Genomic DNA, 461,373 nt, shown 5'->3' with positions numbered 1-461,373 from the left:
GCCGCTTCGTCCGCTTTCCCCCCAGCTCGATGATCTGGCTAAGCTGCAAAGTACCCTGGGGTTGAGGGACACTGTCGGGGGAAGCTGAAACCCCAAGATCCTGCAGGTCGGCGCCGATCGTCGGGTTGTGGAGAAGCCCTGCCTGGAGGGTCGCCGCCTCTCTCGCACGAACCTCCCAGGAGAAGGCCCGAAGCTCCGGATTGCGCATCAGCGCCAAGACTAAAGCTTGTCGGAGGGTGAGGGCCCCGGTCGGTTCTCGGGTGGCCGCCCCGTCCCCTCGGCTGTCGGGCATCTCCTGGCGGGGCGCAATGGCGCGGAAAGCTGGAAGGTCGCTCCCCAGAGGACGCGGTGTCGGGGGCGATTCCTCAGCGCGGGCGGTGGCGCCGGCGTGTGATCCGAGGAAGAAGAGAATAAAGATTAAGATGGTGAGTGTTTTTGAACGCATGAATCCTCCAAAAGGTCTGTTGAGGGAGAACAGGCTACTCCCTTCTCCTTGAATCAGGAGAGAGGAAGTTGGAGGATTTAAATCAGAAGAACGGTGGCGCGGAGAGAGAGGAGTGTGGCGCTTATTTTAAATGGAGGCGGCGGAGAGGGACGATTCAAAACCGGTGGAACGAACGCCAGCGCCTCCTGCGCGGTTGTTAATGGAGGAAGGACTTTAAAAACCGATGCGGGTTTTGCCGTGGATTCGGGAGTGATTTGCTGCTCATGGTCGGAGAGATAAAACTCATGATCGGGAGCGGGGCTGTCTCCCATCCCGCCCGCCAATACCCGGTCCAGCAGGCTGGCATGATCTTTAGCAGGATGTCCTGGAAAAAGTTCATGCTCATCCTGATAGCCGGAATGATGAAAGATCAGGCGGACCTGATCACTTTTTCCTGCGATGAAGGTTTGATGGGAACTGTCCATTAACACGGAAACGAGCGTTAAACCTTGAGCGCTTCCCACCCAGAGCAGCAGGTAAACCGCCAGACACGCGAGGGCCATTCGAAATCGGGGTTGGTTTTTTTTACGATAGAACATTTGCTGATCCAAGAAGTACTTGTTATGCTTTTTTACTACATGACTTACATATATATCAGATTTAATTTCAGATGGCAACAAGGGCTTTCGCGATAATGGGATATGGTAAATATCATACCAGCGGAGCGCACCGACCCGGCAATCCCTCTGTCCAACTAAACAGGTCGATCGACCTTCATGGATCTTCCACTGACAGTCGGTCGGATCCTGGCGCAGTGATCACTCCTTAAATATCTAAAGGAAATCGGCGATTCATTCTTTAAAATTAATTAGCAGAAAGACTAAGAACGTTGCCTGATCGCGTGGTGCTTAGCACCGGCTCACTTCCGATCCTATTTCCCATAGACATGCCCATGAGTGTTTTCAGAATCGATATGCGCTGTGGTTGTCCAGAGCCCGACATTGCCTTGACAACGAAATGGGTTTAATACATTATCTTTTTGGAGTAAAACTCCTTTTGAGAGATAAAGGGTGATCGATGTCAAATGTCGTTCGGTTTGGTGTTTCCATCCACGAGAGCCTTCTCAAACAGTTCGATCAGTATATAGAAGAAAAAAGATATACCAATCGCTCTGAAGCTTTGCGCGATCTGATACGGGACCATCTGGTCGAACAGGAGTGGGATGAAAATAAAGAAACCGTCGGAACGATTACGATTGTCTATGATCACGGAGTCCATGAGCTGATGGAGAAGCTGACCGACCTGCAGCACCATTATTCCTCACTGATCCGCTCCACCCTCCATATTCATCTGGACCAGCATCGCTGCCTGGAGGTATTGGTCGTACGCGGCCGGAGCGGTGAGATCAAGAGAATTGCCGATTCGCTCATCGCAACAAAAGGGGTAAAGCATGGAAAACTGACTGCGACCACGACCGGTAAAGACTTAAAATAAAGTGATTTCGTGAATCGCCTTCGGAAGTGTCGGGCTCTCCTCCTCTGACCCGCGCTCGCGCAGGAGGCGGATAAAAGTGAGGCGGTTTAGTCGATCTCGATCTGGACAAGTCCCTTTTGGATCGCGTAGCGAACCAGTTGAGCGATGTTGCGAAAGGCCAGTTTGTTCATGATATTGGCGCGGTGGGTCTCCACCGTTTTGACGGCGATGCCCAGCTCCTCGGCAACTTCTTTGTTCTTATAACCCTCTGTAACCAGTTTGACGACCTCGCGCTCGCGCTTGGTAAGCTCCCGGGGCCGGATTGCCTTGGAGATGATTTCCCTGTGTTGGTTTTTCAACTCAGATAAACTCCTTTCCTGACGATAGATCTTTCTTTAGAGCCGGGCCAGTCTTGGATTTAACCGCTCTACTCGCCTTGATCATGATCGTTTCATCGGTCTGCGGATTACTTCCTTTACGCGCCGCACGGCTCTTCATCGTAAACGTTCCGAAGCCGGGGAAGGAGAATCGCCCGATTTTCTCGACCCATTTGGCGACGGCCGCAAGTGTTTCGCCGATAATGCCGGTCATTGCTTTCTTGCTGATCCCATTACCCGCACGGTTTTTGCAATCGCCTTAAGAAGCGATTTCTTGTTCATCAACTTCTCCCGAAACAGATTGAGCGAAATAGTGCGGGATTATATCGATTCGACTAGCAAATGTCAAAAAACTCTTGCGGAATACTTGGGAGAAAGGATCGGACTCTGCCACCGGTCGGTAAAGAAGTCCTCCCTTTGACTCATTTGAGATCATTCCTCCTCGATAAAAGTTCGGCCACTCCCTAGATGCTTGCCTGGAGATGGTATATCTTTTCCTTTCTACCACTTGTGGTATATTTTCAGGTAATGGCATTTACCGCCGTCCAATAGGGGGTCGAGTTGGAGGGACAGAAGAACTCCTTTTCCGTCTCGCGTTTGATAAACACCGCTGGTGTGCGCTGTTCTGAACATCACCAAGGAAGATAAGTACTCAAGTAACTGAGTCCCTCGTTCCCTGATAAAGACTGCAAAAATATCGGTTTCCTTTTGAGGATAACGCGGAATGCGTTCTTTTTTTCTTCCATCACTCCGGGCCCGGCTCTTACTGCTGGTATGTCTGGCCGTCGTCCCTGCCTTGGCGCTGGCCCTTTCCACCGCCTCGGAGCAGCGGCGGCTTGCCACGATCGAAGTTCAGGACAATGCGTTGCGGCTGGCGCGGCTCGCCGCGAGCAGTCAAGAAGGTCTGTTTGAAGGGGCGCATCAACTCCTCGTGACCATCTCCCATCTTTCTGAAGTCCGCCGCGGAGACGCGGCTAGTTGTAGCCGACTCTTTGCCGATCTTGTGAAAGCTTACCCGCTGTATGTCGGCTTCGGGGTTATCCAGGCAGACGGAAACATATTCTGCAGTTCCACTCCCTTTCCACGTCCCCTCACTGTTGCCGACCGAGACTACTTCCAACGCGCGATTCAAACACGCAGCCTTGCCGTCGGCGAATACCAGATCGGCCGCGTCAGCGGAAAACCCTCAGTCAATTTCGGCTATCCCATTTTCGACGATGCTGGAGAGATCCGGGGGGTGGCCGTCGCCGCGCTCGATCTCTCCCGGCTCAGTGAAATGGTAAAAAAGGCCAAGTTGCCTTCCGGAGCAATGCTAACGATGACCGACCGCAATGGGATCGTCCTGGTCCGCTACCCCGACTCGGATAAGTGAATCGGCCAGCCAGCACCGGAGTCGCAGAACATTCAGGTCATCCTCTCTCAGGGAGGCCGGGGTGAAGCGTCCGGACCGGCTGGTATTCCGCACCTCTTCGGGGTCACCCGCCTGACCGGAACGGGAGGAGAATTCTATATCAGCGTCGCGGTCCCGAAGGAGGAGGCCTTCGCCGACGCTGATCAGATCCTGACCCGGAATCTCCTTTGGATCGGATTTGCCGGTTTGATGGCGCTGGCGGCGGTACGGATCGGCGGAGATCGCCTCATCCTTCGCGAATTTGATGCTCTTGAGGCGCGCTACCGCGCCTTGGTCGAACATATCCCGGCCGGAACATTCTTAACCACGCTTGATGAAAGGACCCTTTACGTGAGTCCCCAAATTGAGCGGATGTTCAACATCCCGGCATCGGTTTGGATGTCGGAGCCGAGATACTGGATCAAGCAGGTCGATCCAGTCGATCAGGAGCGGGTTGTCGCCGAGCTGCATCGCTTCCTGACAGACGGCGAGCCTTTTAACTCGGACTATCGAATGCGGACGGCCGACGGGAGACTGATCTGGGTGCATGCGGAGGCGGTGTTAGTCAGGGACGAATCCGGCCGGCCTCAGTGTATCCAGGGAATTGTTCTAGACATCACCGCTCACAAGAGGGAAGCCGACCTCCGGGAACATCAGGCGCTGCACGACGCATTAACCAATCTTCCCAACCGGGTTTTGCTGCGAGACCGGCTGGAGCAGGCAATCCTAACCAGGCAGCGCGGGGGAAAGCCGCTCGCCCTGCTGATCATGGACCTTAACCGCTTTCGCGAGGTGAACGATACGCTGGGGCATCATCACGGCGATCTTTTGTTGAAGCAAGTCGGATCCCGTTTAAAGGAGATCGTGAGGATGACCGACACGGTGGCGCGGCTTGGCGGTGATGAATTTGCCATTCTCCTTCCCGGTGAGTCGGCTGAGGGGGCGGTCATGGCGTCAGAAAAAATTTTAAAGACCCTCGAGCGCCCTTTTTCTCTGGAGGGCCAGACCGTCGATGTCGGCGCGAGTATTGGCATTGCGCTCTGTCCCGACCACGGCAGCGAGGCCGATCTGCTCATCCAGCGCGCCGATGTTGCAATGTACGCCGCCAAGGAATCCGGGAACAGCCATGCCGTTTACGCCTCCGAGCGGGATCCCCATACGACACGGCGGCTGGCGCTCTTGTCCGGTTTGCGCCAGGCAATCCAAAAGAATCAGCTCTTTCTTCTCTACCAACCGAAGATAGATCTTAGAACCAGTCGCCCCATCGGTGTGGAAGCGCTGGTGCGCTGGCAACATCCGGACATTGGACCTGTGGCGCCCGATCAGTTCATCCCCCTCGCGGAGCAAACCGGGTTGATCAAGCCGCTGACCCTCTGGGTGCTGGAGGAGGCGCTGCGGCAATGCCGGACTTGGCGGGATGAGGGGTTGGAAGTTCTTGTGGCAGTTAATCTCTCCGCCCGTAACCTGCAAGACCCCCATCTTTGCGAGGAGGTTACCTGGTTGCTGGAGGCCCACGATCTGCCAGCGGACCTTCTGGAATTGGAGATCACTGAAAGCTTCTTGATGGCCGATCCGGTGCGCGCGATGGAGATTCTCTCAGAGTTGAACGGAAAAGGAATTCACCTCGCGATCGACGATTTCGGCATCGGCTACTCTTCCCTCGGCTACCTGAAACGGCTACCAGCCGCCGTCATCAAGATCGACAAGTCCTTTGTCAAAGGCTTGGCCGAGGATAAGGACGACGCCATGATCGTCCGCTCTACGATCGACCTGGCGCACAATTTGGGGCGGAAGGTGGTGGCAGAGGGGGTGGAGAGCAAGGAAATTTGCGAAGTACTCGCCTCTCTCGGCTGCGATGCCGCACAAGGATATTATTTCAGCCGACCGATTCCGCCAAAGGACCTGTCCAACTGGTTCAAAAACTTACCAAATGGATAAGAATTTCACGTTTCCCGCGGGACATCTGTCCTTTCGACAGGGTTTTAGATCCTTTATACCTCTCCACCTCTACTGTTTTCCGAAATCGTACTCATAATGAATGCGCTCTCGGAGGTGAAAGGAAAATAGACTTCAATTTAAATCGGGACGGTCGGAAGGGTTAAATTCATTTTTTCCTTAGAATCGCGTCGACCTTCGCCGCCAGCTCCGACGGGCTAAAAGGCTTTTCGAGTAGATGGAAGTTGTTTCTCAAGAGGAAGTCCGGATCTTCGAAGTGGTTAAAGTGGCCACTGATGAATAGGAACGGCACGTTTTGTTTCAACTCCTGTATTTTCCTGAAGAGGTCCATTCCGCTTGCCTCCGGCATGACCATGTCCGAGAGAATAAGCGTAATTGAATTAGAATGCGCTTGGAATACTTTTAACCCCTCTTTCACGCTGTCGGCGGCGAGGACGGCGTAGTCGAAGTTGTCTAAAACCAGTTTAATAAGATTCCGGACGGCGGGATCATCTTCTACCACCAGAATCGTTCCCGATCCTCTCGGTGGAAGGGAGGGAGGGGACGGTTTGGGAATGGCGGGTTTTTCGACGGATGGAAAATAAACTTTGAAGGCGGTCCCTTTACCAGGGGCGCTTTGAACTTGAATGGTTCCATGGTGTTGACGGACAATGCCGTAAACCAGTGAGAGGCCGAGCCCTGTTCCCTTCCCCGGACTCTTTGTCGTGAAAAAAGGTTCAAAGATCTTCTCCCGGACTTTTTCTTCCATTCCGGTTCCGGTATCGATCACTTCGAGGAGAACGTACGATCCGGGACGGGCATTCGGAAGAGCGAGGCAGTCCGCTTTTTCCAAGTGAATATTCTTCGTCTCAATCGTTAACGCTCCCCCTTGCGGCATCGCATCTCTAGCGTTTATGCAAAGGTTCATCAAGACCTGCTCGATCTGAGCAATGTCCGCATGAACCGTCTTGAGCGCAGCGTCGGGAGTGAATTTGATTCGGATATCCTCTCCCAGGGTCGTGGCGATCAGTTTAAGGAGGTCCGAAATGATCGCATTCAGATTCAGGTCGATCGCCTCGATCGTCTGCCGGCGCGCGAAAGCAAGGAGCTGTCGGGTAATCCCTGCGGCCCGCTCCGCCAGCTTTCGGATGGTGATAAAGTTGGGATAGAGAGGATGTCCCAAATTAATTTTGGCTAAGCCCAAATCGGAATAGCCGAGGATACCAGTCAGGACATTGTTGAAATCGTGAGAGATCCCGCTGGCGAGCTGGCCGAGACTCTCCATCTTTTGCGCCTGAAGGAGCTGCTTTTCAAGCGACTTTCGCTCGGCGCGATTTTCGGCCTCGCGCAGCTCCCGTTGAATGGCGGCGGGCAGGCGCGTGAGGTTGTCTTTCATTAAATAGTCGTGCGCCCCGGCTTTCATCGCGGCCACGGCGGTCTCTTCTCCAATGCTTCCCGAAATGATGAGGAGCGGGATGTCGCGCCCCGTTTTTTTTAGGAGTGCCAGCGCCTCCGGCGCGCTGAATTTCGGCAAGGTGTAGTCGGCCAGTATAACGTCCCAGGTTTGGCGCCGGAGGGCGTCCGTCATTTCATAGGCGGTCTCGACGCGCTCATACGTCGGTTCAAAACCGCCCTGCCGCAATTCCAGCAGGATCAATTCTGCATCACTTTGGGAATCCTCGATGATCAACGCTCGCAGGGGGGTCGTCATCGCTGTCTCCTAATTGTTTTATATCTTCAGATACTCGGTTTCCGGGCCTTTCTGTCGGCGCCTCGCTTTTTCAGCGGAATCCGAAGACCGACCTTTGTTCCTTTGCCGGAAATGCCGCTGATGCTGATCTCTCCGTTGAAGAGAAGGGCGCGCTCCCGCATCCCCAGCAACCCCAGAGAGGTGGGATTGGAGATCTCTTGATTGGAAATTCCCAGGCCGTTGTCCTCTACGTCTAGAAAGAGTTGGCGGTTCTCTTCCTCTACCAGGATGTCCACCCGTGTCGCTTTCGCGTGGCGGGCGACATTTGTCAATATCTCTTGGAAGATTCGGAAGACGGCCGTCGCGCGATCACGGTCGAGGTCAACGGTCTGAAGGTTGGTTTTGATCCGGCACGAGATACCGGTTCGAGTTTGGAACGCCTTTGTTTGCCATTCAATCGCCGCAACCAACCCCAAGTCGTCGAGCACTCCCGGTCTCAGCTGCGTTCCAATCTTCTGCACCGTTCGAATGGCGGCGTCTACTAAGTGCGACATCGACGCAATCTTCTCGTGAAGAAGGGCCAGTGTCTTTTCACCTGAGCGATCGGATCGGGCGAGCGCTTTTTGCATCAGCGAGAGGTCGATCTTGATGCTGGTGAAGACTTGGCCGAGCTGGTCGTGAACCTCGCGGGCGATCCAGGTCCGCTCCTTCTCCCGGAGAGAGTCCATCCGGGCAGCAAGGTTCCGCAACTGTTCACGAGATTCTTTCAGGGCCTCCTCGGCCCGCTTGCGCTCCCGGCGGCTCTCGGCCTCTTTCAACTCCCGCTCGATGGCCGGACAGAGCCGGGCCAGATTGTCTTTCATCAAGTAGTCGTGCGCCCCCGCCTTCATCGCGGCCACGGCGATATCCTCTCCCACGCTTCCGGTGATAATAATAAAGGGGATTTCCAGTCCGGCCTTCTTAACGAGTTTAAGGGCCTCCGGAGCACTAAATCGGGGCATGAAGTAATCGGAGACGATTAGGTCCCAACCGGCTTGGCATAGAGCGTCATCCATCGCTTTGGGCGTCTCGACCCGCTTGTAGGAGAGATCATATCCAATCTGTTGTAATTCATTGACGATCAACAGGGTGTCATCTTCGGAGTCTTCCACGACCAATACGTGAAGAGATTTTCTCATCTGTTGTCTCCGGGAAGAGGCACGTTTAAAAGAAGCCAGTAAAGACCGAGCTGCTTCACGGCCTCGGTGAATTGGTGAAAATCGACCGGTTTTAGAACATAGCTGTTGACTCCCAGGTTGTACCCGGCGAGGAGATCGGTATCTTCATTCGCGGAAGTCAGGATGACGACGGGAAGGAGCCTCGTTCGATCGTCGGCGCGGATGGCGCGAAGGACATCGAGACCGTTAAGCTTAGGGAGCTTCAAATCGAGGAGGACCACCTGCGGCAGGTCTGTGAGCTCCCGGCCGGCGTACTTTCCCCCGCCGAACAAGTAATCAAGGGCCTCGACGCCGTCATGGGCGACCACAATCTCGTTCATCAGATGATTCTCTTCAAGCGCCATGCGGGTGAGCATTTCGTCATCCGGATCGTCCTCCACCAACAATATCGTTTTTTTAGCCATCGGTTTCCTTAAGGTGGTGGATGACGCGGGGCAACCCGGCGGGTCCCCAGACGGGACAGGAGGTGAGAAACCGCCTCGCCACGACATAACGATCCTCATCGACCGATGAACCTCTCAAAGCGTGAAGTAGAATGTTGCCCCTTTTTCCACCTCTGCTTCGGCCCAAACCTCTCCGCCGTGTCGATGGATGATCCGTTGAACAGTGGCCAAGCCGATTCCCGTTCCTTCAAATTCGCTCATACTGTGGAGGCGCTGGAATGCCCCGAATAGCTTGTCGGCGTAGGCCATGTCAAATCCCGCCCCATTGTCCCGAACAAAGTAGGTCGGTTTTCCCTCTTGTTCAACCCGTCCGAACTCGATGATCGCCTTCGGACGCTTCGAGGTAAACTTCCAGGCATTCCCGAGCAGATTTTCCAGAGCGATCCTCAGGAGGCCTCGGTCCCCTTCGGCTTTCATACGATCCTGGATTAGGAAGGTGACCCTCCGTTTTGGGTCCGCTGCCTGGAGTTCTTCCGCGATCGACCGGGCAAGGGCCGTCAGGTCCAACGGCGCTTTCCGCATAACGCGCCGGGTGATGCGGGAGAGGTTGAGGAGATCCTCAATCAGCGCCGCCATCCGCTGGCTTGCTGCATCGACCCGTTGGAGAAAATCCCTCCCCTGAGGGTCGAGCCGGTCGGAATATCTTGCGAGGAGGACGCGGCTGAAGCCGCCCATCGCCCGAAGCGGCGCCCGCAGATCGTGGGAGACAGAGTAGCTGAATGATTCAATCTCTTTGTTGACCGCTTCCAGCTGAGCGGTCCGCTCCGCGACCCGCCGCTCCAGGTCTTGGTTGAGCCGCCGGATCGCCTCCTCCGCCTCCTTGCGCTCGGTCACATCGAGGATAGTGCCGGCCAGCCGTACGACATGTCCGGCGGCGTCGGCGATACCGTCCACCGTCGCGCGAAAATGTTTCACCGCTCCGCGGTCGGGGTTGGTGCGAAAATCGAATATCGCCGTTTCATTGTTCTCGATGATGCGCGCATGGGTCGCTAAAAGAATTTGCCGGTCTTCGGGGTGGACGAATTCGATGAACTCTTCGAATGTAGGCGGACCGAGCGTCGGGTCGCGGTCGAACAGACGGAACATCTCCCGCGACCAGAAACCGCGCTGCGCGCTGACATCGATCTCCCAACTCCCCAACCGCGCCCGCTCTTGAGCAGCTTCCAAGCTGGCCTGGCTTTCCCTCAGCGCTTCCTCCGCCCGCTTGCGCTCGGTGATGTCCTGAACCACACCGATCATCCGAACCGGCTGGTCGGCGGAGTCGAAGAGGGGCTCCCCTTGACCGGCCATCCAATGAAGGCTACCGTCAGGCCAGATGACGCGAAACTCGTGGCAATAGGTCCGACGCTGCGCGAGGGCCTCCTCTACAGCAGTCTGAAGCCCATCGCGGTCTTCCGGATGCAATCGGGCGTCGAATTCCGCATAGGTTCCCTTGAAAGCACCTGGGGCCATGCCCCACAATTCCTCATGACCCTGGGACCAGATGATTTGTCCGGTTGCCATGTTCCAGTCCCACGTTCCAATCCGGCCTGCCTGAAGCGCAAGCCGGAGCCGTGCTTCCGCTTGAACCAACGCCTCCTCCGCCCGCTTGCGCTCGGTAATATCTCGAGTAATCCCAATCACAGCCACTACCCTACCAGAAGCGTCTCGTAGCAAAGTCTCATGTGTTTCAAGCGTGCGGCGCGCGCCTTTGAGAGTGATAATATCGAAAACCAACGAGCCGGATTCCCCCTGCAGCACTCGTTTGTGCAGCTGCTCGAAGGCTTCGCGATGCTCCACCACAGCAAGCCGGAAAATACATTGTCCTTCCACCTGTTCCAGAGAATCAGCTTCGATCATCCGAAGACCAGCGGGGTTCATATCAAGAAGGTTGCCGGCACGGTCGACAAGTTTAATGCATTCAGGCTCATTCTCAATGATGGCACGCAGCCGCTCCTCTCGCTCTTGCAGCGATTCTTCCGCCCGCTTGCGCTCGGTGATATCCGTCACGAAGCCTTCCAGGAAGAGGAGTTCACCCGCAGGGGAGAAAATTCCCTGCCCCTTTTCCCATACCCATTTCTCTTCCTCCAAGAGGGTGCGGATTCGATAGGTCAGTTGATAGGGTCGCTTCCCTTGTAGAGCGGTTTGGACATCGTTCCAGACCGCTTTCTGGTCATCCGGATGAATGAGTTGCCCGAACGAGATCTTCCCCTCCGTAAAATCAGAAGGGAAATAACCGGTTAGTGAGTGGCTTCCTTCGCTAATGAATTCCAAAGTCCAGTTCTTGTCATTTCGGCAGCGGTAAGCGGCCCCCGGGAGACTACTCATAAGGGTAGCAAGGGTCCGCTGGCTTTCTCTCAGCGCTTCCCCTGTGCGCTTGCGCTCGGTAATATCGCGGACGACTCCGAGCAGCCGTCCATCCGAAAGCCCTTTCATGCTGATCTCGGCAGAAAAGGTTGTCCCATCCTTTCTTTCGAGCATCCATTCGTCGATCCATTCTCTGCCATCTTTGAGATGCAAAATAGCCTGAGGCACATGAGAACGGCCTTTAAATGCAACGATGCTTCGTATATTTAACCGGAGAATTTCATTGCGCGTGTAACCGAGCATCCTACAAGCGCTGTCGTTTGCATCAAGATAGTTTCCAGATGGGTCGGCAATAAGGATGCCATCGCTTGCCTGCTCCACCAAGGTCCGATATTTTTCTTCGCTCTGCTTGAACGACTCCTCAGATCGCTTTATGGAGGAAAAAAGACGGCTTATTGCCCCAATACCGACCAACATCAGAACCGAGATAATCAAAGCGACCCATTCGGTCAACGGATCTGGAGCCGGCATTCCGTTCCCAAATAAGAAGCCGAACAAGGTAATGCATCGCCGGAGGGCCATCAGAAAAACAGCGGCAGCGATCATTGTCCAACCGGTCCGTCTTCCGGTGATTCGGATCAATCTCAGGGCAAGATACGCCGCGGCGAGTTGAAACACTATCGATGTCGTCAGAATCAGTATAGCCAACATGGGTAGACTTCCTGAGTAGGCGGTTTTCTGAGACGTGTCCTCAACGGAAATTCGAGATTTATGGGAGGCAATCTCTGGCCGGGCGATTCATTGCGAAATATTCCCAGAGGACCGCACCTGAATACAATCTAGTACAGATTAAATGATAAAACAAGAGGGAAATTTCCAAGTATCAAGTTCCGAATAGGAATATTCCGATTTTCATTGATGAGAACGAAATTCCTTTTCCCATTCTGGCCAAAATCAAAGTCCCTCCACCAACTACCCGCCGGTCCGCCCAAAACCTGCTCTTCTTGGCGGGACGTGGGCCAAAGGTCCGGGTAAACGGTCGACCTTTGTGGCGCAACTGCAAGATTTCTGCTTTGTAAGGATATCGTCTGGCTTCTGAAGACCTACGATCTGCCGGCAGACATCTTAAATCGGAGATCATTAAAAGTTCTCAGGGGCCGATCCGGTGCGCACGATGGAAACTTCAGCTTTACCTTTAAGATAAGCGGTTAGCCACGCAATCGACAACTTCGACATTGGTCACTCTTCCTCTCGCCTACTTGAGAAAACTGTCATTAAGATTGACAAGTTATTTGTCAAGAATTTGACAGAGAAGGCCGATGCCATGATCGTTCGCTCATCGATCAACATGGTTCAATTTGGTGCAAGGATGGAAAACAAGGAAATCTCAGAAGGACTCGCCTCCCTTGGCTGCGATGCTGCGCGGGGATACTGTTTCAACCGGCCGGTTCTGGGTAATAATGTGAACCGCCGGTTTAAAAGCTCCCCGAAGGGATAAGAACTTCAGGCCTCAAGCCGAAACCTGTCTATTCAGCAGGCCTTCAGGTTCCTTATGCCGCCATGGATTAGGGGCTCATGAGGAATTCTTATGTGCCCTATCGTTCTCCAGAATTATCTGAGAAAAAGGCCCAGATCCTTGTGTGTATCCAGCCCCAGAATAATTTTTTAATGGCAGTAGTTCGGGCTCGCCGCCCCCAGGATGATGACCCCCCAGGGAAAACGTCCGACATTGGGAATGCGTTTTACCTGATCCGTGTTTGAATCGATGACATACACCGAATCATCGGTTGAAGAAGCGACATAGATCTTCCGTCCATCGGCCGTCGTTGCGCCGGTCTCAAGAGACAAATTGGCTCCCAGCTTTAAACGGTTTACTCTCTTGAAGGTCGTCATATCGTATACGGAGACGGCGCCCTCTTCCCCGCTGATGACATAGGCCTTTTTCCCTCCCTGAGTGAAATTGACGCCGGTCATGCCCGCTCCACCTTGCAGCGTCGTCACCACCTCCTGTGTCGTCACATCGATGACCGAGATCGTCTCATCTCCATTGTTCGGGACCATCATAAAACGGCCGTCCGGAGAGGCATACGCCCGCCAGGGCGCCTCGCCGACCTTCAGTGTCTTGATGACGCGATCGGTTTCGGTATCGATGATCCCAACCACGCCGGCATCGCCGTCGGCCGCATAGATAAAACGGCCATCGATCGTCGGTGTTGGGTTGGCGATCCCTTTCAACTCGCTTCGATACCGCTCCGGGTCCCGAATCGCCGCGCGGTGGACATTGCCGATCGCCAGCCGCTTTGCCAGCCGTTGGGACGGGATTTCAACCGCCCTGATTTCGTGCGCGCCGAAATTAGAAACATAGAGCTTGTCGTTTCCGGGCAGCACGCTGAAGCCGTGCGGCTCGAAGAAGTCCTTCAGCCGCCGGACCTCTTTTCCCTCTTCCAGGTCGATCACCGAAACGGTTGAGTCTTCCATATTGCCGACATAAGCGAATCGATCGTCCATTGTAATCGCAAAATGCTCCGGCGCCTGGCCGGTCTCGATCGTTCTCTCGATCGCTTCCGTCGCCAGATCGACAACAAGGAACCGGTCCCTGCCGGTCGCGGAGACCAGAAGCTTCTTCCCGTTATGGCTTAACATCGCCATGTGCGGATTCGCATATTTACCCAGGGCGATCCGGCGGATGACCTGGTCGGTCCGGGTGTCGATGACGGCGATATCGCTGGAATCGCGGTTGGCCACAAAGACCAGCGTCTTCGGATCGTATGCGGCGAGATCGAGCGGCGCACTTTTCCGTTCATCGGCCCAGCCTCGGGAAAAACCGGAAAAAAGAATAAAGATAGAACCGATCATGATCCAAAAACATTTTTTCGACATGCGCTCTCCTCCCATTTTATTATTGAGCCCTATTAGAAATTAACGGTCGTCCGGACACCGGGAATAAAAATGTTTTCGTTCTCATCGCCGGTCATGCCGTTTGTTCCAGAAATAAGCCACTGCAGATCGAGCGAGACCCAGAGCCGGTCTGTGAGAATGTGATGATAGTACCCCTCGGCGATATTTTCAGACTGGTCTGCCTCGACTTCCCGGCTGAAGGCGACACCCACTTGATCTTTCGTCGATGCCTTGAAAGGGGACGGGGCCTGAAATCCGGCCGACCAGGCGTATGCGTTTTGATCCTCCTCTTCCGTCCGGCCGATTCCCGCCCGGGCAAAGAAGGTGAGGCGCGCGGTGATTTGTTGATCGAGGCTGAATCCCACACCCCACGTCTTCTTCTCAAGTTCCTCCGAGACTCTTCCAGTTCGCCCCCACAACCGGTAATTCCCTTCCCTCGCAAGAAGAAGGTGACTATGGTAGTCGATCTCGACCACGGCATAGACCTTCTCTGTGATGGTAGAGGCCGTGTCATTGGGTGACTGAATCCCGAGCGCCACCCCCATCTCTCCTCCGGTATCGTACTGAATGGCCAAACCGGGACCGTTGGGCGGCTGCCGGAGCAGGGGGTTGCTCACCAGCGCCGTATTAAGAAACTGGCTGGTCTCATCGTTGGCGACCGCGTTCCGGTCGAAGTAGTTGGTCAGGTCGATCTTTCCGCCGACGATTCTCAGCCGGTCGTCCAAGAGTTTAAAATGAAGCCACGCCTCCCGCACCTTTACATCGTCGGTTACCCCGAGCGTCTCCGCATCGGCGTTCAATCGAGAGAGGCTTCCAAGGACCTCATCGGGGCCGGCCCCGCCGATCGATTCCAGATCGACAAAGAAGGTCGAAAAAACCGTCGGCATTGAGAGGAAGAAAAGGTCGACCGCGCCTGTGGAAAAAAGCTTGTCGCTCTCTTCGCTGTTTAAAACCTGCTGCACGACCCCTCGGGCCGATCCGCCGACGGCCACCCGTTTGGACTCGGCTTCTTCGAGCGCGGCCCCGATTCTCTCGTCCAAAGATTCTCTCCTCGAAAACGGGATTTTTCTGAAGGTGATCCTCCCTTCGGGAATCGTGCCGTCAGGACAACGCCCCCCCGGAGGCGGGGCATCGTGGATCTCTCCATCCGGGCATAAATACTCTTCGACCTTTTTAATCGTTTCGACCCGGTCGAGCCTGTCGAGCCGCTCTTCAATCGCTTTGACCCGTTCATTTAATGTCCTTTCCGATGCTTTATCTTCCGGAAGAGCCTCCTGTTGGGCCAAGGCATTCCCGACATCGATCGCAATCAATAAGAACAGTGCACCGGTCCAACCCATCAACACAGATCATCCCCCTCCTCCGGAACACCTTCATTGGAAGAGTCGATCAACGAGGCCTGATGAAAAACATGCTCTTTTACCGGTCTTCCCTCTTTGAGATGTTCTATTAAAATTCGATCCAACACCTCCGGGGTGACCCCGTAGTACCAGGTTCCGTCAGGATGAACCACCACGATCGGCCCCCCTTTGCAGACGGCAAAACAGCTGCAGCGGGTCCGCTTCACCCGAAATTCCCCTCCTTCCAGGCCGTTCGCCGCCAGCTTCTCCCCAATCATCTTAAAGAGGCTCTCCGCTTCTCCCGAGGTGCAGCGGGGACCGGTGCAGACGAGCAGGTGTTTGTTATAAGGCTTGATCGACGGCTTCTCCGCTTTCAAAACGGGTTCCATGGGACCTCCACTTTAAATAAACCTATTTTCTCGATTCACTCCGATCGATCCGACGCCGAAAGCGCTCGCATAAAAATACCCACCGCTTTGCAATGGCTGGATTGGAAGCGAAATGAAGGTGAACATAACTGGCAAGGAGATGATCGTCGGAAAAACCTTCCTCTCGATATTCGGACGGCTCTCCCCCCCGGAAAAGGCGGTAGGGTCTTTTTAATTGACCCGCCGGGTAATCTGAGGAGTCTGCTGCCCATTCCGAGTAGTGGAATTCATGTCCTCTTACCCTCTCCCCTTTTTCAAGAAGAAGACATTCCTCCTCGGCTTCGACCTCTCGATATCCCAGCGCTTTTAACTTTCTCCCCATTCGGACCTGCCCTGGCAAAAGTCCGACCAACGGGAAGGATCTCCCCTCGACGGTCTCAATCCGGCTTGCCAAATACATCAGACCGCCGCATTCCGCGTAGATCGGCCCACCTCTTGCGGAAAACCTCCGAATCGACTCGGCCATTGTCCGATTTCTCGACAACCCCTCTGCATAGACCTCCGGGTATCCTCCGCCGAAGTAAAGTCCGTCCAGACCCGCTGGGATCTCCACCTCATTAAGCGGAGAGAAGAAAACCAGCTCGGCCCCGGCCTTCTCCAACAGATCGAGGTTATCCTGATAATAAAAATGAAAAGCCGCATCCAGGGCGACCCCGATCCTGCACCGAATCTGTCTCTCCCCCTCCTGCCCAAAGAGAGAAAGGGGCATCTCTTTGATTGCATATTCCATTTTCACGATCTCATCAAGCTTCAGAAATGTCTCGGCCATCTCTCCCAGACGCCTGCGCATCAAGGGAGTGAGGCTCTCAGCGGCGTGGACGAGGCCAAGGTGGCGTTCTGGAAGGGTGATCCCCTCTTCTTTCGGAAACCCGCCCAAGACACGAACCCCGCAGGTTGACTCAACCGCCTCCCTTAAAATGTCGAGGTGGTTCTTGCTTCCGATCCGATTGAAGATGACACCCGAAATCTTCAATTCCGGAGCGAGGGCCTGGCAGCCGCGCACGAGCGCCGCCGCCGTTCGGGCCAGCCCTCCCGCATCGATCACCAGGATCACCGGCATAGAGAGCCACTTTGAAATTTGGGCGGAACTCCCCTCCTCCGATCGGCCTCGGAGCCCATCGAATAATCCCATCACCCCTTCGATGACCGAGAGATCGGCGTCGTCCGATGCGCGCGCGAAACTTTTCAGAACCTCCGAACGCCCCATCATCCAGCCGTCCAGATTCCTGGAGGGGCGCCCCGTCGCCACCCGATGAAAGGTCGGGTCGAGGTAGTCCGGCCCGACTTTAAATGCCTGCACCTTCATGCCTCTCCGGATCAGCGCTTCCAGAAGGGCGAGGGTCACCGTTGTTTTTCCAACGCCGCTATGGGTTCCGGCGATCAGGAATCCGCTTCTCTTCATCAAAACATTTCAAGGTCCCCTTAAAACTCAATCCCCTTCTGGGCCTTGATTCCTTTCTTGAATGGATGTTTGATCTCCCGCATCTCCGTGACCAGATCGGCGATCTCGATCAATTGTTCATCGGCGTCCCGGCCGGTCAGGAAAACATGGAGCGCCGGCGGTTTTGTTTTGAGAAAATCAATGACCTCCGCGACTTCGAGGTAGTGATAACGGATGACGTAATTGATTTCGTCGAAAATGATCATCTGATAGTTTCCGGTGAGCGCCTCTTTCACCCCGAACGCCCATGCTTCTTGCGCTTTCTGCCGGTCCCGTTCGGGATTTTTGGTGTCCCAGGTGAAGCCCTCTCCCATCGGGCGAATCTGAAATTGATCGCCGAATTTCTTCGCCGAATCAAGCTCGCCGTAATGCCACTTCCCTTTAATAAATTGAACCACCAGAATCTTCCAGCCGTAGCCGAGCGCCCGGAAAGCGGTCCCCAGGGCAGCCGTGGTTTTTCCCTTCCCGTTGCCGGTATTGATCATGATCAGCCCTTTTGTAGGCATGTCCTTCTATCCTTAGAATATGTGGGGCCGGCGCTAAAATCTGCCTTTGATTTTAGATATTCCCCTTCGGTACGCCATGTCCCACACCCTACTCCGACGCTTTCCGGTACCCATGGCTGAATGTCGGATCGTAAAGCCGGGAGCGGGTCCCTTCCGAGGCGAGGAATTCACCGACATAGATCAAGGCGGTCTTGGTGATCTGATTCTCTTTGATCGAGGCGTGAAGTTCGCTCAATCGCCCCCGGACGATCTTTTCATCCTCCCAACTCGCCCGGTAGACAATCGCCACCGGCGTCTCGGCCGGATAAACCGACAAGAGTTCTCTCTCGATCTTGCCGGCCAGGTGCGCGCTCAGAAAAATCACCATCGTCGATCGATGCCGGGCCAGTTCGGTCAGCTTCTCCAGATCGGGCATCGGGGTTCTCCCCTCGCAGCGGGTCAAGATCACCGTCTGGCTCACCTCCGGCACCGTCAGCTCTCTTTTGAGGGAAGCCGCGCCGGCCAGAAACGAACTCACCCCCGGGACGAATTCGAATTCCAGGCCTGCTCTGAGGATCGGCTCGGTCATCTCTCCGATCGCCCCGAAGAGAGAAGGATCGCCGCTCGCCAGCCGGACCACCTTTTTCCCCGTCCGGGCCGTCTCGATCAGGATTCGGACAATCTCTTCCAAGACCAAACCGGCGCTGTCGTAAAGAGTCGCATCGGGACGGGCAAATTGGAGAACGATCGGGTTCACCAGAGATCCGGCATAGAGGATCACATCGGCCTCCCGCAGCAGCCGCATCCCCTTTACCGTCAAAAGTTCAGGATCGCCCGGCCCCGCGCCGATGATGTAGATCTTGCCTGGGATCATCACGGTCTCCTCGGTCATGGTTTGAAGTCGGGCGGCCGGTTCAACGACCGCCCCGGCCGGTCGATCCCCTTGTGGAGGATCTCTCCCGATTCAAGATCGTATTTTCCGGAGTAGCCCCGGGGCGTCACCAGAAAATCGAGATACCGGAAAGTCGACGCATTCCCGATCAGAATCGTCGTCAGCATTCCGACCTCCGCCTCCGCCATGCGGTCCAGCGTCGTCAGAACGATCCGCTCTCCCTCGCGATAGGCACTCTTGACGACCGCCACCGGGGTGTCGGGAACCTTATACTGAAGCAAAATTTCCTGAGCCCTTTTGAGCTGCCAGTCCCGCCGCTTGCTCTGCGGATTGTAGAGGGCGATCACAAAATCTCCCTCCCCCACCGCATGGAGCCGCTTCTCGATGACGGCCCAGGGAGTCAGCAAATCGCTTAAGCTCACCGCGGCGAAATCGTGCGTAAGCGGCGCCCCAACGAGGGACGCAACGGCAGAAAGGGCGGTGATGCCGGGAATCACCTCGACCGAGAAATCGCCCCCCGGCTTCCAGCCGATCTCGGAGAGGATCTCGAAGATCAGCCCCGCCATCCCATAAATCCCGACGTCGCCGCTGGAGACGATCGCGACCCGCTCCCCTTTCTGCGCCCGATCCACGGCGACCCGGGCCCGGTCGATCTCCTCGGTCATGCCGGTCGCGACGATCTCTTTTCCTTCCAGAAGATCGGCGACCAAGTCGATATACGTTCGATATCCGACCACGACCTTCGCCCGCTCGATCGCCTGCCGCGCCCGGAAGGTCAGATGATCGAAACTTCCGGGCCCAAATCCAACGAGATAAAGCTCACCCTTCTTATCCATCGATCGACTCCTTATTAAAAGACCACCCGGGCCACGGCAAGCGTCGCCCGCTTTGCTTTGACCTTCGGAATCGACAAAGCTGATGCGCCGCTCGATCTCAGCGCCGCGGCCTCCGAGACACTCGGCGTGCCGACCCACTTCTCGACCACGGCGGAGGGGGTCAGAATCCCCTCGACCTGCTGCAATTCCTCCTTGGAAAAGGCTACCAACTTCCAGCCGTTTTTCTCGCAGAGCTGAAGGAAGGCCGGCTCGTCCGATTTCTGATCGAGCGTGGCAAGCGCCCGGACCGACGCCATCGAGAGACCATTCTTCTCCAGCGTCGTCCCGATCAATTCTTCGATCTCTTCAATTGGCGTCCCCCGGTCGCACCCCATCCCGAGATCGAGGCTCTTGGGACGGTAGAGGACGGTCCGGTCTTGCATTTGTCTCGGAAAGGAACTCCGGCTCCGGTCGGTTACGACCAGATAGGCCCCATACCGCTTGCCGAATCCCTCCTTCTCCATCAGTGCCTCCAAAGAGGTGAAACATTCGATATTGGGGGGAAGCGGGGTCGGCCGGGTCCACCAGCTCTTCTCTCCCGTCTCTTGAAGAAAGGCGACTGGCTCCTCGTTCACCACGCTGGCCGAAACCCGGGTGACATGCTCCTCCCCTTCCAGGGTCCAGCCCAGTTCCCGGCCGAGGATATCGACCGGGATCGTCTTCCCCACGTCCGATGCCGTCGTGATCACCGGCGCGGCGCCCAGCGCCTTGGCTACCGTTTCGGTAAAGGCATTCGCTCCACCGACATGACCCGAAAGGACGGAGATCACAAACTGCGCCCGATCATCGACGACCAGGACCGCCGGATCGACATGTTTGTCCTTCAGATGCGGCGCGATCAGCCGGACCACCGCCCCCAGAGAGACGAGGAAGACGATTTTGTCGTAGGCATGAAAGAACTCGCCGACATTCTTGCTCAGAGGTCCTTTCAGTGGGATGACCCCTTCTCCCGCCGCAGCGGCGAACTTCTCCGAAATGAGGAAGTCCGCCTCGGAGAAATGGTCTCGAAGCCGCCGGGCGATCTCCACCCCCCCTTTGGTGATGGCGATGATCGCCAAATCCTTTTTCATTCTTAACCTCTCTCCATTCCGGCTGACGCCGTCCGGCGAAGGAGCGGACACAGCGTCATATCGGCCCCCTTTGCCCGGCCCAGGCGCCTCTTGGAGGCCGCTTCTTGGTCCGGCCTCCAAGAGGCCAACCCCCAGGGCGCACCGATCTCGTCCGGCGTCAGCCCTTCTCCTTCCTCACGATCACCAGTGAAAGATAATTCAACCGCGCTTCACGTAAAGTGCTCAGGTCGTAGACCAGCCGCTCCTCGGCGCTTCCGCAGCGCTCGACCATCACCGCCCGGTCGATCAGCTTCATCCGTTCAAGCAGCGCGATCAGTTTCGGAAGGACGCTGCTGACCTTGATGAAGACCACCGTGTCGAATCGATCAAGCGCCTCCTCGAGGTAGTCATCTTCATAGGTCGCCGGGAGGACCGCCATCCGCTCATCGGCCATCGCCAGCGGAACCCCCGCCCGGACCGAGGCGGCCATGACCGAAGAGATCCCCGGAATCACCTCGATCGCCACCTCGGGATGAAGCTGTCGCATCAGATCGTAGAGGTAGACGAAGGTGCTGTAGAAGAAAGGATCTCCCTCGGTGATGAAGGCGACCTCCCGCCCGGCGGAGAGGTCGCCGTAAACCGCGGCGACCGATTCTTTCCAGATCGGAACCAATCGTTCCATCTCCCGCTCCATCGGGAAGAGAAGCCCTTTCAATTGGGCCCGCTCTCCCATCAGTCCCTGCACGATCTGGAGCGCATAGCTTCCCGCCCCCGGCCGGCAGGCGGGGTAGCAGATGACATCGACCGATCGGAGCCGATTGAGTGCTTTAACCGTCAGCAGTTCCGGATCGCCCGGGCCGACGCCGATGCCATAGAATCTTCCCAGCCTCATCTTTCTCCTTTTCTTTTTGCGACGGCGATGGTGATCGGATTGAGCGCCTCGTACCGGACCATCTCCAAGATCGGTTTGGATCGTGAGACCTGGACCAGGGTATAGGTGACCTCCCACGGAACCTCTTTGAAGAAGTGGCTGAAGTGGTGGAGGTTCTCCATCGTGATCAGGTTCGCTACGATTCGCCCTCGGGGCTTAAGCCGCGCGGTACAGAGGGAGAGGATCTCCTCCATCTCTCCGCCCGATCCTCCAATGAAAATCGCATCGGGATCTGGAAAGTGCTCCAACCCCGCCGGTGCCTGCTCGCAGACCGCGGTGATATTTTTAATTCCAAACCGGCGCATGTTCCGCTCGATCAGCTCGAAATCCTCCCGGTTCTTCTCGACGGCGAAGACCGCTCCCTCCGGGCAGAGACGGGCCAGCTCGATCGACACCGATCCGGAGCCGGCGCCGATGTCCCAGGTGACGCCGTCGCGCCGAAGCCCCATCTCCGCGAGGCTCATCACGCGGATTTCTTTCTTCGTGATCAGCCCCGCCTTGGGCTTCCGGCAGACGAAGAGATCGTCGGGAATGCCGAAGGCCCCCTCCCACCGGACCGGCCGGTCGGCCCCGGCGGCATCGGTCGGCTTCTCCCGCTTCAGGATCACCACATTCAGGGAGGCGAATTTTCCCCGGGCCATCTCATCGAGCGTCATCGCGCCGACCCGCTCTTCTATCCCACCCAAATTTTCGCAGACCCACCCGGCCCAACCGGCCTCGCCCCGGCCCAAGAGAAAACGAGCGACCGCATCGGGGGTGTTGGTCTCGTCGGTGAAAAGCCCGATCAGCCCTTTCTCCTCCAGGGCGGGGAGCAGATTTTCGATCGGCTTCGCATGAAGACTGACCAGCGCCGCCTCCTGCCACGGCTCCTTCACCCGCGCGAAGGCGAGCTGCATGGCGCTCACGGCGGGATGAATCTCGACCCGCTCCTTTCCGATCCGCTTGATGAGGAACGCGCCGATCCCGTAAAAAAGAGGGTCTCCCGAAGCGAGGACCACGACCTGTTTCCCTTCCTTCAACCCCGACAAGGCCCGCTCGGCGATCTCCTGCAGATTCGATCCGATGGCGATCCGCTCTCCCGCAGCATCCGAAAAGTGGACGAGGTGCCGCTCCCCTCCCATCAGCAGATCGGTGGCGGCGATTCGCCGTTGACTCTCCGGGGTCAGACGGTCGATCCCATCCCCCTCCATCCCGATGACAAAAATTTTATTTTCCTGCGCTTCCCCTTCCAATGATATTCCCCTCAAAATCGGTCAGAAGGCATTCAATATCCAACTCCCCCTTGACATGGCGGCGGCATGCCTCGCAAACCCTCTGAGCGAGCCGGTCGAAAAAGGGGACGAGTCCCCGCGCCTGGACGATCTCCGCCACCTGCCGCGCCGTATTGGCCCGCAGGATCTCTTCCACAACCTCTTCCGGCGCGCCGGACATCGCGGCGAGCTGCGCAAGGAAGCCGGTATCGACATCGGAGCCGGCGGCGTGGGTCATCATCTTCCCCATCGCCATCTTCGAGAGCTTTCCGATCATCCCGGAGATCGTCACCTGTGAAATCCCCCGCTTCGCGCACTGCTCCAGGGCGTAGCCGACGAAATCCCCCATCTGAATGAAGGCCCCCTCCGGAAGATCGATCGAGCGGCGGGCGAATTTTTCGCTCATCCCGCCGGTGGTGAGAACCAAATGCCGGTACCCGCGCGCCGCGGCGGAGGCAACCGCCACGCCAATCCCGGCCCGGAAAGCGGCCGTCGAATAGGGGCGGACGATCCCGGTGGTTCCCAAGATCCCGATTCCGCCGAGGACGCCGAGCCGGATCAGTTCGGTCTTCTTCGCCATCTCCTCTCCGCCCGGAACGGAGAGAACGACCTTGACCCCTCTCTCTTTCAACTGCGCCGCGGCTAGCGCCTCCGCCACTTCGGTCATCATCTTCCGGGGAACGCGGGTGATATCGGGCGCTCCCACCGGGAGTCCGAGCCCCGGCTGGGTCACCCGCCCGACCCCCTCGCCCGCTTCCAGCAGAACCGCCCCCGGCGTCTCGATGAAAGAGACCGTCGCGCGGATCGTCGCACCGTGGGTCACGTCGGGATCATCCCCCGCATCTTTGATCACCCCACAGGTTGCCTCCGTCGGTCCGATCTCGCATTGAGCGATCGGGAAGCGCACCCACTGTCCCAGCGGAAGGGCGATCTCGACGTCTCCGACCGGCTGCTGATGGAGCAGCGCAAGCAGTGCCCCCTTCGTCGCCGCCGTCGCGCAGGCCCCGGTGGAATAACCGGTCCGTGTCCCCTTTTTTCCTTCCATTACCGCGCGAGTCTCAGCAACGCGTTAACGATTGCCACCGCCACCGGCGTTCCCCCCTTTCTTCCCAGGGCCGTAATGAAGGGTGTTTTAATTCCAAGCAGCGCATCTTTTGACTCGACGGCGGAGACGAACCCGACCGGAACCCCGACGATCAAGGCGGGTGAAATCAGGCCCTCGTGCACGAGACGAATCAGCTCAAAAAGCGCGGTGGGGGCATTTCCGACGGCATAAACGGCGGCGTCGGTTTTCGCCGCCTTTCTCATCGCGCAGATCGCCCGCGTGATCCCGAGCGATTTGGCCGAAGCGACAACGTCCTCATCGGAGATGTAGCAATGCACCCCGCCTCCGAACGGCTTCAGCCCTACTTTACTGATTCCCGACTGGATCATCTCTACATCGGCGACGATCGAAGCGCCGCTTCGTAATGCGTTGATCCCGCTTGCAATCGCCTCCGGATGGAACCGGATCGTTTTTGTAAACTCGAAATCGGCCGTGGCATGGATGACGCGCCGGGCGATTTGGAACTCCGACACCGAGAATGGGTGCGGTCCGACCTCCGCCTCGATGATTCGAAAGCTTTCTTCCTCGATTTTTTCAGGGTCGATGATTTTCGGAAACATCAGTGATTCCTCCCCTCAGAATGGGTTTGCGAAACCAGATCATGGACTCGATATTTACAAAGATCGCAATTCATCAACACCGGTCCTTTGCGGATCGCCTCGAAGCGCTCCTCGATCAGGGTCAGCAGGGCGGGGTGCCGGCCCAAATAATCTCCGACGATCATCTCCGCCTCGGGATGACTTGCTTGCTCTTCCGAAATGATCCGGTGAATCCGCTTGATCAAAACGCCCGTGAAGATGAAATAAGGAATGGCGATGATTCGCTTTGCTCCCAATCGGACACAGCGCTTCAAGCCGGTGGGAAGATCGGGCTGCGTCACCCCGATGAAACAGCTCTCCACCCATCCGTAGGAATACCGCTCCCAATAAAGCCGGGCGATCTTGTGCAGGTCGCCGTTGGCATCGGGGTCGGAGCTGCCCCGGCCGATGACGAGGATCGCGGTCTCCTCTCGGGTGGCCGCCCCTGATCCGAGGCCATTAGGGAGGAGGGAAGCCGCCCGCTCCGCCGCGACGACCCGCTCGTGGACGATATCGAGCAGGATCGGATGGATTCCCAGCGGGGCGCCGTAGTGAAACGCCACATGAGGGAGGCGGCGCCGGGCCTCATTGACGATCTCAGGGATCTCGACCTTGGAATGCCCGGCGGCAAAGAACAAGACCGGCATGATCCAGACCATTTTCGGCGCGGGATCGGCATAGCCGTCGAGCACCGTCTGGATATCGGGCTCGGACAGTTCGATGAACGCGGCATCGATCCGCCGGTGCGGATTCTTCTCCCGGAGCTGCCGGACCATCTCCAGGAACTCCTGGTTTCCTTCCGCGTCCCGGCTCCCATGGCCGATCAGAAGCAAAATCTCCTGCGTCATCATTCCCCTTGCGAACCTCCCCAACGATTCCAATAAAGAACCTTCTCCAACGGAAACCGCTTCTCCCATCCGACATTTTCCAGCACCGGAATTTCCGGAAACGACTCGACATACCCCAGACAGAGATAGGCGACCAGGACGATCGGATTGGGAATCGAAAGAGCGGCCTTCACCTCTTTCGGGTCGAGAATGCTGACCCATCCCATCCCGACCCCCTCGGCCCTCGCCGCCAGCCAGAGGTTCTGGATTGCGCAGACGGTCGAATAGACCGCCGTCTCCGGCATGGTCCGGGTGCCGAGGACATGCGGCCCCTTCCGGATCGGGTCGCACGTCACACAGAGATTGATCGGCGCCTCCGCAATCCCCTCCAACTTCAGACCGTCGTACATCACCCGCCGCTCCCCCGCATAGACTTTCGCCGCCGCCCGGTTGCACTCCAAAAAAACCGACTTGATCTTCGCCTTGATCGACCGGTCCTGAATCACGACAAAGTTCCACGGCTGCATCAGCCCGACCGAACCGGCCTGATGGCCCGCGTTCAGAATACGGAGAAGGATTTCCTCCGGAATTGGATCGGGCAAAAACCGCCGTATATCCCTCCGCCGGTAAATCGCCTCGTAGACCCCCTGCTTCAGCGGGCCGGGGAAGGCATGGTTTCCGTTGCTACCTCCAACCATTCCCCCGAGGTCATGGTCGGTTTTATCCGGCAACAGTCCACCTCATCCATGAAAAGAGAAGGAACAGAATCAACGTCGTTATCGCCATCACCCCGATCGCTTTGACGATATCCCCCGGAGCGATCGGACGGCGATCGAAGCCGATCCAGGGAGAGGGATAATGCCTCTCCCGGTACCAGTGCGGCCCCCCCAGCCGGACCCCGAGCAGCCCGGCCATCGCCGCCTCCGGAAGACCGGAGTTGGGGCTGTCATGTTTTCTCCCATCCCGGAGGAGCGCGCGGTAGCCTCTCAGGATCGACCCGCCAAGAAAGATTCCGGCAAGCGGCATCACCGCTGCCGTCAGCCGCGCCGGCAGAAGATTGAGAAGGTCGTCGAACCGGGCCGAGGCCCATCCGATCTCGGTATAAGGGGCGTGGCGGTAGCCGACCATCGAGTCGAGGGTGTTGGCCGCCCGGTAGGCGATCGCCGCCGGCCCTCCGCCGAGAAAGGCGAAGAAGAGCGGCGCGGTCACCCCGTCGACCGTGTTCTCGGCGACACTTTCCACCGTCGCGCGGATCACCCCCTTTTCATCAAGCTGCGCCACATCCCGCCCCACCATCATCGACACCTTTGTCTTCGCCCCCTCCAGATTTCCCCCCCTCAGTTCCCGCCGCACCCGGAGCGCATGCACGGCGAGATCCCGCGGCGCCAGAGAAAAATAGATCAAGAGCGCCTGCACGACGACCCCCAGCGCCGGATCGATCTGCTCCGATGCGGAAGACAATCCGCGGCCGAACGCATACACCCCCAGGACCATCGACGCGGCAAGAAAGACCCCGGCGAGCCTTTCATGACCCGGGAAGCGCCTTCTCAGAGTCTGTTCCCCCGCCTCGATCAGTCTCCCCATCCCCCGGACCGGATGCGGCATCCAACGCGGATCGCCCAGCAAGAGATCGAGAAGCAGCGCCAACGCGACTGCGCCGATGACCTCCACCGTCAGAGACCCGCCATTCGATGGTTTCCGTTGCCACCTCCAACCATTCCCAGCAGGTCATAGACAGCCGGCATATCGAGCTCCTTCCGGACGACCTCCGCGAGCCGCTGAATCATCGCTTCGATATCGTAGATCGCCTGAATCTTCTTCAGCGGGGGCAGGCCCTTCTTCTCCCTTATCCGGTCGATGAACCAGCGACGGAAGGGATCGTCGTCGAAGACGCCGTGAAGATAGGTTCCCCAGACCTGGCCCGTTTCATTCATCCATCCCAGTTGGATGGAACTCCGGAAGGCGGTCCTTTCTTCAATGCCATTGGAGGTCTGCACAAACGCGGGATGGCAGGCGGCCGCCTCGGTCCGGCCATGATGGATCTCGAAGCCGCGCACGTCCAAACCGCTGACGAGGTGACGGGCCGCAACCGGCCGCAGAACCTTCTCCCGCTCCAAGATGGTTTTTATTGGGAGAAAACCAAACCCAGGGACCGACGATCGGTCCCCCTCGATCCGATGCGGGTCTTCGATCCGCTCTCCCAACATCTGAAGGCCCCCGCAGAGGCCGACCACCTCTCCCCCTCCGGAGACAAATTCCCGGAGCGCCCGATCGAAGTGATGTTGCCGCAGGAGATGCAGGTCCTCGGCGACATTCTTCGATCCGGGAAGAATCACGACATCAGGGAGCCGTCCGTCCTTCTCCAGCGGATCTCCCGGACGAAGGATCGACATCTCGACATCCGGTTCCACACAAAAGGGATCGAGGTCGGTGAAGTTGCTCACCTTCGGCAGATCGATCACGGCGATCCGGCATAAGACCTCCGCCGCCCCCTTTTTTTTGAATCGGGGCATCCGGCCGCTCTTGAAGTCAACCGAATCTTCTTCCGGAAGGAGAAGCTTCTCAAGATAGGGAACCACTCCCACGACCGGCCTGCCGGTGATCTCTCGAATCTGATCTAAGCCGGGGGCCAGGATCGCGCGATCCCCTCGAAACTTGTTGAGGACAAAACCCTTGATCCGCGCCGCCTGATGGGGAGGCAGAAGCGCCACCGTTCCGGCCAGAGAGGCGAAGACCCCGCCGGCATCGATGTCGCCGACCAAGAGGACGGAGGCGTCGGCCATCTCCGCCGCGGCCATGTTGACGATGTCGTGCGCCATCAGGTTGATCTCCGCCGGACTCCCCGCCCCTTCCAGAACGATCAGATCGAACCCCTCCGCGAGCGAGCGGTACGCCTCCTGAACCACCGGCCGGAGCGTCGGCTTTAATTCGTTATACTCGCTCCAGGTCATCAGCGGCATCGCCTTTCCCATTACCACCAGCTGAGAGGCGCGCTCGGTCGTCGGCTTGATCAGAATCGGGTTCATTCGGACATCCGGGTCGAGCCGGCAGGCCGCCGCCTGCAGCGCCTGGGCGCGGCTCATCTCCAGGCCGTCGCGCGTCGCATAGGCGTTGAGCGCCATGTTCTGCGCCTTGAATGGCGCCACCCGGAAACCATCTTCCAGAAAAATCCGGCAGAGCGCCGTCGTCAGAATGCTCTTCCCGACGTTCGACCCGGTCCCCTGAACCATCAGCGCGCGGGGTTGTCTTTTTGTCATTTGATCTCTCCTCGCCCCCGCCCCACCTCAATCCCTCCGCCCCGAAGCCGCAACGGATGGATCGGCAGCGGACGGCGAAGCAGGTCCCGGATTCGTCGCCGGACCGCTCCGAGCCGATAGGTTCCCCGTCGAAAGAGCATCCCGATCATCGATCCGCTGTGGGCGATGTTGACGCCGACCCCGCCGAGATCGAGGGTCATTTTGAGAATCGGCTCCAGATCGGGCTTGCGCAGCAGGTTCTGATGGGCCAAGGCACTTAACGTGGCCCCCTCTCCGATCTTCCGAACGCATCCCTCCCGCAGTCCCTCCTCGATCAGGCTAAACGCCGCCAGGACCGACCGCGTCTGCTCGCGCGCGATTCGCCGATGATCCCGCTGGTTGAAAGAAACGGTATCGATCGTCTCCTCGAACTCGATGGCAAGGATATCGAGCGAAGGGGGATTCCCGAGCCCCCGCCGAACCGTCCCACGGTAATGGTCGAACAAAGTGATCCCCTCAAAGATCACGCCGTCGGTCGGCTCCACTGCGAGCGCCAGGCGCGCCGTCTCATCGAGATCGATGAACGACCGCGCCGTCATCTGACGCACCGCGAGGACCGCCGCGATATCGGCCGTGCTGCTCGCCATTCCCTTCCCGACCGGCAGGCCGGAGTAGAGAGAGAGTCCATCGGCGGACGCTTCTCCCTTCCAGAAAGTGGCAGCGAGCGCGAGCGCCTTCCGGACTTTCAGACCGACACTCCCCTGCCGGGAGGACGCTTCCGGAGCGGCCCAGCTGTAGCGGTTCACCGGACAGGAGACATGGAGGCGGACGCCGTCGATCCATCCTTGGGCCAACTCTCCGCAGCTTCCCGGAACGCGAACGAAAAAACTCACGGCATCCGCTCCTTCAGAAGCGCGATCAGCTTCCGGTTCTCGGCTTCTCTCTTCACGGCCACCCTGAAATACGACCGGCCGAGTCCGCGAAAGTTGCCGCAGCTCCGAATCAACACTTTTTCCCGGACCAACGACCGCCTCAGCGGCTCGACGCTTCGTCGGTCGGTCCGCCGGACCAGGAGGAAATTTGTTTCCGAAGGGATCGGCTCCAGGCCCTTGATCCGGCTTAACCCCTCAAAGAGCGATTTCTTCGCCCTCTGAAGATGAATCCGGCTCTGTTCGACAAAGGCCTTCTCGCCGAGCAACGACTCTCCCACGCTTAAGGCCGTCCCGTTCACGCTCCACGGCTCCTGAAAGCGGCGGAGTTTCCCGATGATCTTTTCAGAACCAACTGCGAATCCAAGTCTTAAGCCGGGGATGCTGAAGATTTTGGTAAAGGAACGAAGGACAATTACATTTTTCGGAAGCGGCCGCTTTAGAAGTGAAGTCTTCTCTTCATCGACGAAGTCGGCGTAGGCCTCATCGATGACAAAAAGAATCGAAGGATGCCGCTTGACCAGCCATGTCACGGCCTCCGCGGAGAGACCGCTTCCAGTGGGATTGTTCGGGTTGCACAAGAAAACGAGGTCGATTCTGGATTGAACATGCGAGAGCGCTGAATTGAAATGATCGACCGTCGGTAACAGGGGCAGATGCGAAAATTGCATCCGGCAGCGTGCGGCTTGGGCCGCCGCTTCGTAATCCTGATAGGTCGGAGAGAAAATAAAGATAACGCGAGGCGAGAGTGCTCTTGGAATTAAAAAGATGAGCTCGGTCGAGCCGTTCCCGATCAAGATCCGGTCTGTCGGCACCGAGAGAAGCGCACCGATCCGACGGCGCAGCCTTCTGCACTCCGGATCAGGATAGGTGGTGATCTGACTAAACGATTCTCGAAAAGCGCTCCAGGCCTTCTTCGGAGGCCCGAAGGGATTGATGCTGGCGCTGAAATCGAGAATTTCCTCGGGCGGCCATCCGTACAAATCGCAGACCGCGGCGAGATTGCCGCCATGACCGGTGTCCATGCGTCTTCTGCTCCACGAAAGCGCAATGATGTCCGGAAGAGCGCGGAATTAAATTCCGCCTCCTCCGATGGACCCGCATCTGTCTGATCGATTGGCGTTGAGGATAAAGAGGGATGTCTTAAAAAAGAAAATCCCCAGCTTCGGGACGGTAAAAGGCTGGGGATGAAAAGACCCACTCCTCCGTCTTGACCATCGAAGACAGATACGAGATAACATCCAGGCAGGTCTTCTGGCTTAGGGATCGCCCTACTCCTCACCCCTTCCCATCCTTTGAAAATTTAGGACAGTGGTATTTGGTGAGTTTCGTCCCCCATCACAGCGGCGGGTCCGCTCCCGATTCTCACGGGATTCTCTTTTCAATCCCGACATGACGTCGAGATCACCTGAACGATTTTATTTCAACAACGGTCCGTTTATATCAGACCTGTTTAACAGAATGCAAGTAAAAAATTCTCTTCTTCCAGCAAGCGCCTCGTTAATTCTTTTAAACGGTAAAGGTAGGACTGGACTCGAGCCACAATTCAGTTTAAAAAAAGCTCTGCTTTAAAACAGTCTTGCCAGTAAGGCATACAACGTTGGATCAGTGCAGAGGATGGTTAATTCAGCTACCCATTGAGAATACAATACAAAAGTTCTAAGATTGTCCGCGAAGGCCAGCCACCTCTTATCAACTACTTAATTTTATTTTTCGGACTGCCAATCATCTGCGAATTCTCAAAGTTCTTAATAAAAATCTAGAACGAAACGCGGATTGTCACCTCTCCGGAATAAGCATTGCCTGCGCCGGGAAACGCTTTACCCGGCACGAAAGCAGCGGTCGAGATCTCCAGCAGCGTCTGCGGCGTCATCTTGAACCCGACGATCAGATCGACTTCTTGACCAAGACCTTTCGATCTCCCGGACGGCTCCTCCCGGATGCCCGAATCCCTTAACTCCACGCCGGAGTAAACGAGCGAATAAGAATGATAAACAAGATCGAATGAGAACTTTTCAAAAGGAATGATTCCGAATCCGAGGGTGCGTATCCTCATGTTGCTCAGCTCCGGATCGAATAATTCGCCATAATACTTGAACTTCCGGACGCCGTTGAATTTTGCTTCGTTGTCCTGAAGCCCCGTCTGCCGGAAATTCCGATCAACGCCATCTTCCGTATCGGAGTCGCCGGTGCCGAACGCGTAGCCGATTGTAAAAGAAGGCTCAAGGGGAGAATCAAACCGCGAGGTCCAAGCGAAATCAAATGCATACCCGCTGAGCCTCGTCGAACCTTCGCGTCCAGACAGGGAGGCAATCTCCAGCCAGTATTTTTGATCCTTGATCGCCTTTCCCCGCCACAACAGGCCGACAAAATTCGGGTTCCTCTCCCCCTCGGTCGGATCCCGTTGGGCGATGCCATAAATCGAAATCTTCTCCTTCCGGCCGAACTGATACGTCCCATATAAAACATAGTTTCGGATCTTCTCTTCCGGCTCCTTGGGATCGAGGAGGTTTGTGCCCACGGAGATCTCCAGATCAAAAGGATCTTTGGTATAAAAGAGGCGGACGGCGTCGAGCTCTTCGTCGTAGAGCCATTCGCGCGCATCGTTAAACCGCTGGCGCCCCACCTGAAGGTCCAGAGAAGGAAAGAGAAAGCGCTCCCAGAGAAGATACAGACGATCGAACTCGCCCTTTGTTTCTCTTTCCGTTCCCCCCTCGCCGTCTCGAAAGAGACGTTCATCGGAGAAATCGAGATCGACAAAAAAGAGAAGGTCTCGGGTCAGAATGAGTTGCGCCGCCAGATCCAACGAAGCTTCCGTGTCGGTCCGGTCGTCTTCTCTCGCATCATTGAGATCCCGATCGACCCGCCTCTGAAAATTCATTCCAAGCTTTGCCCCCACCGAGAACCTCGGCGTGATCTCAAAACTCAGGGCGGGAGAGGCGTCCGGATCGATCACGGGAGGAACCTCGTTTTTCCCATTGGGAGCCGCCCTCCCCTCCTGTAAAACCTCCCGGCCGTTCTCCAAAGCGAACGAAGGCGAACGATGGACCAGAAGAACGATCAAAACAAACAGAATGCGTATCAAGATGAGAAACACTCCTCTCTGAATAATTGGCGGATAGCTCCTAACGGAGCTGAAACTCGAAGAGCTGATGATAATGCCCCTTCCGTTCCAAGAGCGCATCGTGGGTTCCCCGTTCAACCACTTCGCCGTTCTTCAGCACGAAGATCTGGTCGAAATGTTTGATGGCCGAAAATTGGTGAACGATCACCAGGATCGTCCGTCCCTTTTGGAAATCGCTGAGGGCGTCTTGGATCAGATTCGCCGATTCGGCGTCGACCGCGGAGGTCGGCTCGTCGAGGACCAGAATCGACGGCTGCTTGATGATGGCGCGGGCGAGAGAGATCCGCTGGCGCTGTCCCCCTGAAAGGGTGCTCCCCCGCTCCCCCAGGACCGTGTCGTATCCCTCGGGAAGACGAGTGATGAAGTTGTGCGCATGGGCCCGCCGCGCCGCGGCTTCGATCTCCTCTTTCGTCGCCTCCGGCTTGCCGTAAGAGATGTTCTCTTTCACCGTCGCGCCGAACAGAATCGAATCCTGAAGGACAATCCCGATCTCGCGACGAAGAGATTCCCGGCGATACTGCTTGATATCGACCCCGTCGATCAAAATAACGCCTCCTTGGGGATCATAAAGACGAAGAAGGAGGTTGACGATGGTCGACTTGCCGGCCCCGGAGGCGCCGACCAGCGCGACCTTCTGACCTGGAAGGATTGAAAAAGAAACCTTCTTCAAAACATCTTTTCCCTCTCCGTAATCGAATGAGACCTCTTTAAAGACAATCTCTCCCTTCAGACCGGATGCTTCGACGGCATCCGGAGGGTCCTGAATCTCCGGCTCGATTTCCAATATTTCAGAAATCCGCTCCGCGCTGACCTTCGCTCTGACAAATTTGGTTGAAAGTCGGGCGAGATTCCGGATCGGTTTGTACATGTTGTTCAAATAAGCGATGAAGACCAACACCTCACCGGGGGTCATCCGGCCTTGGAGGGCCTGAAAGGAGCCGAAGAAAACCACGGCGCAGACGCCGACCGCGCTGACGATCTCGACGGTCCGGGTGGTGGCCGCCTCCATCCTCGCGGTCCGGATGCTCTCTTCGAACGTTTCGGCGCTCTCCGTCTCGAACCGCTCCTTCTCATATTTTTCCCTGCCGAAGGCCTGGACCAGAGAGACCGATGTCAAGATCTCATTGAGCCGGGAGGCGACTTTTCCCTCCATTCGCCGTTGCGTCTGGGCCGACGCTTTGATCTTTCCGTAAAGATAAAAGAGGGCATACGATAAAATCGGAAGGGTCGCCAGGACGATCAGCGTTAATTTCCAGCTCATGGCAAGCATGATGCCGAACATTCCGATGATGCTGAGAAGATGGGCGGTAAAGGTCAGCACCGATCCTGCGAAAACATCCTTCAAGATGTTGGTGTCGCTGGTCACCTTCGTTAAAAGCTCGCCCGACCGGGTCCGATTGTGAAAGGAGAGGGAGAGCCGCTGGAGATGGCCGAAAAGCTCCCTCCGGAGGATGTCGACCACCTGATAGCCGATGCGTGACGTCATATAAATCTGGAGATAAGAAAAGAGACCTTTACAAATCGCAATCAGAAAAATCGAAAGAGAAAGGACGACCAAGGAGAAAATCTCTCCGCGCTGGAAAATTCCTTTTAAAAAGGAAAGAGACGAAGGAAGAGGTTCACCCAACAGAATGTAGTCGAAGATGATTTTTAAAGGCCAGGGAGAAAGGAGCTCGGTCAGCGTATAGCAGATCATGCAAACAGAGGCGACGAAAAGGTTTCCCTTGACCTCGCCCAGTTGATTCAGCACGATCCGGTTGAAATTGGATGATCTTTTTTTTCTCATCTTAAACATAGACCGTTTCTAAAAACCGGCAAAAGCGTTCCGCACAGGCGCCGAGATCGAAATCGCGCTCGACACGTCGGCGCGCCGCCTGCCCGAATCTCACACAGAGCCCGGGGGTGCGAACCAGCGTTTCAAGCGTGTTTGCCAGCGCCGAGGCGTCGCCCGGGGGGACGAGCATTCCGGTCTCTCCATGCACGACGGCGCTCCCGATCGCCCCGATATTGCTGCCGATGATCGGTCGTCCGCTCGCCATTCCTTCGAGAACGACATTGGGGAGGCCATCTCGATCGCCGGAACCGCTTTGGATCGACGGAACGACGATGATATCTGCCTTTGCGTATTCACCCGGAAGCTCGGCATGCGTCATCCCGCCGCAGATTTCAACCCGGTCTGAAAGACCGGCCTCAAAAATGGCCGCCGCCAGCCGCGCTCGTTCAGGTCCCTCTCCGATGATCCGAAGGTGAAAAGGAAACGAAAGCCGCCGGACCGCTTCGATCAGAACATGGAAGCCTTTTTTCTCAACGAGCCGGCCGACCGCAAGCAAGCGGACCGGCTCACAAAGGGTCAACGGGGTCGGGCGAAATCGGTCGATATCGACGCCGTGCGGAAGCAGTGTTACTTTCGCACCACTCCGGGAGAGCTCCGCAGCGGCATCCCAATTACAGGCGATCACGCAGGCGGCTTCGCCCGCACGCTTCGCCATTTCTTCTTCAGGAACCTTGCGCAGGTCGAGCGCATGAGCACTGAAGCCGTATGGAACTCCGAGCCGCTCGGCGACATGGAAGGCCACCTCGGCGGGCGTGTGCGCAAAGTAGCCATGGACGCCGGCGATGTCCCGAGGATCGAGCGCGTCGATCATCGCCTCGGCCTGCTGAATCGGACTTCCCGGCGGAAGAAACCGGACTTTGTCGAGAATTTTGCGGCAATCTGGGTGAAGAGAAGATCCATCTCCCGGTTTCGTCGCAAAAACTGCGGCGAGTAAACCACGCGCGTCCAAAGCGAGCAGCTCGTTCAGCATGAATGTCTCCGACCGGCGCGGAAAACCGCTCACCACCATCGCGATCCGGCTTCGGCTCACCGAACCCTCGCATCTTCCGGCCGCGGCTTAGCCGACTCCGCCAGGCTTTGAAAGGAATGAAATCGGATATGCGTATACCGACAAAACACGCCGAGCAGCGCGTCGAAAAAGGCAAACGCCTCCTCATTCATCACTTTATGGTGGAGGAGGATTCCGACCGGCCCGGTTTCTCTCATCTGAATCGTCAGGCTTTCCACAATCTCCTCCGGCGATTTCATCAAAGGCTTTCCCTTCCAGCGATAGAGGTCGAGCGTCGTCGAGATCTCTTTGAAGCTGAATCGGGTGACAGGCCGATCCCCTTTAGCTTTGGAAAAGACCTGAAACCCCAACCGGTCGAGGACTTGAAAGGTCTCTTCGTTACAGCGGTTCCAGGGGGGGGTAAAAACGGGATAGAACTTCTCCCCGAAGATCTTCTCCAGAAGCGCTTTCCCCTTTGAGATATCTTCCCACTGTTGATCGAAACTGCGGCTGATCCCGAATTCACATTTCCTCCCCTCCTTCTCATGGTTCAGGTGAAGCCAGCCGTGTTGGTTGAGTTCAAACAGAGTCGGGTGAAGATGCTTGTGGTGATCGAGCAGCTTGATCCCTGAATCGGTGAGCGCCCCCGGAATAATTTCCAGATTCAGGGGAACGTGATGCGCCAGGGTGATATCGAATAGCTGTTGAAGCGTTTCCTCATCATTGTCGACATCATCGTTTCTTAAGAAGAGGTCGATCTTCTTATTTTCCTCACCCATTTTCTCAAGGAACGGTTCTAGCCGCCGTTCGAGGGAATCGAATTTATTCTTTGTCTGACTTGTCACCCGCTGCCCGGCCGCCCTGAGCATTTCACCAAGAAACCGAGCTGTCTTCTCGGCGCCCTGCATGTCCAAGCCGACCGAAACCGGCTCTGTTTTAAGAGCGTGAACGATCTTTTTGGCAAGCAATCCCGGCTGTAGTTCATCCGGACGAATCATCTCGGCAACACCGAGGGCTTCCAGTTTTTCCGCCCGGATGGTCTGCTCCTCATTTTGATTTCCTGTAAACGGCAGAAGCAACGCTTTTTTCCCGGTGGTCAAAATATTCATGCAGGTGTTGTAGCCGGCCATGCTGATCGAGAGGTCGGCCCGTTTCATATAGGATAGAAAATCGGCCGTATACCGCCGGAGAACGATATTCGGCTTTGCTTCAACCTTCCTTTGTAGCCGTAAAAAGTCATCCTCAGGAAGGTAAGGTCCTGTGAACATGAGCATCCGATGCGGCGCCGTTTCTCCAACGATCGGACTCGCATCGATGGCGCACTCCAGCAATTCGACGCCGACGCGCCCCCCTCCGATGCTGACGAGGATCATCGGTTTTTCTTCATCCGCCAGAATCTCTTCGCACCGATCACCAGAGGGTTTACGGACCTGCTGTGCAATAAAACCGGTATACCAGGTAGCCGCATGAATATCTTCCATCCTGGAAAATGTCTCATCCAATCGCTGAAACCTGGGATCCGAGTGAATCAGGATCAGATCAAAATAGCGATCCACAATGCGACAGACCTGATCTTCATGCCGCGCCTGATCCCGCTTGCCGACCAAAATGTCCCGAAGACTGCAAACCACCTTGATCGGATACCCGCTCAAACGGATCCGCGCAAGAAGCGGGACCAGTTCAAGGGCAAATTTTCTCCTTCCAAACGGAAAGAGCTCGATGATAAAAAGATCGGGTTTGAAGCGCTCAAATTCCGAGAGGATTTTCAACCGTCGGACCTCTTTAATCTCTTCGAGAGGATGTGGACTGTCGGATTGGACCTCCTTGAACGCTGCATCCGACGTGAGCGGCGGCAAATGCACCACATTGACGGAGGGAGGAAACTCAAATCCCGGGACAACCTCCCCGCCATTTAAGAAACAGACTTCGAAATCTTTCAGAGCTCGGACGATTTCCATGCTTCGGATAAAATGGCCCATTCCTAAAACATGTTGACAGTAAAAGAGCACCTTTTTTTTTGTCATTCTCACACCTTCTCCAAAACCATTCCTTCTTGGGCGAGCACGATGATCTCTTTAATCTCTTTCTCCATCCCCGGTTTTTGCTGGATGTAGATCCGGTATGCTTTGGTGATGAATTGAATCTGCAGATGCCAAAACAACCGGTCGGCGGAGAGGGGCCAATCCACCCGACGTCGGTAGGCGTGGGAAAAAACGACTTTCATCTCTTCCACAAGGCTTCGGTCGAACGAACGAAAATGGAGATCGACGATGAAATTGGCAACGTCCTGGGTCGGGTCCCCGATCGCAAATTCATCAAAGTCAAAAAAGGCAATCCGTCCTTCACAAACAAGGAGCTGCTGAACGGTAAAATCTCCGTGAATGATTCGCTCAGGGACCGGCGTCAGTCGATCCATGCGTCGCGTTAAATTCTGACCAAGGGATTGAAGCGGTTCTCGCAGTCCGGGAAAGGCATACATCAGTTTGGAGATCTTTTTCCGAATCTCTGCGAGGTGATCATTGAGCGTGATCTGAACCGAGCTGTAAAGATCGCTTTTGTGGAAACGTGCCAAGCCCTCTGCAACCGCTTCAAGGAGGGGCCGATCATTCGTTCGTTCGATCACGTTGACGAACGGATCGCCGTTGAGACCCGCCTGCCAGACTGTTTTGATCCCCTCCTGATAGGCCAACGGCTCTGCCACCATAAAGCTTTTAGGATCACTGGATGAGATCTTCCAGAGGGCCTCCATTTTCTGATGGATCTCTCTCCCCCGGTCATCGCTGAACGTCTTCCCGAAGAGAGCCAGCTCCCTCGGTTTATCAGGAGCGCCCCACTGCAGGCGGTAGCGGGTCGTACAGCGGGCCTCCGGGCGGTAATGCACGACCTCGCTGGTGATATCGACAATGTCGGCAGCTCCATCCAGTCCGGCGGGGAGACGGTCGTAAGGGAGATGTCGCTTCACCGCTTCCGGATGAATACACTCCAGCAGGTGAAGCAATACCGGATCGTTTGGGAAAACCCAGACGATCATATCGAGTTCGGGGAGATGCATGATCCCCTCTTCACATCCGCTTGGAATGGACGAAACCCCCTTAATCTTTTGAAATTCGATCCGGCTGCGGTCTCCTAAAAAGGCCTTTGCATAGAGGATCTGTCTCCTGTTCTTTCGGACCAATCGATCGTGAATTTCCAGGTGATAACAGATCGCGAGAGAGGACCTGTCCCAGGACGACAGCTTTTTATACGTCTTATATCGGGCATACCCGATGCGGCAGTCTGTAATGATAAGATGGCCTTGAGAAAACTCAGAAAGCTGCTGTTGGAAAAGAGCCCTCATCCGGTCTGGGTCGATAAACAGTTCGAATTCTTTCATGGACAAATCCGGCTCTCTTCCATCAGTTTCTTATAAAGGTTGTCCAGTTGCATGGCCGACCGATCCCACGAAAACATTTCGGCTCGTTCTCGACCTTTCTCCCCCATTGTCCTTGCCTCTTCGGGGTTTTTAAGAAGGCGAATGACGCCTGATGCAATCGAAGAGGGCATCGACGGGGGAACCAAAAGAGCCGTTTCATTCTGTACAACCACTTCAAGAATTGCGCCCACGTTTGTCGCCACAATCGGCTTCCCGGAGGCCATCCCCTCAACCCAGACTAACGCAAGCCCTTCCCAACGGGAAGGCACAACCAAAATATCGAGAACGGAGTAAACCCGGTGAACATCGGGAATATGCCCTGTAAAGATCACATCCTTATCGACTCCATGAGCCACTGCAAGCTCCGTCAGACGTGTTATGAGGGAATCGTCCCCTGTTTGTCCAACGATTAGAAAAATGGTATTTGGAATCGCTTTTTTGATCAGGTTTGCGGCTTTAATGAAATCATCCTGTGCCTTTTGTTCCGAGATTCTTCCGACCATACCAATAACCTTGCGATCGAGAGGGAGACCCATCTCTCTTTTCAACGATATCGGGTCATCGCAAGGCTTGAATTGATCTAAATCGACACCGTTTAAAACCACTTCGATCTTTTCCGGCGGTACGCCGACTCTCTCTGAGATATGTTTCTGAACCGACTCCGAACAGGCAATCAACTGGTCCGAAAAGGGAGCGAGTAGTTGATCGAAAATAAGACTATCGTCTTTTTCCCATTTGTTGTCGTAGTAGTTGTGATAGTGGCCGACAATCTTCATCTTTCCACATAAAACCCCTGCGAGTCGTCCAATGATATTGGGTCTGTACGAATGTGTATGAAGAATATCGATCTGATGATCAAGGAGCCACCGAGCGAGACTCCCCACCTCGAAAGACTTCTTTTTATCCTGGGAGGCAAAAGATGCTTTTATGCCAATTTCTTTAAATCGGTTGGTCTGGCCATCCAGGGCGATAGAATCGCTCTCATCGAATTTCAAGGAATAGAGGTAACGTTCGTACCTCTCATCAGATAAGCGCTTCAAAAGGTGATAGGCCACCGTCGATACGCCGCCTCTGCCCATCGCATTATTGACAACATGCGCCAGTTTTATCTTCTTCACCCATCGTCTCCCGGAATAACCTGTCGATAATAAAGTTCAGACTTTAAAACCGTCATACTTGAGATTCTCATCCAGGGAGATAGTCTTAATGCTCGGATCGTCTCCGAGCGTGATCTCGTACAAATATTTGCTGCTCAGCTTTAACCCCAACACGGAATTAGATGTCCAGCGCATTAAGGCCCCCAGAATCGCCCGATTGGTATTGCGATGGCCGACAATCAGAACGACACCCCCCGCTTCCTTTTGGAGAATCTCGTTGATGCAAGGGGCCACCCGTTGTTCAAGCTCGGAGAAAGTCTCGCCCCCCGGAATCCGATAGGTCAGTCGATCCGCTGACCGAGCGATCCAAAGACGTTGCGCCTCGAGATCTCGTTGATCTCGAAATCTTCCCTGTAAAATACCGAGGTGAATCTCCATGAATGCCTCTTTCTTCTGGATGGAAATCCGATGATGCTCGGCGGTCGGTCTCGCCGTTTCAATAGACCTCTGCAGGGTACTCGTATAGATGGCAGAAAGTTTTTCAGAGCGAATCGCCTTTTCCAGCGCTCGGGCCTGTTTCATCCCCTTTTTGGACAATGGCGGATCAAGCTGTCCCGATATTCTTTTTGTGCCGTTCCATTCACTTTGGCCGTGTCTTATCAGGAATATTTTGGTCGGTTGGGATTCTTTCATTGTCACTCCCTCCCGCAGACCCCTCTGCTCAGCTTGATAAACCCGCGGTAACGGCGGGAGATGCTCTTTCGACAAGACCTAAATGAACCAGTCTGTTCTGATCGACGTTCATCGGGACCTCTTCCCTGACCCGTTTGATCCGCTCGATGAGCGTCCTCTTCACCTCCGGATTCGCTCCCAGCCAGGGGGGAACGGTCGGCTGATCGTAACCGAACTCGACTGTATCGAGCCGGATCTGTTGCGCCAGTGTGATGAAGTCGGGGATCTCCCGAATATTCTCGACGACCAGCGTCATATGCCCGACCAGCTCGATCTTCGACCCGTGACGAGCCTTGGCCTCGACAAGACGCCCGATATTCGCCATCACCTTTTCCCAATTCGAGCCTTGATTGACGATCTCATGCGTGCGTTTGCTCGCGCCGTTGATTGAAAGGATCAGGTAGTCGGAGCCCTTCACGAGCAACTCCGCCCATTCCTCATTGATCAAAAGGCCGTTGGTGATGACGTTGACCTTCTTTCCCAATGTCTCGGTCAAATAGCGATAGCAGTTCCGCCCCTCCGTGATAAAGAGCGGCTCTCCCCCCTGGAACTCGACCACTTTGACGGCATGATAAGGAATTTTATCTTTCCAAACCGCTTCGGTCAGGGCGAGCCGGTCGCGGTGGTCCTGCTTGCACATGATGCAGGCGATATTGCACCCCTCGCCGAACATCAGGCGAACCTTCTTCAAATCGCGCTCCTCGACCGTCAGCCCGGTTTTTCGGACGACGTTGTTCTTCTTCTCCTCCGGCGAGAGAAGGGTGCAGCCTTCAAAACAGTGGAGGGTCCCTTCGATTGAATTCTTTCTGTATTGCTGCATTTTCGGGCCGTTCCAGATTTCCATGAACTCTTTTTCATAAAGATTACCGAGCTTGTCCGGCTGGTATTTGCAGCAAGCATAGACTTCGCCGTATTGATCGACGTAAACGCGGTCCCATAATCTTTTACAGAAGGTTCCCATCCTGCTTCCTCCATGACAGAATTCCAAATTCACTCGATTCAAAACTGATCCGATCGGCCAGCCGGATCAGCCGGTCCAGGATTTCCCGCCTTCCAGGTTTCAACCGTGTTAAGCAGCGGAAAGCGCGCTCATTGATGAGGGCGGCTGCCGTGTACCATCCGAGCTCCGACCGGGAGACGGTCCATGGAACACGTTTCTCATAATGTCGGACAAACAGGTCGCCGATTTTTTCGAGCCGTTCGACCGGCGTCTGCGTCAGGATGCCCCGATAAAGCAGTCCCGCAAGAAAGCTTCCGATGTCCTGGAGCGGGGCCCCGTGACAAAGGTTATCCAGATCGATCAGTGAAACCTTTTCGCCGTCTACCAGGAAATTTTTAAAGTGAAGGTCTCCATGAAGTGTGACGGCCGGATGCGTCTTGACGTGTTTCGACTGGAAAACCAAACGATCGACCACCGGTTGAAGCATTTCCCGACACGACGGCCACGCCGTCGGAAGCACTCGTCTCATCTCCTCTAATTTCACGACCCAATCGTTTAAATCGACCGATCTCGAACAGGACAGCCCGGAGTGATGCAGGGCCGACACCGACACGGCCGCCCCCTCCAAAAGGGCCGAAAAACGAAGATCGGTCATCTCTCGATCCAGAAGGGTTCCGCCCGGCAAGCCGATTTGCCAGAGGCTCTTTGTCTCCGGATCGTAACCGAGCGGTTCTGCCATTCTGAACTGTTCAGTGCGCCTGATCTCGGCGTCCCACAACTGCGCCATCATCCGATGGGCTTCTCTCCCCTCTTCGTTGTAGTAGGTCTTTCCATAGAGGGTCATCACTTTCGTTCTGTTCGATTCGGAATTCTTCAGACGAAGTGAAACCCGGACGGTGCAGGTGTGTTCCGGAACATAATGGACCACTTCATTCGACAATTCGGAAATGATCCACTCCGGTCCAAACGCCGAGCGCATCAGGTCCGGAAGCAGCTTCTCTTTCAAATAAATCGAATCGGTGATCTTCGGCAGTCCCTGAAGCTTACGGTCGTTGGGAAAGACCCAGACCACCATGTCGAGCGCGGGAAGGTGGCTCACCCCCCTTCCGAGAACCGGCATGACACCGGTTTGTAATTGCGCTTTTTTGAACCGGGAGATCGCCCCCCCCTTTTCGAAAATTCGGGTCGAAAGCCGCTGTGTGAAAACTTGTTGTGTCATCCGGTCCCGTATCTCCAATCGATAAGAAACCAGGCAATTCTTTCCCGGTTTGTACTTCACCCGTTCGATCGAACACCCTTGAATCTGCAACCCTCCTTCCGGGAAAAATTCATCCTGAAACAACCTCTTCATCTTTGGCCGATTCAACACATCCGCCAATTGAGGGAGCGCTACATCATGTGGAATGTCTTCATTCCGGATCACCGATCACCTCTGATGATCTTCAGGAAAGATCGTTTTTCCCGACACTGATAATATTCGACTCCGTTCGGCATGAACCCTGACGATTCTTCCCTCCGAATCCTTTCTGACAAACGCGAATGTGCCGTTATATTGCAGGTCATTGAAGAAATACTCCAAACCGATCTCATTTCGAGCCGTAAAGTAGTAATCGCAAAACCGCTCGCCGTTTCGGGTCACGATGATGCAGAGCGCAGATGCTCCCTCCGAGCAATGCCCCCCGGAGCCGCCCGTTACAGAGAGCGCTTCCATGGAAATCCCCGGCGCTTGATCTTTATAAGGATAGAGAACCGTGTGATAGGAGACATTCGTTCCGTGGCGGATAAACCGGAGGACCGGCGCCGGATGTTTCACCCCATAGGTCCGGGAGAGATATCCCTGTTCGAGGTGCAGCTTGGCTTCGGGATCGAGCGCCTGCGCGACGACAAGATGGGGTGAATTCACCAGGAGCGTGTCGCTCTTTAAGGAAACGGAGACCTTTTGGTGCGCCTCGTCCGAGAGATGGAACAGAAGGTCATAGTCATGAGGCTGTTGCGCGATGAGAAAATCGGAAACGATCCAGTACTCCGGACAGACAAAAAAGACCTTCCGCTCATGCACCGCTTCATATTCATGGCTTCGAGCGACCCCGTGGAGATAATCGAACCCGCGGCCGCAGATAAAACGCTTCATCTCCCGATCCGGCGGGGGTCCTTTGATTTTGAATTTCTTTTTGTCGAAGCGATACGCCGTCTGGTTTTTTCCATCGACCATCACCGTGTTGTGATAAGCGGTGCCTCGGAAGCGGGCCCGCCAGTTCGTCTCGCCCGACTCATCATAGGTGTAGCGTCCCGGATCGACGATCAGCGACCGGCCGTACCCCGCGACCTCGATGCTCAGCAGATCGAGATGCCCGTGGTTTCCCTCCCCCAACGGGCCGCAATCGAAGACAAGGTATCGCTCGTCTTCATAAGGCTCCGCCCCGTTTCCCCGGCCGCTTCGGAGGATGTAATAGCCGGCGGCGGGAAATCCTTTTGATCGAAGCGCCGGCGGCCGTCCCCCCTTCCCCTTAGAGGCGGCATAAAGCAGCTCCTCCGAGCCGTAAAGCCGATACCCCTGGGCGAGAAGATCGAGAAAGCTCCGGACATCCCCGTCGCTCAGGGAAGGAATGAATCCATCCGGCTTGTGGACATAAAGGGAAAATGTGAGCGCCTTTTGGATAAGCGAATCGAACTCCCCCGGCATGCCGATCCCGTTCAGGGCCGCCAGCCTTCGAATCCCGAGGTAGTTTTTCAAAACAAGATGATGGTAGTCGGTCGAGAGCTCGCAGTGAACGCCGTCGGGGAGGAGGTCGGTTTGTATGTTCTTCAGCAGCTCGTTTTTAGAAAACGCAAGCCACTCCTCCGCCCCTTTCATCTCCGGAAAAACAACGGCGGCCAAAAAGATCGCGTAGAGCTCGAGCGTCCTGTGATTCCGCGCCGGGGTAAGATGCTCGCGGAGATGGTTTACCTGACGATAGATCGATTCGAGGAATTTTACGTAGAAATCGGGCGAGACGGCGGGGGTCGGACCCGACGTCACGAAATAATAATGCGCAAAGATCCAGTTCTGGATCCGGCGGCCGGCGACGTCGCTCGGAAGGAAATCGAGGGGAACGGAGTCGATCCAGGAGGAGGTTAGCGCCATCCACTTCTCGGCGTATCGAGGATCCTGGGTTTCCCGGTAAGCCATGCCAAGGCCGACCGCGTAATAAAATTTGTGGAGGAGGATCAGCCATTCGACATCCCGGCTGGGGTTGGCTTTCCAGTCGATCGGATCGGGCAATGGGTGCGACTCGTGATTGAACTCGAACCGGTTTCTCAGGATGTCATCTATTTTTTCCCTCCCCGTTTCATTCTCATCGACGACCGGAAAATAGTCGATTTCCGTCCGTGTTCGATAATAGGTGAGAACCTGTTCGGCCGTCTCGAAGCATTGAGACCGGCGAAAAAGGCCGATCCCCTTTTTCGGCGGAGCCTGGTTTCCCCGATGGGTCATAAAGGTCGAAGCCTCCCCTCTTTGATCGACGAGAGAAACAATGCTCTCAGCGCCTGCGTGGTCTTTGTGGAATCAAAGTGCGTGCAGACCCTTCTGCGGGCGGCGGTGCCCAACAGCGTTCTCAAGTCTGGATCTTTGAGGATCGTTTCAAGCGCCAGGGCCAATTCGGTGGGGTCTTTCTGAGGGACCAATAAGCCGTTGCGTCGGTGCTCGATCAGCTCCGGAATCCCCGAGATCATCGTGGAGACGACCGGCCGCCGCATCGACATCGCTTCCACCAGGACATTCGGAATGCCGTCGCGATCGCCGTTCTCAACGATCTGGCAGGGGAGAACGAAGACGGCGCACTCCGCATAAATCCGCTTCAACGCCTCGTGGGTCACCGCCTCTTCCAAGGAAACAATCTTTTCAAGCCCCAAATCCCCGATCAGTTCTTTCAGCAGCGGGCTCTGCTCGTCCGCCTCCCCGATGATCCTGCATCGGAAGGGATGGCCGCGTTCTTTCAGAATCGCACACGCCCTGACCAGATGAACAAAGCCTTTCTTCTCGACAAAGCGCCCTACCGACAGAATCAGCGGCACCGGCTCGGAGGTCTTCTGATCTTCATCAGGCATGAAAAAGGAGGTGTCCAGGCCGTGGTAAACCGTGTAGATCGATTCGGCCTTCGGGCAGAGACTTTTGAGATAAATGCGATTCGCCTCGGTGCAGGTCACCACAAAGTCGGCTTTTTCGGTTTTTTCCTTCAGCAGGTCCCCTGGGTTCAGCTTTCGCAGATAAATATCCTTGGCGTGGGCCGTAAAGCTGAACGAGATGCCGGTGAGCCGGCTGACAAACATCGCGATGGTCGTCGAGCCATGGCAAAAGTGGGCGTGCAGGTGCCGTATGTTCCTTGCCTCGATCACCTGCCGCGCAATCAATCCGGCCTGAACAAATTCTTTAATGAAGACCTTCTTCGGTCGATCGAAGAAAGACGACCGATACTGAAAGCTCATCTTCATCGCCTCTCTCAGCGTCTTCAGGTAAACGCGCGGACGTAGTCTGAACAGGCGAAAGTGATCTCTCCTAAACTTGGGAAGATGAACCCAAAGCCATTTGAGAAAGGGGGTCTCCGAAAGGGAGCCGACCTCCGGAAGATAAATGACCGGTGACTTGAGTTGATCGATCGTCTCGTGATGCTTCTGTATCCCCGGTTTTTTGACTGAGAAAACCCTCAATCTGGTTCCCGCTTTTTCAAGCTGATAAATCTCGTTCGAGATAAATGTCTCGGAGAGACGAGGAAATTCTTTCATGATATAGGCAATTTCAAATGGATCGGCTGGCTCTGTCGGCATGTTTTTCATCCTGACCTACTGAACGGATAGAGGTTGAACATGATCTCCGGGTTGAGCCGGGCCCGGACGGTCGAATCGATAGACCGGTTGGTCGTCATTTTCCATCGACTCGGAATCGGATAGAAGCCGTAAGATCCGATCCCGGATCTGAGGGAGCGCGTTCATTTCGAGAGGGAATCGGGGGGGAGGGAGCCCAATTCCCTCCGCGCTGAGTTCCTCCAGAAGGACGTGAGCCAGCGCTTGCGGCGTAAGATGATCCGGATGAATCGTACGAAGAAGTCCCAACCGGTCCATCCGTTCCGCCCGAAGGAGCTGCTCCTTCACCGGGTGAACCCGGGGAACCACAATGGCCCGCTTATTGAGCGAAAGGATTTCGCAGATCGTATTGTATCCGGCCATGGAAATGACGACGTCGGACGCGTCCATATAGCTCATCAGGTCATTGGTAAATTCTGTGATTTGCACCGACGGTCTGCCGGCCGCCGTTTGGAACAACTGTTTTCTCTGCGCCTCGGGCATCTCCGGTCCGCAGATGATCAGGCTGCGGATGTTCAGAGCCTTCGGGAGGTGCTCCAGGCCGGAGAGGTAGCTCTTCACGAGGCGATATCCGTCTTCACCTCCTCCCGGTGTGACCAGGACCAATTTCTCATCGGTTAGCTGAAGCTCATTTCGGACCGCATCGCGTCCCATGAGGCCGGCCTCCCGGCGGATATAGCCGCAAAGCTGCACCTTCCCGGACACGGAGGGGGGCATCCGATACTCTTTCCTGGGATCGAAGACCTCGGACGAGCCGACCACCAGGACCAGATCGTAGAAGAGGCGGATCGCCTCTTGATATCGATTCTGCTTCCAGACTTTGATCGTCGCTTCCGGACTGTCGAGAATATCCCGGAGCAAGAGGACCTGTTTGGTTTCGGGAAGATGGATCTTCAGATAGTTGAGCACTCCCTTTAATTCTTTTTTCACGCCGTACGGCTTCTTGTCGACCAGGAAAAGATCGGGCTTGAAGTGAGAGGCCGCGGAGAGAATCAATTCGGAGCGAAGCCGCATCGTCTCCCCGATGTCGGTGCCGAGATACTTTACCGAGTACCCCTCTTGTTCCGTTCGACGGAGACAGGGGAGCTTGATGTAGTCGATCCGCTGCGGAATCCGGAAGGTGTGGACCATCGGAGAGCCGGAAACGATCAGGATCGAGAGATCGGGGATGGAGTCGATCAAATATTTGCAGATCGAGAGCATCCGGCGGATGTTCCCCAAGCCGAAGGTGTCGTGCGAGTAAACCATCAGTTTTTTCATTCTCTTCTCACATGGATGACGAGCCGCACTGTTGTTGAAAGAATATTTCCTTGGGCTTGGGCTGTTGAGAGAGGAAAGCGCGAGCCTCTGAACGAAAAAATCTTAAAGGCGATTTGTCCGCCGCTCCGGGCGGCGGGGGAATTCCCCGCCGCCCGGCTGTGACAGGTTGATTTATCCAGGCGTCTCGGCAAGGTCCGAAACGGACGGGTTGTCGTCGCCGCTCACCCGCACGGCGCTGTCGTCGATGACGGTCGTGCCCGCCTGTGCGGTGCTCTCCACCATGTCGGAGACAGATGGATTGTCGTCAAATCCCCTCGTGGCGGTGGCGGACTGAGCGAAGACCTCCGTATGCTTGGGAAACTCGCCGGTGATGATTTTTGCGAGAGGCGTTCCGTGACGCTCATCCTTGGTCCGGCCGTCGAGATAGACCGATCCCATGCATTCGCCCCGATCGACAACTTCAGCAGAGCACTGTCCCACCTCTGCCGACAGGGCCTCCGCGCTCGATCCGGCCAGCGCTGCGTTGAACGCCCCCGACAGATCAAAAAGGAGAACGGCATCGACCGGCGTCGGCTGACTGGAGGCACCCCCGCTGAAAGGAATGATCACCTCCCAGCGATGATCGGTGACGAATATGAAACTTGTGCAAGAAGAGAACCCCGCGGCCTCCGATCCGATACCGATCACCCCCTCGACCCAGACGCTCGGCCGCCGCTTCGTATTGTTATCGAGAACCTTCGACCGAAAAAGGGCGGCATCGCTTACATTGAGGATCGGCATCGCCTCATCTTCGATCCGTTTGATCCGATACTTCACGCTGCTGTAATTCCCCTCCGGCACATCGACCGTGATCGCCTCTCCGACGTTGGCGTCGGTGTTGGTCAGGTCGAGCGCGAAGGGGCCAAACTCGGGGCTCGTCGCGCTCGACGGTTCCCGGTTGAACTCGACTTCATCGACAATGGCATAGGCCTGGTTGATCCACACCTTGCCGCCGGAAACCGCAAAAGAGGTCGGCGCATCGGAGACGCAGGGCGCCGCCTGCGCGAAGGCCTGGCGCGGACCCAAGCGCCATCCCTTTCCAAAAAGATTCGACGCAAAAACCGGTTTTGAAGACGCATTCTCATTGGGGATCGCCGTCGCCCCCAATTTTTGAATCGATAAGATTCCCAACGTCGGGTTTCCGGCTCCTCCTCCGTCCGATCCCCCCTCGCCCCCCCCTCCGCCGCAGGCAGCGATGGTCAGTCCGATCACGATCATCATCCAGAACCTCAAAAGTGTTTTCATATTTGCACTCCTTATTTTAAGTAAGATTAGATCCGCCGTGATTGTCGATGAACAGATCCCTAAAGCAAACAGTATGCCGATCTCCAAACCGGGATAAAATATCGACGTCAGGAGCGGCGCTTCCTCCTTCAAAATGGGCGGTGAACCGATTGATAACTAAAAAGAGAGAAAAATTGATGACCCGGCTCTACAACACCGATCTCCTCGCCCTGCGGTACATTCCCGGTGAAGGGGATGCCGGCGGCGGGGTGATGGGATTCCGGCAGTGGTCGCCGGTTTTCCCCCTTAAAGAACCGGCGATAGATTGGTTCATCATTGCCGGAGCCAACAGCGGCAGCAATCCTTTTGGGGGATTTAACCCAACATTGGGTGAAAACTCCCACCGAACCTAAGAAAAAATTTCGTCGATAACCGCAATCATTCTCGTTTTTATGAATTGATAGCGGCATCTCAGTTGCATCGTTCCTGTGTGTTAACACTGGTAAAATCATTCGGGAGAAAAGATAATGAATCGATTTAATTATTCAGTCATCTTGGCAGGAGGATTTTTCATCGCACTCTTAGGATCGGTTTCTTGTTTTTCGGCCGGACGGGACGATGCTCAGGCAGGGGTGAAATTGCGGGGAGAGATCTCTGTCAATGACAGTCAATCAGACAGCACCCCATCTGGAATTAAAAGCCCTGAGGAGGGTTCGCGTGATGAAGCCTCAGAGCATCGGGCTTACAAAGGAGATCGAAAAAGTTCTCTTCGAAGCCGGGGGCGTGACGATCAGGGAATCTTGACCCGGGACGAAGATTATCGCTATGATGATCGCGCTCGAAAACGTCATCGGTGATTGGATACGGAACAAAACCAAGACGTCATGAGGCCACATTGCGGCATGATTATTAACGAAGGAGCCGGGAATGCAGAAACTCGTCATTATTTTCATAACTGTCTTTCTGGCCGAACTGGGGGACAAAACGCAGCTTGCGACGCTTTTCTATGCGACAGATCAGAATGTCGGTAAGACCGGGATTTTCTTCGCTTCCGCAGGGGCGCTGGTTCTCAGCACGGCCGTTGCCGTCATTTTCGGAGGAAAAATCTCCTCGATCGTCTCGCCCATCGTGTTGAAGGCAATCTCCGGATCAGGATTCGTTTTAATCGGATTTTGGATGTTGTTCCAAACGATCAGGTAAAAAATGAACACGCACGCGCGTCGCATTCCTCGCCCCTTGGGGCGCGGGTTAGACGCGCGAATACAAATAGATGTTTTCTCCTTTCGGGTCGAAGATTCCACGCTGCTTGCGGCTGGGAGCTTCAATTCCTTAGTGCGCTTTTCTCAACCGCTTTAAATGTTCCTCAGCCTCTTGCCGCCATTCCGGATCGGGTTCCTGCTGTAAAAACCGCTCAAGCAGTGCGAAGGCATCCTTTCCTTTCCCATCCTGATCGTAGAGCAGGGCGAGGTTATAGAGGGCGCGTGGCTGGTTTGGATGATTACGAAGCACCTCTTCATAAATCTCTTTGGCCTTTGCGATCTCTCCCCGTTCGATATAAAGATGGGCGAGGTTTAACCGGGTGGGGAGATGTCCCGGATCGATCTCCAAGGCCTGCAGATAGGCGTTGAATTCCTCGTCGGGAAGATTTTTGAAGTTGTAGACCAATCCGATGTTGTAATAAGCCCGGACATATCGCGGATCGGCGGCGAGGACCTTCTGAAATTCGAGAAAGGCGAGATCATACTCTCCGCTCCGCAAATAGGAGACGCCCAGATCGTTTCTGGCGCGGAGATCGTCCGGACGGTTTTTCAGATGTTCCAGATAAAACCGAACCGCCTCACCATGCTCTTCCCGAGCGGTTGCTTCCAGCCCCCGCAGGTGTAAACTGGAGGCACATGAGGCGAGGACAAGCCAGGAACAGAACAAGGTGGCAACCTTGCGTCCCCAGGAAAAGCGTTCGAGTGGTAATTCTGATGGAAACACCCGCTGCAACATCTCCGCCGCCCTTACTTTAAACGATCTTCTTCCCGTTTCGATCTTGCCAGCATCACGTCCGACAGGGTAAATAGAGCCCCGACCCGCTCTGCATAACGCTCAACCGCCTGATCGAGGACGGCCAGTCTCTCTTCCAGGAGTTGGATCTGGCGGTCGATCGGCTTTTTTTCGATCCCCCTGGGGAATCCCTGAACTCGGGCCAGGGTCCGTTTGATCTTGAGTTCTTCCAGAAGAAGCCGTCTCTCTTCCTCTATTTCTTTCCGTTTTTTGTCGAGTGTTTCCGCGTCGTTTCTAAGCAACACCGCCATCTCCCTCATCTCGACCGGGGAGGCCCCCTCCAGATCGGGCACCTCAATCTCGGGAAGCGCGGCGATATGAAGCGAACGGGGCCGCCGCAGCGCCTCGCGCGCCTGCATCTTGGCCAGCACCGAGCGATGAATTTGGTCGGCCCGCTGCCCCTCGCCCCGTTGCATCGATCCCTCCGCCTCGCGAAGGAGAGAATTGATCTCCTCTCCCATCAAATCATAGAGAAGCTCGACCTTTTTCTCACGCTCGGATTGGAGCGTCTGCTCCAGTTTCTTCAACTCCCGCCGATCGAGGAGGATTTCCCTCAAGCGGGAGAGAAGCCCTTCGAGCCGGATCTGATGAAGGACGCCGGCCGTTTTTTGCGACTTGAGGGCTTGGACCTCGCGCGAGACCTCCTCGGATTGGCGCGCCGACCGATCGAGTTGATTCAATACCTGCTGGAACGTCGTCTCCAGGGCGTGGATCTCTGCAAGAAGCGGATCAGACCGATCCACTGCGTGAGAAATTCCGGAGGAGATCCCGATGGCGAACCACAAAATAGCTAAAATGACACCGTAACGCGAAAATCTTTTAAACCCTCCCCTCATCCAACAGCCCATACTTGCGCATTTTATACTGAAGCGAGCTGCGATGCAGCCGGAGCATCCTGGCCGCTTGTGTCTGATTTCCCGCCGTCTCATCCAGGGTCTTTTTGATAATGTCACGCTCTAACATCTCCAAGCGCTCGGTCAGGCCTAACTCGGTCGACTCCCCATTCGATCCCGCAGGGGTTGAAACCAGTTGGAGCTCCGGAGGAAGATCGCCCGCCTTAATGATCTCCCCCTCTGCAAGAACGCCAGCCCGTTCGATGACATTCTCCAACTCCCGCACGTTCCCGGGCCAGGCGTAGAGGGTCAGCAGGTCGAGCGCCTCCGGGAGCATTTCGAGGCTCTTATGAAGCTCACGACTGAACTTTTGCAAGAAGTACGCCGTCAATTCCGGTATATCTCCATGCCGTTCTCTCAAGGGGGGGAGATTGATTTCAATCACCCGAATTCGGTAATAAAGGTCTTCTCTGAAGCGATGCTCCTGGATTTCCCTTTTTAAATCGCGGTTTGTTGCAGCGATCAACCGGACGTCGACCCGGATGGTTTTTGTTCCGCCGACCCGCTGAATTTCCCTCTCCTGTAAAAATCGGAGGAGTTTCACCTGAAGGGGAAGGGGAAGCTCTCCGACCTCATCCAGAAAAAGAGTCCCCCCTTCGGCCAGCTCCAACCGGCCTTTCTTTTGGGCCGCGGCCCCCGTGAAGGCCCCTTTCTCATATCCAAAGAGTTCGCTCTCCAGCAAATTCTCAGGGATCGCCCCGCAGTTGACCGCAATAAACGGACCGGCTTTGCGCGGGCCCATTTCGTGGATCCCCCTCGCCACCATCTCTTTTCCCGTTCCGGTCTCTCCGAGAATCAAAACCGGTGAGGGATGAGGGGCCACCTTCTCTATGAGTCGATAGATCTGCTGCATCCGGTCCGAACGGCCGATCATCCGGCCGACGGCGCGATTGAGTGTTTCTCGCAGGTAGCTGTTTTCCGTCAGGAGCCTTCGTTGCTCTATGGCCTTCTCCACCCGCGCTTCGATCTCGGTCAGGGAAAACGGTTTGAGAAGATAATCAAACGCCCCTTGCCGCATCGCCTCCACGGCGCTCTCCACCGTTCCGAACGCCGTGACCATCAAGACCGGGGTCTGCGGTGCCCTTTTTTTAACCTCGCGAAGAACCTGGAGCCCGTCGATCACCCCCATCTGAAGATCGGTAATCACCAGATCGATCTCCATCTCGTTAAAGCGCTCCAGCGCCTCCGCGCCGCTTCCCGCCTCGATGACGTCATGCCCTTTTTCAGAGAAAAGACGGACCAGGGATCGCCGCATCGCCTCTTTGTCTTCCGCAATCAACATTCGGATCATTGTTTACCCCATAATGGAATTGTGAACTTCCGCTGTAGATTTCTCCAGACGCATCTGGATGGAGAAAACCGTTCCCTTCCCTTCGCTTGTTTCAAAAGTCAGACTTCCTCCATGTCCACGGACAATCCGCTCGGAAATCGCAAGGCCCAGTCCCGTCCCTCCCTGCTTCGTCGTAAAAAAGGGGCGAAAGATCTTCTCCCGGTGTGCAGAGGGAATCCCCGGGCCTGTATCGGAGATACGAAGGAAGAAATAAGGGTCGACGATCTCGGCTTCGATCCGCAGTTCTCCTTCTTTTCCCATTGCCTGAAACGCATTCTGAATGAGGTTGAGGAGGACCCGCCGAAATTCAATCGGGTCGACAGACACCTTGGGGAACGACTCCGGGATTTTATTCCGAACGACGATCTCCTCCGGTTTTCCCGAGGGAGCGGCCAATGAAAGGGCCGCGTCGACAATCTCCCGGAGATCCGTTTTCTCAAAATGGAGGAGCGGCATTCGCGCATAAATCAGAAATTCCGTGACAAACCGATTTAGATGCCTGATTTCCGCGACCAGGTCTCGACTCAGTTCTTCAAGCTCTCTCTCATCGGAATCGGACGCGCCCGTCCCGTCCGGGTGGGATCTTCTCCCCTTGACCCTGCGGCTGAGCAGTTCGCCCAAGGCCTGAATTGCGGCGAGCGGATTTCGAATTTCATGCGCCATCCCGGCGGAGAGCTCACCGAGAAGCGCCATCTGCCGCTTCATCGTGACCTCCTCCTGAAGATTTTTCACCTCGGTGAGATCAGCAAAAACGGCTGTCGCGCCGATCTCTCTTCCGCCCTGGTCTTTAATCGGGGAAGCCATCGCACCGATCCATCGTTTTCCCTTGGAGGGATCTTCGACCGGGAACTCTTCCCAGGCCGCCTCGCTCCCGGTCGTCACTGCGATCATGATGATTTTTTCCAAGGGGGAGCAGACACCCAGCCGCCCCTGAACCGGCTGATCCAGAAGGACCGATGAAAAGAGACCCAGGATGTTCTCCGCCGCCGGGTTGCACGAGGTGATCTCACCTTTGAGATTCACCCCCAAAACTCCGCTCGGGATGCTTTTCAGAAGCGTCTGACTGTATCCTTCGAGAATCTCCGCCCTGGCGCGCTCTTCATCGTACATCCGGCGAAGCAGCGCATCCTTCGTTTGGATCTGCCCAATCATCCGGTTAAAATGTCTTCCGAGGTCGCCCAGCTCATCGTTTCGCTTCAAATTGACTTGCGGGTAGCCTCTCTCATTTCCGATCTGCTCGGTGGCGGAGGTCAGGATTTGGATCGGACGGATCATCGAGCGGGAGAGAAAAAAGCTGATTAGGATAATCAATCCCCCGCTGGCCAGAGTGATTCCGATGAACTGGCGGCGAATCCGATCCATGATCTGCATGAAATCTACCCCTACCTCAACCCCGACCCCCGCAATGATCCGTCCTTGTTCATCCCTCAAAGGGGCATACCCGGCCTTATAGAATCGGCTGTCTCGTCCCCGGTAAAGAACGGATGAGACCGCACGTCCGCGCCATACTTGGTCAAGTTCATAAGCGTCGATCTGGAGAAGAAGATCCTCTTCTCCGATCGTCTGCGTTCCGTCTAAATCGACGATCACCCTGTTTTGTCGATCAAAGAGATGGATGTCTTTGACCTGGGTGGCCTCTCGAATCTTTTCCAGTTCCTCCAGGATAAGCCGATAAAGAGAGGTCTCTTCATCCCCCGGCTGAATTCTCACCAGAAAGGCGGGATTCACCGTCCGAGCAATCAAATCGGCCACCCCCACCAACCGGCGGGACAATTCCGCATCGAGCGCCTCGCTTGCAGAGGAAAAGAAAAGCCATCCGCTGAATGAAAACACGGTCACGATTAAAAAAATATAGGGAATGATGAACTTAAAAAAAAGGCGACTGCGGAAAGTCGGCTGGTTGATCGAACCGAATCGGGAAGACTGTTGGACCGGAGGGGTCATGCGATTCTCATTTATTGTTTGCTTCCTGGTTGTCAGCAAGAGCTTTTTTCTTCAAGGTTGCGGATCTTGGCTTTTAATGCCCGGAGAATAATGGGCTTTGCGAGAAAGGCCGCCGCGCCCGATTCGAATGCCCTGTTTTTCACTTCCGGAGTATCACGAGCGGTCATAACGATGGCCGGGAGTCGAGGGTGAACCGCTCGAATCTCCCTGAGCAGGTTGAGGCCGTCATAATCGGGAAGACCGACATCCAGGATAAGAAGATCGACTGAAGCAACATTCAATATTTTCCAAGCATCCGCCCCGCTCCCCGCTTCCATGACCTCATATCCCTCGCGGCGCAGACTAATCGCGATGTTCTTCTGAAGGATCAATTCATCCTCGATGACCAAAATCCGATTTCTCAAGATCGTTTTCTCACGCGCACTGAAATTATCCCGACCTACAATCCCTATCCGGGCGCCATTGCGAAACGCAAATATGATGCCGCGACATGGAGAGGCGGGAAAAGTTCTATTCGTTTGAAAACATAACGTAAATAGAGCGCCGCTTTAGTCATGGAGAGAAGGCGGACAGGGGCAATTCCCCCGTCGTGGGGGATTTGCCCCAGCACCAGGGGGGAAATCCCCCATCGTGGATCGACACCGGAGAGAAGTTTTTTTTACTGCGGTCGGATATAAACCGATGGAGTTTCGACCAATGAGGGACTTCCGGAAGGCAAAATCGTATTTGGAATATGAATTGCTACCGCATCATCAGATGATCGCCGGCAACCGAGGCATGCATTGACTCACCGAAAATAATCGGTTAGATTGATTTGATATTTTGGATTGATATGAAATGAATTCACCCATTCTTCGATTTAAGCCTCATGCCGATTGAAGAGAAACGACCATTTAACCTCCTTCGTTGGTTTGCTCTTCTGAGTTTCCTCTCCGTCGGCCTGATCACAGCCGTCTCTTCTTTGCTTCTCTCGAGCTTTCTCACGCGCAACATGCTCCAGCGCGACGCCGTCGTGACGATGGAGTTTGTCCAGACGATCGCGCAAGCGGAGAATACACGCAGCTATTTCGAGACGGATGATCCCGGGAAGACGAGAACCGTTTTCGAGGCCTTCTTCAAGCAGATTGCAACGATGCCGGAGGTGGTCCGCGCCAACGTCTACAACAGCAACGGATCGATCCTCTGGTCGGACGACGATCGCTTCATCGGCCATCGCTTCAACCCCAACCCCCAATTGGAGACGGCGCTCTCGGGGAGACTGGCCGTCACAAGCGGGACTTCCGGGAAATCATCCAAGCCGGAGCATGTTTTCGATCAGGAGGTTCCTTTTTTCGTTGAAATCTATATCCCGATTTGGAACCTTACCGAGAACAAGGTCGTCGGCGTGGTGGAAGTCTATAAGGTTCCGCTAACTCTGTTCCATGCCATTCAACGTGGAAATCAGCTAGTCTGGTTGAGCGCCAGCTTAGGAGGCATCTTTCTCTACGGCTCTCTTTATTGGATCGTCCGCCGGGCGGCCCGGGTCATCCGCCGACAACAGGAACAACTCGTTGAGTCGGAAACAATGGCCGCGATAGGCGAGATGGCCTCGGCCGTCGCCCACGGCATCAGGAACCCGCTGGCCTCGATCCGCTCCTCCGCGGAGATCGCTTTGGAAGAAAATCCCCCTTTTCGGGTTACCGCGGAGGAGATCATTCATGAGACAGACCGGATCGAGGACTGGATCCGGGAACTGCTCGTCTATTCCAAACCACCGAACGGGATTCCCGCCTCCATCCGGATCAACGATTTAATCCAAGCGACCCTCGACTCTCTTGATCGCGAGATGGCAAAGCGGAACGTGAAATCGACGCTGACTTTGGAACCATCCTCTCCCCTGGTCCACACGGACGAGGCTCTGATGCGCCATGTCTTCATCAGTCTGATTGCCAACGCGCTCGACGCCATGCCCCAGGGGGGAGAATTGACAGTGATCAGCCGATACGAGAAAAGTGCCGATCGGATGGAGATCTTGATCAAAGATACCGGGGGTGGCATCCCCAAAGAGCAGATAGACAAAGTCCTCAAACCGTTCTACACGACGAAGCCGAAGGGAATGGGGGTTGGACTCTCACTGGCGAAACGGATCATCGAACGGCATGGAGGGACGCTTCGACTGGAAAGCAAATTAGGGGTCGGAACAACCGTTTTTCTCCAACTTCCAGTGACCGGGTAGATCCTGTTTTATACCGTCTTTATCATAGAGGATGAGAAAGTCAGTGCACACTCCCTGAATAAGATCTCACATCGCAGCAACAGATCAGAGTTTGGAGAACAGTTGAACAACCGGATTATACACATTGATATCGCCAAGGGAATGGGTCTTCTTTTTGTCGTCTTAGGACACAACTGGATTGTTATTCAGGACGGTCAAAAAGGAGAAGCTGTCGTATCACTGGAATCTTCGCCCAACAGCAGGGCACTGGTTCGACCGGGGGTTGAAGTGGAAGGATCTTCAGTTGGCGGCTGCATTCAACCCAAAGAACAAATGGACAAAGTTTTTAAACCTTTCTATACTACAAAGCCGAAGGGTGTGTGGGTCGGACCCGTGCTTGCCAAGCAATAATCGCAGCACGGGTGGATACCTCGACCTGGAGGCAAAGAAGGGGTCGGAAGAACTATTTCTCTACACAGGACGGGGCAAATCGATGTCTTATGCCATTCTCATCATCGAAGATGAAACAACGCTGGCGAAAAACATGAAGACGTATCTCGAACGACACGAGTACGAAGTCCGGATCGCCGAGAGCGCAGAGGAGGGATTCCAGCAGCTTGAAACATTTAAGCCAGACGTCATTTTACTCGATCTGCAGCTTCCGGGAATGAACGGCCTCGAAGCCCTCTCTCGCATAAGGGATTGTGACCCGCAGGTGAAGGTGGTCATCATTACGGCACATGGAAACATCGAAACGGCCGTCGACGCAATGAAATCCGGCGCTTATGACTTTGTGAACAAGCCGTTGGTCCTGGCCAAACTTAAAGTCCTGCTCGACAAAGCGGTAGGACAAAATCGATTGGAGGGGACCCTCTCCTATTACCGGGAAAAAGAGGCCGTTGAAAGCACTTTTTCCGCCCTTCTGGGGGAATCACCGCCGATGCGCTCATTGAAAAATCAGATCGAGCAGATCATCGAATCGGAGCGGAAATTAACAGAGGGAGAGCCGCCCGCCGCCCTGATTACCGGAGAGACCGGCGCCGGGAAAGAGCTGGTGGCCCGGGCCCTTCATTACAACGGTCCGAGAAAGAATGCTCCTTTCATCGAGGTTAATTGCGCCTCGATTCCGACCCAGCTCCTGGAAGCCGAGCTCTTCGGATATGAGCGGGGGGCCTTCACCGACGCAAAAGAGCGGAAGATCGGCCTGTTTCAGGCCGCAGACGGCGGGACTCTCTTTTTAGACGAGATCGCGGAAATCGACATCTCCCTTCAGGCCAAGCTGCTCAAAGCACTTGAGGATAAAGTAATCCGCCGTCTTGGAAATCTTCGAGAACAGAAAGTGGACGTCCGGATCATCACAGCCACGAACCAATCTCTGGAAGAAGCGGTCCGTCAAGGACGGTTCCGGCGGGACCTTTTCTTCCGGCTTCGGATCATCCATCTGGAACTGCCGCCGCTGCGCAGCCGCGGAAGCGATATCCTCCTTCTCGCAAAGCATTTTTTAAAAATCCAATCCCGGCGCTACGGAAAACAAGAAATGGCCTTCAGCCCGGAGGCCGAAAAAGCGCTTCTCAACTATTCATGGCCTGGGAATGTCCGCGAGCTTCGGAATATGATCGAGCAGACCGTCCTTCTCTCCCGACAAGAGACCATTGAACCGGACCAACTTGCACTTCTCCCCGGTCTCGTCAAAATAAACAGGGACCAAGATAAGGAAGGGGGAAGACGTCTTCTCCTTCCACGCGAGGGTGTTTCGCTTGAAGATGTCGAGCGCGACCTCGTCCTCCAAGCGCTGGAACAGACCTCTTGGAACGTCACCCATGCGGCGAAATTACTCGGACTTACCCGTGATACCCTTCGATACCGAATGGATAAATACAAGATTGAACCTTCTTCCTCTTCATAGAGCGACCCCCAAGGAACCGATACGAATTATTGTTAATCTGGTCCTCTTTTCCGGCTACCCATCGCATCCGACAAAGTAGATAATCGGGCTCTTCCATCCTTGCGGCGTGAACGTCGTTCCTTTTTAGAATGTGGATGCCAGGAATTCCACAATGGGAGATGAATTTTAGGCGGTGTTTATAGATCGCGCGTATCTTCCGATGGGGCAATCGCCCCGTTTTTTGGGATTTCCCCCATTGGTTGTTCAATCCCATCAGGATCTAAGAAAAGAAAGTCCATATTTCTTACTCGATTTCAATCGGATCGATTCTTGTCTTGATTTATTCCAATTCTGGCATCGTACTTGCTGCATCCCTGTCATGTGTTTGTAGAGTGCCATCTCATCGGAACAATCCTGGCGCTGATCTAAAAACCTGAACGATTCACTAAGAAGGAGAATCCCATGTTGAACCTATACTTTGTTTTTGGGTTGATCGTCTTGGCTTATGTCATCGGTTTTATACTTCTCATAAAGAATATTGCCTGTGCCTTGGTGTCGGCCGACACCCTCGGAGACATAGAAGACAAGCTAATCCCAGCGCGAATTGATCAGACGTTTCAAGAGATGGAAAAGGGTGTATCAATGGTTGGCGCCACCCTTCGGACACCTCAATTTAGAAAACCGGCGGAGCGCTGGGCCCGTTGATACCATCAGCGGTCGAACAAAAAAAAAGAAGACGGCATGAGGATCCGGGATCGACCAATCCAGCGTCTAGGTGACGATAATGTTTCATCCCTCTATGACTCATGAGATCGGAAAGGACTTATGGACTGGAGATAGCAGTATCTTTATAACTCTCTTCCCGCCTAGACTACGGTGGCAAAAGGTTGGCAGAAAAGAATGAAAAAAGGTCAAGATCAACAAATGGGTTCACCCCATTCACCTGCGACAAAAGTGTGATTGATTCGATGGAGGTGGATGCCTCTTTTAATTTCCGGCGCACCGCCTCGGAAATCAGGTCGGGATATCCTATAAAAACACCGGAAGAGCTCCAGATTATCGACCGAATACCCTTTTCCGAAATCGGCTTGAAGCTTTTCAGAAAGCCCTTTCAAGAGAGGCTTTCCATAACCGGCCCGCTTTTTCCCCCGCTGTTCTTCTTCGACAATCTGCCGTCCGATGAGCCAGTTCGACATCACCTGGGCGGTATTGACCGATCGGGCAGCGCCAGCGCGGGCCGACTCCAAAATCTGCCGGATTCTGCCATAAAGCGCTTACGGGGCTTTGGATTCTTTATGGGATCGTTTCATTTTTCTTGAAGGTGACTGGGAAACAACCTGCAATAGTTGCGCTACGATATACCAGTTATGGCAAGAGATCAAGCCGGGGCGCAAGGATTTTGAGCGACTGATATGACAAGGTTTTAATTTGATAAAACCAGACTGCTCCCAAAACAGGTTTTAACGCACCTTATTCAGATTTTCTTACAAAAGATCCTAAGAGACCTATTACGCGAAAGTCGGCTTCCACGCAATAAAAATGGCGGATCAGATCGCCATTTGGTTCACCTACAAATTAATACGTTGCAAAAGACTGAAAAAACTGACGATTAAGGAGAGAAAGGGAGGCTAACGTTGCGGCTAACAGGTGCGACGACAGGAGCATCCTGGTTGAGCCGCCGTGTTAGGCATCATCTGGTGGTACTTTTTGCCATCTACCGTGAATCTTTTTTGATTCTGGATCTTGAACAATATTGAATTTAATTGTTGAACCATCACTATCCAAATGCTCTCCCGTCGACACCATTAGTTCCTTAAGTTTATAATGCTTTTGATCAACTTCTTCAGTGCTACGTGTACCGAAAACAATAAACTTCAATACAGAAATATCGATTTCTTCTCCGGTGGGTAGACGGGCGCAGATGCCTGGAAATGTATGATTGCTTTCTATATATATTTCTTTGTCGAGATCGGCCCGTGTTTTAAAAAGCTCCATTAATTCCTTTCTTTTCTTGGTCTGTATAAAAGGAAGCAAATGATTAAGAAAAAAATATTCGAATTTTTCTTTGATTGATCCACAATCGTTACCATTTATCACTACAGAAGATCGTAAATCAAGTTCTTTCAAGGAGTGATATTTCTCATCTTTTTTATACAATACGTCATGAAGCCTAAAGTTCTCACCAGTAATGATTGCGATTCCTGGTTTAAATGGGAAATTAGACCAATCAGTGTCTATGGCTTCTTCAAGTGTTAATGTGTCAATGTCATTTGCTTTTGCTTTTTTTATTGCAGTGTCTGTAAATCCCTCTTTAGAGACTGCCACCACTTTATTTACAGACAATGATTTAGCTTTTCCAATTAGACTGTCTATCCATTCCACACTATCCTTTCTTGAACGATCACGACATTCAATAGCAATTTTAAAATCGTGATGTGCATATCTATATTCGACAACGATATCCACCTCTCTAAGTGCGTCAGCATCCTTATCATAAACCATTTCTGACTCTGTCACTTTTCCACCATCAGGAACAATCTGATCGTAAACAGATTTTATAAGCTCCTGAAAGTCATTTTTTCTTTTCGGCATAGTTCTAGCGTTCTTGGGGTCGCGTCTTGAATCTTGATAACCTGGGAAGACCAGGATGCAACACCCGACCTTCTTTTTCTTCCATTGTGAATACAGTTTGCGTCCGCCAATGCCCTGCGTCATCGCATCCAAGATATTCAGAGTAACATTGCTGATTTGTATTTGTACTTTACCCCATCTATCGATTTCCTTCAACCGTTGATTACAGGAAGGATGTCTTGCCGGAATGTTCACCTACAAAGAAAGAACTTGTGAAGTTAAATCAATCTAGGATTAACAAGGGAAACATGTATCACCTGAAAGCTCACCGTGACCACCCGAGGGTAGAAATCATGGCCGCACCTATCCTTGGCATGTTCTTAATTTCAACGCGAACAATTAATTTAACGTGAGAATTCGATTTACAGGGTTCTAACAGACGATCAGTACTTATTAATAAATCCGTGATGAGTATGTCGTCTTCAAGCAAACAGAAGAATGGATTTTCATCATCTACCGGCTGGTCTTCGGGAGGAATCTGATTGCTATCAGGAATTTTTAGTGAATCAAACAAGGTTTTAAGTCGATTGTCTATATCACCTCCTTGGCCAATGATGTAGCCTGGGCCTTGGCCCGGACGTAACATCGTTATTTTCAGTTCTGCTATTTCATTACGAGCAGCTGTCACGAGCGGAAAGAACCGAAATTTTCCTCTTGTCTGAGTTACGCTTTCTGGGGGAGATTTTAACTGCTCGTAGGGTGTCGCCTTCCATAATTCACGTAATTGACCGTGAAATAGTCGGCGAATTTTTTGCTTATGCTTCGCCTCCCCATTAGCCTTCAACTCTCCGTCATATGTTAAGGTAAAAATCATTTTCATTCCAAATCATCAGGATCATCTAGAACTGATAACGTTCTTGGCAGTATCTGGGCAGCTCCACCATTTTGTTAGCCTTCCTTCAAAGTATGATTCTCCTTACCCTCTAATTCCAGTAGCCAATTTGCGTATTCAATCGATTGTTCTATTTTATCCTTATATATTTTCGAGAATCCGCCAACAAATATATTGTCCACTGGTTTTATGATTTCTGGATTAGGATAAACAAGACCATAGTGCCTCATTTGCCAAAGACCATAGGACCACGGTACATGGCCATATAAGAACGTTTTTAATGTCATTTTATTTTTATTGTTGTCTTCTCCACATAGTTGAATTTTTACATCGACATCTCTAGTTACCAGTTGATTTATTTTTTCTGCATCGTCGATAGCAAGTGCATAAGGAATGTCGTAGACCCACACTTCGTGTGCTTTGCTAAGGTTCTTAATGTCTTTATATTTCACATGAAATAAGAAAACAGGTGCTGGTTGATTACGCCAATAATCAAAATATTTTTTAATAGCTGAGAAATTTATATCTCTCCTGGTTGTTTTGACTTGGCAAAAAAAATGAAGCGACAGTTTTAAGCTCTCTTCCTTTAAGATCTCACAGTACAGGTCGATTCCAGTATCCCTACCTTGTGCAACACTTCTGACGATGCAAAACTGAGACAACAAAGATCCTATTAAATGCTCCCCCATATTTCCAATATGTATAGTTTTTGATTGAGTTTTACTCATAGAGCATATTCCGAAATAGATAGAGAGTGCCTTTTACTAATGTATAGTAAGGAAAAATCTACACTATAGTTTTTTCAGCTTCTTAAACCAATATCTGCTTACATGTCTTTTCTATTAGTGGGACAACTTTCCAATAGGGAGGTTTAGCTTTGTATTTTGGAGGTCTGCTTCCTGATAGATCGAGAATCTGAACAACCTGTGAGTTTTTACTAGCCTGGACCATGAGCTGTCCGATCCGTGACCATCCTGGGGGTTGAAGATTACCGTTCATAGCGCGCCGAACACTGGTAGTAAGGATGTCGACCATTTGTAATCCCAAACTCTTATGTGATTGTTCGAAGGCTAAATGCTTTTTGTAGATTTTATTGATCTGGACATACTGGAATGGTCTCGCATCACTTACTGCCTCTGCAAGGTGTCTAGGTGGTTCAGGGGATTCCTTAAAGTACTTTTCAAAATAACTATAATCTGCCTCAATTAACTGGATAAATGGCCTTAAGAAGGATTTTGACTGAAGGATTGGCAAAATAATTTTCTGCCACATGTCTTCATACGGTGTTAGGTTATTGTTCTTGGCGTCAATTTTCCAATAAAACTCATCGAGCTCTTTTGGGCACCTCTGTGCGTAATACAGAGTTGCGTGTTGCACGGTTTTATAGAGTAACTCAAAACTACAAACTGCCTGCACATACAGCTGATTTGACGTTCCTTTGAGTTGCTCCCGTAGATCGTGAAAAGCACGCTTCACATTCTCATGGAAGCCATCGGTAACGCGCTCAATCATTTTTTCGGCTTGCCCAAGCCTGTGTTTTGTCAAACCTGATGGCGTCTGCATTGCCATATCAATTGCAGTGATCTCGAAAATCACGTCATATCCGCTCAAGAGATAGATCACGGTAGCAATCTGCTCTTCGTTGAGTTTACTACCTTTAATTTCTCCTTCTGAAATGCCCCAGAGCTTCTTGATCTTTTCAAATTCGGTGAAGATCCTGTCGAGATCAAGATCCCTGATGACCAATGCCCCGACGCATGAAACGGAATACTTCCGTGCCGGTGGGATTATAAACGGCCCTGCTTCATCTACAAATATATGCATCGTAAAACTGCTGGCCTGCCGTGTTCTGGCCGAAACTGATTTAATAACGGAGTTTCGAGGTCAAAGATCATAAATTGAGTTAGATTGAATACTTTTTCCTCCCCCTATGGACAAATACCACATAAGAGAATTAAAAGCAATCTTGTCGGTACTGGCCTTATCTGGAAGCTCGAGAATTGAAATATAGACTATTAGAAAGTATTTTATTTATTCCTAGAGGAAATGCTGTCCTGATAGACGTGATAGAAAGTCACACTTTCAGGAAGAATTTCTCTACGGGATGTCTCCACCTACTATTCAATATATTGAATACGACTGAGAACTGACGATTACGGAGAGGAAGGGTGCCGAACGTTCAAGTTCAGCGGCAGCCCATCAGGGCCGCCCGTTGCAAAGAGTTGTTAGGCATACTCCCTGTGCTTGAGGTCAACTGCCAAGAGATGATCAGGCCTCTTGCTTCTGCTCTATCTTCGCGATTAGATTAGAGACAAACAGATACAAGCCAAGAAGACCCTGTTTAGCTTCCAGGCTGGTGACTTCCGCGTGAACGCCTTTTGAAGCTACATCGTTAAGTCTCCGAACAAAAGTGCTTAAGTAAGCCATCTCTGCCTGAAGTAGCTTGCTAGAACTGCTCGATGGAGTCAGCGAGACGCAGAACTCCTGCAAACGATTTAGATACTGCTCTTCGCCCAATTCACGGGTTACCCCGTCCCGGCACTCGACCGGACGCGGCTGCGGCGGAAAGTGGTAGTCAGCGACCGCCTTTACCGCGCGCCGAATTGCTGTAAGTAGCAGTGCATGATCTTCAGGTTCTTTCGAGCCTATGAGACTGGCTGCCTTGCGCAGCTTTTCGTACGTTGTTCTAGAGCGCTCTGCATAGTAGTTATGCACATCGTTCTGTACTGATGCCATAAAATCCGAAGCTCGGCCAGCTGCCTGTAGCTGCTGTTCGATTCGGGTTGCGTAGTTTAGGCATCTCGTTCTGATGCGCTCCAGAATCGTGTGGCACGCTTGAATCTTCAGTCGCATCCGGCTCTTCAGCTGGGAGTGCCGATCGGTAAACGCTGCAGTGTCGAACTCTCCCATCCCTGGCGGGAGCCTCAGATCCTCGATCGACTTCTCCATCTGCTCGACTTCTCGGATCAAATCGCCAACACCCATCGCTAGTACCTTCTTGTCTTCGTCTTCGGCTAGCGAGTAGTCAAGGCTCCTCTCTTCCAGCCAACTGCGCTGCGTACTTTTCCATAAAAAATCTTGCGCTTCCTTCTTCAGTTGCTGGGTCTCCTCGAAGAACGCTACTTTCAGTTGGTGGTGATCAGGGTAGAGTTCTCGCAAGAAAACTACAACGTTGAATGAGTCTCCGATCTTTCTCGCGAGCCGCAAACAAGCCACAGCCGCCTTGTCGACAGCGCTGGACTCGACATGGTCGTAGACTCGCTCTATCAACGCATGCTCATCCATCTCGCTAGTCCACCCTTATTGCCCAATGACAAGCTTGAGCGGTGAACGGAGGCGGCGCGGAGCACCGACGTAAGGAGTCCAACTCGAAGCATTGTATTAGATCGTCAATCTGAATGCGCGACATATACCTTAGTTAAAAATATTGAAAGCCCTTATGACTTAATTTTCAGTTCGACGATGTAATCGTCAAACCAGATTTCTTCGAATTGGATTCCTGATTTCATTCGGACGCCTAACGCATGAAGGTAAGCTGCGAGCCCATCCAGTACCAGCGACAACGGAAGTGCGATACAACCATTTGCGAGCAGCTGCGACGGATCAACCGACCTGCTCGTTAGGCGGCCGACCGTACCGTCTGATAGGACTGGTCAGTGGAAGTCGGCCTTGGACGCGCTCGGCTTGTTGTCACTCCTCGCGTCAATAAGAATAATGTGCGGATCATTCTCAAAGCCAAGGCCGCGAATTATTGCCACAGCTCGTTCCCTTTCCTGCTGCGTGAAGAACACGATGACCTTCAAGGCATGCTGAGCGTCACTAGCAGCTTTATAGATTTCAACTTGGTGTTCTAGGTTTCTCGCGAGTGCGGTATTCTTTGCGAGCTTAAACTCAACCAGTGACTTGTCGAAGCTTCCGCGCGATATTTCGAAGTCTGAGGGTCCGCGCCCGTTGTTAACTTCGCGGTTCACATCTGACGGGGTATTGCACCATGTGAGTCGAAAGAGAATCTGCAAGTCAGATTCCCGTCTGATCGGCTCTCCTTCGGAGTAGAACAACCTCCATCCGCCTTTGTTCTCGATGACGTCCTTTAAGAACTCGACGCGCGCTCGGGCCTCTTCCAGGGTTGCTCCAGCAGAGCCGTAGAACGGTGTATTTTCGAGAAGATACGAAGCGAAAGCGCGCACTTGGCCGATATAGAGGCGTTCGGAAGATCGCACTTTCTCATCCGCTTGAGCTTCCGCCTCGTCACCGTGCTCCTCTTTCCACCTGATGAAGTAATCAATGAGAGTCGGAAATTCGCGATAAGTGGAGACGGCGGCCTCAGCGACCTGCTTCTCATTGGGCTCCTTATTGGGCGGCTTCTTGCGCCTCTTGCCTGCAGCCTCTCGCTTCCGTCGCCGCTTCTCCTCGTCCCGTTCCTGAATGCCGTTGAGGACGCGCCAGAAGTAGTTGTTGACCTGAGCTCGGAGCTGATCGTCGTCGACCGCACTTGCAATGGTGGTATACTGCTCAACCATATCAGTACGGTTGATCCAAACTTCATCTTTGGTCAGTAGATCAGTCGGAGTGAGGAGAATGAACTCATTGTCCACAAAGGGAAGGTCGTACTGGCGGGTCTCCCAGGTCTCTGTATCGTAGTTGAAAACTGCCTTTTCAACTGATAGGGTCTTGCGCTGGGCCACGCTCAGGAACTTACCAGCGAACGTCTGCGTGTATTCGAGCAAATAGCCTTTAATTAGATTTGTAACGAAGTCACTGATATTGTCTTTCCCAACGCCGTTGCTGACTAGACACACTTTCTCAATGTGGCTGCTCTTGGTGATCTCTTCGGACCCAAAGTCGGAGATCCGCGTCGCCAGACTTGCGTTCAGGGCGCGGGCAAAGTCCATCCCCAACCCCGTTCCCTTGTTGCCGCTCAATGAATAACCCAGCCAGTTCTCCTTCACCTCGGAAAACGTGAACCAAGCCTTTAGCAATCCGTCCGGGATGCGCCCCGCGAGGGACTTGTTACGCAGGAATACGACGTAACGGACAATCTCTTTGTGGAGTTGGCGGTACGTGAGGTCATCGCTATTAAAAATGAGGAACGGATCGACGAACAGGGGCAAATCGTTGATTAACGAGACGTTGAACGCGCCGTAATCCTCCAGTACTTCGGGCGGAACGCCGAAGAAATCTGAAAAGTAGATCTTCGTGAGTTCTGGGGAGACCGTCATCCTATGCGTACCTCAACGAGTGGTCAAAACGAGAGTAGGGCCGCCTACCGCTCGCGATCAGCGGCGGGCGAAGCCCGTCCGCCGGATCATGAAGTTAAGCGATCCGTTGCATTAGATTCATGCGCCTAGTGGTCGGGCTTGCTGAAAGGAGTCCAGCTTAAGCGATCCGCAGAGCTAAGGGCGCGCTCGACTGTACAGCAGACCTCAGCCCAACGACCATCCTCGAGTAGAACCTCGCCGACTTGATAGCTCGTGTGGCAGTGTTGGCAGCAACCGACGATGCGAGACTGTCGGTCGCAGCCACGAACGGCCTCATTTCCCTGGTCGCCCCGCCCGAGGATGGCACACGTCAGATCCGGCCCGGCGGTCGACCGAATTCGGCAGTTGAAGCACATCCCGTGTGCATCGAAGTCGACGCCTTCACTTTCTCCGCACACTGTGCATGAACCCGGCACGACTCTTATGCGTCCTTCCTGAAGATGACTGTCGCTTAACGAGGAATATCTAGTTTCTGGATAATATCGATTCACGTCATGAAAAGCAACTCAGTTGTTGATCTTCAGTAGGAATTCCCTAAGAGCCTTTCTAAATCCTTCTATATATCATATCCTCGCATTTGTAAGGATATCCAGAAACTTGAGAGCTCCGAACGCAATAATCCTGGAAGGACATTGATGGGTGTCGTTTGCCATTATTCTAGGCAAAAGGCATATCGAGGGGAGGGTCGGGAATTTGGTCAGAACGGAATTCCGATCGAAATATACAATGTAGAATAAATCTCGCCAACTGTTCGTTTCAGGAAGCAGTCTTCGGGAAAATTGTCGCCTACTACTAAACAACCTCTGTGATTTGAAAAGTTGCTGATTTTCGAGTAAAATCTTCATCCATGAAATATTCCGCTAAATTATATATCTTCGCTAGTGAGGGTCTTCAAACGGTGGTGGATGCACCCCTCGACACGCGGCAAGACTCAATTAATCAACTTTCAACTACCCGAGGGACCAAACTTCCCAGCGGGTTGGAAGAAACAACAGAGCTGAAGATACGGACGTTCTCAACATTGTGATAACGCCACGATATTTATATGAGTACACAACATAATCAGATTGATGCTTTCGCAAAACTTCTGTCTTCCTGGGAAGAAGCCTATGGTCTCCTGGACTGTTCCTACCTTACTATTAAGACTCCGGATGGTCCAAAGCTTTTGTTCGGCCGCATTCTATTAGAACCCAGCAATGTACCTGACTCCAAGCTGCAATTTAAATTTGAGTCCGAACATGTTATAGCAGGTCGTGAGATAAAAGCTATTTCTCCAGGAGATATTCAAACTGCTCTAGATCAAGCAAAAAAAGGTGAAATGACGATATCGGATTTCACTTGCCAATTGCCGCCAAATCAGGGGAATCCATTCCATCTGGGGTTCTTTCCGATCTACCATCCATTAATAAACGCTGGCCCAAGATTCCCAGCCATTATAATTCGTGGAGGTTCAAAACATGAGTTGCTGTCTATGCCAGATTTCAAAACACCCGACATGTTTGATTGGGAGCTGAAATGCGCGAGTCAGCCATTCGACACTCTGGATGAACTGCTAATTCATTTAGGACTGCCAAACTCATCGCAGATGGGTGACTCTGTTACATTAGAAATTGCGGCGAGACCTCCGGCATCGATAATGGATACCTCTGAGATCACTAATAGAGAGGCATCAATAAAATGTAAGGTGGCTGGTGGCCTCGATATTCAAAAAATAAACTTTGGACTTAAGATCCTCCGAAAAAATTTGACTGAGCGTTCCGCAGTAGCGGGAAGTTCATTTGAATGGAAGATTGAGGGAGATTTCCAGATCGGCTCTATTAAGCTTCAAATTGGAGAAGCCACGTTACTGCAAGCTTTTCTAAACTATAATAATGTTGCCCTCCACCAATGGTGGGTGTTTGATCCTCAAAAACGTATGAATCCGCGTCACGCCATTCATCAAGTCTTCGACCCAGAATTAGAAGTAATTAAAGAACGTCTATTCAAGCCCGCGGATGATAAATCACGTATCTTTGAAGACGGTGTTGCATTGCTCTTTAATGTTTTAGGGTTCTCTGTATCGCATCATGGGAAAATTCCAAAAATTCAAAAAGGACCTGATATTATAGCATTCACTCCTGCTGGCCATATAGCTGTAATCGAATGTACAACTGGCTTATTGAATCAGAATGATAAACTCGCCAAGTTAGTGCAGAGGGCAAAGCTTATAAAAGAGAGGATCGTAACTGCTGGATATGGTCATTTATTGGTCCAACCGGTAATTATTTCTTCTTTGCCTAAAGAAGAAGTTCAGGTTCATTTTGAAGAGGCGGGCAAAAATAGTATAGCCGTGGTATGCAAAGAAAATTTAGAAAATTTATTCGCTAGAGTTATTCTCCCTCCCGACCCTGACGGTATATTTCGGGAGGCAGCACAATTGATTCCTGGCATTGGTGAACCCTAACTCTTACAGGGGAGAGGGTATATTGCAATTAATAATGTTTTGTCATTGACCCCCTGAGTTCAAGTTTTAATCGTGCATTTGCGAAGTCCACTTGCCTCGTAATTGGAGGTAAGGTCCTCAGTCAGAATCGATTTCCAAACGCTATACGTAACAACCACCCAGAAAAAATCATATCATTACCTTCAATCGATAACGATTAACAAGTGAAGTCTACTGGAGTTGGGACAAGCTCTTTTTCATTTGTTACAGGAAGAACAGTTTGGCCTTACTATGTCTGAAAAAGTGAAGGTATGATTTTCACACGATACAAGGAGAGACTACTCCGGATTTATATAACTGTAATTGCGCAGAAATTTGGCTGCACGCAGTAATCGCCTCCAGCAAATTAAGCAGGTCGAAATTGAGTATACCTGCTATTCCTTCGTTGCCTATGAGTTAGATACGTCCTTGCGATCCTTTTTCCTTTTCAGTATAATTCCGCAAATAAGATAACTTCCGATGAGATGCCGCGAGAGCCCTTCTATCCAGAAAAAGTAATCGAAGGCTTGTAAGTTAGAACTCAATAATTTGTTAATGCAAGACCAGGCCCAAGCCCCGTTGTGGCTCGCTGTAAAGGATCTGATTTATGTCTCTTTCACTCAATAAGCCTAAGCTCGACAACCTCGCTGACGAGATCTGGAAATCCGCCGAGCGTCTGCGTGGCAAGTTCAAGGCCTATGAGTACCAGAACGTCATCCTGCCGATCATCGTGATTCGCCGCTTGGAGTGCGTGCTCGTTAAATGGCGCGCGAGCAAGGTGGCCGAAGTGCTCGCGAAACGACCAAAACTGACCGAGAAGGAACTCACGAAGCTGGTGAAGGGCCTGGAAATCAGTACGGCGCCGTTCTCAAACAAAACCGGCTGGACGCTTAGGAAGGTCTATGAGGAAGACCACGCGCTGCTCGAAGAGAATTTTCGAGCGTATATTAATGGATTCTCGAAGAACGTCGACGACATCATCGAACACTTCAATTACCGGGCCACTATCGGGTTAATGGTTAAGAATAATCGCCTCGCACCGATTTTAAACCAGTACAAGGAACTGGAACTTGGGCCGGACATGCTGTCGCCGCTGGAGATGGGTTATATCTATGAAGAATTGCTGCGGCGATTTTCAGAGCAGAGCGGAGAGGAGGCCGGAGAACACTTCACTCCGCGCGAGGTGATTCGGTTAATGGTCGAATTGCTCGATATGCCTATACCCGATCGGCATATGTCCATCTACGATCCCGCCTGCGGGACAGGCGGTATGCTGTCGGTAGCTAAGGAACACCTGCTCGACCGCGCCACCACGACGGAAAAGAAAGCGAACGTCGAGAAATACGTCACCGTTCACGGCCAGGAGCTTTCACCCACGAATTATGCCATTTGCCAGGCAGACTTGTTGATCAAGAACGATCAGCAAGCCAAGGTGTATCTCGGCAACTCCCTGATTCCCCATGAACGCGGCAGTAACGAACCCGGCGATCAGTTGCCCGAGTCCAAATTCCGCTTCGACTTCATGCTCTCGAATCCTCCATTCGGCGTGACCTGGGGTGGTAAAGACGGTTATGAAACCGAGGCGCGCAAGTTGGAGAAGACCCGCTATCAGGCCGGCATGCCGCGGGTGAACGACGGCGCGCTGCTCTTTCTACAAACCATGCTCGCCAAGATGAAAGCACCGGAGAAGGGTACGAGCCGAATCGCCATCATCTTCAACGGTTCACCCCTTAGTAATGGCGACTGCGGGTCTGGCGAAAGTGAGATCCGCCGCTGGATCCTGGAAAACGACTGGCTCGACGCCATTGTCATGCTTCCCGACCAGCTCTTCTACAACACGGGCATCTTCACTTACATCTGGCTGCTCCGGAACGAAAAACCGGCCTTGCACAAGGGCCTGGTGATGCTGATTGACGGCCGCCAGCAGTATGAAAAGGAACCCAAGTCCTTTGGCAACAAGCGTAACCGCATCACAGACGTGCATCGCGCATGGATCGAAGAACGATACCGGGAGGGCTGGAACAAGGGCTACGCCGATGAGCGGGTAAAGATATTCCGGCGTGAGGACTTTGCCTACCACAAGGTCAACGTCGTCTTCTGGCAATTCGACGAGCACGACAAGCCGGCGACAATTACGGAGCCTTACGAAAAGGCATTCACCGCCGCAAACTTGAAGAAGGAGCAGGAGTTCTACGACTGCGACCTGACCTTCCACATGCGGCTAAAAGTCGGCAATGCCGAGAAGATGGAGGCCTTCACCCTCGGCCCGAAGGACAACGCGGCCGAGAAGTTTAAGACGCTGATAAAAGATGGACCGAAAATCGTCTCAGTCGAATGGACGCACCGCAACTACGTGAAGGACGACGAGTACATCCCTCACGGGGAGGATATTGAGACATTTCTCAAGCGCGAAATCGCCAAACCGATCATCCGTTGGGAAGACAGCCCACAGCTTGGATACGAGATTCTACCGAATAAGTACTTCTACCGCTACCAGCCGCCCAGGCCTACGAAGGACCTGCTTGCAGAGTTCTGGAAGCTGGAGAAGGAGGCGGAGAAAATGCTGGAGGGATTGGCAGGGTGATCGGCCAACACGACAGCTTTCTGGATCAGCTTCCCAATGGTTGGACTTTCGACCGCCTCAAAGACGTTGTTGCGCTGCGAAACGAAAAGACCGCTGAGGAGAGCCGGGAAGAGGACTACCTCGAACTCGAAGACATTGAATCGGGCACGGGTAGGATATTGGGTCGGCGCTGTACGCTGGAAGTCGAAAGCGCCGTCACCATTTTTAGAAAGGGCGACGTTCTCTTTGGCAAGCTCAGACCATATCTCGAGAAGTACTACACAGCGGACTTCGACGGGAAGTGCACAGGCGAGATTCTGGCATTCAAGCCGGAGAGAATTGCCAGTCGCTTCCTTTTCTACTGTCTAGCGTCACGATGGTTCATTGAGCGCTGCAACGCGCTCGCATATGGAGCGAAGATGCCCCGCGTCAGTTGGCCGACGCAGCTAGCTCAGTTTAATGTCCCGCTCCCGCCGTTGCCGGAGCAAGAGCGGATTGTGACGTTTCTGGATGCGAGTTGTGCTGCAATTGATGCGGCAGTGACTGCCAAACGCCGCCAGCTTGAACCACTAGACGCCTTGCGTAATGCGACGATAACGCGTGTTGTAACTCGAGGCCTTCAGACACACACCGATCTGCGTCAAACTGGAAATACTTGGATGAAGGAAGTGCCAACTCACTGGGAGTTGGTAAGTCTGAAGAGGGTGTCCCAGATTCAGACTGGGTTGACCCTCGGAAAGGAATATGAAGGGCCGACCATCAAACGTCCTTATCTTCGAGTTGCCAATGTCCAGGACGGGCACTTGAGCTTGGACGACGTGACGCTGATTGAGGTGCCGCTCCATGTCGCTCGCCGAGTTGAGTTGCGTCCTGGTGATGTACTCATGACTGAAGGTGGCGATTTGGACAAGCTCGGTCGGGGAACGGTTTGGAGCGGGGAAATCTCAGGCTGTCTGCACCAGAATCACATCTTCGCAGTCCGCTGTCTTGGACACAAGCTGCTTTCTGCATTCTTGGCCTATCTTACAGCATCCCAATACGGACGAGACTACTTTGAGGCGACAGGCAAACGGACAACAAACTTAGCAAGTACGAACTCTACAAAAGTCGGGTTGTTCCCAATCCCACTGCCGTCAATTCAGGAGCAGCGGGCGATCTGCCAGTTTCTCGATGAAAGCCTTGCGCAGGTCGCTCAGATCACGAGCGGCATCGAGGCCCAGATTAAAACTCTCATTTCCTACCGCAAGTCGCTGATCCACGAATGCGTTACCGGGCAGCGGCGAGTAACCGAGGCTGATCTCAACCGGGTGCAAGCGCATGGCTAAGGAGAAAGGCCCGGAGCTGACCTTTCAGCAGCACATCGCAGACTTTCTTGTCCGTGTGCATGGCTACGGCGTGCTTGAACAGACCGAAATAACGGACACCGAGCACTGCATTGCTGAAGATCAGCTTTGGGCCTTTCTTAAAGCCACCCAAGCCGACACGCTCAAGAAGCTTGCGGACGACTATGGCACCGACGCGCGGGGGGAGGTGTTCCGAGCACTGCGTAAGGAGTTGGAACAAACACCCCTCTGGATGATTCTGCGCTATGGCCTTAAGGTGCGCGGACTGGAATTCCGCCTCTACTATCCGAAACCCCGCTCGAACGAAAGCGCCGCGGCGAAGAAACACCGGGAAAACCGTATCACCTTTCGCCCACACTTCTACTTTGGTGAAACGAATAAAGAGATCGACTTCGTCTTCTTCCTCAACGGTCTACCTATAGTGGCGATCGAGGTCAAGCACGAGAGGAACCAGAACGTGCATGACGCGGTCGCGCAGTTCACTGCGCGCGACCATGCTAGAAAGTGCTTTCTCCATCCATTCCTCTACCTCGCCGCTGATACCAGCGACGTAATGGCGGCCACCGATCCGCGTCGTGCAGAAAATTTCCGCTGGCACAATACGGGACTGACCAACACACCACAGACGGAAGGCGAATATCCGGTGGAGTTCCTGTACCGAGAGGTCTTATCGAAGGAGCAATTGCTTGAGGCGCTGTCGTTCTTCTTAGTCCGGGTACCGAAACGCGAAGCAGAAGCTGACAGGTCGGCGAGTTCTGCGTTCACGATTATGCCCCGCTACCACCAGAGCCGCATGGTCCGGAAAGTGGTGGACGATGCGCTAGCCCATTTCGTGAAAACGGGCGAGATCGGGCGGAAGTACCTCATTGATCACTCGGCTGGAAGCGGCAAGACATTGTCGATCTGCTGGCTGGCTGACCGGTTGCACAGCTCATTCAGGCCGGGCACCAGCGACAAGTTGGTGGATGTCGTCTTCATCCTGACGGATCGCAAGTCCCTCGATACGAACATCCGGGAGGACATCGAGAAGTTCACGCATCTGAAAGCTGTGGTGGGTCTGGCAAGGAAGGCAGAAGACCTGCCGCGTTTCCTGAAGGAGCACAGATCGATCATCGTCACAACCCAACAGAAGTTCGCCTGGGTGCTGGAGGAGATCGAAAGGAACCCCGAGTTAAAGAACCTACGTGTGGCATTCCTGATTGACGAAGCCCACCGTTCGCAGGAAGGCCAGATGGGGGTAGCCATCCGCGTTCCGTTCCGGAAGTCTGACGATGCCGACGCAGAAGATGCAGCGGACGATGGCAAGGACGAGGAAGAGAAGATCGCCAAGATCATCCGCGAGCATGACCGCAATCAACTTTTTGTCGCGTTCACCGCTACGCCCGCTCCGGCCACGGTCACCCTATTCGGCGCGCCATTCGACACCTACTCCGAGTCCGAGGCCATCGCAGAGGGATACATCGTGGATGTGGCGGCGAGCATCATCTCCTTCAAGACGCTCTACAATCTCCATTGTCCTATCGTCCCCAAGCCGGACGAGGAGAAGCTCTATCCCAAGGGAGTAGTGTCCAAGGCGCTCAAGAACGTCGCCTTCCAGGATGACGGGCTGATCCAATACAAGGCCGAAGTGATGCTCCGCATTTTTGGAAAGGATGTAAAGCCGCTCATTGGCGGCCGTGCCAAGGCGATGATCGTCGCCACCTCGCGTGTGGCGGGCCTGCGTTACTTCCACATTATCAAGGAGAAACTCAGGGAGCGCGGCGCGGACTACAAGGTGCTTTACGCTTTCTCGGACTTCGTGCATCCAGAAACGAACGAGACCATCAGCGAGCATGCAGCCAACGAACTCAAGGAAGGCGAGCTGATCGAAGATCGCTTCGAAGGTGAGGACTATCGACTGATGATTGTGGCCAACAAATTCCAAACCGGCTTTGACCAGCCGCTCCTCGCCGGGATGTTTCTCGACAAGCCGGTGGTTGGTCGCAACGCAGTGCAGACTGTGTCACGCTTGAACCGCAGCCACGAAGGCAAGAGGGATGTCGTGGTAGTGGACTTCACGAATAACGCTTCGGCCATTCTGAAGGCGTTTGCCAAGTATCGAAAGGGCACGCCGTTCGAGCCCGACGAACCAGATCTGGAGCTTTGCATGAGGCTACACGCCGATATTCTCGCGGTGGGCGTCTTCACGCAAACTGATGCTCGCGACTTCGTGAGCCTGGCAGCCACCGGGACCGACGCCCAAGTGCAGTTCGCTGTCAATGGACTTCGGGTAAGATTTCAAGCAAAGCTCACATCCCCGGAAGACCGCAAGGTCTTTGTCTACCTACTCGCCCGGCTCGTGAAGAGCTACCACTTCCTGACGTGCTTTTTCAGCTACCCAGATGAAATCAAGGAGTTCGTCACGTTCGCGGAGTACATCGGACCGCAGCTTATCAAGCAGGGTAGTGTATCTGAATTGATGAAGCAGATCCGCCAGACCGAGGTAATCAAGGCGGCAGTTGAGTACCAAGGCGAGGTGCGAAACACCGGCGGTGCAGTAAAACTCAGGCCTGGCGGGGGCAAAAAGGGCGTAGGACCGCCTCTAAAAAGAATCTCTGTGCAAGACATGATCGACGAGATTCGGGAAAAGTTTTCCATCAGCGACGAGGAGGCTCTCTATATTAAGCAGGTCACCGATGAGAAAGTCGCCGATCCCGTTATCCGCACTACCGTCCATGCGCATCGCGAAGACCGTACCTATCTTGAAGGCGCTTATCGTGGCCAGGTGAATGGTGAGATACAAACGTCATACAACAATCTCGGGCGGTACGAGGAACTCTCCGATACCAAATACACGGACACCGGTGGGATTTTCGACATCATGGCAGTAACGGTTATCCAGACCCATCTAACCGTTTCGGTTTAAGGAAAAATAAAGTTCCCATCAATCCCCTTTCGGAAAGGAAACTTTCTAGGCGCACCTTTAGCGCCCGGCGTTGCTTAACTGACGCAATTGGATAATGATCGAACCAGGGTCAAGGATGTCAAGGTAAACAGGGCCGTCGGAATTGCATTAGCTACTTCTTGAGCCCACGAGCCTCGGGGCCGTCTGCCATCATTTGGATACACCAATCTTTGCAGAACACCACTGGCTTTTATTCAAAAATGAATTTATTCTTCTAGCTCTGACACATCTTCACATTTGAACCAATCAGCTCCAGAGCCCTGTCCAAGATCGAAGCGGGGAAAAAACCGAACTGCCTTTGAGTTTAGGGGATTATTAAGAACTGCTAACTCGAATCTCCCTTTTCGCTTCGGGTCAACATAAACCCGGTAAATGAAATAGCGATCGGCCTTTTTCGGATTCCGCGCTTCCCTGACCTCATTTTCGGTGAGCTCAATATCGCCTATTCGGCTACTTCTTCCCTTAACTTCTATGTACCGCAATACATCGGCATCGTATATGGATTTGTTTTTCAAGGCTTCGTCGCGAATTTCCGCCGATCCTACACTAATTAAGTCGCATCCAAAACCCTCATCTCCATGCAAATGGCTTACCCGAATTGCAAATCTGTCATAACTGGTCTCGAAGGCTTCTACGATTTTGAATGTATCTTCCTCCGAAGCAAGCGGACCCCTTCCGCCACTGCCATAGTTGACGGCGCCGGTGATAACTAGTTTTCGTTTGGTTTGTCTAGGGAGTGGTCCCGAAATAGGATAGAATGTTGAATCCTGTTTTGTGATTGAATTGGGATCCTGAGCGGTCCCACTTTCTAAATCTCCTGAATTTCCCGGCAAGGTCGATGAGTTCTTCCGTGCCGGTACAATCGTCTCCGTAGATTTCGGCGACGGGATTGGCTGCGCATCATCCTCATTCTCTTTGAAGGATTCGCCAAATCGGGATTTTGCTTCCGCTAACTTCTGGCCAGCGTCGGAGCCAAGCCAAACACGCAGTACCTCCAGCATTTCTGCGGAAGTGCGACATGTAAGAATATTTCCGACCTCACGGGCAATATCAATACCCAGAAGTTCAGCGACCAGTTCCGCCACGATTAACCAGAAGGTTAGTCTTCCTGATCGGTCCTCCGAGTACTCTCCTACGACAAGGAGTAGTTTATCGATTACAATTCGCTCCCCTTCTTGGCTCAGCACATGAGATTCGACCACTCCTCCAGGCAGCCGAGCTGTTATCTTTATTTGCGAACATACGCGAAGAGTGGCCTCGCGGAGCAGACTCTGTTCACGTCCCCGCTCATCAATGGTGCGGTCGAGACGGAGAGCATATATATAAGGGATTGCAATCTGGAGATGTCGATTAGCATCTTCACTTCCAGGATCATAATTCGTTTCTTCCGAAATTAGCTCAAGTTGAATCTCTTCGGATGTAAGCGGTGAAATTCCAAAGAGTTGTTTTACCACTGCCGCGCTTTTTCTCCGGGGGATGTCGACCAATGGGATGTTAGCTTCGATTGCCTCGGTGATCGTGAGGTTTGCATTGTACCTTAACTGATCAATTGGAAGGTAGGAACTCGATCCTTTGAATTTACCCCACATGCGCCCGGATCTCAGAAATCTATTCCTGTGATCTGAATCCTCAGGCGTAACACCAAATTCCATTAGAGTGCGGTAAACGCCCGAGGCAACTGCGCCATTGGGATCCCGATTCGGAAGCATGAATAAGAGTTCATAGAGTGACTGGTCGCTGAGCGTTTCCAGTGACGACACCGCTCCTAGCCGGGTTAGCAGTGACTCCAGCGCCACTCGTCCGCCATGTAAGACAATTAACCTGTCTTTCAGGTCTAAACCGTGAGTTAAGTAAACCCCACGTAATACTCGGACACCGTGATGACTTAGCATCACCTCAGATGGTTTTTGTCTCTGATTTCCACCCACAGGCACCCAGGGCGTTTCGCGCAGGAGAAAGAGGGTTGCATTCGGGATCGGGATTGAGTGCTCTGACCAAAATCGGCGGTCACCTTCGACTTTGCAATAAAACATCCCCCTAGTATCGATCTCCTCCGCAATCAGCCTTGCTCCGGTTGATAGAAGATACGCGCCAATCGCGACCGGGTCGCCCTCCTTCAATAGTTGAACCCAACGATCTGGTATCTCAATTCCGCTAATATTATAACTCCGGCAGAGCCGCCGCAAATCTCTGGGCGTCTTACAAAGATGCCCTCGTACCTTTCTGGGATAATCTAGACGATCAATTGTAGCATTGCAGAATCTGTCGTAATCACTTCCAGAACTGAATAGTTCAAAGCGGGGGTGATCGTTTACGCCCAACGTCAACATGAACCTTTGAGCATCCTCCACAGGTAGGTCTTCTTCCAACCCATTAGTGGAGGGAGCGCCGACAAACTCGTCTTTGTTGAACTTTTCATATAATTTCCAAAGGATTTGTCCTCGTGGATAATCATCTCCCAGATAACAGTCAGTTGCTCGGCGCAGGGAACCCCGCTTAGTGATTACCTTAATACTTAATCCAGAGAGAACCTGGCGTTCTTCTTGAGATGCCTCATAGAGCCATCTCAGAAGGTCCCGCCATCGCTGCGCGACATCTGCAACATATGAAGGATCATCGCTCAAATTCCTTTCCACCTGTTCGATTAAAGCACGAGCTACCGTGTCAAACCGGTATTCATCCACTTTTCCATTAACGCCGTACAGTCTTCCCTCAAGAAATCGAGGTGTGGTCACATTCGAACCAGATAATAGACCTTCCTGGAACTCCCTGTCTAAGAAGTGGATCTCGGATACCCAGGGTGGCAGTGTTGGCAGTGCTTCGTTTGGAGTAAAGAAGCACGCCTTCCCGCCGATTAGGCGCCCATTACTTCCAATGAGCAGGTCGTTTACTCCGATTTCATACAGCTGACCAACAGCAAGTAGTCTTCCGATCATCTCTCCGGCCTGGGAGCGTTCTACCGAGAGAAGTTGGTTTTGGAGGCGATTCTTGAGTGTTGCAGCATCGAACCAGCTAAAAGTAAAGAGTCCCAGCAGATCTCTTAAATCACTTTGAGGCTCAATCGATAGTACCTCTGGGAAAAGATTAGGACTCAGGAGCTCCAGCCAGATTACGTGGGGCGGCTTCCGGACATCTGTAGGTGGGCTCAACTCACCATCAAGTCTTGGGAAAATAGCTCGCTTCGTGCACTCTTTGATTAATTCGTCGAGAAAGCCGAGGATCTTGAGTTCTGGATCTGAATTTTCGATTCCTCGGAGGAGATTCAAAACCCGACGCGGATCGGATGATGACGCTTGGATCTCAGCTACCTTGCCAACCTGAATCGCCAACTGACGCAATACTTCCTGATTCGATGCCTGCTTCACCACGCGGTTGCGATCGTCTGATGTTTCGAGCGTAGCATGTAGAACCATGCTGCAAGGCAACTGTTCGTGGGTTGGAAAGAACACACACAGGGTTCCCGCGGGATCGATCTTCGGTTGCTCCGGAACGGCAACCGCCACTTCAAAGTCCCTTCGTCCACCTGAGCTGGTATCGGCGATTTCGGCCGAGACCTGGCCGGTATGCCAATAAACATTCCAGCGTTCTGCGGTACCATTCCGACGCAGGATAATTGTGGCCTCATCGTCTTTATTATTTTCTCGGAAAAGCTCCCACTTTTGTTCGATATCACCAGTAATCTTGATCGATGTCAGGTGTCGACAGAATAGTAGGGAACTTGTCGGTAGTCCAGAGAGCTGCTCTATAATTTCTTTGTGAACAGTATCTCCTCGGATACCTTCCGGCAATGGAAGGACAACGACGGTGTCATATCCCTGGGCGCGGTAATTACGAGCCGTTTTGAGCCAAACATGATCCTTGGATGGAACAGCAGGGAATCGCATAATTGGCGCTGGGACACGCCCCATGTTTTCCCTAAACGGCCCAACGATATCTTTGAGTTCAGCGCTCTCTGCTGCTAATCTTTGAACCTCCTCAATAGCATAAGCGCGATCAAACATGACTTCATATTGACCGCTCGAAATGAGTGGGCAATCCGTCCAAGTTAGTACAGAGCGGAATCCAAGTCCTTTGGATCCAATGAAGCGGTTCCGCCCGAGTTGCTTGGGACTACAGTCACTAATAACTAATGAGGTAAGACCCTTCTTATTAAAGGGTTTCCCAGTATTCGCGACAATCAGCCGCTCGCGCGATGAGTCGAGTAGGAGCGTACAAGTCCCTTCCGCTTCTACCCCAGAATCATCTGCATTCTGCAGGATTTCCAGAATCTGCCGCCCTCTGTACCCGTCGAGGGCGCTATTTTCGCGGTTGTAATGACTAATTAACTCAAACCCTTGCCGGCGATACAGATCAATCTGCTGTGAGGCAAGTTCATTAATTTCCTGCCTCTCTGAACCTGGTGTAGTCCCAACGACTTTATCCATTTTTGACTCTGAATTTGTTACAGGCGATCCAGATTATTTATTTTTACTGAGTCACTAAAAGGACCATACTATAATTGGTAGTAGAAATAATTCCAAGGATACGAACATCGCTATAAATCTCCTCAAGACGGCTCTCCTGCAGTGTCACCTGCTCTTTCCTAGCATTAAACTTCTCAACCGAAACGGGCCCGGCTTCACGGCTCAAATCCTCATGTTCTTTAATACCCGATTCAAGCTCCGGCGACTCTATTGTATTTCCGGGTTCCGATACAAAAGATCAGTGTTCTTCTCTCAGTACCACTGGTTTGCGAGCGTCGAGATCCTAAATCGGTAATCAATGCAACAATGAGGTCTTTTGCTCTGGAATGGGCGGTGTTGGGGCGTGATCTGATTTTTCGCTGTTCAAAAGTTTTCGACCATGATTGTTTAATATTTTCTTGGAAGATTGCCGGGGGACTCTCTGCTGGGTCATACGAAGGGTTGTTAATTTGGCTCTCTCAAGAAATGAGGAAAAGTATACTCCCCTAAGGAAGGAGGTTCAAGCCTTGTTAGAGCAGTCCAGACTCTATATGTAAAACCGAAAAGGAAGAGGAGGCAGGTCCTTTCGGATCGGAGCTGCTGTAAGAATCTCACCTACCGAGTCAGCAAACCTAAGGGTAACCGGCTCCCCATCGCCGTAAATGCAGGCGTTAAAATTTAGTTTGGTTAACATCAGAATGTCTCGGAGCACGACGTCAAGGTCGGCTTCTCCTCGCATGATTTGAATTGAGAGCGGATTCGGGATTTCTCGGCCGGAATATGTCTGCAGACGGGGAACAAAACCTTTGGACCATAGGAAGCCATTGCGATCACCCAGTTTCCTGGCCAGGCCTCGCGGGACAGTGGTATCTCCCATCCTGTAAAGCTTCAGTCTCGAATCATGTCGGATCCGAATGCACACGACTTTTGAATCGTTTGGTAAAGCAGCGCTAAATCCTTCCCATTCTTCCTGTGAAAAGCTGGTCTTCCCATGAATGAAAACTTCCTTGGGCGCCTTACCGCCATGTGACGATTGATATGACGAAAGCACCAGTGCAAGAAGATTTTTCGCTTCTTCACGTGGTAAGTTGAAAGTTTTGGTATCCCGAGAGTACCATGGCCCTGCGGCTCCACGGAAAACCACACCATCTCCAGAATCAAGGAACATTTGTGCGCCAACACAGGCGTGCGACGGGGTCAGGCCTGTCTCATCGCGTTTGAAAACGATGCCAACGTAGCAGACACCCGGTCTTGGTGATCCTAATCTCCATGGCTGCCCACCTGCTTTGTAAAATGTCGATGTAGCAAGATTCCAGGCAACTCGTGCGGGGTCCTCTAACTGCCGCAAAGGTTGACCGTCGCTCTTGGTGAACTCCTCTGGCGCGATCGTCGTTTCTCTAAGAATCTGTACGGCCGCACGGTGTTCTAATAGCCGCGCCTTTAGCTGATTATGGAAGTTTTTCTCAAAGCGATAAACTTCGGCAGTTTCATTTACCTCCTGAAAAAGGGAAGGCGCCTGAAAAAACCGATGGGCTTCCCTGGTCGTCATCGATATCGACGATTTAACCTTCTCTTCGGGGGCTAATCTTGATTGCGGCCGGCCAAGACGATAGACCTCTTCCGGAATGACGACCATCCATAGATCGACGGGGGTCTCGCTTTGCTCGCGATTATAACGTACAATCGGATCCGCATAAAGTGAGACCGCCTGGTAGATTGCTTGATGGCGGTCGCTCTGTTTTATAGTGCGGAGAAGGTCCGTCTCATTAACTTGTATGTTTGCAAGTGGCTGAGCAGGCCAACGCGTTTCGAAGACTGCCTCGAAGCCTGGAAAGATTGTATGTTTCGGATCACCGGCCTTTTCAGGAAAAATTCTTCTCGAAATCTTTTTGACCCATTTGTCATAATGGCTAGAGCCCTTATCCGTGGCGATCAATCCAATCCGCAATGCGCCGCCTCTTAATGGATTAAAGTACGGTCCGAAAAGGAGCAGCCCATCTTTGGGATAAGTCGCACATTGTCCCATCCCAAAGAGCAGCTCTGGCTCGTCCAAAAAGAGGAGCGGGTCGATTTTGGTCACGATTCCTCCTCCGAAGAAACCTCGCTTTCGTCCAACTCCTCCTCGTCATTAATATCGGTAAGGTCATCGACCTCTTGATCGACAATGATTTCCTCCTCGTCGGCCTGAATCGACGTGTCAGTTAACGCAACGGGAGAATTGAATACGAAAGGCGCAGCTCCTAGCTCAATATAGCGGCCACCACCGACGTCTAGACGAATAGCGTCATTTCCTTGAGAGAGGTATGCAAGCAGCGCCCTTTGGAAATCCCTCCAGCGAGGATTCCACCAGTTTTTGCAGAAGCCGCGCCGCAACCGGTGCATCCGGGCCTCCGAATCCACCAGTGTACCTGAATCTTCGGAAAATAAGACATGGGCTTGAAGTTCCATCCGCCTCAGCTTACCAAGAATCGGTTTCACACTGACACCATAATGCCAATTTACCTTGAATTTGTCGCTATGCCCAACCAGTTGCCTCCGTCGCTTTTTTTTCTTCTCATCGAAAAACCAGAAGAAATCGTTTGGCATCAGACCCTTTGGGATAAACCAGACGGTCTTTCGGTTTGCGAGTTCTGTGCGTCTCAATTTTGCCTGCTCCATTGCAAGGTCCCAGGCCTGTCGAATCAGGTATAATATTCGATCGTGCGCCTCGTTAGGAGTCACTTTACGGTCGAAAACAACATTCCCGGTGAGCAGGTGTTCAGTGGAAACGGCGCCACCGTCTTCTAACGAAATCTGGTCTTTGAAGAGTTCAATTAGCATCTTGCGCGGCGCAAAACTTACCACATGCGTCCCGAGCTCGAACCAGGGGATGCTTCGATTCTTTTCGGTTACCGGTATAGGATCAGCCGCAGGAGGTTTCGTTGCGGTTTCCATCGCCGACGGTAGAGATAAAATGGGTATCCAGCTCGATTCAATGCGTTCTTCTTGAAGCTTGAGTTCAATTGGAGCACGCAGACTGGCCTTCCACCACAAAGATGCTTGAGCCGCGTCCGGCTCGGATACGCGGGGAATGCTTGAATCTTCTAAGGACTCGATTAACTGGGTGAGGCCTCCGAACCAATCTCGATTAAAGTCGAGGATGTTTTTTCCTGAAAAAAGAATAGTAACATCATCAAAGTTGAATTCATCTATCCTTATCGGGATCACAAATCCCGGACGCTTCTTCTCGAGATTGGAACCAAGCGTCCATTCCTTTCGAACCCCATCCTTCCCATGAGAGATCTTCGATATAATCGCGACCAAACGAATCGCTTCTTCTCGAATTGCCCGCTCTATTTTCTCCCAGGTTATATCGCCGCCCTTTAGACGCTGTAGATCGTACCAAACGTCATATCCAGTGAGGGTCAGTTTGGCCCCCAACCACCGGGTGAACTCATTATCCTCCGGAGTCGCATGGCTCAAAAAGATTTTATTCTTATTAGTCTCTATTCCGTTCTTTTCCACTCTCTACCAAAATTCCCAGACATCCCTCAGGCTTATGCCAGCGCAACAAAACAACGGAATATCCTCTTCTTCGGAGAAGTCTGTCTCAGCATGACCTTAAGGCAAGTTCCTAGCCAAAGATTTTCATACTATACTTTTTCGGAAAATTGGGCAAGAAGGCTTCATTACACCTAAATGGAAAAACCGCACGCTAAGGGTTGATTAGCAGTTAATATCAGTAATTTATAGCTACAGAAATTTCGTTTTAATAAGTGAGTTTCTCTGCCCACATTGATTCCGTGATTAGCTTTACGTTCCTCGACCGCCAGCGGCTCTTTATTCCTGAAGACCTGTGGGCGTCGGAGAGATCGCGCCACTCTGGCTTCATGTCATTTTCAGTGCAAAAATCCCGGTAGCAAGACCCAATGTTTATGCGGGTTCAGAAGTCTCTGCTCCGAATTATCCCCATAAATCACTATGTTTCTGTTTCCCTATTTATGCGAACTGTGTAAAGAGGAATTTCCAATATCTTGTAGAAGCAACGGCTTGCTTTTTTTCTCGGATCACTTGTTCTCTCCTTCAAGGGTCATAACACCAAATTGGCCCCGAAGAAAAAATTAGAACGCTCTTTATTTCTCAGGGGGGAAGATATCGTGAAAACCACGGTGAAGGCTGCTCGCCATTTTGCTTACAAGCGACGCCAGTCGATGTGCCGAATCTTGGGTTTCGTGCAAGGCCTGCTTCGGGCGTACGTTCGTATCGCCGCTATCAGAGATATATTTTTCGTCTGCCTCGCCGCCATTGTGTTCGTACACATGCCGCCGATGGAACATGCGTTCTGCGAACGCGACTTCATCGGGTGTCATGCCTGTAAGCAGATCAATGTCAAACACATTTTTAAATTCCTGTGACACAACCTTAAGGTTATGGAACCGCATCTTCTCCAGTCGAACCTTCCGCCTAGGAGTCATCGGGATCCGTAACACCAGCTCTCGCATGTAGTGGCCCGCTAAAGAGTCGAATGCTGCAACAGCATCCTTTACACACGCCTCGAAAGGTCCAACGGCATTAATTCGTGCACGGATTTCCCGGATGGTCTTGTTCTCAAAATGGTAGAAATCATTGCGGGTGCCGCACGTGCTGCAATAGCCATAGATACCAAGAATGTCGTTTAAGGTACCACATTCATTGCACTTGAACTGGTTCTGTTGGCCTTCTTCAGCATAATAGAACTTCGGCTTCTGCACGTCCCTTCCTACCGCATCGGCAACTGCGTCCATGTCGATGACGTATTCGCCGTCTTCCTTCGCAATAAGTCCTTCGCTCAACACCTCGCAATATTGAGATACATATCGGCGTTGCGCATCCGTCAAAAACTCATGGCGCTCTCCGCGAGTCCCGCAGTATGGACAAATCTGAGCGGGAATCGGGGTGCGCCAATAGCCCCCGCAGCGTTGGCATTGATGACCGAACATACCCTCGCTATCTGAGCCAATTAACACTGGGTAACAGCCGGGCACCGGCGCCGGGTTCCACGGTTGCCCTATCCCTCCCAAATCAATTTTGCCGATGGCAACACCTTGCGGAAGCGCATAGACACCGAAGAGTGCAACCGGAACCGGACGTTGATGCTTCCAGCCGACATTATAGATTCGTTGTCCATTAGGGCCGGTCCTAATATTGAAGGTAACCTGGCCCCCCGAGTGGCCTATCTCTTCAAATTCCTCACGCTCTGCCATGAAAGAACTTCCTCAACATACGGAAGACTATTTGGAGGGATAATCGAAATCGCCGATTATGAGTGTTAATTGGTATTCTTTTCGCCGACTCTATTCAAAAATGCAGATAAATCGACGTTACTCTTCACCTGCACTCGATGCTCCGCTCCGTCATTGAGTCGGCGGCTGAGATGGATATAATTCTCCGTGGTGGCGATCGTCGCATGCCCCATCATGTCCTGAACGTCCTTCAGATGTGCCCCGTTTTGTAAAGCATTTGTCGCCGCAAAATGCCTCATGGAATGAGGGCTGACCCGGGACCGATTGATCCCCGCCTTCCTCATATATGAGGTAAGAATCGATTGGATCCCTCGTACGGAAAGCCGACTTCCCTTCCGATCCGGCCGTTCAGAGAAAAAGAGAGGATCAGTCGCCTTCTTTTTCCCGGAAAGTTTAAGATAGAGATCCATCGTATCCGCCACGTCCTCCACCAGCACCACCGTCCGATCTTTCGCCTTTCGCCCCTTACGCTGAAGATAGAGAAGACCGATCTTCCCCCCTCTGGAATAATCTCCGACGTCTGCCCGATGCATCTCAATTTCCCGCACCCCCACCCGGACCGCCAGCGACACCAAGAGAAGATCCCGAAGGCCTCTGAGATTCTCCACCACCCCAACCGTCTCGAGCAGCCGATCCGTCTCCTCATTGCTCAGCGTATCTCTTCTATACTGTCTGGAGAGTTTCGGCAGCTTCACCTGGAGAGCGGGGTTGGCAAGAAGCATCCCCCCTTCCACCGCCCAGGAGCAGAACGATCGAAGTGCCGAGAGGTTTCTCTGAACGGTGGCCGGTGCGAGTTTGCGAAAGCGGGTCAGTTCCCGTTCATACTGCCGAATAAAGAGGGCATCTAATCCGGGTCGTTTTTGTTGGTTCCAATAGGAGAGAAAGTCGGAGATGGCGTTTCGGTAGGTGTTGAGGGTCGATTTGAAGAACTGCCCCTCTTTTTCGATGAGCCACACATCAATATAGGAGCTTAAATCCTGTCCCTTGAGAGGAAGGCGCCGGCCGGAGGATAAGTTTTCTGACTCAGATTCGGGCCGATCGGCCGTCGCAAGGCTCCCGTTGGTGTTCTTTTGATCCTCTTTCAAGGTTTCTGACCCCCGGAGAGAGCTCAAATCTCCGGGCTACGATATACCAGAGTGCCCTATAGGTCAATACATTTTATTGCGTGGAAGGCTTCTTTCCCGCAGTTACGCCGGCACTGACATTCCTATTTAGTATCGGCATCAATTCCCATCTGAAACCTACAATATCGAGGTACGGAAAACATTTAGCTACGGTATACGCTGACTTCGATTAATAACGGAGGACGACTACAGGAATTCAGCGCATAATCGGATGTCACATTCCTACGAATCAAGACCAGGTGCCGGCCCTCAACTATTCCAGGCAGGATGTACTAATTGCCCTCAATGCTGAGAAGAGTGGACAGGATTTTGATCACAGGTTGGCTTAATGGGATATCGCGGGTTCTGAAGTGATTTTGTATCGGGTAATCGGAGCTCCAGACGAAAGAAGCCAACATATTGGCGTTTTGCATCGCGATAGGTGTCAATTTGATCTTTGTTTTCTTGGGTGGCCTCGACATCAGGATAGCTCTCCTCTCCACAGCTCCCGGACCATCCGTTCCGCTGGATCTTCTCTCGGCTCCGCCGCCGCAGTCAACCTCCTGCCGTGGTTCTCCAGGGCCAGCCGAACCCGATCTTCCGCAAGATGAGCGTAGCGCGCCGTCGTAGACGGATTGCTATGATTGAGAACGCGCCCCACCAGAGGCAAGTTCTCCCCGTGAGTCACCATCCATGAGCCGACGCTTCTCCTCAGATCGTGCAATCGAACATCAGGCAGCCCCGCCGCAGTGCGAATCCGGACCCACGCCTTTCTGATCTCGACCAGCCGTTGCCCCGCCCGCCTGCCGCAAAAAATGAAAGGATTGTCCTTCTGCCGAGGGAGCGCGTCCAGGAATCTCATCGCCGGATCGCTCAACGGGACGTGGTGAACCCGCCCCGCCTTCGTCCGTGGGATTCGCAACTCGCGCCGTGAAAAGTCCACGTTGTCCCACGTGGCGTTCAACAATTCACTCCGCCTGCATCCGGTCAAAAGCGCCATCCAGAAAAATGCCTTCACGTAGACGTTGGATTCTGCGTTGATCTGCTCGGCCAGCTTCGGCAGCTCCTCCGGCCTTACCCATCGATCGCGTTTCTCTTCCTTGAATTTCTCAACTTTCCTCGCCGGGTTGGGGTGCCCCGCCGGGACGATCCCCCACGCCGCAGCCCGCTCGAACATCTTGGAAATCAACTCCAACGTCCTATTCGCCTCATACTTCCCCGATTCCTTGCCGATTCTGCTATGCAGCGCCGCCGCATCCGATACCGTGATGGATCTCGCCTTAAGATTCTTCCACCGTGGCAGAATGTGAGCATTGATCCGGTATTCGTCATCCTTCCAGCTTCGCTTTTTCTCCTTCGCGTGTCGCTCCAGGTATTCCTCACACAGATCCCCGACCGTATCCCCCCGCCGCGCCTCTGCTTTCATCTTAAGGGGATCGTCCCCCTGTATCACGCTGGTCAGCTTCACCCGCGCCATATCGCGCGCCTGGTCCAAGGTGAGGACGCCGTAATCCCCGATCTGCATCCTCCGCTTTCGCCCCTCGATACGATAGGAGATCATGAACGCCTTTCGGCCACTCGGGTAGATCCGGACGCCGAATCCCTGTAGAGTATCGTCCCAACGAACATCCCATTCATCTTTTTTGGTCCCCTCATAGCGGGATTGATCGATGATCCTCTTTGTCAACTTCATTGGTCTCCCCCCGGTGATTAAACGGTGACCAGCACGGTGACCAGCTTGGGGCTTGACCTCCTAACCTTCTCTGCCATCACCCAGGAGGTCCCAACGGTGACCATACGGTGACCACGGGATATGGTAAATCATGTTGGGGTGGCAGTCAACGACAAAACCTCAACTGAGTTATTTCAGTGGCTTATGGTGGGTGATAGTAGGTGGCGGTAAAGGCAGATTCAGGTTCGCAATCAGGAGGTCCGGGGTTCGATCCCCCGCAGCTCCACCAAATTTAATTCTTCTCCATAGGGGGATCGAACGAGGGGGTGTGGGGGAGATGCTCCTCCACGCTTCGGGGGTCACCGTCCCGTTATTTGGGACGCCCTAGGGGGCAGGCCCCCTGGGGAAGCGAGCTCGTCGAGCGCGTGAGATTCCCCCGCAGCTCCACCAAATATCATCACCCGCCACATAATTCTAAAAACCTGAGCCGTCCCTCGGCACAACAAGCGTACATTCTTGTACAAGAAGAACCGGTCCTAACCTACATGAAATACTCACCCATATTTCATGTATCTTCCTCTTTTCATCAACGAAATTGATCCATTCCGGGAAAGCTCCTCTTCATACCTTTCAGGCATGTCTCTTGCTCTCAATACCGATGTGAAAATTAGGAGATCGCTATGGAAACCCAAAACACCATCCTCATTGTCGACGATGAGAGCGGACCGCGCGAGTCGCTGAAGCTCATCTTGAAGCCGTTCTACAACATTGAAATCGCCGAAGACGGTCCGCAGGCGTTGGAAATCATACAAAAAAAGAAGATCGATCTGGTCACGCTCGATTTAAAGATGCCGGGGATGCAGGGGGAAGAAGTCCTCAGTCGGATCAAGGAAGCGCATCCGGAGGTCGAGGTGTTGATTATCACCGGTCACGGAACGCTGAAAAATGCGATTGAGCTCATCCGAAAGGGGGCCAGCGGATATGAGTTGAAGCCCTTCACTATTACCGAAGTCGTCATGAATATTTCCAAAACACTCGACAGAAAGAATAAAATGCAAAAACTCAAGCAGATCTTCAACCCGGGCTAGCGCCTGCTGGAAATCTTTCGCCTCGAATACCCTCGGATAGAAATGGTTGCTTGTAGGATGGCCCGCCAGGATGGAAGAGGAATCCACCGGAAAGAGGAACGACAACTTACAAATGTTTTCCTTCGGCCAAAAGCCGGGTGATCTCTTCCGCCGGCAAAGGCTTGCTGAAAAGATAGCCCTGCATCTGATCGCATTTCAACCCGCGTAAAAATTCCAACTGTTCGACCGTTTCCACCGCCTCGGCCACCACTTTCAGCTTCAATGTGTGGGCCATCGTGATGATCGCGGCCACAATGGCCGCATCATCCGGATCGGTCGTCACCTCCTGCACGAAGGACTTATCTATTTTCAGCGTATCGATCGGAAGCCGCTTTAAATAACTGAGCGAGGAATATCCCGTTCCGAAATCGTCGATCGAGATTTCAATTCCTCCCAGGTTCAACTCGCGCAGTTCGGCCATGGTGCTTTCATTGCTCTTCATGATGATGCTTTCAGTCAACTCCAATTCCAAATAGTTGGGATCCAGGCCGGTCTCATTGAGCACATGCGCAATAATGGCGATGAGATTTTGCCTTTGAAGCTGGCGAACCGATATGTTGACCCCCATGCGGACAAAGGGAAGCCCCTGCTTCTGCCACGCCTTGTTCTGCGCGCAGGCGGTGCGCAAGATCCACTCCCCCATCGGAACGATCAGGCCGGTCTCTTCCGCAAGCGGAATGAATTCGGCCGGAGAGACCATTCCGGCCTCCGGGGATTTCCATCGAATCAGGGCCTCCATCCCCACGATCTGTCCCGTCGTGAGATCGACCTTGGGTTGGTAATAGAGCAGGAACTCCCCCCGCTCCAAGGCATGGCGGAGATTGTTTTCCAAAGCGAGACGTTTGGTGGCATGTTGATTCATCGCCGGCGCATAGAGCTGGTAATTGTTCCCGCCCTGCTCTTTGGCGCGATACATCGCCGTGTCGGCATGTTTCATCAGCAGATCGATCTCGTCTCCGTCATTGGGAAAAATCGCAATCCCGATGCTGGCTGAAACGAAGATCTCCTGTCCCTTTAACTGAAACGGTTTCCCCAATGAGTCGAGAATTTTTTGAGAAACGCGAAAGCTGTCGGCCGGTTGCGCCAGATCATCCAGAATCAGACCGAACATGTCGTCTCCCAGCCGCGCGACGGTATCTCCCTCCCTCACCGTGGCGGACAACCGCTCGGACACGGCCTTCAGCAGGAAATCTCCCATCGCTTGCCCGAGCGTCTCGTTCACCACTTTAAACCGGTCGAGATCAAACAGGAGAACGCCGACCGATCGTTTATGCCAGGGGGCCCGTGAAATCGCCAGCCCCAGACGGTCCCGAAAGAGAAGACGATTCGGAAGGTTGGTAAGGAGGTCAAAGTTGGTCAAGTGGTTGAGACGCTCCTCCGCCTGCTTCCGCTCCGTGATGTCATGGAAGCACCAAACCCGGCCGATCCGCTCCCCGCCGATCTGCTGCGGCTTCGCGTACCACGCCAGGACTCTCCCGTCGATCAATTCCAACGTGCCTTGATTTTCCGAATCCGATTGGTTGAGCGCGTTGAGCCTTGCCGAAAAGCTTTCAGGGTCCTTGAGCGGTTTCAGGAGAGCGGCTATTGCTTTCTCCGGATCTCCCAAAGTTAAGACAGGATGAGGAATCTCCCACATTTCTATGAATTTTGAATTGAATAAGGTGACCGTGCCCTTCTGATTCACGACAAGAATCCCGTCGGCGGTGGCCTCGAGTGTGGCATTCAGCAATGAGAGGCTGCGCTTTAATTCCGCCTCGATCCTTTTCCGCTCCGCGATCTCTTTTTCCAGCGCTTCCTTATCCGCCAGGAGGCGGATCGACGCTTCGGCGACGCTGTCTTCCGAGATATCACTCACCTTCTCTTCTCCCATTTCGGTCGGCCATGGCTTGCGCTTTCAAAAATGACCCTTTCGGAATGAACTCGACTTCAGAACCGGGATGCCCCCGCCGAGGAATTTAAAATGTTGATTGATGCTTATTCAGTATGCCATAAAGCTGAAAGATGTCTATTTTCCTGAAAGACTTTCTATTTTTCAGCCTAAACTGAGACCTGTCTTAAGACACGATAGCTAAGTCTTTTTTTGGACTCCGTTAAGGAGGACGGAATCCTCTGTCAAAAAGCCAGGGAGCACCCCTGAGGACTATAGCTGAAAGACCGTCTAAAAATACCGCTCCGGGTATAGATAAGAAGAATTTCATTGACATTGTTGTAAATAGGTATATTGTCAAATTCTGCTTTTGGATTATCATCTGGTCTTGTAAGTTGGCGCAACGGGGGTGAACTTCCGCCCTCTCCACACCGATTCAAAACCCGCACAGGGAGGTGCTATGGGGAGGACTGTCATGCCGACAACGGATGCGTCGAGTATCCGGCTTATTGCCTTCAAAATTACTTCTCCTTTTGCCCATTTTTTCTGCCCCGATTCTCTTCCGTCAATCCCAAAGTCAAACATTACCATAGGCAGGAGATTAATTTTCTTATGGGATAGTTCACCTTTACTTTTATTCAATAATTGGAACAAATGAAATTTTGAATGACATTTGCATATTGATTCGCTCACTAATACGGTTAAGTATCCTAGTATAGAACGCAACACATCAATTAGTTGAATCGAGTGAAATGCAAACCATTTTAGATTCGGGAAATTACTATTTTAATCCACACGCCATCCCAGTAGTCTTAGCCGGTGTTTTCATGCTAGGCATCGGTTCCCTCGCTCTATCCAAGAACCGTAGAGGTATTAATAATCTCTCTTTTTTTCTAGCCACACTTAGCCTATCAATATGGTTATAGATATAGATGCATTGCAATTAGAATTTGCTCAGGAAATTAGACAAATTTACGGCCAGAGGGTAAAAATTCCGTTATGGCTGGGAATGACATTGGTTCCCATATTTGGATTTTTAGATCAGGGATGCAGCCGATTCACATCGGCATTTCTCGAACGGACCCGAGCTATCGTTCTGGAAAAACCGTTCGATCTCGCAGAGTTCAGCGGCTAGCGAAGTTGTCTTTAAACACAATTCAACCTAGCGATGGAGCATTGGATGAGAGAGGTAACGCCCCTCTTTGAGAAAGAAGTCTTCAACCTTACGGTCTCAAGGTTGAAGGTCGCCTGCATATTAGGTATCGTCCTTTTTCCCCTCTATGGCATGGTAGATTATGCAATTGCTCCCCAGTATTTTTTGTTTTTCATGGCGCTGAGAACCATCAACACCTTTGTTGACCTTGCGATATTCTTTGCGCTTAAAAGCGATCAGTTCAAGCAGTACACATATATATTCGTTTATTTCTTTTTCCTTTGTCTAATCAGCTTAATACAAATAATGGTCATGTACACCGGTGGTCATAATAGCCCTTACTACGCCGGCCTGAACATTATTATTCTGGCAGTCGGTTTGTTAATGCCGATGAGCTTAAAACAACTCTTACCGCTCTACATAATAATTTATCTCACTTATCTTATCCCTATCATCGCCACCGAACCAATCACTCATTTTGCATATTTTTTTAGCAATAACGTATTCATTTTGTGGACGACCATCATTTCCGCAACAGGGAACCATCTCGGATATCGATTACGGTTCCAAGAATTTTCTTCTAGATTGAACCTGGAAGAAGCAAATAAAAAATTGGGGAAAGCTTATAAAAAACTCAAAGAGCTTGATACAGCCAAATCTCACTTTTTTGCAAACATCTCGCATGAATTAAGAACTCCATTAACTTTAATCCTCGCTCCGCTTGAAACACCGCTCAGGGAAAAATCTAAAGTTGAAGTCAGGCTGGAACAAAGACAAATTGAAATGATGTTCCAGAACGGCCTGCGTCTCCTCAAGTTAATTAACAATCTCCTCGACTTTGCCAAGCTGGACGATCAGAAGATGCATTTATGCTATTCCAAAGGAAATCTCTCGACTTTCATCAAAGGGATCGTTTCCTCCCTGGCACCACTTGCGGAAAAGAAAAACATTCAATTGTCGATTTCAGATCAGGGGGAGAGAACCAAGTTTTACTTCGACCACGACAAAATGGAGAAGGTGCTCTTAAACCTAATCTTTAATGCAATCAAGTTCACCGAGTCAGAAGGGAAAATTAATATTCTCTACGAACTAAAAGATGGAGAGGTCTTCGTAAGAATCTCAGATAGCGGGATCGGTATCGCCCCGGCGGATCTTCCCAAGCTCTTCAACCGTTTCTCTCAGATTGATGCGACTGCAACCCGCCGATATGAAGGAACCGGAATCGGCCTGGCACTCTGCAAAGAGTTAATCGAGCTCCATCAAGGGAAGATTTGGGCCGAGAGCGAAGTAGGGAGGGGAACAATGATCTTCTTCACCCTTCCCCATCTCACAGAACTCCCCACCGCAGAACGTTCCACCAATGCAATCCCACAGGACAATCTCGAGGAAGATTGGGTCCGCTCTCTTCACAAAGAGGCAGAATATGCCGACGGAGGAATCCTCCAAGAGCCACCCGCACTTCCGCAGCAAGCTACAACCTGCGGACAGAGCAGATCGAAGATCCTCGTCGTCGAAGACAACCCCGACATGCTCCACTTCATTGCCACGCAACTTCAGGGGGAATATCAAATCATCCCCGCTCGAAATGGGGCTGAAGGGCTCGAGCGCGCCAAAGCGGACCTCCCCGACCTGATCCTCGCCGACGTGATGATGCCGATCAAAGACGGCTATCAGCTCTGCCGAGAGGTAAAAGAAAATCTCGCAATACGGCACATCCCGGTGGTCTTGGTGACCGCCAAGGCCGATCTGTCGATGAAGATCGAGGGATTAAACCAAGGCGCCGACGATTACCTGACCAAGCCTTTCAGTTCTGAGGAGCTGAGGGCGCGTGTGAAATCGCTTCTCAACCTACGCACCTTGGAAAAAGAAATTCAAATCCGGAATCAAGCTTTGGAGAGAACCCTCGCCGAACTGCGGCAAACCCAGGCGCAACTGATTCACTCGGCCAAAATGGCCGCCATGGGAACCCTGGTGGCCGGCCTCTCTCACGAGATGAACAATCCGCTGACCCCGGTGATCGGTTTTGCTGAGCTTCTCTTAGGCATGCCTCTTCCTAAAGAGGCGCATCAGTGTGCAGACACCATCTCCAGGGAAGCGCGCCGGTGTGCGGCCGTTGTACGAAGCCTATCCGATTTCGCGCGAAAATCGCCCCCGCTCTGGCAAGGGAACGATTTGAACAGCTTGATTCATTCTGTTTTGGAGTTGAAAGCCTCTTACCTTCGCACCGACAATATCGCACTCGAATTGAATCTCGATCCACGTCTTCCCAAAACGCTTGTGGATGGCAACCAGATCAAGCAGGTTCTGTTAAATCTCATCAACAATGCTCATCAAGCCGTTTTGATAAATGAGGAAGATCGGAGAATCCGAATTGTTTCGGAACAAACTGCAGGGCTCCTACGAATCACAATTGGGGACAATGGTCCGGGAATTCCAAAGGAAGTTCAGTCCCGGCTCTTCGAGCCTTTTTTCACGACGAAGCCGGAAGGAGAAGGAACGGGGTTGGGATTGGCGATCTCGCATGGGATCATCGCATCTCATGGCGGGAAGATCGGATTTATCTCTGAGGAAGGGATCGTAACACGCTTCTGGTTTGAGCTGCCAATCCGTACCGCTGCATTCACCGCTCCCACTCTCCCCTCTGAGACAAGTGTACTCCATCAGGACAGACGGGCGCTGGTGGTGGATGATGAGCCGATGGTTCTGGAGGTCTGCAAGACGGCATTGGAGCAGATCGGATTTGTTGTCGATGCGGTGCACAGCGGGGAAGCCGCCTTGGAACAATTGACCAAAACCTCCTATGACCTTCTCGTCAGTGATGTTCGCATGCCGGGGATGGATGGGATTCAGTTTTTTGACCAAGTGGGCCGTGTCTATCCGGAGATCTTAGAGCGGACGATCATCATCACCGGGGATGCAGCCAATTCAGTGACCTCGACGTTCCTCGACCGGACCCACGCCGCCGTCCTGAAGAAACCGTTCGACCTCAAAGAGCTTCAACGCTTGGCGAAGTCGATCTTAGGACGCAATTTAACGCGAGGCTGGAAAGTAGTATGAAAGGGTAAGTGGCTTTTAAAACACCCCCTTTGGGGGAATTGCTCATCCGTGGCCTTAAGAGAGAATGCAGACCATCATTACATAAGATGCCGTCAATCCTACAACGTCAGCACTTTTAAGCCGTCCGGCATCACTGTTCTAAGAAAAACCGTTTGACCAAGTTTCAACATCTTGACGGATTAATTTTCAACCTTTCCGAAATTATAATGGAGAGATCAATGATAACAAAAGTTTCAACATACTATGAAAGAAGGAAGAGTGTTATTCAAATTGGCTTTAACGACCGACGGGTAACAGAGCGACGAGTAGATCTTACATTGATTTCTCCAGAGCGACGGCGCCTGAGTTCACAAGTACGTCGGTATGAACGAGAGCATATTAAAATTCCGGTTCGCGTACAGGCAAATGGGGTAGAAATATCAGGCTATACAGAAAATATAAGCTTAGAAGGCATTCTCATCTACAGCAATACTGTATTGGAGGCTGGCACAGCGATAAGGCTCCAATTCTCCTTTGGGGAGAGTGTTTGTTATACCAATATAATCGGACAGGTCGTTTCCTGCCGCTTTATAGAAAACGGTGAAATTGCATACTATGCTATTGGAATCAAATTTAACGCTATTCGAGATCTTGAGTCAAAAATATTGAATTCAGTAATTCATATACTTAAGCAGAATATTTCATCGCAAGAGAAGTCATTGCTTACTATCATTGTCACGAATGATAGCCTTTCTCAGGAAACAACAGCCATTCAAAGAGAAACATTGGACTCATTCGGGAAAGGGTCCAATACCTCTCAACAATTGGAACTTACTACAATCAAAAATTCATCATCTAACAAGGCCATTTCAAATGGAAGATCTGAATACACAAGCAATACCGCGAGGCCTATTTTAGAAGTATTTCTCTCATATCCTAAGGGAGAAAAAATTGTTAAAGAGGTGTTAGATATTACAGAATCAGGATTGTCTTTTAAGATGGCTTCTGAAGAGGGTTTTTTAAATGTTGGTATGCCCTTGGATAGTATTCTGCTAAGAAGTAGGAAAAAAACTTATAAAACTTCTGGAGAGGTCATCGATGTCACTCCCTTTGAAGAGGGTGGAAATCAATTCTTTCGTATTGGAGTGAGGCTCAAAGGTGATCAAAAAGGAACTCTGGGATTCAAAAGAACATCACTTTTCCCATTCGTGAGATTGCCCCGCTACTCTTCGGATCAAATTACAAATCTCACTAAATTTATTAATTTTAATACAGAGACTACAGAAGAACATACAGGAGCCTTAATAGATTTTTCAATATTTGGAACGAAGTTCTCATTAACGGAGAAGATTACTCCCCCTCTCCATATCGGCCAGAAATTGCACGACTTTGCATTTATCATTGGAAATGAAATCCTTCCTATAGGAAATGCAATAATCGCTCATATAAGTGAAAACGGAAACAAACTAATAATAGGTGTCTCATTTGAATCGGATACTCTTGACCCTACTAAAATATTTTTATTAGACAAGAAAACCAGGATAAAACATGAAATAACAAAAAAGACGTCCTTCCCCGCTTCGGTTGAGATCAACCCTGCTTTTAAATCTGCAATAGTAGATCTTCGCTGTTTCCTTGAAAAGCTCAAGAAAGAATTTGATAAATATGACTTAGAAACCCAAAATGAAGAAGCTGAATATAAGGATAACATAGAGCGTGTCATCTTGGATTCGGCCGTGAAACACTATTATCCGATTATAGACACTTCAATGAGTCATATCGCTTCTATCGTTGAGAATTTCGATCAACATTCGGATCTCATTCACAAGGAGTTTTTTAGACAGCACCTGCATGCATTGTTCCTTGAAGCTCCTTTTATTAATAGAGCCTATAGAAAACCTTTAGGTTATGCGGGTGATTACGAAATGATGAATATGCTTTACCGCGATTCATATGAAGGGGAAACACTCTTCGGGAAGTTTCTAAATAATCATATTTATCAATCTCCAGCTGCTAAGGCAGTTCGTAACCGCGTTCCTTTTTTGACAGATAAGATAGAAATGGTCGTCAGGAATTCTTTACCTTTAAAATCAAATACAAATTACATATCAGTAGCCAGCATCGGCTGCGGTCCTGCCAAGGAAATACAAGACTTCCTGAGTCGCTCTGATAAACGTGATCAATGTAAATTCAGCTTAATCGATTCCGATAAAAGCGCATTACAGCATTGCCAAGAAAAAATATTACGAATAGATCTCTCCAGAAAGGTAAGAACAAAAGCTAGATTTATTCATAAGTCAGTAATAGAGATTGCTAGGGGAAAAGAGGATATTTTTCCAGAAAGGCAGGATCTAATCTACAGTATTGGATTGTTCGACTATTTAAATACTGATTTCTCAAAACAACTTATTCGTGTGCTCTTTGAAAATTTGAACTCCAATGGAGTTTTGATCGTGGGAGATTTCGATCCCTCGTGTCCCACAAAAAACTATTTGGAGTATACTATGGAATGGCATTTAATCTATAGAAACAATTCTCAAATGCTCGAATTAGCGGATCTATTAAATAATATAAAGGAAGCAAATGTCGAGAAAGAGCCTGAGAGAGTAAATAATTTTTTAGTCCTAAAGAAGGATGGATAAATCCGAATGGATTCATTGAAGCTTCAATACAACCAAGAAATTGAACATCTATATAAAGAGAGAGTCAAAGTCCCCTTGTGGCTCGGTATGACATTAGTCCCCGTATTTGGATTTCTTGACTTCATTGTATTCCCCGACCAATTCGCTTATTTCATGGTTTTAAGATTAATAACGAGTTCCTTTATAGCAGTTCTGTTGTTTTTAGCATATATGAAAACAGAAAAAAACTACCATGCTATTTTAGCGTTCTGTTTCTATGTTTCAGTAGGAGCCATGATATCCCTCATGACGAGGCATACGGGGGGGTATGCAAGCATCTACTACGCAGGTTTAAGTCTTCTTACACTTACGGTAGTCGTCATGCCTTGGAGTATAAAGATGGCTATCGGCACGGTTTCAACTGTTTATGGAACTTATATCATACCTGCACTTATGTTCGATGAAATAGATAAATTTCCTATATTCGTAAATAACAATTACTTTTTACTTTCGACAATAATTATTGCAGTGACGGCAAACTTCGTCGGAAATCGTCTCCGCTTTAAGGAATTCAAATCTCGTTTCGAACTTAGCGAATCCAAGTTAAAACTAGAAAATGCCAAAAAAGAATTGGAACAGTCCTATTATAGGCTCCAAGAGATGGACCAACTTAAAACCCAATTCTTCGCCAACATCTCCCATGAGCTTCGCACTCCCCTCACGCTGATCCTGGCCCCGCTGGAATCGATTCTACATCGGGATTCGGTCCAAGGTGAACGAAGAGAAGATTTAAGCGGCATGTACCAGAACGGCCTTCGCCTTCTCAAATTAATCAATAACCTCCTCGATCTGGCGAAGATCGACGCCGGGAAAATGCAGCTTTCTCATTTAAAGACCGACTTTACAAAATTCACCAAAGGAATCATTGCCTCCGTGGCGCCCCTGGCGGAGAAGAAAGAGACCTCCCTCTCATTTACCTGCCCGGATCAGCTCAACGAGTTTTACTTCGATCGGGATAAAATCGAGAAGGTGCTTTTAAATCTCATCTTCAATGCCCTCAAATTCACGAATCCGGGAGGGAAGGTCTCCGTCTCCTGTGAACAGAGAGAAGATCAGATCCTCGTCCGAATTTCTGACACCGGGATCGGCATTGCACAGGAGAACATCCACAAACTCTTCAGCCGCTTTTCTCAGGTCGATGCCTCCTCTAACCGCCGTTTCGAAGGAACCGGTATTGGTCTCGCTCTGTCGAAAGAGTTGATCGAGCTCCATAAAGGAGAGATCTGGGCCGAAAGCGAATTGGGTAAAGGAACCGTGATCAGTTTTACCCTCCCCTTTCTGACCGAGCCGATCTGCATCCCCGAACAGAAAGAAGGAGGAGAGGTGGATTGGACCCGCTCGCTTCACAAGGCGGCGGAATACACGACAGCAGGCATCGTTCAAGAAGCGCAACCGATGAAAAGCGCTTCCTCAAACGGCGCGCCGGCAGGAGCCCCTAAAATCCTCGTGGTCGAAGACAATCCCGACATGCTCCACTTTCTGGTGACGCAACTTCAAGACGACTATCACGTCGTCACCGCCCAGAATGGAGTGGACGGGGTGCAGCGAGCCCAGACCGATCTTCCGAATCTGATCCTCTCCGACGTCATGATGCCGATCAAAGACGGGTATCAGCTCTGCCGGGAGGTCAAAGAAAACGCCTTGACGAAACATATCCCCATCGTCTTGATCTCCGCCAAAGCCGATCTCTCGATGAAAATCGAAGGGTTGGAGTATGGCGCCGACGACTACCTCACGAAACCGTTCAGCTGCGAAGAGCTGCGGGCGCGCATCAAATCACTCCTCAACCAGCGCGGCCTGGAGACCCAGCTGATTCATTCGGAGAAGATGGCGGCCCTCGGCCTTTTGGTGGCGGGGATGGCCCATGAAATCAACAACCCGATCAGCTTTGCGAAGGTCAGCTTGGAAAATCTTCACAACACCCTCGCAGAGCAGGACCGGCTCATCAAAGAGGGAGCGGCCCCGGACAGCGCCGAGATGAAGCGGCTCAATGCCAAGATCGACCGGGCCTTTTCGATTATCAAGACGGGACTTGATCGGACCGAGGCGATCGTTTCCGATCTGAAAGCGTTCGTCAGAAAAGACGAGGCCCAATTCAGACCGACCGATCTCCATGAAGGCCTCGACTCCACCCTCAACCTGATGAGAACCGAATTGAAGGATCGAATCACGATTGTCAAAGAGTACGGCAAGATCGATCCGGTCGACGCGGTCCCTGGGCAGCTCAACCAAGTCTTCATGAACCTGCTGCAAAACGCCATCCACGCCATTCCGGATGAAGGAGAAATACGGATCAAGACCTGGAAAGAAGACGATCGGGTGAAGATTTCCGTAAAGGACAGCGGCACCGGGATCTCGCCGGAGCATCAAAAGCGGATCTTCGAACCTTTCTTCACCACCAAAGAGGCCGGAAAAGGGACCGGGCTGGGGCTCTCCGTCAGCTACCGCATTCTCCAGAGCCACCGGGGAGATATCACCGTCGTCAGCCGGCCGGGACAAGGAACGGAGTTCGTGATAACCTTGCCGGTGAGGCAAACGATCGACGCCGCACATCAGACACGTTAGGCGTGAAGCATGAGGCGCGGAAGGGGCGAAGCGCGCCTCCCGTCACTTATATTTATAAGGAGACTTCATGCAGCAAGGAATCACTCCCAAAGATTACCCCGTCCTTTTCGTCGATGATGAAGAGATGGCCTTGATCAGCCTGGAGGAGCAATACGAGCGGGAATTCACGATCTATACTGCAAAGAACGGGAAAGAGGCGATCGAGACCTTGCAGGCTCATCCGGAGATCGCCCTCATCATCAGCGATCAGCGGATGCCGGGGATGAGTGGCGTTGAATTTCTTGCTCAAGCAAAAAAGGTCGTTCCGGAAGCGGTCCGGATGTTGCTGACCGCCTATACCGAAATGGAAATGGTCATCGAGGCGATCAACAGGGGAAATATCTACCGATACATCACCAAGCCTTATGATGTCGCCGATCTTCGCTGCGCGATGCTCCAGGGGATCGAGCACTACTACCTGATCAGAGAGCGGGACCGGCTCTATGCCGAGAAGATCGAAACCCTCAAGCGGGTCGCCCGGACCAACCGGCTGACCGCCATCGGCACCTTGGCGGCCGGCATGGCGCATGAGATCAACAACCCGATGGTCGCGATCTATACTTTTCTTCAGATGCTCCCCCAGAAGCTCAAAGAGCCTCAATTGGACAAAGAATATCTGGAGAAATTCTACAGCCTCTCCATCCGGGAAGCGGAGCGGATCCAGACGCTGATCCGTAAATTGCTCGACTTTTCCAAGAACGGGGATCAGGATGAGCTCATCCTCAAAGAGAGCCAAATCAATCTGATCCTGCAGGAGGTGGTCTCTCTCCTGAAGCATGAAGCGAATAAAAAGGAAACCACCCTCGACCTTCAACTGGCTTCGGACATCCCCCTCGCGAAAATCGATTCGGAAAAGATCCGGCAGGTCTTTTTGAATTTGATTCTAAACGCCATCCATGCGACCCGCTCAGGCAAGATCACGGCGACCTCTTCTTTTCATCAAGATGCGCAGGGACAAGGCTACCTTCAAGTCGCGGTGGCCGATACGGGCGCCGGAATCTCGGAAGAGAATTTGGAGAAATTGTTCAACCCCTTCTTCACCACCAAAGATGCACAAGGGACCGGCCTGGGGCTGATGATCTGCCATCACATTGTCGACCAACACCGCGGAAATATCGACGTCCAATCGAAATTGGGAAAAGGGACGACGATGACGGTTCAAATCCCGGTCGATCCCACCCAGCATGAGCGCCGAAAATCGGAACGGAGAGAGAAAAGCGGGGATTAGATGAGGACGGATTCGGCTTGAAAGCGACCGATTCGTACACCCCCCTTCTAATCCGTCTCCCCTCCCCCCGTTTATTTATTCGTGTTCGCCCGAACCCGCCTCTTTATTACCCCCTTGTTTCCCCTCACCGGAATAAATTATTATTGACTTGCGCGGCGCATCCGAATAAAATGACCCATAGGTCATTTACGACTATCTATTCATCTCATCCATCCCACCTGCGGCGGGAAAGCACCGGCTTTTCTCATCGCCGCCTTAAAATATAAAGGAGGAAATCATGAGCGAAGAACGACACTATTTCTTTGGGGGAATGATGTTTATGTTGGGCCTCACGATCGGGATCGGCGCCGGCTTTCTTCTGGCGCCGCGCTCGGGACGCGACACGCGCAGACAAATCAAAGGACTCGCCGATGAGACCGGAACCCATCTCGGCCGGATCGCGGATGAAACCAAACAGGTCTTCTCCGGCGTAGTGAAGCACGGAAAAGAGATGGCAAAAGAGACCGGCGGCCATTTGGACAATATCACGCAGGAAGCGAAACAGACCGCGGACAAGATCGCCGCGCACGGAAAAGGACTCATGCGGGATTCGGCCTGAAAGGCCGCGTCCGCGCCGGGCGCACCGCTGCTTCAAAGCGCCCGGATCGGATACCGACAGAGATCATGATCGACCATAGTGTTCTTAAGTCAAAAGAATCCTCCCCGCTTCTACAAACGCGGGTGGAAAGAAGAAAAGAGAAAACCCGTCGGACGCTGATGGAAGTGGCGCTCTCCCTTTTCTATGAAAAGGGAATTTATCTGACGAAAATCGAAGATGTTACGGCCCGGGCCGACATTGGGAAGGGCACTTTCTACCTTTACTTTGATACCAAAGAGTCGCTTCTCCAGGCCGTTCTGGAAGAGGGGCTTCGCCGCTTGCTTGTCCAAGCGACGGAAGCGGCCGAAACGGCCAAGCCGGGTCCGGGTCGAATCGGCGCGATTATCCGATCTCAACTCGATTTCTATCAGGATCATCCCGAATACCTTCTGCTGTTCCACCAGGTCTGCGGTCTGCTCCAGCTGCAAACCGGTTCGGTCAAAGAGCTGAGAGAGGTCTACGGCCGCTACCTCAACGAATTGGGCCGGCTCGTGCAGCCGGCGCTGACCGGCAAGGGAAGCCGGACCGGTTTCCCACGCGAGTTCGGAATGGCCCTTTCGGCCGTGACGTCGGGCCTGCTGACCCATCACCTGCTCTTCGGGAAAAACAGGGTCTCCAAACGCCGGCGGGCCGACGTCGAGATCCAAATCAAAAAGAGCCTCTCCGCGCTGATCAAAGAGTAACCGCCCGTCACAACACGAAAGGAGCCGTCAATATCTCAGAACAGCGGACAACCTACCGATTGAGAATCCCAGGATGGAAGGGAAACGATTTCGACCCTCTTCCATCGCAGCACCCAGGGAGCGATGAACCATGAAAAAGACCCCAAAGACGACGAAGACGATGAAAACAGCCAAAGAGAATTTTCCGGAGGATGCGCGGAAGCGCGTCGTGGTCGAGCGGGTCCGGCCGGAGATCGACGCCGGGCGATACCCGATCAAGCGGACCGTCGGCGAGAAGGTGGTTGTCACCGCACATGTCTTCACCGACGGCCACGACCGGATCACCGCGCACCTTCTGCATAGAGCAAAAAAGGAGGAGACCTGGACGGAAACGGCGATGGAGCCGCTCGGCAACGACGTCTGGGAGAGCGCCTTCACACCGGCCGTTCAACAGACGTATGAGTACACGGTCGAGGCCTGGATCGACCGGTTCGGCTCCTGGCGGGCCGATCTGGTCAAGCGGGTCGAGGCCGGGCAGGATGTCGCCGGCGAGCTATTGGAAGGAGCGGCGCTGGTGTCGGAGGCCGGCCGTCGAGCCAGCGGCGCGGATCAAAAAGCGCTGCATGCGGCGGCCGATGCGTTGTCGAGCGAACGGCCACAGAAGGAACGCATTGCGATCGCGCTCGATGAGAAACTGTTCGAGCGGGTCTCCCGCTACCCCGACCGGAGCCGGGCCACCCGGTACGATCGCATCCTGGCGGTCACCGTCGATCGGGACCGGGCCCGTTACGGCGCCTGGTATGAAATGTTCCCCCGGTCGGCCGGACCCGATCCGAACCGGAGCGCCACCTTTCCGGAGGCCGAATCGCGCCTTCCGGAGATCGCGGCGATGGGATTCGACATCCTCTACCTTCCCCCGATCCACCCGATCGGGAAAAGCTTCCGGAAGGGACCGAACAACGCGCTCACAGCCAGACCGAACGACCCGGGAAGCCCCTGGGCGATCGGTTCGGAGGCGGGGGGCCACAAAGCGGTCGATCCGAATCTCGGGACGCTCGCCGATTTCAGACATTTCGTCGAAGCGGCCGATCGACACGGGTTGGAGGTCGCGCTCGATATCGCCTTCCAGGGCTCTCCCGATCACCCCTACGTGAAAGAACACCCCGAGTGGTTCCGCCACCGGCCGGATGGGACGATCAAATACGCCGAGAATCCGCCGAAAAAATATCAGGATATCTACCCGCTCAACTTCGAGTCGGACGATTGGAAAGGGCTCTGGACGGAGCTCAAGAGCGTCGTCGAATTCTGGATCGAGCAGGGGGTGAAGATCTTCCGGGTCGATAACCCCCACACCAAACCGTTCCGATTCTGGGAGTGGCTGATCGGTGAGATTCAGAAGAAACACCCCGAGACGATCTTCCTCGCCGAGGCGTTCACCCGGCCGAAAGTCATGTACGGGCTGGCGAAAGGGGGCTTCACACAGTCGTACACCTATTTCACCTGGCGGAACACCAAAGAGGAATTGACCGAATATTTGACCGAGCTGACGCAAACGGAAGCGCGCGATTTTTTCCGCCCCAACTTCTTCGCGAACACCCCCGATATCTTGCACGAATACCTTCAGACCGGGGGGCGTCCGGCCTTCCAGGTCCGGCTGGTCCTCGCCGCGACCCTCGCGGCAAATTACGGGATCTACAGCGGGTTCGAGTTGTGCGAGAACCGGGCGGTCCGCGGAACGGAGGAGTACCTCGATTCGGAAAAATACCAGGTCCGTGCCTGGGATTGGGACCGGCCCGGGAATATCAAAGCGCTGGTCGCCCGGGTCAACCAAATCCGGCGGGAGAACCCGGCGCTCCACGCGAACGACCGGCTCCGGTTCTATACGACCGACAACGATCAGTTGATCTGTTATGCCAAGACGACCGAAGACCTCTCCAACATGATTCTCGTCGCGGTGAACCTCGACCCGCATCATCTTCAGCACGGGTGGGTGGAGGTGCCGATCGATGAACTGGGGATCGCGCCGGGCGAGCCGTACCAGCTCCACGACTTAATCGGCGGCGACCGTTATCTCTGGCACGACGCGTGGAATTACATCCGCCTCGACCCGATGCTCTCTCCCGTCCACATTTTCCGGGTGCGGCGGAAGATCCACTCCGAGCGTGACTTCGATCCTTTTATCTGAGGAAAAACGCGACCGTGATCCGAACGGAAGATGATCCGCTCTGGTATAAAGACGCGGTGCTCTATGAGCTCCACGTCAAGGCCTTCTGCGACAACAACGCCGACGGGATCGGCGATTTTCCCGGCCTATTGACGAAGCTCGACTACCTGCAGGAGCTGGGGGTCGACTGCCTCTGGCTGCTGCCGATGTACCCCTCCCCCTTTCGGGACGACGGGTACGACATCGCCGATTACTACCAGATCCATCAGAGCTATGGCACGCTGGACGATTTTCGACGCTTCCTGGAGGCGGCCCATGCGCGGGGAATGCGGGTAATCATCGAATTGGTCCTCAACCACACCTCCGACCAGCATCCCTGGTTCCGGGAAGCCCGGCGCTCCAGGGAAAGCCCCCTGCGCGACTGGTATGTCTGGAGCGACACCGATGATCGCTACCAAGAGGCGCGGATCATCTTTCTCGACACGGAGAAGTCGAACTGGGCCTGGGACCCGGTTTCGAAATCGTACTACTGGCACCGCTTCTTCAGCCACCAGCCCGATCTGAATTTCGACAACCCCGCCGTCCGGGAGGAGGCCTGGAAAGTGATGGACCACTGGCTTCAAATGGGGGTGGACGGCTTCCGGGTCGATGCGGTCCCCTATCTGATCGAGCGCGAGGGGACCCCTTGCGAAAACCTCGTCGAGACCCACGACGTTCTCCGCTTCCTCCGCCGGCGGCTCGATGAAAACCACGCCAACAAGGTCCTCCTGGCGGAGGCAAACCAGTGGCCGGTCGACGTCCGCCCCTACTTCGGCGAGGGGAACGAGTTCCACATGGCGTTTCACTTCCCGATCATGCCGCGGATCTTCATGGCGGTCCAGCTGGAAGACCGAAAGCCGATCGTCGAGATCATGGAGCGGACCCCCCCGATTCCGGAAAATTGCCAGTGGGCAATCTTCCTGCGCAACCACGACGAGCTGACGCTGGAGATGGTCACCGATGAAGAGCGCGACTACATGTACGACGAATACGCCAAAGACCCGAAGGGAAGAATCAACCTCGGCATCCGCAGACGGCTCGCTTCCTTGATGGGAAACGTCCGCCGACGGGTCGAGCTCCTCAACTCCCTTCTCTTCTCCCTTCCCGGAACGCCGGTCATCTACTACGGCGATGAGATCGGGATGGGAGAGAACATCTATCTGGGGGACCGGAACGGAGTGCGGACCCCGATGCAATGGAGCGGCGGCTGGAACGCCGGCTTCTCCACCGCCGACCCGGAGCAGCTCTATCTGCCGCTGATCTCGAATCCGGTCTACGGCTACGCCGCGGTCAACGTGGAGTCGCAGCGGCGATCGGAAGATTCCCTTCTGTCATGGATGAAGGAGATCATCCGCCTGCGGCGATCGAGCCGGGTCTTCGGCCGCGGATCGCTCGAATTCCTCAATCCGGAGAATCACCGGGTGCTCGCCTATATCCGCCGGTGGGAGGACGAAACGGTCCTCGTGGTGACCAACCTCTCCCGAGCGGCCCAAGCGGTGGAGCTCGATCTGCGCCCTTTTCGCGGCGCGATTCCGGTCGAGATGTTCGGAAGGAACCCCTTTCCCAGAATTACGGAGCGGCCTTATCTATTAACCCTGGCGCCCTATCATTTTTTCTGGTTTGAATTGCGGCGTTTATAAAAGAGACGGAAGCGATCGGATGGAAACCCAATTGTCGATTCAAGATCAAGCGCGGACCGCTCCCCCCGGAACGGCGCCGGATAGGACGGAGGCCGATGAAAGCCTCCTCCCGGATGACCTGCTTCGACAACTGATCGCCGTCGGAGAGGTCGATCTTCTGGTAGGGATTCCGACGCTCAATCATGCCAAGACGGTCGGACAGGTCGTCCGGGCCGTTCAGATCGGGTTCGTGAAGTACTTTCCGAGAGAGCGGGCCGTCTTGATCAACCTCGACGGAGGCTCGACCGACGGCACGCCGGAGCAAATCCGCGCAACCTCGATCGACGATTTTCGCCCCCTCCTCGCCGCGCAGCCGCTTCGGACCTTGCACCGGATCACCACCCCCTACCCCGGCCCTCCGGGGAGGGCCGGGGCGTTGCGCACCCTCCTGGCCGCCGCCGATCTGGTGCGGGCCAAAGCCTGCGCCGTCGTCAGCCCCGATCTGGAGAACATCACCCCCGAGTGGATCGACGCGCTGATCCGCCCGGTGTACAAAGAAGGGTTCGATCTGATCACTCCCCTCTACCAGCGGCACAAATTCGACGGTCTTTTGATCAGCAACTTAATCTATCCGATGGTCCAGGCGATCTACGGCTATCGCATCCGGGAACCGCTCGGCCCCGAATTCGGTCTCTCCGGCCGCTTCGCCCGGTCGCTCCTCGCGGGAGAGGGCGCCGTCCGGACCCCCTCCGTTTACGGGATCGATCTGGCGATCACGGCCGCGGCGGCTGCGCGGGGCAATCGGATCGGCCAGTCGTTCCTGGGTCCGAAGGTCCACGCCTCTCGCCAAGACGAGCCGACGTTGCCGGAAGCGCTCAGACAGTCGGTCGGCGCGCTCTTCGAGCAGATGGAACGCGATGCAGCCGTCTGGCTCCCGCGGAGCGGTTCGGCGCCGCTGCCGGTGTTCGGGTTCGAATACGCCATGCGCCTAGAGCCGATCCGAATCAACAAGCGCCGGATGCTCGAAACGTTCCGGGCGGGGGTGCGGGAGCTCTCGACCCTCTTTGAAGCGATCCTTTCGGAGGGCACCCGGGAGTCGATCCATCACCGGGCCGGGATGGACGACAAAGCGTTTCGTTACCCGGACGACCTCTGGGTGAAAACGGTCTATGAGTTCGCCGCCGCGTTTCATCACGGCGCCCTTCACCGGTCTCATCTGATTCAGGCCCTGACCCCGCTTTACCTCGGAAGGGCCTGCTCCTTCGTTCTGGAGAATACCGACGCCGGCTCGGAGGAGGTGGGGAAAAGAATTGAAGCGCTCTGCCTGGAATACGAGCGGCAGAAAGCGGAACTGATCGAACGATGGAACATCAAACAGTGAGGAAAAGATGACCGATGCGGTGATGCGAGGGCTGACGGAAACCATGGAGACCTTCATCCGAATGGTCGCGACGTTCGTGCCGAAGCTCCTGGTCATGATCATCATCATCTTCGTGGGGTGGCTGGTCTCCCACTTTCTCAAGGGGCTGGCGCGCCGGGCCTTGGCGTTGATCCGGTTCGACACCCTCGGCGAAGGGGCCGGGTTCACCTCCCTGTTGCGGAGGGCGAATCTTCCCGCTCCGAACGAGGTCCTCTCCCGTCTCGTTTTCTGGCTGGTCTGGATCGGCTTCATTCTGTTGGGCGTCGCCGCGCTCGGATTTCCGGTCCTGGAGGCGCAGATCGCCCGTTTCTTCGCGTACCTGCCGCAGCTCTTCGTCGGCCTGCTCCTCTTTTTCGCCGGGCTCGTCGTCGCCAATTTCGCCTCGCGCGCCGTCCTCCTCGCCCTGGTGAACGCCAACGTCCCTTCGGCGCGGCTTCTGAGCGTGCTGACCCGCCTTTTCGTCATTCTCCTCGCCGCGGCGATGGCGCTCGAGCAGATGGCGGTGGCGACGGGGGTCGTGGTGACCGCTTTTTCGATCGCCTTCGGCGCCGTGATGCTCGCCCTGGCGATCGCCTTCGGCCTGGGAGGAAGGGACCTGGCGCGGCGCATTCTTGAAGAGCAGTTCTCCAGCAAGCCGGTCGAGAAAGAAGATGAGATCTCGCCGCTTTGATCCGCCGCACGAGGGCCATTGACGATCCGCCTCTTTGATGAAACCTGCCCGGACGGCGGGTGAAGGGCAACGGAGGAGTTCACCATGTTGAACCCCTACAAATCGACCGGCCCGGAAGGGCCCTGAATTGACTCGCCGAAACGGCTGTGGCATGATCAGCTTTTTGACCCGGTCCCGCGGGAGCAACCGCTCCGCCCCCGCGGGGTCATGAGGAGTCATTGAATGTCCGAACAGGAAATCCGGCACGAATACGATCCGCTCTGGTACAAAGATGCCATCATCTATCAGCTTCATATCAAGGCGTTCTTTGACAGCACCAACGACGGCATGGGCGATCTTAAAGGGCTGACGCGGAAACTCGACTATCTAAAAGACCTCGGGGTCACGGCGATCTGGGTTCTCCCCTTTTATCCCTCCCCGCTGAAGGATGACGGGTATGACATCGCCGATTACTTCAACATTCATCCCGATTACGGGACGCTGCGCGACTTTAAGGAATTTTTGAAAGAGGCCCATCGCCGGGGGATGCGCGTGATCACCGAGCTGGTCCTCAATCACACCTCGGACCAACATCCCTGGTTCCAGCGCGCCCGGCGGGCCAAACCGGGCTCCGTCTGGCGGGATTTTTACGTCTGGAGCGACACCCCGGACAAATACAAAGACGCCCGGATCATTTTCAAAGATTTCGAGGCCTCCAATTGGACCTGGGACCCGGTGGCGAAAGCCTACTACTGGCATCGATTCTACTCTCACCAGCCCGACCTTAATTTCGACAACCCGCATGTCCAAAAAGAGATGCTCCGGGTGATGGAGCACTGGCTGGAAATGGGGGTCGACGGCCTGCGCCTGGACGCCGTCCCCTACCTCTACGAGCGGGAAGGAACCAACTGCGAGAATCTCCCCGAGACCTACGCGTTCCTGAAGCAGCTCCGCGCGCGGGTCGACCTCAAGTTCAAAAACAAAATGCTCCTCGCCGAGGCGAACCAGTGGCCGGAGGACGCCGTCGCCTATTTCGGGAAAGGGGACGCCTGCCACATGGCCTTCCACTTTCCGCTGATGCCCCGGATGTTCATGGCGCTTCGAATGGAAGACCGCTTCCCGATCATCGATATTTTGGAGCAGACCCCTTCCCCTCCCGAAAACGGCCAGTGGGCCATTTTCTTGCGCAACCACGACGAGTTGACCCTCGAAATGGTGACCGACGAGGAGCGCGACTACATGTACCGCATCTACGCGCACGACCCGAAAATGCGGATCAATCTCGGGATCCGTCGGCGGCTCGCCCCCCTCCTGGAAAACGACCGGCGAAAGATCGAGCTGCTGAACGTTCTTCTCTTCTCCCTCCCCGGAACACCGGTGATCTACTACGGCGACGAGATCGGGATGGGGGATAATTTCTACCTCGGCGATCGAAACGGAGTCCGCACCCCGATGCAGTGGAATGCCGACCGCAACGCCGGCTTCTCGCAGGCAAACCCGCAAAAGCTCTACTTCCCCGCGATTATCGATCCCGAATATCACTACGAATCGGTCAACGTCGAGAACCAGGAGCGAAACCACTCCTCGCTCCTCTGGAGCATGAAGCGTTTCATCGCCACCCGCAAATACTACAAGGCCTTCGGAAGGGGGACGATCGAATTCCTCTTTGCCGACAACCCGAAGGTCTTCGCGTTTCTCCGCCATTACAAAGACGAACATATTCTGGTGATCGTCAACCTCTCCCGGCACTCCCAGATCGCCGAGCTCGATCTCTCCCAATATGTCGGTTATACCCCGGAAACGCTCTTCAGCCGGAACCGGTTCCCGGCGATCCGCGACGCCCGTTATTCCATCACCCTGGGCCCCTACGGTTATTACCGCTTTTTCTTACAAAAGAAGGAGGAATCGATGCATCCTTCCGGCAAACGGGTGCTCCCCGAGATTCACGTCGAAGCCGATTGGCGCCGCGTCCTTGAAGGAAGGCAGAAGCAGACTCTCGAACGGAACACCCTTCCGGCCTATATCGTCGGATGCCGTTGGTTCGGCGGAAAAGCGCGCCAAATCGAACAGCTCCAAATCGTCGAGACGATCCCGATCGGCAGAAACGGACAGTCGGGGCAGCTTCTCCTGCTTCAAGTCGAATACACGGAGGGGATGCCTGAGACCTATCTTCTTCCGATCGCCTTCGCCGCCGGAGAGGCGGCGACACGCATCGCGGACGAGGCCCCGCAGGGGGTCATCGCCCGCGTGATCGGCCCGCAGGAAGGGATCCTCTACGACGGAATCTACAACGAGGCGGTTCGAGATTGCCTCCTCGCGATTATTGCAAAGCGGCAGCGGATCAGAGGATCGAAGGGGGAGCTGATCGCCTCTCCGGGAAAACGGTTTAGAGAGCTGGCGGCGGCCGCAACCGCTCCCCTTGTCTCCCAGGTTCTGAAGGGGGAGCAGACCAACTCCAATCTCCTGTATGGACAGACCTTTCTCTTTAAGCTCTATCGGCGTCTGGACGAGGGGGTCAATCCCGATCTGGAGATCGGCCGGTTCTTGACGGAGAACGCGCTCCTCTCCCGCATCCCGTCGTACGCGGGGGCGATCGAGTATCGCAGGCCGGGCGCGGAGCCGATCATCGTCGGTCTGCTTCAGGGATTCGTTCCAAATGAAGGAGACGCCTGGCGATACACGGTCGATGCGGTGGAGCGCTATTTCGAGCGGGTCCTCTCAAAACGGGGAGAGATCAGCGAAATTCCGAAGCCTCCCCTTTCGCTTCTCGACACCGCATTCCAAGAGATCCCCCCCCTCCTTCACGAGCTGATCGGGAGCATTTACCTGGAAATGGCAACCCTATTGGGAAAACGGACGGCCGAATTCCATCTCGCCCTCTCCTCCAATACCCAGGACCCCCAGTTCGCCCCCGAACCGTACACCCTCCTCTATCAGCGTTCTATTTATCAGGGGATGCAAAGCCACGGGAGGCAGACGTTCCACCTTCTTAGACAGAAATTAAAGGGTCTGCCCGAAGCGGTCCAGCGCAAAGCGCAGGAGGTTTTGAATTTGGAACGGGAGATTTTGGAGCGGTTCAAGTCGATCTACCGAAAAAAGATTTCGACGGTGAAGATCCGGGTCCACGGAGATTACCATCTCGGACAGGTGCTTTACACCGGAAATGATTTCTTCATTATCGACTTCGAGGGGGAGCCGACGCGTCCCCTCAGCGAGCGGCGGCTGAAGCGATCCGCCTTCCGGGATGTGGCGGGGATGATCCGTTCGTTCCATTACAAGGCGCACAGCGGGCTGATCACGCAGGCCTCGATCCGGCCGGAAGATGTTCCGGTGCTGGAGCCGTGGGCCGACCTCTGGTATCGGTACACGTCGGCGGCCTTTCTTCGCTCCTACCTCGATACGGCGCAAGACGCCCCGTTTATTCCGAAAGAGCGGGAGGACGTCGAGATTTTGCTGAATACGTTTCTCCTCGATAAGGCGGTTTATGAGATCGCCTACGAATTGAATAACCGTCCCGAATGGATTATGGTCCCGCTGAAAGGGATTACCCATCTACTGGAGGCCCGATCATGAGTGGAAAAGAACGCATGCAGAAAGTCCTCCCCTCCCTCGGTCTGCTCACCGAGCATGACATCTACCTCCTGAAAGAGGGAAGCCACTTCAAGCTCCATGAAAAGCTCGGCGCTCATCTGATTCAAACAGAGGGGATGCGGGGGGTTTATTTCGCCGTCTGGGCGCCCAACGCGGAATCGGTCTCGGTCGTCGGCGATTTCAACGGTTGGAACCCCACGTCCCATCCCCTGAGGGTCCGCGAAGACGGGTCGGGGGTCTGGGAAGGATTCTTCAGCGACATCGGCGTGGGGGCCCTCTATAAATACCATCTCGTCTCACGGAACCATCAATACACCGTGGAAAAGAGCGATCCGTTCGCCTTCTGCACCGAGGTCCCTCCCCGAACCGCCTCGGTCGTGTGGGATCTCAACTATCAATGGAGCGACCCGGCCTGGATGGCGCAGCGCGCGCAACGGAATCAGATGACCGCCCCGATTTCGATTTACGAGATGCATCTCGGCTCCTGGCGGCGGGTCCCCGAAGAGGGGGATCGGCCGATGACCTACCGGGAGATGGCGAAACCGCTGACGGAGTATCTCCGGGAGATGAAGTTCACCCATGTCGAGCTGATGCCGATCACCGAGCACCCGTTCTACGGCTCCTGGGGATATCAGACGACCGGCTATTTCGCCCCGACCCGCCGGTACGGCACGCCGCAAGATTTGATGTACCTGATCGACACCCTCCATCAGAACGGCATCGGCGTGATTCTCGATTGGGTCCCCTCCCACTTCCCGACCGATCAACATGGTCTGGCCTACTTCGACGGCACCCACCTCTATGAACATGCCGACTCCCGCAAGGGATTCCACCCCGACTGGAGCAGCGCCATCTTCAACTACGGGCGCAACGAGGTGCAGGCGTTCCTGATCAGCAGCGCCCTCTTCTGGCTGGAGAAATATCACATCGACGGGCTTCGGATCGACGGGGTCGCCTCGATGCTCTATCTCGATTATTCCAGGAAAGAGGGAGAGTGGATACCGAACATGTACGGCGGCCGGGAGAATTTGGAGGCGATCTCCTTCTTGAAACGGCTGAACGAAGCGGTCTACGGCCACTTACCCGATACCCATACGATCGCGGAAGAATCGACTTCCTGGCCGATGGTCTCCCGGCCGACCTATCTCGGCGGGCTCGGCTTCGGGATGAAATGGAACATGGGATGGATGCACGACACCCTTTCCTATTTTTCGAAAGACCCCATCCATCGAAAATACCATCACGGCCAGCTGACCTTCAGCATCTGGTACGGCTTTTCCGAAAACTTCGTTCTCCCCCTCTCTCACGACGAGGTGGTTCATGGAAAAGGCTCGCTCCTCTCGAAGATGCCGGGGGACGACTGGCAGCGGCTCGCCAACCTGAGGCTCTTGTTCGGATACATGTACGCCCATCCCGGCAAAAAACTCCTCTTCATGGGGGGAGAGCTCGGACAAGGGACCGAATGGAACCACGACCGGAGTCTCGATTGGCATCTTTTGCAACATCCCCCGCACCGGCAGCTCCAGCAGTGGGTCGCCGATCTCAACGGATTCTATCGGGAAGAGCCGGCGCTTTATCAGAAAGACTTCGACCCGACCGGCTTCGAGTGGATCGACCTGAACGATGCAGCGGCAAGCACCCTGATCTTCCTGCGCCGGGGGGAGAACCCGGACCAGCCGGTCGTTTTTGTCTGCAACTTCACCCCGGTCCCCCGCCTCGACTATCGGATCGGGGTCCCAGGCGAAGGATTCTGGCAGGAGCGGCTCAACAGCGATTCAAGCTTCTACGGCGGAAGCAATCTCGGAAACGGCGGCGGCCTCTTGGCCGAGCCGATCCCTTCTCACGGCCGCCCCTACTCGCTGCGGATCACCCTTCCGCCGCTGGCGATGATCGCCCTCAAAAAAGCATAATCCCCTCCCGGAGCCAGGCCGACTCCGGGAGGCACCTGAAAGGAAAAAAACGATCACCCTCTTTTGCCAATTCCGAGAAGATATGATAGCATCGGCCTGTCGTCTCCTCAGGAGAACCGTTTGAAAGGCGCTTCAACCCCCAGCATGAAGCGGGAGGGGCGGATTCGATCCCTCTTCTCCGCTATTCAAGAATCCGGCCCGGTTACCGCCATTCTACGGCTTTTTCACCGGATCACCCTCTTGGTGAGGGAGATGAAGATCGCCTCTCTCTCCGGAGTCTTTCTTCTCTCCTTTCTCTTCGATTTCTCCATCTGGTTTCCGATCTTCTTCAAAGGAGCGGCGCTCCTCCTGCAAGGAGGAGCGCTGATCAAGCTGACATTCGAGGAGCGGTATCTTTTTCTCCGCTTCAGGCATTTCTCTTGGACGAAACGGCTGATTCCGGTCGCACTGTTCCTGATCGCCGTTCTCTTTTACTTCGAGAAAGGGGTCCTCTTCTTCCAGATGTGGGACCATCCGGAGACCCCCCCGATTTATACCTACCGCCTCTACAGCATGATCTTCTTCGGCGCGGCTTTTTCCATCTATGCGATGCGGCTGAAAACCATCGCTACTTTCCTCGATCGGCTCCATCTCAAACCGGCGCAGACGCTGGCGCTCAGCTTTGCCCTGTTGATCTTCGTCGGCGCCCTGATTCTCTCGCTCCCCCAGATGGTGGTCGATCCCTCCCGGATCTCCTTCATCGACGCCCTCTTCACCGCCACTTCGGCCACCACGGTCACCGGCTTGATCGTCTCTTCCCCCTCGGAGTTCTACCGGCTCCCCGGGCAATGGGTGATTCTCCTCCTGATCCAGTTCGGCGGCCTCGGCATCATGACCTTCGGGGCGCTGATCTTCTTCCTTCCCAAACGACGGATGCCGCTGCATGAAGAGATCGCCCTCCAAGGGGTCCTGGAGGTCGAATCGATCGGTTCGGTCCGAAAACAGATCGGCTCCATCTTCGTGATCACCCTGACCATCGAGACGATCGGGGCGCTGCTGCTCTGGACTTTGATCGAAACGGAAACGCCGAACCCCCTCTTCCAGGCCGTTTTCCATTCGGTCTCCGCCTTTTGCAACGCCGGCTTCTCCCTCTTTCCGGCGAACCTGGAGGGTTATGTCGATCGGCCCGGGGTCAACCTGACCATCATCGGCCTCATCATCCTCGGCGGACTCGGCTTTCCGGTGCTGCATAATCTGGGGAACTACCCCCTTTTCGGAAAGGGTCCGACCTCCTGGCGATTGACCTTCCATTCCAAAATGGTCCTGACCATCTCGGCCGGGCTCCTGCTGGCGGGGACCGCCGGCCTCTATCTCCTCGAATTTCGAGGGGCGCTCGCCCCCCTTCCCTGGTATCACCAGTGGATCGCCGCTTTTTTTCAATCGGCCTCGACCCGGACCGCCGGCTTTAACACGGTCAACATCGCCCGCTTCTCCGATGCCAGCATTTTTCTGATCATCCTCTTGATGTGGATCGGAGGCTCGCCGATTTCGACCGCGGGAGGGATCAAGACGACCACGTTCGGGGTGATGCTCGCGACCTTTCGGAGCATTCTTCGGAAGCGGGAAGAAATTGAAATATTCAATCGCCGTCTCGCTCCGCAAGCTGTCCAGAAAGCGCTTTCGGTCGGGTTTATCGCTTCGGTCCTGATGGCGCTGCTCCTCCTGTTTCTTCTGGCGATTGAAGAGGGGGACTTCAAAGTCGTTCTTTTTGAGGCGGTGTCGGCCTTCAACACGGTCGGCCTTTCGATCGGGAACACCGCCGCGTTCTCCCCGCCGGGGAAACTGATCCTCATTCTGACGATGTTTATCGGAAGGCTTGGCCCCCTCACGATCGCATACACCCTCGCCGAGCGGACCGGCCGGGGAATTTATCATTATCCGGAAGAAAGGGTGATCGTGGGGTAAGAAACAAGCGATCAGATTACCTCTTTTAAAATCTTTCGCTGACGGCTGATTGCTGAATGCCGACAGCTTCTTTATAGGAAATACATATGAAACGATTCTTGGTGATCGGGTTGGGCCGCTTCGGGAGAAGCATCGCGGAAACGCTCGCCTCCCAGGGAGAGGAAATTATCGCCGTGGATGCCAGCATGGCGCGGGTGGAAGAGATCAAAGACCGGGTTCCGCACGCGGTCCAGCTCGACGGCACCGATCCCGATGCGCTCAGGTCGATCGGCTGCGATCGGGTTGATGTGGGAATTGTCGCCATCGGGGAGAATTTCGAGGCGAGCGTGATCACCACGGCAATCCTGAAGGAGATGGGGCTCAAAGAGATCATCGTCCGGGCATATACCGATCGCGAAAAAAAAATTCTCTCGCTGATCGGCGCCACCCGGGTTATTTTCGTCGAAGATGAGATGGGACGCCGCATGGCCAAAGCGATCTTGGGAGAGGGGATCCGCGACTATATCGAGCTCTCCCCGAATTATTCGATCGTTCACTGGGACGCCCCCGAGGCGCTCGCCGGAAAACCGCTGGCCGACCTGAACTTGACCGAATCGTGGCGACTGAATCTTCTGGCGGTCAAGAAAAAAGAAGAAGGCCTCTCGCAGAAAATCGGCTTACGGAAGGAGCCTGAGCGGCTGGAGCTTTACCCTTCTCCGGACTATCGGATCGAGAAAGGGGATGTCCTGATTCTGGTGGGGAAACATCGGGACCTGATGCGGTTTACAACCGAGCAGAAAAGCGCGACATGAGTCGGCCCCGCCCAAAACTCAGCGGGGGGGGAGCGTTTCGGAGCCATCTCCTTTCGCCTCGGCACCCCCGTCTCGAATGTGAATATCCCGCTGGGGAAAAGGAATCTCGATCCCCTCCTCTCTGAATTTCTTGATGATCGCGTAATTGAGCTCGCTTCGGAGCACCCCCGGCCGGGAAGTGTATCGCTGGCTCCAGACGCGGAGAACGAAATTCAAAGCGCTATCGCCGAATCCATCCAAAAGCACGTCCGGCTCCGGTTCTCCGAGGACCCCCGGATGGGCCTCCGCCACCTCCATGAGAAGCGCCCGAACCCGCTCCGGATCGGAGCGGTAGGAAACCCGCACCGGAATACTGAACCGGACTTTTCTGTCGGTGTAGCTCCAGTTGGTCACCGTCGAAGAGATGAACTCCGAGTTGGGAACGATCATGGCGATATTGTCGTTCGTGACGACCGTGGTGGCGCGGGGGGAGATATTGATCACATCCCCGACGACGTTATTGACCTCGATCCGGTCTCCGACCTTGATCGGACGCCCGAAGAGAATAATGATCCCGCTGACGAAGTTGTTCGTGATACTCTGCAACCCCAGCCCGACGCCGATGCCGAGCGCCCCCGCGAGAATCGTCAGGGCGCTCAGATTGATCCCCGCCGACTGCAGGATGGCCAAGAAGCCGATCCCGACCACGATATATCGGATGATCGTTCCGGTCGCCTGCCGGATGCCGATGTCGACGTTGCTTCTTGAAAGAAGCTGATCGACCACCCACCGCTTGAGCTTTCCGGAGAGGTAAAAGAGCAATGCCAGGAGCGCCACGATATAGAGAAGCGACCAGAGGGTAAAGAGGGTCCCGCCGAGCGTGAAAATCGGGAAGTTGATCACGCTTCTGAACCGTTCCAAAAAATCTTGTAAAACGTTCATCTCACGGCTCCTCTAAAATGGCCAGAATTGCGGAATAAAGTAGACGGCTAACAATAAGAAGAGAAGATTCAAAGGGGTCCCCACTCGGAGAAAATCGGAGAACTGATATTGGCCCGGCCCGTAGATGAGGGTATTGGTCTGATAGCCGACCGGGGTCATGAAGCTGAGGGACGCCGCATAGGTGACCGCCATCAGAAAGGGCCGGGCGCTGACGCCGAGCGATTCCGCCGTGACGATCGCAATCGGGGCGAGCAGCGCCGCCGTCGCGGTGTTCGACATCACGTTGGTCAAGAGGGTCGTCAGAAGAAAAAGGGTGAAGAGAATCGCCGTCGGTCCAAGCAGGCCGACGCCGGAGATGAGGAATTGGGAGAGGAACCGCGCCGCGCCGGTCTTTTCGAGCGCGGTGCCGAGGGTGAGGACCCCCGCCAAGAGAAAGATGACCTTCAAATCGATCGCCTCATAGGCCTCTTCAAGGGTGAGACATCCGATCAAGATCAGCAACACCGATCCGACAATCGCGCCGACCACGATCGGCAGCAGGTTGAAGGCGGCGGCCAGGACGACCCCGGAGACGACCGCCAGCGCCGGGACGATCTTTTCCTTCCGAAATTCCGGCAGCCCGACCTCGGAGACGAAGACAAACGCCGGGTGCTGCTTCAACTGATCGAGACGATCGCGCCGGGCTTCGATCAGGAGGGCATCCCCCGCCCGAAGCGGGGTCGTTTCCAAATGCTCGTGCATCACCTCGCCGCGATGCCGGATCGCCAGGGCCGTGGCGTTGAACCGATGACGAAACCGCACCCGTTTGAGGGACTTCCCTTCCAAAACGGAATTCGGCGCGATGACCGCCTCCACCAATACCGTCTGGGCCGACTCCAGATCCTCGTCCCGCCATTTTATTCCCGGTTTGAGGAGAATTCCCTCCCGTTCCTGGAGCTGCCGGATCTTTTCGACGTTGCATCGAACCCGTAAGAGGTCGTCTGCCTGAAAAACGATCTCGGGCGACGGCAGGAGAAGACGCCGCCCTCCCCGGAGGACCTCCAGGACATCGACATCGAGGTCCCGGACCAGATGCGAATCTCTCAACCGTTGTCCGACCGACGTCGCCTGCGGAAGCAGAACGATTTCGGTCAGGTACTCTCCCATCCCGAACGTGTGCGTCAGATCCCCCCCTCCCCTCCGATTCGGAATCAACCGGACGCCGATGAGGATCATATACGCCATTCCGGCGCCGAAAATAACCAAACCGAAGGAAGAAAATTCGAACATCCGCAGAGGAGGCTGTCCGTATCGCTCGGCGATCGAATTGACTAGGATGTTGGTTGACGTTCCGATGAGGGTGCACACCCCTCCGAACATCGACGCGAAAGAAAGAGGCATCAGAAGCTTGGAGGGGTTCACCTTGGCGTCGCGCGCGACGCCGAGGACGATCGGCATGAAGATGGCGACCGCCGCCGTATTGTTCACGAACGCGGAGATCACCCCCACGCCGGCCATCATGGTGATCAAGGCGATCCAGAAGTTCCGCTTGCCGATTTTCGCCAGCGCGGCGCCGATAAAGTTGAGCGCCCCCGTTTTAAAAAGACCGGCGCTCAGAATAAACATCGCCCCGACGGTTACGGTTGCCGTGTTGCTGAAGCCGGAAATCCCCTCCTCCGGCGTGATGATCCCGCTCAAAAGAAGGGTCGCCATGAGGATCAAGGCGACCATGTCGACCGGAAACCGCTCGGTCACGAAGAGAATGACGGCCGAGACAACCAGCAAAAGAACGATGATGACTTCAATCGTCATGACACCTCTGAAGGGAAAGACCCAAATAAACGCTCATGCGCCGGAGCGAAAACAAGAAGGAATGTATCAGTATATGAATCCCGCCGGAAAATTACAATCCCGAAACGGCCTAGAGAGGGCGAGGATATTCATACCGTTGGGGTCGAATGTTCAATGATCACAAAGGAGAGAGACAGCGCTTCCGGTACGAGGAGACGTCGGACAGGAAAAAAGAAAAAGCCCCTGGTTCTGAAAAAAACCAGGGGCTACTGAAAACAATCCTTATTGGCGATACTGAAGGAACTCTTCGTGCCCATCCACTTTGGGGAGGTACTCCCTCGGAATCCGCTCCACCTTCGGATCCCTCAGCGACAGGGTGAACACGGTCAGGGCGGTCGCCTCCTCATCGGTCAGCCCCCAATTCGGCATGATCGTCGGGGGGGTTCGATCTTTCGGGTTGGGCGCGTCCATCGTTCCAGGCACGATTTTCTGCGGGTCCTTGAAGTGCTCGAACTCCCACACCCGGGTGAGATGATCTTCCGATTCGATTCTTGAGAAATCGTGGACCAGATAGAAAGCGAGCTCCGTCTTGCTCCCCATCGATGAGAGGTCGGGCGCGAGACTCGCGTTGCTCCCCAACTGACTGATCGCGTGGCAGGCGACGCATCCGAGATCCTGTGCCAGCTGCTTCCCGGCCATCAGGGTCTTCACTTCAGGCCAATAGACCTCGGGACTGTAGAGTTCATAATGGCACTTCGTGCAGGCGGTCTGAATATAGGGGGTGGTGAGAAGCTGCCGATCGAGGTGTTTGACGACCCCGTGCGTCTTCTTGACCGTCACCGCCTGACCGTCTCCTTCATGGCAGATCGTACACCCGAACTTTTCAAACGAGTGTTTCGAGATGTAGCCCTCATTGGCGAAGTGGGGATGGGTTTTATAAGGCTGCGGCTCATTTTCAAAGGCCGGATTGTCGATTCCGCCGTGGCAGGTGGTGCAGCGATCGGCCCGGTCCAGGCTCTTATTCCAAACCTGCTTCACTTTCAACGGGGTGCCGGCGACCTTTGGATCGTTCACTACCTGGGCCAGCTTTTTGTAGTATTCAGCCTGATATATTTTCCATTCCGGGTTCTGCTCGCGATAGGCAAACATCCCTAACAGGAAAAGAACCAAAACACTGAAGACCGCGAATAAAGCGTGCTTTACCATAAATCGATCGATCCCTTCCTATTTTTTCTGCTTTTCTTTCTTGAAAGCGTTTTCAAGCCAGAGGGTGATTCCGAGGAAGAACCCCATGAGGAGCAGGGTCCCGACCGTGATGAAAACTCCAATACCCAATCGATCGTCCATCGTTCTCTCTCCAAATTGCTTCTAAATTTTAAACCAGGGGGTCACCAATACATATTTGATGTTGGCGAGCAATCTCAGGTAGATTTTCAGCGGCACGCCGAGCATCGAAAGGAAAAGGAACATCATCAAATTGTACCGGACAAATCCCAATGAATTGTAAAACTTTCTCATCAAGAGAAAAGGAACGCTGAATCCGACCGCATAATATCCGAGGAAGAGCGCCCAGGTGATCAAGTTGGCGATCGTGACGCCGTAACGGCCGAGTGTCACAAGGGGGGTTGCGCTCAGTCCAAGCATATTCTGAAGAATGACCTCCAGATCGACAAGGCCCCCTGTGACCGGTTTGTGCGCCTTCCAGTTGTCCCAGGGCCAATACCACGACCAATCAAGCCCCCGGAACCAGACGCCGATCACGATCAAGATGTACCAAAGCGCCAGCCCGAAACAGAAACCTAATACGGCGAATTTCCTCTCGGAGAAGGTGTAATAACCCTTCCCTTTCGGATTGGGATCAATATAGGGGAGCAACACCAACCCGACGATGATCAAGGAGGGGAGAACCACCCCGGCCAGCCAGGGGTCGAAATAGACCAGAAGCTCCTGCAGGCCGAGAAAATACCAGGGGGCCTTTGTCGGGTTCGGCGTGGTATCGGCGCTCGCCAGCTCTTCCAACGGCGCAGGCGAAACCAGGGAGAGAAACAGAAGAACCGCGGTTGCGAAGAGCATCGAGATCAACTCGATGTAAACCAGATTCGGCCAGACGAGGACGTGATCTTCCGGCCCCATCTTGTCGGCCGCCGACTTTTTGATTAAAGCGGCCAGCCCGCCCGAATTGCCGTCCCGCTTCGGAATGGTTCCGAGCGTTGTTTCCTTTTCAGCCATGTTTCTTCCTCAGTGAAAATAGGGGGTAGGGTGTGGGGTGTAGGGTATCGCTAGCCCCTACCACCTACACCCTGTTCTTACAACGGTCCTGAAAATCCGTCTTTCCGGATTCTCCAAAAATGAACGGCCATAAAGAGGGCCATCACCAACGGCAGCCCGAGGCAATGAAGGACGTAGAACCGGAGGAGCGCGCTCTGCCCCACAACCGTCCCTCCCAGCAGGACGAATGCAACGTCGTTGTTGATCGTCATTCCGAGCTCCGGACCGAACGGCCCCGCATTTCCGACAAGCGGTGTTGCTTCGGCCATCTTGCTCCCGACGGTGACCGCCCAGAGGGCCAGCTGATCCCAAGGAAGAAGATAGCCGGTCCAGCTCATCACCAGCGTTACCACCAACAAGATCACCCCGACGACCCAGTTGAATTCTCGGGGGGGCTTATACGATCCGGTCAGAAAGACCCGGGTCATATGCATCCAGACGGAGAAGACCATCGCATGCGCCGACCAGCGGTGAAGGGCGCGAAAGAGGCTTCCAAAATAGATCACCGTTCCCAAGTCTTTGATGTCGTTATAGGCCCGCCGGGTGTCGGGAACGTAGTAGAACATAAGGAAGACGCCGGTGATGGCGAGCATGACGAAGAAGAAGAAGGTCAGCCCTCCGAGGCACCAGGTAAATTTAATCTTCAATGCGCCGCGGCGGACGCGAACCGGATGGAGGTGGAGGATGACGTTGCTGAACATCACCAGCGCCCGGTTGGCGTCGGTGTTCGGGTAACCGTGACGGAAGATCGACTTCCAGACCTGCGTCTGCGTCACGTTCTCCCGGATCTGATCGAGTAACTTATTCATTCCGAATGGCTCTCCTTCTCTACTCTTGTCCGACCTGTCGGACAGGTCAGACTTCCGCTACACCTCTAAGAAAAACGGGGGAACTTCCCGGCTCTTCTGATCGACCATCAATCCTTCCTCGGTCCCTTTTGGATCGGGATCCTGGCGTTGCGTAAAATTGACGACGATCTGGCCGTCGACCGGATCGAGTGATATCGCCGCCCGCCAGAGGGTGCGGGGGGCCGGACCGCCGACCACATTCCCCGCCACGTCATAAATACTTCCATGGCAAGGACATCGGAACTTTTTTTGGTCGTCGAACCAGTTGGGGGTGCATCCGAGATGACGGCAAATCGCCACCATGACGTACATTCCCCGCTCGTTCCGGACCACCCAGATCTGGCGCTCTTTCTTCAGCTTGTTGTCGACGCCGATTCCGTAATCTTCCGGCTTTCCGATTTTGAAAACCGTGGGGGGCTCATAAAGGACGTTTGGAAACATGTACCGAAGGGCGCCGACGCCGCTTCCTCCGAGCGCAGCGGCAAACCCGCCCCAGCCGATCCCCAGGCCCATGAGGGTGAAAAACCGCCTCCGGGTCACATCCGTCTGCTGCTGTTGCGGATTCTGCGGACTTTCTTTCTTGCCACCGGGATTCATATGGAACCTCCTCCGCACCGCTTTGAAGCGGTGGTGTGTTTCTTCAATGTGAATCTAAACGGAAGACCTCACTTCTTTTTCTTGCTTTTGCGCGGGGCCTCTTTTTTCTTCTTTTTCCGAAAGAGACCGAAATAAAGAACCGCCGCCAGAAGACCGAACCCGCCCGTCCAATAAATCCAGTCAAAAGGGGAAGACTTCCCGGGCGCCCCGAAGTCGACGTTCCCCCCCCGGTGCGTCACCTTGTCGCCCGCTTTGAACGCGACGGCGACCTTCTTGACCTCGGTTCCCGCCGTGACGGTGATCTCATCTCCGAGATCTTCGTCGTGGAGGTGAAAGAGGGTTTCGTAATAACCGAGGCCGTTTGTCTTAACCTTAAACTTCTGCCCGCTTTTATGCTCTAAGAGCACATCGACGCCCTTCAGGGCGTTTCCTTCCGCGTCCCGAACGTAACCGGAGACAATATATCGATGGTCGACTTCGTGCGTTGCAAACGCAGGCTTGGGCGTAATCGTTACGAGGGAAAGAATGAAAATAAGGAAGATCGCCAATTGCATTCCGTCAGGATAATTTCCCCGAAGAGACGCTTCGGGGGAGCTAAGTCGCCGTATCATAAATCAGCGAAATAAATATGTCAATCATCCAGACGCGCTCTCTTCCCTTCTCATCCAAATGGACCTCTTTATTGACCTCCATCGAGGACCCGGTAAAGCATTCTTTTCCAGGTCTGCGCTTCCCCCCGTGGGTCAAAGGGGAGCGCGATGTAAATTTTCTCCCGCCGCGATCGCCTCCCGAGTCCGGGGAGACTTTTTTAAGGACGGCTCTTCACTGTGTAGAACTCAGGACTCCTGAGCCGCCGCCGCGGCGGGGAGAAACCGTTTCACCTCTGTTCGCCGTCAGGACCGTTGCTGCGAGGGATCGCCGCCCGATCGATGCGGCTCCGCTTTTTGAACGTCGTCCGACGATCCTTTCAACGTGCTCAAATAAATGGTCACGGCCAAGGCCTCTTCATCCGATAGATCCAGATTCGGCATCCGGGTATGCGGCTTGAACGACAGCGGATTCCGGACCCATCGATAAATAAATTGGGGCTGCAACATAAAACCGACACGGCTTAAATCGGGACCGAGTTCCCCCCCCTTCCCGTCGATCTGATGACAGGCGACACATCCGCGATCGGCAAAGACCTCTTTCCCCTGATCGATCATTCCTTGACGCCCGTCGTCATCGGCAACCTTCTCTTCGAAAAGGGAAATAAACTCCGCCTCCTGGACCGGGGGTGTCCGAGGCTTGGCCGTTTGGTACGGCTTCTCCTTATCAAAGATGACAGGCGGGCCGTCGTAGGAATGAAGGGTCCGGATGTAGGCGACGACGGACCAAATCTCTTCTTCTGAAAAATGCTTTCCCCAGGTCGGCATCCCCGGGGAGAGATCGACGCCGTAGCCTCCCAGTTCTATCACTTCGTAAATTTCTTCATTCGTCAGCTTTGCCATGTACTCTTCGGCCCCGTCGGTCAGGTCGCGCGCATGCGGGTCGAGATTTTTAGCGTTATATCCATCTCCCTGTCCGCCCTCTCCATGACAAGGGGTGCAATATCGGCTGAAAACCTTCCTTCCCTTGGCGACATGTTTATCTTCGAACAAGAATGAAAACGCAAGTCCTCCGATAACCAGAATGATGGCCGGAATCAGCACAAATTGCAGCTTCTTCATTACCTAGATTCCTTTCCAACAGAGAGAAAGATCATTTCTGCTTCCCATTTCCATTCCCGTTCCGGTAACTCCGGGCGATCCACCACTCCACACCGACAACGACCAAGAGAAAGAGGGTCGGATAGATGAAGCGGTCATTCGACGCGGGGACTTCAAGATAAAGGGAATACCAGGCCGATAACGATCGCATCGCGTCCCGCTCTCCATTCGAGCCGTCCCAGGCGGTAAATGCGATCGGGTAAAAAATGCCCGGCTGGATCTGCAAGTCGGTTTCTTTATCTTCGGTGACGAGGGGTCGCTTGAACACGGCCTTGTATTGGCCCTGCTTATACGTCCCCTTTCCCTTAAATTGCCAATTGACCTCCGCCTGCGGCGTGATCCGAAGCCCGACCCGGACCTCTGTCCCGTTCGCATTGAATTCGTCGACGGCATTGGTTCTTCCATTCCAGCGCGCAACGTAGACGGAGTTGTTGATATCTCCCATAATGAAATACGGTTTTTGGGTCCCCGGCAACAATTTCGTCGGGAACTGAACGGCGATGGCGTCGTCGAAGACTTCCGGAACCGTTTCTCCCGCGGCGGGGGTCGCGACACTCTTCGTCGGATCATCCCAGATGACAAGAAGGGCGATATCCTTCTCGTTGTACATCGCCTTCACCGTGACCATATCGACGGTCGGGGTAAACATCCTCGGATCGATTGTGACCTGGCCGACGAGCGGGAAACTGTGCCGCTCCAGGTCGTTCCAACGGGGATCGTCCGGATCGTCGGCAACATCCCCTTCGATCGGTTTCGCCATCACGGCGACGTTCCAATCGGGCACCCCCGGATACTGGGAAAGCGAATTGACGTAATTGGCGATATGCCAGCTCTTTTCATTGTCGAGTTTGTCGGCAAAAGAGGGCATCGGCGTTCCCATCAGACCGGTGTTGACCCGCATATAGATATTCTCCCGTGCCCCCCCTCCACGGAAGATCCAGCCCTTCGTCAGATTTCGCGGCTGAACGTGACGCCCCAAGTTGTCCTTCAGCGACGGGGCAAGGGGTCCATTTCCCCGCCCCTCCTCGCCATGGCACATGAAGCAAGCGAGCTCTTTGAAGAGCGCCTTCCCTTTCTCGATGCTCTCCGGCGAAGATTTGACTTCGGGGCCGATCGTGATCGGCTTGGGAGCCGCGTCCTTGAACTGCGGCGCGAAGGTTTTGATATACTGGACGACCGAGCGGATTTGATTCTCTTTCATGATGCTTTTCCAGGCCGGCATTCCGGTCCCTGGAAGACCGTTGGTCACCACTTTGATCAGGTCTTCATCGGTCGGGACGCTCCCGTGAGGGGTCGATTTATACTTGAAAAGACCCTTCGTGAAGTCTCTCGGCACCGGCTTGAACCGCAATGCAGCCGGGCCGTCTCCGGCCCCTTCCGCGCCGTGGCAGCCGAGACACCGCTTGATGTAGACTTCCTTTCCAAGCTCCACGCTGACGACACCTTTGTCTTTGTCGCCCGCCTTTTTCGCTTCGGGAGCGGCCCCCTCGTCGGCCCAGACGGGAAAAACAGCGGCCCCGAAAATAAAAGTCAGAGTCAGTCCGTATCGTCCGATCGCTCTTCTTAACATTGGATTCCTCATCAAGACCGATCTACTCCCAGCTTCTCGGCACAAATCCGGTGTAATCAGAGAGGAAAAGGATTACCTTCCACCGCTCCTCATCGGTCAGCATGTCTTCCCATTTCGGCATCGCCGAGCTCCAGGGGGTCGATTCCTGCGGAAGACTGATCCCTCCGGTGCTGATTCTCCAAAAAAGAAACGACTCTTGAAGCATCGGAAGAACCCCGGGGTCCTGGAAATTGGCCGGCCTGGGGTTGAATCCATGCGCATAAATTCCGTCGCCGTCGAGCAAGTCGCCATGGCAGAAGATGCAGTTTTTATAATAAATCTCTTTCCCATCCGCGACGCTTTTCCGGAGCGTTTCTTTGTCTTCGACGTTGAAGGGATTATACAAACCGGTAAACTCCACCGGAGGAGCCGGATGAATCACGCGCGGATCGAGCGGCGGCTGAATCTCTTTGTTGAACTTCTGATACGAGCCGAACCAGACAACCAGCGGCATGGCGACCAGGAGCGCATATCGCCCCCCCTTGGCCACCCCCCCCTCCACACCCCCCCCCAAAAAGGTATAAATCGGGTTGACGATCACCTCTTTGATATCGAAAAAGAGGGTAAGGTACATAATCGCCCCCGCCAAGGCCATCGCCATATACATAAAAATGACGCTAAACGGGAGGGGAGGTTGAACGATAAATCGCAAGAAGAGATAAAATAGAGCCAAGGAGAGGGCCACTCTGAGCCCGGGAGGCATCCCCTTCTTTTTTATTTTTTCCATCGCAGCGACCTCACCTGCTGACCGAGTCAGCTTTTTTATCCTATCTTTTCAGTTCCACCGGGCTGACCGTGATCTTTCCCCCCCGGCTCTGAACGAAGGCAACCACCGTCAACAACTCCGGCTCCGTTAAACCGATCGGCGGCTGATTGACCGCCGGCATCCGCGCCGGATATTTTTTCGGCTCTGCGGGATCGAAATCGAGCCGGATATATTTATCCGGCTCCGTCAGCGTCTCGTAGATAAACTCCCGCGTGAGACGCTCCCCCGCTCCCTCTAAATCGGGACACTTCCCCCGGCCATCTCCTCCGAGGGTGTGACAGAGGGCGCATTGCCCTTTCCCAAAAAAAACTTTCTGTCCGATCTCAACCAGATCCCGATCGCTTAAAACGGTGCCGAACTCAAGTTTCTCGTCGGCCTTGGAACCGCAACCTGCCGCCAACGCCAAGGCTAAAAAACAAAGACCGAATCCCCGCCTGATCTGCAACTGAGTTTCTTCTTAAGATCCCTTGTGTCCAATTTCCCGCCGGCTTTCCAGCCGCTCCGGGGCGGGCGATTCCCCTTCCGCCGGCTCGGCCACCGGGGCAGGCTGATCGAGGGCGATCAACTCGGCCGGTTCGACGGTAACCTTTCCTCCGAGGCTTTGAACGAAGGCGATCACCGTCAGCAGCTCCTGATCGGTCAGATCGATCGGCGGCCGATTGATCACAGGCATCTGCGCCGGAAACTTTTTAGGCTCCACCTGCTCGAAGTCGAGCTTCACGTAGGCGTCCGGCTTCGTCAGCGTCTCGAAGATAAACTCCCGCGTCAGACGGGCCCCCGCGTTCTGGAGCGTCGGACAACGTCCTCCTTCCGACCCGAGGGTATGGCAGAGGGCGCATTGCCCTTTCCCAAAAAACATGTTCTGCCCGATTCTCGTCAGATCTTTCTCGGTTGAAATTTTTGCCACGTCCAGCTTCTCTTTTGTCGGAGGAAGACCGACGCTCTGTGGAACCATAAAGCCGGCCCAGGTAAACGCCGCCAGAAATCCGACGACAACCCCCACGACCTTCCGGAAATAAGGGGACCGCGCTTCACCGACCGGTTTCGGCGCGCTGAGCTTTTCAGGAAGGCTCACCAGCCATTCGACAAAAGGAGCAACGAAGAAATATTGCGTGCAGAAGCCGTCGTAGCGGATCGTCCGGGTGGTCACCCAGAAGATCGCGGCGACCAGAGAGAAGAAGAGAAGGGTGTTGACCGAAAAAAGAAAGGCGGCGGTCCCCAACGGAGGAGTGTACGCATAGGCGGAGGTATCTTCCACCACCCCATAGACATGCCAATGGACCCGCGACGCGGAACGGGCATAACCCATCAAGCTCATCGTGAGGACCACGGTGATCGCGTTAATCACCAAAGCATATTGAGAGCTGGGCCGCATGATTCCCCAGGTCATTTTTCCGGTCATCTTCGCCCCCCGGAGCATCATGCCGGTCATCGGCGTCACCAGCGCGAGGACGAAGAGAACCGCCAACACCTGGGCGACGGAGAGAACGTTGACGCGGTAAATCGCCGGAACAAAGTAGCCGTAGATGCCGGCCAGGATGACGCCGAGAATCGCGACGGAAAAGAGGAACACCTCAAAGACGCGGGCCGCTTTTCCCCATTTGACGGTGATCTGCTGGTTCGCTCTCCAATAAAGAAGAAAGCTCATGAAGCTGGTCAGGATGATAATGTTGACCACCGTCAGCTTGGCCGACATGACCCCGAAGACCCCCAGGATCGGATGATGGGTCCCCCCCATCGCGCGGGCCTCTTCCATGCTGGCGACCAAGCTATGCGGGGTCATCCAGACCCCCATACAAGCGAGAATGGTGACCAGCATGATGACGATATACGGCTTGTATTTCACCCCGTCTTCCGTCCGGGTAATCAGTCCCTGCCAGAGATAATAATTCGACCCCAGAAAGAGCACCCCGATCAGAAGGGCCTGGAGGATAAAGAGCCAGGAGAGAATTCCCCCCATGAGGGTGATTCCCATCTGCTGGTTATACTCATATACCTCCCGCATCAGCCAGTAGCCGGCAAACGGCAACGGGAGAAGCCCGAAGATCCCGATGAAGTTTCCGACATATCCCATCCAGTCGTAGTGCTCGCGCTCTTCCTTCGTTTTGGCGCCGAGATAGCGAACCCCTGCATACGCGCCGCAGACAAATCCGCCCAAGACCACATTCGCCACGATCCTGTGGATATTCACCGGCCACCAAGTCGGGTTGTTCGCCGCGGCCCAAGCCCGCTCGATCCAGCCCATCCCTTCGTTTAGAACCACCGGGCTGGCCTGGAAAGAAGCCCAGGCGCTCGGCACGATCATGACGAAAAAGCCGACGATGTTGAGGATCAGGCCGACGAACATGTGAAGGGTCTTATACTTCCCCTGCATCGCGTCCCATTTCGCGGCATAGATATAAAGCGCGGCCCCCTCCAGAACAAAGAGAAAAAGATAAAAATAGAAACTGGGGAGAAAAACACTCGTGAGAAAAGTCCAGAGCTTCGGATAGAGGACCCGGAGGGCGAAAAGAAAGATGATCCCCAACGTGGCGGTCATCTCGAAACAGGCGGTGATCAGGATGGTGAACTCTTTGGCGAGGTGATCGTATCGGCGATCCTTCGACACCATGCCGATGACCTCACACAGCCACGCGAAAATCGGCACCCCCAGGACGAATCCTCCGAAGAGGAGGTGCACCTGAGAGAGGATCCAAATGAAATTACGGCTGCTGATCCAGGAAGGATCGCGGTATTCAACCGCGCCGCCGGCCGCGGGAGTTTGGGCGAAGAGGAAGGAAGCCTCCAGGACCAAGAAGAGGACCAGGAAAAGGAGCCACACTGCGAAAATCGGCTTTCGAATCACACTTTTGAAGGTCATGAGAAACCCCCTTTGGATCTCAACGAATCCGGAGACCCGTTATGCGGTTTATCAAATTTCCCGATCACCTGAATGGCGCGCCGTCTCTTCGTCGATAACCCGCAGATTTCCCGTTCAATCATAGTAGTCTTCCGGCTTCATCAGAAAGGCATGCCCCAAAAACTTGGAAACCACGATGATCAGCACCGTCGTGATCAGGCCATAGACGGCACTGAATCCCGGGATGGAATCCCAAATAAATGTGGCATGATCGCCGTGGACAAAGATATCCACGACCGCCAGAAGAACCAACGCGGCGATTAATGGTGTTTTTATTTTTTGAATTTGCTCAGGCTTCACCAAATTGGAGCCTCCAGCGTGAACGGATTGTTTTGTGACCTTCACGGCGACTCCATCGAGCCCCTTTGTGGAGGCGGCCTCTTTTTTCCGGGTAGCGCTTGTTTGATCCGTATGCGGATTCATCGAACAACCTGTCTAAGCCCCTTCATCGCTCAGGGCTTGAGAAAGACTTATTAAGTTTGGCCAGCCAGAGAAAAGCCGCCGCCCCTTTCCGATAAAACCAGTCGATATCGAGGCTGATCGTATTTTCCGAATGAAATTTATGCAAGAAAAAGATAAATCCCAAAGCGGTCGCGCAGAGAATCTGCAACGACTCGACCAGATGCGCGACAGTATAAGGGTGGTACTCCGCCGGGAAGGGCAACAACCGGTAGAACAGACCCGGCAAGATCCCCATGAGAACGCAGAGGAGGGCGGCCAAACCCATCCCGATCAGCATATTCTTGGGAGGATCGGTTGCAGCGATCTTTTTGTCCTCGCCCAAGAAGACCGCATAGGGAAGTTTGAGGGTGGTCGAAAGGAACGTACCGGCCGAGGCGAGCGTAAGAAGCAAGAAGACCCATCCGTGGTGCGCTTCCGCGGCGGCCGACACCACCATCGATTTGCTGACGAATCCCGCCAGCAGCGGAAAGCCGGAGATGGACAAACCGCCGATCATAAACAGCCGGAAGGTCCAAGGCATTGTTCGGTAGAGCCCCCCCAGCTCGGATGCTTTCCGTTTTCCGGTCATGAAAAGGACCGAGCTCATCCCCATTAACAAGAGTCCTTTGTAAACAATATTGGCAATGGCCAGCGCGACGGCGCCATTGCGCGCCAACTCGCTTCCAATCCCGACCCCCACGACCATGTATCCGATCTGGCTTAACATGTGGTAGGCCAGCAATCTTCGGATGTCGTTCTCGAGCATCGCATAGACGACGCCGTAAACGGCCATGACCGCGCCCAGAATGATCAGGATCTCCATTCCGGGAAAGCCGCGGACCAGAGCATAGACCGCCGTCTTCGTGGTGAAGGCGCTCAAGAAAATGATCCCGGTGACGGTCGCTTCCGGATAGGCATCGGCCAACCAAGCATGCAGCGGCGGAACGGCCGCATTCAGAAGAAACCCGATGAGAATCAGCGTCGCCCCCAGACCGGTATGTGGAAGGGCATTAAAAGCGATTCCCCCCCCACCGGCGGCATGGATGACGATCCCCCCGAGCAAGCAGAGTCCGCCAAAGATGTGCATCAGAAGATAGCGGAACCCGGCGGCGCTCGACGCTTTCCCCCCCTTAAACCAGATCAAAAAGACCGACGAGAAGGCCATGATCTCCCAGAAGAGGAAAAGGGTGAAGAGATCGCCGGCAAAGGTCACCCCGAGGGCGCTTCCGGCGTAGAGGAGCGCCGCAATGTGCTCCTTTTCGTCTTTGAGATGAAGCGCATAGGTCATTCCGATAAAGGTCATGAGGGTGAAGATATAACCGAAGATCAAGCTGAGACGGTCAACCCTTCCGAAGATGAGCTGTTGCCCCATGAAGGTCGTCGTGCCGTGATCCCCTTCCGGAGCGATCAGGAGGGAGAGGAAACCGAGTGCGGGAGCGGCGAGAATGATCCCTTGCTTCGCTTTTCCCTTTACAAAAAGGAGCAAAGCCGCAGCGATGAAAAAGAAGGCAGCAGGATGAATCCACCCGGTCATAATCTTCCTCCTGAGTCGTTCTCTCGTTTCATCCGCCGGTTCTCTTCAACGAGCGTAGGAACTGTTATAAGACGCGCACGATCCATTTCCATCGTCACAGGCTCGTTCATCGAATGACCAGTTTGGCCAGATCCAATATCAACTCAGGAAACATCCCCAAGAGCACGGAGAGGAGCGCGCATAAGAACAGGGGAACCACGAGGAAATAAGAAGGCTCCTTGATCGGCCCCTCCGGACGAGAATGCCCCTCATGGCCGCCTGCGGCCGCCGCCCCCAGACTCTGCGGAACGGGGCGAAGCGCCAGCCCTTCCGGAGCTTCCTGCGTTCCTTCAAAAAAGGCTTTGTGGACGATCGGAAGAAAATAAAGCGCATTTAAAAAAGAGCTGAACAATAAGACAAAAAGGAAGCCGACCTCCTTTGCCTCCATGGTGCCGGTCATCAGATACCATTTCGTCAGAAATCCGGCCACCGGAGGGACACCGATCATACTGAGGGTCCCGAGCGCAAAAGCGGCCATGGTCCAGGGCATCTTCCGCCCGATGCCGGCCATCTCGGAAATATTCGTCTTATGGGAAGCGACATAGATCGACCCGGCGCAGAAGAAGAGGGTGATCTTGGCAAAGGCATGGTTTGCAATGTGCATGATTCCGCCGGCCATCCCGCTGGGGGTCAAAAGGGCCGCGCCCAATACCATATAAGAGAGCTGACTGATCGTCGAGTAGGCGAGCCGCGCTTTGAGATTATCCCGTGTCAGCGCCCAGATCGAAGCCGTGATAATCGTGAAAGAAGCCAAGAACCCGGTCATGACCCCCAGGTTCAATTCCTTCATCAATTCCACACCGTAGACATGAAAGATGATCCGGAGGACACAGAACGCTCCCGCGTTCACGACCGCCACCGCGTGAAGCAGCGCGCTAACCGGCGTGGGAGCGATCATCGCCGCGGGGAGCCAGGCGTGAAACGGCATGATCGCCACCTTGCCGAGACCGGCGATGAAAAGGAAATAAGTGATGATCAGAACGGTTTGATTTGCCCCCGCGGGGAAAACGCCGCCCGGCCTGAAATCGAAGGTATTGGTGATGTTGTAGGTCAAAAACATCGCGGTGACAAAGAAGGCCTTTGTGGTCGCCAAAAGATAAAAGAGGTATTTATTCCCGGCGGCATAGGCTTCTTTGGTCCCGCTGTGCGTGACCAAGGGATAGGTAATGAAGGTGATGATTTCGTAGAAGAGAAAAAGGGTAACCATGTTGGCCGAAAAGGCCAGACCCAACGTCGCAAAAAGGGTGACCGCAAAACAGGTGTAGTAGCGGGTTTGGTTATGCTCCCTGAGGGAGCGCATGTAGCCGATCGAGTAAAGGGTGGTTACGATCCAGAGGAAGGAGGCGGTGAGCGCAAAAACAAGACCTAATGCGTCAACCCGAAACGCGATGGAGACTTCCGGCAGAAGGGTGATCAGATTGTAGTGAAGCGTATTTCCCGCGAGGACCGCGGGAATCATGGAAGCGACGATCAGAAATTTCAGGATCGCCGTCACCAGGGAGCATCCCTCCCTTATATTCGGATTCCTGCGGGTTGCGACAATGAGCGCCGCGCCGATCAAAGAAACGGCGACGGCCAACAACGGTTTGATCGATTCAACTTCCATCGTAGTCATCGGATTCCTATCTTAGGAATATCTAAGCGAGGTGATAAACGACCCTGGAAAACATTCCTTTCAAACCGCCAAAACCGGAACCTCTTCCCAGAGAAGCCAGAAATGCTCCCCACTATTTTTCAACGGAAATCTGAATCTCTTTATGTTCGTGCACTTCCGGTTTTGAGCCATGGGACATCGTGTGCTCATAGGCGATGATCTTCCAGATTTCCTCTTCCTTCAGCTTGTCCTTCCATGCCGGCATCTTGGTCTTGGGCACCCCTTCCGAAACCCGCCAAAACCAATAGCTGTCGGAATACTGGTTTATTTTTTTAGGAACACGAAAATCCCGCGCCCCTCTCTGCTTGGGCCGGTCTTTCTTTGGATCAATGCCATGGCACGTTGCGCAACCGTCTTTAACCTCTTCTTTTTTCCCTTTGTACTCAAACTCCAGCATCACCGTTTCGTAGAGCTTCTTCCCTTCCTCGACGATTTTGGGATCGGTCCACCACCCCTTCGGCATATGTTTGTCGGCATATGCTTTCGGAACCGGCTTTAAAGCCTTGTCGTCATCTTCTTCATCCGCACGGGCACCCACTGGCACTAAAATAAAGTGAATGGCGACCAAACTCAAGAGAAAAAACCGAACTCCCTTCATCATCATCGTTTCCCCTTCTTTAAGAGATCCGTAAAGATGCCGCTTGTCTCAAATCAGAAAACCGATCTTTCTCCAAAACTTTAGGAGCGCGGCGCTGCCGCCGTCTCTTTCCCCTTTTCTTGCCGCTTCTCCTGACTATTAAAGCTGTCCAGGGTATGACAAGCAAGACAATTCTTGTCTTTGATTAACTTTTCTCCCCTTTTAATCAACGCCGGGTCGGCGGAAGTTTCTCCGGAAACCTTGGCCGCCTGGGAAACACCGTCACCGAGGCTGTAAATGTAAGCGATCAGGGAACGTATCTCCGAATCGGGAATGCCGAAATTAGGCATGCTGACGTCGGGCCGGATCGCCTGAGGATTCTTCAACCAGAAGAAAACCCATTCCGGCCTGATACGCTCCGCCGTACTCGAAAGATCGGGACCGACCACCCCGCCGACCTCGCCCCCCTTATGACAGGCATCGCAGGCATATTTATCGACGAAGAACCTTCTTCCCTTTTCGATCTCGGCCGGGTCGGACAGGTTCAGCGCCGCCAACGGCCCCTTGGATACGCCGGCGTCCTTCCGAGTCATCAGGAATGCGGTGAGCGCCGACACCTCTTGATCGCTTAATTGAAAATTCGGCATCTTCGATTTGGTCAGAGGGATAAAACCGACCGGCCGAATTTTTTCCGGGTCTTTCAGAAATTTCGAGAGCCACTCCGGATTCAACTTGCTCCCTTCATGTCCCAGGTTGGGAGCAATCGGACGCGCCTGGCCCTGCTTCATATGGCAGATTTGGCAATCGGACCGGTCTCCCCTTCTTACATCCGAGAGCCGCACCCCCTTTTCCGGCTCGGGAGCCTCCTCCGAAAAGGTTCGAATGTATGCGACAAGGTCGCGCATCTGCTCGCCGGAGAGTGTCCTTCCCCAGGGAGGCATCGCAACGGAAAGTTCGACCGACGCCCCCCCCTTATCGATCACTTCATAAATTTCATCATCGGTCAAACCTTGCACTTCATCACTGGTCAGGTCGGCCGGGGTGGGATCGAGGCTATCGGAATTCACCCCATTTCCTTTTGCGGTGACACCATGGCAGACCGCGCAGTAATGATTAAAAATACGTTTGCCTTGCGAAGGATTCGGTTTCGACGGAGTTGAAGCGGAAGGAGACTCTTTCTTTGGAGAAGCCCCCTGCACGGAGAGAGAGGTCGTAAAAAAAAGAAAAAAAAGAAGGCTCGCTAAAATAAAATACCTTTGATTAAACAATCTATCGCCCCTACATTGTTGGAAGAAATGACCAAGCCATCCCCCTAATAGAGACGAACTGCGGGTGAGGGACGGAATTCAGGGAGAAAAACCCTGTTGATCTTTGGTATGGGAAGGGAAAAAATGATGTATCCAATTGCCAGAAAACCAGAACAACGGCGCTCCATCAATTAATGATGTAAAGATGGAGAGACCCTACTGGCCCTTTATCGAATTCAAAATTAAGATTTAATTCAAAATTAAGATTTAAGATGAGAAAAGGCCTCCCCTGAAGCAGTGCTGCCGGCGAAAAAAGCCCCGATATGCGATCCGCTTACATGCACAAGGCCGTGATTTCTTTTAAAGATTCGCTCTTATAGCATACATCGCTAGGCTTGTCAATACTTTTTTGGCTCACATGCGGGCGAAAAAGTCAATTCATTCAATCGTTAACCGCCGCTCTGCGGGAACGATCATTTGTCGGTCGATGAGCGACATGAACAGCTTAATGTGGAGCACTTCCATTTCACTTGAATGCCGATTTCTTTCAAACCGGATCGACGGCCCGTTCGGCATTCAGATTGAGCACCTCGATGGATCGGATCCGTGCAGCTTCTAACCAAGAAGGAGGAGTCGCTCACGCGCCGAACAGGAGCGTCGCGCGAAACCGGAATCATCAGCGGCTCAAGTCATGGCACTTCTTTTGCTTTTTAATTATTCAGATATTTCTATGCACGAGATTAAGCGAACATAAATGACGACCTTGCTTCTACAAGGTCTAGGGCTAGAGAGGGAGGTGAACGATGAGTTATGTTCCATGGATCAACTTTATATTAGGGCTTTGGCTGATCATTTCTCCATTCTTACTTGGGTACAGCGACGTCCGGCCCGCGATGTGGAATCAAATTATTGTCGGTATCCTCGTACTCATCTTTTCAAGCACGCTGGGCGCTTCAATCACAGGCCAGAGAACTTCCTATCGTTCCGGAGAGCAGCGGGGGAGAGCCTAGCAAGGAGATCCGCCCGGGAGAGATCCAAAAAAGAATGGCCGGGATTCCCGGCCATTCTTTTGCACACGTGAAGAAGAGTTAGACCAGATAGCCGAGGACATCCTCCTCTCGGACCAGAACGACCTCTTCTTGATCAACCTGAACCTTCCTCGCGGCGTATTTCTCATACATGATGTGATCGCCCGGCTTCAGGGTGGTCTTGACGAACTTCTTCTCCTTGACCTTTCCCTTTGCTTCCTTTTCCTCGACAAACCGACCGTCCCCCGCGGCGACGACCTTTCCACTTTCAGGCCGCTCCTTCGCCGCGTCGGGAATGAAAATCCCTCCGGCGGTTTGCTCTTCCGGCTCATCCGGCTGCACCACAACCCAGTTTTGCAAAGGTTTTACTCTCATCTCAGTCCCTCCTCATTCTCAAAAGCAGCTCAATACATAATCGATCTCACCTAAAAGATCAAGGTCTTCCAAGAAAGATTTTTATCGCGGTTCATTCGGCAGGCCTAAAACAGTGAAGACTGTCCCTGAGAAGAGGGGTAAAGGATCCTCTTCCCCTCCACTTTGGCAAAAGAGGTGATGTTGTGCGGCTTCACCCCGGTTGATGAGAGGATGTGGCACACTGAAAGACCTCTCACCGAGAGCGCATCGGAGAGAAGCATCCGGTGGCACCGCCACGGGACCGCCTCGGCGCACATCAGTGCGGTTCGCCTCCCCCGCATCTCCGAAAGCAAGGATGCGAGCGCCTTCTCGAAACCCTCCGTTTGCATATAGTCGGCATACCCTCGAAAGCTGGCATTCCGCCACCCACGATTCGGAGAATGGGGATCATTGCTCTTGCGAAGGCCGCCGAGCGCAGGGTGATGACGATATTCCATGCCGTGTTTCGGCAGCAGAGAGGCGAGGTGTTCCTTATTAAAATGGGGAACGCGGCGAGATTTCGGCACCGTCCGAACATCCACCAAGCACGCGATCCGATAATGCGCCAGCAGCGCAAGCCATTCTTCTTCCGTCCGGGTCGAGTGTCCCACGGTATAGATCGTCCCGCGCTCTTGCCGATCGTCATTCATAAAACAACCTGACGCGAACCTCTTAGTTTATAGGTGACCCCCTCATCTTATATCTACTCAAACCCGGATTACAATGTTGTCCCTCTGCGCCGCTTCGGACACCATCACGACAGATCCCCTAAAGGGATCATCCGCATCGCGTCAGAATTTCCGGTTTTCCAAATGAGAGAGATATGCTATATTTAAATCAATGGATGTAAAAGATTGGGACCGGATCGCAAACCGATACGAGCAGGAAATCATCTCTCCTTTTCAAGAAGGGGTCATCAACCCCCTCTTCGACGAGATCCTCGCCCTTCCGAACAAACAAGAACAAGCGGCCGCCGACCTCGGCTGCGGCACCGGCCCGCTTCTTCCCTTTCTGTCGGACCACTTCAAGCAGGTCACCGCGATCGACTTCTCACCGCGGATGATTCAGACGGCCAAGCGGCGCGTCGACGCCAAAAACGTCTCTTTCTGCCGCTCCTCTCTGATCGATCTCTCCCGGTTCTACGGTCAGTTCGACGTCGCCGTCGCGGTCAACTCGATCCTCTTCCCCTCCTCACGAAGCATCGATACGATCCTCTCGGAGATCCATCGGACATTGACGCCGGAAGGGTCCCTGATGGCGATCTTTCCGTCGATGGAGGTGATCCTTTATCAAGGGGCGCTGATCTTCGACCGCGAGATCGAGAAGATCGGGGATGAAGAGAAAGCGCTCTGGGCCACCAAAAAGATTCTGGAGCGCCGGAAGTTCGATTTCATCAGCGGGATCTACGACGATGACGGCCAGCGACAGAAGTTTTTCTACGCCTTCGAGATCAAACACCGCTTGAAGAAAGCCGGCTTCAAAAACATCCGGATCAAGAAGGTCCTCTATCCCTGGGACGGCCAGATCGGCAGCTTCGAGCCCTTCGATGACCAGCCCCGTCTCTGGGATTGGTTCATCACCGCCAAACCCAAATAATTTCCACATTCGTAATTCCTACTTTAATTCCTTTCCTCCGGTTGCAATCCAAGGTCGCTTCTTTTAAAATGGCCTTCAATATGGTTTGAAGGAGGCGGTTATGTTTACCCAACATCTTAAAAAGCTCGCCCAGCCGATTTGGGACGCGCAATTGAAGCATCCGTTCGTCGAGGCTCTCGGCGACGGATCGCTCCCGGAGAAAAAATTTCGGTTCTACATCATCCAGGATTCCCTCTTCCTCTTCGAGCTGGCGAAGGTCTTCTCCGCCGCGGCTCAGAAGAGCGTCGACATCGAGACGATGCAGAAATTCACCCAGCTGGCCGCCGACACCATCCAGGTGGAGCGGGGACTCCACAAAGAATACGGCCGGCAATGGAAGATGACCGAGGCGGAGATGGCCGCCCTCCCAATGGCCCCGACGAACTACGCCTATACCCGCCACATGCTTCAGGTCGCCGCCACCGGCACCCTGGCCGAGACGACCGTCGTCGCCCTCCCCTGCGCCTGGATTTATGTGGAGGTCGGCCGCCGTCTGACGGAGAAGGGGGCTCCTCCGGAAACACATCCCTATAAAAACTGGCTCGCCCTTTATGCCTCGCCCGAATTTGCCGAGGTCGCCCGCTGGATGTGCGAGAAGGTCGATGTATGGGCGAAAGGGGCCGGCGCCGACGAAAAACTCCGGATGGAAAGCTACTTCATCCTCAGCTCCCGCTACGAGTGGATGTTCTGGGAGATGGCCTGGAGGGAAGAGCGATGGCCGGTATAGAGACCGCCGCGCCGTCGGACGGGACGCGGTCGCGCCCGCCGATCGCGCAGGTCTTGACGATCGCCGGCTCCGACTCCGGCGGCGGCGCCGGCATTCAGGCCGACATCAAGGCGATCCAAGCCAACGGGGTTTTCGCCTTATCGGTGTTGACATCGATCACCGCTCAAAATACCAAAACGGTCGTCACCGCGTTCGACCTTCCCCTTCGGGTGATCGAGGCGCAGATCCGGGCGGTCTTCGACGATTTCACGATCTCCGCGGTCAAAACCGGCATGCTCTCTTCCAAGGGAATCGTCAAACGGGTCGCCCAGCTCGTCAAAGAAATGCAGGTTCAAAATCTGATCGTCGATCCGGTGATGGTCTCCAAAAGCGGCTATCCTCTCCTCAAGCCGGAGGCGATTGCGATGATGAAGAGCGAGCTGTTCCCTCTGGCGGCCCTGGTCACGCCGAACATCCACGAGGCGGAGCTCTTGACCGGGAACAAAATCCGCACCGTGGCCGAGGCGGAAGAGGCCGCGCGAAAGATCCACCTCCTCGGCGGCCACGCCGTCCTGGTGAAGGGAGGGCACCTGTTGGAAGAGCGGGGGTGCGATCTCCTTTTTGACGGCAAAGAGATCACCTTTTTCCGGTCCGACTTCATCGAATCGCAGAACACACACGGCACCGGCTGCACCTACTCCGCCGCCATCGCCGCTCAGATCGCTTCCGGAAAAACGTTGAAGCAAGCGGTCCAAGAAGCCAAGACTTATGTGACCGAGGCAATCCGTCACGGCCTCTCCATCGGCCACGGACACGGCCCGACCGACCACTTCTACTTTCTCCCCTCGCGAAAGAGATGAACCGCCTTCTCGACCGGTTTGACCATTTTCTGATCGATCTCGACGGCGTCGTCTACCTCGGCGATCAGCCGACCTCCTGCGCCGCGGAGACGTTCACCGCTTTAAATGACGCGGGAAAACGCCGTCTCTTCATTACCAACGATCCCCGCCACACCGCCGACGGATATGCGACGAAGCTGGCCCGCCTCGGCATCCCCGCCGACCCGGCGGAGTTCCTCACCTCCGGACGCGCCGCCGCCCTCTACCTCCAGAGGGAAGGAAAAACCGGCCGGCCGATTTTCGTCGTCGGAAGCGATGGGCTCCGCTCCGAAATCGAGGCGGTCGGGGGACATGTCTTGAAAGGGAATGAGGGGGTGGCGGCGGAGATCGTCGTCGTCGGGGGACATGAGCACTTTTCATATCAGGAGCTGAAGATCGCGACCCTTGCGATCCAGCGGGGGGCGGCCTTTATTGCGACGAACCGGGATGCCAACTTCCCGATGCCCGACGGTCTCTGGCCCGGGACCGGTCCGATCGTCGCCGCCATCGAGGTGGCGACCGGGATCACACCGGTTGTGGTCGGAAAGCCCGAAAAGTTAATCTTCGAGATCGCGCTCGATCTCTTTCCACCCGGCGGCCGCTGCGCCATCGTCGGCGACCGGCTCGACTCCGACATCCTCGGCGGGCAGCGGGCGGGGCTCGCCACGATCTTGGTCCTCTCCGGCTGCACAACGGCGGCGATGGCCGAGCGGGGCGCGATCCGTCCCGATTACGTCATCGAAAACTTATCCCGCTTGACCACGCCTCTTTCTTGATTCGAAAGAGATCGAGATCGACCGGCGGACCCTTCGAAGAAAGCCGTCCTTGAATCCGCGCCTCCCGTTTCATCCCCACCTTTTCAAGAACGCGGATCGATGCGATGTTGTTCGGGAGCGATTTGGCCTCCACGATCGCCAGGCCCATCCCCTCGAAGCCGAAATCGACGACGGCCCGGCAGGCCTCGGTCATATAGCCGCGGCCGGTATGGATGTTCATCAGGATAAATCCGACCTCCGCCAGACGCGTCTCACGGTCCCATCCGATATAGCCGATCGTCCCGATCGGCTCTTCGCTCTCTTTCAGATAGATCTTCCAGTTGCTGGGAAGGCCGGGCAATGCTTGCGCGGCGGCGTCGCGGCCGTCCGAAACGAAAACCGGTTGAACCGCATCGTCCGGGCCGGCGAGAGAGAGCCGTTCCGTTTTCAAAACAGGGGGGGTCCAGGGCATTCGGTTTTTTCACTCAAAAAATGGGGCGCGAGGTTCGCACATCGGGGATCATTGTTTCACAATTTCGTGCATTCCATCAAGAACGAAGATTACTCTTTCCATCGGTAGGGCAAATAGAGGGTGAAGGTCGATCCTTTTCCCCGCTCGCTGGTCGCCTGAATCTCCCCCTTCAACAGATCCACCAGCTCCTTTACAATCGCCAGCCCCAAACCGGTCCCCCCGAATTCCCGCGTCAACGTTCCATCGACCTGGTGGAACGCCTCGAAGATCTTCGGGAGCTCCTCCGGCGGGATGCCGATGCCGGTATCATGCACCGCAATCTCCACCCCTCCCCGTTCAGGTCGATCCTTCAACTTGATTCGAATCTCCCCCTCCTCGGTAAATTTGATCGCATTTGAGAGAAGATTCGAGAAAACCTGTTTGATTCGATTGGGATCGGACTCAATGGTCGGGATACGTTCTGAGAGATTCAGGCCGGTCGCCAACGATTTCTTCTCGACCAGCGGTTTCAATCCCTCCAACACATCTTCCAGCAGAGGGACCATCTCCACCGGTTGCAGTTCCAGCGCCAGCTTCCCCGACTCGATCTTGGAAAAGTCCAACAGATTGTTGATTAAATTGAGTAGTTCATCGGAGTTCCTCAGCACCCTCTCCAGGGGCATTTTTTGATTCTCTTGAAGCGGACCGTACGTCTCCCCCAGAAGGAGATGCGCAAATCCGATAATGCTGTTGAGGGGGGTGCGCAGCTCGTGCGAAACATTCGAGAGGAGCTGTGACTTCAACCGGCTCGCCTCCTGCGCTTCCATTGTTCTCGCTTTCAACTCCTCCTCCCCCTGCTTGCGCTCCGTAATGTCGAGAACCGTTCCGATAAATCGCGCGGCTCGGCCCGCTTCGTCATAGAAGACCTGCCCGCGCGCCGCGAGCCAGTGCGGCACGCCCTTTTGGAGCGGCACCGTACGATACTCGATCTTATAATTTCCGCCGCTGGCCGGATCGAGCAGGCGCTTGACCGTTTCGTTCACCCGCTCCCGATCCTCCGCGTGGACACGATCCAGGAAGAGGGAATAGCTCACTTCCCCCTCCGGAGGAAGACCGAAGATCGCCTTGCATCGGGCAGACCATCGCAAGGCGCCGGTGATCGGGTTAAAATCCCAGGTTCCCAGTCCCGTCGCCTCGACCGCCAATCGCAGTCGATCCTCGCTTTCGCGCAGCGCTTCTTCTGCTTGTCTCTCCTCTGAAATGATCGCGGCGAGCGACAAGGCCATCACTGTCATCGTCCCCGTAAACGCCTGCAGCAGGAGGAGCGATTCATTGTGGTCGCCCGTAAAGAAGGGGCCGAATCCGCGAAGCGTTCCAACGGTGGTGACCCCCGACATCATGAAGGAGGCGGTCATCATCCCACGCCGCCCGAGCCGGAATGCGGCCCAGAGGAGGATCGGGATCGTCAAATATTCAAGCGGGTAATTCTTCGTCTTGAAGGGAAGCCATCCGCCGAAGACGATCTGGCAGACAAGAAAAACAAGGACGAGCACAAGGAGAAACTCAATAGAGCGCCGCCATGTGAAACCCTTCAGACCCTTTCCGGCCCAGAGGAGGATCAGCGGCGCCACGATCAGATCGCTGACCATATCGCCGAGCCACCAGGTCAGCCAGACCGGTCCATATTGATCCAGGGAGGCAAAGCCTCCCAAGGTCAAGCTGGTGACGCCGAAGGTCGCGCTGAGGGTCGTGCTGAAGAAAGCGGCGAGAAGAACATACTTGAAAACATCTTGCGGCCGGTCGAATGCATGGCGGCCGTTGGCGAACCGCTGAACCAGCCAGGCGCCGACCAGCGCCTCAAGCGTATTGCCCGTCGCGATGCCGAGCGACGTCGCAACCGTCCCCGCCGTCGTCACATTGGCCAGAAAGGCCCCGAGGAAGATCCCCGGCCAGACGCGGTATCCGAAGAGCAGAGCGGCGGCCAGCGCAATCCCCGCGGGGGGCCAAACCGCCGACGCGTTCTCATGAAGAAAAGCCAACATCAAGCCGAGCTTGCCGGCGACGAAATAGACGGCGGCAAGCCCCAGGCTCATCGCTGCATTTGAAAGGGAGATCCTCATCTTATCGGTCGTTCCAGGCCGCTGATTCGGAAGCCCGAGCGGAGAAGCGGCCGATTGTAATATCGCGCGTTGCTCCATGTGAACACTTCATGCCCTCATTATAAGGCCGGAATGACGGTATGGATAGAGGCCGAAAGCGGCAAGTGAGACCGATCACAGAAATCCTCCTCCTATCGGGATCAGGCCGTCGCCTCCGATTTTCAAGAATAATCATTTAAATTCCGGAAAGCAATAGCACTTGCAAAAACATTCCGGCCAAGAAACAAAATAGATCTTGCGCCAAGATGAAATCAGGAAGAGACAAGCCAAGGCCCCGCGACAGCCGCCCGTCATACGGAAGGAGATCATCATGCCGGCTAATTGTCTCCCCCCTCCCCATCCCCCTACAATGAGGGAATAAATCTGAGCCGTTAGGGATGATCTGAAACAATGACTCTTTGGCCGTTGGGCGCTTATTTCCTCCTCGTTGTCTTCCTGGTCGCCGGGATGCTTCTCCTTTCCCATCTCTTGGGAGAGCGGCATCGCGACCTCGCCACCGACATTCCCTACGAATCGGGAATCGTTCCGACCGGCACGGCGGAGGCTCGCTTCTCCGCCAAGTTTTATCTGGTCGCCATGTTTTTTGTGATCTTCGATTTGGAAGCGGTCTTCATCTTCGCCTGGGCGGTGGCGGCCCGCGAGCTCGGCTGGCTCGGCTACGGAGAAATCGCCCTTTTCATCGGCATCTTGCTGGCGGCGCTGGTCTACCTTGCGCGGCTCGGCGCCCTCGATTGGGGATCGCCCGAATGGTACTCACGTTAGAAAGGAGCTGCGATGGGCTGGTGGTCCCGCAAGCCCGATTCGAGAGAAAAGAATCACGATCACAACAATCGTTCCACTGACAGTTCGGGCCGCGGCAATTTTGCGCTGGCCCGGCTGGAAGATCTGGTTGCGTGGGGTCGGAAGAACTCGATCTGGCCGTTTAATTTTGGCCTCTCCTGCTGCTACGTAGAGATGGCGACCAGCCTGACGAGCAAATATGACATCGCCCGGTTCGGCGCCGAGGTGATCCGCGGGACCCCCCGAGAAGCCGACGTCATCGTCATCTCGGGAACGGTCTTCTACAAGGCGTCGCCGATGATCAAGTTGCTCTACCAGCAGATGATGGCGCCCCGTTGGGTGATCGCGATGGGATCGTGCGCCTGCTCGGACGGGATGTTCGACGTCTACAGCGTCATCCAGGGGGTCGACAAATTTCTCCCGGTCGACGTCTACGTCACCGGCTGTCCTCCCCGTCCCGACAGCCTGATGGAAGGACTTCTTTTGTTGCAAAAAAAGGTGGGGAACGAACGGCGGCCGCTCTCCTGGGTGATCGGCCCACAAGGGGTGGAGCAGCCGGTATTCCCCGCCCAGCGCGAATTAAAGGGTCCGAAGCGGCGGTTGATCGGCCGGCTCACCCCGCCCGATTACGCGTCGCACGATCTTTACCGGGAAGGCCGCGATGCAAACCGTTGATCTCTCCCTCAACGAAGCGATTCAAGCGCAAGCCGGTCCGGCGCTGCTCGCCGTGCAGCCGACGGTCGATCGGATCCCGACTTTCTGGATCAACAAAGAGAAGATCCACGATCTGCTCCGGTACGTGAAGAACGAAATCGACCGGCCCTACAAGATGCTCTATGATCTGACCGGCATCGACGAGCGGGTCCGCGTCCACCGCGAAGGGCAGCCCGACAGCGACTTCACGGCGGTTTATCATCTCTACTCCTTCGGCCGCAACGCTTATCTTCGCTTCAAGGTCCCTTTGCCGGAGAAACGCCCCTCCGTTCCGACGATCACCGACCTCTGGCCGGCGGCCGATTGGTACGAGCGGGAGACGTGGGACCTCGTCGGCATCCGCTTCGACGGCCATCCGCACCTGGTCCGGCTGATCATGCCGCGCGATTGGGAAGGCCATCCGCTGCGAAAGGATCATCCCTCTCACGGAACCGAGCTCGGCCTGAACATGCCCGATCAAAAGATGATGGAGGAACAGGAGCAGCTTCAATTCGATCCGGAAGAGTGGGGGATGAAGCGGAGCAGCGACGGGACCGATTTCCTCTTCTTGAATCTCGGACCGCACCATCCCGGCACCCACGGCGTGTTGCGGGTGGTCCTGCAGCTCGACGGCGAGATCATCGTCGACGCGGTCCCCGACATCGGCTTTCATCACCGGGCGCAGGAGAAGGTCGCCGAGCGGCAGACCTGGCACACCTACCTCCCCTACACCGACCGGGTCGATTACCTCTCCGGCGTCATCAACAACATGGCTTATCTTTCGTCGGTGGAGCAGCTCGCCGGAATCGACATCCCCCTGCGGGCTCAGGTCATCCGGGTGATGATGTGTGAGCTCTACCGGATCGCCAATCATTTCGTCTGGCTCGGGACCTTTTCCCAGGATGTCGGCCAGCTCTCTCCGGTTTTTTACACTTTCAACGACCGGGAGCGGGCCTTTTATATCGCCGAGGCGATCACCGGCGCGCGGATGCACCCGAATTGGTTCCGGATGGGGGGAACCGCACAGGACCTGCCGATCGGATGGGAAGATCTCTTCCGCGATTTCATCAGCTACCTTCCGCCGCGCCTCAATGAATACGAGCGGGAGATCGTCAAAAACCGGATCTTCAAAGCGAGGACGAAGGGGATTGGCCGGACGACCGTCGACGAGGCGATCGAGTGGGGAATGACCGGGCCGAACCTGCGCGCCTGCGGATTGGGATGGGACTTCCGAAAGGCGCATCCTTATTCCGGCTACGACCAATTTGAATTCGATATCCCGATCGGGAAGGATGGCGACAGCTACGATCGCGCCACCGTCCGGATCGAGGAGATGCGCCAGAGCCTGCGGATCATCGACCAGTGCGTCCGGAACATGCCGGACGGCCCCTATAAGGCGATCCATCCGCTCGCCACCCCGCCGCCGAAACCGAAAACGATGCACGACATCGAGACACTGATCGCCCATTTCCTTACCGTCAGCTGGGGGCCGGTGATCCCCCCCGGCGAGGCGCTCGGAGCGATCGAAGCGAGCAAGGGGAACAACGGCTATTACCTGATCAGCGACGGAAGCACGACGCCGTACCGGAACCGAATCCGGACCCCCTCTTTCCCCCACATGCAGATGCTGCCGCTCCTCTGCCGGGGGCTGACCGTCTCCGATCTGATCGCCATCTTCGGGAGCGTCGATTTTGTTTTGGCGGATGTAGACAAATAAATCAATTAGGAATCAAACATAAACAAGATGCGGAGAAAACATGTTGAGTCCGGAAGAACGAAGGGAGATTGAAGCGGAGCTTCCTCTCTACCCCAACAAGCAGGCCGTTTGCATCGATGCGATGCAGATCGTTCAGAAACACCGCGGGTGGGTCCCCGATGAGGCGATCCAGGATGTCGCATCCCTGCTCGACATGGCCCCGGATGAGCTCGACGGGATCGCCACCTTCTATAATCGAATCTTCCGCAGGCCGGTCGGCCGGCATGTGCTGCTTCTCTGCGACAGCGTCAGCTGCTGGGTGATGGGATATGAGCGGGTCCGGGAGCATCTCATGGAACGGCTCGGCGTCGGTCTCGGCCAGACCACCGCCGACAATCGATTCACCTTTTTGCCGAACGTCTGTCTCGGCGCCTGCGACCGCGCGCCGGTGATGATGGTGAATGAGGACCTTCACAGCGATCTGACGACAGAGAAAATCGACACCCTCCTGGAGGATTATCAATAAAGATGCCCGTATTGGAAAAACCGCTCACGCAACACATTCGTACAGACGGGACCGCGATCGACCTCGCCGCCTACGAACGCGCCGGCGGCTATCAGGGATTGCGAAAGGCGCTCCGGATGTCGCCGGAGGAGGTCCTCGAGACGGTCAAGCGCTCCGGCCTTCGGGGCCGCGGCGGCGCCGGCTTCCCGACCGGGGTCAAGTGGAGCCTGGTCCCGCGAGGCAAAGACGCGCCCCACCCGAAATATGTCGTCGCCAACGCCGACGAGATGGAGCCGGGGGCGTTCAAAGACCGTTTCCTTCTGGAAGGGGACCCGCATCAAATGATCGAAGGGATGATCATCGCCGCCTATGCGGTGGAGGCCGACGCCGCCTATATTTTTCTCCGCTGGGCGTACCGGGAGGCGGCCGCCCGTTTGTCGAAAGCGATCGCCGACGCCTACAGGCATCGCTACCTCGGCAAGAACATCCTGGAGACGGGATACAACCTGGAGATGATCCTCCACGTCAGCGCCGGCCGGTATATTTGCGGCGAGGAGACGGCGCTCCTCAATGCATTGGAGGGAAAACGGGCCAACCCGCGGGCCAAGCCCCCTTATCCTCAGACGGTCGGGCTGTGGGGAAAGCCGACGGTCGTCAACAACGTCGAGACCTTTTGCAACGTCCCGCACATCCTGAAGCACGGTCCCGATTGGTTCCAAAGCTTGAGCCGCACCAAAGACGCCGGAACGAAGCTCTACGGCGCGAGCGGCAAGGTGAAGCGGCCCGGTCTTTGGGAGCTGCCGATGGGGACGACCGCGCGGGAGATTCTGGAAGAGCATGCGGGGGGGATGCGCGACGGCCTCCAGTTTCGAGCGGCGATTCCGGGGGGCGCTTCCACCGAATTCATCACCGAGGCGCACCTCGACATCCCGATGGATTTCGACGAGATCAAAAAAGCGGGAAGCCGCCTCGGCACGGCGACGCTGATCGTCCTGGACGACCGGACCTGCCCGGTCGGCATGTTGTGGAACATCGAACAGTTCTTCGCCCAGGAGTCGTGCGGCTGGTGCACCCCCTGCTGGAGCGGGCTTTCCTGGGTGGAGCAGATCCTGGGGGCGATGGAGCGGGGGGAGGGAGAAGAAGGCGATCTGGAGATCTTGCGAGAGCAGACGAAGTTCATGGCCCCCGGGAACACCTTCTGCGCCCTTGCCCCCGGCGCGATGGAGCCGCTGGCGAGCGGGCTGATCTATTTTCAAGAAGATTTCGAGCGGCACCTCCGGGAGAAGCGCTGCCCGTGGAAAAGTAATGATCACCGATTTTAGTAAAACATTGATGTTTTTATTCCGTCATTCCCGAAATTTTTCATCGGGAATCCAGTGCACTTAATCAAAAGACTCTGGATTCCCGCTTTCGCGGGAATGACGGTCAAGAGGAAATGGTCCAACTATGGCCACAATTTACATCGACGGCAAGCCCTATCCGGTCAACCCCGCCCAGAACGTCCTTCAGAATGTGCTGGGACTTGGATTGAATCTGGAATACTTTTGCTGGCATCCCGCAATGGGCTCCATCGGCGCCTGCCGGCAGTGCGCGGTGAAAGCGTTCAAAGACGAAAACGACACGCAGGGCAAGATCGTGATGGCCTGCATGACCCCCGCGATCGATGGGACCCGGATCTCGATCCTCCATCCGGAGGCCAAAACATTCCGTGCCTCGGTCATCGAGGGGCTGATGTTGAACCATCCTCACGACTGTCCCGTCTGCGACGAGGGGGGGGAGTGCCATCTCCAGGACATGACGGTGATGACCGGCCATGTCGCCCGCCGCTACCGCTTCCGGAAGCGGACCTTCCGCAACCAGTACCTCGGCCCGCTGCTCGAACATGAGATGAACCGCTGCATTCAATGTTATCGCTGCGTCCGCTTCTACCGGGACTACGCCGGCGGCCGCGACCTTTATTCTTTTCACCTGCGCAACACCGTCTACTTCGGCCGCAAGGAGGACGGCGTCTTGGAGAATGAGTTCTCCGGCAACCTTGATGAAGTCTGCCCGACCGGCGTCTTCAAAGACGCGACGTACGGACGCCATTATGTCCGCAAGTGGGACCTGGAGAGCGCCCCCTCCCTCTGCTTCCATTGCGGCCTCGGCTGCAATATTTCCCCCGGCGAGCGCTACGGGACATTGCGCCGGAATATCAACCGGTACAACCCGGAGGTCAACGGCTACTTTCTCTGCGACCGGGGGCGCTACGGCTATGAACATGCCAACAGCCCGCAGCGGATTCGGGAGCCGCTTTTGGTCCGGGAAGGAAAGACGATCCAGATTTCGAAGCGGGAGGCGGTTCAACACCTCGGCACGTTGCTCCGGAACGGCCGGGTGATCGGGATCGGATCGCCCCGCGCCTCGCTGGAGGCGAACTTCGCCCTCCGAACTGCCGTAGGACCGGACCGCTTTTTCGCCGGCATGGCCGACAAGCAATTTCGTCTCCTGAGGAACATCCTCGACATTCTCCGAACCGGCCCGGCCTACACCCCCTCGCTCGCCGAGATGGAGCGCGCCGATGCGGTTTTTATTTTGGGAGAAGACGTCACGAATGTGACCCCGCGGATGGCGCTGAGCCTTCGCCAGGCGGTCCGCCAACGGCAGATAACCGCCGCCGATACGCTGAAGATCCCCTCCTGGAACGCCACCGCCGTTCGGGACGCGACCAAAGGCCAACCGCAAAGCCCCCTCTTCATCGCCGCGCCGACGGCGACCCGGCTGGATGAGGTCGCGACGGAGACCTACCGGGCCGCCCCCGAAGATCTGGCCCGGCTCGGCGCCGCGGTGGCGCATGCCGTTTCGCCCGATGCGCCGGCGGTTCCCGGCCTTCCCCCGTCGGTCGGCGCGCTGGCCGACCGGATCGCCCGTGCGTTGATGGCGGCGGAACGCCCCCTGGTGGTGACCGGGATGAGCTTGAACAGTGAAGCGGTTATCCATGGCGCCGCGAACATCGCCTCAGCCCTGCGCGCCACTGGCAAGCAAGCGGGACTCGCCTTCGCCATCCCGGAGGGCAACACCGTCGGATTGGGATTGATCGGAGGCCGCCCGCTGGGTGAAGCCTTTCAAATGCTCCACGAGGGAGAAGTGGAAACGGCTTTGATTTTGGAGAACGATCTGACCCGGCGCGCCGATGGCGCGACGGTCGATGCGTTCCTCGATGCCGTCCCGCATCTGGTCACCCTTGACCTGCTCCATCACTCGACCTCGTCCCGGTCCGAGTTGGTGCTTCCGGTCGGCAGCTACGCAGAGGCGACCGGTACTTTGGTCAATAGCGAGGGACGGGCACAACGGTTCTTTAAAGTGTTTATCCCCAAAGGGGAGATTCAAGAAGGCTGGCGGTGGCTGCGCGACGGCCTCGCAGCAGCCGGAAGAGAAGAAGGGACCGCCTGGCAGAGCCTGGACGATCTGCTCGATACCATGGCAAGGGAGATCCCCACGCTGGCCGGCGCGCGAGACGCCGCTCCGCCGGCCTCCTTCCGGATCGCCGATCAGAAGCTTCCGCGCGAGTCGTTCCGCTTCAGCGGGCGGACCGCCATACACGCCAATGAAAATGTCCATGAGCCGAAGCCGCCCGAAGACCCCGACTCTCCCTTCGCCTTCTCGATGGAAGGATACTGGGGGCCGCGCCCCGCTTCCCTTACCCCGCTCCCCTGGACCCCCGGCTGGAACTCGAACCAGCAGGCGACCATCAAACTCCAGGGGGAAGCCGGTGAGGAGTTGCCCGGTACCCCCTTCGGCGTTCGTTTAATTATGCCTGCGGAGGAAAAAGAGCAGCCTTATTTTGGGGAAGTCCCTCGTCCCTTTGCGGCCCGTCCCGACCAATGGCTGCTCGTCCCCCGCTTTCATCTCTTCGGCTCGGAGGAGCTGACCCGCTCTGCGCCGACGCTGATGTCGTTGGCCCCGTCGCCCTACATCGCGCTTCGCCCGGACGATGCCAAGCGCCTTCAGATCGAACCGGGGGAAGACGGAGAGGTCGAGCTCGAATGGGAGGGCCGGATCTACCCACTTCTCGTCCGGATCGATGAAACGTTGCCGAAGGGGTTGGCGGCGGTCCCGGCCGGGATTCCGCCGTTCGTCGGCGCCCCCCTTCCCGCCTGGGGCCGGCTTCGTCCCGCCGCCGGGGGGAGAATGTTGAGGATGGCCTCATGACCCTTTTTACGTGGATCTTCATCTTAGCGCTCCTCTTCATCATGCTCAGCCTCGCCGGCGGGCTCACCTGGATCGAACGGCGTCTTCTGGCGGTCTGGCAGGACCGGTTGGGGCCGAACCGGGTCGGCCCCTTCGGAAGTTTTCAGCCGATCGCCGACGGCATCAAGCTCTTCACGAAGGAGGACTGGATTCCCCCCTTCGCCGACAAGCCGGTCTTCGTCCTCGCCCCGGCCATTATCATGGTCGCCGTTTTGATGGCCTTCGTCGTCGTCCCGTTCGCCCCCGGACTGGTCCTGGTCGATCTGAACATCGCGGTCCTCTTCTTTCTGGCGATGACGTCGCTGACCGTCTATAGCATCGTCTTGGGAGGTTGGTCGTCGAACAACAAATATTCGCTCCTCGGCGGATTGCGCGCCGCGGCGCAGCTCCTCAGCTACGAAGTCTTCCTCGGTCTGTCGATCACCGGCACGGTGATGCTCGCCGGCTCTTTTCGTCTGACCGACATCGTCGAAGCGCAGCGGGAGCTCTGGTTCGTCATCCCCCAGTTCTTCGGTTTTGTCCTCTTCCTGATCGCCGGGGTCGCCGAGACGCATCGTCTGCCGTTCGATCTCCCGGAGGCGGAGACCGAGCTCGGCGCCGGCTTTCACACCGAATATTCGGGGATGAAATTCGGGATGTTCTTCATCGGAGAGTATCTCGGGATGATCTTGATCTCGGCAATGATCACCGTCCTCTTCTTCGGCGGCTGGCACGGGCCGTTTCTGCCGCCGATTATTTGGTTTTTACTGAAAACATCTTTCTTCCTCGGCTTCTTCATTCTGCTGCGGGCCGCCCTCCCCCGGCCCCGGATCGATCAGCTGATGTCGTTCGGGTGGAAGGTGCTGCTGCCGCTCTCGCTGATCAACCTGTTGGTCACCGGGGCGGTGGTGGTGGCGAGAGGATGAAGATATAGGGCAGGCCTCTGTGCCTCCCCTGGCGTAGAGACGTCCCGCCGGGACGTCTCTACAACCAAATCGAAAATGCGGGCGGCCACAAGGGCCGCCCCTACGAAAGGATCTTTCTCCTATGCTCAGCATTTTACGAACCATCTGGGACGTATTCCTTCATACCTTCCGGAAGCCGGTCACCATTCCCTATCCGGAGCAGAAGGCGGTCCTTTCGCCGAGATACCGTGGACGGATCATCCTCTCGCGCGATCCGGACGGCGGCGAGCGCTGCGTCGGCTGTTATCTCTGCTCGGTCGCCTGCCCGGTCGATTGCATCGCGCTGCAGGCGACGCAGGATGAGACCGGCCGGCGCTACCCGGAGTTCTTCCGGATCAACTTCTCCCGCTGCATCTTCTGCGGCTACTGCGAAGAGGCCTGCCCGACCTACGCGATTCAGCTGATCCCGGAATTCGAGATGGGCGAATACAACCGGCAGAACATGGTCTACGAAAAAGAAGACCTGCTGATCGCGGGGGAGGGGAAATACCACGGCTACAACTATTGGAAAGTCGCCGGGGTCAGCATCGGCGGCAAGGACAAAGGGGAAGCCGAGCGGGAGTCGCCGCCGGTCGACGTGCATAGTTTGATGCCCTAAAAAGACTGGGTGTAGGGGGTAGGGTGTAGGGTAGAGGGGAAGAGAACGACAAAAAACGAGGCGGGGTCGGCCTGGCCTTTACCCTACACCCCACACCCCACACCCTACACCCTACCCCCTCTTTTTACGATGGAGTAACCATGCAGACATTCTTTTATACGGCCGGCGCCGTGGCAGTGGCCGCCACCCTCTTGATGATCCTGAGTCTGAATGCGGTGCATGCGCTTCTCTATTTGATTGTCTCGTTTCTGGCGGTGGCGGTGATTTTTTACATTCTCGGCGCGCCGTTCGTGGCGGCGCTGGAGGTGATCGTTTATGCCGGGGCGATCATGGTCCTCTTTATCTTCATCGTGATGATGTTGAACTTAGGTAGACGCGCCGCCGAGCAGGAGCGCGCGTGGCTGCGGCCGTCGATGTGGATCGGGCCGTCGGTCCTGGCGGCGATCTTGTTGGGAGAGGTGATCCTCCTCCTTACCCGCGCCGGGGTTCCGGCCCCGGCGGCGGAGGTCGTCGGGCCGAAGGAGGTCGGCCTGGTCCTCTTCGGGCCTTATCTGATCGGAGTCGAGCTGACCTCGGTGTTGTTGATGGGGGCGCTGGTCGCCGCCTATCATCTCGGCTGGCACCGGCCAAAACTGGAGAAAGCCAATGTTGATGATTCCCGTGCAAGAGGGGCTTCTCCTGGCGGCGATTTTGTTCGCGCTGGGGCTGATCGGTCTCCTGGTACGCCGTAATATTCTGTTCATCCTGATGTCGACCGAGGTGATGCTCAATGCCGCCGGGCTCGCCTTCATCGTGGCCGGCGCGCGATGGGGAGCGGCCGACGGACAGGTGATGTTCTTCTTCATCCTGGCGCTGGCGGCCGCCGAGGTGTCGGTCGGGTTGGCGCTTGTCCTGCGGATGCACCACCAGTACAAATCGCTCGATGCCGATCTCTTAAGCCGGATGAGGGGATAAAAATGCGATCGCTTCTCTGGTTGATTCCCGCGATTCCTTTTTTCAGCGCCCTGCTCCTGGCGATCTTCGGGCCCCGTTTTTCCCGAAAGACCATCGCCGTCTTCGGCGCCGGGTCGATCGGGCTTTCGGCGTTAATCACGCTTGGGATCGCGGCCGATTTCATCACATCGCCGCCGCCCGACCATCGGTACACACAGACCCTCTGGACCTGGATGAATGTCGGGGATCTCAACGCGCCGGTCGCCCTGCTCCTCGATCCCCTCTCGCTGGTCATGATCGGGGTCGTCACCTTCGTCGGCTTCCTGATCCATCTCTACTCTGTCGAGTATATGGCCCCTGAAGAGGGATACAGCCGGTTCTTCGCCTACATGAACCTCTTCGTCGGCGCGATGCTGATTCTCGTATTGGCCGATCATCTTCTCCTTCTTTTTCTCGGATGGGAAGGGGTGGGGCTTTGCAGCTTTCTTTTGATCGGCTTCTGGTATACCGATCCGAAGAACGTCCGGGCCGCCCGGAAGGCGTTCATCGTCACCCGGATCGGCGACACGGCGCTGATGATCGCGCTCGCGCTTCTCCTCACCCACTTGGGGAGCCTGGAAATCACGACCCTGCTCGATCGCGCCGGGCAGGCCTGGCCGATCGGCGCACCGCTCGCGATCTGGGCGGCGGCCCTCATCCTCGGCGGCGCGGTCGGGAAATCGGCCCAGCTGCCGCTCCAGGTCTGGCTGCCCGATGCGATGGCCGGCCCCACCCCGACGAGCGCGCTAATCCACGCGGCGACGATGGTGACCGCCGGGGTCTACCTGATCGCCCGGACCCACACCCTCTTCCTCCTCGCCCCGCCGGTCTTGATGGCGGTCGCAGTGATCGGGGCGGCGACCCTCTTGATCGCCTCTTTCAGCGCCCTCACGCAGTCCGATCTAAAACGGGTCCTCGCCTACTCCACGATCAGCCAGATCGGCTACATGTTTCTGGCGCTGGGGGTCGGGGCCTGGTCGGCGGCGATCTTCCATCTGATGACCCATGCCTTTTTCAAAGCGCTCCTCTTTTTGGCCGCCGGGGTCGTCATCCATGCCTTTCACGGCGAGCAAAACCTCTTTCAAATGGGCGGGCTGCGCCGCACCCTTCCATTTACCTTCTGGGTCTTTCTGATCGGCGGCGCCTCGCTCGCCGGCCTGCCGCTCGTCACCGCCGGCTTCTACAGCAAGGGAGAGATCCTCTGGGAGAGCTGGGCGCTCGGCGGCAGCGCCCTTTGGGCGGCCGGGGTGATCGGCGCCTTCCTGACGTCGCTCTATACCTTCCGCCTGACCTTCCTCGCCTTCTTCGGCGCGCCGCGCAAAGCGCCGGCCGGCGGCGAGCCGGGCCTTCTCATCCGGATTCCGCTCATTGTCTTGGGGGTCCTCTCGATCATCGGCGGGTTCATCAATCTTCCCCCCGCGCTCGGGAACAAACTTCTCCTGACGCATTTTCTCCAGACCGTCCTGCCGCACACCGAAGCAAGCGCCCTGCACGCAGCGGGGGGGATGACCGAAATCGGGTCGGAAGCGTTTGTGACGGCCGCCTCCCTCCTCGGTCTTTTCCTCGCATACCTCTTTTACCTGCGGCGGCCGTCGCTCGCGGAATCGCTGGCGGGACGTCCGGTCGGTCGGGCGCTCCATCGGTTTTGGTCTGCCGGCTGGGGATTCGACCCGCTCTATGATCGGCTCTTCGTCCGGCCGTATATCCTCCTGGCCGAAGCGGCCCGGCGCGATCTGGTTGACCGGTTTTATGAGCGATGGCTGGTCCGGCCGGTCTTCTTGTTGTCCTCGGTCAGCCTTCACGACCTCATCGATTCGATCTATACCGGCCTGGCCCGCCTGGCGGCCGTCTTTTATGAGATGCTCCGCCGGACGGAGACGGGACGGGTTCGATGGTATGCCGCCGGACTGGCGGCGGGAACGATCTTCTTTCTTGGATGGGTGGTGCTTCTATGATTCTGGTTTGGCTTATTTTAATTCCTTTGATCGGCGGCCTGCTCGCCTGGGCGTTTGGCCGTGACGGGAAAAACACCTCCCGATGGATCTCCCTCATCGCGGTCGGGCTCGGCTTCATTCTCTCAATCGTCCTCTGGGTTCGAAACGCCGGACGGGTGATGACCTTTTCCGCCGAGCGGCCGGTCGCCTGGCTCGAAGAGATCAATCTTCCCTGGATTCCGCGGTTCGGGATCACGTTTCACCTCGCGATGGACGGCTTGAGCCTTTTGCTGATCGTCCTCACCTTCTTCCTCGGCATTCTGTCAGTCCTCGCCTCCTGGCGCGAGATTCAAGAGCGGGTCGGATTTTTCCACTTCAATCTGCTCTGGGTCTTGTCCGGGATCGTCGGCGTTTTCCTCGCGGTCGATCTCTTCCTCTTTTATTTTGCCTGGGAGCTGATGCTGATTCCGATGACCTTCTTGATCGCGATCTGGGGACATGAGCGCCGGATCTACGCCGCCATCAAGTTTTTCATCTTCACCCACATCGGCGGGCTGTTGATGCTGATCGCCATCCTGGCGCTCTACCTGATCCACGGCCGGGCGACCGGCAACTATTCCTTCGCGTATGAGGACCTGCTCAACACCCCTTTGAGGCCGGAAACCGCCCGCTGGATCATGCTCGGGTTTTTTGCCTCCTTCGCCGTGAAGCTCCCGATGTTCCCTTTTCATACCTGGCTGCCCGATGCCCATACGGAGGCCCCGACGGCGGGGAGCGTGATCTTAGCGGGACTGTTGCTGAAGACCGGCGCCTACGGCCTGCTCCGATTCATCTTCCCTCTTTTTCCGCAGGCCGCGCGCGAGGTCGCCCCTTATGTTATGACGCTCGGCGTGATCGGCATCATCTACGGCGCATTTCTCGCCTTTTCGCAAACCGACCTCAAGCGGCTCGTCGCCTACACCAGCGTCAGCCATCTCGGCTTTGTGCTCCTCGGCGTCTTTTCCTGGAATGCGCTCGGGATTCAGGGGGCGGTGATGGAGATGCTCGCGCATGGAATCAGTACCGGGGCGCTCTTTATTTTGGTCGGGCAAATTCAGGAGCGGACCCATACCCGCGAGATCGACCGGATGGGGGGGCTCTGGTCGACGATGCCGCGGTGGAGCGGGGTCGGCTTTCTCTTCACGATGGCGGCGATCGGTCTTCCGGGCCTCGGGAACTTTATCGCCGAGGTCTTGGTGCTGCTGGGGACCTACCGGGTCAGCGTGGCGCTGACCGTCTGGGCGGCGGTCGGGATTTTGGTCGGCACCTTCTACGGAATGCGCCTGGTACAGAAGGTCTTCCACGGGCCGAACCGCAACGGCTGGACCCTCCCCGACCTCGGAACGCGGGAGATCCTGATCCTTGTCCCCCTGATTCTCACCATCGTCTGGCTCGGAATCTATCCCCAGCCGGTCTTCGAGACCTTTCAGGCGACGATGGAGGCGCTTCAGCTTGCCGCCGGTCAAACCGCCGTCGCTTTAGGGAGAGGATGATGCAGCCCGCCGACTTCACCGCGCTGCTCCCGTTCTTAATCATCACCGCGACCTCCGTGGCCGTCATGCTCCTGATCGCCGTCGTCCGGAGCCATCGGTGGACGGTCGGGCTGACGACCCTCGGGCTGACCGCCGCCTTCTTCTCACTCTTCATCAGCCTCCGGGTCGCCCCCCGGCAGGTCACGCCGCTTCTTCTGGTCGACCGGTACGCCCTCTTCTACATCGGCCTGATTGTCGCGGGGGCCGCCGCCGTGGCCCTTTTCTCCTACGATTACTTCGAAAAAAAAGAGGGACGCCGCGAAGAGTTCTATGTTCTCCTCCTGGTGGCGACCCTCGGGGCGGCGGTCCTGGCGTCGAGCAGCCACTTCGCTTCGTTCTTTCTCGGGCTGGAAACGCTCAGCATCCCCCTCTTCGCGATGAATGCCTACCTCCCCGACCGAAAACGGCCGCTCGAGGCCGGAATCAAGTATCTCATCCTCGCCGCCGTCTCGAGCGCCTTTCTCCTCTTCGGGATGGCGCTGATCTACGCGGCGCTCGGCACAATGTCGTTCCGCCGGATCGCATCGCTGCTGGCCGGAGATCAACCGATGGAGACGATCCTGATCTTGTCGGGAGCGGTGCTGATCCTAACCGGCGTCGGCTTCAAGCTCTCCCTGGTCCCATTTCACCTCTGGACCCCCGACGTCTACGAAGGGGCCCCCGCGCCGGTCACCGCGTTCATCGCGACCGTCTCGAAGGGAGCGATGTTCGCCCTCCTGCTGCGCGCGCAAGTCGCCGCGGTAAATCCCACACTCCAAACGGCCGCGCTTATTCCAAGCGCCGCAGCCGGGGATCCCGCGGCCGGGCCGATCGTCTTCCTGATCGCGCTGATCGCCGCCGCCTCGATGATCGCCGGAAATTTCCTGGCGCTCCTTCAAAGCAACGTCAAACGGATTCTGGCTTACTCCTCGATCGCGCAGATGGGGTATATCCTGGTCGCTTTTCTGGCGGCGGGACGGTTCGCCGTCGAGACGGTCACGTTTTACCTGGTCACTTATTTTGTCACGACGCTGGGGGCGTTCGGCGTGGTGACCCTGCTCTCCCATCCAGACCGCGAGGCCGACCAGATCGACGATTACCGCGGCCTCTTCTGGCGCCGGCCCCTTCTGGCGGGGATCTTCACCGCAATGCTGCTTTCTCTGGCGGGGCTGCCGCTCACGGCCGGCTTCGTCGGAAAATTCTATCTGGTTGCGGCGGGGGCCGCTTCGGCCCTTTGGACCTTGGTCTTCATCCTGGTCATCACCAGCGGGATCAGCGTCTTTTATTACCTCCGGGTGATCGTCGCGCTCTTTGCAAACGCAGAGCCGGCAGCGCCGATTGCATCTATTTCCTTTTTAGGAAGGGGGCTGATCATTGTCTTGGCAGGATTGCTAATCTGGCTGGGGACCTATCCGACGCCGCTCATCCGAATTGTCCAGGCGATGGCGGCGGGGGTGGGATAAGATCGAGCGGATCGTAGGCAGGGTTTTACGAAAGCGCTCCGATCCGCTTTCGGGATGCGACCGCGAACGGGGTGTGGAAGGTCGAGCCGGTCGCTTTGGAGAACATCTCCTTCGCTTTCTTTCTCTCCCCCTTCTTCAGATAATATTGTCCCGCGTAATAATAAAGCGAAGAGCGGTCCCTGAAGAGAAGCTCTTCCTCCGGCACGTTGAGCTTTCCCTCTTCGATCCAGCGGATGACCTTCTCCATGTCGGCCAAACCTTCTTCGAACTTTCCGAAGTAAGAGGGGACGCGGAGGTAGGCGATCGCCCGGACGATGCGCACCTGCGGATCATCCGGGTGCGTCCGGACGGCGTGATCGAGCTTCTCGATTCCTTCTTGAACCAACCTTTTCTTTTTAAATATTCGAAAGAAGCCTCCTTCCGAATCGCGGGCCTTCAACATCTCGATTGTTCCGAGATACGCCTCGCTCGCGGGGGTATTCAGATGCGCGTAAGCCCCCTCCGCCTTATCTCTCGCGGCGGGGTCGTGTTTATAAACGGCCAGGAGGAAATAGGCGTAAGCTCGGTCCTCCTCAGTGAGATTTTCACCCAATTTCGGTGCGATCTGATCGCCGACCTCCTCCGAAAGGTCCGCCTCGACCTGATCGACATAATGAGAAGCAAAGGCGACCCGCGTCTGTAAACAGAGAAACAAGACAAAGCAGAGACCCGCTTTCCGAAGAATCTTGAACATGAGATTGCTCCACCCCTACGGCAACAGTTCCAGTTTAAACAATCGCTCGGAGGAAAGGCAATCGAGAAGAGAAGGAATTTTATACAACGGCTGATCGGCAGGTTTATCCGGTGACCGACATACGAAAGAGGGGTGATCGGCAGGATCTCATTCGATCAATATGAACTTAAGCCCATAACTCGTTTTGTTCGGAGAGGACCCATGCGTCGCGCTGATTTTCTTCCGATTGCCAGGATCGACCGAGAGAGGAAGCGGCGCCTTTCGGGATCTCCAGGCGGTGTGTTCGGTCTGCCTGTTGAAATAAAATTTCGGAAGAGGCCGGCGTGATGCAGGCTTCGATGATCTTCGATCCGACCACCTTTTCCGTGATCTCGTTAATCCGGGCGACATAATGCTGATAAAAGGCCTCCACGCCGGCGTCCGGATCCATCGCGATGAATTCCGCCGCGACGACCTCCCCTTTCTCGCCGTCGAAGAGGAGACAATCGCCTGCGTTCCAGACGGTCAGGATGAGCCATTCCTCAGGAAACTGATCTGTTTCGGCCAACTTGAAGCCCCAGAAGCCGGGCCCGCCCGCCCCATACAACCCGATGTTCGGAGACCATCCAAGGATCGTCCGGTGAAGAATCCGGTCGATCCCCTGCTCGCTTAATAACTTCGGGGCCGGCCCGTTGGGCGCCCCCTCATGACACGCAAGAACATATCGCTTCATATTCACCCCAGGTTTTCGCGGCGGCTTGCAAAACGCCGCTCCCCGCCGCGTCGCGTTCACGGACTGCGTCGATCTCAAATTTCTAATTACAATTATACCAGGAGAATATGGAATGGAGGCGGGTCGGCAGACTTGCGTCTCTTGACTTTTGTCTGTCGCTTTCGGTCTCGGCGTGAAAACAATCGATCGTCAGGCGGCCTCGCGCCGCGCCGCCCCTTGGCGTAGTTGAAGCGTCCACCCGATCAGGGATTCAAGGAGCTCGCGGATAAAGTTACGCGTCGCCTTATCGTTCAAGCGCCCCTGGCCGTCGATCTTCTCGTGCGCGCGGGCGACCAGCACCTCCGGCTGCAGGACGGCATAGGTCTCGGTAAATAGAAAAGCCTGGCGGAGCGCGAGCTGTGCGCGCGCGGTCCCGGTCATCCCCGGGGTCGCCCCCATGATGGCGGCCGGCTTGCCTTGCAGGACCGACCCGTCCGGCGGACGCGAGGCCCAATCGATGGCGTTTTTGAGAACCCCGGGAATGCCGTAATTGTACTCGGGGGTGGCGATCAACAACGCATCGGCTTCTCGAATCGCCGATTTCATCGCGACGACCGGCTCCGGATCCCCCTCCGCTTCGACATCGGCGTTGAAAGGGGGAATCTCTCCAAGGCCATCAAAGATCCGGATCTCCACCCCTTTCGGCGCCACTTCGACGGCGGCGAGAAGCAGAGCGCGGTTAAAAGAACCCTGCCGAAGGCTCCCGGCAAGGCCAAAAATTTTAAACGATTGAGTGGGATCCGTTGCAAAAGGCATGGCCTCCTCCCGATAGGTTCATCCATTCTGAAATTATTTTACGATATTAAAACGGGGGTAGAAAATGACACGGATGGATGAGACCCATTCGGACGACCCGGTCAGGCGGACGCTTTTGGGTCCACCCCGGGGTTGATCCGCTCAAGATGCTTCACATATGCATAGAGCTTAGGCCTTTCCACTTCCATGTTCTCAAAGCGGATACCGACCGCATAGTGGGCTCCGTCCGGAAGGGGGGTGACCCAGGCCACTTCGCCCGCCACCGATTCGGTGATCGTCTCGGACCGATCTCCGGTCAGAACAAGATGGATCACCACGAGATCTCCTTGCTGGTATGCTTCCTCGGTGTAGATTCCGACGCCGTGGGTGGAGATATCCCGGACCAAAACGGACTTCTCCCTTCCCATCCCTTCGAGCGTCAGGCGGGCGATGGAAACAATCGGAATTCTGGGGGACTTTCTTCGATCCTGCATAACCCTCTGGCAAAAGGTATCAGAGAATTTCCATCCGTCAATCAAGAATGCTTACTACGGAAAGCGGAAAATGGAGAGGAAAGGCCGAACGGCGCGATATCGGCTCTTGGAAAATGAGCGCGTCCGTTCGCGCCGCGACTATTACTCGCGACTATTACTATTGACATATTTTTTAGAATTGTGATAGCGTTCCCTCCATAAAAGCCTCTAATAAGTCATTTTCGGTATGGCTCAGGGAAAAACACGATGGTGAACGGGCCGGACGATCTCTCAATCGCTCCCCTTTGTACAACCCGGGTGTATAGAAAACCGGCTGAAGGAGCACGCGATGAAAGAACCTGAGATCCCCCCAGATGAGGAGCAGAGACTCGCATCGCTTCGAAGCCTGCAGATTCTCGACACCCCCCGCGAAGAGCGGTTCGATCGGATAACCCGGATGGCCGCGCGGCTTTTCGACGTTCCGATCGCACTCGTCACACTCGTTGATGCAAGCAGGCAATGGTTCAAATCGACTCAGGGGCTCACCCTCTCCGAAACCCAACGCTCCATCTCCTTCTGCGGTCACACGATCCTCGGCCGCGACATCTTCGTGGTCCCTGATTCCAAAGAAGACCCCCGCTTCTCCGATAACCCCCTGGTGACCGGCCCCCCCTTTCTTCGATTTTATGCCGGCTGTCCCCTTTCCGGACCCGATGGCCGCAACCTCGGCACCCTCTGCATCATCGACAGCCGGCCGCGGCAGATGACCGAGGCCGATCTGAAAGCGTTGAAAGATCTCGCCGACCTTGTGCAAGATGAGCTGAGCAATCTGACGCTCAGCCGGACCAACGCCCTTCTCTCCGCGCTCCAAAGAGAAAACGGCGAACGCAAGCGGGTGGAGGAGGCGCTGCAGCGGTTCCAGTTCTCCATGGAGCATGCGCCGGACGCGGTCTTCTTTATGACCCGCGAGGCCGGCTTCTCTTATGTGAATGAACAGGCCTGCCGCTCGCTCGGCTACACGCGTGACGAGCTGTTGAGCCTGAAACTCTGGGACATCGATCCGATCTACCCCAAAGAAAGATGGAAGCAGGTGTGGGCGCAACTTCTGGAAGATAAAACCGATTCGGTCCACATTGAAACTTTGCATCGTCGAAAGGACGGCCTCGTCTTTCCGGTGGAGGTTTCCGCGGAACACCTCTGGCTCGGCAATGATGAATTTCATGTCGCTTTCGTCCGCGACATCAGCGAACGAAAACGGGCCGAGGAGGCGTTGAGAGAAGCCGAAGCGCGCGTCCGGCTCGCGCTCCAGGCGGGGCGGATCGGCACCTGGGATTGGAACATGGAGACCGGCAAAATTGTCTGGTCCCGCGGCCACGAGGAATTATGGGGCATGGCGCCCGGCACTTTCAAGGGCACCTATAAGGATTTCGAGGGACGGATCCATCCGGAAGACCGAGAGGGGGTGGAGCGCGCCCTGGCGCTTGCCATTGTCGAGCGCCGCACCCTCCGGGACAAATTTCGGATCGTCTGGCCGGACGGGAGCATCCATTGGATTGCCGCTCAAGGAGAGCCCTTCTTCGACGAGGAGGGAAAGCCGGTACGGATGATCGGCGTGGTGAGAGACATCACCGAGCAACGGCGGGCCGAGGATGAGGTCGTCCTGCTTCAGGCGATTCTCCTCGCGGTCGGTGAATCGCCGAGTCTTCCCGCCGCGCTTTATGTCGCAATGGAGAAGATCTGCGAGGCGACCGGATGGGAGATCGGGCAGGCCTGGATACCGCAACCCGATGGGAAAACCCTCGCTTGCAGTCCGACATGGTATCGCCGGGAAGGTCGTTTCGAAAAACTCAGATGGATGAGCAGAGAGATGACCCTTCACCCCGGAGAGGGGCTTCCGGGAATCGCCTTCTCAACAAAGCAGCCGGTCTGGGTGCAGGATTTATCGCAGGCGGAGAACTGCTCCCGCGCGCCGGCGGCGACCGAGGCGGGACTCAAATCCGGATTTGCCGTTCCCGTCCTGGCCGCGGATCAAGTGGTGGCCGTGCTGGAATGGTATATCTCGGAATCGCGCAGAGAAGATGAGCGGTTGATCCGGCTGGTCTCCGCGCTCGCCTCCCAATTGGGAGTGGTGGTCGGACGAAAACGATCGGAAGAAGCGCTGTCGGCGGAAAAAAACCGGTTGGCGGTGACCCTTCGCTCCATCGGCGACGGCGTCATCGCGACCGATACGGAGGGAAAGATCATCTTGATGAACAAGGTCGCCGAAGGCCTCACCGGAACGAATCAGGAAGAGGCTCTCGGCCGGCCGCTCAACGAAATCTTCTCCATCAGCGACGAGAGAACCCGACAGGCCCTGGAGAATCCCGTCACCCAGGTCCTCCAGACAGGTTTCACGGTGACGCCGGCGAATCCGACCGTATTGATCTCGCGAGACGGATCGGAGCGGATCATCTCCGACAGCGCCGCTCCGATCCGGGATCAAAAAGGAGAGATCATCGGAACGATTCTGGTCTTCCGGAATATCACCGATGAGAAAAAAAGGGAGGAGGATCTTCTCCGGATGAGCAAGTTGGAGGCGGTCGGCCTTCTCGCAGGCGGCATCGCTCACGATTTCAACAATATCGTGACCGCCATTTTGGGGAATCTCTCCCTGATCAAAACGGAGCTCGGCCCCGCCCATCGCTTCTATCGGCATCTGGAAGACGCCGAAACCGCCTCCCTTCGGGCGCGCGACCTCTCCCATCAGCTGCTGACCTTTTCCAAAGGAGGGGCGCCGATCAAGAAGACGCTCCGGATCAATCAGCTGCTTGAGCATTCGATCCAGTTCGCCTTGCGGGGATCGAATGTGCATCCGGCGTTTTACATTTCAGATGCGCTCTGGCCGGTCGATATCGACGAGGGACAGATCAGTCAGGTCCTCCATAACCTCGTCATCAACGCGCAGCAGGCGATGCCGGAAGGGGGAACCCTCCAGGTCCGGGCCGAAAACCATATCGCAACCGGGAGCGAGAAACGGCTCCCGATCCCGGCCGGACGGTACATTCACCTCTCGGTCCGAGACTTCGGGATCGGCATCAAAAAAGCGCATCTCGACAAAATCTTCGATCCCTATTTCACCACGAAGCAGAAAGGGAGCGGCTTCGGCCTCTCCACCTCCTATTCGATCGTCAAAAAACATGACGGCCATATGACCGTCGACTCCGAGCTGGGGAAGGGATCGACCTTTTCGATTTACCTGCCGGCTTCGTCAAAAGAAGTCGAGCCGCCGGCCACGACCGAAGCGCCGCTTCGCGGCAAGGGAAAAATCTTGGTCATGGACGATGAGAAATCGGTCCGCAGAGTGCTGGGAGAGATGCTCCGTTTCCTCGGATACGAGGTCGGTTTTGCCGAAGACGGAAGCGAGGCGATCGCGCGCTACCGGGAAGCGAAGGGGTCGGGCCATCCGTTCGACCTGGTCATCATGGATTTAACGATCCCGGGAGAGATCGGAGGGAGAGAGGCCATTCAGAAACTGCTCGCGGTCGATCCCGACGTCAAGGCGATTGTCTCCAGCGGCTACTCCAACGATCCGATCATGGCCGATTACACCCAATACGGCTTCAAGGGGGTGATGGCCAAACCGTACAAATTGGATCAGCTGAGCAAGATCCTCCATCAGGTGATGGCCTCCGGGGGGAAAGACCACACGCCGGAGAAGCGAAATGAACGGGTGGACGCGTCTGAAGAGGATGGCCGAGATCAAGCGGATACAACGTAGGCCGTGAGATAAATCATCACCGTGAGGGCGACCGTGAGGGCAAGGACGATCTTCCACATGGCCCGTATCCAATTCGCCGGGGTAAATTGCGGATCGACATACCGGAGAATATAAGCAAAAGCGACGACCGACTGGGCCGACCCGATATGGGTCAATGACCCTCCCGTCGCGTAGCCTGCAATTTGAGCGGCGGCAAAGAGAAACATCTGCGGCATCCCCTCAATAGCCCTTGAAGCGAAATCGGCCACCACATTGTTGTCGAGAATGGCGGAGAGCACGCCGGTCCCCAGAAACTGGATGGCGGCGACGTGCGCCTCCCCGATCGTCTCGACCCCCGCGATGATCGCGGAGCGGAGTTGGTCAAAAAATCCGACCGCCGTCAACATCGAGATGAAGAGAAAAAGAGGAAAAAGGAAGAGATACTCCCGATATTCATGCGCCCCCTCGTGGAAAGCAAGCCGGCGCATCTTCCGATAAGGCAAAATCCCGATCAGCGCAACGGCAAATCCGGCCATCGATGAGAGAAACAGCGGCACATCGTGGTCTCTCGCGTGCCAAAATAACAGACCGATAAAGACGAGGAACGCAAGCTTTGCCCACTTCTGCGTCGCCGATCTTTGGAGCCGTGTGTTCTCCAAGAGGCGCTCGATGACCCCCGCCTCGACCATTTCCTGCTCGCGCTCTTTCGGCAGCGCATGTTTTCGGCGATGCCGGTAGTAGGAGGCGACCGGTTCGACAAACTCTTCATCGAGGTACTCTTTAATAAAGGCATGGAGCGTCTTTCGATCCACCTCCGCTCGGACCATCGCCGAGATCGGATGATGCCCTTCATGATAGAGCGTCTCGACCTGGCGACCCTTCTCTCCCAACCGGCCGGCATATTCCTTCAACAACTCCTCCATCTCCTTGGTTTCCCCTTTTCTGGCCACCTGCAGGAATCGCACGTCGGGAACGTTTTGCTCCAATACATCGAGCCCGTCGAGGGGAATCAGGACGCCCCGCAGCCATCGGCGGATGAACAGGGCGACAATGATAAAACTCACAACCGCCATCGGCATAGCATATGTCAGGAAAAAACGGTCGGGAAGATTCAGATTTGATTTGATGATCAGGTTGGGGGGCTCCCCATAAGCAAGCCACATCCCGCAGACCGTCGTCAAGACGACGGAAGACATGATCATAAACTCGATGCCGCGGTAATCAATTTTGGCCATGACCAAAATGATCACCAAGACCCGGATCGTCAGGCCGATCATGGAGACCCCGTCCAAAATACCCGAGGCGAAGGAGACCAGCGCTCCGATGACTAAAACGGTCGAGAGGACCCGCCCCTCGAAGATGCGGAGGACCTTGATGCTGATCTCTTCCAGAAGACGGGTTTGAGAGATCACGCTGACGAAGAAGGTCAGGCCGAGGATGAAGAGCATGGTGTCGGCATGGATCAGCTTTTCCAGTCCGTGCAGGGAGAGGAAATTGTGCCGGACCGCTTCCCAGAGCGCCGCGCTCCCTTCTTGGGCCATCGCTTCCCGGAGTGGGGATTGCGGCCACCAGGCCGAAAAAAAGGTGACCAGGATAATCGGCAATGCCCCATACGTGATCACATTTTTATCGATGCGATACCGGATCGATCCGAAGATGAACAAAGCGATCACGACGGAAAAAACTTCGACCGCCAAGAGATCGGCGCTCGCCGGATTCCTCAGCGTGACGATTCCGATCAGCGCCGCGACCGAAAAACAGAATAAAACGTACCACCGGGGCGGGATCTCGACAATATTTTTCCTCGGGTCAGACGTCATGAAAGGTCCTCGTGATTGCAGGTTTTAGATAAAATGAATATACACTGTTCAGGAGAACAGGGGGGAATTTTCGTCGAAGCGCATCGACTCGGAGCCCTCTCCGCCGCCGAATGAGACCCCCAACGAACCATCCGGGACGGACGGCTTCGGGAGGATAGGATGAACGTTCCTCTTGACTCGGCCATTTATTTTGTATACAAAATAATAGACAACTCTTCGATTTTTGTAAAGCGGTTTATCTATTCCGGTCCGCAGGAGAAGAAACCCGCTTCACCCTCTGAACCCGATTGCCAAGGATTGTCTATTCGAATGGAACGTATTTCACCGTCTACACGAAAAACGGATCTTCCCCTTTCGACCTACCGGCTTCAGCTCAATCCGTCTTTTGGATTCTCGGACGCCCGGCGCGTCCTTCCCACCCTGCATACCCTCGGCATCACCGACTGCTACGTCTCCTCCTATCTCAAAGCGGTTCACGGCAGCCTGCACGGCTATGATATCGCCGATCCGGCCGCGCTGAATCCGGAGCTCGGGACGGAGGAAGAATACCGGTCCTTTGTCGCGGCGCTGCGATCGCACGGCATGGGTCAGATTCTGGATGTCGTCGCCAATCACATGGGAATCGCGAAATCGTGCAACCCGTGGTGGATGGATCTCCTCGAAAACGGACCGAGTTCTCACTACTCCTCTTTCTTCGATATCGATTGGCGGCCGGTCAAACCGGAATTGGAGGACAAGGTCCTCCTTCCGATTTTGGGCGATCTGTACGGGACCGTTTTGGAGAATCAGGAAATCACGTTGATTTATGAAGAGGGCGGCTTTTTTGTCACGTACTACGACCATACCCTTCCGATCGCCCCCCGTTCCTCGGTCCAAATCTTATCGCATCGTCTCGAATCCCTTCTCGGGAAGGAGGGGGGGACCGATCCCCATTTCCAGGAGCTGCAAAGCATCATCACCGCCTTAAGCTATCTCCCCTTGCGAAGCGAGCAAGAGACGCAGCGGGTGATCGAGCGCTATCGGGAAAAGGAGGTCGTCAAAAAACGCATCGCCGTTCTGGTGAAGGAGAGTCCGGCGGTCGCCGCCTTTTTGGAAGAGAATCTTCGGCAGTTCAACGGAACGCGCGGCAACCCGAAGAGCTTCGACCTTCTTGACCGCCTCCTCGCCGACCAGGCGTACCGGCTCGCCTACTGGCGCGTCGCCGCCGAGGAGATCAACTACCGCCGCTTCTTCGATATCAATGAGCTGGCAGCGATCCGAATGGAAAACCCGATCGTCTTCGACAAAGTCCACGCGCTGATCTTCCGGCTGCTGCAAGAGGGCGCGGTCACCGGTCTTCGGATCGATCATGTCGACGGCCTCTATGACCCCGGAGATTACCTGAGAAAGCTGCAGGAATGGGCCCGCGCAAACTTGCCCTCTTCAGAATCCCGCGAGCGGCCGCTCTACCTGGTCGTGGAGAAAATCCTCAACCGGGGAGAGTCCCTCCCCGAAGAGTGGCCCGTGGAAGGAACCACCGGCTACGACTTCCTCAATCTGGTGAACGGTCTCTTCGTCGACCGCGACAACGAGCGCTCTTTCGACTACTTCTACGGCCGGTTCACCGGCGGGCGGACCTCCTTCGAAGATCTCGTTTACGAGAAAAAAAAGTTGATGATGGAAGTGTCGATGGCGAGCGAGATCAATGTCCTCGGACATCAGTTGAACCTCCTTTCCGAAAAAAACCGCCGCTCCCGCGACTTCACCCTCAACAGTCTCACCCACGCGATCCGGGAGATCATCGCCTGCTTTCCCGTCTACCGGACCTATGTCACCGACCCGGAGCAGGTGACCGACCGCGACCGGGCCTATTTGAACCTGGCGGTGGCGCGGGCCAAACAGAGAAACCCCGCCGTCACCGAATTGGTCTTCGATTTTGTGAGAGACCTCCTCCTGATGAAGTACCCGGCGGAGGGCTCCGAAGAAGACCGGCAGGCGCATCGCCGGTTCGTGATGAAATTCCAGCAGACGACCAGCCCGGTGATGGCGAAGGGGGTGGAGGACACCGCTTTCTACATCTACCACCGGCTGATCTCCTTGAATGAAGTCGGCGGGCATCCGGGGCAATTTGGAATCGACACCAAGACATTCCATCAGTGGATGCGGGAGCGGCAGGCGCGCCGGCCGCAGGCGCTTTCGGCGACCGCCACGCACGACACGAAACGGGGCGAAGACGTCCGGGCGCGAATCAACGCCCTCTCGGAAATGCCGCGGGCGTGGCAGCGCGCCGTGACGAGCTGGAGCGGGTGGAACCAGTCAAAGAAACAATTCATCGAAGGGAAGCCCGCGCCCGATCCGAACGACGAATATCTTCTCTATCAAACACTCCTCGGGGCATGGCCGTTCGAGACCGACCCGACGGCCGACGACGGGACATTCTGCCGGCGGATCCAATCCTACATGCTCAAGGCCATTCGTGAAGCGAAGGTCCACACCAGCTGGATCAATCCCAACCGGAAATACGAGGAGGCGGTCGAGGCGTTCATCCGGGCGCTGCTCCAACGAACCGAGTCGAATCGTTTTTTGGAGCTCTTTCTCCCCTTTCAGGAGCGGATCGCGCAATACGGCATCTCCAACGCCCTCTCCCAATTGGTGATTAAGATCGCCGCCCCCGGGGTTCCCGATTTTTATCAAGGAACCGAGCTCTGGGACCTCAATCTGGTCGATCCCGATAACCGCCGTCCGGTGGATCACCGGCTCCGCGCCGCGCTGCTGAAAGCGCTGTCCCAGGCGGAAACCGGCGGGCGCGACCTCCTGATTCACGACCTGGTGAAAAACCGCGCCGACGGCCGGATCAAGCTCTTCGTCACACGGACCGGCCTCCAATTCCGAAAGGCAAACGCCGCGCTTTTTCAAGAGGGGGATTACCTGCCGCTGCAAGGATGCGGGGAGAAGCGAAAACACCTGATCGCCTTCGCCCGGAGGGGAAATGAAGCGGAGGTGATCGCCGTCGTCCCGCGCCTCGTTGCGCGGCTTCTCCGCGAAGCGCCCGCCATGCCGATCGGGAAAGCGGTCTGGGAAGAGACCGGGCTTGTCCTTTCCCCGGGAAGCGAGCGCCGCAGTTACAAAAACATTTTTACGGGAGAGATCCTCTATCCGACCCTCTCTGAGGGCCGGCCGGTCCTTCCGCTGGCGCAGATTTTCAGCGCCTTTCCGGTCGCCCTCCTCAAGCGGATCGAGGAATAAGCGGCTTTGTTTCGGAAGAGATACGGAAAACACTTTTCATTGAAGTGAGTATTGATTTTGGCCGGGGATGGGATCTCAGAAAACGTAAAGCGCTTCATCGCGGGCTATATCGACTCGGTCGAGCTGCTGGAGGTCCTCCTCCTGCTTCGGAGCCATGCGAGAGAATGGAGCGCCGAATCGGTCAGCCAGGAGATCCGGAGCAGCCCGATCTCGGTGACCAAGCGTCTCACCGATCTCTGCGAGCGGGGGCTATTGTCGGTGAAAGAATCACGCCCCCCTCTTTATTTCTACAAACCGAGAACGGACGAATTGGATCGGGCGGTCCGGGAGCTGGCCGACGCCTATCGAGAGCGTCCGACGCGGATCATTGAATTGATCTTCTCCAGACAAACCGATACATTGCGTAATTTCTCAGATGCCTTTAAATTCAGAAAGGACGACTAAGATGGCCGCAACCGTTTACTTCCTCTCCGCAATCACCAGCCTGGCGTGTGCGCTGATGCTGTTTCGGGGGTATCTTCGAAGCCAAACACGGCTTTTACTCTGGAGCAGCCTTTGCTTCGTCGGACTGACGCTGAATAATTTCCTGCTTTATGTCGATTTGGTCATCATCCCCGATTCCGCCGACCTGTCGATATTGCGGAGCATCGCCGCGCTGGCAGGGCTGATGCTGCTTATTTACGGTCTGATCTGGGATGTCGCATAAAGGGGGAATCGGATGCAGATGACTCAATTTCTGTCGGGCGCCATCATGATGGCTTGCTGGGTGATCGGGCTTTTCTTTCTCCGATTTTGGAAAAAGACGGAAGACCGCCTCTTCTCCATCTTTGCCGTCGCGTTCTGGATGCTGGCGGTCGAACGGGTCGTTCTTTTGATCATGAACAAAGAAAATGAGGTCTACAGCTTTGTCTATATCATCCGTTTCATCGCGTTTGTTCTTATTTTATGGGCCATTGCCGACAAGAATCGATCCAAAAATCATCTTTGAATACGCTTCTGACCGGCGGATAGAATGAGATTCGCTAAAAATTAGAATCAGCTTTCAACCCATGGCAAAGAAAACAGTTTCAAAGAAAACGGCGATTGCGAAAATCGTCCAATCCTTCCGAAGAATCTTCAAGGCGATCCATCAATATTCAGAGGAGGTTTTAAAAGAGTTCGGCGTGACCGGTCCGCAGCTCTGGCTGCTGAAAACCCTCCGGGAAGAAGGGGGCACGTCGGTCGGAGAGCTGAGCGAGAAGATGTACCTCCACATCTCCACCGTGTCGGGGATCATCGACCGGCTGGAAGCGAAAGGGTACGTCGTCCGAAAAAGAGAAGCGCCGGACCGCCGGGTGGTGACGGTCCATTTGACCGCGGCCGGAAAGCGGATCGTCGACAGAGCGCCCGAGCCCTCCCAGGGAAAGCTCCTCTATAGCCTTCAAACACTTTCCGAGAAGGAGGTCCTGGAGATGCACGACGCGCTTCAGAAGATCGTCCGTTTGATGGAGCTTGAGCAGATCGAAGCAACGTTCTTCTTCAGCGAGGAGTAGCTCCGGGGAGGAGCGTCGGAATGAGGACTGAATCATCAAGCGCAAAACGTTTCATCGACCACTTCAGGTCGCCGTCAACATTACCCTTCGGCGCGCGCGCTTCCCCATCGATGATCCGCTTCGTTTAATCCGGCGAGGACAAGACGGTGTTGTTTTTCAACCGCCTCTTGGTCCGGGCTCTCCAAGAAGCGTCTGCTTTCCCTCTTGATCCGGTCTGCAAGTCGAACAACCGCGGAGCGGTCTTCCTCCCGGACGACGCGGGCACCGACCGTGCCGAGTCTCTGCAGAAGGCGCAGCGTAACGATCGGGGCGCTCTTTCCATAATGATGAATCGGGGTAAACGCGCGATCGAGGATCTGGACAAATGTCACCGGTTCGGCAATGACCCGGAGATGATGATCACGATCGAACCGAAAAGGGGACGGAATCGCCCGTCCTGCCAGCCGGCAGAGCGTCGCGCCCATATAATCGATACAGGTCATCGCGGTGAACGGGTCATTCGTGCTGGGAGAGAGGGCGCGAACGGCGGTCTCGACCAGTTGATCGATGCCGAAGAAGAGATCCTGCGTGAAGGTCCGATCCTTTCCGAGGATAAAGGTATTATTGATCTCCCGCGACACTTCCGGATCGGGCCGATCCTTGGACCAGACCCTCACCAAAACGTCTCCCTGCGCAATAAAATCGCCGGGCCGGCACTCCAGCCGGATCAAAAAGTTTCTCTCGGAGGCGAGCGTCAGCAGCGTGTCATTTTCAATCGCCTGGAGATAACCGGTTGTCTCGGAAAAGATCGGCGCCGATTCGCTTTTGAAGTTTGCTGGAACGACGGTCCGCTTCTCTTCCATCTTCTGCTCGGATGCCGACGCCCCCAGCTCTTCCGGAAAGAGTTGATCGATGACTTGATCGAGGTCGCGCGCCACCGCCGTGATCACACTGGTCGCCTGGATTGAGGCGGAAACATGATGAATAAAAAAGATCAATAGAGCAAGGTTGAGGATCGCCAGGACGACGGCAAAGGTCACCGAGAGGTGCGGGACGAACCCGTTCTCTTCGCCGACGCGGATCGTCCGAAGAATCAAGATACAGTAGAGAAAGGTGGCGATGAAAACGCCGAGGACCACTTGGTTCCCCAGATCGCGCATGAAGTTGCGCAGCAGCCTCGGGCCGAATTGCGTCGAGGTGAGGGAAAGAACGACGATGGTAACGGAGAAGGCGACCCCCGCGACGGTGATCAGCGATCCGGCGATGGTGGAGAGAAGGACCTGAGCCCCCTCCGGGCCGCCGGTATAAATCCATTCTTCCATGAAGTTCCAGACGTTCTTCTCCGAATAATCAAACGAAAGGGTCGCCCGAGCGACGCCGATCGCGATCAGCGTCGAGACGCTCGGCACAAACCAGAAGCTGGAGCGAAGCCAATCCCAAAACTGATTTAATTGCGTCTTCATCGAGGCTCCTCTAATTCACGCGGCGGATCCGCCCCTCCCCGTCCGCTCGGAAAAACATCTCTCTTTCATGGTACGAGAAAAATGCGTTTTCGGACAATCCCCCTGTAAATGAGCGCACCCTGAGCCTGCGGCTTGTTCGAATTCTCCCCCCCGTGCCATAATAAAATGGACTTCGGTTTCCCTGCTCTTTATGGCTGAAGGAGCGGCCCCTGAGGCTCGGCTGATGGACCTGCACCGAATCTTCTTCGACAACTGGATGGGGGTCGTCCGCACCCTGATCATCGGCGTTCTCGCCTATGCGGCGCTCGTTCTTCTCCTCCGGATCTCCGGAAAGCGGACCTTGTCGAAGATGAATGCCTTCGATCTGGTGGTGACCGTCGCTCTCGGATCGACCTTGGCGACCATTCTCCTCTCGAAGAATGTCGCTCTCGTTGAAGGGATTCTTGCCTTCGCTCTTCTCATCGGCTTGCAGTATCTCGTCGCTTGGGCTTCGGTTCACTCTCCGTTTGTCCGGCGGATCGTGAAGAGCGAGCCGGCCCTGCTGTTTTACCGGGAGGAGTTTCTCGGGGAAGCGATGCGGCGGGAGCGGGTGACCGAAGGGGAAGTGCGCGCGGCGATCCGGGCGGAAGGGATCGCGAATCTTTCGGAGGTCGAAGCGGCCGTGCTGGAGACCGACGGCTCTTTCAGCGTCGTCCGAAAACCGGCGCGCGGCGAAGCATCGAGCCTCTCGAATGTTCCGCGGCCTTCGGAGAGCGCGCCCACCCGACGGAAACGGGCGGGGAATGAATAAAAGAAGAGCCGTCGGTAAGGGCGTATTGCAATCCGCTCCGACAAGTCAGAGGAGGTCGTTTTGGAAAATTTTATCAGGTTGGTCGGACCGAACCGGGCGGTTGAAATCTTCGGCGTGAAGCTCGTCGGCGTCAACGCGGAGAACGCCAAGAAGCTTCTCTTCTCGCTCCTCTTCATCGTCCTGATCGTTCTGGTGGTTCGAAGCTTTACAAAGCTTGCCCGCTGGTGGCTGCATGGGCGGGGCAAAGAGCAGGTTGAGTTTTGGGCGCGCCAGGGAATCCGCCTCGCCGCGGCGGTGATCCTGATTCTGGGGCTCGCCTCGATCTGGTTCGACGATCCGGGCCGGCTCGCCACCGCCCTGGGGTTGATCACCGCGGCGCTCGCCTTCGCGCTGCAGAAGGTCGTCACCGCGATTGCCGGCTATTTCGTCATTCTGCGAGGGAAGGTCTTCAACGTCGGCGACCGGATCCGGATGGGAGGGGTCCGCGGAGACGTGCTGGGGCTGACCTTTACCCAGACGACGATCATGGAGATGGGCCAGCCGCCGCCGGTGCAGGGGGACGAGCCGGCGATGTGGGTCCAGAGCCGGCAATATACGGGACGGGTCGTCACCGTCAGCAACGCCAAGATCTTTGAAGAGCCGGTCTTCAACTACACCCGCGACTTCCCTTTTCTTTGGGAGGAGATGGTCGTGCCGATCACCTACGACGCCGACCGGGCCCGCGCCGAGCGGATCTTGCTCGACGCGGCGGAGCGCCACACCGTTTCGATCAGCGAGATGGGACGGGAGGCGTTGGAGGAGATGAAGCGGCGCTACTTCATGAAATCGGCCGACATGCGGCCGAAGGTCTATTTTCGCTTGACCGACAACTGGCTGGAGCTGACGGTCCGGTTCATCGCCCGGGATTACGGCGTCCGGGAATTGAAGGACGCGATGAGCCGCGACATCCTCAAAGCGTTCGATGAGGCCCGAATCGGCGTCGCCTCCGCGACCTTTGAGATCGTCGGCCTGCCGCCGCTCCGGATTCAGCAGCTTCCCAGGCGCGCCGAAGAAACACCGGGGAGGAAAGAGGCGGCCTGAAATGCTCGAGCAGACAGACAAGAACAACAACTCAACGAGCAGATCGAGCGTGGCGCTTTACCCTTGAACGACGATCTCGTTTTCGATCGGCAGATCCCCTCCCGCCCGGACGGCGACCTCGGTCGCCTTTTCCTTCTGCTCCTCCCGCTCGACCTTCCCTTTCAGGACGATCTTTCCTTCGTCGATCTCCACCCGGACCCTCTCTTGATCGAGCATCGGCTCCGCGGCGATGAAGGCCCGGATCTTCGTCTCCAGCGCCGCCTCACGGGCCACTTCCAGCGCGGGCCGAGGCGATGCAGGCCGCAGACATCCCGCCGGGAGGAACAGAAGGAGAAATAGCACTGAGATCGATAGGCCGCCGGCGAACTTTCTTATGGCGGCGGACCGGTGATGCTTTTTCTTCCCATCAGCAGCTGAGCGAGCAATAAAACGGCGGCTGCGACCAGGAGAAGATGGATGATCCCCCCGGCGAACTTTAAAGTGAAACCAAGCGCCCAAAGGGCAAGCAGAATCAATATCGGCCAAAGCATCGGTCTCCTTCCGTCATTTCTCTAGTGACATGGGATCGTACATTGCTAAAATCGTCAACCTTACCTTAAATGTAAAAACATTGCGATCTCCCGGGTCAACTCTGTCGAATGGACATTACCTTAGTTGCTTATCGTCCACACATTGTTCCGGAGGCTCAAGGTAACGTCATACCCCATTCGGAGGATTGCTCCCCCTTCCCATTTACTTCAGAATTGCATCAGGTTCTCAAGGCATCCCGCCAACAGAGGAGGGAGATCATGACCAGAATAGAACAGATCTTGGTGCCGACGGACTTTTCATCTTATGCAACCGAAGCGCTCAAAGAGGCTGTTTATCTCGCCCAAAACCTGAAAGCCAAAATCACCCTGCTTCATGTCTTTGAATCCCTCTTCCCCTATACCCCACCCCCCTCCCGCGGACCTCATGCGGGAGCCTACCAGTGGCTTCAGAACCTGAAAAGGGAACAGGAAGAAGAACTTCGGGTTGCCGCTGAAATCGTCCGGAAAGAAGGGGTTCAGGTCGCACCGCTCTTTAAAGAGGGGCTCGCGCACGTTGAAATTATCCGAACCGCCCAAGAGATCAAGACCGATTTAATCGCCTTGGGGACCCACGGGAAAAAAGGGCTGACGCATCTTCTCCTAGGAAGCGTCACCGAGCGGGTGACGCGGGAAGCGCCTTGCCCGGTCCTGATTGTTCGCGAAAAGAAGGGGTAGGTCTCTCCGGAAATAAAAAAAGTGAACCGGCATGATGTCTCGATCGAAACTAAGGGGGGTTGTTCCTTCCAAACTTCTTCTTTATCATCGTGGTGACGTTCTCGATGAAATCAAAATAAGCGGCATTGATCGCTTCAATCGTTTCAAGCGGCTGTCCCGTCTCTTTCGAAACCTCGACCAACCTTTCAGCGCTCTTGAGCGATTCTTCGCCTTCAAGCTCGGTAAAGTCGGCGGTCTCACCCATCGCGGCAGAAAGATCGACTCCCGAATCTTCCGCGTGTTGTTGCGCGGTCATGAAGGTATTCATCAGAAATCGGTCATGATCGGTCCAGGGACCATCATATTCTAGAACTTCTTTGACGCGATCTCGGGAGATGTTTGTCTTCTTCGAAATTGTGTCGATGACAATTTCTTTTAACGCCGGGATTGAAAGATACATCGAGTCCTCGGATTGGAAACCATCAATAGATCGAGTTGGTGCCCCCGGGGTGATTTGAACACCCGGCAAACGGTTTAGGAAACCGCTGCTCTATCCACCTGAGCTACGGGGGCATTTGAAAGAAAGGAAGGCGCGCCTTAGGTTGAACTGCGGCGACGGTCGTGAGATTGTGCCACAGTTGCGCCGGCGAATCAAGCAGGCGGCGCGGAGGAAGGGGAAGAGATGACTTCCGGATTTTCGGCGGGGATCGCTTTCCTCCGCTTGATCGCCAGGATCACCCCCAAAAAGAGATTGACCCCGGCGAGGACCGCCAACGGCCAATCAAGCGGCGTCGATCGCGCCGCGATGAGGGCGATGACCAACAGGACCGATGCGCTTCCGATGAAAAGTTTCAGGTTGACCCGCGGGTAGATGAAGGTCAGCAGGCCCAAAAGAAAGGTGGAGGTCGGATTCATGAGAGCGCCGAACGGCGAACCCCAGAGCCCTTTGATGCCGAGGAAGACAAATTCACCCGGCTGCGCCGCCTGCTGAAACGGATAAACGAATCCCCAAAGGACCAGGGGAAGAACCAGGTAGCTCCACCATCGGACCTTCCGAAAATCAAAATCGTTTTGCGGCGCCTTCGCCTCCGAGAACCAAAGGAAGATCAAAAGACTGGTCAACATAAAATGAAGACCGGAAAGACCGAAGCTGATCCCCGGAATCCAGAATGGGATGCCGCTCTCGACGATCCGGCCGAAGGAGGCGGGGCCTAACTTGCCGAGCTGCACCCAGAGCCAGCCGAAGGGGAAGAAAAGAAACATCACATAATGGAGGGTGACGAACCACTCGAAAGGGGAGCGGAACTGATTTCCGAACAAAACAAGGCGATTGACCAGAATAACGTAGGCGAGATGGAAGATCGGAATGATCGGCTGCATCATCACGATATACTCGCCGAGCCCCTTCGCCACATACGCATCCAACATGGAAAATCTCTCCGCCGAAACCGCCCTACAACCGCGCCATGACCCCCTGGTTCACCTCTTTGACTTTTTCTTCTCCGACCAGCCGCCGGACCAATTCAAAAGCAAACTCCATCGCCGTGCCGGGAGCGCGGCTGGTCACCCATCTGCCGTCGACGACCACCCGCGCCTCGGAATAATCGGCCCCGTGCATCCGCTCCCGCACCGAAGGATGGCTCGTCGCTTTCTTTCCGTCGAGGAAACCGGCCGAGGCGAGGATCGACGGCGCGGCGCAGATCGCCGAGATGTATCTCTCTTTCGCCGCCGCCTCCTTCAAGATCCGCCCGACCCGTTCATCCGCGGCGAGGTTGTTTGTGCCGGGCTGTCCGCCGGGCAACACGATCATCTCATAATCGCCGCCGGCGACCTTGTCGATCGAAAGATCGGCGAGGAGCTTCACCTTCCGGGAGCCTTCGATCGCCCCTTCTACCGTTCCGGCGACCGTTACCGCGACGCCGGCCCGGCGGAGAATGTCAATGATCGTGACCGCCTCGATCTCTTCGAACCCGGGGGCCAAAAGAATCAACACGCGCTTCATGACAACCTCTCTTGAGGTTGAACCAAACTCAACGCATCGATCCCTTCCCGGCAATACCCCAGCGGCAGCCAGGGGCAGCTTCCGCAGATCGCGTCGAGATCGCCCCCTTCGATGCGCGCGGCGATCCGGCGAAGGATCTCTCCCCACGGGAGGACCTCCCCTTCCGAGATGCCCAATCGCGCCATCACCGCTTGGTCCTGACGATTCATCGCCGCTTCAAAACCGGGCCCCTTCAGATGACAGCCGTCCGGATGGAGATGAGGACAGGCGCTGCAGATCTCATCGGGCCGGGCGATCACCCGAACGGCGGTCTTCGGATCGGTCGAGAGACGGCGGTGAATCGCCCCCATGTTCTCGACGAAGGCGGGACTGTACCCCTCGCCGCGAAACCCTTGCAGACAGAGGAGGGTGTGGGCGCGAACAGTCAAAAGATTGGAACGGCCGGTCGACATAGAGAAATTTTATTCTTCGGGATACGATTTGTCAAAAATATTAGTAATAGAGGAACTCAGCATAGAGATTCTGAATTCCGGCGAGGTGCCCCTTTTGCTCTTCGAGGTGGCGGAAGAGAAGGGCGCGGAGATCCTCCTCCTCGGTCCGCTTCAGCGCTTCCCGGTAGGAGTAGTAGAGCCGCTCCTCCTTCTGGAAGAAAAAATCGAGAAGGTCGTGCGTCTCATCCGACGCGGGATGAGTCGGCGCGGGCGCCGCCGATCGGCCTGCAACAGCCCCCCGCTTCTCGATCTCCTTCTCCAGCCCTTCGATATGTTTCCACCCCTCCCCGACCCACCCGCGAATCTTCTCGCGCAACACCGGCGGATGAAGCAGCGGCAGATAAGCGGTATAGGCTGAATTCAACTGCCGCTCTTCGATGAACAGCCCTTGGAGAAGGGCGTTGATTTCCGGCATCGGTTCCTCGCTACTCCCCGACCGCCCGCGGGCGCGGCGCTTCGGGAAAGGTCAGATCGATCGGGCGGGCGTCTTCGTCTTTCTTCGGTTTGCCGCTTCCGCGAACAATCCCTCGCAGCGCCTCCCCCTCGATCACCTCTTTTTCAAGAAGAAGTTTTGCGATCGCCTCCAGCTCGCCGCGATGATTCTCGAGGAGGTGATGAACGCGGGCGTAGGTCCGGTCGATGATCTCCTTGACCTCTTGATCGATCGCCTTGGCCAGATCTTCGCTGTAATCTTTGGCGCCGGGAGGGGCGCCGTCCACCGGCAGCATCCGGCGCGGCCGCTCGAAGGAGACCAGCCCCAGCTTCTCGCTCATCCCGAATTCGCGGACCATGCTCCGGGCGATGTCGGTCGCGCGGGTCAGATCATTTTGCGCGCCGGTCGAGATCTCGCCGAAGATGATCTCCTCGGCCACCCGCCCTCCCAGCAACACCGCCAGCCGATCGTGCAGCTCGCTCTTCGTCATCAGATAACGGTCCTCCGTCGGGAGTTGAAGGGTGTAGCCGAGGGCGGCGATGCCGCGGGGGATGATCGAAATCCGATGGACCGGATCGGCGTTCGGCACCAGCGCCGCCACCAGGGCATGCCCCGATTCGTGATAAGCGACATACTCCTTCTCCTTCTTGCTCATCACCCGCTTTTTCTTCTCCAGGCCGGTCGTCATCCGGTTGATCGCCTCTTCGAAATCATCCATCTCCACATGGTCCTTGTTGCTGCGCGCCGCCAGGAGCGCCGCCTCGTTGACGACGTTGGCCAGATCGGCCCCGACGAATCCCGGGGTCCGGGTGGCGAGCAATTTGATATCGGCCCTCGGATCGAGCTTGACGTTGCGGGTGTGGACTTTCAAAATTTCCTCCCGCTCGCGAACGTCGGGACGATCGACCAGGATCTGGCGGTCGAAACGTCCCGGCCGGAGCAGCGCCGGATCGAGGATTTCCGGGCGGTTGGTCGCCGCCATGATGATGACCCCCTTTCGAGGATCGAACCCGTCCATCTCCACCAGAAGCTGATTGAGGGTCTGGTCCTGCTCCGCATGGCCGCCTCCGAGCATCCCGGCGCCGCGCGCCCGTCCCAGGGCGTCAAGCTCATCGATGAAGATGATGCAGGGGGCCTTCTCCTGCGCCTGCGCGAAAAGATCCCGGACGCGCGCCGCGCCGACTCCGACGAACATCTCGACGAACTCGGAGCCGCTCATCGAGAAGAAGGGGACCTTCGCCTCCCCGGCGACCGCGCGCGCCAGGAGGGTCTTTCCCGTGCCGGGAGGGCCGACCAGCAGAACCCCCTTCGGGATCCGTCCGCCGAGACGTTGGAACTTCTGCGGCTGGCGGAGAAACTCGACCACCTCCATCAGCTCTTCTTTCGGCTCATCCGCGCCGGCAACGTCGTTGAAGCTGACCTGGATATCTTTCTCGGCGAAGACCTTGGCCCGGGCCCGGCCGAAGGTCATAAATCCTTGCCCTCCCCCTCCTCCCGCCATTCTTCTTGCGAAGAGGCTCCAGATAAAGAGGATGACCGCGAACGGCAGCACCCAAAAGAGGATGATGTCTCTGAGCCAGCCGCTCTGAATCTCCCCCGTGACCTGGACATTCTGGTCTTCCAGCTCCGAGGTGAGATTGGGGTCGTCCACACGCACGGTGCTGAACGGCTCCTCCTTGCCAGACGGCTCGACCTTCACCCCTTCGATCGCGTCTCTGGAGATCACCACCTCCTTGATCTTTCCCTCTCGAAGGAGGCGCTTAAAATCGCTGTAGGAGGTCTGACGGGCCTGAGGGGTGAAGAAGAAAAAGGGGAGCACAGTGACGATGAAAAGGATAACGAAAAGTGTCCAACCTGGAAATTCTTTTTTCTGCGGCATGAGCGGCCTCCAAAGGAGAGAAAGCGATGAACGCTTCATTTTGGAATAATTCATTATAACATAGATGTCTTTTGCAATTCAGGGTCCCGCATGCAAGACTCTCGACCTCGACTTGTTCCTTTTTTTCACAGGTAATATCCCAAAATCGCAAGCAACCATCCCAATCTCATCCTTTTTGTATTCCCTTTCATTATGTCCGATCATGACTGTGCAAAATATACATATTCATTCCTTTCCACTGCTGGAGATGTCCCCTCGTTACCTGCGTTCCTACCCCTATCGGCCCATATCGTCCTTGAAAACCGCCGCTCCGCGACGGTCTATGAATTGCACTCAACCTCCTCATTGGGAATATTCCCAACTGAACCCATATGAATATTATGAATAGAAGGAGGACCATTATGCCGGAGAAGAAAAGGCAGGTCAGACGAAAAAAAACGGTCGCGAAATCGCCCGGCCGGAAAAAAGCATCCCCCAGAAGAAGCGGGCTCGGATACCAGATTAAAAAGGCGACACCGAAAGCGAAGAAGATGCTGAAGCGGGGAGCCAAGGTCATCGAACAGGGGGTGCAGGTGATCGGAGAGCGGGCCGGATCTTTGGGGAACACCCTGTTGAAAAAGATCCGCTCGTAACAACGGGAGGATGTTGAAATGAAGCGAATCGTTTGGATCATTGCAGTTCTCTTTGTATTGACCGGCGGGCCGGCCGATGCGGTGGAGAAGGAAGGTCCGTCCGTCGCGCCGGACAACAGCGAGATCAACCAGAGGGACCGGGGCTCCTCGGCCGTGACGCCGGAGATGCAAGGCACCGACCCCGCCGACGTCGAGACCACCCGGAAAATTCGGAAAGAGATCACGGAAGATGATTCCCTCTCCACCACGGCGAAGAATGTAAAAATTATCACGCAGGAGGGAAAGGTAACCCTTCGCGGACCGGTCAACAGCCCGGCCGAAAAAGAGAAGATCGCCAGGAAGGCGGAGCAGATCGCCGGGGCGGGAAAAGTTGAAAATGAGCTGGAGGTGAAATCCTCCACGATGAGATAAGGAGATCACGGATGGCGAAGAAAGCAGTCGTTGGCATTTTCGATAGTCCCTATCAGGCGGAGAGCTGCCTCAATCGTCTCAACGCCGCGGGGTTCGCGCCGACCGATATTTCGGTCCTGACCCCCGATAAGGAAGGGGTTCGGGATTTCATTCACAAAAAAGCGACCAAAGCCCCGGAAGGGGTCGCCACCGGCGCAACCACCGGCGGGGTGATCGGCGGGGTCGCCGGCTGGCTGGTCGGGATCGGCTCACTTGCCATCCCGGGAGTCGGCCCCTTTATCGCCGCGGGCCCCATCATGGCGGCGCTCGGCGGCGCCGCCATCGGCGCCGCGACCGGGGGGATTGCGGGAGGACTGATCGGGCTCGGAATGCCGGAATACGAGGCCAAGCAGTATGAGGCAAAGGTCAAAGAAGGGGGAATCTTAATCTCCGTCCATTGCGAAACATCCGAAGAGGTCGATCGCGCCAAAGAAATTTTCAGAGAAAGCGGCGCAAGGGACATCTCGACGACCGGAGAAGAAGGGGTTTCCCGGAGGGAAGTGGCTTAAACCAATTGAAGCGGGACAACGGCGGGCCGGGAAAACTCGGCCCGCTTTTTTAATATTCGGATCGGGGCCGCGCGATATCCTCGATGAAGAAAGACATGACGCTGCTGAGGATGGAGAGGAGAAGCGCGCCGAGCACCGCCGACCAGAAGCCCGAGACCGTAAATCCCCGAACCACCTGAGCGGCCAGCGCCAACATCGCGCCGTTGAGGACCAAGGTAAAGAGGCCAAGGGTCAAGATGTTGATCGGGAGGGTCAAAATGAGAAGGATCGGGCGGATGATCGCGTTGATGATCCCGAGGACCGCCGCCGCAATCAGCGCGGGGAGCGCTCCCTCGACCTCGATCCCCTCCAGGGCATACGAGATCAAGAACAACCCCCCCGCGTTCACCAGCCACCGGATCAGAATGCCACGGAACAAATCGCTCCCCTTTATTTGGAGGTCTGTTTTAAATAGATCTGCGCCAGGTCGACATAGTTGCGTGCCGACTGGGAGAGAAAGGCGCTCTCTTCCGGCGTCAGCGGCCGCTTCACCCGGGCCGGCACTCCCAGGGCCAGCGAGCCGGGGGGGATCTTCACCCCCTCCGTCACCAGCGCCCCCGCGCCGATGATCGATCCCTCCCCCACCTCGGCGCCGTCGAGCAAAATCGCCCCCATCCCCACCAGCACCCGATCCCGCACCGTGCAGCCGTGCAGCGTCACACGGTGTCCGACCGTCACCTCACTGCCGATGACGAGGGGATGGGTCTTCCGGGTCACATGCAGAACCGAAAGATCCTGGATATTGGTCCGGTCGCCGATCCGGATGTAATTCACATCCCCCCGGACCACCGACCCAAACCAGACCGAGCTGTACGCCCCCATCTCCACGTCACCGATCACCTGCGCCGACGCTTCGATGAAAACGGTCGAAGGGAATTTGGGAAACTTTTCTTGAAAGGGATGTATCATCTCGCCACCGCCGGGCCACCGCCGGAAAAAGGAATGAGGACCGCACCAAGGGGTCCTCTCATGCGAGAGGATATCACGCCCCTTTTTCCGATGGCAAGCACTTTTGGGCCCGCCGACGCCCCGCCAATGGGTCAATTTCATATTTTTAAGCAAAGGCCTTCAATTATGATTCAAATTTTGATATAGTAAACCATTCGTTTAGACCGATCTCCGGAGAACGGGGACCGGCCAAGCCCCTCAATAGGAACCGCCATTCGATGCAGGCCGTCAATGGCGATTCCATACTCCATCTCAAATAGCGGCGACAGGGCGATTTATTAGGGTATGGTCTTTTACTTCTACGAAGAGGCGATGAAGGGGGTTCCCAAGATCTCGGTCGACGGGCTCGTCCCTCAAAGCCATCATTTGAGCCACTGGAAGGGGAATCAGACCCCCGCTCCCCTCAAGGCCGACACCTCCACCGAAATCGTCCTGCGCTATCTCTCCCATCCGAATCAAAAGCAATTTTTTCCGCAGGTCAGCATTATCACGAACAACCATTTCGATACCGACGGGCTCCTCTCGGTCTGGACCCTTCTTAATCCGAGGAAGGCGGAGCCGATGGCGGGGCGGTTGATCGCCGCCGCCGAGGCGGGCGACTTCTCTTCCTTCTCTTCGGAAGAAGGGGTTCAGATGAACCTGCTCATCGAGGGGCTGGCCGCTTCCGGTGAAAGCCCGATCCTCTCTCAGCTTTCAGCCTACCCCGGCCCGAAAGAAGCCTTCCTCTATAAAACGTTGATGCCGATGCTCCCCGATCTCTTCCGGCGCAAAGACGAATACCGCCCCCTCTGGCGGGAATCCTACGACAGCATCGTTCAATCGATGGAGCTCTTCGAGAAAGGGATCATCGGCGTCGAGGAGCACGAGCAGGAGGGGCTTTCCGTCATCATCGACGAGCAGCGGCCGGCCCGGCAGGCGATCGATCATCACTGCCAGGGAAATCTTTTCCTGGTGATCGAAGACCGGGAACGGGAAGAAGGGGGGTTCGGTTATGAGCTCGAATACCGCTACTACGCCTGGGCCGAGACGGTCACCCGTCCGCCGATCCAGCCGATTCCGATGGAGCCACTCGCCGAACACCTCAACCGCCACGAGGGACTCCGGGAGGGAAAATGGATGGCGGGGGGCTACGCCGCCCAATCGATGACCTCCGCTTTAAAATACACCGACGAGACGGGGCGGCGGCACCTCAGCCGGCTTCATCCCGACCAGGTGATCCAGATCGTCTTGACCTACCTTCAATCGAGGGAGATTGATTCCAACTAGCGCCCATCGTCAGGCTTCCTCGTCGATCATAAGGAGAGGATCATGGCCGCCCAAATTCTGACCGACGACGACCTGAACTCCTCCATGGTGGAATACCCGGCCGACGGGACGATTCTCTCCGCTTTCCTCTGCCGCCCGAAACACACCGGCCGTTATCCGGGGTTGATCCTGATCCAGGAGTGGTGGGGGCTCAACGACCACATCAAAGGGGTCGCCCAACGGCTCGCGAAGGAGCATTTCGCCGTCCTCGCCCCCGATCTTTACTCCCGGCTCGGCCACGTCGTGACGCAGAACGGAGCGGAGGCGGCCAAGTTGTCGGGCGCGCTCGATCCGGGCAAAACCGTCGCCGACCTGATGGGCGGCCTCCGTTACCTGAAGACCCTGCCGGAGGCCGATCCCGCAAAAATCGGCGTGATCGGGTTTTGCATCGGCGGCTCCTTCACCCTGCAGCTCGCCTGCCGGACCGGAGAGATTCGATGCGCCGTCCCATTCTACGGCGAGATCCCGACAAACGAAGAGATCGAAAAATTGTCGGCGCCGATCCTCTACATCTACGGGGAAGAAGACGGCTGGATTCAAAAGGAAGCGGTCCAACGGCTGAAGGAGGCGCTGAAGAAATTCAAAAAACCGGGCGAGGTAAAAACCTATGCCGGCGCCCCCCATGCCTTCTTCAACGACAGCCGGAGAGAGGTCTACAATCCAAAGGCCGCGAAGGACGCGTGGAAGAGAACCCTCGCCTTCCTTGAGAAATACCTGCGATCATAAAAAGGCTATTTTCCAAATAGAATGATGAAGGGGCTCCCATGCTAAACACACAACGAATGACCGATCATTTCCTTAAGCTCGTTCAGATCGACAGCCTCTCCAAAAAAGAGAAGGCGGTCGCCCTCGTCCTTCAAAAAGAGCTGGAGGCGCTGGGAGCCAAGGTGGAATTCGACGAGGCCGGCGAAGTGGTCGGGGGCGAGATCGGCAATCTGATCGCCCGCCTCCCCGCCACCGATCCAGCAAGGCGGCCGCTCCTTCTCTCGGCCCACATGGACACCGTGGTTCCCGGAGAAGGGATCAAGCCGATCGTCGAGGGGAAAAAGATCCGGAGCGACGGAACGACGATCCTCGGCGGGGACGACAAATCGGGGATCTCGATCATCGTCGAAGTTCTCAGGACCCTTCGGGAAAAGAAGCTCCCCCACGGCGAGATCGAAATCGCCTTCACCATCTGCGAGGAGTTCGGCCTCCTCGGCGCCAAGCACCTCGACTTCGGCCGACTGAAATCGCGCGACGGGCTGGTCCTCGATTGCGACAACGTCAACATTCTCTTTACGAAGTCCCCCTCCGCCGACCGTCTTGAATTCAAAGTCCATGGGCTCGAAGCACACGCCGGCGTCTGTCCCGAGCGGGGGCTCTCCGCCGTTCAGATCGCCGCCGATGCGATCAGTCAAATGAAGCTCGGCCGGATCGATCCGGAGACGACCGCCAACATCGGGATCATCCAGGGGGGATCGGCGACCAACATTGTCCCGAACTACGTCTATGTCAAAGCGGAGACACGGAGCCACGACGAGGAGAAGCTGGCGGCGCAGAACGGGCATATGCAGGAGTGCTTCCGAAAAGCCGCCGAGAAATTCTGGGTCGATTTGGATGGAAAGCGGATCTCCGGCCGGGTGGAAGAGAAGATCTGGCGCGACTACGACCGGATGAACGTCCCCGAAAACGCTCCGATCGTTCAGGCGGTGATGCGCGCGGCCCAGGCCCTTTCCTACAAGGTGCGGACCCATGCGACCGGCGGCGGCTGCGACGCCAACGTCTTCAACAAAAAGGGAATCACCGTCGCCAACCTCGGCACCGGCATGCACGACATCCACACCGTCAAGGAGTGGCTCGCGATCGACGAAATGAACCAGGCCGCCGAGATCGTCCTGGAGACGGTCCAGCAGTGCAAGTAGGAAGCGTCCTCGCCTATCCTTTGAACGCTCTCTCCCTCACCGGCGTGCAGACTTGAATTTGATATTCAGTAAAGAACTCCGTTCGCGCCCGCCGTTGCGCTTCTCGATGTTCGGGATGCTCCCGCCAGGCGTCGACGTTCTCGATGGAATCGAATTCGATGATCGAGACGTTTTCCCCGTCCTCCGCGACAAAGTCCTTGTAAGAGAGGAAGCCCGGCATCGCGGAGGCGAGCTCGTACATCCGCATTCCGACCTTTCCCAGCTCCGCTTCGCCCCCCGCCTTTAAACGCGATCGAAAAACCACGACGACCATCTTTCCCTCCTCCCCAAACTCAGATCTCCTCTCCCTTCTTTCGGGTCAGCAGATCGTAGATCTCCTGCGTCGACCAGATCGGCTCGCCCGGCACCAATGCGGAAGACTTCTGAAGGAGAACGAGCTCTCCTTCGAGCTTCCGGACATATTCCACCTTTCGCTCCAGGCTGTCGAGGTTGTATCGGACCGCGTCTTTCTCGGTGAAGTTCGTATGCTCCCAAAGAAAGAAGACGTCGCTGAGACAGAGAAACCGGTTCGTGTCGAACCACTTCTTCGGCACCACACACTTCCAGAGATATCCCGAATAAATATCGGTCCGGTCGGCCAGAAGGGTGATCTTATGCTCCTTGTTCTCCTCGTTCAGCCAGATGCAATAATCGAGGAGCCCGCCGAAGAGGCCGAGCGGCCCCGGCTCTTTCGCGAACTGGCGCCGGTGGCCGAGCAGCCCCCGGAGGTTGACTTCGACCCCGCCCCACCCTTCCTTGAATTTTTCGCGGAGCTTTTCCGCCTTGGCGCGGGGAAGGACCACCGGGAGGGAGTTCGCTTCGTCCCCCTCCCCGATCTGCGCGATAAAATGGGTATGCCCCCAATCCCCCATCGAATCGAGATCCCAGGAAAAGTCCCACGACGGCCCCCAAAGGTCGAAGCCGATGAAGAGCCACTTCTGAAGGGGATTTTTCCAATCGAGCTCGGAGGAGATCGCCTGCGACCGCCGCTCCCACCAGCCGGAGGAGAGAAGGGCGCAGGGAAAGAGGGTGCCGTGGACCGTGATCGAGACCGGCTCCTTCAAGGCGTCGATTTGAAGGAGCTTCTTTCGGAGGCTGCTGATCTCTTCGATCCCGTGAAACGAGAGGTCCAATGGACCGGCGGGATCGTTCAAAAAATCGCGGTAGGGATCGACCCCCCGCAAGATAAGGTAATTCCGCGAGCCGACATGAACATCGACGTCGCGGGCCGACACCCGTTCCAAATCGACGGCCGGGCCACAATCAGCGACAGCAGGTTCCGGCCATTGGCCTACTGCCGCTTTGAAGGGTTTTCGGAGACCTCTCCGGCCCGCACCCCTTTGATCTCGATATCCCCGGCGATCTCCGCCTTTCGGACCTTCACCCCGGCGCCCGCGGCGATGATGTCGCCGATCCGAAGCGACGCCCCCTTGATCTCTTCCAGGTCGACGCCGATTTTTCCGGCCGCCTCCGGCGCATGTTGTTGGACGGCATCGAGGAGCGCCTTCGCCTGGGTCAGAAGTTCCGGATCCCCCCCCGCGTCGCTCTTCTCCAGCTCTTCTTTCACCACCTCCCGTTTCGCCTTCGAAGCGGGATCTTTCTCCAGCAATGCAACGCCTGTCTCGCCATATTTGCGCTGGATCAGCGCCTTGATCCCGGCATAGGCGTCTTGGATCACTTTCGCCGCCGTCGGTTTGAGTCCGGCCGCCGCGCCCGTCGCCAGGGCGGTCACAATGATCGAAATCGGATCCATCTCTCGCTCCTTTCGTTTCGAACTACCTTCTTCTTCGCGTCGTTCCTCCCGTCATCGATCCGAATAATCCCCGCATGATCTGCCGGCCGAGCTGGCTGCCGATCGCCCGGGCCGCGCTCTTTGCCATCGACTCGACGATCCCCTCCCGGGAACGCCCCCGTTTCCCGGCCGAACCGGTCAGAACATCGGTCCACGATCCCTCTGGATCAGACTCCGATTCCACAGATACAGGCGAGACCGTCTGCTCTGCGCGCGCCTTCAGCTTCTCGTAGGCCGATTCGCGATCGACCGCTTCTTCATAGTGTCCGAAAAGGACCGACCGTTGAATCATCCGCCGGCACTCCTCCGGGGAGATCGGGCCGATCCGGCTTTCCGGCGGAACGATCAACGCCCGCTCGACGATGCCGGGCCGGCCTTTTTCATCAAGCAGCGAGACGAGCGCCTCCCCGACCCCCAGTTCCATAATCGCCGCCTCGACATCGAGCTTCGGGTTGCTCCGGAACGTTTGCGCCGCCGCTTTCACCGCCTTCTGATCGCGCGGGGTGAAGGCGCGCAGCGCATGCTGGATGCGGTTCCCCAACTGTCCGAGGACCGCTTCGGGGATGTCGAGCGGATTCTGGCTGACGAAGTAGACGCCGACCCCTTTCGACCGGATCAGCCGGACCACCTGCTCGATTTTGTCCAGCAGCGCCTTCGGCGCATCGCTGAAGAGAAGGTGCGCCTCGTCGAAGAAGAAGACCAGCTTCGGCTTCTCCAGATCGCCGACCTCCGGCAGATGCTCGAAGAGCTCCGCCAAGAGCCAGAGAAGAAAGGTGGCGTAAAGCTTCGGCGCATGGATCAACTTGTCGGCGACGAGGATATTGACGACCCCCTGTCCCTTTTCATCGGTCTGCATCAGATCATCGAGATTCAGCGCCGGCTCCCCGAAGAATTGATCTCCCCCCTGTTCCTCCAATGCCAGGAGGCCGCGCTGGATGGCGCCGATGCTGGCGGCGGAGACATTGCCGTATTGGGTGGCGAAACGTTTGGCGTTGTCGCCGACATGCTGGAGCATAGCGCGAAGGTCCTTCAGATCGAGGAGAAGAAGACCGTCATCATCGGCGATTTTAAAGACGAGGGTCAGCACACCGCTCTGGGTTTCATTCAGATTGAGGAGTCGGCTCAACAGAAGCGGACCCATCTCCGAGATCGTCGTCCGAAGCGGGTGGCCGAGCCGGCCGAAGACATCCCAGAAGACGACGGGACAGGGGGCGAAGCGAAAGTCGGCGAGCCCCAACTGCCGGACCCGCTCCATGATTCTCGGATGTTCCTCCCCCGGCGCGCTGATCCCGGAGAGATCCCCCTTCACGTCGGCCATGAAAACCGGCACCCCGATCCGGCTGAACCGCTCGGCGAGCGTCTGGAGCGTGACCGTCTTCCCGGTCCCCGTCGCCCCGGCGATGAGGCCGTGGCGGTTCGCCATCTTCGGAAGCAGGGTGAGGTCGTGTTCTCCTTTGGCGATCAAGATCGGCTGCAGCATCTTTCTCAGCACTCCTTATCAGTTCACCGTACGTTGATCCCCCCATCATATGGATTTGAAAAACGGAGTCAAGCTTTTCTTTAACCGCCGTCCGACGCTGTAATCGAAACTTGCCTTTCCCCCCGACTTTGGGTATCGTTAAAACCATATGCAGCCGCAGATGAAGCTCGGCGATTTCTTGATCGCCTACCTGAAAAAAATCGGAGTCGATCACCTCTTCGGCATTCCCGGAGACCTCGTCATCAAGCTCTTCCTCCAATTCGGGAAGCCGCAAGGATTGAAGGTAATCACCTTCTCCCATGAGCCGGGGGTCGGCTTCGCCGCCGACGGCTACGCGCGGAGCGCCGGAAAACTCGGCGTCGTCTGCGTCACCTACGGCGCCGGCGGGCTCAACATGGTCAACCCGGTCGCCGGCTCCTTCTCCGAGAAGGTGCCGATCCTGGTGATCTCCGGCGGACCGGGCGAAGAAGAACGAAAGCTCGGCGTCCTCATCCATCATCAAGCCAAAGAGATCGAATCCCAGCTCCACATCTATAAAGAGCTGACCTGTGCCGCGAAGATCATCGACGATCCGAACCGGGCCGCCGAAGAGATCGACGAAGTGATCCAGGCGATCCTCCGGGAGAGACGGCCCGGTTACCTGGAGATCCATCGGGACAAGGTCGATATGATGATCTCCGTTCCCAAGCGGATTCTGGAGTGGGATGGAAAGTTCACCGGGGTTCCTTCCGACAAACGAAAGGTGATCGAGGCGGCGCGGGAGACGATCGCCCGGCTCAAGCAGGCGAAACGCCCGGTGATCATCGTCGGGATTGAAGTCCGGCGCTTCGGGCTGGCGAAGGAGATGGTTCGCCTCGCCGAGGCGATCGGCGCGCCGGTGCTGACCAACGTCCTCGCGAAAGGGGCCTTTCCGATGGACCATCCGCTGGCGATGGGGGTTTATATCGGCGCATTGAGCCATCCCGCCATCCACAAGCGGGTCGCGCAGGCCGATCTGGTCCTGAGCCTCGGGACCCTTCTGACCGACATGGACCTCGGCATTCAGCCGCCGGAGATCCCCCGCGAGAAGTCGATCTGGGCCGTCGAGAACCGGGTCCACATCAGCTTTCACACCTATACCGACGTGCAGATCAACGACTTTATCAAAGCGCTCCTCAAGTTGCCCTTCCCCCGCCACAAAGAAAAAGTGACCTACCATGACAATCTCCCGAAGCGCCCCGCGAAAGGCCCTTCGAACCGGCCGATCCAGATGGCGGAGGTGTTGCACGAGGTGAACGACTTCCTCACAGAGCGAAAAGAGTTCATGGCGATCACCGAGTCGGGGGACTCCCTCTTTGCCGGAATCGACCTGAAGGTCGGCAGCAGCGTCTACCTCGCGCAGGGATATTACGCGTCGATGGGATTCGCGATTCCGGGCGGATTGGGGGCGCAGATCGGGACCGGGCTTCGCCCGCTGATCCTCTGCGGCGACGGCGCCTTTCAGATGACGGGACATGAGATCTCGCAGGCCCCCCGCCACCGGCTCAACCCGATCGTGCTGCTCCTCAACAACAAAGGGTGGGGCATTTTCCGGCCGATCGCCGAGCGGGAGACGCTGCTGGCGATCCCCGACTGGCCCTACGCCGAGCTGGCGCGGTTGTGGGGCGGGGTCGGATTTAAAGCCGGAACGGTTCCGGAGCTGCGCGACGCCCTCCTGAAGGCGGAAAAGCTGACCTCGTTCGTCATCATCGAGGTCGCCATCCAGCCGAACGACCTCTCCCCGATGGCGCGCAAGTACATCGGCGCCGCCGCCAAGAAAGCGCGGCTCTCCTGAAACCGACATTGATCTTTCCCATCGGTTTTGCTAAGCTAAAATCAATTTTCCTCTGACGATCATCCCAATCAAACCCTACTGAATAAGGAGACAACGGATGCAATTCGAAACGATGAGCCAGCTCGGCGATACGATTAAAGGCATCATTGAGATTTCGAATGGGCAGGTGAAGGTGCTCGATCCGGGCCGGGTGCGCGGGGCGCTCATCGATCGGCTCGTCCACACCGCCGTTTTTCATGAGAAGCCCGACATGCGCGCCACCGCCCGATGGGTCATCAAAATGGCCGCGCCCCAGCTCGGCGTTCACCTCGCTTCGATTCAGCCGCTGTATGAAGCGATGGGCCGGGGCGAGGTCGACGGCTTCACCGCGCCGGCGGTCAACGTCCGCGGGATGGCGTACGATACCGCCCGCGCGTTGATCCGCTCGGCCAACCGGAATAACGTCGGCGCCTTTCTCCTGGAGATCGCCAAGTCCGAAATGGGCTACACCCATCAGTCTCCCGCCGAATATGCCGCCGTCATGACCGCGGCCGCCATCCAGGAAGGTTATCAGGGCCCCCTTTTCATTCAGGGGGACCACATCCAATTGAACGCCAAGAAGTTTAAAGAGAACCGCCAGAAAGAAGTGGACGGCGTCCGCAAGCTAATGAAGGAGGCGATCACCGCCGGCTTCTTCAACATCGACATCGACTCCTCCACCCTGGTCGATCTCGACCGCCCCAACGTCGTCGAGCAGCAGCGGGACAATTTCGAGGTCGGCGCGGATCTGACTGCCTATGTCCGGTCGCTGGAGCCAAAGGGGGTCACCATCTCGGTCGGCGGGGAGATCGGGGAAGTCGGCGGAAAAAATTCAACCGTGGAGGAATTCAAGGTTTACCTCGACAACTATCTTACAACATTGCAGAAGATGAAACCGGGCGCCAAAGGGATCAGCAAGATCTCGGTTCAGACCGGCACCAGCCACGGCGGCGTCCCGATGCCCGACGGCACCGTCGCCAAGGTGAAGCTCGATTTCGGCGTGTTGGAATCGATATCAAAAGTAGCGCGCGAAGAGTACGGCCTCGCCGGCGCGGTGCAGCACGGCGCCTCGACCCTGCCGGCGGAGGTCTTCGACCGCTTCCCGAAAACCGGGACCGCCGAGATTCACCTCGCCACGGAATTCCAGAATATGATCTACGAGCAGCTCCCCGCTCCATTCAAAGAAGAGATCTACGCTTACCTGCGGGAGGAATGCAAGGACGAGATGAAATCGGGGCAGACCGACGAGCAGTTCATCTACAAGACCCGGAAGAAAGCGCTCGGACCGTTCAAGAAACGCTTCTGGAATCTTCCAACCGATCTTCGACAGAAGATCGGCCAGGTCTTGGAAGACAAGTTCACCTTCCTTTTTAACAAGCTGAATGTCGTCGGCACGAAGAAAGTGGTCACCCAGTGGGTCAAGCCGGTCGAGGTTTCGTTCGCCATCCGCGACGAAATCGCCGCGGCCGAGGCCGAAACGAAGGCCGCCGCGCAGCCGGCGAAGAAAGAAGAGGTCAATCCGAATGCAGACTGATCACGATCATCGAAGATCGGCGGCCCCCCGCCTTGGCGCGCTCTTTCTCACCCTTGCGATCTTCTTGCCCGCGACCGCCGGGGCCGGGGTCATCCTCAGCTTCGAGGCGAATGCTTCGAATGGCCCAGAAAATGGACCGGCCACCAGAGAGACCCCCTCCGCGAGCCGATTCACGCTGGACGGCAAAAAGCTCCGCGCCGAAGATCCCCACGGGTCGGTCATGATCTTCGACGGGGAGAAGCAGACCCTTTGGACGATCGACCCGAAGGGGAAGCGCTACACCGAGGTGACCGAGGCCGACGCGAACCGGATCAAAGAGATGCAGGCGCAGATGGAACAGCAGATGAAGGAGCGGCTGAAGGCGCTCCCCCCCGATCAGCGCAAAGAGATGGAAGAGCGATTGGAAGGGATGAGAGCAAAGCCGACCGAAGCGCCCAAACTGACCTTTGAGCCGACCGGCGATACAAAAAAGACGAAACATGGCTTCTCGTGCAAGCCGCACCGTGTCTTGGCGAATGGAAAACCGATCGAAGAGGCCTGCTTCATCCCTTGGAAAGAGGCCGGCCTTTCGGTCGACGATTTCCGGGCCTTTGACGCCCTTGATCAATTCTTCAGAAAGCTCGGCACGCAGGGGGGGAATCAGCAGAATCAAATTTTCGGAGACCTCGCCCAATCCCCCGGCATTCCCGCCCATGTCGCGATGATCGGCCCCGACGGAACCGTCGGCGTCGAACAAGACCTCGTCATCCTAAAAAAAGAGGAGATCCCCTCCGACCAATTCATCCCGCCCGCGGGCCTTAAGAAGGAATCGCTCTTCGGTGGCGGCGGGGGAGGCGGAGAAGGCCACGGCGATCCGAGAATGTAGGAAGGGGACAATTAGGAATTAAGAATGAGGAATTAAAACCAGGGGCAAAAACTATTCCCAATCGAATTCCAATTCGTAATTCCTAATTCTTAATTCCTAATTGATTCAAGCTCCTCCAGAGATACCAGGTCGCAATCGATCGGTAGGGCCGCCACGGCCGGGCGATCTTCTGAATTCTCTCGGGGGAGGGGATTTTCCGCAGCCTGTAGGCCCGCTGAACCGCCTTCTTCAATCCGAGATCGCCCACCGGCAAGACATCGGTCCGATTCAAAGCAAAGATCAAAAACATCTCCGCCGTCCACCGGCCGATCCCCTTCACCGCGACCAGCCGGGCGATGATCTCCTCGTCGGGAAGGGAATGAAATTCCTTCGGGCGGATCTCGCCGGCGATCCACCGCGCCGACAGATCTTTCATATAACCGATCTTCTGCCGCGAAAGACCGGCCGCACGGAGCGCCGTTTCCGACGTTGAAAAGATCGCCTTCGGTGTAACCGACCTGCGCGGGCAGATCGAAACCAGACGTTGGAAAATCGTATCGGCCGCTTTCACCGAGAGCTGCTGCGAGACGATCGCCTCCACCAAGGAGACGAACGGATCGGGCGCGGGGGCGAGGCGACAGGGACCGACCGCCTCGATAAATACGGACAGAACCGGATCGGCCCCGGCGAGCGCCCGGCGCGCCGATTCAAAACCGCCGTGATCGCCCATATTTCTGATCAAAAGCGCACCTCATCCCGCCCGCTTGCTCTCCAACGCCTCCCACCGGGCGATTCTTTCCGCCAAGCTTGTCTCGATTTGGGATAGCTCGTTGGCCCAGTCGGCCACTCCCGTCGATCCCTTCGCATGCGCGGACGGATTCGCAAAAAAGATCTCCAACTCCCGCTTCCTTCCCTCCAGCTTCTCAATCTCCCGCTCGATCCCTTCGAGCTCTTTCTTTTCCTTAAAGCTGAGTCCCTTCCTTTCGGCCACGGAAGCGATCTCTGGAGAAGATACGGCCGGACGAGGCAGTTTCCCGCTCTCCTTCGTCGCTGCCTCTTCATTTTTGAGACGGGTCAGATAGGTTTCATAATTTCCCTCGGTGTAGCGGACGCGCCCCTCCCCTTCGAAGCTCAAAATGCCGGTGGCGACCTTGTCGAGAAAAAACCGGTCGTGGGTCACCATGAGAACGCAGCCGTTGTAGCCGACGAGGGCGTCATCGAAAAGCTGAAGGGTCGGGATGTCGAGATCGTTCGTCGGCTCGTCGAGGATCAGAAAGTTGGCGCTCTCCAGCATCATCTTCGCCAAAATCAGGCGCGCCTTTTCCCCTCCCGACAACGTTCGGATGAACCGCTTTTGATCGTGATGCTCGAAGAGAAAATCGGCGAGATAACCGGTTTTGTGCCGCCGCTGCTCCCCCACCGTCACCCAGTCCCCCTCCCCGAGGGCCTCCTCCACTTTGAGACCGGGATCGATCGATTCCCGCTTCTGATCGAAGTAGGCGATCTTGGTGTTTTTTCCGCGGACGATCCGGCCGGCGGTCGGAAGTTCCTCCCCCAGAATCATCCGCAGCAGGGTGGTTTTCCCCGCGCCGTTCGACCCGATGATCCCGATCCGGTCCCCCGCCTTCAGCTTGAGGCTCAAGTCCCGGATCAATGTCCGTCCCTCGAATGATTTGCAAAGGGCGTCCAACTCCAAAATCGTGTGCCCCAGCCGTTGGTCGGTTTCAAGACGAAGTCCGATGTCCCGTTCAACGTGATCTTTCCGCTGCTCCTGCATCGTATAAAACCGGTCGATCCGGGCTTTCGACTTGGTCGTCCGGGCCTTGGCCCCCTGCCGCATCCACTCCGACTCGCGGCGCAGCAGGGTGATCAGCCTTCCCTGGTCGCGCGATTCATGAAGCAACCGGTCGGCCCTCCCCTCCAGATAGTCGAGATAGCCCCCGAGATAACTGTAGACCCCTCCCGATTCGATCTCGAAGATTCGCCGGGCGACGCGATCGAGAAAGTAGCGGTCATGGGTGATCAACATGACCGCCCCTGGATAGCCGATCAAGAACGCCTCCAGCCAGGCGGTCGTCGCCGCATCGAGGTGGTTCGTCGGCTCGTCAAGCAAGAGAAGATCGGGCGACTGTAAGACCAGCTTCGCCAACGCCACCCGTTTCCGCATCCCACCGCTGAGCATTTCTATCTTCTGATTGCGGTCCGCGATGCCGAGTTGCAGCAGAACCTCATCCACCCGATGATCGATCTGCCATCCCTGGTGGTGATCGAACCACTCTCCGAGCGCCTGCTGCTCCTTGAGGAGCTTTTCCATCTCCGCCGGGGTCGCCCCCCGCATCGCCTCGCCGATCGCCTGGTAACGATCGCGCTTTTGGTGAATTTCGACCAGCGCGGACGCCACTTCTTCAGCGACGGTCCAGTGCTCCGTCAAAACGGGGTCTTGCGGGAGGGTGCCGATCGAAATTCCCCGCTTATAGGAGACCTCTCCCCCGTCGGGCGGCTCAATCCCTGCAATGATTTGGAAGAGGGTCGTTTTTCCGCAGCCGTTTCGGCCGACAAAGCCGACTTTTTCCGATTCCCCGACGGTCAGGGTCACATCCCGCAGGACCTGCTTCAACCCATATGATTTGGAAACATGTGAAAGATCAAGAAGATTCATCCGTTTTATTCCCCTGTCCAAAAAGCGATTGATTATAGCACATTTGGAGGACACCGCCCGAGGTCTTGTGCCGTTATAGCCGAACCATCTAGAATAGAGCTAAGAAGGAATTCATGGAAAAGAGAACGAAGCGAAATAATGGGGCGAATCAGCCATGCTCGATTTTTGAGGATCGGCAGGAGGCGGGACGGGCACTGGCGGAACGATTGCGCCATTATCGAGGGGATCAGAGAGTGCTGCTGGTCGCCCTTTCTCCGGGCGGCGTGATCGTAGGGAAAGAAATCGCCCTGTCGCTCGGCGCGCCGATGGTGATGTTCCGCTCCCGGAAGCTGCCGATTCCGGGAAATCCGAGGCTCTTTTTCGGCGCCATGACCGAGGCGGGAGAGATCTGCCTCCTCTCCGACGTGATCAGCCGTTATGAAATTCCGGACCGCTACATCCAAGAAACGATCACATCGAAAAAAGAAGAGATCCTTCAACGGCGCCGGCGATTCAGAAAAACGTCGTTGGGTTTCGATCTGGGGGGCAGGAGAGTGATTCTCGTCGACGAAGGGATTGCCAGCGGCGCGGTCCTCTTTTCAGCGCTTCAGTGGCTGCGGGCGGAAGGGGCCGGCCATCGGATCGTCGCCCTTCCGGTGAGTCCTCAAGCAAAGCTTCCCCGGATCAACGAGCTCTCCGAGGAGAATATAGTGCTTCACGCGGTCCCTTCGTTCCATTCGGTCGAATGTTACTACCGCCGATACGATCCGATCTCCGACGAGGCCGCCCGCGCGATTCTCACGAGCCTCAAGGAGAGAAAGCTGGCCGCGTAAGGGCCGGGAAAATTGACCCGGTCAGACCGCTGTCGTCTCACACCGCTCCCTTGATCAGGAACCAGCCTTCCGTCTTTTACTCGCCCCGAATAAGACCAATGGGTCGTCTGCACCCATGCAACCGTTACGGCATCCGATAGGTGATGCTCAAGGACGGCCTCAGTGAGGCGGTCGGATGTTCCATGCTGGCGAAAGTGCGGTAACGGTCGGCTCCTTTTGTCGGATCGGAATTCAGCAGCAGCCCGTAGTTGGTCAAGGGGGTATTGATCCACTGCTGTACCATGATCGTAATATTCCAGCTTTTTCTCCCCAGCACTTTGTCGATCGCCTTGGTATCATGGGCCGATGAAATATCCGCCTGTGCCAGCGGAACGTTGCTGTCGCAGCAGGCATTCGCCGTCCAACCGTTCACGCCATCATAGGTATACCCGTTCGCCCGGGTCAAATCCGGGTTCTTGTTGGCCATCTTATGTACGGCGACGGTATAAGTGCTCTCCGCCTCCGTATCCGCCTCCACCAGCGAGAGGTTGAGCGTCGCGCTCTCAATGATGGCACCGGCCGGAATGCCGGAAAGATTAAACTTCATCAGCACCGTATTGGCGATCCGATTCGCCGGCCAGGTGTAGGTGTTCAGCGTCGGCTCCGTACTGTTGACCCCGGCGTCGACGTTTAGGTAGGTATCGGCGGCCGGACTGATCGCCACCGTGGCGCTTTGACTCGCGGCCGGTGTGGCGACGCTCATCGCGGCGCTCTGGGCCGAGGCATTCCCCGCCGCATCAAAAGCGGATACGGAGTAACTGTAAACCGTACCGGCCGTCAAGCCGGTATTTGAGAAACTCGTCACCGTCGTCGTTCCCACCTGGAGGCCGTTGCGGTAGACCCGATAACCGGAGACCCCGACGTTGTCGGTTGATGGGTTCCAGGCCAGATTGATTTGGCTGGAGGAGACGGCGGCGGCTGTCAGGCCCGCCGGCGCCGACGGCGAGGACGTATCGGGCGCGGCCGCCGTGGTAAAGCTGCCGTTGTTTGAGACCGCCAGATTGCCCGCCGCATCCCGGCTGCGCACCCGATAGTGATAGAGGGTGGAAGGAAGCAGACCCGACAGACTCCGAGAGTGGGCGGTGACCAAGGTCGAGATAATCGGGGTGGCGCTGCCGTAGGCGGTGGTCGTCCCATACTCCACCTGGGTGTCGGACGGCTCGTTCGTACTCCAACTGATCAACGCCCCGCCGGTGGTGATGCTCCCCGCCGCCACAGCAGAGATCACCGGAGCGGTGGTATCGGGGGGCGGCAGCGTGCGCGCACTCGCCCCCGCGCTCTGTGCGGAAAGGTTTCCCTCCGCGTCAAAAGCGGCGACGGTATAGTTGTAAGTCGTATCTGCCCCTAAACCGGGATTGGCGTAACTCGTCACCGTCGTCGTTCCCACCTGGAGGCCGTTGCGGTAGACCCGATAACCGGAGACCCCCACGTTGTCGGTTGATGGGTTCCAGGCCAGATTGATTTGGCTGGAGGAGACGGGCGTCGCTGCAAGGCCCGCCGGCGCCGACGGCGCCGACGCATCAGTCGCCGGCGGGGGAGCCTGCGCGGTATTGGGGGTGAAGCGGAAAGCGGTGTTCGCGGTAACAGAGAGGAGCGGCACCCCGGCGCTGCCGTCTTGGTTTTCAATGCCGAATGTGGTTGGAACATTTAAAACAATCTCCCCATACTGCAAGAGAATCGTTCCGTCTGGACGGAGAATCACCTGGAAGGTGTGGGTCGTGCTGCAGCAGAGGTCCCTGACCCCGTTGAAGGAAATCACGAACTCCGAATCCGAAGAAGCAATGCTGATCTGCCGCAGTCCGACATAAAGATCCCGCCAGAAGGGGGCGATGAAGGCATTCGGCGGAACGGGGTTCTGTACCGGCTGGGGAACGTAAGCGGTGTTGGCCGTCCCGAAGGTGAGCAATCCGTTTGTGGAAATATAGAGCTGCTGATAACTCTGGCCGTAAAAAGGAAAGGAGAATGGAAGCGAGAGGGAAAGCGCGTTGTCGTCTCCGCTGAATGTTAATGGAGTCGAAGTCTCCGCCCAGGCATACGGCTCCTCTGTCATGTTGTAGCCGGAGATCGGACCCGAAGGGGGCGGCGCCGGAGCGGAGGCCGGAGGGGCCGGCGTGTTGAAGGAAGTGTTCGGTCCGAAGGCCGTTCCCCCCGCATTGCGGGCGACAAGGCGGAAGTGATAGGCGGTCCCCGACGCCAAGGGGGTCAGGTCGGCGGAGATCGTGTTCGCCGCCGAGAGGGTCACCGGGGTCGTGCTGCTGCCGTAAGCCGTGGTGGTCCCATACTCGAACCAAGCCGAAGTGGTCGCCCCCGATGGATTGACCGACCCGGAGAGGGTGGCGGAGGCGGCCGTAATGCCGGAAGCCGACGCCTGTGAAACCGTCGGCATCAAAGGGAGGGTCGTGACGGAAATGGCCGCCGAGGCGGGGGAGAGGTTCCCCCCGGCGTCATAAGCCGCCACCGCGTAATGATATGCCGTGTTCGCCGCCAGGCCGGTGTTGAGATAGGTCGGAAGGGTGCTGCTGGCGACCTGCACCCCATTGCGATAGATCCGATAGCCGGCGACCCCGACGTTATCGGTCGAGGCGCTCCAACTCAACTGAACTTGTGAAGACGAGACGGCGGCCGCCCCGACGTTTGTCGGCGCGGAGGGGAGGGTGGTATCGGGAAGAGCGGCGGTGGTAAAGCTGCCGTTGTTGGAGACCGCCAAATTTCCCGCCGCATCGCGGCTGCGCACCCGGTAGTGATAAAGGGTGGCGGGAAGCAGGCCGGTCAGGCTCTGCGCGTGCGCCGTCACCGGCGTCGGAACGATCGCGGTGAAAGAACCGAAAGCGGTTGTGGTCCCATACTGGATCTGCGTGTCGGACGGTTCATTGGTGCTCCAGCTGATCAAGGCTCCGCCGGTGGTGATATTGATCGCTCCCATTCCTGAGATCACCGGCGCGGCGGTGTCCGCCGGCGCCAATGTCCTTACGCTTGCCGCGGCGCTCTGCGCCGAGAGATTCCCCGCGGCGTCATAGGCCGCCACCCGATAGCTGTAGAGGGTATCAGGGGTGAGTCCCCCATCCGAGAAGGTCGGAACACTGCGGGCGCCGATCTCCACCCCGTTGCGATAGATTCGATAGCCGGCCACCCCGACGTTATCCGTGGAAACGCTCCAGGTCAGATTGATCTGAGTGGTCGACAGCGCCGCCCCACTGACATTTCCAGGGACGGTCGGCGTCGTGGTATCGGATAATGTTGTAAAGACATGATCGGCCGAGGTTGCCAGATTGCCCGCCGCATCCCGGCTGAGAACCCGATAGTGATAGAGTGTGCCGGGGAGTAAATTCGAGAGGGTTTGGCTGTGCACGGTCACCAAGCTCGACACCAACGGCGTGGTCAGCCCGTAGGCGGTCGTCGTGCCGTATTCGATCCGGGTATCCGCCGGCTCATCGGTGCCCCAGGTGAGGAGGGCCGAACTCAGGGTGCGATTGCTGTTGGTAATACTCGAGATCAGCGGCGCAATCAGGTCGTTTAGCAGAGGGATCGTTTTGCGGGCTTCATTCGAAAAACCGCTCTCGTTGCCGTCGGTATCATAGGCGGTGATCGCAAAATGGTAGGTCAGCCCCGCGGTCAGGTTCGGCACCGTCCAGGAAGTCACCCGTCCCACATCGATCGGAGGGCTGTAGACGCCCGGCAGTAGACCGACGTAGACCCGGTAGCCTGCCAGGTCTCCTTCGCTGTTCGGGTCCCAGGTCAGGATGGCCTCCCCGGCAAGGGCAAGCGTATGATGATTGAGGATGAGAAAAAGAACAAGGGCGAGAAGAAGCCTGCACCTTCTCAGGTAATCTGCCACGGCGAACCTCCAAACGCGAAAAAGGAAAAGAGCTATTTCCTTTGGCGGCTCGGCGGGCGTGGCCGGATGGCGGTAGCCCCGTTACTCTGCGTCCCCACCTTTCGATGGGTTTGCTCTGAGCAAAGGTCAAATGCGAGTATGTATGGTGAGTGTTGATTCAGTCCGTGAGGGGGAGCGACGGAAAGACTCCCCAAAAAGCCGCCATTCCTTTGGCGGCTCGGCGGGCATGGAAGAAGGTGAAGAGGAAAGGGAAAGGGTGTCGGGTGTGATGAATCAGGGTGTAGGGTGTAGAAAAATCCAAACCCTATCCCCTCTCACTACCCCCTATACCCTACCCCCTACACCCTTTCTTTAGCCCCGTTGCTCTGCGTCCTCCCCTTTCGAGAAGTTTGCTCTGAGCAAAGGATCGATGGATATCCTGGATGAACGGCCTTCGAAGCGTATACAGCATATATGGTATACGTCGATAAGAGGTTATATAACACATTTAAAATTTAAGAGTCAATCAGTTTTCCACACTCGACGAAAAATTATTCAGCTTTCGATTTCCTTCAAAGGGCCGATACCGAAATCGGCTCTGTAGAGACAGATCACCCGTGGGCGATTCGGATTGGATCGACGCTCCGCGCGGCCCCTCCCCTCATTGCCTTCATGAACGCCGTTGTTCTAGAATGAGGTGATCGAGCTTCGATCCCAAGCGTTGCTTCACGAGGAGAAAGGAAGGAGGGTTATGCAAGCACAAGCGGTTCGTGTCGGATGTTCCGGCTGGCAATATCGTCATTGGAAAGGGAGCTTCTACCCCTCATCGCTCCCTCAGAAAAAATGGCTCGACTATTACGCCTCGCAATTCGACACCGTCGAGATCAACAACAGCTTCTACCGGCTTCCGAGCGAAAAAAGTTTTTCCGAATGGCGCGATCGGGTCCCCGATCATTTTCTCTATGCGGTGAAAGCCAGCCGATATCTGACCCACATCAAAAGGCTGAAAGATCCCGCCGACCCGCTCCACCGCTTCTGGAGCCGGTCCCGACTTCTTGGACCGAAGCTCGGCCCCGTCCTTTATCAACTCCCTCCTCATTTAAAACGGAACGCGCGGCGACTCTTCGACTTTTTGGAGGCCCTCCCGGACCACCCGCTGCAAGTGGTTGAATTTCGAGATCCAACCTGGTATACCGATGAGATCTTCCGGGCGATGGAGGCAAAAGGGGTGGCGATGTGCATTCATGACCATCACGAATCGGCCGCCCCGCGGGAGACGGTTGGCCCGTTCGTTTACGCCCGATTTCACGGGGCCGACGGTCATTATCAAGGGGCCTACTCCGATCGGGCGCTGCGCGACTGGGCGGCCTGGCTTGCTAAAGAAGCCCGGTCGGGAAAAGCGATCTATGCTTATTTCAACAATGACACCGGCGCGCACGCGCCGAGGAACGCGCAAACGCTTCGGAAATCACTGACATCACTTCTCCAACGGGAGGCGGCCTGAATGAATCGAATTGTTTCATTGATTGCCAGCAGCACCGAAATTGTGTGCGCGCTTGGTTTGGAAGATCAACTGATCGGCCGGTCTCATGAATGCGACTATCCCCTCTCGGTTTCGCGCCTGCCGGTCTGCACGGCGCCGAAATTCGCCACCGAGGGGACCAGCGGCGAGATCGACCGGCGGGTCAAAGGACTTTTGCAACAGGCGTTGAGTATTTACCGGGTGGACGCCGATCTTCTCATGCAGCTCCGCCCGACCCACATTATCACGCAAACCCAATGCGAGGTCTGCGCGGTCAGCCTGAAGGAGGTCGAGCAGGCGCTCCGGGAGTGGATCACCCCCGGCGCCGCGGCAGAAGCAACCCCCACTCTCATTCCGCTCGCCCCGAATTCTCTCTCCGATATTTGGGCCGACATTCGGCGGGTCGCCGACGCGATGGGGGTTTCCGAGCGAGGCCGCGCCCTTGTGCAACAGTTGCAGGAGCGGATAGCGGTCATTGCAAAGAAAAACGAACGGCTTGCGGTGAGGCCGCGCGCCGCGGCCATCGAATGGATCGATCCGCTGATGGCCGGGGGAAACTGGATGCCTGAGTTGATCGGGATGGCGGGCGGGACCAACCTTTTCGGAGAAGCGGGGAAGCACTCTCCCTGGATGACCTGGGAAGCGCTTATTCAAGCCGATCCCGATGTCCTTCTCGTCTTACCGTGCGGATTCGACATTCCGCGGACCCGGAAGGAGCTTCCCGCGTTGACCGGACATCCTGCCTGGCCGGCGTTGAAAGCCGTCCGCGAGAAACAGGTTTATCTGCTCGACGGGAATCAGTACTTCAACCGTCCCGGTCCCCGCCTTGCCGAGTCGCTTGAGATCTTGGCCGAGATCTTCCATCCCGACCGGTTTCGATTCGGCCATGAAGGGACCGGGTGGATCAGGATCTAGTCGCTCAATCCGTTCCACCCGGTCCCCCTTGCCGCGCGTTTCTTCCAGAGGATCTGGCCCTCCCCTGAACAGCGACAGCAACCTTCTCGCTTCTACGGAAGCGTATAGGTGACGCTCAGATACGGCCGAAGGTTTGCGGTCGGATGCTCCATGCTGGCGAAGGTGCGGTATCGATCGGCCCCTTTGGTCGCATCGGAGTTGACCAGCAGCCCGAAGTTACTCGCAGGGCTGCTCATCCACTCCCGCACCATCGCGGTGATGTCCCACACTTTATTTCCCAATGTCTTGTTGATCGCCTCGGTATCGTAGGCCGCCGAGATGTCGGCCTGCGCCAGCGGATAATTATTATTACAGCAGCTGTTCGCCGCCCAAGCGTTGGTGCCGTCGTAGGTAGCACCGGTGGCTCGCGTCAGATCGGGGTTCCGGTTGATCAGCTTGTGCACCGCAACATTATAGGTAGCATCGGACGTGGTATCGCTCTCCACCAGCGCCAGATTCAACGTCGCGCTCTGGATCACGGCCCCGGCCGGAAGGGTACTCAAAGCAAACTTCATCAACACCGCGTTGGCGATCCGGTTCGCAGGCCAGGTGTAGGTGTTCAGTGTCGTCGAGGTGCTGTTGGCCGAGGTATCCACATTCAAGAAGGTGTCGGCCGCCGGACTCAACCTCACCGTCGCCGGCGTGGAAGAGGGGGGGGGAGAAAGCAGGGCGGTGGTTGCATTGATGGCGGAAGACTGCGCCGAGACGTTCCCCGCCGCATCATAAGCCGCGACCCGGTAGCTGTACAATGTCGCGGCCAACAGACCCGTGTCCGAGTAGCCTGGGGTTGCGGTCGTTCCCACCTGAACCCCGTTTCGATAAACCCGATAGCCTGCCACCCCGACATTATCGGTCGAAGCGCTCCAGGAAAGATTGATCTGGATCGCCGAGAGGATGCTCGCTGCAACACCCTGTGGAACAGAGGGGGCTGTTGTATCCGGGAGCGGGGCGGTCGTGAAGGTCCCATTTCCGGAGGCCGCCAGATTACCGGCGGCATCTTTGCTCTTCACCCGATATTGATAGGTGGTGGCGGGATTCAGTCCGGTCAGCACCTGGGAATGCGCCGTGACCAGAGTGGAGACAATCGGGGTAGAAGTCCCATACGCGGTCGTTGTCCCGTACTCCACCTGGGTGTCGGCCGGCTCATTGGTGCTCCAACTGATCAGGGCCCCGTTGGCAGTGATACTCCCCGCCAGGATTCCCGAGATCACCGGCGCGGTCGTGTCCGGCGGCGGCAGCGTCCTTGTACTCACCGCGGCGCTCTGGGCCGACAGGTTCCCCGCCGCATCGTACGCTGCGACAGTGTAGCTGTAGGCTGTGTCGGCCGCTAAACCGGCATTCGAGTAATTCCGCAAGGTCGTCGTCCCCACCTGGGTGCCGTTGCGATAGATTCGATAACCGGTGACGCCGACGTTATCGGTGGACACATTCCAAGAAAGGTTGATTTGACTGGAGGAAGCGGCCGTCGCCGTCAGGCCCGTCGGCGCCGTCGGCGCCGACGTATCCGCAGTGGATGCTGAATAAGTGATGCTCAGATACGGCCGAAGGTTTGCGGTCGGATGCTCCATGCTGGCAAAGGTGCGGTAGCGGTCGGCCCCTTTGGTGGCATCGGAGTTGACCAGCAGCCCGAAGTTACTCGCAGGGCTGCTCATCCACTCCCGCACCATCGCGGTGATGTCCCACACTTTATTTCCCAATGTCTTGTTGATCGCCTCGGTATCGTAGGCCGCCGAGATGTCGGCCTGCGCCAGCGGATAATTATTATTACAGCAGCTGTTCGCCGCCCAAGCGTTGGTGCCGTCGTAGGTAGCACCGGTGGCTCGCGTCAGATCGGGGTTCCGGTTGATCAGCTTGTGCACCGCAACATTATAGGTAGCATCGGACGTGGTATCGCTCTCCACCAGCGCCAGATTCAACGTCGCGCTCTGGATCACGGCCCCGGCCGGAAGGGTACTCAAAGCAAACTTCATCAACACCGCGTTGGCGATCCGGTTCGCAGGCCAGGTGTAGGTGTTCAGTGTCGTCGAGGTGCTGTTGGCCGAGGTATCCACATTCAAGAAGGTGTCGGCCGCCGGACTCAACCTCACCGTCGCCGGCGTGGAAGAGGAAGGGGGAGGTGCGGGGGCGGGGGTGGTAAAAGTGTTGTCCAGCGAAGTTGCGAGATTGCCGGCGGCATCTCGGCTCAATACCCGGTAGTGATAAAGGGTCGAGGGGAGCAGACCCGTTAAGGTTTGGCTATGGACTGTGACCAAGGTGGTCACCCGCGTCGTGGATGAGCCATAAGAAGTCGTTGTGCCGTACTGCACCTGCGTATCGGTCGGCTCATTGGTTCCCCATGTAATCACCGCGCTGTTGGCGGCAATGCTCCCCGCGTTGATGCTGGAGAGCACCGGGGTCACCGTATCGGGGGTGGTGATACTCTTCGACACTTCGACGGAGAAAGCGCTTTCATTCCCGGCGGTGTCATAGGCGGTCACAGCGAAAAAATGGGTTCGGTTGGCAAGGCCGGTAAGGGTGTACGATGTCGCCTTACCGACATTGATCGAAGGCCCATATGTCCGTGAAGCGGTCCCGAAATAAACGCGATAGCCGGCCAGATCGGCCTCTGTGTTCGTGTTCCATGTCAACGTTGCATCCCCGGCAAAAACGGTCGTGCTAAAAAAGAGAAAAGAAAAAATGAAGACACCAAAGATCAGGCCAACCTTCTTAGCGTCACTCACAATGGACCTCCTTTTCCAAATAAAAAAGCCGCCAAATAGAAAATCCTTTGGCGGCTCGGCGGGCATGGAAGAAGGCGAAGAGGAAAGGGTATCGGGTGTGATAAACCAGGGTGTAGGGTGTAGAAAATCCAAACCCTATCCCCTCTCACTACCCCCTATACCCTACCCCCTACACCCTTTCTTTAGCCCCGTTGCTCTGCGTCCCCACCTTTCGATGGGTTTGCTCTGAGCAAAGGTCAGATTGAAACAGGACCGCTCATTCGCTCATCCCCGCGATCACACGCAATCGCAAATAAAAAAGCCGCCAACGGGATTCCCTTTGGCGGCTCGGCGGGCATGGAAGAGGAGTGTCTCTTCTTTAGCCCCGTTGCTCTGCGCCCTCTCCTTTCGGAGAGTTTGCTCTGAGCAAAGGATGAACGAATATTTCAATTGCCTTGTATGATGATGTTGTTGCCGGAGTTTATATCATCCGATTTGTTCACTGTCAATCGGACACTCACCTTACGTGAGGAGGTGTGTATTCCAGATCACAAGAAATCTTCTCTCGGAGTTTCAGCAAGTTCATATTGTACTCGCTTCAAATCATGCGCGGTCGTCGAAACAGAAGCGCAACATCTCTTACTTTCCTTCCACGCGCTTTTCCGTAGCGGCCATTCATTCTTATTCGAATCTTCAAGTAGGCAATCGCACCCGGGCGCCCTCTGATCGCCTGTTTCGTAGACGCATTTTGGGGCTGTCAAAGGGGTCCGAACTATGGTATTATCGGCCTAATAATCAATTGAGGCTTCTTAGGAACGTCAAGAAGGAGATCGATCCAAAAATGATCCAGATAACCGAGATTGCAAAGAAGAGAATCGCCGTCCTGAAGCAAGATCAAGAAACCAACCATGGGAAGAAGATCGAAGGACTCCGGCTGGTGGTCAAGTCGATCTCCCCGAGCCCGGAGTATGCCCTTGCCTTCGTTGAGCAGGGAAAAACGGAGTTGAGCGACACGGTGGTCGAAGTCGATGGAATTAAGTTATTCATGGAGTCGCGCCATGCGAACCTTCTCGAAGATGTGAAGATCGACTTCATCACCGGCCTCCAGCAGACCGGCTTTAAGGTCGATAATCCCAAGGTCATCGAATCGAAACCGGCGACGCCGGCGACCCCCCCCAATTTGGAGAGTCCCCAAGCGAAAGCGGTCCAACAGGTCATCGAAACCGAGATCAATCCTGGCGTGGCCGCGCACGGAGGGTATATCACCTTGGTCGATGTGAAGGAGGAGATCGCCTACATTCGGCTGGGAGGGGGCTGCCAGGGTTGCGGGATGTCCAATGTCACGCTCAAGCAAGGCGTCGTCGTCGCGATCAAGAAAGCGATTCCCGAAATCAAAGATGTGGTTGATGTCACCGATCATGCCGGCGGGACCAATCCTTATTACACCCCCGGAAAATAACGACTCTCCCTGCTCCAGTTCCAACCCAACGAAAATGAACGGCCTGGGTCGGACGGCCCGCTTCGGCCGAACCAAGCCGGGGCATCACACAATCAACCATCATCCGTTCCCAAGCTCTCCCCTCATTTTTCGGAGGGTTCCATGAAACGGCTTCTTCTCCTTCTCCCGAGCACGTCGTATCGCGCGGCCGACTTTCTCATTGCCGCGGAGCGCCTCGGCGTGGCGGTCGTCGTCGGCTCGAATGAGCGGCAGGCCCTCGAATCGGTCGTCCCCGGAAAAACGATCACCCTCGATTTCGCCGATTTAAAAGGGGCCGCCGAAAAAGTGGCCGACTTCGCCAAGGATCATCCGATCGATGCTGTTGTGTCGGCCGATGAAGAGTCGATCGTTCTGGCCGCAACGATCTCGGAAGCGCTCTCGCTCCCCTACAACCCGGTCTCGGCGACCGCCGCCGCAAAGGACAAACATCGCCTCCGCGAGGTCTTGACCGCCGCCTCGCTCCCGACCCCTCCGTTCCAGCTCTTCTCGACCGACGATCCGCCGGAGGTCCTTTCACAAAAGGTCTTTTATCCTTGCGTCTTGAAGCCGACCTTTCTCTCCGCCAGCCGCGGCGTGATCCGGGCGAATCATCCCGATGAGTTTGTCGCCGCTTTTTATTGGTTGAGCCGCATTCTAAAAGAGCCGGAGGTAAAACGCCTCGGCGGCGATGCCGCCAAGCAGATTTTGGTCGAGGATTTTATACCGGGAAAAGAGGTCGCGCTGGAAGGACTGCTTCGGGAAGGACATCTTTCGGCCTTGGCGCTCTTCGATAAGCCCGACCCGCTCGATGGGCCTTTCTTCGAGGAGACAATTTATGTGACCCCCTCGCGCCTCCCCCCCTCGATGCAAGAGGCGATCACCGAATGCACCGGCCGGGCCGCGGCGGCGCTCGGGTTGAAGGAGGGGCCGATTCATGCCGAGCTTCGGGTCAATGAGAGAGGCCCCTGGATCATTGAATTGGCCGCCCGATCGATCGGCGGGATCTGCTCCCGCGCGCTTCGATTCGGCGTCGGCCTCACCTTGGAAGAGATCATCCTTCGCCATGCCCTCGGCATGCCGATCGAATCGCTCGAGCGGGAGCGCCCCGCCGCCGGGGTGATGATGATCCCGATCCCGGCCGCGGGAACGTTGCTCAATTATCAAGGAGTCGAAGAGGCGAAAAAGGTGCCGGGGATCGTCGATGTAAAGATCACGATCCACCGCAAACAGAAGGTGATCCCCCTTCCGGAAGGAAGACGCTACCTCGGCTTTATCTTTGCCCACGCCCCGCAAGCTGAACAGGTCGAAGCCGCCCTCCGAGAAGCCCACCGGAAGCTGAAATTTGAGATTGTCCCGTTCAGCAAGTGACAATTACGAATTAGGAATTAAAAACCTGGGACTTTTGACTTTGATTCTTCATTCCTCATGGAACGATTCCTAATTGACCGATCCATCTTGCTTCTCCATCGGATACCCCGCCGCTCGCCATGCTTTGATCCCCCCGTCCATCGACACCACATTCGTATATCCCATCTTCTGCAGGTTGTCGGCCGCCAGAGCCGACCGATACCCTCCCCCGCAGTAGACGACGATCTCTGCCTTCTTATCGGGGATCAATCCTTCAATATCCCGCTCCAAAATTCCCCGCCCCAGGTGCCTTGCGCCGGCCGCGTGATCCTTCCCCCATTCGTGGTCCTCCCGGACATCGATGAAGTGAAACGGCCTTTCCGCCTCCAACCTCCCCTTCACTTCCGCAATCGTGCACTCTTTAATCCGTTTTTTCGCCTCCTCGACCAGCTTGAGAAAACCGGGACTGTGCGCCATGGGTGACTCCTTTAATGAAAAGGGCTCCATCTCTGGAGCCCTTCATCATTCAAATTTTTCGATCCAAATTTAATGTTTTGCGGGAGCCGTCGCGACCGCCAGGGTGAAGAGGCCGTTTCCTTCCTGCGTGAGCTTGAATTTCGCCCCGGCGGGAACCACATCACCCAGGTCCCCCGCAAAGAGATCCTCGATCATCTTCTTCACAAAGTCCTTCCCCATCTGCGCCGCGCCGATTCCGAGCCCTTGCGCCTTCGCCTGCTGAAAGTTCCCGAATTCCAACTCTTTGCTCCCGCCGAACTCCGCCGGAAGGGCAAAACCGTCGAAGACGATCCGGGCACTGTTCAACGGCTCGATCAGCGCAATGAGCGTTTTCGCCACCTGATCGGCCGGAAGGATCTGCGGTTCCGGCAGGGCGCTCTCCGCTTGCGGGAACTCTCGAAGGGTCTCATGGAGTTTCACCTTCGCATCGTTCATCATCAGAAGCGGCGTCAACTCCCAGAGCTTCTTGAAAATATCATCGTCCCCCGGCAGCTTCTTCGCCGATTCGATGACTTTGATATGCATCATCGGAAGATCAAACCGCTCCAACACCGGCCGCTTGCTTTTGTCGTCGAGGCGAAGCCAACGGAGCAATCGGGGCTTGAGGCTCGGGATTTCGGAAAAAAGTTTATCGGCCAGTTTTGCCTGGACGTCGGCATGGAGCCCCTTCCCTTCAAGGAGCTTCTCCATCTCCGCCTCAACCTCCTCGTCGGGGACAAAACCGGAGAGGGCGTCGATCGTCGTCTTCTGCGCCTCCAGACGGAGCCCGGTGAAATTCACCTTCACCATCTTGATCAGCTCGGCGCGGGTTTCCGGAGTCTTGAAGGTTCCGATCAGTCCGACGACATTCTGCTTTTGAAGCTCGTCCTGGACCCGATACATCAATTCGAAGAGCTTCGCGAGCCGGGCGGCGCTGGTCGGAAGATAACGGATTCCTTCTCTGGCCTGATCTTTGTCAACAGCGGTGGTGGAAGGAAGCCGCGTCTGATAGAGATTGAAGAGCGCCTCCCAGACCTCCTCTTCAAGCGGAATCGACTGCTTCTCCTTCCGGGCCACCTTGGCGCGGGAAGCGAGGGCGATCGCCGCCTCTTTCCGAATGTTCTCACTCAGGCTCTTCAGCCCCACCAGCAAGGCGCGGATGACCGCCTCGGTGCTCGGATAACCGACCGCAGGGCCCTCTTTCGGAAGGACCTGGATCAGCGCCCTCATGGTGTGGATGACGGTGTCATCTCCTTTGGAGGAGACCGCACCGGCCAAGAGGGTCTCGAGGCCCGCCGGCGGATATTTTCCCTGGATATACTGCGCGAAGAAGAGCAGGGCTTCCTCGCCCCCTTTCGGGAGCATCTCGATGAGAACGGTATTGGTTGCGTTATCGTGAGAGAAGTAGCTCAATGTCTTGTAAAGCTCGATCCAAACCGGATTGTGTCCGTCCCCTTCGGCCCGGAGGCGCGTCACCAGCAGGTCGCGCAGCTTCTCTTCAAAAAGTTTCCGATCGTCTTTTTTCTTTTCCGTCACCAGCTGGATGATCATGTTTCTCAGAAGGATCGCCGTTTCCAGACGAATCTCTTTCTGGGGAGCCGAGAGGAGGGAGGCAATCGAGCCGATGGTTTCAGGATTGAAAGGAAGCCGCTTGAGGAGCCGCATTTCGAGTCTCTGAATCCACTGTACCGGCTCTTTTTGTACGATCGGTATCAGGACAGACACGATCTTCGGATCCGGCGCCGTGGTGCTATATACGAGTTTCTCCACGGTCGATTGCCGCACGGCATCCGGCGTCTTGGCCGGGTCAAGCTTCGCTTCCAAATCTGTCACCATCCGATCCCCCTGTAGAATGTTCTGATTTAAAAAAGGTTGCAATTGTCCTTTATAACCTATCTCCGGGTCTGAATTCAAGAAATTCTTGACAAAAAAAGAGGGGCACGGCGCCGCCGTGCCCCTCTTTCCCTCTGATTCTTCACCGATATTCTATGATTTCAGCATCTTCCGTAGAAATTGTCCCGTATAAGATTGTTCTACCTGGGCCACCTTCTCCGGAACGCCGGTCGCGACGACCTCCCCACCCCCCGTTCCCCCCTCCGGACCGAGGTCAATCACCCAGTCGGCGTTTCGGATCACATCGAGATTATGCTCGATGACGACGACGGTATTCCCCGATTCTGCAAAACGGTTCAAAACATCGAGCAACCGTTGAATGTCGGCAAAGTGAAGGCCGGTCGTCGGCTCGTCCAAGATATAGAGGGTCTTTCCGGTGGGACGTTTGGAGAGCTCCTTGGAAAGTTTCACCCGTTGCGCCTCCCCGCCCGAGAGGGTCGTCGCCGATTGCCCCAGCTTGACATAGCCGAGACCGACCTCCTGAAGGGTGAGGAGCTTGCTCTTGATCGAGGGGATCGCCTGGAAAAAATCCAAGGCCCCTTCGACCGTCATGTCGAGGACATCGGCGATGCTCTTCCCCCTGTAGAGGATGTCGAGGGTCTCCCGGTTATACCGCTTCCCGCTGCAGACTTCGCAGGTCACGTAAATATCGGGGAGGAAGTGCATCTCGATCTTGATCACCCCATCCCCCTGGCACGCTTCGCAACGGCCCCCTTTGACATTGAACGAGTAACGTCCCGACTTATAGCCGCGCATCCGCGACTCGGGGAGCTGGGTGAAAAGATCACGGACAAAAGTGAACACACCGGTGTAGGTCGCAGGATTCGAACGGGGGGTCCGCCCGATCGGCGACTGATCGATGTGGATCACCTTGTCGATCTGATCCATCCCGTCGATTCCACGGCAGCTCCCCGGCCGCTCGCTGCTTCGATAGATCTTCTGCGCCAGGTTTTTGTAAAGAACCTCCAGGACCAACGTCGATTTGCCCGACCCGGAGACGCCGGTCACGCAGGTGAGGAGCCCTAACGGAATCTCGACCTCGATGTTCTTGAGATTATTCTCGGTCGCTCCCTTGATTTTCAAAAACCCCTTCGCCTCTCGGCGGCGCGGCGGCAGCGAAATCGACCGCTCCCCGGAGAGATACTTCCCGGTCAGAGAGCGGGGGTGGGCGAGGATCTCTTTCGGCGTCCCCTGCGCGATGATCTCCCCGCCATGAATTCCGGCGGCCGGTCCCATGTCGATGACCCAATCGGCCGTCTCGATCGTCTCCTGGTCGTGCTCGACGACCAGCACGGTATTCCCCAGGTCGCGCAGGCGGCGTAGGGTGTTCAGCAGCCGGACGTTGTCCCGCTGGTGGAGCCCGATGCTCGGCTCGTCGAGAATATAAAGGACGCCGACGAGCGACGAGCCGATCTGTGTCGCCAGGCGGATCCGCTGCCCCTCCCCGCCGGAGAGGGTCCCCGCCGCCCGATCGAGGGTGAGGTATTCGACACCGACATTGGCCAGAAAGCCAAGCCGGTCCCGGATCTCTTTCAAGATTCGCTGGGCGATGACCCGCTCCTTTTCGGTCAGCTGCAGATCGAGGATGAATTGAAGCGCCTCCTGGATGGAGAATGTCGTGATCTCGGCGATCGACTTGGCGCCGATCTTGATGGCGAGACTCTCCGGCTTGAGGCGATTTCCTTTGCAGGCAGGGCAGGGATTCATCCCCATGAACTCTTCGATTTCGGCCCGGATATAGGAAGAGTCGGTCTCCTTGTAACGGCGCTCGAGGTTGCGGATCACCCCTTCGAACGGCCGGCGGAAAAACTCGCGGCGCCCGTCTTTTTCATAGTAGAAGCGGATCTCGTCCGTGCCGGAGCCGTAGAGAAGGATCTTCTGATGGTCGGGAGCGAGCTCCTGGAAGGGGGCGCGCAGGTCGAAGTTGTAGTGCTCGGCGAGCGCTTCGAGCATTTGATAATAAAACATCGAGCTGCGCCGCTCCCAGGGACGGATCGCCCCTTCGCGGATGGAGAGCTGCTTGTTGGAAATGACCCGGTCGGGGTCGATGTCAAGGGTGGTGCCGAGGCCGTCGCAGGAGGAACAGGCCCCATGCGGCGAGTTGAACGAGAAGATGCGCGGCTCGATCTCCGGGTAGCTCACCCCGCAATCGACGCAGGCAAGGTGCTCGGAGAAGAGGATCTCTTCTTTGTCCTTAAGGAGAAAGACGATCCCCTCCCCCATTTTGGCCGCCAATTCCAACGAATCGGCGAGCCGCCGCTCCAGCCCTTCTTTGACGACCAAACGGTCGACCACCACCTCGATCGTATGTTTCTTGTTTTTGTCCTGGATCGGGTGCTCTTCCTGAGAGAGATCGATCATCTTCCTATCGATCCGGACCCGGACAAACCCCTTCTGGCGGATGGCGAGAAGCTCTTTTTTATACTCCCCCTTCCTCCCCCGGACAATGGGGGCGAGGATCTGGATCTTCTCCCCCTTCGGAAACTGCATGACGGTGTCGACCATCTGCTGGATCGTCTGAGCGGTGATCTCCTTGCCGCACTTGAAGCAGAAAGGCCGGCCGATCCGGGCGAAGAGAAGCCGGAAGTAGTCGTAGATCTCCGTGACCGTTCCGACGGTGGAGCGGGGGTTCTTGCTCGTTGTCTTCTGCTCGATCGAAATCGCCGGAGAGAGCCCTTCGATCGTATCGACGTCGGGCTTGTCCATCTGCTCCAAAAACTGCCGGGCATAGGCCGAGAGAGATTCCACATAGCGCCTCTGCCCCTCGGCATAGATCGTGTCGAAGGCGAGCGACGACTTCCCCGAGCCGGAAAGTCCCGTGATTACCACAAGCTGATCGCGCGGAATTTCCAGATCGATGTTCTTGAGGTTGTGCTCCCGCGCCCCTTTGATGACGATTTTTTGGTCTTTCATAAAATCCTATAAGAGGGCGAACACAAGGTTCGCCCCTACATTGAATAATTCGAACCAGCGATTTTATCATGTGCCTTCGGTTGGGTCAACGCGTGGATGTGCCACGGGAAAGGAGTGTAGAGGGATCGATTTCTTTTCTCTCCACCTCCAGCGTCGCCGGTCGATGGAGGCGTCGGCACAGCGTTGTAAGAGGTCCATTGCCGAAGGAGTGCCAGGAAGGCGCGCTTTCACAAGCGCATTCCTGGCCAATCTGGACGGAATCCGATCCCAAACGGTGCGCGCCGCATTGGGCCGGCGCCGGAATCGACCGGCGACGCGCTCCCTATCGCTCTTTCACGGTTGCTTCGGCAATCTCCTCTTTTCCGTCGCGAAGGAAAAAGATCGAGATCCGATCTCCCGGATGGAGCGTCTTGAGGAATTCGGAAAAATCGCGGAGGTTCGTCATCGGGACGGCGCCGATCCGGACGATCCGGTCCCCCTTTTGAAGCCCCGCTTGGTCGGCGGGGGAGCCGGGGATGATCCCTTCCAGCAAGATCCCTTTTCCCTGATCACCGAAGTCGGGGATCGTCCCGAGACTGACCTTCCGTCCGGGAGCCGGGACCGGCGGCTCCCCGGCGCGCCGCTGCGGGAGGAGAGAAGTGAGCGAACCGGGCCGGGTGGTCAGGTAGGCGATCGCCTCCTTGAGGACCGAGGCGACCTTGATCAAGCCCGCCTGATCGATCTTGTCGGCGGTGTCGGAGGGACGATGGTAATCGAGATTCGGACCGCTGTTGAGCTGGATCGCCGGGACGCCGGCATCGGCGAAGCTGACCTGGTCGCTCGTCCCGAGATCTTTCTGAGCCGACTGAATCGGCACCCCGGTGACAAAACCGACCCCGTTGAAGAGATGAATCCACTCTTCGGCCGAGCCGGTCCCGAAGACAAGGAGCTTATTTTGTCCGAGCCGGCCGACCGCATCGAGATTCACCATCCCCATCATCTTCTCCGGCGGGAAGTTTTTGGAATGGGCGACGAAGCGCTTCGACCCCCGGCGTCCCGCCTCCTCGCCGGAAAAAGCGACGAAGATCACCGTCCGCTCGGGCGGTTTCTCCTTTGCCAAGACCCGCGCCAGTTCCAGCAGAATCGCCACGCCGCTCGCGTTGTCGTCGGCGCCGGGGTGGACCTTTCCCTTATCCCCTTGGTGGATGTCGGGCCACCCCTCGCCAAGATGATCGTAGTGAGCCCCGACCACAACACTCTGACCGGCCCACTCCGGCCTGCTCCCGGGAAGGATGCCGATGACATTCTTCAACATGGTCTCTTGCTCCGGATCCCCCCCTCGCTCTTTCCAGCTCTGGAAATAGCTTCCTTCCAAATCGCCCCCCGGTTTCAAACCGGCCTTGCGGAATTGGTCTGCAATGTACTCCGCCGCCTGATCGAGCTCCGGGCTTCCAAACCCGCGGCCCCGCAACGTCTCCGCGGAAAGGAACCGGATATCCTCCATCATCCTCGCATCGGAGAAAACGGCGGGAAGGGTCGCCAGCGCCTGCCGGGGGGGGAGGGTCGCGCGGTCGATTTCAACCCGCTCCCCCCGGCTGTTCAGGGGATAGAGGGTCATCGGGGAGTGGATCACCGGCCACTGCCCCTTGACCACGTTGGTCGGCTCCTCCCCCTCGAATGCGAGATAACTGTAAGGACCGTAGTGGGGAAGCTTTCGCGCCAGGCCCGGAAGGGCGTCGGGCCGGTCGGTCGCGATCCAGGAGAGCGATCTCGCCGGATTGGCCGGATGCCGCGTGGTGAAGACGAGGCTGTGATTCTGGAGTGGGATCGTGACATTGCTGACCTTCAACCGCGACCGCTCGACGTCGGCTCCCTCTTTCGGTTGAACCCCGCTGATCTCCAAATGGTAGTCGGCGAGGGCGCCGATCATCGTCATTTTAAATCGGTTGTTCCAGCCGAGGATCCAGACCGCCCGGTCGGAGGGAAGGGCCTCGAGCTCGCTGTCGAGTTTGATCTCGATTTCTGCCGACTGTGTCTTACTCCAGGCCTCGGCCAATCGACGATACCCCTCGAGCAGCTCTTTCGACTCCGACGACGGGAGGATCATCAACCCCTTCTCCGCCCCGAAGGCAAATGAGAGAGCGGGGGGAATTTCGTTCCGATCGAGCCGCCGGAAGAGGTCGAACTCCGGATCGATGTCGAATCGAAGCGGCCGGGCCGGGAGAGAGAGCGAAAAGGTCTGCTGCTTCGCGTCCATGTCGACGGTGATCGGATGGACCCTCTCTTGACCCTCCAAGGTGACGGCGATCGGGACGCTCAATCGGTAGGGCGGACCGGCCTGGATCTGCTCCAACGTCACGGTCAGGAGGAAACCGTTCTCCTCCTCCTTCGCCGTCGTCTCGCCGACGCGGAGGGCCGGCGCCCCGGCCCGCGTCACCCACTGGTCGAACTCGGCTTGAAGATCTTTTCCCGCGGCGGCGGAAAAAGCCCGCTGCAGGTCGGCAAACCCGGCCCGCTTGAACCGGTGGTCGCGATAAAATTTCTGAAGGGCGCGGACGAAGAGATCGTCCCCCAGCTTCCGGCGGAGCATGTGAAAGAGCATCAGCGTCTTGCCGTAGCCGACCGCTTCGCTCGCCGCGCTGTGACGGCCGCGGAAGGCGGTCAGCGGAAAATCTTTCCCCTCCGCGACATAGTCGGCGTACTTCTGAAGCGACGCCCGCCGCGCTTGCGCTCCCCCGCCCCGCTGCTCCGAAATGAGATGATCGGCCAGGTAAGCGGTCAGCCCCTCGCTCCAGTTGCCGCTCTGAAAATCGACGTAGACGCCATTGCCCCACCAATTGTGGAGGATTTCGTGCGGATAAGAAGAGTGGAGAATGAACGGCAGGCGGATCACCTGCGAGCCGAGCAGCGTGAACGACGGCATCCCGTAACCGGTCTCCCAATAGTTCTCGACCAGGGCGAACTTCTTGTACGGATAGGGACCGATCAACTTTTGGTACATCTCGATATACTGCCCCGTCACCCCGAGATATTTTTCGGCCAACTCCGGATCGGGCTTCCGGAGAAAGGCCATCGCTTCGACCGGGCCGGCTTTGCGGTACTCGGTCAGCGGCCCGCCGACGAGAAAGATCTCCTCCTGCGGCTCGGGCGACTCCCAGCGGACCGCGCTCCCGCTTTCGTCCCGCTGATGGTTCTTCCGCTCCCCCTGGCTGATCACCTCCCATCCCTTCGGGGATTGAACCTCGACCGTAAAGGTGATCCGGCCCCCGTCGAACCAGGGGTACCAGAAAGTCGACCCGGCCAGATAGACCCCCTCCGAGGAGAGGGCTCCCGGCGTCTCGCCGAAACTCCGGGCATACTCCTCCCCCGCTTCTTCCGGATGGTCGATGATCCCCTGATATTTCAGGACGAACTCCCGTTTCCCGTCGGGGAAGACGACGCGGTACTCTTCCATCGGAAGCTTCATGCCGATCTCCTCCGGATCGACGCCGAGCATCTCTTTGGACGGTTTCTCGGCCCGGACGATCTCGACCCCCGATGTAGAGGAGGCGGGGGCGAGACCTTCGTGAAGGAGAAAGGGAATTTCACCGCCGGACGGGACCCGCTCTTCCGGCAGGGTGATCCGATCCTCGACGTCAATCCGGTGCGCTTCGGGGTGGAGGGTGATTTTGATTTCGTGGTGGACCTGGGCGCGGAGGGAGGCAGGGATCAGAATCAGGACAAGTAAAGCAAAAATGAGGTATCCACAGCGTTTCATTGATTGTCTCCAAAGAAAGTCCCTCCCAACATTAAAGGATTTCATTTGGTTTATGTCAAGATGTTTGAAGCGGAACGCCGCGTTGACTTCCCCCCCTCTCCGTGATAAAACTTTTCTACTTCCATGGAAAATCATCCCATCGATAAACGGCAACTGGCCATTGGGTTTTTGATGACGACCAGCCCGGAACATCAGAACCGTCATACTGTTTTCCGGCTGATCGAGGAATTGCTTGCCGCGGGACACCGGGTCTCCCTTTTTCTGATGGATGATGGGATTTATCACATCGTCCGGATCGACCTGCCGAACAGCCCCTCCGCGCATCTTGAAAAGCTGATGAAGGAGGGATTGGCCGTCTCCCTCTGCACACAGTCTGCGGAGGGGCGGGGGATCTTCGAGGCCGATGCGGTCTCCGGGATCGGCTGGCTTTCGCAGCATGCGCTCTCCCGGATCGTCGCCGGGTCGGATCGATTCCTCGCCTTCGGAGCCTGATTCATGAAGAAGATCCTCGTCCTCGTTCAAGACGGCCCGTTCAACACCCTTCGAAGCAGCGAGGGGTTTCGGATGACGATGGGTCTTTCGCTCGCCGACAATGAAGTGTCGCTTCTGTTGATGGGAGACGGCGTCTTCAATCTGCTGCCGCTGAAAGCGGAGATGATCGGACAGCCGTCGATCCAAACCTATCTTGAATACTTCCCGAAGGTCCGCGTTCGGCTCTATGCCGAAGCGGGGGCGCTGGCCGATCGCGGGGTGCAATCACTTCCGGAAGGGGTAAAACGGATCTCGTATCAAGAGGCCTTTCAACTCGTCTCAGCCGCCGAGGTGGTGATTCCGTTTCGATGAAGACCCTGCACATCCTTCGAAAGACGATCGATCCCCTCGCCTTCGAGGCGATTCAAAGCGACCCCCGGGCCGCCGTCCTCTTGATTCAGGACGCGGTCCTGACAAAGGGGGTCTTTCCGGTGGAAACGTATGCCTGCCGAGAAGACCTGAATGCCCGAGGGATTGAACGCGCTTTCCGTCCGGTCGACTATAACGATATCGCCCGGCTCATCATCGAATATGACCGGGTCATCGCCTGGTAGCCCTTCTGCGTTCGCCGACAGATCCAAGCGCTCCTTGATTTCAATACTTAAGAAAATTCGATTTTTCCTGGAATAAAAACCCTCACTCGCCTGTTTTAACGGCAGGAGTTGAAAAGGGAGGGTAAAATTGTCAAAAAACCGATCAACCAGGAGAAGAGGGATATGAGCCATCAAAAGAAATTGTTTGGAATCTGGGCGGTGGTCGCCTTCACCGCTTTTTTCCTCATTCAAATCACCACGGCCGCCGAACCTTCCAAAAAAGAAGCCCGCCCCGCCATTCCGTTGGGACTCGATGAAGAATCGTTCCATGTCCCTTCCGACAATCCGATGACGCCGGAGAAGATCGCGCTGGGACGGCTTCTCTTTTTCGACAAACGCCTCTCGGGAGACAACAGCATCTCCTGCGCCACCTGCCACATGCCGGCGCTCGCCTTCACCGACGGGCAGCCGGTCTCCGCCGGCATCCGACGCCAACTGGGGGGACGGAGCGCCCCGACTGCGATCAACCGCGCTTTCAGCCAGATCCAGTTCTGGGACGGACGGGCGGCGACGCTCGAAGCGCAGTCGATCGGTCCCTTCACCAACCCGATCGAGCACGGTTTCGCCGACTACGACCAGATGCTCGCCAAGATGAAGAAAATCGAGGGCTACCGGAAGGAGTTTAAAAAAGTCTTCGGAACCGATATCACGATGGACGGCGTCGCGAAGGCGATCGCGAGCTTCCAACGGACGCTGATCTCCGGAAACAGCCCCGCCGACCGGTACGATATCGGCGGGGATGAAAACGCCATCTCCGATTCGGCCAAGCGGGGGCTGGTCCTCTTTCGGAATAAAGCGCGCTGCACCAAATGCCACTCCGGCTTCAACTTCACCGACGAGAAATTCCACAATCTCGGCCTCGGCTGGGACAGCGGGAATGTCGACCTCGGCCGGTACATGGTGACCAACGACAAGAGCGAGATCGGGGCGTTCAAAACCCCGACGTTGAGAGAGATCGCAAACACCGCGCCGTATATGCACGACGGCCGGTTTGGTACTTTGGCAGAGGTGGTCGCCTTCTACAACAAAGGGGGAATCAAAAATCCGTTCCTGAGCGAGCTGATCCTTCCGCTCGAGTTGACCGCGCAGGAGGAGAAGGACCTGGTCGCCTTCTTGAGAACGCTCAACGGAGAAGGGTGGCAACATGTGAAGGCGCCGGAGGAGTTTCCGCAGTAGGGGCGAATCTAAGATCCGATTCGATAAGAAAAGGGGCGATCACAAGGATCGCCCCTACCATCAGATCAGAAAATAGAAAGGGGGCCGAAAGGCCCCCTTTCTATTTATCGGTTAACTCAGGCTCTTTTACATTAAGTTTCGCCCCGGTTCATCGGCATGGCAGAGGAGGCACCCCTCCTTCGCTGCGCGAAGGTGGTTCGCCACCAGAAGATAACTGACGTTGGCGTCGCTCCAGGCGATCACATCGTAGCCGTGATGGCGAAGGGTGTAGAAGGAAAGCGTTCCCCGCTCGGCCGCCTTGTCGCCGACCGCCATCGGCTGCGGCGGCCCCAGAAGCAGGGAGGAGAGCTCGCCGCCGGTCCGGAAAACGATCAGCGGCACCCGAAGGGCGCCGACCTGCTCAATCCTCCCCCCGATCATTTCGATCGAATCGCTCCCTGCCGGCAAGGTAAAGGGGACATCGACTTTTCCCTCAAACCAGGCCGAGAGGGCGGCCGGATCGCTCTCCCGCACGTCCAATCCCTTCTGATCTTCAACCACCGCCGCATGGGCCTCGACCGCCAGATCGACCCAAGTCAACGCCTCGGGGTGCTCCGCTGGTTTTGAAAACAAAAAGAATCCCCCCGCGCCGAAGAGGAAAAAGACCGCCAGGAGAGAGGCGACCCGCACGGCAGAACCCCACCCGGCGCCGAAGCGTGATCCCCATCGGAAACGGACCTCCTCCGCGGGAACCTCATCGGCGATCTCCTCCCGAATCCCCCCGCGGAGCGACGCCGGGGCGCGCTCGGCCGGGAACCCCTCCCGCAGCGCTTCCAGAAAGATCCGCTCTTTTTCGAAGAGGCCGCGGCAGCGGGCGCATTCGTCGAGATGGATCTGCACCCGGAGCGCTTCTTTCACATCGAGCTCATTATCCAGGTAGGGATAGAGCAGTTTCGTCATCGTCTGGCAATCATACATCGCTCTTTCCTCCCGAAACGTCGGGCCGATCCGCCGCGGAAACCGGTCCGGTTTCATAATCTTTCAAAAGCCGCTTCAGCTGATTTCTCGCCCGAAAGAGACGGGACATCACCGTCCCCAGCGGGACGCCGATCAGGCGGCCGATTTCCTTGTAGTCGAACCCCTCCGCATCTTTCAAAAGAACCACCTCCCGAAGGTGGGCCGGAAGGGCGTCCAATGCCTTTTTTAAATCATGCCTCGCAGTCCTGTTCTTGAGGGAGCCGTCTTCCCGCGATACCCCCAGCGGAGAGAGCGACTCAAAGTCGCCCGGCTCATCGAACTCCGAGACCAATACCTCCCGCGACCGTTGATGATACTGATTGATGAAAATGTTCCGCAGGATCGTCATCAGCCATGCCTTGCAGTGGGTCCCCCTTTCATACCGGTCGAAGAAGCGGCAGGCGCGCAGATAGGTCTCCTGCACCAGATCCTCCGCCTGGTCCCGATCGCCGGTCAAAAGAGCGGCGTAGCGATAGAGCGAATCGAGAAAGGGTAAAGTGGTCTCTTCGAATTCCCGCGGATCTTTGTTCTTCATATGGATGCGGCGCCCTTCCTCCCTAAACCGCCGGGCGGGCTGTTTTATTCCATGCTATTTCTAATCCGGTCGGCGGAAACGCCTTATTTTAACCGAGAAGCGGGGCGATGAACAGCCCGGAGGGAGGGAAAGGCTACGGTAGGATATTTCCGGCTTGACAAGAGTGGGAACCGAATGTTACCCATTGGCAGACTTCAAGAGGGCGATATGGCTTCGACGGCGACAGATTCCGATAAAGAGAAGACGGTCCAGAAGATGTTTTCCTCGATCGCCCGCTTTTACGATCTGAACAATACCCTTCTCTCCTTCGGCCTTCACCACCGGTGGAAGGTCCGAACCATCCAGATCGCCTCTCTGCAGACGGGAGAGCGGGTCGCCGATGTCGGCGCCGGCACCGCCGACCTTTCGATCCTCGCCGCTCACGCGGTCGGCGAAAAGGGATCGGTCATTGCGATCGACCTGAACGAGCCGATGCTCCAAATCGGCCGGCGGAAACTCTCCGCCCGGCGGCTCCGCCAAACCGCCTGCAGCCTCGGCAACGCCGAGCAACTCCCCCTCCCCGATCGATCGCTCCAGGCAGTCCTCACCGGCTTCTGCATGCGAAACGTTTCGGACCTCGACCAGGCCCTGCGTGAAATCCACCGGGTCCTGAAACCGGGTGGCCGGATGGTCTGCCTGGAATTCTCGACGCCGCCGGGCCCGGCCCTTCGCAAACTGTACGACTTCTACTCTTTCACCCTCCTCCCCAAAATCGGCACCTGGGTCTCCAAAGACCACACCGGCGTCTACACCTACCTCCCCGACTCGATCCGAAAATTCCCGGACCAGGAAGGATTGAAGAAAAGGATGGAGAGCGCCGGTTTCGCTCAGGTGACCTATGAGAATCTTACCGGTGGGATTGTGGCGATTCACATCGGGAGAAAGTAGACCCCTTAAAAGTTCCAACCGTTGCTCCGATCTATCGGGGGATGCGACGGAAATTCTGACACGGCATCCGGGGAAAAAAGATGGGAAAAGAGCCGTCCGAATAAAACGGAAAAATCCTATCTATTTGAAATCAAGCTAAAAAGCATCGACATTCTCAAATGCTGTATCTGTTTATACCCTCTTATCCCCTCCGAACAAGATTCTGACAACACGAAAGAACCGCCGGAATGATTGACACTCATTCTCCCACATTCGTCTTTTCCAGTCCGGCTTGCCTGCGATAGAATTTAAAATTAATTAAGATAAACAATTGGATACGATTCAAGCCCCGCGCTGTAGGAGCCCATCGGCCCAGATTTTGTATATCTTAATATAGATCTGTTCTGTTAATTAAACACAAAAACCACATGCAAAGAGGATTAGATGCGACGTTTCGTATTCAAGCGTGCTTTCACCCGATCGACGGTGGCGGTTTATCTGGGAGCCATCCTGCTGCTTGCCCTGCGGGGCAACGCAAGCGCGATTCCCTGCAGCGCCGGTTATGTAGACGGCAGCCCAAATGGTATCAATAACGGCAGCTATAACTGCCAGAACGGTGGAACGGGCGACAATAACGACAGTGCTTCCGATCTCCCCGGCTTCTTCGGATTGACCGGATGGGAACACTTGCAACAGGAAGACACACCAGGCGGTTTGATCACAACGGTTGATATCGGTCTCCAGGTCTCTCCCGATAACAATGCTCCAAACGGCACTTGGCAATTCAACGATTCCGTCTGGGACAATTATAGCGACATCGTCATTGTGCTCAAGGATGGGAGAACGCCGGAGAACATCTACTGGTCCGCCTATCAGGTTACCTCAGGCGATACGAGCGGCGACTGGGACACAGGCGGCCGCGGCCTCTCACATCTGACAGTCTATGGAATCAGAGAAGCACAGGTTCCCGAACCGGCCACGCTGGGTCTACTCGGCATGGGCCTCGCCGGTCTCGGCCTGATGCGCCGCCGCCTGCGCAGTTAACGACCTTTAGCTATTTCACTGTTTTGATCAGAAACCCCGCCACTGCGCGGGGTTTCTTTTTTTGCTGCATCCCCATTCCAATTTCATTTAGCGTTGGACCTGAACAAAACCTTGCCGTTCCGTTTTCGACTATGTTATCGTTGCTCCAACACGGAGCCCAATGATGCCTCGCCCCAAATCGGTTCTCTACGTCTTCCTCCCTTGCAAAAAAGTCTATCCTCTCGGCGTCACCTACCTGGCCCACTTTCTTCATCAGCACCATCCCGAAGCGCCGCAGCGGATCCTCGATCTCTCCCAGGTCACCCGCCCGCAGCGCCATGCCGCCCTCCGGGAAACAATCTCCGACTTTAAGCCTGACCTGATCGCCTTCTCCTGGCGCGACATCCAGCTCTTCGCCCCGCACGAAGGGGACGGCTCGCTCAAATATGCCTTCGACTTCTACTACTCGATGAACCCGATTAAAAAGCTCGTCGCCTCGGTTCAAGGCCTGCGGCACCTCTGGATCTACTACAGCAACCTGCGCGAGCACTTCACCTATTTGGAGCGGGTTCGCCGCGAGTTCCCGCAGGTGCAGATGACCGTCGGCGGGGGCGCTTTCTCCGTCTTCTCCGAGCCGATCATCCGGCGGCTGCCGGAAGGGGTCGTCGGGATCATCGGCGAGGGAGAAGATGCCCTGCTCAACCTCTATGAAGAGAAAACCATCATGAACGACCGCTGCATCTTCCGGAAGGGAGATCAGATCATCACCGGGACGCAGAAAGAGGTCGTCAAGCTCGACAGCTCCGTTCAAGACCCCGCCTATATCGAATCGATCTTCCCGCAGTACAAGGCCTACATCGACGAGCCGATCGGCATTCAGACCAAGCGGGGCTGCCCCTACGACTGCCAGTTCTGCCTCTACACCTACATCGAAGGGAAGCGGGTCTACACCCGCCCGGCGGAGAACGTCGTCGCCGAGATGAAGGCCTTCTACGACCGATGGGGAACGCGCCGCTTCTGGTTCGCCGACGCGCAGTGGATTCCCGGATCGAAGTATTATTCCCACTGCACCGAGACCCTGGAGCGGATCATCTCAAGCGGGATGAAGATCGAGTGGGGGGCCTATATTCGAACCAGCCTGATCACGAAGGAGCTGGCGGAGTTGATGGTCCGGTCGGGCCTCGGCGATACCGAGGTGGCGATCACCTCCGGCTCGCAGAAGGTGCTGGACGAATTGAAGATGGGCTTCCGGCTCGACAAGCTTTACGAAGGCTGCCGGCATTTGAAGGAGGCCGGCTTTAACGGAAAGATCATCTTGAACTACTCGTTGAACTCCCCCGGCGACACCGAGGAGACGCTGATGGAGAGTGTCGCCTCGTACAAAAAGATCGTCGGGATCCTGGGGGAGTCCCAGGTTTATCCGGCTCTTTTCTTCCTCGGCATCCAGCCGCACACCGGCCTCGCCGATCGTCTGGTGGAAGAAGGGTATCTGCCGCGCAACTACAATCCTTTTTCGATGAACCCGCTGATGATCAAGAAGCTCCTCTACAATCCGCCGCCGCTCGGAAAGATCATCACCCGCGCCTGTCTCAAGGCGTGGGAGAATCAAAAACGCACCCCGACCGACCCCTTCGCCAAACGGAACATCGCCTACGCCGACGACTCCCTCGCCAACATCTTCGAAGGAAACACCGGCCGCGCCGCGCTGCTGAATTTGGAAGCGGAATTGAAGGCGCGAGGCGTGAAAGCCCTCTCCTAAACAAAGAAGGCCGAACCCAAACCGGCTCGGCCTTCATCGCTGCTGCATCCCTACTTATTTCTTCTGCTCTTTCCCTTCGTCTCGCTTCGCCAAACTTGTCCAGGTGAAGAGGACCGCTCTTCCCATGCAGGTGATGTCGAGGACAAACGGCTCCACCCGATGATGCCGAAGAAAGCGGAACTTCCGCAACGTCATCGGCGAACGAAGCTGCTTTTCAGGAAAATGGATCTCTATCGGTGAGGGGGGCTCCCACTCCCACCGTTCCGGACTTCCCCGTCTGATTTTAGACAACGCGTCGTTTGCCCTTCTCTTTTCAGAGGGGATCATCCCCCAACTGTTGTTCTCCTGGAAAGCGCTGCTTAGTCTTTCCCGCCGATTTTTTTCTTCTTCACGTAGGCCCAGAGGACCTTCGTCATCTCCGCCGGGCTGATCGGCTTTTTCCCGAAAACCGTTTCCAATGACTCGGTCGCGCCGTTGAAGTTGACCGCATACCCGCCGAACGCTTTCTTCTTTCCTGCCGCTGTCTTTGTCGCCATTCGATGGCCTCCTTGGGTTATTAAGCTACGGGTCAAAAGCGATTGTTCACTTGTATATTACACTTCACGAACCTTCGTGCCAAGAGGGTGAATTGAATGGACCGCCTCAAGCAGACACGTAGACCTGGACTGAACACGAACTCTGAGTTCTTAATAACATCGCGAATACCCGCAGAAATGGCACTTCTCGCACCCTTCCGCGAATTCCAGCTCGCACCCGCAATCGGGGCAGGGGAAGGCGATCTTCTTCTCCTGAACGATCTCCTCCTCGATGACCGCCGCTTGCGCGACCTGGGCGATCGGGTCGGGATAACGCTTCTCGGGAACTTTGTTCTCGAACGCCTGGTTGAAGATCTTGGCGACCGCATCGGAGCAGGAGAGGACCTTCTCCTTGCCGAGACCGAACGGCTTGTCGCAGCGGATGCCGATCAACTGCTTGACGATATCCCGCGGCGTCACGCCGGCCCGAAGACAGAGCGAGATCAGACGGCCGATCGCCTCATTAAACGACCCTTCGCAGCCGCCCGCTTTACCCATCGTCGCGAACGCTTCGAACGGCAGCCCCTTCTCGTCTTGATTGACCGTCAGGTAGAGATCGCCGCAGGAGGTCCGCTTTCGAGTGGTCGTTCCGATCATCATCTCCGGCCGGGGACGGGGCGCGATCACCTTCAACGGCTGATCGGGCTGCAGAATATGTTCATCGGTGGCAATCGCCGCCGACTCCGCTTTCTTCTCCCCCTTCTTCGACTCCCCGACATTCATTACCTGATCGGGACGGGCGCCGTCGCGATAGACGGTGATCCCCTTGCAGCCGAGCTTAAAGGCCAAGAGATAGGCCTCCTTCACCTCCTTGGAGGTGGCGTGCGACGGAAGGTTGATCGTCTTGCTGACGGCGGAGTCGGACGACTCCTGGAACGCCGCCTGCATTCGGACATGCCACTCGGGAGAGATGCCGTGCGAGGTGATGAAGACCCGCTGCCAATAACCGGGAACCTGCTCGATCCCATGGACCGAGCCGTGGTTCTTGATGATTTTTTCGAGCAGATCTTCACTCCAGAAGCCCTCACGCTTGGCGACGTCGATGAAGTAGTCGAGGACGTACGGAAGATGGTCCCCCCCCATGACGTTCTTGTACCAGATCAACGAGAATTCCGGCTCGCAGCCGCCGGAGGTGTCGGCGATCATCGAGATTGTCCCGGTCGGCGCCACGGTGGTGACGTAAGAGTTGCGAATCCGCTCTCCCCGCTTTTGGTGAAGCGATCCCTGCCAGAACTTATAGGTCCCCCGTTTCTCGGCGAGACGGCCCGATTCATCGTAGCCGATCTTTCGGATGAAGCCCATCACCTTCCGGGCGGTCTCGATCCCCTCTTCGGAGTTATAAGGGATCTCGAGCTTGAAGAGCATCCGGGCGAAACCCATCACCCCGAGACCGATCTTCCGGTTCGACTTGGTGATCTCTTCGATCTGCTGGATCGGGTAGCGGTTCATGTCGATGACGTTGTCGAGGAAATGGATCGAGGTCCGGATGCTTTTCTCCAGCTTCTTCCAATCGATCTGATACCGGCTATCAATCTCGACAAGATGCTGCTCCAGATTGATGCTCCCGAGGTTGCAGCTCTCGTACGGCAAGAGCGGCTGCTCGCCGCAGGGGTTGGTCGCTTCCATGTCGGAGATATGCGGGGTCGGGTTGGTCCGGTTGGTCACGTCGATGAAGAAAAGCCCCGGCTCGCCGGTGGCGCAGGCCTGCTCGGCGATTTTGTCCATGACCATCCGCGCGGAAATCTTCCGGACCACCGTTTTGCTGCGGGGCGAGATCAGCTCGTACTCCTCGTCCTTCTCGAAGGCTTCCATGAACCGGTCGGTGATCGCCACCGAGATGTTGAAGTTGATGATCTGGCTGGTGTCGGCCTTGCACCCGATGAACTCGAGAATATCGGGATGGTCGACCCGCAAGATCCCCATGTTCGCGCCCCGACGAGTCCCCCCCTGCTTGACGGCCTCTGTGGCATGGTTGAAGACCTTCATGAAGGAGACCGGTCCGGACGCGACACCGCCGGTGGAACGGACGACATCGTCTTTGGGACGAAGACGGGAAAACGAAAAGCCGGTCCCGCCGCCGGTCTTGTGAATGATCGCCGCCTGTTTGACCGTCTCGAAGATCGACTCCATCGAGTCTTCGACCGGCAACACGAAGCAGGCGGAGAGCTGCTGCAGGTCGCGGCCGGCATTCATCAGGGTGGGGGAGTTCGGCAAAAATCGAAGCGACGCCATCAGGTCATAGAAATCTTCTTCGACGGCGCCGAGATTCGCGCTCGGATCATACTGCTTGTCCGCCTCGGCGATATTGCGCGCGACCCGCCGAAAGAGCGCATCGGGGGCCTCGATGACTTTTCCTTCTTGGTTCTTGGCAAGGTACCGCTTCTCTAAAACGCGCAATGCATTCGGGGAGAGGTTCAGCGTTGAACTGGAATCCGCTCCGCTCTGCTTCTCACCTGCCTTTCCGATTTGCTCAGTCATCTCCATAGATCGATCTCCTCACAGCTTTAAGGTCAACTAATAAATTCAACTAGAGTAGTATTTAGGATTTCCTCAGAAGGGTCATTTTTACAATTAGAAATTGTCGATCAAACATTGTTGTGACATGATCAATCGTAGGAGAAAGCCATTTTTTTGTCAAGGAGAAAAATACAAGATATAGCGGAATAAAAATGGGTGGCAACAACATATTGTGGAATTGCTGGAGATAACCTGTGGATAAGGTGTGGAGAGAAAAGCTATTCTACCTTAAAATAAAGGAGTTCCATCGGATTACCCCTTCGGATGATGGCCCGGACGATTTTTCGGGTGTTTTGAACCTTCCCCTCGGCGGTGATGGAGAAAAAATTGCTTTTGGTATCGATTCCGGAGGTGGTGCCGGCGGTTGTGAACCGGGTCTTTACATCGGCCGGCACACTGTCGATAAATTTCTGCTTGTTCTCATAAGGGCGATTCTCAATCAGGCGGCCCGCAATCGACTCATCGATTCCTCCCTCGAAATCCAAACTTTGTATAATCAGCGAATCGGCGGTGTTTACATTGATGAGGCCGTCGCCGTAGACGGTGAGGTAAGGGGAGATTTTCCGGTAGACATCGTCGGTGATCCCCCAGACCATATGAAGCTCCTCCAACGTGTCGAAGCGGGCATTTTTAGCGGAGTAAGGGGGATCGAGACGGCGATAGCTCTCATCCTCGGCGCCGTAGGGCGAAATCGGATCGCTGTCGATATCGACCCAGTCGACGATCGGATCGGCCAGCTCCGGGTCAAGCTGGAGCAATTCGAAGAGCCGCCGGAGCTGCTTGTGTCTCGTCTTCTGTACGGTGGCCGCGGTTTTTCCGTTATTGTCCACCAGGCTGTTGAGGTTGAACTTCCCCGTCTCGTCGGTGATCGCCCCGGAGAGGACCCCGTCTCCGAGGGGATACTCCGGAACAGGATAGGCCCAGAGCTCATCCAGACCGTCGTATTTGTTGCTGAAGCGCAAATCCTCTTTCAGAATCGCCTCGCCGGCCGAGACCGCCGAGCGGGCGAGGTAGAAGGCTTTCAAGTCGTCGCGGAAATTTCCGGCCGCGCGCAGATCGGCCCGCGCCTGGAAGTCGATCTCCAGGATCAGGACGGTGAGAAGCAAGACGACCAGGAGGCTCAAAAGGAGCGCAAATCCCCCCTCGTTTTTCAATAATTTGTTGTGCCGGCGCATTGCTTCTGGTATACTCCCGCCCATGAAAAACGTCTTGATCTCCGTCTTTTTACTGACCCTGTTTTTTCTGGCAACCGGCTGCGGGGAAGGAAAATCGGGGGTCGTCTTGAGGGTCACCACCGATACAGCGGGAATCGCCCCGGTCGAAAAGCTCCGTCTGGCAACCACCGGCGACGGCACCGATGACGTTCTCGCCGACCGGAATCTAACACCGAGCAGTTTTACGGTCGCCTTCACCAGCTTCAGGCTTCTTGAGGAAGCCGACCCGGACAATCCAAATACCCCCGTCGACAGCCACACCGTCTTCGAGCGGAGCCTTTCCGATCCGATCGAAATCTCTCTGACCTCCGGACAAACCATCGAGGTGGACGAGAATACCAGAGAGCCAAGCCAGGGAACATACGATCGACTCGAATATGGGGTCCGCTACTTCGAGATGACGATCCCCCTCTGCCGGCTCAACGACGACTGCGAAGAGCGCCGGGTCCGATTCTACCTCTCTTCCGAGGCCGATCCGCTCCTCAACTTCACACCGACTGCCGGCGATATTCTGATCTCCGGCAGCCGGACCGGGGACGATTTCAACTGGATCTCCACCAGTGCCGGCATCCCGCTCGGCCTCGTCCCGATCGGCGGGCAGCGGCCGTCAGATGCCTACCAGCTCCCGCCGGGCATCTTGTCTCCGACGGGCGCAACCGATCCGGCGATCTTCCCTCAACAGATCTCGCCGCCTCTGGAAATCGACAGCAATCCGGAAGTGGTCTTCGTCTTCACCCTCCACTTTGATCTCTCCGGACTCTTTTTCTTCGACAACACCGATGAGGATATATTCGATCCCGCTCCCGACGTTCACTTCAACGCCCTGCTCAACGATCTCGACGAGACACGGGACGGGAAAATATCGCTGGAATGTGTCAATCCGGCCACCTGCAGAGCCGATTTCTGGCCCGGCTTTCCCCCCGTCACCGTCACCCGCGATGAAGAAGAGCGGGACGACTAAGCCTCTTCGTTTTCTTCGACGAAACGCTACGACGACATTCTCTCATACGACGATACCAGGAAGGTCACATCCATCAGCGACGGATCGGAGAAGCGGGTCTTCATCGAAAGCCGCTTGATCCGGACCGGAAAGGGGGCGTTCTCGACCGCGGCCAGGAAGGGGACGATTCGGGCGAGGGTGACATTCTCCACCTTCACCTCCACCGGGATCTCCCGGTAGGGATCGTGAAGCTGCGGGGAGAGGGGGCGGATATAGGCGATGTTCGGCCGGATCTGGTTTTTCGCGGCGGTCTCCTCCAAAAAGGAGAGGGGGGAGAATTGGTTGGTCGTCGGCAGGCGCCGGTCGATCTCTTGAATCCCCTGCGAGACGGTGAGGTACTCCCCTTTCAGGGCGGCGAACTCGCGCGCCTCTTTTTCTTTTTGAGGAATCAGACGGTCGAGGATCTCCATCCGCTCCCAAAGCGGGCCGACCAGCACAAAATAAAAAATTAGGAGAAAAGCGATCATCCCCCCTCCCCCCAAGACCCACTTCTCGCGGGGAGAAAGCCGCATCAGAAACTGATCGACCCCTTTACGAACTCCGCTTCCGTTCATCTTTCTTTCCTTCCGTCATCGTCAACTGAATCCGAAAACCGACCTTGGATTGATCGGCCGAGATCTTGGCGTCGCTGACGTTCACCTCTTGAAAATGACCCACCTTCATCAGGCCGCCCCGGATCCGATCGACCGAATCGTACGAGTCGGTCTGCGCCTCGATCCGAATCTTGTTCCCGTCGATCACCATGTCGGTAACGTCGATTCGGACCTCCGTTGGAATCCCGGCGGTCACCACCTTCAACACCTCGAGGGGACTCTCCTCGCCGACCCCCAGAAATTCGGCGTTTTTCTTCCGCTCATTGATGGCGGCGCGGGTCTGCTCCACTTCATTCGAGACATTCTTCGTTTGCGGGAAGGTCTTCGTGAATTCGGATCGAAGCTCCTGCTTGAGCGCCTGAAACTTCTTTTCCTTCTGATGATAGTGCAGATAAAAGTCCCCACCGATCAATCCCAACAGGATGAGGGAGACCAGTCCGACCGACGTCAGGCGGTGGCGCCGCTCGATCGACTCCTTGCCGAAGACGAACTCTCCCTGCCGAAAATTGATCTGCGTCCCCTGCGCCGGCGACAAGGCGAGGCCGAGCGCTTCGGCATACCGCGGCAGGGCGGTCGAGAAATGGGCCGTGTCCAGCCCGGCCATCGGCGGCGATCCGCTCAATGTTTCCGGCGTCATCTGAAAGTGCTGTGCGATCAGCTCTTTCAGCCCCCGCCACTGCCCCCCTCCGCCGCAGAGATAGAATCCGCTGCGCGGCTCCCCGTTCGCCCCTCCCGTCAATGAGACGCTCTTCTCGATCTCGATCAACCAGGAGGAGACCCGCTTCTGAACCGCCTCTCCGGCCTCGGTTCGGGGAGGGGCGCTCAGGTCGATTTCGTTCTTTCGCTTCTCGGCCTCTTCCCATGAAAGCCCCAGATCGTGCTGAAAGGCCTCCGTAAAATCATCCGATCCGATCGGGATCGTCCGGACCCATCGCAATCGCGGCGACGTCTGCTTCGCCGCGACCGAAAGACCGCAGAGGACGGTCTTGGAGGCGCCGAGGTCGATCAACAGATGCTCCGACCGCTCGTCCCCCCCGGCGGTCCCCCGCTTTTTCTCGCCGTTGGAGGGTTGGGTCATCTGCTGGTAAAAGGTGTAGAGAGAAAGGGCATCGACGCCGACCCACGCCGGGTCGATCCCGACCGACTGCAGCGCGCTGAGGTATCGGCGCAGCACCCCTTTCGGAACCGCGGAGACCAACAGACGCGACGATTCGGCCGGCTCCGCCTTTCCCGGCTCGGGCGCGCTCCGGATCTGAAGATCCCGCCCGCCCCCCTGTGGAAGGGGTTGGTAGTCAATCACGACCTCCTCCAGATCGAACGGGAGCTGTCCTTCGACCTCAAAGGGGACCACCTGGCGAAGACGCTTCGGATCGGTGAACGGAACGGTGATCTCCCGCGTCGAAACGAGGTGGCCCGGCAAGGCGATGGCGGTCATCTCGCCCGGCTTGATCTTCCCCTCCGAACGAAGCTGGCGGAGCGCCTCGATCTGCGCTTCATCAGGAAGGTCCCCTCGCCGCCGCTCACCCTGCCGCTCCACCTTCCGCTCGAAGGCATCGACGAGACGAAGCCCCCGCAGGGTCCGCGCAATCCGAACCCCCTTGATGACCGATTGTCCAATGTCGAGTCCGAGAATAATCTGGGCCATTACCTCAATCCAAATGTAATCAATGATGTTCCATCACGTGTAGGGGCGATCCTTGTGATCGCCCTTTCATAGGGATGGTGGAAACAGGGCGAATACAAGATTCGCCCTTACAGCGCAAACGGCCTGCCGTTCACCGAGATCTGCGGTTGGCCGATCGATCCCTTCAGCCCCAGGGACAAAGGCTCGCGTCCCGAATACCCCTGTATGAAGAGAGAAGCCATCTGTTGAAGGCTCCCCTTCGGGGTCGCCTTGAGACTGAGTGAGAGAAGGCTTCCTTCCAACGGCTCGCGGAGAATCAGATTCCCCCCGTCGCTCGTCAGGTCGACCTCATTTCCTTGGGCGGCGAACCGCTCCACCACCAACATGCCGTTCCGAAGATTGATCTTACCACGAATGCTCGAAAAGGACACCTCGCCGATCGGGACCATCCACTGCCCCACCTGCTTCAATTGAACGCTGTTGATCGTGAAGGTGAGGCTCCCTTTCGCCTTCAACAGATCGGGACCGACCCCGCTCCCCTCCCCCTGCAAATCGAGAAGTCCCGAGAGGCCCAGCCGGCTCAGATTGAGTTTCTGTCCCTCGCTCTTGAAAGAGAGGGAGAGCCCTTCCCGCGTTTGGACCGCGGTCGCATGGCCGATGATTTCCCCTTCGGCGATCCCGACCCGATAATCGATCTCTCCTCGCCGATTGAAGAGAAGGGGCAACGGGGCGACCGCCGCATCGAGCGATTGGATCTTCCATTGAGGAACCGGCCCTGCCTGGCAATCGACCTGAATCTCCCGCCAGGACAAGCGCAGCGGGAAAAAGATCCCCCGTTTTCCGACCGCCATCGTGCAGCCGCTTTCCGACTCAATCGCCGCGATCAGGCGCGACTCCAGCAGACCGAAGGGAAAGGTCAGATAAAGAAAGAAAAGGAGCATCAGAAGGCCGAAGAAGGCATACCCCAGCCCGACCGCCCATTTTCCTTTCTGATTTTTGATCCAATCGAACATCGTCTGCTACGACCTTCTCGCCATCGGAAGATCGACCGTTGTTTTAAAACGATGGCCCTCTTTACCGCGGCCTCGGAGGATCAATTCGATCTCCACCGCCAGAGGGAGCTCCTTGTTATTTTCAGAATCCCAGCGATCGACCCAATTCTTATCAGTTCGATTGAGATAGCGGAAGTTGATTCCGAGGACCTCTTCGCCGATCTCGTTCCGGATCACCCGCTCGTTCGCCAGGGCCGCCTCATGCATCAGGAACTCCTCTTCAAGACCATACGAGATCAACGCCCAGTCCGATTCGGGGGCGTCCCGCAAGGTTCGCCCGTGGGAAACGGCGGTGAACCGGATCGAGTCATCCGGATAGTCGGTCCCGTCGATCGTTCGGGTCCGATCCTCTCCCAAAAAGAGAAACGATTTCGTGACCGCCGATCCCGGAGGAAGTTGTGGACTCGTCGGTTGTCCCGGAATCGGCTTTGTCTGATAGATCATGCTGAGATCTTTCGCCAGATGATAAAAACCGAGCCGCGCCAGGCGGTAAGAATCGGCCTGCTCCTCCAACTGTTCCGAAACCCGGTAAGTCGCATTAAACGACCCGTACACCAGGGTGAAGAGAACCGCCAGAATCGCGAGCGAGACGAGGATTTCGAGAAGGGTGAAACCCTTCGATTGCGGATTGTCGATTTCGGATTTCAGATTTAAAACCAAAAACCTTTTCTTTCCATTCCGCCATCCGCTATCCGCCATCCGCAATCTCACCCCTACCCTCTCGCGTTGAATAAAAATGTCGTAAACCGGACACTCTCCTCGCGTCCTCCCTCTTTCCAGAGGACCTCCAGATTCAACTCTCTCACCACCTCATACGGCGTCTGCTTGACCTCTTCTTTCCATTTGTAATTGGGATACTCTTCGCCGAAATCCCCTTCCCGCGCCCCCAAGTCGGGAAACCCGGCAAACGAGACCTCCGAGATCCGCTGGCGCGCCAGCAGCGTCGCCTCGGTCAGGTGGCCGGAATAGGCGGAGAGGGCGATGTCCCGGTTGCGAAGCCCCAGCAAAACGGTGAGGGCGATCGCCAGCACCGCCAGCGAAACCATGATCTCGATGAGGGTGAAGCCAGATTGAGCGTGAAGCGTGGAGCGTGAGGCGTGAGGTGTAAAAGATTTTAATCCCTTTCGCCTTCCGCCTTTCGCCTCCCGCCTCCCGTTATTTCGCCCTTGTTCAGCTTCTCGTGTCGACATCGACATACTCATCCATCACCTTCACCCGGCCGGTCAGAGGATTGACGACCAGGGTCCACTGCCGCTCCCCCTGTTTCAGGTGAATCCAGACCTTCTCCACCCCCACCGGGTAGAACTGCATGAAGGCCTCCCCTTCGTTCACCTTTCCCTGCGCCGGGGTCACAACATCTTCGAAAGAGATCTCTTTCGGAAGGACCCGCCGCCGGGTCATCGGATCGGTTGTTTCGACGAACTCGCCGTTTTCCCCCAACGCCGCCGCCCAATAAGCGCCATTTTCAAGATTGAAGTAGAGCCGGTAGGTCTGCTTGGTCGTGGACGATTCTTGGGCGAGATGCTGGATCAGCCCGGCGAAGTGCCGCGCCGTCCACTTGAGATCGGCCGCGCCGAACGAGGAAACCCGGGGAAAAACAAAGAGCGCCGTCACGCTGAGGATAAAGACGACCAGCATCAATTCGAGGAGGGTAAAGCCTTTCGATTGCGGATTGTCGATTTCGGATTTCGGATTTAAAAACAAAAACCCTCTCTTTCCATTCCGCATTCCGCAATCCGCAATCCGCATTTGACCTACTCCATGTTCCAGCTCTCGATGTCGGCGCTCTTTCCTTCTCCCCCCCCTTCGCCGTCGGCGCCGTAAGAGAGGAGATCGAAGTCGCCGTGGGTTCCGGGGCTGACATAGACATATTGATTTCCCCAGGGATCGGCCGGAATCTTCGGAAGGTAACCCCCCTCCCGCCAGTTTTTCGGGATCTCGCCGACGCTTGGCTTGTTCACCAGTGCATCGAGCCCCTGCTCGGTGCTCGGATAGTCGCCGTTGTCGAGCTTGTACATCTGAAGGCCCTCTTCGATATTCTTGATCTGGACCTTCGCCGCCACCCGCCGCGCCTCATCGGTCCGCCCGACCAGCTTCGGGACGACCAATACCGACAGAATCGCCAGGATCGTAATGACGACCATGATTTCAATCAGTGTAAAACCAGCCTGTGAATTTCGACTGAAGCGGACAAACCGCCTAACGGTGCCGCTTAGAGTGTTGTATTGCTTCATGTCCCTCCTAATTTAAGTTAGAGACGTTCCCGCCGGGACGTCTCTACTCTGCATTCCGACTATTTTACGATTTGAGATACCTCGAAGATCGGCAGCAAAATCGCCAGGACGATAAATAAGACCACTCCCCCCATCCCTAAGATCATGAGCGGGGCGAGGAGTGACGTCATCCCGGTCACCACCGTCTCGACCTCGTTGTCATACGCCTCGGAGACTTTCTGCAGCATCCCTTCGAGCTCGCCGCTCTTCTCCCCGATGGCAATCATATGGGTCACCAACGGCGGGAAAAGACCGCTCCGCTTCAGCGGATCGGCGATGCTCTGCCCCTCGCGGATATTGCCGCGGGCCCCCTGGATCGCCTCCTCGAGGACCTTGTTTCCGACCACCTGCTGGACGATCTCCAGCGCCGTCAACAGCGGAACGCCGCTCGCCAGCAGTGTCGCCAGCGTCCGGGTGAACCGGGAAATGGCGACCATCTTCGCCACCCTTCCGGCCAGCGGGATTCTCAAAAGAAGCCGATCATACTGCTCCCTTCCCCGCGGCGTTTGGATATGCCGCCGGTAGATCATTCCGCCGAGGACGCTGGCCCCGATCAACAGCCATCCGTAACCGCGCAGGAAATCGCTCAGCGCGAGGAGGATCACCGTCGGGAGGGGAAGCGCCTGGTTCAAATCGGCGAAGATCGCCGTCACCTTCGGAACGACGAACGAGATCAGGAAAACCAAGATCGCGCCGCTGACGAACAACATCAAGATTGGGTAGGTCAAGATCGAGAAGAGCTTGTTCCGAAGCCGGACCTGGCTCTCCAGATAATCGGCCAGCCGGACCAAGATCCGGTCGAGCGTTCCGCTCGCCTCACCCGCCCGGACCATCTGCCGATAGAGCACCGAGAAGACCTTCGGATGGCGCGTTAAGGCATCGGCAAGCGAGGCCCCTTCCTTCACCCCTTCCCGGACATCGATCCAAATCTTCTTCGCCGCCGGCTTCTCGACCTGTTCGGTCAGCGCCCCCAGCGCTTCCATCAGGGAGATCCCCGCCCCGAGAAGGGTCGAGAGCTGGCGGGTCATCACCGCCGTCTCGGCCAGCGTCATCCGTTCCGAGAAAAGGGTGACCGGTTTCGACAGCCCGGTCGGCGCCGCTTGCTGCGTCTGGGTAATCTCCACCGGAAAAATCCCGCTTTTGCGCAGCTTCGCCCGCGCCACCTTGGGGCTGTCGGCATCGACAATCCCCGCCTTGCTCTTCCCCTCTACATCGAGTCCTTTGTATTCGTAAATGGCCATTTTTTAAGATCCAACCCATTCAGGCTGCTCAAAAAGCTCCATATGCAAGGCCGCAGGGAAAGAGGAAACCGGAACGTACTCTACTGTACGTGAGGATTTCCGAAAGACCGAGAACGCAGCAGATGGACTTTTTCAGCAGCCTGCTAAAAGATTTCCTCCTGCGTCACCCGAAGCACCTCTTCCGTCGTCGTCATCCCGGACAGGATTCTCCGCGCGCCGTCCTCCCTTAAAGTCAGCATCCCCTTGCCGACCGCCTTCGCTTTGATCCGGGATGAATCGACTTTGGAGAGAATCAGGTTTCGAATCTCGTCGTCGAGGACGAAGATCTCGTAGATGCCGGACCGGCCGCGGTAACCGGTGTTGATGCAGTGGGCGCACCCCTTTCCCCGATAGAAGATCAGGTTGGGCGGAGCCTGTTTGATTCCGAGTTTTCCCAATTCCTCGGGGGTGGGGCGGTAGGAGACGCGGCACTCGGGACAGATCTGCCGGACCAGCCGCTGCGCGACGATCGCGACGACCGAGGAGGAGACGAGGAACGGCTCGATCCCCATGTCGAGAAGACGGGTGATCGCGCCGGCCGAATCGTTGGTGTGAAGGGTCGAGAAGACGAGATGGCCGGTGAGCGAGGCTTGGATGGCGATTTCGGCGGTTTCGGTGTCGCGGATTTCCCCCACCATGATGACATCGGGGTCTTGCCGGAGGATCGATCGAAGCCCGCTGGCAAAGGTGAGCTGGATCTTCGGATTCACCTGGATCTGCCCGATCCCCTTGAGCTGATATTCGATCGGGTCTTCGATCGTGATGATGTTTTTGTCGGGTGAGTTGATTTTGCTGAGCCCGGCATAAAGGGTCGTCGTCTTGCCACTCCCGGTCGGTCCGGTCACGAGGATGATCCCGTGGGCCATCTGGATTAACTGGTCCATCGTCGCCAGCCCACTGGGAGAGAGGCCGATATCTTCCAGGTTCAGCAGGATGCTCGTCTTATCAAGAAGACGAAGGACCAGCCGCTCGCCGTGCGCCGTCGGAACGTCGGAGACGCGGATGTCGATCTCCCGGCCCCCGATCTTCAGCCCGATCCGCCCGTCCTGCGGCAGCCGCTTCTCGGCGATGTTCATCCCGGCCATGATCTTGATCCGAGAGATCAGCGACGACTGCAGCCGCTTCGGCGGCGCGAGGATGTTGTAGAGAACCCCGTCGATCCGGTAGCGGATGGCGATCTCCTTCTCGAACGGCTCGAAATGGATGTCGGAGGCGCGCTGCTGCACCGCCTGAAAGAGAACGGAGTTGACCAGGCGGATCATCGGCGCTTCATCGCTCGCGTCGAGGAGGTCCTCCGGCTCCGCCAGCTCTTCCGCCAAGGCGCTCAGGCTCTCCCCCTCGGCCAGATCGGAGATCGCCTGCTCTGCGCCGGCGGTGGCCCGCTCATAGACGTAGTTGATGCTGCTGACGACCACCCGCGAGGGAACGGCGACCACCTCGATCGGCTCCCCCAAAAGCAGCCGCAGGTCGTCGAGAGGAGAGAGGTGGAGCGGATTCGAAGCGGCGACCTGAACGACCCTTCCCGCCCGCTTGAAGGGGAGCAGTTCGTAACGCTTCGCGAAGGAGATCGGAACCTTCTCGGAAAGAGGGAGATCGATTTCTTTGGGGTCGAGGGAGGCGCGGTAGGGCAACTGCCATTGTTGGGAGAGGGCCTCCAGGACGGCGTCTTCGGTGAGGGCCTTCAACCGGACCAGGATCTCTCCGATCTTTCCCCCCTGCTCCTTCTGAAGGTGAAGTCCCTCTTCGAGCTGCGCGGGGGTCAACCCATGTTTTTCGATCAAAATCTGCCCGATGAGCGGGCGTTTCGGTTGTGCCATGATTCGCTATCCGTTCTTTGTTAATCGTTATTCGTTATTCGGTTTCAACGCTTAACGGTTAACGTTTAACGAATAACGCTTCTCCGTTTACCTGGGGAGGTTGATCATTTGATTAAATAATTCCTCGCGGTGCTCCCGCTGTCCTAAACGGTTTTCATCGAGGAATGTCCTGGCCCCCCCGACCTTTCTCCCCCGGATCGTGTCGAGATCTTCCGACTCGCGGACCAGGTGCGGGGTAAGAAAGATCAAGAGATTCGTCTTCTCAAACCGCCGCGATTGAAACTTGAAAAACCAACCCAAAAGCGGGATATCCCCCAAGAGCGGGATCTTTCGCTGCGTGACGACGACGTTGTCCCGGATCAGCCCTCCGATGACGACGGTCTGCGCGTCGTGGACGATGACGGTGGTGTTCGCCGACCGCTTGTTGGTGGTCGGACCGAGGACGATCGTGCCGACGGTCTGCGCCGTATCGACGACAGACGAGATCTCTTGGTAGACGTCGAGTTTCACCAGGTTGTTTTCCAGCACCTGCGGGGTCAGCCGGAGGATGATCCCGACGTCCCTCCGCTCGATCGTCGTTTGGACATTTCCGCCGACGGTCTGGCTCTGCGCCCCCGGGAAGGGGACGTTTTGAGCGACGACGATCTCGGCCTTTTGGTTATCGCTCGTCAAGATCTGGGGCGTGGACAAAATGTTCACGTCGGTATTCGATTGCAGCGCCCGCAGCAGCGCGCGAATGTTGACCGTCCCGACCTCCACCCCCGGCACCCGCGCCAGCTCGATCAGGTCGTTCGGGTTCTGGTTGAACCCGCCGATCGCCGCCACATCTCCGCTGTCGGTCGTGTATCCGAAGACGGCGCCGAGATCGGTCCCGAGCTCCCTGAATTTGTCGGCCGCCATCTCCAGGACCACCGCTTCGACATAGACCTGCCGCCGCTTCATATCGAGCTTCTGGATTACCGCTTTGAGGACCTCGTAGTCCTCGTCGGTCGCGGTGATGATGAGGCTGTTGGTGGTTTTATCGGCGAGGATCTGGACCGTCCCGGTCAGCTCCCCCGTCGGCCGCGACGTTCCCCGGCGCGCCGGGCCCGCCGTCCTTGCCACGAGTCCCAGCAGCACCTTCGCCACTTCTTCGGCCTGGGTGTTCTCCAGCGTGTAGACATGGACCGATCGATCGGGGGGGACCTCGGCGACCGGCACGATCTGATAAACCGGCCCGCTCTGGACGACGCTGAAACCTTTGAGCTCCAAGACCGAGAGGAAGAGATCGTAAACGTGGTCCACCGCCACTTTCGACGGGGAGAAGATCGTCACCTTTCCCCTCACCCGCTCGTCGATGACGAAATTCCTTCCGGTCAGCTCGCTGACGAACTTAACAAAGACGGGAAGATCGACATTGTTGAAATCGAGGGTGATGAGCTTTTCTTTCGGAGCGGGGCGTTCTTTTTCCGGGGCCGGGGCTTCTGGCGCTTGAGCGCGAAGGGGAGAAGGGGCCTCGATTCCAATCGCAACAATCATCCAGAGCACAAGACAGATCCCCGAGAGGACCGCTCGGGGACAGGCCGCAAGGCGTCTCTTCATAAACCTTTCCTATCGGACTTCGTAGCTGAATGTCTCCCTTTGGTTGTTTCGAACCAGGTCGACGTTAATGGCGTTCTCATCTTTGAGTTGCTCAAAGACCTTGAGGAAGTTTTGGGGGTCTTTCACTTCAATCCCGTTGACCCGGTGGAGGATGTCGCCGTTTTGCAGTCCGATCTTGGCGTAGAGGGAATCCTCCGTGATGGCGAAGATACGGAACCCGTCCGGTTTGCCCTCGCTGAAATTCGGAACGATCCGCGCCTTGGTCAAGAGCTGGGGAAGATTGTTGACGGCATTTTCAATCTCGCGGCGATCGACCACCCAGCTATTTTTTCCGGCTTGCCGGATGTTGGCTCCGGGGGTGGACAGCGTGGTCGGGGTCAACACGGTCGGCGTGGCGTGCCCGGCCGGTTTGTTCTCTTCCGGGAAGAGCGATACCTCCAAGATCTCCTCTTCGCCCCCCCGGAGGACCACCACTTTATTCCGGCTGATCTTCGCGATCCGGCCGTCTTCACCCACAACATCGCCGATCCGATAGAGGAGCTGTTCGCGGGTCTTGGTGTCTTCGATCACCGCGTACGATTCCTCGTCGCTTCCGACCATCGTTCCGAGGAGGGTTTGATTGAGGGGAACTCTGGGGGCCGACATCGCCGGAAACGACGGATCCGCGTTCGGCCCCGCGACTTCCGGCTGTTTTCCCCGCATTTTGGAGTTGAAGATATTTCCTTCGACGATGGGGTTGTAGTCGCGGAAGGTCCCTTTCGATGCGGCCGCGGGAACACCGCCGGGATTTCCGGCGCTTCGGGGGGCGATCGACGCCTCCAGGCGGGAGCCGATGGCGACATTCGCCATATCGGCGATAAAATAAGCCCCGGCCGCAATCATCGCCAGATGCAACACCCAAAAATAGGATTTGAACATGGAATCCTTTATAAGAAATGGAATTTCTTATCTATTATAAGGAATTTGACGGCAATGTCAAATCGGGAAAAGAATATAGAAGGGGAAAACGCGGTGGTCTAGTTTACTGCTCCATGAGTAAAAGCCATGAATCAAAACTTCACCCGGAAGACTCCTCTCATATCGAGTTAAGCTGGTGAGAAAGTCCGCTGCAACAATGCGACAGGATACAGAATTACAGGCCTTGTTAATGATGACCTAATCCACTCAAGATCCGAACATCGCGTTGAGTACACGGTCAATCTCGTCGTTGTGCATAGATGGATCCTGTTGAAGAAAAAACGAACGTCCAATATGCAGCATGTTCTTCCTCGAGTTTGGACGATTTTGCTCGATTCCGAGAGCGATTGAGCGGAGCTCCCACATTCCAGATACCCGGGTAAGAGTAATCACGATCACACCTGGGCCAACTTTTGAGAAATTTACCAAATACGTCGCCGCTGAGGCAACACCACGGTTTGGAAGCGACTTCCAGTATGGCACGTCTCCTCCTGCAATCTCTATCCCGTGCAGGGCCACAATGGACTGAGCCAACTTCGGCGAAGAGGGATTCCCGAACTCCTTGAATAGAAGGTCAAGGTCGTTTGTAAGGCTGCGCCGATCCTCGGCGGCTCGTTGTCCGTCATAGGTGGCTGGTTCATGGATCTGAGCAACGGCTTCTTGGAAATCGCCAGCTACCAATTTGGATATGACGTTCTCCGCAAGGTTACTGGCTGAGTCGGACAAGTCTGTGGCCGAAAAAGCTGTCAAACAGCTTAATATAAGCCAAACAACCACTGAACCGACGACGAAAGTACTCCTCTTCATTATCTATAGTTCTCCAACTCTGTATTTTCCTTTTAAGAATCTTCGTTTCATCCATTTGGATATACCACTTACGCATTCTCTGCTCCAGACAATGCATATAAAGGGTCTAACCAATTTGAGTATCCAATTTCTACACCCCATGACGTAGGTGCTCCACCAAACCTCCGCTCGGCTGGTTAGCAAGCTCCGAAGGCAGGGCTTCATACTTATCTGCGGAACATTTCCAGCAAGATTGGTTTTTGTTTCCTTACTTCGAACCAGAAGCCTCCGAAGAAAAGTCCCCATAAATAAAGAAGCATTACAAAGGGCGCTAGAAGAAAAGGTGAAAGTGGAACTATCCCGATTAGTAATCCTATGATCAAAAAGAGAATTACGGAGGCGAGAAAACCAATGCCAAAACTTAGGAACACGATCATCCGCGTATAAAGTTTCATCCAGATTAAAACAGTAACGCCGGTTTTCCCTGGACGGAATGTCCCCTGTACAATGGGAAGAGATGAATTGTTATAGTCGATCTTTCTGCCAATAGTGAATCCGTTTCTGGAAATATCGAATACGTACCATTCTTTGGGATCAACTCTGGATTTGACGAATTCAAGAATTTCCTCTTGTGATATTGACGTCTCGATTTCAAATGACTCTGATGGCCATAGCTTCATATCAAATTATTATGAGGAAATATGGCTGCTCCAAATTGAGTCCGCAGATCCTTTTAGCACGTCAGAGGTGAATTACAAAGGATTCCGCTATTCTGGAAAATGTTTAATCCCCATTAATCAATCATCGGAATGAAACGAGTGCTTCAGTGAGAAATAGCTTTACCACCCACCTCCTCCATAATCAAAAATGTCATCTTGAGAATTATAACCTGAGCCGTAATTTGAACCACCAGTGACATAATCAGGGCCGGTGTTAGCTGGAGAGCCAGTCTGATAGCCTGTCTGATAAATTGGGTGTGACCACGTTACATATGCTTCAGGATTTACAGGTTGGTGTGGTCCCCAAGATCCACCGATGGAATACTGACTCCCAGTGACGGTTCCGCTTCCATTGGAAATGACATCCGCCCCAAAACTTGTAGTTGAACCAGGTAGAAGTGGAAAAGGCGTTCCTGTGTTAAAATTGGTTCCGACTACGTTGGTCTGTCCATTTAAACCACTTACTGAAGGTGCATTAGTCGATCCAACACCAAGGAAGACAGAAGCACCTACTCCGGCATAAGCGCCACCACCTCCAGTAGCTGTAACTGAAAAACTGAATGCAGACGAAACCCACCCCTGTGTTTCATCCCAGCCAAAATTAACTGATATTCCACCAGTTACACCTTTGCCTGCTCCTGCGCTTCCCCCTAAAGTAACAGATACTGTTTTTTCCTTTACACCGCCTGGAGTGTTTGCCGAAACGGAGGCCTGTATATTTCCATTGCCTACAATCATCCCATGTGTGGCAGATGTATTTGTTAAGTTAGTGATACTTCCCCACAGACCACTGCACCCACCTACGGGGCATGAATTACCTGCATTCCCGCCGCCTGAACCTGGGGGAGGAACTGGAGCGCAGTTATAATTCGCACAGGCGTTATAAAAAGACGCGGAATTATTGGTCACGACTGGTGGAGCAGGAGTGGATTTTTTCGGTGAACAAGTGTAGGTACAATTCAATAGACTTGGAATTCCATACCAACCACAGCCACTCCCAGAGCACGTTGTTACTTGACCCGAAGGATCGATCAACTTCATCGGATTGTTAACCACATAAGAATACCTATTCAAGAACTGAGGATTACTTCGGCTTTGTACAATACTATCTGGCGAGATAAATCTTCCTATCCTAGAATCATAATACCGAGCGTTGTAAAAATACAAGGCCGTTTCGTTATCCCTTTCCTGTCCGGTGTATTTATAGTGAACACCCGCGTTATCAATATAAGGATCGCCAAAAGGATAATAAACAAATTCAGCGGTATTTGCGCCGTTCTTGTCCGTCACCACCGACGTGCTTCCGAGATGATCGGGATGGTAGTAAGAGATTTCACCCGTCGTGGTGATCGGCTTGCTGGCGATGCGCACTGCCCCGGCGAAGATGTGTTTGGTTCCGGTCCAGACCCCACTCGGCTTGCAGGGCGAAACACATTCGAATAGCTTACCAATATAGATAAAGGTACTCCCGCTGATCTTTTTGACCCGCGCACCATTCCCATCATAAACGAAACTCGTCGTTGTGCTTCCAATGGTCACAGAGCTCAGGCGGCTTTCAAGATCATATGCTAAAACATGCGTCCCCCGACCGGTCATGTTTCCGTTCGCATCATAGGTGTAATTGACCCCCGCGGCGCTGGTCACCGCATGGGCATGGGCCGGATCACCATACGTATAATTTGAGGCATAGTTCTGCAAAGTAGGATCGCAGGTGGGAGTGGAGCCAAGGGCGGAATTGCAGAGCATGTTACCATTTTTATCGTAATGATAGGTAATTGCGCCGTAGGGTCCATTGGCGGAGGTAAGCCGATTGAGCAGATCATACCCAAAGGTTTGGGTTTGGTTGGTATGCGGCCCGCCGGTCGGAAGGGCATCGGTGATTGCCGAGATGTTGCCGACCGTATCATAGCTGTATTTAATACTTTGAAAAGTCGATGCAGTTTTAATGGTTGTCACCTTACAGAGGCGGAAATTTTGCTGAGGGCAGTCAACATTAGATGTGTTTGAATAGGTATAGGTGGTCGTCACGCCGTTACCGAAGGTGGCTGTACCAGGTTGTCCCAAGGCATTGGAGGTGTTTACAGGATATTCAACATAGGTGGTGCTGGCATCTTTATAAACTTTCTGTAGTAAAGGACCGTTATAACTATAATTGACAACATCGTTATCAGGATAGGTCACAGATTTAGTTCGCCCGGCAAGATCATAGCCGGTTTGAGTGGTATATGTAACTGTGTCGATCACCCTATCCGTCTTGTTGATCCGCCCCATGCTATCGTAATAGAGTTTGGTCGTTCCAGAAGCCGTATCGCTCACGGAGGTCAGCCGCCCGATGCCGTTGGTGCTTGTGGCCTCATCGTAAGTATAGGTCACGGTTTGGGCATGGGATGGCGAATTTAAAAAAAAGGCTTGAGAGAAAATGGGAAGAAAGTAAAAAATGAGGAGTGCAGTAAAGGGTAATTTTTGTGGAAGCCAAGCCAGGAACCACTGAACGTGCTGATCACAACCAGTTTCGCTTTGCGCTTTCCTGAACATGGTATTCTCCCAGCTGATGTGTACTCTCTATAAACCTAGATGACACCCCAAAGTCACTCTATTTCAGATTCAGCAGGACCAGGATTTTCTCTTCAATACTTACTTGTCTTCTAATTGCGCCAAAGAAGCTTTCTGCTTCTGAATGAAAAGCTGTTTGACCTCTGCAACCTCATTTTTTATGGCTATTAGCTTCTCATTTAAAACAGTTTCTCTTTCCTTCATCTTTTTGTTTTCAGCTTCCAGCGTGTCGTTTTTAGCCTTTAATTCTTTGATAGCCTCGATCATCACCGCCGTCAGCCGTCCATAGTCCACCGCCCGGTAGTTTTCAGAACCCCAATGAGTCACTAATTCAGGGAATACCGCTTCCACCTCCTGGGCAACCACCCCAATTTCCCGATGCCCCGTAGAACGGCCCAGTGCGACATACTGCTCATTCCAGTCAAAAGCGACGCCTCGGATCTTCTGCAGCTTCTCCAGGGCACCCGTTAGTTGAGCAACGTTTGTCTTTAGTCTGAGATCTGAAGAGGTAGGAAAGCTAGAAGCGTGCGCGGCTCCCGCCACATCCAGTTTATATGCCGGACCGGCAGTCCCGATGCCAACATTGCCGGACGAATCAATCCGCATACGGTCTATGTTGCTCGTTCGCAGAATGAGATCTGCAGTTTCCCTCTGAATAATAAAGGCGCGCTTGCTCGTTCTCTCAACGGCAATGTCAAAACCGTCGAGGTCCCCGGCACCAGTGTCGATATTCGTCAACTTCAGATACTGATTGGCACTCCCCACATTATGTATGTGCAACCCTGAAAGTGCCGGACTCGCTGTCCCGATGCCGACGTTGCCGTTATAGAGGTAGAGCTGCCCGGCACAGTCATACGCTCCTACTTGGCAGCTTGTTGTCTGAGCCTGAACGGCATCCCCCAAAACCCACAGGCTAACCGCGAAAACAATCAGATAAAAGTTCCGGAACCACCGGATGTTATTTATGGTTGGTATCTCTCTTTTATTAGCCATAAGGAGGTGTTCCTTAAATTAGACTTTGTTTTTTCCGTTTGAGCCTATTTACAACCTACATACCATTAAGACAAATACAGACAAATCGGTTATTACTTGTCTTCCAATCGGGTCAAAGAAACTTTTTGAATGAAGAGATGTTTTATCTCGGCGATCTCACTTCTTATATCTTTAAGCTCCTCCTTAATCCTCATGTTCTCGGCTTCCAACGTCTCATTTTCGGCCTTCAACTCTTTGATTGCCTGGAGCATCAGAAAAGGTAATTCGTTGTAACGAATGGCCTTATATCCCACTGTGTCTTGCGTGACCAACTCAGGTAAAACCTTCTCAACTTCCTGAGCCACCAAACCAAAGCTGCGAGAAGCCCCAAAACCCAATTCGGGATATTCTTTTGACTTCCAGTAAAAATAGACAGGTTGGAGATGTATTAGCTTGTCTAAGACATTTGAAAACGGCTCTATATTTTTTTTCAACCGAAGATCCGAAGAACATACGCCTGCGACGACTGTACCATCGGCATCTTTGACACATCCTGTTGTTCCAGTTCCTACTCGGATATTACCCGCAACATGCAACTTATCTACTGTTGACATCGTCCCGATTCCAACGTTGCCGACATTCGCCGTTGATAACCCATTAATGATGACATGGCCACCTTCCTGATTAAGGTAAAGGGTGGAAATGTTACCGTTATTTCTCGCCATAATTTCATTTGAATCGATAGAAATGTTATCTCCGATCGTCGTTCCTAAGACAAGTAGACCATGCGAGGAAGGACTGGTATCGACTGTTCCAAAGATTTGGAGAAGAGTAGCCGGGTCTGTCGTCCCGACACCGATTTTGCCTGTATTTGCAATCGTAAATACTTCGGTCCCGTCCGAGATATGAGCATGCAACACGTGTCCACCACTTTTGATTCGAAAAGCTGAGTTCGTGCCAGGGTTATTGAGCATCACATAGGGCGTAAACGTATCAATCTGTGCTCCTATTTGTAATTTCGATACCGGTGCCGTCGCTCCAACTCCTACTTTGCCGTCATAGAGATAAAGCTCAGCAGCACATTCAAATGTCCCTACTTGACAGCTGGTTGTCTGAGCACGAGCGATATCCCCCAGAATCCATATAACAACCGTAATGCCAATTGCACAAGAGATCCACGTTTGCAAGATCCTGCTTGCCTTTTGTATCTCTCCCCTTTTTTTCATGAGGACGTACTCCTATGTTGATTAATGGTCAAATTAAGTGAAACATCACTTCACTGCATCTCGCAGCTCTTCAATATGCGCTTTCTTGACCACGGTCGATCCAGCTGTCAATGTTGGATCAGTGTAGGTCGGCGGGCTAAATCCAAGCGCGTTTAGCGCCGGAGCCAGATAATCGCGAAGGTCTTTAACATGGATCGTTTTGATAAGAAGCCCATTCAAAATCGAATCGGTCCAAGGAGGCGTATTCGGTAGCACCCCCGCCGTAGCCCTTACCGCTTTAACCGCCTCACGCAGGTCGACGATATGGGCTGTCTTCACAGCGGTGCTCCCGGCGATCAGGGGATCATCTGTAAATGCATATGTCGTTGCTAAATCAATCGTGCTATAACCCGAGACATTGCCAGCCTTGTCGATCGCACGGACTTTGTAGAGATAGGTCACTGTGCTAGTAACCCCACTGTCGGTAAGAGTCGTTGTAGTCGGATCTGGAGTCACTCGGAAATAGGAACTACCACTCAGAGAAGATCTACGCCAAACTTCATAGTGATCGATGACCCCATTATCGTTCGAAACATTCCAGGTCACCGTCACGCTAGTGGTCCCATTTGCCGTTGCTTTAACGTTTGTTGGTGGATCGGGGGGTTGAGTATCGTTGGAAGCAGTTTTGGTTTTAACTCGGTTGAGAGCGTCGTAAGTAAAGGAAAGAATCTTTCCTCTCGAGTCTCCCTGTCTTATTATATTTCCTACGCTATCGTAGCCATACGATACCCCTCCGACATCGGGATCGTTCATGAACGTCTTACGCGATAGGGAGTCGTACTGGATAGAAGTGACCTTGTTTGCCGCATCGGTGACAGAGGTGAGATTCCCCAAGGCATCGTACACATAAGTGGTTGTCGCGTAGGCCGAAGTGGCAGGATCGCTCGTAGGACAGGTGGAGTAGGTCGTCGTAAATTCATAGACCTTCAGCAAACGGCCGTATGCATCTTTTGTCTCCCACCTCAGATGGTTTTTAGGATCAATGGTTCCACTCGACCAGAGCAAGTAGCAGAAGAGTGTTCTGACAGGGGTTTGGACTGTATTATCCGGGTAGGTAATCTGCTGCTGACGTCCAATCACATCATAGGTATAGGTGGTTGAGCCGTTCATCCCTCCGCCCTCAAAATAAGGGAGGGTCTTGCTGTCAACTTGGCCTAAATTGTTGTAATGGGTATCGGCAACAATGAATTTGCTATCGGGTCCGGTCTTTTTTTCTTTAATCGTACGGCCGAGACCATCAAAGTAGACCCAGGAAGAAAGTGTAGTGGTGGCTTCTGTAGAGGTGGTTGTTTTGACATATTGTGAACCGACCGTTCCGAAAATGTTTGTCGCATCCGGAGTACATCCGGTGGCGCTGACGCATGGATAGCTCCAGGTGGTTGAACCCCCCTCCGGTGAGTTTACCTGGATCTTTCGGCCAAATTTGTCGTAAGTGGTGGTCGTGACCTTTGCATTCGGATCGGTCACACTCTTCACCTGCCCATAAAGACCGTTATCGGCCGCCACTCCATCCACGCCGTAATATTGAGTTATCATCTGGTGACCCAATGCATTGGTGACGACTTTCGGAAAAGTAGAAGAGCCGTCATAAGAAATAGTTGTCTTATTCCCGTTAGCATCCCAGGTACAGGTCACATTTCCATAGGAATCATAAACCGTCTGGGCTTCCGGATTGGCACCTCCGACATTCAGCCAGCGAACCACCGTGGTCAGATCTCCTTTGGTAGGGGAATTTGAGGTATGACTCGTCAGCGGAGCGCTACAGCTTGTCGATTCATCATAGTAAAAATCACTTTGAGCCATTCTATTAGAGCCATCGGTGCTGATGCCTTTATAAATAATTTCGCTGGTCGGAAGGCCTAAAATCCAAGTAGTGGTATTGGGAGAAAAGCTTCGGACCACTGTTTGATCGTCTGTGACAGTCGAGAGATCGCCTTTACGATCCTCGCGAGTTAGATTCCCATAGGTATGATCATAAGTATATACAGCTTCGGTCTCCTTACAGGAAGAGGTCGTATCACAGAACCAACTGTTTTCCTGCTGGAGAGGAGTGAAATAAGGAACCCCACCTTCGTCTGCCGTGTAGATGAACTCCTTTTTCGAACGTGTTTCACCTGTATTATCCTTCACAACAACGCGATAGGGACGGCCAGCCGTGTATCCTTCCAAGTCGCTGCCATTATCCGCGGCGACCGTAACGCCATTCCCCTGGTGATAAAAGGTCTCGGTTGTATTGTTATTCTCGGGATTGGTCGCTTTGATAGAAGCATAACCGCGGAACTCCCGAGCTGCAGCACTATAGTAGGCGCCCTTGTAACTGTAGTTCGTGGTGCTGAAATTCGCACCTGCCGGACAGAACGTCCCGTTGTAATTATCACAAACGGAAATTCCATCAACATTCTGGCTAACGAAAGGTAGATTCCAACCGGCATCGTTAGAAGTCCAATATGCCGAGGAAGGTTTATAAAAAATAGACGTGTTGCCGCCGATTCCGTTGGAGACAACAATCAACAAATCGGAGATTCCGGTGTCGATTTCGGAGGTGCCCGTGTTCATTTGTGTGATCTTCCAATTGCCGCTCGACTGATGGCACCAAAAATCTATTTTCCCATCTCCGTCTAAGTCTCCCTCCCGACACGGATTCATATCGGTAGGGGTGAAAGCCTGCACAGTGCCTACAATCCCGGAGGCATCAGTAAACCCTCCCACCATAAAGAGGGTTTCGTTCACGACCCCGGCTGCTAAAGCATAGCGTTCGGTCGGCATCGGCACATTTTCAGTCCAGACGTCGCTCATCGGATCATAAGCCATTAAAGTATCGAAGGCAGAACCGTCGGCCGTCGAGATAACATAAATAATTCCGTTCACCACACCTGCACCGGAGGTAATATCGAACGCTGGTGGTGTTGACGTTTTGGTGGCCCAACTATTTGTCTCAGGATTGTACTCTTCCACCGTTGTCAGCGCATCCGAGGTGCTGTTACGTCCTCCGATCGCATAGAGTTTTCCGTTCACTACGGCCACGGCCAGACGACTGCGCGGGGTCGGCATTGACGTTTTTGTCGACCAAGTATTCGCCACCGGATCATATGCTTCGACCGTACCCAGATACGCATTGTTACTCCCCCGTCCGCCGACGGCATAGAGGATCCCGTTTATCACTCCCACCGCCAAGCCCCTCCTTGGCGTCATTGGAGCCGACTGATTTTTAGTTGCCCAGGTGTTGCTGACGGGATTATATTCCTCTACCGTCGAGAAAGAGGTTGAACCGTTCCATCCTCCCACCGCATAAATTTTCCCATTCACTACCCCTACGCCCAATTCGCCGCGTGCGGTATTCATTGAGTTTTTATTCGTCCAAGCAGTATCTGTCTCGGGGTTATAGGCTTCTACTGTGCTGAAAGGAGTACCTGCACCATTCGAACCTCCGACAGCATAGAGGGTTCCGTTTACTACCCCGACGCCCAGAAACTGACGTGAAGTATTCAGTGAAGGCTTGATGCTCCATGGATTGTTAATAACCGTCCCGGTCAGAGGTTTTGCCGTCCAGCCGCTTCCTGTGGATATTCTCAAGTCCCAATTTCCGCTTCCCATCGATCCTTGGCACCAAAAGTCTGTTTTTCCATCTCCATCCAGATCACCACTCCGGCATTGATTTCCTACAGGAAGAGCAATCGCAGGTCCGGACCAAGGTGAAGAGCTTGGCGTGAACCAACTGCTCCCGGTAGAGAACCGGACATCCCACAGGCCCGTACCATTCCCCGTTTGACACCAGAAATCGGTTTTCCCATCTCCATTCAACTCGCCGGTAAAACACCGATTGTCCACAGGGATGCCGGGTGTTGGTCCCGACCATGATAGAGGTGTTTGCCATCCCGTTCCATTTGAAAGAGCAATCTTCCAACCATTTATCCAACACCAGAAATCAGTTTTACCATCTCCGTTCAAATCTCCAGAGAGGCACTGATTGCTGACAGGGAAATTCGGCGCAGGTCCGGACTGGAGTGATGGCGCCGACCATCCAGTCCCAGTAGAAAGCCTCACCTCCCAGTTGCCTGGAGGCCCTTCGCTCTGACACCAAAAATCGGTTTTCCCATTACCGTCAAGATCCCCTGTGAGGCATTGACTCGCCGGAAAACTAGTGGGAGGACCTGACGATGAGCCAGACCAAGAAGAAGCATGATTCCAACCGGTCCCGGTCGACAACCAAATATCCCAGCTACTGCTTCCGCTGGTCGCCTGACACCACATATCAGTCTTGGCATTTCCATCCAGGTCGCCGGTGAAACAGTGCCTGCTAACCGGAAAAGCGATCGCTGGACCGGTCCAAGGAGACGGCTGCGTCCAACCTGTTCCGGTCGATAAAAACACATCCCAAGATCCAGAACTGCTGTTGGTCTCACACCAAGAATCGGTCTTTCCGTCTCCATTAAGATCTCCACCAAAACAACGATATCCAAGCGTCGATGTGGGAGAGTAGCCAGTCCATGTAGATGTTGTCCAATCTACTGCAACATTCTTCGAAACAAATGTGACATCAGGCAACGCCTTGGCCCCCGGTGTGTCTCCATCACTTCCGTACTGTGTCACCTTGCCTAAGATACTTCTCCCGCTATTGCTAACGGCGCAACTGGCACCTGCCCCGCAGTAGCCCAAAACGTACTTTCGGTTGAGTGTCCCCGCAGTCCCGTTCCAATTAGAGTAAACTTTGATTTCTGATAATCGGTAGGACGTCGTTACAGAGAAATTCGATCCAAAGAGCGTTGGCTTGTCCGTGCGGTTGCCGCTATCTGGGACAAAGACAATGTGGTTCGATTGATAATCGACTGTGGCGGGGTAGATTTCTCCTTGGTCATTCAAATATGAGTAACTGATGGTATTGTTATGGATATCAGTGACCGTTTCGAGCGCCCATTTGAAAACCCCCGGAGGACCGGATTGCTGCGAATGTTTTGTGGTTGGATCCTGTCCAAATGTGTAAGTCGTTCCAGCTTTATCAACGGCCTGCCAATAAGAATTATTGATGAAACGAAACTTGATGAAACCCCCTTCAATTTTGGCACCATAGCAATCGTTATTACTACAACTAGGCCAATCGTTTCGGGGAATCAGTTCAGAAGAAGCACCTCCCAGCATGAAGACGAAGCAGGGATTGGCAGCAGAAGAAGTACAGTTGTAGTCGACGCCATTCTTCATGCTCCGCATGACATAACCAATCGGCAAATCCCAGCCTACGCCGAGAAAACCATTTCCACCCGAAGAGTTGTATGTAAGCCCTAATCCGGGAGTAAGGCCGTTGCGACCGGGAGGAACTGCAATAGGAATGGAGTAGGTGAAGGGGCCTGAATTTCCGCCGACGGAACTCTTTCCTTCAATGGGGAGAGAAACTTGACTATGGACGAAGGGAGGAGAAATTGAAAAACTAATGAGCAGAACCAAAACAGATAACCAGCGCCGCCACTGTAGGTACATAAACCGCTCCTTTTAGTGCGTAGGTGTACTGCTTCTAACGCGTGGCTGAAATCTACCGCCCGGCTTGTTGAAGTGTTGCACTTACTGGCATCAGTTATTAAAGATAAAGAAAGCGTATTTTTAGATTTCTTAGTCCAGAAAAGGCTATTGGAAAGTCTTCAAATAATAGCCAGGTACAGTCACCACCATCTCCCAGTTCCACTTCGAACCAAACAGAACGAAACGAGAAACCAAAAGCTGAAGCAATGACCGGGACGACGGGAACAAGGAAGCTGTTTCAATCGGCGGGGTCGGTATTCCTTATGAAGGTATCTTTTAGTAGTATGAAATTCAGGCGGATATTAACAATGAGGGAAAATAGATGTCAAGAAAAAAAGTAATTACTTGCATCATATTTGATGAAAATACCGAGTAACATGTAGCTGAGTGGGGGTTCTTGCGGCAGGAAGTTTTATCTTTGCAAGTTTTATTTAAGAAGCTTTCCCCTTGCAATACCCCACCGGTTTGAATAAGATACCGGGCTGGACAAAGGATACCGATATGATGAAACCGATCGAACAACTCTTCGAAACCCTCCTCTGGCGAAGCCGCTTCATCGTCATTTTGGCGGTCGTCTCCAGCCTCGTCTCCTCGTTCATTCTCTTTGTGATCGCGACGATCGACGTGGGATGGTTGGTGGTAAAGACGGTGACCTATCTGCTCGGTTCGGGCGGCGGGGAGGGATACGATGCCTTCCACAGCAACACCATCAGCCACGTCATCACCGCCATCGACGACTACCTACTGGCGACTGTGCTGCTGATCTTCTCGTTGGGGCTCTATGAGCTCTTCATCAGCAAGATCAAACAGGCCGAAGAAGACACCCACAGCAGCTCTCGGATTCTGCTGATCAAGACCCTCGATGATCTGAAAGACCGGCTGGCGAAGGTGATCTTGATGATCCTGATCGTCTCCTTCTTCAAGAACGTCGTTCACACCAAGTTCGACAATCCCCTCAACATCCTCTACCTTGGCTTCGGCATCCTGATGGTCGCCCTCGCCCTCTACTTCACCAACAAGTCCGGCCACCACGGGGAATAAATCGGCGGGGAAAAGCGATCTAATTCCCTCTTACCTTTTCTAAAAACAGTTGAACATTCCTTCGAAAAAGAAAAAGGGCCGTGTCCTTGGCGGAGGATTGAATCGCTGCATCGGCGGCGCGCTCGATCTCCTCGGCTCGGATGCCGTACTTTCCTGCGATAAACAAAGCATCCTGGATATCTTCTTCCGTGAACCGGCGCAACTTCGCAATGATTAAATCGAGGGGGCTGAGGGCCTTTACTTCAAGGTGTGCGTCCTCATAGAGGGTCACCGCGCGATCCTGGTAGCCGGGGGGCATCGCGATCACCGACCAGCCGGAAATATCCTCCCCGAGATCGGCGGGAATCTGATGATCTTTAAGAAATTGAAAAAGCCCCTCCAAATCTCCACTTACTTCCGCATCAAGATCGAAGGTCGCCCTGTCGCGCATGCCGTAATGCTGCAACGCAAGGGCACCGACGAGGATTAACCGCAGACCCCCTTTTTTCCGATGGGAAAACTCTTTAAGGAGCGTGATGACTCGTTCAAGGTCGACTTGCGACAAAGTTGAGCGCCTCCAAAAGGATTCGATACTCTCGCATATCCACTTCGCTCTTACGCGACGGCAACGATCTCTTTCCCGCGTGGCCTTCGATCATCGTCTTGAACTGACTGTGCCAAGCGCAGGCTTTTTCATAAGCGACGTTCACCTCGGGCCGATCGAGATACGCTTCCCACGGAATGCTCTCATTGATCAAGATCTCCAGCCAGAGCAGACGGAGACTCTTGGAATTGGCGAGAGCCGCTTCCAGACTTTCGTCCCCGGTGTAGAATGGAATAATCCGAAGCCTTGATGGACCCACGCCAAGCCCCCTATTCCTCGTGCTCTCGATTCCTCATTCCTAATTGACCGATTCGTAATCGCCCCTTCAAAACCACCCTTCTTGCCGCCGCTTTCGCTGCTTCTTCTTGAAGGGATAGATCAGCGCCATGCCGGCGAGGAAACCGCCAACGTGGGCGAACCAGGCGATTCCGCCGACCTGGCCCCCGCTGAAGAGGCCGCTGACCGTTTGAACCAGAAACCAGATCCCCAAGACCAACACGGCCGGGATGCGGATGATCTGGATGAAGAAACCGATCGGAACGAGGGTCAAGACCTTCGCATGAGGGAAAAGGAGAAGATAGGCGCCGAGGACCCCCGACACCGCGCCGCTGGCCCCGATCATCGGAACGCGGGAGCCGGGCTCGGTGAGGGCGTGGCTGTAGGCGGCAAGCACGCCGCAAATGATGTAGAAGAAGATGAAGCGGACATGCCCCATCACATCTTCGATGTTGTTTCCGAAAATCCAAAGGTAGAGCATGTTCCCCGCCACATGCATCAAACCGCCGTGCAGGAACATCGAGGTCAAAACACTCGAAGCCGCCACGATCGACGGCGCCCCCCCCTCCAGCCCCCGGACCAGGTTCGCCGGAATCGCGCCGAAGGCGAAGATAAATTCCTCGGCGGACGGACCGAGCGAAATCTCGTAGAAGAACACAACGATATTCACGGCGATCAGGCCGATCGTCACCACCGGCGTGGTGCGGGTCGGGAGATCATCTTTCAATGGGATCATCTGGGACTTCCTTTTTTGTCTTTTGAGCTGAAAGCGGACGATGGATCGCTTATTAAATCACGAATGGGGGGGTGTCGTCTATCTTAAGGAAGGAGTCCCTTCGCCGGCCCGCTTGGAGAGAAGAAGATGGGTCTCGGTTCCGAAGAGACCATCTTCCTCCAATCCCTCTTTCTGCTGAAAGAAGCGGAGGGCCTTCGCCGTTTGCGGTCCCCAAAGGCCGTCGGCCGGCCCGACGTAGAGACCTTCTTTGGTCAGGACCTCTTGGATTTTTTGAACGGAGGGGTCCGGCCCCACCCTTCGGAATGGAAGTTCCAACCCTTCCATTTCCCGCCAAAGCAAAATGCCGCTCCCCTTCCATGCCGCGGTCAGCTCGCGAAGGGGAACCCGCTTCCGTCCGTCCAATGGATCATAGAGCAACGCCTCCTCCCCCTCGATCTTAACGAGAACCTGGTAACGGTGTCCAGCCTCCTCACTGAAGGAGAAGAGAAGCGGCGAATTAAACGCGAGGACCTTCTTCAACGTGAGCGGCAGCGGATACGTCTCGATATTGTTTTCCCGCAGCCACTGAAGCACCTCTCCCATGCTCTTCTCCCGCCATCGCTCCTCGGGCGGAAGCGGGGTCAAGAGATTCAGCAGGGTGAGATAGGCCCCCTTTTCGGTCTCGACAAGGAGTTCAACCCGATAAATGCCGTCCGGATCGAAGAGCGGTTTGGATGGAGCTATCTCCGGGATATTTTTTCCCGGAGGGAGGACGATGGGGGCCGGGCTCCCCGCGGATCTCTCCTGCATGCCGACGGTCCCCGTCAACGCCTCGATGGGAGGGGATGATGCGACATCGGACGAGGGCTTGGCTTGCACCGATTCGACCCGGACCGCTTCCCGAGAGAAAAGCCCTCCTTTCCAAAGAAGACCTGCCAAGAAAATCGGAATCAAGAGGGCCATCCCCCAGGCGACCGGGAGCGCATAACGGCCGAGCAACGCGGTCCGTCTCACCGGCAGGCGGGAAGGGCCGGCAGCATCGGCTTTCTTCAACTCCTCCACCGCCTGCTGGACCAGCGTCTCGGAGACAAAGGTTGTGTTCGCCACATAGGCGGCCAGAAGGGCCTGGTCGGCGACGACGTTGATCAACCGCGGAAACCCATTGCTGAAAGCATAAATCCGATCGATCGCCTTCGGCGCAAAGGCGACCTTTTCCTTTCCCCCCGCCACCTCGATTCGGGCGTCGATATAGGCGGTGACCTCCTTCCGGTCGAGCGGCTCGATTTCGTACATGATCGAGATCCGCTGCCGAAGCTGGCGCAGCGCATGCTGCGAGAGGGTCTCCTTCAGCTCCGGCTGCCCGATCAGGAGGATCTGGATCAGCTTCGACTGGTCGGTCTCCAGGTTGGAGAGAAGGCGGATCTCCTCCAGACACTCGATGGTCAACAGCTGCGCTTCGTCGATGATGAGGAGGGCGTTTCCCCCCTGCGCGAGAAGATCAAGAAGAAACCGGTTCAGCTCATCTAACAGGGCCTTCTTGGTCTGCCCATCCCCCTTCAGACCGAAGTCCTGGTTGATGCTCTGCAGCAGCTCCACCGTGGTCAGCTGGGGATTGAAGAGAAGGGCGGTCCGGACGGTCGGATCGAGCTTGGCCAGCAGGTGCCGGCAGAGGGTCGTCTTCCCGGTGCCGACCTCCCCGGTGACGACGATGAAACCTTTCCGCTCTTTCAGGCCGTAAAGAATATGCGAGAAAGCCTCTTGATGTTTCTTGCTGGAGAAAAAAAAGCGCGGGTCGGGGGAGAGCTTGAAAGGGGGCTCTTTAAAACCGAAAAAAGGAAGATACATCGGGTCGGTCTTCAGCTCACGATTTTAATTCTTCATCTGTCATTCCCGATAGCCCACGAAAAGGGGCGGCCACCAGATGTTTCATCGGGAATCCAGATTATTTAAATATGACTCCTTCTGGATTCCCGCTTGCGCGGAATGACACCTTACTTATGGATATCGGTTTCCGTGAAGATCTTGATAAAAAATCTCGGTCTGCTTCTGCACCGTCGTTCCGGCCGGAAGCCCTTTTCGGATGCGAACGCTGACGGCGAAGGTCCGCTTCTGCTGCGGTCCCAGATCGTTCATCTTCCAAATCCACCGCTTGCCCTCTTTTTCGGTCGGCTCGGGATCGGCATGAACGAATTCCAGCTCCGGCGGAAGAAGCTCCGAAACGATCACGTTCCGCGCGAGGCCGGAGCCGTTGTTGGTGACCGTCGCCTGGTACGAGATCACCCCCCCCGGGAGGTTGTCGCGCGATAGAAGCTGGCTCTGAATCGCCACCATCGGGAGGCTCAAAAGGAGCGCCCGGCTCGCCGTGGCGATCGCTTTGCCGTCGTGTCTCGACTGGGCATCGAGGCGAATATCGAGCCGCTCGCCGTCGCGGCCGACCGGCACCTTCACCCCCACCAACACCGGGAAGTTCTCCCGTGTGCCGAGAAGCGGCGTCTCGGTGATCGCCGGCTCGCCCGATTGGAAAAGGCCGTCCTGGTTCTTATCGAAGTAGAGGGTCAAGCGGTCCGACGGGGCGCCGGCCGCCTTCAACGCAAACTGGTCCGGGCCGTTCCCCAGGTTCGTCAAAGTAAACGGGAAGAAAACCTGATCTCCCGAAACGACCCGCTGCTCCTCCTTCGCCCCCTCGAGACGGAGCGAGGCGACCTGCATCACGGAGACCGGCGGCGAGAGAAAGGGGACCTCTCCGCCGACCGAGGCGAGATAGGTCCCGCGGTTCAATACCTGCTGGCCGGCGGCGGTTTCGTCCCCCACCTTGAAGGCAACCTCGATCTTCTCATTTCCCTTCGAATTGATTCCGGAGAGGTTCCAATAGATCGCCCGGCCGGCCGACTCGACCCGCTCCGGCTGCGGCGAAGCGCTTAAGAAGACCAAAGAAGGATGATAAGCGTAGCGGACCCGCACGTCGCGCGCTTCCGAACTTCCATTGTTGATCAGGACGATCGTATACCGGACCTCTTCCCCCGGACGCGCCCGCTCTTTGTCGGAGCGGTACTCGCCGAGGAGCAGCGGCGCCGACGCGACGACCGTCTTCCTCACCCACTGAAAACTGTTCCGGTCGAATCGGGAGGCGACCTTGATCTCAAAGACTTTGTTCTGGTTGTCGGTCATGTTCGAAGGAAGATGGACCCGCAGCCGCGCCCGGAACGATTGGTCGGGCTGGAGGGTCGGGGTGGTCTGGATCGTCTCCCCGGCGCTCCCCTCGGCATAGAAGGTGGGACGGAACTCGATCGGAAAGGTCGAATCGAGGGTAAACGAATCTTCGCCGTTTCCGCGATTGGTGATCACGACCGGGAACTCGACATCCTCGCCGGGATATCCCCGCTTCTCATCGGCCGACGGCTCGACCTTGACCTCGGCGACCTGCGGAATGACAAGAAGAAATCCCTCGGCCGGACGGGTGGACGCGGACCGCGGCGGAGCCGGCATTTTCTCTTCCGAAAGCGCTTCCTTTGCCGCAGCGGGAGGGGTTTTCTTCGCGGCGGCTTTGGGAGGGGAGGCCGCTTTCGCCGCCGCTTCCTTCGCTTCTCTTTCCCTTTTCTCCACCTCTCGTTTTTCCGCGCGGGCGAGCGCGGCTTCTTTTGAAACGATCATTCTCTGCAATTTTGTCCGGAGGGGGCTCTCCGGAAAAGCCTGATCAAGCTGGGAGAGGGTTTCCCGGCTCTTGTCGGTCTGCTTCGTTTCCAGATAGGCGCGGCCGAGCCAGAAGAGCGCCAGATCGCGTATCTTACTCTGAGGGTATTTTTGAAGCACCTCTTCGAAGATCGGAATCGCCTTCTCCGGCTGGCGTTTCTCCATCAGATCGTGCCCTTCGAAGAAAAGGGCGCTGTCGTCCTTCTCGGCGGAGAATACCGCGGGGGTAAAGAGGGGAAGAAGTAGAAGGGAGAATACCCAGAGAAGGGTCCCTGATCTTTTCCAAAGAGATCTGGATAAGAGCTGAAATGCCTTCAACCTGAGGCGACTCCTTACTTATGTCGAAAGGAAAAGTGTGGGGTGACAAAATTCGTATAAAATGTTACACACATTCCAATTTTTGTCAAATTGAGGATCTCCCCTCCCCTTCTTGATCCTTCAAGACAATCTTGCTAAGATGGGCTGCTTACGTGAGGTCTTCGTGACGGCCAAAGCGGCATCCGATCCAATTACCGACGCCTCCTCGGAAAACCGGGAGATCCCCTCCGGCTCTCCTCCGATCGACATCCCGCCGACCCCGGTCGGGGAGCAGATCTATCTGAGGCGCCGGGCGCTGCGCATTCTCTGGGTCGCCTTTCGGATTTTTTTCAGCTACTTCATCTACAAGCTCGGCTCCCTCTACGTTCCTCGAATGAAGGCGGTGGAGTGGAAAGAGGCGCTGCATCGCAAAAACGCCCTCCGGATGCAGAAGGCGGCCCTCACCCTCAAGGGATTGCTGATCAAGGTCGGCCAGTTCATGAGCGCCCGGGTCGATCTTCTCCCCGACGCCTACACGCAGACCCTCTCCCTGCTGCAGGATCAAGTCCCCCCCGCCCCCTATTCGACGATCCGGACCCGATTCATCCAGGAGTTCGGCGTCCCGCCCGAGACCCTCTTCGAAACGTTCAACGAGATCCCCCTCGCGTCGGCCTCCCTGGGGCAGGTCCACGAGGCGACCCTTCGGGAAGATGGAATGCGGGTGGCGGTCAAGGTGCAATACCCCGAGATCGAGCAGATCGTCGAGATCGATCTCCGCGCCATCCGCTGGATCGTCTGGGTCCTGCAGAAGGTAATGACCAATATCCGCTTCGACATTCTCTATACGGAGTTCTCCAAGATCGTCCATAAGGAGCTCGACTATTTTGTCGAGGCCCGGCAGGCGGAGCAGTTTCATAAAAATTTCGCAAGCGATCCGCGCATCGTCGTCCCGAAGGTCCTCTGGAATTACACCACCGGACGGATCCTCACGCTCGAATTCGTAGAGGGGATCAAAATCAGCCGGACCGAGGAGATCCGCCGCGCCGGGATCGACACCAAGGCGGTCGCCACCCTCCTGGTCGAATCGTATATGAAGCAGATCTTGCAGCATCGCTTCTTCCACGGCGACCCTCATCCTGGGAACCTCTTCGTTCAGCCGGGGCCGCGGCTCGTCTTCGTCGATTTCGGCCTGATGCAGCAGATCGACACCGGCGTCCACCGCGGGATGGAGAAGATGATGATCGCGATCATCGACCGGGAGATCACCGGCATCGCCCGTGCCCTCCTCGATCTTGGATTCATCGCCCGGACCGAGCGGATGGAGGACATCGAAAACGTGGTCCGCTTCTTCATGGACCGATACCGCGACATCTCCCCCCGCGCGTTCAAACGGATCACCCTGACGCAGATCGCGCAAGATCTCGAAACCCTCTTCCACGTCTACCCGTCGCTTCAGGTCCCGAATCACTTCATCCTCGTCGGACGGACCGCCGGGATGCTCAACGGCCTCTGCTCGCAGCTCGATCCCGACCTGAACATCATCGAAATCGCCGAGCCGTACGCCAAGAAATTCGTCGGCTCGCCCGATTTCGTCGGCGAGATCTTCTCCAGGGGAAAAGAGATCGCGATTGCGTTGATCGAGCTTCCGGTGGTTCTTCGAAACTTCTTGGAGCTCGCCAGCAACGGACAGTTTCGGACCCGGATGAACTCGGAAGATCTGACCGCCATTCTGACCAAGATCTACAAACTTGCCTACCGAACCGTCCTTGCGGGATTTATCGTGACAATGACGCTGCTTTATAGTAATCTGGTCCGCAGTTTCAACACTCCCATGGGCATCGTGCTCAGCACGATGATTGTTTTTCCGGCGCTCGCCCTTCTCTACTCATTCGTCAGGCGAAAATAATCTATCTTAAAAAACCCGTCGGAACCCGGAGGGCGGATCAAAAACCAAGAGGAATTGAAATGAGCAATAAAAAAAGACACCGGGTCATCCTATGGATCGTCTGCGGACTCAGCCTGCTTCCGCTGGCCTGCAGCCGTTCTTCGGAACGGGAGATCGCCCAGGCGGAAGCGGCTTATCAAAAGAAAGACTTCAGCCGAGCGGTTGCCCTGAGCGAGTCGGTCCTCCAGAAAGAGCCGGCCTCCCTTCCGGCCCATCGTCTCAAGGTATTGGCCTCGATGGCCCAGGGGGAGATCGAGGGGGCCTTCAATGAATACGACCAGGTAGAGAAGAACCATCCCGACATCGCGCCGGCTCTTCTCAAAGCCATTTCCGTCGAGATCATCAACAACGCCCTGACGCACGAAAATTATTTCGTTCGGAGCGCCGCCGTGAAAGCGATCGGTGAGATGGGAGATCGGTCTCAAATTCCCCTGATCATTCCCGGGCTGAAAGACTCCGCGCCGTTCGTCCGATTCTTCACCGTCGAATCGCTCGGCCAGCTCGGCGGTCCGGAGGCGCTGAAGCTCCTCCTCGCCATGGGGAAAGATCCCGACGGGATGGTCCGGGTGGCGGTGGTGAAATCGCTCGACGATATGGCCGCGTCCAAAAACGGCGCCCCCGCCGGGGTCGATATGAACAACATCCTCGCCACGCTGATCGACGACACCGAGCCGACGGTGAAGCTCTTCGCCCTCGCCGCCCTGACCCGAAACGGCGACGAGAAGGCCTTCTCCCAGATCATGGAGATCGTCCCGAAATTGGAAGGCCCGGCGCGATCGGCCGGGGCCGCGGCATTGGGGAGAACCAAGCGGCGCGAGGCGGCCCCCCTTTTAACGAAGATGCTGGCCGATCCGGATGCCACCCTTCGGATGTATGCAGCCGAAGCGATGGGAGAGATTGTCGCCCCGGAGAGCTTTGCCCCGCTCGCCAAGGCGATCACCGACGCCGACCCGGCGGTTCGCGGCGCGGCGGCCACCTCGCTCGGAAAGCTCGGCGATCCGAATGCGATCCCTCTCTTGGATAAAACGGTCACCGATCCCGACCCGATCGTCCGGGTCTCCGCGGCGGAGGGGCTCCAGCGCCTCGGAAAGCGGGCGATGCCGATCTACGAAGCGGCCCTCGCCGAGAGCGACTACGCGGTCCGCCACTTTACCGTCGGCTCATTGCGGAAGGTCGGCGGTAAAGAAGCGATGCCGTTGTTGAAGAAAGCGCTCGGCGATGAAGCGCAGCGGGTCCGCATCGCCGTTGTCCGGGCCCTCGGCGAGGTCGGCGGACGGGAGGCGATCCCGATCTTGAAGGAGAGCCTGAAAGACCCTGACAGCTCGGTTCGGACCTACGCGGCGGGAAACGTCGCCCGGCTCCTCATCCAGACGGAGGAACGGCTCGTGAAGAAGGAGGGGGCGTAGCGATGTTCAGAACGCTCTTTTTGCTCCTCCTGCTCGCCGCCTCTTTCGGCGCCGGCTACTTTCTCGGCGCCGCCGGGACGACCGAGGTCAAGAAAAATTACATGACCCTGAAAGAGGAGATGTTCTCCAAGACCCGCGGCCTTGAAACCGAGGTCTCCATGATGCGCGTCCGGCTGAACCTGACCGAAGCGCGCGAATTCTTAAGCGCCGCCGGCGATGAGGTGAAGCGGAAAAACTTCGGCGATGCGGAGAACAAAGCCAGCAAGGCTAAAGAGCGGATCACGAAAGCGGTCTCCCTCGCCTCCGAAACACAGAAGAAAAACCTCGCCCCCCTTCAATCGGAAATGGAATCGATCCAGGTGTCGATCAAGAAGTTGGACCCGAAGGTCGCCGGCAAAATCGAGGCGCTGGAAAAGGCACTAGAGAAGGCGACGGGGTAAATTCTTCCTGTCATCCATCTTTCCTGCTTCTATAATTCTCTTAAACGTATTCTGAAAAATTCAGAGCAAAAGATGCCCCTTTTATCCAATTAGCCGACCTCGTACATATCCTGGGTCAGATCTTTGAAAAGGGTCGAGCGGTTTCGGCCCGCCCGTTTTGAGGAATAGAGCGCCTTGTCGGCGCAGGAGATGAGCTCTTCGCGCTGGGCGGCATCGGCCGGCTGAGAGGCAACACCGATGCTGACGGTGACATCGATCTTCTGCCCCTGCCAATCGATCGGGGCCGACTCGATCGCCTTGCGGATCCGCTCGGCCATTTGCCACGCCTGCATCGAATCGGTCTTCAGCAACAGGACCACAAACTCCTCGCCGCCGTAGCGGGCGACCACGTCGAGCTTCCGGACCATTTTGGCCAGGAGTTTGGCGATGACCTTCAGGACGGCGTCCCCCGCCGGATGCCCGAAGGTGTCGTTGATCTTTTTGAAAAAGTCGATGTCGATCATCAGAATCGAGAAGGGCTCGGGGTGACGCGCGTTGCGGACGAATTCCTCCTGGAGCCGCTCTTGGAAACGGCGGTGATTGTAGACGCCGGTCAAGCCGTCGGTGATCGCCAACCGCTCCACCTGCGCGTGGGCCTGCGCCTCGGCGATGGAGATCGCGACATGATTGCAGAGAATCGAGAGAACGTGCCGATCATAGGTGGTGAAGGCGTTCTCCTTCTCGGAGAGGAAGAGGACCACCCCCATCGCCCGGTCTTCGATGATCAACGGAAGCCCGAGGAACGATTGGCAATCGACGCTGATTTTACACCCGTCGGGAAAAATCTTGTGCTTCGCCCGCTGCGAAGGCAATTGAGAGAAGAGGAGCACCTGGCGGTTCTTCACGATGATGCTGAGCAATCCGTTCGTGAGGGCGAAGGTGTAATCGACGACGGCCGGATCATACCCCTTCACCGCCTTCACCGTCAGCCGCCTCTCCCCCGGCTCGACCAGGAAGATAAAGCAGCGGTCGTAATCGATGATCTCTTTCGCCGAATCGGCCGTGATCTCCAGACGATGATCGAGATCAAGCCGGGAGCCGAGACTTTTGCTGATCTCCAGAAGGGCCGAGTAGACCCGCGTCCGCTGGCTCATTCGCTGCTGCTCCCGGTAATAAGTCAGCACCGTCACGATCTCCTGGGCCACCCTCTGGAGCACCTCCTCGTCCTGGCTCGAGAAAGCATGGTCGGCAAGGCTATCGACACAGAGAAGCCCTTCAAAAAGATCTTGATCGAGCACCGGAACGGCTAAAAGAGAATGCGGGATCACCGATCCGTCGTCATAATCGAGCGGCTCCTTCTGATCCGGCAGATCGGCAATCGCAACGGCTCTCCTCTCCTTCGCGATCCAGCCGAGAATTCCCTCGCCGAGGGGGATCGTCCTTTGGAGATCGATGCCGAGCGGCGCTTGTCGCCCCTGGGCCGCCCGGACCCGGAGGAGCTCTCTCTCCCGATCGTATGAAAGAAAAACGGCGCGGTGCGCCTGCATCCGGCTCGCCAGAATCAGGCCAAGAAGGTGCTCCAGATGCCCCTCCAGCCGCTTCGCCAGCATCTGCGCCTCATCCTTTTCTTCTTCTTTCGAAAGACGCGCCAATTCCGGCCGCTGCTTCATATCGGGAAGAGGCACCGCCTCCTCCATCTTGTTATTCTTCAGCTTCTTCATTAACATCTCCCGCTCTCGGTAGAACGCACGAAGCCCCCATTTTACGGTGAGCGGGATGACGATCAAAGCAAGCGGAAAGAAGACCATCCATTGGGAAAGGGGATTGGCCGGGGGGGCGACCGATAAACTCACCCCCTCCAGAAAAAAGATGCCGGAGACCAGGATCATACTTCTAAAAAAGCTGAATTGGAAAGAGGCAACCAGGAGGACGACGGGATAGAGGGTGAGGAAGTAGGAATGGACGCCACCGGTCTGCTGAACGACGGCGTTGACCAACAACAGGGAGAGGGCCGCCCCCTCCCATTTCATCGCGGCGGTCCGAACCGGCGCCCGGGTCCACCGATAGGCGAGAGAAGCGGCGAGATAAACGAAGAGAGTCAACCAGACGATCCGCCCCGGGGAGAAAAAAAGATCGCTCGGCCGGGCATTTCCGGCGGAGAGAAGAAAGAGGATAAAGAGTGAGACGATCCTCAATCGTATCCCTCCGGGCCGTGTCCCTCCAGGCGTTTTTTGAGGATGCAGAGAAAGGGGTAGGTTTCTTCAGGCTGGTGGATGATCTGAACCAGCTCCCATCCCTGCGCCCCGAGAAAGTTGAGCTGGTTGTCGATCTGCACCCCGGCGAGTCGTTCCGACTTATATTCCCATTTCGGCACGTCAGGACTCCTTCAGAACGGGGGGTGGAACGATAACAAGACCGTCCTCAGACCTTGATCATCAATAATTTCTTCATCTTCTTTTTCCAGAGAAGCCGCTTGAGCTCTTCGATCTTTTCCCGCGCGGCCTCTTCCCCTTTCCGGATCGCCTCGTCGGAACGCCAGAAGTCGGACCAGTGAAGCTGGCCGACGTCCGGCCGAATGACCAAATCGGCTTTCGCCAATTGGGAGCTGGATAAGGCCCGGCGGGTGATCTCGCTGGCGCGCAGGACGATATCGAGCCCGCTGGTGAAATCCCGGAGCATTCCGGTGTTCTCCGAAGCGTCGATGGCGATGACAAAGTCGGCCCCCCGTTGAATGAGCGGGTCGACCGGGACCTGGTTCACCCAGCCACCGTCGATCAGCTTCGCATCCCCGATCGTAATCGGCGGGAAAACGCCGGGAATGGCGCAGCTGGCCGCGATCGCCCTGCGGATCGGACCCTCCGAAAGAACCACCTCGCTTCCGTGGGCCAGATCGGCCGCAACGGCCAGAAAGGGAATCACCGTCTCTTCAATCCCCTTGTCGTCAAAGAGCCGGCTGATGTGCGCGACGTAGTCTTGCTCGGAAATGAACGAGGAGCGCCGGAGGGAGATGCCCCAGAAGATTCCCTTCTGGAGATACGATTTGAGGTTCGTGATGAAGCTTGCGCGCTTTTCCTCTTCGTAGTGCTTTTTGATAAAGAAGAGCTTGGTCCGGCGGAACGATTCGCTGCTTAAGTAGTCGCAGGCCCGCTGGCGGACCTGATCGGCGTTCGGGTGTTGCGCGTACATGGCGCCGGCGATGGCGCCGAAGCTGGTCCCGGCAATCAGATGGAGCTCGATCCCCTCCGACTCCAGGACTTTCAGCACACCCAAATGAGCCAGCCCGCGCGCCCCTCCCCCGCCGAGCGCCAGGCCAACTTTAAAATACTTCTGCATCTTAAACAATCAAAAATTGTTTATGACCCAGGAAATGCAGGTGATGGAGTGCGGACATTCGGGTGATGCGTGCATCGCCCCGGCCGGATCCGCAATCCGCATTCCGCACTTGTCTTATGAAGCGGCCCCTTCGGCTTTCTTCTCTTTCTTTTTGCCCTTCGCCTCAATGAAAGCGGTCCGGGTTTGAATCGTTTTCTTTCGCCGCTGCGCCCGCTTCAGCTTCTTGAGGGTCTCTCGAAATGAAGCGCGATCTCCCCCCGCCGACTCTTTTCGCTGCGCCGCCACTTTTGTTTTCAGCTTGCTGATCCGCTTCTCCAAATCTTTTACCTCTGCCACGTTCTTCTCCTTGTATAGTTTATATCACATCTTCTTCCGAATCTGACTCCTTGTTTTCTCTTCTTTACCTACCAGGTTTGCACTTTGGTTCCATCGAGCCCGACCTGGTCGCTGCGGCTGTAGACATCGTAGACGTCCCTGTCGCATGAGATCGTTGAATCGGGCTCGTCTTCATAACAGCGGGTTCCCCACTCGGTCGAACGGGTGAAGGGATCGATGGGGATCCGCCGAAGATATTTCCGGATCTTTTTATCGTTCGGATCGGGCACCGGAACCCCCTCGACCAAAACCCCCAGGCTTCTCGGATAACCTGTCTCTTCGTTTGCGATATCCGATTCGGAATGGGAAATCCGCTTCGAATCCCAATCATCCTTAAATCGATCGATCGCCGATCGGAGATCCCGCAACGCCTGCCGCAATTCCATCTCTTTCGCCCGCCGCTCTCCCATCTTGGAAAGCGGCATCGCCGCCGAGGCGAGGATCAGAATAACGACCGCCGTCACGATTAATTCAAGGAGCGTCAGTCCCGACTGGTCTTCTAGTTTTCTGAAAAAAAACTTCATCGAACATTAATGAGTCCGGGGAAAATATCGGCATTGATCGGGCCGCGCGAGGGATTCAGCAGGCGCACATTGCGGAAATCGACCCGGCTCGAAGCGCCGGCCCGCTGCCCCTCAAAAACGAGGGTGAAGAGGGTCCCCGAGCCGCTGATCCCCTTTTCGTCGGTGACCCGGTTGATCTGGACATCCACGGCGCCTCCGTTCGGCGGCGTCGATGAGACCAACGACACATTCTTCCCGTCTTTTTTCATAAAGTCTCCCTCGACCACCTCCTTGAGGGTGAGGACGGTCGGATCAAACGCGATCGACATCGTCGCCGAGGAGAGGTCCTTGGCGTTATCGACACGGACTTCGATATTCACCGGCCCGTTTACAGTCGTCGTCGATTCCCTCGGAAGGACGGAGAGGATCGGAACCAATCGGGTCTCCGACTGGGGTTGGATCGGCGCCGTCCGCGATTGGCCCGAGGGAGGGAGCGGGGCCGAGGGAACAGGGGCAGAAGGGACCCCTTCCGGTTCGCTCCTGACCTCACCGACGGTCGGAAACTCGGAGAAGAGCGGCCGCGTCGAATAGGTCTCTTCGGTCCCCGACCAGAACGACTGCAGCGGCTTCTCCGGGGTCTCGAAGGTCCGGATGATCCGGGGGGTGATCGTCATGACGATATCGGTCTTCGCCTTGTTTTTTTCGACGTTGGAGAAGAGCCGGCCGATCAGCGGGATATCCCCCAAACCGGGAATCTTGTTCGTCGTCGTCCGCTCGTCGTCCCGGACCAAGCCGCTGATCACGACCGTCTCCCCGTCGCGGACATTCAAAACGGTCTCGGTATTCCGGTTGCCGAAACGGAACTGCTGCTGGCCGTTTCCCAAGTTAACCAGATCGCCGAGGGAGGTGACCTCCAGATTGAGCTTCATCGTGACATCATTGGTCAGATGGATGTTCGGCTCGATCGTCAGCTTGATGCCGACGTCCTTGAATTCAATCGAGGTGGTCGTGGTCGCTCCCCCGATCACCGTGGAGGTCGTCGGGTTCGAAGTGGTCGTCGAGAGGAGGATCGGAACCCGATCGCCGATGTTGATCTTCGCGCTCTTGTTGTCCATGACCCGGATGCGCGGATTCGCCAGGGTCTGCGCCTCCGACTCCTGCTTGAAGAAATCGACCAAGATCGAGGGAAGAATCAGGAAGATGGCCGAATCGTTGAGGTCCCGCAATTCTTGAAGGCTGAACGCCCCGGGCGTCTCGTCGTCGCTGATAAAACCGGAAACCCGGCCGTCGCTGAAGTTCCAGCCGATTCTCGAACCCTTCGTCCGGTTCATCTCCAAGATTTCGACCTCGAACATCACCTCGGCCACCTTCCGATCGTTCGCCTCGATGATCTTCTCCGCCAGCTTGACCTTTTCGGGGGTATCCCGAATGACGATGGTGTTCAATTCGTCGTTGACGAAGACGCGCCGGGTCTCCAGCATCGTCCGGAGCAGGTTGACCATATCCTTCGCCCGGACATTCGAGAGATAAAAGGTCCGGATGATCAGGTCCTGGTATTGATCGACCTTTTGTTTGGTCTTGGGAATGACCAGGATCGTCTCCTCGCTGATCCTCTTCATGAAGAGATTGTTGGTCGACAAAATCAGATTCAGCGCCTCTTTGAAGCTGGCATCTTTGACGAAAATGCTGATCGTTTCATCCCGGACGTCTTTGTCGAAAAGAATGTTGATCCCCGCCGATTTCGCCAAGAGCTCGAAAACCTCCTTCAGCCGCGCATTCTGGAACTTGAGCGTGATCGGCTGGGTCGATTTAAGAGAGAGCTCATCGGCTTCATCCCCCACGGTCCGCTGTCCTTTTCTCGCCTGCGCCAGGATCTCCGCGCCTTGGGGGAGGGTCGGGTCGCGCTCCAGCGCCCGCTCGAGAAATTCGATCGCCTCGCCGAATCGCTCGGCCTTCAGCAGTTTTTGTCCGAGCGAGAAATGATCTTCCGCCTCTTTTTTCCGGAGGGTCTTGGCGAAAAGATCCTGGTACTCCGCCCGGCTCGGATCGAGGAGCATCGCCCGCTTGATTTCCTCCAGAGCAACCGGAAGATTTTTTTGGCTGAGCAACGCTTTGGCCCGGTCGGCATGAACGGCGGCCGCTTTTATCTTGGCCTCGTCCATCTTCTGCTTGAGCTTTTGATTGAAGGGGTCTTTCTTGAGCTCTTCCGAATAGATCTGATAGGCTTCTTCCCAGCGTTTTTCCTTGGAAAATTCATCGGCGAGACGCACCTGCTTGGAGGTAAAACAACCGGAAAGAAGGAAAAAGAAAAGGGCCGCCCCAATGGTTATTGATACACGACCCCGGTTTTCTTGCACAGGCCCTCCTAAACAAAAATAACGTAAGGCGTAAGGGGTGAGGCATCAGGAAAAGAGGCTTTCAATCTTCTTCGCCTCACGCCCAACGCTTCACGCCTCACGTGTTCTAATCCCTTTTAGGCATTCTTAAAATAATCGACGGTCTTCATCAGACCCTCTTGTAGCGGGACGCGCGGCTCCCAATCGAGCGTTTTATGAATTTTCTGGCATTCGAGGCAGCTCCGGACCTGTTCTCCCTTCTTCTCCGGACCGTGGATCTCTTTCGCCTCCGCGCCGGTAATGTCGAGAAGATGACGGAAGAGCTGATTGACCGAGGTCTCCTTGCCGGTTCCGACGTTGAACGTATCGTTGACCTGGCTGTGGATCACCGCCATGTTGGCCTCGATGACATCTTCCACAAATACATAGTCTCGGGTTTGCATTCCATTTCCATTGATGACCGGCTGCTCTCCGCGAAGCATCTTTTGGGTGAAGATCGCGACCACCCCCGCTTCCCCGAACGGGTCCTGCCTCGGTCCATAGACGTTGGCGTATCTCAACGCGGAATAATCGAGGCCGCAGACCTTCTGATAATAATAGAGGTAGTGCTCGCTCGACAGCTTGCTGACGCCGTACGGCGAGAGCGGATGGGTCGGATGCTCCTCCGGCGCCGGAAAGACCTGTTGATCGCCGTAGATGGCGCCGCCGGATGAAGCGAAAACGACCCGCCGGGCGCCGTTTCGAACGGCGCACTCCAACAGATTCAGGAGGCCGATGATATTCGACTGGGCGTCGAAGGCCGGATCGGCCACCGACCGGCGGACATCCATCTGCGCCGCATGGTGGCTGACCACCTCGGGCTTTTCCTTCTGAAAAATCCGCTCCAGACGATCGCTCAGGATATCGAGCTTGTAAAACTTCGCTTCTTTGTGGATGTTCTTTTTCTTGCCGGTCGAGAGATTATCGACCACCACCACCTCATGTCCCTCTTGGATCAACCGATCGACCAGATGAGAACCGATAAACCCAGCCCCCCCCGTCACCAACACTTTCATCTGCGTCCTTCCTTTCTGTATGAGCAGGAGTTCACGAAGACGGCGTGAAACTGAGAAAATTTTTTGTTTTCATTCCCCATTCCGCGCTCCGAATTCCTCACGCGTCTGCTCTCCTGCCTCGGTCCTTCTAAAATATACCAGAAATTCGGCGTTTCCTTTTTGCCCAAGAATCGGCGAGGGAATCGACCCGCCGATCTGAAGTCCCCACCCCTCGGCCTGACTGTATATTCGATCCAACACGCTCCGGTGCTTTTCGGAGCTCCGAACAATTCCTCCCCGGCCGACCTCCCCCTTCCCGACCTCAAACTGCGGCTTGACCAATGCGACAATTTCGCCCCGCGGTTTCAGAAAAGGAATCACCGCGGGAATCACCTTCTCCAATGAGATGAACGAAACATCGATCGTCGCCAGATCAATCGGCTCCGGAATCACCTCCGGAGGAAGGGTCCGGATGTTGCGGCGCTCCAAAACAATCACGCGGGGATCTTGTCGAAGCCGCCAGGCGAGCTGGCCGTAGCCGACATCGACCGCGTAGACGCGAGCCGCCCCCCGCTGTAAAAGACAGTCGGTAAAACCGCCGGTCGACGCGCCGACGTCGATCACCACCTTCCCGGAGGGATCCAAATGGAACGCGTTTAGGGCCCCCTCGAGCTTGATTCCACCCCGGCTGACGTAAGGAGAGACCGGACCGAGGAGAACGATCTCCGCGTCTTCCTTTACCTGGGCCCCTGCCTTTTCGATTTTTTTCCCGTCGACCAAAACCGATCCGCTCAGGATCAGGCTTCGCGCCCGCTCCCGGCTCTCGGCCAGTCCACGCGATTGCAATAGGAGATCGAGGCGTTCTTTCGGTTTGGCCGACCGAGCCGACATCATTTCCCTAATCGAATCGCCCGATCTTCATTTTGAGGAGAGGCGACGATCCCGAGCTTAACGAAGTCGAGAACGGAGGCGGCGATGCGCTCTGCGTCGAGTCCGAGTTTCTCGCGAAGGATCCGCTGCGCCCCATGTTCGACGAACTGATCGGGAAGTCCGATCCGCCGAACATCGACCGCGGGAATCCGTCCGGTTCCCTTCTCCTCTTCGAGAAGAGCGAGAACCGACTCTCCGAACCCGCCCGCCAGGACATGCTCTTCCACCGTGACGATCCGGCGGCAGCGATGCGCAATCGAAACCAGAAGCTCCCGATCGATCGGTTTAATGAAGCGGGCATTGACGACCGCGACGGAGATCCCCTCCCGCTCCAAAAGGGCGGCGGCCGCAAGCGAAGGATAGACCATATTGCCGAGCGCCACCAATGCGACGTCGATCTCCCGGCTGGCCGCTTCATTTTCGACCAGGCCATCCGTCGTTAAATCGCCCCGGAGAAGTTCCCCTTTTCCGATTTGAAGCGGCATCGCCGGCTCTTCCAGCGGAACACCGACCGCCTCCCCCCGCGGATAACGGATCGCCGACGGCCCGGGATGTTTGACCGCCGTGGCGAGCATCTGCTGGAGCTCATTTTCATCTTTCGGGGCCATCAGGACCATGTTCGGGATCCCTTTGAGGTAAGCGATGTCGAAGACGCCGTTGTGGGTCGGGCCGTCTTCGCCGACCAGTCCGGCCCGATCGAGACAAAAAACAACCGGCAGATTCTGGAGGGCGACATCGTGGACGATTTGATCGAAGGCGCGCTGCAAGAAGGTCGAGTAGATCGCCACCACCGGACGAAGACCGTCCGCCGCCATTCCGGCCGCCAGGGTGACCGCATGCTGCTCCGCGATGCCGACGTCGTAAAAGCGATCGGGGAATTCCTTCGCGAACTTGCTGAGGCCGGTCCCTTCCGGCATCGCCGCGGTGATCGCGACGATCCGGCGGTCTTCCTTCGCCAGCGCGATCAGCTGTTTTGCAAAGATCCCGGTGTAGCTCGGGGCCGAAGACTTCTTCTTGGCCACGCCGGTCGAAAGATCGAATGCGGCGGTGCCGTGAAAGCCGGCCGGATCCCCTTCGGCCGGGGCGTACCCCTTCCCCTTCTTGGTGATCAGATGGACCAGCAGCGGCCCTTCCAGCTGCTTGACGTTCTCAAAGGTGGTCAACAGGTGATCGAGCCGGTGTCCGTCGATCGGACCGATGTATCGAAAGCCCATCTCCTCGAAGAGAAGCCCGGGGGTGATCAATCCCTTCACCGATTCCTCGGCCCGGCGGGCCGCCTTGAGCATCGGCCCGCCGATCTTCGGGATGTTCTTCAAGAGCTCCGCCGTCTCGTTTCGGACTTTGGTATAAAGCGGACCGGTGATGATCCGCGCCAGATAGGCTGAGATCGCGCCGACATTTTTCGAGATCGACATCTCGTTGTCGTTGAGGACGACGATCATGTTGCGCCGGAGCGCCCCCGCGTGGTTGAGCGCCTCATAGGCCATTCCGGCGGTCATGGCGCCGTCGCCGATGATTGCGACGACATGATATTTTCCCTCCTGATGATCCCGCGCTTCCACCATGCCGAGGGCGGCGGAGATCGCCGTGCCGGCATGGCCGGCGCCGAAAGTATCATAGGGGCTCTCTGCCCGCGAGAGAAACCCGCTGATCCCCTGGTATTGACGAAGGGTGTGAAAGAAATCGCGCCTCCCGGTGAGAAGTTTATGGGGATAGGCTTGATGTCCGGTGTCCCAAACGAGCCGGTCCTGGGGGGGATCGAAGACCGTATGCAGGGCAATGGCCAACTCGACCGTTCCGAGACTCGCCCCGAGATGGCCCCCTTTGTCCGCGATCACCGCCAGGATCTTCTCCCGAACCTCTTGCGCAAGCTGCGTGAGCGCCTCCCGCGGAACCGCCTTCAAATCCTTCGGACTGTTGATCTGATCCAAAAGCCCCATGTTTCTCCTCAATTTCTAGAGTTTTACCCAGCGTTTTACTTCTTCCGCTCGATCATGTAGAGCGCCAAGCCCCGAAGCGGATCGGCTTCCGGCCCGAAGCCGTTCAATTCTCCCAAAGCCTCTTCGACCAAAACATGGGCCTCTTTCTTCGCCCGCTCCAATCCGATGAGCCGAGGATAGGTCCACTTCTCCTTCGCCTGATCCTGGCCGACCGACTTCCCCATCTCCTTCTCTTCCCCTTCGACATCGAGGATATCATCGGCGATCTGGAAGGCAAGACCGATCTTCTCCCCATATCGGGTCAGCGCGGTGAGCTTTTTGGACGAGGCGCCGCCGAGAATCCCGCCGATTCGAACCGAGGCCCGGATCAGCGCTCCCGTCTTGTGGGTGTGGATATAGTGGAGTTCATCCTGGTCGATCGATTTCTTTCCCTCCGATTGGATATCGACCAGCTGCCCGCCGACCATCCCGGTGCTCCCGGCCGCCGATCCCAACTCGAGAATCACCGAGAGAATCTTCTTATGGGAGATCGTGCCGGCGACCCCCTTCTCGGCCATCAGGGTGAAGGCGGCGGTCAGAAGGGCGTCCCCCGCCAGAATCGCCGTGCTCTCCCCGAACATCTTATGATTCGTCAATTTACCGCGGCGGTAGGTATCATTATCCATCGCCGGGAGATCGTCATGGACGAGCGAGTAGGTATGGATCAGTTCGATCGCCGCCGCAAAGGGGAGGACAACCTCCCTTCTCCCGCCGACCGACTCCGCCGCCGCAAGACAAAGAATCGGCCGAAGCCGTTTTCCCCCTGCAAAAAGAGAATAGCGGATCGCCTCATGGATCAATGGCGGGGGGCACTTCGCCCCCGGAAGATACGAGTGAAGAAGCTGGTCGACCTCCGCCTGTCGATCGCGGAGATACTTCTTCAGTGGATCTTTATCCATGAGGCGGGCGCTCCTTCGTTCCGGACGTTGACGATTCGTCAACCGCCGGCGATTGCTTCATTTCGAAAAGTCGCCCTTTCCGTTTTCCATCTTTCTCTTGGACAAGGATCTCAACCTTCTTTTCGGCCTCCTCGAGCATCTTCAGACAATTCTTTGAAAGGCGAACCCCCTCTTCGAAGACCTTGAGAGATTCCTCCAACGGGAGGTCTCCTTTTTCGAGCGATTTCACCGCTTCTTCCAACCGAGAAAGAGCCTCTTCAAATTTCAAATTCGCCACGCCTATCCCGGTTCCATCCCCCCGCAAAATCAGCATATTTTGCGGGAAAGCGCTTATAAAATCGGCCGCCCCGAAAAACCATCTCCATTATACAAGAGAGCGGCGCAAGGTCAAGTTATTTTTCTTTTCAAATCGGCACTTTGATCAAGTAAGGATTCGACATGTCGAACCTACAGCGGCGTATCACCCGATCAGGTTACATCAATCCCAACAGCGGACAGAGAAGCCGAAGACCTCCCCAGATGATCAAAAATCCGAGGAGGTCGAAGAGAACACCCGCCCGAGCCATCCGGCCGATCGGGATCAAACCGGAGCCGTAGACGATCGCGTTCGGCGGGGTCGAGATGGGAAGCATAAAGCCGTAGCTCGCCCCCAATGTCGCACCGAGCGCGGGAGGGATCGGACTCACCCCGGAGGCGGTCGCGAGCGCAATGATCACCGGGATGATCATGTTGGCCGAGGCGGTGTTCGAAGTCAACTCGCTGACGACGATCCCCAGCGCGATGGCCAACCCGGTGATCCCCCAGAGCGAATCGATTTCGAGGAACGAGAGGAGCCCCTCGCCGACCGCCTGTGAGAGGCCGGTCTTGAACATCAAATCCCCCAGCGCCAACCCGCCCCCGAAGAGGAGAATCGTTCCCCAATCGATTCCGGCGGCCTCCCGCCAGGAAAGGGTGTACTCCTGTTTGGACCAGTTCGTCGGCAAAAAAAAGAGGAAGCTCGCCGCGACGATCGCCGCCGCTCCCTCGGGCAAGCGGCTGTTGAAGAGCTTGACCGGCGCCCCCTCCGGTCCGAAGATCAGCGCCAAAAATCCCGGGAAGGTCCAGAGAAACACGGCCAGGAGAAAGGCGAAAAGGGTGTTCTTCTGACCGCGGGTCCAGGGGCCGATCGCCTTGCGCTGGGCCTGAATGAATTCTGAGACGCGTCCCGCACGCATCGACGGCCCGGCCGGATGGAGGAAGAGAAGCAGGAAGTAGAGGACGATGTACATCACGAGAAGGAGGGGAAGGGCCAGGAGCATCCACTGAAAGAAGCTGATCTCTCTCCCCGTTTGCTTGGCGATCATCCCGATCCCGATCAGGTTCGGGGGGGTGCCGATCGGCGTCCCGACCCCGCCGATCGAAGCGGCATAAGCGATCATCAACATCACCCCGACCGCGTAGGGTTGCAGCGCCCCTTTTTCATCGGAGAATTCCTTCAAGGAAGAGAGGATCCCGAGGGCGATCGGAAACATCATGGCGGTCGACGCGGTGTTCGAGATCCACATCGAAAGGAAAGCGGTGATCCCCCCCAGTGTCCAGAGGATGCGGGTGGGACGATCCCCGACCCATCGAAAAGAGAGCAGCCAGAGCGAAAAGCGCCGGTCGAGGCGATGCCCCTCCATCGCGCGCGCGATCAGAAAACTTCCGATGAAGAGAAAAAGGATCGGGTTGCCGAACGAAGAGAGGATCGCATCGGCCTTCCCGATCCCTAAGACAATGGCGAGGACCGGTCCGAGGAGCGCCGTAATCGGAATCGGAATCGGCTCGGTGATCCAGAAGATCACCACCCCCGCCAACAGCGCCGCGAGGCGATGCGCCTCCGGGGACAACGAAGAGGGGAGAAGAAAAATGATCAGCGCCGCCAGCGGTCCCGCGATCAACCCGACCCGCTTTCGCCACCGCTCGAAGCGGACCTCGGCCTCGGAGAAGACCTCTTTCGGTTCGGGATTGGAGGGGGCCGCCTCTACCTTCTCCTGAATCTCCTGCGTCACAGAATTCTATTCTCCCACGAGGTGAACCAAAACCGTCCGGGCGTGCCCCGCGCTGCGATGCTCATAGAGGTAGACCCCCTGCCAGGTGCCGAGGGCGAGCCGGCCCTGCCGGATCGGGATCGAGAGGGAGACGGCGGTGAGGGCGGCCCGGACGTGCGCCGGCATATCGTCCGGTCCTTCGGTCGTATGCCGGAAGAGGGGATCCCCCTGCGGGACGAGGCGGTTGAAGAAGCGCTCCAGATCGCGCAAGACCTCCGGATCGGCATTCTCCTGGATCAAAAGCGACGCCGACGTGTGTTGGATGTAGAGGGTCAAGAGGCCGTTCTGAATCGGATGGCTCCGCAGCCACCGCTCCGCCTCTTCCGTGATTTCATAAAGCCCCCTTCCCGAGGTCTTAATTTGAATTTCACCGCTCTTCTGCTGAATCACCCCGATCTCCTTTTTTCGGAACGTCCGGCGTCTGCTTCTCCTCCACCGAACAGATCAGCTTTCCCCGATGAAGGGTAATCTCGATCTGGTCGCGGAGGGCGACCGCATCGGCCTCCCGGACCACCTCGCGCGAGGTTACTTTTCGGGTGATGCTATATCCTCGATCCAGGATATTCAGGGGGCTGAGGATATTCAGCTGGACCATCTGCGATTGGAGCAGGCGCCGCCGCCGCAAGATCAGATCGCTTCCCCTTTGGGTCAAATTCAAATTCAGCTCCGTCAAACGGCGCCGGAGCGCCTGGAGTCGATCGATCGGGTTTAAGTGCGTCAGCCCCTGTTGATGGCGAACCAGTTTTGCCCGCCGCTCCGACAGCAGCCGCCCGACCGACTGCCGAAGCCGGATCGCGAGATGATCGACCCGATCGTGAAACTGCCCAATCCGGCGGACCGGATCGGCGAGGAGGCGGATCTCGTATTGGAGATGATTTCGTTCGGCCTGAATCCGCGCCTGGATCGTTTCGACCAATGCGGCATTCAAAGAGTAGAATCGACCGAGCATCTCGGCGGCGTTTCGGACGACGATCTCGGCCGCAACCGAGGGGGTCGGCGCGCGCAGATCGGCGACAAAATCGGCGATCGTCGTGTCGGTCTCATGCCCGACCGCCGAGAGAACCGGAATCTCCGACCGGGCGATGGCGCGCGCGACAATCTCCTCATTGAAGGCCCAGAGATCTTCAAGCGATCCGCCGCCGCGCGCCAGGATAAGAAGATCGATTCGCTCCCCCGAGGAACGGCGGCTCCTTTGGTTCAACGCATCGAGCGCCCGGGTGATCTCATCGGCCGCCCCCTCCCCCTGAACCGCCACCGGATAGATCAGAATGGAGAGAGGAAGCTCGGTCCGTTCGAGGACCTTCATCAGATCCTGAAGGGCGGCGCCGGTGGATGAAGTGATCAGCCCGATCCGCCGCGGCAGAGGAGGGATCCCTTTTTTCCGGCCCGGATCGAAAAGCCCTTCGCCGCGCAACTTTTCCTTGAGCGCCTCGAAAGCGGCCTGCAGCGCCCCCGCCCCCCGCGGCTCGATGTAATCGACAATGATCTGATACTCCCCCTTCGCCTCATAGAGGGTGAGGTGTCCGCGGATCAATACCGACTGTCCTTCTTTGGGGGTGAACCGGAGAAACCGCCCGTGCGACCGGAAGATGACCCCCTTGATCTGGGAGGCGGCATCTTTGAGTGTAAAATAAATATGTCCCGAGGAGGGGATCTTCAGATTGGCGACCTCTCCCGCGACCCAAAGATCGGAGAAGGTCCGCTCGAGATCAGAACGGATCCGCGCGGTCAACTCCTGAACCGTCAGGATCTTTCGCTCGGAAGGTTGGATCGGAGAAAATGCCATTCATCCCCTTCTTCTGTAGAGACGTCCCGACGGGACGTCTCTACATTATTCATGATTCGGTTTCTTGCGGAGCGCCCGCTGTTTCTCCCGCCAGAGCCGCAGCCGCTCGGCGATCCGCTTCTCTTCTCCTTGGTTGGAGGGACGATAGAACGTCTTCTCCTCGGGAAGATAAAGCTGCGGAACGAAGTGGTCCGGATAATCGTGCGGATAAAGATATCCCTTCCCCCGCCCCAGCCGCTTCGCCCCGCTGTAGTGGGTATCCCTCAACGAGGGGGGGACTTCCATCACGCGGCCCGATTCGATCTCTTCGAGCGCCGCATCGACCGCAAGATACGCGGCATTGCTCTTGGGGGCGGAGGCGATGTAGGTCGTCGCCTGAGCAAGCGGGATACGCCCCTCCGGCATCCCGATCGCCTCCAGCGCGTGGAGGGCGGCAACCGCCACGACCAACGCCCGCGGATCGGCGTTGCCGACATCTTCGGAAGCGGCAATAACCAAACGCCGCGCGATAAAGAGGGGGTCTTCGCCGGCATAAATCATCTTCGCCAGCCAGTAGACCGCCGCATCGGGATCGGAGCCGCGAAGGCTCTTGATGAAGGCCGAGATCGTATCGTAGTGGCTGTCCCCGCTTTCGTAGACCAATCCCTTCTTCTGGACCGACTCCTCGGCGACGGCCAGATCGACCCGGATGATTCCTTGCGGATCGGGCGGCGTGGTGACGACGCCGATCTCCAGCGCATTAAGAAGGCGGCGGGCGTCCCCTTCGGTCGTTTCGATCAGATGCCGCTCTGCCTCTTCCGTCAACTGGACGTTTAATTTTCCGAAACCCCGCTCCGGATCGGAGAGGGCCCGTTTGATGAGAGAGCGAAGTCCCTCCGGCGGGAGCGGCTTCAGCTCGACGATCTGCGAGCGGGATGAGAGGGCCGGAATGATGGAGAAAAACGGATTCTGCGTGGAGGCGCCGACCAAGGTGATATTTCCCTTTTCGACGTCGGGGAGAAGGGCCGACTGCTGGACTTTATTGAAGCGGTGGATCTCATCGACCAGGAGAAGGGTCTTTTGCCCGGAGCCGTTTTTTTCTTCCTGCGCCTTTGCAATCACCTGGCGCACTTCGGCGACGCCGGCGGTGACGGCGTTGAGATCAACGAAGGCCGATTTGCTGTAGGCGGCGATGAGATGGGCCAGCGCCGTCTTGCCGCAACCGGGCGGGCCGAAAAGAATCAGGGAAGAGACCCGATCGGCTTCCACGGCGCGGCGGAGAAATTTCCCCGGCGCGACAAGGTGCTCCTGTCCGACGAATTCCGAAAAATCTCTCGGACGCATCCGCCAGGCCAAAGGAGGTTTTTTATCGGTATTGTCTGTTTTCGCAGGGGATTGGGCCATACCTTGACACCATGCCGTGATGAAGCGCGCTGCTGGTTATGCCGGAGGTTGAGGTAGGATGAGAAAGGGAGAAAAAGAGAAGCCCCCACGGTTGCCGTGGAGAAGGTTTCCTCAAACCGGAAACAACCAGGTGGGCACCGAGATGAAGACTTTAGGCTTTTCCGCCCGGGGCGGAACGTGCACACCGTCCTCCTGGACTCGGCTCCCTGGCAGCGATTGTTAGGTTTAGAGACGACCCATCCACGCACAACGCAGGGGCAACTTTTGTTTCTAAAATTACCTTATCAAAGTTATTTTAAAAATACAAGAGGAACGAAATTAATCCAATTTGAACTCTTCGAACTGCTCTTCGATGCTCTCGATGATATCCCGCGTCTTGCCGCCGATGAGGGCGTCCCGCTCCTTCTGACCGCTTCGGAGTTGAAAGAGCTCGTGGGCGATGTTGATCGCCGCCAGGATGGCCAGCTTGGAGGAATTGATCCCCTTGGCATGGCCCGCCATCTCGGTCATTTTTTTATCGACGTAACCGGCAAGCTCCTTGGCATAGGCTTCATCCGCATCGCCCCGAAGCGTATATCGATGGCCGAAGATTTCGACATGAAGCTTATTCTTCACCGGCTTTCACCTTCACGGGAATCTCTGAGTCTTCTTCAAGCGACTCTTGGATTTCAAGATGATTCAGCGTCCCCAAAATGCGCTCGATCCGGAGACGCACTTCGCCCCGCTCTTCCTGAAGCTGGCGAAACTCCCTCGCCTGCTCGTTGACCTTGGCCTCTAATCCTTCTTTTTCCCGCTTCAGCCTTTTAATCAGCTCGATCATTTCCTGCACCCGCGCTTCCAATACTTCCAACTGCTCTTGCACCATGGTCCCCTCTATCCGGTTAAACAGACCCGATTAAATTTTCAATCAATCTACCGTTTCGATTTTTATTTGTCAATAAAATCTTCTGGCGTTCCGAATATGGAAAGGGACCCGATCTAGATCAAAGCGAGCAACCGGCTTTGCCGATTCGAGCGCGGGTGTGGGGGCATCGGATTAGCCTGGCATTTTGGAAACCCGTGTACCGACACTATCTACCTGAAGCGAGGATCAGGCTTTGCCTGTCCGAGCGCTCGGGGCGTGGGGGCATCGGAAGCGCGCAGCAATGCGAGCACTGCACGGGCCCCCACATATTATCGTAAATAGGTAATATGATTGTGATAGACAAAATGACCGGTGATGGTGATATGGTCCTCGTTCCAAGAATCGGGCAAGGGGGCAAAAGGAGAGGCCTCTTTGATCGCACGCACCGCCTCCAGATCGAGAATTTCATAACCCGACGTGGAGACAACCCTCACCTCGCTGACATAGCCGTTTCGCTGAATCGTGAAGGTCAAAAGGAGGTTTCCCTGGATTCCCCGCTCCGCAGCGGACTGCGGATACCTCCAGATATATTCAATCTTGTTCTTGAGCTTCAGCGTATAGGAGAAATATTTCAGATCGTCCGTATTGATGGAGATCGTATCTTTCGGCGGGACCCGTTCCTGATCGGAAAAAACTTTCGCCAACCGGTCGAGGCTCTTTGAATCGGCAAAAGGGAGGCCGGGAAGACCGGGGACACCCGGCCGGGGCGGAGAATCGGTTCCGGCCTCTCCCCGTCCTCCTTGCCCGAAGGGAAGCGACGGAAGGGGTCTCTTCGCTTCTTCCGTTGCAAGCGGAGGGGAAGGGCTCGGTGCGGGAAGGGCCCCCTCGGGTTCTGTAGAACGTTCCGGAAGAGCGGGGGACGGAGCCGGGACGATCGGCGCCGGAGGGGCTTGCGGCTTCGGCGCCGGAGGCGCGATCGGACCTGGCGCTTTTCCCGCTCTGGCCGTGGGAGGAAGACCCGGGCGCTCCGACTTTGGAATCGGCGGGAGGCGGGTCTCTTCCCCTCGCGGGATCGATTTTAGATCTTCTTCCCGATCGGTTCCGAACAGGAGACTTTTTGGTTTTGGCGGGGCGGGTGAAAGCGATTCCGGGTCGACCAACTGAACGACTTGATCTTCTAAATCAACGCGAGCCGGCTCCCATCGCGCCCATTGCTGGATGATAAGGAGCATCGAGAGATGGAATAAAAATGAGAGGGAAATAAAGAGAACATAAGGAAAGCGGGATCTCTCTCTTCCTTCCGGATATACTTCTTCGGCGATTTCATCGTAGAGGTGCATGGAACGGATTATAACATAACGGCAACACACATCAAAGGCGATGTCCGGCCCGAGCCGCGGTTGACAGAACCCTTTAATTTTCATAAGATAACCCCATGCGAAAACCGATTTTTGTTCTGCTGCTCTTCCTTGCAATGGCCCTCTCCTGGAATTCGGCCCTTTCGGAAAAACCGCCTGCCCGTCGCACCGTGACTTTTCCAAGCGGCACCCAGATCCACGCCGAAGTCGCCGATACCCCTGAAGCGAGGAATACCGGGCTGATGTTCCGTGATTCCCTTCCTTCCGGCGGCGGGATGCTTTTTGTTTTTCAAGAGGCGCGCCCTTATCTTTTTTGGATGAAGAACTGCAAATTCCCGATCGACATCATCTGGTTCAACGAACAGAAGGAGATTATCTTCATCTCCGAGAAAACCCCGCCCTGCAAAGCAGACCCCTGCCCGAATTACGGGCCGCTTGATAAAAATGCCCTCTACGTCATCGAGGTTGCATCGGGGTTTGCAGAAAAGGAAAGATTGAAATTGGGGATGAAGGTCCGGTTCTAGAACGGCTCCATCCACGGAAGCCAAAGCGGGCCGAATCGTCCCTTATCTTGACAGTCTTCCTATTTGAATGATAAATTTCGACTGTTTTTATCCCACCCCCACAAAGGAGGAAACATGCGTCTAACGGGAAAATTCGCCGTTATTACGGCGGGCCTTTTCATGATGTCGGCGGCGACCCATGCATTTGCCGATGCCGGACACGCCGGAACCGCGAAAGAACACTGCAACGGCATGGTCCAAGCGGGAGAAAGCGGATTGGATCATGGGGGACAAGGACACACCGACGTTGCAGTGAAACACCTTAAGAAGATGGTTCAAGAGGGACAGGAGTGTTTGAATCACGGCCAGACGGCGGTGAAAAGCGCGGCCAAGGGAAGCGCGACGCAGATGCATGGCGGTGAGGCGATGAAGCATGTGCAAGAAGCGGTCACTCATGCAAAGGGCGCCGTCGAGCATGGTCAGGCCGGCCACAATGACGTCATGATGGATCACGCGAAAGAAGCGATGATGCATGCAAAGGAAGGCAACAAGCATGCGCAGGAAATGAAATAGCCCTGGGATAATTTAGACAAATAGATGGGTTTGACAGAGAGGGATGACGCCGGAGGCGCTCATCCCTTTTTTCTTGCCGTCACCACGAAGTTGAAACCGAATCGATTGAAGGGGAAGGTCCCGGAAATCGCAAGGTCGAGTTTGCCGATCGCGAGGGCGAGCTTGCCGATCGGGCTTCGCTTTCCCTTCTCCAAAAGATAGCGATCCGGAATCAAAGAAGAGAGAATGTTATGGCCTCGGCAGGAGAGGATTTCGAATCCGTTTTCCTCCAGGAGCGATTTGAGCTCCCGCCAGGTGAACGTCTTAAAGCGCATCCCTTCCCAGACCCGCGTGGCATGTCCCTTCCCCGGAACACGGAGGGCATCGATCATCTCGGAGGGGTGATAGAAGATTCCGAAATTCCACTTGGTATCGGTTTCTATGGTCAAGATGGCCCCCGGCTTTGCGACCCGGCCCATCTCGGCCACCGCCTGCTCGTATCCATCGACGATGTGGCTTAAGACATCGCCGTAGGAGATAAGGAAATCGAAGCTCTTATCGGGAAAGGGAAGCTGACAGGCATTCGCCACCTGGAATTTCACATTGGGGTGCGCCTTGCACCGGTCTTTGGCCACTTCGATCAGCTCCTTCGAGAGGTCGATCCCGACCACCTCGTCGGCATACGGCGCCAAATGGATCGCCTGCAGGCCGCTCCCGCAGCCGACATCGAGGATGCGCGAATAGCGCTTCCCCTTCGTCAACTCCGCGAGGCAGAGGTCGTAAAGGAGATAGCTGTTCATCAGGAAAGGGGTTTCGCTGACAAGATCGTCAAACCCCTTTCCCCAATCGTTATAGACTTTCGCAATCGTTTCGCTGGATGGCTTCGACATGGCTTTTTCTTATATCATGATCGAGGACGAGGCACAAGGGTTTTCTGAGTTAACGTTAGACATGAGCGGTGAGACGTCAGGGATAAAAATCGAAAGACTTTAAAATCGTTGACTCCTTACGCCTAACGCTTCACGCCTCCCGTGTTTTCAGATCTTCGGCCTTCTGAAGACCGTCCAACAGGCCTTCTCGGTAAGTGGGGAAACGGAGGGTGAGACCGAATTCTCTGACAAGTTTTTCATTCTGATACCGGACCCCCGCAGGGGCGGCTTGGGGATCAGAGATCGAAGGGATCAGCGGGGGGACACCCAGCATCGCCGCCATTTGATTGTAATACTCGGCCGGGGTATGGGGCGCTTGATCGACCACGTTATACGCTTGGCCGGGCCGACCCTTCTCCATCGCGGCGACCAAGATGTCGAGATAGTCTTCCATATAGATTCTGTGAAAGAGGGAGGGGAGATCGGCCGGAAGCGAATAGACCCCTCTTCGGACCTGATCGAGGATGCCGGGAACCGCCTGATAGAGCGCGCCGGTCCTGAGGATGATCCCGGGAAAACCTTCCTCGGAGAACCGAGCCAGAATCTCCCGCTCCGCCTCCAGATGAATCCGGCCGGTCGCGCTCTTCGGACGAGAGAAGACCTTCTCATCAATCCCCGCGGCCGGCAGATTCTGGCCGGGAACCACATTATCGTAGACCGCGAGACTGCTCTCATAGATATAGCGCTTGACCGCGCCGCGCGGGATCACCGAGAGGATATTCTGCAATGCCTTCAGATCGGTCGGCTCCGGCGCCGCCATCCCATGCTGCCGCCGGTTGGCAAGATGGAAGATCACATCGGCATTCGCCACCGCCATCTTCGCCAAAAAGGGCTCCGAGAGATCGGCCGCCAACGGATTGATTCCAAGCCGGGCGAAGCCGGGGGCCAGGCCGTCGGATGAAATCAGCGCCCAGACACTGTGATCGTGCTGTAGGAGGCGCACGCCGAGCTGCTTCGTCAGTTGTCCTTCGCCGATGAGCAGGATGGTCGTGAATTGTTTTGGCATGTCGTTTTCCTCCTATGCAAAGAGGATCAGGGAGGGGATGATTGCGTCGTCATCGCTTGGGAGAGCGCTTCATATTCGAGGGAGAGTTTCTCCCAGAGGGCCGTCTCCTGATCGATCTCGGACTTCAAATGGTTGTGCCGTTCCATCAGTTCGTAAAAACGAACCTTCTCTTGGTAGATGTTCGGATCGGCCAAAAGCGCCACACATTCCTGGTACGCTTTGTTTTTTTCATCGAGCGCCTTCTCAAGCGCTTCGATCTTTTTCTTCAGCGGCTGCGCTTCGCGGTAGAGCCGATTTCTCGCCTCGGCCTCTTTTCGCTTCTGCTCCTTCTGCTCGTTCTTGCTGAGAGAAGGCTTTTCTTTCTCTGAGGATGGCGGGGCCTCTTGCGAGACACCCTTCCCCGTTGAAGACGCGGGCGTCTCGGCCGTCTTTCCTTTCTTATAGAGATAATAATCGTAATCGCCAGGATAAACGGTTACAAGCCCCTGGTCAACCTCGATGATATGATTCGCGACCCCTCGAATGACGTGCCGATCGTGCGTGATGAAGCAAATGGTGCCGGTATACTCCCTCAACGCTTCCTCAAGAACATCACGGGAAGGGATATCGAGATGGTTCGTCGGCTCGTCGAGAAGAAGTAAGTTCGCCGGCTTGATCAACATCTTCGCCAGCGCCAACCGGCTCTTCTCCCCTCCGCTCAACACGGAGACCTGTTTGAAAACATCATCACCCGAGAAGAGAAAAGCGCCGAGGATCCCCCTCAGGAACGACTGCGCTCCTTCCGGATGGGCCTCTTGCATCTCCTGAAGGAGCGTGTAATTCGGATGCAGCGATTCAAGTTGATGCTGGCTGAAATAGCTGAGATTGACCTTCTGTCCGAGGGCGCGGCGCCCGCCGTCGATCGGCAACACCCCCGCCAGAATTTTGAGGAGGGTCGATTTTCCGGCGCCGTTCGGCCCCACCAACGCCACCTTCTGTCCCCGCGTGATCGTCAGGTTGAGCCCTTGGTAGACTTTGATCGCCCCATAAGACTTGTCGATCCCTTCCAGGGTGATCACCTCCTGGCCTCCCCGCTCCGGCTGAGGGAAGGTAAACCGCACCTTCTTACGCTCCTGCGTCAGCTCCACCTTATCCATCTTCTCGAGTTGCTTGATCCGGCTCTGCACCTGGCGCGCCTTGGTGGCCTGGGCGCGGAACCGATCGATGAAACGCTTGGTTTCATCGATCTTTTTTTGCTGGTTCTCATAAGTCGATTGCCGAATTTCCGCCGCCTCCTCCTTCGCGGCAAGATAGCGATCGTAATTCCCGGTGTAATTGATCAGCTTTCCATTGTCGATTTCGACAATCCGGTCGGCCAGCGCATTAATAAAGGGGCGATCATGGGAGATGAACAGAATCGCTCCGGCATAGCTCTTCAAAAAGTTTTCGAGCCAGATGACCGATTCCAGATCGAGATGGTTGGTCGGCTCGTCGAGAAGAAGAATGTCGGGCTGGGAGAGGAGGAGCTTCGCCAGCGCAATCCGCATCAGCCATCCGCCGCTCAACGTGTCGGTCTTCTTTCCGAAGTTCGCCTCTTTGAAGCTCAATCCCGAGAGGATTTGCTTCGCCTGGTGTTCCAGGTCATACCCTCCCTTTGACTCGTACTGGATCTGCAACTCCGCATAGTGCAGGCCGAGACGCTCCTTTTCCTTCATGTCGTCGGTCTCGTGCATCTCGCGCTCGATCCGCTTGAGGGTCGCTTCGATCTGATTGATCGAATCGGAGGCCGAAAGAACCTCTTCCAAGATCGATCGCCCCCTTAATTGGATGATCTCTTGAGGAAGATAACCGACCACGGAGCTCTTGGAAATGATGACCTCTCCCTCGTCGGGGTCGACCTTGCGGGAGATCATCTCCAGCAGCGTCGTTTTGCCCGCGCCGTTCGGGCCGATCAGGGCGATCCGATCCCCATACGCCACCTGCAAGGTCGCGTCGGCAAGCAGGGTCCTGGCCCCGAATCGTTTTGTGATGTTGAGAAGAGAGATCATTTCTTTGAATGATTAAACCGAGGCCGCTCCAGATCATGCTGCGGCGGAAGGTTTTCCCGGATGTTCGGTGTCGCGTGGATAAAAGAGTGGGCGCGGGCCTTTCGATGAATCTCCTGAAGCTGCGCCGCCGTCAGCCACTTCGAGAGCTTTTCGTTCTCCCGGATTTGATCGGTATTCGAAACGGTCGTGTTGTCGGTGCAGATGGCGATCGGAATCCCATACTCCAAAAAGGTGAACATCGGATGGGGCGCCCCCATCGGCACGGCGCCGGTCTGATAATTGGAGGTGTAACAGCATTCGACCAGAACCTGATCTTTCGCCAGCCGCCGCATCAACGCTTTGTCTTTGATCGCAGAGCAGCCGTGGCCGATCCGCCGCGCGCCGAGGATATCGACCGCCTCCCAGATCGCCTCCGGCCCTTCATCCTCTCCCGCATGAATCGTGAGGCCGAGTTTCCCCGAACGGGCGATGTCGAAAGCTTCTTTAAACAGCCGCGCCGGGTTTCCCCGCTCCGCCCCCGCCACATCGAAGCCAATCACCCCCGTCCGTTCATGGAACTGCTGCGCCTCGGCGATCGCCTGCCGGGCGAGGATCTTGGCGATATGGGGGCCTTGATGCCGCATGGCGATGACGATCAGTCCGGTCTCGATCGGATATTTTCGCTTGGCGCGGTTTAAGCCGGTCAACACCGAGCTGATCGTCTGCCGGAGGGTCAACCCGGCGAAGGTATGAATAATCGGCGCATAACGAAGCTCCAGAAGCCGCACGCCGTCCTGATAGGCCTTTTTGACGATCGCCTCGACGACATAGGAGATATTCCCGTAAAACTGCGTGATCCAGGCCGGATAGTGAAACTTGTCGAGGTATCGGAGCAGCGCCCCCTCTTCCCCCTCCTGAAGAACGAGAAGACGCTCCATCTCCTTCTTGGTGGCAACCGGGTTGAGCCGGTGCTCCTTCATCAGCTTCCAGGTAATATCAACCGGAATCGACCCGTCGACATGCTGGTGAAGCTCGACCTTCTCGATTTTTCCGATTCCGTTTTTCGACGGTATCTGCTTTTTGTTGGAACGTCTCATCTGCCTGCTTCTTCTTGCCAGTAACGGTATGCCAGAAACGGATCCCACATGGCGCCGGTGGCGGTCATGACGGCATCGACCCCCACATTGACGAACTCCCGGACGTGCGCCGGGGTCATCACCCCGCCGACGCCGACGATCTCGAAATTATACCGCTCTTTTCGTTTTAAATCGACGATCCGTTTCGCCTGCGTCATCGCGCATGGCCGGATGGCGGCGCCGCAGACCCCCGACCGAAGCCGTCCTTTCCCGGGGAGCGCTTGCGCGCCGTCGGGCTTCACCACCTCAAAGGAGAGGGTATTCAGGCCGGAGATCGCATCGACGTGCGGCGCGTTGGCGGCGACCACTTTTTCCAACCGGGACGGGTCGGAGATGTAGCCGATCTTGATGATCAACGGCACCGCGCCGATCGCCTGCTTCACCCGCTTCGAAATCTCCGAAGAGAAGACCGGATCGGTGTAGACGCTCCCTTCCCCCGTCACGACATTCGGACAGGAGAGGTTGATCTCGACCACGGTCGCCCCCGCTTCGGCGGCCAGACGGGCCGCGCGGGCGTAATCTTCCGCCAGATCCTTTTCGCCCGGCGTGCCGACAACGCTGACGATCAGCAGCTGCCCGTCGCGGATTCCCGCTTTCGCCCGGCCGATATCTTCCTGCCAAATCTTCGGATCACGCGACGGCATTCCGAACGAATTGGTGATGCTGATCTCTTCCACGCTGGAGGGAGATTCCATCGAGGCGATCAAGCGCTTCCCGAAATCTTTCTCGGTCAACGGCCCCTTCCATTGAAGGAACATGCAGTTCGGATCGGGATGGCTGGGGGTCGCCGCGGTTCGGACCGTCTTATAGACAAGGAGGTCGAAGCCAAGCTCCGCATAGGCGATGATCCAGCGCGAATTCAAAAGCGGTCCGGCCGGGATGCCGAGACGGGAGTTGACATCGAATCCGAGGAATTTCACTTTCTTCCGAATCCGCCGGGCGGGGGGCTTTTCTTTGAGAAAGGGACCTTCTTGATAATTGGCTTCGTAGGAGCGGGTGATATCGTATGTCGGGCTTGGCTTCATCAAAAGAATGTTCCGGAAACGTTCATATGAATTCCTTGTATGCTAACATGGAGAGGAACTCAGGTCAACCTTTGCACCGCTTCCTCCGACAGCAAACAGCCCAGGCAGATGGCCCGGGCTGCGCTTTAAGCCTTAAGATAAGAAATCCTGATCGCCGATTAGACCTTTTCGATGACGAGCTTGAAATGGCCGTCGGGCAATTTTTCATTCTTTAAAATTTTATGCCCTTCGGCCTGAACGCTTCGTGGAACATTCCGGATCGGCTCCCCGTCGTCGATGATGACCTCGAGCAGCTGGCCGGCATCCATCTCCTCCAGCTGCAACTTCGTCTTCACAAAGTTCATGGGGCAAGCGACACCCGAAAGGTCCAGACTGGCATCGACTTCTTTTTGTACGCTCATATCCACCTCATTCTGTATCACGGACGAAACCGGCTCTCTCTTCCTTAACTTCAAGCCGGCATCGAGACGATCATATGCTTCATGACACTCCCGGACAAAGGCATCGGCCAGATCGAGGGTCTTCCGGACCGATTCGAGCTGCGGATCGAAGGAGACCCACTTTCCGAGATCCTCCGTGAAGTTTTCGAACCGTTCCGTGACGATCCCCTGCTCCACCAGCTTGTGCTGGAACTCCTTGAGGATCTGATCTTCATGCGGCAAATCGACGCCGAACGGAATCAACAAGGCGCGGCAGCAGACCATGATCGCCTGTTTGATGTCGGCGATCGCCTCGTTCGACTGCCCACGGGCGAGGGCGGCGGAGGCCTTCTCGATCGACTGGCTCCCCATCCGAAGATGGTGCTCGATCATATCGATCACGGTCCCGGCGCACTCCCCCGGGCCGAGGTCATCGAGCGAGAAATCCTGATCGCCGTTGTAATCTTGATAATACTCCGGCGCTTCCTGCGGCGTCGGAATTTGGATGAACTTCTCCAGCCGGACGGAGAGGGCGTCGCGGCCGAAGCGCTCGATGAACTGGTTGAACGCTTCCTCCCCCTGCCGATTCTCGCGATAGGCCTTGATGAGCTCGATCACCGCCGAAGGAATGTTCTTGGCAGGGATCTTCAACTTGGAGGCCCCGATCACCGAGCGCTCCGCGCTCACTCCCCCTCCCAAATGGAGTTGGTAGTGCGGCGCCAGCTTGCCGTGAACTTTTTTGCCGACCCCGTGAAAACCGATCCCAGCGATATGGTGATGGCCGCACGAATTCGGACAGCCGGAGATCCGTATCCGAAGACCGTTGATGTCTTCGAATTCCGGAAGATCTTTCTCGAATCGGTCGACAATGGCCGCGCCCAATCCCATCGAGGAGGTCAATGCCAACTGGCAGCTGTCGGCGCCCGGGCAGGCGATCACATCGACGGCGCGTTCCGCCCCCGCGCCGGCCAGCCCGATTCGATCGAGCGCGGCGTAAAGCGCAGGGAGCTCCTGCTGGCGGACATGGTGAAGAATTAAATTCTGTTGATGGGTCGTCCGGATCGCATCCGGGGAAAACCGATCGACGATATCGGCCATCCCGCGCAGCTGGGCGGAGGTAATATCGCCGAGAATTAATTTGATCTGGACGGCACAAATGCCGGGCATCGGCTGCGGGATGATATTCGTTCGAAACCACTTTTCATATTCCGCGTTTCCGTGGCGGCCGTTCCCGCCGTTCTCAATCAGATTGAGTTCAAGAGAGGGGGCCTTCGGTTGCGGGGCCGGCAGAGCGGGATAGACTTTGCCTGATTCCTTGAGGAGGGCCAATTCTTCCGCCACCTTCTTGTTGAATTGATCGCTCCCCCACTTTTCAATAATGAATTTCATCCGGGCCTTGCTCTTTGTTTTCCGGTCTCCGTTCGCATCGAAAATTTTAAGGATCGCTTCGCAGAAAGGCAAAACCTCTTCCATCGGCAAAAACTCGGTATAGAGCTTCGCCAATTTCGGATGAGACCCCAACCCTCCTCCGACAAAAACTTTGAAGCCGTACTCCGTCCGGCCCTGAACGTCACGGCTTGTCGCGATGAACCCGATATCATGGATCGACGCCAAACCGCACTCGCTCTGGCACCCGGAGAAGGAGATTTTGAATTTGCGGGGAAGATCTTGGTTGATCGGATTCCGCAGCAGGTAGTAGGCGACCTTCTCTGAAATCGCGGTCACATCGAACAACTCAGTGGGGCAGACCCCGGCGAGATGGCAGGCGGTCACGTTGCGCACTGTGTTGCCGCATGCCTCGCGGGTCGTTAATCCAGATTCGGCCAGCCGGGTCATCACGGCGGTGATGTCGTCCAATTTCACAAAATGATACTGGATATCTTGCCGGGTGGTGACATGTCCCTTGCCGGTCGAATAATGCTCGGCGATTTCCGCCAAAGCGCGAAGCTTCTGACTATTCAGAACCCCCGACGGGATCTTGACCCGGACCATCTGAAACCCTTTTTGCCGCTGTCCATAGATCCCATGCTGGAGCCGGAAACGCTTGAACTTCTCCTCTGGAATCTCTTTTTTCTTCAAGCGTTCCACCTGAAGACCAAAGTTTTCAATTTCCTTGACGATTTCTTCTGGAAGGGTGGTTTGGATTGAGCCCATTGAATCCTCACTGATGACAAAAGATTTTCCCAAAGGATACACCACTTTCCCCAAACAATCAATATAAAACTCTCCTCCAAGAACGCTGAAATTCCCCTTTTAAAACAAACAAGATCCAATAAAAAAGGGAGCCGCGATGGGCTCCCTTTTTTAGCCGGTTTTAACCTACGTAATGATCACTTTATGCTACTGTTGGCCGCTGGTGTCTCCGACATCGGCGCCTCCCATTCCCTCTTTGGAGAGAAGCTCTTTAGCCTTATCAAAATGCCGGTCGGCCTCCTCCGTTTTCCCCTGGCGATAGAGCGAAAGCGCCAAGTTCAAGTGGGCCTCCGGAATATTCGGGTTGATCTTGGTGACATTTTGGAAATGTTGCTGGGCGTTCACATACTTTTCTTCGTTGTACGCGCTAACGCCTTTGTTAAATTCGTCTTGAGCGGTTTCCGGCAAATTCCCGGGCGCCGCCGCTTGCGGCTCGCCGCCCCCGCCGTTAAAAATCTCTTTGGTCGTTCCACACGCCGTCGTGAGGAGCATCAACGCCATCGACAATACGATTACTTTTTTCATTCTGTACCTCCTTCTAGTGAGCATATCCGTAGTCTTTATTGTAATAATGGCAGTTGCCCCGCATCAATTACCTCGAAGAGCTAATCCTCTCAGGTAGGCTTGCTTCACCACGGAGAAATCACGCCTTTCGGTTTGAAAAAGAATTTGACAGGCAAATGAATTCGCGTAGAATACCGGCCATGACAAACCGATCTCTTTCCGTCCTCACAGCAATCTTCCTCTTCTTGGAAGCCGGTTGTGTGAAACCCGAGCCGCCGCCTCCGAATCCGTTCCGAGAGCCGATCGCCTACGCGGTTGGGCATAGCCCCTCGTTCGTCGGGGCCGCCGACCTGAACCAGGACGGCTTTCTCGATCTGGCTGTGGCAAATACCGAAGACAACAACGTCTTTCTTCTCATCAACAACAAAGATGGAAGTTTTCAAGACCCGGTCCAGCTCAAAACCGGACGGCAGCCGCGCTCCATCGCATTCGGGGACTTTAACGAAGATGGAAAGGTCGATCTGGCCGCCCTCAACAACGATGAAGACAACCTCTCTCTTTTTCTCAACCAAGGCCACGTCCAAGGCCACGTCCTTTTTGCCCCTCCCGTTATTTATCAGGTCGGCCGCGCCCCCTTCATGGCGACGGTCGCCGACTTCAACGGAGATCGGCATCTGGATATGGCGGTCGTCTCGCGCTACGATCGTCTGATGATCCTGCTCGGGAAAGGAAATGGTACATTTGAGGATGGAATGGTCCTCGATCCGGGAGCGATCCCCACCGGAATCATCTCCGGGCTTTTCAACGGAGACGAGTTCCTCGATCTTGCCGTTGCGAACAACGGCCCCGGAAGCCATGAATTTATTTTTTTATGGGGACGGGGGGACGGCACCTTCGAGAAGGGAGAAAAAGGGACCGCCGGGATGAACCCGCTGAGCCTGATCTCGGAAGACTTTAATCAAGACGGCCGCCCCGATATTGTGGTCGTAAACGGCCTTGGAGATTCTCTCTCCCTTTTTCTTCAAGAGAAAGAAGGCCGTTACGGGAAGGCCCATCACTTCGGCGCGGAGGGGGGACCGGTCGCCGCCGTTGCGGCCGATTTCAGCGGGGACGATCTCCTCGACCTGGTCGTCGCCAACAGCCGCAGCTCGAATATCTCCTTTTTAGCCGGAAAAGGGGATGGAACCTTCCGGCATCCCCCCTTGAATATTCGTACCGGCGTCGGACCCTTTTCAATCGCGCAGGGCGATTTTAACCAGGACGGGTTCCTCGACATTGTCGTCGCCAACAATGAGGATCAAAACCTTTCGCTCCTGATCGGAAAACAAAGAAAGAGAAGGGATTGACAAAGGGTTCCGAAATCATCTATTAATAATCATTCTCATTATTAATAAATGATTTCAAATGGGCCCTTCCTTTCGAAAAAGCCGCCAGCGGCAGATGATTCTCGATACCCTCTCCGACATGAGAACCCATCCGACCGCGCAAGAAATCTTTGCCCGGGTTCGGGAGGCCGACTCCCAGGTCGGGCAAGCCACCGTTTACCGAAATCTTCGGATCTTAAAAGAACAGGGTGAAATTATCGAGCTGAGTTTCGGAACCGGCGAGAAACGCTACGATCGAAACGTCAGCCGCCACGAGCATTTTACCTGCCGACGATGTGGAAAAATCGAAGATATTTACCCGAACTACCGCTCACTGACCGGAAGTCTTTCGGAAAAAGGCTTCCAGATCGATGAGTGGAGAATAGAGGCCTTCGGCATCTGCCGAGGTTGCATTGAACCCAACCAACCGCATTGATTTGCGGTCTGATACAACAGACGAGAAAGGGGGAAGGAAAAAGATGGGAAAACCACTCAACGGAACCAAAACCCACGACAACCTCAAGCACGCGTTCGCCGGAGAATCCCAGGCGAACCGCCGGTATCTTTATTTTGCGCGGAAGGCCGATATCGAAGGCCAGCCCGACATCGCCGGCGTTTTTCGCGACACGGCGGAAGGCGAAACCGGTCACGCCTTCGGCCATTTTGATTTTCTAAAAGAAGTCGGCGATCCGGCCACCGGATCGGCCGTCGGCGACACCGCCGTCAATCTACAATCGGCGATCGACGGCGAGACCTATGAGTACACCCAGATGTACCCCGGCTTTGCCAAGATGGCGCGAGAGGAAGGTTTTGATGAGATCGCCGCATGGTTCGAAACCCTCGCCCGCGCCGAGAAATCGCACGCGGGCCGGTTTCAGAAGGCCCTCGATTCCATCAAAGGGAAATAACCGCCTCCCTCATTGACTTCAAATCGGAGGGTGCGCCGGCGAAATCGCCGGCGCACCCCCATCTTTCAAAGATTGGATCATCCATGTCGCCGGATCCCTTAAGCCTGATTTCAGAAAACAAGAGAACCCTCGATCAGGAATTCGCGCGCGTCGCCGACATCTGCAACGGATGCCGCCGTTGTTTTAACCTCTGCCCTTCGTTCGATCAGATGTTCATCCGGATAGACGATCGGACCGGCGAGGCCGACAGCCTTACCAAGAAAGATCAGAACGACATCACCGATCTCTGCTACTACTGCAAGCTCTGTTATAACCACTGTCCCTACACCCCGCCGCATCACTTTAACCTCGACTTCCCTCGCTTGATGCTTCTCGGAAAAGCCGAGCGGGCCAAGACCCACCGCCCCACCTTTCGCGATCGGATTCTGGTCGACACCGATTGGGTCGGCCGATGGGGACGCCGGTTGGCGCCGCTTCTCAACTGGGCCAATTCGGTTCGCGCCGTTCGACTCCTCCTCCATCGTTGGTTCGGCATTCACAAAGAGCGGATTCTCCCCAAGATCGCGACCGAGACCTTCACTGAATGGCGGGCAAAAAATCACCCACCCAAGACTTCGCCGGCAGCCAAAAAGGTCGCCCTCTTTCATACCTGCTATGTCAACTACAACGCCCCCGACATCGGGAAAGCGTCGGTGCAGGTGCTGGAGAAGAACAATATCGAAGTCATTACCCCCCCGCAGCGCTGCTGCGGGATGCCCTATTTCGACGTCGGGGATATCGAATCGGCCCGGGAAAAAGCCCGATTCAATATTCAATCGCTTGAAGAGGTCATCCGGGCCGGCTACGACATCGTCGCCCCGATGCCGACCTGCAGCTTGATGTTGAAGAAAGAGTATCCTGCCCTATTAGGCGACGAAGCGAAGACGGTCTCGGAGCACACGTTTGATCTCTGCGAATATTTGATGCGCCTCAACGGGGAAGGAAAGTTAAATAAGGAATTTAAGAACTCGGTCGGAAAGATTTCCTATCAAATCCCCTGTCATCTGCGGGATCAGAACATCGGCTACAAATCGCGCGATCTGATGAAGCTGATTCCGGGAACCACCATTGATGTGATCGAGAAGTGCTCGGCGCATGACGGCACCTGGGGGATCAAGACCGAGTACTTCGACGAATCGATGAAGACGGCGAAGCCGCTCTTCCGCGCCATTGAGGAGGGGAATCCCGATGTGGTTGCAACCGACTGCCCCCTGGCCGGAATGCAAATCCTCCAAGGGACCGGGAAAGAGCCGCTTCATCCGATTCAAATTGTGAAAAAGGCATATGGATTATGAGGGCGACGCATGCGTCGCCCCTACAACCTGGAGCAGAACGATGAAGAAAATCGACGCTGAAGAACTCCATTCACTGGCTGAGTACGAAAAAATAAGAGATTCCTATCGTCAAGCGATCATGGAGGAAAAGAAGAAGAGGCGGATCCAAGTGGGCCCTTACGTCTCTTTGACCTTCGAGAATCGGGAGACCATTCTCTTCCAGATACACGAGATGTTGCGCGTAGAGCGGGTCGAAGATCCCGCCAAGATCCAAGAAGAGGTTGACGTCTATAATGATCTCATCCCGGACGAAGGGGAGCTCTCCGCGACCCTTTTTATCGAAATCACAGAGGAAGCCAAGATTAAAGAGGTTTTGGACCGGCTGATCGGAATCGACCAACCGAATGTCGTTTATTTCCAGATCGGGAAGAAAAAGGTCCCTGCTGTTTTTGAGGGGGGCCGAAGCACCGAGGAGAAGATCAGCGCGGTCCATTATGTCCGGTTCAAATGGAATCCGACGCTCATTGAAGCGTTCCGAAGCGAAAAGGAAAACTATCTGGTCGCGGAACACCCCCACTATAAAGAACGGGCGTCGATTTCGGAAGAGACGAAAAAAGCGCTGCTGGAAGATTTGGATCAGGCGGACGGATAAAAGAGGGCTGGGGCCGGTGAAGTCCTCCAGCCGGCTCCAGCTTTCAAAACTATTTCTTCTTGCGAATGTAGACCTTGAACACCTTCCCTTCCTGAATTAAATCCAAGAACTCGTTTCCGCTGCTCTTGCACCAGGCCGGCAGATCTTTCTTGATCCCTTCATCATCGGAGAGGATCTCCAGCACTTGGTCGATCTCCATCTGTTTGATCTTCTTTGAAGTCAAAATCACCGGAATCGGACAGAAGAGTCCCAGGGTGTCGAGTGTCTGATCGGCAACAATCATCCATTCATCCTAAAGTGCCGCCCTGCTGTACCTGAGGCGACAGGTTGGTGTAAATCGGCGAGACCTTCCTAATTTCTTCAACGCACCTCGGAAAAATGGAGAGGACCGTCTTGATCTCTTCTTCGGTGGTCCCCATCCCCAGGCTGAAGACGATCCCCCCCTGGGCCACGTTCGCCGGAAATCCGGTGGCCGTGAGGACAGGCGAGATCTTCAACGCCTCGGCGCTGCATGATGATCCGCTCGCCGCAAAGATCCCCTTTTTTTCCAAGAGTCGAATGAGCGCCTCTCCATCGACAAACTCCACCGCAAAACTGGCGATGTGAGGAAGCCGGTGAATCGGATCCCCGGTCGGGTGAATGAGAGGAACCCGCTCGGTCAGTCCGACGATCAGCCGATCCCGCAGCGCCGCCAACCGGGGCGCATCGGAAGGGAGGCGCTTTCGCGCCTCGAGGGCCGCCGCCCCCATTCCGACGATCGCCGCGACATTCTCGGTCCCGCTCCGCCGGCCTCCTTCTTGAATCCCTCCCTCGATCAAAGGATGAACGCGTGTTCCCCGGCGAATGTAGAGCGCGCCGGCCCCCTTTGGTCCATAAAAGGGCTGCGCCGAAAAGGAGGCCAGATCGATCCCGAGCGAATCGACACGGAACGGAATCATCCCGACGGTGGCGACGGCATCGGTGTGGAGGAGGACCCCCGCCGCCTGCGTGATCGAGGCGATTTCCTGAATCGGCTGCACCGTTCCGATTTCATTGTTCGCATGCATGATCGACACCAACACTGTCTCATTTCGCAGCGCCGCCGCGACCTGTTCCGGACGGACCCGCCCTTTTTGATCGACCGGAAGCCAAGTGACCGCCACCCCCTCGCGTTCCAGATGCTTGAGGGGGTGAGCCACGGAGAAGTGCTCGATCACCGAGGTGATGATGTGGGTCTTTTTCTTCGGACGCGCGGCAAGAATGCCCTTGATCGCAAGGTTGTTCGCTTCGCTCCCCGAGGCGGTAAAAACGATCTCCCGCGCCTCGGCGCCGATCAGCTCCGCCACCCGTTTGCGCGCCTCTTCGATTCCCCTTCGTGGGATTTCCCCCTCCGCATGACGGCTTTGCGGGTTGCCGAAGTGCTCCGTCAGGAAGGGGAGCATCGCCTCGCGCGCCGCCGGCAGAAGCGGTGTGGCTGCGATATGATCGAGGTATATTTTTTTCATAACGACGAATAATAAGCGGGATGGAAAGAGGTTGTCAAGGTCCGGCGGAAGGATGGTCGGGGTTCAACATATTGAACCCCTGCATGGCCTTTAGACAAAGAAAATAAAAAACCGGCCCCCCCTTTTCGAAGGAGGGCCGGCTAAAGGAAAACAGCCTAATTCGTTTCAGTCCGATAGGAAAGATCTCTCGCCAAACCGACCATATAGAGGCTGAAGATCAACCACTTGGAGGGGTCGAAGTTATACCACTTCGGGCCGTTCCGGTAATCGCGGGGATAAGTGTGGTGGTAGTTGTGATACCCCTCACCAAAAGTGATCAAGGAGATCAACCAGCTGTCCCGGCTGCTGTTTTGAGTGCCGTTCGGCTGGTCTCCCCACATATGGCAGATCGAATTGATGCAGAAGGTCGAATTCAACACTAGGAAGGTTCTGAACACACCGGCGAGAAGAAACCCGGAGAGCGCCCCGATCCAACCGCGATGAAGAAAACCGATCAGCGTCGGAATGGCAAAACCTGAAAGAAGGACGAGGAGATAATTACGGTGCTGCCACATGATCAGCTTATCTTTTTTAAAGATGGCGGTATATTTATCATCCATCGAAAAAGGGGTTTTGATGAAGATCCAGAGAAGATGACTGTGCCAGAATCCTCTCTTCGCGTTATAGGGGTCTGCATCGGTATCGACATTGGCATGGTGCCGGACATGGTCGGAGCACCATTTCAGCGCCGAATTCTCCAGCGCCCAGCCCCCCGCGATCAGGAAAGCCACCTTCACCGCGTCAGGAGCGTTAAAACTCCGATGAGAGATGAATCGGTGGTAGCCGACCGTGATTCCCATTCCGGACATCACATAGAGCAAACCGAACATCGTCCAATCCAACCAGGAATAATCGAAAAAATAACCGAACAGGGGAACACCAACGAACATAACCATCGAAAGCGCCGAAAAGACAACGATCGCTTTATAGTCTATGATTCGGCCATCCGCCACCTCGGCGGTCATCATCTGCGCCATTCTTCCATCCTCGATTTGTAATAAAGTGATTTGGTTTTAAGTATAACCTAAAAGGTGCGAAACAAGTCTGGCATTATACAGGAATGTCGTTGGGGAAGCAAGCGCTTTGTGATCCGGGGAGCGCCCCAAGAGGGGATCAGCGGCGGGACTATTCTACTTAGGGATGGGATAAATCAATTCATTAGGGAGCTGCTCCGGAAGAAAAATCGTGAAGGTCGTCCCCCGACCCGGGGCGCTGGCGACCTCGACCTTTCCGGCAAGCGCCGCCACCATTTTCTTCACGATCGCCAGCCCTAAGCCGGTCCCCTCGATATACTTCCCTTTTACCTCTCGCACCACCACTCTCTGCTCATACTCCTCGAAGATCTTGTCCAGGTGCGCCGGCTCAATCCCCACCCCGGTATCCGAAACCTCCAATAACACCTCTTGCCGCTCCACCCGCCGCCCCAGACGGAGCCGAACTTCGCCTCGATGGGTAAATTTCACCGCATTTGAGAGGAGATTGGTCAGGATGCTTCTCACCTGCATCGGGTCGGTCAAAAAACATTCCGGGAAGCCGGGGTCGATCTCTTTGCGTAGATGAAGCCCTTTCTCTTGAAGAAGCGGCTCGAAGATCATCAACACTTTCTCGGTTAACTCCCTGAGGTTCACCTCCATCACTTGCAACCCCTTCTTGCCCGATTCAAGCTTGGCCAAATCCAAGATGTTGTTGATGAGGTGAATCAGTTCATTGGCATTATGATGAATGCGGCCGACCGCGCCGGCCTGCTTGGGGGTAAGCTCTCCATAGGCTCCCCTTCGAAGCAGTTGGGTAAAGCCGGAAATGCTGTTGACCGGGGTCTTCAGTTCATGCGACATGTAGGAGAAGAAGAGATTTCGCGCGCGGCTCGCCTCTTCAATGCTCAAATTCCTCTGCTGGAGCGTCCGATTCATCTCCTGAATCGCCCCTTCCCCCCGTTTGCGCTCGGCGATTTCCTTCTGCGCCCCCCGATAGAGGTTCGCGTTATCGACCGCCGCAGCGACGCGGCGCGCCAGATCTTCAGCCAAAGCAAGCTCTTCTTCTCCATAACATCGGTTGCTCTCCGCGGTCAAAAAGGAAAGCACTCCGAGCGGTCGCTCCCGCGCGATCAGCGGAACCATCATGGCCGATCTGAGTCCCAAAAAGCGGGCCATCCGGAGGTGCTCGGGATCTTTCGCGATTTCTTGCAGGAGACGATCGGAAATCTCGGGTAAAATGATCGACTTACCCGATTGTAGGACATGCAGAAGCGGATGGGGGCTCCCCGGCAGAGGGGGATAGCGGCGCATCAGCTCCCACCCCAACGCCTCTTTGGAGGGATCGGCCGCCGCGACGGCGACCCGGCGGATCGTCCGATCCTCCTCCACAACATCGACCACACACCCATCGGCCAGATAGGGAACGGCCAGGCGCGCCACCCGGGGCAAGCTCGTTTCGTAATCGAGGGAAGCGGCAAGAATCTCGCTGGCCTCCGCCAGGAAAGTCAAGCGCCACTGCATCCGTTCGGCCTCCGTGCGGGCCATCTGTTCTCGCTCGAAGAGTTGCGCCCGCTCTTCCTCGGCCTGTTTTCGAAGGGTGATATCGCTGATCACCGTCCGGCAAACCGGTCCCAACAGGGTCTCTTCAACAAAAATACTCTCCATCTGCGCATAAAAGGGAATTCCGCTCCGGGTCTGGAGCCGGATCTCGCAGATCTGCCGCTTCCCCCCCTTGAAGAGGCTACTCCGATGGGCATGGAAAAGGGGCCGGTCTCTTTTGAAGACAAAGAGAGAAAAGGGGGTCCTCGGCTGAAAACCGCGATTGACCCCCAACAGCTCTCTTCCCTTGAGGTTCGCTTCGAGAATCAATCCGCTTCGACTGAGGGTGAAATAACCGACCGGCGCGAAATCATACAGATCGGAGTAGCGGTTCCGGGAGGCCTCCAATTCCGCCTGAGTCCGCCGAAGCTCGTCGTTTTGCGCCTCGAGTTCGTGCTGGTGGTTTCGAAGCTCGGCGATGATCTGCTGAACTTCGCTCGAAGAAAAGATCGCTCCCGCGCCGTTTTCGGAAGCCTTTTCCCGGCTGACCGGGGTAAGGGATCTCTTCTTTATTTTTCGCTTCTGCCGGACCTTGGGAGGGATCTCCATACCGCCTCGCTTGGACGTTTCTGAATGCCTCGTTTGATACTAAATTTGATACTAAAGAGGAGAGGTGCGCTCCTCGAAAAACAAAAGGATCAACTCCTCTTCCTCCATGACGGCGTTTTTTTTCAGATTGAGCTTGTGAAGACCGATCTTCAGCCGCTTCTTCCCGAGTTCGGGGAACGTCTGCTCCACCTCGATGGTCCGAGCCGCTAAATGATCGGTAAGACTCTCCTCCAGCGCCTTTTTTAACGCGGGGATGTTCCATTGCCCTCCGCCGAGATTGAAGAGAAGCTGGCCGTCGCTCTCTTCTCTTCGAATCCGAAACATCTTGTAGAACGCCTCGTTGGCCGACAAGAGCCGCAATCGTTTGGTCAGAATCACCAACGGCTGGTCCATTGCTTCGATCAGGCCGTTGGTATAATCGAGGAGCGCTTTCTGAGCCACTTTCGACCGCTTGAGCTCGGTGATGTTCAAGAAGGTAATAATCACCCCGTCGATCCGATTCTCCATCGTCCGGTAGGGAAGGATCTTCATCAAATACCACTCCCCCTCCTGCGTTTGAAGCTCCGTCTGCTTGAAGATGAGCGTCCGGAGCACCTGCTCGATATCGGCGGCAAAATTTTCGCAAACGAGGTTGGAGGTGATATGGCTGATCGGCCGGCCGACGTCGGAGGGAATGAGATGAATGACCTTGGCGACCGCGGGGGTAAAACGTTTGATGCGAAGGGAGCTGTCGAGAAAGATCGTTCCGACATCGGTGCTGCTGAGAAGGTTCATCATGTCGTTATTCGCCTGGGAGAGCTCGTCGATTTTGTTTTGGAGCTCGGAATTCACCGTGACCAACTCTTCGTTGATCGACTGCAGCTCTTCCTTGGAGGTCTCCAATTCCTCATTGGTCGACTGCAGCTCCTCATTCGTCGATTGCATCTCCTCGTTGGTCGATTTGAGCTCTTCATTGGAGGTCTCCAGCTCTTCGATCGTCGTCTGCAGCGTCTCCTTGGTGATGTTCAACTCCTGCTCCAAATCGAGCGTCCGCTGATCGACCTGCGCGGCGCTCTTCTGTTTTCCAGAGCCGCCAGAAACGGATGGAACGACCTCTTCGAAGATCACCATCACCAAGCCCTCCATCGCTTTCTGCTGGAACGGCTGGACCGTCAGGCGGATCGTCCGGGCCTTGCCGTTGGCTTCAACGTGGATGTCGGAATGGACCACCTTTTCCCGCTTCGTGAAGGCCTTGTGCACGGCGCCGCGCAGCTCGATCCGAAGCCCCTCGCGCACCATCTTCAAAATATTGAAGGAGGCCTCCCCCGTCGGATGCTCCAAATAGGGCCCGGTCCGGCCCCGAAAGTGGACGATCTCGTACTTCTCGTTGACGATGACGGAGGAAGGGGCGTACTCGTCGAGCAAAACCTTCTCCGCCAGACGAACGACGTCGGATTCGGACGCGGACCGCGTCTCTCTTTTCAGCGGGCCCGCCGCCGCCTTGGCCACAGGGATCGCCGGAAATTCGACGGCGACCTTTGCAGCGCTCTTTCGGCGAAAGAGCTTCCACTTCTTATCGAGCATGGAAAAGAGATTCGCCTGCTCTCCGATCGTCTCGGAGGGGCCGAGCATCAGATAACCGTCGGGATTCAAGGTGTAGTGAAAGAGGGGAAGGATTTTCTTCTGCAAGACCCCGCTCAGATAGATGAGGAGGTTTCTGCAAACAACGAGATCGAGCTTCGAAAAGGGAGGGTCTTTGATCAGGTCTTGTTTGGCGAAGATGACCATTTCACGGATCTGCTTCTTGACCCGGTAGTTGCTCCCCTCTTTGTCGAAGAAACGGCGCAGCCGCTGCGGGGTGACATCGGCGGCGATCGACTCCGGATAAAGTCCCGCCCGCGCGAATTCAAGCGCCTCTTCGTCGATGTCGGTCGCGAAGATCTGGACCTTATAAAAATGGCCGAGCCGCTCCATCTCTTCGCTCACCAGCATGGCGATCGAATAGGCCTCCTCTCCGGTCGAGCAAGCGGCGTCCCAGATCCGGATCGGACGCTCGGCCTCCCTCCCCTCACAAAGATGAGGAATCACTTTTGTTTGGAGCGCCGTAAACGCCTCGATGTCCCTGAAAAAGCTGGTCACCCCGATGAGAAGCTCCTTGAAGAGGGCCTCCACCTCGGCCTTGTTCTGCTGGAGATAACGGAGGTAATCGCCGACCTGCCTGAATTGGTGCAGGGCCATCCGCCGTTCGATCCGCCGGCAGATCGTGTTTCGTTTGTAGAGGGAAAAGTCGTGCCCGGTCTGGGAACGGAGGACTATGAAGATCTTCTCCAGCCGATCGACGAAGGTCGGCTCGACCGCTTCCGGAGGGGGGGCCGACTTTGCGGTGTAGGGGTGCCGGATGTACCGGATCACCTCTTTCGGCATCTCTTCCACCGGCAGGACATAATCGACGCTCCCGCTGGCGACGGCGCTTCGGAGCATGCCGCCGAACTTGGCCGAACCCTCTTCCTGAACCATCGTCATTCCGCCGGCGGCCTTGATCGCCTTAAGACCGAGCGTCCCGTCGGTTCCTCCCCCGGAGAGGAGGATGGAAACCGACCGATGTCCCCGGTCCTCCGCCAAGGAGCGAAGGAAAGAATCGATCGGAAAACGGACCCCCTGATCGGGGTCGGGGTCGCTGAGATGAAGCATTCCATGAAAGAGGGTGAGGTATTTCCCCGGCGGGTTCACATAGACGGTGTTCGGCGCAACCTGCATCCGATTTTCCGCCATCCGGACCGGCATCTCGGTGTGGCGGCCGAGCAATTCAGCCATGATGCTCTTGTGGTGGGGGTCCATGTGCTGGACGACGACGAAGGCCACCCCGCTGTCGGTGGAGATCCGATCGAAAAAGGTCTCGATCGGCTCCAGCCCCCCCGCCGAGGCGCCGATCCCGACGACAGGCAACTCATTCCCAGAGAAGGGGGGCTCCGGCGGCGCCGCCTTGCGCGCCGATGCGCGCGGGGCCGGTGGCTTCCGGGAGGTTTTCTTGTTCGTTTTCTCTTTTTTCATTCTTTGATTGGGACGCCGCCGATCCGCCGCGACGACCTGGTCGCGGCGAGTCGAGATTCGTTCCCTTGGAGATTAACATATATCGTTGGGAGATTCTACTTTGAATCGAGAGAAAGAGAGGACGATTAAAAGGTCTGTTTAGAGATTCCGTGACGCATCAACTTTATTTCTTTCCTTCTTATCCCGTTTTCGAATCTGGTGGGTTTCGTCGGAGGAGAGCATCCAATCTCCCCCCAGGAGGACCTTCTGAAGCAGGTCGGCATGCACCCTCATCGCGTCTGCCTTCTCGATCAAGCGACCTCCTATTTTCCGCTCCGACCGCTGGGCGATCCGTCGGGCCAGATCCTCGCTCTCCTCCAGAGCGCGCACCCCCGCCCAAAGGGCCGCCTCCAGCGCCTCGGCCTGCGCCGACGCCATCCCGTCCATGGAGAAGATGTGTCCCACATGGCACTGAAATTGGATGAACCCGTTCACTTCCGACTCGGTCATCGAACCGTGGCATTCGGGACAGGTGATTGACGATCGCTTTTTCATATTCTTTATCTCCACGGCCATCACCTCCTTTCCGCTGATCGGCTCCCGGGTCAATCGCGCAATAAGAGAAGGAATCTTGGAGAGGGGAAGAATATGATCGACCTTGACATGAGCGATCGCGTTGCGAGGCATATCGGAGGCAATCGCCTCATTCGGGTCTTGAACGACGGCCACCCCGCCGCGGGCCTTGATCGACATCAAACCGGCGGTTCCGCAATCGAGCGACCCGGTCAGGACCACGCCGACCACACGGGGGCCATAGGCGCGCGCCGCGGCTCGAAAAAGGGGATCGACCGCCGGACGATGGCCGTTCACGCGGGGCCCCCGCGTCACCCAAATATAGCCCGGCTCCAAGGTCAAATGGTGATCGGGGGGGGCCACATAGATTCGGCCGGGCTGAATCGCCTCCCCATTCTTCGGGTGAACCGCCGGGAGCGGCCCGCACCGGCTCAAGATATCGGGCAAAATGCCGGGCGAGGTCGGAGCAATGTGGAGGGCCACAAAGACCGATGCCGCCAAATCGGGAGGAAAACCGCCGACCAGTTCCTTTAACGCTTCCACCCCCCCGGCCGACGCGCCGATGACGATGATATCATGCGTCCTTTGCTTTACCGGAACACCTTTACCATTGCCGCTCCGCCCCGAAGACTTTCTTCCGGCCATGTTGCTCCTTTCACCATATTGATAATCTATTGTGACACGCTCGGAATGTTAGATCAATACGGTCGCCGGACCTCGATGAAAGGTCTTCCAGCGATGCTTGTGTCATTTTATGTCGTTCGGGGGGGCTTCAGGGATAAAGACGGTGAAGACCGTTCCCTCGCCGGGGGTGCTGGCGACTTCGATCCGGCCGCTCAGAAGATCGACCATTTTCTTAACGATTGCGAGCCCCAGCCCGCTCCCCCCCGTGTAATTTCCTTTGGCTTCCCGCACCACCCCTCTCTGCTCGTACTCCTCGAAAATTCTCCCGAGATATTCCTCCGAAATCCCCATCCCGGTGTCGGAGACCTCCAACCGGATCCCCCCTTGCGCGAGGCGCATCAGTCTTAGCCGGATCTCCCCCCGCTCGGTGAATTTCACCGCATTGGAGATCAGGTTCATCAGAATGCTCCTGACCTGCATCGGGTCGGTCAAAAAACGCTCCGGGAAGTCGGGATCGATCTCCTTCCGGAACCGAAGCCCCTTCTCCTGCAGCAGCGGCTCGAAGTTGAGGAGCACTTTGTCGACCAGCTCCTTAAGATTGGACTCCACCGCCTGCAGCCCGATCTTCCCCGTCTCCAGCTTCGCTAAATCCAAAATGTTGTTGATAAGATGGATGAGCTCTCGGGCATTGTTATTGATCCGGCCGACGGCCGCCGTCTGCTCGGGGGCGAGGGCCCCGTAGTTGCCGTTTCGAAGCAGCTGCGCAAAGCCGACGATGCTGTTGACCGGGGTCTTCAGCTCGTGCGACATATATGAGAAGAACCGATTGCGCGCGCGGCTCGCCTCCTCAATCCGTAAATTTTTCTCCCCGATCGCCTCTTCCGCCTCCTTCCGCTCGGTGATGTCGCGGTAATTGACGACGATGGCATGGACCCCCGGCTCCCGAAGCAGATTGCTCCCGATTCCCTCCACCCAGCGCCAAACGCCGCTCTTGTGCCGAAAACGGAGCTCGGCCGTCGCCTCTCCCTCCGACCGCTTGGCGAGATCCGAGAAAAGATGTTTCATCCTTCCCCGATCCTCGGGGTGGATCAGTTCGAGCGCCGTTTTTCCGATCAGCTTTTCCGGGACGTAGCCGAAGATTCTCAAAGTGGAGGGGCTCGCATAGAAAATTTTCCCGCTCGCATCCAACAGGGCAATGGCATCGGAGCTGTTCTCAATCAACACGCGGAACCGCCGCTCGCTCTGCCGCAACGCCGACTGGGCCCGATTGCGCTCGGTGACGTTGTTCGCAATCACCAGTTGGGCGTTCCTTCCGGAGAAAAAGATCCGCTGCCCGGTGATCTCCACATCGATGACGGTGCCGTCCTTTTTTCGATGCTGCCACACCCCCGCGCAAACGGGCCTCCCGGACGATTTCGCAAGCCCCTCCGTCAGGAGGGAGACCTCTTCCGCCGGGCGGATGTCTCGAATGGTCATGGAGAGAAACTCCTCCCGGCTGTAGCCGTAATGATCGATCGCCGCCTCGTTAACCGCCAAAAAGGCAAACGACTCGGTATCGACGACCCACATCGGGTGGGGATTGCTCTCGAACAGCAGGCGATATCTTTCCTCCGAATCCCGCAGCGCCTCCTCCGCTTGAACGCGATCGCTGATATCGATCAGCATCGATCGAGAGACCCGCCCCTGCTCGCGGTCCTTGACGACCACACTCTCAATCCGGGCCGCAAAGAGCATCCCGCGGCCCGGACGCAGCCGCACCTCGCATCTCTCCGGATGTCCTTCCTGGAACAATCGCCTCAGATAAGTGATAAAGGACGATCGACTCCCCTTATCGAGATGAACTGAGAAGGAGGTCTTCACCAGACCGGCGCGCTCGGCACCCAACAGTTTGGCCCCTTTCAAATTCACATCTAAGATGAGGCCGCTCCGGCTGAAGGTGAAGTAACCGACCGGAGCGAAATCGTACAGGGAGGAAAAACGGTCGCAGGAGAGCTCCAGATTGGACTGCGCCTGCCGGAGTTCTTCATTCTGGACCTCCAACTCGCGCTGATAAATCTCCAGTTCGCGAACGAGTTTCTCAATTCCGACCACGCGCGGCTTGTTCCTTCCCTTCGCTCCCCTTCCCTGGCTTATTTTTCCTGGTTCCTGCATCGATCCGCCCGCTTATGTTCCGGTAAAAGCCAAGATCATCATAGTCCCCTCTTCGCCCCCTTTCCGTAAGGGGGATGACGGTTCTACGCGCTTATTGATCAAGGACGCCGATCCACAAAAAAATATCAAGACAAATATGGGAGTATACTTAGGCGATTGAAGCCCCCGCAGCAAGCTGCGGGGAATCTTCGACCCGAAAAGATGGAAAGACTCCATTTGTATTCGCGCGTCTAACCTTCGCAGCAAGCTTCGAGAAATGCGACGCGCGTGCATGTTCACAAGATATCGCGTCTCTTTCGGAGAGTTCAAGGCAAATTTTTCACGACCGGGCTCAGGACGTCCGCCCGCTTTTCAGCCGAAAGATTCCTTGCCGGAATGGCGTCAAAGTTGACAACGCGGTTTTGCAGGTGTTAAAGTCGGGCCGATGGAAAAAAAGAAGTTGGGCATTCTCTTATCAACCCCTCCGGAAGACAAAAACCTGACCACCGTCACCTCTCTCGCAAACGAGGCCCTTCGTCAGGGGGTTGACACCTATCTCTACCTGATCGACGAGGGGGTGCGGAATGTAGACCGTCCCGAGATGGAGCGGCTGAAGCAGAATGGGGTAAAACTCTTTCTCTGCGCTTACGGCGCGCAGCGCCGCGGCATTCCGACGAGCGACAAGGCGGTCTTCTGCGGGCTGGTCGTTCTCTCCGATCTGGTGAAAGGATGTGACCGTTTCGTCACATTTAATTGACCGAATGACACGCAGCGTCGTCATCCTGATTCGAAGCGATCCCGAGACAAGTCACCGCGCCGTCGAAGGGATCCGGATCGCCCTCGGTCTCGCCTCCGGAGATCATGCGGTGGAGGTGATCCTTACCGGCCGCGCGCCGCTTCTCTTAACGCCCGATACCGACACCTTCGTCGACGGCGAGATGGCGGAGAAGTTCCTCTCCACCCTCCAGGAATTTATCCCCACCTTTTATATCGATCAGGAAAGCGCCAAAGAAGTCGCTCTCTCCGAGAGCGATTACAAGACGGTCTCCCTCTCAAAAAAAGAGATCGCCGAAAAAATTGCGGCCGCCCAACGTTTCGCCCTTTTTTAGAAAGAGCCGATGAAAAGGATTTTGCACATTTTAAAGCGGAAGGATGATCCGGCCCCTCTGGAAATCATCCGGAGGCAGTCCGAATCGAACGAGCTGGTCATTATCCTGATCCAGGATGCGGTCGGTCTTGAATTAAAAGGGATCAAGGGGGAGGTCTTCGCCTTGGCGGATGATCTGAAGGGGGGAGAGACGCCGGCCCATCCTCCGATCGGCTATAAAGAAATGCTGGGATATATCCTCGATTCGGAGAGCGTCGTAACCTGGTAAGTCTCCCGATCCGGCCGTCAACCCTGGGCGTCCTGATATTCCTCATGCCAGGCCATCTGGATCGCCTCCAAGATCGCCTCGTTCGACTTCTTCGGGTCGTCTTCGAAGCCGGGAAGCTCGGTCACCATCTTGTGCAGATCGGTAAACCGGACCGTGAGGGGATCGAGATTCGGATGTTTCTCCAAGAGCAAAATCGCAATTTCCTCGGAATCGTGCCAGCCCATTTTCATCGAATCTCCCTCCGTTAGGACAAATGCCCTTCGCGTCAGTGCTGCTCGGCTTTTCGGAACGTCTGCGTGTTCTTCGGAATCTCGACCACGACATCTCCTTTGATCCGGGCCTGACACCCGAGCCGGGAGGTGAGCGTCAACCCCTCCGCCGTATCGAGACGGTCTTCTTCGTCTTCATCCATTTCGGAGAGATGTTTCTCCGTTCCTTCCCGGACGATCACATGACAGGTGGTGCAGGCGCAGTTTCCCCCGCAGTTGTGCTCCAGGTCGATATGATTGTCGAGCGCCACGTCGAGGATCGACTGCCCCTCCTTCGCTTCGACGGTCACGTCCTGTCCCACATCTCCTAATTTAAAAGTCACTTTCGGCATGGTCTCTTTCTATAAATCAGAGAGCTTCTTTTCCTGAAGCGTCTCTTTTAATGTTTGATTCATCAACGTTTCGGCAAGCTGCTTCGTCGACTGATCGAGCCGGTCGAGCGCTTCGCGCACGCGATGATGGTCTGTTCCGTTCATCGCCTCTTTTAAACCGGCCATGCTTTTTTCAATTTCCGCTTTTTCGGCCGGAGCGATCAATGCCGCCCCCTGGGAGAGGGCCTTCTCCGTATGACGCAGCACCGACTCCGCTTCGTTTCGCGCTTCGATGAACATCCGTTCGTTGAGATCCGCACGGGCGTGCTCGATCGAATCGGAGATCATCTTTTCGACTTCTCCATCGGTCAATCCATAAGTCGGCTTCACCTCGATCGACTGCGCCTTCCCGCTCCTTAACTCCTTGGCGGTCACATTGAGGATGCCGTTGGCATCGATCATGAAGGTCACCTCAATTCTCGGAATGCCGGCCGGCATCGGATCGATCTCGGTCAGATTGAATTTCGCAAGGCTCCGGCAATCTTTCACCAACTCCCGCTCCCCCTGGACAACATGAATCGAGACCGACTTCTGCCCGTCCACAAAAGTCGTGAACGACTCCTTTGCGCTCGTCGGGATCGTGGTATTTCTCGGAATCAACCGGCTGACGACCCCGCCCATCGTTTCAATCCCGAGCGAGAGGGGGGTCACATCGAGCAGGAGCATGTTGGTGATCCCGCCCGCGAGGATATCGGCCTGGACGGCGGCACCGAGCGCCACCACCTCGTCCGGATTCAACTCGCTGTGAGGGGTCTTCTTGAAGAGATCGGCGACCTTTTTTCTGACCAGCGGAATCCGGGTCGATCCACCGACCAGAATCACCTCATCGACCTGTTCCGGTTTGAGATGGGCATCGGCCAGCGCCTGACGACACGGCCCCAAGGTCTTCTCGACGAAGTCATTGATGAGCGTATCGAAATCGGTCCGTGAAATCGTCCGGCGATAATCGATCTTTTTATCGGGAAAAGAGAGCGCAATCTCCGCCTTCTCTTCGAATGAAAGCCGGCACTTGGCCTCCTCCGACGCCAACCGGATCTCCTGAAGAACATCAGGCGAGTTGGAAAGATCGGTTCCGCTCTGAGCCGAGATCTCGCGAGCGATCAGGAGCATCAGCTGTCGATCGACATCATCGCCGCCGAGATGGGTATCGCCGTTGGTCGAAAGAACCTCGAAGATGCCGTTTTTAATCTTCAGGATCGAAACGTCGAACGTTCCCCCGCCGAGATCGTAGACGACGATCGTTCCTTCTTTCTTCTTCTGGAGTCCATAAGCGAGCGATGCAGCGGTCGGCTCATTGACGATTCGAAGCACTTCAAGCCCGGCGATCTTCCCGGCGTCTTTGGTTGCCTGCCGCTGGCTGTCGTTGAAATAGGCCGGAACGGTAATGACCGCCTGGCGGACCGGCTCTTTGAAGAATGCCTCCGCCCGCTGCTTCAGCTCTCTCAAGATAAAGGCGGAGATCTCCGGGGGGGTATAGAGCTTCCCGGCGACGGAAATCCGGACGACCTCCTGCTGCCCTCCCGAGAGCGCGTAAGGGACGAAGGATCGATCGCCGCCGACATCTTCCATCCCCTTTCCCATGAAACGCTTGATCGAATAAATCGTTCGATCCGGGTGGGTGATCAGATGTTTCTTCGCCTCTTCTCCGACGATCACGCCGTCGGGTCGGCCTTCCCATCCAAATGAGACGACGGAGGGGAGAATGACCCTCTCTTGCGCGTCCGCGATGACCCGGGGAGTTCCTTTGTCCATGTAGGCGACCAGGCTGTTCGTGGTCCCCAGATCGATTCCCACCACTCTCGGCATCTAACTTCCTTTCTCTAACGTTTCAATTCCGGTTTGAATGTCGTTCAATACTCGATCGAGATAAGCGCGGCGCGACACGATTTTCTTCATCCCTGAAAGAAGCCGCCGCTGTTCTTCCGTCCATTCCCTTTTCTCCGAAATCTCTTGGAGCCCGTCCCATTCGGTCGCAATCCGCTCCAGCGCCTGCTTCCCCTGATCCTGAATCTGCTCAAACCGGGCTTGCTCATTCGTAAGGGCATCGCGGAGTTGCCCCCTTCGGCTCGAATCACCCGAGCTTTCTTTCACACTCTCCAATAATTCCTGCAGTTCTAAAATCTCATCAAAAAGATCGGCCGGCGCCTCCGTTGAAACGGCGTTTCCGCCATCGAACTGTTGGATTAAATACTCCGTTCTTTGAAGAGGATCTCTGAGCGTGCGGTAGGCCTTATTCACAAGGGCCGAATTCTCGAGGCTGATCGCCTGCTCCTCCGAAGATTTCTTTTGATAGAAATCGGGGTGGAACTTGCGGCTCAATGCATAAAACGTCGCTTCGAGCCCGGCCGGATCGATCTTCAAACGAGGCCCGATTCCAAACAGGGTAAAATAGTCGATCCCTTCTGGAAAAGGCTGCAAGGCGGCACATTCGGTGCAGACATCGAGCGACGCGATCGGAGCACCGCACTTCCAACAGGCTCTTTTTGTGATTTCCGATGTTCCAGAGAGCTTCAATTTAAAATCCCAGGTCTAGAAAATAGAACGGCCCCTCACGGGGCCCTTCCGAGATCCACAATCACCCTTTTCTCGGCTGCGGCCTCGCACAACTTAGGCCGCCGAGTGTCACTCTACCCTATTCCTCAGGTGAACATCATGCAGAGAAAGACTCGCCGCATCCACAGCTGCGCTTCGCATTCGGATTGAGAAATTTGAAACCTCCCCCGACCAATTCTTTGCTGAAGTCGAGCGTCGTTCCGGCAAGGTAAATCGCGCTTTTCTGATCGACGATCACCCGAAGGCCGTCCACCTCGAAAGAAGTATCGTGGGGGGTCACCTCTGTTTCAAAATTCAGGTTATACGAGAGACCCGAGCAGCCGCCTCCCTGTACCCCGACCCGCAAACCGGCCTGGCCGAGGTTTTTTTTCTCAATAATCTCTTTGACCGCCGCCACCGCATTCGGCGTAAGAGCGATCACCTGCTCCTGATTCGTTGTCGATTCCATCTTGCCTCCTGCTTAAGCCAGACCGTTTTTCTTCTTATAATCGGCGATGGCGGCCTTAATCGCATCTTCCGCCAGAACCGAGCAATGTATTTTCACCGGAGGAAGATTCAGCTCGTTGACGATGTCGGTATTTTTGATCCCCGTTGCCTCATCGAGTGTTTTCCCCTTGAGCATCTCCGTGGCCAAGCTGGAGCTGGCGATGGCGCTGCCGCAGCCGAATGTCTTGAATTTGGCATCTTCGATGACGCCGTTGCTCACTTTCAATTGAAGCTTCATCACGTCCCCGCACTCCGGCGCGCCGACGACTCCGGTTCCAACTTCAGGAGCGTTCTTGTCAAGCGACCCGACGTTTCGGGGGTTATTGTAGTGGTCGATCACTTTATTGCTGTATGCCATTTCGCTTCTCCTCTACCCCTGAAATAGATGATCAGATTAATGTTGTGTCCACTGAACATTCTTAAGATCAATCCCCTCTTTGGCCATCTCATAGAGCGGGGACATCTCTCGAAGCCGTCGAACCGTCTCGACCACGCGTTGAACGACGTAGTCGACTTCTTCTTCCGTATTGAAACGTCCCAACCCAAATCGAAGTGAAGAATGGGCCAAATCGCTCCCAACCCCCAAGGAGCGTAGAACGTAAGACGGCTCCAACGTGGCGGTGGTACAGGCCGATCCTGAGGAGAGGGCGATCTCTTTCAAACCCATCAAAAGTGACTCTCCTTCGACATAAGCAAAACTCATATTGAGATTACCCGGCAACCGTTGAATCGGATCTCCATTCAAATAAACCTCATCCAACCCCTTGAGAATCCCCTGTCTGAGTCTCTCCCGCAGCTGGGTGAGGCGGGCCGATTCTTCAACCATCTCTTTGTCGGAAAGCTCGCACGCCTTTCCAAAACCGACGATCCCAGGGACATTGAGCGTACCCGATCGCATCCCCCGCTCATGCCCTCCGCCGTCGATAATGGGCGCGATTCGGACACGTGGATTTTTCTTCCTCACGTAAAGAGCGCCGATTCCCTTCGGGCCATACATCTTGTGGGCCGAGAAGGCCATCACATCGATTCCCATCGCCTGGACATCCACCGGAATTTTACCGACCCCTTGTGTCGCATCGCAATGGAAAATGACCCCTCGTTCCTTGGCAATTTTGCCGATCTCGGCCACCGGCTGGATTACGCCGATTTCATTGTTTGCCATCATCACCGAGATCAGGATCGTCTTTTCGGTGATGGCCGCTTTGAGCAGATCGAGATCGACCATTCCATCGGCCTTGACCGGAAGATAAGTGACTTCATATCCCATCTTCTCTAGACGTTTGCAGCTGTCCAAAACCGCCTTGTGTTCAGTGACCACCGTAATAATATGGTTCCCCTTCTCCCGATACATCTCGGCGACCCCTTTGAGGGCCAGATTGTCCGACTCGGTTGCACCGCTGGTGAAGATAATTTCTTTCGGATCACAATGAATCAGATGAGCAATCTGTTCGCGTGCCTGATCGACCGCTTTTTCGGCTTCCCAGCCAAACGCATGATTTCGACTGGCGGCATTACCGAACTTTTCGACAAAATAGGGAAGCATCGCTTCCAGAACACGGGGGTCCATCGGTGTGGTCGAATGATTATCCATGAAAATAGGGAATTTCAACATAAACTCCTCTAGTAAACGGTCAGCGAACCGTAATTTCTTCGATGACTTCCTCTCGATACATTTGATCGAGGGTTGTCTTATCTAAAAGCTCGATAATTTTGCTTTCAATTCTGCGGAGCGGGCTTCGGACCGTACAACGTTCCGTTTGTAAACACGTATTCTCTCCATCATGGCACCGGATAATTTGGACGGGACCCTCTATCGCTCGGATCACCTCACCCACGGTGATCGCCGAGGGTTCTTTGGCAAGGATATATCCACCCTTCGGTCCATTTTGGCTGACGATGACCCCTTTTTTTGCAAGCCTCTGAAGTATTTTTGCTAACAATTCCAATGGGATATTATATATTTCCGAGATCGTTCGGGTGTTTGCGATGAACTCTTCCCCTTGGCAGGACATATAATTGATTGCCATGAGCGCATAGTCTGTCTTTTTTGTTAGTTTTAGCATAATGCTCTCTGATAAAGAGAATCGCCGACCATTTTAATCGGCGACTAGTTTAGTCGGATATAAACATAACACAGCACTTTACCCATGTCAACCGAAAATTCACGGCCGATTTGGAAAAATCTAGGGGTGGAGTTTTTCGATTTCTGCTTTTGCGATTTTATTATTTGGATCTCTTTTGAGGGCTTCTGCGAAGGAAGTGACCGCCTTCTGTGTCAATCCGGTCTTACTGTAGATCAGACCTAACTCCACATGGAATTCGGTCCTGGTGGGATCTAAGGCAACCCCCTTTTTTAGAATTTCAGCTGCATCGCGCAGCTTGCCTGGAATGCGCGCCATTGCTTGGCCGTACCGCAAATAATAGATCGCTTTATCGATTCTTTCCGGCATCTTATCAATGGCTTCCTGAAAGAAGTAACAGGCGTCCCGAAGATCCCCTTTCTGGAGCGCGGCCTGTCCACGCGAAAAAAAATCCCGATGTGTCGGCTCCGCCTGTTTCTGATTTTGTTTTCCACTTGCCAGCTCGGAATCGTAGACCTTCCTCTTCTTTTCTACCAAGAGCGTGTCGTAGGCCTGGGTGATCCGGACGAAGAGGCTTTCCAGTTCTTTTTTTACCTGACCCATTTCGGCTTCAAAGTGACGATCCGGATGGTATTCCTTTGCCAACCTAAAATAAGCCTTCTTAATCTCGTCTCGACCCGCCGAGGGGGTCACCTTTAATATTTCGTAATAATTCTGATTCTCCATCTGCAGGTAAGCTTCACGAATCTTTTGGACGGTCGCCTCTTTCTCCTCGTCGAAAAAAGCTTGCTTTAGAACTTCCTCTTCGACGGCAGGAGGCACCTCTTCCGTTTCTTTTTGATGATCTTGATGATGGTCCTGCCGATCGACTTTTTCGGCCCCTTCCGTTTCTTGGAGAGCCGGCTGTAAAATCCCCGCCGTGATAAAAAAATAGAGCACCCTGGCGCAATCCATCGACGACATCGTTGATCCCGAAAGAACGTCACGCAAAGTCCGCTCCCCGTTTATCAAACGGAGGAGATCACGCTCGGCCGCGCTGAGGTTCACACTCTGAAAAAGAGAGCGGGGATCGTTGGAAAGGTGTAGGACACTATTAAGCGGAGGGAGATCGCGGATCAACCGGTTCCAATCCTGGATCCGCTTAATCCCATCCAGAATAATATCCCCCGTGCTGATCTGGAGCGTGATCACCTCCTCCGAAGGGAGCGGTCCTTCTATAAATTCATAATCTCCCTCGACCCAGGTAAAAGGGCTCAAAACAATCTCTCTTACCTGAAAGACCACCCCTTCGAAGAGATCCTTCGGAGCAATGAAACCCTGTTCAACCAAAATGGTTCCTTGCCGCTTGCCGGTCTTCTTCAGCAGATCGACGGAAATCTCGTACTGCCTAAAGTTGATCTTCCCTGCCTTCAGGAGCACCTCTCCCAAACGATCATCGGAGTAGAGTGAAGAGGCAAAAATAATGTCCCCCTCCTGGAGAAAGATCGACTTGTTCAAATCGTTTCGTTTGAGGGTGAGAACGCCGGTTTTAAGCTCGCTTCGAAGAAGCTGCAGGAGGACCGGCAACCGGGTGTCCCGGAGCCGGCCGGAAGGAAGGATGGGGGTTGCGGTCATTGTTCTCAGCTCTGTGTAGAAGCTCTTTTCAACACCTTGGCTCTCTTTTCCCACAAGAGAAGCAGCGGGCTTGCAATAAACCAGGAGGAATAGGTCCCGACGATCAATCCAAAAAGCATCGCAAGAGCAAAATCACGGATGACCTCTCCGCCGAAGAAGAAGATCGCCAAGAGAACCAAAAATGTGGTCACGCCGGTGATGAACGTCCTGGAGAGGACCTCATTGATGGAGCGGTTGACAATCTGCTGGAACGATTCCTTCTTCTGCAGCCTGAGATTTTCCCGGATCCGGTCAAAGACGACCACCGTGTCGCTCAAAGAGTAGCCGGCAATGGTCAGGAGGGCGGTGACGATCAAGAGGGTGATCTCCTTGTTCAGGAGAAAGAGAATTCCCAGAACGACCAGGACGTCGTGAAAGGTCGCGAGGGTCGCTGCAATCCCAAATCGGAATTCAAATCGGAACGCGATATAAATAATGATTCCGATGATCGAGATCGTGACCGCCAACAACGCATCTTTCCGAAGTTTTTCTCCGATGGTCGGCCCGATTTCGGTGCTGCTCTCCACCGTAAATTGATTCCCTGAAAATTTTTTGTTCAGCGCCTCCTGAACCTGCTCCACCACATTTTTCTGGACGATATCCTGCTTCAGGCGGACCAGCAGCTTATTCTCCGCGACGACTTCTTGAAGTTCGGCCCCTTTCACCCCCCCTTCTTCCAGGGCGGCTCTGGCCTCCTCGATCTGGATCGGCTGTTCGAATCTGAGTTGGATGGCGGCCCCCCCGGCAAAATCGATTCCGAGATTCGCCTCTCCCTGAGAGATTCGCACCAGGGCCACGAGACCCAACGCGACCAGCACCCCTGAAAGGGCGAAGAAAAGATGGCGTTTTCCGATAAAATCGATGTTGGTATTTTTAAATACTTGAAACATAAACCTCCTTATACATCCGCGGACAAAAGAACGAACGGCCGCGTCAGATGCTCAGCTTCTGCAGCTTCCACCGGCTGTTGATAAAATCATAAACCACTTTGGTCCCGATCAAAGAGGTAAAGAGATTGATCATCACACCGAGCGAGAGCGAAACGGCGAATCCCTTGATCGGACCCGTCCCGAAGAGAAAGAGGACAAAGGCCGTAATCAGCGTCGTCACATGGGAGTCAAAAATGGAGGAGAAAGCCTTGTGGTAGCCCCCATCGACCGCCAGCCGAACCGGTTTTCCCGCCCGAAGCTCATCCCGAATCCGCTCGAAGATCAACACGTTCGAGTCGACCGACATCCCGATCGTCAAAATAATTCCGGCAATGCCCGGCAGGGTCAGGGTCGCATTCATAGCGGCCATCGCCCCCAGCAACAAAACAATATTGAGAACCATCGTCAGGTCGGCCAACAAACCGGAGGCCCGATAATAAATAATCATGAACGAGACGACCAGGAGGGTCCCAATCATCCCCGCCTTTAATCCATTCTCGACCGAATCTTGCCCCAGGGAGGGTCCCACGGTCACGTTCTGGATGATTTTTACCGGCGCCGGAAGCGCACCGGCCCGGAGAACGATCGATAGGTCGTTCGCCTGATCCATCGTAAACGTGCCGCTGATCTGAGCCCGGCCGCCGGAGATCCGCTCCTCAATGACCGGGGCGGAGTAGACCGTGTTGTCGAGAACGATCGCCAGGCGCCGGCGCCGGTTCTCTTCCGTCACCTTCTCAAATAACCTTGCGCCGACCGGATCAAAGGTGATGGCGACATACGGCGCATTGAACTCCCCGATCGACACACGGGCGTCACTCAACAAATCTCCCGACAGCGCCGCCTGGCGCTTGACCAGAAACGGGCGTTTGACGACCTTGCCGGTCTCTTCGTTCTCCATCCGTTCAAAGAGGATCTGGTCGTCCGGAGGAATTTGGGCTTGATACTCCTGAACAAAGGCCTCTTCCTGGTCCGCCTCGATCTCGAACGGAAATTGTCGCGCGATCGGGACCTGATCATCGACCAGCTTGAACTCGAGCTGGGCCGTCCGCCCGATCAATTCGATCGCCCGCTGCGGCTCCTTCACCCCCGGAAGCTGGACCAGGAGCTCGTTGGCCCCTTGCTTCTGAATCAGCGGTTCGGTCACGCCGAATTGGTCAATCCGGTTCCGGATCGTCTCCAACGCCTGGGAGGTGGCCGACTCCAGAATTCGGTTGACCTCCGATTCCCGAAGCGTGAGAACCATCTCCCCCGAGCCTGATTGCTTCGTCGCCAGGTTGGGATAGTCTTCATCGAGGATTTTAGAAATCGCCTCTTTGTTTTCCGGAGCAAAGGAGAGAAGGATATCCCTTCCTTCCCTTCGGATCGATTGCGCGGCCAGATTCTTCTCCTCCAATGATCTCTTGAGGCTCTCGGTGGTTCGCTCCACCGTGTTGTCGACCGCTTTTTCCCCTTCGACCTCCATCACCAAATGCATCCCCCCTTGGAGATCGAGCCCAAGGGTAATCCCCTTGTCCGGGAAAAACCGGCCCCACCAGGAGGGAAGCTTCGAGTAGAGCGGGGTCGACGGAAGGAAGAAAACGATCGAGACAAAGACCGTGAGCAGAATGAAAACCAAACGTCCTCGGATTCCTTTCTTCATTTCGCCCGCTCCTCGGCCCCTCCGGCCTCTGCGGTTTGAACCTCTTCAATGTAATTTCGTCCCACTTTCACCCGTACCCCCTCTGCAATCTGAATCGTCACGACATCTGGGGAAAGATTGGTCACCGTTCCGATGATCCCTCCCGTGGTCGTCACGCGGTCCCCTTTTTTTAATGCCTCGATCATCGACTTCCGTTTTTTCATCTTCTTTTGTTGAGGCATGACCAAAAGAAAATAAAAAATAACAAAAATTAAAATAAACGGGATAAATGAGAGCATCGGATTTCCGGGCGCCGCCGGCGCTCCTCCCGCCTGTGCCCATGCAGTTGATTCAAACCATTCCAGCAACGCAACCTCCTAGTAGTATATCCGGAATTAAAAAAATGGGGGGTGAAAACACTCAGGCTTCCGACTCCGCCCCTTCGATCTCCGGATTCGCTTCTGATAGAATTCGTTTCGGAAACTCCCCAGCGTGTTCTTCTCAATCGCCTGACGTAAACCCTCCATGAGGGTGAGATAATAATACAGGTTATGCAGGGTATTCAACCGAATTGCCAGGAGCTCTTTTGCCATGAAGAGATGTCGCAAGTAGGCCCGCGAAAAGTTTCGGCAGGTATAACAGCCGCAATCGGCGTCGAGCGGCCGGTCATCTTCCGTATACCGCGCATTCTTAATATGAATTTCCCCGCGAGAGGTAAAGAGCGATCCGGTCCGCGCGTGCCGCGTCGGAAGAACACAGTCGAACAGATCGACCCCCCGCATCACCCCCTCCACCAGATCTTCCGGTGTGCCAACCCCCATCAAATAACGGGGGAACGTCTCCGGAATCAGCGGAACCACTTCGTCTAAAATATGGAGCATCTGCTCCTGCGGCTCTCCCACCGAGAGGCCGCCGATGGCGATCCCGTCAAATCCGATCTCCAGCAGACCTTCGGCCCCTTTTTTCCGAAGATCCTCGTGGAAGCCCCCCTGGACGATGCCATAAAGGAATTGGTCACCCCGTCGATGCGCCGCTTTGCAGCGGCGGGCCCAGTCGAGCGTCCGTTCGAGCGAGGCGACCGTCTTCGCGTAGTCGGACGGATAGGGCAGGCATTCATCGAAGGCCATGATGATGTCGGCCCCCAATCCCTCCTCAATCTCGATCGCCTTTTCGGGTGTAATAAAATGGCGCGAGCCGTCGAGATGAGACTGGAAAGTCACCCCCTCGTCGGTCACCTTCGTCAGAAGATTCAGGCTGAAGATTTGATAGCCGCCGCTGTCGGTGAGGATCGGACGGTTCCAGCCGATGAAGGAGTGAAGTCCGCCGCGCCGCGCGATAAATTCGTGTCCCGGGCGAAGGTAAAGATGGTATGCATTGCCGAGGATGATCTGCGCGCCGAGCCGTTCGAGATCTTCGGGCGACATTCCTTTGACGCTTCCCAACGTTCCGACCGGCATGAAGGCCGGGGTCTGAATCTCGCCGTGAAGGGTCCGGACCACCCCCCGCCGCGCGGGTGTCTCCTTGGTGGAGTGAAGGAGCCGGAAGTGCTCCCCCGCGTGTGCTTCTTTTTTCCCGGTCGCCGTATCGATTTCAATCCGCTCCATTACATCCGCTCCGGCGCGCGCACCCCTAAAATGGCCAGGGCATTCCTTAAGACGATCTGGACCGCCGCCATCAAGACGAGCCGGGCGCGCGTTCGGGGAAGATCCTCCGTCACCACGCGATGATCGAAGTAATAGCGATGGAGCATTCCCGCCAACTCCTGAAGGTAGAAGGTCAATCGGTGAGGCTCCAATACCTCCGCGGCCGATTGAAGCAGATCGGGATAATTGGAGAGCTGTTTGATCAGCGCCTGCTCCTCCGGAAGATCCAAAACCGTCAGATCGGCCAATTTCGCATTTTGAATCTCCTCTTCCACATTCAGTCCCCGTTCGGTCGCCACGCGGAGGATGCTGCAGACGCGGGCGTGCGCATACTGAACGTAATAGACCGGGTTTTCGGTAGAAGCCTTCTTGGCCAAATCGAGATCGAAATCGAGCGACGTATCGGATCGGCGCATCAAAAAAAAGAACCGGGTCGCATCGACCCCCACCTCATCCATCACCTCTCTTAACGTCACGAACTCACCGGAGCGCTTCGACATCGCCACCGGCTTTCCTTCGCGGAGGAGATTGACCAATTGGTGGATCAGGATATCAAGCCGATCGGGAGAATAGCCCATGGCGGCGGCGACCGCTTTGACCCGGGCGATGTAGCCGTGGTGGTCGGCTCCCCAGATGTCGATCAGCCGATCATATCCCCGCTCGAATTTGTTCCGGTGATAAGCGATGTCGGATGCGAAATAGGTCATCTGCCGATTGCTCCGCATCACCACCCGGTCTTTATCATCCCCAAAGCGGGTCGTCGCGACCCAAAGGGCGCCGTCCTGCTCATAGAGAACCCCCGCCGATTTCAGGAATTCAAGGGAGGCATCGACCTCTTTGTTCCGGTAAAGATCTTCTTCGGGAAACCACCGATCGAAGCGAACACCGAATTGATCCAGGTCCCGCCGGATCCATCCGAGGATCGTCTGATAACTCGTCCGAACGAAAAAAGAAAGGTGCTCCTCCTCGGAACCGGTCAGATACCGGTCCCCGGCTGATTTCTTGATCTCCTCGGCGATCTCGATAATATAACTACCCCGGTAACTCTCGTCCGGAAAGGTCACCTTTTCGCCGAAGAGCTCCCGGTAACGAAGATAAGTCGATCGGCCCAACAGATTCATCTGATTGCCGACATCATTAATATAATATTCCCGGTCCACCTGGTAACCGACCGCCTGGAGAAGAAGGGCCAATGCATCCCCCAATGCGGCCGCCCGGCCGTGCGCGACATGGAGCGGGCCGGTCGGATTGGCGCTGACGAACTCTATCTGGACCTTCTTTCCCCCCCCGATCGAGGTCTGACCGTATCGGCCTTTCTTCTCTCGGATGTCGAGGAGGCTTTGATACCAATGGTCCTTGCTCAGGAAAAAATTGATATAACCGGGGCCGGCGATTTCGATCTTTTCGATCAGCGGGGAGCGTCCCTGGAGCAGGGCGACTAAGTCCGAAGCGATTTCCCGCGGCGGACGACCCTCTTCCTTTGAAAGAGAGAGGGCCAATGTCGTCGCAAAATCCCCCTGCCCCTCCCGCTTCGGGACCTCCAAAATGATCTGGGCGCTCTTCCCCTGTTTGAGCTTCCCCTGCTTTCGGGCCTCCGCGATGACCTCCGTCAGGAGACCCGTTAATATGGCTTTCATCGATTCTTCCCGGCATGTATGAAGCCGCCGTGAACAGGCGGCCGACCTTTTATTCTCGGCGAGCGATCTTCACTTGAAGCGCTGAAGAAAAAAGGAAAAACAAGCTTTTGAGTATAGCGGATCTGTTTGAAAAGTCAACTCTCCGGGTCGATTTCTTCAGGAAGCGCTCTTGGCGCCGAACAGAATCCGTCGCGCCTCCTCGAGCTGACGATGATCCCCGAGAAGGAGGAGTTTATCGCCGGCCCGGAGCTCTTCGCTCGGATCGGGATTGATGATCCGATCTCCATTCCGTTCGATCACGATAATACTCGCCCCCGTTCTGCTCCGGAGCTGGAGCTCGCTGATCAGCTTTCCGGAGGCCGAGGATCGCTCCAGGATCGAGAGGGTATCCAACTCGACCTCCTTCAAATTCGCCAGCAGCGGAAGAGACAAACCTTCCGAAGGATGGGGCGGCAACGGGGACCAGACCTCATCCAGGGCGACTTGGGCCAGATTGTGGATTCGAGAGAGTTTCCGCCAAAGCAATGACGAGACCGCGGCGATCAAAATCAGGGAGACAAAGAGGACCGGCCAGGGAGGGAGGAATGTGGCGCTGATCAGAAGGATCCAGAGCGCCAGGAAAATGGTTCCTCCAAACAGAATGGTATTGGCGATCGTGGTTCGGATCGCCGGAGCCCGGACCCCTGCGCCGCTGCGGCGGACGCTGATCTCGGCAAGAAGGAAACCCAACGATTGAAACTTTCGGAAGGTGGCGAGGAGCGGAACAAGGGTGATCAGAAGGGTGATCAACCAGACCAGCGCCTTGGCCCCTCCGATCCACTCGGGAAGCCAGGGCGCTTCAATTCGTTTGGCCAGGTAGGCGGCCACCAAAAAGGCGCCGGTAATCAAGGCCATGTTCAAACCGATCTGCCAGGCCAGCCGCCGGGCAAGACGCTTCGCCTGGCTTCGTTCGGCGGTGCTTCCGAGCCGTTTGATCCAGTCGGCGTAGAGGCTCAAAGAGCCGACCAGCGTCCTGGGGGCGGTTCGATCGAACCAATTGACAAACCCGTCTGCGCTTCGGATGAAAAAAGGGGTCAGGAGTGTCGTCGCCGCGGAGACGGTCACCGCGATCGGATAGAGAAATTGGCTGGTGACATTGAGCGTAATGCCGAGCGAGGCGATGATGAAAGAGAACTCCCCGATCTGCGCCAGACCCATTCCGACCCGCATCGAGGTACGAAGATCGTGTCCCGCAATCAGCGTCCCGACCGTACAGGTCACGATTTTCCCGGCCACCACGACAAGTGTAATGACGATAATCGGGGTCGTATACTGCGCCAGGAGGGCCGGGTTGATCTGCATGCCGATCGCCACGAAGAAGACGGCGCTGAACATATCTCGCACCGGGGCGACCAGATGTTCGATTTTCCCGATCTCCCTCGCCTCGGCGATGATGGCGCCGATCATAAAAGCGCCGAGCGCGATACTATAGCCGAACTTGACCGCCAGCAATGAAAATCCGAAGCAAAGACCGAGAACGGTGACCAAGAGCATCTCATTGCTCCTGTATCGGGCGACATACCGGAGAAGCCGCGGCACCGCCAGCAAACCGAAGACAAGCGCGACCACCAGAAAGATCGCCAACTGCCCCGCCGTCAGCAACACCTCCGTCAACTGCAGTGAACCGGTCACGGCGACCGTTGAAAGCAGCGCGATGATCATGATCGCGAGGATATCCTCGACGATCAGGATCCCGAAGATCATCTGGGCGAATTTCTCCTTGGTTTTCCCGAGCTCTTCAAGCGCCTTCAAAATAATGGTCGTGGAGGAGATCGAAAGGATCGCGCCGAGAAACAGGGAATCCATCTTTCCCCAGCCGAAAAGCTGCCCCACCTCGTAGCCGAGCCAGACCATCACGAGGATCTCCAATATCGCGGCGCTGAGCGCCGCGCTCCCCACCTGTTTGAGTTTCCGAAGATTGAAGTCGAGGCCGAGGGCGAACATCAGAAAGATCACTCCCAACTGTGCCAGCGTCTCGATCGAGGCCTCATCGCTGATGAGCGGATAGGGAGGGGTGTGCGGACTGATGATGAAGCCGGCAAGGATGTAGCCGAGCACCACTGGAAGATGGAACCGGTGGAAGAAAACCGTCACCAGACCCGACACAATCATCACAACGGCTAAATCTTGTAGAAGAATAATGTCCCGCATGGCCCTCCGTCGAATAAGAATGGATATTACATCCTAACAAGCTCGTCTTACTTTTTCAATCGATCAGAAAAAAAACATATCGCGTCGGCATATCTCCGCCGCCGAGGAGGCCGCCTATCTTTTCACTTTACATTTTGATAGAATCGGCTATCATACGAACCCAAAATAAAATATGAGGAGGAGATGAGAACAACATCGATCGGAACGATCTTATTCGCCTTGATCCTGTTCTTGAACGGACCGCTGCAGGCGGCCCCGAAAGCGCCTGCCAAGGGCGCGGAGAAAAAAACCGAGAAAGCGCTGGAGAAAACGCCCGGGGTCTCGATTCCCTCTCTCGGCAACGACCATATCCAATCGATCGATTCCCCCCATCCCCCTTATAACAGCAAGCCGCCGACCTCCGGACCGCATGTCCCCTTCGTTGCAAAATGGGGGATCTATCGGCAGCAGATTCCCAACGAACTTCAAGTACACAACCTGGAAGACGGCGGCGTCATGATTCAATACGACTGCCAAAATTGCGCGGAGATGATCCAGAAGTTGGAAAATCTTGGAAGAGAGTACCTCAAGATGTCCCAGATGACTCCGCAGAACAACCGTTTTGGGCATCTCATCGTCGCCCCCTACCCCGGCATGGAGACGCCGATCGCGCTGACGGCCTGGGGAAAAATCGACAGACTGAATGAATTTGACGAAGCCAGAATCCGCCGCTTTATTGAGGCATACGTCGGGATTGACCACCATCCGCGCCACACAGAATAAACGCCCCACCGCTCCATCGCTCCCATCGAATCCGGCGCTTGTGAAGAGGCGACTTCTCCCCTTCGCGCTGGCATTTTTATCCGGTTTATTTCTCGCCCTCAGTTTTCCACGCTGGGAACTCTTTCCGCTCGCCTGGGTCGCCTTCATCCCCCTTTTTTTCGCTGTCCGGAATGTTTCTGCGGCCCGATCGTTTCTGATCGGCTGGACGGCCGGATTGGTTTATTTTTCCGGCACCCTCTCCTGGGTCACGATCAGCATGACCCGGTACGGCAAGATCCCCCAGCCGATCAGCTATCTGCTGATGTTACTCTTGGTCGCCTATTGCGCGATCTACGTCGGACTCTTTGCGGCCGCGAGCCGATTTCTCTTTGAAAAAAAGCGCGGGTGGGCGCTTCTGCTGATTCCGGTCCTCTGGGTCGCGCTGGAATATGCCCGCGGACAGCTTCTCTCCGGTTTTCCCTGGGCGGCTCTCGCCTATTCGCAATATCGCTTTCTCCCCTTGATTCAGATCGCCGATCTCGCCAGCATCTACGGGGTCGGATTTCTGATCGTGCTGGTCAATGTCGGCCTCTTTGAAGCGATCCGGGAGGGATGGATCGAGCATCGGATGGCATGGCGTGAACTGATTTTGGCCGGAGGGCTTTTCCTCCTCAGCCTCGGATACGGCCTCTATCGCTTGGATCAGCCGATGGGAGAAGCGCGAAGCGTAACGGTCGCGGTGGTCCAGGGAAATATCGAGCAGGATCAAAAGTGGGATGTCCGCCTGCGCGATGAGACGGTTCAAAAGTACAAACGTCTCTCCCTCGATTCTGTTGAAAAAGGAAGCACGCCTCCGGAGTTGATCGTCTGGCCGGAATCGGCGGCCCCTTTCTTTTTTCAGACGGAGGCCACCCTTCGAAACGAGCTGCTCGACTTCGCCCAAGAAGGGAAATTCTATCTTCTCTTCGGAAGCCCCGCCTTCACGCCGGCGTCCTCGGGACAGATGGCGCTTTTGAACAGCGCCTATCTTCTCTCTCCGGCCGCCGAGGTGGTGGGGCGCTACGATAAGATTCACCTGGTTCCTTTCGGAGAATATGTCCCTCTTTCTTCCATTCTCTTCTTTGTCAATAAACTGGTGGAGGGGATCGGAGAATTCATCCCCGGACGCGATGCGACGGTGATGGAGGTGGCCGGAACGCGTGTTGGAACGGTGATCTGTTTTGAAGTGATCTTCCCCGAGGTGGTTCGGCGGTTCGCCCAAAACGGGGCAACGGTGATGACGACGATTACGAACGACGCCTGGTTCGGCGATTCCGCGGCCCCTTACCAGCATTTCTCGATGGTGGTCTTTCGCTCGATCGAAAATCGGGTTCCCTTCGCCCGCGCGGCGAATACCGGCATCTCCGGTTTTATCGACGCGCATGGGCGGATCATAAAGCAGAGCCCCCTCTTCACCGAGGCGGCGCTGACGCAATCGCTTCACCCCGGCACGCGACGGACCCTCTACACCGCCTACGGAGATGTTTTCGCGATCGGTTGTGTTATAATCGCCCTGGGATTTGTATCGTTTGTTTATCGAGAAAAGAGGAGAAAAACCGATGCTGATTGAATTACAACAGAACTTCGAAGCGGTGCGGCAGGAACTCGAACAGCTCCGGAGCCATCTTTGACCTCGCCGACCATCAAGAACAGATCGAGAAATTAACCTCCGAATCGAGCGATCCCAATTTTTGGAAAGATCCGTCGGTCGCCCAGAATAAGCTCGCCCTCAAGTCACGCTTCGAGAAGGAGATCAAGCGCTGGAACGAAATTGAGACCCGCTTCGAAGAGACCTCCGTAATGTTGCAGCTGTCGGAGGAGGAGGCGGATGCTTCGCTTGAGAAAGAGATCGAGGCCAATCTTCAGCGGCTCACATCGGAGATCGATCAGTTCACGATCGAAACCCTTCTCTCCGGCGAGAAAGATTTCAACAATGCGATCGTCACCCTCCACCCGGGGGCGGGGGGAACCGAATCTCAAGACTGGGCGCAGATGCTGATGCGGATGTATGTCCGCTGGGCCGAGCGGAAAGGGTATCGGATCGAAACCCTAGACTTGCAGCCGGGAGAAGAGGCGGGAATCAAAAGCGTCACTTTTTCCGTGAAGGGACCGTACGCTTACGGATATCTGAAATCGGAAAGCGGGGTTCACCGTCTCGTTCGGATCTCGCCGTTCGACGCCAATAAACGGAGACACACCTCCTTCGCATCGGTCTTTATCTCTCCTGAAATCGAAGATGATCCCGACGTGGTGATCGACGAGAAGGATCTTCGGATCGACACCTATCGCGCCAGCAGCGCCGGAGGGCAGCATGTCAACAAGACCTCTTCGGCGGTGCGGATCACCCATTTGCCGACCGGCGTCGTCGTCCAATGCCAGAACGAGCGCTCCCAACTCCAGAATAAAGCGGTGGCGATGACCGTTTTGAAATCCCGGCTCTATGAAATCCAGCAAGCGCAAAAAGAGGCGGCGTTGTCAAAATTGACCGGGGCGGGGGAGAAGAAGGAGATCGGATGGGGGCATCAGATCCGGTCGTACGTCTTTCAGCCTTATCAGATGGTGAAAGACCACCGGACCGGCCTTGAGAAGGGAAACGTGACGGCGGTCATGGACGGGGAGATCGATCCGTTTATCGAGGAATATCTGAAGGGGCAGAAGAAGCGTTCGGGTTCATGAAAAAACCGTCGAGGAGGTTCTTGACCTCCTTAATCGTGAACGGCTTTTGAATAAAAAGATTGCCGGTCTCTTCGAGGAATGAAACCGTCTCCGGGTTGGCGATATCTCCGGTGATAAAAACCACCCGCTTGGCCATGTCGGGAAAGCGTTCCTGAATCTTAAAATAAAGCTCCTTCCCGTCCATCAGCGGCATTTTCATGTCGAGAAAAATGGCGTCATACTTCTGATCTTTTAATTTGCTCGCCGCTTCCCGACTGTCCAATGCCTGGTCCGCCTCATATCCGATTTTGGACAGAAGGTGGGTGAGCAGATCGAGAAGGAGCTGCTCATCGTCAATAATCAGGATTCTCTTGGCCATGATCCCTTTTGATGGCATCCATGCCCTGCGCGATCGGCCATGTTACGCTTCTTGATCGATTTTAACCAATCCTTTTTGAATCGCGTATCGAATCAACTCGGCCAGGTTTCTGAGGGCAAGTTTATTCATGATATTGGCCCGGTGGGTCTCCACCGTCTTAACACTAATCTGAAGCTTTTCCGCCACTTCCCTATTTTTAAAGCCGTCCGCGACAAGACGCACAATTTCGGTTTCACGCTTCGTTAACGATCTCTTTTCCGGCATTCTCTTCCTCTTTATGCGTTCAACATGAATAGGTTATGATCCAAGGGGAGGAAACAATCGTGTTAAAAAATGGGATTAAAAAGGGTGAGGAAAAAAACGGATGGAACTTTCGCCGATGCCTTCGTCTTTCCATCATCAAAACCAGTTTTCCAGGATAACCGGACAACCGCTCTAACCCTTCCCGCCAATCCGACCTTTTTCGGGGACCGACCCCGCAACTTACCCGTCGATTCCGGGGCAAACCAGATGTGATCCGGACAAGGGATATTCCATCTGAGGGTAAAAACGCTAATACTTATAACTGATTGCGATTCATTTGTAAATCAGGGGAGTCCCTGACGGTCGTTCAAGCAAACGGGAAGGCGCAAAAGCGGGGATCACCTAGGGCGGTGCGCTACAGTTCCTGCGCGTGAGGTCCTTCAACCCAGCCTTTCTGAATGGCGTATCGGATCAATCCGGCTGCGTTGTGGATATTCAATTTTTGCATGATATGGGACCGGTGCGTTTCAATGGTCTTTGCGCTAAGAGAGAGTCGGGTGGCGATGCGCTTGCTGGTATAACCCTCCGCAATCAGCTGAAGGACCTCTCGCTCTCGGGTCGTCAGCGGTTGAGACCGCGTCGTGACGGGCCGTCTCACCCCACCGCCGACATAATCTTCAATGATCGACTTTGAAACGGCGGGGCTCAGATAAGATTCCCCCCGATCCACGGCGTGGATCGCCGAGACCAGCTCTTCGATGGGAGAGCCTTTGAGCAGATAACCCGAAGCGCCCGATTGAAGAATTTTGAAGATATATTCCTTCTCCGCATGCATCGTGAGAATCAAGATCTTCATTTCGGGAAGCCGCTTTTTAATCTCGCGGGTCGCCTCCAGGCCGTTGAGGCCGGGCATGCTGATATCCATGATGATCAGGTCGGGAAGGAGCTGCATGGCGATTTCCACCGTCTCCTCGCCGTCTTGCGACTCCCCGACAATCTGTAGCTCCGGATAGGTCTCAAGAAGTTTTTTCATTCCCTGCCGGACGATGGTATGATCGTCGGCGATCATGAGCTTTATTTTTCTCGTCACGATCCCCTCTTTACGATCGGAACCTTGATTGAAATCCGCGTTCCCTGTCCCAGGTCCGAGTCGATGAAAAAGGTCCCCCCCGCCAATTCGACCCGCTCCTTCATTCCCAAAATCCCGAGACCCCGCCGGATCATCGGCGGAGAAGAAAAGTAGCGCTTCACCTCAAAGCCTTTTCCGTCGTCGGTGATGTAGAGATGGATATGGACATCCTTTTTTTCCAGGGAAAGAATGACCGATTCCGCCTGCGCATGTTTGGCGACATTGGTCAGGGCCTCTTGGATCACCCGATAAAGGAGGATCTCGATTTTCGCCGAGAGCCGCTTCTGCAGCCCGGTCGTCTGGAGGTGGACGGCGGTCCGGGTGCGCTTCGAATACTCCTCGATGTACCAGCGGAGCGTCGGCACCAGGCCAAGTTCGTCCAGAATGGCGGGACGCAAATCGTAGGAGAGTCGCCGGAGCTCTTCCATGATCTTTCCCACCTGGGATTTGACCTCCTCGATTTTCTCCCGGACCGCTTTCTCGGAAGGGGGAAGCTCCTTTTCCACCCACTCGAGATTCATCTTGATTCCGGTCAGCGCTTGCCCCGCTTCATCATGCAGCTCCTGAGCGATCCGACGCCGCTCCTCTTCCTGGATATTGACGATCGCGGAAGAGAGGGTCTGCAGGCGCTCCATGTGCTTGGTCACCGCCTGATAAAGGGTGGCATTTTCAATGGCGACCGAGACCTGATTGGCCATCGTGACGATCTTCTGGATCTCTTCCGGAGTGAACTGTCGGAAATAACGGGTTTCATCTAGAAGAAGCACCCCGATGACCCGCTCTTTGATAATGAGGGGGACCGATAAAAGAGATCGCGACTTAAAAAGATCGATCCACTTCTTGCTGATCCTCGGATCTTGCGGGGCGTTCTCGATCACAAAGGAGTGTTGCTCCCTCGCCGTGAGGGAAAGGAGCGTATTCTCATTCATTTTGATTTCCACCTTCCGGATCGCGTCCCCCCGCTGATCCGACGCGGCCACGCCGTAGAGAAGGTTTCGTTTGTCGTCCACGGAGAAAATATAGCAGTTGCTCGCCCCGATCATCCGGGTCAGGCTGTTGGCGACCGAAGAGAGCAGTTGATCGAGGTGAAGACTTTTCGTGATCGACTGGCTAACCTCATTCATGATCGTCAGATCTTCGACACGCTGGCGCGCCTGATCGAACAATTTCATATTGTCGATGGTAAAGCCGATCTCTCTGCCGACGAAGCCGAGGACGCCCAGATCACTTTCGGTGAAGAGCCGGCTCCTGCTGAACAAGGAGAGGGTCCCCCAAATCTGTCCCGAAGCCTGGATCGGCACCCCCATATAGGCGAGAAGACCGTCCTCTCCGACAAATCTCTTTTTTAAAGGGCCCTTCACATCCTCCGCGACAACAAGGGTGGGTGATTTTTTCTCCACAATCTTTCCGATCACATTTTCGCCGACTTTTGCCCCCTGTTTTTCAAGGCGCTGCGCTTTTTCGGGAGATAGGCCCTTTTGCGCAACCAGGAGGAATCGTTGTTTCTTATCGTCGAACCGGAGAAGATACCCTCCTTCTATATTCATCAGCGAGAGGATTTTTTCTAAAGCAGTCCGGAAAACATCTCCTTCCTGGAAGGAGCGGCTGAGGCTGGCAAAAAGCGACTCCAACAGATTCAGTTCGATTTTCTTATCGGAGAGATCTTTCTCCAAGACGTCGATCTCTGTTGCATCTTGTGCTGAGATCGTCACGCCGGCCATCTTGGTCTCTTTTAGATATGGCGAGAGCTGGACATTGAGAATCCGCCTTGACTCGCCACGCCTTAAGACTTCCAGATGGAAAGGGGGAAGATTCCTTTGACCCGACTTGAGGGCTTCCACCTGGCCGGAAAAGGTGCTCAGTCCCGTCGCGGTCAGGTGCTGAGAAAAGGGGGTCCGATGGACCTGTTCTTTTTCATAACCGAGGAATTGAGCGAATTCGGAATTGATCGAAACGATCCGGCCGCTGAGATCCAGACCGGCGGTCAAACGGGGCGTTTCCGGCGCGGCGGCGGAGGGGACGCCTTGTTGTTGAGTGACAAACGGGGAAATCAGCTTCGCAATCATCAGAAAGAGATCTCGATCTTTCGGCGTCATTGCATCGGGCTTCGCATAACCGACCGAGAGCGACCCGAGCACTTTCCCTTCCGACTGGAGGGTGGCTCCGCCGAAGCTCTGAATGTTCATCCCCCGGATGATCTGACCGATGAAAACGGGATCTTTTGAGATTTCATGAGAAAAAAGGGCGGGGCCCTGCTGGAGGATGATCGTCGGAAGAGACTGCCAGGCGCGAGGGATAAAACCATTCTTCCCGAAATCTTTCGGCATTCCCCGATGGGAAAGAAGGACCCACTCCTTCGCTTTTTCCTCCCGGCTAAACAGAAGAAGAATGTCCGAGCCGAGGACTTTGAAGATTTGGTCTAAGAGGAGATTTAAGAATTGGGGGGGATCGCGAACCAATTCGGCATGGTCCGCCATAACTTGAAGAATCGGCTCTAGTTTTTCAAAGGGAGAGGATGACGCACGATTCTCACTGGGAGGAGGCTCATAATCGGCCGAATTACTGAAGGAGCTTCCGCTGTCTTCCTCCATTGGGACAGGTACCTGTTCTTCGTACATCCTTAATCCTTACCCGCTCACACCCTGTGTCCTTCAAAATCGTATGGTACTTGCCTCTGCGATAGTAAGGGGGTGGAACTTCCTCTCTTGGCCAGTTCATGAGTGAGGGTGTCTGCCGCAATTGAGTTCATCCAGAGGGACTGGATGCGGATCATAGTCGGCGGTGACTTTAACATAGATCCCTCTGAATGTCAAAGCGATTTTGAATATCGCCTGATCAAGGAAGAAGTGATCCTCTCGTCCGAAAAGCACTGTCCCGGACGGCGCTCCGAGCCGATTTCTAAGAGATCATGCGGCAAGCCTTCCGCGCGGAAATCCTCTCTACCGCACAGCAAAATATTTAGGCGACTTCCCTCTCCTCCTCATAGAGAAGGGGGCGCTCCCGCACCCTGAGCCATTGCTCTTTGGGAATGCTCATGAAAACACGGACAATCTCAGGATCGAATTGGATCCCCGCCGAGCGTATAATTTCCGCACGCGCCGCCTCAAAGGGGAGCGCCTTTCGATAGGGGCGATCGGAGGTCATTGCATCAAGCGCATCGACAATTGCAAAGACGCGCGCCCCCAGCGGAATCTCCTCTCCCTTCAGCCCCCTTGGATAACCGGACCCGTCAAAACGCTCTTGATGACTGTAGACGATCTCGGAGGCTTCCCTCAAAAAGTCGATCCTGGAGAGCAGCCGCTTTCCTAATTCCGCGTGGGTCATCATGATCTCCATCTCCTGCTTGGTCAGCTTTCCAGGCCGGAGGAGAATATCGTCGGGAATGCCGATCTTGCCGATATCGTGCAGGTAAACCCCTCTCTCCAACACTTCCAGTTCTTGACCGCTCATGCCGAGAGTGCGCCCTAGAAGAAGGGCATAATGCGTCACCCGCCTTGAGTGAGCATGGGTGCCGATATCGCGGGTATCGAGTGCGGAGCCGAGCGCTTCGAGTGTGGCCCGATAACTTGCCTGAATCTTCTTTAAGGCATCGTGCAGCTCACGGGTCCGCTCCTCCACCTTTTTTTCAAGGTGAAGTTGATACTCTCTGTTCTCGATAATCAATCTTCGACGCTGAAGCGCCTTCTCGACACTCAGGATCACCTCATCCAAATTGAAAGGTTTGATGAGATAATTGTCGGCACCCAACCGCATTGCCTCAATGGCGGTTTCCGCCGCATGGACGGCGGTGACCATGATGAACGACAAATCGGCATCGGCCGCTTTGGCCTCTTTCAGCAAGTCAATCCCCGACATGCCGGGCATGAGGATATCCGACAACACCAGCTCGAAAGACCTCTCTCCTAATAGTGAAAGGGCCTCTTCACCCCCTTCGGCGCGATGACACTCATATGCTTCATTGGAGAGAACCTCGAAGAGGATGTCACGGATATTTTCTTCGTCATCTACGATTAAGATCGTTCCTTTTTTTTCCATCATTAAAGCCCAATTATTCACAAATCTGCTACGTATTCTAGAATAAAAAAGCCAACACTGTCAACGATGGAGGGTTCTTGATCGGTAGGGACGAGTCACGAGCCGCCCTCCTATCAGTACCGAAACATCAAACCTAATCTCCAAAAAAAAAGGGGGAGCGAAAGCTCCCCCTTTTACTATTTTTTTCGGCCGAGGCTTCTCTCATAGAGAAGCACCAACCAGGCCTCTTCATCGGTGATCACGCTTCCGACCATCGGCATCATCGCCGTTCCCGGACTCCCATGTTTAATCACCCAGAAGAGTTCCCCATCCGTACGCATCGCATGGAAGGCGGCGCTTGTGAAATTGCGGGGGGGAGGATCCAGCCCTGCGGCTGCCAACCCTTCCCCTGTCCCTTCCTTGCCATGACAGGTGAAACAGGTTCCTTTTCCCTCAAAGAGCGCTTTTCCTTTCGATATGTTCTCCGGAGTCGGCTTAAAGGGACTCTTCAAACTCTGAGCCTCTTTCAGACGATCCGCAGGAACCCTTGGTTTTGCCAGTTCCTCCTCGGCTGAAAACGCAAAGGAGGCCATCAAAACCAAAGTCAAAAGGATTGGGAAAAACCTTCTAAACACCTCTCATGCATCCGAACTTATGGCTGGTCGTGCAGGCTTCTCTCAAAAAGGATCACCAGCGCCATTTCTTCTTCGCTGATCACGCCGGGGACATAGGAGATCATCCCGGTGCCGGGGCTGCCGTTCTTGATCACCCAAGCAAACTCACCATCCGTCTTGCCCTTCAATTTCGGATTGTGGAAATTGCGGGGGGTGGGATCAAGGGCCGCGCCGGCAGGACCGTCACCGCGTCCTTCATTTCCGTGGCAGGTGAAGCAGGTTCCCTTTCCGTTGAAGATCTCTTTTCCTTTGGCAATATTATCAGGGGTCGCTTTCTGTGGATTCTTCCACGCTTTTGCGGCCGCCATCTGGTCCGCAGGAACACGCGGTGCTGTGGGATCTTTTTCTGCCGCCGAACCGATATTCACGCTAAACGCTGTTGCAACGAGCATTGCCAAACCGATCCGTCCAAACTTCATTTTGTTCCTCCTTGTTTATTTCTAATGAAGCTCTGCTGTCTGGTGTTACTGATCCGGTATTGCTGGTGCTTGTAGAGATCTCAGAAAGTGAAAAACACTCGCTCCCGCGCTCTGACTGTTAAGAATTCTCAGCTGGAAGGACAAGTGACCTTTTCGGAATAACAAGGCGATACTATATCGATTGACCCCCGGAGTGTCAAGTCTTTTTTGCAAAACTTGACACCTCATTCCTGATTCAGTAAGATCGGCTCACTCAAAATCGGACCCTGCGGATGATCCATCATAAAAATAATATCCTTGCCCTCATCCTGACCGCCTTCTTGTTTGCTTGTTCGCGTCGCCCTCCGGAAGGAATGGTCGCCGTTCCCGCCGGTGATTTTATGATGGGAACCGATGAGGTCGATGAGGCGCATTTTGCGGAAGAACAGGGGATCGTCAAACCCTGGTTTGTCGATGAAGGCCCGGCTCACAAGGTCTACCTGCCGCTGTATTATATCGACCGGACCGAAGTTACCAACGCGCAATACGCCGAATTTATTCGGTCGACGCGGCGCGCTCCTCCCGGCCATTGGGAAGATGGACAATACTTGAAAGGGAGTGATCTTTATCCGGTGGTGATGGTCCCCTGGCAGGATGCGCAGGACTACTGCCATTGGAAGGAGGGCCGGCTCCCGACCGAAGCGGAATGGGAAAAAGCGGCACGGGGTACAGACGGGAGACGATACCCCTGGGGAAGTGAATTCGATCCGATGAAGGCAAATGTCGGCGGACAATCTCAAGATCTGACCCCCGCCGGCCACTATCCCGCAGGCCAAAGTCCTTACGGCGCGGTGGATATGATCGGGAACGTCTGGGAATGGACGGCCGATTGGTATCATCCCTATCCCGGAAGCAAGTATCAGAGCAAGGAGTATGGAAAACAACTCAAGGTGATTCGAGGCAATTCTTGGTCGGCGATCGGCCATTTCCCCCCGGATGTCCAAAAAGAGTTGGTAAAACATCATTCAACCGTCTCATTCCGCCTTTACGCTCCTCCCGATTCCACCATCAGCGATGTCGGCTTCCGATGCGTCCGCCCCAGTTAGTTCAATCTCAGAGAGAGAATAAATGATCCCCTCCGATCGCCTGATAGTGGACCGCCCCAGTAGGGATCTCATTATCGAAACGCTTCCTATTCAAGGAACGTCGGCGACAGCCCTCTTTGAGCGGCTCGGGTGGAAGGAACACGCCGTTCTTTTTGAGGGGATGCGAGGGGGCTGGTTTAATGGGCGATTTTCACTCCTGGCGGGAAACCCATTTGCCGAATTCCGGAGCAAAGAAGAAACCAGTCGATTCAAAACGCTCGGCGAAGGAGTGGGAAACACTTACTTTCAGAAGGAAAACCCGATTTCCCATCTTCAGCAATGGCTCGATCGATTCCAATCTTCTCCTCTCGAAGGGTCCCTTTCTGAAATTCCGTTCCTACAAGGAGGATCGGCTGGATTCTTCAGCTATGATCTGGTCCGGCAGTGGGAGAACATCCCCGCCCCCTCGGTCCAAAATCGGACCCTTCCCGATTCCCTGTTCCTTTTCTTTAATCTCTTCGTCCTCCTCGATCATACAAGGGAACAACTCTATCTGGTCTATAATCCCCTTCCCGAGATCAAAATGGGGAGATCAGAAGAATCGGTTCATCGGGAGGGGCGAAAAAAACTGGCCGATTTACGATCGAGGCTCCGCTCTCCCCGACCATCTCAAGAAGACGAACTGCAAATTTTTTCGCCGGCCATTGAAGGAGAGGTTTCGGAAGGGGAGTATATTAAAATGGTCCTGCAGGCAAAGGAGTATATCGCCGCCGGAGACATTTTCCAGGCCAATCTCTCACACCGTTTTCGTATCGTTTTCCCCGCTCCCGCTCCTTTCCGGATCTATCGGCGGCTTCGCGAGATCAACCCTTCCCCTTTTTCCGCTTATCTCGATTTAGGCTCGATTCAGATTGCAAGCGGCTCGCCGGAACGGCTCGTCCGTGTAAGCACCTTGGGAGGGAAACGCCACGTCTCGACGCGACCCATCGCCGGAACCCATCCGCGCGGGGAAGATGAAGCAGCGGATCAGCGGATGATTCAATCCCTCTATAAAAGCGAGAAAGAACGGGCAGAGCATCTGATGCTGGTCGATTTGGAACGGAACGATCTTGGAAGGGTCTGCCGATACGGATCGATCGAAGTGGACGAGTTGATGTCGCTTGAAAAATACTCGCATGTTTTTCACCTGGTCTCAAATATCCACGGAGAGCTTCGGCCGGAGATGACCTTGACGGAGGTCGTGCAGGCGCTTTTCCCGGGAGGGACGATCACGGGGGTTCCGAAGGTTCGCTGTATGGAGATTCTCTCCGAGCTGGAGAAACGCGCCAGGGGCATTTACACCGGGGCCGTCGGCTATATCGACTTTACAGGGGAGATGGATCTAAACATCGCCATTCGGACCTGGGTCCGGCAGGGAGAGGAGATGACCTTTCAAGTGGGTGCCGGCATCGTCGCCGACTCCGATCCGGAGAAAGAATACCGAGAAACCCTTCAGAAGGCGGCCGCTTTGATAAAGGCGCTGGAACCATGAAACACGTGAGTCGCCAGGCCCTGACGCCCCACTCCTCCCCCTTCACGGCCGATTAGATGTGGATCTACCTCCAAGATCGATTTGTCCGAAAAGAAGAGGCAAAGATTTCCGTCTTCGATCATGGTTTTCTTTATGGGGACGGTCTCTTTGAAACCCTTCGCGCCTACGATGGGGTCCTCTTCCATCTCTCGCGGCATTTGGAACGATTAGCCCGGTCGGCCCGGCGATTGGAACTTCCCCTTCCTCCCTTTCCTCAGCTTGAGACCATTCTCTATGACACGCTGAAGCGAAACGCCCTTCGGGATGCAATTCTCCGTTTCACCTTTACCCGTGGAGAGGGGGAGATCGGCCTCGATCCGGCGCTGTGCGATAAACCGACACTGGTCGTCACGGCCCGGCCGTTCACCGGCTATCCATCGGAATATTATCTCGATGGAATTTCCGCCATCATCGTTCAGGTCCGGCGGAACGCGACGACGGCGCTCGATCCGGCCCTGAAATCAACCAGCTTCCTCAATAACGTGATGGCAAAATTAGAGGCGAAAAAAGGGGGAGCCGACGAAGGGCTTCTTCTGAATCCGGAAGGGTATCTCTCCGAAGGGACGACGAGCAATCTCTTCTGGGTACGGCGGGGAAAACTGGAAACCCCTTCACCGGCCGTGGGGCTTTTGGAGGGGATCACGCGGGAAGTGGTCATCGATCTGGCCCGGAAGAAGCATCTTCCGACCGAGGAGGGACTCTACCAGCCCGACGCGCTCTTCGAAGCCGAGGAGGCCTTTCTCACGAACAGCGGTTTTGAATTGATGCCGGTGACGCGGATCAACGGGAACCCGATCGGTAGCGGGAAACCGGGGCCGATCACCCGCCGGCTTCATCAAGCCTTCAAAGAGGTGATCAGAGAGCGATAAACCGCCTCTTTTAATGCCGTCATCCCGAACGGCCTGAAGAGAATTTCCACTTTTCTCTCTTCAAGGAGACGCCGCGCCTCCGGGTTGATCCGCTCCTCGGCCAAGAAAAGAATCTTCTCCGCCATCACCGGATACTCTTTAAGAAGCGCATCGTGGAACGCCAGTCCCGGCATGTCGGCGATCCCGAGGTCGGTCAAGATCAGATCATAATCCTCCGACCGAAGCCGCTCCAATGCAGCACGACCGCTCTCCACTCCCTCGACACGGAATCCCTCCGACCGCAAGATATAGGTGCACATTTCCAGGGCCGCATTGGAGTCATCGACGATGAGAATTCTCCTCCCCGCATAGCTCCCCCCTTTGGCCCCCTCAGCCACTCTCCGATCCCTTCCCTGTCCGTTGATCGGAAAGGTGACGATAAAGGTCACCCCCTCTCCGAATAAATTTTCGATGAGGATCTCCCCGCCATGCTCCTTGACGATCCCATAAGAAATGGAGAGCCCCAACCCAGTTCCGACGCCGACCTCTTTGGTCGTAAAGAACGGCTCAAAAACTTTCGGCAACACATCCGGGAGAATCCCTTGACCGGTATCGTGGAAGGAAATGGAAACAAGACCATTCCTACTCTCGCTGGCAATCGTCAACCGTAAAGGGCTGGTGCTCAACTTCTTCTTTTCAAGCAGCGCTTGGTGCGCATTATGGATGACGTTGAAAAAGACCTGCTGCATCTGGTGCGGATCGACCCATATGGGAGGGATGGAATCGGAGAGGTTCTCGATGATTTCAACACCGTCGGTTTCAAGCTGATACCGCTTGAGCTCAAGCGCTTTCCGGATAATATCGTTGATGTTGTTATAGCTCTTTTCGGCAGGATGGCGCCGGGCGAAGGTCAAAAGATTGCGGATGATTTCGGAACAGCTCATCGCCTCGCTGAATATTTTTTCGAGAAATTCGCGATCGCGCGGATTCTCGGTTGTCTCCAGCAAAAGCTGCGTAAACCCAACCACACTCGTGAGGGGGTTATTGATCTCATGGGCCACCCCGGAAACCAGCTCTCCGATGGCGGAAAGCTTTTCCGTTTGGATCAGCTGCCCCTGAAGCCGCCGCAGCTCCGTCACCTTCTGCTCCAGGTCCTGATACAACTTTACATTATCGATCGCGATGGCAACCTGTGAAGCGATCGTCGTCAGGAAATCGAGCCGCTCCTGCTGAATCCGCCCCGCCTCCACCGATTTGGGACAAAACAATCCGAGTACCCCAATGGCTTTCCCTTTGACCATCAAAGGAATTCCAATCATAGAGGTGATTCCGGAGCGCTCAGTCTCGTCCCGATAAACCAGGCGATGATCTTTCCGCACATCCGGAACAAAGATCAACTTCTCTTTTTCGAAGACCTCTCCTAAAACCCCCTGCCCCGGACGAAGGGTGAGCGATTTCAGAGAAATCTGATCCGAAAAACCGCGCGCGGCGACCACCTCCAAGAGCCGTTGAATCGGATTATACAACATGATCCAGACCGCCTCCGATTCAGTAATACCGGCGACATGATTCAAAATAATTTTGACAACCGTATCGATCGACAACGAGGAGGTCGTCGCCTGACTGAGTTGAAAAAGGGCCAACGCCTCTTTTTCCCTTCTCAAATGCGATTTCTGAAGCTGAATCCGCTCCAAAGCCAAACCGATCTGTCCGCCGACCGCCTCAAGCCATTTTTTTTCTCGCGGCGTCAGATCCATCGGCTGACTCGACCAGAATGAAAGAACCCCCACCACCCGCTCCGAAGACCGAAGCGGGACAGCGCCGCAGAGGGTCGTTCCCTCCTTTTGTAAAGACGGTAAAGAACCCTCCTGCTGGGCCTCTCCTCCCTTTGCAACCCTTTCGATAACTCCGTAACCTGACTTGGCTTGCCGTTCTTTTAAATCGGAGATCGACTCAAGAGGAAGCGCCACAGAGGCAGCCAGACCGAGTTCTTCTCCCTGCCAATCGACGAGAAAGAGCGCGCCGGCGGAAAGTGCCGGAAGCCGTTCCTGCACCTTTGCAAATACCTTTTTGAAAAGATCATCGACCTCCACCCCTTGCGTCATTAATACCGAAATCTCGTTGAGCGCATCAAGATCTTCGATGGAAGAGCGAAGCTCTTGTTGATGATCAAAACGGAAGAGGGCGAATAAAACCCCGCCGACCAGCAGGGAGAAAAGGAAAATAGACAAAGGGATCGAAGCGGGAGAGATATTTCTAGTGATCAGATATGCGAATAAAAGATAGGAAAAGGAGAGGACGAGAACCGCCGGAAGTATATACGGTCTGGTTTTGTTCTTCACATGAGGGTCCCAAAATTTAGACTTATATAAGGGAATCCCTCTTATTTGTCAATCGATACTTTGTGTGGAACCGTACTCCGCGGGGGCCCCAAAGTACCTCCGCTTTGGGGTTGCGTTGTGTCCGGTTTTTTTTCAACTTTCAATTTGGCGATCCGGCGGCCGTCCATGTCGACGATGGTGAATTTATAATCGCCATATCGAATAATTTCTCCCCCCTTCGGCATATTCTGCAACTGTGAGAGAGCAAATCCCCCCAACGTTTCATAATTAGCCGATTCCGGGATGGGAAGCCCATAATCGGTGTTGAGGTCTCGAACCGAAAGCGAGGCGTCGATCACCCAGGAGCCGTCCTTCAAGCGTTCGACGGGACGATCCTCAACGTCGTATTCATCTTGTATCTCACCGACAATTTCCTCCACCAAATCTTCCATCGTCACCAACCCTTCGACGCTTCCATATTCGTTGATGACAATGGCCATTTGAATCCTTCGCCGTTGAAGCTCCTTTAGAAGATGGCTCACCTGCATGGTTTCAGGAACGAAATAGGCCGGATGAAGGAGGTCTTTTAAATGAACGGCCTTTTCCTGAATCAAGGCCGACATGAGATCCTTAAAATAAAGAATTCCAGTGATGTCATTGATATTGGTTCGATAGACCGGATATCTCGAAAACTTATTTTCAGTCACATATTTCAGGATTTCTTGGAAAGGGGTATCAATCTGGACGGCATGGATCTTCGGACGCGGAACCATCACCTCTTTCACAGAAATATCATTAAACTCAAAAACACTATGGATCAGCTCCTGCTCTGTCTGGTTGAAAACCCCCTTTTCCCGGCCTTCTTTTAATAGGTATTTAATTTCCTCTTCAGAGATGAAGGTGCCTGGAATAACTTTTCCCCCAATCGGTTTCAGGACGAAACGAACCGACGTCGTCAGTATCCTTACAAAGGGTCCTAAAACCCGCGCCATCAGATCAAGCGGTTTCGCAAAGGCCAGGGCGATCTGTTCAGGATACTTCAGACTCAACGATTTTGGGACGAGCTCGCCTAAGATCAACGAAAGATATGAGATGACAATGACCATTACGGAGATGGAGGCCGCCTCACTGAATCGATTCAGTAGGGGAATTTTGTCAAAAATTGGACGGATCGACTCCACGGCAACGGCACCGCCGACGGCTGCAGCAGCAGAACCGACCAGAGTAACGCCGATTTGAACGGTTGCAAGGAACCGTTCCGGTTCACTCTGAAGATGATAGAGAATCCCTGCGCGAGTATTCCCTTTTTCCGAAAGACTCTTGATGTTGCTCTTTCGGGCGGTGATCACGGCAATTTCTGCGGCCGAAAAAAACGCATTGATCAGAATTAATATAACGATCAGCGTCAGTTCGAGTGTCATAAAGTTGTTCTCCTTCGCTTAACATAGCACAAAATCCTAGGTCGAACAAGAATAAGAATTCGCTTGACAGCTGAAGCGCTATCGTTTATAAATCTATAAAATACTTAATCTCTATCGGAATAGTAGGGTATATGGTCCATTTCTCGGCAAAGAGTGAATATGCTGTTTTAGCCATTCTCGCCCTTTCTCTTCACTCCGGGGAGGGCCCTCTCCAGGTCAGGGCGATCGCCCAAAAAGAGAGAATCCCCCTCCGTTTTTTAGAACAGGTGATGAATCATCTCAAGAAGCGTGGTTTCGTCGAGAGTGTGCGAGGTCCCCATGGCGGCTACCGCTTAACCCGGCCTCCGGACCAGATCCGCTTAGGAGAGGTGCTTCAAGCGATGGAGGGTCCCCTCGTCGAAATCGACTCCGCCCAGCGCCGCCAGCGGGAGTCGCTGAATGGGACCAATGGGGAGATCGACAACATCCTCATCAGGGAAGTCTGGCAAGAGGTAAACACCTCGCTGAGAGATCATCTTGATTCGATCAATTTTAAAGACCTCTCTGAAAGAAAAAAGGAGTTGGAAGGAAAGCAGACGTTGATGTTTCATATTTAGCGAATCGTTCATAAGAAGCATGAAAAAGTGAGACCCCTTAGAAAGTAACCATGAACCCTATCGATATCAGTTCGATCGTCCTAATCTCAATCACACTCATTGCAGCCGTCGTGAATGGCGCGCTGGGGTATGGTTTTTCTTCAATTACGGTCCCGGTCGCCCTCATTTTTTATACCAATCGCATCCTCAACCCGGCGCTGGTCTTGATCGAAGTGGTCGTCAACATCTACGTCCTCATCATTAATAGAGAAAGCGTTCCGACCGTTTGGCGGCGAGTTTATCCGATTTTGGCCGGTCTGGCGCCCGGCGTGGCGATCGGCAGCTATCTCCTCTCCTCGATTCAACCCGGCTGGATTAAGTTCTTCACCTATCTCTTTCTCCTCCCGCTGATCCTGATTCAGGCGGCGGGAATTCGGAGGCCGATCCAATCGGAGCGGGCCCTCGGCGTTCCATTCGGCACCGGCATCGGGTTCCTCTACTCCGTCACGACCGTCTCCGGCCCTCCCCTCGCCGTCTTTTTTAACAACCAAGGTTTCGTGAAAAAGGAGTTTCGCGCCGCCCTCGGAATTATCCGCGTCGCCGAGTCGAGCCTGACCGCCCTCGCTTATTACTATCTGGGGCTTTATTCGATCGAAAGCAAGGCGATCCTCTCGACCATCATTCCGAGTGTGATCATCGGCATCCCGGTCGGCGCCTTCTTGATTCGACAGATGGACGCGGAAACCTTCCGTCGTATCTGCATGAGCTTCGATGTCTGGGTCGTCGGTTTCGGCCTCTCCCGGGTTTTGATTGATTTGCAACTGATCGTCAGCCCGTTTGCCTACGGCGTAATGCTCTCCGCGCTCGTGGTCGACGGCTATCTTCTCTACACCTTCTTTACCCGGCGCAAACCGATTGAGATCCAATCCGAAAATCCAGAGATAACACCGGAGGTGATCCCTTCGGTTCAGGGCATCTCTCCGGTAGAGAGCCGATGGAGCCAGAAAGAATAATCAATCTCAGCAAATGTAACAACAGAAAGGAGCCTATGGAACGGAAGATCATCGAGACCGATATCCTCATCATCGGCGGGGGAACCGCCGGATGTATGGCGGCAGTGGAGGCAAAAGAACGTTACCCGCAACTGAATGTGACGATCCTGGAGAAAGCCCATATCGACCGAAGCGGCTGCCTCGCCGGCGGGATGAACGCCATCAACGCCTATTTGAACAAGGGGGAGACCCCCGAGAGCTTCGTCCGGTATGTCCGGTCCGACTCGTGCGGATTGATCCGGGAAGACCTGGTCAAGACGATGTCGGAGCTCTTCGAATATTGCGTAAAGAAGGTTGAGAAGTGGGGCCTGCCGATCCTCTGTGACGATCAGGGAAATTATCTTCCGCGGGGACGATGGAACATCAAAATCAACGGCGAATCGCTCAAGCCGATCCTTGCCAAAGCAGCCCGCTCGGCGGGGGCGCAGGTCTACAACTGGGTCACCGTAACCAACCTCCTCACGGATGGAGACCGGATCGCGGGGGCGGTCGGGTTTTCGCTCCGAAACGGCACTTTCTATGTCGTCAAAGCCAAGGCGACAATCATCGCAACCGGCGGCGCGGCGGGACTCTATCGGCCAAACAATCCGGGCGATGCCTCGCACAAGACATGGTATTGCCCCTACAACACGGGAGCGGGATACGCCATGGGAATCCGGGCGGGCGCAGAGATGACCTCGTTCGAGATGCGCTACGTCGCCCTCCGGACGAAAGACACCATCGCCCCGACCGGCACGATCGCCCTCGGCGTGAAAGCACCGCAGGTCAACGCCAAAGGGGAGCAGTTCATGAAAACCCGCTACGCCCACCTCGGCGGCGACGGCGCCCCCACCCCTTATCGGACGTACGGCCCATTGATGGAAATCAAGGAAGGACGCGGCCCGGTCTATCTCGACACCCGCGGCCTCACGGCGGAACAGGTTCGAGAGCTGAAGTCAGCTTATCTCGACATGTATCCCTCGATGGTCCTCTATTGGGCCGCCAACAACATCGATCCTTCCAAAGAGCCGATCGAAGTCCAAACGACCGAGCCCTATATCGTCGGCGGCCATTGCCAGGCCGGCTACTGGGTCGACGGCGAGCGCCGGACCACTTTGAAAGGACTCTATGCCGCCGGAGATGTCGCCGGAGGCGCCCCTTATAAATTCGTCTCCGGATGCTGGGCGGAGGGGGTCATTGCCGCCCGGGCCGCCGGGGCCGATATCGCGAACATGCCGCCGATCACCGTTTCGGATCAGCAGATCGCGGCGGAGGAAGCGCGCGCTTTCGAGGCGATCAAGCGGCCCGGCAAAGTGCGCTACCCTATTCTCCCCACCGACATGGAAGCCCGGCTTCAGAAATTGCTGGAGCAGTATGCCGGCGGCGCCTCGACCTATTATGAGATGAACGAAGAGATGCTCCAGATCGCGCGGCAGCGGCTGGCCAAATTCCCGGCCGACTTCGATCACCTGGTCGCAAACGACCTTCATCAGCTGATGAAGGTGCACGAAATCATGGACCGGGTCGATGTCGCCCAGACATTGGTCGAGCACCTTCTCCACCGGAGAGAGACCCGCTGGCCGTCGTATCAGACCCGAACCGATTATCCGGAACGGGACGATGTGAATTGGCTGAAGTTCGTCAACTCCCGGCGCGATCCGAAAACCGGGAACATCGAGGTCCTGACACGGCCCTACGAGCAGGTCATCCCTGGAGATCGATATAAACCATAGGACAGGGTGTGTAGGGGTGTTGGGTATAGGGTGTAGTCAAACTGCCCCCTGCCCCCTACCCCCTACCCCCTACCCCCTCTCTTTAAATTTAAGGAGAACGCATGCCTGTTTGGGTAGATCCAGAAAAGTGCAACGGCTGTCATGGAGCCAGCCAGCCCCCCTGTCTTCGGATGTGTCCGGGTGACCTGATCGTCAAGGACCACACCGCCAATAAGGCCTATTTGAAATATCCGGAAGATTGCTGGGACTGCCTCCCCTGCGTCAAAGTCTGTCCCGAAGAGGCGATCGAGTTTCATCTCGCCTACCAGTTCGGAGGGAAGGGCGCCAAGCTGATTCCCCACATCCATAAATCGCACGATCAGATCTCCTGGGAGCTGATCGATACGCAGGGAAACAGCGAGACGTTCACCATCCGAACCAAACTGATGCCGGTGGCGCTCGATGAAAAGGTCGAAGGGGGAACACAGACGCTCGACTTTTCGATTTAATAACAAAAAGCGATCAGCAAACAGCTTTCAGCCATCAGCTTAAAGATTTTGATCTTAAGCTGAATGCTGACGGCTGAGCGCTGACAGCTTCTTCTCACAATTAAGGAGTTAAAGCATGGCTATTTCCATTCCGCACGGCGGCAGATTGATCAACCGTTTTGTTGATCCGAAGGAGGTCGATCGGCTCACGCAAAAGGCCGCTCAAATGAAAAAGATCGAGTTGACCCCGCGCGAGATCTCCGATCTGGAGCTGATCGCAATCGGCGTCTTCTCCCCCCTGGAAGGATTCATGGGGAGCGCCGATTACCAGAGCGTGCTGGATCGGATGCGGCTCGCGAATGGCCTCCCCTGGAGCCTCCCGATCACCCTCTCGGTCACCGCCGCCGAAGCCGCCGAATTGAAGCCAGGGATGGAAGTGGCCTTGATCCAGGAAACCGGGCTGCCGCTCGCCATTCTGAAGATCGACGAAATCTACCCCTTCGATAAAGAGAAAGAGGCGCTCACCGCGTACGGAACGAACGACGCCAGCCACCCCGGCGTCGCCTACACACAGACCCTCGGCGACTTTTATCTCGGAGGCAAGATCGAGATGCTCCGCCGCTCGCCGATCCAGCGCTTTCACGAGCACCAGATGGACCCGGCGCAGACGCGCAAGCTCTTCGAGGAGAAAGGATGGAAGCGGATCGTCGCCTTCCAGACCCGCAACCCGATCCATCGCGCCCACGAGTATATTCAGAAGTGTGCCCTGGAGATCACCGACGGCCTCCTGCTGCACCCGATCGTCGGGGAGACGAAGAGCGACGATGTCCCCGCCGATGTCCGGATGCGTTGCTACAAAGTGCTCCTCGAGAACTACTACCCGAAAGACCGGACGATCCTCGCCGTCTTCCCGGCGGCGATGCGCTATGCCGGCCCCAAGGAAGCGATCTTCCACGCCATCTGCCGGAAGAACTATGGGGTGACCCACTTCATCGTCGGCCGCGATCACGCCGGCGTCGGCAATTTCTACGGCTCGTTCGATGCGCATCACATCTTTCAGAAATTTACGCTGGAGGAGCTCGGCATCCAACCGCTCTTCTTCGATCACACCTTCTACTGCAAGCGCTGCCTCGGGATGGTCTCGGCCAAGACCTGCCCGCACGATTCGTCGGAACATATCGCCCTCTCCGGAACCAAAGTGCGCGAGATGCTCCGCGGCGGGATCAAACCGCCCCCCGAGTTCAGCCGCGCCGAGGTCGCCGCGATTTTGATCGAGGCGATGTCTGATCCAGCCCGCCAACCGAAATAAAGAGGGACGACATCTTCGGGCAAAACTGCGGGGTTGATCGACCTCCGTCTGCCCGAAGGAGGCGCAGGGGCAGCGTCATAAGATATGAATAAATAAATCAAAAACCCCCCTCCTGTCTCCGACGAAAAACGAACCTAAAGTTCCGAAAACGGACAAATTCATTGACATGGTTCTCCCATTGTTATAAGATTCGGGCCATATTTATTCGGAGTGCCGGAAATGTCCCCAGAAGCTCAAAAAGATTTAAAAACAATCCTTAAAAAAATTCACTTTACAGACGACGCCCAGGTCATGAAGCAGCTGGTCGACCAATCCCTTCAGGTCAAAATTCGGATGGGTCAGATCCGGCGGAAAATCGTGATCATGAGCGGAAAAGGGGGGGTCGGTAAGAGCATGACCACCGCCAATATCTCCCTCGCCTTTGCGCGACAGGGGAACAAGGTCGGGGTCCTTGATGTCGATTTAAACGGTCCCTGCATTCCGAAGATGCTCGGTGTCAGAGATCGCTTCGAGTTCACCTCCGAAGGTGCGATCCCGCCGGTCGGGCCGTATGAAATGAAGGTCGCTTCGATGGATTTTTTTCTTCGCCAGGAAGACTCTCCGGTTCGCTGGAAAGGGCCGATGGAGCTCTCGCCCGTCTGGCTCGGATTGATGGAGATGAACGTGATCCGCGAATTTTTGGGGGATGTGAACTGGGGCGAGATCGATTATCTCTTCACCGATCTTCCCCCCGGCGCCGCCGCCGATAAGCCGCCGGTGATCGCCGGATTCATCCCGGAGCTCGACGGCGCGGTCGTCGTCACCACCCCTTCCGAAGTCGCCAAAACCGTCGTGAAGAAATCGATCGTTTATGCCCGCGATCTCGGCATTCCGATTATCGGCTTGGTCGAAAACATGAGCGGCGCCCTCTGCCCGGAATGCAAAACCGCCGTTCCTTTCTTCGAGGGAGGGTGCGAAGACCTCTGCGAAGAGCTCGATGTTCCCCTGTTGGGAAAGATCCCCTTCGACCGCGAATTGTCGCACGCGTGTGACACGGGCGAGCCGCTCGCAGCGGCGCATCCGATTTCGAAGCGGTTCGATGAGATCGCCAACCGGATCCAACAGCTCTTGGATTATAAAAAGATCGTCGCCGAAAAATTGTAGCGTCCCACAAATCTCTGATTTTTCCTTTTACGGAGGACCCCATGAAGTTCGTATGTATGAAGTGTGAAAGTTTCATGACCTTTGAGAATGTCCAAGTCCCGGGAGAACAATCGCTCGGCGTAACCTTCGCCTGCCCGACCTGTAATGCCAAGGTCGCGATGGTGACCAACCCCGGCGAGACGGCGATGGTCCAGGCGCTCGGCGTGAAGCTGGGCGGACGAACCGCCCCGGCCGAGCCGATGGAGTTGACACGGCAGACATTGAAAGAAACCCCCGACAACTTCAGCAAGCCGGCCCCTTCTCCCGCGGTCCAGAAAGAAATGATGGCGGCCGAGATGGCCAAGGCCTCTTCCTCCGGCGGCGGGACCTGTCCCTTCTCCAGCATGGTCGCCCAGATGCAGGGGGGAGCCAAGCAGGAAGCGGCGACCGGGGAATTGACCTGGACCGCAGAAGCGAAGGAGCGGATCGAGAAGGTCCCCTCGTTCATGCGGCCGATGATTCAGATGGGAATCGAAAGCTACGCCCGGCGCAGCGGGCTCTCGACGATCACCCCGGAAGTCATGGACGCCTCCAAAAATGATCAAGGCGAGATGGTCTGGTCGAAGGAGGCGGAAAGCCGCCTCGACAACATCCCCTCTTTCATCCGCCCGATGGCCAAAAAAGAGATCGAGCGGATGGCCAAAGAGCGGGGACAGACGCAGATCACCGCCGATCTGATGGAAGAAGCCAAATCGAAGTTCATCGGGATGGGTTATTAAGCGGGCGACCATGTCGACGACGATGGACGCCCAAACGTTTATCCACTCCCTTGAGGAAGAGATCCTGCATCATGAAGCGGTGCATCATCCCTTCCTCAAGCGCTTCGCCTCCGAGAAGCTGACGGTCGAGCAGATCCAGACCTTCGGCCTGCAGCATTATCAGCTGGTCAAGGTCTTCGTCAACTACATGACCAACCTGCTGCCGAAGATTCCGGACAAAGACGCCGCCGATCTTTTCCGGACCGTCTTCGACGACGAGTTCGGCCAGCACACCATCTTCCGAAGCCACCCCGCCCTTTATCGAAATTTCCTGAAGGCGCTCGGTCTCCCCGACGAAGCCTGGGGCAGGGTGAGGATCCTCCCGGAGACATCCCGCTTCATCGAGGGCCACAAGGAGATGACCCGAGGAAAGGATTTCCTCTTCGCCCTCGGCGCCATCGGCCCCGGACACGAGTTTTCCATCCCGACGATGTTCGCCTATTTAATTGAAGGGCTCAAGAAGAACACGAGCCTGACCGATGAAGATGTCGAGTACTTCTCGCTTCATATCGTCGAAGATGTCGAGCACGCCGTCGTCTTCAACAAGCTGATCTCCCGCCACGTCGAAACCGAAGAGGGCCAAAAGCGCCTCCGCAACGGCGCCCTGCAATCGCTCGCCTACCGGAAAACCTTCTGGGACGGGCTCCACCGGGCGGTCTTCGGCGCTTGATCCTTTTCTGATCACCCGCCCCACTCAAGAAAGATCGAACCGATTCATTTCTTCTCACTTCCGAATTCATTGCCATTCCACTCCGATAAAAAAACAAAAGAGCATCTCTCCTCACCTCATTTCTACTGGCACTCATTTTGCTGTTTCACCAGACACGTCGAGCAGTGCGCTTTCTTCTAAAACCTCAATCCAATAAAACAACCTCTAACCGAAGGAGTGAGAAATGGCGATGAACCCATTCAAAGAGAGAGGGATCCCTCTGGAAAAACAGATCCGAAACTGGAAGCAGATCGCCCTGCTCCCCTATCGAAAACAGCAGGTCGATGCCTATACCCGCACCCGGATTATCCTCATGAACGGAATCGAGAACGAAGGGTGGTTCTTCAAACATTCCTTCGCCCGAAACACCGACAATAAGGAGATTCAGGCGCGCCTCGCCGAAACGCGGCGGGTGGAGCACCAGCAGCAGGTCACGATCAACTGGCTCAACCCGCCGGACCAGACAATTTTGGAGACGAGCATCGCCTACGAGCAGGTGGCGATCGATCTCACCGCCTACTTGGCCCGCACCGAGCCCGATCCTTACGTAAAGGAAGTGTTCGATTTCGGACTTCTTGAAGATTTCGATCATCTATTTCGTTTCGCCCAGATGCTCGACCTGATCGAGGGGAAAGATCCGGACGAAATCCTTCAAGGAAAAACGGATGTTTTTCCCGGCAGGCCCACACAGGATCATCACAACGATCCGATCCTTCGCCTGCGAAAACACTACGAGAAGAACCAGGCGAATCCGATCTCGAAAGCGAACATCCTCACCCTCCTCTCGGCGGAGCAGCAGACCGCCCTCTTCTATAAAGAACATGGGTTTGAGTATGGGAGTCCCGATTTAAGGGAGCTGTACGCCGAAATTTCGGAGGTCGAAGAGGAGCATGTCACGCAGTATGAATCGCTGATGGATCCCAACGAAACCTGGCATGAGAAATGGGTCTGCCATGAATTTGTGGAGTGCGCCAATTATTATGCCTGCTACACGACGGAAGTCGATCCGAAGCTGAAGCAGATCTGGGAGATGTTCCTCGGCTACGAATTGGAACATTTGAGGATCTCCGGCGAGATGCTCAAGAAGTACGACAAACGCGATCCGGAAGAGATCGTCGGAACAACCCTTCCGACCCCCGGCACGTTTGAGGAAAACAAAGCGTATGTCGCCGATGTCCTCTTCAACACGGTCAACAAACGATTGATGCCCGACGGCGCGTTCGCGCGAATCGACGCGCTTCCGAGCAACTGGCCGAGCTACGCCTATCAACGGATCGTCAACGCGTCCGGAGCCCCTTCTGAGGAGGTCGTTCGACTGAGAATGGAGTCGGCCGGACAGGAGCTCGTCCGGGCAAGCGAAGCATTAGCGAAGCGGACCGCCGAGATCCGCCTGAGATCACTCGACGCCGAGAAAGCCCCCAACACGGCGCCGGAGCGGGCCGAGGAGGTGAAGCCGCAATACGGGGCGCGGGCGGCGTAATTGTCCCGTTTATCAGTCAGGGCTTTATCATTGAAGGCCGCTGCCGCTTTCGAAATGGAAGCGGCGGCGGCTCAGTGGATTATTTCAGATTGAAAGAAGCTCCCGGAACAATTTTTCCCAAAAGGACGGGCCGTCGCGCCCCGGTCACGGAGGGGATGTTCGTCGGTTGGCCGTGGAATGTTTGATAGGCAAAGAGGGCGAAGGTCATCGCTTCGATGGCGCGGCTTTCGTGGCCGAACGCCTCGAACGGTTGAACGGGGATGGGAGCGAGCAGCTCGGAAAGGCGCTCCATCAGGACCGGATTCCGCACCCCGCCCCCCCCGACGATCACCTCGTGAAGGCTTCCCCGTTTTAAGATGAACCGGCGAATGTTCTCGGAGATCGCCGAAGCGGTAAATGCGGTCGCCGTCGCCACCAGATCTTCCGGCGGGAGACGGCGCATCCGGGTCGATTGGAGAATCGACGCCACCATCGACGCCCCGAAGACCTCGCGGCCGGTGCTCTTCGGCGGCTTTCTTCGGATAAAAGGATGGCGCATCAATTCCGACAAAAGGGCCGCGTCCGCTTTTCCCCGGCGCGCCATCTTCCCCCCTTCGTCGAACTCCTTCCCGGTGAGGGTCCGGACCAACCCGTCGATCACCATGTTCCCCGGCCCCATATCGAAGGCCACCGTCTTATCAAGAGCCGCGCCCGCCTTCAGATAGGTGACATTGCTGATCCCCCCAATGTTCACGACGGCGCGCGACCGTTTTGGATTGGAAAGGAGAAGGAAATGAAGATAGGGGGTCAGCGGCGCCCCCTCGCCTCCTGCGGCCATATCGCGGGGGCGAAAGTCGGCGATGGTGGTAATTCCCGTCCGCTCGGCGATCACAGACGGCTCCCCGATCTGGAGGGTGGAGCGGATCGCACGCTTGCCTTCCCGCTTCGGCACCGGAAGATGATGAACCGTCTGTCCATGCGATCCGATCAATTCAATTTTGCCAAGACGCACCCGCCCCTTCCGGGCAATCTCCCGCGCCGCCTCGGCGAAGAGCTCGCCGACGTAAAAATTCAGATGGCAGACGTTCGCAATCGATTGAGGGAAACCGGAGGCCAGATCGATTAATTGCCGCGGGAGAGATTTCGGATAGGGATAAACCTCGAAGGCGATCAGGTCCAATTGAACCCGCCCTCGATTTTTTCGGATATCGACCAGAGCGGCATCGATGCCGTCCGAAGAAGTTCCCGATATGAGGCCGATGACCTTCACAAGGCGGAAGGCTACCGAATTTAACCGGAAAGGTCAAGAGGAATGACTTGCTCCGGAAAGAGACGGCATGTTATCGTGATCGTGGTCGTAGAGACATCCCCGGCGGGACGCCTCTACCGTAAGGTGGACAGAGGAGGTCATCATGGCGAGTGAATTGGCGCAGAAAGAATGTATCCCCTGTAAGGGAGGCATTCCTCCGCTGAAGGGGAAAGAGCTATCCAATCTCCTGGAAAAACTCGGAAACGGCTGGAAAGTGATCGACGAACATCATCTCGAAAAGGAGTACACCTTCCCCAATTTTCGGCAGGCGCTCGATTTTACGATTCGGGTCGGCGAGCTGGCCGAGGCGCAGTTCCATCACCCCGACATCTATCTGGCCTGGGGAAAGGTCAAATTGATCATCTGGACGCATAAAATCAACGGCCTGACCGAGAGCGACTTTGTCTGGGCGGCCAAGGCCGATCAAGAGCGGGAAAAACTGTAAGGCGATCGGCCGGATTGTCGATCATCCTCTATCGGAATTCGATTTGACTTATTCCTCACATGGTGTTATTTTTTCGCGATGCTTTTCGGCCGACAGCATAAAAAGTTGTCCTTCCAAGCGGTTCTCCTCCTGGGAAGCCTTCTCTTTGCGACCGGACTCCATGCGGAAGATAAGATCCCGATCGTGGTGACCCTCCCGGTCCTTAAAGATTTCACGGAACAGATCGGCGGTTCCCGTGTCGCGGTCAAGTCGCTGATCACCGGCATGGAAAGCGAGCATACCTACACCCCCAAGCCGAGCGACCTCCTTGCCGTTAAAGAAGCGAAACTGCTGGTCAAGATCGGATTGGGTTTAGAGATCTGGGTCAACGCCCTGATCAAAAATGCCGACCGCCCCGATTTGAGGATCGTCACCACCTCCGACGGGGTGGGACTCATCCGCGATCACGCCGAACGGCCCGAACGAGAGCACCGGGACAAAACCATCGACCCGCAGCATGCCTTCAAAGAACAACATACGATGGGGAATCCTCATATCTGGCTCGATCCGGAAAATGTTAAAATAATGATCAGGCACATTACGGATGAGTTGATCCGCCTCGATCCGGCCCACCGCGGCGAATACCTGAAAAATCAGTCGCGCTACATCATGGAACTGGAATCGCTCGAAGCGGAGCTGAAGAAAAAGGTGAACCGCCTGCCGAACCGAAACATCGTCACCCATCATCCGGCGTGGCCCTACTATGCCCGGCGGTTCGGCTTTGTCATCAAAGGAGATATTCTGACCCAGGTCGGCACCGAGCCGTCGGCCAAACATCTCGGCCAATTGATCAAGTTGATAAAGCGGGAGAAGGTGAAAGTGATCGTCTCGGAGCCACAGCTCAACCCGAAGGTTCCCCAAACCCTCTCCCAGGAGACGGGGGCCAAGGTGGTCGTTCTCTCCCCATTGACGGGCGCCCTTCCGGGAACCGAGAGTTATGTCGACCTGATCCGTTATAACACCGAGACCTTGATCAAGGCATTGGGAGGATCTTAATGGCCCATCCCGTCTTGAAAGCGGTTCCGACGCCGCAAACCGCCGCCAAACCGATCATCCATTTTGTCCATGCCACATTCGCCTTTGCAAACCGGGTTGCCCTGGAAGAGATCACCCTGGATATCATGGAAGGGGAGTTTGCCGGCGTCATCGGGCCGAACGGCTCCGGAAAGACCACCTTCCTCAAAGCGGTCCTCGGCCTTGTCCATCCGGTTTCAGGAAGCGTCCAGATCTTTGATTGCGAATGCCATGCCTTGCGCTGCGAGCATCGCGCCCGCATCGGATATCTCCCCCAAAAGGAACTGATCGACCCCCATTACCCGATCACCGCGTGGGAAGTAGTGATGATGGGCCGCTATGCCGCGATTGGGCTCTTTCGCCGCCCTTCGAAGGCAGACCGGGAAATCGTCTTCGAGTCGCTGCAAGCGGTCGGCGTCGAACCGTTGAAGGATCTCCCCTTCGGCAGTCTCTCCGGCGGACAGCAACAGCGCGTCCTCATCGCGCGGGCGCTGGCCCAACGTCCCCAGATCCTTTTGCTGGACGAGCCGACCACCGGGATCGACGCCACCGCGCAGCATCATCTGATCGATCTGATTCGGAGCCTGCATCAGAACTACGGCCTGACGATTGTTTTCGTGACGCACGACATCAACATCATCAGCCCTGTCGTCGACTCTCTGATTCTCTTAAAAACCCGGCTCTACGGGAAGGGGCCTCCCCGCGAAATTTTAAAGCAGGAGATTCTCTCCAGCGTATACGGCAAAGAGACCATCCTCGCCGAACGGGAGAAGGGACCCTACGTCATCATGAGCGACCACCATCATCACTGATATGCTTGAAATGCTGTCATACGGTTTCATGCAGCGGGCGCTGCTCGCCTCTTTCTTAATCGGGCTGGTCTGCTCGGTCATCGGGGTCTTCGTCGTCTTGAAGGGGCTTTCCTTTATCGGGGCGGGGACGGCGCATGCCGCTTTTGCGGGGGTGGCGCTCGCCTTCCTGATCGGGGCGAACCCTCTCTTGATGGCCGTTCTCTTCGGCCTCTCCACCGTCTGGATCACCGGCTACCTGCAACAGACCGGAAAGATGAAGCCGGATGTCTCGATCGGGATCTTCTACACCTTGACGATGGCGCTGGCCATTCTCTTTATCGGCCTGATGAAGGCGTACAATCCGGAGGTCTACGGCTACCTCTTCGGAAGCATCCTCTCGGTCACCCCGTCGGATTTGAAGGTGATTCTCCTTCTCTCCCTCGGCATCCTCCTGACGATCTTCCTCTTCTTCAAGGAGTTCCACTTTATCTCGTTCGACCAGGAGATGGCCGAGGCGAGCGGCATTCCGGCCCGCAATCTCTTTTTTCTGCTGCTGAATCTGATTTCGCTGACGATCGTCATTTCGCTTCAAGCGGTCGGGGCGATTTTGGTCTTCGCACTGTTAGTCATCCCGGCCGCCGCGGCCCAGCAGTGGGCGACCAAGATGAGAACGATGATGATCATCTCCATCTTCATCGGCATCTCTTCTTCCTGGGCGGGGGTGATTCTCTCTTACTGGTTCGACCTCCCCTCCGGATCGACGATCGTTCTCCTGGCAACGCTCTTCTTCTTCCTCTCGGTCCTCTTTTCACCGAAGCGGCGGCGGAGCGCGTTTCGCAAGGAATCGGCGGAAAAAATCCCGGAGTAAACAGCTCCACCGCGACGGCCGCCCGCCCGACAGTCTCATTTCTACCTCATGAGGTCGACCTCAGAAACATCCGCTCCAGAGCGATATTTGCATGAAAAGCAAAGTGCAGAAAGAGCTGATAATCTTCCTGGCTGATCGCCTCTTTGGAGAGAGCCTTGTCCGCATAGAAGAACCCGATGACATTCCCCTTGGCGTGAATCGGGCTGATCACGAAGGACTGGGACTCGAAGAGAGAAAGAAAGGACTCCGATATCAGCGGCCGGACCGGCTCGACATGAATATCCTGGACAAATACCGCCTTTTTCTCCAAGTAAACTTTTCCAAAAAAATTATCGGCGGGGTCATTCGGAAGGTTCAACCGATCCGCCAGTTCCTGAGACAGGGCGCCAAGACCGTAGCGGCCCGTAATTTGTGTTTTCGAAGGATTACAGAGAACGAGAAGGGCCCGGTCAAAACCGATTCCGATGTGAATCCCTTCCAGGATCGCGCTGAAAAGGACATTGATGTCTTGGTTCTCGGCGATGTGATTGGAAATGTCCCGCAGGAACTTCAACTGCAGCGAAGGTCGGTCGATCCCTTCGATTTTTTCCGGCGCTTCAATCTTTTCTGTCTCATTCGTCGATTCTTTGATCTGGACCGGAGGGATCGGCACCTCTTCCTCGGCTCCCTCCGAGACCCGGAATATCTTTCCGAGACGCTCCAGCAAACCACTCCGGGGGGAGGACGTTTTTGAACCGGATGTGGGAGGCCTGAATTTCTCCGCTTCAATTTCAAAACTGTCCGAAACTTCCTTGATATTTTTGTATGCCTTCTGGATCAAGCCCAATCCCTCCTCGGGCGGGATCTGCAGGCAGACCTCCATCTGCTGCATCAACCCGGCCATCTCTTCTTCCGTCCCCTTCTCCGTGAAGAGATTCCCGACGATTCTGTTTGCGAGGTACGAGACGGCCCAGAGCTGTTCCCGAGGGGTGTGCGCAGGGGAAAAAAGGATCTGGTCGGAGGCGGCCAACGGCTCCGCCAGATGATCAGGAACCTTGCACTCCTTCGCCATGGCGATGCCGAGCTGGTTGACCGAGGCCCCCAAAACCTGTTGCTCCGCTTTCCACAAAGGGAGCCCCGATTTTTCCACCAGGCGCTGAATCTCAAGATGCGACTCCGGCAGATAATAAGCAAGCGAGATCGGTCCGAGATTGTAAAAAAGCGTTGCGAGAAAGAGCTCTTCTTGTTTCGGATAGTGGAGGCGCTCACCCAATTCTTTCGCGAGGGTGGCCGCGATGAAAGCGTCTGCAATGATCTTTTTTAAATCGATCCCGGGGTGCTGCTTTTGGAATAACTCCACAAACGACAGACCGAGACTCACCGAACGGATCATATCGAGCCCGAGAACCACGACGGCCCTTGAGACGGTGTAAACCTCCCCGTAGCCGCCGTTGAAGTAAGCCGAGTTGGCTACTTTAAGGACCTTCACGGCGAACCCCTGATCCTGGAGGATGTTTCTGGCCACATCGGCCGCGCCTGAAACTTTGTCTTCCGCCGCGCGCAGCGTCTGAATCACCGTGTCGCGCAAAACAGGAAGATCCCCCCGGTGATGGATCCGATCCTGTAACTTCTGGAGGATCGTCGGCTGAGCCGTTGATTTGAACTCTGCCTTCGGCGCCTCCGGTGTCGGCTTGGAAGGGGACGCCGCTTTTGAAGGACCCGAAGGGGGAGTTTGCGCCCCGCCTTGAATCTTCGATTTTTCCGAGGTCGCCAAGGCGGCCTTTTTCATCCGCTCCCGGTCTTTCTCGATCTCCTCGTTAAAAAGTTGGTGGAGATTTTGGGCCAGCCCCGCTTGGACCTCGCTGAGCGGCTTCGACAAACACCGCTCCAACTCCCTCTGCATCTGCGCCGCGGAAAGGTACCGATTCCCCGCCTCCTTGACGAGCGACTTCGACATGACCGTCTCGATCTGCTCCGAGATATCGGCATTAAACCGGCGCGGCGGATCGAATTTCGCCTCTCGAACACGGTCAAGCGTGTTGATTTCGCTGTCCCCCTTGAAGAGCCGCTTGCCGGTGGCACACTCGTACAGTACAATTCCCAAAGAAAAAAGGTCGGAGCGGTGATCGACTTTCTTTCCCCAGGCCTGCTCGGGAGACATATAGGCGAATTTTCCTTTCAACGTTCCGGTCCGGGTCTCATTTTCTTGGAGGGCCGCTTTTGCGATGCCGAAGTCGACCAGCTTGATCTCGCCGTCGTAGGAGATCAGAATATTCTGCGGGCTGATGTCCCGGTGGACCAGGTTCAGCTCGTTTCCGTGCAGATCTTTCTTCTTGTGCGCATGCTCCAACCCGCTGCAAACGCGGCTGACGATGAAGAGAATCTGATCGATCGGAAGGGGCCGGCTACTCTTTTGACTCCGCTCCATGATCGTCCGAAGATCCCTTCCCATGATGTATTCCATTCCGATGTAGTAAGATTCCTCGACCTGTCCGAAATCAAACACCTGGACGATATTCGGATGAGAGAGCTGGGCCGCCACTTTCGCCTCATTGATGAACATCGAGACGAATTCGGCATTCTCGGTAAAGTGGGGAAGAATCCGCTTGATGGCAAGAAGCCGCTCGAATCCTTTCGATCCGGTCTGCTTCGCGAGAAAGACCTCGGCCATGCCCCCCTTGGCAATCTTATCGATGAGGAGGTATTTTCCGTATTGCACGGGAAAATCGGTCGGCACTTCCGGTCGCCCCTATCGTGATGGTCGGGATATGCTTTATTGAAGCATTGAGGAAAAAGAGGGAAGAAGACCCGTAAACAAGTAAATCGCACGGTGCCGATCTTGTCAAGGAAGGGTCGATTTTAACGGGCTGGATTGGGTTCCGCAACGGACGGCAGGTCGATTCTCAACATCCGGAGAACCGATCTCGGTTTATTCTTGATTGTTCGTGATCTTCTTTTCCCGGCGGGCGACGCCGGTTTCGGTGGCCGCTTTCGAGACCGCCTGCGCAACCACCTTTGCGACCTTTCGGTTAAAGACGCCGGGAACAATATAATCTTCGGAGAGCTCGTCTTTTCGAATCACGGAGGCGATCGCCTCCGCCGCGGCGAGATTCATCGCGTCGTTGATCTCGGAGGCGCGGACATCCAAGGCGCCCCGGAAAATCCCGGGAAAGGCGAGGACGTTGTTGATCTGGTTGGGATAGTCTGATCGTCCCGTCGCCATGATCCGGACGATCCCCTCCGCCTCCTCCGGCATGATCTCGGGGGACGGATTGGCCAGGGCGAAAACGATCGGATCGCGCGCCATCTTCTTCACCGCGGCGGCGTGGAGGACGCCGGCGACCGAAACACCGATGAAGACGTCGGCCCCGACGAGCGCATCCTCCAGTTTCCCTTTTACCCGCTCCGGATTGGTTCGCTTCGCATACCGGCGCATCACCGGGTTCATCTCGACTCTTCGGCCGGCACAGAGGATGCCGTCCCGATCGCAGCCGATGATCCGCTTTACCCCGGAAGAAAGAAGCATGTCGATGATCGCGGTGCCCGCGGCCCCCACGCCGTTCACGACGACTTTGAGATCCTCCAGCTTCTTTTTTACGATCCTCACGGCGTTCAACAACGCGGCCAAAACCACCACGGCGGTCCCATGCTGATCATCGTGAAAAACCGGGATATCGAGCGTCTTCTTCAGACGCCGCTCGATTTCGAAGCAACGGGGCGAAGAAATATCTTCCAAATTAATCCCGCCGAAGCCGGTGGCAATCCGCTGGACCGTCTCGACGATTTCGTCCGGATCTTGCGTGGTAAGACAGATCGGATAGGCGTCGATCCCGGCGAACTCTTTGAAGAGCATCGCCTTCCCTTCCATCACCGGCAACGCCGCCTCCGGTCCGATGTTGCCCAGCCCCAAGACCGCCGAGCCGTCGGTCACTACGGCCACGCTGTTCTTCTTGATGGTCAGGGCAAAGGCCTTGTTCTTATCCTCCTGAATCGCCATACAAACCTGCGCCACCCCCGGCGTGTAGACGCGTGAGAGATCATCGCGGGTTTTGATCGGAATTCGATTTGCAATCTCGATTTTCCCCCCGAGATGAAGCAAGAAGGTCCGGTCGGAGAGGTGAACCACATTGACCCCCGGAATCCGCTTGACCGCCTCGACAATCCGTGCCGTGTGCGCTTCATCCCGTGTGCTGACGGTGATATCCCGGGTGATCACCCCCCGATCGACGCTGACGATATCGATCGCGCCGATATCCCCGCCGGCCCCTCCGATCGCCGACGTGATCTGGCCGAGCATGCCGATTTTATTTTTGAAGTTAAGCCGCAGCGTTACGCTGCGGCTGGCGCTGGGAAAAACCACGAACAAACCTCTGAATCATGCGCGCTTAAAAATTGAGCGCGCGGCGTTCGGAATCGATGTGAGAGAACAGATCCGTTCTCATGATTCCGCTTTTCCTCCTCCGGTCCCTACTTTACTTTAAGTGTGTTCACATCAATAAAAGGGGTCGCCCCACCGGAGACCTGAGGAAGCTTGCCGTCCCATTTTTCGATTGCGCGAAGTTGGAGCAAAATCGGGGTGAGGGTCTCTCGCTGTAGCCGTTGGCCGTCTGCTTCGGCCCGTGCCTGAGTGACCCGCTGTTCCGCCTCGATCCTGATCCGGTCCAGATCCCGCTTTGCTTTTAATGCCGACTGCTCGGCGGTCTGTTTCGCCTCGATCGCCCGATTGAATTCCTCGGAGAACGAAAAATCGACGATCGAAAACTCGTCTACAAGAATATTAAACTGGACCAGCCGTTCAGTCAAATTCGCTTTGATCGCATCCTTGACCTCGCCCCGCCGGGTGATCAGCTCTTCCGCCGTAAAATGCGCCGTCACCGCCTTGACCGCTTCCTGAACCGCGGGGTCGATCACCCGCTCCTTGTAGCTAAGGCCGATCTCCTGGTAAACCTTCTGCGCGCTGCTTGGGTCGATATGAAAATTCACCGCGATGGTCGAGGAGACATTCTGCAAATCTTTCGAAGCCGCCGGCGCGGCGGTTTGCGACTTATGCACCCTCACATCGATCAGGACGACATCTTCGATAAAGGGAATCTTGAAGTGAAGCCCTTCCCCCAGCGTTACATCCCTGATCCCGCTCAGCTTGCTGAAAACGACCCCCCGCTGCCCGGCCCCGACCACCTGAAAGGAGCTGAAGAGAACAATCAACAAAAACAGTACGATCCCCCCGATGATGATCAACCGGGGCAAGTTTGAAAACCCTCGCGGAACTTTCATCTCGTAAATATCGGCCATTCATGCCTCCTTTGTTTTTGAATGTTTTTGAACACGCCCGTGCATTGCCCCTTCTCCTCTAGAAGAGAGAAGGTTCGACGCGCAGATATAACAGATATTTTCCTTCTTTCCCAATGCGTGGCTGAAGAAAGATCCCACCCTCAAAAGGATCGGTTCATTCAAAATGATCGAGTGGACGATACGAACGTTCGAGCCGTCGAGGGTTCCTCTGCGGATGCAACCGATATCGATCGATCTTGTCGAGGAGATCGGATTCGGACCGGCACCGGCAGAGAGAAGAAAGGCTCTCCGGGTGGAGGATTATCCCGAGCGGAGAGTGGATGAAATTATCATAAAGGGGAGAGGGTTGGCTCATTCGGTTACCCCTTCTTAACACATTCCCGACCGAATGGCAAGAATGTCAATTGACTGGGTCGCCGAATCCCGCTATGATAGAAAGCAAAGGAGAGAGCAATGAATCAGATCACGCGGACATTCGCTTTTCTTTTAATCCTGTTTTTTTGCGCCGGCTGGGCGCAGGCGGAAGAGACGCCCATTCCCCAGGTGGAGCGCTACTTTCCGGATGAGGTGGGAATGTCCTGGAGCTACCGGGGATCGGTCGTGGATGACGTTCAACGCGTCGGGGCTTATATCAACACCGCCGCCGTCAAGGGAACCGCGCAGAAAAAGGGAGCACAAGTGAAGATCTTTACGGAGAGCAATCAGGCCGATGAAGGACCCGCCGAGAGCTACTTCGTCAGAGATCCAGAAGGGATCTCCTACTTCGGCGGCCAGCCGACGACCCCTTTCGAAAGCCAACTCGTCCCCTATCGGGTCATTCGATTCCCGCTGGTCCTCAACAAACCTTTTTCCCAAATCGACAAATCGATCTCCTTCGGCCGCGATTTGGACGAAGATGGAACGGAAGAAGTGGCGGTGGTCCAAGCGGAAATCGTCGCTTTGGGATTCGAAACGGTCTCCGTGCCGGCGGGGGTGTTTAAGGATTCCCTGAAATTGGAAGGACGGATGAAGATTTTCATCACCCTCTCCAGCAATGGGAAGGTCCTTCTCATGACCGACAAGACGACCAATTGGTTCGCGCCTGATGTCGGCATGGTAAAGGGAATCGAGAAGACCGAATTCCCCTCCCCGGACGGAAGCAATCCGACCGGATCGATCATCACCGAGGAGCTGTCCGAATATTCAACAGGGCGATCTTCGGTACATTAAAGGACCTTCCAGGGTAGGGGGCGCGCCGATGTGTGCGCCTTTTTTTATTTTACGATCTTTTACCTGATCGATAAAGTGCGGGCGAACACGCAGGTTCGCCCCTACTCTTTTCCGACCATCTCATCGGCCAGATAAAGCATGATCTCCGCCAGCGACGGATGGATGTGGCTGATCTTCGCATACTCCTCCACCGTCGACCGGAAATGCATCGCGACCGCCGCCTGGTGAATGAGAATCGACGCTTCGGCCCCGACAATGGCGGCGCCCAAAATCTCTCCCCGCTGCGCATCGGCGACGATCTTGATAAACCCTTCCGTTCGATCGGTGATAATCGCTTTTCCGAGATCGCTGAAAGGAAACTTTCCGACACGGACAGCAATCCCCCGCTCCCGCGCGTCGCATTCGGAGAGGCCGACCCGCGCGAACTCCGGATCGCAAAAGACCGCGCGAGGAAAGACCCGGTAGTCGGCCTTTTGGACCGGCCCCTTCACCAGGTTCGTCCCGGCGATCTCTCCCTCGTAGGTCGCCATGTTGACGATTTGGGCCCCCCCGGTCACATCCCCCGCCGCGTAGATATTCGGATTGCTCGTTTGAAGGAAATCGTTCGCAACGATCCCGAGCGGGTGGGTCTCCACGCCGGCGGCCGCAAGATGGAGCCCGTCGATATTCCCGGTTCGTCCGGTCGCGATCATGATCACCTCGGCCGCGACCCTCTGAACCCGTTCTTTCTCTTCAAAACAGATCCACTCGCCCTGCGGATCTCTTTCGATGACGACCTCTCGGACCCCGGTCCGGAGGTCGATGCCGTCGTTCCGCAGAATCTCGGCAAGCGCCTCGCTGACATCTTCGTCTTCGTGGCTTAAGATTCGCTCGCTCCGCTGCAGCAGGGTCACCTTCACCCCCATCCGGGCGAAGAACTGACCGAACTCGGTCCCCTCGACCCCACCGCCGATGATCACCATCGACTCCGGAAGCGATTCCATCTCCAGCGCCTCATCGCTCGTGATGTAGCCGGCCTCTTCCAGGCCGGGAATCGGCGGGATCATCGCCCGCGATCCGGTGGCGATGAGGAACCGCTCGGCGGCGTACGACTCCTCGCCGACCTGAACCTCTTTCCCGGAGAGAAACCGCGCCCGCCCCGAAAGCAGGGTGATATTCGGATGCCGGAGGACCCCCTGGTACGCATCGTCGGCCATCTCGGCGATCAATTTATCTTTGCGCTGTTTGATCTGATCGAAACGGATGCCGACATGTTTCCCCGGATAGATCCCCACCTCGGGCGCTTTCTTAAGCAATCCGATCAATTCCGAAGAGCGGAGGTAAGCTTTCGTCGGCATACATCCCTTGAGGATGCAGAGCCCGCCGAAGGGACCGGTCTCGACCAGACCGACCTTCGCCCCCAGCTTCGCCGCCGCCTTGGCCCCATACCGCCCCGCGCTTCCGGCCCCGATCACCATGACATCGAATGTTTTCATGCCGCGATTATGATACCTCACTTTCGTCTTGTTCTCAACAACGCGGTTTGGATCGTCAGGAAGCCCGGAAGGCTTCGACGATTTTTTGTCTGGAGGCGCGGACCGCCGGGAGGAAGCCGCCGAGGAAGCCCATCGCGAGCGCAAAGGTAAGCGACTGGACGACAATCGCCGGCGAGAGAATAAAGCGGAAAGCCAGCTCGGAAAAGGTGGCGAAGTTGGTCGTTGAGACGGTGACGAACTGGAGGAACGAGGCGAGGAGGATCCCGAGCCCCCCGCCGATCGAAGCAAGCAGGAGCGATTCAAAAAGAAAAGCGCCGAGAATGCTCCGCCGGGGAAAACCGAGGGCCCGCATCGTCCCGATCTCGGTCGTCCGGTTGGCGACCGAGGCGTACATCGTGATCATCGCCCCGATCATCGCCCCCAGGCTGAAGATCACGGTGACGAAGAGCCCCAGCACCCGGATAAAGGTCGCCATCATCTCCGACTGCTCGGCGTAATATTGCTTCTCCCGCGCCACCTCTACCGTCAGCCGGGGGTCGGACTCCAGGCGCGATTTGAGGGAGGAAAAATCACCGGCGCTTGAGAGCTGCGCGGTGATCGATGAGAAGACCGGCCGGCGGAAGGCCTGAACCAGCTGCTCGGCATCGACCCAGATCTCCGATTCAAACCCCGCCCCCTCCGCATCGAATACACCGACGACGGTCCAGTCCCGCATGCCGAACCGGATCGTCTCCCCCAGCCCGGCCCCCTGAAAGCCCTCCGCGACGGGGCGCCCGACGATCACCTCTGAGAGCCCCGGCCGCCAGCGGCGACCCTCCACCACTTTCACCTGCGGACGCATCGTGAGCGACTCGGGGGCCACCCCCCGGATCTGGACGTGGGACGGATTGCTGCTCCCCCGCTTGGGGAGATTGATCAGAACAACGACTTCGGAGGCCGCCAGGCGATTCCCCTCCGGACCGACGGCGATCTCCGGTTGGCTCTTGACGATGTTGACCGCATTCCGATCGAGCATGCTCATGAATTCCGATTCGGCCCCTTGGCGGACGATGATGGCGTTTTTATCCGACCCGGTCCCCACGAGTGTCTTCTCCAGCCCGTTCGCCAGCATCAACACCGCCGAGAAAACGAAGATCACCAGCGCAATTCCTCCCGCCGTCAGGAAGGTCGTCAGCCGCCGCGTCCAGAGATTACGAAAACTGTAGTTGAGAGGAATAATCATCCCACCCGCCGCAACCCATCCACAATCCGCACCTGCACCGCCCGCCAGGTGGGAAAGGCGCTGGCGGCGAGGCCGACGATGACCGCCATCAGGGCGCAGATGATTTGTGTGCTCGTCGCCACATCGAACGCCGGGAAGATCGCCCCCATCGCATCCCCCATCGCCCGCTCGAAACCGTTCGCCGCAGGATAGGTGATCAGTATTCCCAAAAGACCGCCCGTCAGGGCGATGAGGAGCGACTCTCCGATGATGAGAACAATCAGATGCCGCGCCCCGAAGCCGAGGGTCTTGAGGACCGCATACTCCGAGAGACGCTCGCGCGCCGTCATCGCCATGGTGTTCGAGAGGACCAAAAGAATCACCCCGATGATCACCATCGAAATGATCCGAAGCGCCACTAAAATCGTCTCGCTCATCGAAATGAAGCCGAGGACGAAGGCCCGCTCCGTTTCGGTGAGCGTTTCCGCGAGCGAATTCTTGAACCGCCGGTCGATCGCCTCCGCCACCTCCGCCGCCTGCTTCGGGTTCTGAACTTTCACGACATACCAGCCGACATTCCCCGCCTGAAACGGCGCCGTCTGGCGGAGCTTCTCGTCGAGATATTGGTAGTGGAAGTGAAACTGCGTCTCATCGGTCGACTTCCGCTCCCCGGTGTAGATCCCCCGGATGACAAACTCCCACTCTCCCGGAAAGATCATCCCGCGCATCTGGATCGTATCGCCGACCTTCCAGCTGAAGCGCTCCGCCAGCTTCCGCCCCGCCACCGCGGCGTTCCGCTGCTGCTTGAACACCGCCTCCTGCTCGGGGGGGAGCTGGAACTCGGGGTAAATTTCGTACCAGGTGGTCGCATCGACGGCAAACTGGGGAAACTGCGAATGTTTCTCGTCGATGTAAATCCCGCCGAACCAGCTGGCGTACGACACGTCGGCCACCCCGGGGATTCCCCGGATCGCCTCCCGATAAGAGAGCGGCAACGAAAACCCGAGCGAAACGGCATTGCGGGTGATCAGCCGGTTCGGCGCCGAGGCATCGACCCCGGAGTACCAGGCGCCGATCACCGTCCGGATCAAGCCGAAGGCGCTGATGGCGATGGCGATTCCGAAGACGGTCAAAATCGACCGGAGCGGATGGCGCAGGGTGTTTTTCAAGATGAGGCGGAATAATTCCATCAGGCGAAGGACCCCTTGTCTAAATTTCGCACCGCCTTCGCACGTTCGGCCGCGCGGGGATCATGGGTCACCATGACGATCGTCTTTCCGTATTCCGCATTCAGCCGGCCGAGAAGGTTCATGATCTCTTCGGCGGAGATCCGATCGAGATCGCCCGTCGGCTCGTCGGCGACCAACAACGGCGGATCGGTCACGATCGCCCGAGCAATCGCTACCCGCTGCTCCTGACCGCCGGAGAGCTGCTTGGGATAGTGATGAATCCGGTCGGCCAGGCCGACCAGCTCCAGCGCCACGGCGGCATGCTCCCGCCGCTCCTGCTTCGCAAGCGGGGTCAGAAGAAGAGGGAGCTCGACGTTTTCCAGCGCCGTGAGGACCGGCAGGAGGTTGTAGAACTGGAAGATAAAACCGATCGTCCGCGACCGCCACCGGGCCAATTCCGATTCGGTCAACCGGCCGAGCTCGGTCCCGGCCACACGAAGGAGGCCGCGCGTCGGCCGATCGATTCCGGCGATCAGATTCAGCAGGGTCGTTTTTCCGGAGCCCGACGGCCCCATCAGCGCAAGGAACTCTCCCTCCGGCACCGTCATCGAGATGTTTTGGAGTACCGGAATCTCCAGCGTGTCCCGGCGATACGACTTGAAAACGTCGATTAGTTCGATGAGAGGGTCTGCCAAAACGTTGCCTTTCTAATTGTAAAGGGCGACGCATGCGTCGCCCCTACTTTGCTTCAGGAAACAATTTATTGAATCTGAACCCGATCTCCAGCCGCCAGATTCTCAGGAGGATTGAGCACCACCCGGTCGCCCGGCTTCAGCCCTTGTTTGACCTCGACCTGGCTTCCGACCGAGCCGCCTGTCTCCACCGGAACCATCTCTACCTGGTCTTCCTTGATGCGAAAGGCCACTTTTTGATCTTCCCGGGTGACGATCGCACTGGGGTTCACCGTGACAATCGGCGCGCCTCCTTGATCGGCCTTAGGCTCGGAGAGGAAGGCGACCTTGGCGCTCATCTCGGGAAGGACCCGGTCGTCGAGGTTGAGAAAACGAATCTTGGTCAAAACCGTCGCCTTGGCCCGGTCGGCGGTCGGGACGATTGTCTGAACGACCCCCTCGTATTTCGTTTCCGGATAGGCGTCGAGGGCGATTTCGGCCGCTTGGCCGACCCGGACCTTTTCGATATTCGATTCGGAGACGTCGGCCTCCACCTGAAGCGACGACATGTCGGCCATCGTCACCACCGCCGCCTTCACCTGCGTCGATGTGCCGAAGGGGGCGACGACTTCCCCGACCTCGGCGTTCTTCGTCAGGACCGTCCCGTCGAACGGCGCTCGGATGACGGTATTCTCCACCTCGACTTCGGCGGAACGGACCGCTGCCTCGGCCGCTTTCACCCCCGCCGCGGCCGAGGCGAGCGCCGCCTTCGACCCGCGGTATTGCGCCTCCGCTGCGTCGAAATCGGCCCGAGGAACAAGCCCCTCCTCCAGCAGACTTTTCTTCCGTTCGTAATCGGAGGTCGCGTTGTCGAGCGCCGCTTTCGCCTGATCATACGCCGAGCGGGCGACGTTGAGATTCGCCCTGGCGCGGGCCAAGGCCGCTTCCATGTCGTCGCTCTCCAGCCGGCCGATGAGTTCTCCTTTTTTGACCAAGTCCCCTTCGCGCACCCGCAATTCGACCAGCCGGCCGGTCCCCTTGGAGGCGACCGCGGCGCGCCGCTGGGCGACCACGTAACCACTGGCGTTGAGGAACGGAACCGACTGAGACGGATCGAGGGAGGAGACGGTCGCCACTTCAACCGATTTCGCCGCGCCGCTGAAGGCGCGAAGCCCGATCACAACCCCCATCGCCGTGATCAGCAAGAGAACAATCCAGAGCCCTTTACGGCTTCGACGGGGGGCCGATCCGGCTCCGGTATTTTTCCAATCGATCTTGAGACGGGAGAGGTCGGAAGGCTTCGTTTCGATGGCGATTTTCCTTTCAATAAAATGAGCGTCTTTTCATTGTAATGGCAACGTGTCGATTCTTCAAGGAGGGAATTGTCATTGACCTCGGCCGCTCCCTTCTCATATGATGCCAAGGTTGCTTGTTGATCTCGAATTGAATCGATCCGATATGGCGCGACTGACACTTTCAAATCATGATCACCTCGATTACACGCTGACCCTCCCCCCCTCCCGGCCGGCCGAGATTCTCTTCGTCTACATCCACGGGTTCGCCTCGCACCAAGGGGGAGAGAAGGCGATTTATTTCCGGGATCGCGCGGTCGAGCGGGGGATGGCCTACTTGACTTTCGATCTGCGGGGACACGGCGACTCGAGCGGAACGATCCGGGAGTTGACCCTCACCCGCGGGCTGGAGGACCTCTCCGCCATCCTCGCCGGCCCCGCCGCTCCCTTCCGGAAAATCGTTCTGATCGGCTCCTCGATGGGAGGGCAACTCGCGGTCTGGACCGCGGCCTGGAACCCGAACCGGATCGCCGCCGCCGTCCTGATCGCCCCCTCTTTCTCTTTCTACCAGAACCGGCTGCGCGATCTGGGAGAGGGGGGACTCCGGCGCCTGAACCAAGAGGGGGAGATGCGGATCAAAAACGAGTGGATCGATGTAACGGTCGGACGCGAGATGATCGAAGACGCGAAGGGGTACGACATTGAGAAAATTCTTCCCACCTATCTGACCCCGACGCTGATTCTTCATGGGACGGCCGATGCGACCGTTCCCCCGGAAGGAAGCTTCGACTTTCTCCGCCGCGCCGCGGCCCGCCCGCTCGATCTGGTCCTCATCGGCGGGGGGGATCATCGCCTCAGCCAACAAAAAGATTACCTCTTCGACATGATCACGGCGTTTCTTCATCGCATCGGTCTCGTGTCTTAGCCTCTCTGCCGACCCCGATTTCGTCCCGCGGCTTGTAAAAGAAGTGCACACAAGATCAGATAAAAACTGTCACTAGAACCGAACGATCTCCTCATCGTGCGGCTAAGGTCGCGGTCTTGATCTTGCAAATTTTCTCCGTTAAAAACCAACTGGAGGAAGCGCGATGATTGAATTCCAGGCCAAATTCAAAGAGGACCTTAAGCCGAGGCCGGTGCCGGGACTTACGGACCGGCAGATCGACGATCATTTCGATGTAAAGTACAAAGGCTACATCACCAAATTCAACGAGATCCAGAACAAATTGAAAGAAGCCGACAAACAGAAGGCGAATCCCAACTACAGTCAGACGCGCGAGTTGCTCGTCGAGCGGCTCTACTGCCACAACTCGATCAAGCTCCATGAGGCCTTCTGGCAATGCCTCTCCGGCAGGAGCGATCCGCCCGACATTCTCAAACAGATGCTCTCAGAGGACTTCGGCTCCTACGACAACTGGAAGCAAGAGTTCAAAGCGTGCGGCCTCTCGGCGCGGGGCTGGTCGATCTGCGGTTTCGATCTCGACAGCGGCCGGATTTTTAATGTCTTGACCGACAACCACTCCATCGGCGCGTGGAACATCATCCCGTTGATGATCCTGGACATGTACGAACATGCCTACTACATCGACTACGGCGCCTCGGTGAAAAGCTATGTCGAAGAGGGCTTTCTCCCGAACATGAGCTGGAACTTCGCCGCTCAAATGTTGAACCGTTATCCCCTCGCTCAGTACCGGACTTCCCTGCGGAAAGCCGCCTGAGAAGGATCTTTCAGAGGATGGAATGCGGAGAGCGGCGTGGCAAAGACGGGGAAACAGGACCTTCTCTTCATCTTTACACGCCGCCCTCTTAAATCCGAACTCCGCAATATCACTCGCCTCTCCATATTTTTATATTGACGAACAATCCCCCGGTTGTGTATCCTCACCTCTAGTTCATCCCTATTCATTACAAAACGGTTGAGACAGCCTGCCCGCATCGCTCGGAAGGACGTGCAGCTTTACATCTCAGTCTCATCGTGATTCCTTGACCAAGGAGAGAAGATATGAAAAATCCGCTTGATACGATTGGTGGCACAGTGACGGCCGGTTTTGTGTTGACGCTCATTCTCTTTTTCGTTGTCAGGGCATTGGCATAACCCCTGTCGATCGGCAAAATACCTCTCTACTAACTAGGAAGGAAAAACCATGACCATTGAGCTCATTTTTAGATGGGGGCACTTTCTGGCCGGGATTATGTGGATCGGCCTCCTCTACTACTTCAACTTCATCCAAGGCGCGTTCATGAAAGCGGCCAGTCCCGAGGGAAAGGCCGATGTTTCCAAGCACCTGGTTCCGCGCGCCCTCTGGTGGTTCCGCTGGGCGGCCGCCTTTACCTGGATCTTCGGCGCATTGATCCTGATGGTCCGGGGCATTCTCTTCGAAGCGTTCCTCCTCCAAGGAGCGGCCGCCGTCATTGGAATGGGCGCCTGGCTCGGCACGATCATGCTCTTTAACGTCTGGGTGATCATCTGGCCGAACCAGCAGAAGGTGCTCGGCATCGTTCAGGCGACGGCGGAAGAGAAGACCAAAGCGGCCCGGATCGCCTTCCTCGCGTCGCGCACCAACACAATGCTGTCGATCCCAATGCTCTTCTTCATGGCGAGTTCCAGCCACGCACCGGCCGGTCTCTTCTAAGGATCATCGCCTTTCATCGAGAGAGGGACCGGTCCGAGGGGAAGGGATACCGCTTTTTGGGTTCAGCTCGTCGGGCACGCCATGGAGCTTGAGCAGATGGTCAGTTCGGAAACCGTTCTACCATTATTACTTCGCTGGATTCACTTCGTCGCCGGGATCACCTGGATCGGCCTGCTCTACTACTTTAACCTCGTTCAGGTCCCCTTCATGAAAGAGACCGATGCGGCGACGAAAAGCGGGGTGGTGCTGCGGCTGGTGCCGCGCGCCCTCTGGTGGTTTCGCTGGTCGGCGCTGGTGACCGTCTTGGCGGGGATTTTATTATTAATGGTCGGGCGAATCGTCAACACGTCGATTATGATCGGCGGCACCCTCGGTCTGATTATGCTCTTTAATGTCTGGGTCCTCATCTGGCCGAACCAGAAAAAGGTCATCCAGATGACCGGAGACGCCACCGCCACCAAGACGCCCCCGCCCCCTCAGATGGCCAAACACGCCAGGATCGCCTACCTCGCCTCAAGAACAAACTTCTATCTCTCCTTTCCGATGCTCCTCTTCATGGGAATGTCGGCGCATTTTCCACAGTTTTAATCTTCCGTTCTAACAAGACCGCTATTCATCCTCCTCTTCTTCGCGCGGAATACCCGACACCGTGAACGGCGTGTTGCTCGTAGCGAAGTCGGCGTTGACGACCAGATAGAGGTGCCACGCCCGGGCGATGGTCGACGGCCCGCGGAGGGTCGGGTCGGTCCTCCGCTCAAGGACCTTCCAGCGCAACCGGCCATGGCCGAGTTGGACGAATGTCAGCGTCGGCGGAGCACCCTGGACGACGATCAATCGGCCCCGGTCGAGCAAAAGGCCGTCCCCCCCGACCAGCGGCTCGACGTCGATCGGATGGATTTTGCGGCCGTCCGGCGCCTTGTCCTTCAAGTCGATCAGGAAGAGTTTTCCGTTGTTCGACTGCACCACGATGAGCCGCTTGCCCCCTCGAAGCGAAACAATCCCGTTGAGGTTGAACGCCCCCGCTTCGTATTCAACCTCCGGCCCCATCGGAATCCCTTCCGGCAGGCCGCTCCCCGCCTCGACCTGCTCGGCCGTCACACGCCAGAGGGTGGGGCGAAACGAATCGGTGATGAAGACATCCCCCTCTCTCGTGACGACGAGATCATTGAGAAAACCGCCTCCGCCGGTCTCGAATGACGCGACGCGTTCCTTGGTCGCGATGTCATAAACCGAGAGCGTTCCGGTGTTCCCGCCGGCCACGTACAATTTCCCCTTTGCGACTTTCATTCCAACCGCCGATTTGCCGCTCTCGCCGGGGATAAACTCCGTTACGGTGGGATCATTCAACATTCCCCGGTAGAGGGCGCCGTCACCGACCGCGCCGACGAAGAATGCACCGCTGCGCTTATCGAACGCCACCCCCTCCGGGTTGCCGTGCGTAGACGGGTCAAGGGTGAAAACAACGGTCTCCTCCGGGTCGTGGCCCGGACCGTTCGGCTTGCCGCCGCCCGATCCCGACTTGGCGAATACAGGCGCGCCTCCAGCGACCAACAGAACCACTGTAAAAATTGCGACAACGATTCTTACTGCGTGATTCCACCTCATCATGACTCTCCTCCATTTGTCATTGATCTCACAACGTAAGACGATAGAACCGGACAAGATCTTGAGTCAATCGGGCGACATCAGGAATCCGATTTCAACCCGGAGAGGGCGTTGTAATAGCGGACGACGTTTCTTTTTTTATAGAGATACCAGCTCAGTAAGCCGATGAGGATCGCGGAGAGGATGAACCGTGGAATGAACGCGTGGGCCGGCGCCTCACTCCAACGGGGGGTGAGATATTTTCCGAACTCGGGAATCGCGAAGAACGCAACGAGGAGCGGCCGGGTCCATGGCCGTTCCTTCCAGAGACCGTAGGCAATCGGCGCCGCTGCAAGATAGAGCAGAATGAACGGGAACATTTTGATCAGAAAATCGCTTTGGGTAGCGAGCCGATTATCGACGATATAATCTTCATTTCCCGGCACGGTCACCGTCATGAAAGTAATGATGAGCCCGATCGTCGCAAGGGACGCAAGAAAAACCATCAACATCAACAGAAGAAGGGGACGCTGTCTCTCCGCCGCTTGGTTACCGGCCGCGTCGGCATGCGCCGAAAGCTTCGTTCCGCAGGCGCTGCACGCCGGCTGCCCGGAGCCTTGGTATTCGGTGGGGGTTCTGCAGTTGGGACAAACCAGTACCGAATTCATCGACAGGACCGATATTCTAACGAAATTCGTTTGAAAGCCATTGCTTACTCACTTTCTATGCCGGGGTTTTTCTGAAGATCCACACCCCTTTTTACCTGAATTCGCTCCCTTTTTCCAGTGTGAAAAAACGAGAGGACGCGATCCCCCTCGACAGACGGGTTTCAATAAAGGTATGATGTTGCGTTACATGCTATCAACTATTGAGGAGATCATTCGATGAAATGGGCATCCGCACTCAGCGAAGGGAAGTCCACCCCGGAAGTGATCGCAGAATTGACGGAAGCAATCCGGACCCAGATGGGAGACGAACCGATCGACATCGCCTTTCTCTTTGTCTCCCCGGCGCTTCTCAGTGACAAGATACCGGCCGCCGTGATGGAATCAATCGGCTGCAGAACCCTGGTCGGCTGCTCCGGCGGGGGGATCATCGGAGGGGGACGGGAAATCGAACACTTGCCGGCGGCGGCGCTGATGGCGGCCCGGCTCCCGGAGGTGGAGATCACCCTGTTCCATTTGGATTCGTCGGATCTTCCCGATCTCGATGCAAGCCCCAAAAAATGGCAGGACTCTTTTCAGGTCGATGCAGAGCAGAAGTCTCAGTTCGTCCTCTTCGCCGATCCGCTCACGTTCGAAGCCGAGAAGGGGCTGATGGGGCTCGACTTCGCCTATCCGAGGGCGGTCAAGGTCGGCGGTCTTGTCAGCGGCGGGAACAACCCCGGCGAAAACGCCCTTTTTCTCAACCAAAAGATCTATCGCTCCGGGATGGTCGGCGTAGCGTTGAGCGGAAACATCGAGGTCGATACAATCGTAGCGCAGGGTTGCCGGCCGATCGGCGCCCCCTTTCCGATTACAAAATGCAACCGGAACCTCCTCACCGAGCTCGACCACAAACCCCCTCTGGAGGTGCTTCAAGAAGTCTACAAGCAATTAACGGAGGAAGATCAAAAGTTGATGCAGCACTCTCTTTTCCTCGGGCTGGCGATGACCCCTTTCAAAGAGACCCTGAAGAGAGGTGATTTCCTGATTCGAAACCTCATCGGCATGGATTCAAAAACGGGGAGCCTTGCGGTGGGGGCTTTCCTTCGCGAAGGCCAGCTGGTTCAGTTCCATCTGCGGGACGCCGAAACCTCGACGGAAGATCTGAAGTGGTACCTGACGGAGTACCAGATAGAAGGAAAAGCCCGATCCGCAAAAGGGGCCCTTCTCTTCTCCTGCATGGGGCGCGGCGAGCATCTTTACGGCGAGCCGAACCACGACAGCGAGCTCTTTCACACCCGGTTCGGCCCGCTCCCCCTGGGGGGATTCTTCTGCAACGGAGAAATCGGCGCCGTCGGCGGGACGACATTCCTGCACGGGTATACAAGCTGTTTCGGTATCTTCAAACCCGCTTCGACCCCTTCTTCCAACGGCTAAAAGCTGAACCCGAAACCGAGCCCGATTCCGATCGAAGGCTCCGATCGGCCTCCCTCTCCCGGCGGCCAAAGATGGATATGCTCGCTCTGCAGGACCGGCTGGACCATCTCCGCCTCTCCGACCTGCTCCGAACGCCCTCCCTCCACTAATCCGACCGCCGTCAATCTCCGTCCGCTGCGGAAGACCGAAGGATCCAAAAAAGAGGGATGAATGAGGACAAACCGTCCACCCGATTCATCCACGGTGATCGGAGCGCGATCTCGTCCGAGCGGTTTCTGGAGAATTTCAATCTCGGTTTTATTTTGCAGATTGCGGATCTCGATAATCTCCCCGCCGACCAGGATTCTCTTCCCCTTGTACGACTCAGGATTTTTTTTCACTTCCTGAAATGAAATCTCTTTCTCCACTTTGCGTTCCAGATCCTCGGGGATCACCTTCTGACCACAGGAGGAAAATATCAAAGAAGAAAGGAAAAGGAGGAGTACCGCCGGCATTTTGGAATATAATTTTTTTTTCATTGCTGCCCCTTAAACGCAGGAAATTAATCCGGCATGAAGAAATACTGATGTTAATTAATTTTAATATTAAGGGGACTTAAAAGTCGATGGGTGATGATTAGATCTGTCTACATCGGCTCTTCCTCTTTCCACATCGTCCGAAGATAGTGGACGATCATCCACACCTCTTCCTCGGTCAGGTGCCGGGGAACAAAAGCGAACATGGCCGTATCCGGAATGCCATATCGAATGGTCCAGAAGAGCTCCCCATCGGCCCGCAGCCTCTGGAATTGGACATCGGTGAAATTGCGCGGGGGAGGACTGAGCATCACCCCGGCTTCTCCGTCGCCATGCCCATTCATTCCGTGGCAGACGAAGCAGTTCCCCTTTCCCTCATACAGAGCCTTGCCGTTCGAGATCGCATCCCCGGAAAGTGGAATCGGGTTCTTAAGCTTTCTCGCATCGGAGGGAGCGCGCGGGCGGCTCATATCAAAGGCCGACACCATCGGATCGGTGTCGGTCGTCACAAAGAGGCTGGTCATCATATGAATCAAACCCGAGAAGAGAAGGATGATCGATCCCAGGATCAAAAAGATGCGAATTGGGTTCATTGTTGATTTCTTCCTTCGGAGAGCTGAAGCGTCACCTCAGCTTGGGTGTCTTTGTCGGCCAGGACGGCGATGGAGCTCGATAACTCCCGGATGAGAAAACGGCTGAAGAGGAGTCCTCCCTTCTCACCGATCACCGTCTCCTGCCTTCTTGAGAAAAAACCCTCCTGTTTTCCATTCCCCCGGTCCAGGAAACCGAGATAGCGAATCTCCCCCAATTCGGCTCTCGCCCGCGCCAGGGCCAGCTCCTCTGCGGTCGGCCCCGTGATTACCGGCGGCGGGGGAAACGCCGGCTCGGCGGAAGGAGGGGGAACCGGACGTGGAGCAACCGCCCGCGGCGGCGGGGGCTTGGGGGCCGGAATCGGCGCGAAGATATTTTTGACCTCTGCCGGCAGCGGAGGAGGCGCTTGGCTCAAGAGCTCCGTTTGGATTTTAATCGGGGAGCTGCTCTCCTTTTTCGTGGCGGTCTGGACCGCCCCCTTTACATATTTCAACGGGGCTCGCTGGGGGCCTTCACTAAAAAGGGCCCGATACGAGAGAAGCGCTCCCCAGAACACCAACAAGCCGATTAAGAGTTTTTTCTGATCCATCCGTCCTCTACGAACCCTTTCCTTCTCGGAAATAGGCTGCGATCCGAAGTTGAAGCTGGATCGCTTCCCCTTCTCTGCTGGAGGAGGCAAGCACCAGATTCTCCAGAACGAGGAAATAGCCCGACTGCTCCAAACGATAAATCAAATTCCGAATATCCCGATAGTTCCCTTTGACGCTGAATGAAATCAGCACCTTCATCAGCCCCGGCGCGCTGACGTTTTCCGGCTGATACGAAATCGCCGGAATCGAGAGGCGATGGGCCGCGGCCGAATCGGAAACAAACGAGACCACTTCCGAAAGCGCCGTCTCCTCGGGAAGGCGCTGGTGGAAGAGAATCAACTCTTGCTGCGCCGTTTTGAGCGTGGTGAGTTGACCGATTTTCGGCCGCTCCGATTGCCATTTGGTTTCCCTGGCAATGATCTCTTTCTGAAGCGGAACGACCCTTCCGGCGTGCACAAAGAGAAGGAGCCCCGCCAAGAGGAGGAACAAAAAAAGCGGCCGGCCAAACCGGGCGAGGAACCCCTTTACGGAGAGGATCATATCCCTCCTCCCCTCGCATTGTACTTAAATCGGATGGAGAAATTCACCTCCTTTTTCCCCTCCCTCTCCGACTCCTCCTGCTGCATTAAAAAGGCCTCCTCGAAAGGAGGTTCCTGGAGACGACCGATCAATTCGGTGACCTCTTTTAAAGAAGGGGCGGACCCTCCCAGGATCACCTGGCCGGTGTTGAAGTCGGGCTGAATCCGGGCGACGGAGAGTTTGACGGGAACACGCTCTTCCAGATCGGATAGAAAGGCGGTCCAGGAGAAACTCTTTTGGCGGAGGAGCTGGTTGATCAGTTGGATCTCATTCTGCATCGCTTTGACCGCGTCGTCTGAAACCCTCCGCCCCATCTTTCCGATTTCTTCCTGGAGCTCCCGCTGTTCATTCATCACGCGGCCGATCCGCGCATCAAAGGCGACCTTACTCTCTTTCATCTCATTGAGCTTCATCAGATCGATTCCGATCAACACGACCATCACGACCATCGCGAGATAAAGGGTGAGCAGAATGACCCTTCGCTTGAGGTAGTCTCCCGACGAGAGATTGATATCAAACCGATCCAACGGGTTATCCTCCGACCGCGGCCGCCGCCGCAGAGATCATCCGCAGGGTCCATTCGGAAGATTCGGGAAGCGAAGACGGAACCGACCGGATGACTTGAGACGGGTTCAAGAAAACAGGAGTGATATGAAATATCTCCTGAAAACGGGCTTCCATTTCGGGAGCGCTATTTTCGAGCAGGAGGAAGAGATGGGTCAGCGTTTGAAGGCGGTTGCCCCCCTCATCGTAAAAAGAGAGGGAATTCCCCAGCTCCTCCAAGAGAAAGTCGGTCGAGCGTTCCGCATCTTCTCCCGTGTGGGGAACCTCCTTCACCCGGATGAAACGGACATGTCCTTGCTCAAAGACCAAGACGGTGAAATTTCGGTCGATCAGACAGACAAAAACGAAGTGGCCCGTCTCCCCTACGGTCCGAGTGATGAGGGGCCGGAACAGGTTGAAGAGATAAAACGAAGTAGGAGAAATACGCCGCGCCTCGATCGGGCGCGCTTCATCGAGCGATTCATACTGCTCGATCACCTCTTTCTTGACCGCCGTTGCAAGGATCTTCGTCCGGCCCCCTTCATGGAAAAGCACCTGATACGAAAACCGAGACTCGCCCAACGGATAGAGGAAGGTCTTCTCCATGTGCCACTGGATCAATTTTTCGAAGTCCTTCCGGCCCGTTGGGAGCTGCTGCAGGTCGAGTAACAGCATCCGAACCGCCGAATCGGGAAGGGCCAGCGTCAAGTGGCGAACGCGGGGAAAGCGATCCAACATCGAACCGACCGATTTTTTCCACCGGTCGATCTGAAGAATATTTTTTTCAACCGGAGAGGGACGGCAGACCCCTTCTTCCAACGCCTCAACGGCGCAATGCCGTATGTCGATCGAATCCCCCCGCTGCGCCGCGGAAGCGATCGAGAGATGGGTCGGCCCGATGGAGAGACCGACATGATCTTGCTTCAAAAAACCCATTTAAAGACCCACATAACGTGCTTTATCTTATTGAATAAACGTGACCCGATTGATCTCCTTGAGGGTCGTCTCCCCTTTGAATACTTTCTCCAGCCCCGCTTGGCGCAGCGTCGTCATCCCCTCTGCTAGCGCCGCGCGGCGGACTTCGGAGGTCGGGCGGCGCGACAGGATCATCTCACGGATCGTATCGGAGAGATTGAGGAACTCGGTGATCGCGGCCCTCCCCTTGAACCCGGTCCCATTGCACTCCGGGCACCCCTTCGGAAGGGCAAAGAGCCGATCTTTATGCTCCGCCGGCTTGAGCCCCGAAATCTCCAAGAGATCTTCAGGGAGGGTCGCCTCTTGTTTACAGACCACACAGAGACCCCGAACCAGCCGCTGCGCCAAAATGCAATTGAGGGAGGAGACGAAATTATACGGCTCGATTCCCATGTTCACGAAACGCCCGATGACATCAAACGCATTATTGGCGTGGACGGTGGTAAAAACAAGGTGCCCCGTCAACGCCGACTGAATGGCGATGTGGGCCGTCTCCGCATCCCGGATCTCCCCGACCAGAATCTTATCGGGATCGTGCCGCAAGATGGAGCGGAGCCCCCTGGCGAAGGTCAGCCCCTTCTTTTCATTGACCGGGATCTGGACCACGTCCTGCAGTTGGTATTCGACCGGATCTTCGATGGTGATGATCTTGTCCTCGCGCGTGTTGATCTCGGTGAGCGCCGCATAGAGGGTCGTCGTCTTGCCGCTTCCGGTCGGCCCGGTCACCAGGACCATGCCATACGGCTCCATGATCGCTTTTCGGAATTTTCGCAGATCCCCCTCGTTAAAACCGAGCCGGTCGAGGCGAAGCTCATTGAGCTCCGCCGTAATGTACTCTTTGTCCAAAATCCGGATCACGACATCTTCGCCGAAGACGCTCGGAAGAATCGAAACCCGGAAATCGACCTTTCGCTCTTCCAGCCGCATCTTGAAGCGGCCGTCTTGCGGAACCCGCTTCTCGGCGATATCGAGCTCGGAGAGGACTTTGATCCGGGTGATCAGCGCCGGATGGAATTTAATATCGAGGGGATCCATCGCGCGGTAGAGCACCCCGTCGATCCGGTATTTCATCAGCACCTGCGTCTCGCTCGCTTCAATATGGATGTCGCTCGCCCGCTTATGAAGGGCGTTGAGGATCAGGGTATCGAGGAGCTTGATGACCGGGCTGGTATCCTTGCTGACCTTCTCGATCGAGAGGATCTCCTCCCCCTTCTCATCCTCTTTGATCAGAACCGGTCTGAAATCGGCCTGAATCTGCTGAAGCACCTGGCCCGATCCCTCGCTCCGCTTCAACGTCTCGAGGAGGGCGGTCCGGCCGCTGACGCCGAAGGTAATCTTCTCTTTCAGAATCAGCGCCAGCTCATCCATCGCCGCAAGCTTGGTCGGATCGGAGATGAGAATGAGGATCTTCCCTTCCGCTTCTCCGTAAGGAACGAAGGGATAACGATACATCAACTCGACCGGAATTTTCTTGAAGTAAGCGGAATCGATCTTGAAATGATCGAGCGGATAATACGGAAGGTGATACTGCTCTGCGAGCGTCTGGGCGAGATCTTCCTCCGTGATGAACCCCTTCTCGATCAACGCCTCGCCGAGACGCATCCCCTTCCCGCTGTACTCTTCGAGGACCTGATCGATCACCTCCAGGGTCACCTTTCCCCTTTTGACCAGGAGGGCGCCGATCGGTATTCTTTTTGTGAAAGGCTTCATCGGATCGTTCCTGCAAGATGGAAAATGGGAAGATACATGGCGATCAAGATCATCGCCACCAGGGAGCCGATCGTCAAAAGAAGGACCGGCTCGACCCAGGTCGTCACCCGCGAGAGGTAGAGATCCAGCTCCTCCTCATGGAAATTGGCCACCTCGTTGAGCATCTCCTCCAGCGAGCCGGTCGATTCCCCGACGGCGATCATCTCGATCGAGATCTTCGGAAAGAGATCGATCTGAGAGAGGGCGGCCGAGATCCCGATTCCCGTCTTCACCGCCTCCCCGGCCCGCCCGACGTCATCACGGACCACCCGATTGGTCATCGACGACGCCACCATCCGGATCGCCTCCACCAGCGGGATGCCGCTCTTCAGGATCGTCGATAAGGTCCGGCTGATCCGGATCAAGTGATGCCGCCGGACAATCGGCTTGATAAAGGGGAAAGAGAGAGAAAGCCGGTCGGCCTGCGCCCGTCCCCATCCGCTTTGGTAGAGGCTCCAGAGAAGCGCCCCGAGACCGGCGGCGGCCACCGACAGCAAGAAAAGATTCCCCTGAATAAAGTGGACGAGTCCAAGCAAGACCTTTGTGAAAAGGGGAAGATCGACCTGTGATCCCTCATAGATTTCGGTGAAAGAAGGCATTACGTAGATCAGCAGAAAGCCAAGCACGCCGAACCCGATCGCCAAAAGAAAAGAAGGATAGGCCAACGCCCCGACGACCTTTTTCTTCACCTCCAAGATCTTCTTTTGATAATCCATAAAGCGACCGATGACCTCGACCAGGTTCCCGCTCTTCTCCCCCGCCCGGAGGGAGGAGACATAGAGATCCGAAAAGTAGCCGGGATGTTTCGCCATGGCGTCGGACATCGCGCTGCCGCTTCGAATATCCTGTTGTACCGTCTTGAGCGCCTCCACAAACCCGGGCTGGCTCCCCCGATCGACGAGGACATCGAAGATCTTCATGATCGGAAGACCGGCCTTCAAGAGGGCCATCAGCTCCTGATTAAAGACCAGAAAATCGCGCGGAGGAAGCCGTCTCTGCATGGAAAGGGTCGGGAGGGAGAGGCCGATCGTCTTGGAAATGGAGAGGACCAGATATCCCTGCTCTTCCAGGCGGCTTCGAAGGAGCGATTCACTTTCGGCCTCTTCCTGTTGAGTGACGATTGTTCCGTCCCCTTTGGCGACACGATATGAAAAGAGAGCCATCATTAAAACCGAGAAGACGGGAGGGGAGAGGCGCCGAACGCCTCACGCCTCCCGTGTTTCATCTTTCTTCGCTTTTTCCCAGAGGGCATCCATTTCCTCCAGAGAGAGCGTGTCGAGCGACACCCCCCGCTGTTTTGCTTCCGACTCCATTATTTGAAACCGGTCGGTGAAACGTTGAATCGTCCCGCGAAGCGCATCTTCCGGGTTCACCTTTAGGAAGCGGGCCGCATTCACCACCGTGAAGAGGAGATCTCCGACCTCCGCTTCAATCCGAGCGGGAACGCCTTCCGCCGCCGCGATTCGAACCTCCTGAAATTCTTCCTCAATTTTACCAAAGACCGGCTCAATCGTCTTCCAATCAAATCCGACCCGGGCCGCCCTCGCCTGGATCTGGTGCGCTCGCAAAAGCGCCGGAAGCTGTCGCGGAATTCCGTCTAATGCCGATTTGCGGGATTGATTTCGATCTTCTTTTTTCTTCATCTCCTCCCATCGGGATAAGACCGCTTGCTGATCGAGGGGAGGGGCCTCCGATTGCTCCGGGGAGAAGACGTGCGGATGCCGGCGGGTCATCTTTTCCAACGAGGTCTTCACGACCGCTTCGATATCGAACTGGCTTCGCTCCTTCGCGATTTGCGCATAGAAGAGAACCTGGAAGAGAAGGTCGCCGAGCTCCTCGCAGAGCGGCTCGGCCTTTCCCGCTTCGATCGCTTCGAGGACTTCATACGCTTCTTCGATTAAAAAGGGCTTCAGCGATTCGGGGGTCTGCGCGAGGTCCCACGGACATCCCCCTTCCGCGCGCAGCCGTTCCATCAGCGCGACGAGCTGATCGAATGATTTCGACATACTTCTCCTTATAAACCCGACTATTATACAAGCTTTGAGGAGAGATGCAAGGGGGAACCGGTTGGTTCACTGAATGGATGGGATGAAATTTCTTGCCGACTATTTCCTTTTGAATGGTGAGGGTAACCGATTGCAACCGCACGCGCTCACCGTGGCATGAGAATCACCCAGCATCAGCGGTCTTTAAATTGGGATGTGTCCCGGTTTTTAAAATTAGGCCACACGGTCCAGCAAACTCCTATCAGGACTCCGGGTCGAACATGATCTCGCGAACCTCCTGCGCGCAGCGACACCCAGCGGCGAGCCGGGCAGCCCAAACGAGTGCCTCCTCACGTGAAGAAACCTCGATGATTGAAAACCCGCCGATAACTGCCTTTGTCTCCGGCACTGGTCCGGCCGAGATGGTCCCGTCTGTCGCAACAATGGTCGATTGCTGGCGCTGGACACCGCCGCCGAAGATCCAAACCCCTGCGGCCTTTGCTTCCCGAACCACATTATGTGATGCCTCGCCCACCGACGGCCAATCTTCATCAGGAATATGGTCCATCGAGCCGTCATCAAACGAAATCAAGTACCGAGGCATCGTATCGTTCCTTCTTTCTGGCCTAACGCCCGCGCTCACCGGCGGGCCGAGCAACGCGAGGCCGTCCGAGTGCAGCGCGTTGTTAGGCGACATGACCCATCTCCGAGTCAGCGCGCGCGCCGGTAGTGCATGGCGACCGCGCCGTTGCGGAGCGGCTTCGCCGAGATCAACTCGAGCCGTCGGGTGCTGGGCAGCCCACTCTCGTACAGGGTCGGGCCGTGGCCGGCGATCCTGGGGTGGACGAGGAACTTGTACTCGTCGATCAGATCCAGCCGGTCCAGCTCGGTCGCAAGCTTGCCGCTACCGAGGAGCACGCCGGCCGGGGTCGCGTCCTTCAGCTTCTGCACACCCGTGCGCAGGTCGCCGGCGATATGGTGGCTGTTGGTCCACGGGAAGTTCCTTCGCGTCGAGGACACGACGTACTTCGGCTTGGCCTCCAACTTGACCGCCCACTCGCGCATCGCCGGCGGTGCCTCCACCTCGCCGCGGGCGACCGCCGGCCAGTAGCTCTCCATCATCTCGTAGGTGACGCGGCCCCACAGCATCGCCCCGCCCTCGTCCATGAGGCGGGTGAAGAAGGCGTGTGTCTCGTCGTCGGCGATTCCCTCCCGGTGGTCGACACAGCCGTCCAGGGTGACGTTGATACTGAAGGTCAAGAGTCCCATGGTGTCCTCCGTTCGAGATACGCGACGAGCCGCCCGCCGTCTGGCTCCAAGGGCACGAGCCCAATTCGCGAGGTGCTCACCCTGTGTCGCCTACCACGGAAATTGAATCGTTGTCGGTCGGGGCCAGGTCTACAAATTGTGTATTAGAGTCCTATAGTCAAATTTGTAGACCTGGCCCTGTTTGTTTTACGCTGTTTGTTTGTACTGGAGAGCGGCAGCGATAAGCTCGTGACGCAATTCCTTGCTCATGATCTGACCCCTAACGTTAAAGGTGAGCCGCCGCTGAACGACCCTCACCAAAATAATGCGGGCTCTTTAGCGGTCGGGCTCCAGCGCCTGGTTGGGCAAGTCGGCATCACGAAACCTGTTCTGTTAGAAATCTCGTCAATTCGTACCCGTATTCAGTTATAGCATATGAGCCGGGCTCATAGCCGAAATAACCTATAGCTGCATCTTGAAGCAAACCAAATCGTATCATCTGATCACAATACGCTTGGACACGAGATTTAGGTATGCCGGTGGCCTGCGCGATCTCATGTAATTGGACATCAGTGGTTGATGACTTACCATCCTTGGGAGTAGAAATTTTATCCTTTTCTTTGATGAAAGCCAAAATTCGGATGTGTTCTACACCGAGTTCATCTATTATCCGGATTAGTCCTTCCTTATATGGAGTTTCTGAATTTCCATGCTTTGTGAAATTGACAAAGAGCTTTGCATAGAGATTAATTTTTTCTTCTTCATGAGTGTGGGCATTTCGGGCTAGTATATCGATTAGAAGAGAAACAAATTCGGTAGAATGAATGAAGCGTTTATCAACTTTACTCTCGTCAACTTTGTCCATCAGTTTTTTTACTTCTTCCGCAAAACTCTTCGAATTTTGTTCAAAAAGTTGAAATGCTCGCGTATCTAGTGCGGAGGTAATCGCTTGCCCGAGGAAGGGAATAAGGGATAATCCACCGTCGATCAGACCCTTGACAATAGGCGAAGTTGAAAAAGCGGTGTTGACCTGATCTATCTTGGAAATAGCTGTGTCTTTGTTTGCCATTTTGATTCGAATTACCTGGTACCGAGCCGCCACTCGCGGGCTACGAGAGCATGATGAGCACTCGCGCTGTTGAGCGGTCGGCTCCAGTGACATGACACTGTTACTTGACGATGACCTTTTGGTTAATTATCGGCGGCGGCTGGATTGCCTGACCACGAGACCGTGGGCCACCAAGCGATGTCCACCCGATCGATGTCAGAACGCCATCAGTGAATACGTAAGGGGTGAACTCGTCGTCTGTCGTGAGACCATCGGGTTGTCGTCCGCTCCGAAAGTACTGGATTTCAATGATGGAGTCACCTTGCCTAAAGGTATCCGACTGCTTGCGTTCTTTGGGCGATAAGGAGGTCTGGGTCGGTGCGAGGGTTGTAAGAACATGCTCTTTGGAGTCGCCGAGTTTCACTGAAGCCGCTGCCGCCCAGTAAAGACCGACAGAACTATCAATCCTCTGCACAGTATTATCAATCTGCATTATGGCGCAACCACCTGTAAGAACCGCAAAGACCACAGGCCAGCCCGCTAGACGACCAATCATAATGGTAGACCTCCAACGTTATCGAGCCCAACGTTGTGCTTCACGCGCGAGCGTTTCGCGAGTCGCGTGGAAGTGTTGGGCATCATGCTCTCTCGAATAGCCGCGGATTGCGGAATTTCTCGCAGATGAGGCCATGGACCAGTCTTTCCCCCCACAGCTCATTTATTCGAAACTGCTTTCCGAACAGAGTGATGCCGAGGTCGTCACTGACTCGTTCTGCTTTGTTCTCAGGAGCAACGACTACAGCCACGGTCATACCTACTATGTAACCGGATGGCAGGTTCCAGCGCACCGCTCCGATCTCGACTGAGCCCGCATCATTGAACTGAAGGCGTGGATCGAGTTCACCTTCATGAGCAATGGGCGTGCGACCAAATTTATAGAGTGCGTCTGTAATACTCACGCCGTTAACCGAGATGCGCGTAAGTACATTACCTGTAGCGACGGCCGAAATGAGCGCTTCTTCGTCTTCTAAAAACGCTCGTATCCGTGAGCCGACGCCTTCCTTTGGTCTTCGTTTCTTGGCGGTCTTGTCGATTGCAGGAAACAGATTGACCAGAGCACCCTCGTAGTCTCTTGATTGCAAGCGTTCAATACACTGTTGAATACGCCTGCTGACTCCACTGGGCTGCGTCACGGTGATGCCCAACATATAATAGACAGAAATTTTTCTGCCTTATTTTACGGAATTTTTTCTGTCTATCTCTTGTTGATCATTCCTAACATATTGAAAATATAATGTAGTCAAAGACCAAACCGGAGATAGGCAGAAAATTTTGTGCTCTAAAATTATGGACGACGGTGGTATATCACATGGAATTTCTAAAATCAATACAGTATGTGTAAACCCGCCGTGAAGGATTGATCGGTCAAAACATGAATCCCCCTCTTCTGACCCATGTGCAGCCCTCCGCTCCTCAACCGAAAAAGCTCCTCGATCAAGTTCGGAAAGTCATCCAACTGAAACAAATAAATGGCGCCCCGTATCGTTTAGATGGGTTTATCTTATAGACTTTTTGGAGTGGGAAGAAAGTCTGATGAGGAGAGGTGGAGATCAGCTTAGCCGAAGAAAGAGGATCCGGAAAGCTCCGGTCTCAAACAAGTGAACCGCTACCACTCGTTGTAAGAAGTCCCGTTGGTCCCGATGATATCGCTGCCGGAGTGGACGTCGTAAATTCCGGATTCATCCCCTTCGGAGACAAAAATCTCAACCCACGTCTCGGTGGTTCCGGTGAAAGGATCGACCGGAATGGCCCGCAGGTATCCCTTTTCGACGAGGTCGGGGAGGGCGGCGGGATAGCTCCCCTGATCCGCGTGGTACTGATCGATGACATCGCGCATGACATAGAGATCTTTCTTGAGCGCCGCCTCTTTGGCTTTGATCGTGGCGATGCGATACGACGGCTCGGCGAGGGTGACGAGGATGCCGACGATCGCCACCACGACCATCAATTCGATGAGGGTAAATCCCTTCTCCCCCCCCCGCCTTATTTTTTTTAAAAGACTATGAATCCGTTCCACGCTTCCCCTTATTTACCTGATTCGTCATTCCGAATTGTCACATGCCTAATCGAACGTTCAATTACTCTCTTAGTATAATCGGTTTCAGCGACTCCGACGCGAGCTGCTTTCGGAGCCGCCGGACGGCTGCGCGGGCCGCCTTCTCGGAGCGAAACGGTCCGACCCGAACCCGGTGGGCGGGTCCGTCTCCCGTTTCAATCGTCTCCATGCGGACCGCTTGACCCTGCCCCCCCAGCTTTTCCTTGATCCGAGCGGCATTCTCCTTGGATTGAAAGGAGCCGACCTGAATGAAAAAATCGCCGTGGCCGCGCATTTTCTCAAAACCGACGATCTCGATTTCAACGTCGGCCGTTCCCGCTTGAATCATTCCCAATTTTCTGGCCGCCTCGTAGGAAAGATCGAGAATCCGATCGCCCACGAACGGTCCCCGATCGTTCACTTTCACCCGAACGCTCCGTCCGCTGTCCAGTTTCGTTACGCGAAGTTGGGTCCCGAAAGGAAGGGTCTGGTGCGCTGCGGAAAGGTCGAACATATTATAAATTTCGCCGCTGCTGGTCGGCCTTCCATGGAAATCTTTTCCATACCAAGAAGCCCGGCCGGTCTCCCGGTAGCCGAGGTCATAATCGGCCTTGCGGGGGGAGCCGGCGCACCCGCTGAACGCAAGGAGTCCGACCAGAATAACGAGATGAATAGAGAGAGAATGAGGAAAAGAGGTTGGAAAGAAGCGCTTTGTGTTAATCGTCAAAGACATGGCCGTCGATTCGCGGGAGTGGAAGGCGGATCCCCCTTTGGGGTCGCGCCGACGTCTTCTCCATCCTCCCGAACAGGGATCGAACCGCTCTGCCCTTTTTTTCCAGCGAAGATGGAAAGACCGTTGGAAAGAAGATTATCGCCCGGCTGAAAAGCCTTTTGGATTGAAAGCGATTTTGCCCGGCGAACCGGATTAATTTCTAATCTTGATCACCCTCATCTTGCAGGAGGGGCAAAAAAGTTTGGGGGTCAGCTCGCTGGCGCAGACGGGACACGATTCTTTGCGTCGCTCAATCGCCCGGCGCGCCCCCTGCCGCCGATCTGCCTGCCGCCGATCTCCTTGGCGGCGGTCTTCCGTTTCATCCCGCCGTTCTCCGGCGCGTCTCTCTTGAGAGTCAATCACTTCGGTCACTCCTCCCTAAAGAAGCGCAAGCAGCCCGACTTCATGCCATCAGAAGGGCTACCACGCCGCAAATCAGATTAATGCTCATCAGGCGAACCGATAGATGATGAAGCCGATTGAAGTCGGGGGGATTCTCCCCGGTTTCCACCTCTTCCACCGTTTGGACGGCGGCCGAACCGGAAGAGGCCAGAACCATCGCGGGGCGCAACGCCCCCTCTCGGGCGACGGCGGCCACTTTGGCCGACGACTGGGAGGCCATCCAGCTGCGAAGTTTCGGCGAGACGACCAGGGCCGAGTAAAGCCCCCCCGCCGACATCACCAGGATGGCAAGATACCGCGTAAGATTCCAGGGGGTGAGATTCTCCCAGGTCCAATATTTGATGATTCCGGTGATCATCAGCGCCGCGATGCAAAAAAGGGAGAGAAGATCGAACTTCCTCAAAATCTCCCCCATCAACTCGCCCGCGGTGCGCCGCGATTTGATCCGCCGGAAAAGAATGGGGGCGACGATTAAACCGATCGCCACGATTCCGCCGACCCAAATGGAAAGGGCCAGCAGGTGAATGAATTGAATCCCCATGAAGTAAAAGTTCGGAATCGGAACTTCCATCGTCCCCTTCTCAATCAGTCTATATCAGTCGATCGAACGCGTGACGCGTCGTTCCCCGACGATTTTGAACACGCACGCGCGTCGCATTCCTCGCAGCTTGCTGCGAAGGTTAGACGCGCGAATACAAATAGAGTCTTTCCATCCTTTCGGGTCGAAGCTCCCCGCAGCTTGCTGCGGGGAGCTTCAATTCCTGAAAATCATTCCTGCAAAAACCTAGGCTTGCGCCGACATTCCGTGACTTCATCCGCGAGCGAGAAGCCCCCTTCCCGAACCCGGCGCAAGAGGAGGAAAAAATAAATTGCCGGGAAGAAAAATGAAAAGCAAAACGCGAAAGCGATGTTTTGAGGAACGGGCGAGGATTGCTTCAGACGGGGGCTTGCTCATGAACCACGTTTTTTCTTCTCTTCCTTATCGATCCAGCCGCTGATGATCTTCTTTTGACTCGCCGGAAGGTCGATAAAGCGAACGCCGACCCCTTCGGAAATAATTCCGTTGTGGTCGTATTTCTTCTTCCAGGTGACCTCGCAGGTGCAGCGAACCTTCGTTTTGTTGTCGGGAAGGATAAACTCGATGGGAAAACGATCTCCGACCTTCAGCGTCTGCGCCGAGGAGAGGAAGAGCCCTCCTTGGCTGATATTCTCGGCATACGCCAGGAAGACCTTGTTGGAGTACTTTCCCTTGACCTCGAGAACGATGAACGGGACCCTGGTGGATTCCCGCCGGTTGACCTTTGGTTTCCGTTCAGAAGTCAGCATATCCCCCCCTCAATCAAAGTAGAAAGATGAGGCTGACTATATCAATTTTGGGGAGATCCGTCAATCAAATTCAGCGACGCGGGGCGTCCCGTTGCTGCGCCGATGTTCTTCCTTCGCCCGATGGCGGGCGAAGGAAGAACCCCTAGTCGATCGTGTCTATCGCTCTTCCGCAAAAGCCAAGAAGGCGATATTCCGGGCGCGCTTGATCGCGGCGGTCAGATGCCGCTGGTGCGCGGCGCAGTTTCCGGAAATCCGCCGTGGGATGATCTTCCCCCGCTCGGTGAGAAATCCCTTTAAAACCTGGATCTCCTTGTAATCGACCGTCTCTTTCTTTTCAGTGCAAAAACGGCAGACGCGCCTCCGTTGAAAATATTTCTTCTCCACAACTCCTCCGTTTTGTTCTTATTCCTGAACACGCATCGTAGGGGCGTATTGCAATACGCCCCTAATTAAAATGGAACCTCATCCATCCCCTCGTCACCGGGCAGGTCGCTGCGGGAAGGCCCCTCCGAGGAGCCGTCTTGACGCTTGGGCAGAAACCGGATCGTCTGGGCGACAACTTCATGCTTGTTCCGCTTCTGACCGTCTTCCGTCTCCCATCGACGCTGCTGAAGTCTCCCGTCGACGATGACCCCCTGGCCCTTGGAAAGATACTGTCCGCTGTTCTCCGCCTGTTTTCCAAAGACCACGATATCGATGAAGCAGACTTCATCTTTGGTTTCTTCTCCCTGCTTGTAGCGGTGGTTGACGGCCAGCCCGAAACTGGCGACGGCCGTTCCGCTCGGCGTGTAACGGATCTCCGGATCCTTGGTAAGGTTTCCAATCAAAATGACTTTGTTAAAGCTGACCATTTTCTCACTCCTCGTTCCGCAGATAAGCACCTTTCTGTCAAAAAAGACGAAAACGACCGCGGAACTCTCAAGTTGATATTATCTCCCTCCGACCGATTCCCGATCACGGAACGATGAGACCGGCTTTTCATCGCGTGCGGGAAGGGTTTTTCCAAGCTGCTCATCCTGGATTTTGATGGTGATGAACTTGATGATCGACTCGTCGAGTCGATAGCTCCGTTCCAGTTCGGAGACCGTCGTCCCGGTTCCCTTGAAATGGGCGATCAGATAGGTCCCTTTCTTTTCCTTCCGCACTTCGTAGGCGAGCTTCTTTTTGCCCCAATTCTCGGTGACGACCACTTCCCCTCCCGCTTTCTGGATCACCCCTTTGATCTTTTCAGTGATCTTGGCGACCTCTTCATCGGAAAGGGACGGTTTGACGATGAAAATCGTCTCATATCCGTTCATGAATTCTCCCTCACGGTTAATCAAGCCCTAAAACAGGTTTAGAGCGAGGATGTTTATAAAGGCATTTGTAGTGCAACCGCACCACCCTGCCGCGATTTCGGACGGCTCTCCGTCCGCTTTGCGCTGCTGAAAGAAAATCCCCTTCCAGGCATTGAAGCTCCCCGCAGCAAGCTGCGAGGAATGCGACGCGCGTGCGTGTTCACTCAAGTTCAACGCCACATTTTTTAACATATCCGATTTTCCGAGTCAATTTGGACCGTTCCCATCCGGCGCACCTAAACATTGAACCGGAAATAGACGCAGTCGCCGTCTTGGACGAGATACTCCTTCCCTTCCAAGCGGAGCAGTCCCTTTTCCTTGATCGCTTGCGCGCTGCCGAGACGGATCAAATCGTCGTAGCGGAAGATTTCGGCCCGGATGAAACCCCGTTCGATGTCGGAATGGATCTTTCCCGCCGCCTGCACCGCCGGGGTCCCCTTCGAGATCGTCCACCCTTTGACCTCATCCTCACCGACGGTAAAAAAGGTGATCAGTCCCAGAAGACGATACGAGGCGCGGATCAGCCGGGCGAGCCCCGGTTCGGTCAGCCCCAACTCCTTCAAGAAGACCGCTCCCTCCTCGGGGGAAAGGACGGCGATCTCCGACTCGATCTTTCCGCTGATGATGATGCACTCGGTCCCCTCCTGCCGGGCGATCTCAATGACGCGGTCGGAGTAGGCGTTCCCCTTCTCGACATCCCCTTCCGGCACGTTCGCCACGTAGAGAATCGGCTTTCCCGTCAAAAGGGCCAGCTCCTTCATGACCGGCGCCTCTTCTTCCGAGAACGGAACCTGTCTCGCCGATTTTCCTTCCGAGAGGGCCTCTTTCAGACGGGTCAGGAGAGTCGCCTCCCGCACCGATTCTTTATCGCCCGACTTCGCCTTCTTCTCGACCCGGAGAAGCCGCTTATCGATCGAATCCAAATCTTTCAGAATCAGCTCGGTATCGATGATCTCCACATCGCGCTTCGGGTTGACCGCCCCGTTGACATGGACGATCTCCGGATCGTCGAAGCAGCGGACGATGTGGACTAGCGCATCGACCTCGCGGATATGGCCCAGAAATTGATTTCCGAGCCCTTCCCCCTTGCTGGCCCCTTCGACCAAGCCGGCGATATCGACAAATTCCATATTCGTCGGCGTCCGCTTCTTCGGCCGATAGATCTCCGACAGCCGCGTGATCCGTTCATCCGGGACTTCCACGATCCCGACGTTCGGCTCGACGGTACAGAAAGGATAGTTCGCGACCGCCGCGTTGGCGCGGGTCAGCGCATTAAAAATGGTCGACTTTCCGACATTCGGAAGCCCGATAATTCCACAATTGACTGCCATATTTTTCCTAAAACACGTGAGGCGTGAGCCCTCTCCCCTCACGCCTCAACGCCTTAATGGTACCGATTCATCGCCTCGGTAATTCGTCCCTCTAAAAGAAGCGGAAGCGCCTCGACCCCTTTGTCGATCGATCCTTCCACCTGCTTCAATTCTTCCGATCGAAAGGGGGTCAGGACATAATCGGCCGGATCTTGGCTTGGGTCGCGACCGATTCCAACGCGGAGACGAATAAATTCATTGGTTCCAATTGCATCGATGATCGACGCCACCCCACGATGGCCGCCGGCACCCCCTTTGGTCCGAACTCGAATCCGGCCGCACGGGAGGTCGAGATCATCATACACCACAATCATTTCGGAGGGGGAGAGACCGAAAACCTGAAGAAGATACTGAATCGACCGGCCGCTTCGGTTCATGAAAGTCTGCGGCTTCACCAGAACCAAATCGATCTGCCCGGAGGGGACGGCCAATCGGCCCTGTCCTACCCTGGCTTCACCCTTCTTTTCGGAGAGAGAAATACCGTGGTCTTTTGCGAAAGAATCGATCAGCCAAAAACCGACGTTATGTTTGGTCTCCTCATACTCCGGACCGGGGTTCCCCAGCCCGACGATCATTTTCACGATCCGCTTCCCAAAAAACAGGGGGTAGGGAATAGGGTGTAGGGGGCAGTTAAAATCATTTTTCCAAACCCCACTCCCTGTTTTAGAAACTTACTTCTTGGTCTCTTTTTTCTCTTCCTTCCCCTTCGCCTCGGGTTTCGCTTTGGCCTCTCCCGCTTTGGCCTCTCCCTTCCCCCCCTCGGCCTTCGGAGCTTCCTCTCCCTCCTTTTTGGTGAGGACCTCCGGCTCCTTGATCTCCTTGGGCGCGGTCAAGAGCTCTTCCAGCTTCGCCTCGGAAATCGGGGCGGCGACGGAGACGACCACCTGGTCGGGATCGGTCATCACTTCGATCCCTTCCGCCAATCGGATATCCTTTGCATGAACCGATTCCCCGATCGCCAACGCGGAGGCATCCACCTGAATATGATCCGGAATCAGCGAAGGGAGACAGCGAATCTCCATCTCGCGGAGGTTGTGCTGAAGCACCCCTCCCTCTTTCACCCCGACCGACACCGTCCCGGTGACCTCGACCGGCACCTTGACCACGATCGGCTCATTCATATTGATCTCGAAGAGATCGGCATGCAAGACCTTTCCGGTGATCGGGTCCCGCTGAAAGTCACGCAAGATCGCCACACGGGATTCCTCGCCCGATCCCCCCGTGATTTGGAGGGTAATCAGCGTATTTTCTCCCGAGGCCGAATGGAGCACCTTGTTGATATCTTTGGGGTCCATGGTCAGCAGGGTGGAAGCGCCGGCGCCGTAGAGCACCGCCGGGATTTTTCCGCGCATTCTCAGCTGCCGGGCGACACCCTTGCCGGCCTCTTTTCGAAATTCACTTTGAATCTCAATCTTTTGCATAAAACCTCTCTTGTGGGAGGGACCTCCCGGTCCCGATTCTGATCTAGCCTATCATTCTTTATACGAAGAGAGAGCTGACCGACGCCTCTTCGTGAATCCGCTTAATCGCTTCACCGATGAGGGAAGCGATCGACAAAACGGTAATTTTCTTACAGACCTGCTCTTTCCCCTTCAGCGGGATCGTATTCGTCACCACGATCTCATCAATGGGGGCTTCGGAGAGCCGCTGCAAGGCCGGACCCGATAGGACCGGGTGCGTGCACCCGGCAACGATCCGGGCCGCTCCCTTCGCTTTAATCGCCGCCGCCGCCTGTGCGATGGTCCCCGCCGTATCGATCATGTCGTCGAGGATCAGGATATCCCGCCCGACGACATCACCGATAATATTCATAATCTTCGTCCGGTTGGGTCCCTCCCGCCGTTTATCGATAATAGCCAAACCGACATTCAATCTCTTGGCGAAGGCCCGCGCCCGCTCCACCCCCCCCGCATCGGGGGAGACCACGACAAGATCGTTAAACTTCTTCTTCCTGAAATAGTCGAGCAAAACCGGCGTCGCATAAAGATGATCGACCGGGATGTTGAAAAAGCCTTGGATCTGTCCGGCATGAAGGTCGATCGTCAAAACCCGATCGGCCCCCGCCGTTGCGATCAGATCGGCCACGACCTTCGCCGTGATCGGCACCCGGGGTTGGTCTTTCCGGTCCTGCCGCGCATATCCGTAATAGGGGATGACCGCCGTGATCTTCTCTGCCGAGGCGCGCCGGAGGGCATCGATCAGGATCAGCAGTTCCATGATATGATTATTCACCGGTTCCGAAGTCGATTGAACGACAAAGACATCGCTGCCGCGAACATTCTCGTCGATCTTGATGAAGATTTCTCCATCACTGAACGTGGAGACGACGGCATGTCCGAGCGAGATACCGAGGTAATCACAGATCTCTTTGGTGAGGACTGGATTTGAATTACCCGAAAAAAGCTTCAACCGTCGCATGGAAAGCGATCCTCATCATAAGCCCCGCAGACAGTTCTGATGCGCTCCGTTTCCGCGTCAACAGACTGTTTTGGGGTGGTTTGGCTGGGGCGCCAGGGATCGAACCTGGGCTGCGAGATCCAAAATCTCGTGACCTGCCAGCTAGTCGACGCCCCAATAATAAAAACTATACCGGCGACCTTCTCAATATTCGGGCGATCCACACCTTTACCAAGTCCTTCTTTTCGAAGGCGGCGGCGGCCTGTTTGGCCGAAGAATAGTCGCTGAAGCAGGCAAAAAGGGTCGGACCACTACCCGACATCATGACACCTTTTCCTCCCAAGCCGAGGAGTTCCTTCTTGATTTGGGTGAGTTGCGGAAAGGCCTCTAACGTGACCGCTTCCAAGTCGTTATGAGGGCGGTGATAGATCTCCCTTAAAGACGGTCTGTGCGCAATAAATTTGTTTATAGTAATCTCCCGGTCGCTTTTTGTCAACCCTAATTTTCGCGAAAACGCCTGATAAACCCAAGCGGTCGAGACGGCGATTCCGGGGTTGACCAGCACCATCCATCCCGCTCCGTTCGCCGTCGCCGGCTCAACCTCATCCCCCCTTCCCGTCGCCCAAGCGGTCGGACCATAGAGGAAGAAAGGGACATCGCTTCCGAGCGTGGCGCCGAGGCGGGCCAACCGCTCACGCGACCAACGGAGACCCCAGAGGCGGTTCAGACCGACCAACGTCGCCGCCGCATCGCTGCTTCCCCCTCCCAGCCCCGCTGCAATCGGAATGTTCTTGGTAAGCCGGATGGAAACCCCCTTCGATCGCGCCTCCCCCTGGAAAGCGGCCTTTTGGAGCGCTTCCGCCGCCCGAAAGACGAGGTTGGAGCGATCGACCGGAAGGGAAGATCCATTTACAATCGTTAAGCGAACATCGGATGGCTCTTCCCGGAGGGCGACGAAATCATAAAGGCCGACCATCTGCATCAGCGATAGGATTTCATGGTAGCCGTCTTCTCTCCGCCCGAGAACCTTTAAATAAAGATTGACCTTGGCGGGGGCCTTCACCAAAACGGTTTTTTTCATTTGATCGATGTCAGTATGATGAGGTTATTCAGAGGGGGGATTGTACGATATTCCGGCGCAAAAGGCGAGCGGGGCGGAATTTTTTGCTAGGCAAGGGGATCGTCGGGGTTGTCGTCAGCGTCGTCTTCAAGGTCCGGATCGACCTCCCCGTTTTTCAGCTTCTTGATGCCGTATTTGTCGAGCCGGTAACGGAAGGAGCGAAAGTTGAGGTGAAGGAGCTTGGCCGCCTCTTTCTTGACCCAATTTGTCTCCTGTAAGGCCTTCAGGAGAAGCTCCTTTTCGATCTTCCCGATCAGATCTTCCAAATGGAGCCCGTCTTCGGGGATGGCGGCCGGAATCGGAAAGCTCTCCTCCGGTTTAAGAAAACCTTGGTTAAAATCGGCCAGGGTCAGCATTTTATGGGAGGCCAGCGCGACGGCGCGCTCGACCACGTTCTCGAGCTCTCGCACATTTCCCTTCCACTCGTGGTTCATCAAGACACGCATCGCCTCCGGTTCAATCCCCTCGATTTCTTTTCCAAGGCTCTGATTGAACTTGCGCAGAAAGAAATCGGCGAGCATCGGAATATCTTCCGGCCGCTCCCGCAAGGGAGGAAGGTCGATTGGGATCACATCCAAACGATAGTAGAGATCTTCGCGGAATTTCCCTTCCGCCACCATCTTCTCAAGATCGCGATTGGTCGCCGCGATGATCCGAACATCGACCTTCAAATCTTTTGTTCCGCCGACGCGGCGGAACTCTTTCTCCTGGAGGACCCTCAAGAGCTTGACCTGGATCGACAGGGAGGTCTCCCCGATTTCGTCGAGGAAAATGCTCCCTTCGTGAGCAATTTCAAAAAGCCCTTCTTTGTTTCCGATCGCCCCCGTGAAAGAGCCCTTCATATGACCGAAGAGCTCGCTTTCCAGCAGCGCTTCCGGAAGCGCGCTGCAGTTGACGGTGACGAAGGATCGATCGCGCCTGGCGCTGTTGAAATGAATCGCCCGCGCAATCAGCTCCTTCCCCGTTCCCGATTCCCCGTAGATCAAGACGTTGCTCTTGCTGTCGGCGACTTTCCGGACCAGATCGAGCACCCGCTTCATCTTCTCGCTTCTTCCGATAATCTGGGTGAAGGTCGCCTGGCCCTTCAACTCGCGGCGAAGCTGGGTATTCTCCTGGCGCAGCTTTCTCCGCTCCAGAGCATTCTTGATGATCAACTTGACCTCATCGATCTGGAACGGCTTGGTCAAATAATCATAGGCCCCTTCTTTCATCGCTTCGACGGCCGTTTCGGCGGAGGCATAGGCGGTCATCATGATCACGATCGTCTCGGGAGAAAGCTCCTTCAGCCCCTTTAAGAGATCGAGGCCGCTCATACGGGGCATCTTCATGTCGGTCAGGACCAGATCGAAGATGTCCTTCTCCAATACCTTCAAGGCCTGATCGCCGTCTTCTGCCGTCTCGACGAAATAGCCCTCTTTCTTGAGGACAATCGACAGGAAGTCCCGCATGCTCTTTTCATTGTCAACGACCAGTACTTTCTCCATCTCTCTTTCCTATACCGATAACGACTTCAACCGGCTCTCTGCAGATTGAAAAAGATCGGACGGCCGACCGACCCCGGGAGACCCCTCCGGACGGGAATCTTCGATATCCAACCGTTCGCTCCTTGTCAACTCATCCAGCGGAAGGGTGATAAAAAAGGTGGTTCCCTTGGGAGAGCTCTCGACGCGAATTTCTCCCGCATGTTCTTCGATGATCCGCTGGACGATCGACAGACCCAAACCCGATCCGGAGCTTTTTGTCGTGAAGAAGGGATAAAAGATTTTCGGGAGATCTCCTTTTTGGATCCCCCCTCCCGTGTCGGCGAAGAAGACCTCGATCCGCTCGTCGGGGACCGCCGCTCCTTTCCCCTTTTTAGGACGGCTCCGTCGCGTCGAAATCGTCAACACCCCCTCTTCCGGCATCGCTTGAAAGGCGTTTATCGCGAGATTCCAGAAAACTTGCCGGATCTGGTCGGGATCGATCAGAATCATCAGCGGCTCGGACGGAATCAGCAGGGAAACCTTGATCCGGTCGTGATACTCGGGATTATTCCGAAGAAGCTGAACCGTTTCCCACAAAAGGGCGTGGAGATCGGTCGGCCTCCGCCGGGGCGGCAGCGGCTTCGCATAGAGAAGGAATTGCGTGATAATCGAGTTGAGCCGATCCGCTTCTCTGACGGCAATCTCCATCAATTTGAGATGTTCATCGCGGAGGCTGAGATCCCCCTTGAGCACCTCGATCGAACCGCTGAGCGAAGCAAGCGGGTTTCGGATCTCATGCGCCATTCCCGCCGCCATCTCTCCGATGGTCGCCAGACGCTCCTTCTTTTGCATCTCCTCTTCGAGGCTTTTTAGCTGGGTCAAATCCTGGAACGTCCCGATAATCCCGATCTGCCCCCCGTGCTCATTCCGAAGGGGCGAGATCGTCACGCCGAGCAGGCAGCGCTCTCCCTGCTTCGTATAAATTTCTCCGTCGAACCGCTGCGGAACGCCGGTGATCGCAAGGTCTCGGTAGCGGTCCCGAATCTCCCCCCAGGAAAAGAGCTCCCACCAGATCGATCCGACCGCCTCTTCCGCCCGAAAACCGGTCATCTCGGAGGCCGATCGGTTAAACGAGGTGATCTTTCCGGAGAGATCGGTCGTCACGAGACCGCTTGAGATGCTTTCCACGATATCTTCCGTGAAAACGCGCAGCTTCGAAAACCCGACCTCTTTCTCATGCAATCGTTCCGAGAGCCTTCCGCTGAGGCTGCCGACGGTAAAGAAGGTGATCATATAAAGAAAGAGCATATAAAACACCTCCTTCTCACCGAGCAGACTGGGGGAATTAAAAGGAGGAATGTGGGCATATTGTAGATTGACGACGGTGCCGAACAAAAACGTCGCCGCAGCCGCGGTCAGCACCCCCCCCTTGCGGTGGAAGAAGATGCAGGCCGAAACGATCGTAATCACGTAAAGAAAAGAAAAGGGACTCTGAATCCCCCCTGTCACCACGATCAGGGCCGTTTCAAACAAAAGGTCGATCCCCAACTGAACGGAGACGAAAAAGAGGGGATACCGCGTCCGCGAGATGAAGAGGGCATAAACAAGGGTGAGGAAATAGGTCGACCCGATCAGGAAATAAAAGGTGGTGATCGACCATGGGTTTTTGAGATAATTGAGCTCCAGCAGAAGAGGGATGCCGAGAAGAGAGGTCACCAGGAAGATCCGGAGGGCCATCAGCCACTTGATCCTCCCCAGAACGATCTCGTCTTCTCTTTTCATCGACCTATCCTATCGCATCGCAATCGGTTTATCCCACCACCGCAGCCAATTTAAAGATTGGAAGGTACATGGCGATTACGATCGTTCCGATGGTCACACCGAGGAAGACCATCAGCATCGGCTCCAACAACGAGGTGAGGGCGCCGACCGCAGAATCGACCTCGTCGTCGTAAAAATCGGCGATCTTGCTCAACATGGCGTCGAGCGCCCCGGTCGTCTCTCCGACGGCGATCATCTGGACCACCATCGGAGGAAAAACCTTCTCTTTCCCGAGCGGATCTGAAATGGTTTTCCCTTCGCTGATGCTTTGACGGGCGTTCATGAGCGCCTGCTCGATGACTTTGTTTCCTGCCGTCTTCGCAACGATCCCCAGCCCCTCGAGAATCGGCACACCGCTGGCGATCAACGTCCCTAAGGTCCGTGTAAACTTCGCAACGGCGGCCTTCCGGATCAAATCACCAAGCACCGGGAGCTTTAAGGCAATCTTGTCGACCGTCTTCCTTCCATTCGGCGTCCGGTAATATTTTTTGAAACCATAAACGGCCGCGCCGACGGCCCCTGCAATGATGAGGATATTCGATTGCATAAAATGGCTCACATCGATGACAAATTGAGTCAGCGCCGGGAGGGTGCCGCCGAAATCGGTAAACATCTGCGCAAAGATCGGAATCACGAAGACGAGCAAGACCACAATCACGATCCCCGCCACCCCCATGATGGTGGAGGGATAGACCATCGCCGACTTGATCTGCTTTTTCAACTTCATCGATTTTTCAATGTGCTTCGCCAACCGATTCAAAATCGTATCGAGAATACCCCCCGCCTCCCCGGCGGCGACCATGTTCACGTAGAGATCATCGAAGACTTTGGGGTGTTTTCTCAGGGCATCGGCATAGGTCGATCCTCCCTCCACATCGCCCCGGACCTCTCCGACCGCCTTTGCCAACACTGGATTCTCGCATTGAGCCGATAAAATTTCAAGACATTGCACCAGCGGAAGCCCGGCATCGATCATTGTGGCGAATTGCCGCGTGAAGATCACAATATCCTTATCGCTGACCTTCCCTCCGCCAAATCCCGGGATCTTGAGATCTTTGGCCTTTTGTTGAACGGAGGTGACAAGGATATTTTCCTTTCTGAGAAGCGCGATGACCTCCTCCCGGCTGTTCGCCGCCAGCTGCCCCTTCTGAATCGTCCCCTGTCGGGTCTTCCCCGTCCATTCAAACGTCGCCATGGATCACTCCTTGATGACTGGGTGCCATCTTTAGTTCCGAACCATCTTCCCCGGATCGCGAGAGGCCGAACCCGGACCCGCCCCTCCGCCGCGATTGACCATGTTGATCAGCTCCTCGACATTGCTCGATCTTGCCAGCGCGTCTTCATAAGAGATGATCCGTTTTGTGTATAACTCATACAGCGACTGGTTCATCGTCTGCATTCCATGTTTCCCTTGACCGGTCTGCATGGAAGAGTAAATCTGATGGACTTTGTCCTCGCGGATGAGGTTCCGGATCGCCGGCGTCGGGATCAGGACTTCCATCGCCATCGCCCTCCCCTGGCCGTTCGACTTCGCGATCAGCTGCTGCGAGATAATCCCCTCCAACACAAACGAAAGCTGCGCCCGGACCTGAGGCTGCTGGTGGGGGGGGAAAACATCGATGATCCGATTGACCGTTTGCGCGCAGGAATTCGTGTGGAGAGTCCCGAAGGTCAGATGGCCTGTTTCCGAGATGGTGAGTGCCGCCTCGATCGTCTCCAAATCGCGCATCTCCCCGATCAACACGACGTCGGGATCCTGGCGAAGAATATATTTCAATGCAGCCTTGAAGCTCTTTGTATCGGTCGTCACCTCCCGCTGGTTCACCACCGATTTTTTATGGGGATGAAGAAACTCGATCGGGTCTTCGATGGTCAGGATATGATCGTGGCGCTCCGAGTTGATCCGATCGACCATCGAGGCCAGCGTGGTCGATTTTCCGCTCCCGGTCGGCCCGGTCACCAGGACCAATCCTCGCGGTTTCTTGACCAACTCCTGGACGACGTGAGGAAGCCCTAACTCTTCAAAGGTTTTAATTTTGAAGGGGATGGTCCGAATGGCCGCGCCGACCGCGCCCCGCTGCATGAAAATATTGCCGCGGAAGCGGCTGAAGCCCTTCAATCCAAACGAAAAGTCGAGCTCGTTTTCCTCTTCAAATCGATGTTTTTGCGCATCGGTCAGAACACTGTAAACCAGCTGCTTCGTATCGGCCGGGGTCAACTGCGGGAGATCGAGCGGCATCAGATGTCCGTTGACCCGAATCTGGGGGGCGGAGCCGGTGGTCAGATGTAAATCCGACGCCCCCTTTTCAATCATGATCTGAAGTAATTGATGCAAATTGGCCATGCGTGCTCCTTACTTAATCCGCAAACGTGCTGTCCAATACCTCTTCGATCGTGGTCATTCCTTCTTTGACCTTCGATAAGCCGCTCATCCGAAGGGTTTTCATCCCAAGAGCGATCGCCTTTTTTTTGAGCTCATCCGCGGAAGCCCCTTGGAGGATCAATTCTCTCATTTCCTCTTTCACCGGCATCACTTCATAGAGCGCCACCCGCCCTTTATACCCGGTTTTGTTGCAAACATCACAACCTTTCCCCTTATAGACGACCAATCCTTTCAGATCCTCCTGTTTGAACCCGGCCTTTAGAAGGGCGTCGGGAGGGAGCGGATCGGGCTCCTTGCATTTGGCGCAAATTCTCCTGGCGAGCCGCTGCGCAAGGATAAGAACAACGGAAGAGGCAACAAGAAAGGGCTCAATCCCCATATTGAGGAGACGATTGACCGTACCGGGGGCATCATTGGTGTGCAGGGTCGATAAGACGAGATGGCCGGTGAGGGCCGCTTTGACGCCGATCTCGGCCGTCTCATAATCCCGGATCTCTCCGACCATGACGACATCGGGGTCTTGCCGGAGAAACGATCGGAGGGCCGCTGCGAAATTCAGACCGATTTCATCTTTCATCTGAACCTGATTGATCCCCATCAGGTTATACTCCACCGGATCTTCCGCCGTCATGATATTGATTTCGGTAGTATTGATGGTGCTCAGGGCGGAATAGAGGGTGGTCGTCTTTCCGCTTCCGGTCGGCCCGGTCACCAACACCATTCCATACGGAGCGTTGATCGCCTCCGTAAAGTCTTTCAGCGCGCCCACCTCGAAACCGAGTTTGGTCAAATCGAGGGAAAGGTTTCCCTTATCGAGGATACGCATCACCACCTTCTCCCCGAAGAGGCAGGGAAGGGTGGAGACACGGAAATCGACCTCTTTCTTCTTTCCGAGCTTCAGCTTTATCCGTCCGTCCTGGGGAAGACGGCGCTCCGCGATATCGAGCTTCGACATGATCTTCAGACGGGAGACGACGGCATTTTTGATCTTGATCGGAAGATTCATGATCGTCTTCATCGAACCGTCGATCCGGAACCGGACCCGAAAAACGGTTTCAAAAGGCTCCACATGAATATCGCTGGCGCCTACTTTGATCGCATTGACCAAGACGCCGTTGACCAGTTTGACAATAGGAGCATCGACATCTTTGATCCCCCCGTCATCCTGCTGCTCCTCGACGACATCGATGTTCTCCAGGGCATCTCCCACCACGGTATCGAAGTCATCGACCGAGACCATGGCGTTGTCATCATCCTGGCCTTGGAAGGGATTTTGTGTATCTTCTTCCGCGAGGGTATAGTCTTTGGCTTCGATTGTCATCGTTTTTTCGACGACGGCCAAAGCCCCCTTGCCATAATACTTATTGATTAATTCGACCACGGAAGACTCCGCGGCGATGATCGGCTCGACGTTATAACCGGTCATGAACTTGATATCATCAATCGCGAAGACATCGGAGGGATCGACCATCGCGAGACTCAGCGTGGCCCCCATCCGTTTGATGGGAACAACCAGATATTTCTTCACCACCTCGGCCGGAACCAATTTGACCACCGTAGGATCGATCTCTATTTTTGTAAGGTCCGCCGCCGGAACACCATACTGTTGGCTTAAGAATTTCAACAGTTTGGCCTCATCGATAAATCCTAAGCGAACCAGAATGCTCCCGAGCCGCCCCCCCTCTTTCTTTTGGACCAGCAAGGCTTTTTGGAGCTGCTCATCGTTAATCAACTGCGCATTCACGATGAGCTTTCCAAGTTTTTCTGAAACCAAAGGAACCCCTCGATATGAACAGATAACCTGGGATCGGTCCGGCCGAACGAGGAATGACAAGAGCCGTTCGGCGGACCACGCTTCCGACATGAAAACCACAAAAATGCTGAGGAAAGTCTATCCCAAGTTACAATTTCTGTCAACGAAACGGGGGATGAGACAAAAAATGGCGCCTACCGTTCTGGGATCGGCTTTATTCTCTCTTTTTTTCGAAAATCAATGTTGAAGAGGACCGCGAGAAAGCGCCTCTTGAAGGGCTTGCCTCATCTTGGAAAGGGGCGCTTTCTGCTTCGTCCAGATTTCAAAGGCGAGGGCCCCTTGATGGAGGAGCATCCCGAGACCCGGAATGACCGTCGCGCCCGCCTCTTTCGCCGCGGCGAGGAGTGGGGTCTCTTCAGGACGGTAGATCAGGTCGGCGACCGACCATCGGGGATCGAGCAGATGTGGGGGAAAGGGGGAGGGATCTCCTTGCTTCATTCCAAGGGGGGTGGTATTCACCAAGAGGGTCGGCCGCTCCGAATCGGCCGGAAAACCGGGACCGAAATCGACCCCGATGATGGATGTCTTTAAACGGGGCGCGACGGCGGTGACTCGATCGGTCAGCGTTTTCCCGCGCGACGCCGTCCGCGCCGCGATGACCATCTCCGCGATCGGCTGTTGCGCCAGCGCCACCGCAACCCCCTTCGCGGCCCCCCCCGCCCCCAGAAGAATCACCCTTTTTCCGGAGAGATCGACATTCCTCTCTCGAAGCGATTCCAGAAAACCACGCCCGTCGGTATTGCGGCCGATCAGACGGTCCGAGGCGACTTCGATCGTGTTGACCGCGCCGACTTTCCCGGCCTCTTCATCGATCTCGTCGAGAAAAGGGAGGATCGTCTCCTTATGGGGAAGGGTGACATTCACTCCTAGAATCCCCAGCGGGAGGATCCCCTTGACCGCCCCTTCCAACCGGTCGGGACGGACCTCGAAGGGAAGATAGCGATAGGGAAGACCGAGGGCGTCGAAAGCCGCGTTGTGCATCAGTGGGGAAAGGGTGTGGGCGACCGGGTGCCCGAAGATTCCAAAGATTTTCGTCTGGCCGGTGATTGGTTTCAAGTCACTCATTCGGTCCGGTGCCGCTCCCCTCGCTAGGATTGGAGGGCTGTTTTCTCGAAAACCGTTATCGGTACTGGGAAACCGGAATATTTTGGAGAAACCCCATCAGCCCTTCGGCATCGGCGGAGACAACCTGAACGGAGAGATCCAATTCCTTCTCAAGGTCCTGCAGGGTCATCCCATCGAGAAAGAGGTTTCGATCCTCATTGAGGGCCACCGACGGAAGAAGAAGGATCCGGGTTCCGAATCGATCCGAAATCCGCTGTCGGACCGCCTTGACGATATCCCTGCCCGACATGAGACCGGCCACCGTCACCGAATCGCCGAAGAAATCGTTGACGACGGTCACCACCTCCATCTCCGCGCCGCGGATTCGAACCCGTTTCAGGCATGACGTTAAAAAAGGAGAAAAGGAGGTCCCCGTCGCCATGAGAATTTGGGCCGGCTCGGAGATCTTTTTCGGTAAAAAAGGAAGCATCCCTTCGAAGTCGTTCAGGAAAAGGGGGACAATTCCGACGCCGTTTCCTTGTTGGGGAAGGTCGGCATATTCTTCCAAGGGAGGGAACGGAAGGCCCGCCTTGGTATACCATTCATCGGCCAGGAAGACGAACGGGTAGCCAATCTCCTTTCGGAACCGCCTCTGCCACGGCTTGATCCACTCGATCATCTCGCGCGCCCCCTCGACGCTCACCTCCCGAAGCTCTTGAAGTCCCTGCCGATGCCGGGTCAGGCCGATCGGGACGATTGCCAGCGATCCGACCGAGGGGTAGAACTTCACCAGGTCCTCGATACTTTTAACCAGATAGTCGCCGTCGTTAATGCCCGGGCAGAGAACGATCTGCGTGTGCAGGACAATTCCATGTTCGGTCATCTCGCGTATTTCGGCCAGGATATCGCGCGCGCGCGGATTGACCAGCATAAAGCGGCGCAGCTCCAGGTCGGTGGTATGGACCGAAATATAAAGGGGGCTCATCTTCTGCTCGAAGATCCGCTCTTTGTCTTTTCGAGTCAAATTCGTCAGGGTGATGTAGTTGCCGAAGAGGAAAGAGAACCGGTAATCTTCATCGCGGATATAGAGGGTGTCCCGCTGTCCTTCCGGCATTTGATCGACAAAACAGAAGAAACATTTGTTCGGACAACTTCGGATCTTCATCTCCGGGAAGTCGATTCCGAGCGCTTCATCGAGATCTTTTTCGACCTCGACCTCCCACACTTCGCCGTTCGGCTTCGCCAGCTCCAGGAGGAGTTCTTCGTCTCCTTCGACAAAACGGTAATCGAGGACATCTTTCATCTCTCTGCCGTTCATGCTGATCAATCGATCGCCGGCCTCGACCCCGACCGCTTCCGCAATGCTGCCGGGCTCGACCTTCTCGATCGTCAATCCCGCACTTTTTGAAAGACGAACTCCCTTTTGTTCCACAAACCACCTTCTCTCAGGTTACTTTCGGAGGAAAACAACCTCCAGTGAAACGTCGATTATAGAGGTGGGGCGCGCCGAAGTCAAATGGGGAGTTTTCAACACTTCGGGTGGAAAGATTGTGGATAAGCGCCTCTTCATCACGACAAAAGGCCGATCCCTCTAGGCGAGAGAGCAGTTTGCCTAAATTGGAGGCAACCCGCGGCACGGGAAATGAATCGTTATTGTTTCCGACATCCGGCCGATCTCATCTCCAAAATAAAAAATAAACGTTGATAAAAAAACCTTGCTCGACGAGATTCAATTCGTTATAATCGGCTCGCCTTCGTCCATAGAAAAATTTGGGAGAAATTTTCAAATGGTCTTTGAGATCCATCATATTGAAGGGTTCGATCCGACCGGAAGGATGTTCAGCCGCAACGTTCGGGTCAACGTCGGCGAGAACGGCTACACCGGCCACTGCAGCTACGAAGGGTTGACGGTCCAGACAAGTGAATATCCGACGGTCGAAGAAGTTTTAAGCGATCTCACCAAGAAACTTCAAAAAAAAGGATTCACAGAGTTGAGGACGCGGGTCAACTTCAGAGAAGATCGCTACCTCGCCGAGAGAGAGCCCTGGGTTTATTACAAAGCGTCGTAACACCCTGGTTCAACACAGCCCAAGGAAATTTCTTTTCATCTTTTTTCCGCCCACTGCCTACCTCCTCCCCTGTTTTGACTCTCGAAACCGGTTGTGTTAGGATGTCGCCGATTTTGAAAAAGCGATGAAGTCACGTTCATACAAAAAAACGTTCCTGTTTGCCCTCATGGCCGCCCTTGTCGTGTGGGGGGTCGGCCATCGGATTACCCTCCCCTCGTCGGCCCGGCAGACCGAGCCGAGAGAAATCAACCCTGACATGCTGAAAAAGACCAAGCTGGAAGAGTCGAAGCGACAGTTTCGCCTCTCCGAACGGAACCTGAACGACCCTGCTTCGCCCCTCCCCTCGCTTCTGGCCCTTTACGACGATGATCAGTTCCAAGCCGTCTCGGATCAAATTGTCAGCCTCTCGGACGATCGGAAAAATGCCCCCCTCCATCTCCTGCACGGCAACGCACTGGCCTTCCTCGGAAAACATGAGGAAGCCGCGGCGGCGTATCAGCAGGCTTATCGCCAGGCCGAGACCCCTCAGGAACAGGCCGCCGCGTTGGCGAACTTCGGTCTTCTCTTCTCTACGAAGCGGGTTTGGAAAGAGGGAATCACCTGGACCGAGCGGGCGCTGGCGATCGACCGCCAGACCGGCGACCGGCAGGCCGAAGGAGCCGACCTCGCCCTTTTGGGAACCCTTTATTATCAAGCGGGAGACACCGCGAAGGGATCGGAAGCGCACATGGAAGCGTTGAAGATCGCCGAGTCGATCTCCGACCGGCGGCTGATGGCGCGCCAGCTTGCGTCGATCGGCAATCTCCACTACCTCGATCGGTCCTACGAAACGGCCCTCGATTATCAACAAAAGGCGCTCAAGCTTTATCGGGAGCTGGGAAACCCGATCGGAGAGGCGGTCTCCCTCACCAGCCTCAGCTTCATCTATAAAGACCGAAAAGATTTCGCGAAGGCGCTCTCGTTCCAATCCGACGCTCTCGCCATCCATCAAGCCGGAAACGACCTTTCCTCCCAGGCGAACTCTCATATCAATCTGGCGCTGATCCATCAGGATCAGGGGGAGTTGGAGAAAGCGATCGGGTCGGCGGAAAAGGCGCTGAAGATCCGGGAGGAGATGAATGATCTCCCCGGAATGGCCAATGTCGAAGGGACCATCGGAACGATTCACCAGAGCTTCGGGAATCTCCCCCAAGCGATCGAACATCTCGAGAAATCAAAAGAGCTCTTCCAGAAGGGGGGGGCCTCCCAGCAGATCCATATCGTTGACCAACGGATTCAGACCCTGCGCGACCAGATGCAGAACTAAATCCCCAAATCCCGCGTAAACTCTTCCTTCCGATTCTCTCTACAAAACCAGAATTCCCAGAACCGCCGTCACCGAGACCACCGCCAAGATCCCTCCCCCCATCACAAAAAGCCCCCCGACCCTGAAGTGGTCATGACGGCGGAGCCATTCTCCTATCCCGATGGCGGCAAAGCCGATTAGCGTCGGGGTTCCGAAGAAGGTCAGAAGGTCCTGATAACCCGGTTTCAAGTAGATCGGCAAGGTTCCGATAAAGGGTTTCGCCTCCTTATCTTCCGCCTTGATGACAATATCGTATTGGGTCATCTGCTCGGTAAAAGTGGGAGGGCCCCGTTTTGGGATGAGCGTGACACGGATCGGCATCTCCTCATGCGGGGCTAAATCAACATTGCGCGGATCAACCCGGGCGATCCACCCTTCCGGTTTTCGCTCGATGCTGAGGGTGTAAAAATTGATCTCTTCTCCCGGATTGGAAATGACGATATCGATGACCCGCCGCTCTCCCGATTCCAGAAAGCGAGGAGAAGGGATCCGGGGAAAGACATCGGCCGATTGCGGCTCCCGCGGCGGGGCGTCTTGAGCAAACCCGAAGTTGGAGATCGAAATGAGGACGAAACCGATCAAGCCGATTAAGAGACCCACATCCGTTCCCCCGTCAAGTAGGCCTTGATCTGGCCGGAATGACCCACCAGGCCGGCGAGCAGGCCGAGCGCAACCAGCAGGACCAGCGGCATCCAGGGAACGAGGACCGGCAGCCCCTTCGGGGGGAGGAGCCAGACGCCGTAGTTGAGCCACCAGGCCATTTGTGAGCGGGTATCGAAGAGATAATGGGTTGCGAACATGAAGGTGAGAAGGCGCGCCTCCTTCTCCCCATATCGGCGGAAGAGAAGGGGAGACAGGATAAAGATCGGCGTGTGGAAGAAACTCCGGTATTGCGCCCAGATGACATGGTCGATGTCGGGAATCAGTGTCGTGAAGACCCGAATGAAAATCATCGGGGAGAACCCCTCGAGGACAATCAAGACAAAAAAGGCGAGAAAGAGATGGGTGGTCGCTTCCAGGAAAAGATAGAGGCGCCAGTGGCTGACCCAGAGCGGCTGGCCGTATTTCTCGAAGAGGAGATAAAAAAGAATCATTCCCGACATCGGCAAGATAAAGCGCCTCATCCGACCCCCTCCCGCTTCTCCGGAACTTCCGCCAATCCTGCGACGGGGCCGAGTTCCGGACTCCCGGACGCGACGTCCCCTTCCTTCCTTTTCTTATCGGTCACCCAAAAGGTAAGATAACGCCCCAGCATCAGCCGGGTCTGCGCATCGACCGCGGGCAGTCCGACCAGGAAAATATAAGAGAAGGGAACCAATGCCCATTGCAATGTCATCGAAGCGGTTCGCCACCGTCCGTATCGCGCAGGGCGGGGGGGAAGAAGCGCATGGCAGAGAAAAACCGAGAGGAGCACGCCGACCAGCGCCATCGATAAGATCGACCGGGTGGTCGCGTTAAAATTGTAAGCGAGAACCGTCTGATAAAATTCTCTCCCGCCGACCAGCAGGGGAAGGCTACCGAAAACCGGAATGACAAAAGGGGCGCTCGCCCAACTGTAATTCCCCTCGAGCATTCGGAAGACATGTTTGATTTTCTTTCGAAGCGGAATGGCCCGATCGATCAGAAACCCGCGCATCATCAAGGGGAACTTCTCGATCCCCCAGGCCCACCGCCGCATCTGTTTATATTGGTTAATCAGCGTACGCCAATAACTCTCCGCCAGGTTCGCATCCATCGAAACGGGAACATAGAGCGGGATCGTCTCATACTCCCCCCCATAATATAAGTAGCAGGAGTAGAAGATGACCGAGTCGTCCGAGATGACATCGACCGGCCAATATCCGACCTCCACCAGCGCCTGAAACGACATCGCATGGCTGGAGAAGGTGATGAGAAGATCGGGCCGGATGCTCTGCACCATATGCCAAAAAGTGGTGCTGTTGGCGACCACCCGCGCGAACGACGGCGCATCCCAGATGTTGTTATGGTACATCGGGAGAGGCTGGTAGCTTCTCCGTGTCCGCTTCGGCTGGATGATGTAGTTGTAAGTAAGGCATCCGAAGTACTGCCGGTCGACACAGGTATCGGCGTCAAAGGCGGAAAGGATCACCCGGTCATAAGCCATTTTCTCTTGATCAAGGTATTGCTTGGCCTGGCGGGCCGCCCAGGCCATGTTCGCCCCTTTGACGCGCGCCTCCCCCGGAATTCCATCGGGATGAAAGGTCGTTAAGAAGGCGCCGAAGGAAGATCCAAACTCCTGCCGAAGGGCCTTCGCCTTCCGGTAGGCGGGAATCCCCTCCCGCTCCTCGAAGGCGAGCACCACGATCATCCGCTCATTCGGATAGTCGGCCTGCAAGAGGGCCTTCAATGACGAGCGAAGGATTTCGAGCCCTTCCTGATAAGTCGGGAAGATCACTAGATGACGGATCGTCGTCCAATCCCAGACATCGACCTTCTCCGCTTCGATCCGCTCGATTTCCTGCAGATGAAGACGCAGGCTCTGAAGCCTCCGTTTTGGAGCCCCTTCACTTTCAGCACGCGCCATCTCCTCCTCGATCTCCCGGCGATAGGCCGGAATCTCCCCGGACGCTTTTTCACATCGCCTCCGCCAATCGGTTCCCCACTCCATCCGCACCCGCCGGTAAGCGAGGAGCATGAAGATGGAAAAATAGGTCACACGGATCAGCCAATAAAGATCATAAGCGATGATGAAGATCGCGACGGCGACCGGTTGAAAGAAGGAGAAAATAAAAAGGCCGAGAAAAGTCGACCAGAGAAGAAGGCCGGGAACGATCTCAAAGGCGCGCTGCAGGAGCGCATCCCTTCGATGGGACGTGCGGGGAGAAGGAAGAAAAACACCCATTAGAGACGGCTCCCCAGGAGCGTCGAGCGGGGCCTTCCAAAGGAGAGATCCGCCTGGTAAAGCCGTTTTCGAAAGAGAAAGGTGACCTGATCGTTATCGTGATAAACAAATTGGGGGGCTTCGCCGGGAATGCGGAAAAGCGGATAGGTATTGGGAGGAGCTTGTCCGCCGATCTCCGTAATATAAACGGTATCCCCGACACCGTAGAGAATGTGGAATTGATCGCTATACCAGACCGGCGCAATGACCGTTCCTTTCCGCCGGACGGCCGTTTCAAAAGAACCGGCTTCCCGCCCCCCCAAGGTCTTTCCCTCCTCAAGGTGATAAATAAAGATCCCCTGTTTTGTCTGATAGAGAAGGCGTTTCCCGTCTCCATTGAAGAGGACCGTTTGAACCCCGGACGCGACCGGCAGAGGGACCGCGGAGGGAACGTCGTCGATGAGCCAGAGAATATGGTGGCGATCGATCAAAGCGATTTTTCCTTGGGGCGAGACGACGAGGCGCTCGGGATTATTTCTTTCGACCGGTTCGATCGGAAGCTCCGCCAGCGGGGTCCGCTCGCCAGTCACAAGATCTTGCCTGAAAAGAACTGGCGGGGAGGCCGTCACAAAGTAGAGGTAATTTTCAAGAAGGGCATATCCTTGGACACGGTCGGGGGTCGCCTGAGCGATCGATCTTGTTTCATAATCGGCCCGATAGAGCGATTTCCCTTGCATGAAGAAGAGATGAAGTCCGCTTTGGGTCCATTTCCAATGATCAACCTCTCCTCGTTCGGGCGGGGTCCATTCAAACGGCCTCTCCCGTTCTTCACCCTCCCTGACGGCCAGGATAAAATATCGTTTCGATCGAGAGCCCGAAACGGAAAAGGCCACCCCCCGGCCGTCCGCCAGCCAAAGGAGGCGATCGATGGAATCTTCGGCAGAGAGCGACCCTGTTTGATCGGTATCCGGGAAAAGGAGTCGCTCCTCTCCTCTGTCCAAATCGAAGAGCCAGAGGGACTCCGCCTCCTCCGCACTTTTTCGGTGGACATAGATCAGCTTCCGACCGTCCGGCGAGACGGCGAAGGTCCGAATTTCTTTCGCCGACACGGAGGAAAAGGCGATCCGTTTCGGAATCAATAAAATCTGATCCTCGACGGTAATTCGATTCGCCTGAATCTCCACCTCTTTTCGCCAGGGACGGAAATCTTCCGAATTCACCTCCAAGACATACCATGAGGGAAGCAGGCCCTGAATCTCAGCCGGCGTCCGATCGGTCCCTTCCCGTTGGTTGATGCGTATTTTCGCCCCCTCCGGATACGATTTCAAAACAAGGGTTCCCGTCGGAACCAGCGCCTGCCCCTGAAAATCATACCGGTATCCGCTCGCGCCGAGAATCAGCACGGGGGCCACGATCGTAAATAAGAAGAGCGCCCCTAGAAAGAAAACCCTTCGATAGCGCGGTTTCATGAGAGCATCCGAAATTTTTCCTATTCGAGGATCTCTAACTGATTTTCAACCGAAAGAACCCCGCTTGTATTCCGGGCAATCCGTTCCGCTTCTTTCTTTTCCCGTTCACTCTGAACGCGACCGGACAAGATCACCTTCCCTTTTTCCGCCTCAACGTCGATGGCAAGCGCGTGGGTCATTGGATTTTGAATCAATCGCGATGTGATCGTGGAGGCGATCACCGCATCCTCAAATCGATCTCCCCGCTTCGTCTCCCCCACCCGCAGGAGATTCTCAACCTGCCGAACGCCGGTCACCCCCGCCGCAATCTCCGCCGCCCGGCGTTTCCGGTCTTCCGACGGGAGCATACCGGAAAGGGTGACGACCCCTTGGCGGCTGTCGACATGGATCCGGAAGAGATGGAGGGTTGCGTCATTGGCCAACTTCGCCCGGATCCGGGAGGTGATGGCGGTGTCGTCTACCCGTTCTTCCGTCCCCTTCTTTAGATGGGAGGCACACCCGATCATTCCGATGCAGAGCGCCATCAATAAGGCATAATGAATCATCCGCATCTTTTTTTCTCCAGATTGGAAATGTGGATCAAAACGCGGGGGCGGCCGAAACGACCGCCCCCGCGTCAAAGGACTATCCTAGATCTTCCAGTAGATTCACAGGCAACGTGGTACCAGACTCTTCTGAAGAAGAGCCCTCGAAACGACCGACCTTCAGATTGTCTTCGACCTCCCGGACCCCTTCCGTGTTCTGGGCCAACTCGATCGCCTTCCGCTTCTGGTCCTGACTATCAACCACCCCGTTCAGGAAGACAACCCCATTTTGGGTATCGACGTCGATATTCATCCCGTTCAGAACATCATCGGAGAGGAGCTTCGCCTTCACCTTTGCGGTCAACGCCGCATCATCGGTTTGGGTCGTAGTCCCCGCGCCGCGATCGGTCGGCGCGCTTTCCGTATCGTGGTCCCGCCAGCTGGCACAACCGGTTGTCGCTCCAATAAGCAGAATAAAAATCAACAGCTTGCTGAGTGTCTCTTTCATGGTGTTTCTCCTTGTGATTGGTGGAACAGGAACGTAAGCGCGCCGCGCACCGTGTAGTTGTTCGTCTCAAGATCGGGGAGGGCGGCGCGTACGGCGACATTGTCGATATTCTCCCTGAAGTCCCAGAAGGTCGCGTGATACTCGACACTAAAAGTCACGTTCTCTGTCTTCAACCAAACCCTTTCATTCGAAGCCTCCTTACACTCTCAACAAGAGAAATCGATTGATCCGGTCTGTCATCGCGATGATTCGTTTTTGTTGAGAGGCGGCTACGATACGATGGGCCGATGGCACGCTGATACCTTTTGGAGAAGTTTTTGAACACCGCGATACATTCCGTCGATACGTTTTTGTGTGCGTTCTCTGGACCAATCGTGTATTGGTCAGCCGACGACCGCGTTTCACTTGATAGTATCTACAAGAAATGACCCGTTGTTCCGTTCCACTTCGCGATCCGGACGCTTCTCCTTCGTCGCGAAATCATTTTTTTGCCTGCTTTATGGATAAGGGGGAAGATCATCCCCTTGGCCCTCATAATGGATCGAGAGCCCTCTCCCCGCTTCCCAAGATCAGCTTGAAGACCCAGGGAATCGGCGTCGATTGAGGATGGCGGATCATGGCGCTTTCGTTGACAGGAGCGTCCATTCTCTCCTCTCCGCTCGCTCAATGAACGACTAGGCAGCCCGTCGATGAGGACGGCTGACGACCTTGCGGTTAGATAGGATCACTTTGTCCACGATCTCACCGCAGTAAACACATCTCCAGCCCGGATAAAACCATGCATATTCATCTTCCAGACCGTAGAAGTTCTCGTGGACCATCGATCCTGAGCATCTTGGGCAATTCATAATCGACCTCTACTCCATATAAAGTTCGTTTCTGAGATGAGAGGAACAGTTCCTCTTCGCCGACTCTGTATTAGGAAAAAAGCAAGTCCCATGCCAGTAGAACGCTTTCGAATTCATCGGTTAGAAGGGGCCTCTTCGGATGATCGATGAAAAAACATGCACTTTTTAGGAAGTGGGATCAACCCGTTGCAACGGAATGCGGCGAAGGAAAGAAAGACAAAATTAATTGGAAATCAAAGTAGATAGAGAGGATTGCCTTGGGTAAGTTATATACAAACGATGCGAGGGCTTAATGAAGATATGTAAATCTTTCACACCTGGAGATCATCAAAGGACAGCCGGCTCCACCATTCCTATGGTGCCGGTGATTCCATCGATCCGCACAGGAAGGCCGAAGGGAAGGGTGGCGAGCGAATCCCCATGGCCGGAAGGGAAACCAAAGAGAACCGGGACGGGGAGTTCATCAAAAATTTCCATAATGATCTCGGGAAGGAGCTCCGGCTGGCAACGGGGCATCTGACCAAAGACAACCCCCCGCACATGGTCGAATTTGCCCAACCCTTTCAGATAAGAGAGCATCCGATCGATTCGATAGGGGGCCTCATCGATGTCTTCAATAAAGAGGATCTTATCTTTGGTCTCGATCTCATAGGGGGTCCCGATGGTTGTGCAGATCAGGGTAAGACAGCCGCCGGTCAAGATCCCCTCCGCTTGACCGGGCCGCAATGTCCGGACGCCGGGGAACGACATTTCCACCGCCTGGCCGCCGAGGACCTTCATGAAGTTTTCGTCCATCGCCTGATTCGGTCCTTTCCCAAACTGCGTTGCGACCATCGGGCCATGGAAGGTCACCCAACCCAAGATGCGGGAGAAATAGAGGAGCAGGGTCGTGACATCGCTGCAGCCGAGGAAAATCTTCGGTTCAAGGCGGTTCCGATCGAGGAAACGAAGAAGCCGGGCGGTTCCGGAGCCCCCCCGCGCGCAGAGGACGGCGCGGACATCACGGTTCTCGAACATCGACCGGAGGTCGGCCGCCCGGTCGGGGTCTTTCCCGGCGAGGTAGCGGTGGCTCTTCTCAACGTGCCGCCCGACGATGACCTTGAACCCAAGCTGTTCGAGCCGGAGCACACCGCGGTGAAGATCGGCCGGCTCCACCCGTCCGGCCGGCGCCACAACTCCGATCGTCTCCCCGGGGGAGAGCCGTTTCGGCTTGATGATCGACTGCCGGCGCTGGTTAGACACCGACCACCTCCTCAAAAATCAGATCGTGGAGCTCGGGGCGGAAGAGACGGATCTCCGAATTGTCCCGGCTCGGATGGACCCGATTGGTCAACAAGATTACAATCAGATCTCTCTTCCGGTCGACCCAAATCGATGTTCCGGTAAAGCCAAGATGGCCGAAGCTCATTGGAGAAAAAAACCGGCCTGAAGAGGAATGAGGATGTGAGGGGGTATCCCACCCCAACCCCCAGGAGGAGCCGACCGGAATGTCATTTCCCTTCTGGCAGGTGGTAAAGAGGGTCGCCAGCGTTGAATTGAGCGGCCCCGTTCCTGCGATCGAATCGAACCAAAGCCGGACCAGACGGTAGACCTCCCACGCCGTCGAGAATAAACCGGCATGGCCGGCTACCCCTCCCATCGCATAAGCATTATCGTCGTGAACCCACCCCCGGATCACCTTGCCCCGCCAGGGACACTCCTCGGTCGCCGCAAAAAGGCGCCCCCGATAGGCCTGCGGCCGCCGTCCGAGCCGGATAAAGAAAGTCTCCTTGCAATCGTGTTTTGAAAAGAGGTTCCGATAACAAAAGCGGTGAAGCGGCTCCGTCGCCACCGCTTCCACCACCTCTCCGAGGAGAATAAAACCGAGATCGCTATAAAGGCTTTTCGCCCCCGGATAGGCGATCAGCGGCTCCTCTTTCACCCGTTGGCAGATTTTCTGCTTGGCCGCAGAGGAGCCGAGAAAACCGGGATCTTTTTCCTCCTGTTCTGCAATCTCCTGATAATAGGGCTTCCAATCGGGAAGACCGGCGCTGTGGTTCAAGAGATGATAGAGGGTGATCTCCCGCTTCGCTCCGAAAGTAAACTCGGGAAAAAACTTCGAGAGCGGATCGGTGAGGGCAAGAAGGTCATTCTGAATTAAAATGAGGATCGCGGCGGCGGTGGCGAGCGGCTTCGTCAGGGAGGCGAGATCAAAAAGAGTATCGCAGGTCATCGGGACCTGATTGGGAATCAGCGAGGCCGATCCGAACGCCTGATGAAAACGGACCTCCCCTTGGGAGGAGACCAATAGGACCCCCCCCGGGAAGACCCCGGCGGCGACCCCCTCCTGCATTTTTTGGGAGATTCGACTGGACACATTCCTAACGGTAGGGGCGATCCTCGTGATCGCCCATCATTTTCATTATTGTCGGGCTAGGGCGAATACACGGTGCTACAGTGCAAGCGAGATTCGCCCCTACATCGCCAATTTCGAAATCAATTTTTGGTGAATCCCGCCGAAACCGCCGCTCGACATCACGCAGACGACATCTCCCGGCACCAGTTCCTTCACCATTTCGGAGACGATCCGGTCGGCGGTCGATAAAAACCGGGCGTTCTTTCCAAGCGCGACCAGATCGGAGATGATCTTTTCGGGATTGAGCCGATCCTCCGCCGGAATCTTCTCCGGGGCGAAGATGTCGGCCAAGATAATCCGGTCGGCCGGGGCAAGGGCGGCGACAAACTCCTTCTGAAAGACATTCCGCCGGCTGGTGGCGGAGCGCGGCTCGAAGACGGCCCAGAGCCGCCGGGTCGGATACCGGAGCCGGAGGGCCATAAGGGTCTCGGAGATGGCGGTCGGATGATGGGCGAAGTCATCGATGATCAATATATCGCGAACCTCCCCCACGATCTCCTGGCGCCGCTTGATCCCCTCGAATCGCAGCACCCCTTCCGCGATTTTTTCCCAAGGAACGCCGACCTCGTGCGCCAACGCGATCACTGCCAATGTATTTTTCAGGTTATGCCGGCCGGCCAAGGGGTTTCGAATCGTCCCCATTTTTTTTCGGCGGCGGAAAACGTCGAATGAAAGGAGCTCCCCGGTCATATGGATCTGCTCCGCCTGCCAATCGGCCTCTTCATCGATCCCGTAGGTCTCGATCCGGCAGCCGGCCCCTTTGATGACCTCCCCGATCGCGGGATCTCCCGCGGCCGTCACCAGCAATCCCTCCGCGGGGAGAAGCGCCACGAACTTTCGGAAGGATTGTTTAATCGCCGCCAGATCGGCATAGATATCGCCGTGGTCGAACTCGATACTGGTCAGGATGGCGTGATGGGGCTGATAATGAAGGAACTTGGGTCCTTTGTCGAAGAAGGCGGTGTCGTATTCGTCTCCTTCAACGACGAAGTAATTCCCTTTGCCCGAGCGGTGGTTGCTGTTGAAGTTCTTCACCCAGCCGCCGATCATCATTCCCGGATCGAGCCCTGCCGAGGTCAAGACCCAGGCGAGAAGAGAAGAGGTGGTCGTCTTTCCGTGTGTCCCGGCCACCACCAGCGACGTTTTTCCCTTGAGGAAAAACTCCCCCAGCGCCGCCGGCATGGAGAAATAGGGCAATCCCCGCTCTAGGGTGGCGACCACCTCCGGATTGGTTTTGCCGACGGCATTTCCGATGATCACCAGGTCGGTGTTCGGTTCGATGTGAGACGGGTCATATCCGATCTTGCAAGGAATTCCCGCTTCTTCAAGAAGGGTGCTCATGGGGGGGTAGATCTGTGTGTCGGAGCCGGTGACGGCGTGCCCCCCCTTTTTGAGGAGTCCGGCGAGGGCGGCCATCCCCGTCCCGCAGACGGCGATGATATGAATCCGTTTTGATTCCGGCAAAGAGGTCCCTCATTCCTTCGGAATGAAGGGAGTGTACCAGGCTATTTCACTTTTATCAAGCGGGTAAACGAAGAAATAGAGAGGATCTCAAAGAAATGGAAGGGATTGAAGAAAGGTGGATTGTGACCTGTTTCTAGTTGAGACCTTCTTGAAGATGGTGCCGTACCTTCTGGAGAACTTCGCCGGGGTTGATCGGCTTTACGATATAATCCTTGGCACCCAACTCCATCCCCCGCGCCTTGGAGACCGGATCGACCTTGGCGGAGATAATCAGCACCGGAATCTGGTTCATCCCCGGATCGGCCCGCATCGCCTCCATAACCCCAAAGCCGTCCAGCTTCGGCATCATGAGATCCGAAAGGACCAGCGCCGGTCTTTCCTGTTGAACCTTCTCAACCGCCTCGACCCCGTCTCTCGCCGCCACGACAATATATCCCCCTCGTTTGAGTACGGCCGTTAAGATCTGGACCGTATCTTGGTTATCGTCGACGACTAAAATCTTTTTTTGCACGGATCTTCACCTCCTGGTTACGACAAAGAGGAAAGCTGGAACCTCCCCCTCGCGTGTGGAACGACACTTTCCTATAGTATAGCCGATTGTGGTGTTCATGCAGACTCCTCTTCACAGAGTCCACTCAACGCCTTCAATGCAAGCCGTCTCTATCACCGCGCACTTTATCAATCCGAGCGATCGGAAGTCCATCCCGTTGAAACATGCAAATCCATTCACCTATCTTCAAGTAGACATCAATGACGAATCTTCTCGTCGGGCCCGTAGGAGGGATCGCGCTGGACCCCAGGGGTGTTGGGACGCGCTGAATCGAATAAAAACAAGAACAGAATCGAAGAAGAAATGGATGATGACGCAGACAGCGTTTCATTGTATCACTACCTTTCCAGGAAATACAAGGAAGGAGTCGCGCGCCCTTGCCCGCTCAAGGTCTGTCCCGGTTCAGGATCAGTTGTAACCCAAGCTCATCAATGCCATTCCATAGCGGCTGCCTCTGGTCCAGCTACCGGCATAAGTTTTGCTTTTTGCTTTTGATGAGATGATTGGAAAAGATGAGGATGCAACGATGGCAACGATGAAGCAGGTCGGAAGTTTAGAGGTCTATGAAGATCTCCCTTTTCAAGAACGCTCCTGGAAGATCCAACGGTTCGGCTGGATTCTTATGGGGCTCGCGGTGATGGGAGCCTTTCTCGGGCTATTCGGTCCGGGGCCGCTCAGCAGCGCCAGCCAAGGCCGGCAAGGGGGGCCTCTCCGGTTGGAGTATAACCGTTTTGAGAGATTTCAATCCCCGGCAACCCTCCACATCCATCTGGAGCCCGGCGTTGAAAAAGAGGGGGCGGTCCGTGTCTGGATCAACCACGATTATCTAAAGGGGGTGCAGATTAGGCGAATCACCCCGGAGCCGGACGAGGTCGAAGGGGGTCCGGACCATCTCACCTACCTTTTTCGGGTCGAGAAATCGGGGCCTCCCAAGGAGATTACATTTCACCTGGAGACCGAGCGGTTCGGCCTGCTTTCAGGCCGGGTCGGTCTCAACACGGAAGAGGAGCTGACTTTCCGCCAGTGGATTTATCCATGAGTGTGCTCTCTCTTTTATGAACCCAAGGAGGTCTTTTATGGACGCCGTTCTACGCGGTCTCGCCGTTTACATATTTCTCTTGATCGTCTTCCGGATTGCCGGGAAGCGTTCCGTTGCGGAGGTCACCACCTTTGATTTTATCCTCATTCTGATTATTGCAGAAGCGACCCAACAGGCCCTGCTTGGCCAGGACTACTCCATCACCAACGCCTTTCTGCTGATTATCACGCTCCTCGGAGCCGACATCCTGATGTCGTTGATCAAGCAGCGGTCGCCGCAGGCGGAAAAGTGGCTCGACGGCGTTCCCCTCGTCATTGTGGAAAACGGCCGCCCGCTTCACGATCGGATGGACAAAGCACGGGTCGATGAATCGGATATTCTGACGGCGGCCCGGGAGCGGCTCGGGCTGGAGAGGATGGACCAGATCAAATATGCCGTTCTGGAGCGGAGCGGCGGGATTTCGATCATTCCGAAGCGGGCGGCATAAGCGGATCAATGCTGACGCGAGTGAAGCGGCCTACGGCTGGAGCGGCCGTTGGAGCCCTACTGTCCTAAAAGAACCGAGACCGAGTTCCCGCTCCGGTTCACGACGACGAGATCGCGTAGAGCATTCGGATCGACAGGATCATCATCAAAATACCCCGCGGCGGCGGCCACCGGGTTTTTACTTGTCCCGAGGGTGATCTCAAGCGAGGGGCCAAACGTGCCGTCTCCGACCCCCACATAAACCGTGACCGACTCCGTCTCGACGGCGGTGCGAAAATTCGGAATGACCAGGTCCGGTTTTCCATCGCCGTTAAAGTCGCCGACCTCGATCCCTTGGGGCTCCAATCCGACCGGGAAGCGGGTCGGCGCGGCAAAACCGCCGGTCCCGTCGTTCAGGAAGATCGAAACCGTCCCGCTCTCGTTATTCACCACCGCCAGATCGGGAGTGCCGTCTTCGTCGAAGTCCTCCGAAACCAAGGCCACCGGCCGATGGAACGCGTCGGTCCCGATCGAAAAGGAGACCGGCGGATCAAACGTGCCGTCCCCGTTCCCCGAGAGAAGGGAGATCTCATTGATTAAGCTGTTGGCAACGATCAGATCAAGGTTCATATCCCCGTCCAGATCAACGGCGACGACTCCCGAAGGGCTGGTTTCCGCTGGAAAGAGAACCGGCGCGCCGAATCCTCCCGCCCCGTCTCCCAGGAGGACGGAAACATTTCCGATGCCGTTCATCACCGCGGTGACGGCCACATCGTCGTTTCCGTCCTCGTTGAAGTCGGCGACGACCAAGTCGGACGGGAAGGTCCGTCCGCTGTCGTCCGGATCGATCCAAAGATCAAACGAGACGGCCGCCGCGAAGCCCCCCCCGGTATTGAGAAGCAGCGTCATCGTTCCCACGGCGCCGTTGGAAACGACAAGATCAGGCATGCCATCCTTATTGAAGTCTCCCGAGGCGAGATGCTGCGGAAAGCCCTGCACACCGGGAGGGGTCGCCGGAAAATGGACGGCGGCATCGAACGTGCCGTCTCCGTTCCCGGTCAACAGCGAGACCTCATGGGTCGCAAAATTCACCACGGCCAAATCGAATAGATTACCCGCATCGAATTTGGCCACCACGACATCGTTGGGGCTTCCTCCACCCCGGACCGGAAATTCATTCGGCTGACCGAGGAAGGGGAGAATGAAGCTTTGATCCGCTCCAAAGCCGCTTCCCCTGTCGTTGGTCGCCACGATCCGGTAATGATAAGGGGTGTTCGGCTGCAGACCCGTTAAACTGTCGGAAACCGCCACAAAGGTATTCCCTCCCGATTTTGTTTGTGGCGCCGTGCTGCTGCCGTAGGCCGTCGTCACCCCCCATTCAAAATAAACCGTCGTTTGGCCTGAGAATCCCAACGGATTGACCTCTCCATGTAAAATCGCCGAGCCGGTTTTCAAGACCTCGCTCGGAGGCAACGTCACCACCGCCGGGGGCGGGGTCGGAATCGGCGTGGCCGAGGCCTCCTCGGACGGAAGACTTTCCCCGTGGGCATTCTCCGCTGTCAGAATGTAATGGTAAGTGGTGTTGTTCGTGAGGCCGGTGTGCGTGTAGGTGGTGCCGGAAAGATTTGAAATTTTTGTTCCGTTGTCCGGGGTCACCCCCGCCGCCGTCCCCCAGTAGACATTGTAAAACTGCGCCCCTGCGGCGGCATTCCAATGGAGGATGACTTCACCGTCCGCGGCTGAAGCAGTTAAGTTTGTCGGTTGCACCGGAACGGTGTCCGCCGCAAAGGGGGTCGCCGAAACCTCGGCCGACTCCTCGCTCTGGCCCAGACTGTTCTGGGCGGTGACGACGAAAAAGTAGGTCGTCCCGTTGGTCAGGCTGTCTTCGATATAGACCGTCGCACCTCCCGGAACCTGGGTCCGATTTCCGCCGACAATGGTGTTCCAATTGTCTCGGTTGATCCCGGAAACGGTCGCCCTGTAGAGGAAATAACTCGAGGCGCCGGTGACGGAGTTCCATTCCAGTGTGACCTGACCGTCCGCGGCGATCGCTCTGAGTCCGGCGGGAGGGAGAGGAAGCGCGGTCGACATCGGTGTCGCAGAGACCTCGGCCGATTCTGCACTCTCCCCCGCCGCATTCACCGCTGTGACGACAAAATAATAGGTCGTCCCGTCGAAGAGGTCGCTCTGCGTGAAGGGACCGGCGGCCGCGGGATTCCGCTTCCCGAAAGGGAGGGTCTCGTAATTCGCTTTCGTCACCCCTGGGCCGGCCGCCACGTAGACATGGTAGGAGGTCGCCTCCTCGACCGGGTCCCATCCGATGACAACCGCCCCGCTGAATGCGGTCACGGCGACCCCGGCCGGCGCGGCAGGAGGACGCCCCCCCCGATGCCGACTCCCCCCTCCCCGCCCGCAGGCGTGAAGGGATAAAACGATGACGAGAAAAAAAATCCCTGCTCCCCGTAAGGAGAGAGGGCTTAACTTGATCCGGTTCATTGTTTTTCCAAGCGTTTCATACTCCATTTGAGTGTAACAGCCGATCCCCCTTTTGACAAGAAAACGGCCGTTCCGTCATGCCATGTCTGATCCTTGACGTGTCCCGGCCAATCCTCTATAATGATTTGATTTTTGAAAGGATTCTCACCGCTCAGAGAGTCGTCCCAGCCCAATACGAATTGAGGAGTTTCATCCTAGATGGAAGAGACCAACGACCAGATTGTCCAGCGGATCAAGAAGCTGGAGACCCTCCGCGCCGCCGGGATCGATCCGTACGGCGCCCGCTTCGAGGGGAAGACGCCGCTCGCCGAGATTGTCGAGAAGCATCACGCCTCGACCAAAGAGACCCTTGAGGCGCAGCCGGTTTCCTATAAGATCTCAGGGAGGATGATCTCGCTTCGCCGTTTCGGGAAAGCCGCTTTTTCGCACCTGCAAGACGCCGCCGGGCGGCTTCAGGTCTACTTCAAGAAAGACCATCTGGGGGAGGCCGGTTACGATCTCTTCGAGAAGCTCGATATCGGCGACTACATCGGGGTCGAAGGTCCGCTTTTCCGGACGAAGACCGACGAGCTGACCCTTCAAGCCGACCGCCTGACCCTCCTCTCCAAATCGCTTCGCCCCCTTCCAGAGAAATGGCACGGATTGACCGACGTCGAGACCCGCTACCGGATGCGATATGTCGATCTGATCGCCAACCCGGAAGTTCGGAAAGTCTTTGCGCTCCGCAGCATGATCATCGATTCGATCCGCCGCTTTCTGACGCAGCATGGCTTCCTGGAGGTGGAGACGCCGATGATGCACCCGATCCCCGGAGGCGCGGCAGCCCGTCCCTTCATCACCCACCACAATACGCTGGGAGTCGACCTCTACCTGAGAATTGCGCCGGAGCTTTATCTGAAGCGGCTGATCGTCGGGGGGTTCGAGCGGGTTTTCGAGATCAACCGGAATTTTCGGAACGAGGGGATCTCGACGATTCACAACCCCGAATTCACCATGCTCGAATTCTACATGGCTTACGCCGATTACCGGGATTTGATGTCGTTCACCGAATCGCTCATTACCACCGTGGCGCAGGAGGTCTTGGGGACGCTGACGTTCGAATACCAAGAAAAGCAGATTGATCTGACCCCCCCCTGGCGCCGGCTCGCCTACCTCGATGCGATCGCGGAGAAATACCAGGTCGCCGTGAGCGACCTCTCCGATCCGCAGAAGGTCGCCGAGCTGATGCAGCGGGCGGGGCTGCCGATCAAACAAGGGGCCTCCCTCGGAAAACAGTTGAACGATCTTTTTGAGATGACGGTCGAGCCGGAGCTGACGGGACCGGTCTTCATCACCGACTATCCGACGGAGATCTCCCCGCTGGCAAAGCGAAAACCGGATCAGCCGCATCTGACCGAGCGGTTTGAGATGTATATCGCCTCGCGCGAGATCGCAAACGCCTTCTCTGAGTTGAACGACCCGCACGATCAGCGGTCCCGCTTCGAATCGCAGGTGGCCCAGCGGGCGGCAGGCGATTTGGAAGCCCATGTGATGGATGAGGACTACCTCCGCGCCCTGGAATATGGAATGCCCCCGACCGCGGGGGAAGGGATTGGGATCGACCGGCTGGTGATGTTGTTGACCAATCAGAGCTCGATTCGCGACGTGATCCTCTTTCCGCAGATGAGACCGGAACACCGCTCCCCCTCCGCCGCGGAGAAGGAATAATTTCGCAACGGAAAGGATGGGATGGCATTTCCTTACGAATTTTTCGTCGGCCTTCGCTACCTGAAGGCCAAACGGCGCCAAAAAAGCATTTCCCTGAATACGCTGATCTCGATCGGCGGGGTCATGGTCGGCGTGGCCGCACTCATCGCCACCCTTGCCGTCATGACCGGCTTCAAGGAAGACCTCCGCGATAAGATCCTCGGAACCAACTCCCACATCGTCATCACCGACCGGACCCGGGACGAGATTCCTGAATATCCCCGGCTGGTCGACGAGGCGAAGAAGGTTCCGCACGTGGTCGCCGCCACCCCCTTTATCTTCAGACAGGTCCTCCTCTCCTCCGATACCAACGTCTTCGGCGTGGTCCTGCGCGGCATTAACCCCGAAACCGAAGCGGAGGTCACCGAGATCGGCAAAAACATCGTCGAAGGGCGGCTCGACTACCTCACCAATCCTCCCGAATCTTCTCTTCCAGAAGAGGGAATCGAGGAGACGGAAGGGGAGCCGGAGAAGATCCTCCCCGGCATCATTATCGGCAGGGAGCTGGCGGGGCGATTGGGGGCGTTTCTCGGAGATCGGATCAATATCGTCTCGCCGGTCGGCCAGGAGGGAGCGTCGATCAGCAAATCGCTCACCGGCCCCATGGGTTTTACGCCGAAGATCCGGAAATTCCGGGTGGTCGGCATCTTCGACTCCGGCATGTACGAATATGACTCTTCGCTCGCCTACATCTCGATCAAAGAGGCGCAGAACTTCTTCAACCTCTCCGACGTCGTCACCGGGATCGAGGTGAAGGTCGATGACATCTTCATCGCCGACCGGGTGGCTCAGCAGATCGAGACCCATCTTGGTTTTCCTTACCAGGCGCGCGACTGGATGAAGCTTAACCGGAACCTCTTCTCGGCGCTCCAGCTCGAAAAGATGATGATGTTCATTATCCTCGTCTTGATCATTCTGGTCGCCTCTTTCAACATCGTCAGCACCCTCACGATGACGGTGGTTGAAAAGAGCCGGGAGATCGCCATTTTGAAGGCGATGGGGGCGACGCGGGAGTCAATCATGCGGATCTTCATGCTGGAGGGGGTGATCATCGGCCTGGTGGGGGTGATCCTTGGAACGCCCTTGGGACTCGTCGTTTGTTGGGTGCTTCAGAAGTTCTATACGCTGCCGGCCGACATCTACTACATCAGCCACCTGCCGGTGAAGATCAACGCGCTCGATGTCTTCTTTGTCTCGTTGGCGGCGGTCCTCATCGGATTTTTCGCCACCCTCTACCCTTCCTGGCAGGCCGCCAAACTCGATCCCGCCGAGGCGCTCAGGTATGAGTAGCTTGGATTATATCGATGATTGAAGTGATCGACCTCTACAAATCGTTTCCGATCGCCGGCAAGGAGCTGGTCATCCTGAAAGGGGTAACGATCGGAATCCAAAAGGGAGAGCTGTTGGCGATCGTCGGGGCATCGGGGGTCGGCAAGAGCACGCTGCTCCATCTCCTCGGCGCGCTCGACCGCCCGACCTCCGGGAAGGTCTTCTTTGAAGGGATCGACCTCTTCTCCCGGTCCGATCGGGAGCTGGCCGAATTCCGGAATCGAAAGATCGGCTATGTCTTTCAGTTCCATCATCTTCTTCCCGAATTCACGGCGCTCGAAAATGTCATGATGCCGGGATTGATCCGACGGATGGAGCGGCAGAAGATCGAAGCAGCCGCTCAGGAAATGCTCGAAGCGGTCGGGTTGGGTCATCGGCTGACCCACCGGCCGGGGCAACTCTCCGGGGGGGAGCAGCAACGGGTCGCCATCGCACGGGCGCTGGTCCTGCAGCCGCAATTAATTCTGGCCGACGAGCCGACCGGAAATCTCGACACCCACACGAGCGATGAGGTCTTCTCCCTGCTAAAAAAGCTCAACCGGGAAAGGGGGACCACCTTCGTCCTAGTGACGCATAACGAGAAGCTGTCGCTTCAGGCCGATCGGCTCATCAAAATGGTCGATGGGAAAATTGAAGGGGCGTAAAGGGAACGCGTCGGATCAGCGGGAATTCGCTTCGTCCGAGGATCGATCGGGGGCCCGATGCTCCTCCTTCGGAAGTCCGATCAGGCCCGCCACCACGGCGACCAATCCCGCGGGATCGACCGGCTTGGGAACATGCTTTTGAAAACCGGCCATGAGGGCCCGCCGTCGATCGGCCCTTCCGGCATAAGCGGTCAACGCCACCGCCGGAACGCTCCCTTCCCCGCGTTCGGCCTCTCGCGCCCGGACCCTCCGGATCAGGGAATAACCATCCTCTCCCGGCATTTCAATATCGCTCACCAAAAGATCGGGCTTTTTCCGCTTGAGCCTGTCGATCGCCTCTCGGGCCGATGAAACGGTGATCACCCGGGCGCCCGATCTTTGAAGAATCAGAGTGAGCAGTTCGCGGGCGTCGGCCTCATCGTCCACCAACAAGACTTCAACTCCTTCCAGCATCATCGCAGGGGTCGGCGGCATCGTCTCCTCCGAGCGCTTCATCTCCGGATCGGGTGATTCCTCGGAAAGCACTTTGAGCGGAAGGGTCACCGTGAAATTCGCTCCCTTTCCTTCGCCGGGGCTCTCGGCTGAAACGGTCCCGCCGTGGAGCTCCACCAGATGGCGGACGATCGCCAAGCCGAGCCCCAAACCTCCGTAGAATCGGGTGCTCACTCTCTCGGCTTGCCGGAACCGATCAAAAACATAAGGGATAAATTCGGGATGGATGCCGATTCCCGTATCTTGTACTTGAATCTGGACGGCGGAGTCGATCCGATTGATCCGGACCTCCACCCGGCCTCCGGTCGAGGTGAACTTGATGGCGTTCGACAGTAAATTCCAGACGACCTGCTGCAAACGGTCCGGATCGCCCGAAATCGATCCGACGGTTTCATCCAAACGCGAGTGAAGCGTGATTCCCTTCGCGTCCGCCGCCGTTTGCACCGTCTCAATCGCCGCCTCGATCACCGGCTTCAACTCGATCGAGCGAACATCAAGCCGAAGCTTTCCTGCGATGATCCGGGAAACATCAAGAAGATCATCGATCAACTGCGCCTGGGCCTTGGCATTCCGCTCGATCGTTTCATAGGCCGATGTGACCGTCTCCTGATCCAGCTCTCCCATTTGCAGAAGACGGGCCCATCCGTAAATGGCGTTCAGCGGGGTGCGCAGCTCATGGGAGATGGTCGCCAAGAATTCATCTTTGGCCCGGTTGGCCGCTTCCGCTTCCTGCCGCGCCTGCCGTTCGCGCGCGAGCAGGCCGACACGCTCCTCCTCCGCTCGACGCCTTTCGGTCACGTCGCTGGCCAGAACGAGAAGGGCATTCCTCCCCTTGAATAAGATCGGACTGCGCGTAATCTCCACCTCGATGATCGTCCCGTCTTTCTTACGATGCCGCCACACCCCGGCGGAGCGAAGGCCTAAAACCACCTCTTTGAGAACATCCGCGTTTTTTTGAGCCAGCTTCGGGATATCCTCCGGCGGACGGATCTCTTTAGTCGTCATCGATAGAAACTCCTCTCGGGAGTAGCCGTAATGCCGGACCGCCGCTTCGTTCACCTCCAGAAAGGCCATGCTCTCGATTTCATAAACCCACATCGGCTGCGGGTTGGTCTCAAAGAGAAGACGATACTGCGTTTCACTTTCTTGGAGCTTCTGCTCGATCCGCTTGCGCTCCGTGATATCGACAACCGAGGCTAGCCAGCCGGTAACGGCGCCCTGGCTGTCCCTGACCGGAACCGGGGTCAGCAGAACATCGAATCGCGTTTCGTTTCGGCGTCGGAAGCGCAGCTCAAAACCGCCCGGGGGGACCTTCCCCGCCATCGTTGCCTCGAACGCTTGCGTGATCCGAGCCATCTCTTCCGGCGGCCAGTAGAGATAGGGAGGGGCCGCTCCGACCAGCTCCGATTCGCTCCACCCTACCATCTCGCAGAAGGCGCGATTGACATAGGTTTTACGTCCGTTCGGATCAGCCACGGTAATCCCGGCGGGAATGGCGTTTTCGATCGCATGTCGGAAGGCAAATTCATTCTGAAGCGTCTCCTCCGCCTGCTTCCGCGCGGTGACATCCATACAGAGACCGACGAATCGCTCCGCTTCCCCGTTCGCATCGAAGAAGACCTGTCCGCGGGCCTCAACCCATGCTTCCTCTCCATTCGGCTTGATGATCCGGTATTCTACGCCGTAGTCGGTCCTTTTTTCTTGGATGGTCTGTTGAACCCGATTTAAAACCCGGTCCAAATCGTCGGGATGAATATCGCGTTTGAAATCTTCAAAGGTGCCGCCGAATGTCCCCGGCGCCAGGCCATGAATCTTTTCGAGATTAGGAGACCAGGCGACCTTTCCGCTCCGGATATCGAACTCGAAGACCCCCATTCTGCCGGCTTCGAGCGCGATCTTGAGAAGCTCCTCGCTCTTATGCCACGCCTTCTCCGTCTGCCGCTGCGCCGTGATATCTTGAACCAGAGAGAAGTATCCTTTCACTTTTCCATCGGCCCAATGCGGGGAGTAAGTGGCTCGGATATACCGCTCCCCGCCCTCCCGATAGGGAACTTTACCGTCGAAAACGACACGCTCCCCCGAGAACACTTTTTCGATATAAGGAAGCAGGGCGGCATAAGCCCCCTCACCCAGGATCTCTTTGACATGTCGTCCATCAAGATCGGAGGGTTTCTGGCCGAACCACTCTTCGTACACCCTGTTATTAAATCGATAGCAATGCCCCGCATCGACATAGGCGATGAGGGCCGGCATGGAATCGGTGATTAAGCGGAGCTTCTCGATCTCCTCGGCCGCCCTTGCCCCTTCCAGTCCGTCTTCGCCTGTGGGCCTGGGGTCTTTTTTCTGCATATTTTCTTCCATATCGTTAACAAAAGGATCGGCAAATAGATATGTGATTTTAAGGGAATCGAGGAAAAAAATGCAACCCCATAACTGGATCGGAAATCGTCTAAGCGGACCCGAGTGGAAAAGCAGGCAAGATCATGAAGCTTGAACAAAAAAGGGAGCGACCGAAGGGTCGCTCCCTTTTGAGAAGATCAAGCGTTAGAACCCAAGGCTGAGTTGGGCGACATGACGCCGGTCGGAGCGCTGTCCGGAGAAGGCCCCGATTTCTTCGGCATAAGTCGCATACGAAATGGAGAGAATCCAAAGGTCGAGACTGGCGCCGGCCGTCAGGTAACCGCCGTTGACCCCGGCCCGGACGGCGAAGATCATCGGGAAGCGGAACTCGGCGCCAAGATGGAGCCGCTTGTAAAGGTCGTCGTCTCCTTCGACCTGCTTGGTCAAATCATCGATCTGGACGGCAAAGGTCGTCTTCAAGATCCAGAGATCGGGATTGATCGAAGCGCCGATGCTGAACTGTTGGGGGATGACTCCCAGCTCTTCGAAGTCGAGATCGGTAATGTTCTGAACAACCAGGGCGACACTCGGCTTGAGGGCATTTTTGAAATTGACCTTCGTCCCGATATCGAGCGCGAAGTCGGATTTCTTGACCGTGTCGTCCAGCGGATCGAAATCCTCGGCGGCGATCTCGACAGCGGTATAGACTCTGTTGACCCCCTCGCGTTGAATAAACTTACCCGTCACGCCGATCTGTAACATCTGGTCAAAAAAGCCAAGCGCCCCGGAGGCGACAACCCCCGTATCGAGCCGGACACTCGTCGGCACTTGCGGATTGGCGCGATTTCGAATCTCCATATCGACCGTCGCCTGTGCAAGCGCTCCGATGGCGAAGTTGTGCATGTATAGATTGGGCAGGACCGATGCGCGGACGTGTTGATGCTCTCCGACCATTCCGCTGAGGAACTCAGCCACCGCCGCCTCACTGTCCGTGTCGAGGTCGCTTAAGTCTTGGTACAGCGAGTTGCTGTTTTCAGAGAATTCCAAAGTTGGATTGAGAAGGTCCACCCCGCCGAACCCGCTCACGTCATTCAGACCGGCGGGATTATAGAACATCGCGTTCTCATCGTCGGAGAGGGTGATGAACGCCCCTCCCATCCCTAGCGGCCGAATTCCCCGGTAGAGATTCGGAAGCTCTTCGGCGGCGGCGAGCCCCCCTCTCAAAAGTCCCGCGATCAAGATCCCTAGAATGATTCCCTTTTTAACCATCGCGCTCTCCCTCAAATGTATCCGAGTCATTAGATGGAACCTAGGAAAGTCTGAAGCGCCGTTGAATCGGCCCCGGACAATTGTTCTTGAATCTCGCGAATGTGGCCGCTGATGTTTTCATTTCCAATAGCGGCCTCATCCAATCCGGTCGACATATTGTTAACATCTCGGAGCACCCGGCTGATCAGCGTGATCCCTTCGATGACGCTCAAGTCGAGTTCCGCCGCCGTCGGAACTTGATTCGGTCTTCCATCGGTTCCATATCCGCCGGTCTCGCTCCCGAGCACGACGACCAGATCGACGACGGTCGCCACCGCAAGTTGAAGCCCCTGATCCGGCGTTCGGACCGGAAGGGAGAGGAGGAGAAGGACGGCGCTGTTCATATCGCTGACATCCACCGAATCCGGACTGGAAAAGTGGGAAGAGAAGAGCGTGTAGCTGCTTCCCGGCGCAACCGTCCGGTCGGCCGCTTCTTGGATCAGATCGAAGACGTCCAGCCCCGCGCGACCGGCAAAGGCGGAAGCGTAGAGACTGACGACTTCCGGATCACAACCGGGCGCGGTCAGATCGGTCCCGCAGAGGTCCGCGAGGAGCTCGACCGCATCTGTAAACTCTCCCTCGTCAAGCGCGATCTTTGCTTTTTCAAGCTTGGCTTCATCGGTACTGTCATCGGCCATGCTTTCAAAAACACTCTTCCCGCCGCAGCCTTGACCCTCCGCGCCGCCGAGAAACAAACCGGTGCTGAGAAGAAACCCGATCCAGACAACCGTCCTTAAATTAAACCGCATGGTCCTCTCCTCTTTAGTCATTCCGTATTTGGATATATTTTTATGGGATTACAAATGACAGAGTGGTCCGAAACACGTTTACAAAGGTAACAGGAAATCGAGGTTTGTCAAGGAAAGGAGGAATACCGGTTGGACCTGAAACCGGCATAATATTATCTACTATATAGAGAGGTCAGGAGCGGATCGCGGCTTTCAATGAGGAGACGAGTCCCGAGAGCCGGGAGAGATACGCGGGGTCGTTCTGGGCGCTTTCGATGATCTTGACCAGGGCGCTGCCGACGATGATTCCGTCGGCCGCTTGTCCCATTTCTTTCGCCTCTTCCGGGGTCGAGATGCCGAAGCCGACGGCGACCGGGCGGTCGGTCATCGACTTCAATTTCTGAATCCGTGTTCGGATCGATTCCTTCTCGGTGAGAGCGGCGCCGGTGATACCGGTGAGGGAAACGTAATAAACAAACCCGCCGCTGTCTTTGACGATCCGCTCCGCCCGCTCGGGAGGCGTGGTCGGCGCCACCAGGAAAATCAAATCGATCAGGTGGCGCTTCGCGAGAGACAAAAACTCCTTCGCCTCTTCATGGGGAAGGTCGGGAACGATCAAACCGTCAACCCCGGCTCCTTTCGCCTCTTTGAAGAAAGCGCCGAGGCCGAAGGCATAGATCGGATTGGAATAGGTCATCAAAATCAGCGGGATTTTCGTCTGCCGGCGGAGCAGGGTGACCAGATCCAAAACGCCGCGCAGCGTCACCCCCTGCCGCAGCGCCCGCTCCGATGCTTTCTGGATGGTGGGGCCGTCGGCAACCGGGTCGGAGAACGGGACCCCCAATTCAATCAGGTCGGCTCCCGCTTTTTCCATCTCCAAAACGATTTGCGCCGTTTCGGAAAGGGTCGGATCGCCGGCCATCACGTAGGCGATCAGCGCCTTCTCGCCTCGGGCCGTCACACTCTTCATCGTAGACTCGATCCGGCTCATGAGGGGGCCTTTTCCGTTAATGGGGGAGTGGCGGGTGCAGCGGCCGTCGGCCGATTTCGATGGAGGATCGGCTCAATCTCTCCGTTCTCGAAGGCCGCGATAAAGGTATCAACGACCTTCGGATCGAATTGCGTTCCGGAATGTCGCCGCAGCTCTTGGAGGGCAATCTCCGAATGAAGCCCTTTTCGGTAGGGACGGTCGGAGGTGATCGCGTCGAATGTGTCGCTGACCGAGATAATCCGGGCCATGATCGGAATCCCCCCTCCCTTCAATGCATCGGGATACCCCTTTCCATCATACTTCTCATGATGGTGGCGGATGCCGGGGACAATCGCGCGGAGCGGCCGGATATTTTCGACGATCTTGGCCCCGATCACGGTGTGATTCTCCATGATCTGGGCCTCCTCCGGCTCAAGACGGCTCGGTTTTCCGAGAATCCGGTCTTCAATGCCGATCTTCCCGATGTCATGAAGCGCCGCCGCGAGCTTCAACTGATCCAACTCTTCCGGGGAAAGTCCCAGCCGTTTTCCGACGACCATGCTGTATTCCAATACCCGCTTCGTGTGGCCGCCGGTGTAGGCGTCTTTCGCCTCGATGGCGTCCCCAAGCGCCGCGGCCGTGCTCAAAAAGGTCTCTTTCAACTCTTTGTACAAACCGGCATTTTCGATGGCGATGGCGACCTGGTCGGCCAACGATTTGAATCCCTCCAGATCGATCTCGGTAAATTTTCCCCGCTTTTTGTTGATCGCTTGGAGGACGCCGACAATCTTCTCGCGAATCTTCACCGGAACGCAGATCATGTTGCGGGTCACGAAACCGCTCTTCTCATCCGCGCTCTTGAAGAAACGGGGGTTCGCACGGGTATCGTTCACAATTTGCGGCTCCCCTGTTTGCGCGACCCAGCCGGCGATCCCCTCCCCCGGACGAAGGCGGATCTCACGGACCTTCTCTCCCTTTTCTCCAAGGGCCACTTCGAAAAAAAGCTCCTGCGTTTCGGGATCGATCAACAAGAGAGAGCCGACCTCCGACCGCATCAAGCGGGTCGCCGATTCCATGGCGCGCCGGCGAACCTCCCGCTCGTCGAGTGTGGAGTTCAGAAGCCGGCCGATCTCCTCCATTGTCTCCAGGATCTCGAGCCGCGCTTTCTGGGCGGCGATCTTATTTTTTAAGCCGATCTCTGCGCGCACCTGAACCGCGGGCTTTTTGCGCTTTTTCCCTCCGCCCGCCTTCGCTCTCTTCTTCGTCGTTGCAGGCATGATCCCTCCCCGCTTTACTTCCTCTCCCCAATCATGGACGCGAATGCTTCCATCTGGGAGAGTTGATTCACATCTTTATCGCCCCGTCCGGAGAGGTTGACGATGATCAACTGATCTTTGCCCAATGTCGGCGCAAGCTTCACCAGGTGGGCGATCGCGTGGGCCGACTCGAGCGCCGGCAAAATCCCCTCGGTCTCCGCAAGGAACTTAAAGGCCGCCAGCGCCTCGTCATCGGTCACATAAGTATAATCGATCCGCTTCATATCCCGGTAATAGCTATGCTCCGGGCCGACCGCCGCGTAGTCCAAACCGGCCGAAACCGAATGGGTCGTCTGGATCTGTCCGCTCGGATCTTGGAGCAGGTAGGTCATCGTCCCATGGAGAACGCCGACCGAGCCGGACGCAAACCGCGCCGCGTGCTGCCCGGGGGCGATGCCGCGTCCTCCCGCCTCGACGCCGACCATTCGAACCGATTTATCCGAGAGAAACGGATAAAAAAGACCGATGGCATTGCTCCCCCCGCCGACGCAGGCGATCAGCGCGTCGGGAAGCCGTCCCTCCGCCCGCAAGATCTGCTGACGCGCCTCCTGCCCGATGACCGACTGGAAGTCGCGGATCATCATCGGAAAGGGATGCGGCCCCAGAACCGAGCCGAGGATGTAATGGGTCGTTCGGATGTGAGTGGTCCAATCGCGCAGCGCTTCATTGATCGCATCTTTCAGTGTCCGGCTCCCCGCATCGACGCCGGTCACCTTCGCCCCCAGGAGACGCATCCGGATGACATTCAGCGCCTGCCGCTCCATATCCTCCGTCCCCATGTAGACCTCGCAGGCAAGCCCCGCGCGCGCCGCCACCGTCGCCACCGCCACCCCATGCTGCCCGGCGCCGGTCTCGGCGATGACCCGCTTCTTTCCCATCTTTTGGGTGAGAAGGATCTGGCCCATCGTGTTGTTGATCTTATGGGCCCCGGTATGGCAGAGGTCTTCCCGCTTCAGATAGACTTTGGCGCCGCCGAGCCGCTCCGAGAGACGCTGCGCAAAATAGAGCGGCGTCGGCCGACCGACGTAATTCTTCAACGCATCGGCCAGCGCTTTCTTAAACGCCGGGTCGCGGCGGACGGCCTGATACGCGGCTTCCAATTCTTCGAGCGCCGGCATCAATGTTTCGGGAACATATCTCCCGCCGTAGGGGCCGAACCGCCCTTTTTTATTCGGTAACAGCATACTTCTCCCCCGCCCGCTTCGCCGCTTCGATAAATCGTTTCATCTTCACGTGATCTTTCTTTCTCCGACCCCCGACCCCCGACCCCCGGCCCCCTGTCTCGATCTCCACCCCGCTGCTCACATCAACGCCGTAAGGACGGACCGCCGCAATGGCCGCCGCGACATTCTCCGGCGTCAGCCCCCCTGCGAGGAGGATCCGACAGAGCCGCGTTGCCTTCGCCGCAATCTTCCAATCAAATGAAGCGCCGCTTCCGCCGAGTTGTTGATCGTGGTACGTGTCGAGCAGAACGGCGCGCGCGGGATGGGATGATATCTCATCGAGACTTTTCTCACTCTGGACGCGGATCACCTTGATCGCCCGCGATGCAAACGGCCGGATCGTCTCGGGTGAAAAAGGACCATGAAATTGAATCAGGTCGAGTCCGCACTCTTCAACCGCCTGCCTGAAATCTTTCTCCTCTCCTGAGGTGAAAACACCGACGGTCGTCACGAAAGCGGGCAGGGAGGAGATGATTTTTTGAACCGTCTCCGGCGGGGTGAATCGCGGACTCTCCGGGGCGAAGATGAATCCGATCGCATCGGCCCCATACTCCGCCGCCATCATCGCATCCTCCAGATTGGTGATCCCGCAGATCTTGACGCGCATGGCGATTATATTCGTAGGGGCGATCCTTGTGATCGCCCGCTTTTTACCCGTGAGGCCTGGGCGAATACAAGATTCGCCCCTACAGAACAGGTATGCACAATCATCTTCCCAACAATTCCTTCATTTTGTCCGCCATCTTCTCAGCTGCCATGAACGTCTCGCCGATCAGCATCGCCTCGACCCCGGCATCGTAGAGCCGCTCCACCTCTTTTCGAGAGTGAATCCCGCTCTCGCTGATCACAATCCGATCCTTCCGAACCGAGGATGGGATCTTGCGGAGAAGGCGGAAGGTCGTTTCCAGATCGGTCTTGAAGGTGCGCAGATCCCGATTGTTGATCCCGATGACCGGCGCCCAATCGACCACCTGCTCCAGTTCCTTCTCGTCATGAACTTCCACAAGGGTATCGAGCGAGAGCTCCCGCGCCAGATGGAAATAGTCGATCGCCTGTTGGCGTTCCAACAAGGCGGCGATCAGAAGGAGCGCGTCGGCTCCCCAGGCGCGCGCTTCGTACACTTGAAATTCATCGAGGATGAAATCTTTTTTCAGCAAGGGAAGCGCGATCGCCGACCGCACTTCCTTTAGATAAGAAGGCTTGCCGAGAAAAAAGTGCTCTTCCGTCAAGACGGAAACGGCGGCGGCCCCTTCTCCCTCGTAGATCCGGGCAATCTCAACCGGCTGGAACTTTTCCCGAATGATCCCTTTCGAAGGAGAGGCCTTCTTGATCTCGGCAATCAGCCGGGGAGCCCCCTCTTGGCGTTCTCGAAGCGCCTTCTGAAATCGACGGGTCGGCTCCGCATCGGCAATCCGCGACCGGAGCTCTTGAAGCGCGCTCCGCCCCTTCCGGCGTTGAACCGACTCGCGTTTGACTTTAAGAATGTCGTCTAGGAAAGTCATAGAATAAGTGAGGAGTGAAGTGTAAGGAGCCAACTATTTACTCCTTACTTATTGGTCATCTCCTTCAAGGCTTCCAGCTTGCCCATCGCCCTTCCGGAGTCGATCGATTCCTCCGCCAGATGGACCCCCTCCTGGAGTGTTTTTGCCTTTCCGACGGCGACGAGCGCCGGGGCGGCATTCATCAAAACCACATCCCGCTTCGGTCCCTGTTCACCTTTCAAGATGTCGAGGAGGATCGCCGCATTGACGTCGGCGTTGCCTCCGGCCAAATCTTTGAGACTTCCACCCGGAAGTTGAAAGTCTTTCGGCTCCAGCGGATAGGTCAGAACGCGGCCCCCTTTTCCCTCGGAGATCCGGCTCTTGCCGGTGATGGTGATCTCATCGAGGCCGTCGGCGCCGTGGACGACGAAGCAGTGGCGCGAGCCGAGATTGAGGAGCACCTGCGCCATCAGCTCGGTATAGATGGAGGAGAAGACCCCGAGGACCTGGACGGTCGCCCCGGCCGGATTGGTCAGCGGTCCTAAGATATTAAAGATGGTCCGGATGCCGGTCTCCTGCCGGGGGGCGACGGCATGTTTCATGGCGCCGTGAAAGAGCGGGGCGAAAAGAAAGCCGATGCCGATATCATTGATGCATGCCTCGACCCGCTCGGGGGGAAGATCGATTTGAATTCCCAGCGTCTTTAAGACGTCGGCGCTTCCGCAGGAGCTGGAGACCGATCGATTGCCATGTTTGGCGACGGTGACCCCGCAGCCGGCCACGACGACGGCGACGGTCGTCGAGATGTTGAACGTGTGAAGCCGATCTCCGCCGGTTCCGCAGGTATCGACCACCATCGGATCGCTGACCCGGACGCGAACCGCTTTCTCCCGCATCACCTTGGCCGATCCGGTGATCTCGGCGACCGACTCCCCCTTCATCCGCAGGGCGGTGATGTAGGAGGCAATCTGCGCCGGCGTCGCCTTTCCTTCCATGATCTCCCGCATGACCTGCTCCGCTTCTTCCTCTTTCAGGTCAATCCTTTCGACCACTTTGGCAATCGCTTCTTTAATCATTCTTTCACCCCAATAAACGTTCATCGTCATTTGTTAAACGTTAAACGTAAATCCTCTTACGAATAACGATTCACCTAACGATAACGTTTTCATACGCTAAGAAATTCTTCAATAGATCCTTCCCGGCCTTGGTGAGAATCGATTCCGGGTGGAATTGGACCCCTTCAATCGGAAACGTTTTATGCCGAACCCCCATGATCTCCCCCTCCTCGGTCCAGGCGGTGATCTCCAGGACCCTCGGCATGCTCTCCCGGCGGATGATGAGGGAGTGATAACGTGTCGCTTCGAACGGATTCGGAAGGCCGCGGTAAACGCCCCGGCCGTCATGCTCGATCATGGAGGTCTTTCCATGCATCAACCGCGGGGCGCGGATGATCTCACCCCCGAACGCCTCGCCGATCGCCTGATGGCCGAGGCAGACGCCGAGGATCGGAATCTGCGAGCCGAACTTTCGGATCAGATCGACCGAGATCCCCGCCTCTTTCGGCGTGCAAGGGCCGGGGGAGATGACGATCTTCGACGGCTGCATTTTTTCAATCTCTTGGAGCGTGATCCGGTCGTTCCGATGGACCGACATCTCCGCCCCGAGCTCGCCCAGGTACTGGACCAGGTTGTAGGTGAATGAATCGTAATTGTCTAGAATCAAAAGCATCGTTATTCGTTATTAGTGATTCGTTAATCGTATATAAGGTTTCGAGCCACACATTTAACTAACGTTTAACGATTCACGTTTAACGTTGTTCACTCGAGTCCCTGCTCCGCCATCTCGATGGCGGTCAGCATCGCTTTGGCTTTGTTGACCGTCTCCTCATACTCCCGGTCGGGGTCGGAGTCGGCCACGATCCCGGCGGCCGCCTGAACGGTCGCCTGATTGCCGTTGATAATAATCGTTCGAATCGTAATGCAGGTATCCATGTTTCCCTGAAAGCTGAAGTAGCCGACCGCCCCGGCGTAGAGCCCCCGCCCTTCCGGTTCGAGCTCGTCGATAATCTCCATCGCCCGGATCTTCGGCGCGCCGGTCACAGTGCCGGCGGGGAAGCAGGCTTGGAGAAGATCGAAGGCATCTTTCCCGTCGGCCAATTGTCCGATGACGTTGGAGACGATATGCATGACGTGAGAATACCGCTCGATCACCATCATTTCGTCAACCTTCACCGTGCCATGATCGCAGACCCGGCCGAGATCATTCCGGCCGAGGTCGATCAGCATCACATGCTCCGCCCGCTCTTTTGGATCGGCCAAAAGCTCCTTCTCCATCGCCTGATCTTCCTGGGGAGACCTTCCCCGAGGGCGGGTCCCGGCGATCGGGCGGGTCTCGGCCTGTCTCCCCTCTAATCGAACCAGCACCTCCGGAGAGGTCCCGACCAGGTGAAGCTGACCGAATTTCAGAAAAAACATATAGGGCGAAGGGTTGATGCTCCGCAGCGCGCGGTAAACCATAAAGGGATCGCTGGAAATCGGCGTTGAGAAGCGCTGCGAGATCTGCACCTGGAAGATATCACCCGCCTTGATGTACTCCTTGGCGGCGAGGACCGCTTTCTTGAACTCCTCCCGTGTAAAATTCGATTTCGGGGCGGTCGCCTTTCTCCCCTTCGATGGGGACGCCGTATCCTGGTTCAACGGTCGTCGAAGGCGCGCAATCAGCGCATCAATTTTCTCGACCGCCTTCTGATAGGTCTCCTTCAGATTTCCGTCCTCGATCAATGCGTTGGAGACGACCTTGATTCGATGTTTGACGTTATCGAAGATGAGAAGGGTATCGGTAAGGAGGAAAAAGAGGTCCGGATTCGGCCGGTCGGCCGTTTTAAATTCGACCGGCTCGAAAAAACGGACCATATCGTAACCGATATAGCCGACCGCCCCGCCGAAAAAGCGGGGGAGCCCCTCCACCTCCACCGGCTTATACTCGGAGAGAAGCTTTTCCAACACAAGAAGCGGATTTCCATCGGCGGCGATCTGCGTCGTCTTTCCATCCCGGATCACTTCCATCCGATCGCCATTGGCTTGAATAAGGGTCGCGGGATCGACCCCAAGGAAGGAGTATCTCCCCCATTTCTCTCCCCCTTCGACGCTTTCCAGAAGATAGGCGTACTCCGACGTCGCAATCTTTAAGAAGGCGGAAACGGGTGTTTCTGTGTCGGCCAGGATCTCTCGGTAAACCGGGATGAGGTTACCTTCTTTGGACTTCTGGCAGAAAAGATCAAACGATGGGGTCACCATGAGACTTCCATAAAACGGGTGTTCCAGGCTACCATAGAGATCATAAAAAAGTCAACGAATTCTGGCCAATCTTTGCGCCTCTTCACGATGAATAAAATCATTCGGATAAGACACTCGGAGAGCAGCATAAATTTCTTGACAAAGAAGATAATTACAGATATTTTCGTAGTCTGGTAATGCCCTCTCGAAGTTCAGGTAAACAAAAAATTTGGTTCGCGTTCGATCATCTCGTAGAACCGTCAGAAACGGAGAAACCAAATCCGGAACGGGAGAGGTCGGCCCGTTGCTTCATTAACACTTAAGAAAGTTAATCGATTACGTTTCAGATCCTAAAATATGGAATCGTTTTACTTCTTCTCCTGACCGGAACCGGAAAAAGCTTCGCTGCCGAAGAAGAAGGAAGATGGGAAGTCGGGATCCTCGGAGGGGTTTATAAGCCGTCGCTGAGAACGCTAAACAGAATTTTAAATGAGCGCAGCTCGGCGATTCTTCAAGATCCGAATCACCAACTTCAGCCGAATGAGGAATTCACTCCGGCGGTGAGGAACCTGGAGGTTCCCTCTTTCGAGGCCGACCGGGCTTTTGGCCTTGAGCTGATGCGGGAGGTCAATCGCCGGCACGCCTTTGTGGCAACCCTGAACATTTGGGACGGGGAGACGACAGGGAACGACATCGCTCCGCAGATCACAACGGCAACGGCGACCACGTTTGATCAGGTGCCGCGGACGAGCCGATATAACGTCTCGATCACGAATCTCTGGTTAGGTTGGCGTTATCATATCCCGATCGTGGAGGAAAAGAGCCGGGTTTATCTCGATATCGGCTTGATCGGTCTTGCATACGGCCAGATGACGATCGATACGTTGTTGCGGGTGACCGACCCCGCTGCCGAGCCCTTCCCGGTGGCCAGCTCACTGGAAGCGGAGGGGTGGGGATTCACAAGCCGATGGGGATTCGGCGGCACCTATTTTTTGAAAAATTGGATTGCAATTTCATTCCGAACCAGCTATATAGTAGGGAAGATTTCCAGGCTGAAAATCAGGCGATTCTTCCCCTCGGGATTCTCGGCCGATCCTCCATTGGAGTCACAGACGGGATGCCAACCCGGCGAGCCTGATCTTCAGCCCCGCCCCCAAGAGGGAGAGGTCGTTACATATGGAGAGGTCCAACGGGGAGGGGTTCCAACATGTGAAATCCGATCCGATGTGAGACACCTGCCGCTCGAATTGGACGGCGTGGAAGGAATGATCGGAATTCATTTTTATTTTTGATGATTTTAAATAGCCCATCATTATATAATCGAATGGGCGGATCGAGTACCAGGGAGATTTCCAACGGGAATCGTAACCACGAAGACGGTGGGTTGCAAAGCGAATCAGCACCTGATCGGGTAACACACTCGTAATTGCTTCCATCGACGCAACGACGATTCATCCTTTGCTCAGAGCAAACCTCTCGAAAGGGAGGGACGCAGAGCAACGAGGCTAAAGCTGAAAAGCCATGCCTGTCGAGCCGCCAAAGGGAATTTCTATGGCGGCTTTTTTTATCTGCGGTAATTTTATGAGACGAAGCGGTCTATTCAGGTGGTTATCCCGGCAGGCATTGATCGTCCTTTTCGCAGGATTTTGGATGATGGGCCTTTTGTTTTCCCCCTGGGAAGTCGCGGCCCAAAACACGGCCACTTTTACCATTACTTCGACCAACACCAACCTTCTCAATAATCCGGTTCTCGGCTGCGCCGCCTGCGCTTCCATCCCGAATCATGATCCAAGCACCGTTTTTCCTGACACCTCGACCCCTCTATTTCAAGGAGATCCCAGGGCTGCCGAACTTCCAAGTATTATTGCAAACGCGCTCCCTCCAAACAATCAATTCGGCGTCGGGATTCCTGCAGGCGACAGCGGGACCCCGCTTTTTCATTCGACCCCGTTCGATCTCACAGAAAGCAACATGACCCTTTCGGCCGAAAACGAAATGTCTTCCCTTCCGATGCCCAACGGCCGGAGCAATACCTTTACCTCCCGGATCAGCCAAACCGTCGGGCCAACGCCCGGTACCTCGGAAATCGGAGGCCAACAGTTTTCAATTCTTTTCTCAATCAATTCATTAACCGACCCGGACGGCAACCTCATCGGAAGCGCGACCGGAACATTCACCCAAGAAATCGACGGCGTCGTCACACAGGGAACGGTTCAATTCGACAGCGTAAACGGATTCAGCGGAACGAATTTGCACCAGTAGTCGGAGAGTTCATACGGCTTCTCCGGTCCATCATGGATCGGAGAGGGCTGCCGGGAAATGAGGCAGCAAAAGCAACACCTAAAGGAACATCAATAAGGAGGGTGTATGAGAATCAGACAACTTATGACGCTCGGGACGCTGGGGGTTTTCCTCCTGGCCGGAGTGGCATTTGGTCAGAACATCCAGACCAACACCACCAGCACCACGCTCGGGTCGACGCAGTTCGGCTTTGCCATTACATCGGCACAGCTCGGGACAGTGATGCAATCGGTCACGGCCCCTACCTGCGGAGCCCGGACGGCTGGAGTGATGGACTGTACCTTGGACAACTACGTCAAGGCAGTTGGGATGCCCGGTTCTTTTACCGGAAATCCCAACAAAATCGTTTGGGCCGATGCCGATTTCGGCTGCGGACTTCTCTGCGGCACTGAAGGAGGTTCAGACCCGCAAACCGCGCCTGATTTTGGCGGGGTAGCGGGGGAAACCAATACTCTCACCGGTCTTATCACCTCAAACATCGACCTGGGTTTGGGAACCGCCGCAACCGATCCGTTCCATGCGGCGGGACATATCACCTTTACCCTCGACCCGGATACCATGACCGCGTCGATCGATCAGCAGGTCGTTCAAAACATCAACAATGCGGCCGGTCTCACAATCACGTTCACTGAGACCGATGTCGCTCCGACATTCACCGCGTCGGCCGATCCGGACCAATTTGCCTTTGACGGTCCGGTCAACATGGTCGCAGGGATGCAACTAACGCAAACCGGCGACAGTGGAATCCCTACAGCCACACCGTTTGCATTGGATGTAACGGTGGATTTCCCGTATGCCCAGTCCTGGAATGCCTTCCCGGCTCCGGGCACGTCTCCGTTCACCGGGAGCAATTTCCCGACGGAGAGAGCCTTCCAGACACCGGGGTTGAACATTTCACCAACCAACCCCGACGAGTTCCCGGTATTTTTCTAACAAACACCTCTTCTCCTGGGGGGACCATCCCCCAGGAGAAGATCCTCTTGGAGAGGTTGCTATGGACGGCAGGTGATTATGAAACAAAGAGACTCTTTTTTTTGAATGCAAATTAATTTTTTACTATCTTCCCGCTCTTTCCGGTTCGGACCCGAAAAATTCTTACCCTCCTACAGAGGATTCCTTTCGATTCTCTGCTCTGCTTTTCTTCTTTTTTTCTATCTGATCAATCATTCAAGCGCACTGGCCGCTTCCCCCGAACTAAAGAAACGATTCGACAAAGGGGTCGCCTTGTTTCAACAAGGAAAAATAAATGAGGCCGAAACGGAATTTTTGGAGATCCTTCGAGAAGATCCCACGTTGGTTCTTCCCCACGAATACCTTGGACTGGTCTATGTTCAATCAAACCGATTGGAAGAAGCAAAAACAGCTTTCGAGGCGGTGATCCAAAAGGCATCGACCTACCCTGGAGGATATTTCGGCCTCGGTCTCGTTTACAGAAATCAGGGAAAGATCGAACAGGCTGAGGAGCTTTTCAGAAAAACGGTTACGTTATCTCCCGCGCATATCTCCGCCTGGCTCCACCTCGGCCAAATCTTGGAGAGACAAAGGAAGATGGATGAAGCCGTCGCGGCTTATCAGAAAGTCATTGAGCACGGCCCGGCGGCATCCTTGGAAGCGCGTGAGGCCGAACAGCACCTGAAAGAGCTGGGGGACACCCCGGAGATCGCAAGGCAGGTTCAGACGTGGGTCGCTCAAGCGGAAGCCCGGCTCAATGAGGGGAATGCCAAGGAGGCCTGGGCTCTTTATCAGAAAGCGGCTGAACTTCTTCCAAAGAGCCTCTCGATTCGACTCTTTATGGGGAGCCTGGCTTCTCAACTTGGAAATCCAACCAAGGCGGAAGAGGTCTATCGGGAAGCGATTCAGATCGATTCCACCGCCCTTCAGCCCCATCTCTCCCTGGCGAAACTCTACGACCAGATCGGAAAAACCGATGAAGCGATCAAAGAGTATGAAGCCCTCCTTCTCTTAAATCACGACGAGACCCTCCCGGAAATTCGATCCGCTAAGGAGGCACTTTTTCTCCTGCTGGACCGGAAAGAAATCCAGGAACTGACCCAAAGGGGGGAATTTCTGACACAAGAAGGAAAATGGGGGGAGGCCCTTCAATACTTTCAGGCGGCTGCGGCGATCGATCCCGGGCTTCCGGTCGTCCATCACAATCTGGCGCGGTTCTACGACAAGACCAATCGGCCCGATCTGGTCGTTCAAGCGGTGAATGAGGCCCTCCTTCTGGAGCCGGACTCCCGCACTCTCCATCTCCTCCTTGGAAAAGCCCTCCGCGCAGAGCGCGCCTTCAAGGATTCTTTGGCCGCCTACATCAAGACCCTTTCCCTTTCCCCAAATGGCCAGGAAGGCCTCTTCTACCTGGAAGCCCAGGCCGGACTCCTCCAAACGGAATTTGAGATGCTCAAGGCCCCCATTGAGGCGGCCCCACCTTATCGGGACGGGCTCCAGAAGAAAGCGAGCGGAGAGCTGGACGAAGCCCAGATTTCGCTGGAGCAGGCATCGCGCCTCTCGCCGGGAAGTCCTCTGATTCACCATGCTCTCGGAGAGGTTTACGAGAAAAAGGGGGAAAGAGAAAAAACGATCGCCGCCTTTGAAGCGGCCGTCGAACTCCACCCCGGCCTCTATCCGGCTTGGCGGGCGCTCTCCCGGCTTTACGCTCAAGAAGGACGTCACGCAAAAGCGCTCGATGCCCTCGATCGGCTTCTCAGCCTCTCTGATCCAGGCTTAACGTCGATCGGAACCTCGCGCGAGGAAATCCAAAAAGAAAAGGGAGCCACTCAACAGAAAATGGAAGAAGCCCGCGCGAAAACGCGCGCCCTCTTTAATCAAGCACAAGAGGCCCTCGCCAAGGGGGAGAACGAAAATGCGATCTCTCTTTTCGAAGCCGCGTCTAACGAAGAGAAAGACAACCTCTCGATCCTCTACTCCCTCGGGATCGTTTATGCGATAGAGGGTAAGTTGCCCGAGGCGACCGGCGTTTTCATGAAGATTCTCGACGCCGATCCGCTCCATTTGGGCGCCCTTCTTCGGCTCGGTTTCATCGAAGAAACGAGAGGGATGCTGCCGGCCGCCGCCCAGACCTATCGACGCCTCCTGCTACAGAAAGAGCGAGGCGACGCGCCGGAATACAAAGAAGCGTCGGCCCGGCTTGCCGCCGTTACCGAAAATCTCAAACGGCTGAGAGAGGCCGAGCGCCATGAGAAGCGGGGGCTTGCGGTTTTAAACAGCCTCTCCGAAATCGCTTCCAAGAGCGGGACGGCCCAGCCGGCTGCCGATGTCGAAAGACCCGACCCGGCGCGGCTTCAACTGGCGCTCTGGGACTTTAAGCAAGCTGTCGCCCTTCGCCCCGACGAGGCGCGTTATCATTACAACCTCGGCCTCCTTTATGAGCATCTCAATTTCGGCGAAGGGGGACTGAATCGGGAAAATGCGGAGCGGGTGAAGAAGGAGCCGCGCCTTTTGAAAGAACCGGTCGCGGCGTATAAGGCGGCGATCGAGATCGATCGCCGCTACCTCCCTCCTTACGCCCGCCTTGGCTACCTTTATGAATGGCAAGAGGAGAACGATAAAGCCCTAACCTTCTACAAATCGCTTCTGGAGGTGGCGCCTGATCCACACCCGATGGAGGTCAAGGAGATCGAGGCAAACGTCCTGAGGCTTGAGAGGCGCTTTTTCGGAAATGTCGGATATGCCGCCGGGCTAGATAGCAACTTTAACCTCGGCCCGCCGCCCCAGGATCTCTTCCCTCCGCCGCAGGATGAGACCTTTACCAGTCTTTCGGTGAATCTGGCTTATTATTTGGTCCGGTCCCCACAATTTCAAATTCCTTTTTCCTATCAGCAGGATACGACCTTTTACTACCGCAGTTCAATCTACTTCAGCAATCATGGCCTCTCCGTGGGATTCCAACATCGGCCAAGCACCTCCTTCTCCTACGGAATGACCGGACGCTTCCAAGCCAGCTTCGCCAAAAACGGCGGTGTGGGGCTTCTCCTTTCACAGGGAACCGCCTCCATGAGCCGCTTTGGAACAATTCCCACTATTCTCTCTCTCGAATATGGATTCAGCGACTTCTATTTTCGCCACAACGCCAGGCTCGATGCTCAAGAACATCGGGGGACTTTGTCGGCAACCCAGGCTTTCGGCTGGCAGGATGAAGCCGACCTCTCCTATACCTTTAACGACCGACAGAGCCCGGGCTCTCTCGAAAATAGTTACCAAGGCCATCGCCTTCAAATCGGATACCGAAGATGGCTTCGCCCCGATCTTCAATTCCGGGGATCGGCAGCTGTTTTCTTACAAGACTTTCTCCATCCCGACGCCCTGGACCCGGAAGGCCGACTCCGACAGAACACCCTCCTCTCCTACAGCGTGGGGCTTCTTTATACCTGGAGCGAGAGCACAAATCTCTTCATCGATTATCGATGGCAGGAGAATCGGTCGAACCTCGGCCCGGCATTTGTGAGCCAAGAGGATATCCTGCTGGGAAGAAGCACCGCCTTGGGAGATTATGAAAAAAGAACGCTGACGTTGGGGGTGAACGTTGCGTTTTAGTTTCGCTCTCCTCTTTTTCATTTTTATTTTTTTAGTGACCCAAAACATGATGATCGCAAATACCTTCGCCCAAGAGACCTTCACATTCCATGGCCAGCTTAAAAACGAGACCGCCTACCGCTATGTCAACCCGGCCTCCTTTACCAAAATATATAACCTGGCCCGTCTGGAGGCGCGTTATATCCCCTCCTCATCGGTGCAGTTGACTGCATTGGTCCGAAGCTATTACGATGCGGTGTACGATTTCCAGGAGGTCGATAATGTCGTCCCGAGGAAGAATCCGCGGACCATTCTGAGTGAGGATCTTACCGCCGAGGAGATTAAAGCCCTCCGGATTGGAAACCTCCGGAAGATTGAGGTCGAGCAGAAGGAGACCGAGCTGCGGGAGTTTTATCTTGATCTTTTTTTCCCGAGGCTCGATCTGCGGATCGGAAAACAGATCGTCCGATGGGGGGTTGTGGAGGGGGCGCGGGTCACCGATGAGGTCAACCCGCTCGATTTCCAGGAGTTTATCTTGAGAGAGATTCAAGATCGATATATCCCCCTCTGGATGATCAAGGCCGATTTCTATTTCGATCCGAACACGGTGGAGATTCTCTGGATTCCCGATCTTGAGTTTCACAAACCGGCCTCGGTCGGAAGTGAATGGGAACAATTCCAGGTACTGGAAGGGCTTGAGACACCCTCTCAGAACTTGAAGAACAGCGAATGGGCGATCAAAGTAATGCGTCAGATCGGGGGATGGGATACTTCGCTGAGCTACTTCTATACCTGGGATGATTTCCCGTCGGCCTTTCGGACCGTCTTCGGTCTGGGAGAATTCGGGGTTTCTCCGGAGGTGGCCTTTAATCCGAGACATACCCGGCTTCGTATTGTAGGAACCACCTTCTCAAAGGGGATTGAATCGCTGGTCTTCAACGGCGAGGCCGCCTTTGTCCATGGAAAGATGTTCGGAACCCGATTCGGCCGCTTCAACCCGGATCCCGATTCGGACAATCCGGACGCCTTGACATTGACCCTTGGAGAGATTCAACGGGATTATTGGAAATATGCATTGAGCGTCGATTGGCGCGTCTTCGGGGCGGACCTCTCCCTGCAGGTTCAACAGCAATATATTTTGGGATACCAATCCGAAATCATTCAGGACCGGATCGATACCGTCTGGGGCCTGTTCATCCGTAAAGAGCTTTTCTACGGCCGCTTGCTTTTGGAGATGCTGACGATCTATTTTGTGAATGACCGGGAGCTCTTGATCCGTCCCAAGGCGACTTATCAATTGAACGACGCTTTCAAAATCGCCGTGGGGGCCGACATCTTCCATGGAGAGATCGGCGGCCCGCTGCCGGGCGAATTCAATTTCGTCGGATTTTTTAAAAACAATGACCGGGTCTATCTGGAATTGACTTACAGTTTTTAACAAGCAACGAGGCAACAGATGCAATATTTACTAAAGAAAATTTTTCTTCTCTTCCTTCTCCTCTCCGCCTGTTCGGCGGACCCTTTCCCCGACTGCTGTATCGATGCAGGAGAGCGGAGGGATGCCCCCTTCAGCACGACCTTTCTCGCTCAGTTCAAGACCGGCTCGAGCGACATTGTTGCGCCAAACCCAGACCAGTTCCTCCGAATCATTACGGAAGCGGATATCATGACCCTGATGAACTCCGCCGCGACCAGCCAGTTAAATCGAAACGGATTGATCGGCGGGGTGGTTCAGGGGTCGCAGGGACCGGCGCGCGAAGCGGCCATTCAGGTGACCGACGCCGAGGGAAACATCATCGGGCATGCCACCGGAACAAGCCGGAATCTCTTCTACAACAGCCTGGGACGGATTCCCGATCTGACCATCGATCAAGGGACCTCCTTGGAGGGAACCTTTACGGTGTTCAATGTCCCACCGGGGGAGACCTTCTTTCAGGTCGTTCGAGGCGGGCGGGGCAACGGCCGGATCACCTCTTTCGCCGGGGCCGTTTCCCTCGGCCGAATCGACGCTCTCCCTGTGCTTCCAGAACGGGTCGGCTTGTTGGGGGTGGCGATCGACGATCTTACCGGAGCCGGTGTCCCCGGCGCCTTGGCCGCTTTTTTTGGAAGGGAGCAGGTAGAAGAAGCCAATGGCGCCGGGCTCTTCCTGATTTCCCTCGACCAGGGCCTGCCGACCAACGGCGAATACCTCGTCCGACTCTCGGCTCCCGGCTTCCGGGAGACGACGCACCGTTTCAATACGGCCATGGGGGATGTTCTCAATCGGCAGCAGGCATTCGATCCTCTTACAGACGATAACATGCTCCTCTACTCGGAAGGGAACATCCAAGACTGGGCGCAGCGCCTCGGCGTGGAACTCCGGCCGACGACCGGTGTAATTATCGGACGGGTCACGCCCGGACAGGCGGATGTCGTGATCACGCCGACCGGCGCCGATCCCGCCTCCCTCGGGACGGTTTTCTACTTCGATTCAACGGGGAACCCCGCGAATCTCGGTAAGACGACCAATGCCTCCGCCTTCGTATTTTTTCCAGATTGCGCCCAGAACCCGGGCGGGGAGATCTTTCTCAATGCATCCGCAATCGCTTCCGATCCGCAAAATAACGATATCTTCTCCACGGGACGGGCGGTCGCCTACTGCCGGCCGGGCGAGGTTTTCCTCCAGACGATCGCGATCACACCACGGCCTGTAGGATCGACCTCGTTTACAGTCCCTATCGATGGGGAAGTGAAACCGGAGGGAGGAGGCGCTGCAGTCGCGGGAGCAACGCTGCAGATCGTTGGATTGGACGGGAGTACCAGTTCCGATGGCGAGGGGGAATTCACAATTTCACCTACCCCTTCTGGCACACCGGGTGCGATCTCCCCCCTGATGGCAAACAGCAACTACACTGTTAGGGCGCAGGGACTCACTTTCGTTCCAACATACCAACCCCTTTCAACCGGCCCGGCGGGTGGAAAGCGCGATCTGATCTTGGTGGAGGCGGCACGGATGTCCCAACTCTGTCCTCCTTCCGGCCAAGGCGCTTTGATCGGGACGGCTCGGGACCTCGGCCTGATCGATCCATCCCGAAGGGGGCGTGCAGCAGAGGGGATCACCCTGAAAGTTTTCAAAGAGAACGGGGAAGAGGCCGGTCGGGTCGTCTCTTTCGATAACCAGGGCCAGTTTATCATCTGTGATCTTCCCTTCTCTTCGGATGCTTCCAGTCTGTTTCAAATCCGCGTGACCTCCCCCGAAGACTCAGGCACCTTTCTCGTCACCGCTTACCCGGACGGCGTGACCATCGTCTCAATAGACGTCAACAAGGCGTTGCCTCGGGAGAGTTCCTTCAGGGGACAGGTGCAAACTCTCTCTGAAGCCGAAAGAGTAAATAATGCGGTCTCGGATGTACAGCTCTCGGTTCTTGGGACACAGAAACGTTTCACCAGTGACGCATCCGGCCGGTTTGATCTCCCTCTCGATAGCAACAGCCGCTTCATCGTCCGCGTCGAGAAAGAAGGATACCTCCCCTCTTATAATTATCAGGTCGAAACGTCGGCAAAAAGTCGCATCTCCCCTTCCTCTCCTCTCTGGACAATTTCGGCTGGTCAAGCCGACACACTGGCACAACAAGCCGGCCTTGCCCTTCCTTTACAAGGGGGAATATTAGCGGGGCAGGTGCTTGTGCCTGGATTCGATGAATCGGAATCATCATCCATTGATTCATTAGAGACTCCCGCAAAGGAACTTCACTTCGGTTTTTTTGATCAAGACACACATATTGACCTCTTGTCGGTATCCAGTCAGGGAAGGGCGACCCTTCTCTTCGGAAAAGGCCAAGACGGCTTTGAATCTCCGTTGTCCTCTCAATTAAAATACAGGAGTCGTCCTGAAACTCCAGGAGATCCTCCTCCCCCTCTTCAAGACCTGGCTTCCGTGCAATCCGTTGAGATTGGAGACTTCAACCGGGATGGACAAACCGATATAATTGTTTTTGGAGACAACACGCTGATCTTCTTCCCTGGGACTGGAAACCGAACCATTGGATTTGAGGAAGGAAGGGAGAATCCGACCCTCCTCTTTGATTCAGGTAGTCCCAAAGCAATGACCGTCGCAGAGTTAAATGGAGACAGCTCCCCCGACCTGGTCTTCGCGCTCAGCGGGCAGCGGCCCCTTCTCCGCTTGATCAACCAAACGGACGGTTCTTTTGTCCGGTTTGAAGCAGCAACCGGTGTAGCAGATCCCTCCGGCAGCTGCGGGAATGATCCAACCGCGATCGCCGTCCGGCAAGTCGGATTGGCCGTGATCGACATTTTGATTTCCGACGCGGCCCGCGGACTCTGTGATTTCACGTTCGACAATGCGGGATCTCCGAATGCGCCGCCGATCACGCTTACACTTCCAGCCGGTGTCTCCCCAGCCGATGTGATCGCCATTAAAACCGCTTTCCTCGATTTGGATAATATCCCCGATTTTCTTCTCCTCCACAAAACGGGAGGGGCCTTTTTCCTCGGTCTGCCGCCGGCGCAGGTGCAGGATACGCCGACAACAAATATCGCCTTTCTCCCGTCGTTTGAGCTACCGGCTGATTTTATCCCGACCCGGATGTTCTTTACAGATATCAACCGCGACAGCCGGGTGGACCTGATCCTAGGAGGGACGGGATCGACAGGGGAGGCCCGCTTCCTGATCGGCAATGGAAATGGATCGTTCGGATCGTCCAAAAGCGTTCTTTCGTCCCCCGTCTCTGATCTCGCCCTGGCCGACGCCGACGCTGATGGGAAGGAGGATTTGATCCTCTCTGAAGCAAGCAGCGGAGCGCTTCGATTATTCCGTGGGTCTGACCGTCCCCAGGCAGGCGTTCGGATTGAGGCGAGGAATGGGGCAGGTGAACAGGTCGGCGTGGCCGCGTATCCCGATTCCAATGGTCAGATCGTAGGGGCCACGGCCACCCTAGAAGAAAGCGGCCGATTCATCTTCTTCAATGTCCCGGCCGGATTAACGAATCTAAGCGTAGCGGAAGGGGGGGGAGGAAACGCGTTGGTGACCGCCTATTCAGGGGGTCTCTCCTACACCCATTTAAATATGAATCCAACCCAGCCGACGACCGTCATGGTGGACGGTCAGGTCATCAACCCGACGGCGGGAGAATTAGCCGGAATTTCGGTGGAGGGAATCGAAATCAGCTCCCTCGGAACGCCCGCAAAGGCGATGTCCGGGGCGGACGGGAGATACCAACTTCACCTCGGCGCGAATAGCGAGCATATCCTTAAACTTGATCCCTAACTGAAAAAAACGCTATACGTTAAACGTGAAAAACCAAGAGAAAGAACAACCTTCTTTATTCCCTCTATCTTTATGATTAACGAATCACTCTTAACGAATAACGAATTCCTACTTTCGAGCGACGATAAGGATCTGATTACAGAGATGGTTGAATGGGAAAAAATCTAAACGGCGGCCCAGGGAATATCCGAGTTGGGGATTGACCTTCGCAATCCGTCCCAATCCGGGAAGCATGACACCGACCTTCTTAACAATCGTCATCCCCTGAAACAATTCCCGGACCTGACGCGGCCAGATCACAAGATGATCGCGACGGAGCGCCCAAAGAAAGAGGCCGGCAAAGGGGCTGTTGAATTCGACGATAAACGTTCCTCCCGGCTTTAAGACACGGCGGACCTCTTGAAGGATCGCCTTCTGCATCTCGAAGGGGAGGATATGAAAGAAACGAATCGAAACGATCTTATCAAAGGTATTCTCTTTATAGGGAAGCTGCAGCCCATCGGCCAGATGGAACGACACATTCGCAAGTCCTTTCTCGGTTGCCTTTTCCCTGGCCCGTTCGACCATCTTCCAGGTGAGGTCGGCCCCAAAGATCGAAACGCCCTTTTCCGCCATTCCCACAGAAACCCGACCCGTCCCCGTAGCCAGGTCCAAAATACGATCTCCCTCCTTCGCCTCTAAAAGATCGAAGATGATCTGATTGGACAATTCGGCATAGAACCGGCCCGCGACATGAGAAAATCGCTTTAAATCGTAGACCTCCGCTTCCTTTGTATAGTCGGCCTGCTTGACGTTTCGATAGGTTTCCATTCCAATCTGTTCCGAAACAGTCGGATGATTCCTGGCGTGGCTATTCTTCATGCAGATCTCCCTATATATTTTAATTTGAGCAGAGGGCTCCTTGATTTAAGGCGAGTATAACATGACGGCTTGTGCCGAAGGAAGCGCTGGATTCTAAGGGGGGCTTGAAAAGCTAAAAAAAGGATAAAACGCGAATGAGGGTTTCCCGGAGGTGCTTTCGCTCGACGATCATGTCGATCATCCCATGCTCCAAAAGAAACTCAGCTCTTTGAAAACCTTCCGGAAGCTGCTGCTTGATCGTCTTTTCGATCACCCGCGGCCCGGCGAAGCCGATGAGGGATTTCGGTTCGGCAATGATGATATCTCCCAACATCGCAAAGCTGGCGGTGACGCCGCCGAAAGTCGGATCGGTGAGGATGGAAATATAGGGGACCTTCTCTTCCTGAAGACGGGCAATCGCGGCACTCGTCTTCGCCATCTGCATTAGGGAGAGAATCCCCTCCTGCATCCGGGCGCCGCCGGAAGCGGAGAAGAGAATCAGCGGGAGGTGCTTCTCCTTCGACCGTTCGATGCCGCGCGTCAACTTCTCACCGACGACGGAACCCATGCTGCCGGCCATAAAGGCGAAGTTGAGGACACCGAGCGTCACCGCGCGGTGATTGATCTCCCCGTCGCCGATCACCAGGGCATCAAGCTGTCCTGTTTTTTCTTGGTTCGCTTTCAGACGGTCTTTATATTTGGCAGAATCTTTGAAGTGGAGAGGATCCAGGGGGGCGAGAGAAGAATCGAATTCATTGAAGCTTCCCTCATCGACCACCATCGCAATCCGCTCTTCGACGGAAATGGGGAAATGATAGTCGCACTTGGGGCAGACCTTCGCGTTCCGTTCGAGCTCTTTTCGGTAAATGATCTCGCGACAGTTGTTGCATTTGACCCAGAGCCCTTCCGGGATTTTGATCTTTTTCGTTTCTCCGGGCTGCCGTTCTTTTTTAAACCAAGCCATAGTTCATTATTCTAACAGAATTCAGAAAAAAAGGAGCCAGAAACCAGAAGGTGTGCACCTTATTTACCCTGGATTCTGGCCCCTGAATTCCAAACTTCCATGACCTAATTTATTTAGGTCCCCATTTCCCAGGAGGCGAGATACTTTTCCTGCTCTTTGGTCAGCTTATCGATCTTAACCCCCATCCCCTCCAGCTTGAGGCGCGCAATTTCCGCGTCGATCTTCGGCGGCACGGGGTAGACCTTCTTCTCAAGGTTCTTGTGCTGTTGAACAAGATACTCTGCGGAGAGGGCCTGGTTGGCAAAGCTCATATCCATCACGCTTGAAGGATGTCCTTCAGCCGAAGCAAGATTGATCAGGCGCCCTTCGCCGAGGAGATTGACTTTCCGTCCGTCCGAGAGGGTATACTCATCGACAAACTCCCGGATGGTCCGCTTCCGCTTGGAGAGTTTCTCGAGGGCAGGAATGTCGATCTCGACATTGAAGTGGCCCGAATTGCAGACGATCGCACCATCCTTCATCACCTCAAAATGCTCTTTCCGGATGACCTTGATATCGCCGGTGACGGTGATGAAGAAGTCGCCGATCTTGGCCGCTTCCGACATCGGCATCACCCGATAGCCGTCCATCACCGCTTCAATCGCCTTTAATGGATCGATCTCGGTGACGATGACATTTCCCCCCATTCCGGCCGCCCGCATCGCGATCCCACGGCCGCACCAGCCGTAGCCGACGACGACCACCACCGATCCGGCGACCATCCGATTGGTGGCGCGCAGAACGCCGTCCATCGTGCTCTGGCCGGTCCCATAACGGTTGTCGAAGAAATGCTTGGTGCTGGCGTCATTGACAGAGATCACCGGGAATTTCAAAACCCCCTTCTGAGCCATGCTTCGAAGGCGAATGACGCCGGTGGTTGTCTCCTCGGTCCCCCCGATGAGATTCGGGATCAATTGCTTCTGCTCGGAGAGAATGGTCGAGACCAAATCGGCCCCGTCATCCATCGTGATCATCGGCTTATGCGCCAAGGCCGATTGAATATGCTTATAATAGGTCTTGTTGTCCTCTCCCTTGATTGCAAAGGTCGCTATCTGATAATGATCGACCAGCGTCGCGGCGACATCATCCTGGGTCGAAAGCGGATTGGAGGCGCACAGGACCACATCGGCGCCCCCCGCTTTGAGAGTATCCATCAAATTCGCCGTCTCGGTGGTGACATGAAGACAGGCCGAGATGCGCACCCCCGCCAGCGGCTTTTCCTTCTTAAATCGCTTTTTAATCAGGCGAAGCACCGGCATGCTCTGCTCGGCCCATTCCATCCGAAGTTTTCCCTTTTCACTCAGCTTGATATCTTTAATATCGTAGTCCATTCCTTCTCCATCACATGCTAGAGGTTGACTTTTTGAACGTGCCCGACTCTCTCGCCGTCGATCGATGACGCGAGGCGCAGGATCGATCTTGGTTTGGCTTCAGGCCGCTCTTTATCTATGTTTATTTTTTAAACAGAATTGATCTTTATTCCAGCCGACGACCGTGCTGAACCGGACGGCCAAGCGATCGATTAAAGCCCGGCAGCTTTTCTAATCGCATCGGCCAAGTCCGTTTTCTCCCAGGTGAAGTCAGGATCATTCCGTCCAAAATGGCCGTAAGCGGCGGTCTTCTTATAAATGGCTCTCCGGAGTTTCAGATGTTCAATGATCCCCCGAGGGGTCATGGGGAAATGATCCCGGACCAGCTTCACCAGCTTATCCTGGGGGACCTTTCCCGTCTGCTTGGTATCGACCAGGATGGAAACCGGATCGGCCACACCGATCGCATACGCAAGCTGGACTTCGCAACGCTCCGCAATGCCGGCGGCTACCAGGTTTTTTGCAATATAACGAGCCATGTAAGAGGCCGATCGATCGACTTTGGAAGGATCTTTTCCGGAGAAAGCCCCTCCGCCATGACTGCCGACGCCGCCGTAGGTATCAACAATAATCTTTCTTCCGGTCAGCCCGGTATCCCCTTGCGGCCCCCCGACCACAAAGCGTCCGGTTGGGTTGATATGATAGATGATGCTCTCATCATCGAGGAGCTCGGGCGGAATAACCGGCTTGATGACCTTATCAATCACATCTTCCCGAAGCTCTTTTAAAGTAATATCGGGGCTATGCTGTGTCGAGACGACGATTGTCGTCACCCGGGTCGGCTTTCCATCTCGATATTCCACGGTCACCTGAGATTTCCCGTCCGGCCGAAGATAAGGAAGAATATCTCCCTTCCGCATCTCTGTGAGTCGCTTCGTAATTTTATGGGCAAGGAGAATCGGAGTCGGCATTAATTCCGGCGTCTCATTCGTTGCATAGCCGAACATAAGCCCCTGGTCTCCGGCGCCTCCCGTATCGACCCCCATCGCAATGTCCGGGGACTGACTGTGGATGGAAGTGATCACCGCGCATGTTTCATAATCAAACCCGTATTTGGCCCGGGTGTATCCAACCTGCTTGATCGTTTCCCGGACGATATCGGGAATTTCGACATAGCAGGAGGTGGTAATCTCCCCCGCCACAAACGCAAGGCCGGTGGTTACAATCGCTTCGCAGGCGACGCGACATGTTGGGTCCTGTCCGATAATGGCATCCAAAACTGCGTCGGAAATCTGATCGGCAATCTTATCAGGATGGCCCTCCGTGACCGATTCCGAAGTAAATAAAAAATTTAAACGACTCATCACGTTCCTCCTTCTATTGAGGCCTGAGTTTCTTGGCCTCAACGATCATTTTACTCGCGTCTTACCCAAGCCCATATCACGTTGGTGACGGGTTTCAAAATTGTTTGATTATAACTCGAACAAAAACAGGAAATCAAAGGATTTCTGTTACATTCAGAAGGATAATTTCATCTTTATGTTAAAGAAAAAGGGTGGATACAATCTTTCCGTATCCACCCTTTTTCTAATGCATGACCTGTTTCAGTTAGGCGTTCTCTATTTTCTTTTTACGCGCTGCATAGAGAACCAGCCCCTCCAACAGAACAACCACACCTGCTACGATTGGAGGAATAACGTAAACCTTACCGGGAACGGGCGGCTCCAACATGAAGTAGTAATAGGTCGAAAGAGCCATTTTTCCGTCAACCTCGCCGGCATCCCCATCCCAAGCGAAGAAAACCACCGGGATGTTCTGGCCCATTTCAAGCTGAGCATCGTGTTCCGGATCCTCTGTCTTGAGAGCTCGTTTCATCACCAGCTGCCAACGGCCGTTGCTCCATTTGGCGTTTTCGACCTTGAGGTTTTTGTTGGCCTCTTTTACCGCTATCTTCTCAAGTCCGTGGCCGGTTAATTCCTTTGTAGAACCGTCGGACTCCCATTTCCAGATGTCGGTTCCCCGCTTCGCATCGCCGTGGATAAAATACGGCTTCTCCGGCGGCGGAAGTTGCTGCCATTTCTCCGCAAACTGGATTGCGATCCCATCGTTATAAACCCCCTTGGACTCGGGGTTTACATCCTTCAAGGGACCCCGTTGATCGTCGTTTTCATGGGTCAGATTGGTCGTGTTAATCGCGGGAAAAGCATCCGAAGAGATCCGCTTCGCATCGTAGACCGCCTCTTTGTTCTCGTCCCGATGGCTCTCGGTCCGATCATTCCACTCCAAGAAAATGGCGATCTCCTTGTCGTTGAAGAGAGAGCGAATCCGCACATCATCGACCGTCCGGAGGAAGTGGCGCGGAGGTTGGATGATCTGGCTCGCCATTCCGATATATTGTGGCGGAAGCTCCTTCCATCTCGGATCATTCGGATCGCTCGGCAGGTCACCCTCCGCGAGAAAGCGCGCTTTAAGAACGAATTGGATCGCCGGCTTCGCCGTTTGAGGATCGATCGGATATTTGTCGGAAAGCGACATCACGAAGTTCGCGACATGCCACCGCTCTTCCGGAGTGAGCTCGTCCGCAAAGGAGGGCATCGGCGTTCCATTCAGCCCGGTCGAGATTTCCCGGAAGATGTTTCGCGGATTGAAAGGATCACGTCGATTTCCGCGCAGGTTCCAAGGCTTGGTCAGGTCGGCCGGAAAAATCGGGAATCCCCAATCGTCCCTTTGCGTGAGGTTTCCGTTCCCTCGACCCTCAACCCCATGACATTCGACGCATTTTGCCTTTGTCATGTAGATCTCTTGTCCCAACTTGATACTTTCCTCGGAGGAAGGGATCTGTTTGCCATAATCGATTACGGTCATCTCCTCATCGGGATCATCGAATTTACGATCCTTCACTAGTTCGGCCTTGACGAATGAAACGACCTGTCGTCGCTCTTTTTCGTTCAATATCTCGCCCCAGGGGGGCATGACCGAACCGGAAAGACCATGTGTGACCGATAAAAAGAGATCCTCATCCGTCGGAAGTTCTCCGCTGGCGGTGTGCCTGATTTTAAAGGTCCCCTGATTAAAATTCCTTGGCTTGGTCGGCAGGCGAATCGCCGAGGGGCCGTCTCCCGCGCCGTCCGGTCCGTGACACCAGACACACTTTCGGAAGTAGATCGCTTTCCCCGCCTCGATCTCTTCGGCACTTGGCTTTGCCGGCTTATACTTTCCGGGCTTCGGCTCCAGGTTCTGCTGGGCTTCCGCACTTCCGACCCAGAGCGTCCCTGCGGCGGCAAGAAATACGCCGACTAAACCGGTTGCAACCGTTTTTGCAGCAAACCGGCTCATTTCTTCTTTGAGTTTTCCCCTCATGGTAGTAAGTCCCCCCTCAATTAAACCGAATTGGGAATATCCTGTTTGAACGAAACCCTCAGCTTAATCCCATGTTCTCGGGAAGAAACCGGTATGCCAGTATTCAAAGAGAATCACCTGCCACATCTCATTTGTGGTCAAATGTTTTTCCCAAGGCGGCATGGCAGAGGCCCAAGGAAACGCCTCACGCGACAATCCGGGGCCTCCCTTTGCAACACGCCAGAAGACGAAGGTCTCCTGAAGCTGGGCGATCGTGCCCGGGTCGGCAAAATTCGCCGGAATAGGATTGAATGCAAAGGCGAACGGCCCTCTTCCGTCTAGATTATCCCCATGGCAGAAAAAACATCCGGCGGTTCCGAAAAAGACCCCTCCCCCATCTCGAACACTCTGCAGAAATTTTGGAGCA

388 protein-coding genes, 2 tRNA genes, 1 other RNA gene, 3 pseudogenes and 6 riboswitches (2 of these 400 only partly in view) are annotated in these 461,373 nt (G+C 55.8%); of the genes and pseudogenes, 129 read left to right on the top strand and 265 right to left on the bottom strand.

The genetic code is table 11. From position 1 onward, the window contains the following. On the bottom strand, positions 1–445 hold the beginning of the coding sequence (locus MCM46_15810; GenBank protein MCG3113282.1) for a TolC family protein. 941 nt of this gene lie to the left of the window's left edge; only the first 445 of its 1,386 coding nucleotides appear in the window; it begins with the start codon at positions 443–445; its stop codon lies off the left edge, out of view. 77 nt (positions 446–522) lie between these two features. Beyond that, positions 523–1,023: a hypothetical protein gene (locus MCM46_15805; GenBank protein MCG3113281.1), complete on the bottom strand. Its 501-nt coding sequence runs from the start codon at positions 1,021–1,023 to the stop codon at positions 523–525. A 478-nt stretch (positions 1,024–1,501) separates the two neighbouring features. Between MCM46_15805 and nikR the strand changes: the two genes are divergently transcribed. Beyond that, positions 1,502–1,918 (top strand): nickel-responsive transcriptional regulator NikR, encoded by a 417-nt coding sequence (gene nikR, locus MCM46_15800; GenBank protein MCG3113280.1) that lies wholly within the window; start codon positions 1,502–1,504, stop codon positions 1,916–1,918. 86 nt (positions 1,919–2,004) lie between these two features. On the opposite strand, the gene MCM46_15795 is transcribed toward nikR, so the two are convergent. Then, the gene (locus tag MCM46_15795) at positions 2,005–2,256 is read right to left on the bottom strand and encodes a response regulator transcription factor (GenBank protein ID MCG3113279.1); all 252 of its coding nucleotides are present in this window, start codon (positions 2,254–2,256) and stop codon (positions 2,005–2,007) included. A gap of 1 nt (position 2,257) precedes the next feature. Continuing rightward, entirely contained in the window at positions 2,258–2,488 is a 231-nt protein-coding gene (locus MCM46_15790; protein ID MCG3113278.1) for an HU family DNA-binding protein, read from the bottom strand. 510 nt (positions 2,489–2,998) lie between these two features. Here MCM46_15790 and MCM46_15785 point away from each other — a divergent pair. Continuing rightward, the gene (locus tag MCM46_15785) at positions 2,999–3,646 is read left to right on the top strand and encodes a hypothetical protein (protein ID MCG3113277.1); all 648 of its coding nucleotides are present in this window, start codon (positions 2,999–3,001) and stop codon (positions 3,644–3,646) included. A gap of 228 nt (positions 3,647–3,874) precedes the next feature. Then, positions 3,875–5,602, top strand: coding sequence for an EAL domain-containing protein (locus MCM46_15780; GenBank protein ID MCG3113276.1), 1,728 nt, complete (start codon positions 3,875–3,877; stop codon positions 5,600–5,602). Between the two features lie 166 nt (positions 5,603–5,768). On the opposite strand, the gene MCM46_15775 is transcribed toward MCM46_15780, so the two are convergent. The 35 genes from MCM46_15775 to MCM46_15605 form a co-directional block, all read right to left on the bottom strand. After that, positions 5,769–7,310: a response regulator gene (locus MCM46_15775; protein ID MCG3113275.1), complete on the bottom strand. Its 1,542-nt coding sequence runs from the start codon at positions 7,308–7,310 to the stop codon at positions 5,769–5,771. 26 nt (positions 7,311–7,336) lie between these two features. Beyond that, positions 7,337–8,467: a response regulator gene (locus MCM46_15770; protein ID MCG3113274.1), complete on the bottom strand. Its 1,131-nt coding sequence runs from the start codon at positions 8,465–8,467 to the stop codon at positions 7,337–7,339. Beyond that, positions 8,464–8,910: a response regulator gene (locus MCM46_15765; protein MCG3113273.1), complete on the bottom strand. Its 447-nt coding sequence runs from the start codon at positions 8,908–8,910 to the stop codon at positions 8,464–8,466. The genes MCM46_15770 and MCM46_15765 overlap by 4 nt, the downstream gene beginning before the upstream one ends. A gap of 114 nt (positions 8,911–9,024) precedes the next feature. After that, positions 9,025–11,946 (bottom strand): PAS domain S-box protein, encoded by a 2,922-nt coding sequence (locus tag MCM46_15760; protein MCG3113272.1) that lies wholly within the window; start codon positions 11,944–11,946, stop codon positions 9,025–9,027. A gap of 954 nt (positions 11,947–12,900) precedes the next feature. Beyond that, entirely contained in the window at positions 12,901–14,115 is a 1,215-nt protein-coding gene (locus tag MCM46_15755; GenBank protein MCG3113271.1) for a beta-propeller fold lactonase family protein, read from the bottom strand. 32 nt (positions 14,116–14,147) lie between these two features. Then, the gene (locus MCM46_15750; GenBank protein ID MCG3113270.1) at positions 14,148–15,473 is read right to left on the bottom strand and encodes a carbohydrate porin; all 1,326 of its coding nucleotides are present in this window, start codon (positions 15,471–15,473) and stop codon (positions 14,148–14,150) included. Then, positions 15,473–15,862: an NAD(P)H-dependent oxidoreductase subunit E gene (locus tag MCM46_15745; GenBank protein MCG3113269.1), complete on the bottom strand. Its 390-nt coding sequence runs from the start codon at positions 15,860–15,862 to the stop codon at positions 15,473–15,475. Before MCM46_15745 ends, MCM46_15750 begins: the two co-directional genes overlap by 1 nt. 22 nt (positions 15,863–15,884) lie before the next feature. Beyond that, a complete protein-coding gene (locus MCM46_15740) occupies positions 15,885–17,303 on the bottom strand; it encodes a cobyrinate a,c-diamide synthase (protein MCG3113268.1) in 1,419 nt (472 codons plus the stop codon). A 20-nt stretch (positions 17,304–17,323) separates the two neighbouring features. Continuing rightward, positions 17,324–17,848 (bottom strand): cob(I)yrinic acid a,c-diamide adenosyltransferase, encoded by a 525-nt coding sequence (gene cobO, locus MCM46_15735; GenBank protein ID MCG3113267.1) that lies wholly within the window; start codon positions 17,846–17,848, stop codon positions 17,324–17,326. 88 nt (positions 17,849–17,936) lie between these two features. Next, positions 17,937–18,632 carry a precorrin-4 C(11)-methyltransferase gene (gene cobM, locus MCM46_15730; GenBank protein ID MCG3113266.1) on the bottom strand — a complete coding sequence of 232 codons (696 nt, stop codon included), beginning with the start codon at positions 18,630–18,632 and terminating at the stop codon, positions 17,937–17,939. Positions 18,633–18,715: 83 nt separating this feature from the next. After that, positions 18,716–19,555, bottom strand: coding sequence for a precorrin-3B C(17)-methyltransferase (gene cobJ / locus MCM46_15725; protein MCG3113265.1), 840 nt, complete (start codon positions 19,553–19,555; stop codon positions 18,716–18,718). A 14-nt stretch (positions 19,556–19,569) separates the two neighbouring features. Next, positions 19,570–20,664, bottom strand: coding sequence for a cobalamin biosynthesis protein (locus tag MCM46_15720; protein MCG3113264.1), 1,095 nt, complete (start codon positions 20,662–20,664; stop codon positions 19,570–19,572). 157 nt (positions 20,665–20,821) lie between these two features. After that, on the bottom strand, positions 20,822–21,535 hold the full coding sequence (cobI, locus tag MCM46_15715; protein ID MCG3113263.1) for a precorrin-2 C(20)-methyltransferase: 714 nt from the start codon (positions 21,533–21,535) through the stop codon (positions 20,822–20,824). After that, positions 21,532–22,806, bottom strand: a complete 1,275-nt coding sequence (gene cbiE, locus MCM46_15710) for a precorrin-6y C5,15-methyltransferase (decarboxylating) subunit CbiE (protein ID MCG3113262.1) — start codon at positions 22,804–22,806, stop codon at positions 21,532–21,534. Before cbiE ends, cobI begins: the two co-directional genes overlap by 4 nt. Next, positions 22,781–23,869, bottom strand: coding sequence for a cobalt-precorrin-5B (C(1))-methyltransferase (locus MCM46_15705; protein MCG3113261.1), 1,089 nt, complete (start codon positions 23,867–23,869; stop codon positions 22,781–22,783). The genes cbiE and MCM46_15705 overlap by 26 nt, the downstream gene beginning before the upstream one ends. After that, entirely contained in the window at positions 23,869–24,489 is a 621-nt protein-coding gene (locus tag MCM46_15700; GenBank protein ID MCG3113260.1) for a precorrin-8X methylmutase, read from the bottom strand. The genes MCM46_15705 and MCM46_15700 overlap by 1 nt, the downstream gene beginning before the upstream one ends. Further along, positions 24,489–25,358 (bottom strand): sirohydrochlorin chelatase, encoded by an 870-nt coding sequence (locus tag MCM46_15695; GenBank protein MCG3113259.1) that lies wholly within the window; start codon positions 25,356–25,358, stop codon positions 24,489–24,491. The genes MCM46_15700 and MCM46_15695 overlap by 1 nt, the downstream gene beginning before the upstream one ends. After that, positions 25,355–26,065 carry a 5,6-dimethylbenzimidazole synthase gene (gene bluB / locus MCM46_15690; protein ID MCG3113258.1) on the bottom strand — a complete coding sequence of 237 codons (711 nt, stop codon included), beginning with the start codon at positions 26,063–26,065 and terminating at the stop codon, positions 25,355–25,357. Before bluB ends, MCM46_15695 begins: the two co-directional genes overlap by 4 nt. Next, on the bottom strand, positions 26,055–27,005 hold the full coding sequence (gene cbiB / locus MCM46_15685) for an adenosylcobinamide-phosphate synthase CbiB (protein MCG3113257.1): 951 nt from the start codon (positions 27,003–27,005) through the stop codon (positions 26,055–26,057). Before cbiB ends, bluB begins: the two co-directional genes overlap by 11 nt. Before the next feature lie 2 nt (positions 27,006–27,007). Then, on the bottom strand, positions 27,008–28,591 hold the full coding sequence (locus tag MCM46_15680) for a cobyric acid synthase (protein MCG3113256.1): 1,584 nt from the start codon (positions 28,589–28,591) through the stop codon (positions 27,008–27,010). After that, positions 28,588–29,463 (bottom strand): hypothetical protein, encoded by an 876-nt coding sequence (locus tag MCM46_15675; GenBank protein ID MCG3113255.1) that lies wholly within the window; start codon positions 29,461–29,463, stop codon positions 28,588–28,590. Before MCM46_15675 ends, MCM46_15680 begins: the two co-directional genes overlap by 4 nt. Further along, positions 29,460–30,524 carry a threonine-phosphate decarboxylase CobD gene (gene cobD, locus MCM46_15670; protein ID MCG3113254.1) on the bottom strand — a complete coding sequence of 355 codons (1,065 nt, stop codon included), beginning with the start codon at positions 30,522–30,524 and terminating at the stop codon, positions 29,460–29,462. The genes MCM46_15675 and cobD overlap by 4 nt, the downstream gene beginning before the upstream one ends. 201 nt (positions 30,525–30,725) lie before the next feature. After that, a riboswitch (cobalamin riboswitch) is annotated at positions 30,726–30,926 on the bottom strand. A gap of 332 nt (positions 30,927–31,258) precedes the next feature. Continuing rightward, entirely contained in the window at positions 31,259–32,584 is a 1,326-nt protein-coding gene (locus tag MCM46_15665; protein ID MCG3113253.1) for an alginate export family protein, read from the bottom strand. A 40-nt stretch (positions 32,585–32,624) separates the two neighbouring features. Further along, on the bottom strand, positions 32,625–34,409 hold the full coding sequence (locus MCM46_15660) for an ABC transporter ATP-binding protein/permease (GenBank protein MCG3113252.1): 1,785 nt from the start codon (positions 34,407–34,409) through the stop codon (positions 32,625–32,627). Between the two features lies 1 nt (position 34,410). Then, complete coding sequence (locus tag MCM46_15655; protein MCG3113251.1) at positions 34,411–35,487, bottom strand: glycosyltransferase family 4 protein; 1,077 nt, start codon at positions 35,485–35,487, stop codon at positions 34,411–34,413. Next, positions 35,484–37,469, bottom strand: a complete 1,986-nt coding sequence (locus tag MCM46_15650; protein MCG3113250.1) for a hypothetical protein — start codon at positions 37,467–37,469, stop codon at positions 35,484–35,486. The genes MCM46_15655 and MCM46_15650 overlap by 4 nt, the downstream gene beginning before the upstream one ends. A 2-nt stretch (positions 37,470–37,471) precedes the next feature. Continuing rightward, entirely contained in the window at positions 37,472–38,818 is a 1,347-nt protein-coding gene (locus MCM46_15645; protein MCG3113249.1) for an aminoglycoside phosphotransferase family protein, read from the bottom strand. After that, the gene (locus tag MCM46_15640) at positions 38,815–39,975 is read right to left on the bottom strand and encodes a glycosyltransferase family 4 protein (GenBank protein ID MCG3113248.1); all 1,161 of its coding nucleotides are present in this window, start codon (positions 39,973–39,975) and stop codon (positions 38,815–38,817) included. The genes MCM46_15645 and MCM46_15640 overlap by 4 nt, the downstream gene beginning before the upstream one ends. A 36-nt stretch (positions 39,976–40,011) precedes the next feature. Next, entirely contained in the window at positions 40,012–40,647 is a 636-nt protein-coding gene (locus MCM46_15635) for a histidine phosphatase family protein (protein MCG3113247.1), read from the bottom strand. Positions 40,648–40,675: 28 nt separating this feature from the next. Continuing rightward, the gene (locus MCM46_15630) at positions 40,676–41,647 is read right to left on the bottom strand and encodes a radical SAM protein (protein ID MCG3113246.1); all 972 of its coding nucleotides are present in this window, start codon (positions 41,645–41,647) and stop codon (positions 40,676–40,678) included. Then, a complete protein-coding gene (locus MCM46_15625) occupies positions 41,631–42,977 on the bottom strand; it encodes an aminoglycoside phosphotransferase family protein (protein ID MCG3113245.1) in 1,347 nt (448 codons plus the stop codon). The genes MCM46_15630 and MCM46_15625 overlap by 17 nt, the downstream gene beginning before the upstream one ends. Before the next feature lie 75 nt (positions 42,978–43,052). Beyond that, entirely contained in the window at positions 43,053–45,101 is a 2,049-nt protein-coding gene (locus MCM46_15620) for a heparinase II/III family protein (GenBank protein ID MCG3113244.1), read from the bottom strand. Then, on the bottom strand, positions 45,098–46,432 hold the full coding sequence (locus MCM46_15615; GenBank protein MCG3113243.1) for a glycosyltransferase family 4 protein: 1,335 nt from the start codon (positions 46,430–46,432) through the stop codon (positions 45,098–45,100). Before MCM46_15615 ends, MCM46_15620 begins: the two co-directional genes overlap by 4 nt. 15 nt (positions 46,433–46,447) lie before the next feature. Then, positions 46,448–47,728, bottom strand: a complete 1,281-nt coding sequence (locus tag MCM46_15610) for a hypothetical protein (GenBank protein MCG3113242.1) — start codon at positions 47,726–47,728, stop codon at positions 46,448–46,450. A 171-nt stretch (positions 47,729–47,899) separates the two neighbouring features. Beyond that, positions 47,900–49,012, bottom strand: coding sequence for a hypothetical protein (locus MCM46_15605; GenBank protein MCG3113241.1), 1,113 nt, complete (start codon positions 49,010–49,012; stop codon positions 47,900–47,902). Between the two features lie 176 nt (positions 49,013–49,188). Here MCM46_15605 and MCM46_15600 point away from each other — a divergent pair, with 176 nt between their 5' ends. Further along, positions 49,189–49,404, top strand: coding sequence for a hypothetical protein (locus MCM46_15600; protein ID MCG3113240.1), 216 nt, complete (start codon positions 49,189–49,191; stop codon positions 49,402–49,404). Between the two features lie 514 nt (positions 49,405–49,918). Next, positions 49,919–50,191 carry a TMEM165/GDT1 family protein gene (locus tag MCM46_15595; protein ID MCG3113239.1) on the top strand — a complete coding sequence of 91 codons (273 nt, stop codon included), beginning with the start codon at positions 49,919–49,921 and terminating at the stop codon, positions 50,189–50,191. A gap of 129 nt (positions 50,192–50,320) precedes the next feature. Here MCM46_15595 and MCM46_15590 read toward each other — a convergent pair whose 3' ends face one another. The 5 genes from MCM46_15590 to MCM46_15570 form a co-directional block, all read right to left on the bottom strand. Further along, positions 50,321–50,917 carry a tetratricopeptide repeat protein gene (locus MCM46_15590; protein MCG3113238.1) on the bottom strand — a complete coding sequence of 199 codons (597 nt, stop codon included), beginning with the start codon at positions 50,915–50,917 and terminating at the stop codon, positions 50,321–50,323. An 80-nt stretch (positions 50,918–50,997) separates the two neighbouring features. After that, entirely contained in the window at positions 50,998–51,786 is a 789-nt protein-coding gene (locus MCM46_15585; GenBank protein ID MCG3113237.1) for a hypothetical protein, read from the bottom strand. 76 nt (positions 51,787–51,862) lie between these two features. Then, entirely contained in the window at positions 51,863–53,227 is a 1,365-nt protein-coding gene (locus MCM46_15580; GenBank protein ID MCG3113236.1) for a sigma-54 dependent transcriptional regulator, read from the bottom strand. 3 nt (positions 53,228–53,230) lie between these two features. Then, a complete protein-coding gene (locus MCM46_15575; protein ID MCG3113235.1) occupies positions 53,231–55,210 on the bottom strand; it encodes an ATP-binding protein in 1,980 nt (659 codons plus the stop codon). 32 nt (positions 55,211–55,242) lie between these two features. Continuing rightward, a complete protein-coding gene (locus MCM46_15570; protein MCG3113234.1) occupies positions 55,243–55,581 on the bottom strand; it encodes a response regulator in 339 nt (112 codons plus the stop codon). A 497-nt stretch (positions 55,582–56,078) separates the two neighbouring features. On the opposite strand from MCM46_15570, the gene MCM46_15565 reads away from it, so the two are divergent. The 5 genes from MCM46_15565 to MCM46_15545 all read left to right on the top strand — a co-directional run bounded on the left by MCM46_15565 (position 56,079) and on the right by MCM46_15545 (position 60,608). After that, positions 56,079–57,425: an ATP-binding protein gene (locus MCM46_15565; GenBank protein MCG3113233.1), complete on the top strand. Its 1,347-nt coding sequence runs from the start codon at positions 56,079–56,081 to the stop codon at positions 57,423–57,425. A gap of 102 nt (positions 57,426–57,527) precedes the next feature. Further along, on the top strand, positions 57,528–57,815 hold the full coding sequence (locus MCM46_15560; GenBank protein ID MCG3113232.1) for a hypothetical protein: 288 nt from the start codon (positions 57,528–57,530) through the stop codon (positions 57,813–57,815). 82 nt (positions 57,816–57,897) lie between these two features. Then, positions 57,898–59,310, top strand: a complete 1,413-nt coding sequence (locus MCM46_15555) for a sigma-54 dependent transcriptional regulator (protein MCG3113231.1) — start codon at positions 57,898–57,900, stop codon at positions 59,308–59,310. 441 nt (positions 59,311–59,751) lie between these two features. After that, on the top strand, positions 59,752–59,994 hold the full coding sequence (locus MCM46_15550) for a hypothetical protein (GenBank protein ID MCG3113230.1): 243 nt from the start codon (positions 59,752–59,754) through the stop codon (positions 59,992–59,994). 182 nt (positions 59,995–60,176) lie between these two features. After that, positions 60,177–60,608 (top strand): hypothetical protein, encoded by a 432-nt coding sequence (locus MCM46_15545; protein MCG3113229.1) that lies wholly within the window; start codon positions 60,177–60,179, stop codon positions 60,606–60,608. 364 nt (positions 60,609–60,972) lie between these two features. Here MCM46_15545 and MCM46_15540 read toward each other — a convergent pair whose 3' ends face one another. The 6 genes from MCM46_15540 to MCM46_15515 form a co-directional block, all read right to left on the bottom strand. Beyond that, positions 60,973–62,076 carry a restriction endonuclease gene (locus MCM46_15540; protein ID MCG3113228.1) on the bottom strand — a complete coding sequence of 368 codons (1,104 nt, stop codon included), beginning with the start codon at positions 62,074–62,076 and terminating at the stop codon, positions 60,973–60,975. 109 nt (positions 62,077–62,185) lie between these two features. After that, complete coding sequence (locus MCM46_15535) at positions 62,186–62,740, bottom strand: hypothetical protein (protein MCG3113227.1); 555 nt, start codon at positions 62,738–62,740, stop codon at positions 62,186–62,188. 68 nt (positions 62,741–62,808) lie between these two features. Beyond that, positions 62,809–63,480, bottom strand: coding sequence for a DUF4365 domain-containing protein (locus MCM46_15530; GenBank protein MCG3113226.1), 672 nt, complete (start codon positions 63,478–63,480; stop codon positions 62,809–62,811). Positions 63,481–63,562: 82 nt separating this feature from the next. Continuing rightward, positions 63,563–64,576 carry a DUF3800 domain-containing protein gene (locus tag MCM46_15525; GenBank protein MCG3113225.1) on the bottom strand — a complete coding sequence of 338 codons (1,014 nt, stop codon included), beginning with the start codon at positions 64,574–64,576 and terminating at the stop codon, positions 63,563–63,565. 444 nt (positions 64,577–65,020) lie between these two features. Next, complete coding sequence (locus MCM46_15520; protein MCG3113224.1) at positions 65,021–66,037, bottom strand: hypothetical protein; 1,017 nt, start codon at positions 66,035–66,037, stop codon at positions 65,021–65,023. Between the two features lie 368 nt (positions 66,038–66,405). After that, entirely contained in the window at positions 66,406–67,971 is a 1,566-nt protein-coding gene (locus MCM46_15515) for a hypothetical protein (protein MCG3113223.1), read from the bottom strand. Positions 67,972–69,055: 1,084 nt separating this feature from the next. Here MCM46_15515 and MCM46_15510 point away from each other — a divergent pair. The 4 genes from MCM46_15510 to MCM46_15495 all read left to right on the top strand — a co-directional run bounded on the left by MCM46_15510 (position 69,056) and on the right by MCM46_15495 (position 77,282). Beyond that, a complete protein-coding gene (locus MCM46_15510; GenBank protein MCG3113222.1) occupies positions 69,056–70,453 on the top strand; it encodes a hypothetical protein in 1,398 nt (465 codons plus the stop codon). A gap of 625 nt (positions 70,454–71,078) precedes the next feature. Next, complete coding sequence (locus tag MCM46_15505; GenBank protein ID MCG3113221.1) at positions 71,079–73,055, top strand: type I restriction-modification system subunit M; 1,977 nt, start codon at positions 71,079–71,081, stop codon at positions 73,053–73,055. Continuing rightward, a complete protein-coding gene (locus MCM46_15500; GenBank protein MCG3113220.1) occupies positions 73,052–74,359 on the top strand; it encodes a restriction endonuclease subunit S in 1,308 nt (435 codons plus the stop codon). Before MCM46_15505 ends, MCM46_15500 begins: the two co-directional genes overlap by 4 nt. Next, positions 74,352–77,282, top strand: coding sequence for a DEAD/DEAH box helicase family protein (locus MCM46_15495; GenBank protein ID MCG3113219.1), 2,931 nt, complete (start codon positions 74,352–74,354; stop codon positions 77,280–77,282). Before MCM46_15500 ends, MCM46_15495 begins: the two co-directional genes overlap by 8 nt. 245 nt (positions 77,283–77,527) lie before the next feature. Here the strand turns inward: MCM46_15495 and MCM46_15490 are convergent, their stop codons facing one another. The 6 genes from MCM46_15490 to MCM46_15465 form a co-directional block, all read right to left on the bottom strand. After that, positions 77,528–81,745: a DUF3883 domain-containing protein gene (locus MCM46_15490; protein ID MCG3113218.1), complete on the bottom strand. Its 4,218-nt coding sequence runs from the start codon at positions 81,743–81,745 to the stop codon at positions 77,528–77,530. A gap of 565 nt (positions 81,746–82,310) precedes the next feature. Then, a complete protein-coding gene (locus tag MCM46_15485) occupies positions 82,311–83,843 on the bottom strand; it encodes a hypothetical protein (protein MCG3113217.1) in 1,533 nt (510 codons plus the stop codon). Then, positions 83,840–85,267 carry a toll/interleukin-1 receptor domain-containing protein gene (locus tag MCM46_15480; protein MCG3113216.1) on the bottom strand — a complete coding sequence of 476 codons (1,428 nt, stop codon included), beginning with the start codon at positions 85,265–85,267 and terminating at the stop codon, positions 83,840–83,842. The genes MCM46_15485 and MCM46_15480 overlap by 4 nt, the downstream gene beginning before the upstream one ends. A 608-nt stretch (positions 85,268–85,875) precedes the next feature. After that, positions 85,876–86,985 (bottom strand): hypothetical protein, encoded by a 1,110-nt coding sequence (locus MCM46_15475; GenBank protein ID MCG3113215.1) that lies wholly within the window; start codon positions 86,983–86,985, stop codon positions 85,876–85,878. Positions 86,986–87,050: 65 nt separating this feature from the next. After that, on the bottom strand, positions 87,051–88,109 hold the full coding sequence (locus MCM46_15470; protein MCG3113214.1) for a site-specific integrase: 1,059 nt from the start codon (positions 88,107–88,109) through the stop codon (positions 87,051–87,053). 499 nt (positions 88,110–88,608) lie between these two features. Continuing rightward, complete coding sequence (locus tag MCM46_15465) at positions 88,609–89,820, bottom strand: site-specific integrase (protein ID MCG3113213.1); 1,212 nt, start codon at positions 89,818–89,820, stop codon at positions 88,609–88,611. 659 nt (positions 89,821–90,479) lie between these two features. Between MCM46_15465 and MCM46_15460 the strand changes: the two genes are divergently transcribed. Then, entirely contained in the window at positions 90,480–90,887 is a 408-nt protein-coding gene (locus tag MCM46_15460; GenBank protein MCG3113212.1) for a response regulator, read from the top strand. Between the two features lie 106 nt (positions 90,888–90,993). Here the strand turns inward: MCM46_15460 and MCM46_15455 are convergent, their stop codons facing one another. After that, positions 90,994–92,781, bottom strand: coding sequence for an EAL domain-containing protein (locus MCM46_15455; GenBank protein ID MCG3113211.1), 1,788 nt, complete (start codon positions 92,779–92,781; stop codon positions 90,994–90,996). A gap of 1,249 nt (positions 92,782–94,030) precedes the next feature. On the opposite strand from MCM46_15455, the gene MCM46_15450 reads away from it, so the two are divergent. From MCM46_15450 to MCM46_15385, 14 genes are all read left to right on the top strand, one after another. Continuing rightward, a complete protein-coding gene (locus tag MCM46_15450; GenBank protein MCG3113210.1) occupies positions 94,031–97,003 on the top strand; it encodes an ATP-binding protein in 2,973 nt (990 codons plus the stop codon). Between the two features lie 218 nt (positions 97,004–97,221). Beyond that, entirely contained in the window at positions 97,222–99,624 is a 2,403-nt protein-coding gene (locus tag MCM46_15445) for a PilZ domain-containing protein (protein ID MCG3113209.1), read from the top strand. Between the two features lie 639 nt (positions 99,625–100,263). Then, complete coding sequence (locus MCM46_15440) at positions 100,264–102,228, top strand: ATP-binding protein (GenBank protein ID MCG3113208.1); 1,965 nt, start codon at positions 100,264–100,266, stop codon at positions 102,226–102,228. 67 nt (positions 102,229–102,295) lie between these two features. Continuing rightward, a complete protein-coding gene (locus tag MCM46_15435) occupies positions 102,296–103,495 on the top strand; it encodes an ATP-binding protein (GenBank protein ID MCG3113207.1) in 1,200 nt (399 codons plus the stop codon). 277 nt (positions 103,496–103,772) lie between these two features. Further along, a complete protein-coding gene (locus MCM46_15430) occupies positions 103,773–104,093 on the top strand; it encodes a YtxH domain-containing protein (protein MCG3113206.1) in 321 nt (106 codons plus the stop codon). Positions 104,094–104,158: 65 nt separating this feature from the next. After that, entirely contained in the window at positions 104,159–104,815 is a 657-nt protein-coding gene (locus MCM46_15425; protein MCG3113205.1) for a TetR/AcrR family transcriptional regulator, read from the top strand. A 130-nt stretch (positions 104,816–104,945) separates the two neighbouring features. After that, complete coding sequence (locus MCM46_15420; GenBank protein MCG3113204.1) at positions 104,946–106,979, top strand: alpha-1,4-glucan--maltose-1-phosphate maltosyltransferase; 2,034 nt, start codon at positions 104,946–104,948, stop codon at positions 106,977–106,979. Positions 106,980–106,993: 14 nt separating this feature from the next. Continuing rightward, entirely contained in the window at positions 106,994–108,637 is a 1,644-nt protein-coding gene (gene treS / locus MCM46_15415; GenBank protein MCG3113203.1) for a maltose alpha-D-glucosyltransferase, read from the top strand. A 19-nt stretch (positions 108,638–108,656) separates the two neighbouring features. Beyond that, positions 108,657–109,997 carry a glycosyl transferase family 2 gene (locus tag MCM46_15410; GenBank protein MCG3113202.1) on the top strand — a complete coding sequence of 447 codons (1,341 nt, stop codon included), beginning with the start codon at positions 108,657–108,659 and terminating at the stop codon, positions 109,995–109,997. 7 nt (positions 109,998–110,004) lie between these two features. After that, a complete protein-coding gene (locus MCM46_15405; GenBank protein MCG3113201.1) occupies positions 110,005–110,706 on the top strand; it encodes a hypothetical protein in 702 nt (233 codons plus the stop codon). 222 nt (positions 110,707–110,928) lie between these two features. Then, positions 110,929–114,258 carry a maltose alpha-D-glucosyltransferase gene (gene treS / locus MCM46_15400; GenBank protein ID MCG3113200.1) on the top strand — a complete coding sequence of 1,110 codons (3,330 nt, stop codon included), beginning with the start codon at positions 110,929–110,931 and terminating at the stop codon, positions 114,256–114,258. After that, positions 114,255–116,186 carry a 1,4-alpha-glucan branching protein GlgB gene (gene glgB / locus MCM46_15395; GenBank protein ID MCG3113199.1) on the top strand — a complete coding sequence of 644 codons (1,932 nt, stop codon included), beginning with the start codon at positions 114,255–114,257 and terminating at the stop codon, positions 116,184–116,186. Before treS (MCM46_15400) ends, glgB begins: the two co-directional genes overlap by 4 nt. 120 nt (positions 116,187–116,306) lie before the next feature. Then, positions 116,307–118,130, top strand: a complete 1,824-nt coding sequence (locus MCM46_15390; GenBank protein ID MCG3113198.1) for a TrkH family potassium uptake protein — start codon at positions 116,307–116,309, stop codon at positions 118,128–118,130. Positions 118,131–118,216: 86 nt separating this feature from the next. Continuing rightward, complete coding sequence (locus MCM46_15385; GenBank protein MCG3113197.1) at positions 118,217–118,921, top strand: TrkA family potassium uptake protein; 705 nt, start codon at positions 118,217–118,219, stop codon at positions 118,919–118,921. Positions 118,922–118,939: 18 nt separating this feature from the next. Here the strand turns inward: MCM46_15385 and MCM46_15380 are convergent, their stop codons facing one another. From MCM46_15380 to MCM46_15290, 19 genes are all read right to left on the bottom strand, one after another. Further along, on the bottom strand, positions 118,940–119,842 hold the full coding sequence (locus MCM46_15380; GenBank protein ID MCG3113196.1) for a mechanosensitive ion channel: 903 nt from the start codon (positions 119,840–119,842) through the stop codon (positions 118,940–118,942). 12 nt (positions 119,843–119,854) lie between these two features. Beyond that, positions 119,855–121,633, bottom strand: coding sequence for an SLC13 family permease (locus tag MCM46_15375; GenBank protein MCG3113195.1), 1,779 nt, complete (start codon positions 121,631–121,633; stop codon positions 119,855–119,857). Positions 121,634–121,894: 261 nt separating this feature from the next. Beyond that, complete coding sequence (locus MCM46_15370; GenBank protein ID MCG3113194.1) at positions 121,895–122,818, bottom strand: c-type cytochrome; 924 nt, start codon at positions 122,816–122,818, stop codon at positions 121,895–121,897. Positions 122,819–122,980: 162 nt separating this feature from the next. Next, on the bottom strand, positions 122,981–123,841 hold the full coding sequence (locus tag MCM46_15365; protein ID MCG3113193.1) for a cytochrome B6: 861 nt from the start codon (positions 123,839–123,841) through the stop codon (positions 122,981–122,983). A gap of 77 nt (positions 123,842–123,918) precedes the next feature. Continuing rightward, entirely contained in the window at positions 123,919–124,689 is a 771-nt protein-coding gene (locus tag MCM46_15360) for a cytochrome b N-terminal domain-containing protein (protein ID MCG3113192.1), read from the bottom strand. Between the two features lie 57 nt (positions 124,690–124,746). Then, complete coding sequence (locus tag MCM46_15355; GenBank protein ID MCG3113191.1) at positions 124,747–125,325, bottom strand: ubiquinol-cytochrome c reductase iron-sulfur subunit; 579 nt, start codon at positions 125,323–125,325, stop codon at positions 124,747–124,749. 68 nt (positions 125,326–125,393) lie between these two features. Continuing rightward, a complete protein-coding gene (locus MCM46_15350; GenBank protein ID MCG3113190.1) occupies positions 125,394–125,879 on the bottom strand; it encodes a carboxypeptidase-like regulatory domain-containing protein in 486 nt (161 codons plus the stop codon). A gap of 339 nt (positions 125,880–126,218) precedes the next feature. Next, positions 126,219–127,034: a c-type cytochrome gene (locus MCM46_15345; protein ID MCG3113189.1), complete on the bottom strand. Its 816-nt coding sequence runs from the start codon at positions 127,032–127,034 to the stop codon at positions 126,219–126,221. Between the two features lie 31 nt (positions 127,035–127,065). After that, positions 127,066–128,643, bottom strand: a complete 1,578-nt coding sequence (locus tag MCM46_15340; protein ID MCG3113188.1) for a c-type cytochrome — start codon at positions 128,641–128,643, stop codon at positions 127,066–127,068. 22 nt (positions 128,644–128,665) lie between these two features. Continuing rightward, a complete protein-coding gene (locus MCM46_15335; protein MCG3113187.1) occupies positions 128,666–129,409 on the bottom strand; it encodes a c-type cytochrome in 744 nt (247 codons plus the stop codon). A gap of 40 nt (positions 129,410–129,449) precedes the next feature. Beyond that, positions 129,450–129,893, bottom strand: a complete 444-nt coding sequence (locus tag MCM46_15330; GenBank protein ID MCG3113186.1) for a cytochrome c — start codon at positions 129,891–129,893, stop codon at positions 129,450–129,452. 12 nt (positions 129,894–129,905) lie between these two features. Further along, entirely contained in the window at positions 129,906–132,308 is a 2,403-nt protein-coding gene (locus MCM46_15325; protein ID MCG3113185.1) for a cytochrome ubiquinol oxidase subunit I, read from the bottom strand. A 114-nt stretch (positions 132,309–132,422) separates the two neighbouring features. Beyond that, positions 132,423–132,647, bottom strand: a complete 225-nt coding sequence (locus MCM46_15320) for a hypothetical protein (protein ID MCG3113184.1) — start codon at positions 132,645–132,647, stop codon at positions 132,423–132,425. 145 nt (positions 132,648–132,792) lie between these two features. Further along, positions 132,793–134,322 carry a Na(+)/H(+) antiporter subunit D gene (locus tag MCM46_15315; protein ID MCG3113183.1) on the bottom strand — a complete coding sequence of 510 codons (1,530 nt, stop codon included), beginning with the start codon at positions 134,320–134,322 and terminating at the stop codon, positions 132,793–132,795. Positions 134,323–134,428: 106 nt separating this feature from the next. Then, entirely contained in the window at positions 134,429–135,976 is a 1,548-nt protein-coding gene (locus tag MCM46_15310) for a monovalent cation/H+ antiporter subunit D family protein (protein MCG3113182.1), read from the bottom strand. 112 nt (positions 135,977–136,088) lie between these two features. Beyond that, complete coding sequence (locus MCM46_15305; protein ID MCG3113181.1) at positions 136,089–136,589, bottom strand: cytochrome c; 501 nt, start codon at positions 136,587–136,589, stop codon at positions 136,089–136,091. 104 nt (positions 136,590–136,693) lie between these two features. After that, entirely contained in the window at positions 136,694–137,791 is a 1,098-nt protein-coding gene (locus MCM46_15300) for a c-type cytochrome (protein MCG3113180.1), read from the bottom strand. A 1,136-nt stretch (positions 137,792–138,927) separates the two neighbouring features. Beyond that, on the bottom strand, positions 138,928–139,242 hold the full coding sequence (locus tag MCM46_15295) for a co-chaperone GroES (protein ID MCG3113179.1): 315 nt from the start codon (positions 139,240–139,242) through the stop codon (positions 138,928–138,930). Positions 139,243–139,346: 104 nt separating this feature from the next. Next, a complete protein-coding gene (locus tag MCM46_15290; protein MCG3113178.1) occupies positions 139,347–139,910 on the bottom strand; it encodes a DUF488 domain-containing protein in 564 nt (187 codons plus the stop codon). A 190-nt stretch (positions 139,911–140,100) separates the two neighbouring features. Here MCM46_15290 and MCM46_15285 point away from each other — a divergent pair, with 190 nt between their 5' ends. From MCM46_15285 to MCM46_15270, 4 genes are all read left to right on the top strand, one after another. Beyond that, positions 140,101–140,856 (top strand): class I SAM-dependent methyltransferase, encoded by a 756-nt coding sequence (locus MCM46_15285; GenBank protein ID MCG3113177.1) that lies wholly within the window; start codon positions 140,101–140,103, stop codon positions 140,854–140,856. Between the two features lie 100 nt (positions 140,857–140,956). Continuing rightward, positions 140,957–141,622: a thiaminase II gene (gene tenA / locus MCM46_15280; protein ID MCG3113176.1), complete on the top strand. Its 666-nt coding sequence runs from the start codon at positions 140,957–140,959 to the stop codon at positions 141,620–141,622. Further along, complete coding sequence (thiD, locus tag MCM46_15275; protein MCG3113175.1) at positions 141,610–142,461, top strand: bifunctional hydroxymethylpyrimidine kinase/phosphomethylpyrimidine kinase; 852 nt, start codon at positions 141,610–141,612, stop codon at positions 142,459–142,461. The genes tenA and thiD overlap by 13 nt, the downstream gene beginning before the upstream one ends. Then, positions 142,458–143,255: an HAD-IIA family hydrolase gene (locus MCM46_15270; GenBank protein ID MCG3113174.1), complete on the top strand. Its 798-nt coding sequence runs from the start codon at positions 142,458–142,460 to the stop codon at positions 143,253–143,255. Before thiD ends, MCM46_15270 begins: the two co-directional genes overlap by 4 nt. Here the strand turns inward: MCM46_15270 and MCM46_15265 are convergent. Continuing rightward, complete coding sequence (locus MCM46_15265; GenBank protein ID MCG3113173.1) at positions 143,215–143,706, bottom strand: GNAT family N-acetyltransferase; 492 nt, start codon at positions 143,704–143,706, stop codon at positions 143,215–143,217. The genes MCM46_15270 and MCM46_15265 overlap by 41 nt on opposite strands. A gap of 89 nt (positions 143,707–143,795) precedes the next feature. After that, entirely contained in the window at positions 143,796–145,883 is a 2,088-nt protein-coding gene (locus tag MCM46_15260; protein ID MCG3113172.1) for an MASE1 domain-containing protein, read from the bottom strand. Between the two features lie 429 nt (positions 145,884–146,312). Here MCM46_15260 and MCM46_15255 point away from each other — a divergent pair. The 13 genes and pseudogenes from MCM46_15255 to MCM46_15195 all read left to right on the top strand — a co-directional run bounded on the left by MCM46_15255 (position 146,313) and on the right by MCM46_15195 (position 161,209). Continuing rightward, a pseudogene (locus tag MCM46_15255) lies at positions 146,313–146,579 on the top strand (NADH-quinone oxidoreductase subunit A). A 132-nt stretch (positions 146,580–146,711) separates the two neighbouring features. Further along, positions 146,712–147,299 carry an NADH-quinone oxidoreductase subunit B gene (locus tag MCM46_15250; protein ID MCG3113171.1) on the top strand — a complete coding sequence of 196 codons (588 nt, stop codon included), beginning with the start codon at positions 146,712–146,714 and terminating at the stop codon, positions 147,297–147,299. Further along, positions 147,286–149,034 (top strand): NADH-quinone oxidoreductase subunit C/D, encoded by a 1,749-nt coding sequence (nuoC, locus tag MCM46_15245; GenBank protein ID MCG3113170.1) that lies wholly within the window; start codon positions 147,286–147,288, stop codon positions 149,032–149,034. Before MCM46_15250 ends, nuoC begins: the two co-directional genes overlap by 14 nt. 40 nt (positions 149,035–149,074) lie before the next feature. Continuing rightward, positions 149,075–149,539 (top strand): NADH-quinone oxidoreductase subunit NuoE, encoded by a 465-nt coding sequence (gene nuoE, locus MCM46_15240; protein ID MCG3113169.1) that lies wholly within the window; start codon positions 149,075–149,077, stop codon positions 149,537–149,539. Between the two features lie 2 nt (positions 149,540–149,541). Further along, positions 149,542–150,840, top strand: coding sequence for an NADH-quinone oxidoreductase subunit NuoF (nuoF, locus tag MCM46_15235; GenBank protein MCG3113168.1), 1,299 nt, complete (start codon positions 149,542–149,544; stop codon positions 150,838–150,840). Positions 150,841–150,964: 124 nt separating this feature from the next. Beyond that, positions 150,965–153,709 carry an NADH-quinone oxidoreductase subunit NuoG gene (gene nuoG / locus MCM46_15230; GenBank protein MCG3113167.1) on the top strand — a complete coding sequence of 915 codons (2,745 nt, stop codon included), beginning with the start codon at positions 150,965–150,967 and terminating at the stop codon, positions 153,707–153,709. Continuing rightward, a complete protein-coding gene (nuoH, locus tag MCM46_15225; GenBank protein MCG3113166.1) occupies positions 153,706–154,653 on the top strand; it encodes an NADH-quinone oxidoreductase subunit NuoH in 948 nt (315 codons plus the stop codon). Before nuoG ends, nuoH begins: the two co-directional genes overlap by 4 nt. 121 nt (positions 154,654–154,774) lie before the next feature. Continuing rightward, complete coding sequence (gene nuoI, locus MCM46_15220) at positions 154,775–155,290, top strand: NADH-quinone oxidoreductase subunit NuoI (GenBank protein MCG3113165.1); 516 nt, start codon at positions 154,775–154,777, stop codon at positions 155,288–155,290. Positions 155,291–155,430: 140 nt separating this feature from the next. Next, positions 155,431–156,021 (top strand): NADH-quinone oxidoreductase subunit J, encoded by a 591-nt coding sequence (gene nuoJ, locus MCM46_15215; protein ID MCG3113164.1) that lies wholly within the window; start codon positions 155,431–155,433, stop codon positions 156,019–156,021. Continuing rightward, positions 155,936–156,244 (top strand): NADH-quinone oxidoreductase subunit NuoK, encoded by a 309-nt coding sequence (gene nuoK / locus MCM46_15210; GenBank protein ID MCG3113163.1) that lies wholly within the window; start codon positions 155,936–155,938, stop codon positions 156,242–156,244. The genes nuoJ and nuoK overlap by 86 nt, the downstream gene beginning before the upstream one ends. A gap of 2 nt (positions 156,245–156,246) precedes the next feature. Further along, on the top strand, positions 156,247–158,217 hold the full coding sequence (nuoL, locus tag MCM46_15205) for an NADH-quinone oxidoreductase subunit L (GenBank protein MCG3113162.1): 1,971 nt from the start codon (positions 156,247–156,249) through the stop codon (positions 158,215–158,217). Further along, on the top strand, positions 158,214–159,728 hold the full coding sequence (nuoM, locus tag MCM46_15200; GenBank protein MCG3113161.1) for an NADH-quinone oxidoreductase subunit M: 1,515 nt from the start codon (positions 158,214–158,216) through the stop codon (positions 159,726–159,728). The genes nuoL and nuoM overlap by 4 nt, the downstream gene beginning before the upstream one ends. After that, positions 159,725–161,209, top strand: coding sequence for an NADH-quinone oxidoreductase subunit N (locus MCM46_15195; GenBank protein ID MCG3113160.1), 1,485 nt, complete (start codon positions 159,725–159,727; stop codon positions 161,207–161,209). Before nuoM ends, MCM46_15195 begins: the two co-directional genes overlap by 4 nt. Before the next feature lie 25 nt (positions 161,210–161,234). On the opposite strand, the gene MCM46_15190 is transcribed toward MCM46_15195, so the two are convergent. The 4 genes from MCM46_15190 to MCM46_15175 form a co-directional block, all read right to left on the bottom strand. Further along, positions 161,235–161,942 carry a hypothetical protein gene (locus tag MCM46_15190; protein ID MCG3113159.1) on the bottom strand — a complete coding sequence of 236 codons (708 nt, stop codon included), beginning with the start codon at positions 161,940–161,942 and terminating at the stop codon, positions 161,235–161,237. 166 nt (positions 161,943–162,108) lie between these two features. Beyond that, positions 162,109–162,654 carry a hypothetical protein gene (locus MCM46_15185; GenBank protein ID MCG3113158.1) on the bottom strand — a complete coding sequence of 182 codons (546 nt, stop codon included), beginning with the start codon at positions 162,652–162,654 and terminating at the stop codon, positions 162,109–162,111. Between the two features lie 189 nt (positions 162,655–162,843). Next, positions 162,844–163,449, bottom strand: coding sequence for an NAD(P)H-dependent oxidoreductase (locus tag MCM46_15180; protein MCG3113157.1), 606 nt, complete (start codon positions 163,447–163,449; stop codon positions 162,844–162,846). Positions 163,450–163,550: 101 nt separating this feature from the next. After that, positions 163,551–163,922 (bottom strand): PilZ domain-containing protein, encoded by a 372-nt coding sequence (locus MCM46_15175; protein ID MCG3113156.1) that lies wholly within the window; start codon positions 163,920–163,922, stop codon positions 163,551–163,553. Positions 163,923–164,250: 328 nt separating this feature from the next. On the opposite strand from MCM46_15175, the gene MCM46_15170 reads away from it, so the two are divergent. Beyond that, on the top strand, positions 164,251–167,658 hold the full coding sequence (locus MCM46_15170) for a PAS domain S-box protein (protein ID MCG3113155.1): 3,408 nt from the start codon (positions 164,251–164,253) through the stop codon (positions 167,656–167,658). Here MCM46_15170 and MCM46_15165 read toward each other — a convergent pair. Continuing rightward, a complete protein-coding gene (locus MCM46_15165) occupies positions 167,640–169,457 on the bottom strand; it encodes a hypothetical protein (GenBank protein ID MCG3113154.1) in 1,818 nt (605 codons plus the stop codon). The two genes, MCM46_15170 and MCM46_15165, sit on opposite strands and share 19 nt — an antisense overlap. Positions 169,458–169,766: 309 nt before the next feature. On the opposite strand from MCM46_15165, the gene treY reads away from it, so the two are divergent. The 5 genes from treY to MCM46_15140 all read left to right on the top strand — a co-directional run bounded on the left by treY (position 169,767) and on the right by MCM46_15140 (position 174,214). Further along, complete coding sequence (gene treY / locus MCM46_15160) at positions 169,767–172,682, top strand: malto-oligosyltrehalose synthase (protein MCG3113153.1); 2,916 nt, start codon at positions 169,767–169,769, stop codon at positions 172,680–172,682. A gap of 51 nt (positions 172,683–172,733) precedes the next feature. Beyond that, positions 172,734–173,126, top strand: a complete 393-nt coding sequence (locus tag MCM46_15155) for a hypothetical protein (protein MCG3113152.1) — start codon at positions 172,734–172,736, stop codon at positions 173,124–173,126. A gap of 1 nt (position 173,127) precedes the next feature. Next, a complete protein-coding gene (locus tag MCM46_15150; protein MCG3113151.1) occupies positions 173,128–173,388 on the top strand; it encodes a DUF5985 family protein in 261 nt (86 codons plus the stop codon). A gap of 12 nt (positions 173,389–173,400) precedes the next feature. Then, entirely contained in the window at positions 173,401–173,670 is a 270-nt protein-coding gene (locus MCM46_15145) for a DUF5985 family protein (protein ID MCG3113150.1), read from the top strand. A 61-nt stretch (positions 173,671–173,731) separates the two neighbouring features. Beyond that, positions 173,732–174,214 (top strand): MarR family transcriptional regulator, encoded by a 483-nt coding sequence (locus MCM46_15140; protein ID MCG3113149.1) that lies wholly within the window; start codon positions 173,732–173,734, stop codon positions 174,212–174,214. Between the two features lie 80 nt (positions 174,215–174,294). Here MCM46_15140 and MCM46_15135 read toward each other — a convergent pair whose 3' ends face one another. Next, on the bottom strand, positions 174,295–175,656 hold the full coding sequence (locus MCM46_15135) for a DUF2254 domain-containing protein (protein ID MCG3113148.1): 1,362 nt from the start codon (positions 175,654–175,656) through the stop codon (positions 174,295–174,297). A 223-nt stretch (positions 175,657–175,879) separates the two neighbouring features. Here MCM46_15135 and MCM46_15130 point away from each other — a divergent pair, with 223 nt between their 5' ends. Together MCM46_15130 and MCM46_15125 are read left to right on the top strand one after the other, a co-directional pair. Further along, on the top strand, positions 175,880–176,446 hold the full coding sequence (locus MCM46_15130; GenBank protein ID MCG3113147.1) for a DUF421 domain-containing protein: 567 nt from the start codon (positions 175,880–175,882) through the stop codon (positions 176,444–176,446). A gap of 60 nt (positions 176,447–176,506) precedes the next feature. Beyond that, positions 176,507–177,526: a mechanosensitive ion channel family protein gene (locus MCM46_15125; GenBank protein ID MCG3113146.1), complete on the top strand. Its 1,020-nt coding sequence runs from the start codon at positions 176,507–176,509 to the stop codon at positions 177,524–177,526. Between the two features lie 57 nt (positions 177,527–177,583). On the opposite strand, the gene MCM46_15120 is transcribed toward MCM46_15125, so the two are convergent. Then, positions 177,584–177,868: a BON domain-containing protein gene (locus MCM46_15120; protein ID MCG3113145.1), complete on the bottom strand. Its 285-nt coding sequence runs from the start codon at positions 177,866–177,868 to the stop codon at positions 177,584–177,586. Positions 177,869–177,897: 29 nt separating this feature from the next. Next, positions 177,898–178,056 (bottom strand): lmo0937 family membrane protein, encoded by a 159-nt coding sequence (locus MCM46_15115; GenBank protein MCG3113144.1) that lies wholly within the window; start codon positions 178,054–178,056, stop codon positions 177,898–177,900. Positions 178,057–178,314: 258 nt separating this feature from the next. Between MCM46_15115 and MCM46_15110 the strand changes: the two genes are divergently transcribed. Then, positions 178,315–178,770: a universal stress protein gene (locus MCM46_15110; GenBank protein ID MCG3113143.1), complete on the top strand. Its 456-nt coding sequence runs from the start codon at positions 178,315–178,317 to the stop codon at positions 178,768–178,770. A gap of 49 nt (positions 178,771–178,819) precedes the next feature. Here the strand turns inward: MCM46_15110 and MCM46_15105 are convergent, their stop codons facing one another. From MCM46_15105 to ftsH, 7 genes and pseudogenes are all read right to left on the bottom strand, one after another. Continuing rightward, on the bottom strand, positions 178,820–179,209 hold the full coding sequence (locus MCM46_15105) for a hypothetical protein (protein ID MCG3113142.1): 390 nt from the start codon (positions 179,207–179,209) through the stop codon (positions 178,820–178,822). A gap of 36 nt (positions 179,210–179,245) precedes the next feature. After that, positions 179,246–179,322, bottom strand: a tRNA-Arg gene (locus MCM46_15100). Positions 179,323–179,400: 78 nt separating this feature from the next. Beyond that, complete coding sequence (locus MCM46_15095) at positions 179,401–180,177, bottom strand: hypothetical protein (GenBank protein ID MCG3113141.1); 777 nt, start codon at positions 180,175–180,177, stop codon at positions 179,401–179,403. A gap of 25 nt (positions 180,178–180,202) precedes the next feature. After that, entirely contained in the window at positions 180,203–180,751 is a 549-nt protein-coding gene (locus MCM46_15090) for a DJ-1/PfpI family protein (protein MCG3113140.1), read from the bottom strand. Continuing rightward, positions 180,748–181,203, bottom strand: a complete 456-nt coding sequence (locus MCM46_15085; protein MCG3113139.1) for a DUF1284 domain-containing protein — start codon at positions 181,201–181,203, stop codon at positions 180,748–180,750. Before MCM46_15085 ends, MCM46_15090 begins: the two co-directional genes overlap by 4 nt. A 40-nt stretch (positions 181,204–181,243) precedes the next feature. Beyond that, positions 181,244–181,657 carry a ferritin-like domain-containing protein gene (locus MCM46_15080; GenBank protein ID MCG3113138.1) on the bottom strand — a complete coding sequence of 138 codons (414 nt, stop codon included), beginning with the start codon at positions 181,655–181,657 and terminating at the stop codon, positions 181,244–181,246. Between the two features lie 115 nt (positions 181,658–181,772). Continuing rightward, positions 181,773–183,554: pseudogene (ftsH, locus tag MCM46_15075) on the bottom strand (ATP-dependent zinc metalloprotease FtsH). Between the two features lie 401 nt (positions 183,555–183,955). Between ftsH and MCM46_15070 the strand changes: the two are divergent. The 3 genes from MCM46_15070 to MCM46_15060 are packed head-to-tail and all read left to right on the top strand — an operon-like array spanning position 183,956 to position 185,145. Beyond that, positions 183,956–184,186: a hypothetical protein gene (locus MCM46_15070; GenBank protein MCG3113137.1), complete on the top strand. Its 231-nt coding sequence runs from the start codon at positions 183,956–183,958 to the stop codon at positions 184,184–184,186. Between the two features lie 18 nt (positions 184,187–184,204). After that, entirely contained in the window at positions 184,205–184,597 is a 393-nt protein-coding gene (locus MCM46_15065) for a BON domain-containing protein (protein ID MCG3113136.1), read from the top strand. Positions 184,598–184,608: 11 nt separating this feature from the next. After that, a complete protein-coding gene (locus tag MCM46_15060; protein ID MCG3113135.1) occupies positions 184,609–185,145 on the top strand; it encodes a DUF3341 domain-containing protein in 537 nt (178 codons plus the stop codon). Positions 185,146–185,194: 49 nt separating this feature from the next. Here MCM46_15060 and MCM46_15055 read toward each other — a convergent pair whose 3' ends face one another. Both MCM46_15055 and MCM46_15050 read right to left on the bottom strand, forming a co-directional pair. Further along, complete coding sequence (locus tag MCM46_15055; GenBank protein ID MCG3113134.1) at positions 185,195–185,563, bottom strand: phage holin family protein; 369 nt, start codon at positions 185,561–185,563, stop codon at positions 185,195–185,197. Between the two features lie 11 nt (positions 185,564–185,574). Further along, a complete protein-coding gene (locus MCM46_15050) occupies positions 185,575–186,093 on the bottom strand; it encodes a gamma carbonic anhydrase family protein (protein MCG3113133.1) in 519 nt (172 codons plus the stop codon). Between the two features lie 324 nt (positions 186,094–186,417). On the opposite strand from MCM46_15050, the gene MCM46_15045 reads away from it, so the two are divergent. From MCM46_15045 to MCM46_15035, 3 genes are read left to right on the top strand one after another with little or no spacing between them, the layout of a single operon-like run. After that, a complete protein-coding gene (locus tag MCM46_15045) occupies positions 186,418–187,398 on the top strand; it encodes a hypothetical protein (protein ID MCG3113132.1) in 981 nt (326 codons plus the stop codon). A gap of 42 nt (positions 187,399–187,440) precedes the next feature. Further along, complete coding sequence (locus MCM46_15040) at positions 187,441–188,163, top strand: dienelactone hydrolase family protein (protein ID MCG3113131.1); 723 nt, start codon at positions 187,441–187,443, stop codon at positions 188,161–188,163. Between the two features lie 38 nt (positions 188,164–188,201). Then, entirely contained in the window at positions 188,202–189,341 is a 1,140-nt protein-coding gene (locus tag MCM46_15035; protein ID MCG3113130.1) for a M20/M25/M40 family metallo-hydrolase, read from the top strand. Positions 189,342–189,354: 13 nt separating this feature from the next. Here MCM46_15035 and MCM46_15030 read toward each other — a convergent pair whose 3' ends face one another. From MCM46_15030 to MCM46_15015, 4 genes are read right to left on the bottom strand one after another with little or no spacing between them, the layout of a single operon-like run. Beyond that, the gene (locus MCM46_15030) at positions 189,355–189,654 is read right to left on the bottom strand and encodes an antibiotic biosynthesis monooxygenase (protein ID MCG3113129.1); all 300 of its coding nucleotides are present in this window, start codon (positions 189,652–189,654) and stop codon (positions 189,355–189,357) included. Positions 189,655–189,673: 19 nt separating this feature from the next. Further along, positions 189,674–190,615, bottom strand: coding sequence for a hypothetical protein (locus MCM46_15025; protein ID MCG3113128.1), 942 nt, complete (start codon positions 190,613–190,615; stop codon positions 189,674–189,676). Positions 190,616–190,671: 56 nt separating this feature from the next. Beyond that, a complete protein-coding gene (locus tag MCM46_15020; protein MCG3113127.1) occupies positions 190,672–191,133 on the bottom strand; it encodes a hypothetical protein in 462 nt (153 codons plus the stop codon). A gap of 22 nt (positions 191,134–191,155) precedes the next feature. Continuing rightward, a complete protein-coding gene (locus tag MCM46_15015; GenBank protein ID MCG3113126.1) occupies positions 191,156–192,652 on the bottom strand; it encodes a DUF853 domain-containing protein in 1,497 nt (498 codons plus the stop codon). Positions 192,653–192,800: 148 nt separating this feature from the next. On the opposite strand from MCM46_15015, the gene MCM46_15010 reads away from it, so the two are divergent. The 3 genes from MCM46_15010 to MCM46_15000 all read left to right on the top strand — a co-directional run bounded on the left by MCM46_15010 (position 192,801) and on the right by MCM46_15000 (position 196,882). Continuing rightward, positions 192,801–194,465: a thiamine pyrophosphate-dependent enzyme gene (locus MCM46_15010; GenBank protein MCG3113125.1), complete on the top strand. Its 1,665-nt coding sequence runs from the start codon at positions 192,801–192,803 to the stop codon at positions 194,463–194,465. Positions 194,466–194,562: 97 nt separating this feature from the next. Beyond that, the gene (locus MCM46_15005) at positions 194,563–196,017 is read left to right on the top strand and encodes a class II fructose-bisphosphate aldolase (GenBank protein ID MCG3113124.1); all 1,455 of its coding nucleotides are present in this window, start codon (positions 194,563–194,565) and stop codon (positions 196,015–196,017) included. Next, a complete protein-coding gene (locus tag MCM46_15000) occupies positions 196,007–196,882 on the top strand; it encodes a hypothetical protein (protein ID MCG3113123.1) in 876 nt (291 codons plus the stop codon). Before MCM46_15005 ends, MCM46_15000 begins: the two co-directional genes overlap by 11 nt. Before the next feature lie 82 nt (positions 196,883–196,964). Here the strand turns inward: MCM46_15000 and MCM46_14995 are convergent, their stop codons facing one another. Together MCM46_14995 and MCM46_14990 are read right to left on the bottom strand one after the other, a co-directional pair. Then, positions 196,965–197,603 carry a DNA-3-methyladenine glycosylase gene (locus MCM46_14995; protein ID MCG3113122.1) on the bottom strand — a complete coding sequence of 213 codons (639 nt, stop codon included), beginning with the start codon at positions 197,601–197,603 and terminating at the stop codon, positions 196,965–196,967. Between the two features lie 9 nt (positions 197,604–197,612). Then, positions 197,613–199,520, bottom strand: a complete 1,908-nt coding sequence (locus tag MCM46_14990; protein MCG3113121.1) for an ABC-F family ATP-binding cassette domain-containing protein — start codon at positions 199,518–199,520, stop codon at positions 197,613–197,615. Positions 199,521–199,633: 113 nt separating this feature from the next. Between MCM46_14990 and MCM46_14985 the strand changes: the two genes are divergently transcribed. Then, a complete protein-coding gene (locus tag MCM46_14985) occupies positions 199,634–200,332 on the top strand; it encodes a hypothetical protein (protein MCG3113120.1) in 699 nt (232 codons plus the stop codon). Positions 200,333–200,456: 124 nt separating this feature from the next. On the opposite strand, the gene MCM46_14980 is transcribed toward MCM46_14985, so the two are convergent. Then, positions 200,457–204,206 carry a fibronectin type III domain-containing protein gene (locus MCM46_14980; GenBank protein ID MCG3113119.1) on the bottom strand — a complete coding sequence of 1,250 codons (3,750 nt, stop codon included), beginning with the start codon at positions 204,204–204,206 and terminating at the stop codon, positions 200,457–200,459. Between the two features lie 40 nt (positions 204,207–204,246). Beyond that, a riboswitch (cyclic di-GMP riboswitch) is annotated at positions 204,247–204,331 on the bottom strand. Between the two features lie 83 nt (positions 204,332–204,414). Then, positions 204,415–204,610, bottom strand: a riboswitch (cyclic di-GMP riboswitch). 326 nt (positions 204,611–204,936) lie between these two features. Here MCM46_14980 and MCM46_14975 point away from each other — a divergent pair. After that, on the top strand, positions 204,937–205,689 hold the full coding sequence (locus MCM46_14975) for a DUF72 domain-containing protein (protein MCG3113118.1): 753 nt from the start codon (positions 204,937–204,939) through the stop codon (positions 205,687–205,689). After that, entirely contained in the window at positions 205,690–206,622 is a 933-nt protein-coding gene (locus MCM46_14970) for a cobalamin-binding protein (protein MCG3113117.1), read from the top strand. 92 nt (positions 206,623–206,714) lie between these two features. On the opposite strand, the gene MCM46_14965 is transcribed toward MCM46_14970, so the two are convergent. After that, the gene (locus MCM46_14965; GenBank protein ID MCG3113116.1) at positions 206,715–209,381 is read right to left on the bottom strand and encodes a DNRLRE domain-containing protein; all 2,667 of its coding nucleotides are present in this window, start codon (positions 209,379–209,381) and stop codon (positions 206,715–206,717) included. A 46-nt stretch (positions 209,382–209,427) separates the two neighbouring features. Continuing rightward, positions 209,428–209,616, bottom strand: a riboswitch (cyclic di-GMP riboswitch). 83 nt (positions 209,617–209,699) lie between these two features. Further along, a riboswitch (cyclic di-GMP riboswitch) is annotated at positions 209,700–209,792 on the bottom strand. A 409-nt stretch (positions 209,793–210,201) separates the two neighbouring features. Here MCM46_14965 and MCM46_14960 point away from each other — a divergent pair. Together MCM46_14960 and MCM46_14955 are read left to right on the top strand one after the other, a co-directional pair. Next, positions 210,202–210,819 (top strand): NifU family protein, encoded by a 618-nt coding sequence (locus MCM46_14960; protein ID MCG3113115.1) that lies wholly within the window; start codon positions 210,202–210,204, stop codon positions 210,817–210,819. A gap of 141 nt (positions 210,820–210,960) precedes the next feature. Next, positions 210,961–212,205: an ATP-grasp domain-containing protein gene (locus tag MCM46_14955; GenBank protein MCG3113114.1), complete on the top strand. Its 1,245-nt coding sequence runs from the start codon at positions 210,961–210,963 to the stop codon at positions 212,203–212,205. Positions 212,206–212,274: 69 nt separating this feature from the next. Here MCM46_14955 and MCM46_14950 read toward each other — a convergent pair whose 3' ends face one another. The 4 genes from MCM46_14950 to MCM46_14935 all read right to left on the bottom strand — a co-directional run bounded on the left by MCM46_14950 (position 212,275) and on the right by MCM46_14935 (position 221,221). Then, positions 212,275–212,661: a sulfurtransferase gene (locus MCM46_14950; GenBank protein MCG3113113.1), complete on the bottom strand. Its 387-nt coding sequence runs from the start codon at positions 212,659–212,661 to the stop codon at positions 212,275–212,277. Positions 212,662–212,730: 69 nt separating this feature from the next. After that, positions 212,731–214,515 carry a hypothetical protein gene (locus MCM46_14945; protein ID MCG3113112.1) on the bottom strand — a complete coding sequence of 595 codons (1,785 nt, stop codon included), beginning with the start codon at positions 214,513–214,515 and terminating at the stop codon, positions 212,731–212,733. 150 nt (positions 214,516–214,665) lie between these two features. Continuing rightward, positions 214,666–217,485 carry an excinuclease ABC subunit UvrA gene (uvrA, locus tag MCM46_14940; protein ID MCG3113111.1) on the bottom strand — a complete coding sequence of 940 codons (2,820 nt, stop codon included), beginning with the start codon at positions 217,483–217,485 and terminating at the stop codon, positions 214,666–214,668. A gap of 322 nt (positions 217,486–217,807) precedes the next feature. After that, positions 217,808–221,221: a M20/M25/M40 family metallo-hydrolase gene (locus MCM46_14935; GenBank protein MCG3113110.1), complete on the bottom strand. Its 3,414-nt coding sequence runs from the start codon at positions 221,219–221,221 to the stop codon at positions 217,808–217,810. A gap of 123 nt (positions 221,222–221,344) precedes the next feature. On the opposite strand from MCM46_14935, the gene MCM46_14930 reads away from it, so the two are divergent. The 4 genes from MCM46_14930 to MCM46_14915 all read left to right on the top strand — a co-directional run bounded on the left by MCM46_14930 (position 221,345) and on the right by MCM46_14915 (position 223,521). After that, positions 221,345–221,713, top strand: a complete 369-nt coding sequence (locus MCM46_14930; protein MCG3113109.1) for a DsrE family protein — start codon at positions 221,345–221,347, stop codon at positions 221,711–221,713. A gap of 3 nt (positions 221,714–221,716) precedes the next feature. After that, on the top strand, positions 221,717–222,064 hold the full coding sequence (locus MCM46_14925) for a DsrE family protein (GenBank protein MCG3113108.1): 348 nt from the start codon (positions 221,717–221,719) through the stop codon (positions 222,062–222,064). Then, on the top strand, positions 222,061–222,306 hold the full coding sequence (locus MCM46_14920) for a hypothetical protein (GenBank protein MCG3113107.1): 246 nt from the start codon (positions 222,061–222,063) through the stop codon (positions 222,304–222,306). Before MCM46_14925 ends, MCM46_14920 begins: the two co-directional genes overlap by 4 nt. Before the next feature lie 162 nt (positions 222,307–222,468). Beyond that, a complete protein-coding gene (locus MCM46_14915) occupies positions 222,469–223,521 on the top strand; it encodes a c-type cytochrome (protein MCG3113106.1) in 1,053 nt (350 codons plus the stop codon). Between the two features lie 126 nt (positions 223,522–223,647). On the opposite strand, the gene MCM46_14910 is transcribed toward MCM46_14915, so the two are convergent. Further along, positions 223,648–224,535: a zf-HC2 domain-containing protein gene (locus tag MCM46_14910; protein MCG3113105.1), complete on the bottom strand. Its 888-nt coding sequence runs from the start codon at positions 224,533–224,535 to the stop codon at positions 223,648–223,650. Continuing rightward, the gene (locus MCM46_14905) at positions 224,471–225,052 is read right to left on the bottom strand and encodes a sigma-70 family RNA polymerase sigma factor (protein MCG3113104.1); all 582 of its coding nucleotides are present in this window, start codon (positions 225,050–225,052) and stop codon (positions 224,471–224,473) included. Before MCM46_14905 ends, MCM46_14910 begins: the two co-directional genes overlap by 65 nt. Before the next feature lie 207 nt (positions 225,053–225,259). Here MCM46_14905 and ubiE point away from each other — a divergent pair, with 207 nt between their 5' ends. From ubiE to MCM46_14890, 3 genes are all read left to right on the top strand, one after another. Next, positions 225,260–225,979 carry a bifunctional demethylmenaquinone methyltransferase/2-methoxy-6-polyprenyl-1,4-benzoquinol methylase UbiE gene (gene ubiE, locus MCM46_14900; GenBank protein MCG3113103.1) on the top strand — a complete coding sequence of 240 codons (720 nt, stop codon included), beginning with the start codon at positions 225,260–225,262 and terminating at the stop codon, positions 225,977–225,979. A gap of 423 nt (positions 225,980–226,402) precedes the next feature. After that, a complete protein-coding gene (locus tag MCM46_14895; protein ID MCG3113102.1) occupies positions 226,403–227,002 on the top strand; it encodes a PEP-CTERM sorting domain-containing protein in 600 nt (199 codons plus the stop codon). Positions 227,003–227,162: 160 nt separating this feature from the next. Next, on the top strand, positions 227,163–228,740 hold the full coding sequence (locus MCM46_14890) for a radical SAM protein (protein ID MCG3113101.1): 1,578 nt from the start codon (positions 227,163–227,165) through the stop codon (positions 228,738–228,740). A gap of 54 nt (positions 228,741–228,794) precedes the next feature. Here the strand turns inward: MCM46_14890 and MCM46_14885 are convergent, their stop codons facing one another. The 4 genes from MCM46_14885 to gspK form a co-directional block, all read right to left on the bottom strand. Beyond that, positions 228,795–229,067 (bottom strand): hypothetical protein, encoded by a 273-nt coding sequence (locus tag MCM46_14885; protein ID MCG3113100.1) that lies wholly within the window; start codon positions 229,065–229,067, stop codon positions 228,795–228,797. Between the two features lie 32 nt (positions 229,068–229,099). After that, the gene (locus MCM46_14880) at positions 229,100–229,276 is read right to left on the bottom strand and encodes a hypothetical protein (protein MCG3113099.1); all 177 of its coding nucleotides are present in this window, start codon (positions 229,274–229,276) and stop codon (positions 229,100–229,102) included. A 150-nt stretch (positions 229,277–229,426) separates the two neighbouring features. After that, entirely contained in the window at positions 229,427–231,793 is a 2,367-nt protein-coding gene (locus tag MCM46_14875; GenBank protein MCG3113098.1) for a vitamin B12-dependent ribonucleotide reductase, read from the bottom strand. Between the two features lie 257 nt (positions 231,794–232,050). Then, the gene (gene gspK / locus MCM46_14870) at positions 232,051–233,007 is read right to left on the bottom strand and encodes a type II secretion system minor pseudopilin GspK (protein MCG3113097.1); all 957 of its coding nucleotides are present in this window, start codon (positions 233,005–233,007) and stop codon (positions 232,051–232,053) included. A 22-nt stretch (positions 233,008–233,029) separates the two neighbouring features. On the opposite strand from gspK, the gene MCM46_14865 reads away from it, so the two are divergent. Continuing rightward, complete coding sequence (locus tag MCM46_14865; GenBank protein MCG3113096.1) at positions 233,030–234,007, top strand: hypothetical protein; 978 nt, start codon at positions 233,030–233,032, stop codon at positions 234,005–234,007. A gap of 26 nt (positions 234,008–234,033) precedes the next feature. Here MCM46_14865 and MCM46_14860 read toward each other — a convergent pair whose 3' ends face one another. The 16 genes from MCM46_14860 to MCM46_14785 form a co-directional block, all read right to left on the bottom strand. Then, positions 234,034–234,600, bottom strand: a complete 567-nt coding sequence (locus MCM46_14860; protein ID MCG3113095.1) for a type II secretion system protein M — start codon at positions 234,598–234,600, stop codon at positions 234,034–234,036. Further along, positions 234,578–236,284 carry a pilus assembly protein PilM gene (gene pilM, locus MCM46_14855; GenBank protein MCG3113094.1) on the bottom strand — a complete coding sequence of 569 codons (1,707 nt, stop codon included), beginning with the start codon at positions 236,282–236,284 and terminating at the stop codon, positions 234,578–234,580. Before pilM ends, MCM46_14860 begins: the two co-directional genes overlap by 23 nt. A 107-nt stretch (positions 236,285–236,391) precedes the next feature. Then, on the bottom strand, positions 236,392–237,276 hold the full coding sequence (gene gspN, locus MCM46_14850) for a type II secretion system protein GspN (GenBank protein ID MCG3113093.1): 885 nt from the start codon (positions 237,274–237,276) through the stop codon (positions 236,392–236,394). A gap of 6 nt (positions 237,277–237,282) precedes the next feature. Further along, a complete protein-coding gene (locus tag MCM46_14845; GenBank protein ID MCG3113092.1) occupies positions 237,283–238,014 on the bottom strand; it encodes a prepilin-type N-terminal cleavage/methylation domain-containing protein in 732 nt (243 codons plus the stop codon). A 14-nt stretch (positions 238,015–238,028) separates the two neighbouring features. Beyond that, complete coding sequence (locus tag MCM46_14840) at positions 238,029–238,505, bottom strand: prepilin-type N-terminal cleavage/methylation domain-containing protein (protein MCG3113091.1); 477 nt, start codon at positions 238,503–238,505, stop codon at positions 238,029–238,031. Beyond that, positions 238,486–239,064: a prepilin-type N-terminal cleavage/methylation domain-containing protein gene (locus MCM46_14835; protein ID MCG3113090.1), complete on the bottom strand. Its 579-nt coding sequence runs from the start codon at positions 239,062–239,064 to the stop codon at positions 238,486–238,488. The genes MCM46_14840 and MCM46_14835 overlap by 20 nt, the downstream gene beginning before the upstream one ends. A gap of 5 nt (positions 239,065–239,069) precedes the next feature. Then, positions 239,070–239,459 (bottom strand): type II secretion system major pseudopilin GspG, encoded by a 390-nt coding sequence (gene gspG, locus MCM46_14830; GenBank protein ID MCG3113089.1) that lies wholly within the window; start codon positions 239,457–239,459, stop codon positions 239,070–239,072. Positions 239,460–239,608: 149 nt separating this feature from the next. Next, positions 239,609–240,829, bottom strand: coding sequence for a type II secretion system inner membrane protein GspF (gspF, locus tag MCM46_14825; GenBank protein ID MCG3113088.1), 1,221 nt, complete (start codon positions 240,827–240,829; stop codon positions 239,609–239,611). A gap of 143 nt (positions 240,830–240,972) precedes the next feature. Next, on the bottom strand, positions 240,973–242,685 hold the full coding sequence (gene gspE / locus MCM46_14820) for a type II secretion system ATPase GspE (protein MCG3113087.1): 1,713 nt from the start codon (positions 242,683–242,685) through the stop codon (positions 240,973–240,975). 87 nt (positions 242,686–242,772) lie between these two features. Further along, positions 242,773–244,266: a hypothetical protein gene (locus MCM46_14815; GenBank protein ID MCG3113086.1), complete on the bottom strand. Its 1,494-nt coding sequence runs from the start codon at positions 244,264–244,266 to the stop codon at positions 242,773–242,775. Between the two features lie 9 nt (positions 244,267–244,275). Beyond that, complete coding sequence (locus tag MCM46_14810; protein ID MCG3113085.1) at positions 244,276–245,184, bottom strand: hypothetical protein; 909 nt, start codon at positions 245,182–245,184, stop codon at positions 244,276–244,278. A 246-nt stretch (positions 245,185–245,430) separates the two neighbouring features. Next, on the bottom strand, positions 245,431–246,030 hold the full coding sequence (locus tag MCM46_14805) for a hypothetical protein (GenBank protein ID MCG3113084.1): 600 nt from the start codon (positions 246,028–246,030) through the stop codon (positions 245,431–245,433). An 818-nt stretch (positions 246,031–246,848) separates the two neighbouring features. Continuing rightward, positions 246,849–249,263, bottom strand: a complete 2,415-nt coding sequence (locus MCM46_14800; protein ID MCG3113083.1) for a hypothetical protein — start codon at positions 249,261–249,263, stop codon at positions 246,849–246,851. A gap of 99 nt (positions 249,264–249,362) precedes the next feature. After that, positions 249,363–250,274, bottom strand: a complete 912-nt coding sequence (locus MCM46_14795; GenBank protein ID MCG3113082.1) for a tail fiber domain-containing protein — start codon at positions 250,272–250,274, stop codon at positions 249,363–249,365. Positions 250,275–250,366: 92 nt separating this feature from the next. Further along, positions 250,367–251,479 carry a tail fiber domain-containing protein gene (locus MCM46_14790; protein MCG3113081.1) on the bottom strand — a complete coding sequence of 371 codons (1,113 nt, stop codon included), beginning with the start codon at positions 251,477–251,479 and terminating at the stop codon, positions 250,367–250,369. A gap of 45 nt (positions 251,480–251,524) precedes the next feature. Beyond that, positions 251,525–256,990: a fibronectin type III domain-containing protein gene (locus tag MCM46_14785; GenBank protein ID MCG3113080.1), complete on the bottom strand. Its 5,466-nt coding sequence runs from the start codon at positions 256,988–256,990 to the stop codon at positions 251,525–251,527. A 540-nt stretch (positions 256,991–257,530) separates the two neighbouring features. Between MCM46_14785 and MCM46_14780 the strand changes: the two genes are divergently transcribed. Further along, positions 257,531–258,070 (top strand): YqhA family protein, encoded by a 540-nt coding sequence (locus tag MCM46_14780; protein ID MCG3113079.1) that lies wholly within the window; start codon positions 257,531–257,533, stop codon positions 258,068–258,070. 19 nt (positions 258,071–258,089) lie between these two features. Here the strand turns inward: MCM46_14780 and MCM46_14775 are convergent, their stop codons facing one another. The 5 genes from MCM46_14775 to MCM46_14755 all read right to left on the bottom strand — a co-directional run bounded on the left by MCM46_14775 (position 258,090) and on the right by MCM46_14755 (position 263,652). After that, entirely contained in the window at positions 258,090–258,614 is a 525-nt protein-coding gene (locus tag MCM46_14775; protein MCG3113078.1) for a DUF6036 family nucleotidyltransferase, read from the bottom strand. Continuing rightward, on the bottom strand, positions 258,595–258,912 hold the full coding sequence (locus tag MCM46_14770; protein MCG3113077.1) for a hypothetical protein: 318 nt from the start codon (positions 258,910–258,912) through the stop codon (positions 258,595–258,597). The genes MCM46_14775 and MCM46_14770 overlap by 20 nt, the downstream gene beginning before the upstream one ends. Positions 258,913–258,978: 66 nt before the next feature. Beyond that, positions 258,979–259,665 carry a rhomboid family intramembrane serine protease gene (locus tag MCM46_14765; GenBank protein ID MCG3113076.1) on the bottom strand — a complete coding sequence of 229 codons (687 nt, stop codon included), beginning with the start codon at positions 259,663–259,665 and terminating at the stop codon, positions 258,979–258,981. A gap of 78 nt (positions 259,666–259,743) precedes the next feature. Further along, positions 259,744–261,489: an AAA family ATPase gene (locus MCM46_14760; GenBank protein MCG3113075.1), complete on the bottom strand. Its 1,746-nt coding sequence runs from the start codon at positions 261,487–261,489 to the stop codon at positions 259,744–259,746. Positions 261,490–261,639: 150 nt separating this feature from the next. Beyond that, positions 261,640–263,652 carry a tetratricopeptide repeat protein gene (locus MCM46_14755; GenBank protein MCG3113074.1) on the bottom strand — a complete coding sequence of 671 codons (2,013 nt, stop codon included), beginning with the start codon at positions 263,650–263,652 and terminating at the stop codon, positions 261,640–261,642. A gap of 163 nt (positions 263,653–263,815) precedes the next feature. Between MCM46_14755 and MCM46_14750 the strand changes: the two genes are divergently transcribed. From MCM46_14750 to MCM46_14740, 3 genes are read left to right on the top strand one after another with little or no spacing between them, the layout of a single operon-like run. Next, entirely contained in the window at positions 263,816–265,537 is a 1,722-nt protein-coding gene (locus MCM46_14750; protein MCG3113073.1) for an AarF/UbiB family protein, read from the top strand. Between the two features lie 59 nt (positions 265,538–265,596). Then, positions 265,597–266,982, top strand: coding sequence for a HEAT repeat domain-containing protein (locus MCM46_14745; protein ID MCG3113072.1), 1,386 nt, complete (start codon positions 265,597–265,599; stop codon positions 266,980–266,982). A gap of 2 nt (positions 266,983–266,984) precedes the next feature. Further along, positions 266,985–267,422, top strand: a complete 438-nt coding sequence (locus MCM46_14740) for a hypothetical protein (protein ID MCG3113071.1) — start codon at positions 266,985–266,987, stop codon at positions 267,420–267,422. Between the two features lie 89 nt (positions 267,423–267,511). On the opposite strand, the gene MCM46_14735 is transcribed toward MCM46_14740, so the two are convergent. The 19 genes from MCM46_14735 to MCM46_14645 form a co-directional block, all read right to left on the bottom strand. Then, the gene (locus tag MCM46_14735; GenBank protein ID MCG3113070.1) at positions 267,512–269,596 is read right to left on the bottom strand and encodes a diguanylate cyclase; all 2,085 of its coding nucleotides are present in this window, start codon (positions 269,594–269,596) and stop codon (positions 267,512–267,514) included. Continuing rightward, the gene (locus MCM46_14730; GenBank protein MCG3113069.1) at positions 269,593–269,775 is read right to left on the bottom strand and encodes a DUF4177 domain-containing protein; all 183 of its coding nucleotides are present in this window, start codon (positions 269,773–269,775) and stop codon (positions 269,593–269,595) included. Before MCM46_14730 ends, MCM46_14735 begins: the two co-directional genes overlap by 4 nt. Before the next feature lie 47 nt (positions 269,776–269,822). Then, the gene (locus tag MCM46_14725; GenBank protein ID MCG3113068.1) at positions 269,823–270,734 is read right to left on the bottom strand and encodes a patatin-like phospholipase family protein; all 912 of its coding nucleotides are present in this window, start codon (positions 270,732–270,734) and stop codon (positions 269,823–269,825) included. A 114-nt stretch (positions 270,735–270,848) separates the two neighbouring features. Then, complete coding sequence (locus MCM46_14720; GenBank protein MCG3113067.1) at positions 270,849–271,070, bottom strand: hypothetical protein; 222 nt, start codon at positions 271,068–271,070, stop codon at positions 270,849–270,851. A 68-nt stretch (positions 271,071–271,138) separates the two neighbouring features. Further along, positions 271,139–271,633, bottom strand: coding sequence for a type II secretion system GspH family protein (locus MCM46_14715; protein ID MCG3113066.1), 495 nt, complete (start codon positions 271,631–271,633; stop codon positions 271,139–271,141). Continuing rightward, positions 271,630–273,969 (bottom strand): cohesin domain-containing protein, encoded by a 2,340-nt coding sequence (locus MCM46_14710; GenBank protein MCG3113065.1) that lies wholly within the window; start codon positions 273,967–273,969, stop codon positions 271,630–271,632. Before MCM46_14710 ends, MCM46_14715 begins: the two co-directional genes overlap by 4 nt. A gap of 116 nt (positions 273,970–274,085) precedes the next feature. Next, a complete protein-coding gene (locus tag MCM46_14705; protein MCG3113064.1) occupies positions 274,086–275,003 on the bottom strand; it encodes an NAD-dependent epimerase/dehydratase family protein in 918 nt (305 codons plus the stop codon). 69 nt (positions 275,004–275,072) lie between these two features. Then, positions 275,073–275,876 (bottom strand): TlyA family RNA methyltransferase, encoded by an 804-nt coding sequence (locus MCM46_14700; protein ID MCG3113063.1) that lies wholly within the window; start codon positions 275,874–275,876, stop codon positions 275,073–275,075. Next, complete coding sequence (dxs, locus tag MCM46_14695; protein ID MCG3113062.1) at positions 275,873–277,852, bottom strand: 1-deoxy-D-xylulose-5-phosphate synthase; 1,980 nt, start codon at positions 277,850–277,852, stop codon at positions 275,873–275,875. Before dxs ends, MCM46_14700 begins: the two co-directional genes overlap by 4 nt. A 35-nt stretch (positions 277,853–277,887) precedes the next feature. Then, on the bottom strand, positions 277,888–278,790 hold the full coding sequence (locus tag MCM46_14690; GenBank protein MCG3113061.1) for a polyprenyl synthetase family protein: 903 nt from the start codon (positions 278,788–278,790) through the stop codon (positions 277,888–277,890). Beyond that, a complete protein-coding gene (locus MCM46_14685) occupies positions 278,783–279,103 on the bottom strand; it encodes an exodeoxyribonuclease VII small subunit (protein ID MCG3113060.1) in 321 nt (106 codons plus the stop codon). Before MCM46_14685 ends, MCM46_14690 begins: the two co-directional genes overlap by 8 nt. A gap of 160 nt (positions 279,104–279,263) precedes the next feature. Continuing rightward, a complete protein-coding gene (locus MCM46_14680) occupies positions 279,264–280,820 on the bottom strand; it encodes a DASS family sodium-coupled anion symporter (GenBank protein ID MCG3113059.1) in 1,557 nt (518 codons plus the stop codon). A 6-nt stretch (positions 280,821–280,826) separates the two neighbouring features. Beyond that, complete coding sequence (locus MCM46_14675) at positions 280,827–281,249, bottom strand: secondary thiamine-phosphate synthase enzyme YjbQ (protein ID MCG3113058.1); 423 nt, start codon at positions 281,247–281,249, stop codon at positions 280,827–280,829. After that, positions 281,227–282,645: an exodeoxyribonuclease VII large subunit gene (xseA, locus tag MCM46_14670; GenBank protein MCG3113057.1), complete on the bottom strand. Its 1,419-nt coding sequence runs from the start codon at positions 282,643–282,645 to the stop codon at positions 281,227–281,229. Before xseA ends, MCM46_14675 begins: the two co-directional genes overlap by 23 nt. Positions 282,646–282,690: 45 nt before the next feature. Continuing rightward, positions 282,691–284,028, bottom strand: a complete 1,338-nt coding sequence (locus tag MCM46_14665; GenBank protein MCG3113056.1) for a replication-associated recombination protein A — start codon at positions 284,026–284,028, stop codon at positions 282,691–282,693. A 78-nt stretch (positions 284,029–284,106) separates the two neighbouring features. Continuing rightward, a non-coding RNA gene (gene ssrS, locus MCM46_14660) (6S RNA) lies at positions 284,107–284,289 on the bottom strand. Between the two features lie 57 nt (positions 284,290–284,346). After that, positions 284,347–284,643, bottom strand: a complete 297-nt coding sequence (locus MCM46_14655; GenBank protein ID MCG3113055.1) for a cell division protein ZapA — start codon at positions 284,641–284,643, stop codon at positions 284,347–284,349. Further along, positions 284,633–284,893, bottom strand: a complete 261-nt coding sequence (zapB, locus tag MCM46_14650) for a cell division protein ZapB (GenBank protein ID MCG3113054.1) — start codon at positions 284,891–284,893, stop codon at positions 284,633–284,635. The genes MCM46_14655 and zapB overlap by 11 nt, the downstream gene beginning before the upstream one ends. Positions 284,894–285,201: 308 nt before the next feature. Then, entirely contained in the window at positions 285,202–286,212 is a 1,011-nt protein-coding gene (locus tag MCM46_14645; GenBank protein ID MCG3113053.1) for an energy transducer TonB, read from the bottom strand. 95 nt (positions 286,213–286,307) lie between these two features. On the opposite strand from MCM46_14645, the gene MCM46_14640 reads away from it, so the two are divergent. Continuing rightward, on the top strand, positions 286,308–286,754 hold the full coding sequence (locus tag MCM46_14640) for a DUF192 domain-containing protein (GenBank protein ID MCG3113052.1): 447 nt from the start codon (positions 286,308–286,310) through the stop codon (positions 286,752–286,754). A 114-nt stretch (positions 286,755–286,868) separates the two neighbouring features. Continuing rightward, on the top strand, positions 286,869–287,306 hold the full coding sequence (locus MCM46_14635) for a hypothetical protein (protein ID MCG3113051.1): 438 nt from the start codon (positions 286,869–286,871) through the stop codon (positions 287,304–287,306). A 59-nt stretch (positions 287,307–287,365) separates the two neighbouring features. On the opposite strand, the gene MCM46_14630 is transcribed toward MCM46_14635, so the two are convergent. From MCM46_14630 to MCM46_14600, 7 genes are all read right to left on the bottom strand, one after another. Continuing rightward, positions 287,366–288,175 carry a methyltransferase domain-containing protein gene (locus tag MCM46_14630; GenBank protein ID MCG3113050.1) on the bottom strand — a complete coding sequence of 270 codons (810 nt, stop codon included), beginning with the start codon at positions 288,173–288,175 and terminating at the stop codon, positions 287,366–287,368. 130 nt (positions 288,176–288,305) lie between these two features. Beyond that, complete coding sequence (locus tag MCM46_14625; GenBank protein ID MCG3113049.1) at positions 288,306–289,220, bottom strand: NAD-dependent epimerase/dehydratase family protein; 915 nt, start codon at positions 289,218–289,220, stop codon at positions 288,306–288,308. A 26-nt stretch (positions 289,221–289,246) separates the two neighbouring features. Continuing rightward, positions 289,247–291,247 carry an ABC-F family ATP-binding cassette domain-containing protein gene (locus MCM46_14620; GenBank protein MCG3113048.1) on the bottom strand — a complete coding sequence of 667 codons (2,001 nt, stop codon included), beginning with the start codon at positions 291,245–291,247 and terminating at the stop codon, positions 289,247–289,249. Continuing rightward, a complete protein-coding gene (gene add / locus MCM46_14615; GenBank protein ID MCG3113047.1) occupies positions 291,244–292,323 on the bottom strand; it encodes an adenosine deaminase in 1,080 nt (359 codons plus the stop codon). Before add ends, MCM46_14620 begins: the two co-directional genes overlap by 4 nt. Continuing rightward, positions 292,320–293,387, bottom strand: a complete 1,068-nt coding sequence (locus tag MCM46_14610) for a dihydroorotate dehydrogenase (GenBank protein MCG3113046.1) — start codon at positions 293,385–293,387, stop codon at positions 292,320–292,322. Before MCM46_14610 ends, add begins: the two co-directional genes overlap by 4 nt. A gap of 158 nt (positions 293,388–293,545) precedes the next feature. After that, positions 293,546–295,960, bottom strand: a complete 2,415-nt coding sequence (locus tag MCM46_14605; GenBank protein MCG3113045.1) for a sulfurtransferase TusA family protein — start codon at positions 295,958–295,960, stop codon at positions 293,546–293,548. 186 nt (positions 295,961–296,146) lie between these two features. Continuing rightward, complete coding sequence (locus MCM46_14600; GenBank protein MCG3113044.1) at positions 296,147–296,524, bottom strand: tetratricopeptide repeat protein; 378 nt, start codon at positions 296,522–296,524, stop codon at positions 296,147–296,149. 179 nt (positions 296,525–296,703) lie between these two features. On the opposite strand from MCM46_14600, the gene MCM46_14595 reads away from it, so the two are divergent. The 5 genes from MCM46_14595 to MCM46_14575 all read left to right on the top strand — a co-directional run bounded on the left by MCM46_14595 (position 296,704) and on the right by MCM46_14575 (position 300,740). Then, on the top strand, positions 296,704–297,849 hold the full coding sequence (locus MCM46_14595) for a VCBS repeat-containing protein (GenBank protein MCG3113043.1): 1,146 nt from the start codon (positions 296,704–296,706) through the stop codon (positions 297,847–297,849). A 58-nt stretch (positions 297,850–297,907) separates the two neighbouring features. Then, a complete protein-coding gene (locus tag MCM46_14590) occupies positions 297,908–298,303 on the top strand; it encodes a transcriptional repressor (protein ID MCG3113042.1) in 396 nt (131 codons plus the stop codon). 43 nt (positions 298,304–298,346) lie between these two features. After that, the gene (locus tag MCM46_14585) at positions 298,347–298,775 is read left to right on the top strand and encodes a rubrerythrin family protein (GenBank protein ID MCG3113041.1); all 429 of its coding nucleotides are present in this window, start codon (positions 298,347–298,349) and stop codon (positions 298,773–298,775) included. Positions 298,776–298,858: 83 nt separating this feature from the next. Then, complete coding sequence (locus MCM46_14580) at positions 298,859–300,109, top strand: anaerobic glycerol-3-phosphate dehydrogenase subunit C (protein ID MCG3113040.1); 1,251 nt, start codon at positions 298,859–298,861, stop codon at positions 300,107–300,109. 40 nt (positions 300,110–300,149) lie between these two features. Next, positions 300,150–300,740: a DUF3501 family protein gene (locus MCM46_14575; GenBank protein ID MCG3113039.1), complete on the top strand. Its 591-nt coding sequence runs from the start codon at positions 300,150–300,152 to the stop codon at positions 300,738–300,740. 49 nt (positions 300,741–300,789) lie between these two features. Here the strand turns inward: MCM46_14575 and MCM46_14570 are convergent, their stop codons facing one another. From MCM46_14570 to MCM46_14540, 7 genes are all read right to left on the bottom strand, one after another. Then, complete coding sequence (locus MCM46_14570) at positions 300,790–301,023, bottom strand: sulfurtransferase TusA family protein (protein ID MCG3113038.1); 234 nt, start codon at positions 301,021–301,023, stop codon at positions 300,790–300,792. Between the two features lie 4 nt (positions 301,024–301,027). Next, on the bottom strand, positions 301,028–302,224 hold the full coding sequence (locus tag MCM46_14565; protein ID MCG3113037.1) for a cysteine desulfurase: 1,197 nt from the start codon (positions 302,222–302,224) through the stop codon (positions 301,028–301,030). A gap of 155 nt (positions 302,225–302,379) precedes the next feature. Continuing rightward, on the bottom strand, positions 302,380–303,240 hold the full coding sequence (locus MCM46_14560; GenBank protein MCG3113036.1) for a fatty acid desaturase: 861 nt from the start codon (positions 303,238–303,240) through the stop codon (positions 302,380–302,382). A 153-nt stretch (positions 303,241–303,393) separates the two neighbouring features. Next, positions 303,394–305,385 (bottom strand): ATP-binding protein, encoded by a 1,992-nt coding sequence (locus MCM46_14555; protein ID MCG3113035.1) that lies wholly within the window; start codon positions 305,383–305,385, stop codon positions 303,394–303,396. Positions 305,386–305,436: 51 nt separating this feature from the next. Beyond that, positions 305,437–308,415 (bottom strand): PAS domain-containing protein, encoded by a 2,979-nt coding sequence (locus MCM46_14550; GenBank protein MCG3113034.1) that lies wholly within the window; start codon positions 308,413–308,415, stop codon positions 305,437–305,439. A 138-nt stretch (positions 308,416–308,553) separates the two neighbouring features. Beyond that, complete coding sequence (locus MCM46_14545; protein ID MCG3113033.1) at positions 308,554–309,612, bottom strand: chemotaxis protein CheB; 1,059 nt, start codon at positions 309,610–309,612, stop codon at positions 308,554–308,556. A gap of 102 nt (positions 309,613–309,714) precedes the next feature. Further along, complete coding sequence (locus MCM46_14540; protein MCG3113032.1) at positions 309,715–311,742, bottom strand: PAS domain S-box protein; 2,028 nt, start codon at positions 311,740–311,742, stop codon at positions 309,715–309,717. Positions 311,743–312,166: 424 nt separating this feature from the next. Between MCM46_14540 and MCM46_14535 the strand changes: the two genes are divergently transcribed. Genes MCM46_14535 through MCM46_14525 form a run of 3 tightly spaced genes read left to right on the top strand, consistent with a single transcriptional unit; the run spans position 312,167 to position 313,097 of the window. After that, a complete protein-coding gene (locus MCM46_14535; GenBank protein ID MCG3113031.1) occupies positions 312,167–312,478 on the top strand; it encodes a DsrE family protein in 312 nt (103 codons plus the stop codon). A 4-nt stretch (positions 312,479–312,482) separates the two neighbouring features. Then, entirely contained in the window at positions 312,483–312,830 is a 348-nt protein-coding gene (locus tag MCM46_14530) for a DsrE family protein (GenBank protein ID MCG3113030.1), read from the top strand. A gap of 9 nt (positions 312,831–312,839) precedes the next feature. Next, a complete protein-coding gene (locus MCM46_14525) occupies positions 312,840–313,097 on the top strand; it encodes a hypothetical protein (protein MCG3113029.1) in 258 nt (85 codons plus the stop codon). Positions 313,098–313,114: 17 nt separating this feature from the next. On the opposite strand, the gene iscX is transcribed toward MCM46_14525, so the two are convergent. The 15 genes from iscX to MCM46_14450 all read right to left on the bottom strand — a co-directional run bounded on the left by iscX (position 313,115) and on the right by MCM46_14450 (position 328,527). After that, positions 313,115–313,327 carry a Fe-S cluster assembly protein IscX gene (gene iscX / locus MCM46_14520; GenBank protein ID MCG3113028.1) on the bottom strand — a complete coding sequence of 71 codons (213 nt, stop codon included), beginning with the start codon at positions 313,325–313,327 and terminating at the stop codon, positions 313,115–313,117. Positions 313,328–313,362: 35 nt separating this feature from the next. Beyond that, on the bottom strand, positions 313,363–313,698 hold the full coding sequence (locus MCM46_14515) for a 2Fe-2S iron-sulfur cluster-binding protein (protein ID MCG3113027.1): 336 nt from the start codon (positions 313,696–313,698) through the stop codon (positions 313,363–313,365). 9 nt (positions 313,699–313,707) lie between these two features. Beyond that, complete coding sequence (gene hscA, locus MCM46_14510; protein ID MCG3113026.1) at positions 313,708–315,543, bottom strand: Fe-S protein assembly chaperone HscA; 1,836 nt, start codon at positions 315,541–315,543, stop codon at positions 313,708–313,710. Further along, on the bottom strand, positions 315,544–316,251 hold the full coding sequence (gene hscB / locus MCM46_14505) for a Fe-S protein assembly co-chaperone HscB (protein MCG3113025.1): 708 nt from the start codon (positions 316,249–316,251) through the stop codon (positions 315,544–315,546). 136 nt (positions 316,252–316,387) lie between these two features. Beyond that, positions 316,388–316,738, bottom strand: coding sequence for an iron-sulfur cluster assembly accessory protein (locus tag MCM46_14500; GenBank protein MCG3113024.1), 351 nt, complete (start codon positions 316,736–316,738; stop codon positions 316,388–316,390). A 12-nt stretch (positions 316,739–316,750) separates the two neighbouring features. After that, entirely contained in the window at positions 316,751–317,134 is a 384-nt protein-coding gene (gene iscU, locus MCM46_14495) for a Fe-S cluster assembly scaffold IscU (protein ID MCG3113023.1), read from the bottom strand. A 36-nt stretch (positions 317,135–317,170) separates the two neighbouring features. After that, positions 317,171–318,385, bottom strand: coding sequence for an IscS subfamily cysteine desulfurase (locus MCM46_14490; GenBank protein MCG3113022.1), 1,215 nt, complete (start codon positions 318,383–318,385; stop codon positions 317,171–317,173). Between the two features lie 22 nt (positions 318,386–318,407). Beyond that, positions 318,408–318,839 (bottom strand): Rrf2 family transcriptional regulator, encoded by a 432-nt coding sequence (locus MCM46_14485; GenBank protein ID MCG3113021.1) that lies wholly within the window; start codon positions 318,837–318,839, stop codon positions 318,408–318,410. A gap of 120 nt (positions 318,840–318,959) precedes the next feature. Next, a complete protein-coding gene (locus MCM46_14480; protein MCG3113020.1) occupies positions 318,960–320,471 on the bottom strand; it encodes a DnaJ domain-containing protein in 1,512 nt (503 codons plus the stop codon). 5 nt (positions 320,472–320,476) lie between these two features. Next, the gene (gene secF, locus MCM46_14475) at positions 320,477–321,400 is read right to left on the bottom strand and encodes a protein translocase subunit SecF (GenBank protein MCG3113019.1); all 924 of its coding nucleotides are present in this window, start codon (positions 321,398–321,400) and stop codon (positions 320,477–320,479) included. A 43-nt stretch (positions 321,401–321,443) separates the two neighbouring features. Then, positions 321,444–323,078, bottom strand: coding sequence for a protein translocase subunit SecD (secD, locus tag MCM46_14470; protein MCG3113018.1), 1,635 nt, complete (start codon positions 323,076–323,078; stop codon positions 321,444–321,446). Continuing rightward, complete coding sequence (yajC, locus tag MCM46_14465; GenBank protein MCG3113017.1) at positions 323,075–323,425, bottom strand: preprotein translocase subunit YajC; 351 nt, start codon at positions 323,423–323,425, stop codon at positions 323,075–323,077. Before yajC ends, secD begins: the two co-directional genes overlap by 4 nt. Before the next feature lie 27 nt (positions 323,426–323,452). Continuing rightward, positions 323,453–324,661, bottom strand: coding sequence for a tRNA guanosine(34) transglycosylase Tgt (gene tgt, locus MCM46_14460; GenBank protein MCG3113016.1), 1,209 nt, complete (start codon positions 324,659–324,661; stop codon positions 323,453–323,455). Then, positions 324,661–326,337 carry an arginine--tRNA ligase gene (argS, locus tag MCM46_14455; protein ID MCG3113015.1) on the bottom strand — a complete coding sequence of 559 codons (1,677 nt, stop codon included), beginning with the start codon at positions 326,335–326,337 and terminating at the stop codon, positions 324,661–324,663. Before argS ends, tgt begins: the two co-directional genes overlap by 1 nt. A gap of 156 nt (positions 326,338–326,493) precedes the next feature. Then, on the bottom strand, positions 326,494–328,527 hold the full coding sequence (locus MCM46_14450) for a cation:proton antiporter (GenBank protein MCG3113014.1): 2,034 nt from the start codon (positions 328,525–328,527) through the stop codon (positions 326,494–326,496). 183 nt (positions 328,528–328,710) lie between these two features. Here MCM46_14450 and MCM46_14445 point away from each other — a divergent pair, with 183 nt between their 5' ends. The 3 genes from MCM46_14445 (at position 328,711) to prfB (ending at position 331,983) form a co-directional block, all read left to right on the top strand. Then, positions 328,711–329,289 carry a DUF3105 domain-containing protein gene (locus tag MCM46_14445; GenBank protein ID MCG3113013.1) on the top strand — a complete coding sequence of 193 codons (579 nt, stop codon included), beginning with the start codon at positions 328,711–328,713 and terminating at the stop codon, positions 329,287–329,289. Positions 329,290–329,329: 40 nt separating this feature from the next. Next, entirely contained in the window at positions 329,330–330,877 is a 1,548-nt protein-coding gene (gene lnt / locus MCM46_14440; GenBank protein ID MCG3113012.1) for an apolipoprotein N-acyltransferase, read from the top strand. Next, a protein-coding gene (gene prfB / locus MCM46_14435) for a peptide chain release factor 2 (GenBank protein MCG3113011.1) occupies positions 330,867–331,983 on the top strand; the annotation gives its coding sequence in 2 pieces (ribosomal slippage) (positions 330,867–330,926 and positions 330,928–331,983; 1,116 coding nt in all). The genes lnt and prfB overlap by 11 nt, the downstream gene beginning before the upstream one ends. Here prfB and MCM46_14430 read toward each other — a convergent pair. The 7 genes from MCM46_14430 to MCM46_14400 form a co-directional block, all read right to left on the bottom strand. Next, complete coding sequence (locus MCM46_14430; GenBank protein ID MCG3113010.1) at positions 331,937–332,341, bottom strand: response regulator; 405 nt, start codon at positions 332,339–332,341, stop codon at positions 331,937–331,939. The two genes, prfB and MCM46_14430, sit on opposite strands and share 47 nt — an antisense overlap. A 42-nt stretch (positions 332,342–332,383) precedes the next feature. Further along, positions 332,384–332,605, bottom strand: a complete 222-nt coding sequence (locus MCM46_14425) for a response regulator transcription factor (protein MCG3113009.1) — start codon at positions 332,603–332,605, stop codon at positions 332,384–332,386. A gap of 394 nt (positions 332,606–332,999) precedes the next feature. After that, positions 333,000–333,674 (bottom strand): response regulator transcription factor, encoded by a 675-nt coding sequence (locus tag MCM46_14420; protein MCG3113008.1) that lies wholly within the window; start codon positions 333,672–333,674, stop codon positions 333,000–333,002. Beyond that, positions 333,671–336,331, bottom strand: a complete 2,661-nt coding sequence (locus tag MCM46_14415) for a GAF domain-containing protein (protein MCG3113007.1) — start codon at positions 336,329–336,331, stop codon at positions 333,671–333,673. The genes MCM46_14420 and MCM46_14415 overlap by 4 nt, the downstream gene beginning before the upstream one ends. A 340-nt stretch (positions 336,332–336,671) precedes the next feature. Continuing rightward, complete coding sequence (locus MCM46_14410) at positions 336,672–337,751, bottom strand: response regulator (GenBank protein MCG3113006.1); 1,080 nt, start codon at positions 337,749–337,751, stop codon at positions 336,672–336,674. Positions 337,752–337,924: 173 nt separating this feature from the next. Then, positions 337,925–338,239 carry a c-type cytochrome gene (locus MCM46_14405; protein MCG3113005.1) on the bottom strand — a complete coding sequence of 105 codons (315 nt, stop codon included), beginning with the start codon at positions 338,237–338,239 and terminating at the stop codon, positions 337,925–337,927. A gap of 140 nt (positions 338,240–338,379) precedes the next feature. Next, complete coding sequence (locus MCM46_14400) at positions 338,380–338,820, bottom strand: c-type cytochrome (GenBank protein ID MCG3113004.1); 441 nt, start codon at positions 338,818–338,820, stop codon at positions 338,380–338,382. A 272-nt stretch (positions 338,821–339,092) separates the two neighbouring features. Between MCM46_14400 and MCM46_14395 the strand changes: the two genes are divergently transcribed. The 3 genes from MCM46_14395 to MCM46_14385 are packed head-to-tail and all read left to right on the top strand — an operon-like array spanning position 339,093 to position 342,323. Further along, entirely contained in the window at positions 339,093–339,905 is an 813-nt protein-coding gene (locus MCM46_14395) for a formylglycine-generating enzyme family protein (GenBank protein ID MCG3113003.1), read from the top strand. A gap of 22 nt (positions 339,906–339,927) precedes the next feature. After that, positions 339,928–341,415, top strand: a complete 1,488-nt coding sequence (locus MCM46_14390) for an anthranilate synthase component I family protein (GenBank protein MCG3113002.1) — start codon at positions 339,928–339,930, stop codon at positions 341,413–341,415. Between the two features lie 56 nt (positions 341,416–341,471). Further along, positions 341,472–342,323, top strand: coding sequence for an aminotransferase class IV (locus MCM46_14385; protein MCG3113001.1), 852 nt, complete (start codon positions 341,472–341,474; stop codon positions 342,321–342,323). Here the strand turns inward: MCM46_14385 and MCM46_14380 are convergent. Together MCM46_14380 and MCM46_14375 are read right to left on the bottom strand one after the other, a co-directional pair. Then, on the bottom strand, positions 342,290–344,644 hold the full coding sequence (locus tag MCM46_14380) for a GAF domain-containing protein (protein MCG3113000.1): 2,355 nt from the start codon (positions 344,642–344,644) through the stop codon (positions 342,290–342,292). The two genes, MCM46_14385 and MCM46_14380, sit on opposite strands and share 34 nt — an antisense overlap. 41 nt (positions 344,645–344,685) lie before the next feature. Beyond that, the gene (locus tag MCM46_14375; protein ID MCG3112999.1) at positions 344,686–346,044 is read right to left on the bottom strand and encodes a hemolysin family protein; all 1,359 of its coding nucleotides are present in this window, start codon (positions 346,042–346,044) and stop codon (positions 344,686–344,688) included. Positions 346,045–346,175: 131 nt separating this feature from the next. Between MCM46_14375 and MCM46_14370 the strand changes: the two genes are divergently transcribed. The 9 genes from MCM46_14370 (at position 346,176) to MCM46_14330 (ending at position 355,288) form a co-directional block, all read left to right on the top strand. Then, a complete protein-coding gene (locus MCM46_14370) occupies positions 346,176–346,640 on the top strand; it encodes an Rrf2 family transcriptional regulator (GenBank protein ID MCG3112998.1) in 465 nt (154 codons plus the stop codon). 50 nt (positions 346,641–346,690) lie between these two features. Next, positions 346,691–347,632, top strand: a complete 942-nt coding sequence (locus MCM46_14365; protein ID MCG3112997.1) for a sulfite exporter TauE/SafE family protein — start codon at positions 346,691–346,693, stop codon at positions 347,630–347,632. Positions 347,633–347,667: 35 nt separating this feature from the next. Further along, positions 347,668–349,383 (top strand): adenylyl-sulfate reductase subunit alpha, encoded by a 1,716-nt coding sequence (locus MCM46_14360; GenBank protein MCG3112996.1) that lies wholly within the window; start codon positions 347,668–347,670, stop codon positions 349,381–349,383. Positions 349,384–349,484: 101 nt separating this feature from the next. After that, a complete protein-coding gene (locus tag MCM46_14355; GenBank protein ID MCG3112995.1) occupies positions 349,485–349,871 on the top strand; it encodes a 4Fe-4S binding protein in 387 nt (128 codons plus the stop codon). A 115-nt stretch (positions 349,872–349,986) separates the two neighbouring features. Next, on the top strand, positions 349,987–351,159 hold the full coding sequence (sat, locus tag MCM46_14350) for a sulfate adenylyltransferase (protein ID MCG3112994.1): 1,173 nt from the start codon (positions 349,987–349,989) through the stop codon (positions 351,157–351,159). Between the two features lie 219 nt (positions 351,160–351,378). Then, on the top strand, positions 351,379–352,302 hold the full coding sequence (locus MCM46_14345) for an Mrp/NBP35 family ATP-binding protein (protein MCG3112993.1): 924 nt from the start codon (positions 351,379–351,381) through the stop codon (positions 352,300–352,302). A 41-nt stretch (positions 352,303–352,343) separates the two neighbouring features. After that, positions 352,344–353,060, top strand: a complete 717-nt coding sequence (locus MCM46_14340; protein MCG3112992.1) for a PCP reductase family protein — start codon at positions 352,344–352,346, stop codon at positions 353,058–353,060. A 10-nt stretch (positions 353,061–353,070) separates the two neighbouring features. Then, positions 353,071–353,769: an iron-containing redox enzyme family protein gene (locus tag MCM46_14335; protein ID MCG3112991.1), complete on the top strand. Its 699-nt coding sequence runs from the start codon at positions 353,071–353,073 to the stop codon at positions 353,767–353,769. Positions 353,770–353,992: 223 nt separating this feature from the next. Continuing rightward, a complete protein-coding gene (locus MCM46_14330; GenBank protein MCG3112990.1) occupies positions 353,993–355,288 on the top strand; it encodes a ferritin-like domain-containing protein in 1,296 nt (431 codons plus the stop codon). 79 nt (positions 355,289–355,367) lie between these two features. On the opposite strand, the gene MCM46_14325 is transcribed toward MCM46_14330, so the two are convergent. Beyond that, positions 355,368–356,537, bottom strand: coding sequence for an anhydro-N-acetylmuramic acid kinase (locus MCM46_14325; GenBank protein ID MCG3112989.1), 1,170 nt, complete (start codon positions 356,535–356,537; stop codon positions 355,368–355,370). A 142-nt stretch (positions 356,538–356,679) separates the two neighbouring features. Here MCM46_14325 and MCM46_14320 point away from each other — a divergent pair, with 142 nt between their 5' ends. The 4 genes from MCM46_14320 (at position 356,680) to MCM46_14305 (ending at position 359,733) form a co-directional block, all read left to right on the top strand. Next, the gene (locus MCM46_14320) at positions 356,680–357,021 is read left to right on the top strand and encodes a 4a-hydroxytetrahydrobiopterin dehydratase (protein ID MCG3112988.1); all 342 of its coding nucleotides are present in this window, start codon (positions 356,680–356,682) and stop codon (positions 357,019–357,021) included. Positions 357,022–357,099: 78 nt separating this feature from the next. Then, positions 357,100–358,056, top strand: coding sequence for a metal ABC transporter substrate-binding protein (locus MCM46_14315; GenBank protein MCG3112987.1), 957 nt, complete (start codon positions 357,100–357,102; stop codon positions 358,054–358,056). Continuing rightward, positions 358,056–358,886 (top strand): metal ABC transporter ATP-binding protein, encoded by an 831-nt coding sequence (locus MCM46_14310; GenBank protein ID MCG3112986.1) that lies wholly within the window; start codon positions 358,056–358,058, stop codon positions 358,884–358,886. Before MCM46_14315 ends, MCM46_14310 begins: the two co-directional genes overlap by 1 nt. Before the next feature lie 10 nt (positions 358,887–358,896). Next, positions 358,897–359,733, top strand: a complete 837-nt coding sequence (locus tag MCM46_14305) for a metal ABC transporter permease (protein ID MCG3112985.1) — start codon at positions 358,897–358,899, stop codon at positions 359,731–359,733. Between the two features lie 46 nt (positions 359,734–359,779). Here the strand turns inward: MCM46_14305 and MCM46_14300 are convergent, their stop codons facing one another. From MCM46_14300 to MCM46_14290, 3 genes are all read right to left on the bottom strand, one after another. After that, entirely contained in the window at positions 359,780–362,449 is a 2,670-nt protein-coding gene (locus tag MCM46_14300; GenBank protein MCG3112984.1) for an HDOD domain-containing protein, read from the bottom strand. 192 nt (positions 362,450–362,641) lie between these two features. Beyond that, the gene (locus MCM46_14295) at positions 362,642–364,072 is read right to left on the bottom strand and encodes an NAD-dependent malic enzyme (GenBank protein MCG3112983.1); all 1,431 of its coding nucleotides are present in this window, start codon (positions 364,070–364,072) and stop codon (positions 362,642–362,644) included. Between the two features lie 107 nt (positions 364,073–364,179). After that, positions 364,180–365,004, bottom strand: a complete 825-nt coding sequence (locus tag MCM46_14290) for a prohibitin family protein (GenBank protein MCG3112982.1) — start codon at positions 365,002–365,004, stop codon at positions 364,180–364,182. A gap of 453 nt (positions 365,005–365,457) precedes the next feature. Between MCM46_14290 and MCM46_14285 the strand changes: the two genes are divergently transcribed. Next, on the top strand, positions 365,458–366,213 hold the full coding sequence (locus tag MCM46_14285) for a hypothetical protein (GenBank protein ID MCG3112981.1): 756 nt from the start codon (positions 365,458–365,460) through the stop codon (positions 366,211–366,213). 101 nt (positions 366,214–366,314) lie between these two features. Here MCM46_14285 and MCM46_14280 read toward each other — a convergent pair whose 3' ends face one another. From MCM46_14280 to MCM46_14260, 5 genes are all read right to left on the bottom strand, one after another. Beyond that, positions 366,315–367,688 (bottom strand): NAD(P)/FAD-dependent oxidoreductase, encoded by a 1,374-nt coding sequence (locus tag MCM46_14280; protein ID MCG3112980.1) that lies wholly within the window; start codon positions 367,686–367,688, stop codon positions 366,315–366,317. A gap of 55 nt (positions 367,689–367,743) precedes the next feature. Beyond that, positions 367,744–368,910 carry an ABC transporter permease gene (locus MCM46_14275; GenBank protein ID MCG3112979.1) on the bottom strand — a complete coding sequence of 389 codons (1,167 nt, stop codon included), beginning with the start codon at positions 368,908–368,910 and terminating at the stop codon, positions 367,744–367,746. After that, positions 368,907–370,079 (bottom strand): ABC transporter permease, encoded by a 1,173-nt coding sequence (locus MCM46_14270; GenBank protein ID MCG3112978.1) that lies wholly within the window; start codon positions 370,077–370,079, stop codon positions 368,907–368,909. The genes MCM46_14275 and MCM46_14270 overlap by 4 nt, the downstream gene beginning before the upstream one ends. Next, positions 370,079–370,753, bottom strand: coding sequence for an ABC transporter ATP-binding protein (locus tag MCM46_14265; GenBank protein ID MCG3112977.1), 675 nt, complete (start codon positions 370,751–370,753; stop codon positions 370,079–370,081). The genes MCM46_14270 and MCM46_14265 overlap by 1 nt, the downstream gene beginning before the upstream one ends. A gap of 65 nt (positions 370,754–370,818) precedes the next feature. After that, the gene (locus tag MCM46_14260; protein MCG3112976.1) at positions 370,819–371,934 is read right to left on the bottom strand and encodes an efflux RND transporter periplasmic adaptor subunit; all 1,116 of its coding nucleotides are present in this window, start codon (positions 371,932–371,934) and stop codon (positions 370,819–370,821) included. A 253-nt stretch (positions 371,935–372,187) separates the two neighbouring features. On the opposite strand from MCM46_14260, the gene MCM46_14255 reads away from it, so the two are divergent. The 4 genes from MCM46_14255 (at position 372,188) to MCM46_14240 (ending at position 375,242) form a co-directional block, all read left to right on the top strand. Then, positions 372,188–372,946, top strand: a complete 759-nt coding sequence (locus MCM46_14255) for a lysophospholipase (GenBank protein MCG3112975.1) — start codon at positions 372,188–372,190, stop codon at positions 372,944–372,946. A 163-nt stretch (positions 372,947–373,109) separates the two neighbouring features. Beyond that, on the top strand, positions 373,110–373,739 hold the full coding sequence (locus tag MCM46_14250; protein MCG3112974.1) for a hypothetical protein: 630 nt from the start codon (positions 373,110–373,112) through the stop codon (positions 373,737–373,739). 426 nt (positions 373,740–374,165) lie between these two features. Beyond that, the gene (locus MCM46_14245) at positions 374,166–374,654 is read left to right on the top strand and encodes a urate hydroxylase PuuD (GenBank protein MCG3112973.1); all 489 of its coding nucleotides are present in this window, start codon (positions 374,166–374,168) and stop codon (positions 374,652–374,654) included. A gap of 96 nt (positions 374,655–374,750) precedes the next feature. Continuing rightward, complete coding sequence (locus MCM46_14240) at positions 374,751–375,242, top strand: urate hydroxylase PuuD (protein ID MCG3112972.1); 492 nt, start codon at positions 374,751–374,753, stop codon at positions 375,240–375,242. Between the two features lie 21 nt (positions 375,243–375,263). On the opposite strand, the gene MCM46_14235 is transcribed toward MCM46_14240, so the two are convergent. Together MCM46_14235 and MCM46_14230 are read right to left on the bottom strand one after the other, a co-directional pair. Continuing rightward, positions 375,264–376,262 (bottom strand): hypothetical protein, encoded by a 999-nt coding sequence (locus tag MCM46_14235; GenBank protein ID MCG3112971.1) that lies wholly within the window; start codon positions 376,260–376,262, stop codon positions 375,264–375,266. Positions 376,263–376,339: 77 nt separating this feature from the next. After that, complete coding sequence (locus MCM46_14230; GenBank protein ID MCG3112970.1) at positions 376,340–376,906, bottom strand: hypothetical protein; 567 nt, start codon at positions 376,904–376,906, stop codon at positions 376,340–376,342. Between the two features lie 216 nt (positions 376,907–377,122). Between MCM46_14230 and MCM46_14225 the strand changes: the two genes are divergently transcribed. Further along, positions 377,123–378,319 carry an FIST C-terminal domain-containing protein gene (locus tag MCM46_14225; protein MCG3112969.1) on the top strand — a complete coding sequence of 399 codons (1,197 nt, stop codon included), beginning with the start codon at positions 377,123–377,125 and terminating at the stop codon, positions 378,317–378,319. Here MCM46_14225 and MCM46_14220 read toward each other — a convergent pair. The 34 genes and pseudogenes from MCM46_14220 to MCM46_14055 form a co-directional block, all read right to left on the bottom strand. Beyond that, the gene (locus MCM46_14220) at positions 378,316–378,837 is read right to left on the bottom strand and encodes a Slp family lipoprotein (GenBank protein ID MCG3112968.1); all 522 of its coding nucleotides are present in this window, start codon (positions 378,835–378,837) and stop codon (positions 378,316–378,318) included. The two genes, MCM46_14225 and MCM46_14220, sit on opposite strands and share 4 nt — an antisense overlap. Before the next feature lie 107 nt (positions 378,838–378,944). Further along, entirely contained in the window at positions 378,945–379,427 is a 483-nt protein-coding gene (locus tag MCM46_14215) for a c-type cytochrome (GenBank protein MCG3112967.1), read from the bottom strand. Further along, the gene (locus MCM46_14210) at positions 379,424–380,014 is read right to left on the bottom strand and encodes a hypothetical protein (protein ID MCG3112966.1); all 591 of its coding nucleotides are present in this window, start codon (positions 380,012–380,014) and stop codon (positions 379,424–379,426) included. The genes MCM46_14215 and MCM46_14210 overlap by 4 nt, the downstream gene beginning before the upstream one ends. Positions 380,015–380,021: 7 nt before the next feature. Continuing rightward, on the bottom strand, positions 380,022–380,555 hold the full coding sequence (pilO, locus tag MCM46_14205) for a type 4a pilus biogenesis protein PilO (GenBank protein ID MCG3112965.1): 534 nt from the start codon (positions 380,553–380,555) through the stop codon (positions 380,022–380,024). Further along, positions 380,552–381,121: a PilN domain-containing protein gene (locus tag MCM46_14200; protein ID MCG3112964.1), complete on the bottom strand. Its 570-nt coding sequence runs from the start codon at positions 381,119–381,121 to the stop codon at positions 380,552–380,554. The genes pilO and MCM46_14200 overlap by 4 nt, the downstream gene beginning before the upstream one ends. A gap of 4 nt (positions 381,122–381,125) precedes the next feature. Continuing rightward, entirely contained in the window at positions 381,126–382,073 is a 948-nt protein-coding gene (locus tag MCM46_14195) for a hypothetical protein (protein ID MCG3112963.1), read from the bottom strand. A 27-nt stretch (positions 382,074–382,100) separates the two neighbouring features. Next, the gene (tadA, locus tag MCM46_14190) at positions 382,101–383,822 is read right to left on the bottom strand and encodes a Flp pilus assembly complex ATPase component TadA (protein ID MCG3112962.1); all 1,722 of its coding nucleotides are present in this window, start codon (positions 383,820–383,822) and stop codon (positions 382,101–382,103) included. Further along, the gene (locus MCM46_14185; protein ID MCG3112961.1) at positions 383,819–385,024 is read right to left on the bottom strand and encodes a type II secretion system F family protein; all 1,206 of its coding nucleotides are present in this window, start codon (positions 385,022–385,024) and stop codon (positions 383,819–383,821) included. Before MCM46_14185 ends, tadA begins: the two co-directional genes overlap by 4 nt. A 42-nt stretch (positions 385,025–385,066) precedes the next feature. Continuing rightward, a complete protein-coding gene (gene mazG, locus MCM46_14180) occupies positions 385,067–385,867 on the bottom strand; it encodes a nucleoside triphosphate pyrophosphohydrolase (GenBank protein ID MCG3112960.1) in 801 nt (266 codons plus the stop codon). A gap of 241 nt (positions 385,868–386,108) precedes the next feature. Further along, positions 386,109–386,543, bottom strand: coding sequence for a YciI family protein (locus MCM46_14175; GenBank protein MCG3112959.1), 435 nt, complete (start codon positions 386,541–386,543; stop codon positions 386,109–386,111). Positions 386,544–386,557: 14 nt separating this feature from the next. Further along, on the bottom strand, positions 386,558–387,115 hold the full coding sequence (locus MCM46_14170; GenBank protein MCG3112958.1) for a dihydrofolate reductase family protein: 558 nt from the start codon (positions 387,113–387,115) through the stop codon (positions 386,558–386,560). 355 nt (positions 387,116–387,470) lie between these two features. Beyond that, the gene (locus MCM46_14165; protein ID MCG3112957.1) at positions 387,471–388,163 is read right to left on the bottom strand and encodes a MarR family transcriptional regulator; all 693 of its coding nucleotides are present in this window, start codon (positions 388,161–388,163) and stop codon (positions 387,471–387,473) included. Between the two features lie 100 nt (positions 388,164–388,263). Then, complete coding sequence (locus tag MCM46_14160; protein MCG3112956.1) at positions 388,264–388,698, bottom strand: hypothetical protein; 435 nt, start codon at positions 388,696–388,698, stop codon at positions 388,264–388,266. An 82-nt stretch (positions 388,699–388,780) separates the two neighbouring features. Continuing rightward, positions 388,781–389,350, bottom strand: a complete 570-nt coding sequence (locus MCM46_14155) for a hypothetical protein (GenBank protein ID MCG3112955.1) — start codon at positions 389,348–389,350, stop codon at positions 388,781–388,783. Between the two features lie 719 nt (positions 389,351–390,069). Then, a pseudogene (locus MCM46_14150) lies at positions 390,070–390,147 on the bottom strand (general secretion pathway protein GspG). A 133-nt stretch (positions 390,148–390,280) separates the two neighbouring features. After that, the gene (locus MCM46_14145) at positions 390,281–390,970 is read right to left on the bottom strand and encodes a septal ring lytic transglycosylase RlpA family protein (GenBank protein ID MCG3112954.1); all 690 of its coding nucleotides are present in this window, start codon (positions 390,968–390,970) and stop codon (positions 390,281–390,283) included. Positions 390,971–391,412: 442 nt separating this feature from the next. Beyond that, entirely contained in the window at positions 391,413–391,982 is a 570-nt protein-coding gene (locus tag MCM46_14140; protein MCG3112953.1) for a DUF4149 domain-containing protein, read from the bottom strand. Between the two features lie 380 nt (positions 391,983–392,362). Continuing rightward, on the bottom strand, positions 392,363–392,737 hold the full coding sequence (locus MCM46_14135; protein ID MCG3112952.1) for a PilZ domain-containing protein: 375 nt from the start codon (positions 392,735–392,737) through the stop codon (positions 392,363–392,365). A 156-nt stretch (positions 392,738–392,893) separates the two neighbouring features. Then, positions 392,894–393,121, bottom strand: coding sequence for a 30S ribosomal protein S18 (rpsR, locus tag MCM46_14130; GenBank protein MCG3112951.1), 228 nt, complete (start codon positions 393,119–393,121; stop codon positions 392,894–392,896). Positions 393,122–393,186: 65 nt separating this feature from the next. Continuing rightward, a complete protein-coding gene (gene ssb, locus MCM46_14125; GenBank protein MCG3112950.1) occupies positions 393,187–393,588 on the bottom strand; it encodes a single-stranded DNA-binding protein in 402 nt (133 codons plus the stop codon). 78 nt (positions 393,589–393,666) lie between these two features. Continuing rightward, a complete protein-coding gene (rpsF, locus tag MCM46_14120) occupies positions 393,667–394,035 on the bottom strand; it encodes a 30S ribosomal protein S6 (protein ID MCG3112949.1) in 369 nt (122 codons plus the stop codon). Positions 394,036–394,310: 275 nt separating this feature from the next. Then, positions 394,311–395,405 carry a redox-regulated ATPase YchF gene (gene ychF / locus MCM46_14115; protein ID MCG3112948.1) on the bottom strand — a complete coding sequence of 365 codons (1,095 nt, stop codon included), beginning with the start codon at positions 395,403–395,405 and terminating at the stop codon, positions 394,311–394,313. Positions 395,406–395,458: 53 nt separating this feature from the next. Continuing rightward, a complete protein-coding gene (gene pth, locus MCM46_14110; protein ID MCG3112947.1) occupies positions 395,459–396,019 on the bottom strand; it encodes an aminoacyl-tRNA hydrolase in 561 nt (186 codons plus the stop codon). Positions 396,020–396,115: 96 nt separating this feature from the next. Next, positions 396,116–396,865 (bottom strand): 50S ribosomal protein L25, encoded by a 750-nt coding sequence (locus MCM46_14105; protein ID MCG3112946.1) that lies wholly within the window; start codon positions 396,863–396,865, stop codon positions 396,116–396,118. Between the two features lie 58 nt (positions 396,866–396,923). After that, complete coding sequence (locus tag MCM46_14100; GenBank protein MCG3112945.1) at positions 396,924–397,862, bottom strand: ribose-phosphate pyrophosphokinase; 939 nt, start codon at positions 397,860–397,862, stop codon at positions 396,924–396,926. A gap of 81 nt (positions 397,863–397,943) precedes the next feature. Next, positions 397,944–398,018: transfer RNA gene (locus MCM46_14095), tRNA-Gln, on the bottom strand. Positions 398,019–398,028: 10 nt separating this feature from the next. After that, positions 398,029–398,922, bottom strand: coding sequence for a 4-(cytidine 5'-diphospho)-2-C-methyl-D-erythritol kinase (gene ispE, locus MCM46_14090; protein ID MCG3112944.1), 894 nt, complete (start codon positions 398,920–398,922; stop codon positions 398,029–398,031). An 86-nt stretch (positions 398,923–399,008) separates the two neighbouring features. Beyond that, positions 399,009–400,445 (bottom strand): sigma-54 dependent transcriptional regulator, encoded by a 1,437-nt coding sequence (locus MCM46_14085; protein ID MCG3112943.1) that lies wholly within the window; start codon positions 400,443–400,445, stop codon positions 399,009–399,011. A gap of 9 nt (positions 400,446–400,454) precedes the next feature. Further along, positions 400,455–402,206, bottom strand: a complete 1,752-nt coding sequence (locus MCM46_14080) for an ATP-binding protein (GenBank protein ID MCG3112942.1) — start codon at positions 402,204–402,206, stop codon at positions 400,455–400,457. Positions 402,207–402,234: 28 nt separating this feature from the next. Next, on the bottom strand, positions 402,235–403,440 hold the full coding sequence (locus MCM46_14075) for a type II secretion system F family protein (protein ID MCG3112941.1): 1,206 nt from the start codon (positions 403,438–403,440) through the stop codon (positions 402,235–402,237). A gap of 30 nt (positions 403,441–403,470) precedes the next feature. Continuing rightward, positions 403,471–404,589 carry a type IV pilus twitching motility protein PilT gene (locus MCM46_14070; GenBank protein MCG3112940.1) on the bottom strand — a complete coding sequence of 373 codons (1,119 nt, stop codon included), beginning with the start codon at positions 404,587–404,589 and terminating at the stop codon, positions 403,471–403,473. Positions 404,590–404,602: 13 nt separating this feature from the next. Next, positions 404,603–406,402 (bottom strand): type IV-A pilus assembly ATPase PilB, encoded by a 1,800-nt coding sequence (gene pilB / locus MCM46_14065; protein MCG3112939.1) that lies wholly within the window; start codon positions 406,400–406,402, stop codon positions 404,603–404,605. A 216-nt stretch (positions 406,403–406,618) separates the two neighbouring features. After that, the gene (locus MCM46_14060) at positions 406,619–407,506 is read right to left on the bottom strand and encodes a shikimate dehydrogenase (protein MCG3112938.1); all 888 of its coding nucleotides are present in this window, start codon (positions 407,504–407,506) and stop codon (positions 406,619–406,621) included. Positions 407,507–407,561: 55 nt separating this feature from the next. Continuing rightward, positions 407,562–408,917 carry a DUF512 domain-containing protein gene (locus MCM46_14055; protein MCG3112937.1) on the bottom strand — a complete coding sequence of 452 codons (1,356 nt, stop codon included), beginning with the start codon at positions 408,915–408,917 and terminating at the stop codon, positions 407,562–407,564. A gap of 355 nt (positions 408,918–409,272) precedes the next feature. Here MCM46_14055 and MCM46_14050 point away from each other — a divergent pair, with 355 nt between their 5' ends. After that, complete coding sequence (locus tag MCM46_14050) at positions 409,273–409,554, top strand: hypothetical protein (protein ID MCG3112936.1); 282 nt, start codon at positions 409,273–409,275, stop codon at positions 409,552–409,554. A gap of 124 nt (positions 409,555–409,678) precedes the next feature. Further along, positions 409,679–410,860, top strand: a complete 1,182-nt coding sequence (locus tag MCM46_14045; protein ID MCG3112935.1) for a tetratricopeptide repeat protein — start codon at positions 409,679–409,681, stop codon at positions 410,858–410,860. A gap of 39 nt (positions 410,861–410,899) precedes the next feature. Here the strand turns inward: MCM46_14045 and MCM46_14040 are convergent, their stop codons facing one another. The 11 genes from MCM46_14040 to MCM46_13990 form a co-directional block, all read right to left on the bottom strand. Further along, on the bottom strand, positions 410,900–411,499 hold the full coding sequence (locus MCM46_14040; GenBank protein ID MCG3112934.1) for a hypothetical protein: 600 nt from the start codon (positions 411,497–411,499) through the stop codon (positions 410,900–410,902). Then, complete coding sequence (locus tag MCM46_14035; protein ID MCG3112933.1) at positions 411,487–412,023, bottom strand: hypothetical protein; 537 nt, start codon at positions 412,021–412,023, stop codon at positions 411,487–411,489. The genes MCM46_14040 and MCM46_14035 overlap by 13 nt, the downstream gene beginning before the upstream one ends. Beyond that, on the bottom strand, positions 412,020–413,762 hold the full coding sequence (locus MCM46_14030; GenBank protein MCG3112932.1) for a hypothetical protein: 1,743 nt from the start codon (positions 413,760–413,762) through the stop codon (positions 412,020–412,022). Before MCM46_14030 ends, MCM46_14035 begins: the two co-directional genes overlap by 4 nt. Then, positions 413,762–415,210 (bottom strand): PEGA domain-containing protein, encoded by a 1,449-nt coding sequence (locus tag MCM46_14025; GenBank protein ID MCG3112931.1) that lies wholly within the window; start codon positions 415,208–415,210, stop codon positions 413,762–413,764. The genes MCM46_14030 and MCM46_14025 overlap by 1 nt, the downstream gene beginning before the upstream one ends. A gap of 20 nt (positions 415,211–415,230) precedes the next feature. Next, positions 415,231–415,761: a BON domain-containing protein gene (locus MCM46_14020; GenBank protein MCG3112930.1), complete on the bottom strand. Its 531-nt coding sequence runs from the start codon at positions 415,759–415,761 to the stop codon at positions 415,231–415,233. A 73-nt stretch (positions 415,762–415,834) separates the two neighbouring features. Next, a complete protein-coding gene (locus MCM46_14015) occupies positions 415,835–416,242 on the bottom strand; it encodes a BON domain-containing protein (protein ID MCG3112929.1) in 408 nt (135 codons plus the stop codon). Beyond that, complete coding sequence (locus tag MCM46_14010) at positions 416,239–416,400, bottom strand: hypothetical protein (GenBank protein MCG3112928.1); 162 nt, start codon at positions 416,398–416,400, stop codon at positions 416,239–416,241. Before MCM46_14010 ends, MCM46_14015 begins: the two co-directional genes overlap by 4 nt. Positions 416,401–417,417: 1,017 nt before the next feature. After that, complete coding sequence (locus tag MCM46_14005) at positions 417,418–418,332, bottom strand: LD-carboxypeptidase (GenBank protein MCG3112927.1); 915 nt, start codon at positions 418,330–418,332, stop codon at positions 417,418–417,420. Further along, on the bottom strand, positions 418,325–419,446 hold the full coding sequence (locus tag MCM46_14000; protein MCG3112926.1) for a beta-lactamase family protein: 1,122 nt from the start codon (positions 419,444–419,446) through the stop codon (positions 418,325–418,327). Before MCM46_14000 ends, MCM46_14005 begins: the two co-directional genes overlap by 8 nt. Before the next feature lie 99 nt (positions 419,447–419,545). Further along, entirely contained in the window at positions 419,546–420,949 is a 1,404-nt protein-coding gene (gene mpl, locus MCM46_13995; protein ID MCG3112925.1) for a UDP-N-acetylmuramate:L-alanyl-gamma-D-glutamyl-meso-diaminopimelate ligase, read from the bottom strand. A gap of 133 nt (positions 420,950–421,082) precedes the next feature. Further along, the gene (locus tag MCM46_13990; protein ID MCG3112924.1) at positions 421,083–421,460 is read right to left on the bottom strand and encodes a response regulator; all 378 of its coding nucleotides are present in this window, start codon (positions 421,458–421,460) and stop codon (positions 421,083–421,085) included. 565 nt (positions 421,461–422,025) lie between these two features. Between MCM46_13990 and MCM46_13985 the strand changes: the two genes are divergently transcribed. Beyond that, positions 422,026–422,538, top strand: a complete 513-nt coding sequence (locus MCM46_13985; GenBank protein MCG3112923.1) for a hypothetical protein — start codon at positions 422,026–422,028, stop codon at positions 422,536–422,538. A gap of 37 nt (positions 422,539–422,575) precedes the next feature. Then, a complete protein-coding gene (locus MCM46_13980; GenBank protein MCG3112922.1) occupies positions 422,576–423,025 on the top strand; it encodes a DUF421 domain-containing protein in 450 nt (149 codons plus the stop codon). A gap of 56 nt (positions 423,026–423,081) precedes the next feature. Here MCM46_13980 and MCM46_13975 read toward each other — a convergent pair whose 3' ends face one another. After that, positions 423,082–425,499, bottom strand: a complete 2,418-nt coding sequence (locus MCM46_13975; GenBank protein ID MCG3112921.1) for an FG-GAP-like repeat-containing protein — start codon at positions 425,497–425,499, stop codon at positions 423,082–423,084. Between the two features lie 198 nt (positions 425,500–425,697). Between MCM46_13975 and lysS the strand changes: the two genes are divergently transcribed. From lysS to MCM46_13960, 3 genes are read left to right on the top strand one after another with little or no spacing between them, the layout of a single operon-like run. Beyond that, positions 425,698–427,206, top strand: coding sequence for a lysine--tRNA ligase (gene lysS, locus MCM46_13970; protein ID MCG3112920.1), 1,509 nt, complete (start codon positions 425,698–425,700; stop codon positions 427,204–427,206). Positions 427,207–427,227: 21 nt separating this feature from the next. Further along, positions 427,228–428,535: a lipoprotein-releasing ABC transporter permease subunit gene (locus tag MCM46_13965; GenBank protein MCG3112919.1), complete on the top strand. Its 1,308-nt coding sequence runs from the start codon at positions 427,228–427,230 to the stop codon at positions 428,533–428,535. Between the two features lie 14 nt (positions 428,536–428,549). Next, positions 428,550–429,218, top strand: a complete 669-nt coding sequence (locus MCM46_13960) for an ABC transporter ATP-binding protein (GenBank protein ID MCG3112918.1) — start codon at positions 428,550–428,552, stop codon at positions 429,216–429,218. A gap of 15 nt (positions 429,219–429,233) precedes the next feature. Here MCM46_13960 and MCM46_13955 read toward each other — a convergent pair whose 3' ends face one another. The 11 genes from MCM46_13955 to trpE form a co-directional block, all read right to left on the bottom strand. Further along, the gene (locus MCM46_13955) at positions 429,234–432,059 is read right to left on the bottom strand and encodes a PAS domain S-box protein (GenBank protein ID MCG3112917.1); all 2,826 of its coding nucleotides are present in this window, start codon (positions 432,057–432,059) and stop codon (positions 429,234–429,236) included. Positions 432,060–432,254: 195 nt separating this feature from the next. Beyond that, positions 432,255–433,319: a conjugal transfer protein TraF gene (traF, locus tag MCM46_13950; protein MCG3112916.1), complete on the bottom strand. Its 1,065-nt coding sequence runs from the start codon at positions 433,317–433,319 to the stop codon at positions 432,255–432,257. 29 nt (positions 433,320–433,348) lie between these two features. Then, positions 433,349–434,107 (bottom strand): hypothetical protein, encoded by a 759-nt coding sequence (locus MCM46_13945; protein ID MCG3112915.1) that lies wholly within the window; start codon positions 434,105–434,107, stop codon positions 433,349–433,351. A 172-nt stretch (positions 434,108–434,279) separates the two neighbouring features. Further along, a complete protein-coding gene (trpA, locus tag MCM46_13940) occupies positions 434,280–435,077 on the bottom strand; it encodes a tryptophan synthase subunit alpha (protein ID MCG3112914.1) in 798 nt (265 codons plus the stop codon). Then, positions 435,074–436,333, bottom strand: a complete 1,260-nt coding sequence (locus tag MCM46_13935) for a GAF domain-containing protein (GenBank protein MCG3112913.1) — start codon at positions 436,331–436,333, stop codon at positions 435,074–435,076. The genes trpA and MCM46_13935 overlap by 4 nt, the downstream gene beginning before the upstream one ends. 14 nt (positions 436,334–436,347) lie before the next feature. Then, positions 436,348–437,556 (bottom strand): tryptophan synthase subunit beta, encoded by a 1,209-nt coding sequence (trpB, locus tag MCM46_13930; protein ID MCG3112912.1) that lies wholly within the window; start codon positions 437,554–437,556, stop codon positions 436,348–436,350. Next, the gene (locus MCM46_13925; GenBank protein MCG3112911.1) at positions 437,540–438,202 is read right to left on the bottom strand and encodes a phosphoribosylanthranilate isomerase; all 663 of its coding nucleotides are present in this window, start codon (positions 438,200–438,202) and stop codon (positions 437,540–437,542) included. The genes trpB and MCM46_13925 overlap by 17 nt, the downstream gene beginning before the upstream one ends. A 100-nt stretch (positions 438,203–438,302) precedes the next feature. Further along, entirely contained in the window at positions 438,303–439,130 is an 828-nt protein-coding gene (gene trpC / locus MCM46_13920) for an indole-3-glycerol phosphate synthase TrpC (protein ID MCG3112910.1), read from the bottom strand. An 11-nt stretch (positions 439,131–439,141) separates the two neighbouring features. Then, positions 439,142–440,152: an anthranilate phosphoribosyltransferase gene (gene trpD, locus MCM46_13915; GenBank protein MCG3112909.1), complete on the bottom strand. Its 1,011-nt coding sequence runs from the start codon at positions 440,150–440,152 to the stop codon at positions 439,142–439,144. A 70-nt stretch (positions 440,153–440,222) separates the two neighbouring features. Beyond that, entirely contained in the window at positions 440,223–440,804 is a 582-nt protein-coding gene (locus MCM46_13910; protein MCG3112908.1) for an aminodeoxychorismate/anthranilate synthase component II, read from the bottom strand. 89 nt (positions 440,805–440,893) lie between these two features. Next, positions 440,894–442,372, bottom strand: a complete 1,479-nt coding sequence (trpE, locus tag MCM46_13905) for an anthranilate synthase component I (protein MCG3112907.1) — start codon at positions 442,370–442,372, stop codon at positions 440,894–440,896. Positions 442,373–442,911: 539 nt separating this feature from the next. Here trpE and MCM46_13900 point away from each other — a divergent pair. The 6 genes from MCM46_13900 to MCM46_13875 all read left to right on the top strand — a co-directional run bounded on the left by MCM46_13900 (position 442,912) and on the right by MCM46_13875 (position 454,454). Beyond that, complete coding sequence (locus MCM46_13900) at positions 442,912–443,643, top strand: hypothetical protein (protein MCG3112906.1); 732 nt, start codon at positions 442,912–442,914, stop codon at positions 443,641–443,643. Positions 443,644–443,807: 164 nt separating this feature from the next. Beyond that, positions 443,808–443,892: riboswitch (cyclic di-GMP riboswitch) on the top strand. A 109-nt stretch (positions 443,893–444,001) separates the two neighbouring features. Continuing rightward, positions 444,002–444,613, top strand: a complete 612-nt coding sequence (locus tag MCM46_13895; protein ID MCG3112905.1) for a hypothetical protein — start codon at positions 444,002–444,004, stop codon at positions 444,611–444,613. Between the two features lie 105 nt (positions 444,614–444,718). Next, positions 444,719–445,585 carry a hypothetical protein gene (locus MCM46_13890; GenBank protein ID MCG3112904.1) on the top strand — a complete coding sequence of 289 codons (867 nt, stop codon included), beginning with the start codon at positions 444,719–444,721 and terminating at the stop codon, positions 445,583–445,585. 105 nt (positions 445,586–445,690) lie between these two features. After that, complete coding sequence (locus MCM46_13885) at positions 445,691–449,209, top strand: tetratricopeptide repeat protein (GenBank protein ID MCG3112903.1); 3,519 nt, start codon at positions 445,691–445,693, stop codon at positions 449,207–449,209. Beyond that, entirely contained in the window at positions 449,199–450,626 is a 1,428-nt protein-coding gene (locus tag MCM46_13880) for a hypothetical protein (GenBank protein ID MCG3112902.1), read from the top strand. The genes MCM46_13885 and MCM46_13880 overlap by 11 nt, the downstream gene beginning before the upstream one ends. An 18-nt stretch (positions 450,627–450,644) precedes the next feature. Then, the gene (locus MCM46_13875) at positions 450,645–454,454 is read left to right on the top strand and encodes a VCBS repeat-containing protein (protein ID MCG3112901.1); all 3,810 of its coding nucleotides are present in this window, start codon (positions 450,645–450,647) and stop codon (positions 454,452–454,454) included. A 108-nt stretch (positions 454,455–454,562) separates the two neighbouring features. Here the strand turns inward: MCM46_13875 and MCM46_13870 are convergent, their stop codons facing one another. From MCM46_13870 to MCM46_13845, 6 genes are all read right to left on the bottom strand, one after another. Continuing rightward, on the bottom strand, positions 454,563–455,315 hold the full coding sequence (locus MCM46_13870) for a class I SAM-dependent methyltransferase (GenBank protein MCG3112900.1): 753 nt from the start codon (positions 455,313–455,315) through the stop codon (positions 454,563–454,565). 112 nt (positions 455,316–455,427) lie between these two features. Next, on the bottom strand, positions 455,428–456,258 hold the full coding sequence (accD, locus tag MCM46_13865; protein MCG3112899.1) for an acetyl-CoA carboxylase, carboxyltransferase subunit beta: 831 nt from the start codon (positions 456,256–456,258) through the stop codon (positions 455,428–455,430). Between the two features lie 113 nt (positions 456,259–456,371). Further along, positions 456,372–457,628, bottom strand: coding sequence for an adenosylhomocysteinase (gene ahcY / locus MCM46_13860; GenBank protein MCG3112898.1), 1,257 nt, complete (start codon positions 457,626–457,628; stop codon positions 456,372–456,374). Positions 457,629–457,819: 191 nt separating this feature from the next. Then, positions 457,820–458,971 (bottom strand): methionine adenosyltransferase, encoded by a 1,152-nt coding sequence (gene metK, locus MCM46_13855; protein MCG3112897.1) that lies wholly within the window; start codon positions 458,969–458,971, stop codon positions 457,820–457,822. 244 nt (positions 458,972–459,215) lie between these two features. Continuing rightward, complete coding sequence (locus tag MCM46_13850; protein ID MCG3112896.1) at positions 459,216–460,967, bottom strand: c-type cytochrome; 1,752 nt, start codon at positions 460,965–460,967, stop codon at positions 459,216–459,218. A gap of 63 nt (positions 460,968–461,030) precedes the next feature. Next, positions 461,031–461,373: the 3' portion of a cytochrome c gene (locus MCM46_13845; protein MCG3112895.1), read on the bottom strand. The gene runs 662 nt beyond the window's last position; 343 of the gene's 1,005 nt are visible here — the last part of the coding sequence; its start codon lies beyond the right edge, outside the window; its stop codon occupies positions 461,031–461,033.

The organism is Candidatus Manganitrophus morganii, assembly GCA_021651055.1.
GTDB classification, from domain to species: domain Bacteria; phylum Nitrospirota; class Nitrospiria; order SBBL01; family Manganitrophaceae; genus Manganitrophus; species Manganitrophus morganii.
Note: the sequence above shows the minus strand (reverse complement) of the source record. Positions and strands in the feature narration are given on the sequence as shown.

Excerpts from the sequence above, each read along its gene's own strand:
- MCM46_14845 (MCG3113092.1), bottom strand. The coding sequence starts at position 238,014 with ATGGCGGATAGCGGATGGCGGAATGGAAAGAAAAGGTTTTTGGTTTTA.
- MCM46_15035 (MCG3113130.1), top strand. The coding sequence starts at position 188,202 with ATGCTAAACACACAACGAATGACCGATCATTTCCTTAAGCTCGTTCAG.
- MCM46_13910 (MCG3112908.1), bottom strand. The coding sequence starts at position 440,804 with ATGCTTTTGATTCTAGACAATTACGATTCATTCACCTACAACCTGGTC.
- MCM46_14745 (MCG3113072.1), top strand. The coding sequence starts at position 265,597 with ATGAGCAATAAAAAAAGACACCGGGTCATCCTATGGATCGTCTGCGGA.
- MCM46_14530 (MCG3113030.1), top strand. The coding sequence starts at position 312,483 with ATGACACGCAGCGTCGTCATCCTGATTCGAAGCGATCCCGAGACAAGT.
- MCM46_13925 (MCG3112911.1), bottom strand. The coding sequence starts at position 438,202 with ATGCGCGTCAAGATCTGCGGGATCACCAATCTGGAGGATGCGATGATG.
- MCM46_15040 (MCG3113131.1), top strand. The coding sequence starts at position 187,441 with ATGGCCGCCCAAATTCTGACCGACGACGACCTGAACTCCTCCATGGTG.
- MCM46_15765 (MCG3113273.1), bottom strand. The coding sequence starts at position 8,910 with ATGGCTAAAAAAACGATATTGTTGGTGGAGGACGATCCGGATGACGAA.
- MCM46_14975 (MCG3113118.1), top strand. The coding sequence starts at position 204,937 with ATGCAAGCACAAGCGGTTCGTGTCGGATGTTCCGGCTGGCAATATCGT.
- MCM46_15355 (MCG3113191.1), bottom strand. The coding sequence starts at position 125,325 with ATGAATCCCGGTGGCAAGAAAGAAAGTCCGCAGAATCCGCAACAGCAG.
- MCM46_15650 (MCG3113250.1), bottom strand. The coding sequence starts at position 37,469 with ATGACAAAAAAAAAGGTGCTCTTTTACTGTCAACATGTTTTAGGAATG.
- MCM46_13885 (MCG3112903.1), top strand. The coding sequence starts at position 445,691 with ATGCAAATTAATTTTTTACTATCTTCCCGCTCTTTCCGGTTCGGACCC.
- MCM46_14785 (MCG3113080.1), bottom strand. The coding sequence starts at position 256,990 with ATGTACCTACAGTGGCGGCGCTGGTTATCTGTTTTGGTTCTGCTCATT.
- MCM46_15110 (MCG3113143.1), top strand. The coding sequence starts at position 178,315 with ATGACCAGAATAGAACAGATCTTGGTGCCGACGGACTTTTCATCTTAT.
- nuoK (MCG3113163.1), top strand. The coding sequence starts at position 155,936 with ATGTTGATGATTCCCGTGCAAGAGGGGCTTCTCCTGGCGGCGATTTTG.
- MCM46_14375 (MCG3112999.1), bottom strand. The coding sequence starts at position 346,044 with ATGACACTCGAACTGACGCTGATCGTTATATTAATTCTGATCAATGCG.
- nuoL (MCG3113162.1), top strand. The coding sequence starts at position 156,247 with ATGCGATCGCTTCTCTGGTTGATTCCCGCGATTCCTTTTTTCAGCGCC.
- MCM46_14990 (MCG3113121.1), bottom strand. The coding sequence starts at position 199,520 with ATGAATCTTCTTGATCTTTCACATGTTTCCAAATCATATGGGTTGAAG.
- MCM46_14225 (MCG3112969.1), top strand. The coding sequence starts at position 377,123 with ATGAAATGGGCATCCGCACTCAGCGAAGGGAAGTCCACCCCGGAAGTG.
- MCM46_15405 (MCG3113201.1), top strand. The coding sequence starts at position 110,005 with ATGACCGATGCGGTGATGCGAGGGCTGACGGAAACCATGGAGACCTTC.
- MCM46_15360 (MCG3113192.1), bottom strand. The coding sequence starts at position 124,689 with ATGAATAAGTTACTCGATCAGATCCGGGAGAACGTGACGCAGACGCAG.
- MCM46_15465 (MCG3113213.1), bottom strand. The coding sequence starts at position 89,820 with ATGAAGTTGACAAAGAGGATCATCGATCAATCCCGCTATGAGGGGACC.
- MCM46_14815 (MCG3113086.1), bottom strand. The coding sequence starts at position 244,266 with ATGAAGAGACGCCTTGCGGCCTGTCCCCGAGCGGTCCTCTCGGGGATC.
- MCM46_14645 (MCG3113053.1), bottom strand. The coding sequence starts at position 286,212 with ATGCACCTCTACGATGAAATCGCCGAAGAAGTATATCCGGAAGGAAGA.
- MCM46_14585 (MCG3113041.1), top strand. The coding sequence starts at position 298,347 with ATGGGAAAACCACTCAACGGAACCAAAACCCACGACAACCTCAAGCAC.
- MCM46_14810 (MCG3113085.1), bottom strand. The coding sequence starts at position 245,184 with ATGTTCAAATCCTATTTTTGGGTGTTGCATCTGGCGATGATTGCGGCC.
- MCM46_14275 (MCG3112979.1), bottom strand. The coding sequence starts at position 368,910 with ATGATTATTCCTCTCAACTACAGTTTTCGTAATCTCTGGACGCGGCGG.
- mazG (MCG3112960.1), bottom strand. The coding sequence starts at position 385,867 with ATGTCGAAATCATTCGATCAGCTCGTCGCGCTGATGGAACGGCTGCGC.
- MCM46_15145 (MCG3113150.1), top strand. The coding sequence starts at position 173,401 with ATGCAGATGACTCAATTTCTGTCGGGCGCCATCATGATGGCTTGCTGG.
- MCM46_14345 (MCG3112993.1), top strand. The coding sequence starts at position 351,379 with ATGTCCCCAGAAGCTCAAAAAGATTTAAAAACAATCCTTAAAAAAATT.
- MCM46_14960 (MCG3113115.1), top strand. The coding sequence starts at position 210,202 with ATGATCCAGATAACCGAGATTGCAAAGAAGAGAATCGCCGTCCTGAAG.
- MCM46_15550 (MCG3113230.1), top strand. The coding sequence starts at position 59,752 with ATGTTGAACCTATACTTTGTTTTTGGGTTGATCGTCTTGGCTTATGTC.
- MCM46_14195 (MCG3112963.1), bottom strand. The coding sequence starts at position 382,073 with ATGGGTTTTTTGAAGCAAGATCATGTCGGTCTCTCCATCGGGCCGACC.
- MCM46_14985 (MCG3113120.1), top strand. The coding sequence starts at position 199,634 with ATGGAAAAGAGAACGAAGCGAAATAATGGGGCGAATCAGCCATGCTCG.
- MCM46_15695 (MCG3113259.1), bottom strand. The coding sequence starts at position 25,358 with ATGATGACGCAGGAGATTTTGCTTCTGATCGGCCATGGGAGCCGGGAC.
- MCM46_14060 (MCG3112938.1), bottom strand. The coding sequence starts at position 407,506 with ATGAGTGACTTGAAACCAATCACCGGCCAGACGAAAATCTTTGGAATC.
- MCM46_14290 (MCG3112982.1), bottom strand. The coding sequence starts at position 365,004 with ATGGCCGATATTTACGAGATGAAAGTTCCGCGAGGGTTTTCAAACTTG.
- MCM46_14760 (MCG3113075.1), bottom strand. The coding sequence starts at position 261,489 with ATGTATCTTCCTTTTTTCGGTTTTAAAGAGCCCCCTTTCAAGCTCTCC.
- MCM46_14595 (MCG3113043.1), top strand. The coding sequence starts at position 296,704 with ATGACAAACCGATCTCTTTCCGTCCTCACAGCAATCTTCCTCTTCTTG.
- MCM46_14700 (MCG3113063.1), bottom strand. The coding sequence starts at position 275,876 with ATGATGTCGGCTCGGTCGGCCAAACCGAAAGAACGCCTCGATCTCCTA.
- MCM46_15700 (MCG3113260.1), bottom strand. The coding sequence starts at position 24,489 with ATGTTTCCGAAAATCATCGACCCTGAAAAAATCGAGGAAGAAAGCTTT.
- thiD (MCG3113175.1), top strand. The coding sequence starts at position 141,610 with ATGGCCGGTATAGAGACCGCCGCGCCGTCGGACGGGACGCGGTCGCGC.
- MCM46_14320 (MCG3112988.1), top strand. The coding sequence starts at position 356,680 with ATGGCGAGTGAATTGGCGCAGAAAGAATGTATCCCCTGTAAGGGAGGC.
- MCM46_15740 (MCG3113268.1), bottom strand. The coding sequence starts at position 17,303 with ATGAAGAGAAGCGGATTCCTGATCGCCGGAACCCATAGCGGCGTTGGA.
- MCM46_14080 (MCG3112942.1), bottom strand. The coding sequence starts at position 402,206 with ATGAAAAGAGAAGACGAGATCGTTCTGGGGAGGATCAAGTGGCTGATG.
- MCM46_14240 (MCG3112972.1), top strand. The coding sequence starts at position 374,751 with ATGGTCAGTTCGGAAACCGTTCTACCATTATTACTTCGCTGGATTCAC.
- MCM46_14725 (MCG3113068.1), bottom strand. The coding sequence starts at position 270,734 with ATGCAGAAGTATTTTAAAGTTGGCCTGGCGCTCGGCGGGGGAGGGGCG.
- MCM46_15180 (MCG3113157.1), bottom strand. The coding sequence starts at position 163,449 with ATGCCTTTTGCAACGGATCCCACTCAATCGTTTAAAATTTTTGGCCTT.
- MCM46_15130 (MCG3113147.1), top strand. The coding sequence starts at position 175,880 with ATGGACCTGCACCGAATCTTCTTCGACAACTGGATGGGGGTCGTCCGC.
- MCM46_13960 (MCG3112918.1), top strand. The coding sequence starts at position 428,550 with ATGATTGAAGTGATCGACCTCTACAAATCGTTTCCGATCGCCGGCAAG.
- MCM46_15005 (MCG3113124.1), top strand. The coding sequence starts at position 194,563 with ATGCAATTCGAAACGATGAGCCAGCTCGGCGATACGATTAAAGGCATC.
- MCM46_13955 (MCG3112917.1), bottom strand. The coding sequence starts at position 432,059 with ATGCAGAAAAAAGACCCCAGGCCCACAGGCGAAGACGGACTGGAAGGG.
- MCM46_13870 (MCG3112900.1), bottom strand. The coding sequence starts at position 455,315 with ATGAAGAATAGCCACGCCAGGAATCATCCGACTGTTTCGGAACAGATT.
- MCM46_15530 (MCG3113226.1), bottom strand. The coding sequence starts at position 63,480 with ATGAGTAAAACTCAATCAAAAACTATACATATTGGAAATATGGGGGAG.
- MCM46_15140 (MCG3113149.1), top strand. The coding sequence starts at position 173,732 with ATGGCAAAGAAAACAGTTTCAAAGAAAACGGCGATTGCGAAAATCGTC.
- MCM46_15380 (MCG3113196.1), bottom strand. The coding sequence starts at position 119,842 with ATGAACGTTTTACAAGATTTTTTGGAACGGTTCAGAAGCGTGATCAAC.
- glgB (MCG3113199.1), top strand. The coding sequence starts at position 114,255 with ATGAGTGGAAAAGAACGCATGCAGAAAGTCCTCCCCTCCCTCGGTCTG.
- MCM46_14020 (MCG3112930.1), bottom strand. The coding sequence starts at position 415,761 with ATGCGGATGATTCATTATGCCTTATTGATGGCGCTCTGCATCGGAATG.
- MCM46_14630 (MCG3113050.1), bottom strand. The coding sequence starts at position 288,175 with ATGTCGAAGCCATCCAGCGAAACGATTGCGAAAGTCTATAACGATTGG.
- MCM46_14030 (MCG3112932.1), bottom strand. The coding sequence starts at position 413,762 with ATGGGTGTTTTTCTTCCTTCTCCCCGCACGTCCCATCGAAGGGATGCG.
- tenA (MCG3113176.1), top strand. The coding sequence starts at position 140,957 with ATGTTTACCCAACATCTTAAAAAGCTCGCCCAGCCGATTTGGGACGCG.
- MCM46_15105 (MCG3113142.1), bottom strand. The coding sequence starts at position 179,209 with ATGTATCTTTCAATCCCGGCGTTAAAAGAAATTGTCATCGACACAATT.
- MCM46_14840 (MCG3113091.1), bottom strand. The coding sequence starts at position 238,505 with ATGTCGACACGAGAAGCTGAACAAGGGCGAAATAACGGGAGGCGGGAG.
- MCM46_15060 (MCG3113135.1), top strand. The coding sequence starts at position 184,609 with ATGGCGAAGAAAGCAGTCGTTGGCATTTTCGATAGTCCCTATCAGGCG.
- MCM46_15615 (MCG3113243.1), bottom strand. The coding sequence starts at position 46,432 with ATGCCGACAGAGCCAGCCGATCCATTTGAAATTGCCTATATCATGAAA.
- MCM46_14410 (MCG3113006.1), bottom strand. The coding sequence starts at position 337,751 with ATGATGGAAAAAAAAGGAACGATCTTAATCGTAGATGACGAAGAAAAT.
- MCM46_14590 (MCG3113042.1), top strand. The coding sequence starts at position 297,908 with ATGGGCCCTTCCTTTCGAAAAAGCCGCCAGCGGCAGATGATTCTCGAT.
- MCM46_15425 (MCG3113205.1), top strand. The coding sequence starts at position 104,159 with ATGATCGACCATAGTGTTCTTAAGTCAAAAGAATCCTCCCCGCTTCTA.
- MCM46_15520 (MCG3113224.1), bottom strand. The coding sequence starts at position 66,037 with ATGGATGAGCATGCGTTGATAGAGCGAGTCTACGACCATGTCGAGTCC.
- MCM46_14335 (MCG3112991.1), top strand. The coding sequence starts at position 353,071 with ATGTCGACGACGATGGACGCCCAAACGTTTATCCACTCCCTTGAGGAA.
- trpD (MCG3112909.1), bottom strand. The coding sequence starts at position 440,152 with ATGATTAAAGAAGCGATTGCCAAAGTGGTCGAAAGGATTGACCTGAAA.
- ispE (MCG3112944.1), bottom strand. The coding sequence starts at position 398,922 with ATGAAAAAAACCGTTTTGGTGAAGGCCCCCGCCAAGGTCAATCTTTAT.
- nuoE (MCG3113169.1), top strand. The coding sequence starts at position 149,075 with ATGTTGAGTCCGGAAGAACGAAGGGAGATTGAAGCGGAGCTTCCTCTC.
- MCM46_13890 (MCG3112904.1), top strand. The coding sequence starts at position 444,719 with ATGAGAATCAGACAACTTATGACGCTCGGGACGCTGGGGGTTTTCCTC.
- MCM46_15385 (MCG3113197.1), top strand. The coding sequence starts at position 118,217 with ATGAAACGATTCTTGGTGATCGGGTTGGGCCGCTTCGGGAGAAGCATC.
- MCM46_14445 (MCG3113013.1), top strand. The coding sequence starts at position 328,711 with ATGAGAACAACATCGATCGGAACGATCTTATTCGCCTTGATCCTGTTC.
- MCM46_15050 (MCG3113133.1), bottom strand. The coding sequence starts at position 186,093 with ATGATACATCCCTTTCAAGAAAAGTTTCCCAAATTCCCTTCGACCGTT.
- MCM46_15340 (MCG3113188.1), bottom strand. The coding sequence starts at position 128,643 with ATGTTAAGAAGAGCGATCGGACGATACGGACTGACTCTGACTTTTATT.
- MCM46_14075 (MCG3112941.1), bottom strand. The coding sequence starts at position 403,440 with ATGGCGACGTTTGAATGGACGGGGAAGACCCGACAGGGGACGATTCAG.
- secD (MCG3113018.1), bottom strand. The coding sequence starts at position 323,078 with ATGAAGAAAGGAATCCGAGGACGTTTGGTTTTCATTCTGCTCACGGTC.
- MCM46_15555 (MCG3113231.1), top strand. The coding sequence starts at position 57,898 with ATGTCTTATGCCATTCTCATCATCGAAGATGAAACAACGCTGGCGAAA.
- MCM46_15070 (MCG3113137.1), top strand. The coding sequence starts at position 183,956 with ATGCCGGAGAAGAAAAGGCAGGTCAGACGAAAAAAAACGGTCGCGAAA.
- MCM46_14570 (MCG3113038.1), bottom strand. The coding sequence starts at position 301,023 with ATGATTGTTGCCGATCAGACACTCGACACCCTGGGACTCTTCTGTCCG.
- MCM46_14035 (MCG3112933.1), bottom strand. The coding sequence starts at position 412,023 with ATGAGGCGCTTTATCTTGCCGATGTCGGGAATGATTCTTTTTTATCTC.
- MCM46_14235 (MCG3112971.1), bottom strand. The coding sequence starts at position 376,262 with ATGATGAGGTGGAATCACGCAGTAAGAATCGTTGTCGCAATTTTTACA.
- MCM46_14255 (MCG3112975.1), top strand. The coding sequence starts at position 372,188 with ATGGCGCGACTGACACTTTCAAATCATGATCACCTCGATTACACGCTG.
- MCM46_15495 (MCG3113219.1), top strand. The coding sequence starts at position 74,352 with ATGGCTAAGGAGAAAGGCCCGGAGCTGACCTTTCAGCAGCACATCGCA.
- traF (MCG3112916.1), bottom strand. The coding sequence starts at position 433,319 with ATGGTTAAAAAGGGAATCATTCTAGGGATCTTGATCGCGGGACTTTTG.
- MCM46_15410 (MCG3113202.1), top strand. The coding sequence starts at position 108,657 with ATGGAAACCCAATTGTCGATTCAAGATCAAGCGCGGACCGCTCCCCCC.
- MCM46_15510 (MCG3113222.1), top strand. The coding sequence starts at position 69,056 with ATGAGTACACAACATAATCAGATTGATGCTTTCGCAAAACTTCTGTCT.
- MCM46_14800 (MCG3113083.1), bottom strand. The coding sequence starts at position 249,263 with ATGTTCAGGAAAGCGCAAAGCGAAACTGGTTGTGATCAGCACGTTCAG.
- MCM46_15150 (MCG3113151.1), top strand. The coding sequence starts at position 173,128 with ATGGCCGCAACCGTTTACTTCCTCTCCGCAATCACCAGCCTGGCGTGT.
- MCM46_15095 (MCG3113141.1), bottom strand. The coding sequence starts at position 180,177 with ATGTTGGATGCGTATGTGGCGAAGGGGCTCGGCGAGTATATCGTGATG.
- MCM46_15195 (MCG3113160.1), top strand. The coding sequence starts at position 159,725 with ATGATGCAGCCCGCCGACTTCACCGCGCTGCTCCCGTTCTTAATCATC.
- MCM46_15265 (MCG3113173.1), bottom strand. The coding sequence starts at position 143,706 with ATGCCCTGGACCCCCCCTGTTTTGAAAACGGAACGGCTCTCTCTCGCC.
- add (MCG3113047.1), bottom strand. The coding sequence starts at position 292,323 with ATGAGACGTTCCAACAAAAAGCAGATACCGTCGAAAAACGGAATCGGA.
- metK (MCG3112897.1), bottom strand. The coding sequence starts at position 458,971 with ATGAGTCGTTTAAATTTTTTATTTACTTCGGAATCGGTCACGGAGGGC.
- tadA (MCG3112962.1), bottom strand. The coding sequence starts at position 383,822 with ATGAAGCCTTTCACAAAAAGAATACCGATCGGCGCCCTCCTGGTCAAA.
- MCM46_15505 (MCG3113221.1), top strand. The coding sequence starts at position 71,079 with ATGTCTCTTTCACTCAATAAGCCTAAGCTCGACAACCTCGCTGACGAG.
- MCM46_15295 (MCG3113179.1), bottom strand. The coding sequence starts at position 139,242 with ATGAGAGTAAAACCTTTGCAAAACTGGGTTGTGGTGCAGCCGGATGAG.
- MCM46_15790 (MCG3113278.1), bottom strand. The coding sequence starts at position 2,488 with ATGACCGGCATTATCGGCGAAACACTTGCGGCCGTCGCCAAATGGGTC.
- MCM46_14245 (MCG3112973.1), top strand. The coding sequence starts at position 374,166 with ATGACCATTGAGCTCATTTTTAGATGGGGGCACTTTCTGGCCGGGATT.
- MCM46_15760 (MCG3113272.1), bottom strand. The coding sequence starts at position 11,946 with ATGTTGGCTATACTGATTCTGACGACATCGATAGTGTTTCAACTCGCC.
- MCM46_15010 (MCG3113125.1), top strand. The coding sequence starts at position 192,801 with ATGCAGCCGCAGATGAAGCTCGGCGATTTCTTGATCGCCTACCTGAAA.
- MCM46_14605 (MCG3113045.1), bottom strand. The coding sequence starts at position 295,960 with ATGGGCTCAATCCAAACCACCCTTCCAGAAGAAATCGTCAAGGAAATT.
- MCM46_14580 (MCG3113040.1), top strand. The coding sequence starts at position 298,859 with ATGTCGCCGGATCCCTTAAGCCTGATTTCAGAAAACAAGAGAACCCTC.
- MCM46_14765 (MCG3113076.1), bottom strand. The coding sequence starts at position 259,665 with ATGATCCCATTGAAAGATGATCTCCCGACCCGCACCACGCCGGTGGTG.
- zapB (MCG3113054.1), bottom strand. The coding sequence starts at position 284,893 with ATGGTGCAAGAGCAGTTGGAAGTATTGGAAGCGCGGGTGCAGGAAATG.
- MCM46_15775 (MCG3113275.1), bottom strand. The coding sequence starts at position 7,310 with ATGACGACCCCCCTGCGAGCGTTGATCATCGAGGATTCCCAAAGTGAT.
- nuoG (MCG3113167.1), top strand. The coding sequence starts at position 150,965 with ATGGCCACAATTTACATCGACGGCAAGCCCTATCCGGTCAACCCCGCC.
- MCM46_14310 (MCG3112986.1), top strand. The coding sequence starts at position 358,056 with ATGGCCCATCCCGTCTTGAAAGCGGTTCCGACGCCGCAAACCGCCGCC.
- MCM46_14070 (MCG3112940.1), bottom strand. The coding sequence starts at position 404,589 with ATGGCCAATTTGCATCAATTACTTCAGATCATGATTGAAAAGGGGGCG.
- MCM46_13875 (MCG3112901.1), top strand. The coding sequence starts at position 450,645 with ATGCAATATTTACTAAAGAAAATTTTTCTTCTCTTCCTTCTCCTCTCC.
- MCM46_14955 (MCG3113114.1), top strand. The coding sequence starts at position 210,961 with ATGAAACGGCTTCTTCTCCTTCTCCCGAGCACGTCGTATCGCGCGGCC.
- MCM46_15170 (MCG3113155.1), top strand. The coding sequence starts at position 164,251 with ATGAAAGAACCTGAGATCCCCCCAGATGAGGAGCAGAGACTCGCATCG.
- MCM46_15770 (MCG3113274.1), bottom strand. The coding sequence starts at position 8,467 with ATGAGAAAATCTCTTCACGTATTGGTCGTGGAAGACTCCGAAGATGAC.
- MCM46_14535 (MCG3113031.1), top strand. The coding sequence starts at position 312,167 with ATGGAAAAAAAGAAGTTGGGCATTCTCTTATCAACCCCTCCGGAAGAC.
- MCM46_14450 (MCG3113014.1), bottom strand. The coding sequence starts at position 328,527 with ATGCGGGACATTATTCTTCTACAAGATTTAGCCGTTGTGATGATTGTG.
- sat (MCG3112994.1), top strand. The coding sequence starts at position 349,987 with ATGGCTATTTCCATTCCGCACGGCGGCAGATTGATCAACCGTTTTGTT.
- MCM46_14875 (MCG3113098.1), bottom strand. The coding sequence starts at position 231,793 with ATGACTGAGCAAATCGGAAAGGCAGGTGAGAAGCAGAGCGGAGCGGAT.
- gspN (MCG3113093.1), bottom strand. The coding sequence starts at position 237,276 with ATGTTCGATTGGATCAAAAATCAGAAAGGAAAATGGGCGGTCGGGCTG.
- MCM46_14135 (MCG3112952.1), bottom strand. The coding sequence starts at position 392,737 with ATGCTGACTTCTGAACGGAAACCAAAGGTCAACCGGCGGGAATCCACC.
- MCM46_14600 (MCG3113044.1), bottom strand. The coding sequence starts at position 296,524 with ATGAAAAAAGTAATCGTATTGTCGATGGCGTTGATGCTCCTCACGACG.
- rpsF (MCG3112949.1), bottom strand. The coding sequence starts at position 394,035 with ATGAACGGATATGAGACGATTTTCATCGTCAAACCGTCCCTTTCCGAT.
- MCM46_15000 (MCG3113123.1), top strand. The coding sequence starts at position 196,007 with ATGCAGACTGATCACGATCATCGAAGATCGGCGGCCCCCCGCCTTGGC.
- MCM46_14860 (MCG3113095.1), bottom strand. The coding sequence starts at position 234,600 with ATGAACGGAAGCGGAGTTCGTAAAGGGGTCGATCAGTTTCTGATGCGG.
- gspE (MCG3113087.1), bottom strand. The coding sequence starts at position 242,685 with ATGGCACAACCGAAACGCCCGCTCATCGGGCAGATTTTGATCGAAAAA.
- MCM46_15430 (MCG3113206.1), top strand. The coding sequence starts at position 103,773 with ATGAGCGAAGAACGACACTATTTCTTTGGGGGAATGATGTTTATGTTG.
- nuoC (MCG3113170.1), top strand. The coding sequence starts at position 147,286 with ATGCAAACCGTTGATCTCTCCCTCAACGAAGCGATTCAAGCGCAAGCC.
- nuoJ (MCG3113164.1), top strand. The coding sequence starts at position 155,431 with ATGCAGACATTCTTTTATACGGCCGGCGCCGTGGCAGTGGCCGCCACC.
- MCM46_15325 (MCG3113185.1), bottom strand. The coding sequence starts at position 132,308 with ATGACCTTCAAAAGTGTGATTCGAAAGCCGATTTTCGCAGTGTGGCTC.
- nuoM (MCG3113161.1), top strand. The coding sequence starts at position 158,214 with ATGATTCTGGTTTGGCTTATTTTAATTCCTTTGATCGGCGGCCTGCTC.
- MCM46_15080 (MCG3113138.1), bottom strand. The coding sequence starts at position 181,657 with ATGCCGGAAATCAACGCCCTTCTCCAAGGGCTGTTCATCGAAGAGCGG.
- MCM46_15445 (MCG3113209.1), top strand. The coding sequence starts at position 97,222 with ATGATAACAAAAGTTTCAACATACTATGAAAGAAGGAAGAGTGTTATT.
- MCM46_15310 (MCG3113182.1), bottom strand. The coding sequence starts at position 135,976 with ATGACTACGATGGAAGTTGAATCGATCAAACCGTTGTTGGCCGTCGCC.
- MCM46_14050 (MCG3112936.1), top strand. The coding sequence starts at position 409,273 with ATGGTCTTTGAGATCCATCATATTGAAGGGTTCGATCCGACCGGAAGG.
- MCM46_14415 (MCG3113007.1), bottom strand. The coding sequence starts at position 336,331 with ATGTACGAAGAACAGGTACCTGTCCCAATGGAGGAAGACAGCGGAAGC.
- MCM46_14485 (MCG3113021.1), bottom strand. The coding sequence starts at position 318,839 with ATGCTAAAACTAACAAAAAAGACAGACTATGCGCTCATGGCAATCAAT.
- MCM46_15595 (MCG3113239.1), top strand. The coding sequence starts at position 49,919 with ATGCAGAAACTCGTCATTATTTTCATAACTGTCTTTCTGGCCGAACTG.
- MCM46_14220 (MCG3112968.1), bottom strand. The coding sequence starts at position 378,837 with ATGAAAAAAAAATTATATTCCAAAATGCCGGCGGTACTCCTCCTTTTC.
- MCM46_15515 (MCG3113223.1), bottom strand. The coding sequence starts at position 67,971 with ATGACGGTCTCCCCAGAACTCACGAAGATCTACTTTTCAGATTTCTTC.
- uvrA (MCG3113111.1), bottom strand. The coding sequence starts at position 217,485 with ATGAAAGACCAAAAAATCGTCATCAAAGGGGCGCGGGAGCACAACCTC.
- MCM46_15315 (MCG3113183.1), bottom strand. The coding sequence starts at position 134,322 with ATGACCGGGTGGATTCATCCTGCTGCCTTCTTTTTCATCGCTGCGGCT.
- MCM46_14355 (MCG3112995.1), top strand. The coding sequence starts at position 349,485 with ATGCCTGTTTGGGTAGATCCAGAAAAGTGCAACGGCTGTCATGGAGCC.
- MCM46_15175 (MCG3113156.1), bottom strand. The coding sequence starts at position 163,922 with ATGCAGGATCGAAGAAAGTCCCCCAGAATTCCGATTGTTTCCATCGCC.
- MCM46_13935 (MCG3112913.1), bottom strand. The coding sequence starts at position 436,333 with ATGCCTGCAACGACGAAGAAGAGAGCGAAGGCGGGCGGAGGGAAAAAG.
- MCM46_14425 (MCG3113009.1), bottom strand. The coding sequence starts at position 332,605 with ATGCCGGAAAAGAGATCGTTAACGAAGCGTGAAACCGAAATTGTGCGT.
- MCM46_14305 (MCG3112985.1), top strand. The coding sequence starts at position 358,897 with ATGCTGTCATACGGTTTCATGCAGCGGGCGCTGCTCGCCTCTTTCTTA.
- gspK (MCG3113097.1), bottom strand. The coding sequence starts at position 233,007 with ATGCGCCGGCACAACAAATTATTGAAAAACGAGGGGGGATTTGCGCTC.
- MCM46_15460 (MCG3113212.1), top strand. The coding sequence starts at position 90,480 with ATGGAAACCCAAAACACCATCCTCATTGTCGACGATGAGAGCGGACCG.
- MCM46_13945 (MCG3112915.1), bottom strand. The coding sequence starts at position 434,107 with ATGCGGTTTAATTTAAGGACGGTTGTCTGGATCGGGTTTCTTCTCAGC.
- gspF (MCG3113088.1), bottom strand. The coding sequence starts at position 240,829 with ATGGCCATTTACGAATACAAAGGACTCGATGTAGAGGGGAAGAGCAAG.
- ssb (MCG3112950.1), bottom strand. The coding sequence starts at position 393,588 with ATGGTCAGCTTTAACAAAGTCATTTTGATTGGAAACCTTACCAAGGAT.
- MCM46_13980 (MCG3112922.1), top strand. The coding sequence starts at position 422,576 with ATGGACGCCGTTCTACGCGGTCTCGCCGTTTACATATTTCTCTTGATC.
- MCM46_14890 (MCG3113101.1), top strand. The coding sequence starts at position 227,163 with ATGATGCCTCGCCCCAAATCGGTTCTCTACGTCTTCCTCCCTTGCAAA.
- MCM46_15345 (MCG3113189.1), bottom strand. The coding sequence starts at position 127,034 with ATGAAGAAGCTGCAATTTGTGCTGATTCCGGCCATCATTCTGGTTATC.
- xseA (MCG3113057.1), bottom strand. The coding sequence starts at position 282,645 with ATGGCATTTTCTCCGATCCAACCTTCCGAGCGAAAGATCCTGACGGTT.
- MCM46_14285 (MCG3112981.1), top strand. The coding sequence starts at position 365,458 with ATGAATCAGATCACGCGGACATTCGCTTTTCTTTTAATCCTGTTTTTT.
- pth (MCG3112947.1), bottom strand. The coding sequence starts at position 396,019 with ATGATCGTCGGGCTGGGGAACCCCGGTCCGGAGTATGAGGAGACCAAA.
- MCM46_15625 (MCG3113245.1), bottom strand. The coding sequence starts at position 42,977 with ATGAAGAGGTTGTTTCAGGATGAATTTTTCCCGGAAGGAGGGTTGCAG.
- MCM46_15575 (MCG3113235.1), bottom strand. The coding sequence starts at position 55,210 with ATGACCCCTCCGGTCCAACAGTCTTCCCGATTCGGTTCGATCAACCAG.
- MCM46_15600 (MCG3113240.1), top strand. The coding sequence starts at position 49,189 with ATGACCCGGCTCTACAACACCGATCTCCTCGCCCTGCGGTACATTCCC.
- nikR (MCG3113280.1), top strand. The coding sequence starts at position 1,502 with ATGTCAAATGTCGTTCGGTTTGGTGTTTCCATCCACGAGAGCCTTCTC.
- MCM46_15420 (MCG3113204.1), top strand. The coding sequence starts at position 104,946 with ATGAAAAAGACCCCAAAGACGACGAAGACGATGAAAACAGCCAAAGAG.
- MCM46_14360 (MCG3112996.1), top strand. The coding sequence starts at position 347,668 with ATGGAACGGAAGATCATCGAGACCGATATCCTCATCATCGGCGGGGGA.
- pilM (MCG3113094.1), bottom strand. The coding sequence starts at position 236,284 with ATGGCCCAGATTATTCTCGGACTCGACATTGGACAATCGGTCATCAAG.
- MCM46_15270 (MCG3113174.1), top strand. The coding sequence starts at position 142,458 with ATGAACCGCCTTCTCGACCGGTTTGACCATTTTCTGATCGATCTCGAC.
- MCM46_15115 (MCG3113144.1), bottom strand. The coding sequence starts at position 178,056 with ATGCTTTGGCCGATATTGATTCTGCTTGCCCTTTGGGCGCTTGGTTTC.
- MCM46_14565 (MCG3113037.1), bottom strand. The coding sequence starts at position 302,224 with ATGAAAAAAATATACCTCGATCATATCGCAGCCACACCGCTTCTGCCG.
- treS (MCG3113200.1), top strand. The coding sequence starts at position 110,929 with ATGTCCGAACAGGAAATCCGGCACGAATACGATCCGCTCTGGTACAAA.
- secF (MCG3113019.1), bottom strand. The coding sequence starts at position 321,400 with ATGTTTCAAGTATTTAAAAATACCAACATCGATTTTATCGGAAAACGC.
- MCM46_15535 (MCG3113227.1), bottom strand. The coding sequence starts at position 62,740 with ATGAAAATGATTTTTACCTTAACATATGACGGAGAGTTGAAGGCTAAT.
- MCM46_14170 (MCG3112958.1), bottom strand. The coding sequence starts at position 387,115 with ATGGGACTCTTGACCTTCAGTATCAACGTCACCCTGGACGGCTGTGTC.
- MCM46_15755 (MCG3113271.1), bottom strand. The coding sequence starts at position 14,115 with ATGTCGAAAAAATGTTTTTGGATCATGATCGGTTCTATCTTTATTCTT.
- trpB (MCG3112912.1), bottom strand. The coding sequence starts at position 437,556 with ATGCTGTTACCGAATAAAAAAGGGCGGTTCGGCCCCTACGGCGGGAGA.
- MCM46_15745 (MCG3113269.1), bottom strand. The coding sequence starts at position 15,862 with ATGGAACCCGTTTTGAAAGCGGAGAAGCCGTCGATCAAGCCTTATAAC.
- MCM46_15350 (MCG3113190.1), bottom strand. The coding sequence starts at position 125,879 with ATGCAATTGGCGATCTTCCTTATTTTCATTCTTTCCCTCGTAACGATT.
- MCM46_15490 (MCG3113218.1), bottom strand. The coding sequence starts at position 81,745 with ATGGATAAAGTCGTTGGGACTACACCAGGTTCAGAGAGGCAGGAAATT.
- MCM46_15805 (MCG3113281.1), bottom strand. The coding sequence starts at position 1,023 with ATGTTCTATCGTAAAAAAAACCAACCCCGATTTCGAATGGCCCTCGCG.
- ahcY (MCG3112898.1), bottom strand. The coding sequence starts at position 457,628 with ATGGACTACGATATTAAAGATATCAAGCTGAGTGAAAAGGGAAAACTT.
- MCM46_14340 (MCG3112992.1), top strand. The coding sequence starts at position 352,344 with ATGAAGTTCGTATGTATGAAGTGTGAAAGTTTCATGACCTTTGAGAAT.
- MCM46_13850 (MCG3112896.1), bottom strand. The coding sequence starts at position 460,967 with ATGAGGGGAAAACTCAAAGAAGAAATGAGCCGGTTTGCTGCAAAAACG.
- MCM46_14545 (MCG3113033.1), bottom strand. The coding sequence starts at position 309,612 with ATGGCCGGAAGAAAGTCTTCGGGGCGGAGCGGCAATGGTAAAGGTGTT.
- MCM46_15165 (MCG3113154.1), bottom strand. The coding sequence starts at position 169,457 with ATGACGTCTGACCCGAGGAAAAATATTGTCGAGATCCCGCCCCGGTGG.
- treY (MCG3113153.1), top strand. The coding sequence starts at position 169,767 with ATGGAACGTATTTCACCGTCTACACGAAAAACGGATCTTCCCCTTTCG.
- MCM46_14370 (MCG3112998.1), top strand. The coding sequence starts at position 346,176 with ATGGTCCATTTCTCGGCAAAGAGTGAATATGCTGTTTTAGCCATTCTC.
- ubiE (MCG3113103.1), top strand. The coding sequence starts at position 225,260 with ATGGCTTCGACGGCGACAGATTCCGATAAAGAGAAGACGGTCCAGAAG.
- MCM46_14015 (MCG3112929.1), bottom strand. The coding sequence starts at position 416,242 with ATGAAAGAGACACTCAGCAAGCTGTTGATTTTTATTCTGCTTATTGGA.
- MCM46_15525 (MCG3113225.1), bottom strand. The coding sequence starts at position 64,576 with ATGCATATATTTGTAGATGAAGCAGGGCCGTTTATAATCCCACCGGCA.
- MCM46_15620 (MCG3113244.1), bottom strand. The coding sequence starts at position 45,101 with ATGACCCATCGGGGAAACCAGGCTCCGCCGAAAAAGGGGATCGGCCTT.
- MCM46_15565 (MCG3113233.1), top strand. The coding sequence starts at position 56,079 with ATGCCGATTGAAGAGAAACGACCATTTAACCTCCTTCGTTGGTTTGCT.
- MCM46_15630 (MCG3113246.1), bottom strand. The coding sequence starts at position 41,647 with ATGGGAACCTTCTGTAAAAGATTATGGGACCGCGTTTACGTCGATCAA.
- MCM46_14610 (MCG3113046.1), bottom strand. The coding sequence starts at position 293,387 with ATGAAGCCAAGCCCGACATACGATATCACCCGCTCCTACGAAGCCAAT.
- MCM46_15085 (MCG3113139.1), bottom strand. The coding sequence starts at position 181,203 with ATGTCGACCGGCCGTTCCAATCTTTTGACTGTTCGCGCCCACACCCTC.
- hscA (MCG3113026.1), bottom strand. The coding sequence starts at position 315,543 with ATGCCGAGAGTGGTGGGAATCGATCTGGGGACCACGAACAGCCTGGTC.
- MCM46_15610 (MCG3113242.1), bottom strand. The coding sequence starts at position 47,728 with ATGAAAAAACTGATGGTTTACTCGCACGACACCTTCGGCTTGGGGAAC.
- MCM46_14230 (MCG3112970.1), bottom strand. The coding sequence starts at position 376,906 with ATGAATTCGGTACTGGTTTGTCCCAACTGCAGAACCCCCACCGAATAC.
- MCM46_14795 (MCG3113082.1), bottom strand. The coding sequence starts at position 250,274 with ATGGCTAATAAAAGAGAGATACCAACCATAAATAACATCCGGTGGTTC.
- MCM46_15335 (MCG3113187.1), bottom strand. The coding sequence starts at position 129,409 with ATGGAAAAAATAAAAAAGAAGGGGATGCCTCCCGGGCTCAGAGTGGCC.
- MCM46_15720 (MCG3113264.1), bottom strand. The coding sequence starts at position 20,664 with ATGAAAAAGGATTTGGCGATCATCGCCATCACCAAAGGGGGGGTGGAG.
- MCM46_15750 (MCG3113270.1), bottom strand. The coding sequence starts at position 15,473 with ATGGGTTGGACCGGTGCACTGTTCTTATTGATTGCGATCGATGTCGGG.
- MCM46_14210 (MCG3112966.1), bottom strand. The coding sequence starts at position 380,014 with ATGGATCAGAAAAAACTCTTAATCGGCTTGTTGGTGTTCTGGGGAGCG.
- MCM46_15020 (MCG3113127.1), bottom strand. The coding sequence starts at position 191,133 with ATGGATCCGATTTCGATCATTGTGACCGCCCTGGCGACGGGCGCGGCG.
- MCM46_14665 (MCG3113056.1), bottom strand. The coding sequence starts at position 284,028 with ATGGCCCAATCCCCTGCGAAAACAGACAATACCGATAAAAAACCTCCT.
- nuoF (MCG3113168.1), top strand. The coding sequence starts at position 149,542 with ATGCCCGTATTGGAAAAACCGCTCACGCAACACATTCGTACAGACGGG.
- MCM46_14950 (MCG3113113.1), bottom strand. The coding sequence starts at position 212,661 with ATGGCGCACAGTCCCGGTTTTCTCAAGCTGGTCGAGGAGGCGAAAAAA.
- MCM46_15635 (MCG3113247.1), bottom strand. The coding sequence starts at position 40,647 with ATGAAAGAATCCCAACCGACCAAAATATTCCTGATAAGACACGGCCAA.
- nuoH (MCG3113166.1), top strand. The coding sequence starts at position 153,706 with ATGACCCTTTTTACGTGGATCTTCATCTTAGCGCTCCTCTTCATCATG.
- MCM46_14500 (MCG3113024.1), bottom strand. The coding sequence starts at position 316,738 with ATGGAATCGACAACGAATCAGGAGCAGGTGATCGCTCTTACGCCGAAT.
- MCM46_15580 (MCG3113236.1), bottom strand. The coding sequence starts at position 53,227 with ATGATCCGAATGTTGATTGCGGAAGACAAAGAGGCGATGCGGCGATCC.
- MCM46_14790 (MCG3113081.1), bottom strand. The coding sequence starts at position 251,479 with ATGAAAAAAAGGGGAGAGATACAAAAGGCAAGCAGGATCTTGCAAACG.
- MCM46_14100 (MCG3112945.1), bottom strand. The coding sequence starts at position 397,862 with ATGCGACGGTTGAAGCTTTTTTCGGGTAATTCAAATCCAGTCCTCACC.
- MCM46_14715 (MCG3113066.1), bottom strand. The coding sequence starts at position 271,633 with ATGAAGTTTTTTTTCAGAAAACTAGAAGACCAGTCGGGACTGACGCTC.
- MCM46_14160 (MCG3112956.1), bottom strand. The coding sequence starts at position 388,698 with ATGATTGGTCGTCTAGCGGGCTGGCCTGTGGTCTTTGCGGTTCTTACA.
- argS (MCG3113015.1), bottom strand. The coding sequence starts at position 326,337 with ATGAAAGCCATATTAACGGGTCTCCTGACGGAGGTCATCGCGGAGGCC.
- MCM46_14690 (MCG3113061.1), bottom strand. The coding sequence starts at position 278,790 with ATGGATAAAGATCCACTGAAGAAGTATCTCCGCGATCGACAGGCGGAG.
- MCM46_14970 (MCG3113117.1), top strand. The coding sequence starts at position 205,690 with ATGAATCGAATTGTTTCATTGATTGCCAGCAGCACCGAAATTGTGTGC.
- tgt (MCG3113016.1), bottom strand. The coding sequence starts at position 324,661 with ATGGAGCGGATTGAAATCGATACGGCGACCGGGAAAAAAGAAGCACAC.
- MCM46_14865 (MCG3113096.1), top strand. The coding sequence starts at position 233,030 with ATGAAAAACGTCTTGATCTCCGTCTTTTTACTGACCCTGTTTTTTCTG.
- MCM46_14555 (MCG3113035.1), bottom strand. The coding sequence starts at position 305,385 with ATGGAGATCCCTCCCAAGGTCCGGCAGAAGCGAAAAATAAAGAAGAGA.
- MCM46_14280 (MCG3112980.1), bottom strand. The coding sequence starts at position 367,688 with ATGAAAACATTCGATGTCATGGTGATCGGGGCCGGAAGCGCGGGGCGG.
- MCM46_15285 (MCG3113177.1), top strand. The coding sequence starts at position 140,101 with ATGGATGTAAAAGATTGGGACCGGATCGCAAACCGATACGAGCAGGAA.
- MCM46_14625 (MCG3113049.1), bottom strand. The coding sequence starts at position 289,220 with ATGCCAAAACAATTCACGACCATCCTGCTCATCGGCGAAGGACAACTG.
- MCM46_15260 (MCG3113172.1), bottom strand. The coding sequence starts at position 145,883 with ATGGAGCAACGCGCGATATTACAATCGGCCGCTTCTCCGCTCGGGCTT.
- MCM46_15440 (MCG3113208.1), top strand. The coding sequence starts at position 100,264 with ATGGACCAACTTAAAACCCAATTCTTCGCCAACATCTCCCATGAGCTT.
- MCM46_14805 (MCG3113084.1), bottom strand. The coding sequence starts at position 246,030 with ATGAAGAGGAGTACTTTCGTCGTCGGTTCAGTGGTTGTTTGGCTTATA.
- MCM46_14185 (MCG3112961.1), bottom strand. The coding sequence starts at position 385,024 with ATGGCTCTCTTTTCATATCGTGTCGCCAAAGGGGACGGAACAATCGTC.
- MCM46_15135 (MCG3113148.1), bottom strand. The coding sequence starts at position 175,656 with ATGAAGACGCAATTAAATCAGTTTTGGGATTGGCTTCGCTCCAGCTTC.
- MCM46_14105 (MCG3112946.1), bottom strand. The coding sequence starts at position 396,865 with ATGCAAAAGATTGAGATTCAAAGTGAATTTCGAAAAGAGGCCGGCAAG.
- MCM46_14885 (MCG3113100.1), bottom strand. The coding sequence starts at position 229,067 with ATGATCCCCTCTGAAAAGAGAAGGGCAAACGACGCGTTGTCTAAAATC.
- MCM46_14525 (MCG3113029.1), top strand. The coding sequence starts at position 312,840 with ATGAAAAGGATTTTGCACATTTTAAAGCGGAAGGATGATCCGGCCCCT.
- MCM46_14515 (MCG3113027.1), bottom strand. The coding sequence starts at position 313,698 with ATGCCGAAAGTGACTTTTAAATTAGGAGATGTGGGACAGGACGTGACC.
- MCM46_14140 (MCG3112953.1), bottom strand. The coding sequence starts at position 391,982 with ATGGAAGTTCCGATTCCGAACTTTTACTTCATGGGGATTCAATTCATT.
- trpA (MCG3112914.1), bottom strand. The coding sequence starts at position 435,077 with ATGAGCCGGATCGAGTCTACGATGAAGAGTGTGACGGCCCGAGGCGAG.
- nuoI (MCG3113165.1), top strand. The coding sequence starts at position 154,775 with ATGCTCAGCATTTTACGAACCATCTGGGACGTATTCCTTCATACCTTC.
- MCM46_14365 (MCG3112997.1), top strand. The coding sequence starts at position 346,691 with ATGAACCCTATCGATATCAGTTCGATCGTCCTAATCTCAATCACACTC.
- MCM46_14905 (MCG3113104.1), bottom strand. The coding sequence starts at position 225,052 with ATGAAGAACAAAGATCCGCGGGAATTCGAAGAGACCACTTTACCCTTT.
- MCM46_15785 (MCG3113277.1), top strand. The coding sequence starts at position 2,999 with ATGCGTTCTTTTTTTCTTCCATCACTCCGGGCCCGGCTCTTACTGCTG.
- MCM46_14895 (MCG3113102.1), top strand. The coding sequence starts at position 226,403 with ATGCGACGTTTCGTATTCAAGCGTGCTTTCACCCGATCGACGGTGGCG.
- MCM46_15370 (MCG3113194.1), bottom strand. The coding sequence starts at position 122,818 with ATGGTAAAGCACGCTTTATTCGCGGTCTTCAGTGTTTTGGTTCTTTTC.
- ychF (MCG3112948.1), bottom strand. The coding sequence starts at position 395,405 with ATGGCAGTCAATTGTGGAATTATCGGGCTTCCGAATGTCGGAAAGTCG.
- MCM46_14880 (MCG3113099.1), bottom strand. The coding sequence starts at position 229,276 with ATGGCGACAAAGACAGCGGCAGGAAAGAAGAAAGCGTTCGGCGGGTAT.
- MCM46_14155 (MCG3112955.1), bottom strand. The coding sequence starts at position 389,350 with ATGTTGGGCATCACCGTGACGCAGCCCAGTGGAGTCAGCAGGCGTATT.
- MCM46_14025 (MCG3112931.1), bottom strand. The coding sequence starts at position 415,210 with ATGAAACCGCGCTATCGAAGGGTTTTCTTTCTAGGGGCGCTCTTCTTA.
- trpE (MCG3112907.1), bottom strand. The coding sequence starts at position 442,372 with ATGGTGACCCCATCGTTTGATCTTTTCTGCCAGAAGTCCAAAGAAGGT.
- MCM46_14575 (MCG3113039.1), top strand. The coding sequence starts at position 300,150 with ATGAAGAAAATCGACGCTGAAGAACTCCATTCACTGGCTGAGTACGAA.
- MCM46_15605 (MCG3113241.1), bottom strand. The coding sequence starts at position 49,012 with ATGAAAACACTTTTGAGGTTCTGGATGATGATCGTGATCGGACTGACC.
- MCM46_15475 (MCG3113215.1), bottom strand. The coding sequence starts at position 86,985 with ATGGCAGAGCGTGAGGAATTTGAAGAGATAGGCCACTCGGGGGGCCAG.
- MCM46_14250 (MCG3112974.1), top strand. The coding sequence starts at position 373,110 with ATGATTGAATTCCAGGCCAAATTCAAAGAGGACCTTAAGCCGAGGCCG.
- MCM46_15045 (MCG3113132.1), top strand. The coding sequence starts at position 186,418 with ATGGTCTTTTACTTCTACGAAGAGGCGATGAAGGGGGTTCCCAAGATC.
- cobO (MCG3113267.1), bottom strand. The coding sequence starts at position 17,848 with ATGCCTACAAAAGGGCTGATCATGATCAATACCGGCAACGGGAAGGGA.
- MCM46_13975 (MCG3112921.1), bottom strand. The coding sequence starts at position 425,499 with ATGAACCGGATCAAGTTAAGCCCTCTCTCCTTACGGGGAGCAGGGATT.
- MCM46_15780 (MCG3113276.1), top strand. The coding sequence starts at position 3,875 with ATGGCGCTGGCGGCGGTACGGATCGGCGGAGATCGCCTCATCCTTCGC.
- MCM46_14165 (MCG3112957.1), bottom strand. The coding sequence starts at position 388,163 with ATGGCAAACAAAGACACAGCTATTTCCAAGATAGATCAGGTCAACACC.
- MCM46_14915 (MCG3113106.1), top strand. The coding sequence starts at position 222,469 with ATGAGCCATCAAAAGAAATTGTTTGGAATCTGGGCGGTGGTCGCCTTC.
- cobD (MCG3113254.1), bottom strand. The coding sequence starts at position 30,524 with ATGGACACCGGTCATGGCGGCAATCTCGCCGCGGTCTGCGATTTGTAC.
- MCM46_14635 (MCG3113051.1), top strand. The coding sequence starts at position 286,869 with ATGCGTCTAACGGGAAAATTCGCCGTTATTACGGCGGGCCTTTTCATG.
- MCM46_14945 (MCG3113112.1), bottom strand. The coding sequence starts at position 214,515 with ATGGTGACAGATTTGGAAGCGAAGCTTGACCCGGCCAAGACGCCGGAT.
- accD (MCG3112899.1), bottom strand. The coding sequence starts at position 456,258 with ATGGCTTGGTTTAAAAAAGAACGGCAGCCCGGAGAAACGAAAAAGATC.
- MCM46_14835 (MCG3113090.1), bottom strand. The coding sequence starts at position 239,064 with ATGCGGATTGCGGATTGCGGAATGCGGAATGGAAAGAGAGGGTTTTTG.
- MCM46_15705 (MCG3113261.1), bottom strand. The coding sequence starts at position 23,869 with ATGGAAGGAAAAAAGGGGACACGGACCGGTTATTCCACCGGGGCCTGC.
- MCM46_15090 (MCG3113140.1), bottom strand. The coding sequence starts at position 180,751 with ATGAAGCGCGTGTTGATTCTTTTGGCCCCCGGGTTCGAAGAGATCGAG.
- MCM46_14560 (MCG3113036.1), bottom strand. The coding sequence starts at position 303,240 with ATGGCGCAGATGATGACCGCCGAGGTGGCGGATGGCCGAATCATAGAC.
- MCM46_14395 (MCG3113003.1), top strand. The coding sequence starts at position 339,093 with ATGATCCATCATAAAAATAATATCCTTGCCCTCATCCTGACCGCCTTC.
- MCM46_14740 (MCG3113071.1), top strand. The coding sequence starts at position 266,985 with ATGTTCAGAACGCTCTTTTTGCTCCTCCTGCTCGCCGCCTCTTTCGGC.
- iscX (MCG3113028.1), bottom strand. The coding sequence starts at position 313,327 with ATGAAAATGGGCTGGCACGATTCCGAGGAAATTGCGATTTTGCTCTTG.
- MCM46_14920 (MCG3113107.1), top strand. The coding sequence starts at position 222,061 with ATGAAGACCCTGCACATCCTTCGAAAGACGATCGATCCCCTCGCCTTC.
- MCM46_13965 (MCG3112919.1), top strand. The coding sequence starts at position 427,228 with ATGGCATTTCCTTACGAATTTTTCGTCGGCCTTCGCTACCTGAAGGCC.
- MCM46_14315 (MCG3112987.1), top strand. The coding sequence starts at position 357,100 with ATGCTTTTCGGCCGACAGCATAAAAAGTTGTCCTTCCAAGCGGTTCTC.
- MCM46_14540 (MCG3113032.1), bottom strand. The coding sequence starts at position 311,742 with ATGCAGGAACCAGGAAAAATAAGCCAGGGAAGGGGAGCGAAGGGAAGG.
- MCM46_15065 (MCG3113136.1), top strand. The coding sequence starts at position 184,205 with ATGAAGCGAATCGTTTGGATCATTGCAGTTCTCTTTGTATTGACCGGC.
- MCM46_15680 (MCG3113256.1), bottom strand. The coding sequence starts at position 28,591 with ATGACAAAAAGACAACCCCGCGCGCTGATGGTTCAGGGGACCGGGTCG.
- MCM46_14935 (MCG3113110.1), bottom strand. The coding sequence starts at position 221,221 with ATGAAACGCTGTGGATACCTCATTTTTGCTTTACTTGTCCTGATTCTG.
- MCM46_14705 (MCG3113064.1), bottom strand. The coding sequence starts at position 275,003 with ATGAAAGTGTTGGTGACGGGGGGGGCTGGGTTTATCGGTTCTCATCTG.
- MCM46_14620 (MCG3113048.1), bottom strand. The coding sequence starts at position 291,247 with ATGATCTCTCTTCTCAACATCACAAAACGATTCGGGGCCAGGACCCTG.
- MCM46_14910 (MCG3113105.1), bottom strand. The coding sequence starts at position 224,535 with ATGAAACCGGACCGGTTTCCGCGGCGGATCGGCCCGACGTTTCGGGAG.
- gspG (MCG3113089.1), bottom strand. The coding sequence starts at position 239,459 with ATGGTCGTCATTACGATCCTGGCGATTCTGTCGGTATTGGTCGTCCCG.
- MCM46_14400 (MCG3113004.1), bottom strand. The coding sequence starts at position 338,820 with ATGAAGTTTGGACGGATCGGTTTGGCAATGCTCGTTGCAACAGCGTTT.
- cobM (MCG3113266.1), bottom strand. The coding sequence starts at position 18,632 with ATGCGGCTGCTGCGGGAGGCCGATGTGATCCTCTATGCCGGATCTCTG.
- MCM46_14270 (MCG3112978.1), bottom strand. The coding sequence starts at position 370,079 with ATGGAATTATTCCGCCTCATCTTGAAAAACACCCTGCGCCATCCGCTC.
- MCM46_15185 (MCG3113158.1), bottom strand. The coding sequence starts at position 162,654 with ATGAAGCGATATGTTCTTGCGTGTCATGAGGGGGCGCCCAACGGGCCG.
- MCM46_15365 (MCG3113193.1), bottom strand. The coding sequence starts at position 123,841 with ATGGCTGAAAAGGAAACAACGCTCGGAACCATTCCGAAGCGGGACGGC.
- MCM46_14930 (MCG3113109.1), top strand. The coding sequence starts at position 221,345 with ATGGAAAATCATCCCATCGATAAACGGCAACTGGCCATTGGGTTTTTG.
- lysS (MCG3112920.1), top strand. The coding sequence starts at position 425,698 with ATGGAAGAGACCAACGACCAGATTGTCCAGCGGATCAAGAAGCTGGAG.
- MCM46_15015 (MCG3113126.1), bottom strand. The coding sequence starts at position 192,652 with ATGCTGCAGCCGATCTTGATCGCCAAAGGAGAACACGACCTCACCCTG.
- MCM46_14480 (MCG3113020.1), bottom strand. The coding sequence starts at position 320,471 with ATGACCGCAACCCCCATCCTTCCTTCCGGCCGGCTCCGGGACACCCGG.
- MCM46_13895 (MCG3112905.1), top strand. The coding sequence starts at position 444,002 with ATGATGGGCCTTTTGTTTTCCCCCTGGGAAGTCGCGGCCCAAAACACG.
- MCM46_14215 (MCG3112967.1), bottom strand. The coding sequence starts at position 379,427 with ATGAACCCAATTCGCATCTTTTTGATCCTGGGATCGATCATCCTTCTC.
- MCM46_15660 (MCG3113252.1), bottom strand. The coding sequence starts at position 34,409 with ATGAGAAAAAAAAGATCATCCAATTTCAACCGGATCGTGCTGAATCAA.
- MCM46_15190 (MCG3113159.1), bottom strand. The coding sequence starts at position 161,942 with ATGTTCAAGATTCTTCGGAAAGCGGGTCTCTGCTTTGTCTTGTTTCTC.
- MCM46_14550 (MCG3113034.1), bottom strand. The coding sequence starts at position 308,415 with ATGAAAAAAGAGAAAACGAACAAGAAAACCTCCCGGAAGCCACCGGCC.
- MCM46_14430 (MCG3113010.1), bottom strand. The coding sequence starts at position 332,341 with ATGGCCAAGAGAATCCTGATTATTGACGATGAGCAGCTCCTTCTCGAT.
- cobJ (MCG3113265.1), bottom strand. The coding sequence starts at position 19,555 with ATGGATAAGAAGGGTGAGCTTTATCTCGTTGGATTTGGGCCCGGAAGT.
- MCM46_14390 (MCG3113002.1), top strand. The coding sequence starts at position 339,928 with ATGATCCCCTCCGATCGCCTGATAGTGGACCGCCCCAGTAGGGATCTC.
- MCM46_15375 (MCG3113195.1), bottom strand. The coding sequence starts at position 121,633 with ATGACGATTGAAGTCATCATCGTTCTTTTGCTGGTTGTCTCGGCCGTC.
- MCM46_15435 (MCG3113207.1), top strand. The coding sequence starts at position 102,296 with ATGCAGCAAGGAATCACTCCCAAAGATTACCCCGTCCTTTTCGTCGAT.
- iscU (MCG3113023.1), bottom strand. The coding sequence starts at position 317,134 with ATGGCATACAGCAATAAAGTGATCGACCACTACAATAACCCCCGAAAC.
- MCM46_14085 (MCG3112943.1), bottom strand. The coding sequence starts at position 400,445 with ATGGAGAAAGTACTGGTCGTTGACAATGAAAAGAGCATGCGGGACTTC.
- cobI (MCG3113263.1), bottom strand. The coding sequence starts at position 21,535 with ATGAGGCTGGGAAGATTCTATGGCATCGGCGTCGGCCCGGGCGATCCG.
- MCM46_14925 (MCG3113108.1), top strand. The coding sequence starts at position 221,717 with ATGAAGAAGATCCTCGTCCTCGTTCAAGACGGCCCGTTCAACACCCTT.
- MCM46_15290 (MCG3113178.1), bottom strand. The coding sequence starts at position 139,910 with ATGAATGACGATCGGCAAGAGCGCGGGACGATCTATACCGTGGGACAC.
- MCM46_15030 (MCG3113129.1), bottom strand. The coding sequence starts at position 189,654 with ATGGTCGTCGTGGTTTTTCGATCGCGTTTAAAGGCGGGGGGCGAAGCG.
- MCM46_14145 (MCG3112954.1), bottom strand. The coding sequence starts at position 390,970 with ATGTCTTTGACGATTAACACAAAGCGCTTCTTTCCAACCTCTTTTCCT.
- MCM46_14045 (MCG3112935.1), top strand. The coding sequence starts at position 409,679 with ATGAAGTCACGTTCATACAAAAAAACGTTCCTGTTTGCCCTCATGGCC.
- pilO (MCG3112965.1), bottom strand. The coding sequence starts at position 380,555 with ATGATCCTCTCCGTAAAGGGGTTCCTCGCCCGGTTTGGCCGGCCGCTT.
- MCM46_14385 (MCG3113001.1), top strand. The coding sequence starts at position 341,472 with ATGTGGATCTACCTCCAAGATCGATTTGTCCGAAAAGAAGAGGCAAAG.
- dxs (MCG3113062.1), bottom strand. The coding sequence starts at position 277,852 with ATGGGGCTTTTGGATCAGATCAACAGTCCGAAGGATTTGAAGGCGGTT.
- MCM46_14685 (MCG3113060.1), bottom strand. The coding sequence starts at position 279,103 with ATGCTGATTTTGCGGGGGGATGGAACCGGGATAGGCGTGGCGAATTTG.
- MCM46_14175 (MCG3112959.1), bottom strand. The coding sequence starts at position 386,543 with ATGTCGCCTAACAACGCGCTGCACTCGGACGGCCTCGCGTTGCTCGGC.
- MCM46_13985 (MCG3112923.1), top strand. The coding sequence starts at position 422,026 with ATGGCAACGATGAAGCAGGTCGGAAGTTTAGAGGTCTATGAAGATCTC.
- MCM46_15645 (MCG3113249.1), bottom strand. The coding sequence starts at position 38,818 with ATGAAAGAATTCGAACTGTTTATCGACCCAGACCGGATGAGGGCTCTT.
- MCM46_14330 (MCG3112990.1), top strand. The coding sequence starts at position 353,993 with ATGGCGATGAACCCATTCAAAGAGAGAGGGATCCCTCTGGAAAAACAG.
- MCM46_14780 (MCG3113079.1), top strand. The coding sequence starts at position 257,531 with ATGATGAAACCGATCGAACAACTCTTCGAAACCCTCCTCTGGCGAAGC.
- MCM46_14640 (MCG3113052.1), top strand. The coding sequence starts at position 286,308 with ATGCGAAAACCGATTTTTGTTCTGCTGCTCTTCCTTGCAATGGCCCTC.